The sequence below is a fragment of the Brachybacterium sp. AG952 genome, assembly GCF_004362645.1.
Lineage (GTDB): Bacteria > Actinomycetota > Actinomycetes > Actinomycetales > Dermabacteraceae > Brachybacterium > Brachybacterium conglomeratum.
In genome coordinates, this window is sequence record NZ_SNXV01000001.1 from 683,164 (window position 1) to 1,133,421 (window position 450,258).

Here is a 450,258-nt window from a genome sequence, read left to right on the forward strand (position 1 = left end):
CGTCGAGCTCCAGCTCGCGCAGAGCCTCGCGGCCGTTGGCGGGATCCTGCTGGTAGGTGCGGCGATCGCCCTGCAGGGACGAGTCCACGGCCTCGCGGAACGGGCCGTAGAAGGCGGAGGCGTACTTCGCGGTGTAGGCGAAGAGCGCGGTCTCGAGATGCCCTTCGGCATCGAGCGCATCGCGGATCGCGGCGATCTGGCCGTCCATCATCCCCGACGGCCCCAGCAGGTGCGCGCCGGCCTCGGCCTGCGCGAGGGCCATCTCGCGGTAGCGCACGAGCGTCGCGTCGTTGTCGACACGGCCGTCGGCGTCGAGCACGCCGCAGTGGCCGTGGTCGGTGAACTCGTCCAGGCACAGGTCGGCCATGATCACGGTCCGATCGCCGAGCTCGGCGCGCAGGCGGGCGAGGGCGCGGTTGAGGATCCCGTCCGGGTCGGTGGCGCCGGAGCCGACGGCGTCCTTGTGCTCGGGCACGCCGAAGAGCATCACGCCGCCGACGCCGCGCTCGGCCGCCTCGGTCGCGGCGCGGACCAGGGAGTCCATCGTGTGCTGCTCGACGCCGGGCATCGAGGTCACGGGTCTGTTCTCGCTCGCGCCCTCGCGCACGAACATCGGCAGCACGAGGTCGGCGGGGCGGAGGGCGTGCTCCCGCACCAGGGAGCGCATCGCGGCGCTGCTGCGCAGGCGGCGGGGGCGGTCGATCGGTCCGGGGAGGGTCGGCTGGGTCATCGGGTCTCCTTCGATCGGGGGTGCGTGGGGTGGGCGGCCGACGGGGCGGGGCTCGGAGCGGCGGGGCCTGACGGGGGCGGCTCGTGCGGCGCCGCGTCGAGCGCCTCGAGGACGGCCGCGACGAGCGCCTCGTCGGTCGGGACGGCGGCCTGGTGGAGGGGACCGAGGCCGGCGGCGCGGACGGCCTCGGCGGTCGGGTCGCCGATGGCGATCACCGCGGTGGCGGGGTGCACGCCGAGCTCAGCGGCGCGTCGGGCGATCATCGGGCTGGTCAGCACGATCGCCGCGTACCGCCCGGCGGCCAGGGACTCCGCGACCGCCGGGGGCGGGTCCACGGGCTCGGGACGGTAGGCCTCGACCTCCACCACCTCGTAGCCGGCCGCGCGCAGCCCCTCGGGGACGGTGCGGGAGGCGGCGGCCGAGGCGGGGAACAACACCCGGTCACCCGGGGCGGCGGGCGGCATCGCGGCGACGAGCGCCGTACCGGAGCCGTCGGCCACGGCGGTGGGGGAGAGGCCCGCCGCCCGCAGGGTCTCGGCGGTGCCCCCTCCGACGGCGATGATCGCCGTCTCGAAGGGAGCCTCCGCCCCGGCGAGGCGCTCTGCGGCGGTGCGGGAGGTGACCACGAGATGCGTGAACGCGCCCGCGGCGAGTTGTGCGAGGGCGGCCTCGAGCTCCTCGCCGGTGCTCGGGACGAGGCGGGTGAGCGGGGCGTGCTCGGCCGTGAGCCCCTCCGCCTCGAGCAGGTTCGCGAGATGCTCGCCCCGCCCCGCTGGGCGCGTGACCAGCACGGGCCCGGCGGCGCGGGGCGGGGAGGAGGGCATCTCGGCGGAGGGCATCAGGCGCGGGCCTCCGCGAGGATCTCGCCGGCGCCGCGGGAGAGCAGGTCCGCGGCGAGCTCCTGGCCGAGCTCGACCGGGACCGAGCCCGGCCCGGAGAGCGCATCGGCGGCGAGGTCCAGGTCCACCCGGGCCTCGCCCTCGACGACGTGCGTCCCGTCGGGACGGATGGCGAGGGCGCGCAGGCGCAGGACCTGCGTGGCGGCGGGCGCCGTATCGGGCCCCGGGCCGGGCTCCGCGCCCGACTCCAGCTCCGCGTACGCGGCGACCGGGGCGGAGCAGCCCGCCTCGAGCGCCCGCAGCAGGGACCGCTCCGCGGTGACCGCGGCGCGGGTGGTCGCGTCGTCGACCGCCGCGAGACGCTCGGCGAACCAGGGCGCCTGCGCGAGCGCGGCGGTGGTCGCCTCGACCGCGAGCGCGCCCTGGGCGGGGGCCGGGAGCATGACCTCGACGGGCAGGAGCTCGCTGATCACGGCCTCTCTGCCCACGCGGCGCAGCCCCGAGGCGGCGAGCACCACGGCATGGAGGTCCGCGTCCGTCCCGAGCGCCCGGTTCAGGCGGGTCTCGACGTTGCCGCGGATCCCCACGACCTCGAGATCGGGCCGCGCCCGCAGCAGCTGCGCGCCGCGTCGCGGGGAGCCGGTGCCCACCCGCGCCCCGGCCGGGAGCTGAGCGAGGGTCATCCCGTCACGGGCGCACAGGGCATCGCGCGGGTCCTCCCGCTCCGGCGTGCAGACCAGCGTGATCTCGTCCAGCGGCGCGGTGGGCAGGTCCTTCCAGGAATGGACCACCACATCGACCTCGCCGTCCAGCAGCGCCTGCCGCACGGCGGTGACGAACACGCCGGTGCCGCCGATCTGGGCGAGAGGGCTTGTGCGGTCGCGGTCGCCATGGGTGCTCACGTGCACAAGCTCGACCTCGTGGCCCGTGCCCTCCACGACCGCGGCGCCGACGTGCCCGGACTGCGTGAGCGCGAGCTCGGAGGCGCGGGTGCCGATCCGCAGCGGGGACGCGGTCACGAGAGGGATCCTGTGCCCGCCTGGCCGTCGCCGGCCGCGGCGCGACGCTCGGCCCGGGCCCGCTCGACGTCCGATGCGGAGTCCACCGCGCTGGTGGTGGGACGGCAGATGCGTCCTGCGCAGCAGTTCACCCCGCACACGTCCGGGGTGCCCCCGAAATCCGTGACCACCCGTCGCGGGAAGGACTCGTCCAGCCGCTCCTGGACGAGATCCGCGAGGGCGGCGATGAAGCGGGGATCCTCCCCGGAGGTCGCGACGCGGCGGAAGGCGAGACCCTTCTCCTCGGCGGTCTCCTTCGCCTCCGTGTCCAGGTCCCACACGACCTCCACATGATCGGTGACGAAGCCGATGGGGACGACGACGACCGCATCGGCGGAGTCCTCCTCGGCGAGCCGGGCGATGACGTCGTTCACGTCGGGCTCGAGCCACGGGATGTGCGGCGCCCCGGAGCGGGACTGGTAGACGAGCTGCCAGTCCGGAAGCTCGGGAGCGTCATCGTGCAGCTGGTCCATCACCCATCGGCAGGCGGCGAGATGCTGCTCGACGTACCAGCCGCCGGATCCCTCGACCCGCGTCTCCTCCGGCCCGGAGGCCTCGGCCATCGCCGTGGGCACCGAGTGGGTGGAGAAGAGCACCGCGATGCGCTCGCTGTCGTGGCCCTCGGAGGCGAGGCTCGCCAGGGCGGCCTCGACGCCGTCGACCACCGGCGCGAGGAACCCGGGGTGGTTGAAGTAGACGCGGACCTTGTCGATGGTGACCTCGCCGGCCAGACCGGTCTCCTCGAGCACCATGCCGAAGTCCTCCCGGTACTGCCGGCAGGAGGAGTACGAGGAGTACGCGCTGGTGACGAGTCCGAGTGCGTGGCGGTGGCCGTCGGCGTGCAGAGCGCGGACGGCCTCGGCGTTGTAGGGCGCCCAGTTGCGGTTGCCGAAGTAGATCGGCAGATCCACGTCGCGGCGTGCGAGCTCCTCCTCGAGCGCGGCGATCATCGCCTCGTTCTGCTCGGTGATCGGGCTGCGTCCGCCGAGAGCGCGGTAGTGGCCCGCGACCTCCTCCAGCCGCTCGTCGGGGATCCCGCGACCGCGGGTGACGTTGCGCAGGAAGGGGATGACGTCGTCCTGCCCGTCGGGGCCGCCGAAGGAGGAGAACAGGATCGCGTCGAAGGGACGGGCCTCGCCGCGTCGCGCATGGGTGGGGGAGTCGGGGGCCGCGGTGCGCGGCGCGGGCATATGGGTGGTGGTGTCGGTCATGGTGTGGTCCTCGGTGAAGGTCGTGCGGGCAGGGAGGCGTCCGGGATCAGGCCAGGAGCGCGGCGACGTCCTCGAGGTCCTCGAGGCGGCGGCCGGTGTGGAAGGGGAGCTCGTCGCGCACGTGCAGGCGCGCATCGGAGTAGCGCAGGTGGCGCATCATGTCGACGAGGTCGTGCAGATCGTCGGCCTCGAAGGAGAGCAGCCACTCGTAGTCGCCGAGCGCGAAGGCGGCGACGGTGTTGGCGTTGACCTGCGGGTAGTCGCGGCCCAGCAGGCCGTGCTCGCGCAGCATGCGGTTGCGCTCCTCGTCGGGCAGCAGGTACCACTCGTAGCTGCGCACGAAGGGGTACACGGTGATCCACTGCTTCCGCTCGAAGCCCGGGACCATGAACGAGGGGACGTGGCCCTTGGCGAACTCGGCCATGCGGTGCACGCCCACCGACGCCCACTCGCGGTGCAGCCAGGTGCCGGCCAGGGAGCGCTCGAACTCGCGCAGGCCGCGCTGCAGCGCCTCGGGGTCCTCGGCGGCGAGCCACAGCATCAGGTCGTCCTCGGAGCGGAAGCCGGAGACGTCGTAGAAGCCGAGGATCTCGACTCCTCCATCGCTGGCAGACTCGATCAGCGGGACCGTCTGGGTGAGCGCCTCGGCGACCTGGGCGGTGGTGAGCTCGCCGTCCTCGGTCAGGCCGGAGAGGCGGCGGAACACGGTGTAGCTCGTGTACCGGGTGGTCTGCGCGATCTCCTCGGGGGTCGAGGCGGGGGTGTCGTTCATCGTGGGGTTCCTTCCGTGGGGGCGGTGGGAGAGATCGGGGTGGTCTGCGGGGCCTGCGCGGCGGCGGCGCGGGCGTCGTCGGCGCGGACGATCGCGTCGAGGCCGGTGCCGGCCCGCCAGGAGCCGACGAGCTCGAGGTCGTCCCGCGCCTCGAGCAGCGCCGCGAGCGCGTCGAGGGCGGCGCGGTGGCCGGGCCGGGGCCGGCGCATCGCCCGGTCCCAGTCGATCACGGCCCAGTCCGCGAGCCGGGAGCGGGTGAGCGGGGTGCGGAGGATCGCGGAGGCGTCGGCGAGGGCGAGGTCGACGATCTCCTCCCGCCCCGGCAGCTGTTCGCCGGGACGGCCGTAGGAGAGGCGCACCAGGTGCGGCGAGGCGGCCGACGGGAGGGCCTCGCGCAGCGCGCGCCCGACGTGCTCCCACTTGGCGCTCGCATGGGTGAGGGCCTTCGCGCGGATCCCCGGGGTGCCCGGCGCGACCAGTGCACCGGTCCCCGAGGGATGTGAGTCCAGGGCGGGGGCGTCCAGCACCAGGGCGACCAGCCGCACCGCGGCCGACGGCGTCTCCGGGATCGCCTCGGCGATCTCCGGCGCGGCCCCGGCGAGCAGGGAGCGGGCGGTGTCAGGAGGGCAGGCGAGCACGAGGCGGTCGGCCTCGAGCTGCTCACCGCGGGCGGTGCGGACCCGCCACGGCTCGCCCTCGCGGTCCAGGCCCGTGACCTTCACGCCGGTGCGCACGATCCCGCCCCCGGCGAGCAGCTCCTCGCGCAGCGCCGCGGGAAGGGCCGCCATGGTCGGGGCGAGGGCGTGCACACGGGTCCCGGCGCTCGCACCGGCCGTGCGGCCGGCGTCGCCCCATCGTCCCCCGCCGCGCAGGCGGCGCACGGTCCGCACCAGCGAGCCGTGCTCGGCCAGGCCCGTCGCGAGCTGCGGGGAGGCCGCGGCGAGCTCGAGCTCGGCCGGATCGGCGGAGTGCACCCCGCCGACGATCGGGGCGACGAGCCGCTCGAGCACCCGTCGGCCCATCCGGCGTCCCACCGTCTCGGCGACGGTCGCCCCGGGCCGTGCGCCGATGCGGGCGGGCAGCAGGGGCTCGAGCGCCGCGCGCAGCGCCCCCGGCCAGCCGAGCACCTCGCGCACGTCGGCGGCGAGCGGTCGGCCGGGCACCCCGAGCAGGGCGCCGGCCGGGGCGCGGTGCACCCCGGCGGCGGAGACGATCCGGCTGCCGAGCCCCTCGCGCGGGGAGACGACCCGATCTGCGAGCCCGAGCTGAGCGACCAGCGCGTCGACCGCGCCGGAGGCGGTCGAGTACGCCTCCGCGCCCGCGTTCAGGGCGAGGTCGCCCGCGCCCGGGAGGGCGAGCTCCGCGACCGCGCCGCCGAGGCGGTCCTCGGCCTCGAGCAGCACCACGCGGTGCCCCGCGCGCTGGTGGCGTCGGGCGGCGAGCAGCCCCGCGAGGCCGCCGCCGACGACGAGGATCCGGGCGCTCATGCCTCGGGCGCCTCCGCGGCGCGCGCGACGCGCTGGGAGTGGAGGAAGGCGACCAGGTCGGTGAGCACCTGCGGGTCGGTGTCCGGCGGGACGCCGTGGCCGAGGTTCACCACGTGCCCGGCCGCGGCCGCGCCCGCCTCGAGCACGCCGCGCGCCTCCGCGAAGCGTGCCTCCTCCGAGGTGAACAGGACCGCGGGGTCGATGTTGCCCTGCACCGGGGTGTCGGCGGGGAGGACCTCCAGCGCCCGATCCAGGCGCAGGCGGTGATCCACGCCCATCGCGGTCGCGCCGGCGCCGAGCATCGGCAGCAACAGGTGCGCGGCCCCGACGCCGAAGTGGATCCGCGGCACCGGCAGGTCCGCGACGTGGGCGAGCGCGGCGGCGGAGTGGGCCTGGACGTGCTCGAGATACTGCTCCTGCCCGAGCGCGCCCACCCAGGAGTCGAACAGCTGCACCGCGGAGGCGCCCGCGAGGACCTGGGCCCGCAGGAAGCGGCCCGAGAGCTGCGCGACCCAGGTCGCCAGGCGCTCCCACAGGTCCGGGCGCGAGCGCATCAGCGCCCGGGTGCGCAGGTGGTCACGGCTGGGGCCGCCCTCGACCATGTAGCTCGCGACGGTGAAGGGGGCGCCGGCGAAGCCGATCAGGGGCGTGGTGCCGAGCTCCGCCACGGTCAGGCGCACCGCCTCGCGGATCGGGGCGAGCGCCTCCTCGTAGTCGTCGCCGAGCGGGGGCAGCGCCTCGATGTCGGCCTCGGTGCGCACGGGATGGTCGAAGACCGGGCCGACGCCCGGGCGGATCTCGACGCCGAGGCCGGCGAGGCGGGCGGGGACGACGATGTCCGAGAAGAAGATCCCGGCGTCCACGCCGTGGCGGCGCACGGGCTGAAGCGTGATCTCCGCGGCCATGTCGGGGCGGACGCAGGAGTCGAGCATCGTGGTGCCCTGGCGCAGCGCCCGGTACTCGGGCAGCGAGCGGCCGGCCTGACGCATGAACCACACGCTCGGTGTGTCGCTCCTCACGCCGCGCAGCTCCTGCAGCAGTGAGGCGTCGGCCACGCCGCCGTCGACGGCGGAGCGGCGCGCGGGATGCTCCTCGGGGAGCGATCCGGGGCCCGTGGAGGGGTGCGCGGAAGGGGTCTCGGCAAAGGGTGCGGCAGCGGTGGCGAGCCCGGGGCCTGCGGCGTTCCCGGATGCTGACAGGTGTCGCGATCGATCTGACGCACCGTCGGCAAAAATGGGCTCTGACATGGGGTTCTGGTTCATGACGCCCCCATTGTGCACACGTTCGCGCGCGGCGTCGCCAGACAGGTCCTCCGGGGGCGGAGCGACGGGCGAACATGCCTAGACTGACGATCATGCTCGCTGCTCTCCGTGCCTCCCACGAGCATCTCGACCTCGAGATGCTCGACGCCCTGACCCGGGGTGCGGAGTCCCTGCCCGAGGCGCTCGAGGAGCTGCAGGCCGAGCGCGTCGAGACCGTCGGCGCCCCGCCCGTCGTCTCGGGAGCGGTGGTGCTCAGCACCTGCAACCGCCTCGAGGTCTACCTCGACACCGAGCGCTTCCACGAGGGCGTCGAGCTCGTGATCGACGCGGTCTCCCGCACCAGCGGCCTGGACCGTGAGGTGGTCTCCCTCTGCTTCGACGCCGCGATGGACGTCCCCGTCCCGCAACACCTGTTCGAGGTCACCTCGGGGCTGCGGTCGATCGTGATGGGCGAGGCCGAGATCTCCGGCCAGGTGAAGCAGGCCTACGAGGCCGCGCGCCGCGCCGGTCGCACCACCTCGATGCTCCACGACCTCTTCCAGCACGGCTTCCGCTGCGCCAAGAGCGTCGCCACCCAGGCCCCCGTCGGCGCCGCGGGTCGCTCCGGCGCCTCCGTCGCGCTGGACCGCGCCGGGATGCAGCTCGGCGGCTTCGAGGGCCGCAGCGTGCTGATCGTCGGCACCGGCGCCTACGCCCGGCTGGGGCTGTCGGAGCTGGCGCGACGCGGCGTCTCCCGGATGCAGGTCTTCTCCCCGTCCGGGCGGGCGGCGGGCTTCGCCGAGCGCCACGGCGCGGAGGCCGTCGAGGCCGAGGGGCTCGAGCGGGCCCTGCGCGAGGCCGACCTGGTGCTGGCCGCCTCCGGTCGCGGCACCTCGCTGTTCCCCGAGCTGTTCCTGAACGCGGGCCGCACCGTCGTGCTCGACCTCGCGCTGCACTCCGACCTCCACCCCCTCGTGCGCCACCTCAAGGGCATCACCGTGCTGGGGCTGGAGGACCTGCGCCGGGAGGACCCGGACGGCGAGGACCCGGCGCTGGTGACCGCCCGCGGCATCATCGCCGAGAACGTCGAGGCCTTCCGCCAGCAGCAGGAGGTGCGCCGCATCGACCCGGCGATGGCCGCCCTGCGCCGCGAGGTGTTCGACGCGGCCGACGGGGAGATCGACCGCCTGCGCCGCGACGTCTCCGGGGAGACCGCCGACCAGCTCGAGCGCTCGGTGCGCCGCATCCTCGCCAGGGTCATGCACCAGCCCGCCGAGCGGGCCCGGCACCTGGCCGAGACCGGCTTCGCCGACGAGTACGTCTCCGCCTTCCACACGATCTTCGGGATCGACATCTCCGCCGCGCAGGGCGCCGAGGACTCGCCGGTGCCGGCGGCGCCCGGCGCCGCCGAGCCCGTGCCGGCCGGCTGGATGCGCGTGGACCGCACGGTCCCGCCCGGCCCCGCCGACCTTGCGGGCCTGGCGGGAGCGACCGCCCTCGCCGTCGGCGGCCGGCCCACCGGCGCGGAGCTCGCCCGGCGGACCCTGCGCGGCAGGGGCTGCCCGGCCGGGCACGACGCCGAGGGCTGAGCCTCCCGGGACCGGGACCGGGACCGCGGCCGGAGCCGCGATCCGCCGGTCAGCGTCGGGAGCGCCTCCACCAGCGCCGACGAGGCGCGGGAGCCACGGACGGCTCGGGATCCTCCGACGACTCGGTCTCCTGCGAGTGCTCGAGCTCCTCGGGGTCGATCCGCAGGCCGTCCTCGTCCACCCACACGTCGGTCCAGCCGACGTCGGACTCGTCCCGGGGCACGAAGGGGCGACGGCCCGGCAGGAGCTCCTCGGCCTCGGCCGCCGCCGGCTCCTGCGGGACGCGGACCTCCTCGCCGCGGTGCGGCACCGGGCAGGTCCAGAAGAACGGGCACCCCGGACAGCCGGCGGTCTCCTCGTCGGGAGCCGCCTCGCGCTGCATCGCGACGGTGTCGATCTGCTGCAGCATGCGCAGACGCGAGTCGTAGGGGTTGATCTCCATCTCGCGCCCAGCCTACTGCCGGGGCGAGGGGCCGCCGCACCGGGCGGGGGACCGTAGGATCAGGTGTCGATCACCAGCACGAGGAGACCCGAATGAGCACCCCGGCCGAGCGCGTCCGCGACACCACCCGACGCCTTCTCACGCTGCTCGAGGAGGGCGAGTCCACGACGCCCGAGGCGATCACGCTGCGCGCCGAGCTCGCCGAGGCCACCGCCGAGACGGGCCAGCTCGAGGACGCCTTCTACCAGGCCGACGAGCTGCTCAAGGATGCACGGCGCGAGCACGGCGAGGAGCACGAGGCGACCGTGCGGGCGCGCGCCGCGAAGGACGCGGTCGAGGAGATCGTCCGCCGAGGCTGAGCCGGCGCGGACCTCGGCCCGTCGGCCCCGCGCCTCACCAGCGGAAGCCGCCCTCCCGCAGGCGCGCATCGACCTCCCCCTGCATCGAGATCGCGTAGGTCTCGGTGATGTGGTCGTTGTCGAGCGAGACGCGCACGTTCCCGATCACCGGCGGGCACTCGCCGCCCGGGCAGATCAGGTCGTTGACGTCCAGCGGCACGACGGGGCCCGGCGCCTGCTCGAGCAGCGCCGTGTCCGGGCGCTCCTCGGCCAGCGGCGCGGGCAGGGGAGAGATGCAGGAGGGGTCCTCCGCGCCCTTCTCCTCCGTGCAGGGCACCGGCTCGACCTCCAGCCGCGGCTGGTCCCGCAGCGCCATCACCGTCGAGCCCTGCTCGCCGAGCGAGGCGAGGGTCTGCTCGATCCCGGGGACCAGCGTCTCCTCGTAGTCGGTGGAGAGGAAGGTCGTGTTCAGCACGACGGCCTCCGGCGCGATCTGCTCGATGTACGCCTCGGCGTCGGCGCTGAACCGGTCGCAGACCTCGTTGACATGAGCGTCGGGCGCGTAGGTGCAGCCGCCCTCCCACAGCGTGATCACGGTCCATCCCTCGCGCGCGGCGAGCGGGGCCAGCGCGCCGGTGAACTGCTCGATGCGGGAGTTGCCTGCGCTGACCAGCACCGGGCCGCCCTCCTCGCCGGGGATCTGCGCACAGCGGGTGGAGAGCCGCTCGGCGGCCTCGCCCTGCGGCTCGAGAGCGCCCGTGCACGGCTCGGTCCCGGTGAACCAGTCCTTCCCGAGCGTCGCCGCGGTGGGCAGCGGCTCGGCCGACGGGTCCGCGTCGGGGTGGACGGTGAAATCGGGGTCCAGCACGCGGGCGCCGGGGTTGTCGGCCACGGCGCGGGCCTCCGCCTCGCGCTGCTCGCCCAGCAGGTGCTGCTGCGCGCCGATCATCGGTGCGAGCGCGAGGACGAGACAGGCGAGGACCACGAGGCCGCCGCGCCGCGCCTTCGCTCCCGCCCAGCGCCAGCGCCGGACCGGGGTGTCGACGACCTTCGTGAGCAGCCAGGCGAGCACCAGCGAGAGCAGGATCAGCACCAGCCCGTCGAACAGGCCGGCGCGCTCCTTCCCGGCCCGGGCGAGGTAGAGGGTCAGCAGCGGCCAGTGCACCAGGTACAGGCCGTAGGAGATGTCGCCGAGCACCCGGCCGGGACGGGTCGAGAGCAGACGGTCCACGCCGAGGGGATGCCCGGTGGTGCCGGCGCACAGCACCAGCGCCGCGGCCGCGAGCGGCCAGGCCGCGATCCAGCCCGGGAAGGCGCCCTGCACGTCGACCAGCAGGCCGCAGGAGACGAGCCCGACGATGCCCGCCCAGCCCATCACCACCGGGACCAGGGCGGCGCGGGGACGGGGACGGCGGCGCCGGCCGGTGCGGGCGCGGCGCTCCTCCCAGACCGGGAGCGCCAGGCCCAGCAGGGACCCGGCCGCGAACTCCCACAGCCGGGCGAAGGTGTCGAAGTAGGCGATCTCCTGCTGGACGGCGGTGGAGTGCACCGACCAGGCGAAGGACGCCACCAGCACGAGCGCGAAGACGACGGCGAGCACGCCGCGCACGGACCAGCCGCGCCACCGCGCCAGCAGCACGCCGCCCGCGATCAGCAGCGGCCACGCCAGGAACACCTGCCCCTGGATGGACAGCGACCAGAAGTGCTGGAAGGCCGAGGCGCCGGTCTCCTCCGCCGCGTAGTAGTCCACGCCCCGCTGGACCAGCACCCAGTTCTCCACGTGCAGCACCGAGCCGATCGCATCGGTGAGCGCGGTCATCCAGCGGTCCGCGGGAAGCACGAGGTACACCCCGGCGAGGGTCGCGAGCGCGACCACGGCCGTCGGCGGCAGCAGCCGCTTGAAGGTGCGGGCCCAGTAGGCCGGCGGTCGCATCGCCCGGCCCGCATCGGCCTTGCGCAGGAACGTCCCCACCAGCAGGAACGCGGAGATGAACAGGAACACGTCCACGCCGCCGGAGACCCGGTCGAACCAGACGTGGTAGAGCACGACCAGGCCGATCGCGAGGCCGCGCAGGCCGTGCAGCTCGGGGCGGAAGCGACCGGCGGGCGTGGTCCCGCCCGCGGGAGCGGCGCCGGCTGCGGCGGTCCCGGCGCGGGCGGGGGAGGAGGGCTGCGAAGGCATGGAGGGGGACTCGGAGGATCTCAGGAAGGGACGGGAGAGGGAGGGGGACGCGCGGGGCACCGTCGTGCGGGGCGTCAGCCCCGGAGGAAGGAGGCGCAGGCCTGCTGCAGCAGCAGCGGGTCCGCGGTCGCGCACATCTCGCGGGCGGAGTGCATGGACAGCAGGGTGATGCCCACGTCGATCGTGGTCATGCCCAGACGGGTCGCGGTGATCGGCCCGATCGTGGAGCCGCAGGGCATGGCGTTGTGGGAGACGAAGTGCTGGTGCGGCACCCCGGCCCGCTCGCAGGCGGCGACGAAGGCGGCGATGCCGACGGCGTCGGTCGCATAGCGCTGCTGGGCGTTGATCTTCAGCATCGGACCCTCGCCGAGGCGCGGCCTGGTCACGGGGTCGTGACGCTCGGGGTAGTTCGGGTGCGCGGCGTGGCCGGCGTCCGCGGAGAGGACGAGGGAGGAGGCGAGGACCTGGCGGCGGCTCGCCTCGTCGCCGCCGAGCGCGGCGTGGACGCGCACCAGCACGTCCTCGAGGAAGGGGCCGGCGGCGCCGGAGCGGGTGGCCGAGCCGACCTCCTCGTGGTCGTTGGCGACCAACATCGCGATCGGGGCGGGGCCCTCCGCGGTCCCCGTGCGGGCGGCGCCGGCGACCGTCGCGAGCGCCTCCACCTCGGCGTGCACGGAGGAGAGGTTGTCGAGCCGGCCCGAGGCGAGGAACTCCTCGTCGGCGCCGAAGAGCGCCGGGGCCTGCGCGTCGACGGTGACGACGTCGAGGCCGACGATCTCGGCACGGTCCACCCCGGCGTGATGGGCGAGGATCTCCAGCACGTCCAGACCCGCGAAGCCGAGCACCGGCTGCATGTGCCGCTGCGGGTCCAGGGTCAGGCCGTCCTTGTTCACGGCCCGGTCCAGGTGCACGGCGAGCTGCGGGATGCGCAGCAGGCCCGGGGTGTCCACGAGGACCGTCGACCCGTCGGCCAGGGCGAGCCGGCCCGCGAGTCGCAGCTCCCGGTCCAGCCAGGAGTTCAGCAGCGGTCCGCCGTAGATCTCGACGCCCACCTGGCTGAGCCCCTCGGCCCCGAAGCGGGGATCGGGCTTGACCTTCAGGGCGGGGGAGTCGGTGTGGGAGCCGACGATCCGGAAGGGGGTGGCCGCGTCCGCGCCCTCGGGGGCGGACCAGGCGATGAGCGAGCCGTCGCGCAGCACGTAGCGGTCGCCGGCGACGTCGCCTGCGGTCCAGGGCGCGGTCTCCACCAGCTCGGTGAAGCCCGCCGCGGCCAGGCGCCGGGCCGCCTCGCGGGCGGCGTGGAAGCTCGAGGGGGAGGCGGTGACGAAGGCGCCGAGGTCGAGCGCGGCGGCGCGGGCGCGGGGGGAGGGGGACGCGGCGGAGAAGGGGGTCACCCGTTCATTGAACCATCGGTGCCGCGGCAGGGGAGCATGCGCAGCAGCTTCGCGTCGCCCACCTGCAGCACCACCTCGGCGGCGCCGGACTCGGAGATCTCGTTGAGCCCGGTGTAGGTCGCGGACCGGTCGTGGAGCTCCTTCGGCCCGAAGTCCAGCGCGTAGTCCACGCCGAGGTCCTCCGCCGCATCGCACACCTCGGGGTCTCTCTGCGCATCGTCGAGGTGGCCGTTGAGCAGGTGCACCTCGTCTTCCGCCTGGAAGCTCATGAAGGTGTTGAGCACCTCACGGTCCGAGATCGCGTAGGCCAGCGAGCTGCCGTTCCAGGCGTTGGTCGCGATGACGGCGTCCTCGGGCACCACCTCCGGCAGCATCAGCAGCAGCGCCCGCTCATCGTCGCTGAGCAGGTTGTCGCTGCGCCATTCGCGCTCGAGATACGTCCTGGACACCTCGGTGCTCGGGGAGAAGTGGCCCACGGCGATGATCGCGAGGCAGAGCGTGACGGCGAGGACGGCGCCGGCGGTGCCGCGCAGGACGGGCAACAGCCGCGCGGCCCATCGCAGCAGCACGTCCAGGCCGACGGCGAGCAGCGGGACAGCGGCGGTCGCGAGCATCACCGTGATGCGGTTGTTGTCGCTGTACCAGTTGCCGGTGAGCTCGTAGCGCAGGTCGTCGACGGGCAGCGAGCGGGTCGCGACCGACAGGGCGCCCGCGGCGAGGAAGGCGATCACGAGCCAGCGGGAGCGGGAGCCGATCAGCACCGCGAGCGCGCACAGCGCCACGAGCACGCCGAGCGGCAGCCAGATCGGGGTCGCGTTCGGGGCGAGGGTGAGGGTCTGCCAGATCGCCTCCTCCGTCGTGGCGTTCGGGTCCCACACGGCGGCCGAGGCCTCCACGGGCCGGAACCGGTACCAGATGTCGTGGCCGACGACGATGACGAGGGCGGTCAGCGGCACGAGCACGGCCAGCCGGATCCCGGCGCGCGGGCGGCGGCGCACGAGGTCGGTCGCCGTGGCGAGCACGGCCCACACCATCATCGGCACGCCCATCACGAGCGCGACGAACACCCCCTGGGGATGCGCGAGCGCGACCGCCCCGAAGACGGCGGGCATCAGCACGCCGAGCTGCCCCCCGGTGAGGCGCTGCTCCCCGTCCGGCGCCAGGCGCACCAGGTGCACGATCAGCATCAGCACCAGCGGCATCATCGCCAGGGAGTACAGATAGGGCAGCAGCACCCCCCAGGACATCATCGACAGAGGGAAGGCGGAGGCGACCCCGGCCAGGGCGCCCGCGGCCAGCCAGCCGGCGGGCCCCGCGTTCGTGCCGGTGCGCACCAGTGCCATCAGCGCCAGCGGCCACACCGTCGTGCCCAGCAGCAGCATCACGAGGTTCGAGGCGAGGACGATGTCCTGCCCGGAGAGCTGGACGACCAGGCTCACGGTCTGGTGCCAGAGCGCGGGGTAGAACGTCTCCTCACCGGGCAGGGTGGTCATCCCGCCCACGGTCCAGGCGGAGCCGTCGCCGAGGCGGAGGATGTGCCGCACGGCGTTGAGGTGGAAGACGTTGTCGTAGGACTGGTTGACCCGGAACAGGCCGCCCATCATGTCCAGCGCGCGCAGCAGGATGTACCCGCCGCCGATCGCGAGGCCGAGGAGGATGGTGGCGGCGCGGCCGCGGCGGGTGGCGAGGAGGCGGCCGAGGGCGGTCTCGGGGACGTCCGTGGTCGTCGTGGCTGTGGCAGTGGTCGTCGCCGCGGCGGTCGCCGTGGACGTGGAGGAGGCGGCGCCCTCGGCGTCGTGCGCTGCGTCGACGGTCTGCGCGTCGGGGGTCGCCGCGTCGGCGCCGTCGGCCGCTGCGCCGTCCGCGTCCTCCGCCGCGACGCGGTGCTCCGCCGTGTCCTGCGCGACGGGCTCCGGGGCGGCGGCGCGGTGGGTGTGCCGGGAGCGGCGTCGGCCGATGCCGGCCGACCACAGCAGACCGCCGAGGACCAGGCCGAGCACGAGCGGGGAGAGCACCGTCCACGGGATCGAGAGGAGGTGGCCGAGCTCCGCGGACGCGGCGATCAGCACGGCCGAGACCGGGGTCACCACGGCGAGGGCCGTCAGCGGCCGCAACCGCAGCGCCAGGACCGTCGGCAGTCCGGGCGCGCCGAGCACGAAGAGTGCCGCGACCAGCACGGCGAGCACTCTCAGAACGTCCACGCACGGCCTCCTGCAGTCCATCGGCGGGGCGTGGGCGCCCCGAGGGTCCGGATCATGCTAGTCGTCCGTCGGCCCTGCGACCTGCTCATCCGGCGGCCGCCGCGAGCTCGCGTGTCATCGCCGGGGCGAGGGTCTCCTCGACGAACACGCGGGTCAGGTGGTTGTCGTCCATGTGCACGTAGGTGTCGCCGAGGATCGGGGAGCAGCGTCCCTCGGGGCAGACCTCCGGCGTGAGGTCCAGCATCCTCACGGCGGAGTCCGGTCCGGTGAGCGCCGTGAGTGGGGCCGCGGGGTTCTCCGGCGCGAGCTTCTCGGAGACGTCCGCGCCGCAGGCGGCGTCGGCGTCGACGGGCGTTCCGCCGTCCTCGATCACGGCCTCGGCACAGACGTACTGATCCTGCTCCCAGCGCGGGGTGTCCCTCATCGCGAGCACGTCGATCCCTCGGTCCAGGAGGGTCTGGATCGCGCCCTCGGTCCCCTCGGGCATCGTCTCCGCGGCGGAGTCGGGGACGGTCTCGGTCACCGTGGTCATCACCAGATCGGGCTGGACCGCGTCGAGGTACTCCAGGACCCACTCGTCGTAGCCCGCGCAGTAGGGCCACCGCTCGGTGCCGGCGAGGAAGCCGCAGCCGCTCATGGTGAGGTTCACGATCTGGGCGTCGCGGGCCTCGGCGGTGGGCAGCAGGGCGGGGACGTACTGGCGGGAGTGGGAGCTGCCCACCACCACGATCGTCATGCTGGGCTCGGCATCGCCGGGCAGCCGCTGCTGACAGTCCGTGTTGCGGAAGCTGGTCGCCGGCTTCCAGACCCCGGCGCAGTCCTCGGGAAGGTTCGGCCACTGGCTGCCGAGGTCCCAGCCCTCCGGGCGCAGCTGCGCCGGGGCCTCGGTCGCGACCTCGTCGGTGGGGATCGCGGCCTCGACCGCGACCGGCGGCGGGGAGGACGAGGTGCGCTGCAGCACGCCCCACCAGCCGCCTGCCGCCCCGGCCACGAGGGCGACGCTCGCCGCGACCGCGACGAGGGCCCGCCAGGGACGGGCCTCGAGCCAGCGGGAGCGGCGCACCGGCGCGTCGACGGCGCGGGTGAGCAGCCAGGCCAGCAGCACCGCGGCCGCGAGCACCGCGAACCCGTCCAGCAGGCCCGCGCGCTCCTGCCCGCTGCGGTGCAGCCAGAGCACCAGCAGCGGCCAGTGCACGAGATAGAGGGTGTAGGAGATGTCGCCGATGAACGCGGCCGGACGGGTGGACAGCAGCGCATCCACGCCCCAGCGCCGCCCCGAGTGCCCGGCGACGACCACGGCCGCGGCCGCGGCGAGCGGCCAGATCGCGATCCAGCCCGGGAACATCGAGGAGACGTCCAGCACGATCCCGCAGGCCAGGAGCGCAGCGATGCCGGTCCAGCCGGTCAGGGCGCGCAGGGTGCGCATCCGCGGCGGGACCCCGTCCTCGGGGCGGCGGGCGCCGGTGATGCGGTCCAGCACCGGCAGGGAGAGGGCGAGGAGGGAGCCCGCGGCGAACTCCCACATCCGGGCGGCGGTGTCGAAGTAGGCGATCTGCTGCTGGGACTGGGTGGAGAGGATCGACCAGGTCAGCGAGGCCGCACCGATCACCGCGATGATCGCGATCAGCGGGCGGCGCACCGATTTCCCGGCGCGGGCCCGTCGCACCACCAGCAGGAACAGCAGCGGCCACACGATGAACGCCTGTCCCTGCACCGACAGCGACCAGAAGTGCTGCAACGGGGAGGCTGCCCCGGCGTCCCGGGCGTGGTAGTCGACCTGCATCGCCACCAGCAGCGCGTTCTGCAGGTAGACCGCGGAGGCGACGGCCTGCTGCATGATCGTCGGCCAGATCGAGGGGGGCAGCAGCAGCGCGGTCGCCAGCAGCGTGAGCAGGATCGTCACCGCTGCGGGCGGGAGCAGGCGCTTGAAGGTGTGCAGCCAGTAGCGGGGCACGCCGAGGGGGCGGCCGCTCTCGAGGCGGCGCACGAAGGTGCCGGTGAGGAAGAAGGCGGAGAGGAACAGGAAGACGTCCACGCCGCCGGAGACCCGGCCGAGCCAGATGTGGTAGACGGCGACGAGCCCGAGCGCGACGGCGCGCAGGCCGTGCAGCTCGCGGCGGAATGCGGGCCGCGGCGGCGTAGGGGCGCCGGTCGGTGCGGGGCCGGCGGCGACGCCGACGGACGGGGCGCTCGCCGCGTCACGCGATCGGCTCTCCTCGCCCTCGGGCCGCCAGGTGCCGGAGACGGAGCCGCTGGTGGACCAGGCGTCCTCCGCCTCCCGCTCGGCATGCGCCTCGACGGGGCCCTGCAGCCAGTCGTCCAGCGACGAGGTCGAGGAGGGCAGGGCGTCCGCGGTCCACGCGGCGAGGGAGGAGCGCGGACGGGACGGGGCGGGGGTGGTCGTGGCTGCGGGCTCGGGCGTCGGGCCGAGCGCCGGTGCGTCCTCGGCCTCCTGCGTCCAGTCGGAGAGGTCGTCGGCCAGGCGCGGGGCGTCGCCCTCGGCGTGCTCCCCGTCCTCCTGCGGCCGTGCCTGTCGGCCCCCGCGGCGCGGAGCGGGCGGGTCACTGGGGGAGCTGATCGCGCACCCCTCCCGACGAGGCCCGGCCGACCGCGCGGACCGCGGGGATCGTCGACAGCAGCGACGACGCCAGGGCGTCGGTCGGGGGTGTCGACATGGTCCCTCCTGCGGTGCGGGTCGTGCGGCCTCCGCGATCTTACGGCGCGGTAGGCCGTGGGACCATGGGACGGTGACCACGCCCCCTGCGCCCTCCGCGGCCGATCCGTCGTCCGCCGTCCCGTCCCCCGCCGACGTCGGCTTCGAGATCACCGCCCGTCACGGCGAGAAGGCCCGCGCCGGGGTGATCACCACCCCGCACGGCGACATCGCGACACCGGCCTTCGTGCCGGTGGGCACCAAGGCGACGGTGAAGAGCGTGCTGCCGGAGTCGATGGCGGAGCTCGGCGCTCAGGCGCTGCTGGCGAACGCCTACCACCTCTACCTCCAGCCCGGTCACGACCTCGTGGACGAGGCGGGCGGCCTCGGCGCCTTCATGAACTGGCCCGGCCCCACCTACACCGACTCCGGCGGCTTCCAGGTGATGAGCCTCGGGGCCGGCTTCCAGAAGGTGCTCTCCTCCGAGTTCTCCGGCGGCGAGAAGGCCCGCACCGCCAACGGCGAGGACGACGCCGTCCGCGAGGGCAAGGAGCGTCTCGCCCACGTCGACGACGACGGCGTCACCTTCCGCTCCTTCATCAACGGCGACGAGCACCGCTTCACCCCCGAGATCTCCATGCAGATCCAGCACGGCCTCGGCGCGGACATCATGTTCGCCTTCGACGAGCTGACCACGCTCATGAACTCCCGCGGCTACCAGGAGCAGGCGCTCGAGCGCACGAGGCTGTGGGCGCTGCGCTGCCTGGCGGAGCACGCCCGTCTCACCCACGAGCGCACCCACCGCCCCTACCAGCAGCTGTGGGGCGTCATCCAGGGCGCGCAGTACGAGGACCTGCGGCGACAGGCCGCCCATGACCTCGGCGGCATGGAGGTCGAGGGTTGGTCCTTCGACGGCTTCGGGATCGGCGGGGCGCTGGAGAAGGAGAACCTCGGCACCATCGTCGGCTGGGTGACCGACGAGCTGCCCGAGGACAAGCCCCGCCACCTGCTGGGCATCAGCGAGGTCGACGACCTCTTCGTCGCGATCGCCGCCGGGGCCGACACCTTCGACTGCGTCTCGCCCTCGCGCGTGGCGCGCAACAGCGCGGTCTACACCCGTACCGGCCGCGTGAACCTCACCGGCTCCCGCTACCGCCGACAGTTCGCGCCGATCGACGAGACCTGCGACTGCTACACCTGCACCCACTACACCGCCGCCTACGTGCACCACCTCTTCCGGGCCAAGGAGATGCTCTCCTCGACCCTGTGCACGATCCACAACGAGCGCTTCGTGGTGCGGCTGGTGGACCGGATCCGGGCCTCCCTCCAGGACGGCACCTTCGACGCCCTGCGGGAGGAGACCACCGGCGCCTACTACGGCGAGCCGCGGTGAGCGAGGACCGAGCACCGGCCGGTGAGCACGCGCCGGACGCGGCGACGGCGCTGGGCCTGGCGGTGGTGCTGCTCGCGCTCGCCGGGATCTGCGCCCTGCTCGGCGGCCACTTCCTGCTCGGTGTGCTGCGTCTCGCGGCCGGGGTGCTCGCCGGGGCCGGCCTCGGCGTGCTGCTGATCGCCCTGCTCGGCGGTCGCCTCCGCCGACGGCCGCGGACGCTCCTCGCCGCGGGCCTCGCGCTCGTCGTGGCCCTCGCCCTCACCGTCCCCGCCGTGCTCGCCACCCGCGTCGACTCGCTGGAGAGCGCCGCCGCCGCGGAGATCGCACCGCTCGGCGAGGGGGACACGGTCGCCTCCGCCCCCGGCGGGCAGGGGCCTGTGCTGGTGCGCCGCGCCGACGGCACCGCGCAGCTGCTCGAGCCCGCGACCGGAGCGCGCGAGGTCGAGTCCGCGCCCGACGACGTGCTCGCCCTCTCCGCCGACGGGACCCGGCTCGTCCAGGTGAGCGGGGAGGTCACGCGGGTGCACGAGCTCGGCGGCGGGAGCGATGCCGAGGGGAGCGGCGCCGGCGAGGCCGGGGGCCGCTCCGCACCCGTCGAGGTGGCCGGGACCCCGCTCGCCCTCGACGGCGATCTGCTCGTGGTCCGCGACTGCGAGGAGGACGTCTGCCGGGTGCGGGGCATCGACCTGGCCGCCCCCGACGAGCCGCTGTGGACCGTCATGGACGCCGAGGAGACCCGCGGACCCGACCAGGCGGGCCTTGCGCTCCCCGCCCGGGCCGAGGCCCCGCCCGGCCTGCTCGACGCCGTCGCCGCGACCGGGGTGCTGCCGTCGGTGCCGCTGCGCTTCGACCCCGCCCAGGGCTGGCTGCAGATCGATGCCGCCACCGGGTTCCCCGTCGGCCGGGTCCTCGCCCCCGCCGACGCCGACTGCCGCATCGCGGCGACCCCCGCCCCGCCCGACCCGCAGTCCGTGCAGGAGCAGGGACCGCTCGTGCTCACCGTCTGCGCGGGGGAGGACGGTGCGCTGACCGCGACCGCCTTCCGCGACGGCGCACCGCTGTGGGAGTCCGCGCCCTCCCCGGCCGGGGACTGGACGGTGCTGCTCGAGGCGGGCCGCGTCCTCGCCTCCGGCACCGAGGCCGGGACCACGACCGAGGGCGAGATCCTCGCCTCCGAGCACGGCGCGGACTGGACCGCGCCGGGCGGGGACGGCGTGGCGCAGGCCGAGGCGTTCACCGCCCGCATCGGCATCGACGGGACCCGGATGGTGCTGACCAACGAGGCCGGGCAGCTCCTCGCCTACGACACCGCGACCGGGACGAACAGCTGGACCCTCCCGCTCGACGACCCCGAGGCCGAGGTGCGCGGCGGCCTCGCCTCGGGCACCGCCGTCGTGCTCGACGAGATCGCGCGGGAGGAGCCCCTGGACCCCCGCGGCGCGCAGCGGCTGCGCGTGATCACCGCCGAGGACGGCGAGGTGAGCGAGGAGCTCGTCCTCGACGAGGAGGTCACCGCCTGGCACCCCCTCAGCGGCGGACGCGCCCTGATCAGCACCGACGAGGGGGCCGTGCTGCTCGGGGGCTGATCGGGCCGCCGCTGCGGACGGTGACGGGCCCGGTCCCCGCATGCGGAGACCGGGCCCGTCCCGGAGTGCGGCCGTGCCTCAGGCCGTGGCGGCCTCGTTCTTCCGGCCCCAGGCCATGACCATGTACGAGCCGACCAGCAGCGCTGCGGCGACCACGAGCACGCGCAGGAGCTCGGCGATGCCCGCGACGGTGTAGATCGTGCCCATGTCGTAGGAGTTGCCCGCGATGGCGGCGCCGAGGAACCCGGCGACGAAGCTGACGATCCAGTACAGGACCACCGAGACGATGACGGTCGCCGCCACGATGATCGCGCCCGTGCGGCCACGGCCGCTGAACTGGATCGCCGCGATGATCGAGACGACCAGGAGACCGATCGAGAAGATCAGGTTCGCGATCCATGCCAGGAGCGTGCCGATGCTCCCGAGGCCCATGCCCACGGAGATCTCCTCCATGTCCGCCGGGTTGCCGTTGGCCGCCATCATGAACATGAAGATCGGTGTCGCCAGTCGAGCGATCACGGCGAGCGCCGACAGGACCAGCAGGGCGATTCCGAGCTTCTTGGCCAGCGCGCCCTTCCCGGCGACGGGTGACGTCGACGCGGCCGCGGCCGTGCCGGGGTAGCCGCTGGTGCCCGGGTACCCGCCCGGGGCGGGCGGCGGCGAGGCCTGGCTCCACTGCTGCGGGGCGGGCGAGGCCTGGCCCGCCGACTGCTCACCCCACTGCGGGGCGGCCGGTGCGGGAGAGGGCTGCCCCCACTGCGACTGCGGAGCCGGCTGCTGCCCCTGCGGGGAATTCTGCCCCCACTGTCCCTGATCGCCGTCGGCGCCCCACTGGCCGTTCTGGCCGTACTGCGGCCCGTACCCCTGAGTCATGCTTCTCCCTCATTGCCCCGCATGACGGGGCTATTGCGTTGTGGCGCCACGACGGCGCCCGCTCCAGCGTAGCGGGCCGCACTTCGGCTCAGGCGCCCCGGAGGTGACGAGCGGGTTGCGATCGTCGACCCTCACCCGGAGCAGGTGGTAGGAACCGGTGCCCTGGCAGGACCTGGGGCTGGGGCCGGGACGTGGCTGGGCCGGCGGCCTCCCCGCGGAGGGCGAGGTGGCCGCCGGCCCGAGCGAGGCTCAGCGCCCGGCAGGCGCGAAGCGGATCCGGAAGCTCTTCTCCCGGGCGGTGAGCACGTGCTGGGGCAGCGGCTCCGGGCCGCAGGCCGCCGAGCCCACGCCGTGCAGCGCCGCCGAGAGCGTGACCCAGGTGAGGCCGTCGGGACGCAGCGCCCCGTCGTGGGCGCGGGCGTCGAGCTCCGCGGTGGACCAGGGCCGCACCGCGAGGCCCAGACCCTCCGGCGCGGTGAGCTCGAGGCCGGAGGCCGCCTCGCCGCCGCTCAGCACGGCCCGCACCACACCCGCGCGGTTGCCGTTCTCCTGCGGGAACACGTACGGGACCTGCAGCTCCTCGACGCTCGCGGTGCGGCGCGCGAAGGTGGTGCCGCCGCCGGTGTCCGGATACATCTCGTGCGGGCCGAAACCCTCGTACTCCACCTCGCCGGGCGCCGCCGGCAGCGCGAAGCTCCAGCCGATCCGCGGCAGCGGCAGGTCCTCGGGCCACAGCGCCGACGGGGTCACCGTCACCGCGAGCTCGACCCCGTCCGCGTCGGCGCGCCAGGTCTCGGTGACGTCGGCGTGCAGGGCGTTGCCGTCCAGCCCGATCCGGGAGCGGACCACGAGCTGCTCGCCGCCCGCCTCGATCCCGACCAGACGGCGACGGGCGACGTCCAGCCCGATCCGCTTCCACCGTGCCTCGAGCGGGTAGCGGGTGCGGGCCCGCTCGTTGTCCACCGGGGCGCGGTACAGATCCGCCCCCGCGTGCCCGAGGGCGAGCTCGCCGAGGCCGACGAGCCGGCCCAGGTCGTCCAGGCGCGCGGGCCCCACCTGCCAGGTGCCGTCGGCCGCCTGCTGCGGCGCGACCGCCTCGGCGGGGGCCGGGGTGACCGAGGCGGCCAGACGCTCCGCGTCCACGTGCGAGGCCGCGACGATCTCGTGCCCGGCCGGGACCGGCCCGTCGGCCTCCCGGGTCGTGAGGCGAACCGTCACCGCGGCGTGCTCGCCCTCCGGCAGCGCCAGCTCGGTGCTCTGGCCCGGGGCGAGGGCCGGCAGCTCGATCTCCTGCCAGCTCGCCTGCAGGTCGGTGGAGACCTCGGCGCGCAGGTGGGCGAGGTCCGAGAAGGCGTAGCGGTTCACGATGCTCGCCGTGGCGGCGCCGACCTCGAGGCCGACGGGGGAGTAGTGGTGCTTCGCGTCCAGCAGCGCCGGGGATGGGGTGCGATCGGGCAGCAGCAGCCCGTCGGCGACGAAGTTCCCGTCGTGCAGGCGCTCGCCGAAGTCGCCGCCGTAGCCGTAGATCTCGTTGCCCTCGGCGTCGGTGGTGACGATGCCGTGGTCGATCCATTCCCAGATGAAGCCGCCGTGCAGCGCCGGGTAGCGGTGGACGAGGTCCATGTACTCCTTCAGGGCGCCCGCGCCGTTGCCCATCGCATGCGCGTACTCGATCCACAGGAAGGGCTTCGACAGCGCCGGCATCGGCGACTCGTCGGAGCCGAAGCCCGCCTCGCCCGGGTCCACGCCCAGGTGGTGCAGCATCCCGATGAGCTTCTCGCGGTACTCCTCGGTCAGCGCCCGACGGCCGATCTGCTCGGTCTCGTCATGGGTGGGGTACATCAGCGAGAAGACGTCCACGGTCTCGGCGCGGTAGTCCTGCTCGTAGATGACGGGGCGGGTCGGGTCCGTGGCGCGGACCGTCTCGATCATCGCCTCGGTGACCGGGCCGGTGGAGGCCTCGTTCCCGATCGACCACATGACGATCGAGGCGTGGTTGCGGTCCCGCAGCACGAAGCGCTCGGACCGCTCGCACAGCATCGGGCGGAAGCGGTCGTCCGCCGCCGGGCGCTCGGCCGCGCCGGTGCCGTCCTCGCCCCAGGTGGAGTCGACGTGGAAGCCGTGCGTCTCGAAGTCGCCCTCGCAGATCACGTACAGCCCCGCCTCGTCGCACACCTCGAGGAAGCGCTGGTGGGGCGGGTAGTGGGAGGTGCGCACGGCGTTGAGGTTGTGCTGCTTCATCAGCGCGACGTCCAGGTCCTGGTTCTCCAGGTGCTGGGTGCGGCCGACGACCGGGTCCGCCTCGTGACGGTTCACGCCGCGGAACACGATCCGCTCGCCGTTGACGCGGAAGATCTCCCCGTCCACCTCCACGCGGCGGAAGCCGAGCTTCAGCGTCACCGTCTCGGTGCCGGCGTCCGTGGAGACGCTCGCCTCGTACAGCCGCGGCGACTCCGCGCTCCAGGGGGAGACCTCGCCGGCGGCGATCTCGGCCCCGTCGGCCGCGGCCTCGATCCCGAGCTCCGGGATCCGCACCGTCGCGGGGACGATCTCGCCGCCGGCGCCGTAGGCGGTGGCGGTGAGGGTGCCACGGCCGGTCGCGGGGTCGAAGTCCGCATGGGTCGCGAGGTCGTGGATCCCGCCGGCGGGGCGCAGCAGCAGGTCCACGGAGCGGAAGATGCCCGAGGCCCACCACATGTCCTGGTCCTCGACATAGGTGTTCGCCGACCACTGCACGACCCGCACGTCCAGGCGGTGCTCGCCCGGGGCCGAGAGGGCGTCGGTGACGTCGAACTCCTGGGTCAGGCGCGAGCCGGAGGTCACGCCGATCTCGGTGCCGTCGATCCAGACCTTCGCCGCGGAGTCCACGCCCTGGAAGCGCAGCAGCACCTTCGCGCCGGAGTCGAGGGAGTCGGCCCATTCGGCGGGGACGGTGACGGTGCGGGAGTAGTGGCCGGTCGGGTTCTCGTCCGGGACGTGGGGGACGTCCATCGGGATCGGGTAGACGACGTTGGTGTACTGCGGGGCGCCGTGGCCCTGCAGCTGCCACAGGCCCGGCACGGCGATCTCGCCGGGCTCGCCCAGGTCGGTGCCGTCGGCGCGGGTGCCATAGCGGAACTCCCAGGTCCCGTCGAGGCTCAGCGCGGGGGCGTCGGAGTGCAGGTGCGCGCGGCCGCGCAGGCGGTTGCGGCCGCCGGCGAGGTCCTCCCACCAGCGGTCGGTGCGGTCGGCGGGAGGCAGGGCGGCGTCCTGGGGTGCGGTGTGCCCGGCGCGGGCGTCCGGGGTGGCGGGGGTGCTCATCGGTGAGTCTCTCCTGGGTCGGCGGGGCGGTCACGAGACGGTGTCGTGAACGTTCACGAACGAGTGTAACCACGCCTTCGTCGGCCTGTGTGCGGAGCCTTGGGTCCGCACGACGCCGAGTGGGGTGTTTCGACCGGTATTCGTGCCGGATACCGGTCGAAACACGCCACTCGGCGGTGAGGGCCGATGGCCGGGGGCGGTCCGGGCCGGGCGGGGGACTGGGGCGGGGCAGGCGCGCGGCCCGTCACACGCTCCGAGAGCTGCATCAGGACCGTCACCGAGGCGGCCGGCTTGGTGATGGTCCTGATGCAGCACCGGGCGACGGCGCAGGGGAAGGCCCGGCATCGGCCGGAGTCGAGGCCCTGCATCGAGGCGGGGAGCGGACCGCTAGACTCGCTGACCGTGACCACGACCGAGCCGAACCGGTGGACGGACCGCCGCAGCGACGCCGTGTCCGCGCGCAAGGAGGCCTACGAGCAACTGCGCCGGGCCAGCACCTGGCGCCTGCTCGCCGCGACCAAGGCCCCGGCGGTGCTCGCGATCCTGCAGGCCACCTTCCCCGCCGGCGACCGTCGGCTGCCGCGCAGCGAGCTCATCGCCCGCGTGGGCGCGCACCTCTCGCTGCTGCACGACGACGAGGGCCCAGCCGACGGGACCTCCGCGGCGGACGGGGCCGCCTCGGCCGACGGCGCCGGGGACGAGACGCGCGGCGGTCGCAGCGCCGCCGAGTACGTCGACGGCTGGGTGCGCGAGGGCTACCTGACCCGTCGCGACGACCCCCAGCGCACCGAGACCACCTTCGAGCCGAGCCCCGCCACGATCGACGCGATCCAGTTCATCGCCTCGCTCGAGGAGCACCGGCCGACGACGACCCAGTCGCGCCTGCAGCTGGTCATCCAGCAGTTCGATCGCCTCGCCCAGGAGACGGAGACGGACCGCGACGTGCGGCTCGCCGACCTGCAGCGCCGCCGCGAGCGGATCGAGCAGGAGATCCGCGAGCTCTCCGAGGGCGAGCTGATGCTCCCGAGCGCCGAGGCCTCGGTGGATCGCCTGCGCGACATCCTGCAAATCGCCGCCGAGCTCTCCGGCGACTTCCTCCAGTACCGCGAGGACCTGCGCGCCGTGGACCTGCACCTGCGCGAGCAGATCCTCTCCCCGGAGGGGTCTCGCGGCGAGATCCTCGAGCAGCTGCTGGCCGGGGACGACCTGCTCGGGCAGTCGACCGTCGGCCGCACCTTCACGGCCTTCTTCCGCATGCTCAACGACCCTGCGCAGACCCGTGCCACGCAGGACCTCGTGGACCGTCTGCTCGAGCGGGACTTCTCCCGCTCCCTCTCCCGGGACGAGCGCGAGCGCCTCGCCAACGTGTTCAGCGACCTCTACGAGCCGGCGCAGGAGGTCCTGGACGTCAAGACGGAGCTGTACCGCTCGCTGGCCCGCTTCGTGCGCTCCCAGGACTTCCGCCAGCACCGGGTGCTGCTGGAGGCTCTCCAGGAGGCGCAGGGACTGGCGCTGGCGCAGAAGGACGAGGTGCCCACCCGCACCCCCTTCCCGCTCGAGCTCGACCTCTCGCGGGCCCAGATCTCCTCCGTCTCCCAGCACCGGCTGAAGGACCCCACCGATCCGGGCGCCCCCGCGGAGGCCGAGGTGCACGATGCGACCTCGCTCAGCGTCGAGGTGCTCCAGGACCTGGTGCGCACCAACGACATCGACCTCGTCGGCCTCACCTCCCACGTCAACGACGTGCGCGGCCGCTCCGGTCAGGCCTCGATCGGCGACATCCTGCGGGAGAAGCCGGCCGAGCAGGGGCTGGCGAGCGTGATCGGGCTGATGTTCCTGGCGACCAGCCACGCGCAGGAGCGCGAGGGATCCACCGAGATCGTCACCTGGCGGGAGCTGGACGGCAACGACTACGCCGCCCGCGTCCCCTCGTTCTACTTCCTGGACGACGTCCCGGTGGAGTGAGCCCGGCGGAGCGAAGGGCTCATGCGTCCTCCTCCTCGAGCTCCGCGAGCGCGGGTGCGGCGTCGGCCCGAAGCTGCTCGAGGTCCGCGCCGAAGTCCTTCATCCGGCAGCCGAGCCCGTTCGGCTTCACCACGATCCCCTCCTCCTGCCAGTGGGGAAGGGCACGGGCGAGCAGCGGATGGTCGCCGGAGGCGTTCGTGACGCGCCACCACGGCGTCGACGAGCCCCAGGCGCCCATGATCCGTCCCACCAGACGCGGGCCGACGCCGACGATCGCGCCCACCTCCCCGTAGGCGGCGACGCGTCCCGGCGGGATCGCCTCGACCACGCGCAGCACCCGCTCGACCGTGAGGTCATCCATGCGGGTGCGGGTCGTGCGCTCGGGCATGGCCGACAGTCTGGCACGCGGCTCCGGACAATCCGCGGCACCGGACCGAATGCGGGCCCGAACAGGGAGCGACCCCGGCGCCGAGGGGCGCCGGGGTCGCGTCCGCGGTCAGGAGGGGTCAGCGACGTGCGCCCCCGCCCTCGCCGTCGATGCCGTCCTCAGGGGCACCGAACTCCGGAGCCTTCGGCGGGAGATCGCCGTTCTGGTCCCGCAGCTGCTGCTCCTGGCGGAAGAAGGGATCGTCCTCGACCTCGCCCTGTCGCGACTCCTGGGTCTGGAAGCCGTCCTGGCGACCGTCGCGGCTGTCCAGGGGGCGGAACTCGTCCTGGTGGCGAGCACCGTCCTGCGGAACCGCCGGATCTGCCCCGGCCGGACGGAACTCCGGACCGTCCTGGGGCTGCGAGGCCTGTCGATCGGCGCCGAGCCGGTCCTGATCGACGCTGAGCCGATCCTGCTCCGTGCCGCGCCGGTCCGCGGAGCCGCCGGACCAGTCCTGCGCGACGGGAGGCTCCATGCCCGAGCGGTCCTCGGCGCGCGCCGGCTGATCGCCCACGCGGTCGTCGCGGATGCCGCGCTCGTCGCGCTCCGTCCCGGCCCAGCCGAGGTCGCCGGTCTCGTCCGTGGAGCGGACCGGGTCGTGGCGGTCCGCCTCGGAACGGGCGGCGTCGTCGCGATCGACGTCGTTGCGATCGGCTTCGCCGCGGTCGACGGCGGACCGGTCGACGTCGCTGCGGTCCACCGCCGACTGATCGATGTGCTGCGGGTCGGCCTGCTGCCGACCCGCGGAGTGATCGTTCAGGTCATTCCGGCGGTCCGCATCGTGCCGGGCCACGTCCTGCTGATCGATGTCGTGACGGTCGATCGACTCGTCGCGAGCCGGGCGCTGCTCGGCCCGGTGGGCCTCGCCCTCATAGCCGGCCCCGACAGGATGGTCGGTCGGGCGGGCCTCGCCAGCCCCGATGGGACGGTCGGCCTCACCGACCCCGCCGTCGCGAACGGCACCGTCCCGATCCAGGCCCTCGTGGGCGCGGTCATCGCGGGCCGGGTCGACAGGGGCGCGATCCTCAGGAGTCCGGTCCTCTCGGGCACCTCCCTCGCGGACGTCGCCCTCGGGGTTCCGGTCGTCGCGCGGCTCCTGCTCTGTGCGAGCGGCGCGACGGCCGTGAGGACGCTCGTGCGACGACGCGTCGTCGGCCACTGCGGAGCGATCCGTTGAAGCGCGATCCTCCGGCGAGCCGCCATGCGCGGCGGCCGCCCCGGCGGCGACGCCGGCCGTGCCTGCGACACCGGCCGCGGCTGCGGTCCCGGCCCCGCTGCGGGGCTCGTCCTCGCGCTGCACGGGTCGCTCATCGCCCCGGAAGGTGCGCTGGTCGTCGCGAGCGGAGCGATCGTCGGCGGCGCGGTCATCGACGCGTCGGCCGTCGGCCGCACGGTCGTCGGACATGCGCTCGCCAGCCGTGCGGTCGTGGCCGGCAGCGCCTGCGGCCGGCGCGGTGCGGTCCCCGTCGCGGGGCGTGGGGGAATCGGGGTCCAGGCGGTCCGCCTCGGCGCGCTGCTCCTCGAGGGCGCTGCGCTCCTGGTCGACCTCCTGGCGCTGCGTCTCGGCCTCGCTACGGCGACGCTCGGCGGCGAGCTGCTCCTGCTCGGCCGCGTTCGCCTTCCGCTCGGCCTCGAGACGGGCCTTGTCGGCCTCGATCTCGGACTCGCGGGCCTTCAGATCGCGGTCCTGGACGGCCTGCTCCTTCTGGGCGGCCTGCTCGCGGATCTCCGCGGCGCGGCGTCGATCCTCCTCCTGCTGTCGCTGCTTGCGACGCTTCGAGGCGTTCGCGCCCACGACGATCAGGACGATGACGACGATCAGGACCAGCAGGATGATCCCGACGATCACGGGGGTGGACAGGTCGGTCATGGTCGGCTCCTCACCGCTCGACTGCTCCACCGCCGGGCGGCGGAGCGCGCCCCGGACGGGGGTCCCGGCACAGGGCGATGCCCCGATTCCATCAGACCGAGCAGGATCCGGAGAGGTTTTCGACCAACCGATCAGGGTGCCGTGTCGCGCGCCGGACTGTCGCCGGGCGCGCCGTGAGCCTCCGTCGGGCACGTGGTGGGTGTCGCGGGGAGCGGCCGTCGACCCAAGCCGGAGACCGTGGGCGCGGCTCAGCGCCGGGGCTCGCCCTCCCCGTCCCGGGAGCTCTTCCTACTCTGCGCCGGAGCGAGCTCCTCCTCGGCGGTCCGGGCCGCGGAGCGCTCGCTGAGCAGCGGGCGCGAGGCGCGGCGGCCGTGGCGCTCCCGCCAGGGCCGGGGATCCTCGTCGACGGGGTCCTCGAGGTCGGGGTCCGCGTCGGCGGCTGCTGCGTCCGCCGGCTCCGTGTCGGTCGGCTCGGCGTCGGCCGGTTCCTCGGGGGCGTCGGCCGGCTCCTCCGCCGCAGCGGCCGACGTGCCGCTCGAGCGCTCGGTCGCCGCGCCCTCCTGCACCGCCTCGGTGCCGGCCGGGCCCCCGGCGCCTCGCCGTCCGCGCACCCCGAGGACGACGAGCACGATGAGCACCAGCAGGAGGAGCATCAGGATCGTCAGGACGGCGGGCACGGGCAGATCGGACATGACGGCTCCTCGTGGTCGTCGACGGGCTCCGGACGGCGGCTCTGGTCCGGGCCTGCCCTGATTCCATCAGATGAATGTCCGTTTTGGGTGGATTTTTCAACAGGTGGTCGGGATCGCGTCGTCATGACGGGATCCCCTCCCGCCGGGCGGTGCGCCGGTAGGCTGTCTCGCCGTGACCAGTCCTGCGCACCGCACCGCCCCCAACGACCTCGCGCCGACCGAGGAGGCGAGCCCCTCCGTGCCCGGCGGCGCGCTCGTGGACGAGTCCCGCCGCGTGCTCGTGCACCTGCTCCAGGGCCCCTTCCTCGACGGGCGCCGCGACGGCGGCCGCTACGCGCAGCTGCTGCGGGACCGGGGCGCGATCGAGGCCCGGCTCGCCGACCTCTTCCTCGAGCTGATCGTCGACGACGACGCCCAGGTCGCCTTCGTGCGCCAGAGCGAGGACGACCCCGACGCCCCGAAGCTCCTGCGCCGCCTGACCGGCATGAACCGGCTCGACTCCGTGCTGCTGCTCGTGCTGCGCCAGATGCTGCTGACCCAGTCCTCCCGAGGCCAGCGCACCGTCGTCTCCGAGGCGGAGATCCAGCAGGCGCTGGCCGCCTATCGCCGCACCACCTCCACCGACGAGGCCGGTTTCGCCAAGGAGGTCCGCGCCTCGATCGCGAAGGTCCAGCGCGCCGGACTGCTGGACGAGCAGGGCGACGACTACGAGGTCTCCCCGGTGCTGCGCCTGATGATCGGCCCCGACACCGCCCGCGAGTTCATCTCCCTGTACCGCCAGGCCGGGGTCGACGGGCTCGAGGACCCTCGAGACGCCGAGGGTCCGGAGGGCGTGGACGGCGAGGACGGCGAGGACGAGGCGGCGTCGACCGACTGATCCTCGGCGTGATCTGAGACGCATTCCCGTCGGGGTGCGGGGCTGTGACCGGCACGCTTGTCCTGAGGGTCCGTGTCGGAGGCCGCGACGACCCTCTCGACAATTGAGTGACACGATTGTTGCGTAATAAGGTCAGGCTCACCTCACCCCTGGACCGGGGGTGCCGAGAGAAGGATCGCCCCATGCCGAGCTCGTTCACGCGCCGCTCCGTCGTGCTCACCGCCCTCGCGCTGCCCGCACTCGCCGCCTGCAGCGGCGGCGACGTCGCCGGCACCGACGCCTCCGACGCGGGCGGCAGCTCCGGCGCCGCGGCCGACTCCTTCCCGGTGACCGTCGAGCACCTCTACGGCACCACCGAGATCGCCGCGGAGCCCACTCGCATCGCGACCGTCTCCTGGGTCAACGCCGACACCGCCCTCGCCCTGGACATCGTCCCCGTCGGCCTCCCGCTGGTCGAATGGGGCGGCAACGACAACCAGTCCACCGACTGGATCGATGCCAAGCTCGAGGAGCTCGGCGCCTCCTGGGGCAGCGAGAACGCCCCGACCACCTACTCCGAGGCCGACGGCGTCAACACCGACGAGATCGCCGCGCTGACCCCGGACCTGATCATCGCCGCCTACTCCGGCCTCACCGAGGAGGAGTACGCGACCCTCAGCAAGATCGCGCCGACCATCGGCCCGCTCGCCGCGAACTACACCGCCTCCTGGGAGGAGGTGCTGACCACCGTCGGCACCGCCACCGGCCGCAGCGACGCCGCCGCCGAGCTCGCCGAGCAGCTCACCGCCGACCTCGCCGCCGTCGGCGAGGAGAACCCGGCCGTGGCCGAGTCGACCTTCATCGCCGCGAGCCTGTCCACCACGGACCACACCATCTCGATCTACTCCGGCGACGACACCCGCCCGCGCTTCTTCACCGCGCTCGGCATGACCCAGGCCGAGGTCGTCACCGAGAACACCGCCGACGAGAACACCTTCTACTTCGACTGGTCCGCCGAGCGCGGCGACGAGCTCGTCTCGGACGTCCTGTACACCTGGGCCGCCGCCGGCGACACCGTCGAGACCTTCCAGGACGATCCGCTGTTCGCGCAGATCCCCGCGGTCGCCAGCGGCGCCCTCGTCCTCACCCCCGACGACCACCAGACCCTCTCGATCTCCGCGGCCAGCGTGCTGAGCCTGCCCTGGGCGCTCGAGAACGTGGTCCCCTCCGTGATCGAGGCCGCGCAGACGGCCCAGGCCTGAGCGGTGCCCGCCCGCCCCACCCTGCTCGCGACCGCCGGGGCCCTCGTGGCTCTGGCGGTCGCCTGCGTGCTCTCCCTGCTGGTGGGCGCCCGCACCGTCCCCCTCGACGCGGCCTGGCAGGCCGTGCTCGCCTTCGACCCGGGCAGCGCCGACCACGTGGTCCTCGCCAGCCGCCTGCAGCGCACCCTCGCCGGGCTCGCCGTCGGCGTGGCCCTGGCGCTCGCCGGTGCGGGGCTGCAGGGCATGACCCGCAACCCGCTGGCCGATCCCGGGATCCTCGGACTGAACTCCGGCGCGGCCGCGGCCGTGGCCACCGGCGTCTACCTCTTCTCCTTCTCGAGCGTCACCCAGTTCATGGCGGCGGGCTTCGTGGGCGCGGCCCTCGCCGCCGTGCTCGTCTACGCCCTGGCCGCCGCGAGCCGCACCGGCGCCACCCCGATCACCCTCGCGATCGCCGGCGCCGCCGTCACCGCGGGGCTCGGCTCCCTCGTCCACGCCCTCGTGATCCTCGACCAGGGGGCGCTGGACCGGATGCGGCTGTGGCAGGTGGGCACCCTCGGCGCCCGCGACCTCGGCGACCTCGCGGCCGTCGCGCCCGCCCTGCTGATCGGGGCCGTGATCGTCCTCGGCGCCTCCCGGTCCCTGAACGCCCTCGCCCTCGGCGACGACGCCGCCGCCGGGCTCGGCGTCCACGTGGGCCGCACCCGGGTCGTGCTCGGCGTCGGCATCGTGCTGCTGGTCGGGGCGGCGGTCTCCCTCGCCGGACCGGTCGGCTTCCTCGGCCTGGTGGTCCCGCACGCGGTGCGCCTGCTCGTCGGCTCGGACCACCGCCGCCTGCTGCCGCTCTCGCTGCTGCTCGGCCCCGTGGTGCTGCTGCTGGCCGATGTGGTCGGCCGCGTCATCGCCCCGCCCGCCGAGGTGCAGGTCGGCGTGATGACCGCGCTGCTCGGCGTGCCCGTCTTCCTCGTGCTGATCCGGACCCGGAAGCGGGTGGCCCTGTGACCTCGCGCCGCCTCCTCCTCCCGCTGCTGCTGGTCCTGGCCGTGGCGGGGCTCGTCACCGCCCGGGTGCTGCTGGGCACCCCCTTCGTCTACGCCGACCTCGCCGTGCGGGCCGTGCTCGGCGAGCAGATCCCCGGCGTCTCCTTCATCGTCATGGACGACCGCCTGCCCGCTGCGGTCGTCGGCGCGCTCGCCGGGGCGGCGCTGGGCCTGTCCGGCACCGTCTTCCAGACCCTGCTGCGCAACCCCCTGGCCAGCCCCGACGTGATCGGCGTGACCCTCGGCTCCGCCGCCGCTGCGGTGCTGGCGATGGCCGTGCTGGACGCCCAGGGCATGGCGCTGTTCTGGTGGACGCTGCTGGGCGGCCTCGGCACCGCGCTGCTGGTGCTGTGGGTGGCGCGGGCGCACCGACCCGGCGGTCCGGGGGCCGGCGGCGCCGGGGCCGTCGACGACCGCTTCGTGCTGGTGGGCCTCGGGGTCGCCGCCGGCTTCACGGCGGTGATCCAGTACCTGCTCAGCCGGATGGAGTCCCAGCAGGCGGGGGATGCGATGCACTGGCTGGTCGGCTCCGTCGCCGGCGCCACCTGGCCGCGCGCCGCCGTGCTGGCCGGCTCTCTGGTGGTGCTCGTGCCGCTTCTCGCCGGGCTGGTGGGCCGGCTGCGGATCCTGCAGCTCGGGGACGAGACCGCCACCAGCCTCGGACTGCCCGTGCCCGCCACCCGCATCGCGCTGGTGATCGTGGGGGTGCTGCTGAGCTCCTTCACCGTCGCGGTCGCCGGACCGCTCGCCTTCGTCGCCTTCCTCGCGGGGCCCCTCGCGCGGATGATCGCCGGCCGGCCCAGCTTCCTCCTCGCGGCGCTGCTCGGCGCCGTGCTCGTGCTCGCGGCCGACGTCGCGGGCCAGAACCTCTTCGGCCGGCACGAGATGCCGGCCGGCGTCATCACCGGAGCGCTCGGGGCGCCGTTCCTGCTGTGGATGCTCGTGCGCTCGAAGACCTCCGGAAGTGGAAGGTGATCCCGTGGCCCAGCTGACCGCCCGGAACCTGCAGCTCGCCTACGAGCGACGCGTCGTCGTCGATGACCTCGACCTGACCCTCCCCGAGGGGAAGGTGACGATGATCGTCGGCGCGAACGGCTCGGGGAAGTCGACTCTGCTGCGGGGCCTGTCGCGCCTGCTGCCGCCCCGTCAGGGGTCGGTGCTGCTGGACGGCGCCGACATCCACTCCCTGCGCGGCAAGGAGCTCGCCCGCCGGCTCGGCCTGCTGCCGCAGTCCCCGCTCGCGCCCGACGGGGTGACCGTGCGCGAGCTGGTCACCCGCGGCCGCTACCCGCACCAGGGCCTGTTCCCGCAGTGGAGCGACGAGGACGAGCAGGCGGTCGCCGAGGCGCTGGCCCTCACCCGCACCGACGAGCTCGAGGGCCGTCTGCTCGACGAGCTCTCCGGAGGGCAGCGCCAGCGGGTGTGGATCGCCATGGCGCTCGCACAGCGCACCGAGGTGCTGCTGCTGGACGAGCCGACCACCTATCTCGACGTCACCCACCAGCTCGAGGTGCTCGACGTGGTCAGCGAGCTGAACTGCACCCGCGGCACCACCGTCGCGATCGTGCTGCACGACCTCCAGCTCGCCGCCCGCTACGCCGACCATCTCGTCGCCGTGCACCGCGGCGCCGTCCACTGCCAGGGCGCCCCGGCCGATGTGATCACCTCGGCCATGGTCAAGGAGGTCTTCGCCCTCAACGCCCTGATCGCCCCCGACCCGGTCACCGGCACCCCGATGGTGCTGCCGCTGGGCCGGGAGACCGCCCCCGACGCCGTCGCCTCCCGGGGCGCGGACGGCACCGACCCCGAATCCGCACGCCAGGCCGACGCCGGGACCGCCCCCGGCACGGCCGACGAGTCCGAGGAGGACCCCATGTCCGTCGCCACCGACCAGCACCGCACCGCCGCCCGCGCCTCGGAGGAGCCCGTGCTGGTCCCCGCGCTCGAGGGGAGCCCGCAGCTCGCCTTCACCCTCACGGTCGGCGCCCGCACCATGGTGGGCGAGAACCTCGTGCGCCTGACCCTGACCAGCCCCGAGCTGCGCCATCTCGGCGTGGGCGGGCCGCTGTTGGACCTGCGCATCAAGCTGATCATCCCGGGCCCCGAGGCGAGCGTGGACCATTTCGCCGCGCTGCGCCCCGACGCCGTCTCCGATCCCGACGCCTTCGCGGGCTGGTACCGCGACTGGCTGCAGGTCGACACCGCCGAGCGCGGCTGGATGCGCACCTACTCGATCCGCGAGATGCGCGGCGCGGGCCATCCCGGGAACCTGGGGGAGGACCCCGAGCTGGATATCGACATGGTCCTGCACCTCGAGGAGCCCGTCGTCCCCGGCTCCGGGGTCGCGGCGCGCTGGGCGGCCGCCGCCGAGGTGGGCGACACGATCACGATGCTCGGCCCGAACCGCCGCCTCGTCGGCCCCGACTACGGCGGGATCGAGTTCCGTCCCGGCACCGCCCGGCGCCTGCTGCTGGCCGGGGACGAGACGGCCCTGCCCGCGATCTGCGCGATCCTCGAGACGCTCCCCGCCGGCTTCACCGGCCACGCCTTCATCGAGGTGCCCGACGCCCGGGACGAGCAGCGCGTCCTCTCCCGCTCCGACGTGGAGCTGACCTGGCTCGCCCGCGGCGACGCCCCGCACGGCACGCTCCTGGACCCCGCGGTGCGGCGCCTCCTGGACGAGCGGCCGGAGCTGTGCCAGGACTGCTCCGTCGGCGTGCCCGCCGAGCCGGGCGAGTTCGAGGAGGTCGACATCGACCACACGATCCTGTGGGAGACCACCGAGGGGCACGGCCCCTTCTACGCCTGGCTCGCCGGGGAGGCCGGGGTGATCACCACCCTGCGCCGCCACCTGGTCAAGGAGCTCGGCGTGGACCGCAAGCAGGTGAGCTTCATGGGCTACTGGCGCAAGGGGCGTGCCGAAGGGTGAGCACGAAGGCGACCCACCCGCGGGGCTGACAGACTCCTCCCATGCGTGCCGTCGTCATCGAGCAGTTCGGTCTCCGTCCTGAGGTCCGCGACCTCCCCGCCCCGTCGGCCCCGCCGGGCGGCGTGGTGCTGGACGTGGAGGCGACGGGGCTGTGCCGCTCGGACCATCACGCCTTCGCCGGTCATGACGACTCGGTGACGCTCCCGCGCGTGCCCGGGCACGAGATGGTCGGCCGCGTCGCGGCGCTCGGGGAGGGCGTCCGGGCGGTGCGGGTCGGGGACCGGGTGACCACCCCCTTCGTCGAGGGCTGCGGGCGCTGCCGCTGGTGCCGCCAGGGCGCCGCCCAGATCTGCCCGGACCAGACCCAGCCCGGCTTCACCCACGACGGCTCCTGGGCGGAGCAGGTCGTGATCCGCGCCGCCGACCACAACCTCGTCCCCGTCGGCGAGGAGCTGCCCGCCGAGGCCGTCGTGACCCTCGGCTGCCGCTTCGCGACCGCCTACCGGGCGCTGACCGCCCGCGCCGGGCTCCGCGCCGGGGAGTCCGTCGCCGTGATCGGCTGCGGTGGGGTGGGGCTCTCGGCGATCATGATCGCCGCCTCGCTCGGCGCCCGGCCGATCGCCGTCGACATCGATCCCGGAGCCCTGGCCCTCGCCCGCGAGCACGGCGCGGCGGTGGCCGTGGACTCCCGCGGCCTGGATCCGGCGGCGACGGCGGCGGCGATCGTCGAGGCGGCGGGGGAGCGGCCGACGGCGAGCGTCGAGGCGCTCGGCCGCGAGGCGACGACGGACGCGGCGCTGCTCGCCCTCGCGCCGCTCGGACGTCATGTGCAGATCGGGCTGTACGCGGAGCCGCCGCGACTCGCGATCCCTCGCGTGATCTCCCAGGAGCTCGCCGTGCTGGGCAGCCACGGCATGGCCGCCGCGGACTATCCGGGGCTGCTCGCCCTGGTGCGCGAGGGCTCGCTGCGACCGCAGGACCTCGTCACCCGCACCCTCGACCTCGAGCAGGCCTGCGACGCGCTCGTCGAGCTCGGGGAGCGCACCCCTGCCGGGGTGGGGATCATCCGGCCGTGAGCGGGGCTACCCCGGGCAGCCCCGCACCGCGATCGGACTCGGTACCCTGACGGGGTGCCTACCACGACTGACGCCGCGAACACCCGGGGAGAGGACGTCCTCGACCTCCCCGGCATGGCCGGGCCGGACGCCCCCGCCGAGCCGGCGGTGACCGACCCCGGTCACCCGCACCCGGGGCAGTGGCGGCTCACCCATGTGCAGATCTCCAACTGGGGCACCTTCCACGGCACCCATGACCTGGAGATCTCCTCCAAGGGCTTCTTCCTCACCGGCGGACCCGGCACCGGCAAGTCCACGTTGCTGGACGCGATCAGCGCCCTGCTCACCCCGCCGCGCACGCTCCAGTTCAACGCCGCCGCCTCCGACGCCGGCCCCCAGCGCTCGAAGTACCGCCGCACCGTCGCCAGCTACGTCCGCGGCGCCTGGGCGATGCACTACGACCAGGCCACCGGCGAGTTCAGCCAGGAGGTGCTGCGCGAGAAGACGACCCTGTCGGTGCTCACCCTGCGCTACGGCAACGGCCGCGGCGGCACGGTCCAGCTCTCCCGTCTGCTGCTCCTGCACGCCGGCCACTCCGCGGACTCCGACGTGAAGTCCCTCTACGTCATCGCCCGGAAACCCCTGGACGTCACCGACCTGCGCCAGTTCGTCTCCACCCAGATCGAGGGCAAGGCGCTCGAGGCCGCCCACCCCGGCACCCAGACCTTCCGCCAGTTCCGCGAGTACCGGGCCGCTTTCTGCCAGCTGCTCGGCATCCCCGACGAGAAGGCGCTCGGGCTGCTGCACAAGATCCAGTCCGCCAAGGAGCTCGGCGACGTCAACGCGCTGCTGCGCGACTACATGCTCGACGAGCCGCGCACCTTCGAGCTCGCCGACCAGGCGCTGGCGAACTTCCACAACCTCTCCGAGGTGTACGAGGCCCTGGTGACCGCGCGCGAGCAGCGGGACCTGCTGCGCACCCTGCGCACCACCCACGAGGACTGGTCCGCGATGCGCGAGCGCGGCGGCGAGCTGGTGGACCGCCGCGCCGACATCGACGTCTTCGCCGCCCAGCACCTGGTGCGGCTGCTGGGGGAGGAGACCGGCCGGCTCCAGCTGGAGCGGGACTCCCTCACCGCCCAGCAGCGCCGCCTCACCCAGGACGTGTCCGAGGCCCGCTCCGACCTCGCCCAGCTCAAGGAGCAGCGCCGCCGCGCCGGCGGCGGGGAGATCGACGACTGGAAGCAGCAGATCGCCGGGCTCGAGGTGGAGCGGGAGCGCCGGCGCGAGCGGGCCGCCGAGTTCGCCTCGCAGCTGGCGACCGTGGAGCTGCGCACCCCGGCGGGGGAGGACATGTTCCTCGGCCTGCAGCGCGAGGTCGCGCAGCTGCGCGAGTCCCTCGAGGAGGAGGAGCGGGGCGCCGACGCCGCCCGCTGGGAGGCGGAGGCGACCGTGCGCGAGCTCGGCGCGACACTCCAGCGCACCCGCGAGGAGCTCGCCTCCCTCACCTCCCGCGCCTCGAACCTCCACTCCGAGGACGTGGCCCTGCGCGACCACATCGCCGCCGAGGTGGGCATCGCCCCGACCGAGCTGCCCTTCGCCGCCGAGCTGCTGCAGGTGCGCGACGGCGAGGAGGAATGGACCGCCGCCGCGGAGCAGGCGCTGCGGGGACTGGCCCGCTCGATCCTCGTCCCGGACCGGGCGTACCGCCAGGTCGCGCAGGTCATCGACCGCACGAAGCTGCGCCGTCGGATCTCCTACAACCGCGTGAACACCGATCTGCGCCGCCCCGCGAAGAACATCGACGAGCGCTCGCTCGCGGCGAAGCTCGACGTCAAGGACGGCGAGTTCCACGTCTGGCTCTCCCACGAGATCGCCGCCCGCATGGACTACACCTGCGCCGAGAACCTCGAGGAGTTCACCCGGCTGAACCGGGCCGTGCTCCGCTCCGGCCAGATCAAGCACTCCGCCACCCGGCACGAGAAGAGCGCGGACCGGCAGATCAACGACCGCTCCCAGTGGGTGCTCGGCTTCGACAACCGCGCCAAGCGCGCCGTGTTCGAGCAGGAGCGCACCCGCGCCGAGCAGGCGCTGTTCGAGGCGCAGGCCCGCCGCAAGGACGTCGAGGTCGAGCGGGAGCGGCGCCGTGAGCGGCTCTACGCTCTTCAGGCGATCAGTGCGGTCACCTGGGACGACATCGACGCCGCCTCGGTCGCGCGGCGCGTGGCGAACCTGCGCGACATGGTCCGTGCCGCGGAGGACGGCTCCGCCGCCCTCACCGAGCTCGCCCGACAGATCGACGACGTCGAGGCCTCGATCGCCGCGAGCGACGAGGAGCTGCTCGAGGTGGTGCGCGCGGCCGGGAAGACCTCCGAGCAGGCCGAGCGGGCCGAGGAGCGCCTCGCCCAGGCGAAGGAGCGCATCGCCGAGACGAGCCTGGACCCCGAGGTCGAGGAGGAGCTCGCCGCGCGCTTCGCCGCGATCGCCCCGACGCTCGTGCTGTCCACCATCGACCGCGTCACCAAGGACGCCTCCGCCACCCTGGACGCGGAGCTGATGGACCTCACCAAGCGCACCTCCCGCGCCGAGGAGGACATGCGCACCGCCATGCGCGAGTTCTCCCGCCGCTGGCCCGCGCAGGCCGGGGACACCGCCCCCACCCTCGAGGGGATCGAGGACTATCTCGCGATCCTCCAGCGGATCGAGGAGGAGAAGCTGCCCGAGGTCGAGGACCGCTTCTTCGAGTTCTTCACCGGCAACACCCTCGGGGACGTGCAGGCGCTGGCCACCGCGATCGCGCGCGAGCCCGCCGAGATCCGCAAGCGCCTCCAGCGCATCAACGCGCTGCTGGCCCAGGTCGAGTTCCACTCCGGCCGCTTCCTGCAGCTGTCCATGCGGCCCGTGCACCTCGCAGCCCTGGACGAGTTCAGGAAGGCGCTCGAGGAGGCCGTGGCGGACACGGCGCTGAACGACATCTCCCGCGACCGGGAGCTGGCCGAGGAGCGCTTCCTGTCCCTGCGCCACCTGATGGACCTCATCGGCGCCGCCCGCACCCGCGACGACCAGGTCTCCCGCGTCATCCTCGACGTGCGCCGGCACGTGCACTTCCACGCCGAGGAGGTCGACGCCGAGGGCACCGTGGTCCACGCCCACGAGTCCGGCGGCCCCCTCTCCGGCGGCCAGAACGAGCGCCTGGCCACCTTCTGCCTCGCCGCGGCGCTGCGCTACCAGCTCGCCGGCACCGGGCAGGAGGTGCCCCGATACGCGCCGATCATCATCGACGAGGCGTTCTCCAAGGGCGCGGGCAAGTTCATCACCGCCGCGATGGAGTCCTTCCGCCACTTCGGCTTCCAGGTCATCCTCGCCAACCCCGGCAAGAACCCGCAGGCGCTCGCCCCGTTCATCGGCGGCGTCGGCGTGGTCTCGATCCGACAGGACCGCTACTCCTCGGTCTCCCCGGTCGAGTTCGTGCCGGTCGAGGAGGGCTGAGCCCGGCGCTCGCCGGCCGATGGGGAGTTCTCCCCATCGCAGGGCTCCCCGAGGGGCCGATACCCTGGTCGCCACCCGCGCGGACGGGTGACGGAGCAGGACGTCGCCGCGGGCGGCGCGACGGGAGAGGCGGTCGAGGATGTCAGCGCTCCCCCGAGGGACCGAGGACGAGATCCAGGGCCAGGACGCCACCCATGCGCGGATCCGCTCCCTGCTGGAGGACGTGACCGCCGTGCTCCTCGAGCAGCAGCCCGGGCTGATCGCCTTCCGCGACCACCGCCCCGAGCGCGACCGCTCCTCGGGCGGCTCCTGGCACGGGCTGCAGACGCTCTGCCACGTCAGCGCCCTCCTCGCGGCCGACGGGACGCCCGATCCCGATCAGGCGGCGAGCGCGAGGCTGCTCGAGGCGGTCGAGCGCCGCGCCGCGGCCCACGGCCTCACCCGCCGCTCCGCCGAGGAGGCGAACGGGATCCTCGATGCGACCTGGGGCGGGGCCGACGGCGATCTGCTCGAGGTGATCGTCGGCGTCCGCGTCGCGGTGCGGGCCATCAGCGCCCCGTTCCTGCCGGGCTCCCTCACGCCGATCACCACCACCAGCCCGGTCTCGGCGCTCAGCCCGCCGACCCCGCCCCCGCGCCTCGTGCGCTGATCCGCTCGAGCGCGCCGAGCGGGATCGGCAGCCAGTCGGGGCGCTGACGGGACTCGTACAGCGCCTCGTACACCGCCTTGTCGGCCTCGAAGGCGGCGAGCACCGCGGGTGCGGGCGTCCCGGCCTCCGCCGCCCAGCCCTCGAGGAAGGCGGCGCGGGCGTCGGCCGCCCAGGAGCCCGCGTCGACCCCGTGCTCGAGGGCGACGGCGCCGGCGACGTAGTCGAGGCTGCGCAGCATCCCGGCGACGTCCCGCAGCGGGGAGTCGGGCAGGGCGCGCTCGGCGAGCGGCCGCAGCGGCTCGCCCTCGAAGTCCAGCAGCACCCAGCCGCGCTCGGGCGAGGCGAGGACCTGTCCGAGGTGCAGGTCCCCGTGGATGCGCTGCATCGCGGGCCACGTCTGGCCCGCGGCCGTGTCCAGCAGGGCGGCGAGACGCTCCCGGTGCGCGGCGACCTGCTCCACCTCCGCGGCGACCTGTGCGAGACGCCTGTGCATCTGCGCGAGCACGGCCCGGACCGTGCCCTCGTCGGCCGCGACCGTGCCGAGCGCGGCGGCGAGATCGCGGTGCACCTCGGCGAGGGTCGTGCCGAGCGCCCGGGCGGGGGCGGTGAAGTCCTCGCCGGCGCGCGCGAGCCGCAGCGCGACCCGCCAGGCGTCCTCGACCTGCGGCAGGAACTCCTGGGCGACGAGGGCGTGGGTGCGCATCGCGCCGGTGCGCACGGTCGCGGCGCCGACGACGGCGGGCACGTGGGCGGAGCCCTGCGCGGTGAGCGCGCCCTGCAGCGCCGCATCGGGGTTCTCCCCGTCCTGCAGCACCCGGAACAGCTTCACGATCAGCGGGGAGGTGCCCTCCGTCTCGATGATCAGGGAGGTGTTGGACTGCTCCCCGGCCAGCACTCGGCTGCGCATCGCTCGGCCCAGCGGCAACGGGGAGCCGGGGCGGGTGCGGTGGGAGGCCAGGGACAGCCCGGGGCCGGCGGCGCCGTCGCCGGAGACGAGGGTCGCGACCAGGGCGGCGCGCCCGTCGGCGTCCCGCGTCGCGTCGTCCACCCGCAGCGGACCGCCGGAGACCGCGAGCACCCCGATCTCGGCGCCCTCCTCGGGGGCGGGGGCGCCCTCGGGGCGGCGCAGCACCAGCGGGACCTGATAGAGGGCGTCCGGCTCCCGGGGCCCGGTCGGCCCGGGGTGGGCGCCGGGAGCCGTGCCCGGGGCGACGGGCGCACCGTCGGGCCCGTTGCCCACCGAGCCGTCGGCTGCACCGCCGGCCGCGAGGCGGTCCCCGTCGCCGAGATGCACCGCGGCCACGAGCAGGACCGTCGCATGATCCGGGGCGATCCGAAGGGGTGCCCACCCGGCGACCTCCACCTGCGGTGTGCCGGCGCCCTTGTGCGCGTACCAGCGCTGGTTCGGCATCCAGGCGGCGAGCTGCGCGGCGGCGAGATCGAGCACCTCCCCGAGCGGCGGCAGGAGGGTCATGTCGAGCAGGGCGGTGGAGCGCGCATCGGCCATGGGGTCACTCTACGGTCGAGGGGTCCGGGAGGGAGGGGCAGGGCCGCCTCCCCAGGGCCCGCGCCGCGGCCGTTGCTAGGCTGGGCCGGTGCTCGACCCCCCGCCCCGTCCCCCGCGCGCGCGTGGGCCACGGCCGCTGACCCGCGCGGCGGCGCTCCTGGCCTCCGCCGCGCTCGCGGTCTCGCTCGCGCCCGCCGCGTCGGCGCTCGGGGAGGACGGCCCCTTCGAGTTCCCCGCCCAGACGCAGACCCTCTCGGTGATCCCCGGGCCCGGGACGGTCACGCGGATCCCGCTGCGCGCGCTGGTCACCGACGATGTCGAGGACCAGGTCGACCTGCACTCCGCACGCCTCGCCGTGCCCGAGGATCTCGACGACTCGGTCCGCTCGACGATGGAGCTGGGGGAGGACTCGCTCAGCATCGCGGTCGCCGGGGAGGGGACCTGGACGCTGCTGGGCCAGGAGCTGGTGTTCACCCCGCTGCTCGGGGTGCAGGGTCCCAGCACCCCGATCGCCCTGACCATCGGGAGCCTCCACGACAGCCGTTCCCTGCCCGTGGTGCTGACGCCCGAGCTGCTCGAGCTCGAGCAGCTCGACGCGCACGGCTCCGCAGGGGAGGCCACGACGGTGGGGCTGCCCGGCGACCTGCCCGAGGACGGGGCCGTGCGGCTCGATCTCGCGGACCTCCCGGCCGGCTCGACCGTCGGCCTCGACGGCAGCCGTGCGACCGTCCCCGACCAGGGCACCTGGCAGCTCTCGAGCGATCGTCGCAGCCTCACCCACACCCCCGCGGGCTCCGACCTCGGCCGTCAGCTCAACCCGGTCCTCTACGTGGTCGAGGACGAGGAGGGCGCCGTCGTGCGGGCCGGGAAGGTCACGCTCACCATCCCGATCATCTCCGATCTCGACCGCTCCGCGCCCTTCGGCGAGGACATCGTGTTCGTGGTGGGGGAGGGGCAGCAGAACGTTGACCCGACCACGCTGCGCCTGGAGCCCCTCGGCGACCAGGAGGCTTACGAGGCCTCCGCCGACGGCACCCGCGTGACCGAGCGTGACGTGGGCGTGTGGACGCTGGACCGCGCCACGGCCACGGTCCGCTTCGCCCCGGAGAGCGACGACGTGCGCGTGGTCGCGCCGATGGGCATCACCGGCGGGGACGGCGAGGGCGCGACGGCCGCGACCGCGCTGCTGAGCACCGCCTATCCCGTGCTCTTCTCCCGCCAGCAGGCGGCCCTGCCCGGCACGGAGATCGTCTTCGACCTCAGCACCGGCATCCGCGACGTGCGCTCGGACTCGCTGCGCTTCGACGCCGCCGAGACCCCCGAGGGGGCCGAGGTCTCGGCCGACGGGACGGCGCTGACGGTCCCCGACCAGGGCACCTGGCGGATCGACCTCGAGTCCCGCACCGTCACCCTGACCCCGCAGGAGGGCTTCGAGGGCACGGCCGATCCGGTGGCGATCACCGCCCGTGGCGTCTACGCCGACAACCCCGTGAGCGCCTCGCTCACGGCGATCTACTCGCCGATCGTCGCGACCCTGCGTGACGACGAGGCGCGCACCGCACCGGGAAGCCCGGTCTCCGTGGACGTGCTCGGCAACGACACCGCCGGCAGCGGCTCGCAGCCCCTCGAGCCGGCCACGGTGGAGATCAGCGCCCTGGAGGCGACCAACCTCGCCGACCTCCGCGACGGGCGCGGCAAGCGCCTCGTGATCCCGGGGGAGGGGGAGTTCACCGTCAGCGGCAACGGCGCGGTGACTTTCACCCCGGAGGAGGGCTTCTCGGGGCGCACCTCCACGATCACCTACCACGTGGTCGACAGCACCGGCATCCCGGCGAGGGCGAGCCTCGCGGTCGACGTCGACCCGGGCCTGGCCGACGCCGGCGACTCGGGCCCCGAGGTGTCCGGCATCAACAGCGTGCTGGCCGGGCTGATGCCCTCCTCGCCCAGCACCGCGCTGGTCTTCGGCACGATCGTGATGCTGCTGCTCTTCGGCGGTGCGATCTCGCTGTGGACCGGGACGCGGAGCGAGGTCGATCGTCGGGACTGGGAGGACTGACCCGGGGGTCGCTCGTGGGACGGGCTCAGCAGCCCTCGGGAGCGGCGACGGGCGCCTCCAGCGCATCTGCGGCCGCGGGCGCTGGCGCGAGCACCGTGAAGCCGTCGCCGAGCAGCAGATCCACGGCGGTGCCCTCCTTCGACTTGTCGAGCTTCAGCACGGGCTCGAAGTCGGCCGTGGCGAGCTGTGCGCGCACGGACTGGGCCGCGAGATAGCCGGCCGGCCCGTGGACGATCGTGGCGGGGCCGCTCGCGCTGCGTGTGTTGCCCGGCTCGCCGGTCTCGTAGCCGCGCCCTGCGAGCTCGTGCGCGACCTCGCCGGCGAGTCCGCTGCGGGTGGTCCCGTTCAGCACGGTGACCGTCACCTCCGCGGGCGGCAACGGCACGGCGCCCTCGTCGGGGCACTCCACGGCGACCGGGTCCGGCCCGAACTCCTTCGGTGCGATCATCCCGGGCTCCTCGACCGGTTCGCGCAGCTCGCCCACCGCGTACACGCCCACGGCGATCAGCGCCACGGCGAGCACCGAGAAGAACGCGAGCTGCGTCGCACGGAGCCGGCGCGTGCGACGCAGCCGCGTGTCACGACGGCGCACGTCGTCGGCCGAGCGGCCGTAGGGGTGCGCGTCGCGGTGGGAGGTGGGCATCGCAGGTGTCAGTCGTCGAGCGGGCGGTACCGGATCCCGAAGGCGTCCAGGCGCGGCAGGTGGGCGCGCAGGCGCTCCTGGAACTCGTCCCAGCTCTGCTCGGGTGAGCCCCACGCCCGCTCGGCGAAGGCGCACAGGCGCGGGAAGGCCATGTACTGGACGGCGCCGGCGTCGGGCAGGTACTCGGTCCACAGCTGCGCCTGCAGGCCCATCACCAGACGCTCCTGGTCCGCGCTCGTCTTCTTGGGCAGCAGACGACCGGTGTACACGTCCTCGAGCGTGGTCCTCCCGCCGATGGCGAGCGGCTCGTCGGCCGGGTCCGCCTGGTAGTGGTCGAAGTAGAGCAGGTCGGAGGTCGCCACGATCGTCTGGAAGCCGCGCGAGGTGGCCTCCCCGACGCCCGCGGGCCCGCGCCAGTTCATGATCACGGTGTCGTCGGGCAGATGGGTCTCCAGGACCTCGTCCCAGGCGATCGCGCGCTTGCCCTGCCCGGCGAGCACCTCGGAGGCGAAGGTCGTGAAGCGTCCCTGGATCTCCGAGACACGGGTCAGGCCCCACTCGTTCATGCGGGCACGGGCCTGGGAGGAGCGCTCCCACTCGCCGGTGGGGCACTCGTCGCCGCCGATGTGCACGTAGGGGGCGGGGAAGATGCCGGCGACCTGCGTGAGCACGTCGCGCAGGAAGTCGAACACCTGGTCCGAGACGCCGAGCACGTGGTCGGAGATCCCCCACACCTCGCGCACGCCCACCTGCTGCTCGGGGAAGTTCCCCAGCTCCGGATAGGCGGCGACGGCGGCCTGCATGTGCCCGGGCAGGTCGATCTCGGGGACGATCATGATCCCGCGGCGCCGCGCGTACTCGACGAGGCCCTTGAGCTCCTCCTGGCTGTAGGAGCCGCCGTGGCGCACGCCGTCGAAGGTCCAGGACTCCTCGTCCCCGCTCATGTGGCCGACGAGCGTCTGCTCCCGCCACGCGCCGACCTCGGTCAGGCGCGGGTAGCCCTTGATCTCCACGCGCCATCCCTGGTCGTCGGTGAGATGGAGGTGCAGGACGTTCAGGCGGTGCAGGGCCATCCCGTCCAGGAGGGTCTCGATCTCCTCGACCGGGAGGAAGTGGCGCGAGACGTCCAGGTGCATGCCGCGCCAGGCGTGCTTCGGGCTGTCCGCGATGGTCACGCACGGGATCGACCCGTCGGCCCCGGTGACGATCTGGGCGAAGGTGTTGCGCCCGTCGGCCAGGGCCGCCTCGCTGCCGGCGCTCAGCGCCGCGCCCTGCGGGGAGATGGAGAGAGCGTACTCGATCGCCGGCAGGTCCTCGCTGAGGCCGACGGAGAGACCCTCCCACGGGTCGGTCGTCTCCCACATGCCCTCCGACCACACGACGGATCGGGGCAGCGGGACGAGGGCGATGGGGTCGGGCATCCGGATCTCCTGAGGGACGTGGGAGTTCGTGACCCGACCAGTCTGCCACGTGGATCACATCCCGCGGCGCGAACCGGCCCGGACGCGGAGGAGCCCGGTCGGCGATGCCGACCGGGCTCCTCCACCATGTCGCCCTGCTCCTTCCCGGTGACGCTCTCGCGTCGAGCAGGCCGTCATGGTCGTATGCGCGACCCCTGCCGACTCAGCGGTAGGTGACGAACACGTGCGGGGCGTTCCAGATGGTGCGCTCGACGACCTGCTGGCGCGAGCCGGAGGCGTCGATGATGCCGTTGCCGCCGGTGTAGATCCCCATGTGGCCGTAGTCGTTGCCGGTGAAGGCCACGAGGTCGCCGGGCTTGGCCTGCGACTTGGGGATGATCCGCCCGCCGAAGGTGTAGCCCTTGGCGGTCTTGCGCGGCATGTTCATGCCGGCCTGGTTGTACGCGTGGTACACGAGGCCGGAGCAGTCCAGGCCGGAGGAGGGCGTGGAGCCGCCCCACTTGTAGCGGACCCCGAGCTGGGCGCGGGCCGCGGAGACGATGGCGCTGCCGTTGACCGTGGTGCCCGAGCTCGCGCCGGTGCCGCCCGAGGGGATCGACACGCCGCTGTACAGGGCGTTCCAGGTCTTCGGACCGACCACGCCGTCCACGCCGATGCCGGCGGCGGACTGCAGGGAGCGGACGGCCGATCCGGTGGCGGCGCCGAAGACGCCGTCGACCTTGAGAGTGGCACCGCGGGCGTTGAGCCCGCTCTGCAGGGTCGACACGGCGCTGCCGCGGCTGCCGTGACGCAGCTTCGGCTGCGAGGAGGACGAGCCGGCCGCGGGAGCGGAGGACGAACCGCCGGTCAGGGCGTTCCAGGTCTTCGGACCGACCACGCCGTCCACGCCGATGCCGGCCGCGGACTGACGGTTCTTGACGGCCCGCAGGGTCGCGGAGCCGAACACGCCGTCGACCTTCAGGCTCGCGCCGTGGGCGTTCAGACGCTGCTGGAGGTAGGAGACGGCGCTGCCGCGGGAGCCGAGCCGCAGCTTCACCGAGGTGTACTGCGTGCTGGCGGGCGCGACGGCGGACGCGGCCGCGGGGATCGCGGCAGCGGTCCCGGCGGACGGCGCGGCGGAGGCGGCGGGGGCCGCGGGCGCCTGCGCGGTGGCGGAGGCGCCGCCGGCGAGGGCGGCGGTCGCGGAGACGGCGCCGATCACGGCGGCCCCTCCCACGCCCTTGCCGACCGGGGCGGCGAGCCCTCGGTAGTCGATCACGGCACGGCCGGGAGCCCGGTGCGTGGCGCGTGGAGCGGTGCGGAACATCGGTGGCGATCACTTTCTCCGTCGCCTCGCAGTCGATGCACAGCGGACCCGTGGGGGAGTCCGCGGAGCCTGCGCCCGTCACCCAGGGAAGCGGAGGAAGAAACCGGGCCGGTGACGGGGAGGCGGCGGCCCGGTGGGAGCCGCCTCGGAAAGGCGGCACCGCAGGTCACTGTAGGGGTGAGGGCATGTATGACCACAGGTGCATTTGCTGTCGGGCGTGCACTTCTTTGCGAAGATTTTGCGAATCGCGCCCGAAATGCCGCGTGTTCCACCCGGGAAATGAATTCCACCGTGATAACTACTCCATTGTCATTCACGTCGACAGAATGTCCGGTATACCCGAATAGAGTGATGTCGCAGGTCGACCCGTTGGTCACCGAGAGTTGGGGCGAAATGTCCGAACAGTCCGATATGGGTCGTGAGGGGTCCGGGAGTGTCCTGACGGTCGTCGAAAGAAAGCGCGATCGACCCGACCGGGAATGGTCATTTGGCGATAAAGTAACGCCTCGAGGGTGGTGTGCGGAGCGGGATCATCGTCGTCGTCGATCCCGCGGACGGCCGGCGGGCGGACCGCCGGCCGACGCAGAAGGGGAGTCGTGAGATCGATGGATCTCGCGACTCCCCAGAGGGTCGGGGTGACAGGATTTGAACCTGCGACCTTGCCGTCCCGAACGGCACGCGCTACCAAGCTGCGCCACACCCCGGTGGAACCCGCTCGAGCGGGTCACCGAGGAGAAACTCTAGCAGGCTCCCGGCCGGTCAGCCGACGTCCGAGGGCCTCCGGGCCCGCAACGTGAGCAAGGTCGCCTCCGGCGGGGTCAGCAGACGGTAGTTCGAGTACGGGCTCGCGCCCATCCCCGCGCTCACGTTCATCGGCACGCCCTGCCAGTCGGAGAGGCCGCGGGCCTGCTGCCGGGGCAGGTCGCAGTTCGTGACCAGCGCGCCGATGCCGGGAAGGCGGAGCTGGCCGCCGTGGGTGTGCCCGGCGAGGATCAGCTCCGCGCCGTCGGCGACGAAGGCGTCGAGCACGCGGCGGTAGGGGGCGTGCGCGACGCCCACCTGGAGCACGTTGCCGTGCTCGGGCGTGCGCGGCGCCGGCGAGGGCGGGGCGGGCATCCGGTCGCGCTCGAGATGGGGGTCGTCGACCCCGGCCAGGCGCACCTCCAGGCCGCCGAGCTCGATCGTGGCACGGGTGTTGGTCAGGTCCTTCCAGCCGTGCTCCGAGAGGCGTGCGGCGAGCTCCGCGGTGGGCAGCGTCGGCTCCCGGGGCTCGGTGAGCCCGGCGGGCCGCGGATCCGGCAGCAGGTACCTGGCGGGGTTCTTCGGCATCGGCGCGAACATGTCGTTGGAGCCCATCACGAAGGCGCCGGGCCGGCGCAGCAGGGGCTCGATCGCCTCGGCGAGGGCCGGGACCGCGGCCGCGGAGGCGATGTTGTCGCCCGTGTCGATCACCAGGTGCGGGCGCAGGCTCTCGAGGTGCTCGAGGAAGGCGAGCTTGCGGTGCTGCTCCGGCAGCAGGTGGATGTCGCTGATGTGCAGCACCCGTCGCGTGCGCGCGCCCGGCGGCAGGATCCGCAGCTCGGCCTCGCGCAGCGTGTACCGATGGATCTCGACATGGCGGGCCCAGACGTGGGCGGCCCCGGCGAGCCCGAGCCCGAGCCCGCCGAGCGCACCGGCGGCCGCGAGCGCGGGCCTCACCTCACTCCTCACCGGAGGACTCGCGGATCACGACGGGACGGCCCTCGGGCAGCTCGGTGCCCGCCGGCGGGTCGGTGTCGATCGCATGGCCGGCACCGATCTCGCCGTGCGGCGCCTGCTCGATCCGCACGGAGTAGCCGGCCGCCTCGAGCGCGGCGCGGGCCTGCTCGATCGGCATGCCGCCGACGTCGGGCACCTTCCCCTTCTCGACCGCGTCGCCCGCGGCGCTGTCGGTCGGGGCGGGGGCGGCGGGGAAGGGCTCGCCGGGGAGCCCCTCGTGCACCCGGGTCATGTACTCCTGCCAGGTGGGCAGGGAGACCGTGTTGCCCCAGACGCTGCCGCTGCGGAGCATCTCCCCGTCGACGTCGAAGCCGCCGGGACGGATGTTGGACTGCGGGTGGCCGAACCACACCGCGGTGGACATCTGGCGGGTGAAGCCGACGTACCAGGTGTGGAACTGCGAGCCGGAGGTGCCGGTCTTGCCGCCCGCGGCGTGGCCGGGGATCGTCTTGCCCTTGCCGGTCGCGCGCGGGTCCTCGAGGTCCTGCTGGAGCACCCACGCCATCGTGTCGGCGACCTCCTTCTCGACCGCCTGGTGGCACTGGGCGCCCGAGATCTCCATCGCCTCGCCGTTGCGGTCGACGACCTCGGTGATCGCCTGGGGCGAGCAGAAGGTGCCGCCCGAGGCGTAGGTCGCGTAGGCCGAGGCCATGTCCAGCGCCGAGATCCGCAGCTCGCCGAGGACCACCACGGAGGGTGCCAGCTCGGTGCCGTACAGGTCCTCGATCGGCATGTCCCAGGTGGCGGGGTCGTACGGGTTGTAGGTCGCGGGGACCACGCCGATGTCGCGCGCCGTCTCCGCGATGCCGCACAGGTCGAGCTGGCGGGCCATGTTCGCGTACGAGGTGTTGATCGAGAACTTCGTCGAGTTCAGCACCGTCTCCATCGGCGCGATCGGCACGGAGACCGCGTTGTCCGGGTTGTAGCCCGGGTTCTCGCGCCAGGCGCCGCGCGGCAGGCACTCCGCCGGGAAGCTCGACATCGACTCGCGCGTGGTGCTCACCCGGTCGTCGATGCTCCGCCCGCTCTCGAGCCAGTTCTGCAGCACGAAGGGCTTGAAGGTCGAGCCGACGGGGAAGCCGCTGCCGCCGCCGAGGGCCTGCGGCACGTTGTAGTTGATCGCGGTCTCGCCGGGCTGGGAGTCCTCGTGCGGGTTGAAGGTGCGGTTCTCCGCCATCGTGAGGATCTTGCCGGTGCCCGGCTCGACGGTGACGATCGAGTGGCCGAAGCCGTGCTGGGAGTCGCCGGGGACCTTGCGCTGGAGGATGTCCACCGCTGCGGCCTGCGTGTTCGGGTCCAGCGTGGTCCTGATCGTGAGCCCGCCGCCGTAGAGCAGCTTGCGCCGCTCCTCGTAGGTGGGGGCGAAGTTCGGGTCGTTGAGCAGGGAGCGCGTGACGTAGTCGCAGAAGAACCCGCTCGTGCCGGCGTCGGCGCAGCCGGCCCGCACGTTCTGGATCTGCAGCATCTCCTCGACGGGCTGGGCGGTGTACTGCTCGTACTCCTCCTCGGTCACGAAGCCCTCGCGCTTCATGTCCGCGAGCACCTCGTTGCGGCGCTTCTCGCCCGCCTCGGGATGGGCGACCGGGTCGTACTGGTTCGGGCCGTTGGTGATGCCGGCCAGGAGCGCGGCCTCGCCGGGGTTGAGGTCCTTCGCGCTCTTGGAGAAGTAGTGGCGCGAGCCCGTCTCGACGCCGTACTGGGAGGGGCCGAACTGCGCCACGTTCAGATAGGCGTTGAGGATCTCGTCCTTGCTCCACCGCTTCTCGAGCGAGATCGCGAGCTTCGCCTCGCGCAGCTTGCGGCCGTAGCTCTGTTCGGTCGCTGCGAGCTGGTCCTCCTGGTCGCCGCGCTGCACGGCGTCCATGAGCAGCGCGTTCTTCACGTACTGCTGGGTGAGCGTCGAGCCGCCCTGCGTCGCGCCGCCCGCGGCGTTCGAGGCGAAGGCGCGGACCAGGCCCTTGGGGTCCACGCCGCCGTGCTCGTAGAAGCGGCGGTCCTCGACCGCGATCACCGCGTTCTGCATGTGGGGCGAGATCTCCTCGATCGGCACCATGATGCGGTTCTCGGTGTAGAAGGTCGCCAGCAGCGACCCGTCGGCCGCCTCGATGCGGCTCGCCTCGTTCAGCGGTTCGACCTCGAGCTCGCTGGGGTAGGACTCGAAGAGGTCCACCCCGTCCTCGGCGACGGCCGAGGTCGCCGAGACCGCGGGGAGGAAGAACGCCGCGAGCAGGACGCCGGCGAGGGCCGAGACGGCGAGGAGCCCCAGCAGCAGGTAGACGGTCTGCGCCAGGGCGACGGGCAGGGAGCGTCCCGAGCTGGACGCGGGCGAGGTGCGGGCCATGGAACTACAGTACGGCGACCCTCCCCGGAGCGGCCATCAGGCAGGCCGCGCGCGCGGAATCTTCACGAAGCCGATGCCGCGCCGTGACCTGCCCCGGCGCGACGGGCTCATGTGCGCGTTAGCACGGGCTCCGGCCGCCGTCATGGAGCATCGCGAGTTTTGCCATGTGGCGACCGTCTCCATACAGTGGGGCGAGGAACGGATCAAGGTCGATCCGGAAGACGGAAGGGGATGGAGAATGACCATCGGGGGAAGCGCCTTCACCGGCGACAGCAGCTGGGCCGCCCGCGGCGCCTGCGTGACGATGGATCCCGACGGGTTCTTCGTGCAGGGCGCGGAGCAGCACGCCGTCAAGGCGGCCTGCGGAGCGTGCCCGGTGCGCACCGAGTGCCTGGCCGACGCGCTCGACAACCGCGTCGACTTCGGCGTCTGGGGCGGGATGACCGAGCGGGAGCGGCGACGTCTGCTGCGCCGCCACCCGCACGTCAGCGACTGGTCCGCGCTGCTGCGGCGTGCCGAGCAGCAGGCCGTCGGCGGCTGACCTCCTCGGACCGGGCTCCCCGGGTAGGCTCGTCCCATGAGCACACTCACCCGCTGGGAGTACCTGACCGTCCCGCTGCTGATCCACGCGACCAAGCAGATCCTGGACAACTACGGCGACGAGGGCTGGGAGCTGGTCCAGGTCGTGCCGGGGCCGAACCCGGAGAACCTGGTCGCCTACCTCAAGCGCCCCCGGGGCGAGGGCTGAGCCGATGACCGACCCCGTCCCGGCGCGCAGCCCCCGCACCCGCGCCCGCCTCGCCGAGCTCGGGCACGCCCTGCCCGAGGTCGCGGCCCCGGTGGCCGCGTACGTGCCGGCCGTCCGGACCGGCTCCCACGTCCACACCTCCGGGCAGCTGCCCTTCGTGGACGGGGCGCTGCCGCGCACCGGCAAGGTCGGCGCCGAGGTCACGGCCGAGCAGGCCGCCGAGCTCGCCGCGACCTGCTGCCTGAACGCCCTCGCCGCCGTGGAGGCGCTGGTGGGTGACCTCGACCAGGTGGTCAGGATCGTGAAGGTGACTGGCTTCGTCGCCTCCGACCCCTCGTTCACGGGCCAGCCCGCCGTGATCAACGGCGCGAGCACCCTGCTCGGCGAGGTCTTCGGCGAGGCCGGGAGCCATGCCCGCTCCGCCGTGGGCGTGGCCGTGCTGCCCCTGGACGCCCCGGTCGAGCTCGAGCTCGTCGTCGAGCTCTCCGCGTCTCTCGCCCCCACCGCCTGAGCGGGGCCGCGATGGACGAGCATCTCGGGCAGCGGGCTCCCGATGCCCCGGCGGTCGAGCTGATCGTGGTGCGGGCCGACAACCCCGGCCCCATGACGCTCACCGGCACCAACAGCCACGTGCTGCGCGACGAGGGCCAGGTGTGGGTGGTCGACCCCGGCCCGAAGGACCCCGAGCACCTCGCCGAGCTGCTGCTCACCTGCGGCGACGACGTCCGACCGGAGGGCGTTCTGGTCACCCACCGGCACGCGGACCACGCCGCGGGCGCCGCGACCCTCGCCCGGCAGCTCACCGCCCGCAGCGGCCGGGAGGTGCCGCTGTGGGCGGCCGATCAGTCCGCCGTGCCCGGCTCGCGCCCGCTGCCCGCGACGCTGATCGGTGACAACGGGACCGTCGGCCACGTCATCCACCTGCCGGGGCACACCTCCGACTCCGTCGGCGTGCTCGTGGAGGGCGGGCGGATGCTGACCGGCGACACGCTCCTGGGCGGCTCCTCGACGGTGATCGTGCCCGAGCACGGCGGCTCGCTCACCGAGTACCTGCAGTCCCTCGCGATCCTCCACGCCCTCGCCGAGGACGGCCGGATCAGCGCGTTCTTCCCCGGCCACGGTCCGTCCGTCGACTCCCCGCTGGAGGTGCTCGCCGTCCTGGAGGAGACGATCGCGCACCGCGAGGAGCGGATCGATCAGGTGCGGCGCGCCCGCACCGCCGGGGTGCTCACCCTCGACCGGCTGCTGCGCGTGGTCTACGGCCCGGACCTGCCCGAGCAGCTGCAGGACGCGGCCCGCTGGAACCTCCGCGCCACCCTCGACCACCTCGCCCAGGAGCGCTGACCCCGCGCTGCGTCGCTGCGCCGGGTCGCCCCCGCGGCTGCGGACTCCGGGTGTGGCGCCGTCGTCCCGGGTGCCCCGCGCGCTCGAACGGCCCTCCTCCCCGCGCGGGGAGGAGGGCCGTTCGGACGGGGGCGGGGCGTCGGGCGTCTGCGCGAGATGCCCGGGCCCGTCTCAGCGGGCGCGGCGGCGCAGGCGCTCCACGTCGGCGATGAGGACGGCGCGGGCCTCGAGCCGGATCCAGCCGCGGGAGGCGAAGTCGGCCAGGGCCTTGTTCACCGTCTCGCGGGAGGCGCCGACCAGCTGGGCCAGCTCCTCCTGGGTCAGGCCGTGGGCGACCATCACGCCGTCGTCGGTCTGACGGCCGAAGCGCTGGGCGAGGTCGAGCACGTTCTTCGCCACGCGACCGGGCACATCGGCGAAGACCAGGTCCGCGAGGGACTCGTTGGTCTTGCGCAGACGGCGCGCGAGCGAGGCGAGCAGGTGGCGGCCCACCTCCGGACGCTGCGCGAGGACGCGGTACAGGTCCTGCTGCGAGAGGGAGTACAGGGTCGACTCGGCCACGACCGTGGCCGTCGCGTTGCGCGGCGCGGGATCGAAGAGGGAGAGCTCGCCGAGGGTCTCGCCCGGGCCGAGCACCGCGAGCAGGTTCTCGCGGCCGTCGCCCGAGGCGTGGCCGACCTTCACCTTGCCGGAGCCGATGATGAAGAGCCGGTCGCCCGGATCGCCCTCACGGAAGATGATGGCGCTGCGGTGGTAGTCCTCCTGCTTCATCGACGCCAGGACCGCCTGCTTGCCGTCCTCGTCGAGCGCGGCGAACAGCGGCGACGACCGTACGATGTTCTCGTCCACGGAACCTCCTGGATGTGGGGTCCCGATCTTCCGGGACCGTGCTGTGCAACCTGTGGCGGACGCCACGTTCAGCGGTGGCGGCTGTCACATGATGGTCAAACACTATCGCGCTCGCGGCGTCATGGCCCATCTCCGAGGAAGGGAGACGTCTCCGGCATGTCGAGCAGGTCGTCCCACCGCCCGGCCGCGGCCGCCTCCGGGGCCCCCGCCGACGCGGGTCTCGTCGCGGCCCGGCTCGAGCGCCTCCACGTCGGTGCGCGCACCGAGCTCGACCACCGCGACGCCTTCGAACTGCTGGTCGCGACCGTGCTCTCCGCGCAGACGACCGATGTGCGCGTCAACCAGGTCACCCCCGGACTGTTCTCCCGCTGGCCGGGCCCGGCCGCTCTCGCCGAGGCCGACGAGGACGCGGTCACCGAGCAGGTGCGCCCGCTCGGGATGGGCGCGACCCGGGCGCGTCGGATCATCGGCCTCTCCCGTGCGCTGCTCGTGGACCACGACGGGGAGGTGCCCGACGACCAGGCCGCGCTCGAGCGGCTGCCCGGCGTCGGCCGGAAGACCGCGCACGTGGTCCGCGGGGCCTGGTTCGGCCATTCCCTGCTCGCCGTGGACACGCACGTGGGGCGGCTCTCGCGACGGCTCGGCTGGACGACGGCCACCGACCCGCGAGCGGTCGAGGAGGACGTCGTGGCGCGGGTGGAGGCCGACGGCACGGGCGCCGACGCCGAGGACCTCACGATGCTCGGGCTGCGCCTGATCCTCCACGGCCGCCGCGTCTGCACGGCGCGGGCGCCCCGCTGCGGGGAGTGCGTGCTGGCCGACCTCTGCCCGAGCGCGGGGGAGGCGGCATGAGCGCGGCCGTCCCGTCGGCCGAGGGGCTTCCCGACGGGGCCGGCTTCCTCGCCCCGCTCGCCGAGCGGGCCCGGCGCGGGGACGTGCTCGTGGAGCGTCGGGACGGACGCGGCTCCCCTCCGATGCCGACCGACGGCGGGCGGCGCAGCGCCGTGCTCATCCACGTCGCCGGCACGGATCTGGCCGACGCCCGGCTCGTCCTCGAGGAGCGCGGACACCGCCTGCGCTCCCAGCCCGGCCAGTTCTCCCTGCCCGGAGGGAAGCGCGACCCCGGCGACCGCGACGATGTGCACACCGCGCTGCGGGAGGCGGAGGAGGAGACGGGGCTGGACCCCGCCGACGCGCACGTGCTCGGCGCCTTCGCCCCGATCCCGATGCCCTGGCGGGGTCAGCTCGTGATCCCGGTGCTGAGCTGGTCCGCCGAGGTCCCGCCGCTCGGGGTGCAGGACCCGATCGAGGTCGAGCGCCTGGTGTGGGCGCCGTTGACCGGGAGCGACTCCCTCGACGACGCCGCGCTGCGGCGACGCGGCCGGCTGAACGGGCACGACGTCGGCCCCGTCTTCGAGCTGCCCGAGGACGCCTTCGTCTGGGGCTTCACGGCGATGATCCTCGAGCAGGTCCTCGCCGGGCTCGGCCTCGATCCCGTCCCGGCCGACGCCCCGACCCGCGAGATCCCGCCCGAGCGCCGGCGCTGACCGGGGGCAGTGCCGTCCCGTCGGGCAGGGTGCTGCGCTGCGCCGTCGGCCTGTCGGGCCCTGCCCGCGCCGTCCTGTCGGCCCCTGCGGTGGCCGTCGTCACCTCGCAGGAACCCGCTCGCCGCTGCCGGCCTGCTCGCGATAGCATGGAGTGTTGCCGGACCCGCTCCGGCAGCCTCCCGGGTGGAGGCGGCCGGCACGCCGGTCCGCATGCGCCCGGGATCCGAGAATCGCCCCACGACGACCACCAGATGAGGAATGGGATCCAGGTGCCACGAGGCAAGGTGAAGTTCTACGACGCCGAGAAGGGCTTCGGCTTCATCCTCGACGACGAGGACGGTCAGAGCGTGTACGTGCACGCCACCACCCTGCCCGAGGGGGTCACGACCCTCCGCCCCGGCGCCCGCGTCGAGTTCGACATGGTCGACGGCCGCCGCGGCCCGCAGGTGCTCTCCCTGCAGCTGCTCGAGCCTGCGCCGTCGGTCGCCCGCGCCCGCCGCCAGAAGCCCGAGGACCTCGCCGTCATGGTCGAGGACCTGATCCGGCTCCTCGACGACGCCGGCACCGGGCTGCGCCACGGCCGCTACCCCGATCGCGGCCATTCCCAGAAGATCGCCACCGTGCTGCGAGCCGTCGCCGACAACTTCGAGGCCTGAGATGACGTCCCCGACCACCGCCCCCCGCCGTCCCCGCACCGCACGTCCGAAGCTCGACGCGGTCGCCGCGGCTGCCGTCGAGCTCGCCCGCGAGGCGCTCGAGGACGTCACCGAGCCCGGACAGGTCGGTGAGCACCTCCGCGTCGAGGCGACGGGGGAGCGGCTGGTCACGCACGTCTTCGAGTGCACCATGCCCGGCTACCGCGGCTGGTCCTGGGTGGTCGTGCTGGCCCGCGCCTCCCGTGCGAAGGCCGCGACCGTCGCCGAGACCGCGCTGCTGCCGGGCGAGGACGCGATCCTCGCCCCCGCCTGGGAGCCGTGGTCCGAGCGTCTGAAGCCCGAGGACGTCGGTGCCGACGACCTGCTGCCCTACCGGGAGCAGGACGAGCGGCTCGAGCAGGGCTACGAGGCCACCGGCGACGAGGACGAGGACCGCGTCGCCCTCTGGGAGCTGGGACTCGGCCGCCCCCGCGTGCTCTCGCAGGAGGGCCGCGGCGAGGCCGCCGAGCGCTGGCAGGCCGGCGAGTTCGGCCCCCGCCAGACCTCCTCCCGCGGGCGCAAGGGCACCGTCCCCGCGAGCTGCACCAGCTGCGGATTCCTGATGAAGCTCTCCGGCTCCCTGCGCTCCGAGTTCGGCGTGTGCACCAACGAGTGGTCCCCGGCCGACGGCCGCGTGGTCCACCTCGGCTACGGCTGCGGCGCCCACTCCGAGACCGGGCAGGACGACGGCGAGCCCGAGATCCCCCGCGGCGCGGGCGTGATCGTCGACGAGCTCGACGTCGAGGTCGTCGACGACGAGAAGGCCGCGGCGGACGCGACCGCACCGGCCGACGGTGCCGGGGCCGAGGGGTCCCAGGCCGAGGACGCCGCCCAGGCCGGGGGCTCGCACGCCGACAGCAGCTCCGCCCCAGCGGACGTCGCGCTCGTCGAGCCGGCCGCCGAGCCCGCGCCGGTCCAGAAGCCGGAGCAGGCCTCGCAGGAGCAGACCCCGACGGAGCACCCGGCCCTGTCCTTCGACATCCCCGAGGCGGACTCTCCCGAGGACTGATCCCCGGCCTCGGGCCGGCGGACCGCTCCCCGCAGCTCAGGTGCGCCCCTGTTCCGTCATCGGAACAGGGGCGCACCTGACGTCGCGGCGACCTTCAGGCGAGGGCGCGCGGGGCGGTCCCGACCCGGTGCCCGGCGGGGTCAGCGCTGGGAGACGGCGATCCGGGAGAGCAGCGCCTCGACCGCGAGCAGCGGAGGCACGTTCCCCCCGATCCGTTGACGGGCCTCCTGCACGGCCTCGAGCAGAGCGAGGGTGGAGCGGCCCGTGCCGTGCGCGGCGGCCTGCTCGATCTCGCCCGTCACGTCGACGTTCACCAGCTCCGACCCGGTGGCCAGCTGACGGCTCAGCACGTCGCGCAGCACCGAGTGGACATCCAGCAGGTACCGGTCCAGCACGTCACGGACCAGACGGGTCTGGCGCCGCTTGGCGTCCTCCTCGAGCTGGCGCATCTGGGAGCGGAGCGAGGGCGGCACCTTCCCGTCGTCGATCCCGGCCGAGCGCAGGAAGCGCTCCTTCTCCTCGAGCGCGACCTGGTCCGCGTGCTCCTTGGCCTCGGCGGTCGCCCGCTCGACGAGGGTCTGGGCGGCGAGCACGGCGCCGCCGGCGGTGCGCAGGGCCAGCAGCGTGCGCGCCGACTCCACCCGCGCGCCGAGGGCCCCCTCCTGCGTCGCGTAGCGCAGCGCGAGACCGATGTGGCCCTGGGCGGCGCGCGCCGCACGCAGTGCCAGCTGGTCCTCGATCCCGTCGCGGCGGCGCAGCAGCTCCGCGACCACGTCGGAGTCCGGGACCGTGAGGGTCACCAGGCGGCAGCGGGAGCGGATGGTGGGGGCGAGGTCCTCGGCCGAGGGGGCGCACAGCATCCAGACCGTCGACGGCGGCGGCTCCTCGATCGACTTCAGCAGCACGTTGAAGGTGCCCGCGGTCATGCGGTCCGCGTCCTCGACCACCAGCACCCGGTGCCGGCCCGTGGCGGGGGCGCGCTGCGCGGTCATCACCAGCGAGCGCACCTCCTCCTTCGCGATGGAGAGCTTGTCGGTGGCGACGACGGTGACATCGGGATGCGTCCCCGCGAGGGTGGTGCGGCAGGCCGGGCACTGCCCGCAGCCGGTGCCCTGCTCGCACTGCAGCGTCGCGGCGAAGGCCCGGGCCGCGGTGGAGCGGCCGGAGCCGGGAGGGCCCGTGATCAGCCACGCCTGGGCGAGGGACCCCTCCGGGGAGGCGGCGCGGCGGAACTGCGCGACCGCCGCGTCCTGGCCCACGACGTCGGCCCACACCCCGGGCGCGTGCGGGGCCCCGGCTGCCTGCGCGGCCGCGGTCACTGCTCGTCCCTGTGCCGGGGCGGGGGCACCGGCTCGAAGGTCGGGTCGAACAGGCTCAGCACCTCGGCGACGGAGGCGAGCACCTCCGCGTGGACCTCCTCGCGCGGGCGGGTCCCGTCGACCACGGCGTAGCGCTCGGGATCCGCGCGGGCGAGCTCGAGGAACTCCTCGCGCACCGCCTCGTGGAACTCCAGGCCCGCGCTCTCCAGGCGGTCCTTGCCGGCGGGTCCGCGCCGCTCGTCCAGGGCGCTGGTGGGCACGTCGAGCAGGATCGTGCGATGGGGCAGCAGCCCGTCGACCGCCCACAGCGACAGCCCCGCGATCTCCTCCGGCGAGAGCTCGCGCCCGGCGCCCTGGTAGGCGACGGAGGAGTCGAGATACCGGTCCCCGAGCACGAGCCCGCCGCGGGCCAGGTGGGGGCGGACGACGGTCGCGATGTGGTGGGCGCGATCCGCCGCGTACAGGAGCGCCTCCGCGCGGGGCTCGACGTGCTCCCCGTGCAGCAGCAGCTCGCGGATGCTCTCGCCGAGCGGCGTGCCGCCCGGCTCCCGGGTGGTGAGGATGAGGTCCTCGGCGACGGAGCGCTCGGTGACCAGGTGGTCCCGCAGCATCCTCATCTGGGTGGACTTCCCGGCGCCGTCCCCTCCCTCGAAGGAGATGAACACGCCGCGGCGGGGCGGGTGCGTCGCGGGGATGCGCAGGGAGGTGCTGTGCAGGGCCGGTGCGTGCCGTGCCGCGGCCTGCAGGGCGTCCTCGTGCGGCGCGGGGGCGGACTCGGTGCGGCTCATGCGTCCTCCTCCCCGGGGTAGACGACGCCGAGCGCGGCGCGGACGGCGTCCATCGTCCCCATCACCGACAGGGTGTCCGCCCAGCTCATCAGGGGGGACTCGAGCTCGCCGGCGGTGATCCGTCGGGCGGCCTCCGCGATCTCGTAGGCCATCCCGTCGCCGGGCGTGCCAGGATGCGCGAAGGACGCGGAGCGGCCGTCGAGCAGCTCGATGGTGAGCGTGCCCGGGGCGTAGAACGGACCGGTCAGACGGGCCGTGCCCGCGGTGCCCGCGACGACCGCCTCGGCCGGGGTGCGGGTGCGCAGCGTGGTGCCGAGCCGTGCGAACCCGCCGCGCGCGCCCTGGGCGAGCAGGCCGAGCGTCGCGTCGACGCCGGTGGGGGTCAGCTCCCCCCGCACGACGGGGTTCTCGAGATCGCCGAGCACCATCTGTGCGAAGGAGATCGGGTAGACGCCGAGGTCCAGCAGCGCCCCGCCGCCGAGCTCGGGAGCGTTCATGCGGTGGGAGGGGTCGGTGGGCATGGCCTGGCCGTGATCGGCCGCGACCTCGACGATCTCGCCGAGCAGGCCGGCCTCGAGCACGCCGCGCAGCAGGTCGTACTGCGGCAGGAAGCGCGCCCACATCGCCTCCATCGCGAACACGCCCCGCTCCCGGGCGAGGTCGAGCAGGTCGCGGGCCTGCGCGGTGTTCAGGGTGAACGCCTTCTCCACCAGCACCGGCACGCCTGCCTCGAGCACCGGGCGGGCCAGCTCGTGGTGCTGGGCGTGCGGGGAGGCGATGTACACCGCGTCGATGCCGCCCGCAGCGAGCATGCCCTCGACGCTGTCGAAGGAGCGCTCCGCACCGTGCTCGGCCGCGAAGGCCGCGGCCCGCTCTGCGGAGCGGGAGACGACCGAGACGATGCGCGAGGCCGTCGCCCGATGGGCGGTGTCGGTGAACTGGCCGGCGATGTGGCTGGGGGAGATCACGCCCCAGCGCAGCCCCGGGGCCTCGGCCGGATCGGGGACGGCGGGTTCGGGCAGGACCAGCGCGGGCGGGACGGCGCCGCGGGTCTCGTCGGTCTGGCTCATGGGTCCAATCTATCGAGCGTCCCCGACACCACTGGGGTGCCGGGGACGCTGTGGATGCGGTTGCGCCGATGGCTGAATCGGAGGACCCCCTGCCGGGGCAGGGGTCAGGTCGACGGCTCGGCCCTGCGCTCAGCCCTTCACCGAACCCGCCGTCATACCGCGCACCAGGAAGCGCTGCAGGGAGAAGAACACGAGCATCGGGATCACCATCGACAGGAAGGCGCCCGCGGTCAGCAGCTCCTCGCCCTGTCCCTGGGTTCCCAGCATCTGCTGGAGGTCCACGATGATCGTCTTGTTTCCGCCGCCGCCCAGGAACAGCTTCGCGATGAGCAGGTCGTTCCACACCCACAGGAACTGCAGCGTGGCGAAGGCGGCGAGGGCCGGCATCGACATCGGCGCGGCCAGCTTCCAGAAGGTCTGGAAGTGCGAGGCGCCGTCGATCTTCGCGCTCTCGATCACCGAGTTCGGGAGCGTGGCCATGTAGTTGCGCAGCGTGTACACCGCCAACGGCATCCCGAAGCCGGTGTGCAGCAGCCACACCGCCACGAACTGCCCGTTGATCCCCAGCCCGCGCGGACCGAGCAGATCCAGCATGGGCTGGAACGCCACCTGGATCGGCACCACCATCACCGCGACGATGAGGATGAACAGGAGCTCGCGGCCCGGGAACCGCATGAAGGTGAACGCGTACGCCGCGAAGGCCGCGAACATGATCGGCAGCACCGTCGCCGGCACCGCCACGATCACCGAGTTCAACAGCGAGGACCCGGCCGTGGTGGACTCGAACAGCCGCTCGTAGTTCGCCAGCGTCCAGCCGGTTCCGAAGGGGTTCAGCAGCGCGTCCCACCACCCCGTCGAGGCGACGTCCTCGCGAGTGCGGAACGAGGTGACCAGCAGTCCGATCGTCGGGACGGTCCACAGCAGGGCCAGCACCACCATGGTGACGATCGCGAGCAGGGAGCGGGGACGGCCGTCCTTCATCGTGCCCATCATCGGTTCGCCTCCTGCGCTTTGAAGGATCGCACCTGGTAGACCAGGATCGGGATGATCAGCACCAGCAGCACCACCACGATCGCGGAGGACTCCCCGGCCTGGCGCTCCACGAACAGCTTGCGGAAGTACAGGTTGGCGATGACGTCGGTGTTGTCGCGGCCGTTGGTCATCACGTAGATGATGTCGAAGACCTTCAGCACCAGGATCAGCACCGTGATGAACACGGAGAGCAGGGTAGGGCGGACCTGCGGGAAGATGATCTGCCAGAAGATACGTGCCTCGCCGGCGCCGTCCATCCGGCCCGCCTCGACGGTGTCCTCGGGGACGCCCTTGATCGCGGAGCTGATCAGCACCATCGCGAAACCCGTCTGCAGCCAGACCAGGATCACCATGAGCAGCAGCGAGTTCAGCCGCGCGGTGTCGATCTGGAGCCAGGCCTGGGGCTCGCCGCCGAGGGCCACCACCACCGCGTTGAGCAGGCCGGTCTGCGCGGTGTCCGGCGGGCGGAACGCGTAGATCAGGCCCCAGATGGTGGAGGCGCCGACGAAGCTGATCGACATCGGCAGGAACACCATCGACTTCGAGACCCGCTCGCCGGTGGTCGAGAGCTTGTCCGCCAGCACCGCGACCGCGAGACCGAAGGCGACGGTGATCAGCGGGACGATGAGGATCCACAGGAAGTTGTTCAGCATGGCCTGCCAGAACTCCGCGGAGCCGAAGATCGCCCCGTAGTTCGCCAGGCCCACCCAGTCGGTGGAGTCGGCGTTCGCGAAGGAGTACACGATCGTCTGCACCGTCGGATAGATGAGCATCAGGCCCAGCAGCGTCAGCGCCGGCAGGAGGAAGGCGTAGGGGATCAGGCCCTCGCTGAGCCGGGAGGGGAAGCCCTCGATGATCATGTTCATGAAGCGGAAGAACACGACCGCGCCGCCGATGCCGAACACCAGGCCCAGCGCGCCGATGAGCAGCTTGGAGTGCAGGAACCACTGCGGGTAGTAGGCGAAGGCGAGGAAGGCGTTGCACACCAGCCACACCGTCGCCACCAGGCCGATCGCCCCCAGGATCAGCAGCGCCGGACGGGCGGGGGATCCCGCCCGTCCGCGCGGCGTGATCGCCGAGGAGCCCGAGGAGCGGGTCGCCGCGGCGGTCATTGCGGCCACCCCGCCTCGATCTCGTCGCACACCTGCTGGGCGCTCTTCGATCCGTTCAGCCACTCGACCATGCCGGTCCAGAAGCTGCCGCCGCCGACGGCGTTGGGCATGACGTCGGAGCCGTCGTAGCGGAACACCTCGGCGTTCGAGGCGATCTCTGCGACGCGTCGCGTGGTCTCGTCGGCGTAGTGCGAGGCGTCGAAGGTCTTGTGCGGGCTGAGCCAGCCGCCGGCCTGCGCCCATTCGATGCCGAACTCCGGGGAGGTCAGGAACTTCATCAATGCGACCGAGTCGTCGTTGAGGGTGAACAGTGCGGCGAGGTCGCCGCCGCCCAGGATCGGCTGTCCCTCGAAGCCGCCCTCCCAGGGGGGCATCGCGAACACACCGACCTCCTCGTCCATGTTCGCCAGGATGTCCTCCGGGAGGAAGCCGGTGACGAAGTTGCCCTGCCGCACGTACATCGCCCGGGACGGGTCCTCGAACAGCGGCAGCGGGGCCTCGGAGAAGGGCGTGTTGAGGATGGTGGTGGGTCCGCCCAGCACGTTCCCCTCGGTCTTCAGCAGCTCGCCGAGGATGTCGAAGACCTCGACGACCTCGGGGGAGTTGAAGGGGATGCGGTGGTAGATCCAGTCGTCGTAGAGGTCCGGGCCGTGGACCCGGAGCATGAACTCCTCGAGCCAGTCGGTGCCCACCCAGCCCGTGGCCTGATCGGCGTTCCAGCCGTCGGACCACGGGGTGATGCCCGTGTCCTTGATCTCGTCGGCGATGGAGTAGAGCTCCTGCATGGTGGCGGGCTCGGTGGAGTAGCCGCCCTCCTCGTACGCCTTCTTCGGGTACCAGATGAGGGACTTGCACGCCATCCTCATCGGGGCGCCGTAGACGCGGCCCTGGTAGCGGGCGGAGTCGAGGAAGCCCGGGATCAGGGTCGAGTTCAGCGAGTCGTAGTCGAGGAAGGCGTCGATCGCCGTGATGTGCCCCTGCGCGGCGAGGTCGAAGAGACCACCCGGCTGGGGGAAAAGTGCCACGTCAGGGGCGTCTCCGGAGGCCACCCGCTGCTGGATGGTGGTGGTGAAGTCCTGGTCGGGCGAGTACTGGACGGAGATCCCCGACTCCTCCTCGAAGGCGGCGAGCGAGGCCATGAGGGCCTCCTCCTCCTGACCGCCGAAGGCGCCGAGGACGCTGACGGTCCCGGGACCGGGGGCCTGGCCCTCCACGTACTTCTCCGCACCGCCTCCTCCGCCTCCGCGGGACGGGTCGGGCTGCAGGCATCCGGTCACGCCCAGCGCGGCCGCAGCGGCCGCGCCCCCGGTCATGACCGTGCGCCGACTCGGGCATCGATCCATGAGTTCACTCCTTCGTGAGTCCGCTTCGAGCACGTGAGCTCACTGTAGGCCGAAGATGCCGGGCAGGCGTGGTCTCGGTGCTCCCGACCGCCCGTCGACGCGGCGACGTGACCGCGCAGTGCGCGGTACTGACCGCTTGGACGGCGAGCCCCGGCGCTTCGCGCACCCAGGGTGAGCACATGCGGGGCCGCGCCGTCTCCCGGAGGAGGCGGGCGGGGGCCGTGGGGTGGGCGGCACAGGTGCCGACCGGACCGTGCCGAAGGAGCCGACGGACACGCTGCGCGTCCGTCGGCGCCGGCTCACTTCTTCGTGGTCGTGGACTTCTTCCGCGTGGTGGTGGCGCGCTTCGCGGGGGCCTTCTTCTTCGCCGGTCCCTTCGCGCGCTTCTCCGCGAGCTTTTCGATCGCGACCTGCTCCGTGATCTCCTCGACCTTCTCCGTCGCTCGCAGCGACACGTTGGTGGTGCCGTCGGTGATGTACGGGCCGAAACGTCCGTCCTTGATGACGATCGGCTTCTCCGAGGTCGGGTCGGTGCCGAGCTCCTTCAGCGGGGGCTTCGCCGCGGCGCGGCCGCGGGTCTTGGGCTGGGCGTAGATCTTCTCGGCCTCCTCGAGGGTGATCGAGAAGATCTGATCCTCCGTCTCCAGCGAGCGGGAGTCGGTGCCCTTCTTCAGGTACGGGCCGTAGCGGCCGTTCTGGGCGGTGATCTCGGTGCCGTCCGCGGCGGTGCCGACCACGCGCGGCAGGCTCAGCAGCTTCAGCGCGTCCTCGAGCGTGACGGTCGAGAGGTCCATCGACTTCAGCAGCGAGCCGGTACGGGGCTTCGGCTGCTTCGACTTGGGCACCTTCTTGCCGTCGGCGCTCTCGGGCTCCGGCAGCACCTCGGTGACATAGGGGCCGTAGCGGCCGTCCTTGGCGATGATCTCGTGGCCGGTGTCGGGGTCGGTGCCGAGGACGCGCCCGTCGTCCTTGGCCCGCTCGAGCATCTCCTTCGCCTTCTCGACGGTGAGCTCGTCGGGTGCGACCTCGTCGGAGACGTTCGCGCGGCGCGGGTCCGCGCCCTCGACGACGTTCCCCTCCTCGTCGGTCGGGTACTGCTCGACGTAGGCGCCGTAGCGGCCCACGCGCAGGGTGATCCCCTCGCCGATGTCGATCGAGTTGATGGCGCGGGCGTCGATCTCGCCGAGGTCGTCGACCATGGGCTTCAGCCCGATGGGGGCATCGCCCGTGCCGTCGGAGAGGTAGAAGTCGCGCAGGTAGTCCGCGCGGCCCAGCTCGCCGCGGGCCATGCGGTCCAGCTGCGCCTCCATCTGGGCGGTGAAGTCGTAGTCGATGAACGGCCCGAAGTGCTCCTCCAGCAGGCGCACCACCGCGAAGGCGGTCCAGCTCGGCACCAGCGCGGTGCCGCGGCGCAGCACGTAGCCGCGGTCCTGGATCGTCGCGACGGTGGAGGCGTAGGTCGAGGGGCGGCCGATGCCGCGGTCCTCGAGCGCCCGGACCAGCGAGGCCTCGGTGTACCGCGGGGGCGGGGTGGTGGTGTGCCCGTCGGGGACCAGCTCACGGGTGGGGAGGGTCTGGCCCTCCTCCATCTGCGGCAGGCGCTTGTCGTCGCCCTTGTCGTCGTCGCCGTAGCGGGAGGCGTCGCGCCCCTCCTCGTAGGCGGCGAGGAAGCCGCGGAAGGTGATCACGGTGCCGGCGGCGCGGAAGGTCGCGCTGCGGCCCTCGTTCTCGACCTTCAGCTCGACAGTGGAGGTGGTGCCCTTCGCGTCGGCCATCTGCGAGGCGACGGTGCGCTTCCAGATCAGCTCGTAGAGGCGGAACTCGTCGCCGGAGAGCTGCCCTGCGACATCCGCCGGGGTGCGGAAGTGGTCGCCGGCGGGCCGGATCGCCTCGTGCGCCTCCTGCGCGGACTGCGACTTGTTCGTGTAGACGCGGGGCTTGTCCGGCACGAACTGGGAGCCGTAGAGCTCGGCGGCCTGGGCGCGGGAGGCGCGGATCGCCTCGCCCGAGAGCGTCACCGAGTCGGTGCGCATGTAGGTGATGTAGCCGTTCTCGTACAGCGACTGCGCCACCCGCATGGCCTGGCGCGCGCCGAGGCGCAGCTTGCGGCTGGCCTCCTGCTGCAGCGAGGAGGTGGTGAAGGGGGCGGCGGGCCGGCGCGTGTACGGCTTGGACTCCAGCGAGGTGACGGTCGCCGGGGTGGAGCCGAGCACCTGCACGAGCTCGCGGGCGGAGGCCTCGGTGAGGATCGTCGCGCTCTTCGAGCGGGGCTTGAGGGTGCCGTCGTCGGCGAAGTCGCTGCCGGTGGCGACGCGGGCGCCGTCGACGGTCTGGACCTTCGCGGTGAACTGCTCGGCGTCGGGGCCGAAGGTGCCGGTCACGTCCCAGTAGTCGGAGGCGACGAAGGCCATCCGCTCCCGCTCCCGCTCGACCACGAGGCGGGTCGCGACGGACTGCACGCGCCCGGCCGACAGCGACGGCTTGATCTTGCGCCACAGCACGGGGGAGAGCTCGAAGCCGACCAGGCGGTCCAGGATGCGGCGGGTCTCCTGCGCGTCGACCAGGTGCACGTCGAGGTCGCGGGTGTTCTCCAGCGCGCCCTGGATCGCGTCCTTGGTGATCTCGTGGAACACCATGCGCTTGACGGGAGTGGACTTCTTGGGCTTGAGGGTCTCCAGCAGGTGCCAGGCGATCGCCTCGCCCTCGCGGTCCTCATCGGTGGCGAGGTAGAGGGTGTCGGCGTCCTTGAGGGACTTCTTCAGCTCGGCGACGGTCTTCTTCTTGTCGGGGCTGACGATGTAGAACGGGTCGAAGCCGCCCTCGACGTCGACGCCGAACTTGCCGTACGGCCCCTTCTTCATCTCGGCGGGCAGGTCTCGGGGCACGGGGATGTCGCGGATGTGGCCCACCGACGCCTTGACGTCGTACTCATCGCCCAGATACCGGGCGATGGTCCGTGCCTTCGCCGGGGACTCGACGATCACCAGATGCCGTCCGCCTGTCACGTCGCCTGCGTCCTTCCTCGCCGCGTCGCTCGCGGCCGTACGTCACGCCCCGTCGCGGGGTCGCATCTCCGCCGCGCGCTGACTCGGTGCGCGGCGATTGCTCACGGTACACGCTCCGCCGGAGGTGTCCGCAGGACGCTCGGCGTGCGCAGCACCAGGACCAGCGCCACCCAGGCGGCGGTCGCGCCGGCGATCACGGCGCCGGTGGCGCGGAAGGCCGCGAGCTGCGAGGCCCGGTCGGCGAGGTCCAGCGGGAGGGGGAGGCCGGCGATGCCCGCGGCCCCGGCGACCAGGCCGACGGCGCCGATCGCGCCGAGCACGACGGCGCAGGCCAGCTCGACCCGTGGCAGGCGCGGCACGTCCTGGCGGAGGTCGCGTCCGCGACGGCGCCGCCCCCGGCCGGCGTGCGCGGCCGTGCGGCGCAGCCGCCGCCTCGTGTGCAGCCCGTCCACCCCGAGCACGAGGAAGGTCCAGGCGGCGCTGACCGCGATCGCGCCGATCACGTCGCTGGGCCGGTGCCATCCGGTGACGAGGGTGCCGATGCCGGCGGCGCCGCTCCACAGCAGGCCGAGCGGGGCGACCAGCGGCCGGGCCCGTCCGGCGACCAGCACGAGCGCGATCATCGTCGTCGCCGCGAGGGTGGAGTGGCCGGAGGGGAAGGAGTTCGTGGTCGGCTCGATGCCGGGGCCGAGCACCTCGCGGCTGACCAGCAGGTGCTTGATCACCTGGGTGGTGAGGTTCGCGCCGAGCACGAGCGCCGCCAGCGGCAGCAGCAGCGCGGGACGGTGTCGCAGCAGCGCGATCACGGCCGTGAGCGCGAGCAGGGCGATGATCACCGGCATGCTCACCGTCTCCACCGCGAGCTCCGCGATCCGCGAGAGGAGGCCGTCGTGGTTCCGGGAGCCGGAGAGGGTCAGCTGGTCCAGCCGCTGACCGCTCGCGGTGCCGACCGCGCCGCGGGCCACCAGCACCACCGCCGCGCCGCACACCGCGGCGACCAGCAGCGACAGCAGCGGCCGGGCGAGGCCGACGGGGGAGGGCGGCGCGGGCTCCGCCGCGGGGAGGGCCTCGGGCGCCGTCACAGGGTCACCATCCCCGTCAGCGCGAGCTCGCGCACGGCGGGCAGGACCCGGGCGCGGGTCTCCTCGACGTCCGCGTCGGTGAGGGCGCAGACCGCGGCGATCACCTGGCCGAGGGTGAGCGTCCCGTCGAGCGCGCCGACGGTCGCGGCGAGCGCCTGGTCCGCCGGGACGGTGCGGGCGAGGCCCGCCCCCTGCACCAGCTCGATGAGGAGCGGGTCCCACTGGCCGGGCGTGAGGTGACGGCGCTCCACGACGTCCTCGGCGCGGACGGGGCGGGTCGCGGCGAGCGCCTCGTCGTCCAGCGCGGAGAGGCGGTCGAGCGCGGCGAGGGAGGCGGCCAGGTGCTCCGAGAGGGTGCCGCTGCCGGTGCCGGTCGCGAGCTCGGTGCGCAGCAGGCCCCGTCGGCCGGCGTCGGGACGGCGCAGCAGCAGGTAGCCGAAGCCGATGCCCTCGACCGCGCGGGAGGCGAAGTCCTCGAGCCAGGCGTCGATCAGCGCGTCCCAGCGGTGATCGCGCGGCGTGATCCCGCCGTCGCGGGCCCAGGTCCCCGCGTACTCGGCGGGGTCCTCCCGGTCGCGCTGCAGCACCCAGGCGTCGACACCGTCGGTGAGCGCGGGCTCGAGCCATGCCCGCGGATGCGCGAAGCCGTCCTCCTCGTCGGTGATCTCCCAGTTGCCGAGCATGACGGCGCTCGCGCCCGGGGCGAGGTGCGCGGGGAGCTGTGCGAGCAGCTCGGCGAGCAGGGTGTCGCCGGCGCGGCCGCCGTCGCGGTAGGTCCAGGGGTCGTGCTCGTCGTCGCCCGCGCGGGGCGTGATCACGAAGGGCGGGTTGGAGACGACGAGGTCGAAGACCTCGCCGGCGACGGGCTCGAGGAGGGAGCCGCGGCGCAGGTCGAGCTCGATCCCGTTCAGCGCCGAATTGAAGGCGGCGAAGGCGAGGGCGCGCTCGGAGAGGTCGGTGGCCACGACGTGCTCGGCGTGGCGGGAGGCGTGCATCGCCTGGATCCCGCCGCCGCAGCCGAGGTCGAGCACCCGGCCGACGGGCGTGCGGGGCGTGATCCGGGCCAGGGTGAGGGAGGCGCCGCCCACGCCGAGGACGTGCTCGGGGGAGAGAGGGGCGCCGGTCGCGAGCTCGGAGAGGTCCGAGGCGATCCACCAGTGGAGGGGGCCGGCATCGTCCTCGGCGGCGTAGGGGGCCAGGTCCACGAGGGCGCGGACGGAGGGAGCGTCGGCCGCGGACCCGTCGGCCGTGTGCACGTCGGCCGTGTGCACGTCATGCCCGTCGGCCGTGGGCCGGTCGCCGGCGGGGCAGTCGGCGGGGGCGAGCAGGCCGAGCCGCTGCGCGCCGTCGAGGCCGAGGGTGGGCAGTGCCGCGGCGACCCGGGCCGCGGGCAGCGTCTCGCCGAGCACGAACAGGGACAGGAGCGTCGCGGCCGGATCGGTGCTCGCGGCGAGCCGGCGACGGGCCGGCGCCGGGTCCTCGCGACGCAGCGCGGCGGAGGCGACGGCGCCGAGGATCTCCTCGAGGTGCTCGGTGGCGTAGCGGGATTCGCGCAGGTCCGTGCCGAGGGCCTCGATCTCCGGGGTCAGGACGATCGGGGCGGCGGCCGGTGCGTGCTCCGGGGCGGTGGCGGGCATGGCTACGATTGTGCCCCAGCGCGCCCGGAGGATTCCGGGGAGGACGTGCGGAGAATGCGCAGACCCTGTGGGGACGCGGGAGGACGGTGAGGGATGCGGGCAGGCAGGGCCTCGGAGCTGCTCGCCGACCTCAGCGCCCCGCTGATCCGCCACGGCTGCCTCACCCACGTCGAGCGGCGGCCCGCCCGCGAGGGCCGACGGGGCAGCTTCCCGGAGTGGACCGACCCGCGCCTGGTCCTCCACCTCGCCGAGCGCGGCATCACCGCCCCCTGGATCCACCAGGAGCAGGCGGCGCGCCTGGCGCACGACGGCCAGGACGTGGTGCTCGCCACCGCCACCGCCTCCGGCAAGTCCCTCGCCTACCTGCTGCCGACCCTCACCGCGATCGGGGCGCGGGAGATCGACCCCGGGGCGCCCCGGGCGACGGCGCTCTACCTCTCGCCCACCAAGGCGCTCGCCGCGGACCAGCTCACCAACATCACCGCCCTCGCCGACGGGGCCGGGATCCGCGACGCCCGCATCGCCGTGTACGACGGGGACACCCCGGCCGAGCAGCGCCGCTGGGTGCGCCGCCACGGCACCGTGGTGCTCACCAACCCCGACATGCTCCACTTCGGGATCCTGCCCGGGCACGAGCAGTGGGCCCACTTCTTCCGGGCGCTGCGCTACGTGGTGATCGACGAGTGCCACAGCTACCGGGGGGTGTTCGGCAGCCATGTGTCGATGGTGCTGCGGCGCCTGCGCCGGATCGCCGCGCGGTACGGGGCCGATCCCACGTTCGTGCTCGCCTCCGCCACCACCGCGAACCCGGAGCTGTCCGCCTCACGGCTGATCGGACGGGATGTCGAGGCGGTCACCGAGGACGGCTCGCCCCGGGCCGGGCTCACGATCGGGCTGTGGGAGCCGGGCACGCGCACCCGCGTGGACGGCCGCGGCGACCCGGCGCGGTGGGAGGAGCCGGGCCGCGACGCGAACGACGGCGAGGAGGACGAGGGTCGCGACCAGGACGCGCAGGGGCGTCGCGAGGAGCCGCTGCGCCGCTCGGCCACCAGCGAGGCCGCCGCGCTGCTCGCCGATCTCGTCGAGCGGGACGTGCAGACCCTCGTCTTCGCCCGCTCGCGGCGCGGGGCGGAGCTCGTCTCCACCGGGGCGCGGCGCCTGCTGGGGCAGAAGGCGGAGGAGGGCGCCGATGCGCGCCTGGCCGATGCCGCGCAGCGGATCGCCGCCTATCGCGGCGGCTATCTCGCCCGGGAGCGACGCGGGCTCGAGGACTCCCTGCGCAGCGGTGAGCTGCGGGCCCTGGCCTCCACCAACGCCCTCGAGCTCGGGATCGACATCTCGGGGCTGGACGCCGTGGTCGTCGCCGGCTGGCCCGGCACCCGCGCCTCGCTGTGGCAGCAGTTCGGCCGCGCCGGCCGCAGGCAGGACTCGGGCGGCGGCTCCCTGGCCCTGTTCGTCGCCCGCGAGGATCCGCTGGACACCTACGTGGTCCACCACCCCGAGACGGTGTTCGGCGCCGAGGTCGAGGCGGCCGTGTTCGACCCCGCCAACCCGTACGTGATGACCCCGCATCTGTGCGCCGCCGCCTCCGAGCTCGCGATCCGCGACGGCGAGGAGGAGATCTTCGGGCCGACGGCGCGGGAGCTGCTCACGACCCTCGCCGCCCGCGGCGTGCTCCGCTCCCGCGCCACCGGCTGGTACTGGACGCTGAGCGAGTCCGCGCACGAGCTCACCGACCTGCGCGGCAGCGGCGGGGAGCCGGTGCGGATCGTCGAGGAGGCCGGCGGCGAGCTGCTGGGCACCGTCGATGCCGCGAGCGCCCACACCCAGGTCCACGACGGCGCGGTGTACCTCCACCAGGGCCGCAGCTACGTGGTGAACCGGCTGGACGTGGACCAGGCCGTCGCCTTCGTGCGCCGGGAGGACCCGCTGCACTCCACCCATCCGCAGTCCGCCTCGACGCTCCGGATCCGCCAGGTGGACCGCGAGGTGCCCTGGAAGGACGGGGTGCGGCTGTGCTTCGGCACCGTGGACGTCACCGACCAGGTCACCGGCTACCAGGTGCGGGACGTGTTCACGCAGGCCGTCCTCGCCCAGCACCCGCTGGACCTGCCGCCGCGCACCTTGACCACCAAGGCCGTGTGGTGGGTGGTCCCGCGCGAGCGCACCGACGCCGCTGAGATCCCCGCCGAGGAGCTGCCCGGGGCGCTGCACGCCGCCGAGCACGCCGCGATCTCGATGCTCCCGCTGCTGGCCACCTGCGACCGCTGGGACATCGGCGGGCTCTCCGCCGCCGAGCACGAGGACACCGGGGAGCCGACGATCTTCGTGTACGACGGGGCACCGGGCGGCGCGGGCTTCGCCGAGCGCGGGGCCGACGATGCCGCCGCCTGGGTGCGGGCCACGGCGGACATGATCGCCGAGTGCGGCTGCGAGGCGGGCTGCCCGGCCTGCGTGGTCTCGCCGAAGTGCGGCAACGGCAACGAGCCCCTGTCGAAGGCGCAGGCCGTGCGGCTCCTGGGACTGCTCGAGGAGTGAGGGCGGCGCGCCGACCGACGCACCGCGCTGCCCAGGATGGACGAAATATCCGATTCGGAGCCATACTGGGGCGCGACGCCCGGGACGGGCGGGGCCGTCGGGGCCCGCTCTCGAGCAGCTCCCCGCGGTGCGGGTGGAGCGGCATGGCCGCATCGGGCTGAGGAGCCGCCGATGAACAGCGCAGTGACCGGCAGTGCAGCGACCGACAGTGCGGCGACCGGCAGCGCGGGGACGGATCGGATCCGGGCTGCTCGGTCCGGTGCTCCGGCGCGTCGCGGTCCGCGCGAGAGGCTGGCCGCCCTGGTCTCCCCGCCGCGCGTCAACGCCCTCGACATCGCCCGCGCCCTCGCGATCCTTGGGATGATCGGGGCGCACGTCGGGGACATCCCGCCCTTCGACCCGACCTGGCCGGCCAGCTACCTCTCGATCGTGCACGGCAACTCCTCGATGCTCTTCGCCGTGCTCGCGGGGATCTCGATCGCCCTGGTGACCGGGCGGCGGCGGATCCCGGGGCCGGCCGAGCTGCCGCGGCTGCGCGCCTCCCTGCTGGGCCGGGGCATCGCGATCTTCCTCATCGGCCTGGTGCTCGAGATGGTGGGCACCGGGGTCGCGGTGATCCTCACCTTCTACGGGGTCGTGTACATCGCGGCGCTGCCCGTGATCCGGCTGCGCCCCTCCCGCCTGCTGCTGCTCGCGCTGCCGATCGTGCTGCTCGGGCCGGTGCTGGTCACTCTCTCCGAGATGCTCTCGCTCGGCTCCTACGGGCCTGGCGCCGATCTCGTGCTGACCGGCAGCTACCGCTTCACCTCCTGGGCGCCGCTGATCCTGCTGGGGATGGCGCTGGGCCGGATGCCGCTGGACCGGCCCGGGGTGGCCGCGAGGATCGCCGCGATCGGCGCCGGGGTTGCAGTGCTCGCGACCGCTGCCGGGATGGCGCTCGCCGCGCTGCTCGGCACGCTCGCCCCCAAGGTGTACGGGCCCGAGGCGGAGTCCGCGGCATCGAGCGCGGTCGTCGAGGAGGGCGTCGAGGAGGAGGACGAGCCCGGCCTCGGCTGGGACGGCTACGGGGAGTCCCTCGCGGCGATGGACCCGGCGTGGGAGCTCGGCGAGTCCGTGATCTCGCTGACGCCGCACTCCGGCTCGACGCTGGAGATCTTCCGCTCGGGCGGGATCGCGCTGGCCGTGATCGGAGGGCTGCTGCTGATCGCGCGACCCCTGCGCTGGGCGCTGCTGCCGCTGTCGGCGATGGGATCGATGCCGCTGACCGCCTACTCGGTGCACCTGGTCTCCCTGGTCGTGCTCGCCGGGCCCGGCGGATGGATCGCGGACAACCGCGTCTGGGTCGCCTCCGCCGTGGTGCTGCTCGTGGCCTGCACCGCCTGGTCCGCGATCAAGGGGCGCGGACCGCTGGAGCGGGTCACCGCCTGGGCCGCGCGGCGCGCCGGGCAGGCGGTCCCCGCCGCGGCACCCGGCCCCGCCCCGAGGCCCGCCGTCCGGTAGGTCGCTGGCGGCAGGTCGCTGCGGCGTCGGGGCCTTCGTCTCCTGCGGAGCCCGTCCTCGCTCACGTCTCCGGGACCTCCGACGGCCCGGGGCCCGCCCTCGATTCCGCGACCGCGGAGGGGAGCGCTCCGGCGTCGACCTCGACCCGGACGAGCACGTCCCATTCCCGCGGCTCGCAGCCGGTGAGCGTCGCGCCGTTGCGCTCGGCCGTCTCCGCCGCGACCCGGCAGGGGTGCGGATGGGCGACCGCGAGCGCATCGGCGCCCGCGAGGGAGGCGAGATCCGCGGCGGTGCCCGCCTCGGCCCGGGCGAGCACCCCGCCGCCCAGCAGCGCGAGGGAGGCCACCACCGTGGTCGTCGTCCCTGTCCAGGCCAGCACCGACGCGCCTGACGTGCTCATGGTGTCCCTCCCTCGAGCAGCTGCGGTTCGAGCCGTGCCTCGGCGTCGGCGCTGAGGGACCAGGACGCGCCGGACATCGGCCCCGCGGGGGCGTGCAGCGTGCGCGTCACCTCGACCCGCACCCACTGGCCGGATCCCGAGACGGACACGGCCGTGCCCTCCCCGCCGATCCGCTCCGCGACCTCGACCGCCGCCGCGGTGTCCTCTCCCCGGGCGAGCTCCCGCGCCGCGCCGCGCGCGGCGCTCTCGAGCTTCAGCTGGGAGGCCAGGCCCGCACCGGTCAGCAGCACGACCACCACCATCACCACCACGACGGGCAGCACGATCGCCGTCTCCGCCGTGGCGGACCCCCGGTCGTCCCGCAGGCGGGACGACCGGGCGGACCGCATCATCACGACCCCATCGACAGGGCGGAGGTGATGATCCCCATCAACAGGGTCCGCACCTCCCCGGACGCCAGCAGGGCGACCAGGACGGCGGCGAAGCCGCAGGCCGCGAGCACGGTGATCGCGTACTCGGCGGTGGAGGCGCCGGTCTCGTCCCGCCAGCGGCGGGCGAGGGTGCGGCGCAGTCGGTTCCTCGTGCAGTGCATGGTGCTCCTCCTTCGTTCTGCGGGGCGGCGCTCGCCGTCCCGCGGTGGCGGCTCCCGCCGCCGACGCCGTCCCCGGGCGGGGACGACGGACCGGGACCTTCCCGGTGATCCGTGGCCTCACGCTCCGCCGGAGGTGAGGGAGAGGGTGCCGCCCAGCAGGGAGATCACGGTCGGCACGATGCCGAGGGCGACGAAGGCAGGCAGCAGCGCCGCTCCGGTGGGCAGCACGAGGCGGACGGCGAGCTCGGCGGCGCGCACCTCGGCGTCCCGGGCGCGGCCGCGACGGGCGTCCCGCGCCGCGGAGCGCAGCACCCTCGCGAGATCCGCGCCGGTCTCCTCCGCGAGCACGGCGGAGCGTCCCAGGGCGTCGAGCTCCGCGGGGAGCGCGTCGACCGCGAGCCGTGCAGGGACCCCGGCGGCGAGGGCGGAGGCGACGGCCCGCATCGCCTCGGCGTCCGACCCTCCCGGCAGGGCCGCGGCGACCGCGGCGAGGGCGCGGGACAGCGGCAGCCCCGACTCGAGCGCCCCGGCGATCAGCTCGAGCGCCACCGACGGGTCCACCTCCGTGCGCAGGGGAGGGTCGGCGCTGCGCAGCAGGCGGCGCATCCACCACCAGCCCAGCACCGTCAGGGCGATCCCCGCCCCGCCGAGCAGCCGTCCCGAGGTCGAGGCGACCAGGAGCCGCAGCGGGTCGCCGCCCAGGAGCATGCCGAGGCCCAGTCCGGCCAGCGGCAGCACGAGCAGGATCCGGGCGGTCGAGCGCGGGCCCGCGAAGGCGCTGCGCCGCGCCTGCGCGGCGTCGTGTAGGTCGCGCAGGGCGTCGGCGAGGTGCTGGAGCATCACGGCGGCCGGGGCGCCCGTCCGCTCGCACACCGCGAGCGCGGCGCCGAGCGAGGCGACCGTCGGCGCACCGCGCAGCCGTCCGCCCGCCGCGCGGCGCGGATCCGCTCCGGCGGCGGAAGCGCGGGCCAGATCCCGCAGGTCCCCGTCGGGAAGGGTGCGCGCGAGCGCGCCCCAGCCCTGCCGGATGCTCGCCCCGGAGCTGATCACGCTCGCGAGCTGCTCGACCGTGCGGGCCAGGTCCAGCGGACCCGAGGGGGCGCGGCGGGACCGGGAGGCCCTCACCGGCGCTCCGGCGGGGAGCGCCGGCGGGACGAGCACCCACAGCAGCACGAGCGCGAGGGCGCCGACGGCGAGGACGGGGATCATGCCGCCCTCCGTCCCGCTGCCCGGACGGGCCCCGCGCCCGCCCCGTGATGCAGGCGGGAGGCGAGATGCTCCGCGGCCGGCCCCTCCCGCAGCGTCCCGCCCTGCGAGCGCAGCGCGGTCCGGGCGGTGAGCATCCCGTCCCCTCCGCGCGAGAGCACGGCGATCTCCTCCAGCACGCGCAGCCCGTCGCGTCGGCCCAGGTGCACGACGACCTCGAGGGCGCTCGCCACCTGCGCGGCGAGCGCGCCGCGGTCCAGCCCGCCGAGGGCGCCGAGCGCCTCGAGCCGGGCCGGGACGTCCGCCGCAGTGTTCGCGTGGACCGTGCCGCAGCCGCCGTCGTGCCCCGTGTTCAGCGCCTGCAGGAGCTCACGGATCTCCTCGCCGCGGCACTCCCCGAGCACGATCCGGTCCGGCCGCATGCGCAGGCTCTGCCGCACCAGCGCGGTGAGGTCGACGGCGCCCGCGCCCTCGCTGTTCGCGTGCCGCGACTGCAGGTGCACGACATGGGGGTGGTCCACGGCGAGCTCGAGCACGTCCTCGACCACGACGATGCGCTCCTGCGGCAGAGCCTCGTGGAGCATCGCGGCCAGCAGCGTCGACTTCCCGGTGCCCGTGCCGCCCGTGACCAGGAAGGGCACCCGGGAGCGGACCAGCGCGCGAAGCACCTCCCGCACAGCGGGGGTCAGCGCCCCCAGGCGCTCGAGATCGTCGAGGTCCAGGCGCTCCCGCGAGGGCAGGCGCAGCGAGAGGATCGCCCCGCCCGGGGAGAGCGGCGGGAGCACGGCATGGAAGCGGATCCCGGAGGGGAGGTGCGCATCGGCCCAGGGCACCGCGTCGTCGAGGCGGCGACCGCCGGAGGTCGCCAGGCGCACCGCGAGATCCCTCGCCTCGCCGGCGGTGAGGCGGAGCCCCGCGGGACGGAGCCCGCCCGAGTCGTCCACCCAGACCGTCCCATCGTCGTTGACCAGCAGGTCCGTGACCCCGGGGGCGATGAGCCCCTGCAGGGGGCCGAGGCCGTCGACGTGGTCCCGCACCCGCGCGGTCAGCTCGAGGGTCGCCGCGGCACCAAGCACCCGCCCCTGGGCGCGCAGCACCCTAGCGATCCGCGGCACGTCCACCGCGCCGGGGGAGCGCACCAGGTCCTCCCTCACTCCCGCGAGCAGGGTGTCGAGGGAGCCCTCGTCCGTGCTCCGGCCGCTCATGCCGGCTCCTGCATCATGAGCTCGGCGAGCAGCTCACGGGCGGCGCGATCCGCACCTCGTCGTCGTATGTCCAGCAGCGGGACCGCGCCGCGGGGGCTGTCGCGGAAGGAGACGGCGAGGGGGAGGCCGAGGTCCTCGGCGACGTCGGCGGCGGAGAGTCCGCCGCCGCGGCGCACCACCGCTCTCGTGAGCCCGGCCGGTGGCGACCACTCCCGCAGGCGCCGCGCGGCGGACCGCACCGCATGGTCGCTCGCGGGCAGCACCAGCAGGAGCTCGTCCAGGTGCGGGACCGCGCAGGGGACGAGCGCAGCGGCGAGGTCCACGACGACCGTGCCGTCGAGCGGACAGAGCGCCGCGAGCACGCGCGGCAGGTCCTCCTGGTCGGGCCCGGGCCGATCCCCGGCCACGAGCAGGTGCACCTCGTCGATGCGCGGCAGGCCCGAGCGCAGCGCCTCGCCGTCGTCGACGCCGAGCGAGGCGGTCTGAGACCAGTCCAGGCCCGGGGCGCCGCTCGCCTCGACCAGCAGGTCGAGCCCTCCGCCCAGCGGATCCGCGTCCAGCAGCACGACGGGTCCGTGGCGGCGCGCGGCCCCGGCGAGCCGGGCGGCGAAGCTCGAGGCGCCGGCCCCGCCGCACCCTCCGGTCACGCCGATCAGCCGGGCGCCCGAGCGGGTGCGGGTGAGCTCGGCAAGGCGCGAGAGCAGCTCCTCCGAGGCCGAGGGCAGCGGCAGGACCGCGAGGGCGCCGGCCTCGAGCGCGAGGGGCCACAGCTCGGCGGGCACCTCCTCGGCGGCGAGGACGACGATCAGCGGGGCGCGGCCCAGGGCGGCGCCGGGGGAGCGGGGCACCCCGTCGCGGAGGGTCTCGGCGGGGACGACGGTGCAGCCCGCCGTCTCGTGGGGCTCCTCGAGGAGCCAGGAGCCGGCCGCCGTGGCATGGTCCGCCACGAGCTCCCGCAGGGGACCCTCCGGTCCCACCCATCGGACACCCTGACGGGGCCTGCCGGGGCTCTCGGCGCGGTCCTGCCCGGCGCCCGGGAAGCGGGAGCGGGGCCGTCGCGGCGCGCGGGCCGGGGAGGGGTCGAGGGAGGCGGGAGCTGAGGTCCGCCCGGGCCCTGCAGAGCTCGGCGAGCGGTCGGCGGCGGAGGAGATCGTGCTGGTCATGTCGCCATCGTGGCGAGCACGGTCGGAGGACGACAGGCCGTCGGCGCGGCGGTGGACGGACGGGGTCTGTGGAGGAGAGGTCGCAGGGACGAGGGTCCTTGCGTCCTCTCCTCCGGGCGCGTAGTGTGAGCTGTACCACGACGGATACCGGCATCGGAACCCACGTACGACTGGTCCCCGCAACGGACCGGCTGTGAGACGTCGACAGCGTCACCGCAGCTGCTTCACGTGTACGCCTGATCCCGATGCAGACGGCCCGTCAGGAGCGGCGGTGCGACTCGATCGCACCGCCGCTCCACCATGTCCGGACGCGGTGCGGGAGCAGCCCGGGCCGGAGCGTCCTCAGAGCTCCAGGTCCACCACGACCGGCGCGTGGTCCGAGGCGCCCTTGCCCTTGCGCTCCTCGCGGTCGATGAACGACCCGGTGACCGCGCTCTGCACGGCGGGGGAGCCGAGCACGAAGTCGATGCGCATGCCCTCCTTCTTCGGGAAGCGCAGCGCCTGGTAGTCCCAGTAGGTGTACACACCGGGCCCGGGATGCTCGGGCCGCACCACGTCGGCGAAGCCCTCGTCCACGACCGCGCGGAAGGCCGCCCGCTCCGGTTCGGTGACGTGGGTCCTGCCCTCGAAGAAGTCCATGTCCCACACGTCGTCGTCCTGCGGGGCCACGTTGAAGTCGCCGACGAGCGCGACCTTCGCCGCCGCGTCCGCGGCGAGCTCGCGCGCGCCCTCGGCGCGCAGCGCCTCGAGCCAGCGCAGCTTGTAGGGGTAGTGCGGGTGGTCCAGCTCGCGGCCGTTGGGCACGTACAGCGACCAGATCCGCAGCCCGTCCCCGACGATCCCGCCGAGCGCCCGGGCCTCGACCACCCCGGTCTCGTCCTCGGGCCAGGTGGGAACGGCCGGGAGCTCCGTGCGCACGTCGGACAGGCCCACGCGCGAGATCAGCGCGACCCCGTTCCACTGGTTCAGCCCGTGCGCCGCGACCTCGTAGCCGGCCGCCTCGAGCGCGGTGAGGTCGAGCTGGGCGGGCTTGGCCTTGATCTCCTGCAGGGCGAGGACGTCCACCTCGTGCCGTTCGAGGAAGGCGAGCACGCGGTCCATCCGGGCCCGCAGCGAGTTGATGTTCCAGGTCGCGATGCGCATGCCGCCGATCCTACGGGGCGCGGGCGCGCGTCCGCCTCGAACGGTCCATGGCAGGCTCCGGACCTGCGTAGACTCTGTCCATGGCGCGCGCACTCGTCACGGGATCCACTTCAGGGCTGGGACTCGAGTTCGGCTGGCAGCTGGCCGGCACCGGGCACGACCTGGTCCTCGTCTCTCGTGACGAGGACCGGCTGCGCGCCGTCGCCGAGCAGATCCGGGACGTCCACGACGTCACCGTCGAGGTGATGTCGGTCGACCTCTCCGACCGCCGCGAGCTCGAGCGGGTCGAGGTCCGCCTGACCGATCCCGTCGACCCCGTCGACCTGCTCGTGAACAACGCCGGCTACGGGCTGCGCGGCGGCTTCCTCGAGGTGGGGATCGAGGACCACGAGAAGCAGCTCGACACCCTGATGCGGGCCGTGCTCGTGCTCTCCCACGCCGCGGCCCGGACCATGGTCCAGCGCCGCCGCGGAGCGATCCTCAACGTCAGCTCCCTCGCCGGATACACCACCGCCGGCCCCTACGCGGCCTCCAAGAGCTGGGTCACCGTGTTCACCGAGTCCCTCGCCATGGAGCTCAAGGGCACCGGCGTCACCGCCACCGCCCTGCTGCCCGGCTTCGTCCAGACCGAGTTCCACGAGCGGGCCGCGATGTCGATGGACGGGCTGCCCCGCATCACCTGGCTGAAGGCCCCGTACGTCGTCGAGCAGGCGCTGAAGGACGCGGCCAAGGGCTCGGTCCTGTCGATCCCCTCGGTGAAGTACCGCACCGCGGGGGAGATGTCCCGGATCGCGCCGCGACCGCTCGTGCGCGCCATGACCTCCCCGAACTGGTACCGCCGCCTGCAGACGCGGTCCGTGGAGCGCTCCCGCCGTCGGGCCTCCCGCCGCAACCTCCGCGCCCCCTGGCAGCGCGAGGACGACGCCCTCTGACGGGGTGGGCATCCACTACCCTGGCCGCATGTCCTCCACCAGCACGGATCCCGTCCACCAGCTCCCGATCGACGAGGCCCGCGAGCGTCTGCGCGTCCTCATCCGCGACCTCGCCGTGGTGCGCGGCCGCGTCACCCTCTCCTCGGGAGCGGAGGCGGACCACTACGTGGACCTGCGCCGCATCACCCTGCACCACGAGGCCGCGCCCCTCGTCGGCCGCGTCATGCTCGACCTGCTGCAGCGCGAGGGCCTCGTGCCCGGCGTCGAGGCCGTCGGCGGCCTGACCCTGGGCGCGGACCCCGTGGCGACCTCGATCCTGCACGCCTCCGCCGCCGATCCGGCGCTCGATGCGCTGGACGCCTTCGTGGTCCGCAAGGCGAACAAGGCCCACGGCCTGCAGCGCCGCATCGAGGGCCCGGACGTCACGGGCCGCCGCGTCGTCGCGGTCGAGGACACCTCCACCACCGGCGGCAGCGTGCTCACGGCCTGCGAGGCGCTCGCCGAGGCCGGCGCGGACATCGCCGCGGTCGCCGTGATCGTGCACCGCGCCGACGCCTCCCGCGACGCGGTCGAGCAGGCCGGACACCGCTACCTCTCCGCCTACGACATCTCCGAGCTGGAGATCTGAGGCCGGAGCTCCCGGAGCTCGACCGGACCCGGCCCGCCCGGATCAGACCTGGTCGGCGGCGAAGGTGTCGCAGGAGGCGATCGTGCCCTGCTCGTAGCCGGTGGTGAACCAGGCCCGACGCTGCTCCGAGGAGCCGTGGGTCCAGGTCTCCGGCCGCACCTGTCCGCCGGCGACATCGCCCTGGATGTGGTCGTCGCCCACGGCGCTGGCGGCCGAGAGCGCGGACTCGATGTCCTCCGCGGTCAGCGGCTGCAGCATCGCGTTGCCCTCGTCGTCCACCGAGTTCGCGGCGTGGTGCGCCCACACCCCGGCGTAGCAGTCGGCCTGCAGCTCGAGCCGCACCCCGTCGGACTGCGGACCGGTCTGCGAGCGGTCCGCGGTCTCCATCACCCCGGTGAGGTACTGGATGTGGTGGCCGTACTCGTGGGCGACCACGTACATCTTCGCGAGCTGCCCGCCGTCGGCCCCGTACTGGGTGGCCAGCGCGTCGAAGAAGGACACATCGACGTAGAGGGTCATGTCGGCCGGGCAGTAGAAGGGGCCGACGTCGGCGGTCGCCGCGCCGCAGCCGGTCTGCACCTGGTCCTCGAAGATGAGGCCCTGCGCCTCGACGAAGTCGATGCCCTCGGCGGGGGCGAGCTGCCCCCACGTGGAGTCCGCGGACTCCACGGTCGCCTGGACCAGGCAGTCGTCGCTCTCGTTGGCGTCGGCACCGGTGAGGCAGTGGTCCAGCGAGCCGCCCTCGGCCGCCGGCCCCTGCTGCGTGCTGCTGCCGCCGCCGAGCAGGTCCAGCGGGTTGCCGCCGATCAGCGTGTAGATCAGCACCACCACGAGCAGCAGGCAGCCGGCGCCGCCGCCGAGCTTGAGCCCGCCTCCGCCCCGCCCGCCGCCGCGCGGGGAGAAGCCGCCCCCGCCGCGACCAGCGGCGGAGACGTTGTCGGAGCGGATCTCCGCGTTCGGATTGAAGGTCATGCGCACAGAGTAGACCGGGAGTCCGCTGTGAACAGCCGGAACAGCGTTCGTGGAGGTCCTGGGCAGGGGGCGGGCGGGCCGGGGCGCGCGCCCGGGGCGGGCACCTAGACTCGGGGGCGGGCCGACGAGGTCCGACTCCTCCACCACGACCTCCGGGAGCCATCTGCATGAACATCGTCGACTGGGCCGTCTCGACCATGGACGCCCTCGGGCCGCTCGGCGTGTTCCTGCTGATCTTCCTCGAGAACATCTTCCCGCCGATCCCCTCCGAGGTGATCCTGCCGCTGGCGGGGGTGACCTCCGCCGGGCCGAACCAGTCGTTCTGGCTGATGCTGCTGGCCTCGATCGCGGGATCCGTTGTCGGGGCGTGGCTGCTCTACGGGATCGGGCGCCTGCTGGGCCCCGAGCGGCTGCGGGTCATCTTCATCCGCCTGCCGCTGGTGCACGTGGAGGACTACGACAAGACCGTCGCGTTCATGGACGAGCACGGCTACAAGGCGATCTTCTTCGGTCGCTTCGTGCCCGGCATCCGCTCGCTGATCTCGATCCCGGCCGGCCTCTACGCGATGCCGATCGGGATGTTCACCCTGCTCACCGCGATCGGCAGCGGCATCTGGAACACCCTGTTCATCACCATCGGCTACTTCATGGGCTCGAACTGGACCGTCATCGAGCCCTACACCGACATCTTCTCCAACGTCGCCTACGCGGTGATCCTGCTGGTGGTGCTGTGGTTCGCGGTCAAGCTCGTGCTGCGCGAGAAGAAGCGCCGCGAGCTGGGCCTGCCCGATCCCGACGCGGAGGAGATCACGGAGCTGGACCAGGAGAAGGCCGAGGAGAAGGCCGAGCCGGGCCAGGGGGCCACCGGGTCCGCCGACTCCTCGGAGGAGCGCGCCGAGGAGCGATGAGCGAGGCTCCCCGCGCAGCGGACCCCGGCCGCGAGGTCGGCGTCGGCCCCCATCCCGAGCCCTGGCCCGAGGATCCCCGCCTGGACCCCGAGCTGCTCGCCGGCGGCGACCGTCGCAACGTGGAGGACCGCTTCCGCTACTGGCGGCGAGAGGCGATCATCGCCGAGCTCGACACCCGCCGCCACGACCTCCACGTCGCGATCGAGAACCTCGAGCACGACGCGAACATCGGCTCCGTGGTGCGCACCGCGAACGCCTTCGCCGTCGGCGCCTTCCACATCGTCGGCAGGCGCCGCTGGAACCGGCGGGGCGCCATGGTCACCGACCGCTACCAGCACGAGATCCACCACCCCGACGCCGCTCACCTGATCGCCTGGGCGCGGGAGGAGGGCAGGCCACTGGTCGCGATAGATCTGGTGCCCGGGGCGGTCCCGCTCGAGCGCACCGCCCTGCCCCGGAACGCCGTGCTCGTGGTGGGGCAGGAGGGGCCGGGGGTGAGCCGCGAGCTGCTGGAGGCGGCGGATCTCGTCGTCGGCATCACCCAGTTCGGCTCGACCCGTTCGCTGAACGTCGCCGCGGCCGCCGCGATCGCGATGCACGCCTGGGTCCTCCAGCATGCCGAGATCCCCGAGGGCCCGCTGCGCTGAGCGGAGCGGGCGACGGACGGCGCCGGAGACGGGCACGGCCGGGCCGCGCCGTCCACGCCCTGACCGACGTCCTGCGCCCCGACGTCCACGCGGGACCTCCGGACGGAGCATGCCGGGTGCGCTGTGGAACAATGGGCACGATCGGACGACCCCGCGCGGAGCACCGCCGGTCGTCATCGACCCCACCGACGAAGGAGAGTGCCCCCATGGCAGTCGTTTCCCCGGATCAGTACGCAGAGATGATCGATCGCGCCAAGGCGGGCAAGTTCGCCTACCCGGCCGTGAACGTCTCCAGCTCGCAGACCGCCACCGCCGCCCTCCAGGGCTTCGCCGAGGCGAACTCCGACGGCATCATCCAGGTGTCCTTCGGCGGCGCCGAGTACCTCTCCGGCTCCACCATCAAGGACCGCGTCGCGGGCTCCATCGCGCTGGCCGAGTACGTCCACGCCGTCGCGAAGAACTACCCGATCAACGTCGCGCTGCACACCGACCACTGCGCCAAGGAGGTCCTCCCCACCTGGGTCGAGCCCCTCATCGAGTGGGACCTCGAGAACCGCGTGAGCAAGGGCCTGGACCCGCTGTTCCAGTCGCACATGTGGGACGGCTCCGCCGTGCCGGTCGACGAGAACCTCGAGATCGCCGAGAAGCTGCTCGAGAAGTCCGTCGCCGCCAAGAAGATCCTCGAGATCGAGGTCGGCGTCGTCGGCGGCGAGGAGGACGGTGTGGAGGCGAACGTCTCCAACGACAAGCTCTTCTCCACCCCCGAGGACGGCCTGAAGACCGCCAAGAAGCTCGGCCTGGGCGAGCGCGGCCGCTACCTCACCGCACTGACCTTCGGCAACGTGCACGGCGTGTACAAGCCGGGCAACGTGAAGCTGCGCCCCTCCGTCCTGCTGGACATCCAGAAGGCCGTCGGCGCCGAGTACGGCCAGGACATGCCCTTCGACCTGGTGATGCACGGCGGCTCCGGCTCCACCCTGGAGGAGATCCAGGAGGCCGTCGACAACGGCGTCATCAAGATGAACATCGACACCGACACCCAGTACGCCTTCACCCGCCCCGTCGTCTCGCACATGTTCGAGAACTACTCGGGCGTGCTGAAGGTCGACGGCGAGGTCGGCAACAAGAAGGCCTACGACCCCCGCGCCTGGGGCAAGAAGGCCGAGGCCGGCATGGCCGCCCGCATCGTCGAGGCCTGCGAGAACCTCCGCTCGGCCGGCACCCACCAGGCCTGAGTGACGACCTGATGCGCTGAGCGCCGACCCGGCGCCTGCACGAGAAGGACCCCGGAGCCCCATGGCTCCGGGGTCCTTCCCTGTCCGGGGACGCCCCGGTCGCCTCGGCCCGCCGCGCCGCTCCTGCGCCTCCCGCGCCGCTCCTGCGCCTCCCGCGGCGCTCCTGCCCCGCCCGCGTTGCTCCCGCCCCGCGCGCGGCGGGGCGGCGAGGTCTTGTGAGTCCCAGGACCCATGCGCTGTCACGCATGGGTCCTGGGACTCACAAAAGGTGGCGGCCCGCAGGGCGCCCGACGGGTGCACGAGTGGCGGCCGAGGGACGGCCGTCGAGGCGGCGGTCGGGGCGGCCGGCGGGGTGGCCCCGGGGGGTGGCCGGCGGCCGTCAGCTCACCAGCGGTTGCCCTGGGCGCGGCCCATGACCCGCTTCAGCGCGGGCAGCACGTCGGCCAGGAAGATCCCGGCGATGATCACGCCGGCCAGCATGAACAGCATGTTGCTGCCGCGCCCGATCGGGTACGGCAGGGAGAGGAAGCCCAGCAGCATCGCGACGCCGGTCAGCACGCACCAGAACACCTTCGAGCGCTTGCCCGCGGCCGTGTAGGCGTCGGGGCGGAAGCGCAGCGCGTTGACGAACGCCCAGATCTCGAGGGCGAGCAGGGCCACGGCGAGGATCAGGAAGATCCACATCTGGATGAGGGCGATCATCGCTCCAGGATAGGGGCGCGCCCTGGACGCTCTCCGCAGACGCGCCCCTCGCCCACTGGACCGCGCTGCTCGTGCCCGGGGGCCGCGGCGACCGCGCCCTGGGCCGCGCCGCCCGTTCAGCGGCGGCGGTCGGGGTCCGAGCGGTCCGTGATCAGCAGCTCGAGCGCCTCGGTCGTGGCGGGCGGCTCCACCGCCTTCATCTCCATCGTCATCGGGCGCGGGCCGATCGCGTCGCCGTCGGCGGCGATGACCAGGCTCGGCAGGAACTTCTTCGCCTCTGCGGCGGTGAGCCCCGTGGCCTGCAGCAGGTCGATCGCGAGCGAGCGCAGCTGGATCGTGAGGGTCACGCCCTCGAAGTGGCCGGCTCGCCCCGGCCGCAGCCCCTCGTCGTTGCGCAGCAGCATCTCGGGGGTGAGATAGGAGCCGAACAGCCGCAGCTGGCGACGCGCCGTGGTGAAGTCGACCTCCTCATGGGTGATGGCGACCCGCAGCTCCTGCACGGCGTCGCGGGCGGCGAGCAGCGCGTCGGCGAGGGTCGAATGGGCGTCCCCGCGCACGGCCTCCAGGAACTCCGCCTGGCGGCGCGCGATCACGCGCAGGTTCCGCATCGCCCGGTCGGAGCCGACCAGCAGGTGCTGGATGCGCTCGACCTCCTCGGCATGGCGCAGCCCGGTGGGGGAGAAGGTCGCCATCTCGTTGGCGACGTCATTGGCCAGGCTCCACTCGTCGGTGTACTTCTGGGAGACGTCGCGCAGGTTCCGCAGCGTCGCCCGCGCCACCCCGCGGTCCCCGGTGCGGGCGGAGACGGCAAGGCTGACCAGCGCGTCCTCGAGCTCACGGTAGAAGGAGTCCGCGGCACGGGACTGGAGTCGGCGCGGGTTGCCGGAGAGCAGCAGGTGGATGACGAGCGCCACGCTCACGCCGGTGAGCGCGTCCAGCACCCGCCCTCCCGGGGTCATGGTGGGGGTGGCCGGCATGATCATCACCAGCAGCGACTGGATGGTGACCTGGAAGCCGAAGAGATTGCTGGACTCGAGGAAGCGCGCGAGCATCCCCGCGCCGAACACGACCACCAGGATCTGCCACGCGCCGGAGCCGATCACCTGGCGGGCCAGCTCCCCCAGGAGCACGCCGAGCATCACGCCGCAGCCCAGCTCGACCACTTTGCGCATCTTCTTCTCGATACCGAAGCCGATGATGATGAAGGCGACGATCGAGGAGAAGAACGGGAATTCGTGCCCCCACACGAACTGGCTGATCAGATAGGCGAGCGAGGCGGCGAGCGCCGCGCGGGCGACCGTGAGCGCGTCGGCGCGGCCGCGGGAGACGCCGCCGCGCAGCCGGCCGGACAGGGCGCCGCGGACGCGCTCGATGACGGGCAGCGGCCCGGTGGGCGTGAGCGAGAAGTGCTTCATGCGGGCACCGGATCCTGGCGCCGACGGCGCAGCAGCTCCTCGAGCTCGAAGGTGTCTCCGTCGCGGGCGCCGCGGCCGACGACGAGCGGTGCGGGGGAGGGCTCGGGCGCCTCGCCGCGCAGCCGGGCGAGGAGGCCCCCCTCGACGCGCAGCACGTAGTAGCGACCCTCCGCATCCACCGCGAGGGAGCGGTCGCGCTTGAGGTACCAGCCGCTCAGGCCGGTGCGCACGGTGCCGCTGCCGCGATAGGGCCGAGCCCGCAGCGGCACCGGGGCGATGCCGTCGGCGAGATAGCCGGCCACCGCCTCACGGATCAGCGCGGTGGCCCGTGCGTGCTCGTCCTCACGGGCGGCGCGGAGGGCCTGCTCCTTGGCCTCGACCACCTCGCGTCGGTGCCGGGACCACTCCTGCTGCTCGGCCTGGGGGTTCATGACGCCATTCTTCCAGGCCGCGGCGCCGAGCACAGCGGGGCCGGGCAGGAGGTGCGGTGCAGGGGATGTGCGAAGAGCGTGGAGGTGCGGCTCAGAGCTTCGCGGTCGTGGGACGTTCGCCGTGGTCGCGAGGCACTACGACCGGCTCCTGGGAGGCGTCGATCCAGAGCGCCCCGGTCTCGCCGTCGGCCTCGCCGAGGAGCACCTGCACGGACAGCGCCGCATCCAGCGGCACGGCCCGACGCACGACGGCGAGGGCGATCGGGCCGAGGTCCGCATGGAGGGCGGCTGAGGTGACGGCGCCGACGACCTTCCCGTCGGCCCCGCCCAGACGCACCTCGCCGCCGGGGGCGACGGGGACGTCCTGGGAGCCGTCGAGATGGAGCATCACCAGGCGCCGCGGCGGCTGGCCCAGGTTCAGCACCTTCGCGACGGTCTCCTGGCCGCGATAGCAGCCCTTGGCGGTGTGCACGCTGGTGCGCAGCAGGTCGAGCTCGTGCGGGATGGTGCGATCGTCGACCTCGCGCGCCTGGCGGGCGCGATGGTCCGCGATCCGCACCGCCTCCCAGGAGCTCATCCCGGCCAGCTGTCGCTCCTGCCAGGGCAGCGCCTCGAGCGCCGCGGCGGGGAAGACCGAGAGGACCTGGCCGGCCGGGTCCTCGGGCGCAGGGCCGTAGGCGACGCCGCCGGGGGCGACCTCGGGCCAGGGCTCGGACCACACGGCGACGGGCTCGGGCAGGTCGAGGTCCGCGAGCACCTCGGCCGCCGGGGCGAGAGCGCCCAGGACCCGCAGGTCGTCGCGATCGAGGATCTCGACCCGGGCGGCGAAGCGCATCATCTCCAGGTAGCGGCGCAGTCCCGCGCGCGCCCCGGCGTCGAGGACCAGCAGCAGCGACTCCTCGCCGATCACGACGGCCGCGGCGAGATGCTCGACGCGGCCCTGCGGGGAGAGCACCGCGAGGGAGGACGAGGCGCCGACGGGCGTGCCGGTGAGGACCTGGGTGGAGACCGTGGTCATCCAGCTGCGGGCGTCGGCGCCGCTGACCTCGAGCAGCTCGAGCTGGCCGAGGTCGACGACGGCCTCCCGCTCCAGCAGGCGGCGCTGCTCGCGCAGCGGGGCGCCGTAGTGGGCGGGCACGGACGCGTCCGGGCCCTCGCCGAGGACCGCGCCGCGCAGGGACAGGGGGCGGATCTCGCGCACGGGACCGGACACGGGATCAGACACGATGCAGCTCCAGGGAGAGGTGGGGGAGGAGCGCCGTCTCGCCGGGCGCACCCTCGGGGGCGGGGCCGCGCTGCTCCCAGAGCCACATGAGGCGTCCGGAGATGTAGCCGACCATGCGCGTCGCGGCGACCTCGCCGTCGGCGCCGGGCAGGGCGAGCTGCAGGCGCGGCCCGCGGACCTCGCCGCGCCAGGTCTCCGCGGCCTCGCCGCGGCGCTCGAAGCGCGCTTCCAGATGATGGGAGAGCTGCCCCTCGGGGCTGCCGGGGCGTGCCGCCTCGGCGGCGGCGCGGTCCTGCCCGGGCAGGAGATCGCCGACGGTCCACACGCCGTCCTCGCGGTGCAGCAGGCTCCGCTCGCCGGTCGACGGCGCGGCGGAGGCGTCGTCGTCCCCGTCCTCCGCGCGGGCGAAGGCGCTCGTGGGCGGCAGGGGAGCGGGGGCGTCGACCCGGTGGATCGTCGAGCGCCAGGCGAGGGTGCCGTCCTCCTGGGCGGTGCACACGAGACGCTGCTCGACGCGCACGTCAGGGGTGTCCGGGGACGGGGCGGCGAGGGCACCGCTGCCCTCCCACTCGCCGATCAGCCAGGCGAGCGGGTACAGGGAGCGGGGGAGGGAGGGGTCGAGCGTGATGGGCATCGGTGCCGCGGGGCGCTCAGTGGTTGAACAGGCGGCTGATCACCAGCACGGAGAAGCCGAGGACGAGGATGCCCACCAGGACGACGAGGGCGAGGAAGAACAGCGACAGCGCAGACATGGCGACGAGTCTACCGTCGTCAGCCGAACAGTGTGATCGCGAGATGCGCGAGGACGCCCACGGTCGCGACCGGCACCACCGCCACCGCGAGCGAGGGGACCGGCTCGTGCGCGACGAGCGAGGAGCCCACCAGCAGATGGGCGCTGCTCGCCCCGATCGCCGTCGCCACGCCCAGCATCACCGCGATCGGCAGGGCGAGCGAGGCCAGCGACACCGCGAGCAGGCACGTCAGACCCGCGCCCAGCAGCACCGAGAGCACGAAGCGGGGCAGTGCGGGCAGCGGTGTCGAGTCCAGCAGCAGCGTCGCGGCGAGCCCTGTCGCGACGGCGGTGACCATGGCCGTGCTCCCGGAGGCCTGGGCGTCGACCTGGGCGATCACCCAGGTCGCCGCGAGGCCGGCCAGGAACACCCCGGCGACGGTGCCGGTCAGCGAGGAGGTGAGGTCGCGGCGGTCGCGGCGGAGCATCTGGTGGACGAACGCGGCGAAGATCCCCACCGCGCACAGCATCACGATCGCGGAGACGGGGGTGAGGCGCTCGGGGACGAGGGCCGCGACCAGCGCGCCGCCGATCCCGGTGCCGGCGACGACCACGCGGGTCCCGATCGCGGAGGGCAGCTCGAGCAGCCCGGGCCAGGAGATCCCGATCAGCAGCCCGAGCAGGGCGACGGAGGTCGCCATCAGCACGGGGGAGAGGGGGCCGGTGAGCGAGACGAGCGCCAGGAGCAGCGCGAGGGCGGCGCCGAGGGGTGCGCGCTCGGGAGCGGTCACGGGGCCTCCCTCGCTGTCTCTGCCGGTCGCTCGATGGGGCGCCGACGGCTCGAGGTCCGCGGCGCTACAGTGGCAGTCTACGAGTGCCCGCAGGTGGAGGCATACTCGTGCCGCTCACCACCGTCGTCCGCCGTCCCGGAAGGACCCCATGATCTCCACGGCCGAGCTGTCACAGGAGCACCGTGACCAGATCCTCGATCTGCTCGGCGCGGTGACCGCGCACGACGGCGTCTCCCCGCTCGACGAGGCGGCGAGCCTCGCGCTCGACGGCGACGGCGCCCGGCACCTGCTCCGCCTCGAGGGGGACCGCGCGGTCGCCTACGCCGGCGTGCTCACCGACGGCACCGTCCAGGGGATGGTGCGCCCGGAGGTGCGCCGCCGCGGCCACGGCACCGCCCTGCTCGAGGCCGCGCTCTCCGAACGGCCCGACGCCGGGGTCTGGGCGCACGGCGCGCTCGAGGGCTCCCTCGCCTTCCTCTCCGCGGCCGGGCTCGTCGAGACGCGCCGCCTGCTCACCCTGCACCGCGCGCTCGGGGCCGATGCCGCGCTCGAGCCCGTGCCCGAGTCCTCCCTGTCCGGGCTGACCCTGGGCGTCTTCGATCCGGTGCGCGACGCGGACGCCTGGGTCGGGGTCAACTCCCGCGCCTTCGCCTCCCATCCCGAGCAGGGGGCGCTCACCCGCGCGGACCTGGACCAGCGCCTCGCCCAGCCCTGGTTCGACGCCGAGGACATGGTCGTCGCCCGTCGCGACGGGGAGCTGATCGGATTCGTCTGGGTCAAGCGGGAGCGGCCCGGCGCGACGGGCGCCGACGCCGAGATCTACGTCGTGGCGACCGACCCGGCGGTGCAGGGGCACCGCATCGCGGCGGTGCTGCTGGCGACCGCGCTGCGTCGCCTGGCCGAGGGCGGGGTCCCCGGCGTCGAGCTCTACGTCGAGGCGGACAACACCGCCGCGCTGCGCCTGTACGAGCGCTGGGGCTTCGAGGTCTCGGGCCGCGACGTGCAGATGCGCCGTCCCGCAGCGGCCTCGGCATGAGCGTGAGCGTCGGCCCGGGCAAACCGCCTCCCGTCCTCGCCGCCGGCGCCCTCGCCTGGCGCGAGAAGGGCGGGAAGTTGCAGGTGCTGCTCGTGCACCGGCCCCGCTACGACGACTGGTCGGTCCCCAAGGGCAAGCTCGACAAGGGCGAGACCTTCCCCGCGGCCGCGGTGCGGGAGGTCACCGAGGAGACCGGCTACCGGGTGCGCCTGCACCGGCCGCTGCCCGCCTCCGTGTACCTGCTGCCGGACGGGCGCACCAAGATCGTCCAGTACTGGGTCGGCACGGTCCGGGCGAAGGTCGCGCCCGGTCCGGAGAACGCCGCCGAGATCGACAAGGTCCGCTGGGTCCCGCTGGCGGAGGCCGAGGGGATGGTCGCGCGCCAGGGCGACCAGGTCCTCCTGCAGTCGCTGCGACGCTTCGCGGAGGCGGGGGAGCTGCGCACGGCGCCCGTCGTGATCCAGCGCCACGGCGCGGCGGTCTCCCGGTCGAAGTGGCGCCGCGGGGAGGGGGCCCGCCCCTTGAACTCGAAGGGGAAGAAGCAGGCCAAGGCCCTCCCGCCGCTGCTGGACGCATTCGACCCGGGGAGCGTGGTGAGCAGCCCGTGGGAGCGGTGCCTGAGCACCGTCGAGCCGCTGGCGAAGAACGAGGGCCTCACGGTGCGGACCAAGGGCGAGCTCACCGAGGCCGGCCACGCGGAGCACCCCTCCCGCACCGAGGCGGTCATCGACCGGGTGCTCAGCGAGGCGCGGCCGACGGTCGTGTGCACGCACCGTCCTGTGCTCCCCACGGTCATCGAGGCGGTGCGCCGGGTCTCTCGGCCCGGCGCGGCCCTCGAGCTGCCGCGCGAGGACCCCTATCTCGCCGCCGGCGAGGCCCTGCTGCTGCACGTCACGCCCGAGGGCGTCGTGGTGGCGATCGAACGACACCTGCCGAACATCGGCTGACGACGGACTGGGGAGAGCACGGATGAGCACGCAGTGGGGGCAGGACCCGTACGGGCCCTCGTCGGAGCGGTACGACCCGTACGGGTCCTCGGCGTCGGCGGACCTGTACGGCAGTGCGGAGCAGCACGAGGCGGCGGACCCGTACGGCACGGCAGATCGTCACGGCACGGCGGATCCGTACGGCGCGGCCGATCCGCACGGGGCCCCGCAGCGCGGTGCCGGGGTGCAGGATCCCTACGCCTCTGTCCCCTCGGGGCTGTCCCAGGGCCGCTACGCCGCCCCGGGCTATGCCGTCGCGGTGCAGCCGGCGCCGCCGAGCTCAGGGCTCGGGATCGCCGGCTTCGTGGTCGGCCTGCTCGGGCTCACCCTGTGCGGAACGCTCGTCTCGCCCGTCGGCCTGGTGCTGTCGATCCTGGGCATGCGGGAGACGTCCCCGACCGCGACCCCGCCGAAGGGAGGCCGCGGGCTCACGATCACCGGGCTGATCCTCTCGATCATCGGCACGGTCGCGCTGCTGCTCATCATCGCCTACTTCGTGGTCATGTTCGTGATCGCAGGGGTGGCCGCCAGCTCCGGCTACTGAGGGGTATGCCGAACGTGTCCCAGCCCACTGGAAGTCGGACGAAACGGGAGTGTGATCCGTTCGTAATCCGGCCATGACCTGCGAGTTCATGGGGGCGGGAGGGCTGTTCACCTGGTGTTCACACAACGACGGGCCCCGCGTCATCTCCCCTCCCTAGGTTCGCCGCTGACAGACGTCAGCAGGTGTGAACCCGGGCCGAAGGCCCCGAAAGGACTCGCAGTGAACGTTCGCAAGAACAAGCTCGTCTCGCTCGCAGCGCTCGGACTCGTCGGCGGCCTCGCGCTGTCCGCGTGCGGCGGCGGCTCGGAGAACGGCGGCACGGACGGCGCCTCCGACGGCGGCGGCGCGGCAGGCGGCTACGCGGAGCTTTCCGGCAACCTCGCCGGCTCGGGCGCGTCCTCGATGCAGAACGCCCAGACCGCGTGGACCGAGTCCTTCATGGGCCTCACCCAGGCCGAGGGCGGTGACCTCACGGTCACCTACGACCCCACCGGCTCCGGCACCGGCCGTGAGCAGTTCCTCTCCGGCCAGGTGCAGTTCGCCGGCACCGACGCCGCCCTGGACGAGGAGGAGCTCACCAAGTCCGCCGAGGTGTGCAACGACTCGCAGGCCTTCGACCTGCCGGTCTACATCTCCCCGATCGCCGTGGTCTTCAACCTCGAGGGCGTCGACTCCCTGAACCTGACCCCCGAGGTCATCGCCGGGATCTTCGCGGGTGACATCACCAAGTGGAACGACCCGGCGATCGCCGAGTCGAACCCCGACGCCGAGCTGCCCGACAAGGACATCGTGCCCGTCCACCGCTCCGACGACTCGGGCACCACCGAGAACTTCACCGAGTACCTCTCCGAGAACGCGCCCGACGCCTGGACCCACGGTCCGATCGAGACCTGGCCCATCGACGGCGGCCAGTCCGGCGACGGCACCTCCGGCATGAAGTCCACGGTCGAGGGCGGCGACGGCACCATCGGCTACATCGACGCCTCCCAGGCCTCCGGCCTCGGCACCGCCGCGATCCAGGTCGGCGACGAGTTCGTCGAGTACAGCGCCGACGCCGCCGCCAAGGCCGTCGACGTCTCCCCGCGCGAGGAGGGCCGCGAGGAGAACGACATCGTCGTGGAGCTCGACCGCACCACCGAGGAGGCCGGCGTCTACCCGATCGTGCTCGTCTCCTACCTCGCGCTGTGCGGCTCCTACGCCGACTCCGCGCAGGGCGAGGCCGTCAAGGCCTACGCCTCCTACATGGTCTCCGAGGAGGGCCAGGCCACCGCTGCCGAGGCCGCCGGCTCCGCCCCGATCTCCGAGGAGCTGCGCACCGACGCCCAGGCCGCGATCGACGGCATCACCGTCGGCTGATCCCGCCACCTCACGACAGCGTGTCGCCGGGCCGCACCGGCCCGGCGACATCGCTGTCCCCGCCGTCATCACCCCGGCCAGCGCCCCGCGCGCGAGCCGTGAGCTCGGAGGAAGGTCCCCATGAGCACAGCTGACATCGAACCGGACGCGGCATCGGCCCCGCCCGCCTCCATGAAGTCCGGTGGCCGCCGTTTCGGCGACGCGCTCTTCAACGCCCTGAGCGTCGGCTCCGGGCTCCTCATCTTCGTCACCCTCGCCGCGGTGGCCATCTTCCTCACCCTGGAGTCCCTCCCCGCGATCCTCGCGAGCCAGGAGTTCTCCGGCTCCGCGGACTTCTCGCTGATCGAGTACTCCCTGCCGCTCGTGTTCGGCACCGTGCTCGCCTCCGCGATCGCGCTGGTGATCGCGATCCCGATCTCCCTCGGCATCGCCCTGTTCATCTCGCACTTCGCGCCGCGCCGCCTGGCCTCGGCTCTCGGCTACATGATCGACCTGCTCGCCGCCGTCCCCTCGGTCGTCTACGGCCTGTGGGGAGGCGTGTGGCTCGTCCCCAAGCTCGAGCCGCTCTACGTCTTCCTCAACACCTACTTCGGCTGGATCCCGCTGTTCGCCGGCGAGCCGACGGCGCCGATGCGCAACCTCGCCTCCGCCTCCGTGGTCCTGGCCGTGATGGTCCTGCCGATCATCACCGCCGTCTCCCGCGAGGTCTTCCTCCAGACCCCGCGCCTGCAGGAGGAGGCCGCGCTCGCGCTCGGCGCCACCCGCTGGGAGACCATCCGCACCGTCGTGCTGCCCTTCGGCCGCGGCGGCGTCGTCGCCGCGTCGATGCTGGGCCTCGGCCGTGCGCTCGGCGAGACCATGGCCGTGCTGATGATCCTCGCGCCCGGCGCGACCTTCTCCCTGCACATCCTCGAGGTCGGCCGCCACAACTCGATCGCCGCGAACATCGCCTCGAAGCAGGCGGAGGCCTCCGGCGTCGACATGTCCCTGCTCATCTTCACCGGCCTGGTGCTGTTCGTGCTGACCTTCGTCATCAACGCCATCGCCCGGTGGATCGTCGCCCGCAGCGGCCCCAAGAGCTGAGAGGTCCCCCATGAGCACCCCCACCACCGTGCGGACCGAGCCCCTGGTCCACCGCCCCCGCGACGAGCGCCGCCTGCCCTGGTACCACCTCGTCTTCACCGGCCTCGCCGGCCTCCTGGTCGCCATCGCCGTGCTGGCGATCGTCGGCGCCCTCTCGGTCACCAGCGCCATCCTGCTGGGCTTCGTCCTGCACCTGCTCTTCGGCTGGGGCTACTCGCTCCTGCGCGAGGGCCCCCGCTGGGCGACCGACCGGCTCATGACCCTGCTGGTCATCGGCGCGTTCGCGATCTCGATGTTCCCGCTGGTGTCGCTGCTGTGGTCCGTGATCTCCCGCGGCCTGGTGCGAGTCGTGGCCGCGAAGCCGACCACCTTCGCCTTCTGGACCGAGGACATGTCCGGCATCATCGGCGGCGCGGACGCCGGCGGCGTCTTCCACGCGATCGTCGGCACGCTGCTGATCACGCTGTGGGCCTCGATCATCTCGATCCCCGTCGGCCTGTTCACCGCGATCTTCCTGGTCGAGTACGCGAACGTGGGCTGGAAGCGGACCCTCGGTCGCGGCGTCACCTTCCTCGTCGACGTGATGACCGGCATCCCCTCGATCGTGGCGGGCCTGTTCGGCCTGGCGGTGTTCATCGCCTTCATGCCCGACCAGTCCGTGCGCATGGGCATCATGGGCGCCGTCGCGCTCTCGCTGCTGATGATCCCCACCGTGGTCCGCAACAGCGAGGAGATGCTCCGCCTGGTCCCCATGGACCTGCGCGAGGCCGCCTACGCGCTCGGCGTGCCCAAGTGGCTCACGATCGTCAAGGTGGTGCTGCGCACCGCGATCGCGGGCCTGACCACCGGCATCACCCTCGCCATCGCCCGCGTCATCGGCGAGACCGCGCCGCTGCTGCTCACGGTCGGCATGGTCACCTCGGTGAACTGGAACATGTTCGACGGCCGCATGGCGACCCTGCCCACCTTCATCAACCAGCAGTACCGGAACGGCAGTGCGAACTGCATGTCGGACACGGTCACCAACCCGATCAACCAGGAGGTGTACGCCTGTGCGGTCAGCACCAATATCGACCGCGCCTGGGCGGCCGCCTTCACCCTGATCGTGATCGTGATGGTCCTGAACATCATCGCGCGCATGATCAGCCACTACTTCTCCCCGAAGCTCAGCCGCTGAGCCGGGCCACCCACGCGAAAGGACATCTGATGGCAGCCCCCCAGCCCATCAACGTCGAGGACCTGAACATCTACTACGGCGACTTCCTCGCCGTCGAGGGTGTCGACGTGCAGATCCGGCCCCGTTCGGTCACGGCCCTCATCGGCCCCTCCGGCTGCGGCAAGTCGACGTTCCTGCGCACGCTGAACCGCATGCACGAGGTCATCCCCGGCGCGTACGCGAAGGGCAAGGTCGAGATCAACGGCGAGGACATCTACGACGCCAAGGTCGACCCGGTCAACGTGCGTCGCCGCGTCGGCATGGTGTTCCAGAAGGCCAACCCCTTCCCGACCATGTCGATCCGCGACAACGTGCTCGCGGGCGTGAAGCTCAACAACCGCCGGATCTCGAAGTCCGCGGCCGACGAGCTGGTCGAGCGCGCGCTGAAGGGCGCGAACCTCTGGAACGAGGTCAAGGACCGTCTCGACAAGCCCGGCATGGGCCTGTCCGGCGGTCAGCAGCAGCGTCTGTGCATCGCTCGCACCATCGCGGTCAAGCCCGAGGTCGTCCTCATGGACGAGCCCTGCTCGGCGCTCGACCCGATCTCGACCCTCGCGATCGAGGACCTCATCCACGAGCTGAAGGAGGAGTACACGATCGTCATCGTCACGCACAACATGCAGCAGGCGTCCCGCGTCTCCGACCGCACCGGCTTCTTCAACATCGCCGGCACCGGCAAGCCCGGGCACCTCATCGAGATCGACGACACCGACACGATCTTCACCAACCCCAGCAACAAGCAGACCGAGGACTACATCTCCGGCCGCTTCGGCTGATCGACGTACTGGCGAGGAACGAGCCGGTAGGAGATCAGCCAGGTGGACGGAGTCTGATCGACGTACTGGCGAGGAACGAGCCGGTAGGAGATCAGCCAGGTGGACGGAGTCTGATCGACGTACTGGCGAGGAGCGCCGGGACCCTGGGCCGAGTGCCCGGGTCCCGGCGCTCCGTCGTCCCGGGGCCGACGGTCGCATCCGGGCGTCATCCCACGGTCTGACGCCGCCTGTGCGGAACCGATCCCCGGGTGGACGCGGTGGGAGCGGCCCGCGGCGGATCGTGGAGGACATGAACTTCGCACCCCCTGCCTCCCACCCCTCCGCCGCCCCGTCGGCGCCCGCCCATCCCACGCCGATCCTCTCCGCCCGAGGGCTCGTGCGCACCTACGGCAGCGACCAGACCGCCACCCGCGCCCTGGGCGGCGTGGACCTCGACATCGCCCGCGCCGACTCCCTCGCCGTGATGGGCCCCTCCGGCTGCGGCAAGACCACCCTGCTGCACGTGCTCGCCGGCATCCTCGCCCCGACCTCCGGGACGGTGCGCCTGGACGGCGAGGCCCTCGCCGAGCTCGGGGACCGCCGGCGCACCCTGCTGCGCCGCAGCGAGTTCGGCTTCGTCTTCCAGGACGGCCAGCTGCTGCCCGAGCTGACCGCGGTCGAGAACGTGATCCTCCCGCGCATGCTCGGCGGCACCTCGCGCCGTGCCGCGACCGCCGAGGCCACCGCCTGGCTGGACCGGCTCGGCCTCGCCGGGATGCACCACCGCCGTCCGACCCAGCTCTCCGGTGGTCAGGCCCAGCGCGTCGCGGTCGCCCGCGCGCTCGCGGGGCGTCCGTCGGTCGTCTTCGCCGACGAGCCCACCGGCGCCCTGGACCAGGAGACCGGACAGTCCGTCCTCGCGACGCTCGTCGACGCGTGTGCCGAGACCGGCGCGAGCCTGGTCATGGTCACCCACGACGCCAAGGTCGCCGCGGCCTGCCGGCGCACCGTCGCGATGCGCGACGGCCGGATCGCCCGCGAGTACGTGCGTCCCGAGGGCGCGCAGGGCACGGGGGACGCCCGATGAACGCCCTGCTCGCCTCCGCCCCGCTCCTGCTGCGCCGTCGCGGCGCCCTCGCCGACCTCCTGCCCGTGATCGCCTTCGCCGCGGCGACCGCGATCACCGGGACCGTGCTCGGCGGCGCCGCCGCCTTCGTCGGCCGCCTCCCCTCCGATGGCGAGGTCGCCTTCGAGGGGGAGGCCTCGCTGATCCCCTTCCTGGTCTCCTGCGCGATGGTCGCCTCGGTGCTGCTGATCCCGAGCGCCGTGGGCCTCGGCGGCTCCGCGGCGCGGCTCTCGCTCGCCCGGCGCGAGCAGGACCTCGCCTCGATCCGTCTCGTCGGCGGCACCGCCGGTCAGGTCGGCGCCGTGGCGGTCCTCGACGTCGCCGCGCAGGCGCTCCTCGGCGGGCTGCTCGGCGTGGTGCTGCACCTGGTCGTGACCCCGCCCCTGACCGCGCTCGACTTCGGGATCGCCCCGTTCACCACCGCGGACCTGCTGATGCCGTGGTGGGCGTATCCGCTGCTGGTGATCGGCATGGTCCTGCTCGCCGCGGGCTCCGCCGCCGTCTCCCTCACCGGAGTGGTGCTCAGCCCCCTCGGCGTCGCTCGCGACTCCCGCACCGTGCGGATGTCCGTGGTCCGCCTGGTGATCTGGGCGGTGCTGATCCTCGGCTTCCTCGTGTTCATGCAGGTGGGCGGCGCGATCTTCGGCGGTGTCGCCGACGGGATGCTGTTCCTCGGGATCATGATCGTGTTCATCGGCGCGGTCGTCGCCGGGGTGAACGTGGTCGGCCCGTTCCTCGTCTGGGGAGTCGCGCTGCTCGCGGCGCGCACGGCCCCGACCCCTGCGCTGATGGTCGGCGCGAGGCGCCTCGCCGCGGACCCGAAGTCCGGCTGGAGGGCCGTCTCAGGGATCACCTTCGCCCTGGTCATCGCAGGCTTCCTCACCACGCTCGCCACGATCGTCCCGGCCGACGGGGCCCGTGCGGTCGAAGACCGGATGATGGCCACCGCCATGTCCACCGGCGGTCTGCTCACCCTCGGCATCGCGGCAGTCCTCGCCGCGGTCAGCACCGGCGTCACGCAGACCGCGCGGGTGATCGACCAGGCCCCGGTGCTGCGCGCCCAGCACATCGCCGGCGCCGAGGTGGGTCAGCTGCACCGGGCCCGCATCGCGGAGATCACGCTGCCGGTGCTGCTGAGCTCGGTGCTGGCGACCTTCACCGCCCTGCTCGTCGTGCTGTCGGTGCTGGGGTCCGGCGCCGCCGATCCGAGCGCGGCGGTGCGCTACCTGGTCAGCGTCGCCGGGGCCTACGCCCTGGTGATCCTCGCCGTGCTCGTCGCCTCCCCGCTCGTGCGCCGGTACGCGATGCGCACCGCCTGAGCGGCACCTCCGCGTGCCCCGCCCCGCCTTCCCGCGGGGCGGGGCACGGCCGTTAGGCTGGGGCGATGGACATGCAGACCGTCGCCCCGCAGGACGTGCCCGAGGGTGCGCATCTCATCGACGTGCGCGAGCAGGCCGAATGGGATGCCGGGCACGCCCCCACCGCCCAGCACCTCCCGGCGAGCACGCTCCTGCAGAACCTCGAGCAGCTCCCGGAGACGGACGAGGACCTGTACATCGTCTGCCGCAGCGGCGGACGCTCCTTCCAGGTCGCGCAGTGGCTGAACGCCAACGGGTTCGACGCGATCAACGTCGGCGGCGGCATGGACCAGTGGTCCGAGTCCGGGCTGCCGATCGAGTCCGACGGCGAGGGCGAGGCCTTCATCCTCTGAGGCGCCTCCCTCAGAGCGGCAGCACGTCCTTCAGCAGCGCGTAGCCCACGAACGCGGCCACGTCGAGGAGGGTGTGCGCCACGACCAGCGGCATCGTCCGACGGGTGCGTCGGTACCACTCGCCGAACACCAGCCCCATCACCAGGTTCGCGAGCCCCGGACCCACCCCCTGATAGGTGTGGTACGCGCCGCGCAGCAGGGCCGAGGCGAGCAGGATACGACCCGGCGACCAGCCGAGCCGTTCGAGGCGCTGGTAGAGGTAGCCGACCACGATCACCTCCTCGAGCAGCGCGTTCTTCAGCGCGTGGAGGATCAGCACCGGAGTGGTCCACCAGTGGGTCGCGAGCGCCGCCGGGATCACCTCCACGGTCGCGCCCAGAGCCCGGCCCAGGTAGTAGACGGCCAGCCCCGGCACCCCGATCGCGGCGGTGAGCAGCAGCCCGTGGCCCAAGTCCCGCAGCGGCCTGGCGAGGTCCAGCCCGAGGTCGCCGAGCGCCTGGTGCAGCGAGCCCGCGGTCGCGGCCAGCAGCAGCACCACCAGCACGACCGGCACCAGGGCGAAGGCGATCGAGAGCAGCTGGTACAGCAGGTCCAGCCACGCATCCTCCCGCAGCGAGGAGTTCAGCGAGGTCGACTGGCCGGAGAGGGGGCCGGCGGTGAGGGCCTGGGCCAGCGCGATCAGCGAGTACACGGCGCTGCGCCCCAGCGAGAGCGCCAGCACGATCAGCACCTCGGCGCGCAGCCAGGCCGGGCTCGGTCTCCACGTCTCCACGCGCACATGCTCTCACCCCGGCTCCGTGCCAGACTCGATCCCATGACTGCCTCGCATCCCGCTGCCCGCACCTCCCGTCCCGTCGTCCTGGTCACGGGCGCGAACCGGGGGATCGGCCGCGCCGTCGCGCACGAGCTGGCCGCCGACCACCACCTGCTGCTGGGCGGGCGGGACGAGCAGGCGCTCGCCGCGCTCGCCGCCGAGCTCCCGTCGGCCGAGCCCTTCGTCGCCGAGCTCACCGACCCCGCCGATCTCGACCGGGCGCTGACCGGCCTCGCCCTCGAGGAAGGACTCGCGGGCCTCGTCCACTCCGCCGGGATCCTGGTCAACGGCTCCGTCGAGGAGCTGACGCCCGCGGACTGGGAGCGGAACTTCGCGGTCAACGTCACCGCCGTCTCGGAGCTGACCCGGCGCCTGCTGCCCGCGCTGCGCGCGGCGCGCGGCACCGTCGTCGCCGTGAACTCGGGCTCCGGCTACGCCGCGAAGGGGGACCGCGGCGCCTACTCCGCCTCGAAGTTCGCGCTGCGCGCCTGGGCCGACGCGCTGCGCCAGGAGGAGCTCGCCGCGGGCGTGCGGGTCAGCTCGGTCCACCCCGGCCGGGTCGACACCGACATGCAGCACGAGCTGCGCGCCGCCGAGCAGGGCGCCTACGAGGCCGAGCAGTACCTGCGTCCGGCCACGGTCGCCGCGGCGATCGGCTTCGTGCTGCGCGCCCCGGAGGACGCAGTGGTGACGAGCCTGGACCTGCGCCCCCGCGCGATCGGCTGACCCGGCGCGGCCGACGGGCCGGCCCGACCCGGGCCCCGTCCGCCGGAACCAGGACGACCCCTCCAGCTCGCCCGAGCAGGAGGGGTCGTCGGCCGTGCGGGGCGCGTCAGCCGCGCTGGTCGTCCAGGTGGCCGACGAGCTCGGCGGCGAGGCCCACGTAGGTCTGCGGGGTCAGGGCCAGCAGCCGCTCCTGCTCCGCCTCGGGAAGGCCGAGCGAGGAGATGAACTCGCGCATCCCCTCCCCGTCGACGCGGTGGCCGCGGGTGAGGTCCTTCAGCCGCTCGTAGGGGTTGGCCAGTCCCTCGTGGCCCTGCACGCCCAGGGTGCGCATCACGGACTGCACCGCCTCGCCGAGCACCTCCCAGTTGCCCTCGAGGTCCGCGGCCATCGCGTCGGCGTCGACGTCCAGGCCCGCCAGGCCCTTGCGGATGTTCGCGATCGCGAGCAGCGAGTGGCCCAGCGCCGGGCCGACGTTGCGCTGCGTGGTCGAGTCGGTGAGGTCGCGCTGCAGGCGCGAGGTGACCAGGGTCTGGGAGAGCACGTCCAGCAGCGCGCCGGAGACCTCGAGGTTCGCCTCCGCGTTCTCGAAGCGGATGGGGTTGACCTTGTGGGGCATGGTCGAGGAGCCGGTGCCGCCCTGCGCGGACAGGCGCTGGCGGAAGTAGCCCAGCGAGATGTAGGTCCACACGTCGGTGGCGAGGTTGTGCAGGATCCGGCCGGCGCGGGCGATGTCGGCGTAGATCTCGGCCTGCCAGTCGTGGGACTCGATCTGCGTGGTCAGGGGGTTCCAGGTCAGGCCCAGGTGCTCCACGAAGGTGCGCGCGATGCGCTCCCAGTCCGCGCCCGGCACGGACACGGCGTGCGCGGCGTAGGTGCCGGTCGCGCCGTTGATCTTGCCGAGCATCTGGTTCGCGGGGATGCGGCGGGCCTGGCGGCCCAGGCGGTGCGCGAAGACCGCCATCTCCTTGCCGAGGGTGGTGGGGGTCGCGGCCTGGCCGTGGGTGCGCGAGAGCATCGGCACCTCGGCGGTCTCGCGGGCGAGGCCCTCGAGGTCGCCGATCAGTGCCTCGAAGGCGGGCAGCCACACCTCGTGCACGGCTCCGCGGATCATCAGCGCATAGGCGAGGTTGTTGACGTCCTCGCTGGTGCAGTAGATGTGCACGACCTCGGCGAGCGGCTCGAGGGAGGTGCCGGCCAGGCGGCGCTTGATGTAGTACTCGATCGCCTTGACGTCGTGGACGGTCTCCCGCTCGATCTCGGCGTGCTCGGCGATGCCGTCGGCGCCGAAGTCCTCCGGGATCGCGCGCAGCAGCGCCCGCTCCTCGTCGGTCAGGGTGCGCAGGCCGGGGATCACCTCGCCGTCCAGCAGGTGGATCATCCACTCGGTCTCCACCACCAGGCGGGAGCGGTTCAGCGCCGCCTCGGAGAGGTGGTCGACCAGCGGCGCGACCTGACCGCGGTAGCGGCCGTCGAGCGGGGTGAGGGCGATCGGGGGAGTGATGTCCGCGAAGGAGTGAGCCATGGCGGTCATTCTCCCAGAATCGCGCGCGCCCGCGCCGCCGGGGCCGACGGGCGGGCGCGGCGCCGGGTCGGGCGCGCGGCATCCGGTGCGGGGCCGACGGACGGCGGGCGCACCGGTCGGCCGCCGGCGCGACGGGCGCGAGCCGGGATCAGGCCCGCTCGCGGTCGCCCTCGCCGAGTCCTGTGACGGCCTCGACGATGGCGGAGAGGATGCCGATGATCACGCCGGCCAGCAGCGCCCACCAGAAGGTGTCGAACTCGAGGGTCAGGCCCACCAGTCCCGACACCCAACCGGCCAGCAGCAGCATCAGCGTGTTGATCACCAGCTGGAACAGCCCCAGCGTCAGACAGGTGATGGGGAAGGCCAGGAACGACAGCAGGGGCTTCACGATGGTGTTGATCAGCGCGAGGATCAGCGCGATCGCGCCGATCGTGAGGACCTGGCTGAGCAGGGTCGCCGAGTCGTCGCCCAGATGCATGCCGGGCAGGATCAGGGCCGTGACCCACAGCGCGAGGCCGGTGACGATGAGGTGTCCGAGGAATCGCATGGGGCCATTGTCCCCGCCTCGGCCGGACGGCGCACCGGGGTTACCCCCACTTCCTGCCGCATCGGCCGGCCGTCCGCCGCGCCGGTCCGGCGGCGGGATCGCCGCGACCTAGCCGGAGCTGGTCGCCCGGAAGACCCGCCGCCTGGCCGAGGAATGAGGTGCTCCGGCAGCGTCGTCGTCCGGATCACGCCTCGTCGACGTCGAACCCGACCTCGCCGTCGCAGATGGAGCGGATGGTGATGGTCCAGGCGTCGTAGCGGCTGCTCTCGCCCACCTCGCCGTCGAAGTTCCCGTGAGCTCCCGGTTCTCCGAAGGTCGAGAAGGAGAGTCGTGCACGGGGCCCGTCCTCGGCGGTGTAGCCGAGGGAGACGGCGAGCTGTGTGCCGTCGGGTGAAGGGGCGTCGTCGAGAGTGCGCTCTGCCGAGGAGTCGACCGAGTAGGCGCCCTCGCCGTTGCAGGCCTCTCCGTAGGCTTCGTCGTCCGCGTCCTGTCCTCTGATCCCGGTGGGGGTCGCCGGGAGGGTCGGCCCCTCTGCGGAAGGCTCTGAGGGAGCGCCGGGGTCCAGCGGCCCGCAGCTGGCGAGGAGTCCGAGGGTGAGCAGCAGCAGCGCGCCGCCCCGGGCACGGCCGTTCCTCGGTCCCCGCGCCGATCCTGTTCGGGCCGTCGTGCGCTCAGTCATCATCACCCTCGGGCAGCAGTCGCAGCTCGGCGCCCTTCTCGAGGCTCAAGCGCAGGACCTCGAATCGCCAGGCACGACTGCTGAACCGGTCTCCGACGTACAGGTCCTCGTGCTCGACGGTCGCTGACCCCTCGACTCCTGCAGGACCGGTGTAGATGCGAGCACGGAGTCCGGAACGACCGGGGGCGACATAGCCGAGGGAGATGTCGAGACGCTCGCCGCCTCGCTCCGGGAGCGGGGGGAAGGCACCGGGGATCGAGGGGCGGACGGAATGGATGGTGCCCCTGGGGGAGTCAGTCATGGTGGACCTCCGCGCTCGAGGTGTACTTCTCGTACTGTTCACGGGTCAGCTCGACGGTGGGGGTGTCGGGCCCGTGCGGATTGCGCAGCACGATCACCTCTTCCCCGGAGTCGTTGGTGCTGACTCCGTCGACCCAGTATCCGTGCCCGCCGCGCCAGTCGCCCGGTCCGGTGTCGTTCTCCGCGAGCTTCACCGATGTGCCGACGACCATCGGCTCGCCCCTCCGGGCCGCGTCGAAGGCGGCATCAGCATCGGTCGGCGGGATCGTCTCGACGTCGAGGCCCGTCAGTCTCGGGCCGACCTCCGGGCTGCCGTGGCCTTCGATGCCGGAGTAGTCGCCGCCCATCTGGATCGCGAGCGCCCGCTCCACGTAGCTCGGCCAGGTCGCGGAGGTCGGGTCGTCTGCGAGGGGCCCTCGGCCCGCGCCGACGACTTTCCCGTCCTCGGACGGAAGCTCCTTGGGCATCGTGATCGGCTCCGGGTCGCCGTTCTCGTCGTAGAGCGTGACGGTCACGGTGCCGTTGCCGTTGTCCTGCACATGCTCCGCCGCCCAGCCAGGGTCCTGGTCCATCATCATTGCGAGCGTCGCCATGGAGACGCAGTCCCCGTAGGAGCCCTGGCTCACGTCCCGCCACGAGGCGTCCTCCGGCACCACCTCTCCGGGCGGCGTGACGGTGCCGTCGGGATTCACGTCGTAGGTTCCCTGGGCGGCATCGCCGCCGCCGCGGCCGTCGGGGTGCAGCTCGGGGAAGAGCTCGGAGATCCGCTCGACGTCTGCGGGGTCCGCGTCGCGCAGGAGCTGGTCGAGCAGTGCTCGACGGGACTGGTCCGTGTTGCCGCCCGTCCAGAACAGCCCGTCCCCGTCGGCGGCCATGGCGTCCCTGAGCGCGGCGAGCTCGTCGTCCTCGAGCCCGGCGATCCACTCCGCCCGCTCCTCGGGGGTCAGCTCCGCGAGGCGCTCGGCCAGGGCGTCGAGATCCCGCGAGTTGCCGCGCAGGTCCTCGAGCCCGCCGTCGTGGAGCGCGTCGGCCAGCAGGGAGTCCAGCTCGTCCTGCGTCTCGGGGGTCAGGGCGGCGGCGACAGCGGGGACGCCCTGCCCGTCGTCGCCGTCGGAGGCGTCGTCCTGCTCGTCGGAATGGCCCGTGAGCTCGGCCCCGAGACCGCGCAGCAGATCGGCGGCCGCGAGACCGCGGGCCACCTCTGCGCGTGCGCGCGTCCGGAACGATTCGGCGTCCGCCCCCGTCCATTCCGTCGAAAGAGCCACCTGCTCGATCGTCCCCAGCAGGGTCTCCAGTCGTGCCGCCCCGCCGTGTGTGGCTGTCGCGTGCTTCGACAGCTGTGCGGTGTCCGCACCCCAGAACATCATCCGTCCTCCCCTCGCGACACGGTCCCGTGCCGCTGCCATCCTGCACCGCCCACCGCGCCGGAGGACATGGGGAGGACTCCCCACCTGGACCTCCGCACGGGACGCCGCGCGGCTCCGGACTCCTCCGCCCCGCGGCCGGTAGGCGGCATACCCTGGCGGCATGTCCGACCCCGCCGCCCACCCCGACCAGCCCGCCGAGAGCATCCGTCTGCGCCCCGCGCTCGAGAACCTGCCCGCCTACGTGGCCGGGAAGCCCGCGGCCGACGACGGGATCCATCGCTACAAGGTCTCCTCGAACGAGTCGCACCTGCCGCCGATCCCCTCGGTGCGCGATGCCGCGGTCGCCGCGATGGAGTCCTCGAACCGCTACCCCGACGCCTCCGCGCAGCAGCTGCGCGCCGCGCTCGGGCAGAAGCACGGCGTGGACCCGGCGCAGATCGCCCTGTCCACCGGCGCCGTCGCGGTCTCCGGCGATCTCGTGCGCGCGGTGGTCGGCGAGGGGGACGAGGTCGTCTTCGCCTGGCGCTCCTTCGAGGCGTACCCGATCCTCGTCGGCTCCCACGGCGGCACCCCCGTGCCCGTGCCGCTCACCGCGGCGGGCGAGCACGACCTCGAGGCGATGGCCGCGGCGATCACCGAGCGCACCCGCCTGGTGCTGCTGTGCACCCCGAACAACCCCACCGGCCCGTCCTTGTCCACCGAGCAGGTCGAGGACTTCCTCGCCCGTGTCCCCGAGGACGTCGTCGTCGCGATCGACGAGGCCTACCGCGAGTTCCACGACCCCGCGACCGTGCTCGGCACCGCCGGGATCTTCCGCCGCCACGGCAACGTGGTGCTGCTGCGCACCTTCTCGAAGCTCCAGGGCCTGGCCGGTCTGCGCATCGGCTACGCCGTCGCCCATCCGCGGCTCGCCCTGGCGCTCGGCCAGGTCACCGTGCCCTTCGGCGCCGGGGCCCCCGCCCAGGCCGCGGCGCTCGCCTCGCTCGCCCCCGAGGCGGCCGAGGAGCTGGAGCGCCGCGCTGAGCAGATCCGCTCCGAGCGCTCGCGGGTGATGGCCGGACTGCGCGAGCAGGGCTGGGAGCTGCCCGCAAGCCACGGCAACTTCGTCTACTTGCCGCTCGGGGAGCGCTCGGGGGAGTTCGCCGAGTTCGCCGACGCCCGCGGCCTCGTGCTGCGCGCCTACGGCACCGACGGGGTGCGCGCCACCATCGCGGAGGAGGAGGCGAACGACCGCCTGCTCGCCATCGCGGGGGAGTGGATCGCGGGCTGAGCCTCCACCGGGCGCGCGGGACCGGCCGCACGGCGCCCGGCAGGTCTGCCGGGCGGGCGGAGCCTCAGGCGCCGACGGGCTCCGCGGCCGGGACGACGTGCGTGCCCGCGAGCCGGTCGTGCGGACCCCGCCCGTCCCCGCGCAGCCCGGTCCATGCGAACCAGCCGATCAGCCCGTACACCGCGAGACTGGAGGCGTAGGTGACCGGGTCGCGCTTCTCGAAGCCGCCCCAGGCCGCGCTGATCGTCGCGGTGTGACCGAGCTGCCAGGGCACCAGGATCTTCGCCGCGTTGCGCACCAGCGCCTCGCGCGGCGTCGACGCCCCGCCGTCCCGGCGGACGACCTCGAGCCCCTGGCGGCGCTTGCCCCAGGTCGCCCGCGACGGCCCTGACTCCGCCCGGGCGGCGACCACGGTCGCGATCACGGGCGGGACCACGCTGACGACGTGCCCGAACCACGGCCTGGACGCCAGATCCGTGGTCCTGACGATCACCGCGCCGAGCGGGAACATCGACACGGCGATCCCGAGACAGCCGACGCAGTCGGTGAGATGGGCCAGGCAGCGGCGCCTCGCGAGGGGGTGCATGCTCACGAGCCAAGCACCGCCGCGGCCCGGCGGCAAGGGGACATCCTCGGTGACCAGCGGGTCACCGCACGAAGGCGTCGGCCTCCCCGGTCATCCCGATCTGCTCGGCGACGTAGTCGATGTCCTTGTCGCCGCGCCCGGAGAGGTTCACCAGCAGGTGCGCCTCACGGCCCAACGTCGGCGCGATCCGGATCGCATGGGCGAGGGCATGGGCGGACTCGAGCGCGGGGATGATCCCCTCGGTGCGGCTGAGCAGGCGGAAGGCATCGAGCACCGCCTCGTCTCCCTCGCGCACGTACTCGACCCGGCCCAGCTCCCGCAGATGCACGTGCTGCGGTCCGACGCCGGGGTAGTCCAGGCCCGAGGCGATCGAGTGGACCTCGCCGGGCTCGCCGTCCTCGTCCTGCAGGACGAGGGTCTCCATCCCGTGCAGCATGCCGGGGCGGCCGAAGGTCATCGTCGCGGCGTGGCGGCCCGGCTCGTCGCCCTGCCCGCCGGGCTCGACCCCGATCAGCCGCACCTCCTCGTCCTCGAGATAGGCGGCGAAGGCGCCGATCGCGTTCGAGCCGCCGCCCACGCAGGCGATGACCGCGCCCGGCAGGCGGCCGTGCGCGGCGAGGTGCTGGGCACGGGACTCGCGCCCCACGACGGACTGGAAGTCGCGCACCATGTCCGGGAAGGGCGCCGGGCCCACCACGGACCCGATCGCGAAAAGGTACCGCTCGGGATCCGCGGCGTAGACGTCGAAGGCGGAGTCGACCGCCTCCTTCAGGGTGGCCTGGCCCGTCTCCACCGCGACCACCTTCGCGCCCAGCAGGCGCATGCGCACCACGTTCGGGCGCTGCTTGGCGACGTCGACCGCGCCCATATGGATCTCGCACTCCAGGCCGACGAGCGCCGCGGCGGTCGCGAGCGCGACCCCGTGCTGGCCGGCACCGGTCTCGGCGATCAGGGTGCGCTTGCCCATCCGCTTCGCCAGCAGCGCCTCGCCGATCGTGTGGTTGATCTTGTGGGCGCCGGTGTGGTTGAGGTCCTCGCGCTTGAGCAGGATCCGGGCCCCGCCGAGCTGGTCGGAGAGCCGGTCAGCGCTCGTGATCGGGGAGGGTCGGCCGACGACTTCGCGCAGCAGGCGCGAGTACTCCGCGAAGAACTCCTCGTCGTGCCGGGCCTCCTCGTAGGCGGCGGCGACCTCCGCCATCGGCTCCACGAGCGGCGGCGGCAGGATCGCGCCGCCGTGGTCGCCGAAGCGACCGCCGGTGTTCCCGGCGAAGGCGGGGGAGCGGGTGAGCGCCGCGGCCTCGGCGAGGGTGCGCGAGGCGGGAGCCCCGTCGACGACAGGGGCGGCGGGTGCGGTGGTGCTGGGCATGGGAACCTCCCGTGATCGGGCCCGGACCGGGAGGCTCGCAGAGACGAGAAGCCGCCCGGGTGACGGGCGGCTTCGGTGTCAGCGCATGCGACAGGGGACCGCCCTCAGGCGGCCCACCAGCTGATCGTCGCGGCGCGCATGGCGGCACCATAGCCCAGCCCCGGCCGTGCTGCGCGGCACGTCCGGCCGGCGACCCAGGACCGGCCGACGGACGCCCCCGGTGATGCGGGGGAGGGGTGGACATCACTACCGGCCCCGCGGTCGCCGCCGATAGTCTTGAGAGCGGTCGGGCCCCTGCCGCTGCGGGACGGGCGCCCGAGGCGTCCGGTCCGACTGCACGTCGCCCCGCACCTCCTCGCACGAAGGACCCCATGGCTGCCCCCGCCGCCCCTGTCCCCGCTCCCGCCCTCGGCGGCCCCCGCGCCTACGCGGTCTGGATCGTGGCGGTCACCGCCTATTCGATCGCCGTGCTGCAGCGCACCACGATGGGCGTCGCCGGGCTCGAGGCCGCGGACCGCTTCGGGGCCTCGGCGACCATCGTGTCGACCTTCGTGGTGCTCCAGCTCGGCGTCTACGCTCTCGCCCAGATCCCCGCCGGCGTGCTGCTGGACCGCTACGGCTCCCGCGTCACCCTCACCGCCGGCGCCGTGCTGATGGCGCTCGGCCAGGTGCTCATGTCCCAGACCGAGACCGTGGGCGTGGCGATGATCGCCCGCATCGTGCTCGGCGCGGGCGATGCGCTGACCTTCGCGAGCGCGATCCGGCTGGTCCCGGCCTGGTTCCCGCCCGGGCGCGTGCCGCTGCTGACACAGCTCACCGGCATCCTCGGCCAGGTCGGGCAGATCCTCTCCGCCGTCCCCTTCGTGGCCGTGCTGAGCGTGGCCGGCTGGACGCCTGCCTTCTCCTCCGCCGCGGCGCTCAGCGCGATCGCCGCCGTGCTGGTGCTGCTCGTCGTCCGCGCGACGCCGCCGGGGGTGCCCCGGCCGACGGTGAAGCAGGACCTGCGACGGATCCCCGTGGTGCTGGGGCGGATCGTGCGCCACCCCTCGACGCAGCTGGGCTTCTTCACCCACTTCACGGCCGGGTTCCCCGGCATCGCGTTCTCGATGATGTGGGGCTACCCCTATCTCACCGCGGGGGAGGGGCTCAGCCGCCCCGCCGCCTCCGCGGTGATGACCGTGCTGGTGGTCGTCGCGATCGTCGGCGGTCCGCTGATCGGCGCGCTCACCCAGCGCCACCCGCTGCGCCGCTCCACCCTGGTGCTGCTGATCGTCGCGACGATCGTGGTGCCGCTGCTCGCGCTCGTGCTGTGGCCGGGCAACGCCCCGATGTGGCTGCTGATCGTGCTGGTCTCGGGGTATTCCATCGGCGGACCCGCCAGCTCCGTCGGCTTCGACTTCCCGCGCACGGACCTGGCCAAGCACCGGCTCGGCACCGCGACCGGCGCCGTGATCATGGGCGGGTTCATCGGCGCCCTCATCGCGATCCTCCTGATCGGCGTGGTGCTGGACCTGCTGCGCCCCGACGGGGACTACGACCTGGCCTCCTTCCGCCTCGCCTTCGCCGTGCAGCTCCCGCTGCTCGCGATCGGCGTGGTCGGGATGCTGGTGACCCGTCGGAACCTGCGCCGACGGATGGCCGTGCAGGGCCGCGAGGTCCCGCCGTGGCGCGAGGTGTGGCGCTCGGGACGCTGGCGCCAGCTCTGAGCCCCGGGCCGGGCTTGCCGCCGCCCCCGGCGTGCCGTAGCGTTCCTCCCAGCACTTACTTTCAAGGAGGAAATATGTCGTTCACGCTGGGCATCGTCGGGATCGGCCAGTTCGGGTCCCACTTCGCGGAGCTCTTCGCCGCCCATCCCGACATCGACGCGCTCTACGCCGTCGACTCCGTCCCTGAGCGGATCGACGCCGTCGAGGCGCGCGGGGTCGCCTTCGCCGGCCGGTTCGAGACCCTCGAGGACCTGCTCGCCTCCGACGTCGACGCGGTCGCGATCTTCACCCAGCGCTGGACTCACGGGCAGCATGCCCTGGCCGCCCTGCGCGCCGGCAAGCACGTCTACTCCGCGGTGCCGATGGCCATCGAGGAGGACGAGATCCGCCAGATCACCGAGGAGGTGCAGCGCACGGGACTCGTCTACATGATGGGCGAGACCAGCCAGTACAACGCCGCCGTCGTCCTCGCCCGGCGCATCCACCGCTCCGGCGCCTTCGGCGAGGTGTTCTACGCCGAGGGCGACTACGTCCACGACATGGACCTCGGCTTCTACGACGCCTACAGGTACTCCGGCGGAGAGCAGTGGAAGTCCACCGCCTCCTACCCGCCGCTGCTCTACCCCACCCACTCCATCGGCGGGATCCTCGGCGTGCTGGGGGAGCGGCACGCCGTCTCCGTCTCGGCGCTGGGCCGCCCCGACACCCGCGGCGACGGCGTCTTCGACAAGGACGTCTCGATGTTCGGCAACGACGTCTCCAACGCCTTCGCCCTGTTCGGGATGGACAACGGCGGCGCCTTCCGCACCAACGAGCTGCGCCGCGTGGGCTACCCCTCCCACAGGCGCGAGAGCCGCTTCCGCTTCTTCGGCGAGGACTCCTCCTTCGAGGAGACCATCGACGTCACCTACTGGCACGACAAGAAGGATGTGCTCGAGGTGACGGACCTGATCCGCACCGATCGCACCATGAGCCTGGACGACCCGCGGCTCGCGGACGTCTCGCCCACCCTGCGCGACGCCTTCGTCGCCGGTGCCTCCCGCGCCCATCACCAGGAGCGCCTGCCCGAGGAGTTCCAGGGCATGCCCAACGGGCACGAGGGCGCCCACCACTTCCTCGTCGACGACTTCGCCCGCGCCGTGGTCGGCGGGCACCAGCCCGTGGTCAACGCCTGGCAGGCCGCGCGGTACACGCTCCCCGGCGTCATCGCCCACCAGTCGATGAACCGCGGCGGCGAGCGGCTCGAGATCCACGACCTCGGCGACTGCCCGCTGCCCGTGGTCGACCTCGACGCCGAGCAGGAGCCGCTGGATCCGCAGGCGCTCGCCGCCGCGATCGAGGGGGCCTCCGCCGCCGTCCGCGTCTGACGGCCCGCGCCCGGACGTCAGCGCCGGGCCGCGGGCGTCCGACTGGCCGGTTCCGCCCGGCCGCACCCTGCTCGCCCCAGTCGATCGACGGAACGCTCCAGAGAAATGCTGCGGGACATCGAAGGACTGGGGCGATGTGGCGTGTCCGGAGAGCGCCGCGGTGGTGCGGAGCGGCATGCCGGGCGCGTGATGGTGCGTCTCGCCCGGAGGGTGCTGCATGCCACGAGCGGTGCGACCGAGCCGTCAGGAGCTCGACGCGGAGCCGTGCCGATCTGTGACCTTCCGCGGTGTCCCGCGTCGCCGACGAAGTGGTAACTTCACTCACACATGACCGAGAAGTGAAGTTTTCTCACCGGTGGGTGGGAGCCGACGAAGGAGTCCCTCATGATCGCTCGACGACACGTCCTGGCCGCCGGTGCCGCAGGCTCGGCAGCCCTCGCCCTCGCCGCCTGCGGTGGGGACTCCGGAGGATCCGGCGGAGAGGTCGACGGGGAGGGCAAGACCCTCACCTTCTGGTTGATGGAGGGCACCAACGCCTCCGCCGACGCCTACATCGAGGAGCTCAAGACCGCGTTCACCGAGGCCACGGGCGCCACCCTCGACGTCCAGGTCCAGCCTTGGGACGGCGCGCACGACAAGTTCGTCACCGCCATGGCCGGCGGCACCGGCCCCGACGTCGCCGAGGTCGGCACCACCTGGGTGCCCGAGTTCGCCGACGCGGGCGGCATCGACGACCTGTCCGAGGACATCGAGGCCGCCGGTCTCGCCGACGGCCTCGTCGAGGGGCTCGTCGAGGCGGGCAGCCTCGACGGCGGGACCTACGGCATGCCCTGGTACGCGGGCGTCCGCTCGATCCTCGCCAACCGCGAGATGCTCGAGGCGGCAGGGGTCGCCGAGCAGCCCCAGAGCTGGGACGACCTGCTCACCATGATCACCACGCTCAAGGAGCACGACCCGGACTGGATCCCCTTCCCGGTCGCCGGCGGCAGCATCTTCTCCGCCATGCCCTTCGTCTGGGGCGCCGGCGGCGAGATCGCCACGCAGGAGGGCGAGACCTGGACCGCGGCGATCAACAGCCCCGAGGCCGTCGAGGGCCTGACCTGGTACACCGACCTCGCGCTGAAGCACGACGCCTCGACCTCCGCGGCCACCACCTGGCTGGAGACCGACTCGCTGGCCGCCTTCCTCCAGGAGACGGTGCCGATGTTCATCACCGGCTCATGGGTCCCCGCCACCATCGAGGCCGAGAACCCCGAGCTCGCCGAGAAGCTCGTCGCCTTCACGATCCCGGCGAAGGACTCCGCGGTCGCGCCGTCCTTCCTCGGCGGCTCGCTGATGTGCCGCTTCACCGAGACCGCGGAGCCCGAGCTCGCCTTCGAGCTCATCAAGCTCGTCACCACGGGCGACTTCGCCACCCGCTGGGCCGAGGAGACCAACTACTTCCCCGGCACCACCGCGGCGCTGGACGAGGTGGTCGCCGGCGGCGACGAGATCACCAAGGTCTTCGCCACCCAGATGACCGAGGGCGGCAAGTCCGTGCCCGTCACCCCGGCCTGGGGAAAGATCGAGGGCGCCAAGACGCTCGGCACGATGATCTCCTCCGTCCTGGACGGCACCTCGGCCCAGGACGCGGCCGACGCCGCCGCCGAGGAGATGGACGGCTTCTTCTCCGAATGAGCACCGCCGCACCCGATCTCCGCGACCGGCAGGACGGAGCGGCGCCGCTCGAGCGCCGCGCCGTCCCGCCGGGCCGCCGTCTGCGCCGCGGCCTCGCCCCCTGGCTGCTGCTCGCCCCCGCCCTGATCGTGCTGGGCGTGCTGCTGCTGTGGCCGATGGTGCGCGTGCTGAACCTGTCCCTGCAGGACTACGAGCTGAAGAACCTCCTGCGCGGGGACAGCAACTACGTGGGGCTGGACAACTACGTCCAGGTCCTCACCGACCCGTTCCTGTGGCAGATCGTGCTGCCCAACACGGTCGGGTTCGCGATCGTGTGCGTCGTGCTGACCATGGCCGTCGGCACCGTGGTGGCGCTGTTCCTGAACACGCTGGGCACCGCCTGGCGGTCGATCTGCACCACCGCGATCATGGTCGCCTGGGCGGTGCCGGCGCTGACCGGAACCTACATCTTCGTCTGGCTCTTCGACCCCCAGTCCGGGCTCGTGATCTCGGCCCTCGACGGGCTCGGGCTGATGGAGGCCGGAAGCGTCAACTGGTTCACCAACCGGTGGAGCTTCTACGCGATCGCGACGCTGAACGTCGTCTACCACGGCTTCCCGTTCATCGCCGTGACGATGCTCGCCGGGCTCACCACCGTGCCGGACGAGCTGTACGAGGCGGCGGCGCTGGACGGGGCGAGCGCCTGGACCCGCTTCTGGCAGGTCACCGTGCCCACCCTGCGCCCGATCATCGCGGTGTGCGTGATCCTCTCGACGATCTGGGACTTCAAGGTGTTCGTCCAGATCTTCCTGATGCCCGGCGGCGACGGCTCCACCCGCGAGGTCATGAACCTCGGCGTCTGGTCGTACACCCAGTCCTTCGCCCAGGGCGAGTACGGGATGGGCTCCACCATCGCGGTGCTGCTGACCGTGCTGCTGATGGTGATCTCCGTGGTCTACATCCGCACCCTGATGAAGGAGGAGGAGCTGTGAACCGTCGGACCCCCGCCACCACCGCGGCCCGGGCGATCGGCGTCGTCGTGCTGCTGGCGCTGACCCTCTTCCCCTTCTACTGGATGCTCTCCACCGCCGTGGACACCAGCCCGCTCTCCCGCGGGGCGAGCCTGCTGCCCAGCGGCCTCACCCTCGAGCACTTCGAGCACGTGCTGGTCGACGCCGGGTTCCTGCGCTACGTGCGGGTCTCCCTGGTCGTCGCCCTGGGCACCGTCGTGCTCTCGGGCGCGGTGGCGCTGCTGGCCGCCGTCGCGGTCGCCCGCTTCCGCTTCCGGCTGCGCACCCAGGTGCTGGTGATGGTCCTGATGGTGCAGATGGTGCCGCTCGAGGCTCTCGTGATCCCGCTGTTCCTGCAGGCACGGACCCTCGGCATGCTCAACTCGCTGCTGGGCCTGACCATCGTCTACCTCGGCTTCTCCCTCGCCTTCGCGATCTGGAACCTGCGCGGCTTCGTCGCCGCGGTGCCGCGCGAGCTCGAGGAGGCCGCCTACGTGGACGGGGCGAGCTGGTGGCGGATGTTCCGCTCGATCCTGCTGCCGCTGGTCGCCCCGGGCCTGGTGGCGACCTCGGTGTTCTCCTTCATCACCGCCTGGAACGAGTTCATCTTCGCGCTCACCTTCATGCAGGACGGCTCGAAGTACACCGTGGGCGTGGGGCTGCGGACCTTCTTCACCCAGAACACCGCCGACTGGGGCTCGGTGATGGCCGCCTCGACGATCATCGCCCTGCCGGTGGTGCTCTTCTTCGTGCTCGTCCAGCGGAACCTCGCCAAGGGCATCACCGCCGGCGCTGTGAAGGGCTGAGGCATGACCAGCATCCCCTCCGGGCCGGGCGCCGCAGATCCCCGGCCCCGACACGACGCCGACGTGCTCGGCGTGCTGATGGCCCCCTTCACCGGCACCGAGGTGCCCGCCTGGCTCGACGGGGCGCTCGAGGACGGTCTCGCCTCCGTGATCCTCTTCGGGCACAACACCCCCGATCCCGCGACGGCGCGGGAGCTCTCTCGCGCCGTCCACGCCCGGTCCGAGGACTGCGTCGTCGCGATCGACGAGGAGGGCGGGGACGTCACCCGGCTCCAGGCGCGGACGGGCTCGTCCCTGCCCACGGCCTGGGCGCTCGGCGAGGCCGACGGCCCCGAGCTCACCCGGGACGCCGGGCGCGCCCTCGGCGACCTCCTCGCCGCCTGCGACATCGACCTGGACCTCGCCCCGGTGCTCGACGTCTCCACCGATCCCGCGAACCCCGTGATCGGCACCCGCGCCTACGGCGACGAGCCCGACCGGGTCGCCCTGCACGCCCGCGCCTTCGCGACCGGGCTGATCGACGCCGGGATCGGCACCTGCGCGAAGCACTTCCCCGGCCACGGCGCGACCGCCACCGACTCCCACACCGCTCTGCCGCGGATCGACCTCGGCCCGGCGCAGTTCGAGGCCGAGCACCTCGCGCCCTGGCGGATCGCGCCCTGGCTCGACGCCGTGATGACCGCGCACGTGCTGGTCCCCGCGCTCGGGGAGGGGCCCGCCTCGATCGCCTCCTGGTCGCGGCCGCTCCTGGACCGCGCCGTCGGCGGCACCTTCCACGGCCTGGTCATCACCGACGCGCTCGACATGGCCGCCGTCGCCGAGGACCCCGGGTACGGGGAGGCGGCGGTCCGGGCCCTCGAGGCGGGCGCGGACCTGCTGTGCCTGGGGACCTCGCTGCGCCGGGACGACGAGCAGATGCTTCGGGAGGCCCACGACGCGATCCTCGCCGCGGTCGATTCGGGGCGGATCCCGCGAAGATCGCTGCACGAGCGCGCCGAGCGCACCCGGGAGCGGCTGCGCAGCCTGCGCACCCGTCGCCGCTTCGTCCCGGCCCCCGAGCTCGAGGACGCCCTCGCGCACGGGGAGGCCCTCGGCGCGGAGGCGGCCGCGCGCGCCGTCCGCTCCCGGCACGGCCACGCCCGCCTCGAGGGGCGGCCCGTGGTGGTGCTCGACCTGCGCCATCGGGCCCAGCACGCCTCCGGCGCCCGGACCCAGCAGCTGGTCGCGGCGCTGCGCGAGCGCGGGATCGACGCGTCCGACCCCGCGGAGCAGGGCGGGCCCGAGCAGTACCGGTACCCCGAGCCGCCCTCGCCCCACGGAGGACCGGATCTCCCGTCGCGGTCCTCCCACGGCGACCCGGCCGCGCAGGTGCTCGCGGTGACCCGTCTGCCCCGCAGCGATGCCGAGGAGGGCCGACGCCTCGCCGCGCTCCTCGCGCAGCGCCCCGACACGATCGTGGTGCACACCGGCGTCCCGGCCGCCGCCCCCGACCACCGCCTGCTCGTCCTCGCCCACGGCGGCGGCCGCACGATGATGCGCGCCGTCGTCGACCTGCTCCTGCAGGGAGACGCCGCCGGCGGGGGAGCGCGATGAGGGTGCTCGGGATGATGTCCGGCACCAGCCTGGACGCGATCGACGTGGCGCTGGTGGACTTCACCCGCGATCCGGCCGACCCCTCCGTGCTCGAGGCGAGGCTCGTCCACCTCGGCGAGGAGCCCTGGCCCGAGGGGACGGGGGACGCCCTGCGCGCCGCGCTGTCCCCGGCGCCCGCCGACGTCGCGACCTGGAACCGCCTGCACGCCGCGGTCGGCGAGGCCTTCGCCGCGGCCGCCGCACGGGTCCTCGCCGCCCACGGCGGCGCCGACCTGGTCGCGACCCACGGCCAGACCCTCCACCACGACGTGCGCGCGGACGGCACCGTCGGCGCGACCCTCCAGATCGGCGACGCCTCCCGCCTCGCCGCCGCCACGGGCCTGCCCGTCCTGCACGACCTGCGTGCCGCCGACGTCGCCGCCGGCGGCCAGGGCGCACCGCTCGCCCCGCTGCTGGACCAGCTGCTGCTGGGCCATGAGGAGCCGACGGCGGCGCTGAACATCGGCGGGATCGCGAACCTCACCCTGGTCGGCGGCGAGGAGCTCGTCGCCGGCGACACCGGACCCGGCAACGCGCTGCTCGATGCCGCCGTCCACGCCGCGACCGGTGCCCCCGCCGACCACGACGCCGCCCTCGCCCGCCAGGGCGTGGTCGACCCCGCAGCCCTCGCACGGCTGCTCGACGCCGAGCCCTTTTACTCCCGCCCCCTCCCGCGCTCGACCGGACGGGAGCACTTCGACGCCGGCTACGTGCGACGCGTGCTGGGCGACGAGGCGCTCGCCGCGCTGCCGCTGCCGGACCTGCTGGCGACCCTGGTCGAGCTCACCGCCGTGACGATCGCCCGGGCCGTCGCCCCGCTCGGAGCCCGCCGTGTCGTCGCCTCCGGCGGCGGGATCCGCAATCCGCTGCTGCGCGCACGGCTCGGAGCCCGCCTGGACCCCCTCCCGCTGCTCGACGCCGACCAGCTCGACATTCCCGCCGACGGCAAGGAGGCGCTGCTGATCGCGCTGCTGGGCCATCACGGCGCCCACGGACTGCCCGGCACGCTCGCCCTCCCGGACGGCACCGCGCACACCGGCGCCCGTACCCCCGTCGTGCTCGGCTCCCTCACCCCGCCGCACCGCAGCCCGGCCGCCCACGCCGCGCCCGCCGACGCCCTGCCCGTCCGCCGTCTCCGCCTCGTCCCGGAGGAGGGGCGGTGAGCGCCGCGCTGCTGCAGGACCTCCGCGGCCGGCTCGACGACCTCCGCCCCGTCCAGCGCCGCATCGCGGAGGTGATCCTCGCCGATCCCCTCGCCGCGGGGACGATGACCATCGACCAGCTCGCCGGCGCGGCCGGCTGCGCGCAGTCCTCCGTGGTGAACCTCGCCCGCGAGCTCGGGCTGACCGGCTACCGGGAGCTGCGCGCCGCGCTCGTCGCCGAGACGGCCCGCGCGGTCGGGGACCAGGGCGACCTGGCCTTCCCCCTGGAGATCGACCCGGGCGACCCGCTGTCCGTCTCGGTCGATCGGATCGCCGCGGCGGATGCTCGCGCCGTGCGGGACACCGTGCGCCTGCTCGACCTGGAGCAGCTCGCGAGGATCGCCGCCCGCCTCGCCGCGGCGCGGCGGATCCTGCTGATCGGGGTGGGCGCCTCCGGGCTCGCGGCGCTGGACCTGCAGTACAAGCTCACCCGCCTCGGCCTCTCCGCCCACGCCCTGACCAGCGCGCACGACGCCCTGCCCGCCGTCGTCGGGCTCGGCGAGGAGGACCTGCTGGTGGCGATCTCGGACTCCGGGCGCACCGTCGACGTGCTCGACGCGCTCGAGCTCGCCGCCGCCGCCGGCGCCGTCACCCTCGCCGTCACCGGCGCCCCGGCGAGCCCGCTCGCGCGCGGCGCGGACGAGGTGCTTCTCACGGCCTCGCGCGAGCCGTCCTTCCGCGCCGGCGCGACCTCCTCCCGCATCGCCCAGCTCGCGATCGCGGACTGCCTGCTCATCGCGCTCGCGGCGGCCCTGCCGGACGCGGGGGAGGGGGCGCTGCGCCGCTCCCGCGCCGCCCTCGGCACCCGGCGGCGCTGAGGCGGGGAGGGTCGTCCCCTCCTTGGAACTTACGGCACCGTAGGTTACGCTCGCCCCCGTGAGCGTCTTCCGATCCACGATCCCCGACGTCGCGGCCGAGGAGCCGATGGTCCAGCTCCTGGGGCCCGACGGCACCCGCACCCCGCACGAGCAGCTCGACGCCGTGCTCGAGGAGGCGGGACTCGCCACCCCCGAGCGGCTGCGCGGCTACTACCGCGACATGGTGATGATCCGCGCCGCGGACCTCGAGGCGACGAGCCTGCAGCGCCAGGGCCAGCTCGGCCTGTGGGCGAGCGCGCTCGGCCAGGAGGCCGCGCAGATCGGGGCCGGCCACGCCTCCCGCGAGCAGGACTACCTCGTGCCCACCTATCGCGAGCACGGCGTCGCCTGGGCCCGCGGCATCGAGCCGTGGCGCCTGCTGGAGATGTTCCGCGGCGTCAGCCACGGCGGCTGGGACCCCAACGAGCTGCGCACCCACCCGTACATGATCGTGCTCGGCTCCCAGGCCCCGCACGCGGTCGGCTACGCGATGGGCCTGCAGCGCGACGGCGTCGTCGGCACCGGCGACAGCGCCACCGACACCGCGGTCCTCGCCCTCTTCGGCGACGGCGCCTCGAGCGAGGGGGAGGTCTCGGAGTCCTTCACCTTCGCCGCCTCCTTCCAGGCCCCCGTCGTGTTCTACACGCAGAACAACCAGTGGGCGATCTCCGTGCCCACCTCCGTCCAGACCCGCGTCCCCCTCGCCCAGCGCTCCCGCGGCTGGGGCATCCCCTCGGTGCGCGTGGACGGCAACGACGTCCTGGCCGTGCTCGGCGCCGTGCGCACCGCCCTGGACTCGGCGCGCTCCGGCGGCGGACCTGTCTTCGTCGAGGCCCTCACCTACCGCATGGCCGCCCACACCACCAGCGACGACGCCTCCCGCTACCGGCCCGCCGCGGAGGAGCAGGAGTGGGCGGAGAAGGACCCGATCCTGAGCCTGCGCCGCCACCTCGAGCAGCTCGGCGAGATCGACGAGGCCTTCGTCGCCCGCTGCGACGAGGAGGCGCACGACCTCGCGATGCAGCTCCACCACCACATCCACGGCATGGAGGACCCCGACCCGGTGCGCATGTTCGACCACCCCTACGCCGAGCCCCACCCGATCGTCGACGTCGAGCGCGAGGAGTACCTCGCCTACGTCGCCCAGTTCGAGGACGAGGAGGGGACGAGCGCATGAGCGCCGTGCAGCACCAGGGAGCCGGCTCCACGACCCTCCCGATCGCGAAGGCCATCACCGCGGGGCTCCGCGACGCGATGACCGCCGACGACAAGGTCCTGCTGATGGGCGAGGACATCGGCGTGCTCGGCGGCGTCTTCCGCGTCACCGACGGGCTCCACGCCGAGTTCGGCTCCCAGCGCGTGGTCGACACCCCGCTCGCGGAGGCCGGGATCGTCGGCACCGCCGTGGGCCTGGCCCTGCGCGGCTACCGACCCGTGGTCGAGATCCAGTTCGACGGCTTCGTCTTCCCCGCCTTCAACCAGATCACCACCCAGGTCGCGAAGATGCACAACCGCACCTCGGGCCGGGTGAACATGCCGATGGTGATCCGGATCCCGCACGGCGGCGGCATCGGCGCGGTCGAGCACCACTCCGAGAGCCCTGAGGCGCTCTTCGCCCACACCGCGGGCCTGCGGATCCTCGCCCCCTCCACCGCGCAGGACGCGTACTGGATGACCCGCCAGGCGATCGAGTCCGAGGATCCCGTGATCATGCTCGAGCCCAAGCGGCGCTACTGGGTCAAGGGCGACGTCGACCCCGACCACCGCCCCGAGCTCTCGCCCTGGCAGGCGCAGGTGGTGCGCCCCGGCACCGACGCGACGGTGCTCGCCTGGGGGCCGAGCATGCCCGTCGTCCTCGAGAGCGCCGAGGCCGCCGCTGCCGACGGCCTCGACCTCGAGGTGATCGACGCCCGCTCCCTCGCCCCCGTCGACTACCCCACGATCGCGGACTCGGTGCGGCGCACCGGGCGCCTGCTGATCGTCCACGAGGCCCCCGTGCTCGGCGGGCTCGGCGGTGAGATCGCCGCCCGCATCTCCGAGCAGTGCTTCTACCACCTCGAGGCGCCGGTGCTGCGCGTGGGCGGCTACCACCTGCCCTATCCGCCCTCCCGCATGGAGCACGCCTATCTCCCCGACCTGGACCGGGTGCTGGACGGCGTGGACCGTCTGCTCGAGCACTGACCCGCGCGCCCGCCGCGTGAAAGGATCACGACCATGAACGCCTCCTCGATCGTCACGATCGCCCTCACCGATCCCGGCGAGGGCCTCACCGAGGCCGAGATCCTCGAGATCAAGGTCGCCGTCGGCGACCGCCTGGAGATCAACGACCCCGTCGTCGAGGTCGAGACCGCCAAGAGCGCCGTCGAGCTGCCCAGCCACGTCGCCGGCACCGTCGTCGAGATCCTCGTCGCCGTCGGCGAGGAGGTGCCCGTCGGCGCCCCGCTGATGCGCGTGGACACCACCGGCGGCACCGCCCCGTCCCCGGCACCCGCCGCCCCCTCCGGCGCAGCGGCGGAGGCGGACCCGTCGGCCGCCGAGCTCTCCGCCCAGGCGACGGAGCAGGCCGCCGAGCAGGCCGAGGGGCAGACGGAGCAGCCCGCCGCCGCGGGCGAGGGCGAGGGCGCGCCGGCCGCGCAGGAGCCGAAGAACCTCGTCGGCTACGGGGAGCGGGCCACCGGCACGCGCCGCCGCCGACGCCGGACCCAGCCCGCGCAGCCCGCCGCGGAGCAGCAGGTCCCCATCGACCGGATCCTCGCCAAGCCGCCGGTGCGCAAGCTCGCCCGCGACCTCGGCATCGCGCTGCACGACGTGCTCGCCACCGGCCCCGAGGGCACCGTCACCCGGCAGGACGTGCTCAACGCCCAGCAGCGCTCCTACGGCGCGGAGCCCGCCGCTCACGACGGCGCCGGTGCGTACTTCCCCGAGGAGTCCCCGCAGGCGCCCGAGCACCTCGGCGACGTCATGAAGACCACCCGTGACCAGCCCTTCTCCGGCGTCACGAGCGACGAGCGCACCACGCGCGTCCCGATCCGCTCGGTCCGCAAGCGCACCGCCGAGGCGATGGTGGCCTCCGCCTTCACCGCCCCGCACGTCACGGTGTTCAACGAGATCGACATGACCGGCGTGACGCGGATCGTCTCCCAGCTGCGCGCCTCGCGCGAATGGGCCGACGTGAAGGTCAGCCCCCTGGCCGTGATCGCGAAGGCGCTGCTGGTCGCGATCCGCCGCAATCCCGAGGTCAACGCCTCCTGGGACGAGGACGCCCAGGAGATCGTCTACAAGCACTACGTCAACCTCGGCATCGCCGCGGCGACCCCGCGCGGCCTCATCGTCCCGAACCTGAAGGACGCGCACCTGATGACGCTGCGGGAGCTCGCCGAGGGGATCGGGGAGCTCGCCCGCACCGCGAGGGCCGGGCGCACCTCCCTGCGCGACACCCGCGACGGCACCATCACCATCACCAACTACGGCGTCTTCGACATCGACTCCGGCACCCCGATCCTGAACCCGGGGGAGTCCGCCATCCTCGGCGTCGGCGCGATCAAGGAGAAGCCGTGGGTGGTGGACGGGCGGATCGAGCCGCGCCGGGCCGCGACCCTCTCGCTGAGCTTCGACCACCGCCTGATCGACGGGGCGCTCGGCGCGGAGCTGCTGCGCGACGTCTCCGCCGTGCTCGAGGACCCCTCCCTGGGCCTGGTCTGGGGCTGAGAGGCGAGAGGTCGCTCCTTAGTACCCTTGTGCGGTGACCTCGAGCCCGCCCACTTCCCCGCCGCCGCGGCGCGACGACCCCCGCATGCACACCGTGGAGATGACGGCCCTGCGCGACGTGGACGTCGCCGACTCCGAGACCCTCGTCTCGGGCCCGGTCCGTCCGGCGCCGGCGACCTGGCGGATCGCCCTGCTCGTCGCCGCCGGCGGGGCGCTCGGGGCGATGCTCCGCTTCCTGCTGACCGTGCTCGACCCCGCCGTGACCACCCCCACGCTGGTCGAGGTGCCGTGGGCGACCCTCACCGTGAACGTGCTGGGCTCCCTCGGGCTCGGCGCGCTCAACGGCGTGCTCGAGGTTCGCGAGGGACGGCCGTGGATGCGCCCGCTGCTGGGCACCGGGCTGTGCGGCGGCTTCACGACCATGTCCACCGTGGTGCTCGAGGGCTCGGCGATGATCGGCGCGGACTTCCCGCTGCTGGCCCTGCTGTACGCCGCGCTGACCCTCGCGCTGTGCCTCGGCGCGATCGTCCTCGGCCTGCTGCTGGGCAACCGCCTCGGCGCCCGAGGGCTCGAGGCGACGGACGGAGGGGCGGCATGACGGCGCTGCAGCTCGTCCTCAGCCTCGCCGTGGTCTGCGTGGGCGGCGGCCTCGGGGCGGTCGCCCGCTGGGGGGTGCAGACCGCCGGCACCCGCATGATCGCCACCCGCGGCATCGAGAACGGGGAGCAGCTCGTGCCCTGGCTGACCTTCCTGGTCAACGTCGCTGCCTGCTTCCTGCTCGGCATCGTCGTGGCGCGGCTCGGCTCCGCCACCGGTGCGGGCGGCGTGTTCTACGTGCTGCTCGGCGGCGGCTTCTGCGGCGGGCTCTCCACCCTCTCCACCGCCGCGCACGACATCGTCGTGCTCGTCCGCCGCGGCGCCTACTCGATCGCGCTGGCCTACCTGATGCTCAGCGTCGGCACCGGCATGGGCGTCCTCTGGGTGGGACTGGTGATCGCCTCATGACGCTGCGCCGCACCCTCCTCGCCCTCCTGCCCGCCCTCGCGGTGCTGAGCCTGCTCGCCGTCCTCGCGGCCGAGGCCGCCGGCGGCGACAACCTGGTGCTGCTGGACGCGGGCCCCGTCGCCCGGATCGGCGCCCCGGTCGCCGCGACCCTCGCCGACCTCGCCGCCGCCCTCACCCTCGGCGGCGCCGTGGTCGCCGGCTGGCTCCTGCGCGAGGAGGCCGACCGCGCCCGCGCCCTCGGCATCGTCGCGGGCGCCGCCGCGGCCACCACCCTCGCCCGCGGCGCCTCCCTCACGTTCTCCTACGCGATCGCGACCGGACAGCCTGTCGGCTCGCCGCGCTTCGGCTCCGACCTCGGAGTCTTCCTCGCCACGGAGCTCGGCGTCTGGCTCCTGTGCGGGCTGCTGGCCGCCGCGGCGACCACCACCGTCGCCGTGCTCGGCACCTCGGTCGGCCTTGCCCGCGCCGTCGCGGTCCTCTCCTCCGTCGTCGCCTTCGCCGCCGCGATGACCGGGCACGCCGCAGGCGACGAGACCCACGAGATCGCCACCTCCACGATGCTCGTGCACCTGCTGGCGGTGGGGATCTGGCTGGGCGGCCTCGCCGTGCTGCAGGTCCTCACGGGCCGCAGCCGCGACGACGTGCGCGTGCTGCGAGGCTTCTCCCATCTCGCGCTGATCTGCTGGATCGCCCTGGCGCTGAGCGGGGTGCTCGCGCTCGCGGTGCGCATGAACACCCCCGCGGAGCTCCTCACCAGCGCGTACGTGCAGATCGGGCTCGGCAAGGCCGTGGTGCTGCTGCTCCTGGGCCTGCTCGGCGCGCTCCAGCGGCGCCAGCTCGCCACCGGGCTCGGCACGGACGCCGAGGGGCGCCGGGCGCTGGGGACCTACCGGCGCCTCGCCCTGCTCGAGCTGGCGCTGATGGGTCTCGCCGTCGCGCTCGCCGCGGCGATGAGCTCCTCCCCGCCGCCCGCGGAGGAGAGCACCCCGCCGGCGGGCACCGCCGGCACCCTCACCGGCTACCCCCTGCCGCCCGCCCCGGACCTCGTCACCGTGCTCGTACAGTGGCGCCCGGACCCCTTCGGGGCGGCGCTCGCCTGCGTCCTGCTGCTGCTGTGGTGGCGGCCGAGCGCCCCGCCGCGTCCGCGCGGACGCAGCCTGCAGCTCCTGCTCGGCGCCGCCGCGCTCGTGCTGCTGACCTCGGGACCGCTGAACGTGTACGGCAAGGTGCTCGTCTCCGCCCACGTCCTCCAGCACGTGCTGCTGCTCGTGCCCGCCGGGGTGCTGCTGGGCTGCGCGATGACCGTCCCGCCGCGCCTGCGCACCCTGCTGGAGGGGCGCTGGCCGCTCGCGGCGCTGCTCGCCGCGGCCGGGCCGCTGCTGCTCGCCGCCTGCTACATCAGCCCGCCGCTGCTCCGCGTCGCCCTGGACAGCCACGCCGCCCATCTCGCGCTGCAGCTGCTGGCCCTCGCCGCCGGTGCGCTGATCGCGCTCGCCGTGCGGCTCGCGCCCGCGCCGCGTCGGGCCTGGGTCGCGGCGGTCCCGCTGCTGCTGGGCGCCGCCGGGGGGATCGCGCTGCGCAGCACGGAGCGCCTGCTGGCGGCGAGCTGGTTCGGCGCGACCGGCCGCACCTGGCGGGCCGACGCGCTCGCCGATCAGCAGTCCGCGGGCACGCTCGTGCTCGTCGTCGTGGTGCTCGTCGCGCTCGTGGCCGGCGGGGTGGCGCTGCGGATCCGCGGGCGCCGCGGCTGACCGCACGACGAGGGGCCCGCGCCGTGGCGCGGGCCCCTCGTCGGAGCGTGCGGCGGGGCGTCGGCCCCGGGGTGCTCAGCCGAAGAGGCTGCGCACCGAGCGGAGCCGCGCGAGCTGGGTCTCGCGGTCCACGGCGGGGACCAGGCCCTCCTGGGCGCCGGCGCCTGAGGGGACCTCGCGCGGGGTGACGCGGCGGGTGCCGACGGCGGTCTCGAGCCGGCCGCGCAGACCGCCGGAGGCGGGGGCGGGACGGGCCGGGATCGCGGCCTCGGCGCCGCCGCGCACGCGACGGAACTGCTCGAGCGCGGGGGAGGTGCCGCCGTCACGGGTCGCGGCGAGCATGTAGGCGGCGATGTCGGCCTGCTCGACGAGGAGCGGCAGCACGCCGCCGGAGACCCGCTGCTGGCCCAGGATCACGAGGTCGTCGCGGCCGCGGGCGAAGGCGCCGAGGAAGAGGTCGCTCTCGCCGCTCGCGGTGCGGGGCACGAGGTCCTCGGGGAGGTGGTCGGCCCCGGTCTCGTAGCCGGTGGCCAGCACGATCAGGTCCGCACGGTAGGTGTCGGTGCCGAAGGCGTCGCGGCCGCGGGCGTGCGTGACCACGCCCTCGGCGTCCACGCCCTGGACCTCGCCGGCGGGGGTGATGCGCCCCTCGCGGACCCGCTGCAGCAGGTCGTCGGAGACGATCACGCGGTCCTCGAGCAGGGGCTGCGCCGGGCGGGGCAGACCGGCCTCGACCGGGTCGCCGACGGTGCGTCGCACCACGGTCTCCGCGATCCTCGCGTTCAGCCCGCCGAGCATCGCGGGCTCGCGCGCGGAGGCGACGTCGCCGGGGATCCCGGCGATGCGGCGCGGCACGACCCAGTGGCCGGTGCGCATCGACCAGCGCACCTCGAGCGCGCGACGGGCGGCGTCGACCGCGATGTCCGCGGCGGACTGGCCGGAGCCGACGACCAGCACGCGCCTGCCCTCGAGACCGTCGGCGCCGGTCCACTCCGAGGAGTGCACGACCTGCACGGTGCCCGGGACGTCGGCGGCCCAGTCAGGGCGGTGGGGGCGCTGCGAGATGCCGTGCGCGGAGATCACCGCGCGGTAGATCCCGATCTCGCCGGTGGAGAGCTCCACCTCCCACACGCCCTCCTCGAAGGGGCGTGCGGCGCGCACGGCGGTGCGCGGGCGGAAGTGGTCGGTGATCCCGTGGCGGGAGGCGTAGGCGCGCAGGTACTTCGCCATGTGCGCGGGGGTGAGGAACTCGGGGAAGGAGACCGGCTGCAGGAGGTCCTCGTACTGGGTCTGCTCCCGCGAGGAGATCATCTCCATCGTCGGCCAGATCGGGGAGTCCTCCCGCTCGGGGTCCCAGATGCCGCCGACGTGGTCGGCGCGGTCCACGATGTCGAAGGGCACCTCGAGCGCCTTCAGCGATGCCGCGGCGGCGAGGCCGGCGGGGCCGGCGCCGATGATCAGCACCTTCTCACGGGTGGGGATCTGGTCGTGGAGCTCGGGCATCGAAAGGAGCCTTCTTCCGGGTGGACGGCCTGCTGACGCCCGTCATCCTAGTCTCCGCGCGGGGGCGGTTCAGGCGACCGCGGTGATCACCGCTGAGACGCCGAGCGTGGTGATGGGCGTCGTCATGACACGGGCGAGGGCCACCTGGTGGCGCACCAGGCGACGTGCGCGGGTCATCCGGCGACCCGGTCCGCGAGCTCGCGGGCGAGCAGCAGCGCACCCGGCAGCCCGTCGGGCGCGGGGCTCACGGAGCGGCGACGGTCCTGCAGCGAGGCCGTCACCTCGTCATGGATCGGGCCCGGACCGGTGAGCACCGAGCCGGCGAGCACCACGGGCAGCACCGCCTCCGGATCCAGCGCCTCGACCGTGTCCAGCACGTGCTCGATCACGGCGGCGAGGATGCCGCGGGCGACCGGGTCCTCCCGCACCCGGGCGGGCAGCGGCGCGAAGCGTCCCAGCGCCGCCGGCGCCCCGGCGGGCAGGTGCTCGTCGAGCGCGCGGATCAGGTCCTGGCGCGGGTCGCCGGTGGGGGAGGGCGGGCGGAGCCCCTCGCGCAGGTCCAGGCCCAGCGCGGCGCCGACCTCCTCGGTCAGCAGGGTGCGGGGGCCGCGTGCGTCGAGGTCCGCGGCGACCGCCTCGAGGGTGCGCCGCCCCAGCCACACCGCGGAGCCGACATCGCCCAGCAGCCAGCCCATCCCGTCGCGGCGGGCGATCGCCTCCCGGTCGCGGAAGCGGACCGCGACCGCGCCGGTCCCGGCGAGCACCAGGAGGCCGTCGTCGCCCACCCCACCGGAGAGGAAGGCGGTGTGCAGGTCGTCGGTGACCAGGAGGCGCTCGGCGGGGATCCCGAGCGGGTCGAGGCGCTCGCCGACCGCGGCGCGGACCTCCGCCGCACGCGCCGGCCCCGCCCCGGAGATGCCGAGCGCGACCGCCGCGACCTCGGCGGCGGGGCCGTCGGCGAGCGGGCCGGCGGGCCCGTCGGAGGTGTCGTCGTCGACGTCCGCGTCGGCGGCGCGCAGTGCGAGCCGGGCCTGCTCGAGCACCTCGGCGATCGTGGCCGCGAGCGCGTCGAAGGCCGCCGGACCCGAGGAGCGGAGGTTCGCTCCCGGCCCCTCGACCTGCGCGAGGAGCCCGCCGCCCACCGACGCGGCGACCAGCCGCGAGCGCGTCCCCCCGACATCCCCGGCGAGCACCAGGTGCTGGCGCATAGGGCTCCCTCCTCCAGCGTTCCCCGTCGAGCGTCCCCCACATCGTAGGGGCCGCGCCCGCCTGTCCTACGCTGTCCCGTGCGACGCCCACCGATCATTGGAGACCACGTGAGCAACCCCCGCAGGGACCCGAGCCGCCTCGACGTCGACCTGGTGGGGCTCGCCTCGCCCACCGAGGAGCGCAATCCCGCCAGCGCCGAGCTGGACACCCTCGACGCCCGCGGGATGGTCGACGTGATCCTCGGCGAGGACGCGACCGTCGCCGCGGCGGTCCAGGCGCGCTCCGCCGAGATCGCCGCGCTGGTGGAGACGTGCGTGGCGGCGATCGCGGACGGCGGCACCGTCCACTACCTCGGGGCCGGCACCTCGGGCCGGCTCGCGGTGCTGGACGCGGTCGAGCTCGCCCCGACCTTCGACGCCGACGAGTCGATGGTCACCGCCCATCTCGCGGGCGGGCCCGGCGCCTTCCTCACCGCGGTCGAGGGCGCCGAGGACTCCGCCGCGCAGGGCGCGCAGCTGGTGCGCGAGCAGTGCCGTGAGGGCGATGTCGTGATCGGCCTCGCCGCGAGCGGCCGCACCCCCTTCGTGGCCGGCGCGCTCGAGGCCGCCCGCGCCGCGGGGATGCCCACCGCGCTGATCTCCGCGAACCCCGCCGCTCCGCTCGCCCCGCTCGCGGACCATGCGATCCTCCTCGACGTCGGCCCCGAGGTGGTCACCGGCTCCACCCGCATGAAGGCCGGGACCGCGCAGAAGCTCACCCTCAACGCCCTCTCCACCGCGACGATGGTCCGGCTCGGGACCACCTTCGGGAACCTGATGATCCAGGTGCGGCCCACGAACGAGAAGCTCGTCGCCCGCACCGTGCGGATGCTCGTCCAGGCCAGCGGCGCCGAGCCCGAGGAGGCGGCGCGGGTGCTCGAGGACGCGGGCGGCAGCGTGCGCGTCGCGCTGGTCGCGCTGCTGTCCGGGACGGACGCCCGGGCGTCGGCCGCCGCGCTCGAGGACTTCCCCCGGGACCCCCGCCGGATCGGCGACCCCGCCGGGATCCGCTCCGCGGTCGCGGCGCTGGGCGGATAATTCCCTCGACGGCGCCGGGGCGCGGCCCCTACCGTGGTCGCCATGCGTCTGTGATCAGCCCCGCGCCCGCCGTCCCTCCGCGCCGAGGAGCTGATCCATGCCCTCCCACACCCCGTCCGCCGCCCCCGCGGCCGCCGACCCCTCCCTGCACCTGCGGGCCGACGGGATCTCCTTCACCTTTCCCGGCCTCGCCGCCGACCGCCGCGTCCTGACCGACGTGAGCCTCGTCGTGCCCGCCGGGCGCCCCACCGGGCTGCTCGGCGAGAACGGCAGCGGAAAGTCCACCCTGCTGCGGGTCCTCGCCGAGGACCTCCACCCCGACGCCGGCACCTGCGAGGTGCCCGGCCCCGTCGGGATGCTGCGCCAGGAGCTGCCCTTCGGCCCCCGCACCCCGCTCGCCGGCGTCCTCGCCGACGCGCTCGAGCGCTCCCGGCGCCTCGAGCGGGAGCTGATCACGGCGGGGGAGGAGCTCGCCGGCGGCACCGCCGCGGCCGCCGCCCGCTACGACCACGTCCTCGCCGAGGCCACCCTCGCCGACGTCTGGAACGCGGAGCGCCGCGCCGAGGAGACCCTCGCCGGCCTCGGCCTCGCGGACCTGCCCGGCGACACCCCGCTCGGGGAGATCAGCGGCGGTCAGCGCGAAAGGCTCGCGCTCGCGCAGCTGCTGATCGCCCGCCCCACCAGCTGGCTGCTCGACGAGCCGACGAACCATCTCGACGACGAGGCCGCCGCCTTCGTCGCAGGGGCGATCGCCGCCCATCCCGGCCCCGTCCTCATCGCCAGCCACGACCGCGCCTTCCTCGACGACGCGACCTCCGCCCAGCTCGACCTCGACCCCGCCGAGTCGCCGCTCGGCGAGGAGCCCGGCGGGCTCACCGCCTACACCGGCACCTTCAGCGACTACCTGCTGGCCCGCTACGAGGCCCGCGACCGGTGGGAGCACCGCTATCGCACCGAGCAGGAGGAGCTGACCCGGCTGCGGGAAGTCGCCCGGGACGCCCACACGCTCGGCCGCGAGTCCCGCAGCCGGGCCGAGGTGAAGATCGCACGGAAGTTCTTCGCCGACCGCAACGCCGTGCGCGTCTCCCGACACGTGCGCGACGCCGAGCAGCGCCTCGCCCAGCTCGAGCAGGACCAGGTCAGGAAGCCCCCGGCCGAGCTCGAGCTCACCCACCTGCCCGACGCGCCCCGCGGCGCCGGCCAGGTCCAGCTCGCCCTGGCGGACGTCGCCGTCGAAGGCCGACTCGCACCGGTCTCCCTCGCCCTCTCGGCAGGGGAGCACCTGCTGGTCACCGGCGCGAACGGCAGCGGGAAATCGACCCTGCTCGACGTGGTGGCGGGCCGGCTCGCGCCGACCTCCGGCACCGTGAGCCGGCCCCGCTCGCTGCGGATCGGGCACCTCCGCCAGGACGACGATCCCGTGCCCGGCCGGACCGTCGGCGCCCATCTGCGCCGCGCCGCCGGCCTCGAGGAGGACGAGCAGCCGGAGCTGTTCGGTCTCGTCCACCCCCGCGACCTCGCCCGCCCCCTGGAGACCCTCTCCCGCGGGCAGCTGCGCCGCGTCATGCTCGCCGCGGTGCTGCTGGACCCGCCCGAGCTGCTGATCCTCGACGAGCCCACCAACCACCTGGCCCTGGTCACCGCGACCCGGCTCGAGGCCGCGCTCGCGGACTGGGGCGGGACCGTGCTGATCGCCTCCCACGACCGCTGGTTGCGCCGCCGCTGGGACGGGGAGCTGCTCGAGCTAGGCGACACAGACGTTCACAGTGCTCGCCCTGCCGGCGCGCGGCGGACAGGCTGAGCGCAGCCCCCGACGCCCAGGAGGAGCGCAGCCATGACGCACCAGCCCCAGAAGTTCGAGACCCTCGCCGTCCACGCCGGGCAGACCCCCGACACGGACGCGGGCTCGCGCGCCCTGCCCATCCACCAGACGACCAGCTTCGTCTTCCCCTCGGCGCAGTCCGCCGCGGACCGCTTCGCGCTCGCCGAGGCCGCCCCGATCTACACCCGCATCACCAACCCCACCCAGGCCGCGGTCGAGGACCGCATCGCCGCGCTCGAGGGCGGCGCGGCCGGGCTCCTGCTCGCCTCCGGGCAGAGCGCCATCACGCTGTCGATCCTGAACCTCGCCGGGGCCGGCGACTCGGTCGCCGTCTCCCCGAGCCTGTACGGCGGCTCCTTCAACCTCTTCAAGCACACCCTCACCCGCCTCGGCATCACCCCGCAGTGGGTCGAGGACCCGACCGATCCCGCCTCCTGGCGCGCCGCCGCGGACGGGACCACCCGCGCCTTCTTCGTGGAGTCGATCCCGAACCCGCAGCAGGACATCCCGGACCTGCGCGCCCTCGCCGACGTCGCCCACGAGGTCGGCGTCCCGCTGATCGTCGACAACACCGTCGCGACCCCGTACCTGCTGCGCCCCCTCGAGCACGGCGCGGACGTGGTCGTGCACTCGGCCACCAAGTTCCTCGGCGGGCACGGCACCTCGATCGCGGGCGCGATCGTGGACGGCGGCAGCTTCGACTTCACCGCCCACGCCGAGAAGTACCCCCAGTTCACCGAGCCCGACGAGTCCTACAACGGCCTCGTCTTCGCCGGCGTGCCCGGCCCCTTCGCGACCCGCGCCCGCACCAACCTGCTGCGCGACCTGGGCCCGGCCGTCTCCCCGTTCAACGCCTTCCTCATCGGGCAGGGCCTGGAGACGCTGCCGCTGCGGATGGAGCGCCACCTGGAGAACACCCGCCGCGTCGCCGACTTCCTCGAGGCCGACGAGCGGGTGGGCACGGTCACCTGGGCCTCCCTGCCCTCCTCCCCGCACCACGAGCGGGCCCGGCGCTATCTCCCGAAGGGCTCCGGCAGCGTGCTCGGCTTCGAGCTGCCCGGCGGCCTCGAGGCCGGGCGCCGCTTCGTGGACGCCCTCACCCTCCACTCGCACGTGGCGAACATCGGCGACGTGCGCAGCCTCGTCATCCGCCCCGCCTCGACCACCCACTCGCAGCTGACCGAGGAGGAGCTGCGCGCCGCCGGCGTCGCCCCCGGCTTCGTCCGCCTCTCCGTGGGCATCGAGCACATCGACGACATCCTCGCCGACCTGGAGCAGGGGCTCGCGGCGGTGTCGGCCTGAGCGGCCGCTCCGCGGGCGGGAGCTCGCTGGACGCCGGGGCCGCGGTGATCGTTAGGCTGGGGCCATGACCGATGCGAGCGACCCCGGTGCCCTCCTGGCACCCTCCCCGCTGGAGACGTGGCCGCCCGCGTGGTCCCCGGCCGCCGTGGTGATGGACTGCGACGGACTGCTGGTGGACACCGAGGGGCGCTGGCTCGCGCTGCAGGAGGACTATCTCGCCGACCACGGCGCGTCCCTCGACCCGGAGGCGCGCCGCGCCCTGACCGGCCGGCCGATCGAGGTCGTGGTCACCGCGATCGCCGAGGCCATCGGCAAGGACCCGCACCGCGCCGGGGCGGAGCTCATGGCCGCTCACCAGGAGCGTCTGGAGGAGCCGCTGGTGCCGCTGCCCGGAGCGGTCAGGACCGTCCGGGCGGTCGCCGCGGTGCGCCCCGTCGCCGTCGCCTCGAACTCCCCGCGGGACCTGCTGGAGCGGACCCTCGACGCGCTCGGCCTCGCAGCCGCCTTCGACGCCCGGGTCTCCCTCGACGACGTCGCCGCCGGGAAGCCGGCCCCCGACCTCTACCTCGCCGCCGCCGCGGCGCTCGGCGCGGACCCCGCCGACTGCCTGGCGCTGGAGGACTCGGAGACCGGCGCCCGGGCCGCCCTCGCCGCCGGGATGCAGCTCATCGCGGTGCCGTCGATCCCCGGCCAGGACCCCGTCGCGCCGCGCCGGCTCGACTCCCTCGAGGACCCCGTCCTCGCCGACTGGATCTCGACCTGGGAGGCCCGCCGATGAGCACCGCGCCCGACCGCTTCGCCCGCGCCTTCGGCGACTGGACCCCGCGCGCCGTCGTCTTCGACTGCGACGGCCTGCTGCTGGACACCGAGTCGGTGTGGCAGCGCGCCCAGGACACGGTCGTCGCCGCGCGCGGCGCGGTCCTGGACCCCGAGGACGACGCCGTGCTGCACGGCTCGACGATCGAGGTCGCCGCCGAGCTGATCGCCCGCCGCTCCGGCCACACCGAGGCCGAAGTCCTCGCCGACCTGCACCGCGAGTTCGACCACGAGCTCTCCGGCGGGGTGCGCACCCTGCCCGGCGCGGCCGAGGTGCTGCGGGCGGCGGCGGCCCGGGTGCCGCTGGGCTGCGCCTCGAACTCCTGGCTCGAGGCGCTGGACCACAAGCTCGTCGCCGGCGGCCTGCGGGAGCACTTCACCGTCCTGGAGGCCTCGGACACCGTCGAGAACCCCAAGCCGGCCCCCGACATGTACGCCGCGGCGGCCCGCGCCCTGGGACAGCGGCCCGAGGACTGCCTGGCCCTGGAGGACTCAGGGACCGGAGCCCGCGCCGCCCGCGACGCCGGGCTGCGCCTCATCGCGGTCCCCGCCCCCGGGCACCCCGTCCCGCCCGCGGACCTCGCCCTCACCTCCCTCACCGATCCCGAGCTCGTGGCCTGGATCGCGACCTGGTGACCCGGGAGGGGATCCCGCGCGGATGTCCGCGCATGTCACCCGAGTTGGCCCCCGGGCGCCGATCCGGTGTTCACTGGACCCCATGACCACTTCGTCGGACCCCTCCGCGCCCCTGACCTCCCGCGCCCACGGCTCGCCGCTGCGCGGCCGCGGCTGGCTGAACACCGGCGGCGCCGAGCTGGACCTCGAGACGCTGCGCGGGAAGATCGTGCTGCTGGACTTCTGGACGTTCTGCTGCGTGAACTGCCTGCACGTCCTGGACGAGCTGCGCCCCCTCGAGGAGAAGTGGGCCGATGAGCTCGTCGTCATCGGCGTGCACTCCCCGAAGTTCGAGTTCGAGAAGGACCCCGAGGCGCTGCAGGCCAACATCGAGCGCTACGAGGTCTCCCACCCCGTGATCGACGATCCGGAGCTGGAGACCTGGAGCGCCTACGGCGCCCGCGCCTGGCCCACCCTGATGGTCCTGGACACCCACGGCCGGATCGCCGGCAACCTCTCCGGCGAGGGCCATGCCGCGAACCTCGACCGCCTGGTCGCCGAGCTCGTCGCCGAGGGCGAGGCCGACGGCTCGCTGCGCCGCGGCCCCGCGCCGACCGTCCTCGCCGAGCGGTCCGAGCAGACCCTCCGTTTCCCCTCGAAGCTCGCCGTCCTGCCCGACGGCCGGCTGGTGGTCTCCGACGCGGGCCAGCACCGCCTGGTCGTCTTCCAGGCCGACGGCGCGACGGTCGACGCGATCATCGGCACCGGGGAGCGCGGCCATGCCGACGGCGACGAGGACACCGCCCAGTTCGCCGAGCCCAACGGCGTCCTCGCCCTGCCCGCCGAGGTCGCCCAGGAGGTCGGCTACGACCTCCTGGTCGCCGACACCGCCGGGCACCGCCTGCGCGGCGTGAAGATCGGGCAGGACCGCCTGCTGCGCTCCCGCACCGCGACCGAGGTCACCACCCTCGCCGGCACCGGCGAGCAGTGGATGCAGGGCGAGCCGCTGCCGCGCGGCGAGGGCGATGCCCGCTCCTACAGCCTCTCCACCCCCTGGGACCTCACCTGGAGCCACTCCCTGAACCGCGCCGTGATCGCGATGGCCGGGATCCACCAGCTGTGGACCTACGACCCCGCCACCGGCGCCCTGCTGGTCCTCGCGGGCACCACCCAGGAGGGCCTCGTCGACGGCCCCGCCGTCACCTCCTGGTGGGCACAGCCCTCGGGCCTGGACGAGATGCCCGACGGCCGGATCGTGATCGCGGACTCCGAGTCCTCCGCGGTGCGCCTCCTGGACCCGCAGACCATGCAGGTCAGCACCCTGGTGGGCAAGGGCCTGTTCGACTTCGGCCATGTGGACGGACCGCTCGACCGGGCCCGCCTCCAGCACCCCCTCGGCGTGACCGCCCTGCCCGACGGGCGCATCGCGATCGCCGACACCTACAACGGCGCGATCCGCCTCCTGGACGAGGAGACCGGCGAGGTCGTCACCGTCGCGACCGACCTCAAGGAGCCCTCCGATGCGATCGTCGGCCCGCCCGTGGACGGGATCGGCCAGCTGATCGTCGTCGAGTCCGGCGCGCACCGCATCACCTGGGTGCCGGTCGCGAAGGCCGCCGAGCGCGTGATCGACGAGGGCGCCCAGCGCTCCGAGCGGCCCGCGACCGAGGTGGGTCCCGGCCCGCTCACCGTGCGCGTGCTGTTCACGCCGCCGCCCGGGCACAAGCTCGACGACTCCCTCGGGCCGTCCACGCAGGTCACGATCGCGACCACCCCCACCTCGATGCTGACCGGCGGGGGAGGGGTGGACACCGCGCTCGAGCGCACCGTCACCCTCGACCCCGCGTACGCCGAGGGCGTCCTCCACGTCAGCGCCCGCGCCGCCTCCTGCGACGCGGACCCGGCCGTGGAGTTCCCCGCCTGCCACATGCACCAGCAGGACTGGGGGGTCCCGATCCGAGTCGTCGAGGGCGGCCCGGATCATCTGGACCTCTCCCTGCTCGCCTGACCTCTGACGCCGACGGAAGCTGAAGCCGACCCGTGGATCTGATCACCCAATTCCCCCTCGGCGACGATCTCGCCGTCACCCTGCTCGTCCTCGGCCTGCTGGCCGTGGCCGCGCTCGTCGTCGGGGCGGTCGTGCCCACCCGGCTGCGGCGCGACGAGGACAGCGCCGAGGTGGACCCGACCCTCGGACGACGGCTCGGCGCGCCGCTGCTGTCCTCCGCCTCGATCCTGCTGTGGGTGGGGCTGCCGCTCGCCGTGGTGGTGTACCTGGCCCCCGGCGGGACCGACGACCGCATCCTGCGCTCGGCGATGCTGCTGGTCGGGCTCGCGCTCGGCCCGCTCGCGGCCTGGCGGGGCCTGGCGATCCAGCTCGCCGCGCTCGGCGTCGATCCCGAGCGGCGCGGGGCGATGGTCCCGCGTCTGGGGGCGCTCACGGTCGCCGGCGCGCTCGCGCTCGCCGCGTTGCCCGTGGTGATCGCGGTGTGGTTCCTGCAGACCACGGCCGGGCCGGCGCTCATCGCCCTCGCCGCGGGCGCCGCGATCTCCGCCCTCGTGGTGCGTGCCAGCGCGGCCCCGGTCGAGGCGGGAGCGGCCGCGGCTGCGGTGCTGGTCGGCACCGACGAGCACGAGCTCGACGTCGACGACGAGGAGAACCTCGGCGGCCCCCACCTGCGCAGCGCCCGCATGGTGCGCCGCGGCGGGGCCCTCGGCGCCGACCTCGTCGCCGTCGCGACCGCCGGCGCCGCCCTCGGCGTGCTGCTCGGCGTGCCCGTCCTCGCGGCCGAGGGCTTCGTCGTCACGCTGCTGGCGCTGGGCACCGCGCTGCTCGCCGCGGGCGTCGCCGCCGTCGTCCCCCATGCGGGCCGCGAGGGCCACGAGCGCGGTGCGCTGCAGCTGGGCGGGCTGATCCCCTCCGTGCTCGGCACCGCCGGCGCGGTCGCCGCTGCGGCGCTGTGGATCCCCTCCCAGTACAAGGACCTCCGCTTCGAGGACGTAGGGCTCGAGAACCTCACCGACCCCGCGATCACCGGCGGCACCGACACGCCGCGCGCGCAGCTCGAGCCGCAGATCGAGGAGCTCGGCGGCGACCTGAGCCAGTTCATCTCCCAGACGGACGACTCGCAGTACGCCTCCGCCTTCCTCGACATGCTCGCCCTCTACGGCATCACCCCGAACGTCGTGGTCGCCGCGGCGCTCGGCCTCGGCGCCCTCGCCGCGCTCGCGACGGTGCTGCTGCTGGGCGGCACCGGCCACCGCCTGGGCGGCTCCGTGCTGCGCACCGCCCGCACCTCCCGCACCGGCGGGGCGCTCGGCCTCACCGCCGGCCTGGGCTCCTCGGCGCTGACCGCCGCCGGGGCGCTCGCCCTCGTGGTCCTCATCGCCGCCGTGCTCTCCGTGCTCGCCGCCGGAGTGCCCTCCCTCGCCCTGACCCTCGCGGTCCACGCCGGCCTCGGCGCGCTGATCGTGGTCGCCGGCCATGCGGGGCCGCTGCTCGCCTCCACGCTGCTGGACCGCGCCGGGGCGGAGAGCGGCTCGCGCCGCGCCGCGGGCGGCATCGCGACCGGCCCGCTCGGCGCGCTGCTGCTCGCCGCGGTGCTGATCGGCCTCGGCGCACTCGGCCCCGTCGTCTCCGCGCTGCAGCTCGCCCCGCGCGCCGCGACCGTGTGGGAGGACCGGGCACTGCACCTGGCGACCCCTGCCTCGCTCACCCTGCTCGGCGGCGTCGCCCTCGGCGTGGTGACCGTCCTGCTGATGACCTCCTCGCTCCTGGACGGTGCCCGCCGCCTCGGCGCGAACGCGGTCGTGGAGACCCGCGCGGCGATGCTCGAGGGCCGTGACGGCGCGGAGCTGCCCGAGCTGCCCGAGATGGTGCGACGGGCCGCTCTGACCCCCGTGGTCGTCGCGGTGCTCGCCCCGGTGGTGGCCGGCTTCGGGCTCGGCCCGGCCGCCCTGCCGGGCCTCGTCGTCGGCGTGGTGCTGACCGCGGCGGGCCTGGGGCTGTGGACCCTCGGCTCCGCCTCGACCCTCGCCGGCGCCTCCGCCGTGATCGGCTCCGGCCGCTACGGCGGCCCCGGCTCCTGGGGGCACTCCGGCGCGCTCGGCGGGGCGGTGCTCACCGGCATCCTGCGCTCCGTGATCGGCTCGGTGGCGCTGCCGCTGGTGCTGACCGCCTCGCTGCTCTCCGCGCTCGCGGTGAGCGCCGTGGTGGGGATGAGCACCGACGGCACCAGCTCCTATCTCCGCTGGGGCATCGCCGTGGTCGCGATCATCATCGCGCTGACCTGCTGGGTCATCACCGCCACCGCGCCCGAGGTGGACCTCGAGGACGAGCACGAGGAGCTGTCCCGCCCGCTCTTCTCCCGCATCGCGGAGGAGGCCCCGGAGGACTCCCTGGACGCGATGGACTGGGAGGTCGACGAGGAGGACCGCCACGAGGTCACCGTCACCGCCCGGCCCACCCGCAGGAAGCGCAAGGGCAAGGGCTGAGAGGACCGGGCGCCGAGCACCCGGACCGGACAGAGGGCCCGGCCCGCCTCTCCAGGGAGGCGGGCCGGGCCCTCTGTCACGACTGCGCGCTCACGACTGCGCGCTCACGACGGCGCGGTCACGACAGCGCGCTCATCACCGCGCCGCTCACGACCGCGCTCAGACGGTCGCGCCGAGCCCCTGCAGCACGAAGCGCTCCAGCGCCTCGCGCGGGTAGCGCTTCGCGGAGGAGCCGACGAGCAGGCCGTTGATGATCCGGACGGTGCCGGTCACGTCGAGGTCGGCGGAGAAGTCGCCCGCCGCGATCCCGGCCTCCACGATCGTGCTGAGCACCTCCTCGATCAGCACCACGTGCTCGCGCATCCGCGAGGCCGCGTCGGGGGTGAGGGAGGCCCGACCCGCGGCCTGCGGGACGTGGAAGGAGACGGTGAGCTCCAGCTGGGTGCGCACGTAGGCGATGACCGCCTCGCGCGGGGTCGCCGAGTCGCTGACCCCGGCCCGCAGCTGGGTGATGTAGTCCGTCGTCTCGTGGATCGCGTACTCGATCAGGAGGGTCTCGCGGTCGGGGAAGTGGTTGTACATCGCGGTGCGGCCCACGCCGGCCGCGGCCGCGATGCGGGAGAAGGTGATGGTCTCGAACTCCTGGGTCTCCAGCAGCTCGGCCAGGGCGGCGAAGATCTTCTCCCGCGTGCGTTCGCGGTGCTCCTCGAGCGACCCTCCGATGATCTTGGGCATGCCGCATTCTTACACTCACCGGGACGTTCGACAGAACCCGTGTGCCGCAGACCCCTGCGCGGCGGGGATCGGAACGCGTCACGCCGCGGCGGGGAGCGAGGTGGGAGAAGGGCGCGGGCCCACTCGGACGTGATCCTGGACTTCGACCCCTGACATGACCCCGACATGACGGAGCCGCGACCTCCGGGGACGGAGATCGCGGCTCTGGTCGCGAGAGCGGGTGACGGGAATCGAACCCGCGCTGTCAGCTTGGGAAGCTGAAGTTCTACCATTGAACTACACCCGCGAAACGGTGCCCGGCCGGAGCAGGAGGCCTGCCGTCCGAGCGAACGGGAGACAGCATACCCCCTCTCCGGAGTGGTCCGCGAACCGGGATGATTCGGGACGGGCTCACGCACGGCGCCGGCGGGGGACTAGTCTGGTCGCCGTGCTGCTGAGCGATCGAGACATCCGGGCCGAGATCGAGGCCGGACGGGTGCGGCTGTCCCCCTTCGACGAGGCGATGATCCAGCCCGCCTCCGTGGACGTGCGGATCGACCGCTTCTTCCGCCTCTTCGACAACCACAAGCATGCCCTGATCGATCCCTCGATCGAGCAGGCGGACCTCACGCGCGAGGTCGCCGTCGATCCCGACGAGGCGTACATGCTGCACCCGGGGGAGTTCGTGCTCGCCTCGACCTACGAGCAGATCACCCTGCCAGGCGACGTCGCCGCCCGGCTGGAGGGCAAGAGCTCGCTGGGCCGGCTGGGGCTGCTGACCCATTCGACCGCCGGGTTCATCGACCCCGGCTTCGACGGGCACATCACCCTGGAGCTGTCGAACATGGCGACCCTCCCGGTGGCGCTGTGGCCCGGCATGAAGATCGGCCAGCTGTGCTTCTTCCGCCTCTCCAGCCCGTCGCAGAACCCCTACGGCAGCGCCGGGAACCTCAACCGCTATCTCGGCCAGCGCGGGCCCACGCCCTCCCGCTCGGCGCAGAACTTCCATCGCACCCGGATCCCCCTCCAGGAGGAGCAGCAGTGACCGAGCCGGTCCGCACCAGCCATCGTCTCCAGCTGCCGCGGGACACCGACCCCGCCGAGGTGCTCACGATGATCCTCAACGTCCGCCCCACCGCCCGGGAGGACGAGGACGGGGCGATCGAGATCGGGGACGACGTCCGCCTGGTCCCCGACCGGACGCCGCGCGGCGCGGGACGCTGGACCCTGGAGACCCCACGGGTGCGCGAGGACCCCGTCCCCGAGGGCATGGTCGACTCCCACGGCTACGGCCGCGCCTTCCCCGAGGGGCTGCCCTTCGGCGTGGAGCGGGAGAGCCTCGACCTGGCCTGGGCGCTCGCACGGCGTATGTACGGCGCTGTCGTCACCGACGACCACGTCCGCCTCGAGCCGCATCCGTACCACGTGCGGGACCTGACGGTCACGAGCCCCCACGCCCTCGCGCCGGAGTCCCTCGCCCAGCTTCTCGCGCCGCTCGAGCCGGAGGCGGAGCTGGACCGCGCCCCCGAGGAGATCTCCCGCACCGGCTACGGGCTCACCGCGCCGCTGCCCGGCGGCGACGTGATCGAGGTGCGGGTGGGGCGCAGCGCCCGCCCCGTCGCCCTCAGCGCCCTCGAATGGCTGGGCGATGCCGTGGACTACCAGCTGGTCCACGTCACCGCCGATCCGGAGGAGGACGCGATCGAGACGCCGGACGCCCCGACGGCGGAGCGCTGGCAGGAGGCGTACCGGCGCATCGGGGTGATCGCTGGGCTGATCGCCGAGAGCGTCGGCGGCTACGTCCTGGACCTCGACGGCCTCCTGGTGGACCCCGCCGACCTCGCCTGATCCCCTTCCGCCGCCCGGCCCCTCGCCTCGCGCTGCCGGCCCGCTCGACCTGCCGACGCCGGCCCGCTCGATCTGCCGACGCCGGCCTGTCGCTGTCCGACCCTCCGGCGTCGCCGCGGCGCTGTCCGACGGTCCGGCACCGCCCTGTCGCCACGGGGTCATGTCGGCTCGTGGCGTGTGGCGTTCCTCTGCGCCACATATGGCATAGAGGAACGCCACACGCCACGACCTGACCATCGCCCGCCGCCGCCGCCGCCGCCCGCCGCCGCCGCCCGCCGCCGTCGCCCGCCGCCGTCGCCCGCCGCCGCCGTCGCCCGCCGCCGCTGTCGCCCGCCGCGGTCTCCGGGGTGAGCGGCGCGGGCGACACGCACCGGTCCCCGGGAGGCGTCGGGGCGAGCAGGCGTCGCGGTGGGACAGAGGCCAGGACGCGCGGACGTAGGGAGGTCAGGCGCCGGCGGAGGGGGCCTCGGCGCGTGAGTCGGCGGTCGAGGCGGCGCGTCCCGCGGCCCCCAGCCGGATCGGCAGGAAGGCGACCAGTCCCAGCGCCATCACGATCACGATCCCGAGGATCCCGGTGCGGGTCTCGCCGGAGAGCGCGACCGTCGCGGCGAAGGCCGCGGTGCCGAGGAACCCGAGCGCCCGGCCCGTCGTCGCGTAGAGTCCGAAGTTCTCCGTCTCCCGGCCCGGGAGCGAGAGCCGGGTGAGCAGGTTCCGCGAGGCGGACTGCACGGGGCCGACGAACAGGCAGATCGCCAGGCCCGCGACCCAGAACACGATCGTCGGCTCGAAGGCGAGCACCACCAGGCCCAGCACGATGATGCCGGCGCAGCCGGCGATGATCACGGGGCGGGGGCCGACGCGGTCGTCGACCCTCCCGCCGAGGAACACCCCGACGCCGGCGACGAGGTTCGCGGCGATGCCGAAGACGATGATCTCCACCGCCCCGAAGCCGTAGGCATTCGCGGCGAGGACGCCCGCGATCGAGAACACGGCGCCGAGTCCGTCACGGTAGATCGCGGAGGCGACCAGGTACTGGAGCATCACCGGCTCCTCCTTCACCGCCCGGAGCACGCGGCGGATGATCGAGGCGTAGCCCTGCCAAGGGCTCCAGCGCTCGCCGGGCGCGGTGGCCGGGTGGCGCGGGGCGCGGAGCATCAGCGGGAGCGTCCCGAGGAGGATCCACAGCGCCACGAACAGGGGGATCGCCCGGTAGTTCCAGCCGTCCTCGCCCGTGATCCCCAGCATTCCCGTCCCCGGCATCACGAAGAGCACCAGCACCAGGCCCAGGCACACGATCGAGCCCCAGTAGCCGACCGCCCAGGCGGTCCCCGAGATCCGTCCCCGGTTCTCGGGCGTGGAGATCTCCGGCAGCACCGAGTTCACGAACACGCCGGCGAGCTCGCTGAAGACGACCGCGAGCGCGATCAGCACCGCTCCGAGGGTGAGGTAGTCGGAGTCGAGCCTCACCAGCGGCATCAGCGCGACGGTCGCCACGGTGGCGAGCGTCGTGATCCGCAGCAGGGCGTTGCGGGCGCCGCCGGAGTCGGCGAGGTTGCCCAGCAGCGGGGCGAGCAGCGCGACGGCGACAGCGCCGATCGACTGCCAGGTGGTCAGCACCTGCGAGCCGTGGGCCTGCGCGGCGGTGATCGCCTCCTCGCCGACCGCGCCCTCGGAGGCGACGCCGCTGGCCACGTAGGTGGCGAAGACGAAGGTGAGGATGACGGAGCTGAAGGCGGACATGCCGCCGTCCCACAGTGCGAAGGGGACGACCGGGGGACGGAGCCGTCGGGGCGAGGTCATGGCCATACTCTACGGAGCGACGGGCCCCGTGCCGTGGGCCCCGCCCGCTGTGAGATCAGTGGAGGCCCAGGAACGGAGCCGCCCCCTCCCGTAGGATGGCACCTGGCCCTTTCCCCGCGCCGGACGGAGATTCCGTGTTCACGATGCTGCTCGCCCACATGGTGGCGGCGCTCGTGGCTCCCCTCCTCGTCCGCTGGATCGGGCGCAGCGCCTTCTACCCCCTGGCCGTGGTGCCCGCCGCCTCCGCCGTGTGGCTGGCGACCTTCGATCCGCGCACCCTCGGGGAGGCGCCGGTCGAGGTGTCCGTCCCCTGGATCCCCGCCTTCGGGATCGACCTCGCCTTCCGCCTGGACACCCTCAGCTGGGTGCTCGGCCTGATCGCCACCGGCATCGGGGCGATGGTGCTGCTGTACTGCGCGCGCTACTTCAAGGACTCCGAGCCGGGGCTGGGCCGCTTCGCCGGCGTGCTCACCGCCTTCGCCGGCGCGATGGTGGGTCTGGTCCTGGCCGACGACGTCATGGTGATCTACACCTTCTGGGAGCTCACCACCGTCTTCTCCTATCTGCTGGTGGGCCACTACCAGGACAAGCAGGCCTCTCGCCGTGCGGCGCTGAACGCCCTGATCTCCACCACCGCCGGCGGCCTGGCGATGCTGGTGGGCATGCTGATGGTCGCCGCCGAGGCGGGCACCCTGCGCCTGTCCGAGATCGTCGCGGACCCGATGTGGACCGAGGCAGGCCCCTTCCTGATCACCGCCATGGTGCTCATGCTCGCGGGCGCGACCAGCAAGTCCGCGCTCGTGCCGACCCACTTCTGGCTCCCCGGCGCGATGGCGGCCCCGACCCCGGTCTCCGCCTACCTGCACGCCGCGGCGATGGTGAAGGCGGGCATCTACCTGATCCTCCGCATGGCGCCGGCGCTGACCCACCTCGAGGTGATCACGGTCGTCCTGGCGGTGCTCGGCGCGGCGACGATGCTGCTCGGCGGCTGGCGCGCGCTGCGGCAGACCGACATCAAGCTGCTGCTCGCCTACGGCACCGTCTCCCAGCTCGGATTCCTCGCCGCCGTCACGGGCCTGGCCACTCACGACGCGGTGCTCGCGGGGCTCGCGATGCTGATCGCCCATGCGCTGTTCAAGGCACCGCTGTTCATGGTCGTGGGCATCATCGACAAGCGGTTCGGCACCCGCGACCTGCGCGTCCTCTCCGGCGTGGGCCGGGTAGCGCCCGTCCTCGCCGTGATCGGCACGCTCTCGGCCGCCTCGATGGCCGCGGTCCCGCCGCTGTACGGCTTCGTCGCCAAGGAGTCGATCTACTCGGCGCTCTGGTACGCGGGCGGCTGGCAGCGCCTGCTCCTGATCGCGCTGGTCGCCGGCTCCGTCCTCACCGTCGCCTACTCCTGGCGCTTCGTGCGCGGTGCCTTCGGCCCGGCACCCGGCGCCCCCCGCGTCGCCGCCGTGCGGATCACCCCGCTGTACTGGCTCGCGCCCGCGCTGATCACCGCAGCGTCCCTCGCCCCGATCGTGCTGACCTCGCCGCTGGAGGAGGTGCTGCGCACCTACGCCTCGGTGCTCCCGGAGACGGGGGAGGGGATCCACCTCGTGGTCGTCCCGCACCTGGGAGTGCCGCTGCTCGCCTCGGCGATCACCCTCGGCCTGGGCATCGTCCTGTGCCTGATCCCGCGGCCCGTGGCGCTGCTCCAGAAGGCGGTCTCCCCGTTGACCTGGGCGCCCGAGCGGGCGCTGGACGTGCTCGACGCCGAGCGCGGCTTCCGCCGGATCCTGCGCACGGTCGACAAGCTCTCGATCATCATCACGCCCCTGTTCCAGCGGGGCTCGCTGCCCTACACCCTGGGCACGATGCTCGTGGTGCTGCTGGCGCTGGTGGCCCCGGTCGCGCTGACCCAGTCGCCGCTGCCGGACAACCTGGTGCTCTTCCAGCACCCGGTCGAGCTGATCGTCCTTCCCGTCGCGGCGCTCGCCGCGATCGGCGCCGCGCGCTCCCGGCGCCGTCTGCGGGCGGTCTTCCTGATCACCGTCACCGGCTACAGCGTGGCCGTGCTCTTCCTGGTCGCGGGCGCTCCCGACGTCGCCACCACCCAGGTGCTGGTCGAGACCGCGATGACCGTCGTGCTCGTGCTCGTGCTGCGCCGCCTGCCGCTGCACTTCTCGCGCCGGCCGCTGCGCATCGGCGCCTGGGGCCGATGGGCGATCGCGATCTCGACCGCGCTCGTGCTGTGCGGCGGCACCCTGTATGCGGCCGACGCCCGCTACCGCGAAGCGCTCGGCAAGGGACTGATCGAGCCTGCCTACGAGATCGGCGGCGGCCACAACGTCGTCAACGTGACCCTGGTCGACGCCCGCGTGTGGGACACGATGGGCGAGATCTCCGTGCTGCTCGTGGTCGCCACCGGCGTCGCCTCGCTGATCTTCGTGACCCGGCGCGAGCGGCCCATCGCCCGCGTGCGCGACCTCGACGCCTCGCGCACCTCGATCTGGCGCCGTCGCGCGGACCCGGCCCTGCCGCAGAACGCGCTCGACTTCGATGCGCGCCCCGATGACGTCGCGGGCGGCAACCGCTGGCGCACCTGGCTCTCGGCCGGGCTGACCCTCGCGCCCGAGCGGCGGATGGTGATCCTCGAGGTCATCACCCGCATCGCCTTCCCGATGATGATGATGTTCTCCGTATACCTGCTGATGGCCGGTCACAACCTGCCCGGCGGCGGATTCGCCGGAGGCCTCGTCGCGGGGCTGGCCCTCGCGGTGCGCTATCTCGCCGGGGGCCGCTACGAGCTCACCGAGGCCGCCCCGGTCCAGGCCGGCTTCGTGCTCGGCACCGGCATGGCCCTCGCGGTGATCTCCGGGGTGCTGCCCCTCCTCGTCGGCGGCAACGTCTTCTCCCAGGCGACGCCCGTGGTGCACGTGCCGCTGCTGGGCGAGCTGCACTTCCCGACAGCGCTGCTGTTCGACCTGGGCGTGTACCTCGTGGTGGTCGGCGTGATGCTCGACTTCCTGCGCTCCCTCGGCGCCCAGATCGACCAGCAGCAGGAGGCCGATGTCGATGCCCGTTAGCCTCGCCCTCCTCCTGACCGCCGGGGTGCTCATCGCCTGCGGCATCTATCTCGTGCTCGAGCGCACGCTGACCCGCATCATGCTCGGCTTCGTCCTAGCCGGAAACGGCGTGAACCTGCTGTTCATCGTCGCCGCCGGACCGATCGGGACCCCGCCCTTCGAGGGCAGCGGCGACCCCGAGCAGATGACCGATCCGCTGCCCTTCGCGATGGTGCTCACCGCGATCGTGATCTCGCTGGGCATCACCGCCTTCGGCATGGCGCTCGCGTACCGGGCCTGGCAGCTGTTCGGCCACGACGAGGTCCCCGACGACGTCGAGGACCGGCGCGTGCTGCGCCGTCGTCGGCGTCGCAGCGAGGACGCGGAGCGGCTGCCCTGGTCGCAGGCTCTCAGCGAGGAGGCGCGGCGCGGCGCGCTCGCCCAGTCCCAGGGGCTGGACGACGAGGACGACGACCCGCTGGGCTCGGACCTCACCAGCGCCGAGGACGTCCCCCAGGACGCGACGGAGGCCGACGAGGGCGACGCCGACTCGCTGCGCGAGACCGCGCGCCGCCGCCGCGAGCACCGCCGCGGGGAGGCCGTGGCGCTGCGCCACGAGATCCGCGACCGCACGAGCGACGAGGAGGACATCTGAGCATGGAGCTCCTCCTCGCCCTGCCCGTGATGCTGCCGCTCGTCGGCGCCGCGATCACGCTGCTGCTGCGCCACCACACCCGGCTGCAGCTCGGCCTCGCGGTGGTCACGCTGCTGGCGATCTTCGCGATCGCGCTGGTGCTGGCCTGGCACGTCACCCAGGAGGGCGTGCTGGTCCTGCAGATCGGCAACTGGACCCCGCAGCTGGGGATCGTGCTGGTCGCGGACCGGCTGACGGCGCTGATGCTGACCGTCTCGAGCTTCGTCACCCTCGCGGTGCTCGTCTACTCGAGCGCGCAGAGCGTGAGCGAGAACGTCGAGCGGACGCCGGTGGCGATCTACCACCCCACCTACCTCACCCTCGTCGCGGGCGTGTCCATGGCGTTCCTCGCCGGGGACCTGTTCAACCTCTATGTCGGCTTCGAGGTGCTGCTGGCCTCGAGCTACGTGCTGCTCACCCTCGGCGGCTCCGCGAGCCGCGTCCGCGCGGCGACCACCTACGTGATCGTCTCGGTGCTCAGCTCGGTGATCTTCCTGTCCGCGATCGCGGCGATCTACGCCGCCGCCGGCACCGTGAACATGGCCGAGCTCGCGGTGCGGCTGGACGGGCTCGAGCCCGGCACCCGCATGATCCTGGAGCTGATGCTGCTGGTCGCCTTCGCGATCAAGGCCGCGATCTTCCCGCTGAGCGCCTGGCTGCCCGACTCGTACCCGACCGCGCCGGCGCCGGTGACCGCGGTCTTCGCGGGACTGCTCACGAAGGTCGGCATCTACGCGATCCTGCGTCTGGAGACGCTGCTGTTCCCCTTCTCGCAGATCTCGAACCTGCTGCTGGCCGCGGCCGGGCTGAGCCTGTTCATCGGGATCCTGGGCGCCGTCGCGCAGACCGACCTCAAGCGCGTGCTGTCCTTCACGCTGGTCTCCCACATGGGCTACATGCTGTTCGGCATCGGCATGGTCACCCAGCTCGGCATGGCCGCGACGATCTACTACGTCGCCCACCACATCACCGTGCAGTCCACGCTGTTCCTCGCCGCCGGGCTGATCGAGCACCGCGGCGGGAGCACGAACCTCATCCGTCTCGGCGGGCTCCAGAAGCTCGCCCCGCTCATCGCGGTGCTCTTCTTCATCCCCGCGATGAACCTCGCCGGCATCCCGCCGTTCTCCGGCTTCATCGGCAAGGTCGGGCTGATCGAGGCGGGCATCGCCTATGACAACACCGCCGGGTGGATCCTCATCGCCGTCAGCGTCATCACCAGCCTGCTGACCCTGTACGCGATCGCGAAGATCTGGAACCGCGCCTTCTGGCAGGAGCCGAGCGAGGAGATCATCGCCCGGGACGTGCCGATGCCGAAGGTGATGACCGGCGCGACCACCGCCATGATCGCCTTCTCCCTGGCGCTGACCGTCTTCGCGGGGCCGCTGATGAACTACGCCGACGAGGCCGCGCACTCGGTCCTGCAGCGCACCCCCTACGTCGGCGCGGTGCTCGGCGACGAGGCGGCGGGGGACCTGCGCTACCGGATCGACGACCAGGGCCAACGGATCGAGGACGGCGTGACCGCGGAGGTGGACGGATGATCTCGCGACGGATCCGCGACCTGCGCCGCTCCTGGCTGTGGGTTCTCACGGCAGTGGCCCTGTGGTGCCTGCTGTGGGGCGGGATCGACCTGAAGAACGTGCTCGGCGGCGCCCTGGTGGCCGTGCTCGTCTTCGTGCTCTTCCCGATGCCTCCCACCGGCCACGAGCTGACCCTGCGCCCGGTGCGCTTCACCCTCTTCGTGCTGCGCTTCCTGACCGACTGCGCGATCTCGGCGGTGCAGGTGGGCTGGTTCGCGGTGCGTCCCGGCCCGCAGCCCCCGAGCTCCGTGATCGCGGTGCAGATGGCCTCCCGCTCGGACTTCTTCCTGACCTTCACGGGCGTGCTGTGCACTCTGATTCCGGGCTCGGTCGTGGTCGAGGCGCAGCGTGCCACCGGCACCCTGTTCCTGCACACCTTCAACGCGGGCACCCCGGAGGCCGTGGAGAAGGCCCGCGAGAGCGTGCGGGCGCAGGAGGAGCGTCTGCTGTGGGCCGTCGGCCGCCGCGAGATCCTCGAGGAGGCGGGTCTGCGATGAGCGCCTTCGACGTCGTCCTGGCGGTCTACGCCGTGATCCTCGCCCTCGCCGGCCTCGCGATCGTGTACCGCATGATCGTGGGCCCCACCATCCTGGACCGTGCGATCTCGAGCGATTCCCTGGTCACCCTCGTGGTGATGGGCCTGGCGCTGCACGTGGCGCACTCCGGCGCGGCCTGGGCGGGGCCCGCGATGCTGAGCCTGACCGGGCTCGCCTTCGTCGGCACCGTGACCTTCGCGCGCTTCGTCGCGCGGGAGGACCCGATGCAGGGCCGGCGCCGCCCCCATCCCCAGGAGCCCGATGCGGACACCGGGCCGCACGAGGCGATCCACCTCGAGACCGACTCCGCCTCCGAGGACGGCTTCGCCACCGAGGGCGGCTTCGCCTCCGAGGACGGCTTCGTCGGCGAGGACGGGTTCGGTCAAGAGGCCGGCACCGCCTCCGAGGACGGCGCCCTCGTGCCCGAAGACGAGCACGCCCGCGTGCTCGGGGCGGCGGACCCGGCGGGGGAGGCCGACGACGGCTCCGAGGAGGGCTTCGGCCTCGACGGCACGACGGACGGCTCCGACGCGGGCGACCAGGGCTTCGAGGACGACGACCGGCTCGCGGACGGTCCGACGGGAGGTGCACGATGAGCGCGGTCGAGATCATCGCGTCGGTGCTGATCGGCGCCGGACTCCTGCTGGGCGTCCTCTCCGCGATCGGGCTGAACCGCTTCGACGGGGTGCTGATGCGCATCCACGCCGCCTCCAAGCCGCAGGTGCTCGGCCTGATCCTGGTCTTCGCCGGGGCGGCGCTGGCCGCGAGGTCGTGGAGCGTCGCGGCGTTCCTGCTGGTCGTGCTGCTCGCGCAGATGCTCACCGTCCCCGTCGCGAGCGCGATGGTGGGGCGCGCCGCATTCCGCCGCGGCTTCGTGCGCGGCGGCGACTACGCGATCGACGAGCTCAGCGAGCGGCTCGCCACCCCGTCCGACGACGATGACGACGAGGACGGCTTCGTCGACGAGCCGGACGACGACCACGAGGACCTGCACGGTGGCGGCCATGAGCTGTTCCCCGAGAACGTCGTCACGGACACCGTCGCGCCCCTCACCGGACGGAACTGGGAGGAGCCGGAGGGCGGCGCCGCGGACGTCGAGGACGAGGACGGGCTGGACATCGACCTCGACGACGAGACCGAGCTCGAGGCCGAGGAGGTCGCCGAGCGCGACGAGCGGCGCTGACCGGCGGCACCGCCAGGCGACACCGACCAGCGACACCGACGACGACGCCCGTGCCCGCGATCACCGGGCACGGGCGTCGTCGTGCGGGGGAGCGGGGGTCCGGGACGCTCGGCGCGTCCCGGACCGGCCGGGCTCAGAACAGGCCGATGGACTCCCCGGTCTCGGTCACGCCCATGCGCAGGGCGGCCGGCTCCTTGGGCAGTCCGGGCATCGTCATGATCGCGCCGGTGAGCGCGACGATGAAGCCCGCCCCGATCTTCGGCACCAGATCGCGCACGTGCAGCACGTGCCCGGTCGGGGCGCCGAGCGCGGAGGGATCGTCGGAGAACGAGTACTGCGTCTTCGCCACGCACACCGGCAGGGTGTCCCAGCCGTTGCGCCTCAGCATCCGCAGCTGCGCCGGAGCACGGTCCTCGAAGACCACGTCCTCGGCGCCGTAGACCTCGCGGGCGAGGGTGCGCAGTGACTCCTCGATCCCGTCGGCGGGATCGTAGAGGTGGTGGAAGTCGGGCTCGTCCTGCTCGATCGCGGCGAGGACCTGCTCGGCGACGGCGCGGCCGCCCTCGCCGCCCTTCGCCCACACCTCGGACAGCGCGGCGCGGAAGCCCTGCTCCTTCGCCCAGTCGAGCACCGCCTCGAGCTCGGCCTCGGTATCGGTGGGGAAGCGGTTCAGCGCGATCACCGGCTCGAGGCCGAACTTGCGCAGGTTCTCGACGTGACGGGCGAGGTTCTCGGTGCCGCGCAGCGCGGCCTCGATGTCCTCGGTCGCCAGATCGGTCCTGGCGAGGCCGCCGTGCATCTTCAGCGCGCGCACCGTGCCGACCACGACCGCGGCGTCGGGGGCGAGGTCGCCCACCCGCGACTTGATGTCCAGGAACTTCTCCGCCCCGAGGTCGGAGCCGAAGCCCGCCTCGGTGACGGTGATGTCCGCGAGCGAGAGCGCGAGCCGGGTCGCGGCCAGCGAGTTGCAGCCGTGGGCGATGTTCGCGAAGGGGCCGCCGTGCACGAGCGCGGGGGTGCCGCCGAGGGTCTGGACCAGGTTCGGCAGCAGCGCGTCCTTGAGCAGCATCGTGATCGCGCCGCCCACCTCGAGGTCCTCGACGGTGACGGGCCTGCGGTCGTAGGTGAAGCCCACGACGATCCGGTCGATCCGCTCCTGCAGGTCCTTCAGGTCCGTGGCCAGGCACAGCACGGCCATGATCTCGGAGGCGACGACGATGTCGAAGCCGTCCTCGCGCGGGACGCCCTGGGCGGCGCCGCCCAGGCCGATCACGGTCCTGCGCAGGGCGCGGTCGTTGACGTCGACCACGCGCTTCCACTGGACGCGGCGTGGGTCGATGCCCAGCGCATTGCCCTGGTGGATGTGGTTGTCCACGAGGGCGGCGAGGGTGTTGTTCGCGATCTGGATCGCGTGGAAGTCGCCGGTGAAGTGGAGGTTGATGTCCTCCATCGGCACCACCTGGGCGTGGCCGCCGCCGGTCGCACCGCCCTTGATGCCCATGATCGGGCCGAGCGCGGGCTCGCGCAGCGCGACCATGGTGCGGTGGCCCATCAGCGAGAACGCGTCGGCCAGGCCCACGGTCGTGGTGGACTTGCCCTCGCCGGCCGGGGTCGGGGACATCGCCGAGACCAGCACCAGGCGCCCCTGCTTCCCGCTCGGGGTCATCTGGCGCACGTCCACCTTGGCCTTGTAGGAGCCGTAGGGCACGAGAGCCTCCGTGGGCACGCCCGCGCGCTCGGCGATCTCCGTGATCGGCTCCAGGGTCGCCGCCTGGGCGATGGCGAGATCAGGGTTGTCGGCTGACATCATCGTCCTCCATTTTGTGGTCTCTCACCCGGGCATCGGCGTCCGGGCAGGGTCGTGGCCCACCTTACGGGGCAGATCCTGGGCATATGCCGTCCCCTTGTCGGATGGACGTAGCCCGGTCGTCGCGCTCCCTCGTCGCCGCCGGCTGCGACCTCGCGAAGGACCGCGGGACCGGCGCCGGCCGGCAGGATCGTGGTCGGCCGCCGGCGCCACAGCGACCGCTATGCCCATATAGGCATAGCGGTACGCCATACGCCATCACCTGACCATCGCGCCGTGCCGCTGCCGACATGGGGAGAGCCGGTGCCGGACTCCCGGAGCGCCTCCGGAGGGGTCGGGCGCCCGGACGGGTCAGGCAGAGGTTCCGAGCCGTTCGCGGAGGATGCGCGCACCCTCGCCGTCGAGACCGTCCGCAGCAGAGGACCGACCGGCCATCGCCAGCACGAGGTCGATCGACGCGCCGCGTACGACGGGACCGTCACCCAGGACCACGTCGAGATCCGTCGGGAGGAGTTGCATCCCCTTCACGAGCGTCGCGCTGTTCACCGCGAAGTCCTTGCGGGCGAAGAGCTCCGCGACGATGCGCAGCGCGCCGGGCGAGGGATCGAGGCGCAGGCCGAGCGGGCGAGCGATGTCCTGACCGTGGACCACGACCTCGCCGAGTGCCGCGTCGAGCGCGCCGAACGGGGCGGTCGTCGAGGACATCGTCGCCCGGAACGAGGAGAGGGCGGCCGCAGGTGCGGGCTCGAGATGCCGGCGCATGAGGCGGTCGTTGTGGCGGTCCGTGTCGAATCTCGTCAAGAGCATGTTCAGCATCCACGACGGCGTCGCGGTCGAGGCGGCGGCGGTGAGGTGGGCGACCGTCTCGCGCACGGACCAGGAGTCGCAGAGCGTGCTGTGCTCCCACTGGTCGTCGTCGAGAGAGGCGAGGAGATCGGCGAGACGGGAGCGCTCGGTGCGGAGCAGGCGCGGCAGGTCGGGCATGTCGCGATACTAGGGCCGGGAACGACGAAGCCCCCTGGCGGACCAGAGGGCTTCGTGGTGGTGGCTCCGACCGGCGTCGATCCGGTGACCTTTCGATTTTCAGTCGAACGCTCTACCAACTGAGCTACAGAGCCGTGGTCGCCGTGACGACCGAGGACAAGCGTAACAGCCCCTGCACGGTGGTGCGCACCGGATCCGCCCCGGTGAGAGGCAGACCACGGCGGCGGGCCCGGGCCCGGGCGCTCAGGCCCGCCGCCACCCCGCAGCCGATCCGCCTCCACCCCAGCCCCGTGCCGCAGCCTCGGGATGGGCCGGGAGAGCGAGGTCGGGGCCAACGGGGGGCGGCTCCGCCCGCGGTCCGTCGGTGCGACAGGACGAGCGGGGCATCGCGGATCAGGGGAGCGTGATCAGCGCCTTGCCGAGGTTGTCGCCGCGCAGCATCCCGACGAACGCCTCCGGCGCCTTGTCCAGCCCGACGGTGACGTCCTCGCGATAGCGCACCTCGCCGGCGGTGACCCAGGCGCCCATCTCGCGCTGGAAGTCCTCGAACATCGTCGGCGCGAACTCGCGCTGGATGAAGCCGCGCAGGGTGAGGCTCTTGGCGAGCACGTGACCCATGAGGGCGCCGCTGCGGTCGGGCCCCTCCGGCAGGGAGGTGGCGTTGTAGTTCGCGGCGAGCCCGCACACGGGCACGCGCGCGAACTCGTTCAGCAGCGGCAGCACCGCGTCCCACACCGCGCCGCCCACGTTCTCGAAGTACACGTCGATGCCGTCCGGCGCCGCCGCGGCGAGTCGGCCCGGCAGATCCGGGGCGCGGTGGTCGAGCGCCACGTCGACGCCGAGCTCCTCGAGCAGCGCGACCTTCCGCTCGCCGCCGGCGATCGTGATCGTGCGGGCACCGCGCAGGCGGGCGATCTGCGCGACCGCGGAGCCGACGGGGCCGGCCGCCGCGGCGACGGCGAGGGTCTCCCCGGTCTGCACCTTCCCGATCGCGGTGAGACCCGCATAGGCGGTGAAGCCGGGCATCCCGAGCACGCCGAGGGCGGTGGTGACCGGCGCGGTCGCGGGATCGAGGCGACGCAGCCCCGCGACCTCCTCGACGCTGTACTCCTGCCAGCCGCCGTAGCCGAGGACCACGTCGCCCGGGGCGAGGGAGTCGTCGGCGGACTCGACGACCTCCGAGACGGTGCCACCGACGATCACGTCGCCGACCTCCATCGGAGCGGCGTAGGACTTCGCATCGCTCATCCGGCCGCGCACGTACGGGTCCAGGGAGATGTGCAGGGTGCGCAGCAGCGCCTCGCCCGGACCGGGGGAGGGGACGGGGGCGGTGTCGTGGAGGAAGTCGGAGGGGACCGGCTCGCCGTGCGGGCGGGAGGCGAGGCGGATCCGGCGGTTCTGCAGTTCGGTGCTCATGCCTCGAGCGTACGCAGTTCCGCAGGGGCACGAAGAAGGCCCCGGAGCGATGCTCCGGGGCCTTCTCGAGGGGCGACCCTGACCGGGCTTGAACCGGCGACCTCCGCCGTGACAGGGCGGCACTCTAACCAACTGAGCTACAGGGCCTCTTGTGTCTTCCGGCTTCTCGCCTTCCGACTCGGATAACTCTACCGGAGGTTCTGGGCTCTCACGACCACTTTCGCTGTGAGCCGCCTCGCACCTCGGCGGAGCAGTACCCCCAACGGGATTCGAACCCGTGTCGCCGGCGTGAAAGGCCGGTGTCCTGGGCCTCTAGACGATGGGGGCCCGGGGCGGTCGGAACCGCCCGTGTCAGAGCATACCCGCGGGCCCGGCACCGACGCTCGCGGGTTCGGGCGAGGTGCGTCCTATCCGACACGGATCCGCCCGGCGCGGAGACCGACGGCCCCACGGCGCGGGCGGGCGTGGTTCGATGACCGCATGATCCACATCAGCCGAGCGGAGTTCGAGGAGGCGGTCAACGACGCCCTGGACTCGCTGCCGGACGAGGTCGCCCAGGCGATCGCGGAGGCGAACGTCGCGATCCTCGTCGAGGAGGAGCCGACGCCCGAGCAGTCCCGCGGTGCCGAGCTGCTGGGCCTGTACGAGGGGGTGCCGCTGGATCGGCGCTCCGTCTTCGACGGGTTCCGCCAGCCGGACCGGATCTTCGTCTTCCGCGGCCCGCTGCAGCGCCATGCCCGCTCCCGCGAGCACCTGGTCCGCGAGATCGCGGTGACCGTGCTCCACGAGCTCGGCCACCTCTTCGGCATCAGAGACGAGCGCCTCCACGAGCTGGGCTGGGGCTGATCGACGTACTGGCGAGGGACGAGCCGGTAGGAGATCAGCCGATCGAGCTGGGGGTAGGGCGCGTACCGCCCCGCTTCCTTCAGAGCTGGTCGGCGTCGAGGTCCGTCAGCCCGGCCTCGTGGGCGATGATCGCGATCTGCACCCGGTTGGTGCAGTCGAGCTTCGCGAAGATCTTCGAGACGTGCGCCTTCACCGTCGCCTCGCTCATGAACAGCCGCATCCCGATCTGGGCGTTGGACAGGCCCGCTCCGACCGCGCCGAGCACTTCCGTCTCCCGCTCCGTGAGCTGGTCGAGGCCCGGGTGGCGCTCCTGCCGCGAACCGGGGTTCGCCTCGGAGAAGTGGGAGAGCATCCGACGGGTCACGGTGGGGGAGAGCATCGCCTCGCCGCCGGCGACCACGTGCACGGCCCGGGCGAGGTCCTGCGGCGGGGTGTCCTTGAGCAGGAACCCGCTGGCGCCGGCCTCGAGCGCCTGGAAGACGTACTCGTCCATGTCGAAGGTGGTCAGCATGATGATCTTCGGCGCGCCGGTCTGCGCGGTGACCGCCTTCGTCGCCGCGATCCCGTCGAGGGTGGGCATGCGCACGTCCATCAGCAGCACGTCGGGCCGGTGCTTCTGCACCAGCGGCACCGCCTCGGAGCCGTCGGCCCCCTGACCCACCACCTCGATCCCCGGATCGGCACCGAGGATCATCGCCAGCCCGGCCCGGACCAGGGAGTCGTCGTCGATCAGTCCCACGCGCGTCACGTCGCCGTCGGCCACGGGATCACCGCCCTCACTTCGAATCGTCCGTCGTCGGTCGGGCCCGAGGTGATGGACCCGCCCGCATGGGTCACCCTCGTCTCGATGCCGGACAGGCCCATCCTGGCCCCCGGCAGATCCGTCGTGAACCCCTTGGGGAGCACATTACTGACCTCGATCACGAGGTCGGTGCCGGGCTCGCCGATCAGCGCCACCCGGGCCCGGGTGTGCACGGCGTGCTTGTGGATGTTGGTCAGGCCCTCCTGGACCACGCGGAAGGCGGTGCGCGCCAGGGGATCGGGGACCGGGTCGTCGATGAAGTCGAACAGGTCCACCGACACCCCCGCCTCCTGCGAGGTGGTCACCAGGCGCCGCACGTCCTCCCAGGTGGGCTGCGGGGCCAGCGGCGCCTGCTCCTCGTCCCCGCGCAGCACCCCCAGCACCTCCCGCAGCTCGGACAGCGCCGTGGTCGCGGTGCCGCGGATCAGGGAGGCGGACTGCTGGACCTGCTCGCGGCCCATGTCGGGGTTCACCTCGAGCGCCCCGGCCTGCAGGGCGACCAGCGAGATCTTGTGCGCGACGATGTCGTGCATCTCGCGGGCGATGCGGGTGCGCTCGGCGCGTCGGGCCTGCTCCTCGGCTGCGGCCCGTCCGGACTCGGCCTGCTCGGCCCGCTCCCGCAGCTCCGCCAGCAGCGCGCGCCGCACCGCCGTGTAGAGGCCGATCGAGGTCGACGCCGCCACGACCAGCGTGGTCAGCACGATCGTCATCAGCGCCGCCTCGGGCTGGTCGCCCATCAGCAGCAGCGGGGTGAGCGTGGCGGTGCCCGCTGCGAGCAGCGCGAACAGCAGCGTCAGCACGCGGTTCGGGCAGCGGGTGGAAAAGGTGTACGTGGCGATGATCAGCACGGTGATCGAGCCCGAGAAGGCATTGGCGATCTGCACCAGCGGCAGCAGCCACGGCCAGTGCCGGTGGCGGGCGAGCAGCGCGACGCCCAGCAGCAGCGCGAGGACGCCCTGCCAGCGGCCGATCGCGGAGTCGGCGAGCAGAGTCGTCGCCACCGCCTCCGCGGCGACGGCGACGACGATCAGCCCTTCCTGCCAGCGACGACGGGCGGGCGTTTCCGGGTGGTCCACCCGGTCACTGTAGCGGCGCGCAGGTGCCGCGCCGCCGCACGGGACGGGGTCGGCGACCATCGTCGGACGGGGACCGGCCAGGAGCCGACGTTCGTCGCCCGCGCACGGACCCGTGGTCGCTGTCGCCGCGCCGCGGCGGGGGAGGAGCGTGGAGTCATGACCTCCACCACCGCCACCGCCCCGACCCTCGAGGTGCGTGCGCTGAGCAAGCGCTACGGCGCCCGCGCCGCCGTCGACGCCCTCTCCTTCTCCTGCAGCCCCGGCACGGTCACCGGCTTCCTCGGCCCCAACGGGGCGGGGAAGTCCACCACCCTGCGGATCCTCACCGGTCTCGCCGAGGCGGACGACGGCATGGCCCTGATCGGCGGCCGTCGCTACCGCGCGCTGGAGCATCCCGCCCGCACCGTCGGCGTGATGCTCGATGCGCGCGCCCTCCATGGCGGCCGCACCGGGATCGAGACCCTGCGCCTGACCGCCCGCACCCTCGGGATGCCGCGCGACCGCGCCGAGGAGGTGCTCGAGACCGTCGGCCTCGAGCAGGCCGCGACCAAGCGCGTGGGCGGCTACTCCTACGGCATGCGCCAGCGGCTCGGGATCGGCGTCGCGCTCATGGGCGATCCCTCGGTGCTCGTGCTCGACGAGCCCGCCAACGGGCTGGATCCCGAGGGGATCCGCTGGATGCGCCGCCTGCTGCGCTCCTTCGCCGACGCCGGCGGCACCGTGCTCCTCTCCAGCCACCAGCTGCGCGAGGTCGAGGCGACCGTGGACCGGCTGGTGGTGATCTCCGAGGGGCGCCTGGTGCGCGAGGGTCCGCTCGAGGAGCTCACCGCCGTGACCGGCACCCGCGTCGCCGCGCTGGACCAGGCGGCGCTGCGCCGCGCCCTGGACGCCCACGGCATCGCCTTCGAGCTGCGCGCCGGCGGCGAGCTCGCCGTCAGCCTCGCCCCCGAGGACATGGGCCGCCTCGCCCTGCGCGAGCAGCTCGTGCTCACCTCTCTCGGCGCGGGCGCCGGCACCGGCCTGGAGGAGGTGTTCTTCGCGCTGACCGGGCGCGAGGAGCCCTCCGCCGACGAACCCGCCCCCGCCCTCTGACCTCCGCCCTCCGCCCTCCGCCCTCCGACCGCCAGGAGACCCCCGTGCGACCCGACATCGACCTGCGCGCCTTCCTCGACACCCGAGGCGCGAAGATCCTGCTGACTCTGTCCCTGCTCGCCGTGGCCGGCTTCGCCGCGCTCGGCGGCCTGATCCAGCCCGCGCTCGTCCCCGACCGCACCGCCGATCTCGAGGTGACCTTCTTCGTGATCTCGCTGCCGCTGACCCTGATCATCCCCGCCCTGACCGTGTGGATCACGGCGCGGGAGTGGTCCGACGGCTCGATCCAGATCACCCTCCTGCAGCGCCCGGGGCGCCTCGCTGTCCTGGCCTCCAAGGCGATCGCGGCGCTGGTGGTGTTCGTCGCACTGGCGGCGGTGAGCATCGGCCTGGCCGCCGCGAGCACCTGGATCGGCGGAGAGCTGATCGGCGAGGGGGCGGTGCTCTCGAGCATCGAGGGGGTGCTGACCACGCAGCTCGCGAACCTCGGTGCGACCTTCCTGTTCTCCCTCGCGATGGGCATGCTGCTGCAGTCCACCGTGCTGGGTCTGGTCGCCGCGATCGGCATCCCCTTCGTCATCGGGACCGCCTCGAACCTGGCCATGGCCTTCGGCTCGCAGACCCTGGCCGACGTCATCGCCGCGGTGGACCTCTCTGGCGCGTCGCTCGCCCTGGCGAACGGGGAGGCCGGCGCGTTCGAGCTGCTGCCGCTGGTCCTGCTCGTCCTGCTCCCCGCCGCGCTCGGGACGCAGAGGTGGCGGCACCGGGAGATCGGCTGACGGCGGACGCTCCGCCGAGGCCGGACGCTCCGCGGACGATGGCAGGGCCTGACGTCGGGAGACCGGCGGGGAAGCGTCCTAGGATGGCCGGGCCCCACGCATGCTTCCCCCATGGACAAGGACCCCGCATGACGCCCCTCCCCGGCACTCGACGCCCCCTCGCCCGCCTCGCCGCCGCGGCCGCCGTCGCGACGATGCTCCTGGCGGGGTGCACGGAGGGAGCCGCTCCGGAGGAGGACGCCCCGGCCGGCAGCGAGGCGAGCGACTCCGGCGGCGCGGACGAGGACTCCGCCGACGAGGGCCCGGCCCTCGAGGAGACCGGGACCTCCGCGGCGGTCGACCTGCCGATCGACCCGGCCGAGGACCCCGCCTACGAGGCCTACTACTCGCAGCAGATCGAGTGGGGACCCTGCGAGGACGTGGACGCCGAGGGCGCCGAGTGCGGGACGATCACGGTGCCGCTGGTCTGGAACGATCCCGAGGCCGGGGACATCGAGATCGCCGTCGGCCGCCTCGCCGCCGACGGGGAGTCGAAGGGCTCGCTCGTGACCAACCCGGGCGGACCCGGCGGCTCGGGCGTGAACTTCCTGCCGTCGGCGGAGATCCTGATCTCCCCCGAGGTGCGTGCGAGCTACGACGTCATCGGCTTCGACCCCCGAGGCGTGAACCGCTCGGAGGGGATCGAGTGCCTCGACGACGCGGAGACCGACGAGTACCTCGCCGCGACCGGGGGCCCCGCCGCGGAGGATGCGAGCGCACTCGCCGAGGAGTGGGGTGCGCGAGTGGCCGAGGCCTGCGAGGCGAACTCCGGCGAGGTCCTGCCCTATCTCGACAGCTACTCCGCGGCCCGTGACATGGACGTGCTGCGCGCGGCGCTCGGGAGCGAGGAGCTCGACTACCTCGGCTACTCCTACGGCACCTATCTCGGCGCGAGCTACGCCGAGCTGCACCCCGAGCGGGTGGGTCGCTTCGTCCTGGACGGCGCGATCGACCCCGACATGTCCATGGACGAGTTCTCCGCCGGCCAGGCCGAGGGCTTCGAGCACGCGACCGAGGCCTTCCTGGCCCGCTGCCTCGAGGCCGGCGACGCCTGCCCCTTCCGCGGCGACGAGGCCGAGGCGAAGGAGCAGCTGCTGAGCTTCTTCGAGAGCGTGGACGAGACCCCGCTGGACACCGGGGACCCCGAGCGGCCGCTGACCGGGGCCCTCGCCCGCTCCGCCGTGCTGACGCTGCTGTACGACGACGCGCAGTGGGAGTACGGGCGCGAGGCGCTCGCCGCCGCGATGAACGGCGACGGCTCCCAGCTGCTGTACATCGCGGACCTCTCCTCCGAGCGCCGCTACGACGGGACCTACCGCACCAACGCCGCCTTCGCGATCACGGCCGTGAACTGCCTGGACCACCCCGGGGTCGCCGACGAGCAGTGGGTCGAGCAGGAGGCCGAGCGCCTCGCCGAGGAGTTCCCGACCTTCGGCCCGATGCTCGGCGGGGACGGCTGCGCCCAGTGGCCCGAGGAGCCCGTGCGCGAGCCCGCGCCGATCACCGCCGAGGGCGCCGGCCCGATCCTGGTCGTCGGCACCACCGGCGATCCCGCCACCCCCTACGCATGGTCGGAGGAGCTCGCCTCCCAGCTCGACGACGCGACGCTGCTGACCTACGAGGGGGAGGGCCACACCGCCTACGGCCGCTCGGGCGGGTGCATCGAGGAGCAGGTCGACGCCTATCTCCTCGAGGGCACCGTGCCCGAGGAGGGGCTGCGCTGCTGAGCGGGACGCGGATCCGACGAGCGTGACGCGGATCGCGCCGGGACGCTTTGCGCCTGGCCAGCCAGGTCACGTACAGTGAACCGGTCCGCCGCGCGTGCGCGGCGACGCCGCCTTAGCTCAGTCGGTAGAGCGATTCACTCGTAATGAATAGGTCGCCGGTTCGATTCCGGCAGGCGGCTCCGGATCACGGGCCCGGCCCCCTCGAGGGGGCCGGGCCCGTTCTCGTCGGCGGGGGAGGGGCCGGCGTGGACGGGCCCGCTCGCTTTCTTGAGATTGTCCAGAAAGCGGGCTAGGGTGGGGGGCATGACGACCACCGACCACACCTCCGCCCTGCGGAGCGTCGGCCTGCGCGTGACCGCTCCGCGGCTCGCGACCCTGGCCGCGGTCGAGGCCCACCCGCACTCCGATGCGGAGGCGATCGCCCAGGCCGTGCGCGAGAACCTCGGCACGGTCTCCCGCCAGGCCGTCTACGACGTGCTCAACGCCCTCTCCGACGCCGAGCTGCTGCGACGCGTCTCCGTCGGCGGGCGCTCCATGCGCTACGAGATGCACCGCCACGACAACCACCACCACCTGGTGTGCCGCAGCTGCGGACGTCTCGAGGACGTCCCCTGCGCCGTCGGCGCCGCGCCCTGCCTGATCCCGCACGAGGACCACGGCTTCTCGATCGAGATGGCCGACGTCGTCTACCGCGGGACGTGCAGCGACTGCCGCGAGCGCGAGGCCGCCACCCCCTGAACCCCCTGACCCGGCTCCGGCCGGATCAGGGTCCTTGACCGCCCACGACTGTCAGAACGTTTCGTCACGACCTGTCAGAAAAACCACCCCGAGGAGAACTCCATGACCCACCTGGATCCCACGGCCCATCACGACTCGACGATCCCGTCGACCACCGAGTCCGGCGCCCCCCGCGAGTCCGATGCGCACTCGCTGAGCGTCGGCGCCGACGGCCCGCTGCTGCTCCACGACGTCGCCCTGGTCGAGAAGCTCGCCCGCTTCGATCGCGAGCGCGTCCCGGAGCGCAGCCCCCACGCGAAGGGCTCCGGCGCCTTCGGCGAGCTCGAGGTGACCGAGGACGTCTCGCAGTACACCAAGGCGGACCTGTTCCAGCCGGGTCGGAAGACCCCGCTGCTGCTGCGCTTCTCGACCGTCGCCGGCGAGCTCGGCTCGCCCGACACCTGGCGCGACGTGCGCGGCTTCGCGCTGAAGTTCTACACCCAGCAGGGCAACTACGACCTGGTCGGCAACAACACGCCGATCTTCTTCCTGCGCGACCCGATGAAGTTCCCCGACTTCATCCACTCCCAGAAGCGCACCCCGGACTCCGGCCTGCGCGACAACACCATGCAGTGGGACTTCTGGACCAACTCCCCCGAGAGCGCCCACCAGGTCACCTACCTCATGGGCGAGCGCGGCCTGCCGAAGTCATGGCGGCACATGAACGGCTACGGCTCCCACACCTACATGTGGATCAACGCCTCCGGCGAGAAGTTCTGGGTCAAGTACCACTTCCACACCGATCAGGGCATGGAGTTCCTCTCGAACGAGGAGGCGGACCGTCTCGCGGGCGTGGACGGCGACTACCACCGCCGCGACCTGTTCGAGTCGATCGAGAACGGCGACTTCCCGAGCTGGACCGTCTCCGTCCAGGTGATCCCGTACGAGGACGCGAAGACCTACCGCTTCAACATCTTCGACCTCACCAAGACGGTCTCCCATCAGGACTACCCGCTGATCAAGGTCGGCCGGATCACGCTGAACAAGAACCCCCGGAACCACTTCGCGCAGATCGAGCAGGCCGCCTTCAGCCCCTCGAACACCGTGCCCGGCATCGGGCTGTCCCCGGACAAGATGCTGCTGGGGCGCTCGTTCTCCTACCCGGACGCCCAGCGCCACCGCATCGGGACCAACTTCAACCAGCTGCCGGTCAACCAGCCGGTCGTGCCCACCAACTCCTACGACAAGGAGGGGCACATGGAGTTCCTGCACTCCGGCGATGCGCCGGTCTACGCCCCGAACTCCTACGGTCGCGGCTACCAGGACGCCCAGGGTCCGGTCGAGAACGGCTGGGAGTCCGACGGCGAGATGGTCCGCGCGGCCTACACCCTCCACGCCGAGGACGGCGACTTCGTCCAGCCCGGCATCCTCGTTCGTGAGGTCTTCGACGACGCTCAGCGTGAGGGGCTGGTCGAGACGGTCTCCGGTGCGCTGAGCACCGTCGAGGAGCCGGTGCTGTCCAAGGCCTTCCAGTACTGGAAGAACGTGGACCAGGCGATCGGTGAGCGCATCGTGCAGGCCGTCATGGCCGACCAGGGCGATGACCAGCCGGGCGGCGACCCCAAGGACGCCTGAGGCTCCGGCCTCCAGGGCCGTCCGCGGGGCGACCCCCTGACGCCGACGCGGCCCGTCCCCTGCGGGGGGCGGGCCGCGTCGGCGTGCGGGGGAGGGATCAGACGACGAGCACGTCGCTGGGGGAGGAGAGCAGGAGCTTCTGCACGGTCAGGCCCAGCAGGTGGCGGGCGAGGTCGTTCTGGCGGCGCACGCCGAGCACGAGCAGCTCGGCCCTCTCCTCCTCGACCACCTGCAGCAGGACGTCGGCGATGTCGTCCTCGGTGGTCTCCTGGCGGAAGGCGACGCGCACGGTGGTGCGGCGGAGCTCGTCACGGGCGATCTCGAGCTGCTGCTCGTCGGCGTGGCGGGGGTCCTCCTCGACGCCCGCGCGCAGCACGTTGACCACGACCAGCGGCCCGCCGCGCTGCTCGGCCTCCTCACGCGCCGCGGCCAGCGCCTTGAAGCCCACCTCGGTGGGGATGAATCCGACGACGACGGCCATCTGCTCTCCTGGCTGGGGTGCTCTCGGGCGACGGCCGCGACCTCGGTGTGCGGCCTGGTGCGATCCTACTGGTCCCGGGACCGTGCCGAGGGACCGTCGGCACGGCGCTGACCGGACAGCGCCTGGATCTCATCCATGATCCGGGCGGTCAGGAGGCGTCGGCGCACCCCCTTGGAGGCGGAGGGGTCGATCTCCTCGAGGGTGATCGGGGTGCCCACCCGGATCGTCATCTCGCCGCGGCGGGGGATCAGGGAGGAGAACATGTGCTGGGTGCCCTTGACCCCGACCGGGATCACGGGGCAGCCCGACTCGAGCGCGAGCCAGGCCGCGCCCTGCTTGCCCGGGTGCAGCAGCCCGTCCTTGGAGCGGTGCCCCTCGGGGTAGACGGCGAAGCCCTCCCCGTTGCGCAGCACCTCGAGCCCGGCCTGCAGCGCGCCCTTGCCGGAGGAGAGCGCCTCGCGGTCCACCGGCACCGCGCCGACGGCGTCGAAGAACCAGCGCAGCACCGCGCCGTGCGGGCCCTTCTGCGTCCACAGCGACTCCTTGGCCACGAAGCGGATCGCTCGAGGCAGGACCACCGGGATCATGAAGCTGTCGATGTTGGCGAGGTGGTTCGAGGCGATCACGAAGCCGCCCTCGGGCGGCACGTTCTCCAGCCCGCTGACCCGCGGGTTCCACAGCAGCCTCACGATCGGGCGCACGAATCCCCGCACACCGGTGTAGAAGCGTCCGACCACGGGTCCTCCTCAGGGTTCGATCAGCGCCCCACGATAGCGCCGCGGGCGGGGGCGACGGAGCGGCATCCCTGTGATCGTCGTCCCTGCCCGTGTGGTAGAACAGGCGTGCGATCGTGCCCGGTCCAGGTGCGATGCCGGAGACGGCCCGGCGCCCGTCGTCCCGACGGCGCAGCCGCCCCTCCCTGCCGAGCCCCCGAGGAGCCTGTCGATGCCGAAGATCCTGAACATCGCCGTGGTCGGCGCCGGAACCATGGCGCAGGCCGTGCACCTGCCGGTGCTGCGCCGGCGCTGGGACCGCTTCAGCGTGGCCGCGCTGGTGGACCACTCGCCCCGTCGGCGCCGCGAGGCCTCCGAGGTGTGGGGCATCGAGGAGGAGCGCCGCTACGAGACCGTCGCGGATCTCGTCGCCGCGGTGCGCGCGCGGACCCTCTCCCTGGACGGCGTGCTGCTGTCGACCGACGGGCTCCACGTCGACGACCTGCTCGCGATCGTGCGCCGCGGCATCCCGGTGATGGTCGAGCCGCCGCTGGGCTACTCCGAGGAGGAGATCGCGAAGGTCGCCGAGTTCGAGCGGATCGCGGGACGGCGCCTGGTGATGCTGGCCCATCCCCAGCAGTACGACGACTCCGTGGCCCGGATGTCCGAGCACATCGCGACCAAGGACCTGCGGATGGTGGACCACGAGGTCCTCATGCCCGCGAGCCAGCCCCTGTTCGGCCAGGCCCACGTCACCACCTCCTCCTACGACCTGCCCACGGAGCAGCGCACGGCGCGGCGCAAGGCGCTCCAGGCCGCCGTCGAGGCGGGCACCGGCGACGGCGCCACCCAGCGCGACCGGGACCTGTACGTCAAGGGTCTGCTCACCGGTGTCGCCCATCAGATGGCGGTCACCGAGGCGGCCTACGGCCCGATCGAGAAGCTCGTCGCGGTGCGGCACTGGCCCAAGGGAGTGATCCCCGGATCGATCGAGCTGCTCGGCGAGCTCGGCAGCGGGGCGCAGGTGCGCCTGGTGTGGCACTACCTCCCCTTCGCCCCCGAGTACTCCGAGACGCTCCAGGTGCTCTCCGCCCGTCGCCGCATGCGCCTGGACCTGCCCGCGCCCTCCCACGGCGACGCCCGCTCGACGGTCTCGCTGCGGGAGAAGAAGTCGGGCGTGGTCCAGGAGGTCGCGACCACCGCGCCGAAGGGCTCGGCCGAGCTGATGTGGGAGGCCTTCCACGCCTTCGTCGAGAAGGGCGAGGCGCCGCGTGCCGGCGCCGCCGAGGCGCTGCGCCAGGTGGTGCTGCTGCGCGAAGTGCTCGCCACCATCGTGGAGGCCGACGGCCGCAGCCTCGAGGCGGAGCCGGAGGAGGCTGATGCGGCGACCGATCCGTCGGAGGCGGAGCAGGACGAGGCAGAGCAGGCCGACGCGGTGCCTGCGGCCGCGACCGTCGAGGTCGAGCTGCCAGGGGCGGAGCCCGCGCCCGAGTCCCTCGAGCAGCCCGCGGCGCCGAGCACCGAGGAGGTCGTCGACGCCTGGTCCGGTGGCGCCGAGGGCGCACCGGCCGCGGCCGAGGACCCCGCCGCCCCTCAGGACCCGCGCCGCTGAGCCGCCCCGTCGACGCCGACGGTGCGCAGACCGCCGCCGGGAGCCCCCGTCGTCCCCTTCCGGGGAGGGCGGGGGCTCTCCGCATCGGCTTCCCCGCGTCCGGGCGCCAGGCCGGTGATCCGCGCGCCGGATCCGGCGCCCCGACGGGGGACGGGCGGGGGATGGACGGGGGACGGCGGGGGACACGCCGACGCCACGCCCGCGACACGCCGGGGCGCCCGCGGGACACGCCGGGAGACACCTCACTCGGAGGCCTGTTCCGACCGCTCCGGGAGCGGTGCGGACGGCGCCTGTCCACCGCCGTCGTCGGCCGCCCGGAGCACCGTCCACAGCGGGTTGTGCACGTATCGGCCGTGCTCGCACGGGAGGCCGCCGCTCCGTCCCCAGCGAGCACCCCTCCATCCACATGCTGTCAACAACGCGTTGTGGATGACACTCCTGTAGTTCAGTACATCTTGTGGTCGTCGCGCCGAGCCACCACTAGGTGTAGTGTTGATGTCGTCGCGGCGCACAGGGCTCCTGCGGGAGTCCACAGCCTCGCGACACGGTCCTCCGACCTCCTGAACATCTCCTTCTCGCCCCTGTCCTGCGCCTCGGCGCGACGCTCCTGAAAGGCACTTCCCTTGGACATCACCGTGTACTCGAAGCCCCTCTGCGTGCAGTGCGATGCCACCAAGCGCGCGCTGAACAAGGCGGGCGTCGCCTACGACGTCGTCGACATCACCGAGGACGCCGACGCGCTCGCGAAGGTGAAGTCCCTCGGCTACGTCCAGGCGCCCGTCGTCATCACCGGCGAGGACCACTGGTCGGGCTTCCGTCCCGACAAGATCAAGGCGCTCGCGGGCGTCGGCGCCGAGCAGCGCCGCACCGCCGCGATCTGAGAGGCCGGGGAGGCGTCGGCGTGACCCGTCTCGTCTACTTCTCCTCGGTGTCCGGCAACACCAAGCGCTTCGTCGAGAAGCTCGGCCTGCCGGCCCATCGGATCCCGCTCTATCCCAAGGACGATCCCCTCGTCGTCGACGAGGACTTCGTCCTGCTGGTCCCGACCTACGGCGGGGGCAACGGCCGGGGCGCCGTGCCCAAGCAGGTCATCAAGTTCCTCAACGACGAACGCAACCGACGGCACATCCGCGGTGTGATCAGCGCGGGGAACACCAACTTCGGGGAGGCCTACTGCTTGGCCGGGGACATCATCTCCGCCAAGTGCCAGGTCCCCCACATGTACAAGTTCGAACTGTTCGGCACTCCGCGCGATGTGACGCGGGTCCACGACGGATTGGAAGAGTTTTGGCGACACTGACCGAGATGCCCCCGGTCGAGCACAACAGGCAGCTCGACTACCACGCGCTGAACGCGATGCTGAACCTGTACGGCCCGGACGGCAGCATCCAGTTCGAGAAGGACCGCGAGGCCGCGCGGGAGTACTTCCTGCAGCACGTGAACCCCAACACGGTGTTCTTCCACTCGCTGCGCGAGAAGATGGACTACCTCGTCGAGAACGACTACTACGAGCCGGAGGTGCTCGAGCAGTACGAGTTCTCCTTCATCGAGTCGCTCTCCGAGCAGGCCTTCGCGAAGAAGTTCCGCTTCCCCACCTTCCTCGGCGCGTTCAAGTACTACACCTCGTACACGCTGAAGACCTTCGACGGCAAGCGATACCTCGAGCGCTTCGAGGACCGCGTGGTGATGGTCGCCCTGACCCTCGCCCGCGGCGACGAGCAGCTCGCCCGCAACCTCGTCGACGAGATCCTCGACGGCCGCTTCCAGCCGGCCACCCCCACCTTCCTCAACGCCGGCAAGGCCCAGCGCGGCGAGCTCGTCTCGTGCTTCCTGCTGCGCATCGAGGACAACATGGAGTCCATCGGCCGCTCCATCAACTCCGCGCTGCAGCTGTCCAAGCGCGGCGGCGGTGTCGCGCTGCTGCTGAGCAACCTGCGCGAGTACGGTGCGCCGATCAAGCACATCGAGAACCAGTCCAGCGGCGTCATCCCCGTCATGAAGCTGCTCGAGGACTCCTTCTCCTACGCCAACCAGCTCGGCGCGCGTCAGGGCGCCGGTGCGGTGTACCTCAACGCCCACCACCCCGACATCCTGCGCTTCCTGGACACCAAGCGCGAGAACGCCGACGAGAAGATCCGCATCAAGACCCTCTCCCTCGGCGTCGTGATCCCCGACATCACCTTCGAGCTCGCGAAGAACAACGAGCCGATGTACCTGTTCTCCCCGTACGACGTGGAGCGCGAGTACGGCAAGCCCTTCGCGGACGTGAACGTCTCGGAGGTCTACCACGAGATGGTGGACAACCCCCGCATCTCGAAGAAGAAGATCAAGGCCCGCGACTTCTTCCAGGTCCTCGCCGAGATCCAGTTCGAGTCCGGCTACCCGTACATCATGTTCGAGGACACCGTGAACCGTGCGAACCCCATCGCCGGCAAGGTGACCCACTCGAACCTGTGCTCCGAGATCCTGCAGGTCTCCACGCCCTCCACCATGAACGTCGACCTCACGTACGACGAGATGGGCCGGGACATCTCGTGCAACCTCGGCTCGCTGAACATCGCCAAGGCGATGGACTCCCCGGACTTCGCCCAGACCATCGAGACCGCGATCCGCGGCCTCACCGCGGTCTCGGACACCTCCGACATCGAGTCCGTGCCCACGATCGCCGAGGGCAACCGGAAGTCCCACGCCATCGGCCTCGGCCAGATGAACCTCCACGGCTATCTCGCCCGGGAGCGGGTGTTCTACGGCTCGGAGGAGGGCATCGACTTCACCAACATGTACTTCTACGCGGTCACCTACCACGCGATCCTCGCGTCGATGAAGCTCGCGAAGGAGCGCCAGGAGAGGTTCTACGACTTCGAGAACTCGAAGTACGCCACCGGCGAGTACTTCCAGAAGTACACCGAGCAGGTGTGGGAGCCGGCGACCGACAAGGTCCGCGAGCTGTTCGCGAACTCGAACGTGCACCTGCCCACCCAGGACGACTGGAAGCAGCTGCAGGCCGAGGTCGCCGAGCACGGGATGTACAACGCCTACCTGCAGGCCGTGCCGCCCACCGGCTCGATCTCCTACATCAACCACTCCACCTCCTCGATCCACCCGATCGTCTCCAAGATCGAGATCCGCAAGGAGGGCAAGATCGGCCGGGTGTACTACCCCGCGCCGTACATGACCAACGACAACCTCGAGTACTACGAGGACGCGTACGAGATCGGCTACGAGAAGATCATCGACACCTACGCCGCGGCCACGCAGCACGTGGACCAGGGCCTGTCGCTGACGCTGTTCTTCAAGGACACCGCCACCACGCGCGACGTCAACCGGGCGCAGATCTATGCCTGGCGCAAGGGCATCAAGACCCTGTACTACATCCGCCTGCGCCAGATGGCGATCGAGGGCACCGAGGTCGAGGGCTGCGTCAGCTGCATGCTGTGACGGCCTGACCCGCAGCGAGCGGCCCGCTCCCGGAGAGATCCGGGGGCGGGCCGTTCGTCATGCCCGGCGGGTGCGGCGTCAGTCCAGGAACGTGTCGATCGCGGAGTCGGCAAGGGTCGCCCCGACATAGTTGCCGACCAGGTCTCCGGTGATGCCGCCGACGACGCCGCCGATCCCGATGTTCTCCTTCAGGTTCTGCCAGAACTCCCCGAACGAGACGTCACCCCAGTCGGCGCCCAGGAACGAAGCGGCAGATGACATGCCTGCTTCCATGGGGGCCGGGCCCCCGGTCGGCGCCGCGGGCTCAGAACCACCTTGTGACCCCGCAGGGGCGGAGGCGTCTTCCTGCTCCTCGACGTGGGCGTCGAGATCCCCGCCGCGGGTCCTCAGCGACTCTGCGGCGGTGGTGAGCTGACCGCGGACCGACGAGTCGAAGGCGGTGGCGAAGCCCTCCGCATCAGGTCCGATCCAGTCCGTGCCGACGACTGCGCCGACCTGCGTGGAGAGCGACTCGAGAAGAGTGCTGAGGGATTCTGCGCGGTCGGTGAATCGGCCGGCGAGGTCGGTGACCTCGGCAGTGTTCATCCCCTGGAATACGGTCATGGTTGCTCCACCCGTCTGGCACGAATAGTTCGACTGGTCACGTCGACGGTTTCCGGTGCGGGGCGAGGACGACATGGGGAGAGGTCCCCATGCGGTGCTGGGAGGATGGCGGCATGGATCTCTCGCTCGCCCTGATCGCGCTGGCACTGTTCCTCCTCGGCGGTGCACTCGCAGTCCTCGCGATGCTGTGTCGTGTCGGTCGAGGACGGGTCTTCCGCGCCTGGGTCGACACTCATGGCGTGGGGCCGGGCCGAGGATTCGCCTACGCGGAGACCACGGTGCTCGTGCTGCTGCCGCTGTGCACGCAGACCATCTTCGTGGCCGGCGGGGTGGTGGGGCTTGCCTCCGTCGAATTGCTGCGTGAGACGACGACATCGGTCCTGGTGCCGGCCGCAGTGGTCCTCGAAGTGCTGATCTGGGTCGTGCTGCTCCTCATGATCGGCTACCGCTCCGTGCTTCCGCTGTGGATCTATCCTGCGTGGCTGCGTCCGCAGCGACGCCGTGACCGGGAACTCATCCGCGCACGGTGAGGAGGGGCCGCAGCACCTCACGAGCTGCGTCGGTCGGATCTGCCCCGACGAAGCGCCCACTGCCTTCCTCGGACACGATCAGATAGCGACCGCGCACCTGCAGGAGGAATGCTTGGCGGTCGCCGTCGACCCGGCGGCGGACGAGCTGGACGGCCCGCGGCGGGGCTGCCTCGAGCGCCGGATCCGACACCGGCGGCAGCACGGTCGCCGCCTCCAGTAGATAGCCCCATGCCCTGTTGCGGGAGCTGCTCGAGCTCGCCCTGGTTGAGCTCGAAGACCCCGCCGTCGCCCCGCACATCATGCGCCGCGCCCGGCGCCTCCCACCCGACGCGCTCCCCGTCGGCCTCGACGAGATGGTGCGGCCGTACCTGGACCATGAGCTCGACGAGAGCCGACTGCAGGCGGGGCTTACGCTGGAGCGCTTGGCAGAGGCTTCCGGCGAGGGGTGAGTCGGCCGACGCGGGAATCGGGGGGGAGATCAGGCCGCCGAGTGCTGCATGTGGACCGTCATCGCGCCTCGGTGACGGTTCGGAGGCAGCACTCGGTGGTCTGCGACGGGCTCAGCGCGTCGCCGGCGTCTGGTCGATCTTCCCGTAGGTCATCCGGCGCAGCAGCTTCTCCGCCGGGCCGCGCATCCCGCGCGCGCCCATCCACGCCGCGATCGGCAGGGACACCAGCCACACCGCGAACGCGATCGCGAGCGCCGGGGCGGTCGAGAGCGTGCCGCCGAGACCCAGCCCCCACGAGGCCATCAGCGGCGCGAGCAGCAGCGACTGGAACAGGTAGAAGGTCAGCGAGCGCTGCCCGACCGCGGCGAGGGTCCGCTCGAGGACGCCGAGGTCGCGGCTGCGGTCCGGTGCGCTCTCTTCGCGGAGCACGCCGTAGGCGCGCTCGGCGGGGGAGAGGTCCCGGTCGGCCGACGGGTCCGGGCGCGAGGCGTCGGTGACGGTCCCTCGGCCTTCGAGGCGCAGGGCGAGCAGCCCGAACAGCGCCGCGTAGCCGATCCCGCAGGCGATGCCGGTGAGCGAGGTGAGCCCCGTCAGCATCCACGGCGCCGCGGCGGGCAGGTCGTACACGCCGAGGATCGCGAGCGCCTCGGGCAGCCCGCCGAGCCAGCCGATCGCGATGCCGATCACCGCGGCGCGCCGCAGCAGGCGCACGTGACGCCACGGCTCGTCGAGGATCCGACGCCGTGCCGCGAGCCAGCCCAGCAGGATCGGCAGCGGCGCCCCCATCAGCGCTGCGAAGGGCAGCGCCACCGCCCACAGCCCGAGCCGATACAGCACCGAGACGAGGTAGGGAGTGTCGTAGGCGACGGGGCGGACGAAGCCGGTGCCCATGTCCGTCGCCGCCATCTCGGCAGTCACCTCGGCCGGCACGAAGTACGTCAGCGCCACGCCGCTGAGCATGCTGAACAGCGCGAACAGCGCCATCACCGCCGCGAGCACGATCACCCAGATGCGCAGGGTGCGGGAGCGCCGGCCGAAGAACCACCACACCAGCACCAGCGCGCTGACCGCGTACACCCCGAGGATGTCGCCGTAGAACAGCAGCGCCGCGTGCAGCGCCCCCAGCAGCAGCATCGCCCAGTGGCGACGGCGCATCATCACCCGCACCGCGCCGGGGGCGAGGCCGCGGTCGATCCTCGAGCGGTAGAACTGCACCATCCCGTAGCCGAACAGGAACGCGAACAGCGGCATCGCCCGGTGGTCCACCGCGATCGTCATCACCGCCTGCGCGATCGAGTCCAGCGGTCCGTCGGCCGGGATGTGCGGGGTGCCGCCGACGGTCTCCGAGGAGCGCCACAGGTACCAGGAGACGTTGGCCACCGCGATCAGTGCGAGCATCAGCCCGCGCGCGACATCGGGGGCGAGTGAGCGGGGCGGCGCGACCGCATGGGCCGCTGACGAGGGGTCGGGAGCGTGCGCGGAGACGGGAGCGGAGGTCACGGCAGGGCCTTCCGGAGCGGCGGACGTCGTGCCCGTCACGCTAGTGCGCCGGCGCTCGCACGCCCCACGACGAAAGTCATGGATCGGGCTCTCGATCGGTGGTGGGAAGCACCTCTCCGCGGCGGGCCGGAGGGCCCCGGGCGAGCCTTCGATGCCTAGACTGGAGGGCACACGACGACGACCCTTGAGGAGCAAGTGAGGCTGCGGTGAACGACCACCTGAAGACGACGGTCCAGGCGATCAACTGGAACCGGATCCCGGACCCGAAGGACCAGGAGGTCTGGGACCGCCTGACCGGTAACTTCTGGCTTCCCGAGAAGGTGCCGCTGTCCAACGACGTCCAGTCCTGGAACCGTCTGACCGAGTCCGAGCAGCAGCTGGTGATGCGCGTGTTCACAGGCCTGACCCTGCTGGACACGGTGCAGGGCACCGTGGGCGCGGTCTCCCTGATCCCCGACGCGATCACGCCCCACGAGGAGGCGGTGTACACCAACATCGCGTTCATGGAGTCCGTGCACGCGAAGTCGTACTCCCAGATCTTCTCGACGCTGTCGAACACCAAGCAGATCGACGAGGCCTTCCGCTGGAGCGAGTTCAACGAGCCGCTGCAGAAGAAGGCGAACATCGTCATGGACTACTACCAGGGCGACGACCCGGAGAAGCGCAAGGTCGCCTCGACCCTGCTGGAGTCCTTCCTGTTCTACTCCGGCTTCTACCTGCCGATGCACTACTCCAGCCGCGGCGAGCTGACGAACACGGCGGACATCATCCGCCTGATCATCCGCGACGAGGCCGTGCACGGCTACTACATCGGCTACAAGTTCCAGAAGGCCGTGGAGAAGGCCGACGCCGCCCGCCAGGCGGAGCTGAAGGAGTACACCTTCTCGCTGCTCATGGAGCTGTACGACAACGAGGAGGAGTACACCGAGGACCTCTACGACCCGGTCGGCTGGACCGAGGAGGTCAAGACCTTCCTGCGCTACAACGCGAACAAGGCGCTGATGAACCTCGGCTACGAGGCGCTGTTCCCGCAGGACCAGGTCGAGGTGAACCCCGCGATCCTCGCCTCGCTCTCCCCGAACGCGGACGAGAACCACGACTTCTTCTCCGGCTCCGGCTCGAGCTACGTCATGGGCAAGGCCGTCGAGACCGAGGACGACGACTGGGACTTCTGAGCCCCATTCGCCTCGGAGGCCCGGAGACGCAGCACGCTGCCTCTCCGGGCCTCCTGCTGTCCGCCTACGCTGGGGCCGTGGCCTCCCGTCGGCACCCCACCGAGCTCCAGCAGCGCGAGCACCTCGCGCTGCGCTTCGGGCTCGTGCTGCGCCGCGGCGCGGGGGAGCTCGCCCGGCGGGAGCGGACCGGCCGGGCGATGGCCGCCGCGCTCGCCGTGCCCTACTACGCCCTGCTGCACCACGGGAACGTCGTGCCCCGTCAGGCCCTCGCGCAGCGCGGGCGCCTGGACGGCGTGGTCGCGGTGCGCCTGCCCGGGCCCGGCGCGGACGCGGCCGAGGTGACCGGCTGCGCGGAGCTGATCGCCAGGGTGCTCATGGCCGAGCACGAGGCCCGCGGCGCGGTCTACTCGATCCGCACCGAGCGCTGGGACGCGACGACGGGGGAGGGGCTGCTCAGGATCGACGCGGCGAGCGCCGTCGGAGGGCCGACGGACGTGCCCATCGCGGACGGCGACCTCGACCCGCTGCTGCACGCCCTGTTCCGGACCGTCGATCCGCACGGGCGGGGCCTCGCGATCGTGCGCGACCCGATCGCGGTGCGAGAGTACCCGGCGACGACCTGGCGCTGGCTCGTGCCGCTGCGGGAGCAGTCCTCGCTAGAGGAGTTCGCCGAGCTCCACCGCCGGATGTCCTTCGCGGTGCTGACGGCGCTCGTCGGCGCCCCGCCGCGCGATCTCGCGCCGCTGAAGTCCGTGCCCGACTGGTACGTGGACCTGCCGTGAGCGCCGGTCTCCCCGCCGACCTGCTGCGTCTCCACCCCGTCACGGCCGACGCCGATCGCGCCCTCGCCGCCCACGTCGCCGACGTGGTGGGCGTGCAGGCCGCCGAGATCCGGGTGGGACGGCACTGCCCGGCCTGCGGCGCGGTCTCCCACGGCCGGCCCTGGGCGCGGGTCGTGGGCACGGCCGACGGGGTCGGCGTGAGCCTCTCCCGCTCGGGCCCGCATCTGCTCACCGCCGTGCGCGTCGGCGGCGGGATCGGGGTGGACCTCGAGGAGGCCGCGGCGGTCGACCGCGGCTGGGATCCCTCGCTCGTGCTGCACCCGGCGGAGGCCGGCCAGGACCGCACCGCCGAGGACCGGGCCCGGCTCTGGGCCGGCAAGGAGGCGGTGCTCAAGCTCCTCGGCACCGGGCTGCGCACCCCGATGCCCGAGGTGCGCCTCGCGGAGCATGATCTGCGCGAGGCCGAGGCGCCCGACGGGTTCGTGATCCTGGTGGCGCTGTCGCAGAGCTGACCGCGTCGGAGCCGTCGGCGCGGGCGAGGCCGCGCCGACGCGGCCTCGCCCGCGCGACCGCCGACCTCGCCGTGCCCGTCGGCCGGAGAGCCCGGCCGTCAACCGCGCGAGAACAGGGCCCGCAGCCCCCGATGGGTGGGCTCGCGGAAGACCGGCTGATCGGGCAGGTCCGGCAGCTCCTCGTCGTGGAGCCACGCGGCGAACAGGTCCGTGAGGTCCTCGCCGCTCTCGCGCGCGGCATGCTCCTCGAACATCTCGGTGGTCACCGAGCCGCCGAGGTTCTGCGCCAGCCACGACCGGATCAGCGGGAAGAACGTCTCGTCGCCCACGCGGCGGCGCAGGACGTGCAGGGTCAGGGCGCCGCGCTTGTACAGCCGGTCGTCGAACATCAGCTCGGGGCCGGGATCGGCGACCAGCAGGTCCTCGGGCAGCTCGGCGAGCGCCGCGTGGTGGTGGCGAGCCTCCTCCTCGACGGTGGAGCGGCCGGTCTCCTCCGCCCACAGCCATTCGCTGTAGCAGGCGAATCCCTCGTGCAGCCAGATGTCCTGCCACCGCTCGAGGGTCACGGCGTTGCCGAACCACTGGTGGGACAGCTCATGGGCGATCAGACGCTCCGCCTCCCAGTCCTCGGCCAGGTGGTTGCGGCCGAAGGTGGACAGCGCCTGGGACTCCAGCGGGATCTCCAGCTCGTCCTCGGTGATCACCGCGGTGTAGGAGGGGAAGGGGTAGGGGCCGTACAGGCGCGTGAACAGCTCGAGCATCTCGGGCTGCCGGGCGAAGCCCGGCGCGAGCTCCTTCGCGCCCACCCCGGCGGGCACCAGGGAGCGCACCGGCACCGACGCCCCACGGTGCGGCACCTCGGTGTACCGGCCGATCTGGACCGTGGCGAGATAGGTCGGCATCGGCACGTCCTGGCGGTAGCTCCAGGTGGTGGCGTTGCCCTTGCGGCGCTTGCCCTCCAGCTCGCCGGAGACGGCGACGTGATAGGCGGGGTTCGCGGTCAGGCTGATCTCGTAGACGGCCTTGTCGTCGGGGCGGTCGTTGCAGGGGAACCAGGAGGGGGCGCCGTGAGGCTGGGCGGCGACGATCACCCCGTCCTCCAGCTCCTCCCAGCCGGTCGGCCCGTGCAGGCGCGAGCGGACCGGGCGCGGCTTGCCGCCGTAGCGCACCTCGACAGTGGCCTCCTGCCCCGCGGTGAACGAGGACTTCATGGTGAGGTCGCCGCCGTGGTGGCTGTGCTTGATCGGCTTCCCGTCGAGCTTCACGGAGGAGACCTGGAGGCCGTAGAGGTCCAGGTGCAGCGCGCCGGTGTCCTCGTGCACCTGGCAGCTCAGGGTCGCGGTGCCGTCCAGACGGTTCGTCTCGACCTTGTAGGCGATGTCGAGCGCGTACCGCTGCACGGAGTAGGAGGCGTCGCCGTGCCCCGGGAGATAGGGGTCGCTGCCCGGCCGGGTGGTGCTCATGCGCGCTCCTCCATGTGCTCGCGCTCGCGCGCGTCGTCCTCGTCGTCGTGCTCGTCGGCGGTGCCGTTCAGCGGGGCGTCGTCGTCGGCCCAGGGGCCGATCGGGTTGCCGGTCCAGCGGGTCCCGGTCGGCACGCGCTCGCCGCGCATCACCAGGGACACGGGGCCGATGGTCGCGTGGCGGTCGATCTCCGCGGCGGGCAGGATCACGCTGCCCGGCCCCAGGGTCGCACCCTCGCCGAGGGTCACGGCATCCATGCTCAGCACGCGGTCCTGGAACAGGTGGGTCTGGACCACGCAGCCGCGGTTCACGGTCGCGCCGTCACCGAGGGTGACCAGGTCCGTCTCCGGCAGCCAGTACGAGTCGCACCACACGCCCGCGCCGACCTTCGCGCCCAGCGCCCGCAGCCACAGGTTCAGCGCCACGGTGCCGGCGGTCGAGGTCGCGAACCACGGCGCGGCGAGCACCTCGGTGAAGGTGTCGGCCAGCTCGGAGCGCCACACGTAGGCGGTGAACAGGGCGTGCTCGCCGGGGCGGTGCCGACCGATGATCAGCCACTTCGCGACCACGGTGATCATCGCGGCGACGATGCCGGCCACCAGCAGCACCACCCCGCCGAGCAGGACGGCGAGCAGGATCCCGAGACCGCCGCGCAGCAGCAGCGCGTACACCGCGCCCCACACCGCCACCGGCAGCAGCAGCGCGATCAGCAGCGGCACCAGGCGCGTCGTCTCGACCAGGCCGCGCCGTACCAGCAGGTGCTTCGGCGGGTCGTAGGTGAGGGCTGCGTCGTGCTCCTCCTCGGCGCGGCGCAGCGTCCTCGGCGGGGAGCCGAGATAGGAGGTGCCGGACTTCGCGGACTTGCGGCGCGGGGCGGCGGAGAGCACCGCGACCAGGGACTGCTTGGGCACCTTGCGGCCCGCGGCGAGCATGCCGGAGTTGCCGACGAAGGCGCGCTTGCCGACCTTCACCCGCTCCACGCGGATCCAGCCGCCGCCGAGCTCGTAGGGCCCCACCAGCGTGTCGTCGGCGAGGAAGGAGTGGTCGCCGACGGTGACGAGGCTCGGGATGAGCAGGGCGGTGGAGATCTCCGAGCCGCGGCCGACCTTCGCACCGAGCATCCGCATCCACATCGGGGTGAGCCCGCCTGCGTACAGCGGGAACAGCCAGGTGCGGGCCTCGTCCAGCAGGCGCAGCGTCGCCCAGATCGACACGCCCGCCGCCGAGCGCATCGGATGGTGCCCGGGGGAGATGGCGAGGGCGAGCAGGCGGGTGAGCACCAGCACCGCGAGCGCCACGGCCGCGAAGCCGGCGAGCGCCGCGAGCGGCAGCCACGGCAGGGCCGCGAGCACGGCCTGCCCGAAGCCGTCCGCGCCGCGCAGGGCGGGGAGCAGCACCGCCCCGCCCACCAGCACGCCGAGGCCGGGCAGCGCGGCGATCAGCAGGGACAGCGCCCCGTAGACGATCTCCCACTGCGGCCTGCGCGGCGGCGCCTCGTCGGACCAGGGGCCGCGCGCCGCGCCGCGCGGTGCGGCGGGGGAGCCGGACCAGAACTCGCCGGCCGGCACCTTCCCGAGCACGGCCGAGCCGGGCGCGACCTCGGCGTCCTTCCCGATGCGGGCACCGGGGCCGAGGGTGCTGCGGGCGCCGATGCGGGCCCGCTTGCCGATGCGGACGGGGCCGATGCGCAGCACGTCCCCGTCGATCCAGTAGCCGGCCAGGTCCACCTCGGGCTCGATCGAGGCGCCGTCCCCGATCTCGAGCATCCCGGTGACGGGCGGCAGGGCATGCAGGTCCGCGCCCTTGCCGAGCCTCACGCCGAGCAGCCGCGCGTACCAGGGGAACCACACCGCGCCGGAGAGGGAGGTCGCCCCGAGCTCGTCCTGGACGTGCTCGGCGAACCACAGCGCGAGATGCACCCTCCCGCCGCGGGGATGGGTGCCGGGGGTGACGCCGCGCAGCAGCAGCCGTGCGAGGAGGGCGGCGAGGGCCATCCGCCCCGGGGGCAGGACGAGCGCGATCGTCATCGGGACCACCAGCCACAGCGGGAAGGCGACGATCCACGGCACGTCCGTGACCGCGGCGAGCACGGTGGAGGCGAGCATCAGCCAAGTGATGCCGCGCAGCGCGGCGAGGCCGCGCAGCGGCAGCAGCGCCAGCAGCTGGGCGAGCTGGGTGCGGCGGCGCAGCGGGGCGACGGTGCGGTCGCTGCGCACGGCGGTGGAGCCCATCGCGTCCAGGTGCGCGGCGAGCGCCGCGACGGAGGACTGCTGGTACACGTCGCCGACGGTCAGCTCGGGATGCTGCTCCCGCAGCCGGCTGACCACCTGCGCGGCGGTGAGGGAGCCGCCGCCGAGGTCGAAGAAGTCGTCCTTCACGGACGTGACCTCGGCGCCGAGCACGTCGGCCCAGATCTCCGCGATCCAGGCGGCGGTGCCGGAGAGCTCGGCGCTGCGCTCGGAGGAGCCGGGCAGCGGCCACGGCAGCGCGTCGCGGTCGATCTTGCCGGAGGTGCGGGTGGGGAGGTCCTCGACCACGGCCAGGCGCGGCACGAGCGCGGCGGGCATCCGCCGGCGCAGCAGGCCGCGGGCGATCTCGGCGTCGTAGGAGTCCTCGACGGTCAGGTAGCCGACCAGGAGCTTGTTGCCCGAGCGGCTGGAGCGCACGGCGGTCGCGGCGCCGACCACTCCGGGCAGGCGCAGCAGCTGGTCATCGATCTCGCCGAGCTCGATGCGGCGCCCGCCGAGCTTGATCTGGTCGTCCGCGCGGCCGGCGAAGAGGAGCCCGTCGGGATCGTTGACCACGATGTCGCCGGAGCGATAGGCGCGCTCCCAGCCGAGCGTGGGCATGGGCGCGTACTTCTCGGCGTCCTTGGCGGGGTCGAGATAACGGGCCAGGCCAACGCCGCCGATGATCAGCTCGCCGCTCTCGCCGGGGGCGACGGGGCTCCCCTCGCCGTCCACGACGGCGAGGTCCCAGCCGGCCAGGGGCAGGCCGATCCGCACCGGCGCGGTGCCATTGAGCATCGCGCCGCAGGCGACGACGGTCGCCTCGGTGGGGCCGTAGGTGTTCCACACCTCGCGGCCGGGTGCCTGGAGGCGGGCGGCGAGCTCGGGCGGGCAGGCCTCGCCGCCCATGATCAGCAGCCGCACCTCGCGCAGCGCCGAGTCGGGCCACAGGGAGACGAGGGTGGGGACGGTGGAGACGATCGAGATCCGGTTCGCCTCGAGCCAGGGGCCGACGTCCACGCCGGAGCGCACGAGCGAGCGCGGCGCGGGCACCAGGCAGGCGCCGTACGCCCAGGCCAGCCACATCTCCTCGCAGCTCGCGTCGAAGGCGACGGACAGTCCCGCCATCACCCGGTCGCCCGGCCCGATCGGCGCCTGCTGCAGGAACATCTGCGACTCGGCCTCGACGAAGGCGGCGGCGCTGCGGTGGGAGACGGCGACGCCCTTGGGCCTGCCGGTGGAGCCGGAGGTGAAGATGACCCAGGCGTCGTCGCCGGGGGAGGGGTCCTGCGGCGCGCCGGCCGCCCCGGGCATGCCGGCCGACGTCTCGCTCGCCGCGGCTCCGGGAGCCGACGGTGCTGCGTGCGCCGGCGCGCCGGCGGGGACCTGTGCGGTCCCGGCCCCGGTGGGGGTGATGACGAGGTCGTCGCCGATGACGGCGAGGGCCGCGGACTCCTCGAAGACGACGCGGGCGCGCTCGTCGGGGTCGTCGGCGTCGACCGGGACGTAGGCCGCGCCGGCCAGCAGGATCCCGAGGATCGCGACGTACAGGTCGGTGGTGCCGGAGCTGATCCGCACCCCGATCTTCGTGCCGGGCCCGGTGCCGATCGCGGCGAGACGGCCGGCGACCTCGGAGGCCGCCTCCTCGAGCGCCGTGTAGGAGAGGACCTCGGCGCCCGCGTGGACGGCGGGCGCGTCGCCGTGCGCCTCCACGACGCGGCGGAAGATCTCGACGAGCGTGCTGGGCGCCGGGGCGCGGTCCCCGGCGAGGAGCGAGGGGAGCAGGGCGGGGTGGGAGGCGGTCACGTCCTGATCATCCCCTACCGACCTGTCGGGCAGGAGGAGGCGAGCAGCCGGGCCGCGGAGACGCTCATCCCAATGTGACCTGCCCGAACAGGCCTTCCGGGCGCCGGCGTCCCGCTCTCGACCCCGGGCGTTCCCGTGCTGTTCGGCTGTCGGTCCCGTGCCGTTCCCGCACCGTTCCCGAGCCGGCGGCGGGGCTGCAGGAGGCGGAGGGGTGAGGAGGCGCGACGCGGAGGATCGGCGAGGCTCCGCCCGAGGCGGGGCGGCGACGCGCCGGAGCCTGCGATCGCCGCGCCGACCGACAGGTCGGTCCCGCATCCCTGGACATGAGTGCAGACGGCGTTACATTGTGAGTGCACACCCTTCCCCGATCTCAAGGAGTTTCACCATGGGACTCATCGGTCTGATCATCTCCTGGCTCATCATCGGCGCGATCATCGGGCTCCTCGCCCGCGCCGTCATGCCCGGCAAGCAGGGCATGGGCCTGGGCCTGACCATCGTCCTCGGCGTCATCGGCGCGATCGTCGGCGGTTTCATCGGCAGCCTCTTCGGCGGCGACGGCATCTCGGGAATCATGAACAACCCGTGGAGCATCGGCACGATCCTCCTCGCCGTCATCGGCGCGATCGTCGTCATGGTGATCTACGGACTCGCGACCAAGAACCGCGCCTGACCCCAGAGGGCCGCGGCCTGTCCGCGCCCGACCTCCGCAGCGCCGCCCCGGGTCCCCCGGGGCGGCGCTGCGCCGTTCACGGAGGCGTTCGCAGAGGGTCGTCCTCGGGCGGCGGGCCGAGGAGTTCGGCCTCTGCCTCCGTGTGGGACTCCGCGGAATGCGGGAACGCTGGAATTCCCCGCAGCGATGGGCGAGGCTGGGGTCATGACCTCCACCGACCCGCAGGCCACCGCATCCCCGCTGATCACCGCCGATCTCGCGCGCGCCGGTCGCGCCCTCGCCCAGGTCTCTGTCGCCGTGATCGCGGCGCGCACGGGGCTGGAGGCCGAGGACGTCCGCGCCTTCGAGCGAGGCGTCCAGGATCTCGACGAGGAGCGGAGCCGTGTGCTGCGCACCGGCCTCGAGGAGCTCGGCGTCGAGTTCCTCCCGGCCGACGACGAGGCCGGCGTCGGCCACGGCGTGCGCCAGAAGTTCAACCCCCGCACCGTCAAGCGCATCGAGAACTGGGAGAACGAGGGCGGCCCCGCGCTCGAGGACGACATCTGAGCCGCCTGGCGGGAGGTCGTCACGGTGGCACGTCGGCCGTGCGACGGCCGATGACCTCCACCGTGCGTCGCCCCGCGGACCAGCGGGCCGTGTCCTCGCGCAGGTCCCCGAGGTCCGAGGGATGCACGAGCACGGTGAGCAGCGCGGCGCGCCCCCCGTACTCGGTGGGCTCGACCGCCGCGCCGCGGGCGGCGGCCCAAATGCGCACCGCGTTCTCCGCGATCCCCGCCTCGGCCGGCGGCACCTCGATCCGTGCCTCCAGCAGCTCCGTGCGCCGCAGCAGCGTCGCCGCGGCGACGGCCTGCTCGACACCTGCGGTGTAGGCGCGCACCAGCCCGCCCGCCCCGAGCTTCACCCCACCGAAGTAGCGGATCACGACCGCGAAGACGTCCACCAGGTCCGCGTGCAGCAGCGACTGCAGCATCGGCATGCCCGCAGTGCCGGAGGGCTCCCCGTCGTCATTGCTGCGATGGACCTCGGCCCGCTCGACCGTCTCCTCGAGCACGAGGGCGGTGCAGTGGTGGCGGGCGCCCGGATGCTCGGCGCGGGCGGCGCGCAGCAGGGCGTCGGCCTGCCCGACCTCGCTCACCCGGTGCAGCCGGGTGAGGAAGCGGGACTTCTTCTCCACCAGCTCGGTCTCGACGTCGGCGGCGAGGACGAGGGGAGAGGGCATGCAGGCGAGTCTAGGCGTGCCGGTCACGGCATGTGCCTGCCGGTCGGGGCCTCCGCCGGATAGCCTGTCGGTGTCGTCGGGGGTCGGCATCCGCTCCTCGTGACCGTCCCACTGCGCGATCCCTCCAGGAGCACCCCGTGACTCAGCCGCCCTCATCCTCCGGCCCGCTCGCCCCGCCGCCCAGCGGCGGGTGGAACCACCCCGGCCCGCAGCCCGGGAGCGGATGGGGACAGGCCGGTGCGCAGCCCGGCGGCGGCATGCCCCCGGCCGGCGGCGGCGCGCCCCAGCCCGGCGGCTGGAACCAGCCTGCGGCCGCTCCGGCGAAGAAGCCGTCGAAGGCGCCCAAGGTCCTGATCATCCTCGGTGCCGTGATCATCGGGCTCAGCCTCGTGATCGGGATCGTGACGGCCGTGATCGGGTTCGGCCAGGTCGCCGGCGGCGCCGAGAAGTATCAGATCCTCGAGAGCGGCTCCGGCACCTACACCGCCGAGGCCGACGAGACGGTGCAGCTGTACGCCGAGGAGGGCACGTCCGCCCCGCAGTGCACGATCGACGGCCCCGCCGTCGGCGAGGGCACCATCCAGACCAGCGGCTTCGGCAACGAGGGACGGGAGTGGGATTCCTTCGACTCCTTCACCGCGGAGGAGGCCGGCGACTACACGATCGACTGCGGCGGCACGCCCGTGATGGTCGGCCCGCCCGTCTCGATCGGCGGCATCTTCGCAGGCCTCGGCGGGATCCTCCTGGCCATCGGCGGCGGCGTGCTCGGCTTCCTGCTGCTGATGGTCGGCGTGATCATCCTGCTCGTGCGCCGCGGCCGCGACTGAGCCGGACCGGCGCGCCCGCACAGCACCGACGCGTCCGATGCGGACGCCCGCCCAGCGGCCCACGGTCGCCGAGGCCGCGCCCCGGGGATGCACGACGGGTCCGGCAGGAGCAATTCTCCTGCCGGGCCCGTCGGCCGTTCAGCCCAGGGGCTGCGCGGGCGGGACGCTCAGGCGTCCTCGGTGATCAGCGGGTACACGCCGTTCTCGTCGTGCACCTCGCGCCCGGTCACGGGCGGGTTGAACACGCACACGCACTTGATCTCGGTGCGGGGGCGGACCTTGTGCTTGTCGTGGTCGTTGAGCAGGTACAGCGTGCCGGGGGCCAGCTCGTGGATCTCACCGGTGGCGAGGTCCTCGATGGTTCCCTCGCCCTGCGTGATGAAGACGGCCTCGATGTGGTTGGCGTACCAGAAGAAGCTCTCGGTGCCGGCGTAGAGGGTGGTCTCGTGGACGGAGAAGCCCACGCCCTCCTTGGCCAGGATGATGCGCTTGGAGCGCCAGTTCTCCGACTTCACGTCGGCGTCGGTGTCCTCGATCTCGGCGAGCGAGCGGACGAGCATGGTGGGTGGTCCTTCCGGTGGGGATCGATTGGTCGTGGTCCGCGGGCGCGCTGGGCGACCCGCGGGCGTCGGCCCGACGCGCGAGGCGACGGGCCGACGGGGAGTGGGGCCGAGGCGGCCGGGCGCGGGGCCGTCGGACCCGGGGTCGTCGGGGACTCCGGGCCCTCGGGGCCCGACGCTTCGGGCTCGAGGTGCCTCGGGCGGTGGCGCCTCAGGCGGTGGCGAGGGCCTCGTCGACGGCGGCCTCGATGATGTCCAGGCCCTTCTCGAGCAGCTCCTCGGGGATGGTGAGCGCGGGCAGCAGCTTCACGACCTCGTCGGAGGGGCCGGAGGTCTCCACCAGCAGGCCCTCCTCGAAGGCGCGCGCGGCGATCGCGCCGGCGATCTCGCCGGAGGGCATCTGCAGGCCGCGGGCGAGACCGCGGCCCTTGACCACGAGCTCGTGGTCGGCGTGGCGGGCCGCGATCCGGTTGAAGCGCGATTCGACGTAGGCGCCCTTGGCCTCGGTGGACCGCTGCAGCTCGTCATCGCTCCAGAACAGCTCGATGGCCTTGGTGGCGGTGGCGAAGGCGGGGCCGAAGCCGCGGAAGGTGCCGTTGTGCTCGCCGGGCTCCCAGATGTCCAGCTCGGGCTTGATCAGGGTGAGCGCGAGCGGGTGGCCGTAGCCGCTGATCGACTTCGACAGGGTGACCATGTCGGGCTCGATCCCGGCCTCCTCGAAGCTGAAGAAGCCGCCGGTGCGGCCGCAGCCCATCTGGATGTCGTCGACGATCAGCAGGATCTCGTGCTCCTTGCACAGGTCCGCGAGGCCTCGCAGCCACTCGGCGCGGGCGGCGTTGATGCCGCCCTCGCCCTGCACCGTCTCGACGATCACGGCGGCGGGCTTGTTCAGCCCGGAGCCGCCGTCGGTGAGCAGGCGCTCGAGGTACATGAAGTCGGGGACGACCTGGCCGAAGTAGTCGTCGAAGGGCATCGGGGTCGAGTGCACCAGCGGGATGCCGGCGCCGCCGCGCTTCATCGAGTTGCCGGTGACGGACAGCGCGCCGAGGGTCATGCCGTGGAAGCCGTTGGTGAAGCTCACGACGGACTCGCGCCCGGTGACCTTGCGGGCCAGCTTCAGCGCGGCCTCGACCGCGTTGGTGCCGCCGGGGCCGGGGAAGGCGACCTTGTAGTCCAGGCCGCGGGGCCTGAGGATCTTCTGGTCGAAGGTCTGCAGGAACTCGCGGCGCACGTCGGTGAACATGTCCAGGCCGTGCACCACACGGTCCTCGAGGTAGTGGTCGATGACGACCTTCTTGAGCTCGGGGTGGTTGTGGCCGTAGTTCAGGGTGCCGGCGCCGGCGAAGAAGTCGATGTACTCCGTGCCGTCCTCGGAGGTCAGCACGGAGCCCTTGGCGTGGGTGAACACGGCGGGCCAGCCGCGGGAGTAGGAGCGGACGCCGGACTCGAGCTCGGTCGGGTCGGCGACAGGGGCGCCGGCCTGGTCGGCCGGCTGGGGCTTCGCGGTGGTGTCGGTCGGGGCGGTCGTGGTCATGCCATCTCCTCGGGTGGGGTGGTGCAGTGGTCTGCGGAGGGCAGGAGGGCGCGCGGAGGCGCCCCTGCCCGGTGGTGGGGCACGGGTGGGGAGCTCAGCTCCCGGCGTGCAGGGGGCCGATCGTGTGGAGCAGCTCCGCGCCGTGGCCGGCGTCCGGGAAGTGCTCCTCGGTGATCAGCTCGGTGATCTCCTCGCTCGCGCCGTGACGGCGGGCGAAGGAGGCGAAGAGCCGCTGCGAGGCGGTGTTGTCCTCCGTGATGGTGGTCTCGAGCCGCCTCACCTGCGGGAGGTCCTTGAGCAGGGCGTCGAGCATCCGGCCGGCGACCTGCTTGCCGCGCTGGGAGGCGTCCACCGCGATCTGCCAGACGAAGAGCGTCTCGGGCGCGGCGGGACGGAGGTACCCGAGCACGAAGCCCACGCCCTCCCCGTCCCGCACTGCGAGGCGGGAGGTGGCCGCGAAGTCGCGGGCCAGCAGGAGGTAGGCGTAGGAGGTGTTCAGATCGAGCGTGCCGCTGTCGCGGGCCAGGCGCCACATGGCGGCGCCGTCGGCCAGGGACGGAGGCCGGATCTGAAGGCCGGGGCTGTCTCCCTCGGCCTGATCGGTGGGTGAAGGGTGGTCTGCGCTGTGCGTCGTCAACGGGCCCATATCGCCGTCCACGCTAGCCCGGCGACGCGACGATCGGGACCCCCCCGGTCGGGGCGCGGAGGGGGTCCCTCGGTGTGTCGTGACGCAATCGTGACGATCTGGCGTCCGCTCCACGGATTGTCCGACAACCCCGTTCGATGTGTAGCGACCTGCGGTGTTGTCATGCAGGTCGGCGAGCGGATCCGAGGTGGGCGAGGGTGGAAGTGGTGTGCATCACGTGTCCGTGCTCTGGGACGCAGGGCTCGCGCGCGCGGGGGTATGGAGGACTCCGGCGCCCGGCCCGTCGGGTGGAGAGCCCGGGGAGCGCCTGCCCCTCCCGCTACCGTCGAGCCCATGAACCCCCTCGAATCCCTCAACGAGTTCCTCGGCAATGCCGAGGGCTGGCTGTGGACCTGGGCAGGGATGCCCGTGGTCATCCTCCTCGGCCTCTACTTCACCGTCCGCACCGGCGCGGTCCAGCTGCGGATGATCCCCGCGATGCTCTCCGCGATCGCGCAGAAGCCGGTGCAGGAGGAGGTCGAGGACCCCGCCACCGACGCGAAGCGCTCGAAGTCCCTCAGCGCCTTCCAGGCCTTCTCCGTCTCCGCCGCGGCCCGCGTGGGAACCGGCAACATCTCCGGCGTGGCCGGTGCGATCTTCCTCGGCGGCCCCGGCGCGGTGCTGTGGATGTGGGTGATGTGCGTGCTCACCGGCGCGGCGAGCTTCATCGAGTCGACCCTCGCCCAGCTGTGGAAGACTCGCGCGGATGACACCTACAAGGGCGGCCCCGCCTTCTACATCCACCGCGGCCTCGGCTCGCGCGGCTTCGGCGCCTTCTTCGCGGTGCTGTTCATCTTCTGCTTCGCCTTCGCCTTCACCTCGCTGCAGGCCAACACCATCGTCGACGCCGTCACCGGCGCGGTCTCCCTCTACACCGACCCCGACGGCCTGCCCTGGCTCGCCCCTGTGCTGGGGATCCTGCTCGCGGCGCTGACCGCCGGAATCATCTTCGGCGGCATGCGCCGCGTGGCGACCGTCGCCCAGAACATGGTCCCGATCATGGCGGGTCTCTATCTGCTGATCGGCATCGTCATCGTCGGCCTGCACCTGGGCGAGCTGCCCCGCGTGCTCACGCAGATCGTCACCGAGGCGGTCTCCCCGCAGGCCGCGATCGGCGGCGGGATCGGCGCCGTGATCGTCAACGGCGTCCAGCGCGGCATGCTCTCGAACGAGGCCGGCATGGGCTCGGTCCCGAACGTCGCCGCGACCGCCTCGGTCAGCCACCCGGTCAAGCAGGGTCTCGTCCAGACCCTCGGCGTCTACTTCGACACCCTGCTGATCTGCTCGATCACCGCGTTCATCGTGCTGGTCTCCTTCCCCGACGTCTCCACCGGAGGTGAGGGCCTGATGATGGTTCAGGAGTCGCTCTCGAGCACCCTCGGGCCGTGGGCCGCGATCCTGCTCGCGGCGATCATGTTCCTGCTCGCCTTCACCTCGGTGCTGGGCAACTTCTCCTACGGCGAAGCGAACATGCACTTCCTGACCTCGAAGCGGGGCTGGCACGTGGCCTTCGGCGTCGCCGTCGTGGCGCTCGTGCTGATGGGCTCCGTGATCGCGGTCGACCTCGCCTGGACCATCGCGGGCGTCTCGATGGTGTTCATCGCGCTGATCAACCTCGTGGTGATCGCTCTGCTGGCCCCCACGGCGGTGAAGCTGCTGAAGCACTACAACGCCCAGCGCGCCCAGGGACTGGACCCGATCTTCCTCGCCTCCGACCTGCCCGAGATCAAGAACGTCGAGGTCTGGGTCGACGAGGACGTGTGCGACTACCAGGACGCCCGCGAGGAGGCTGCCGCCCGCTGACGGTCGGGATCGCGGCGGGCCGACGGGCTCGTCGCCCCATGTCCGAAGGGCGTCGACCCTGCCTCGGTGGGCGTCGACCCCGCCTCGGAGGTTCGTCGCGCTCGCCCCGATGGGCACAGAGTCTTCACGCGCCGCGCCGAGGACGTGCACGCTCTCGGCACGGCGCGCTCGTAGCCTCGTCCGCGATGACGAGCAGTACCAGCAGCACCGCGAGCCCTGCGACGGGGAAGAGGGCCCTCTCGAGCCCTGCGACCGCGACGGGCCCTGCGCGCACGACGAGCGCCGCGGCGCCGACAGGCGAGCCGACCCGTCAGCACTGGATGGACCTCCTGCGGGGCACGGCGATCCTGCTGGTGATCGCGCACCACCTGCGCCTGGTCCAGCAGATCTGGGACGGCGGCACGCCCTGGGCGATGGTCGAGCTGTCCGAGGCGCTGGCCCCCTTCCGGATGCCGGCGCTGCTGTTCGCCTCCGGTCTGCTGCTGGCCCGCTCCCTGAGCCGCCCGCCCGGCCGCTTCCTCGCCGGGAAGCTCCGCGGCCTGCTGTGGCCGTGGCTGCTGTGGTCCGCGGTGATGCTGCCGATCCTCGGCTGGGGCCACGCCGACGAGCCGCTGTGGTGGCTGAACGGGATGTACACCTGGTTCCTCGCCGCGCTGTTCTGCTACTACGTGATCGGGCTGGTCACGAGGCGGATCCATCCCGGATGGGTGGCGCTCGCCTCGGTGGTGGCGTGGACGGCGCTGCCGCTGCTGGGGGCGGCGCACGACATGGTCGGGCCGCGCCCGGACAAGTTCGTGTTCTATGCGGTGTTCTTCTTCGCGGGCGCCGCGCTGCGTCCGTTGCTGGCTCGTCAGTCGGTGCCCTGGGCGGTGACGGTCCCCGCGCTCGCCGTCGCAGCGGCTTGGGCGCTGCACGCCGCTCGGATCGACGCGGAGCCGCGGGTGCCCGTGCTCACCCAGGTCGTGGTGCTGCTGGCCGTGGTGGGAGCAGTGGGCGTGCTCCAGCGGCTCCCGCGCCTGCACGCGCTGCGCCCCGTGGAGTGGCTGGGCCGCAACTCGATCGTCCCGTATCTGGTGCACCTGCCGGTGATCGAGCTGCTCGGCCGGCACATCGACCTGCCCGCCGGGCCGGGGACGTTCGCGCTGTACTACGCGGTGACCATCGGCGTCTGCGTGCTCGCGGTGCTGCTGCGGCCAGTCACCGGTTTCCTCTATGCGTTCCCGGCGCGGAAGGCCTCGAAGGCGCCCGCTGCGGCAGCCGGCGAGTCGATCTCGCAGGCCGTCGAGCCCATCGTGGATCGCGCCGTCGACGCGATGCCTGCGGCAGGCGCCGCCCCCGTGGGCGAGGCCGCCCCTGCCTGCACGCGCCGGTAGGATGGGCAGGCCCGCTCGGCGGGCACGGGCCTGTAGCTCAGTTGGCAGAGCATCGGACTTTTAATCCGCGGGTCGAGGGTTCGATCCCCTCCGGGCCCACCGCAGGTCAGACCGGAGAAGTTTCCTCTAGGGTAAGTGCTTCGAGCCGGAGTTGACAGCAGCTTTGACAGCAACGCGGCTGTGCGGGTGCAGCGTGGCAAGTTGTGGATAGGAACGCCGAGTCGGCACCTTTGTGCAGGCCGTGATTCGTCAAATCGCGGACTTCGGGGGCGCGGCCCCCTTTCAGTCAGTCGAGCAGTCGTCGCCCTCATTGCTATCTGGGGGATCGAAAACTGTAGTGAGTTCGTCTCGGATGACGAGCGCGTTTGCGCAGTTCGTCGGGTATCCAGTCAGTAGATCTCTGTCGCCACGGAAAGTGCAGTTCTCCGCTACAAGAGTGATGCTTTCGGCAATCTGGTACATGTAGCCTGACAGTCCGGATGTGTGGAGGCCGTCTTTGCCTTTCGGGTAATTTTCATACTTTGTACGATTGTACTTGACTCCCAGTAGGTCAATGAAGGCCTTCTCGGCATCGGCGATTACCTTCTTTTTCTCAAGAAAGTCGGGCCCGCCGGGGTGCCCAGTCAGGCGGTCCGTCAATGCGAGCGTTCGCACAGATACTGGCTCGATATCGAAGGCGAAGAGGTAGATCTCCTCAGAGATCCGTCCGCCGCCATATATCGCGAACTCGTTATTTAGGATACGCTGGCGAGCTTCGTGTGATCCGCTGAACAAGCGGACGCCAGTGTTGTTTTCATTGGAGATGCCGACGTACAGGAGTTCATAGTTGGTAAATTTTCGTAGATGGTGTAGCCCGGAGATTCCAGGCTTATTCCTCCATCGGTCGAAGAGTAGCTTCTCTGTCGTGAACCAGTCGAGAAGTGGTGCACGATCCGCGTCTACTTCACTTGCGGACCCCTCGTGTATTGAAAAGAACTTGTGGCCCTCGTCAAAGGAAAGGGTAATATCGGCGTGAGGGGACGAGGATGGAAGTTCGTCCAGGTTGATCTCGGCGCAATCCTCAACAGTCTCGCCTGTGTCCAGCGTCATCTTCAGGGGGAGTGTTAGGAGGGTATCATCACTTGAGATCTCCGGATGGCCAAAGAAGATCTGCGGGCGCTTTGCGATCATATAGAAGTTGCTGTCTTCCAGTACAGCTTTCACCTCACTGTCAGATGCTATGTATTCTGCTTCAAAGCTTGAAACGGGCGGGTATACAAGTCGCAGGTAGTTTAAGGCGATACGGGACGAGTCCATACGCTCATTATGCTGCGTGCAGGGGCGATGTGAGGGGTCAAGTCCCTGGGAGTGGTGTAGCGATCCTTCGCTGAAGGGGTTAGGCGGTCAGGGCGGGTAGGGAGCTGGTGGTGACCTCCTCGGTGTTGGTGTCGGGGACGAGGTTGAGGCGGCAGCGGGCGAGGACGTCGAGTCCGAGGTAGCGGCGTCCTTCGGCCCACTCGTCGGTCTGTTCGGCTAGGACTGCGCCGACGAGGCGGACGATCGCCTCGCGGGTGGGGAAGATGCCGACGGAGTCCGTGCGGCGACGGATCTCCTTGTTCAGCCGTTCGGTGGGGTTGTTCGACCAGATCTGGACCCATACGTCCTTGGGGAACGTGGTGAACGCGAGCAGATCTGCTCGAGCGGCGTCGAGGTGTTCGGCCACGCCGGGAGCTTCTCACCGGCGTAGTCCAGCAACCGCTCGAACTGGGCGTTCACGGCGGCGGCGTCGGGCTGGTGATAGACGCTGTGCAGCATCGCTTTCACCGCTGGCCACATGCTCTTGGGCGTCACGGCCATGAGGTTCGCGGCGTAGTGGGTGCGGCACCGCTGCCAGGCCGCCCCGGGCAGGTGCGCAGTGATCGCTTCGACCAGTCCCGCATGCGCATCGGAGGTCACCAGGCGGACCCCGGCGAGGCCGCGGGCGACGAGGTCGGCGAAGAAGCCGTTCCACGCAGCGCCGGTCTCGGAGGTGGCCACCCGCATTCCGAGGACCTCGCGGTGCCCGTCTCCGTTCACGCCGGTGGCGAGCAGGACGACGGCGTTGATCACGCGCCCACCCTCACGGACCTTCATCGTCAGGGCGTCGGCAGAGACGAACGTGAAGGGGCCGGCCTCGTCCAGGGGGCGGTGGCGGAACTGCTCGACGTGCTCGTCTAACGACTCCGCCATCCTGCTGAACTGCGACTTCGAAAGACTGTTGATGCCCAGAGTCTTCACGAGCTTATCCATGCGACGGGTGGAGACACCTGCGAGATAGCAGTCCGCGACGACCGTGATCAGGGCGGACTCGGCGCGCTTGCGCCGCTCGAGCAGCCACTCAGGGAAGTAGGTGCCGGTGCGGAGCTTGGGAGCGGCGACGTCGATCGTGCCGATGCGGGTGTCGAGGTCGCGGTGGCGGTAGCCGTTGCGCTGCGCAGACCGGCTAGCGCTGGGCCGGCCGTACTCCGCGCCGGCAACGGCATCAGCGTCCGCGGAGAGCAGCGTGTTGATCACGTCTTGGAGCAGGCTGCGCATCAGATCCGGGGATGCTTCGGCCAGGGCTTCACCGAGCAGGCCGGAAGGGTCGACAATGTGGGGAGCGGTCATCGTGATGACTCCGTTCGAGAGTGCTGTGGAAGGTTCACTCGAAGGATCACACGGTGGCCGCGTCCCCGTCCGGGACGGTCACGGCAGCCACCGCGCTACACCACTATCGGGGACTCAACTCCAGGTAATTCAAATAGCGATCGGCAATCCTGTCGCAGAGTGCTGACCTGAAGCGACACGGTCTCTACTTAGTCACTTCCCTGACAAGAGTGTAGAATTGCTTAAGCGTACAAACGGCAAAAGGCAACCCGGTGAGTGCCTCAACTTCTGCAGAAAGCACTGGGTGCGCCACGCCGGTCCGAGACCAGTCTTGTTTTTGATCTTCGGTGATCAAAAGAACACCATGCACATCTGTCAGATCGGACGACGCTAACGCATAAAGGAAATCTGCCCAGACAAAAAAGTCACCGTGATTCGAGTCGGGGTCGGCGAAGCCTGGAGGGGTCTTGGTGTCATTCCGAATCTGGGCGAGCCTAGAAAACCGAACTCGCGGAACAGATTTCGAAATAGCCCGGGCGGCGAGGTTCGATAGGGTTCCCACGAACGCCTTCTGGTTATTCTCGTCGATCCAGTCCCCGTGCCATTGGGTAAACGCGTGCGCGGCGGTAATTAGCTCTTCGCTATGCGGCCCGAGGCTTCGATCCAACTTTTCGACTTCACTGGAGAGGTCCTCGATTTCTTTCTTAATTCTCTTTGCGTTCGGCTGCACTGCGGACAGAGCATTGTTCCACACCTCCTGAACAACCTGTCCCGGTATAATTAGTGGGGCATCGTGAACGCTCGCTAAATAATCGACGGCGTCAGCGCCGCTGGCGCCATTCAGTCCTATCCTGAACAGTGCATTTGTGTCCAGCCCGATAGCGATTCGGGATGATAAGCTGAAGTCTGATAAAGCGCCCTGTGGCGTTTCTTGGGTTTTCCTGAGGCTGTCCGCCAAATGCTCAATGACCGAGTATGTAGTGTCACGGTTAAGAACTTCAAATGTGAGGTCTATTTCCGAGGCTGGATTGCCGTCGAGCATATCATGCTCAGTCATACCAAACCTCGGTGGCGCGATCGCTCATCCTGGCTCCGATTTTGTCAATTGCCTCCAGGTCCCATGATGGGTAAGACGTGATGTCTGCAGTCCATTCACTCGGTATTCCTGACGGCGCTAGGGAGTTGATAAAGCCGTCCCAAGAGGAGCTTCCCATGGGCCGCCTTGATTCAGTCGCCAGGAATGAGTTTCCGATTGTCGAGACCCAGTATGCCACGCGATCCTCTTCAACGTGCGACCAGTCAGCATTGCGCGGCTTGATGAAGAATAGGTTTCCATTGCCGGCGGGGGTTATTGTGCTTTCCAGCGCCGATTCGCGTATTACTGCAAGGGTGCTTTTGTTCATTGATCGGTGATGGACGCGCTCGGCAAAGTCGCTCCGGTCCGGACTTAAATCGCCTAGATCCCGAAGGGCTGGCTCCCAGTGGCCTTCTGATTTGATCCGTCGCGCAGTGTGCCCGAAGCGTCTCTCGACATTGCCGGTTCCAAGGCTCCCCACTACGATACGCCGGACCACCAGGCGAAGTAGGTCGAGCGCGCCGGTATCGCTGTTGGGATTTGACGCCATGGCGAGAAGTATTGGTCGGACGGAGACAATACCCAATCTGTTGAGTACGGAAAATACTCCTAGCTGCGTTTCAGAGGCTGGCCCGTCTGCTGTTGGATCCATCATTTGGCGATAAAGAGGCAAAGTCTGGTTGAGGAGATCCATGAGGTCGCTAGGACTGACTGGCGTCTCCGCCGACCCCGCCCGTGCGGTGAGGACATCGTATAAATCTCGAGGCAGCACATGGCCGTGCGTTGTCGAAACCGCGTGTCTAATGAACTGGACGAGTGATGTTTGATTCTCTATGCCAAAAGCTCCGGCAATGGCGCTCCACTGCGCGTAGCGTTCAGTTCGGTAGTTAGCTGGAGTCTGGCTTAGTACGTAGCTCTTCAGGAGGTCAGCGGTCGTTAGCTCTTTCCCGCGGGTGTTGATCACCTCGAAAACCCTGTAAGCGGAACCAGGGTCCGGATGAACAAATCGGGCCAGATACAGGTGATTGGTAATGAAGTCCGCCCAGATCCCAAGGCGCTTGAATGGGTCAGCCCGAAGGTCTTCCTGGAGGCTTCTGCTCAGCGCGTCGTAGGCTGCCGCAAGAAGTGAGCTGGTCGACTCGTCTCCCGCGCTATTTGTGACGTGACCTCCTGCAATTATCTTTTGCAATGCCTCATCATCCGGCTCGCTGGATAATGTAACCCGGGGGTGTTCTTGATCTGTTTGAAAGTCGATGGAGACAAGGAAGTTTGCGCGCAGCCGATCCGCCAATGCTTTTCGGTCATACCTAAGCGCTTCGTGATATAAAATGGACGCCAGGAGCGTGATCGTTAGTATTCGCTGCTGCCCGTCGACAATATCCTTTCGCGCGCCCTCTCCTGTGACGATGATCAATCCTAGGAAATAGGAGTCTTCGTGGATTGATTTCGCCAAATCTCCAAAGAACTCTTCCACCTCATCCTTCTTCCAGGCGTATTCTCGCTGAAATTGAGGGACCCTGAAAGTGCTACCCGAAAACAGTGCTCCGGCAGTCGTCGATGCGGCATCGAGAGGTGTGTCCATACGCTGATGATACCTAGGTCGCGGCGCGCGGACGTAGCGGCCGTCGGGATCTTCTGGTTGGCTGAATCTTCAGTCCGTGGGGTTGTGCGGAGCTTGATCGGGTTCAATCAGGCCGGCGGAGGCAGGGGTTGGCAGGGCCATGAGTGATCTCGCCTGATCGTGTCTGACAGCAACGCTGACAGCAACGTGATGGCGTTGGTCGGTCTCGCTTCAGCAGAGCGAGCGCCCTGATCTGCAGAAACTTGCAGGTTCGCTCGTGTTCGGACGGACTTTTAATCCGCGGGTCGAGGGTTCGATCCCCTCCGGGCCCACCCTGGTCGAAGCCTGTCGTCGGCGACATGGCCGCGTCCTGTGGGGAGTCGACGGGAACTTGGTCGCACACCCGGCCCGTATGGCGGGGAGTGCCTGCCGGCTGCGTCCGCGGGACGAGCAGGGTGTACACGGTGCGAGAACCATGTCGGCGACCCATCGGTGTCGAAGCGCGGTCTCGCCTGCGCGAGTGCCCAGGCGGAGGCGCTGGTAGGCGCCGCTCTGTTGACGGGTCCGGCATCCGGGGCGAGGAGCCGAGAGCCGCGTTCTCAGAGGTGGGCGGCAGCGGCCGGGCCGATGGGACCAGGGTCGATGACGACCAGGGAGGCGAGTTCGATGCGGTGGCGAGGTCGGGCCGTGTCGCTGCGGGCGAGGTCAGTTCGCGGTAGGGGCGAGATCGTTCAGGAGTGCACGGACGCGGGCGTCGATGTCGTCCCGCACCAGGCGCATGCGCTCCATTCCTTCGATGCCCCGCTGGGAGGGCTCATCGGTGTGCCAGGTGGTGACCGGCGCGGTCATTCTCTCGACGGGTTCGATGACGGCTTCGCCGCCGATGACGATCACGTGGTCGACGCTGCGCAGCAGTTCGGAGGTGACCGGCTGTGGGACGGCGGAGGACATGTCCGCGCCGACCTCGGCGATCGCCTCCGCGGACTGGGCATTGATGGCGGTGCCGGGGCGGGTGCCCGCGGAGTGCACCTCGACGGCATCTCCGGCGTGATGGCGCATGAGGGCGGCTGCCATCTGGGACTTGCCGCCGTTCTTCACGCACACGAACAGGACTGCGGGGCGTTTCGCGGTCATGGTGACTCGATCTCTCTGCTGGGTCATCGGGTGGGAACGGTCGCGTCGCCGGGGAAGAGCCGGCGGCCCATCGCGAGAGCGACGTAGACGAGGGCGACGAGGACCGGGACCTCGATCAGGGGGCCGACGACACCGGCGAGGGCCTGGCCGGAGGTGACGCCGAAGGTGCCGATGGCGACGGCGATGGCGAGCTCGAAGTTGTTGCCCGAGGCGGTGAACGCGACGGTCGTGGACTTGGCGTAATTCAGGCCGATCGCCCGTCCGAGCAGGAAGGACCCCAGGAACATGACCACGAAGTAGACCAGCAGCGGCAGAGCGATGCGGGCCACGTCTCCCGGGGCGGAGAGGATCGCGTCGCCTTGGAGAGCGAACAGCAGCACGATGGTGAACAGCAGCCCGTACAGCGCCCACGGGCCGATCTTCGGGAGGAACCGCTCCTCGTACCAGGCCCGACCCTTCGCCTTCTCCCCGAGGACGCGGGTCAGGAACCCGGCGACCAGGGGGATCCCGAGGAAGATCAGCACGCTGAGGACGATCGCGCCGATCGAGAACTCGGCCGACGTGGTCGGCAGCCCCAGCCACGACGGCAGCGCCTGGAGGTAGAACCAGCCCAGGGCACCGAAGGCGATCACCTGGAAGACGGAGTTGATCGCGACCAGTACGGCGGCAGCTTCGCGGTCACCGCAGGCGAGGTCGTTCCAGATGAGCACCATCGCGATGCAGCGCGCGAGGCCCACGATGATCAGGCCGGTCCGGTACTCCGGCAGGTCGGCAAGGAAGATCCACGCGAGGCCGAACATGAGGGCCGGTCCGACGATCCAGTTCAGCACCAGCGAGGTCACCAGCAGGCGTCGGTCCGCGCCGATGCGCCGGGTCTCGTCGTAGCGGACCTTCGCCAGGACCGGGTACATCATCACCAGCAGCCCGATCGCGATGGGCAGGGACACAGACCCGATCTTCACCGCCTCCAGCGCGGTGTTCAGGCCGGGGACGAACCGCCCCAGCAGGAGTCCCACGGCCATGGCGGCCAGGATCCATACCGGGAGCCAGCGATCGAGGAAGGACATCTCCTTCATCACGCGCGGCTGCTCCACATCCTTGGTGGTCGTGCTCATCAGGCCCAGACACCTTCCATCGACGGTTATCGATGAGTACGCTATGTTCCACATCGATGACTGTCAATGTAAGGTGAGGGCATGACCACGAGGACCGACGCCACGGCCACCGGACTCGCGGCGAGGACCGGCTCTGAGGAGTGCTGCACGCTGTCCGCAGGTCCGGTCGACACCGTCGACGCCGAGCGGATCGCCTCCCTGCTGAAGGCGCTGTCCGACCCCACGCGGCTCCGGCTCCTCTCCCACGTCGCCGCCCAGGGCTGTGAGTCGGTCTGCGCGTGCGATCTCACCGAGCCGCTCGGCATCAGTCAGCCCACCGTCAGCCACCACATGAAGAAGCTCGTCGACGCCGGCCTGCTCACGCGCGAGCAGAAGGGCCGCTGGGCCCACTACTCCGTCGTCCCGTCAGCCTTTGCCGAACTCCGCGCGTTCCTCGACATCGCCTGAGCCTCACCCCCGGCCGGGAGGCTCCCATGACCGCTCGCCTCAGCGTCTTGTTCGTCTGTGTCCACAACGCCGGTCGATCCCAGATGGCAGCCGGGTGGCTGAGAGAGCTCGCCGGGGACCGCATCGAGGTCCGCTCCGCCGGGTCTGCGCCCGCCGACTCGATCAACCCCGCAGCGGTGGAGGCCATGGCGGAGGTCGGCATCGAGATCTCCCACCAGAAGCCGAAGATCCTCACCCCCGAATCCGTCCAGGCCTCCGATGTGGTCATCACCATGGGATGCGGCGACGCCTGCCCCTACTACCCCGGCAAGCGGTACGAGGACTGGAAACTCGAGGACCCAGCCGGCAAGGGCGTCGCGGAAGTCCGCGCGGTGCGCGACGAGATCCGTACCCGCATCGAGGAGCTCATCGGCAGCTTGCTGTCCCGCGAGCCACTCGACATTCCAGTCCAAGGTTGAGGGAAGCCGAGCGCACGTGTGACTAGGGCTTCTGGGGACGCCATCCCCAAGGAACGGATGCCGACTCGTCTCGAACACCTCTTGACAGCAACGCTGACAGCGACGCGATGGTGTCCGTCGCGCTTCGGGTAGCAGTACGAGCCCTCTGACCTGCTTGTACACGCTCTGCGGCCGGTGCTCTGGCGGACTTTCAATCCGCTAGCCGTGGGTACGATCCCCACCGGGCCCACCAACGGGGAAACGTGACATCGACGTCGGCCACGAACGCCCTCAGACCCGGTGGAGCCCGTGCTTCGCGCGGTTCTCCCGGCGCTCACGACGCAGCTCCCGCGCCCAGTGCGGGTACATCCCCTCCGGCAGCGGGATTGCCGAGATCTGCGTGATGAGCAGTGCGAGGAACAGCGGGATCGACAGCAGGGCCGCCGGGATCCGGAGGAGACCGTCGGCGACGGGGAGAGCCGCCAGGGCGAAGCACAGGCAGAGGCCCGCGAGGGCGGGCCAGCCCAGCACCGTCATGCGCTCCTGGGACGTGCGAGGGAACATCCCGTCCCCCATCCAGCGTCGCGCTGTCGCGCTGCGGCCGAGCCTCCGCCAGATCACGTACACGACGATCGCCAGCGCGATCATCACGGCAGCGAGAGCGAGCAGCAGGTAGGGGATCACCCCAGCAGTCTGCCAGCCGTCCGGAGAGGGTCCGCAATCGCGGACGCGATGCGGATGGGGAGTCCTCCCCATTGCCGATGTCGGGCACGGGCAGAATGCTGGGGGCGATCACGACGAGATGCGGAGGAACGAGCACGTGGGCTTCTACGGGATGGACACGGCGGAGACCGAGGCCTTCGGCGAGCTGCTGGGCACCGACCGGGAGAGGATCGCGTCACGGATCGACGAGCTCGCCGGGGTCATCGCCGGGCTCGACGGCTTCTGGCGCGGCCCGGATGCCTCGGCCTTCTCCTCCACCTGGGAGTCCCTGCGCGGTGGTGCCATCACCTCGGCGCTCGACCGCCTCGAGACGATGCGCATGGAGCTGCGGGATCACATCGAGGAGCAGGACACGGCCTCCGGAGACAGCGAGTCGGTGCCCGCCGGACGCGGAGCCGGGGGCGAGGCCGCGGGCGATGACTCCGGGGGGCTCCCCTCGTTCCCGGGCGCGTTCCTGCCCAACGATTGGGAGGACGCGCTCGGTCAGGGGATCGGGGCGCTGGGGACCGGGCTCGACGCGCTCGGCGAACGTCTCCCGAGCTATCTGTACGAGACCCGGGCGGCGGACATCTTCGCCCGAGGCGGCGAGGATGCCCTGGTCCCATTCCTCAAGAACGCGGACATGTTCCGCGTCGCCGGCGAGGTCGCGGGCCCTATCGGCGACGTCGTCGGGGGAGTCGCAGCAGGGTGGGATCGTTGGGAGGCCGACGCATCGGATCCGAGCCTCAGCGACGGCGAGCGATGGGGCCGGGCCCTCCTGGACGGCGGTGCCAACATGGGCGGAGCCATGGGTGGAGCTGCCGCGGGGGCGGCGATCGGCAGCGTCGTCCCGGGCGTCGGCACGGTGATCGGAGGCGTGGTCGGCGGTATGATCGGCGGCTGGGCCGGCGGCGGCCTCGCGAACTGGGGCGTCGATGCGCTGCTCGACTGAGCGGAGCGGGACGGTCCGGCGCGGGACGACGGGAGGGTGCATGACGGACTCGGGCACTCGACGTGAGATCGCCTTCGTGGAGGGGATCCCGGAGGTCGCGCTGTCGTTCGAGGTCCCCGGGAGCTGGAGTCCGGAGCCCGGCGGCGGCACGGTCGCCCTGGCCGCCTTGCGTCCGAAAGAGGTCTCCGGCCCTTTCATGGACAACGTGGTCGTGACGATCGAGCGGCTCGACGAGGGCATGCCGACCGCTCTCGAGCTCGTGCACGGCGCGATGCGTCTCTGGATGAACGGCGTCGTGCAGGACCTCCACGTCATCGACGAGCGCCCGCTGCCCTTCGCGGGCCGGGACGGGATGTTCCTGGCGTACCTCCAGACGACCGAGCAGCACGTCTCGGTGATCACCCGTCAGTGCATCACCGTCGTCGCCGATGTCGTCGTCGGGGTCTCGCTCACGTCGTTCCCGTTCCGCGATGCCGAGGCCGAGGAGCTGTTCGAGGATGTCCTGGCGTCCTGCGCGCTGACGACGACGGAGGAGGCAGGGCGATGATCGAGGTCTCCTCGGACGGCACCACGTTCCGCGGCACGGAAGTGGAGATCGAGCAGCTGCATCGTCGACTCGCCGCGGCAGTCGACTCGCCGGCCCCGGCGCAGCTCGTCGGAACCGACGTCGACCATGCGGAGCGGGTCCGGGCCGAGCTCGTGGCCGCGATGGGGGCGGCGATCTCGTCACCCGTCTTCGCGCTCGGCCTGGACGTCTCGGGTCCCGGAGGGCTCCAGACCCACTCGTTCGTCGTCGGGCGGGACGGAATCGTGGTCCGACTCAGCCCTGTGCGCGACGGGGACGTCGAGCTCAGCGCCTTTCCCATGACGCTGCTCCCCGGAGCGATGACCCGAGTGGTCCGCTTCCTCCCCGGCCGCCCGCCGGCACACGACGCGCCCGCCCTGGGGTTCGCGCCCCAGGCCGTCGTGGACCTCACGGATCCGGCGCCTGACGTGCGCAGAGATGCCTGGGACGGCGTGCGACCCGTGCTCGAGGGGGCGGGTTACCCGGGGAGCGAGGACTCGTCCTGGCAGATGGTGCAGTCCCGAGCGACATGGACGCGCACGGATGGTCGGACGGCCGACGAGTTCTCGGTGCATCTGCGCTGGGAATCCCACTATTTCGTCGTGGTCGAGAGTGAGACCCAGGTCGACCTGGTGCCGGTGCCCTCGATCACCGCATGGGAGGCCATGGTGCAGGTGCTCCCCGGCCCTGCGGAGATCGCCCGACCGGCCTGAGGCTCGCGGACGGCGCGTCCCCCTTGCCGGCATGGGGAGGACTCGAACTCCCCGAAGCGTGCTCTCGCCAGGGAGCCGTGGGCGCCATACGATGCTCTCGGGAGAGACATCATCCACAGAGCGTGCTCGTACGGCCGTTCGGGTGACGAATCCACCTCGCGTCGTGGAGCACTCTCCTCCGCGGCGTCTTCGGGAACGCTCGAGAGGCGGCACGATGATGCCGACAGGGCCGACGTGCGATGCAGCGCCGGTGATCGTGTGCCTCCCCGTGACTCCGCTGGCCGTCGCCGTGTCGATCGAGGTCGCGCGGAATCGCTGAGCGGACGGTCCTGCTGTGCCGTGGCGACTGCCGCGGGTCCCGAGCGGCCCCGACGACGTCGTGCGAGTGTCCATACTGGCCCGATGGGCATCCGCCCCTGCACCGCCGCAGATCTGACGGTCCTGACCGAGAAGTGGCCCGTCCCGGGAGGCGTCCACGAAGCGCATGCGTCGAATGCGGCGCACGGCTCCTCGGACTACCTCGTGGCATGGCGCGACGGTGAGCCCCTCGGCTCCGCGGTGATCCGGTGGACCGGATTCGTCGGCGCCGAAGGGCGAGTCGCGCATCTTGACGCCGTGGAGATCTGCCATCTCCAGGTCCGGCCGGAGCATCGGGGGAGAGGCGTGGGGACCGCCCTGATCGCCGAGTCCGAGCGACGTGCCGAGGAACGCGGCCGCCTGCTCCTCGCCGTGAAGGTCGGCGAGGACAATCCTGGCGCACGGAGGCTGTACGAGCGTCTCGGGGACCGGGCCACGGGAACCGTCGATGTCAGCGAGTACGACTGGGTCGACGACGACGGAAGGACACACCACACCATCGAGCGCGATGAGATCCTCCTCCAGGACGTCGCGACGGAGTGAGGCCCGCGCTCGAGGCCGGCTCGTCGCGAGTCGCCCTTCGACGATCACGACGGCGGCCCACAGGGCGAGCGATCGGAGGAGTCGGATACCGTTCGACTCCCGTGGCTCGCAGCCAGTTCGCGCGCAGCGACACCGCGTCGGCCAGCAGCTCCTGAGCCCCACGGCCACCGCGCCACCGACACGAAGAGGACACGTCATGCGATTCGCGCTGCTGGGCACCGGTCGGATCAGCGGATGGTTCGCCAGGACCTGCCACGACTCCGGCATCGCCGAGCCCGCGATCGTGTACTCGCGCTCGCAGGAGCGGGGCGAGGAGTTCGCGCGTTCCCACGACATCGCCGCCTGGAGCGATGACCTCGACGCGATCCTCGCGGATCCGGAGATCGACGCCGTCTACGTCGCGAGCCCCATCCCCGCGCACGCCGCCCAGGTGCGCCAGGCGCTCGCGGCCGGCAAGCACGTGCTGTGCGAGAAGTCGCTCGCGGTTGACCTGGCCGAGGCGGAGGAGCTGGTCGAGGCCGCGAAGAAGGCGGACCGCGTCCTGCTCGAAGCAGTGCGCCACATCCACGACTCGGCGATGGAGACCATCCGTGCTCACCTGCCGGAGCTCGGCCGGATCTGGAGCGCCTCTTTCGAGATGATCCAGTACTCCAGCCGCTACGACGCCTTCCGCTCCGGCACGGTCCTGAACGCCTTCAACCCGGAGCTCGGCATCTCCGCCCTCGCGGACGTGGGCATCTACCCGCTGCACGCGGCCGTTCAGCTGTTCGGCGCCCCCCGCCGCACCGCCGCGATGACGCTCAGCCTTCCCAACGACTTCCAGGCCAGCGCCACTGTGCTGCTGGACTGCACCAGCACCGTCGTGACCTGCCGCTACTCGAAGGTCACGCACGGTGTCACCCCCAGTGTGATCGAGGGCGAGGACGCGACGATGACCATCGACAAGATCGCTGAGCCCTCCGAGATCGGCCTCCACTACCGCGACGGCCGCACCCGCACCCTCATGTCCGTCCCGGCGCGGCGCCCCGGCGACACCATGACCGGCGAGCTGGAGGTCTTCGCACAGCTCGTCGAGGCGCACGACGTCGACCACCGCTTCCACGCGCAGACCCTCGCGGTGCAGGCGATCGTCGACGAGATCACCGCACAGGCCGGAGAGAGCGCCCCGCCCGTGCGCTGACCTGTGCGATCACGGGGTCAGGGCCCGGCCCTCGACGCTCCCCGAGGGCTCCTGCCACGCGGGCGCGCGACCCTATGCCCGTCGGCCTCCGAGGTCGATGGGCACCTCTCCCCATGGGCGAGGGGTTGTGACCCGCGTCGCCTCGTGCCTAGGTTCGAGGGTGCCGACGTGGGGGAACGATCCGGCGACGGCGCCGTCCGACGCACCCGAGATCCTTGAGGGGACGAAGAACGATGACCACCACCAAGATCACGCATCGACTGGCCGGCGGGGCCGCGGCCTCGGCACTCGCCGTCGCGGGCATGGCCGTGCTCGCCCAGCCCGCGCAGGCTGCCGCACCCGGCACCACCACCGACCAGCTCACCATCCGCTCGGGCACCAGCACGGGCTCCGCCGCTCTCGGCACGATCCCCGCCGGCACCACCCTCGACCTCGAGTGCCAGACCGCGGGGGAGGCCGTGCAGGGCACCTACGCCAGCGAGTACTGGGCGAAGGTCAGCTACGACGGCGTGGACGGCTACGTCTCCCGCGCCTACGTGACCGTGCCCGACGCCGCCGGCCTCGGCGAGTGCGGCGGCGAGGACCCCGCTCCCGAGGATCCGGGCCTGTCCGCCGACCGCCAGGAGGTGCTCGACCGCGGCCAGACCTGGGTGGACCGCAACGTGCCCTACTCCATGGAGGCGTACACGAACGGTCCCGACGGCCGTCAGTACCGCACCGACTGCTCCGGCTTCGTCTCGATGGCGTACGGCCTGGACACCAGCTACTCCACGGTGACGCTCACCGAGCACTTCACCGAGATCCCGAAAGACGACCTGCAGCCGGGCGACATCATCGGCAATCTCGGCCCGGGCTCCGGCGGCGCCGCCGGTCATGTCGTCATCTTCACCGGCTGGACCGACGACTCCAAGACCTCCTTCACCGTCATCGAGCAGGCCGGCGGCGTCGGCGGCGTCGCGCGCACCCACACCTGGGGCACCGACTTCTGGAACCAGAACGCCTACCGATACAACGGCTTCTGAGCCCCGCCCCTCCGGCTAGGCTCGCGAGCGGGGGAGTGCAGCAGCACTCGCACGCACCACGCACGTGAGAGGGGCACGCATGTCGCAGCCGAACCAGCCCGACGACGGCCAGGGGAACGGGACCGGCCTTGGACAGGGAGGCACGGGGCAGGACGGGGGAGGGTACGGCTACGGCATGACCACGCCCGGAGCCGCACCGCCGCCCGGTCCTGCCCCGTCACCTGGTCCTGCTCCGTCGGCCGGTCCCTCCCCGTGGGCGGGGCAGGGGCCGACGGCGGGGACGGAGCCCTCGACGGCTCCGCCCTCCTCGCCCGGGCCTCCGCCGTGGAGCGGCTCCGCCCCGTCGGCCGCGCCCGGGCCGTGGGGATCCTCCGCGCCCTCCGCCCCGGGCCCGTCGTCCGGCCCCGGCTCGCCCGCTCCCGGCGCCGTGGCCGTCGCCGGCCAGCAGACCCTGTCGGCCGCGCAGGCGACCGCCACGCTGCGGAAGGTCGGGATCGGCACCCCGGTGCCCACCCTCGTCACCGGTGCGCTCGCCTATCTCGTCGCCCTCCTCGCGGCGCTGGTCGTGATCGTCTCGGCGGTCCTCGCCGTGCTCACCGCCGACACCGGCGCGAGCACGGACCCGACAGGCGGCGCGGCCGCCCCGGCCACCGACGACGCCGGATTCGCGGGGATCATCGGCCTGCTCGGGATCCCGTTCCAGCTGGTCGCCCTCGCGAGCTTCGGCTCCTACGACGCCGAGCTGCAGATGGGCTTCCTGGGGAGCCTCTCCCTGAGCTGGCGCGGCCTGCCGCTGCTGATCACCGCGGCGATGACCGTCTTCGCCTTCCTCGCAGCGCGCACCGCCCAGCGGCGATGGAGCTCCAACGGGCCGCTCGGCGCGCTCCTGTGGTCCGGCCTCTCCGGTCTCGGCGTCGCCCTGGTCGCGCTGCTGGTCACACGCCTGACCGCGTTCTCGATCGAGGACCCCGCGAACGGCCTCTCCCTCTCGATGCACGCCGCCGGGGCCGACATGTTCTTCGGCACCTGGACGCTGATCACGCTGCCGCTCCTGCTCGGCCATCTCGCGGGGATGCGCAAGCCCGACTGGTGGCCGCTGGTCGCCGACCTCGCCGCCGCGCCCCGCCTCGTGCTCGTCCACGCCCTCGCCTTCGCCGTGCCCGTCGGCCTCCTCGCCCTCGCGGCCGGGACGATCGTGCAGATCGTCGACGGGGAGGGGCGCTCCGTGCTCGGCGCACTGCTGGCGCTGCCGCTGTGGGGACCGACCGCTCTCGCGCTCCTGCCGGGCCTCGGGATGCTGGTCGTGCCGGTGCGCGCCTCCGTGCGGGGAGACGTGGGCGACCTCGGGCTGGGGAGCGGCATCACGCCGCAGAGCGGCACGCAGAGCCTGTGGTTCGTCGACCTGCCCTGGTACGTGTGGCTGCCGATGGTGCTGATCGCGCTGCTCGTGCCGCTGCTGATCGCTCTGCTGTGGCACCGGGACCGGGAGATCCCGGCCGGGAACGTGATCGCGCAGGTCACCTCCTGGGCGGCCCTCCCGCTCGCCTACACGTTCTGCTCTCTGGTCCTTCTCGCGCTGGTGCACGTGCGGATGGACGCCGAGATGGGCTTCCTCGGCGCGATGGGCGTCTCGATGTCGCTGGCCGCCTGGATGCCGGTGGTCGCGTTCTTCCTCGGCCTCGCCGTCGAGGTGATCGCGCGCTTCGGCGCTCCCTTCGTGGACCGCTTCGTGCCCGGCCCGCTCGTGAACTGGTTCCGCCGCTCGGCGCGGGCGCGTCGCGCCGAATCGGCCGCCCCGGCCGCGCCCGTCGGGGAAGATGGACGGTCGTGGACGACGTCGAGCGCAGCTCCCCGCACCGGGGACGGGAGGAACCAGGGATGACAGGTCAGGACCAGGGACAGCAGGGCGAGTCGCGCCCGGAGGCGATCGGCGACGACCGCGCCGCCGGCTCCGAGGCGTACTTCGTCCCGGTCGGCCCCGACACCTACCTGCCCAGCGAGCACGCGGGCGGCGCGTGGAGCGACGACGAGCTGCACATCAGCCCCGTCGGCGCCCTGCTGGTGGAGCATCTCGAGCGCTGGCGGGCTCAGCACGCCGACCCCGACAAGGTGCTCGGCCGGATCTCCATCGACATCCTCGGCCAGCTCCGCCGCGGACCGATCGAGCTGTCCACCCGCATGCTCCGCCCCGGCCGCACCATCGAGCTGCTCGAGACCACCGCCGTGATCGCCGGGCGCGAGACGCTCCGCGCCCGCAGCTGGGTGATGTCCGCGCAGGAGACCGCCGAGGTCGCCGGCACCGAGCTGCCGCCGCTGCCCGGACCCGAGGGACTGCCCGAGCGGAGCATGGCGGAGGACTGGACCGGTGGCTTCATCCACAGCATCAGCCTGCGCGACGCCGAGCCGAAGCGGCCCGGACGCGGCCGCAGCTGGCTGCGCGCCGAGCATCCCCTGATCGAGGGCGAGGAGACGGGCGAGCTCGCCACCTTCCTCATCCCCGTCGACGCCTCCAACGGCATCGCGGTGCGCGAGACGCCGCGCGAATGGATGTTCCCGAACCTCGACCTCACCATCCACCTGATGCGCCGGCCGACGGGCCGCTGGCTGGGACTGGACACCACCGTCTCCTTCGGCCCCACCGGACAGGGGCTGACCAGCTCGGTCCTGCACGATCAGGAGGGACCGCTCGGCTCGGTGCAGCAGACGCTCACCGTCCGCCCCATCCCTCGCGAGGCGTGACGAGTCATCTGCCGATGGCAGGTTCTGCGAGATCATCGACGCGTGTCGGCCGCCCCTGCGGCTCGACCGCTCCTCGGGGCTCACGGGCCCGTGGCAGGACGGCCGGCATCCCGCTGCGCTTCGTGGGCGGCGACAAGATCCAGCTCGAGTTCGAGCTGTCCCTGATCGAGCAGGGCTGAGCCGGACACTCGCAGTGCGATGAGCGGGCGACGCCGGGGAACGGCGCCGCCCGCTGACGCATACCCTGACTGCCATGCCGCACCTGCTCTGCCTCGACCTGGGGACCTCCGCTGCGAAGGTCGCGCTCCTGGATCTGGACGGCACCGTCCATCGCCGGGCGGAGGCCCCGTACCCCACCCGCCACGCGGCCGACGGGACCGCGGAGCAGGACCCCCGCGACTGGGAGCGCGCCGCCCGCGCCGTGATCGCCGAGCTGCTCGAGGCGGCGCCCGCCGCGAAGGCGTCGGGTGATGGCGCGGCGCCGGCGCCCGTGCCGGATACGGCGCCCGACGTCGAGGTGGCGGCGCTCGTGCTCACCGGGCAGATGCAGAACCTCGTCCCCGTCCCGCGCTCGGGGGCCGCGAGCATCGCGATCCTCTACTCCGACACCCGCGCGGGCGCCGAGGCGGAGGAGCTGCGCGCCGCGCTCGCCGCGGACGGCGTCTCCTGGGACGCGCTGACCGGCAACCTGCAGGACGCGACCAGCTGCGCCGCGATGCACCTGCGCCTGCTCCGGACGGCCCCGGAACAGCTCGCGGACCTGCAGGGCGTCGTGTTCGGCCCGGCCGGATACCTCGTGGCGCGGATGGGGCTCGGGCTCTGGTGCGATCCGACGACCGCCGCGACGACGGGACTGCTCGAGGCCCGCACCCGCGACTGGTCGCCTGCAGTCGCCCGCGCCGCCGGGCTCGATCCGGCTCTGCTGCCCGCGCTGACCGGTGCGGCAGGTCAGATCGTGGGACACGCCGGCGCGGAGGCGACGGCGCTTCTGGGCGTGCCGGACGGGCTGCCCGTCGTGCTCGCCCCGGGAGATGCGGGCGCCACGACCTGCGGGATCGTCGGCCTCGCGCCGGGCGACGCCTACGTCTACCTCGGCACCAGCGGATGGCTCGCCTCGGTGCTGCCCGGGACCGGGACGTCGCCGACGGGGGCACAGGACGCCGGCGGGGAGCCCGACGGGGACGAGCCCGACGGCGTGGAGTCGGCCGGCGAGGGGTCAGCCGGTGATGAACCCGCCGGCGTCTCGCACCACCTCGCTCTCGGAACGTCGTCGGCGACCGCCGAGCCCCCGATCCTGCGGATCTCCGCGCTGCTCTCCGCCGGCGCCGCCGCGGACTGGGCCCGGCAGGCTGTCCTCGACGGCGCGGACCCGGGCCGGGCCGATCAGTTGCTCGAGGCGCGGGAGCAGGAGCGCGGGCGCGGTCCGAGCGGGCTGCTCGCCCTGCCCTCGATCGTGGGGGAGCGGTTCCCGGTCCGGGACGGGGACCTGCGCGGCGCCGTAGTGGGAATCGACGCGGGGACCCGGGGCATCGATCTGTACGCCGCGATGCTCGAGGGCGTGGCGCACGGACTCGCCCACGGGCTCGAGCACGCAGACGGTACCTCTCCTCGTCCGCTGCCCGTGACCGGGGGCGGCGCCGCCTCCGCGCCCTGGCTGCGGATCCTCGCCGACGTCACCGGCCGCCCCGTGCGCACCGTCGACGGGACCGACGCCGCACTGCTCGGTTGTGCCCTCGTCGCCGCGGAGGCGCTCGGCCTGGACCACGCCCTGGTCCCGTTGGGTGCCCGGCAGGAGGCGGCGACGATCGTCCCTGACCCGTCGGCCGCAGCGCAGCATGCCGCGCTGCGGCCCGCGCACCGCGCCCTGTACGACGCGGCCGCACAGGTGCAGCGACTCCGCTGAGACGAGGCGGGCGAGCGGATCCGGAGGGGGCGCCGGCACGCTGGTGCAATGGCGCCGCAGCCGACGAGGGTCGCGGGAGCGGGGAAGACGGCGTAGGCGCGCAGGAGGAGCGGAGCGGTCAGACACTCGAGCTGCGTCAGTCGAGGCAGAACTCGTTGCCCTCCGGGTCGGTCATCACGATGAAGCCACCGCTCATCGGCGGCTCGGGCTCGTGGCGCCGTACTCGCATCGCGCCGAGCGGGAGGAGCCGCTCGCACTCCGCCTCGAGCGCCGCCATCCTCGCCTCGCCCTCGAGGCCGGGCGCGGCCCGCACATCGAGATGGACGCGGTTCTTGGCGACCTTCTCCTCGGGGACGCGCTGGAAGAAGAGCCGCGGCCCGGCCCCCTCGGGGTCCTCCAGGGCGGAAACGTCGTTCCGCTCGGATGCCGGCACGCCCAACCCGTCCAGGAACTCGTCCCACGCGGCGAGCGCGTCACGGTCCGTCGTCGGGTCGAACCCCGGCGGGCCCGGATGCACGTAGCCGAGCACCTCCTTCCAGAACATCGAGAGGCTGCCCGGGTCGCGGGCGTCGAAGGTGACCTGGAACGTGGCGCTCATGGGGACTCCATCGTCGTCGGGGAGTGCAGGGGGTTCTGACACGGCGATCGTGTCCGGAGACGAGGACGGATCCTGTCCTCGAAGGTGCGCCGGAGCCGGAACGGGGCGAAGACGCAGAGTGCCGGAGGGCCTGACTCGGGGCGTCGACGGGCCGGCAGCGAAGCGGTGTCCGCAGGCCCGTGAGCGGAGGCCCCGGTCCCGCTCGGCCGCCCTGCTCAGCCCGCCTGCGCGGCCTCGTTCGCGCGGGCGAACTCCTCGTCGGTGACCGGTTCGAGCCAGGTGACCGTCTCGCCGTCCTCGTCGGCCTCCTGCGCGGCGATGTGCGCCATCCGCGTCCCGGCCATTGCGCCGTGCCAGTGCTCCTCGAGGGGCGGGATCCAGACGGTGCGACCGGGCTCGAGAGTCTGCACATCCCCCGCCCGCGTCACTACCAGGCCCACGCCTGCGGTGCCGTACAGGGTCTGGCCGCGCGGGTGGGTGTGCCAGTGGGTGCGGGCGCCGGGCGCGAAGTGGACGTGGGCCATCGCGAGGCGGGACCCCTCCATCGGGCCGCGCAGCGCCTCGTGGAGCACGGAGCCGGTGAACGCGTCGGCCGGTGCCTGGGCGGACTGGGGGACGGGGAGCTTCTGCATCGATGCCTCCTCGGCGAGCGGTGGTCCCCATGAGATACCGGACGAGTGCGCAGGGGCAAGGGTGTGGACGGACGGGCCGGTCCGGGAAACGGATCGTTCCTCCACAGGGAATTCTGGAGGGAATTGCTGCTTCGCGGTGATGTGGAGGAACGGTCGGTGCGGGAGGCGGGGTGCCAGTGGATGCGGTGCGCATCCGAGCGTGCAGGTCATAGACGTTCGAGGTGTGTCGGCGTCGACGTGTCGTGGGCTCTTCTCCCGGTGGCGGGAGAATCGTGCTTCGGCGCTGTCCACAATTTTCGTCGGGCCTTTCCTCTGTCAGGGGTGCGCGGGAGGATGGGGCCATGACAGCGACGACGTCCCCGCAGCCCGCCCCGGAGCAGCACGCTCCGGAGCAGGTGCTCGCCGAGCTGCATGCGGGCGGTCCGTCCGCGCTCGCAGAGCTCCTCGGGGACGTCGACCACCTGCTCACCTCCCTTGCGATCGACCCGCAGAAGATGTTCGAGGTCGGCGCTCGGCCGCGGCAGGAGATCAAGAACCTGCTGGACATGATCCACGGCGCGCTCAGCTCCCTCGCGGCGCTCGAGGCCCGCACCCTCGTCGCCTTCGCCGAGGCGCACCTCCGCGACCGGATCGACGCGGCACGGGACGACGTCGCCCACGAGGACGACTTCCTCCCGCCGCTCGAGCAGCTCATCCGCCAGTCCGATCGACGAGCCTCGGCCGACATCACCCTCGCGACCCACCGCTCGCCCGCCACCGCGAGCTCCAGCCTGGCCGCAGCCCGCCGACTCGTCGGCTCCATGCCGCGCATGCTCTCCGCACTCGGCCGCGGCGCGATCACACCTGCCGTCGCGTATGCCGCGGCCACCACCTCCGCCCCGCTGACCGACCAGCAGCGCCGCGACGTGGACCAGGTGCTCCACGAGCGTCTGCCCGAGATGGAGGGTGCCGGCGTCAAGGCCTGGCGAGGAGCGGTCGTGGCCGCCGTCGGCGAGCTCGACCCCGACGGAGCCGCGAGCCGGCACCTGATCGCCCGCCGCTCCCGCCACGTCACCCTCACCCCGGGCGAGCACGGCATGGCGACCCTCAGCGCCCATCTTCCCGCCCTCGACGCGAAGCGGGTCCACAAGCGGCTCTCCCTCGAGGCCGAGCGACGCAGGTCCGAGGGGGACCGGGAAGGCCACGGCGCGATCATGGCCGATGCGCTGGTCGCGACCCTGCTCGGCCGGGACAGCGGGCTCGAGCTCGAGACCCTCGACGTCGGCGTGATCATCACCGACCGGGTTCTGCTCGCTCCCGAGCACGGCGACGCGGCGTACATCGAGGGATACGGCCCGGTGCCCGCCGAAGCCCTGCGCGCCGAGCTGCGCGCAGCCCTCGCCGCACCGGAGGACCCGGCCTGCGACCGCTACGGCCCTGACGGGCCCTCGATCAGAGCAGTGCTGCGGAAGCTGTTCCAGCACCCCGCCCGCGGGGAGATCGTCGCCGTCGAGTCGAGAGCCCGCGAGTTCCCGCGGGCCCTGAAGCGCTTCCTGCACCTGAGAGATGGTCGCTGCCGCGCCCCGTACTGCGACGCGCCAGTGCGCCAGTACGACCACATCGTCCCGCACAGCCGCGGCGGTGCGACCAGCCTCGACAACGGCCAGGGGCTGTGCGGACACGACAACCCCGGCAAGGAGGACGCCTACGCGACCGTCGAGCGCCTCGGAGACCAGGCCGCCGACGGCCACCAGGTGGAATGGACGGGCCACAGCGGGGCGAGCGTCGTCCGACGGGCCCAGCGCCTCGGGCCGACCGCCTTCGTGGTGATGCCCGACGACTCGCAGGCACGGGAAGCGACAGCGGCGGGCAGGCCGGAAGGCGCCGGCGGATCCGACGGGGAGCCGCTCGAGACCAGCGGTCTCGCCGACGGGGAAGAGGGCGGGATCAGCGAGACCACGGACGCGGAGGCCTGCACCATGACCCGTCCGATGAGCGCTCAGGTGCTCACCCGCACGATCCCGACCCGCGCCGTGCGGCCTGCGGGCCCCTCCGGGCATAGGAGCCCGCAGGCGCCCGGGCCCGGCAGGATCCCTCACGACGAGGGGCGATCCGGGAGGTCATCCACGGGATCGCCCCTCGCTCCGAGAGTTCGCCGGGCTCAGCGCGCTGCGCGCCGCAGCCAGGCGGTCGTCGCGCCCGGCAGCAGGATCTCGTCGTCCTCGCCGCCCTCGAGCGGGCTCGAGGCGATCAGCACCTCGCCCTCCGGCAGCGCGACCGGCGCCTCGCCGAAGTTCGTCACCGACAGCCAGCCGCCCGGACGCTCGAAGGCCAGCACCTCCTCGGTCGAGAGAGTCTCGTCCCAGGTCAGCGACTCCTCGGACTGCAGTTCGCGGCGCAGTCGCAGCGCGGCCCGGTACATCTCGAGCGTCGAGCCGCGCACACCGTCCTCGGCCTCCACCGAGAAGTCCGCGAACCATGCCGGCTGGGGGAGGTGCGCACCGCCCGTGCCGAAGCCGAACGACTCACCGGTGCGCGTCCACGGCAGCGGCACCCGGCAGCCGTCACGGCCCAGGCCGTCGAAGCCGCGGTCCTCGGCCGTGGTGCGCCAGAACGCGGGGTCCTGCCGCTGCTCGTCGGGGATCTCGGCGACCTCGTGCAGGCCCAGCTCCTCGCCCTGGTACAGGTACGCGCTGCCCGGCAGCGCGAGCTCGAACAGCGTCGCCGCCCGTGCCCGGCGCAGCCCCAGCGCACGGTCGATGCCGTCCTCGGGACCGCCCGCGAGCACCCACTCCGCGCCCTGCTTCACGTCCCTGCCGGCCCGCGGCGGCAGCCCGTACCGGGTCGCGTGGCGCACCCCGTCATGGTTCGAGAACACCCAGGTGGTGGAGGACCCGGTGACCTCCGACTGCGCGAGGTTGTCGGTGACGATCTCCCGGAAGTGCGCGGCGTCGAAGTCCGCCTCCATCAGGTCGAAGTTGAACGCCTGCCCCAGGCCCTCGGGGCTCGCGTACTTCGCGCGACGCTCCGCCGTCTCCACCCACGCCTCGGCCACCGCGATGCGCGGCGGATCGTAGCGGTCGAACAGCTCGCGCCACTCCGCATAGATCTGGTGCACGTCGTCCCGGTCCCACAGCGGATGCGTGCCGTCCTTCGGCATCTCCTTCAGCTCCGCCTTCGACGGCAGCACCTCCGTCAGATCCTTCGCCAGGCCGTGGGCGACGTCGATCCGGAACCCGTCCACCCCGCGGTCCGACCAGAACGCGAGAGTGCGCAGGAAGTCCTCGTGCACCTCCGGGTGCTTCCAGTTGAAGTCCGGCTGCTCGGTCGCGAAGGAGTGCAGGTACCACTGCCCGTCCGGCACCCGCGTCCACGCCGGGCCCGAGAAGATCGAGGTCCAGTCCGCCGGCGGCTCCTCACCGTCCTCACCCCGCCCGTCGCGGAAGATGTACCGCTCGCGGGCGTTGGAGCCCTTCGGCGAGGCGAGCGCCTCCTGGAACCACTCGTGACGGTCCGAGGAGTGGTTCGGGACCACGTCCACGATCAGGCGGATCCCGACGCCGTGCAGCGCCGCGACCATCTCGTCGAACTCCTCGAGCGTCCCGATCCGCGGATCCACGTCGCGGTAGTCGTCCACGTCGTAGCCGCCGTCGGCCAGGGCCGAGGGGTAGAAGGGGCTCAGCCACACCGCATCCACGCCGAGCTTCTGCAGGTACGGCACGCGGGAGATGATCCCGCGCAGGTCGCCGATCCCGTCGCCGTTGCCGTCCGCGAACGACCGCGGATAGATCTGGTAGACGGAGGCCTGACGCCACCAGTCCGCGTCGGCCTGCAGCGCGGCGGGAAGGTTCTGGGGGACGGTGGTCACGATGGGGGATCCTCCGGTCGAGCGGGTGTGGTGGTGAAGGGGCTGGGTCACTTGATCGCGCCCTGGGTGAGGCCCGACATCACCCAGCGCTGTGCGAACAGGTACACGATGATCGCGGGGGCCATCGCCATCAGGTACGACGCGAAGGCCACGTTGTAGTTGTTGCTGAACTGCGTCTGGAACATGTTCTGCAGCACCGGGACGGTCTGCAGCGCCGGGTCGGAGATGATCAGCGAGGGCATCATGAAGTCGTTCCACGACTGGATGAAGGCGAAGATCCCGACGGTCGCGCACATCGGTCCCAGCAGCGGCAGGATCAGACGCCAGAACACCCGCCAGGTGCCGGCGCCGTCCATCCGCATCGACTCCTCGAGCTCGAGCGGGATGGTGCGCAGGAACGCGGTGAACAGCAGCGTGTTGAACGCCATCGCGAAGGCGACGTGCAGGATCGCCACGCCCAGCGGGTTGTCCAGCCCCAGAATCCCGGTGAGCTGGATCTGCGGCAGCGCCACCACCGGGAACGGGATGAACATCGCCGCCAGCAGGTAGAAGAACGACCAGCGGAACAGCCGACGGTCCCAGTTGCGCACGATCGCGTACGCCGCGAGGGATGAGATCACGATCTCCCCGGCCACCGCGACCACGGTGATGAACAGCGAGATCGCGAAGGCGCGCGGGAAGTTCGTCAGGCTCCACGCCTCCGCGAAGCTCGACAGGGTCAGCGGCGAGGGGAGGCTGAACGCATTGCCGTCGACCGCCTGCTCGGTGGTCTTCAGCGACATGTTCACGGTGACGAAAAGCGGCACCAGCACCGTGAGCGCGCCGAGGATAAGCAGCGCGGTCGTCGTGACGTTCACGCGGTCGCGGCCCACCCGACCGCGTCGGCGGCGGCGCGGAGTCGGGGCGGTGCTCGAGGACGAGCCCGAAGGCGAGCCGGAGGACGAGGCGGGTGCGAGGGGTGCGGCGGTCGACATGCTCAGAGCACCGTCCTTCCACGGGTGAGGCGGAGCTGGAGGCCCGCGAGCGCGATCGAGATCAGGAAGAACACCATGGCGTTGGCCATCTGGTAGGCGTAGTCCCCGCCATCGAAGCCGCGGAAGATCGACATCGCGACCGAGCGGGTGGCCACTCCCGGCCCACCGTCGGTGAGGCCGACGATGATGTCGTAGGCGTTGAGGTAGTTCTTGAAGCCGAGGATCGTGTTGATGACGACGAAGCCGGAGACCAGCGGCAGCGTGATGTGCCACAGGCTCTGCCGTCCCGTCGCGCCGTCGATCGACGCCGCCTCGTACACATCGGCAGGGATCGTGACGAGCCCGGCGATGTAGATCAGCATCGTCGCGGGGATGGACTGCCAGGCCGTCACGATGACGATCGCGACCCATGCCCAGTCTTCGTTCGCCAGGATCGAGACCGACAGCGCCTCGGAGCCGAGCGCCTCGCCGAGCATCGGCACGGTGTTCGCGAACAGGTACTGGAACACGAACGCGATGACGATCCCCGAGATCACCATCGGGATCACGTAGATCGTGCGCAGCGCCGCGGTGAAGCGGATCCGGGAGGTCAGCCCGAGCGCCAGCAGGAACGCCAGCGCGTTCACGAGCACGACGGTGACCAGCGCGAACCCGAGGGTGAACAGGTAGGAGTCCAGGATCCCCTGGTCGCGGAACATCGCGATGTAGTTCCGCAGCCCGATGACGTCCCAGTCCCCGAACCCGATCGAGTTCGTGAAGCTGTAGGCGAAGCCGAGCACGGCCGGGAGCGTCACCGCGAGGGTGAACAGCGCCAGCGCCGGCAGGAGGAACAGGTGGTAGAGAGGGTCGGTGCGGCGCCGTGAGGGGCGCAGGACGGACCCGCGCCCGGTCGCCGGGGCGTCCGAGGCCGCGCCGTCCGCGGTCCCGGGCTCGCGCGTCGGTGTCGTCGTCGACATCGGTGCTCCTTGTCGTGGGGTCGTCATGCGCTCACTCCCGGAAGGCCATGCGGGCCCAGTCGGCGTCCATGCGGGCCAGGACCGGTTCGGGGTCGGCGCCGCCCGCGATCGACTGGATGTAGTTCTCCGCCGGGATCGAGCGGGGGATGAACTGCGAGGCGCCCATGTAGAAGCGGCCCTCGTCGTAGTACCGCTGCATCTCGACGATGCGGTCGTCGGTGACGGGCGGGGCGTCGGTCCTCGTGCCGAAGGCGAGGAACTCCGCGTTGTAGGGGTCCTGCACCTCGGGCCGCATCAGGAACTGCGCGAGCTCGCGCGCACCCTCGGGGCTGCTCGCCGCCTCGGGCACCCACAGCGACAGGTCGATGTTCACGCGCACCTTGAGATCGGCGGGGTCGTCGGTCATCGGCAGCGGGAAGGTGCCCAGCTCGACGTCCGTGCCGGCCTTCGCGATCTCGCCGAGCGCCCAGGGGCCCTGGAAGTACATCGCGCCCTTGCCCTGGGCGACCGCGGTGTTGCCGTCGCCGTAGCCGCGGTTGGGGGCATCGGGGTTCACGAACGCGAGCAGCTCGCCGAGGCGCTGCATCGGCTCGAGCAGGGTGCGCTGGAAGGAGACCTCGGAGTCGGGGCCGACGTCCTCGCCGATCTCGTCCATCCGCCGGTAGAACTCCCGCACGTCCACGAGCCCGCCGACGGTGTAGTCGAACAGCCCCTGCGCCACCGTCCATGCGTCGAGGAAGGTCGCGTAGATCGGGATGACGTCCGCGGCCTGCAGCGTCTCGCACACCGCGAGCAGCTCGTCCCAGGTGGTGGGGACCTCCAGGCCGTGCTCGTCGAAGATCCGCCGGTTGTAGATCACCGAGGCGGCGGTGACGGAGTAGGGGAGCACGCTGGTGCGGCCCTCGTAGGTGGGATACCAGTCGGCGAGCTCGGCGACGTCCTCGCGGATCTGCCCGGCCACGGGGAGGTCGGAGAGGTCCGAGAGCGCCCCGCGCTCCATGAAGCGCCCCATCTCGAGGTTGTAGTTCAGGCAGCCGAGGTCCGGCGGGCTGTTGCGCACGAAGCTCGCCGAAAGGTTCGTCGCGATGTCGTGCTGGACGGTGAAGCGGGCCTGCGCCTGCGAGAACTCCCCGGCGAGCTGCGAGAAGTAGGGGATGGCCTCGGGCTTGGACTGGTAGAGCGTCAGCTGCGAGCTGCCGCCGCCGGTGCCGCAGGCGGAGAGGGCGGAGGTGGCGAGGGCGGCGCCCGCGCCGGCGAGCACGCCGCGTCGCGAGGGCCGCGTCGGCGCGTGCCGCGCGTGCCGGCTGATCGAGGATGACACCATCGTCTCCTTGGAGGGGAGCGGAGTCGCCGCAGTGATGCGACGGTAGTTACGCTAGAGGTTATATTTACGACCTATCGAAAGTATGGAGGGCGTGGTCCGGACATGTCAACACCGCCGCGAACCGGGCAGAACTCCCAGGTCGGAAAGGTGCGGTCCGCCGACCGCGGGGTCAGCTCGCCCCAGCTGATGCGTCGGGCGAACCGTCAGGCGCTGCTCCAGCACGCCCTCGGCGCCGAGGCCTTCACCGCGGCCGACGCGATGGCCGCCACCGGGCTCACCCGCGCCACCGTGCTCGGCGTGTGCGCCGAGCTCGAGCAGGCCGGATGGCTCGAGGAGGCCCCCGCCGAGCGCGACGGCGCCGCCCCGCGAGGCCGCCCCGCCCGCCGCTTCTCCCTGCGCGCGCAGGCCGGGATCCTGCTCGCCGTCGACGCCGGCCAGCACACCCTCGCCGCCCATGCGGCGGACCTGCGCGGCCGCGAGCTGGCCGCCGAGCGCCTCGTGCTCGAGGACGCTCCGCTCGTCGGCGACGACCTCGAGGCCGGCGCCGCCGCGGCGGAACGACGCCTCGAGGCGCTGCGCGCGCTGCTGGACCGGGTGAGCGCGCGGGCCGGCGCGCGAGGTCCTGTCGACGCGGCGCGCGCAGAGGGCTCCCACGACGCGGCCGGCGCGGTCGACGCTCTCACCGCGGCCGGCGCGGCAGACGGCCGAGGCACGGCCGGGGCACCCCGACTGCTCACCGTCGTGGGCGTGCCCGCCCCGGTCGATGCCGAGGGGCGCTCGCCGAGCGGCGACGCCGGCTACTGGCCCGCCATGAATCCCGGCCTCGTGGACGCGCTCGACGGCCCCGTCCTGGTCGAGAACGACGCGAACCTCGCCGCGCTCGCGGAGCGCGCCCACCTGGCCCTCTCCGGCGCCGACGCGGACCACCTCGCCGCCCTGCTCATGGGCGAGCGCTTCGGCGCCGGGCTCGTCGTCGACGGCCGGCTCCTGCGCGGCGCCGACGGCGGCGCGGGCGAGATGCGCTTCCTCGACGCCGTGCTCGGCGACCACCGTGGAGCCGACGGTGTCGCCGCCCTCGCCCGGCGATGGGCGCTCGAAGCGCTCGAGGCGGGGGAGACCTCCGCCGCGCTCTCGGCCCTGCCCCCTGCCGAGCTCGGCGCGAAGGACGTGTTCCTCGCCGCCCGCGACGGCGATGCGCTCGCCCGCGCCGTGCTCGAGCGCATCGGCGACCGCCTCGCCCGCATCGCCATGATCCTCTCGAGCCTGATCGCCGTGGACACCGTCGTCGTCGCCGGCGCGATCGCCGAGGCCATCGACCCCGTCCTCGAGCATGCGCGCGAGGCGCTGCCCCGGATCGGGACGCCGCCCCTCCCGCAGCTGCGGGCCAGCTCCCTCGGCCGCGACGTCGTCGTGCGCGGGGCGCTGGAGCTCGCCCTGACCCGCCTGCGCGAGGACCCGCTGGCCCTCCTGGCCACGGGCCCCGTCCAGGACCCCCATCCACCGACCGAAGGGAACCGCACGTCATGACCGCAGCAGCACCGCAGGCCGCAGCACAGCAGGAGGGCATGCGCCGACTCCGCGCCGGCGTGATCGGCCTGGGCTGGGCCGGCCAGCAGCACCTCGCCGCCTACGCCGCCGACCCCACCGTCGACCTCGTCGCCCTCTCCGCGATGGAGGAGCACCTGCTGGAGAGGTTCGGGGAGGAGCACCAGGTGCCCGGCCGCTACCGGGACTGGCGGCAGATGCTCGCCGAGGCCGAGCTCGACGTCGTCTCGATCGCGACGCCGACCTTCCTCCACGCCGAGATGGCGATCGCCGCGCTCGAGGCGGGCGTGCACGTGCTCACCGAGAAGCCGATGGCCCAGACCGGCGAGGCCGCCGCCTCGATGGTCGAGGCGGCCCGCCGCGCCGGACGCGTGCTCGAGGTGTCCTTCAACCACCGCCGACGCGGCGACGTCACCGCGCTGAAGTCCGTGATCGACTCCGGCGTCCTGGGGGACATCTACTACGCCAAGACCGGCTGGATCCGCCGCCAGGGCATCCCCGGGCTCGGCACCTGGTTCACCAAGGCCGAGAGCGCCGGCGGCGGCGCGATGATGGACATCGGCATCCACATGCTCGACATGACCCTCCACCTCCTCGGCGAGCCGGGCGTCACCGCCGCCTCCGCCATGACGCACGCCGAGTTCGGCCCCCGCGGCCGCGGCGGCTCCGGCTTCGGCGTCTCCCAGCTCGAGGACGGCGCCCCGTTCGAGGTCGAGGACCTCGCCACCGCCTTCCTGCGCCTGGACGGCGGGGCGACGATGCTGCTGGAGTCCAGCTGGGCGCAGTGGATCCCCGAGGACCTCTGCTACGTCACCCTCTACGGCGCCGACGGCGGGGCGACGATCGAATGGGCCGGCGGGCCCGGAAACCACCGCATCACCGTGTGGACCGAGGTCGAGGGCATCCCCGCCGAGCTCAGCCCGCAGGTGGGCGAGGACCGCGGTCACGCGGGCGCCATCGCCGAGTTCCTGCAGGCGGTCCGCTCCGGCGACGTCGCCGCCCACGACGGCTCCCTGGCGCTGCGCCGCGCCCGGGTGATCGACGCCTGCTACGCCTCCGCCGCAGCGGGCGCCGAGGTCGCCGTCGAGGGCTGAGCGCCCCGCGCGCCGAACCCCCTCGGCGACGCCCCATGACGAGAGGCGCCCCCGACACCGCACGGTGTCGGGGGCGCCTCTCGTCGGTGCCGGCACTCAGCAGCGCCGGCAGATCCGGAGCCGCAGGCTCACTCGCCCTCGACGGGCGGGAGCACGTCGGGGTTCTCCTCGAGCCAGGCCTCCACGGCCTCGGCCTCCTTGCCCTCGCCGAACTCGTTGACGACCTTGTCCTCGAGGGAGCCGAACTGCTCGTCGGACAGCTTGGCGCCGGCGATCCACTCGGCGGCGTCAGGGAAGTCCTCCTTGAAGCCGGTGCGGCCCAGGTGGTGCAGCGCCTCCGGCTCGCCGAAGGCACCCTCGGGATCCTCGAGCGCCTTCATGTCGTAGGCCGGCATCGCCCAGAAGGGGGTCCAGAGCGTGACGACGATGTCCTCCTCGGCGTCGATCGCGTTCTCGAGCTCCGTGATCATCGCGGTGGTGGAGGACGTGACGAGCTCGTAGTCGTCGAGGCCGTAGCCCGGGATCACGCTCTCCTGGGTCGCCTTGGTCAGCCCGGCGCCCGGCTCGATGCCGACGATCCGGCCGCCGAAGCGGTCGGCCTGGCCCGCGAGCTCGTCGATCGAGGTGATGTCCACGTACTGCGGCACGGACAGGTTCAGCACCGCGCCCTCGTAGTAGGCGACCAGGTCCTCGATGTCGTCGCCGTACTCCTCCATGTAGGAGGCGTGGGTGACCTCGGGCCAGGCCGAGGGGAACATGTCCACATCGCCCTGGGCGAGGCCCGCGTAGAGCACGCCGGCCTCGGTGATCTGCTCGTGCTCGACCGTGTAGCCCATGGCGGTCAGGCGGTTGTCGAGCAGGTAGGCGAGGGACAGCCCGTCGGTCCACGAGGGGATGTAGCCGAGCGTGATGGTGTCGCCGCCCGAGCCGCCGCCGTCGGAGCCGCCTCCGCTCTCGCCCCCGCCGCCGCAGGCGGCGAGGCCGAGGCCCATCAGGCCGGCGCCGCCGATCAGGGCGGAGCGTCGGGTGAGGGGGCTGGCGGCGGGGCGTCGTGCGCCACGGGGGCTGAGGGGGAGTCGTCGGGTGCTCATGAGGGAGTTCCTTCCGTGGGGTTTCTGATGGATCCGTCGGTCGCCGGTCTCAGGCGGCGGCCGCGTGGTCGGTGCCGCGACGGGACAGGGACTTCCTGATCAGTGCGATCAGGGAGGTCGGGTAGCCGCTGGGGTCTCCGATCGCCGCGGTGAGGCGGTCGAGGTAGACGGCCAGGACCACCACGGCCAGGCCGGCCTCCACGCCGAGGGGCAGGTTCTGGGTGGAGATCGCCTGGACGACCTCCTTGCCCAGGCCGTCCGCGCCGACCATGCCGGCGACCACGGCCATCGACAGGGAGAGCATGATGACCTGGTTGACGCCCGCCATGATGGTCGGGATCGCCAGCGGCAGCTGGATGCCGCGGAGGATCTGGCCGCGGGTCGCGCCGAAGGCCTCGCCGGCCTCGACGGTCTCCCCGTCGACCTGACGGATGCCGAGCTCGGTCATGCGCACGCCGGGCGGCAGCGCGAAGATGATCGTGGAGAAGATGCCCGGGACCACGCCGATCGAGAAGAAGGTGACCGCCGGGATCAGGTAGACGAAGGCAGGCATCGTCTGCATGAAGTCCATGACCGGCTTCACGATCGCGCTGACCGTGCTGGAGACGGCCGCGAGGATGCCCAGCGGCACCGCGATCACGACCGCGAACACGGTCGCCACCAGCACCAGCGCCATGGTCTGCATCATCGTCTCCCACTGCTCCATCGAGATCACGATGGCGAAGCCGATCAGCGTCGCGAGCGAGAGCTTCCAGGACCGGAACACGAAGGCGATCAGCGCGAAGACCACGACCATCACCAGCGCGGGCGCCAGCAGGAGCAGGTCGGTGAGGCCGCCGATCAGGAAGTCCATCACCGTGGAGAAGAGGTCGAACAGCCAGGAGACGTTCTCCTTGAGCCAGTCGATGCAGGCGTCGATCCAGTCGCCGATCGGGAGGCGGGGCATGAGGGCGTCGTCGGGGTTCATCGTGCGTCACCTCCGCGGCGATCGTCGGCGGTCGGGGCGTCCTGCGCGGCGTCTCCCGGGGCGCCGGGGTCCACCGGTCCGGGCGGCGGATCGACGGCGGGGGAGGAGCTCTCTCCCTCGCCGATCACGCCGAGCGCGGTCAGCAGGGTGACCCGGGGGATCACGCCGGCGAACCGGCCCTCGTCGTCGACGACGACGAGCGGCGCGTCGTGCTGCGCGGACTTCCCGAACAGCTCGGCGACAGGCGTGTCGTGGCTGACCACCGCCATGTCGTGCACGTCGGACCAGGGCAGCTCGTCCTGGCCGAGGCGCACCGCCTCGGCGACGTCGTCCTGCCAGATCACGCCGGCGGGGGTGCGGTCGCGCTCGAGCACCACGAGCCAGGAGTTCTGCGTCTCGCGCAGCAGCTTGTGGGCGGTGCGCGGGCCCTGGCCGATGCCGAGGGTCTCGCGCGGCTGCTCCATCACGGCACCGGCCACCAGCACGCGGGTGCGGTCGACGTCCTGGATGAACTTCGCGACGTAGTCGTTGGCGGGCTCGTTGAGGATCTCCTCCGAGGAGCCGATCTGCTCGATCCGGCCGTCGCGCATCATCGCGATCCGGTCGCCGAGGCGCATCGCCTCGTTGAGGTCATGGGTGATGAACAGGATCGTCTTCTCCAGGCGCTGCTGCAGGTCGACGAGCTGGTCCTGCATGTCGCGCCGGATCAGCGGGTCCAGGGCGGAGAAGGCCTCGTCCATCAGCATCACGTCGGTGCCGGAGGCGAGGGCGCGGGCGAGGCCGACGCGCTGCTTCATGCCGCCGGAGAGGGCGGAGGGGCGGTAGCCGTCCCAGCCCTTCAGGCCGACCATCTCCAGCGCCTCCTTCGCCTTCTTCTCGCGGTCGGAGCGGTTCACCCCGCTGATCTCGAGCCCGTAGGCGGCGTTCTCGCCGACGGTGCGGTGGGGGAGCAGCGCGAAGTTCTGGAAGACCATGGAGATGCGGCGACGGCGCACGTCCCGCACCTGCGCGGGGGACATCTTGGAGAGGACCTCCTCGCCGATCCGGATCTCGCCGTCGGTGGCAGGGAGGAGCCCGTTGACCATGCGGATCAGGGTGGACTTCCCGGAGCCGGACAGGCCCATCACCACGAAGATCTCCCCGGGGTCGACGCTGAAGCTCGCATCGATCACGGCGGCGGTCAGGCCCTGCGCGCGCAGGTCCTCACGGGAGCGTCCGCTGCGGAGCTCGCGCACTCCTCGCTCTGGGCGGCGGCCGAAGATCTTGTACAGACCCTCGGCGGAGATCACAGGTGGCACAGGGGCTCCTTCGGTGGCGACATGACGTGCGCGATGCCGAGCGGGGCGTCAGGGACAGAGGGCGCAAAGGGACCCGGGCGGCATCCGGCGATCCCTCACTCTAGGCCTCGCCGGTGGGGAAAACCGCCTCGGAACAGGCGTTTCAGGTCGTGCGAAGGGGGCTGGGAGCGTCTGCGGGAGGGTGGCGGGGAGGGTGGGGGATCGATGAGGAAACGGCCTGGCCTGCAGGGATGCGTCCGCCGGACGGGACGACCGACGGCCGATCCGACTGTCCGACAATCGGGACATAACTATTCGGTCACGCCCTGGCCGGACGGGGGCGCCTGCCCGTCGACGACCTGCGGAAGGGCGGTGACGGCGCGGGGCCGTCAGCTCCGTGGCGGGAGGGCTTCGGCGAGGAAGCCGAGGGTCTGCTGCCAGGCCGCCTCGGCGGCGCCGGCATGGTGCAGACCGGGGTGGGGGTTGTCGAAGGCGTGCCCCGCCCCCTGGTGGAGCACGAAGCGCACCTGCTCGCGGGTGCCGCCGGCGGTGACGGCCCCCCGGATCTGCTCGACCTGCTCGAGCGGGATGAAGGCGTCGGCCGTGCCGAAGTGGTGCAGGCTCGGCACGTCCACAGCTGCGGCGCGGTCCAGCAGCGTCGGCAGCGCGGAGCCGTAGTAGCTGACCAGGGCCGAGACCGGGCGGTCCTCCTCGGCGGCCGATGCGGCGGCGGAGAACGCGAGCCCGCCGCCGTAGCAGAAGCCCACCAGGCCCACCCGTTCGGAGTCGACCGCGCCGTGGGCGCGCAGCGCGCCGATCGCTGCGATGGCATCGGCCTCGGCGCGCTCCCAGGGCACGCGCGAGGTCAGCGCCATGCCCTCCTCGAGCCAGACCTGGAAGTCCTCGCCGTCCTCGATGCCGACGACCGGCGGGTCAAGCCGTGCGAAGAGCTGCGGGGCGAGTACCGCGTAGCCGCGGGCGGCGAGATCCGCGCAGCGCTGCTGCATGTAGGTGGAGAGTCCGAAGATCTCCTGCAGCACCACGAGACCCGGCACGGGCTGATCGAGGTCCTCGGGCAGCCAGAGCAGCCCGGGCAGGTCGTCGGCGTCCGTCGGGATCTGAAGCGTCGTCGCACTCACGCCCCGACCCTACCCCGCGCTCGCCCGGCATGCCCGGGGCCGTCGTGCGGAGGGCGTGCTGCGGGGCCGGCGGACTCAGGAGAACAGGGCGAGGGCGTACACCGCGAAGAGCAGCAGGTGCACGGTGCCGTGCACCGCGGTCACGCGTGGAGCCGCCGCGGAGACGGCCGAGACCGCGAAGGTCACGCCGAGCAGCAGCAGGTTCACGGGCGACTCCGCCAGCACCACGGGGCTGCCGATGGCGAGTCCGATGATCAGCACGGTCGGGATGGTCAGCGCCAGGGTCGAGACGAGCGCGCCGTGGCACAGATTCACCACCCGCTGCATCTCCCCGCCGGCCGCCGCACGGAGCGCGGTGAGCGTCTCGGGGGTGAACACGATCGCGGCGATCAGCACGCCGGACAGGGCGATCGGGGCGCCGAGCCGGTCCAGCCCCTCGTCGAGCAGTCCCGCCATGTCGTGGGAGAGCAGCACGATCGGCAGCACGGTCGCGACGAGCAGGAGCACGCGCAGGCCCAGCTCCGCCCGGTGGCGGGAGAGCGTCGCGCCGATGCCGGGGGAGGAGTCCTCGGTGTCGGAGGCGTCCGCGGCGTCGGCGGGCTCCTCGGCGGACTCGTCGGCCGCGGGGAGCTCCACCTCCTGGAACTCGATCGCCTGCGCGCCGGTCTGGCGCCACAGGAAGACGGCGTACACGGCGACGGTCATCACCGCAATCGCGACGCCCTGGACGGGGGCGTAGGCACCGTCCTCGCCGAGCACCGTCGGGACCGCGAAGGCCATCGCGCCGAGGCCGATCAGCAGCACCAGGTAGACGGAGGTGCCCGTCCGGTTCACGTGCAGCGCCTCGCGGCGGATGCCGCCGACCAGCAGGCACAGGCCGAGGACGAGGTTCATGATGATCATCGAGACCGCCATGACGGAGTCGCGGGCGATGGTCGCGTGATCGCCCGGGCCGAGCATCACCGCGGCGATCAGCACCACCTCGATCACCACGATCGACAGGGTGAGCACCAGGGTGCCGTAGGGGTCGCCGAGACGGCGGGCGAGGGCCTCCGCCTGCGCGACCACGCCGCCGGCGGCGATCACGATCACCGCGACGATCGCGGCGAGCGCGAGCGCGAGCAGCGCCGAGGACAGCGCGCCCGGGGCGGGGGAGAGCAGCATCAGCGCGGCGACGCCCGCCCAGCCGAGCAGCAGGCGCGAGATCGCGCTGCGGTCGAGCACCATGCGGAGGAGGTCCCTCCCGGCGGGGGCGGGGCCCGGGGAGTCGGGGCCGGGGGAGCCGACGGGCTCGGGGGAGCGATCGGGTGCGGCCGACGGGGACGCGGCGCGCGGCCAGCGGGTGCGGGACGAGGGGCTCATCGGATCTCCTGCGAGGCCGTCCTCGTGGTGCGTCCGCGGGCCGGGTCGTCCCGGCCGGGGCGCCGATCTGCCCTCGGCGCCCTCTCACCGTAGCCCGTCGCGCCCGCCCGGGTCAGCTCGTGGTGAGCGGTCCGACCAGGGCGGGCGCGAAGTGGGAGGCGAGGGCGCGAGATGCGCCGGCGTTCAGACGTCCGCCGGGCTGCCGATGCCGACCAGCAGCCCCTGGTCGCCGTCGGCGAAGGCGCCGGGGGCGACGTGCAGCTGCCAGGAGTCGCCCTCGGCGGTGGCGGCCGTGCAGTCCGTCGTCCCGAACTCCTCGAAGTCCAGGCCGTCCTCGCAGATCACCTCGGACCAGTCGGCCATGCCGGCCACCGGCACGTAGGCGTTCTCGGAGGTGAGGGTCTGCAGGGTCGCGTCGGCGACCTCCTCCGCGCCGAGCGGCTCGGCCCCGAACATCGAGCCCTGGCCCAGGCCCGTCAGCATCACGTTCTCCTGGGTCAGCTCGCTCGCCTCCTCGGGGAGCTCGGTGCCGGTGGAGAACAGGACCGCGACCCGATAGCCGCTCTCGAGGCCGTCCTCGTGCGGGACGGCGACCGTGCTCGCGACCCACTCGTGCGTCGGGGCGGTGTCGTCCGGGCTCGTCGGCCCGACGCAGCCGGCGCTCTGCCCCAACTCGACCACCAGCTCGTCGGCGCACTCGGCGGTGCCGCCGAAGGGCTCCGCCAGCAGCGCGGCGAGGTCGTCGTCCGCAAGGGTCGGTGCGCCGTCCCCGGAGGTCTCGTCGATGCCGAGGTCCGTGACCAGGAGGATCCGGGTGCGCTCGCCCGCGGCGCCCGGATCCCCCTCCTCCTGGTCTCCCGCACCCTCGTCGTCCCCTGCCTCGTCGGCGGACTCGTCGCCGGCGTCGGCGCCGGACCCGGCATCGTCCGACGGCTGCTCCTCGCCGGACTGCTCCTCCGTCGCGGTGGCGGGCTCCTGGGCGCCGCCGTCCCCGGTCCCGGCCTCGTCCCCCGCCCCGCAGGCCGTCAGGCCCAGCAGCGCCGTGCAGGCCGCGAGGGCCATGCCGCGGCGCAGACGACGGGTGGTCGTGGTGCGTGCGTCGAGGTGTCCCATCGGGGTCTCCGTCCCGGCCCTCCCCGGTGCGGCGGATGCGCCGTCATGGACCGGGGAGCGGTGGCCCGCATCACACCCTGCCCAATGGTCAAGAGAGGGTCAAGTCCATGCCATGAAAAGCTCGTGCCGACGATGTGGAGATCCTGTGCGGACCAGGAGACGTGCAGTTCAGCGCCTCTCACCGGGACGCGGGTCGCCGTGCAGCCGCCGGTACTCGTCGTCCTCCGCGTCCTCGTCCCGGGTGAGCGCGTCGCCGCCCCCGCGCAGGCCCAGCAGCACCCCCAGCCCGGCTCCGACGAGCACGCCGACGACCGCGCCGATCCACAGGCTGTCGACGACAGCGAGCCCCATCCCGATCCCGACCACGAACCCGAGGATCATCCCGAAGGGCAGCCAGGTGGAGTCGAAGCGGCGGCGAGCAGGCGGGGCCATGGAACCTCTGTCGGGCGGAGCGGGCGGGCGGTCGGTCGGGGCGTGCGGCGCGGTCGCGGTGAGGCGCGACGCACGGCAGGCAGACCGCCAGGGTAGTCCGCCGCGGGCGCGGATAGCATCGGCCCGTGACCACGTCCTCCTCCTCTCCCGCCGTGCTGCAGGCCCTGCGCAGCCCGCGCCGCCTCACCACCGAGGTGCTGGCCGGCGCCGTCACCACCCTCGCCCTGATCCCCGAGGTCATCTCCTTCTCGGTGATCGCGGGAGTGGATCCGAAGGTCAGCCTCATCGCCTCCGTCGTGCTCGCGATCTCGATGACCTTCCTCGGCGGGCGCCCCGCGATGATCACCGCCGCCGCGGGCGCGGTCGCGCTCGTCGTCGCCCCGCTCGTGCACACCCACGGCGTCGAGTACCTGCTGCCGACCGTGATCCTCGCGGGCCTCGTCCAGATCGCGTTCGGCCTCGTCGGGCTCGCGCGGATCATGCGCTTCATCCCCCGCTCGGTGATGATCGGCTTCGTCAACGCGCTGGGCATCCTGATCTTCACCGCACAGCTCCAGCACGTCCTGGACGTGCCCGCCGCGGTCTACCCGCTGTTCGCGCTCACCCTCGTCGTGGTGCTCGCCCTGCCGCGCCTGACGAAGGCCGTGCCCGCGCCGCTGGTCGCGATCGTGCTGGTCACTGCGATCGCGATGATCTTCCACCTCCGCGTCCCGACCGTCGGCGACCAGGGCGAGGTCTCCGGCGGCCTGCCCGGCCTCACCCCGCTCGAGGTGCCGCTGACGCTGGAGACCCTGCAGATCATCGCCCCGACCGCCCTGTCCGTCGCCTTCGTCGGCCTGATGGAGACGCTGCTGACCGCGAAGCTCGTCGACGACATCACCGACACCCGCTCCTCGAAGAGCCGCGAGTCCTGGGCGCTCGGCGTCTCCAACATCCTCGCCGGCTTCTGGGGCGGGATCGCCGGCTGCGCGATGATCGGCCAGACCGTCATGAACGTGAAGCTGGGCCGGGCCCGCACCCGCATCTCCACCCTCGTCGCCGGCGTGCTGCTGCTCATCCTGGTCACCGCGCTGTCGGATCTCATGGAGCAGATCCCCATGTCCGCGCTCGCCGCGGTGATGATGGTCGTCGCGGTCTCGACCGTGGACTTCCACAGCGTGCGCCCCGCGACCCTGCGCCGCATGCCGGTCTCCGAGACGCTCGTCATGGCCACGACCGTGGTGGTCGTGGTGATCACTCACAACCTCGCCCTCGGCGTCGCCGCCGGGGCGCTGCTCGCGGTCGCCCTGTTCGCCCGGCGCGTCGCGCACGTGACCCGCGTGGAGCGCACGACGGTGGCCGACGGGACGCGCTACACCGTGCACGGCCCGCTCTTCTTCGGCTCGAGCAACGACCTGGTCGAGCAGTTCGACTACGCCGCCGACGCCGAGCGCGGCCTCCCGGTCGCCGTCGACTTCACCGCCGCCCAGATCTGGGACGCCTCGACCGTGGCCGTGCTCGACTCGGTCCAGGCCAAGTACGTCGAGCACGGCCTCGAGGTCTCCTTCACCGGGCTCGACGAGCGCTCGACCGTCTTCCACGGGCGCCTGACCGGCACGCTGAACTGACCCGCCGGACCGCCGTGGGCGGGCCGGGTCGCATCGGCGGGGTCGGCCCCCGCCGGCACGCCGCCGCTCACGGCACGATGACGATCTTCCCGCCGAGGTGACCCTGCTCGACCCGGGCGATGGCCTCCGCCGCCCGGGCGAGCGGGTAGGTCTCGAGCACGTGGGGGTCGACGAGTCCCGCCTCGACCACGCCGACGATCTTCTCGAGCACGCCCTCGGAGCGCTCGCGCCCTGCCCCGCCGAGCTCCGTCGCGGTGGCCGCGTCCGCCGCGGAGACGAGGTGCGCAGGATCCTTCACGAGCGGGGCCAGCGCCCGCAGCGGCTCCCCGCCCACCAGGTCCACGAGCAGGTCCGCACCGTCGGGCAGCAGGTCGCGCACCGCCTCGGCGGCGCCGGGGCCGGCGGCGACGAAAGCCGCGCCGGTCTCCTCGATCAGCTCCCGCTTGGCCGCGGAGGCGACGCCCACGGCGGCGAAGCCGTGGACCGCGGCGATCTGCAGCACCATCCGGCCCACCCCGCCGCCGGCGCCGAGCACCAGCAGTGACTGGCCCGCCTCGATCTCGACCTGATGGGTGAGGTCGTAGGCGGTGGTGCCGGCGACGGGCAGGGTCGCGGCGTCGACGAAGGAGATCTCCTGCGGCTTGCGCACGGCCTCCGCGGCTCGCAGCACCGTGTGCGAGGCGAAGGCGCCCTGGCCCCGCGCGGGGGCGCCGAGCACCTCCTCGCCGACGGCGAGAGCAGTGACGCCCTCGCCGAGGGCGACGACGACTCCGGAGGCCTCGAGCCCCATCGGCATCGGCATCGGGGCCGAGTTGCCGAAGGCGCCCTCGCGACGCTTGACGTCGGCGGGGTTCACCCCGGCGGCACGGACCTCGATCAGGACCTCGCCGGGGCGGGGCTCCGGGACCGGGCGCTCGGCCAGCTCCTGGTGCTCGGGGCCGCCGTAGCGGGCGGTGACGAACACGGGCGAGGTGGTGGTGACGGTCATGTCAGGTCTCCTCTTTCTGCGGGCGGTTCCGCGACGGGGTCAGGCTGTCACGCGCGGGCGGGTGCTGCGCTCCTCGGCGATCGGCGGGGCGCTCGCCGAGGTGGGTCGGGACTCGTCCCGGCGGCGAAGCAGTCGCATGGCGTTCAAGATCACGAGTAGCACGGAGGCCTCGTGGACGAGCATGCCGATGGCCATCGTGACCCCGCCGGCGAAGACCCCGGCCAGCAGGGCCGCCACCGTGAGCACCGCGATCGCGATGTTCTGGTGCATCACCCGCACGGTGCGGCGGGCGAGTCCCACGGCCTCCGGGAGCTTCAGCAGGTCGTCCTTCATCAGTGCGATGTCCGCGGTCTCGATCGCGACGCCGGTGCCGGCCGCGCCCATCGCCACGCCGATGTCCGCCGTCGCGAGCGCCGGGGCGTCGTTCACGCCGTCGCCAACCATCGCGACAGTGTGACCCTCGGCCTGCAGCGCGCGGACCGCGTCGAGCTTGTCCTCGGGCAGCAGCTGGGCGCGGACCTCGTCGACGCCGACCTCGGCGGCCACTGCCCGGGCGACGCGCTCGTCGTCGCCGGTGAGCATCACGACCTTCTTCACGCCCCGGGCGTGGAGTCGGGCGATCATCTCCGACGCATCGGCGCGCAGCCGGTCGGCCACGGCGACCACGCCGATCACCTCCCCGTCGAGCGCGATCGCCATCGGGGTGCGGCCCAGGCCCGCGAGCCGGGCGACCTCCTCGGCGGCCCCGCGGTCCTCGGCAATGCCCTCGACTGCCAGCAGCGGCAGGTTGCCCACGGCCACGCGGCGGCCCTCCACGGTGGCGACGACGCCCTTGCCCGGAACCGGTTCGGTGTGCTCGGGCAGGCCCGCGATCGCGAGCCCCTCGGCGTCGGCGGCCTCGATGAGCGGACGAGCCAGCGGGTGCTCGGACCCGGCCTCGGCCCGGGCGGCCCATCCCAGCACCTCGGCGCGGCTGTGGGCGGGGTCCAGGACGCTCACGTCGGTGAGGTGCGGCCTGCCTTCGGTGAGGGTGCCGGTCTTGTCCAGCGCGACGGCGGAGATCCTCGCGCTGGTCTCAAGGAACTCCCCGCCCTTGATGAGGATGCCGTCCTTCGCGCCGCGGCCGATGCCGGCCACGATCGCGACCGGGATCGAGATGACCAGCGCCCCGGGGCAGCCGATCACGAGCAGCGTCAGCGCGAGCACGACGTCGCCGGTCACGAGCCCGGTGACCAGTGCGAGCAGGATGATCGCCGGGGTGTACCAGGTGGAGAAGCGCTCCATGAAGCTCTGGGTGCGGGCCTTCGCATCCTGCGCCTCCTCGACGCGGTGGATGATCCGGGCGAGAGTCGTGTCGGCGCCGATGCCGGTGGCGCGCACCTGCAGGAGCCCGGCGGCGGCGACGGTGCCCGCGAACACCTGGTCGCCCGCGGCCTTCTCCACAGGGAGCGACTCGCCGGTGATCGAGGCCTCGTCCAGTGCGCCGGTCCCGCCGATCACGGTCCCGTCGACGGGGACCTTCGCGCCGTTCTTGACCAGCACGGTCTCCTCGAGCAGCACGTCGGCGGCGGGGATCTCGACTTGGCGACCGTCCCGCATCACGACCGCGACGTCGGGGGCGACCGCGACCAGCTCGGCGAGCGCGGAGCGGGTGCGGTTCATGGTGCCCGCCTCGAGGGCGTGGCCGATCGCGAACAGGAAGGTGACGGCGGCGGCCTCCCAGTACTCGCCGATCACGAGCGCGCCGATCGCGGCGATGGAGACCAGCAGGTCGATCGCGATGGTCCGCGCCCGCAGGGCACGGACGGCCGTGAGCAGGATCGGGGCCCCCGCCACCAGGGCGGCGGCGACCATGGCCAGGTCCGAGGCGATCAGGACGCCCCGGCGGTCCAGGGCGAGGCCGAACTCGTGGTGCCCGGCGCCGAAGGGGTTCACGCCGGCGGAGGCGGAGAGGACGGCGGCGAGGACGATGAGGGCGCCGGCGACGGTCGGCGTGCCCCAGGGGCCGCGCCACCAGCGCAGCAGGGTGGTCATGAGGAGTCCTTTCGAGACAGGCGCCCGCGGCCCCGGGACGGGGGATGCCGTACCGGGTGCCTCGGCGGGCGGGGATCCGCGGGGCGGATCCGGGGAGAGGGTCAGAAGGCGGAGAGCGTGGCCCGGTAGCCGGCCGCGCCGATCGCGGCGATGATCTCGTCGGTGGAGGTCACCGACGGGTCGTGGTCGACCTCGACGCGGGCGGAGGCGAACTTGACGGTGACGTCCCGGACGCCCGGCAGGCGGCCCACGCGCTTCTCGATCTTGGCCACGCAGGAGGGGCAGCTGAAACCTTCGGCGCGGAAGACGGAGCGGGTGGTGGAACCGGCGGTGGCGGTCATGAGCGGGTCCTCTCGGCGAGTGCGGCGAGGGCGTCTCCCTCGCTCGTAACTCGACCCTAGGTGCGTGCGGAGAGGGAGAACATGACGGCGGTCATTCGCCCGCACGGCAATCCTGACCAGGACCGATGGCCCGTTCTAGGGGTCGCACACGGGCTATCCTCACGCCATGACCGCTCCCGAGGGGCGGCGCACCATCCCGCTGGCGGAGGTGACGCTGCCGCACCAGTGCCCCGCGCCCATGCGCCTGGGTGTGCTCTCCCGCTCCGCCTACTTCCACGGTCTGGACGCCGCGGCGCTCGAGGGCATCGACCGACGCATGCGCACCGCCACGATCGCCGCCGACGAGGCGGTGTTCCGGGCGGGGGAGGAGGCGAGGGCCCTGTACGTCGTCGCCGAGGGGCGGGTGCGGATGTCGCAGCCGACGCCGTCGGGCGCGCTCGTGGTCACCGACATCCTCGGGCCGGGGGCGATGTTCGGGGCGATGAGCAGCCTCGGCGAGCCCGTGCACCAGCGCACGGCGACCGCGCTCGTCGGCTCCTGCGTGCTGCAGATCGGGCAGGCCGCCTTCCGAGAGGTGATGGTCGAGCAGCCCGTCGTGGGGCTGCGAGTCGTGGACGACCTCGCCGAGCGGCTCTCCCGCGCTCAGACCGACCTGGGCGGGCAGGGTCCGGACACCGTCGAGCAGCGGGTCGCGCGGGCGCTGCTGCGCCTCGCCGAGACGCTCGGGGAGGACCGCGGCGCGCAGGGTCTGCTGCTCGAGGTGCCGCTGAGCCGGGCGGACCTCGCCGGCCTCGCCCGCTCCACCCCCGAGTCGGTCTCCCGCGTGATGAGTCGGCTGCGGCGCGAGGGGATCATCGACTCCGGCCGGCGCTGGACCTCGATCCTGGACCGCGGCGCGCTCGAGGAGCGCGCCGCGGCGAGCTGATCAGATCGGTCGGCGGCGCACCAGGCGCAGCACGGTGCGCAGGATCATCATCACCAGCAGCAGGATCCCCACGTAGCCGTTGATGACGTAGACGATGTCGACCATCTGCGAGAACGGCAGCACCAGCCCGATCAGGGTGCCGACCGCGGCGAGGACCACGGTGAGGCGCTTGAACCCGGGGGTGCCGTCGGCGAAGAAGCGCTGGGAGACGGTCCAAAGCAGCGGCACGGCCGTGGTGAAGATGCCCGCGAGGATGATCAGCGAGAAGCCCGAGGCGAGGACGGGGCTGATCTCGTTCGCCAGCACCAGCATCGGGATCTCGGTGCCGGCGACGAACTCGATGTTCGCCAGCAATCCGAGCCCGACGATCATGCAGGCCAGCGCGAAGATGCTGCCGCCGAGGATGCCGCCCGAGGCGGCCTCGGGGTTGCTGCGGGTGGTGCGGCCCAGCGCCGTCAGGAACGCCGCGAGCCACAGCATGCAGAAGCCGACGTAGGACAGCCCCGACATGAACCAGTTGTTCGAGGCCTGCACAAGATCGAGCGAGGGGAGCATGGACACGCCCTCGCCGACGCCGTGCGAAGAGCGGACGATGCCCACGATGCCCAGCGCGATCGCGATCACCACGATGACCGGGCCGATCTTGCCGATCACGTCCACCAGGCTCGAGAGCCCGAACCAGGCCGTCAGCCCCACCACGACCGCGAGCGCCACGCCGCCGATGTACTTCGAGAGGCCGTAGTGCTCCTCGAACACAGCGCCCGCGCCCGAGACCATCACGGTGAAGCTCAGGAACACGAACAGGATCGAGAACCAGTCGAAGAAGGTGCCCAGGTACCTGCCGCAGTAGTAGTAGAAGATCCGCGAGGGCTTGTCGAACCCGTGCTTCCGCCCGACGAGGAAGAACTCCACGCACACGTAGGAGATCAGCACCAGCACCAGAAGGCCGGTGCCGAAGAACCCTCGAGAAGCCGTAGGAGGTGAAGTGCTGCAGGATCTCCTGTCCGGGAACCGCCCGGCACGGGCCCGGACCGTCCCTCATCGGACAGCAGGCACCGGCGCGCCGGGAGGGCGCCGGGTCGTCATCGCCCCGGACGCCGCCGGTGGATCAGCTGTGACGCTAAGTCGATATGGCGGGCCTCATACCGTCAAGCGGGTGATCGCACGGCGACCGACGGGCAGATCGGGCGGGGGCGCCTCATCATCAGCACGTCGACCCAGGCCAACAGGTATCTGCGGAGCGTCTTGGGCGAGGCGTCGGCGAATCATGGTCACCTCGTCGTGGTCCATGTCGGCTGCTGCAGATGGTGCCCCCGGCAGGATTCGAACCTGCGACACCCGCTTTAGGAGAGCGGTGCTCTATCCCCTGAGCTACGGAGGCGCTCCGGTCCGGTCGGGGATGAATCCCCATGACCGAAGGCCTGGGTCATCGTAGCCTCCCATGGCAGGATCGCTCCATGTCGACCGCATCGCACGAGACCGCCGCCACCGTCGCCGCCGTGATCCTGGCCGGGGGAGCGGCCTCGCGCCTGGGCGGCACCGACAAGACCCGTCTGCCCATCGCGGGCGCGAGCGTGCTCGAACGCGTGCTGCGCGCCGCCCCCGTCGGCCGCCGCATCGTCGTGGGCCCGAGCGGGGCCGACGGCGGCGACCTCGCCGCCCGCCACGGCGCCCGCTTCGTGCTCGAGGACCCGCCGCGCTCCGGGCCGCTGGCCGCGCTCGCCCGCGGCGTCGCCGAGATCTCCGAGGCGCCCGACGAGGCGACCGTGCTGGTCCTCGGCGGGGACATGCCGCTGCTGCGCCCCGAGACCCTCCGCGCCCTCGCCGCCCGCAGTGCCGAGACCGGCCGCGTCGTCGCCCTCGAGTCGAAGGACGGGCATGTGCAGTTCCTCGGTGCCGCCTGGCCGCTCGGCCGGATCCGCGCCGCGCTCTCCGAGATCGAGCACGACGGCGGCGGCTGGGCGGACCTCAGCCTGCGCCGCCTCTACGGCACCCTCGGCGAGGGCGAGCTCGTGAGCCTGCCCGTCACCGGCTCCGAGGCCGCCGACATCGACACCCCCGATGCCCTGGACCAGGTGCGCCGCGCCGCCGGCCCCCGCATCGCCCTCGCCCAGATCGAGGTGCCCACCGATCATGAGTCGATGGTCGCCGTGGTCCGCGGCGCCGTCGCCGAGGCCGCCCAGGAGGGCGCCCACCTCGTGCTCCTGCCCGAGGCGACCCTCACCCCCTTCGGCACCGACCTGCGCGCCGCCGCCGAGACCCACCACGAGGACTTCGCCCGTCTGCTCCAGGAGCTCGCCGACGAGCACTCCCTGGTCGTGGTCGCCGGCTCCTTCAGCCCCGCGGACGACGGCCGCGTCCACAACACCGTCCTCGTTCGCGGCCCCGGCGGCACCCCCTCGCTCGAGTACCGCAAGATCCACCTCTTCGACGCCTTCGACGCCGACGAGTCCGCCACCGTCGCCCCCGGGCAGGAGCTGGTCACCTTCGACCTCGCCGGCACCCGCTTCGGCCTCGCCACCTGCTACGACATGCGCTTCCCGGAGCAGTTCACGGCGCTCGCCCGCCGCGGCGCGCACGCGATCCTGCTGCCGACGGCCTGGGCCGAGGGCCCCGGCAAGCGCGAGCAGCTCCAGCTGCTGCTGCGCGCGCGGGCGCTGGACTCGACCTCGGTGATCCTCGCCGCCGACCAGTCCCCGCCCGCCGGCTACGCGGGCAGGGCCCCGCGCGGCATCGGCCGCTCCGCCGCCGTCGGCCCGCTGGGCCGGATCCGCCAGGAGCTCGGGCTCGAGCCCGGACTGCTGATGGTCGACCTGGACCTCGCCGAGGTCGAGACGGCGCGCGCGACCCTGCCCGTGCTGCGCCACACGGTGCCGCTGCCCGAGCGCTGAGCCCGCGGCGAGCACGATCTGATCGCGGGGCTGCCGGGAGTGCGGCTCGGCAGGCCCGCCTGTCGGCGTGACCTGGGGAACAGACCCGTCCCGACAGCCTCGCGTACCCTGCCGGGGTGAACACCCTGCTCAGCCGCCATGCCTCCGTTCGCCCCGCCGCCCTCGCAGCGCTCTTCGCCGCCCTGCTCGCCGCGCTCCTCGCGCTCGGCGCGCCCGCGCAGGCCCATGACACGCTGCTCGAGTCGGATCCGGCCGACGGCGCGACGCTGGAGACCTCGCCCGAGGCGATCACCCTCACCTTCTCGGCCGACATCCTCGAGGTGAGCCCGCTGGTGCGGATCACCGACGAGTCCGGCGAGCAGCTGGCCGAGATCACTCCGAGCATCGACGGACCCGTCGCCACCGCGACCCTCGAGGAGCCGCTGCCCGCCGGGACCAGCACCGTCCAGTGGCGCGTCGTCTCCAGTGACGGCCACCCCATCGAGGGCACCTTCGAGGTGACCGTCGAGCAGGACGCCGCCGCGGAGGAGACCACCGAGGCGCCCGCCGAGGAGAGCAGCCCCGCCGAGGAGAGCGCCCCCGCCGAGACCGCCGCCCCCGCCGAGGAGGGTGAGCAGGCCACGGCCGAGGCCGCCGAGGAGGAGAGCGGCTCCTCCATGACCCCGCTGCTCATCGTGCTCGGCGTCGCCGTGGTCGGCGCGGTCGTCGCGGTGCTGCTGATCATGCGCCGCCGCGACTGACGCCCGGCCCGTCGGTCGCTGGGCCGCAACCCCGTCGGCCGCTCGACCCCGCGCCGCCGGCCCACCGGCCCCGCGACCCGGCCCGTCGGCCGTGGACCGGCCCCGGACACGGAAGAACCCCCGAGGCATGCCTCGGGGGTTCTTCGCTGCTCAGGGGGCGGGGACTCAGTTGTCCTTGTTGTCGTCCCCGCCGAGTCCGAGTCGGTCGCGGGCGGCGTCCGCGCCCTTGTCGACGTGACCGTCGACGTTGTCCGGAGCGCGATCCTTGACCTGCTCGGTCGCACCGTCGAGGCCCTGCTCGACCTTGTCCGGGTTGTCGTTGGCGAAGCCCTTGGCCTTGTTCAGCGCGTCATCGAAGCCCATGATCATGTCCTTTCGTTCGCGGAACCACCCCGTGACCGGGGCGACATCGCCAACCTACGACGCCCCGCCGCCGTGACTCAAACGTGACCCGACGATCCGACGGGATCTGGTCGATTCTGCGCGCGACAGGCGCTATCGGGCGCAAAGCGCGCAATACTGTCTGCGTGACCATGCGCGAAACCGGGCCCCGCCCCTCCGCTTCGACCCCCTCGAGCCCGTCCCAGGCGCCGCGTCGCGCCGCGAGGGGACGCAGCGCCCGCTGGGACCACGTGCTCTCGCTGCTGACCACCACCAAGCGCCTCAGCGTCGCCGAGGTCGCCGCCGACCTCGAGGTCAGCGAGTCCACGGTGCGACGCGACTTCATGGAGATGGAGCGGGCCCAGCTCGCCCGGCGCACCCACGGCGGGATCGTCGCGGTCGACGTCGCCTACTCCCTCGCCAGCGTCCCGCGCGCGGCCGACGAGGGCTCCGCCCAGCGCGAGCGGGTCGCGGACCGCGCCGCCTCCCTCGTCGAGCCCGGGCAGATCATCGGCTTCAACGGAGGGCGCACCACCACCTCCGCCGCCCGCCGGGCCGTCTCCCGCTCAGACCTCGACTCCCGCGACGGGACGCCGGGCCTGACCGTGGTCTGCGCGGCGCTGAACATCGCCACCGAGGCCGTGCTGCGCCCCTCCGTGCGCACCGTCGTGCTCGGCGGCGTCGCCGAGCCCTACTCCTTCGAGCTCACCGGCCCCCTCGCCACCGCCACCATGCGCGACCTGTGGCTGGACACGATGTTCGTCGGCACCGTCGGACTCGACCTCGGTGCGGGCCTGACCTGCAACTCCGACGCCGAGGCGGGCGTCACCCGGATCATGATCGGCCACTCCCGCCGCGTCGTCGGCCTCGCCACCGCCGACAAGATCGGCCACCGCGCGCTCGCCGGGATCTGCCCCGTCTCCGTGCTCACCGACCTGATCATCGCCGGCCCCGTCCCCGAGGACCTCCGCGCCCATCTGCAGGAGAGCTCGGTGCGCCTGCACGAGGTGTGAGCAGGTCGGGCGTCCCACGGCGGCACGCCTGCGCGGACGCCCGCCGGGCTCCCGGTAGCGTGGGCTCCCATGTGGAGTTTCCTGCGCGGGAAGAAGCGACCGGAGAGCACGGACCAGGAGGCGCCGTCGCGCGACGACGCCCTGTCGGCCCTCGCCCGGGAGCGTCGCGGCGAGCGGTCCGGGGACCAGCAGGAGGCCCCCGCGAGCCCCGACCCGGCACCTGCCGCCCCGCAGCGCGAGGAGCCCCCGGCCGAGCCTGCGCGGACCGGCGGCTACGAGGTCGTGCTCGACCACCGCTTCGACGAGGTCGGAGCCGGGATCGCGCCCGAGCAGGACGAGGACGGCGTGCCCGTGGTCCGCCGCGAGCACCGACCGCTCAGCCGCGAGGACCGCGTCGCCGACGCCCTGGACCGCTGGGCCCAGCAGATCACCGGCGGCGTCACCGCCCCCTCCTTCCTCACCCAGATCCGTGCCGGCGGCACGGTCCTGGACCTCACCCACTCCCATCCCTCCGGCCTCGCGCAGCTCCTCGCCGGCCGCGGCCCCACGCGCCTGTCCTCCCTGGTCCGCGAGGTCGGGGCGCTCGCCGACGCCCGCGCCCACGCCCGCACCATCCGCGAGGTCGCCGAGCGGCACGCGGAGGAGGTGGGCCTGACCACCTGCCACCTCGGGATCGGCGAGGCGATCTGGTACCCCGAGGACGGCTCCGAGCCGATCCACGCCCCCGTGCTCGTGCGCCCCGTGACCCTGCGCCTGCGCGGCAACGCCCGTGAGGACGTCGACCTCGAGGTCGACGCGACCGCGGACCTCAACCCCGTCCTGCTGCGCGCCCTGCGCGAGGCCGGCGTCGCCGTGGACGCCCGCGCGCTGCTGGCCACGACCGACGGCGCCCACGGCTTCGACCCCAACCCCGTCCTGGACGCCTTCCGCTCCCTCGGCCAGCCGCTGACCGGCTTCCGCGTCCTGCACGCCCTCGTCGTCGGGAACATGATGGACGCCGCCGGCTCCGTCGCCGAGGACCTCGCCGAGGCGCGCGAGGACTGGGCCGCCTCGCCGCTGGTCGCCGCGCTCGCCGGCGACGAGACCGCCCGCACCGAGGTGCAGGACGCGGAGGGGACCGAGCTCCCCTCGGTGCCCGAGGACGAGCTGGTCGCCGCCGTCGACCCCGGCCACCGCGCCGTGCTCGAACGGGTCCTGGCCGGTGGGGACCTCGCCGTGCCCACCCCGCCCGGCACCACCAGCCTCGACCTCGTCGTCGACCTCGCCGAGGAGCTCAACGCCCGGGGCAAGAGCGTCCTGATCGTCTCCCAGCGCCGCCGCAACCTCTCCCAGCTCGTCGAGATCGCCCGCCGCCGCGGCCTCGACGAGCTCGTCTTCGACCTCTCCCCGGACCCGTCCCTGCAGCGCAACGCCTCCGCCTCGCTGCTGCGCAGCCTGCGCCGCGCCGGCTCCCACGGACTCGGTCCGGACGACGCCGCCCCCGAGGAGCTCGGCGCCAGCCGCGACATCCTCGTCGGCCACGTCGAGGCGATGCACCGGATCCAGGAACCGTGGGACGCCTCCGCCCACGACGCGATCTCCGCGCTCGCCGCGCTGACCCGCCTCCACCCCGCCCCCCGCACCTCGGTGCGGCTGCCCGGCTCCGTGGCCGCGCAGATGGTGGGGGAGGACCGCGACCGCTACACCGAAGCGCTGCGCGAGGCCGCCGAGGTGGGCGTGCTCTCCACCGGCCCCGAGCAGACCGCCTGGTACGGCGCGCCGATCAGCTCCGACACCCAGGCATCGCGGGCCGAGGAGCTCGTGGACCAGCTGCGCGGCGAGATCCTGCCGCAGCTGCGCCGCGCCGGCGCCCGCGCCGGCGGGGAGCTGGGACTGCGCGAGCCCGCGACCCTCGACCAGCTCGGCGAGCGCCTCGCCCTGCTGGACCGGGTGCAGGCGCTGCTGGGCACCTTCCAATCCGCCGTGTTCGCCGCCCCGCTGCCCGACCTCGTCGCCGCCACCGCCGACAAGCGCTGGCGCGAGGAGCGCGGCGTGGAGATGGGCTTCGGCGCCCGTCGGCGGCTGAAGAAGGAGGCCGCCGCGCTGCAGCGCCCCGCCGCCCTGTCCCCGGACCTGCACCGCGACCTCGGCGAGGCCCGTGACGTGGTCGAGGAGTGGCGCCGCCACGCCGCCGAGGCGGAGGGGAGCCCCTCGCGACCGTCCCTGCCCGAGGACCTCGAGCAGATCCACCGCATCGCCGCCCGCTCCCAGAAGGTGCTCGACGAGCTGGCCGTGCTGCTGGACGGCACCCCCGCCGGCGCCGACCTCGCCCGCACCGGCCTCGACGAGCTCGAGCGCCGCGTCGAGGCCCTCGCCGCGGACCGCGCCGACCTCGAGACCCTCCCGCGTCGCACCGAGCTGCTGCGCCGACTCGGCTTCGACGGCCTCGGCGAGCTCGTCGAGGACCTCCGCGCCCGCAGAGTGCCGATCGACCAGGTCGGCGCCGAGCTGGAGCTGGCCTGGTGGCGCAGCGTCCTCGAGCTGATCGCCGGCGCCGAGCCGACCATCTCCCAGTACGACGGCACCTCCCTCTCCCAGGTCGCCGAGCGGTTCCGCCGACTGGACGCCGCCTATCTCGCCGACGCCTCCGCCCGCGTGCACGCCGCGGCCGACGAGACGAGGGTGGCGACGATGAAGCTCTACCCGGACACCTCCCGCGCCGCGATCGCCGAGCTCGCCCGCTCCTCGACCGTGTCCATCCGCGACCTCGCCGCGAAGTACGAGGACATCCTCTTCGCGGCCCGCCCCGCCTGGCTCGCCTCCCCGTACCTGGTCCCGCAGGTCATCCCGCGGGGACGCCACTTCGACGTGCTGATCGTCGCCGACGGCGGGCGCCTGCCCACCGCCGCGGCGCTGCCGTCGATCGTCCGGGCGTCGCAGACCGTCGTCGTCGGCGATGTGCTCGAGTACGGCGGGGACTCGGTCCCGAGCCTCCTCGACGACATGCTGCGCATCGCCCCGCACCAGGAGATCCTGCGCGATCCCCATCCCGCGACCGAGGGGCTGCGCGGCTTCGCCCAGCGCCGCGCCCTGGTCGGCGAGGTCGTGGCCGTGCCGAGCCCCGTCGCCCCCGAGCAGGACCGCCTGGTCACCGTCGAGAACGGCCGCGGCCCCGTCACCGAGGGGACGGAGTACGTCGAGTCCACCGAGGCGGAGCTGCGCCGTGTCACCGACCTCGTGATCGAGCACGCTCGCACCCGCCCCGAGCGGTCCCTGGCCGTGCTCACCTTCACCGAGGAGCACGCCCGGCGCCTGATGGAGCGGATCATGAACACCGTCTCCGTCATCCCGGCGCTGCGCGACTACTTCGACCCCGGCGCCCGCGAGGTGTTCACGGTGCTGCCCGCCGCGCAGGCCACCTCCGTGCTGCGCGACGACATCATCGTCTCGATCGGCTTCGGGAAGACCCCGCACGGCCGGCTGCTGCACCGCTTCGGACCGCTGTCCGAGGAGAGCGGCCGCAAGGCCCTCGCCACCGTCATCACCCGCGCCCGCGGCCGCACCACCGTGGTCTCCTCCCTCGCCGTGCAGGACCTCGACCACGCCCGGCTGCGCTCCGACGGCGCCCGCGACCTGCGCGCCCTGCTCTGGGTGCTGCAGGGCGGGCACGACGTCCCCGTCGTCCCCCATGTCGCCGCGCTCACCGGCAGCGACGAGGAGATCGCTCCGCCCGCCCCCGAGCTGCCGCGCGCCGCACCCGCTCCGAACGGGAGCGAGGGCCCCGTGCAGGAGGGCCGCGGCGGCGCCGCACCGGAGCCGGCCGCGTCCGCGGAGCCGGCGCACGCGCAGGAGCTCTCCGACGAGGACCTCGACGCCGCGATCGAGGCGGCGCTGGCCCGCAAGTCCGCCGCCTCCCCGCGGAGCGCGGACCCCGAGACCGACGGCGCCGGGACCGGTCAGGAGACGGAGCAGCCGGCGGCGGAGTCCGACGACGCCGCCCGGGCCGCGGACGGTGGCGCCGCCGGCTCCGGCGCGCCCGCGGGCGCCGAGGCGCCGTCCGACGTCGACGAGCCCGCCGCCGCGCGGCCCGAGCCGGAGGCCGAGCGGGCCCCGCGCGAGCTCGAGACCGACGCCCTCGTCCAGGACCTCGCCGACCGCCTGCGCCGGCTCGGCCTGCTGGTCGAGCGGGACTTCGGCCTCTCCGCGGACCGGATCGAGCTCGCGCTCGGCCATCCGGACATGCCCGGCCGACTGCTGCTGGCCGTGGACACCGACGGCGCCCACTACGTCGACACCCCCAGCCAGCGCGAGCGCGACCGGCTGCGGGCCGAGCGCCTCGAGGCCGCCGGCTGGGCGACCGAGCGCGTGTGGTCCTGGGCCCTGTTCATCGACCCCGACGGGGAGGCCGAGCGGATCCGTCGCGCCCTGGACCGGGCGCTGCGCCTGGTCCAGGCGGAGGAGAGCTCCGACTCGCCCTCCGGCGTCGGCACGATCCGCCATCGTCTGCCCCGCCCGCAGATCCCCGCCGGTCACCCGCTGAGCTTCTACTCCAGCGACGACTTCGACGCGGTGGTGGAGTACATCTGCTCCGACGGCCGCGCCCGGCTCGAGGAGCACCTGGCCACCGAGGTGCGCAGCTTCCTCGGCTTCGAGCAGCGCTCCGTGCTGCTGGACGTCTCCGTCTCCAGCGCGATCCGCCGCTACCAGGAGCGACAGTGAGCACCGGCTCCGCGGCCGACGGGGAAGCGTCGGCCCGCGGGAGAGCGGCGAGGCCCGCCCGCCGGGTCGTCGTCTCCTCCGTGACCGGCAAGCCGATCGACTGGGAGGCACAGGACGCGGCCGCCCCCGCCGCCTCCCGCGGCGAGGAGCCGAAGGTGCTCCCGGACCGCCTCGCCGAGGACGCCCCCGAGCCCGGGGCCGACGAGTCCAACGACGCCCGCCTCAGCGGCGACGTGCCCCCGCACTGGGGCCGCGGCCGCTGATCGGACGGGGAGCGCGCCACGGCTCGCCGCGCCCCGGACCGCCCCGGCGACGGCTTCTCGTGCCCGGGCGCGGGGTCCGTCACTCGCCGCTCCGTCCGGTGCCGGGACCGGGCGCCCGGCTCCGTAGGCTGGCTGCATGACGGACACCGCCCCCGCCGCCGCGCCCGCCGACACCGCCCTCCCGCGCCACCGCAATCCGCTCGGGAACCTCCTGCGCGGCGCGCTGATCGGGGTGGTCGAGACCGTGCCCGGCGTCAGCGGCGGCACCGTCGCGCTGGTCACCGGGATCTACGACGAGCTGATCGAGGCGGGGCACCGGATCACCGCCGCCGCCCGTCGCCTCGTGACCGGGCCGGAGCGCGTCGCCGGAGCGCGTGAGCAGCTGCGCGGCGTGAACTGGCTGCTCGTGCTCCCGCTGCTGGTCGGCATGGCAGCCGCCGTCCTCACCGTCGCCGGGCCCGTCACAGGTCTCGGCGAGGACCACCCCGAGACGATGCGCGCCCTGTTCCTCGGCCTCGTCGCCGGCTCCGTGCTGGTGCCCGTGCGACTCTCCGGCGGGGCGTGGCGCGGGACGGAGCTCGGCCTGTTCGCCCTCGGCGCGGTCGGCGGGCTGCTGCTGACCTCCCTGCCCTCGACCTCCCTCGAGCCGAGCCCGTGGGTGGTGGCGCCCGCCGCCGCGATCGCCGTGTGCGCGCTCGTGCTGCCCGGTGTCTCGGGGTCCTTCCTGCTGCTGAGCGTCGGCCTCTACCAGCCCACCCTGCAGGCCGTGGACCAGCGGGACCTCGGCTACATCGCCTGGTTCGGGCTGTGGGCGCTCGTGGGGCTCGTCGTCATCGTGAAGCTCATGCGGATCCTGCTGACCCGTCACCACCGCGGCACCATGGTGGTGCTCGCCGGTGTGATGATCGGCGCCCTGCGCAGCCTCTGGCCGTGGCAGGACGCCTCGAGCGCCCTGCAGGGCCCGGGCGCGGACTGGCCGCTGATGCTGCTCGTCGCCCTCGTCGGCGTGGTGGCCGTGCAGCTGCTCGTCCTCGTCGAGTCCGGCCTCGCCGCCCGCGCGTCGTAGGCCCGAGGGCGCCCGCCGGGACGGCCCCCGCGGTCCGACGCCTGCGCCGTACCCTGGCGGCATGACTGACACGAGCACCGACAGCCTCGACCTCTCCGCCGTCCGCGTCGCCCTGATCGGGGCCGGGAACATGGGCGGACCCGTCGGCCGCACCATGCTCGACGCCGGGGTGCGTCCCGAGAACCTGCGGATCGCGAACTCGGGCCCGGCCAGCAGCGAGCGCGCCGCGGAGGAGATCGGCGCGACCGCCGCCGCCTCCCGCGCCGAGGCGATCGAGGGCGCCGACGTCGTCGTCCTCGGCGTGAAGCCCTACCAGATCCTCGACCTCGTCGCCGAGCTGCGGGACGACCTCCCCGGCGGCGCCGTGGTGCTCTCCCTCGCCGCCGGCACCACCCTCGCGCAGATCCAGGAGGCGCTCCCGTCGGACGCCGCCGTCGCCCGTGCCATGCCGAACACCCCCATCTCGGTGGGGGAGGGGGCCGTGGGCCTCATGCGCGGCGACGCCGTCTCCGACGAGCAGCATGCGCTGCTGCACGCCCTGTTCTCGAGCGCCGGCGTGGCCGTGGACATCACCGAGGAGCAGGTACACGCCTTCATCGGCACCGCCGGCTCGATGCCCGCCTTCGTCTTCACGATCATCGAGGCGATGACCGACGAGGCAGTGCGGCTCGGGCTGAAGCGCGACCTCGCCGCCTCCCTCGTGCAGCAGACGGTGCGCGGCGCCGCGACCATGCTCACCGAGAGCGGCACCCACCCGGCCGTCGCGAAGAACGCCGTCTCCAGTCCCGGCGGTACCACCGTGCAGGGCCTGGCCGCCCTCGAGCGGGAGGGCGTGCGCGCCGGCGTCGCCGCCGCGATGGCCGCCGCGGCCGACTCCTCCCGCGCGATGAGCAAGGGCTGATCGACGTGCTGCGAGCTTGCGAGCGGTAGGAGATCAGCGGGGAGGGTGCTGGCTGATCGACGTGCTGCGAGCTTGCGAGCGGTAGGAGATCAGCGGGGAGGGCGCTGGCTGATCGACGTGCTGCGAGCTTGCGAGCGGTAGGAGATCAGCGGGGAGGGCGCTGGCTGATCGACGTGCTGCGAGCTTGCGAGCGGCAGGGGATCAGCGGGGAGGGCGCTGGCTGAGCTCCGACCGTCGCGCACGGCCGCCTGAGGGGAGGGGCGGGACCGGGTGCTGTGGGGAGGACTGTGGTGGACAGGCTCCTGGCGGCACGCTGTGGCACATATGCCGCAGCGTGTCACTGACCTCCCGTCGGCACCGGTCACCGTTGCCCCCTCCGGCCGCGACACTGTCAGCTGGTCAGCTGCTGGCGCGTGGCGTACCGCTACGCCGATATAGGCATAGAGGCACGCCACGCGCCGGCACCTGACCACACCCCGCCACGCGCCAGCACCTGACCACACCCCGCCACGCGCCAGCACCTGACCACACCCCGCCACGCCAGGCCCGGAGCGGACCTGCCACGGCCGTTCCGGCCCCGGAAGCACAGGCCCAGGCCCGGGAGAGTCGGTGCTCGCCCCGGCCGGCGCGCATGGTGTCCGCGGCGCTCAGGCGCGCTGGGAGAACTTCTCGATCTGGCCCGTGCGGCCGGAGACGATCAGCAGGTCGTGCGCGGCGACCACCGTCTCCGGCACCGCATAGGTGAAGTCCTTGCCCGGTGACTTCACGCCCACCACGGTCACGCCGAAGCGCTGGCGGATGTCGGAGTCGGCGAGGGTCATGCCCTGCACCTCGCGCGGCGGGCGCATCTTCACGATCGCGAAGTCGTCGTCGAACTCGATGAAGTCCATGAGGCGGCCGTTGACCAGGTGCGCGACCCGCTTGCCGGCATCGGCCTCGGGGTAGACGACGTGGTGGGCGCCGATGCGCTGCAGGATCCGGCCGTGGGCGGGCGAGATCGCCTTCGCCCAGATCACGGGCTTGCCGAGGTCCACGAGGTTCGTCGCGATCAGCACGCTGGACTCGATCGAGGTGCCCACGCCCACCACCGCGATGCGGAAGTCGCCGGCACCGACCTGCTCGAGCACCTCGGGCTGGGTCGCATCGGCCCGCACCACGTGGGTGAGCTGGCCGGAGTACTTCTGGACGAGGTCCGGATCGGTGTCGATCGCGAGCACCTGCGTGCCGAGCTTCTCGAGGGTCAGGGCGATCGCGGCGCCGAAGCGGCCCAGGCCGATCACGAGGACGCCCTCGTCGCGGGCGGTGCGGGGCATGTCGGCTCCTTCGGGTCGGGCGCGGTCGGGGATCGGGTCGGGGCCGGCTCAGTCTAGGCCGGTCCCCGTCGGGGCTCAGCCCACGATCGGCCGCTCCTCGGGGTACTGGATCATCCGCACCCGGGAGCGGACGGCGAGGGCGGCGCCCAGGGTCATCGGTCCGAGTCGTCCCACGTACATGCACAGCGCGAGGACGGCCTTCGCCTCGGTGGGCAGCGACGGGGTGATCCCGGTGGACAGCCCCACGGTGCCGAAGGCGGACAGCGACTCGAAGAGCACCTGGTCCAGCGAGTACGGGGTCATCCGCAGCAGCACGAAGGTCGCCGCGAACACGATCGTGGCGCTCATGACGAGCACGCCGATGGCCTGGCGGATCGTGTCGTGGGGGATGCGCCGGCCGAACACCTCGACGTCGGGGTTGCCGCGGATCTCCGCCCAGATCGACAGCATCAGCAGCGCGAAGGTCGTCACGCGGATGCCGCCCGCGGTGGAGCCGGAGCCGCCGCCGATGAACATCAGCAGGTCCGTCAGCAGGCGCGACTCGGTGGTCAGCTGGCCCACGTCCACCGTCGCGAAGCCGCCCGAACGCGGCATGATCGCGGCGAACCCGGCGGCGAGCACCTTCGTGCCCACGTCCTGGTTGCCCAGGGTGGCGGGGTTGGACCACTCCATCGTGAGATAGCCGCCGAACCCGACCACCAGCAGCAGCGCCGTCGTGGTGAGGGTCAGCTTCGCGTGGACGCTCCACCTCCGCGGGGTGCGCAGCTTCCGCACCACCACCAGGATCACGGGGAAGCCGAGGGAGCCGACCAGCACGGCGAGACCGATCGGGATCGAGAAGAACGGATCGCCGAGGTACTGCGCGGTGCCCGCGGCCTCGGGCACGAAGCCCGCGTTGTTGAAGGCGCTGATCGCATAGAACAGACCCAGGAACAGCGACTCCCCGACCCCGTGCTCGGTGACGAACATGTACGGGGTCAGGGCCACGAAGGTCGCGATCTCGAAGGCGGTGGAGGTGATGAGGATGACCCGCAGCACCCCGCCCACCTCGGCGAGCCGCTCGGCGCGTGTCTCCTGCGCGGTGATCACCCGCTGGGCGAGACCGAGCCGGTGCATCACCGAGATGCTCAGCAGGGAGGCGACGGTCATCAGCCCCAGGCCGCCGAGCTTCACCGCGACCATGATCACGGTCAGCCCGAAGGTCGACCAGTGGGTGCCGGTGTCGACGGTGACGAGCCCGGTCACGCAGATCGCGGACACGGCGGTGAACAGTGCGTCGATGAGGTCGGTGCCCTGACCGTCGCGCGTCGCGATCGGCAGCGAGAGGAGCGCCGTGAACACGCCGATCAGCAGGGTGAACACACCCAGCGCGATCCGGGCCGGGGTCGCCTTGGACAGCGACCTGGCGTGATCGCGCAGGCCCTGCCGGCGGGCGCGCGGGGCAGGGCCGGACAGCCGCCGGCGGGTGGGCCGGGTCCCCCGTTCGGTCATCGCATCCCTCGTGCTCGTGGCGACCGGCGGTCGCGTCCGCGGCAGTCTAGACCCGTCCCGCGCGAACACCCGTCCCTCGCGATCCTCGGTACGCTCACCCCATGCCCGCCGACGTGCCCGCCCCTGCCCAGGTCCCCGCCCCCGACGGCGTCGGGATCGTCTGGGACGACGCGCTGTGCGAGTACGACTTCGGGCCCTACCACCCGATGGCCCCGATCCGCCTCACGCTCACCCGGATCCTCGCGGGCGCGGCCGGGGTGCTGGACCGCGAGTGCGTGCGGACCCTGCCCGCACCCGTCGCGAGCGACGAGGAGCTCCAGGCCGTCCACGACCCCGCGCTGGTCCAGGCGGTCAGGCGGTCCTCGCCCGGCTTCGAGGGGCTGACCGCCGAGGACCTCGACGAGCTGATCTCCTTCGGCATCGGCGGCGACGACGTCCCGCCCTTCCCCGGCATGCACACCGCCTCGGCCCGCATCGCCGGCGGCTCCCTCGCCGCGGTCGACGCGATCCTCTCCGGCCATGTGCGCAGCGCGGTCAACGTCGCCGGCGGCATGCACCACGCCAAGCCCGGCAGCGTCTCCGGCTTCTGCGTCTACAACGACGCCGCCCTCGCGGTGCGCCGGGCACTGGATGCGGGCGAGGAGCGGGTGATGTACGTCGACGTCGACGTCCACCACGGCGACGGCGTCGAGCGCGCCCTGTGGGACGAGCCGCGCGCCGTGACCCTCTCGCTCCACGAGACGGGGGAGAGGCTCTTTCCCGGCACCGGCTTCGTCCAGGACACCGGCGGACCCTCCGCGCAGGGCACCGCGATCAACGTCCCGCTCCCGCCCCGCACCACCGCCGACGGCTGGGTGCGGGCGATCCGTGCGACCGTCCCCGCCCTGGTCCGGGCGGTGAAGCCCACGCTGCTGGTCACCCAGCACGGCGCCGACACCCACCGCAGCGACCCGCTGGCCGACTTCTCCGTCACCCTCGAGGCGCAGCGCGAGGTGATGATGCTGATGAAGGAGCTCGCCGACGAGGTGTGCAGCGGGCGCTGGCTCGCCCTCGGCGGCGGCGGGTACGCGGTGATCGACGTGGTCCCGCGCTCCTGGACCCACCTGCTCGCGGTCGCGACGGGCGAGCCGATCGACCCGGCCGCCCCGCTGCCGCAGGAGTTCCTCGAGGCGGCCGACCGCGCCCGCACCGAGCACGGCCTCTCCCCGGAGCCGTCGGTGCGGCGCTTCGGCGACGACCACCCCCTGGCCGTGCGCGACTGGGAGCACGGCTTCGACCCCGAGGACCCGCTCGACCGGGCGGTCCAGGCCGCCCGCCGCGGCGCCTTCCCCGAGTGGGGACTGGACCCCTTCCTGGACTGAGCGGTCCCGGGACGGGCCGGCCGATCCGTCGGCCCCGCCTCGCCGGTGCGGCCCGCGTTCCAGAGACGACGCTCCCGACGACCTGCCACAATGACGCCCAGGTGCCCCGTGCCCGGGGCCCGCACCCGACCATCCCGGGGGAGCCATGACCGATCGGACCACCCAGGTGCTCGACACCTTCGCGGAGCATCTGCGCACGCTCACGCTGCCGCTGCCCGTCGAGGGCGCCGAGGCCGCCCGCACCGAGGCCCGCGCCGCCCTCTCCCAGCTCGCCGACCACGTCACCCCGCGCCTCGCCTCCCTCGACGCACCGCTGCTGGTCGTGATCGGCGGCTCCACCGGTGCCGGCAAGTCCACGCTGGTCAACGCGCTGGTCGGCGCGCCCGTGAGCCGCTCCGGCGCGATCCGCCCCACCACCCGTCGGCCCGTGCTCCTCCACCACCCGGCCGACGAGCCCTGGTTCACCGGCACCCGCATCCTCCCCGGCCTCGCCCGCGTCCACGGAGGCACGAGCCCCGGAGCGCGCGACGCCGAGGCCCCCGGGGCGCAGGACACCACCGGCGACGTGGACCCCGCGACCTCGCTGGCCCTCCACGCCGAGGAGCGGATCCCGCAGGGCCTCGCGCTGCTGGACGCCCCGGACATCGACTCGGTCGCGAAGGGCAACCGCGAGCTCGCCCGGCAGCTGCTGCGCGCCGCGGACCTGTGGCTCTTCGTCACCACCGCCAACCGCTACGCCGACGCCGTGCCCTGGGAGGTGCTGCGCACCGCCGCCGAGCGCGACGTGACCGTCGACGTGGTCATGAACCGCATCCCGGACCGCGACGGCGTGGCCGAGGAGCTCGCCGCCGACCTCACCTCCATGCTCGAGCGGCAGGGCGTCGAGGTGGACCGCCTCTTCCTGGTCCCCGAGACCACGATCGACGACGACGGCATGCTCCCTCCCGAGGTGATCGCCGAGCTCGCCGCGCACTTCACCGCGCTCGCGGCCGACGGCGAGGGCAGGCGCCGCATCGCCCGGCGCACCCTCGCCGGCGCCGTCGACGGCCTCGCCGCCTCCGCCGGCGACATCGCCGGGCACGCCGCGCTCCAGGACGACGAGCGCCGGCGGCTGCGCGAGGAGGCCGTGGCCGCGTTCTCCGGCTCCCGGGAGCGGATCGACGCCGCCCTCGGCGACGGCTCCCTGCTGCGCGGCGAGGTGCTCGCCCGCTGGCAGGACGTGGTGGGGACCGGGGAGTTCTTCCGCGGCGTGGAGTCCTTCGTGACCCGCGCCCGGGACCGGCTCGGCCAGATGCTCTCGGGCCGCCCCGCCCCCGCGGTCGAGGCCGAGCAGGCGCTCGGCAGCGGACTCGTCCACGTCGTGGTCGACGAGACGGCGCGCGGCGCCGAGCGGGCCGACGCCGCCTGGCGCGCGAGCACCGCCGGGCGCTCCCTCGCCGAGGGCCAGGACCTCACCCGGATCGACGAGGACTATCCCGAGCAGGTCCGCGCCGCGGTGCGCGCCTGGCAGGGCGACGTGCTCGAGCTGGTCCGTGCCGAGGGCGCCGACCGCCGCACGAAGGCGCGGGTGCTCTCCCTCGGCGTGAACGTCGTCGGCGTCGCGCTGATGGTGGTCGTCTTCGCGTCCACCGCCTTCATCCCCACCGGCCTCGAGGTCGGCGCCGGGGCGGCGACCGCCGTCGTCGGCCAGCGGCTGCTCGAGGCGATCTTCGGCGACGAGGCGGTCAGGCGCATGGCGAAGGCCGCCCGGGAGTCCCTCACCGGTCGGCTCGACGCCCTGGTCGCCGAGCGCTCCGCCCCCTTCCTCGACCGGCTCGACGCGCTCGGCGACGACGACGCCGCGGAGGAGCTCGAGGCCGACGCCGAGGCGCTCGCCGCCCTCGCCCGCGACATCCGGGAGGAGACCCGATGAGCCTCCGCCGCCCCCGCACCACCCCGCTGCACGAGCGGCTCGACGCTCTGGACCGGGCGCTCGCCGCGCTCGACGGGATCGCCCCCGGTGAGGCCCTGACCGGGACGACCGAGCTGCTGGAGAGGATCGACCGCCGCCGCGCCCTCTCCGCCGAGCACACCGTGATCGGACTGTTCGGCGCGACCGGCTCCGGGAAGTCCTCCTTGCTCAACGCCTTGATCGGCAAGGACGTGGCCCGCGCGGCGGTGCGCCGCCCCACCACCTCCGCGCCGCTCGCCGCCGTGCTCGGCGACGCGGGCAGCGAGGCGCTGCTGGACTGGCTCGAGGTCGAGGAGCGCCACGCCCTCGACGAGGGCACGGCACTGGCCCGGGCGGCCAGCAAGCCTGCCCGCGGCCGTCGTGCCCGCCGCACCGAGGCCGGGACTCCCGGCGTCGTGCTGCTGGACCTGCCGGACCTCGACTCGGTCGAGTCCGCCCACCGCGACATCGCCGAGCGCATGACCGGGATGGTCGACGTGATCGTGTGGGTCACCGACCCGCAGAAGTACGCCGACGCGCTGCTGCACCACGAGTTCGTGCGCCCCTTCGCCGGCCACGACGCCGTCACCGTGCTGGTCCTGAACCAGGTGGACCGGCTCCGCGAGGCCGAGCGCGAGGGCGTGCTCGCCTCCCTCGCCGCGATCGCCCGCGCCGACGGGCTCGAGAGCGCGCCCGTCCTCGCCGCCTCCGCCGAGACCGGGGAGGGGATCGAGGAGCTGCGCGAGCACCTGCTCGGCATCGCCCGCAGCCGCGAGGCCGTGGTCGAGCGGCACCGGGCCGACGTGCGCGGAGCCGCCGCACGGCTGCGCGAGGCCGCGGATCCCACCGGCATGGCCGAGCGCTCGAGCCCCGCCGCGATCGACACCCTCGTCGAGGACCTCTCCCTCGCCGCCCGGGTCGAGCCCGTCGCCCGCGCCGTCGGCGGCTCCTACCGCCATCGGGCGGCGCGCCGCGTCGGCTGGCCGCCGCTGCGCTGGATCCGCTCGATGCGCGCGGATCCCCTGGCCCGGCTCGGCATCGGCCGAGGTCGCGACGGGGAGGGCCTCGAGCGCACCTCCCTGCCCGCCCCGGACGCCGCGGCCTCCGCGCGCGCCTCCGGGGGCGTGCGCCGATTCGCCGACGACGCCTCGGCCGGGGGCAGCGATCCCTGGCGCGCCGCCGTCCGCGCCGCGGCCCGCTCCGAGGAGGAGGCGCTCCCGGACGCCCTGGACCAGGCGGTCGCGGAGGCGGACCTCCGCGCGGGGGAGACCTCCTGGTGGTGGCGGGTGCTGGACGTGCTGCAGTGGCTCGCGCTGCTGATCGGCGTGGTGGGCCTCGGCTGGCTGGGCCTGAACGCCGCGCTCGCCTTCCTCGGCGTGCCACCGCCGCCGATGCCGATGGTCGAGGAGCTGTGGATCCCGATCCCGCTGCCCACGGTGATGCTGGTCCTCGCGATCGCGGCGGGGATCCTGCTGGGCGTCGCCGGCTCCGCGATCGCCGCGATGAGCGGCGCGTGGCACCGTCGTCGGGCGCGGCGCCTGCTCACCGCCCGGGTGCGGGGGACCGCGCAGGATCTCGTCGTCGAGCCGGTCGACGAGACGCTGCACCAGGCACGGCAGGCTGCGAGCGATCTCGCACTCGCGCACGGCGAGTGAGGCGGTGGGACGGTGTAGAGTGGATCGTCGACCGTGGCGTCGGCCGGGCGTCGGCCCGGGAGACTGCTCAGCCTGCCCCGCACGCTGACCGGCCGCGCATCTGAGATCCGCAGCATCACACCGCAGGCTCGTCCTGCAGAACAGAGGCTACCTATGGGTTCTGTCGTCAAGAAGCGACGCAAGCGCATGTCCAAGAAGAAGCACCGCAAGCTGCTTCGCAAGACCCGTCACCAGCGCCGCAACAAGAAGTGAGCGACGCCTGACATGCGAGAGCCCCCGCCGCATGGCGGGGGCTCTCGCATGTCAGGCGCTGCCGGTCGGGCGGGCATGCGGCCGGTCCGGTGCGCGCCTCGGGAACGGGGCCCGTGGGCCGCGACCGCGCGGGCCGTGGGCCGCGGCCGGCGGGCGCCGGCGCCCTGCCGCGATCCTCAGGCGCGGCCGGCGAGGCGGCGCCACCAGGGGCGACGGCGCAGCGCGGTGCGCAGCTGCTCGGCATCGACCCGGTAGCGGGCGTGGACCTTCCCGTCCACGATGATCACCGGCACGTCGTGGTCCCAGTCCTCGCGCAGGCGCGCGTCGGCGTCGATGTCCCGCACCTCGACGGCGGTGCCGGCGCGATCGGCCTCGGCCCGCACCACCGGCAGCGCGTCGTCGCACAGATGGCAGCCCTCCCGCGTGAGGTAGAGGATGCGGGCGTCGGGATCGCTGGGGGAGGGGACGTGCTGCGAGGTCATGGGCGGCACCATATCGGGCGGAGGAGCGGACGGATGACGGGCCGCCCGCATGCAGCGGACGGCCCGTCGGACCGGGCGGCGCGGGGCGCCGCGGAGCTCAGGAGATCAGGCGGCGGTCGGCGCGGTGAACTCGGCCTCGATGGAGATCTTCACGGAGTCGGCGACCAGCACGCCACCGGCCTCGAGCGCGGCGTTCCAGGTCAGGCCGAACTCCTTGCGGGAGATGGTGGTCTCGCCGGTGAAGCCCGCGCGGTAGACGCCGAAGGGATCGGTCGCGGCGCCCTCGTAGGTGAAGTCGAGCTCGACCGGCTTGGTGATGCCGTTGATGGTCAGCTCGCCGTGGAGGGTGTCGCCCTTGAGCTCGGTGGAGCGGAAGGTGATCGTCGGGTTGTTCTCGACGTCGAAGAAGTCGGCGCTCTTGAGGTGCGCGTCGCGGTCCGGGTTGGAGGTGGAGACCGACTCGGTCTTCAGGGTCGCGGTGAAGGCCAGGTCCTCGCCGCCCTCGGCGACGACGAGCTCGCCCTCGACATCGGTGAACTGGCCGCGGGCCTTCGAGATGCCGGCGTGGCGCACGGTGAACGCCGCGGAGGTGTGGGCGGGGTCGAGGGTCCAGGTGCCGGGGGTGAGGTCGCTCATGAGATGTCTCCTTCTCGTGGTGGTCCGGTGGTGACGGGCGGCGGTCGAGCCGTTCCGCGTCGTCTTGCTTGAAAGCTAAACTAAAATGGGGGATGATGGCAAGAGGAAGAGTCCCTGGAAAGAGGAAACGTGATGCATGACACGACGTCAAGCGAGGAGCAGGCGGTCGCGGCGGCTTCGGTGAGCCCCGCGGTCGATGGTGCGCAGGACGAGGCGGACCGCGCCTCGACGCCCGAGGAGCTGTGGCTGACGGCGAAGGAGCAGGAGGCGTGGCGCACCTTCCTCTACGCCACCACCCTGCTCACCGACCGGTTCGGCGAGGCGCTGCAGTCCGATCCCGAGATCGACCTGGCGCTGGGGGAGTACGAGATCCTGGTGCGCCTGAACGAGGCCGAGGGCGGGTTCCTGCGCATGTCCGAGCTGGCCGACAAGGTCGTCCACTCCCGCTCCCGCCTCACCCACACCATCACCCGCATGGAGAAGCGGGGCCTCGTCGAGCGCGTGCGCTGCTCCTCCGACGGTCGCGGCCGACAGGCCCAGCTGACCGCCGAGGGCCAGGCCCTCCTCGAGCGCGCCGCGCCCACGCACGTGCGCTCCGTCCGCGATCTCCTGCTGGACGTCATCGGCCACGACGACCTGCTCGAGCTCGGCAGGATCCTCGGCCGGACCATCGCGGAGGACGCCCCGATCGCCGTCGGATGTCCGGCACCTCACGAGGACGCCGCGGCTCGGAGCTGATCCGGAGGTGGGGTTGGTACCGTGAGGCGGCTCGCGAGAGCCTGCGACAGCGAGAGGGAGCCCCCAGCGATGACCACCACCACGGTGCACCTCGTCCGCCACGGCGAGGTGCACAACCCGGAGCGCATCCTGTACGGGCGCCTGCCCGGATACCGGCTCAGCGTCCGTGGTGAGCAGATGGCGCAGCGCGTCGGCGAGCACCTCGCCGGGGCCGACGTCGCCCTCGTGCGCTCCTCGCCGCTGCTGCGCGCCCAGCAGACCGCCGTCCCGATCGCCGCCGCGCACGACCTCGAGATCTCCACCGACCAGCGCCTCATCGAATCGGGCAACCGCTTCGAGGGCCAGCGCATGGGCCACGGCGACGCGAAGCTCACCGACCCGCGCAACTGGCGCTGGTTCGTCAACCCCTTCCGCCCCTCCTGGGGCGAGCCCTACCGGGAGCAGGTCGCGCGCGTGGTCTCCGCCGTGCACGAGGCCCGCGCCGAGGCCGAGGGGCGCGAGGCCGTGCTGGTCCTGCACCAGCTGCCGATCTGGGTCACCCGGCGCAGCGCGGAGGGCAAGCCCCTGTTCCACGACCCGCGCCGGCGCGAGTGCGGCCTCTGCTCGGTGACGAGCCTGCACTTCGTCGGCCCGCACCTGTCGGACGTCGGCTATGCCGAGCCCGCCGCCGCCCTCTACGGCGGCGCCGTCGACGCGACCGGAGGGAAGCTCACATGAGGACCCCGCGCCCCGTCCCGAGCCGGCGCGGCCTCCTCCGCGTGGCCGCCGCGGCGCCGCTGGCCGTGCTGCTGGCCGCCTGCGGGACCGACACCTCCGACCGCTACGCCTCCGGGGACTCGGGCTACGTCTCGGGCGACGGCGTCTCCGTCGAGATCCCCGCCGCCGAGCGCGGCGAGGCGATCGCCTTCACCGGCACCACCTTCGACCAGGAGCCGGTCGACCTCGCGGACACCCGCGGCGAGGTGCTCGTGCTGAACGTCTGGTACGCCTCCTGCCCGCCCTGCCGCAAGGAGGCACCGGACCTCCAGGCCATCCACGAGGAGTACGCCGAGAAGGGCGTCTCCTTCCTCGGCATCAACGTGCGCGACGCCGCCGGCCCCGCGCAGGCCTTCGAGGAGAAGTACGGGATCACCTACCCGTCCGTGCCCGACACCGGCGCGGAGATCATGTACGCCCTGCGCGGCCAGGTCGCCCCGAATGCCGTCCCCTCCACGCTCGTGCTCGACCGCGAGGGGCGCGTCGCCGCCCGCATCTCCGGCGCCGCCGACCCCTCCGTGCTCCGCGCGATGATCGACGCGGTGGTCGCCGAATGATGCTCGCCGAGATCGGGGCCGCCTTCCAGGCGACCGCCCTGTCCGGATCGCTGCTGCTCGCGATCGCCGTCGCCGCCGCAGCGGGCCTGGTCGCCTTCCTCTCCCCGTGCGTGCTGCCGGTGGTCCCCGGCTATCTCGGGTACGTCTCGGGCCTCGCCGGCCAGGGCCCCGGCCCCGCCCCCGCCGCGAAGGGCACCGGCCGCCGCGCCGCCCGCCCGCAGCGGCCCGGCACCGGGCGGATGCTCGCCGGCTCCCTGCTGTTCGTGGCCGGGTTCGCGGTGGTGTTCATGGCGCTCGGCGGCTTCGCCGGCGCCGTCGGCTACCTCCTCCAGGAGCACGCCGTGTGGATCAACCGCGTCGCCGGCGCGATCGTGATCCTCATGGGCCTGGTGTTCATGGGCCTGATCCCGGGGCTGTCGGCCACGAAGCCGATCTCCTCGAAGAAGCCCGACGCGGGCCTGCTCGGCGCGCCGCTGATGGGGCTGGTGTTCGGCCTGAGCTGGACCCCCTGCATCGGCCCCACCTACGCCGCCATCGTGGCGCTGTCCCTGGACGGCGGCGGCGACGGCGCGGCCGTGCGCGGCGGTGTCCTGGCGCTGGCCTACTCCCTGGGCCTCGGCATCCCCTTCGTGCTCTTCGCGCTGCTGTTCGAGCGCGCGCTCGGGCTCAGCAGGAAGCTGTCGGCCCACCGCCGCAGCATCGGCCTGCTCTCCGGCGCGCTGCTGATCGCGATCGGCGTGCTCCTGATGACCGGGGTGTGGGCGAGCTGGATGAGCGAGCTGCAGGGCATGATCGCGACCTTCGAACCGGTGGTGTGATGAGCGAGAAGAACCCCCGTCCCGACCGCGGCGTCCGGACCGACGACGCAGAGCGTCCCGGCACGGGCCCCGCCGAGACGAGCGGATCCGGCTCGGGCCCGTCGGAGTCCGGCAGCTGGTCCAGCAAGCCCGAGGTCGACGGGAAGCGCCCCGCCGTGCCCTCGCTGGGACTGCGCGGCACGCTGCTGTTCCTGTGGCGGCAGCTGACCTCCATGCAGACGGCGCTCGTGCTGCTCATGCTGCTGGCCGTCGCCGCCATCCCCGGTTCGCTCTACCCGCAGCGCAGCGTGAACCCGGCCCTGACCGAGCAGTTCCTCGAGGAGAACGGCCGCTGGGGCGAGATCCTGGACGCGCTGGGCTTCTTCGAGGTCTTCTCCTCGCCGTGGTTCTCCGCGATCTACCTGCTGCTGTTCATCTCCCTGATCGGCTGCATCGTCCCGCGCGTCGGCGTGCACCTGAGGCAGCTGCGCGCGAAGCCGCCCCGCACCCCCTCCCGCCTGACCCGCTTCACCGGGTACACCCGCCTCGAGCTGCCCGGCGCGCAGGCCGACTCCCTGATCGAGACGGCCCATCGCAGCCTGCGCCGCTCCCGCTACCGCGCCGAGGTGCGCGAGGAGAGGGCCGGCCGCTCCGTCAGCGCCGAGCGGGGGCTGCTGCGCGAGACCGGCAACCTCCTGTTCCACATCGCGCTGGTCGGCGTGCTGGTGTGCATCGCCGGCGGCACCCTGACCAGCTATCGCGGCCAGGTCACGGTGGTCGAGGGCGGCGGCTTCGCGAACTCCCTGACCCAGTACGACTCCTTCGAGTCCGGGGCCTGGTTCGACGAGAACGACATGCCCGACTTCCGTTTCACCCTCGAGGATTTCCGCGCCACCTACGTCCAGCCCGGCGAGGCGGGGAAGGTCGGCGAGCCGCGCTCCTTCGAGGCCGACGTGCAGGTGACCACCCCCGGTCAGGAGCAGGAGTCCCGCACGGTCCAGGTCAACAAGCCCCTGCACGTCCCGGGTGCGTCGATGTACCTGCTCGGCAACGGCTACGCCCCCGAGATCACGGTCACCGATCCCGAGGGCACCGTCGTCGCCGAGGGGCCGCTGATCACCGTCCCGATGGGGGACACGAACTACACCTCCCAGGTGGTGCTCAAGGCGCCCGACGCCCAGCCCGAGCAGACCGCCGTGGTCGGATTCTTCCTGCCCACCGGCACCATCGACGAGCAGGGACCGCGCTCCCTCTACCCCGACGCGCTGGACCCGCAGCTCGCCCTCACCGTCTACCAGGGCGACCTGGGCCTGGACTCCGGCGTGCCGCAGAACGCGTACGAGGTGGACCTCACCACCCTCACCCAGGTCCCGGGGGAGGACGGCGACCCGGTGCTGATCCGGCTGTACCCCGGCCAGGAGTACAGCCTCGCCGACGGCACCACCGTCAGCTTCGACGGGCTGAAGCGCTACGCCGCCTTCGACATCGCCCACAACCCCTTCGAGCGCTGGATCCTGATCAGCGCGCTGGTCGCCGTCGGCGGCCTGATCCTCTCCCTGTTCGTGCCGCGCCGGCGCCTGTGGGTGCGGGTGAGGGAGCAGGGCGGCACGACCGTGCTCGAGATCGCCGGGCTCGCCCGCAGCGACGATCCCGCGCTCGCGGACGACGTGAAGGCCCTGGCGTCCCGGCTCTCGGAGGCGCACGATGGACAACGGCTCCCGGACGCCGCACCGTCCGGGCACCCCGAGGCGGACGCCTCGGGCGGACCCCGAGAAGGAAGTGCCCAGTGATCAACCAGCAGCTGGCAGAGCTCTCGAACCTCGCCATCGTGGTGACGATCGTGCTCTACGTGCTCGCCCTGATCGGCTTCGGCGCCGATCTGGCCTCGTCCTCCCAGCGCCGCAGCGACGCCCGCCTCGCCGCCCAGGAGCGGAAGGAGGCGCAGGAGAGGGAGATGAGCCCCGCGAGCGTCGGCGCCTCGGGCGTCGAGGCGGAGGGGGCGACCGCCGCTGGTGGCACCGCGATGGCCGCTCGCCCCGGCGCAGCGAGCGCGGGCTCCGCAGGCTCCGGCGCAGGCGGCTCGGATTCCCTCGCCTCGGGCACCGCCGGTACCGGCATCGCGGGGGAGGCTCCCGCCGCGCCCGGCGGCATGTCCGCGCAGCGCTTCGCCTTCCTGCTGGCCTCGGCCGCGACCGTGCTGCACCTGATCGGCGTGATCTCCCGTGCGCTCGCCACCCAGCGCGTCCCGTGGGCGAACATGTACGAGTTCGCGACCACCTCCACCGCGATCGTGATGGTCGCCTTCCTCGCCTTCAGCGTGCGCCGCACGGAGCTGCGGGCGCTGGGCACCTTCGTCGTCGGCCCCGTGCTGCTCGTGCTGCTGCTCGCGCAGACGTTCTGGATCGTGCCCGCCGCCGAGCTCACCCCGAGCCTGCAGAACTCCCACTGGATCTACATCCACATCGGCGTGGCGATCATGGCGACGGCGCTGTCGATCCTCGGCGCCGTCGTCGCCTCGATGCAGCTGCTCCAGGCGAAGCACGAGCGCGTCCTCGCCGAGCGCGCCGCGGCCGAGGAGTTCCCCGAGCACTGGGGCCGCTTCGGGCACGTGCTGGACCGCCTGCCCTCCTCGTCCTCCCTCGAGGCGCTGAGCTTCCGCATCCACTCGGTCGCGTTCGTGTGCTGGACCTTCACCCTGATCTTCGGGGCGATCTGGGCCCGTGAGGCCTGGGGCCGTTTCTGGGGCTGGGACCCCAAGGAGGTGTGGACCTTCATCATCTGGGTGATCTACGCGGCCTACCTCCACGCCCGCGCCACCGGCGGCTTCCGCGGCTCCCGTGCAGCGGGCCTGGCCCTGGCCGGCTTCGTCGCCGTGGTCTTCAACTACACGATCGTGAACACGGTCATCAACGGCCTGCACTCCTACTCCGGCCTCGGCTGAGACTCCGGCCAGGGGAGGCAGTCCGGCCTCGGGTGATTCTCCGGCCTCGGCTGGTGCTCCGGTCCCGGCTCTGCCCGCGCCGAGCAGTTCTTCGACGATCCGTTCCTGGACCTGGAACGGATCGTCGAAGTGTTTCCGGCCGCCGCAGTGCGGACGAGACCAGGGCCGCAGCGCGAAGAGTCGATCGACGTCAGGTACCAGCATTCTGGTACTTGGTGTCGATCAACTCTGTGCAGCGGTGGTGTGGACGGGGTCGGTGCCTGTGCACGTGCAGTTGGTCGACGTGAGGGTCCACTTTCCCGGTACCTGACGTCGATCAAGTCTGTGCAGCGGTGGTGCGGACGGTGTCGGTGCCTGTGCACGTGCAGTTGGTCGACGTGAGGTACCACTTTCCTGGTACCTGACGTCGATCAACTGCGGTGGGAGGGCTCGGCCGAGCTTCGCTGAGTGGGTCTGGCCGACCTCAGGTGACCGGTCCAGCCAGCAGGTGACGGCATGCGGCGCGCCGAAGCGCGGATCGCCGAGGCGGAACCTCCCGGCCCAGCCTGCTCAGGCGCTGCGGCCGGTGTCGGTGCCGCTGTCGCCGGGGCCGTCGTCGAGCTCGCCGGAGTCGTCGGGGCCTTCGCCGCGCTCGCGACGCTCACGACGCTCGCGGCGGATGTCCTCGTCGAGCTTGCGCAGGAACTCGGGATCCTCGTCGGGGGCGAGGGGGCCGTCGCGCCGCGGACCGGGACCGCCGGAGGAGCCTCGGCCCCACGAGCGCTCCTTGCCCACGAACAGCCAGGTGAGCGGTCCCACCCAGGGAATCAGCACGATCAGCACGATCCATGCCCATTTCGGCACGCCTCTGACCTTGTCGTCCTGGGTCTGCACGCAGTCGGCGAGTGCGAAGACGGTCAGGGCGATCGAGAGGACTGCCAGGATGCCGCGGGCCATGGGGACAGTCTAGGCCGCGGACCTGGGACGGGGCCGGGGACTCTGGACCGGATCGGGGACTCGGGACGGGGCAGGGGGGCTCTGGACCAGATCGGGGGCTCTGGACCGGATCGGGGACTCAGGACGGGATCGGGGACCGGGCAGGGACGCGGGACGAGACCGGAGTACGGCAGGGCTGCCCATCGCGTCCGCGGCAGGGCTCGCCGCGCGCGCCGTGATCGCGGCCCGCAGCCCGCGGCGTGATCCTGGCCCCGAGCCGCCTCCGGGGACAGCGGGTTCCCGGACGGGGGATCTAGTCTGGAGCGATGCGACAGTTCCTGCTCTACGCCGTCATCCGCCTGGGCCTGTGGATCGCCCTGTGGTGGGTGCTCACCGTGGTCGGGGTGGGCGTGATGCTCGCCGGCGTGCTCGCGGCGTTGATCGCGATGCTGATCTCGATCCTGTTCCTGGACCGCCTGCGGGACGCCGCGGCGATGCGCTGGAAGGTCGCACACGAGCGCAGGGTCGAGAAGCGCGGCGAGACCGTGGACGAGGACGCCGAGTACGAGGACGGGCTCTTCGCCGACGAGGTCCGGATCGACGGAGAGACGCGGGCGGGGGACTCCGCCGCAGGCCCCGCGGACCTGCCCGACCTCCCCGAGGACGGCACGAGCGACAGGGACACCAGGGCCTGAGTCGCCCCAGGGCGCTCAGCGCGCTGACACGCTGCCCTGAGCCCTGAGCCCTGAGCCCTGAGCCCTGAGCCCTGAGCCCTGAGCCCTGAGCCCGCTGCTCCCCGCATGTTGCGTCCTGCGGACCAGCGGTCCGACGAGGTCAGAGCACGAGGCCGACGAGCAGCAGCAGCGAGAAGACCAGCTCGAGCCGTCCGGTCGCGCCGAGCACGGGGATCAGGTCCCGGCCCATCGCCCCGCCGAGCACCTTCCGCACCGGACCGATGGCGAGCGGCAGGGCGAGCAGCACGAGCGCCGCGGGCCAGTGCGCGATGATCACCGGCACCATGAGCACGAAGGGCGCCAGCAGCGTCGTCGTGTAGAGCAGGCGCGTGCCGCGCTCACCGAGTCGGACCGCGAGGGTCCTCTTGCCGGAGACGGCATCGGTGGGGATGTCGCGCAGGTTGTTGGTGAGCATCAGCGCGACGGCGAGCAGCCCGATCGCGACCGAGGCGAGCAGCGCCGCCCAGGAGGGGCGGCCCGTGATCGCGAGCGCCGTGCCGTTGACGGCGACGAGACCGAAGAACACGAACACGAAGAGCTCGCCGAGGCCCAGGTAGCCGTAGGGCTTCCTGCCGCCGGTGTAGAACCAGGCTGCGGCGATCGCGGCGGCGCCGACGACCAGCGCCCACCACATCTGCGCCACGGCCACCAGCACGACGCCGAACAGGCCGCCGAGGGCGAGGGAGATGATCGCGGCGCGCTTCACGGTCGCGGGGCGGGCGGCGCCGGAGCCGGTGAGGCGGAAGGGGCCGACCCGGTCGTCGTCCGTGCCGCGGATCCCGTCGGAGTAGTCGTTGGCGAAGTTCACGCCGATCTGCAGCGAGAAGGAGACGGCGAGGGCCAGCAGCGCCCGGGGGATCACCAGCGCCCAGTCGACCGATCCGGTGAGCTCGCCGAGCTGCCACACGGCGACGCCGGTTCCGGCGGCGATGGGGGCGAGGGCGGCGGGGAGGGTCTTCGGGCGGGCGCCCTCCACCCACTGCGGCAGGCTGGCCATCGTGCTCCTCACGCGTGCTGGGGCCGGCGGTCGACGGCCCCGACGAGCTTACGCCGCGGCGCGGCGCCGGACCGTCCCGTCGACTGTGAGTCGTGACCCGAGTGACGAGCACCGGGCCACCCGGATGCCGGGCCGCCGCGATGCAGGATCGACCCGATGCCGGGCAGCTCCGATGCCCCGCCGCCGCTCTGCTCGACGTCCGTGGCGTACGGACTCCGCGGCCTCCCCGACGGCGCGGCCGACGGGCAGGGCGGGGCGGCGGACCCTCAGCCGCCGGCGAGGCGGCGGGCGGCGGCGCGGTCCACCTTGCCGATGCCCAGCAGCGGCAGCTCCTCGACGACGTGGACGCGCTTGGGGATCATGTGCGCGGGCACCTCGGTGGTGCGCAGCGCGGAGCGGACGAGCGCCGAGGCCTCCGCGGGGTCCGTGCCCTCCTCGAGGGTGACCAGCGCCTCGACCCGCTGGCCCCATTCCGGATCGGGCACCCCGACCACGACGGCGGCGCGGACCAGGCCGCGCAGCATGAGGGAGCGGTCGATCGCACGCTCGACGTCCTGGGGGAGGACCTTGCGTCCGCCGGTGTTGATCACGTCGTCGGCGCGGCCCAGCACGGTCAGCGCGCCGTCGTCCCCGATCTCGGCGAGGTCGGAGGTGAGGAAGGCGCGGTCCGCGCCGTCGTCGCCGACGGGCGCGCCGCCGGCCGGCGCGTCGGTGTCCGGCTCGGCGGCCGGCGGCGAGGCGGCGGCGAACACTCCGCCGTCGGTGCCGCCGCCCTCGGTGAGATAGCCGAGGGCGAGGGTGGGGGAGGAGATCCGCAGCCGGCCCGCGCCGGACTCGTCGGGGTCGAGCACCGACAGGGATACCCCGGGCAGCGGCCGACGGTCGTAGACGCAGCCGCCCGCGGTCTCGGAGGAGCCGTAGGTGGTGCGCGCCGGGATCCGCTGCCCGCGGGCGCGGGCGAGGACGTCGGTGCTGGTCGCCGCTCCGCCGACGAGCACGGCGGCGAAGCGCTTCAGCAGGCCGCGGGCGCGGGCGTCGTCCCCGGTCGCGCCGGTGACGATGCGGGTGAGCTGGGTGGGGACGAGGGAGGTGATCGCCGGGAGCCCGGCCCGCTCCGCCTGCTCGAGGACGGGTCCGGCGAGCTCCACGAAGGCGGCGGCGTCGAAATGGCCGCGCAGGTCCGGCAGCGGATCCGGAAGGGCGGGCCCCGGAAGGCCCAGCGCCTGGCCGGTGCGGTGGGCGCGGGCGAGGACCTGCACCCCGGCGATGTGCGTGGGCGGCAGCAGCGGCAGCCAGAACCCGTGCCCGTGGGAGTCCGGGGCGGTGCCGTCGGCGGCGAACAGCTGCGCGGTCGCGTCCTGCGAGGCCCTCAGCGCGGCGAGGCTGAGCGCGACGGCCTTCGCGGTGCCGGTCGATCCGGAGGTCGGGACCACCAGCGCCGTGTCCTCGAGCTCGGCGGGCAGCCTGTCCGGGGCCGGGAAGGGCCCGAGCCACAGACGCGCCCGGCCCGCCATCGCCTCGCCGATCGCCTCGGAGTGCGCGGCGAGAGAGGCGGCGGAGGCGTCGTAGGCGGGCGGGACCAGCCAGGGCAGGGATGCGGCGGCGGGGCCGTCGGGCAGGGGCGCGGCCATCTCAGCCCTGCGGGTGGGGGAAGGAGGTCCAGTCGGGGTCGCGCTTCTCGAGGAAGGCGTCGCGGCCCTCGGCGGCCTCGTCGGTCATGTACGCCAGACGCGTCGCCTCCCCGGCGAAGACCTGCTGGCCCATGAGGCCGTCGTCGGCGAGGTTGAAGGCGAACTTCAGCATCCGGATCGCCTGCGGGGACTTCGTCGCGATGGTCGCGGCCATCGCGAGGGCCTCCTCCTCGATCCGTGCGTGGTCGACGACCCGGTTCACGGCCCCCCAGTCGTAGGCGTCCTGGGCGGAGTACTCCTCGGCCAGGAAGAAGATCTCCCGCGCCCGCTTCTGCCCGACCTGCTTGGCGAGATAGGCGGAGCCGTAGCCGCCGTCGAAGGAGCCGACGTTCGCGTCGGTCTGCTTGAAGCGGGCGTGCTCGCGGGAGGCGATCGACATGTCCGCGACCACGTGCAGGGAGTGCCCGCCGCCGGCGGCCCAGCCGTTCACGACCGCGATCACGACCTTGCCCATGGTGCGCATGAGGCGCTGCACCTCGAGGATGTGGAGGCGACCCGCGGAACGGGTGCGCACGGAACCGGTCTCCTCCACAGCCTCCTCTGCGGCGTACTCGTAGCCGGCACGGCCGCGGATCCGCTGGTCGCCGCCGGAGCAGAAGGAGTGCCCGCCGTCCTTGGGGGAGGGGCCGTTGCCGGTCAGCAGGATCACGCCCACCCCGGTGTCGAGCCGGGCATGGTCCAGCGCCCGGTACAGCTCGTCGACCGTGTGGGGGCGGAAGGCGTTGCGCACCTCGGGACGGTCGAAGGCTATCCGCACCGTCGGGAGGTCCCGGGAGGTCAGCTCCCCGTCCGGCGACTCGATCCGCTCCACGGCGCGGTGGTAGGTGATGTCGGTGAGCTCGGGACCGCCGTGCTCGTGCGCCGGCACCTCCCGCCAGCGGCGGGGATCGAAGGTGTCGGAGACCCGACGGGGCAGCGGAGCGGGCGGGGTCGTCATGGCCTCCAGGGTAGTCCGGGCAGAGCGGGCCACGGAGCGCTCCGGGGCCGGCCGCGGGTGCGCATCTCGAGGGCCCCGGTGCGCGGGCCGAGCAGGAGTCGTCATGCGGTGGTCATCTGAGGGTCGCCCGTGCTCCATCGGGCCGCGGCACCCTGGGCGCATGCATCCTCGACCCTCCCGCCGCGCCCTCCTCGCCGCCACGGCGCTCTCCTCCGCGACCGTCCTGCCGGCGCTCCTGACCGACTCCGCGACCGCCGTCCCCGCCTCGGACGGGCCGCGCTTCCGCATCGCGGTCGCGACCAACGAGCCCTGGGGCACCTACCACGTCAGGCCGGTGCTGGACGACATCGCCGCCCGCGGCGGCGAGATCCTCCAGGTCGTCCCCGACCTCGAGGGGATCGGCGCCGAGGAGACGGTCCCGGTCCGCACGCTCGAGCAGATGCGGGCCGAGGACGTCGACCTCCTCGTCGTCAGCGGCGCGACCGACTGGCCCGGACAGGTGGCCGAGGCCCTGCCCGACATCCCGGTGCTCGCCTCGAGCCTGGCCTACATGAACGCGGTCGAAGGGCCGCACGCCGCCGCGCTCCGCCCCCGGCTGCTGCCCGGCACCGCCAGCTCGGACGCCGAGGCCGAGACCTTCGCCGTGCACATGGGCGTGCCCGTCCCCTCGCTGCGCGTGGTCGGGATCCCCGAGCTCGACGACCTGCCCGAGCGCGTCCCGGAGCCCCGCACCGTGCTGGTCGCGACCTCGGTGACGCACGCCGACGAGACCGGCGCAGCCGCGCCGGGCGCCGAGCTGCTGCTCGAGACCGCGCACGCGCTCGCTGACCGGGGACGCAAGATCCTCGTCGGCCTGCACCCGCGCGAGGACCGCTCGCTGTGGAGCGACTTCGAGATCGCCGAGGAGGGCACGCTCGCGGCCTCCGCCCGCGCCGAGGCGGTCGTCGGCATCCCGGGATCCGTGTTCCCGAAGATCGCCGCCGTCGGCACGCCGCTCGTCGGGATCACCGCCGACGGGATCCAGGTGCCCCAGTACATCCTGGACCTCGGCGCCTCCGCCGCGACCCTCGAGGAGGCGCTCGCCGCCGTGGAGAGCGCCGAGCCGGTGGACAAGCGGACGCTGCGCCACGTGGTCGGCCCGCTCGGCCGCGCCGGGACGACCTACGCGCAGGTCCTCTTCGCCGCCTCGCGGCGGGTCGGGCGCGAGCGCTGACCCGTCGCGACGCCGGAGGCGCGACGGAGACGGGCTGACTACCCTGGCCCGATGCACATCCCCACCCCCCTCCGCGAGCGCGGCATCGACCGCGTCCACGCCTGGTCCATCCCGATGACCACCCGTTTCCGCCGGATCACCGAGCGCGACGGCCTGCTGCTGCACGGTCCGGAGGGCTGGGCGGAGTTCTCCCCGTTCTGGGACTACGACGCGGCCGAGTCGACGGCCTGGCTACGCGCCGCACTCGAGGACGCGACGACGCCCCGCCCCGCACCGCGGCGCGAGGAGGTCGAGGTCAACGCCACGATCCCGGTGCTCCCGCCGGTGCTCGCCGCCCGGATCGCGACGGTCGGCGGGGCGCGGACGGCGAAGGTGAAGGTCGCCGACCCCGGCTCCGACCTCGCCTCCGACGCGCAGCGCCTCGAGGCGGTCCGCGACGCGATGGGCCCCGACGCCCGGATCCGCATCGACGCGAACGCCGTCTGGACGTACGAGGAGGCGCTCGAGGCGCTGCCCGTCCTGGACCGGGCCGCGGGCGGGCTCGAGTACGCCGAGCAGCCCTGCGCCTCGCTCGAGGACCTCGCCGCGCTGCGCCGCGCCCTCGACATCCCGATCGCGGCCGACGAGTCCGTGCGCCGGGCGGAGGACCCGCTCCGGGTCGCCCGGGCCGAGGCCGCCGACCTGCTGGTGATGAAGGTCCAGCCGCTCGGCGGCATCACCCGCTGCCTCGAGCTGGCCGAGGAGGCGGGGCTGCCGGTCGTGGTCTCCTCCGCGCTCGAGTCGAGCATCGGCCTCGGCGCGGGGCTCGCCCTCGCCGCGGCGCTGCCGGAGCTGCCGCACGCCTGCGGTCTCGCGACCGCGACCCTGCTCACCGGCGACCTCGCCCCGCAGCCGCTGCACGCGACCGGCGGCACGCTGCCCGTCGGCCGGACGGCGCCGAGCGAGGAGCTGCTCGCCCGCCACGCGGCCGACGACGCCCTCGCCGCGCGCTGGGAGGAGCGGCTCGCGGCCTGCGCGTCCCTGCTCTGACAGCACGTGAGCTCTGACTGCACGTGAGCAGGCCGGGACTACGCTGACGGGGTGCACGAGCCCTCCGCCCCGATCCCCGCTCCGCTGACGATCCCCGCGCCCCGGCCCACCGGCTCCGGCGCGGTGGACCAGGCGGTCGCGGTCTGGTCCGCACTCGCGGAGCTCGGACTGGCCGAGGCGGTGCTCAGCCCCGGCTCCCGCTCAGCGCCGCTGGTCTACGCGCTCGCGGCCGACGAGGTCGCCGGTCGGATCCGTGCCCACGTCCGGATCGACGAGCGTGCCGCCGCCTTCACCGCCCTGGGTCTCGGCCGCCTGGATCCCGCCCGGCCCGCCGCGGTCGTGACCACCTCCGGCACCGCCACCGCGCACCTCCACGCCGCCGTGATGGAGGCCCACCACTCGCGGATCCCGCTGCTCGTGCTCACCGCGGACCGGCCCGCCGAGCTGCGCGAGGTCGGCGCGAACCAGACCACTCGCCAGGCCGGCATGTTCCGCTCCCTGGTGCGCCTGGCCGTGGACCTGCCCGCCCCGACCGCCGAGGCGGCGAGCCCGGTCGAGCTGCGCACCGCCGTCTCCACCGCCGCCCGCGCCCTCGCCGCCGCGACCGGGGAGCACCCCGGTCCCGTGCACCTGAACCTCTCCTTCCGCGACCCGCTCGTGCCCCGCGCAGAGGATTCGGAGCGGCCCGACAGGACCGCGGCGCCCGAGCGGATCGTCGTCACGCGGCGCGTCCCCGCCCCGGCGCCTGCCCCGCAGCCGGTCCCGGTCGACTCCCGCACCGTCGTCGTCGCCGGGGACGGGGCGGGACCGGCCGCCGCCGCGCTCGCCGATGCGCACGGCCTGCCGCTGCTGGCCGAGCCGAGCTCCGGCGCGCTCACGGCGCAGAGCCTCGTCCCCCGCTATACGGCCCTGCTGCGCGAGGTGATGGCCGATCCCGCGCACCCGCTGCGCCCCCGCCGTGCGATCGTGCTCGGTCACCCCACGCTGTCCCGGCCGGTCGTCGGCGCGCTCCTGGGCGCGGCCGACGTCGAGGTGGTCGTCGTGGATCCGCATCCGGACTGGCCCGACGTGGCCCGCCGCGCGAGCCTCGTGGTCCCCGCCGCGATCGGGCAGGAGCTCCCCGGCACGGGACAGGAGGCGACCGGGACCGGGCAGGACGCACTCGGTCCCGGACAGGAAGCGGCCTCACCCGGTGCCGCGCCGGCCGCGCCCGACGCCCCGGAGATCGATCTGGCACAGCGCCGCGCGTGGATCCAGGCGTGGCGCACCGCGGCCGACGCCGCCGCAGCCCGGCTGCCGCAGCCGTGGCAGCAGCGCGCCGCGCTCGCCGTGTGGGAGGCCTCCGGGCCGGGCGACCTGCTCGTGCTCGGCTCCTCGAGTCTCGTGCGCGACCTCGAGCAGCACGCCGGCCCCACCTCTGCGCAGGTGATCGCCAACCGCGGCCTCGCCGGGATCGACGGCACCACCGCCATGGCCGGCGGCCTCGCCCTGGCCCGCGTCGCGCGGGACGAGCCGGGGGAGCGGGGCCGCACCCGGCTCCTCGTCGGCGACCTCACCGCCCTCCACGACGTCACCGGTCTGCTCATCGGCCCGGAGGAGCCGCGCCCCGACCTCGACGTGATCGTCGTCGACGACGGCGGGGGCCGCATCTTCTCCGGCCTCGAGCACGCCGCGGCCCCGCCCGCGCTGCTGCGCCGCTTCTTCACCACCCCGCACGGCGCCGACATCGCCGCGGTCGCCGCGGGACTCGGCGCCGACGCACGGGCTCTCGAGGCCGACGCGCTGCCGGCGGCGCTCGCCGAACCCGCGCAGGGCCTGCGCGTGCTCGTCGTCCAGGAGTCGCTCAGCGAGGTCCCGAGGAACTCTTGAGCGCGAGTGGTGACATGACCCCATGAACGACGAGCACGCCCCGCAGCCGCCCCGCGACCCGAGCGCCGGGACCCCGGATGCCCCGTACGGCACGACCCCGGCCTACGGCAGCCCTGCTCCCGACGACGGGGCGTCCCCCTACGCCGCGTCCTACGGCGCAGGTCCGGCCTACGGCGCAGGTCCGGCCTACGGCGCAGGCCCGGTCTACGGCGCGGCTCCGGTCCAGGGCGCTTCGTCGGCCGAGGCGACCGAGCAGCTCCCGGCCACAGCCTCCCCGTTCGATCACGCCGTCCACGGGGCCGCCGCTGCCGGCTCCGGCGCCCCCGCGCCGGTCGCCGCCGGGGCCGCCGGGACGGCCGCGCCCCGCCGCGGGCCCGGCTGGGGCGGGACCAGCGCCCTCGTGCTCGCCGGGATGCTGCTCTCCAGCGGCCTCACCCTCGGCGGCGTCGTCGCCTACGACCAGCTGCAGGGCGACGAGCCGGTCGCCGCCGCGCAGGGCTCTCAGACCTCCGAGGCGCGACCTGCCGCGACGACCACTGCGGAGGACCCGGACTGGGCCGCGATCTCCGAGCAGGTCTCCCCGAGCGCCGTCTCGATCCTCTCCTCCACCGGCTCCGGCACCAGCCAGGGGACCGGCGTGGTCCTCGACGAGGACGGCACGATCCTCACCAACGACCACGTCGCCGGCGACGCCGAGTCCCTGCAGGTCACCACCAGCGACGGACGCAGCTTCGCCGCGAGCGTCGTGGGCACCGACCCCTCGACCGACCTCGCCGTGATCCGCCTGGAGGACCCGCCCGAGGACCTGCAGCCGGCGACCTTCGCGGACTCCTCCACCGTGGTCGTGGGCCAGCCCGTGATGGCTCTGGGCACCCCGCTCGGCCTCGAGAACACGGTCACCACCGGCATCGTCTCGGCGCTGGACCGGCCGGTCAGCGCCACCGGCGAGGAGACCGACGGCTCCGACACCACGTTCACCTCCGCGATCCAGACCGACGCCGCGATCAACCCCGGCAACTCCGGCGGCCCGCTCGTGGACGCCGCCGGGCAGGTCATCGGCATCAACACCGCGATCGCCTCGATCCCCAACGAGTCCGGGCAGGCCGGCAGCATCGGGCTCGGCTTCGCGATCCCCGCGAACACGGCGATGCTGATCGCCGAGCAGCTCCAGGACGGCGGCACCGTCCAGCACGCCTTCGTCGGCGTGACCACCACCGACGGCACGGCCGACGACGGCAGCGCCGGCTACCGCGGCGCGGAGGTCGTCGCCGTGGAGCCGGGCAGCCCCGCGGCGGAGGCGGGACTGGCCGAGGGGGACCTCATCACCGGGATCGACGACACCCCCGTCGGCGGGGCGGGCGCCCTGACCGGCATCGTGAGCGGCCTCGAGGTCGGCTCCACCCACACGCTCGAGCTGGTGCGCGACGGGAAGGTGCAGACGCTCGAGATCACCCTCGCGGCCCGGGAGGGCTGAGCAGGGGAGACCTCGTGCCCGTCCGGCCGTTGCTCGGGCGGCGACGTGGCGGGCGGCGCAGTACGACGCAGGGCCTCGTCCCGTGCCCTCGGGCGCCGCGCCCCGGACCTCAGGCCTCGGCGTCGCCGCGCAGGGCCCGCAGCATCGGACGGCACTTCGCGAGCGCCTCGGCATGCTCGGAGACCGGGTCGGAGGCCGCGACCAGACCGCCCCCGGCCTGCAGCACCGCAGAGCGCTCACCGGTCAGGTGCGCCATCCGCAGCGCGATCGCCCACTGGCCGTCGCCGCTCGCGTCCATCCAGCCCACCGGGGCCGCGTACCCGCCGCGGTCGCGCGGCTCGAGGCGGGCGATGATCTCGTCGGCCCGCTCCCGCGGGGTGCCGGAGACCGCCGCCGAGGGGTGCAGCCGCGCGGCGACGTCCAGGCTCGTCACCCCCTCGTGCAGGCGGGCCGAGACGTCCGAGGCGAGGTGCTCGAGCCCCGGCAGGCGCAGCACGAACGGCTCCGCGGAGACCTCGATCTCCGCGGCGAGGTCCTCGAGCCGCTCGACCACGGAGTCCACCGCGTAGGCGTGCTCGGAGCGCTCCTTGCGATCGGCGCGGAACGCCCGACGGTCCGCCTCGTCGAGCTCGCCGTCGTCGGCCGCCGGCCGGGACCCTGCCAGCACGCGCGAGAAGACCCGCCCATCCTCGGTCTGGGCGAGCATCTCCGGGCTCGCGCCGATCACGTCCTCGAGGTGGTACACCCAGGTGCTCGGGTAGGCGCGGGCGAGCCGCGTGAGCAGCAGGGCGGGGGAGAGCGGCTCCGGGGTGCGCACCGAGGTGCGCTCGGAGAGCACGACCTTCTCGGCGGCGCCGGAGCGGATCTCGTCCACGGCCTGCTGGACCAGCGCCTGGTACTCGTCGGGCGTGTGGTCCGCCTCGAGCTCGAGCGGCGCGGCCGCGGGCACGTCGACGGGGGAGGAGGGGAACAGGTCGCGCCAGGAGGCCGGCAGCTCCGGCTCCTCGTCGATCCCGACGACCGTGAGGAAGGCCTCCCCGTCGTGGACCCCGAGCAGCGCGCGCGGCACCAGCAGCGTCGAGGGGCGCTCGGAGGCGCCCGCATAGGAGAAGGAGCCCAGCGCGATCAGGCCGCTGGTGCGCACCCGCACCTCGTCGTCGACCCGGGCGCGGGAGGCGAGGTCGCGGAAGGCGGCGCTCGCGGCCGCGAAGCGGTCCGGGCCGGTGGTGCGCACCGACCAGGCCCGGCCCACGGCCACCAGACCCTGGCCGTGCCGCATCCAGGCGCCGGAGACCCCCGCGGGGACATGGCCCAGCAGGTCCACCGGCTCCTCGATCCGCACGGTGCGCACGAGCGGCGTCGCGGAGGCGGGCGCGGAGAGGTCGGGAAGCGTGAGAGGAGCGGACATCCGTGTCATTATGCGACACCCCCGCGCCGCCGCGCCGTGACCCGCGTCCCGTCCCCGGATGCGTCCTGCGGAGGGGGCGAGGTGCGACCATGGTCCGGCGAGAGACCGCGGGCCCGGCACCGACCGGGCGCCTTCCCCCCACCTCCCGAGGAGCATCGCGTGAGCACAGACGGCGACAGCATCACGACGCCCCTGGTGCGCGGGCTCCTCGCGGCGCTGTCCGTGCTCGGGATCTCCCTGGCCGTGGTGGTCGTGCCGGCGCTGGCGGCGCAGGTCGCCGGCACCGCCTCGAGCGCCACCGCGCTGGACGCCGTGCTGATCGCGCTGGACGTCCTGGTGCTCGGGCACGGCGGCGGGGTCGTGCTGAGCACCGGCGTGATCGACGGGGCGGTGACGCTCACCCCCGTCGGCCTGCAGATCCTGCTCGTGCTCCTGGCCGCGCTGTCGCTGCGCCGGGTCGGCCACCGCCTCGAGCTCGTGCGCGGCGACGGCGTGCTGCGCGTCGGGGCGCTGCGGGATGCGGGCGTCTCCCTCGCCGCCTTCGGCGGGACCTACGCGATCGGTCTCGCCGTGCTCGCCGCGATCGGCCGCAGCGCCGATGCCGCGCCGATGGTGACCTCCGCCGTCGTCTCCGGGGCGCTGGTCGCCGTCGGCGGCGGCCTGATCGGCCTGCTGTGGTCGCTGCGGCGCGAGCCCACCACGGCGGTGCCGGGCGTGCGCGTGCTCGAGCTGCTGCCCGCCCCCTACGGCGCGGTCGCCCGCTCCGCGCTGCTGGCGCTGCTGGGCCTGTTCGGCGCTGGGATGCTGCTGGTGCTGGTCCTGATGCTCACGCACGTGCCGGCCCAGTCCGCGCTCTTCGACCAGCTCGACCCCGGGATCGTCGGCGGCCTGGTGCTCACGCTGCTGCAGCTGGCGCTGCTGCCGCTGCTGGCGGTGTGGGCGCTGGTGGTGCTGCTGGGCGGCACGGTCGTGGTGGGCACCTCCACCGGGATCTCCCTCGCCGAGGTCCAGACCGGCGTGCTGCCGGCCCTCCCGATCCTCGGCGCGCTGCCCGAGCCGGGCGACCTGCCGGGAGCGGCCTGGGCGCTGATGCTGGTGCCCGCGCTCGCCGTCGGCCTCGGCGCCGTCTCCCTGGTGCGGGACGTGGCCGAGCTCGAGCGGCGTGAGCAGATCACGGCCTGGATCGCCTACCCGGTCGTGGTGGCCGTCGCGGTGCTGCTGCTCGCCGGGCTCACCACCGGCGGGATCGGCGACGGCCGCCTGGTGCACCTCGGCCCCGCCATGGGCACCCTCGTGCTGCCGCTGCTGGGCGTGGTCGTGCTCGCGACCGGGCTGGTGCTCGCCGTCCTCGCCACGGACCTCGTGCCGTGGACGCGGCGCACCATCGCGTCCCTGCGCGAGCGCGTGGACGCCGCCGAGTCCGCGGAGCGCGGCGAGGACGCCGGCCGGCGGGGGAGCGCCGGCGCGCGGGGGAGCACCGACACGCGGGGGAGCGTCGGCTCGCGCGGGAGGACCGGCGGAGCGGCGGCCGACGGGACGGACGCCGACGGCGCGACGGACGACGATGCGGACACGGCCGACGACGCTCGGGACCAGGACGCCTGGAGCGCGGACGCCGCGGACGATGTCGCTGCCGACCATGCCGACGAGGACCCGACCGAGCCGCCCGCGGACGAGGATCCGCTCAGCCCCCGAGCAGGCCGCTGAGCCAGTCGACCATCGACCCCTGCGCCTCGGAGTCGCAGGCGGTGCGCGACTGCTCCGTGATCGCCGAGGCGCGGCACTCCTCGAGCTCGGCGAGCGGGCCGTAGAACAGGGTGCTCAGCAGCGCCCCGGAGATGATCATCAGCGTCGCCGGGACGCCGAGCAGACCCCCGATCACCACCATCGACCAGCGCCGGTCCTTCACGAACTGCACGATCACCGGCACCAGCAGCACGAGCGCGACCAGCCCGGTCACCCCTGCCAGCAGCGAGAGCGGCAGCGGCAGCATCATCAGCAGCCACGAGGCGAGCAGCGCGATCGCGAGCGCGCCCACCCGGCGGCGGTGGCGCCTCTCCGGGGTGACGTCGGAGCGCGGGGACGAGTCGGGATCGCTGTTCACCCCACCCATTGTGCCGTGCCCGCGGCCGACGTCGTCGACCGTCCGGCGGGACGGCGTCCCGCCCCGCCGCCGCGGCGGGCCCCTGGCCCCACCGCCGCCGCGGGCCCCCACCCCCGGCCCCGCCGCCTCGGCGGGCCCCGGCCGCGCCGCGCACTACCCTGGGACGGTGACCCGCACCCCTGTCGTCGTCCTGATCTCCGGCACCGGCTCGAACCTCGCCGCCCTCCTCTCCGCCGCGGCGGAGGAGCAGTGCCCCTACGAGGTGGTCGCCGTCCTCGCCGACCGGGAGGCCTCCGGCCTCGAGCACGCCCGCGCCGCCGGCATCCCCACCGAGGTGGTGGCCCTGCGCGACCACCCCGACCGCAACGCCTGGGACCGCGCCCTCACCGCCGCCGTCGCCGCCCACGACCCGCAGCTCGTGGTGCTCGCCGGATTCATGAAGCTCGTCGGCCCCCCGCTGCTCGAGGCCTTCGGCGGCCGGATCATCAACACCCACCCCGCACTGCTGCCCGCCTTCCCCGGCGCCCACGGCGTGCGCGACGCCCTCGCCCACGGCGTGAAGGTCACCGGCTGCAGCGTGATCGAGGTCGACGCGGGCGTGGACACCGGGCGGATCCTCGCCCAGCGCGCCGTGGACGTGCTCGAGGAGGACACCGAGGAGGCCCTCCACGAGCGGATCAAGGCCGTCGAGCAGCCGCTGCTGGTCGAGGTCGTGCGACGCCTCGCCGCCGCCCGCTGACGCCTCCGGCCCGCCCCCTCCCGGCGGAAGCACGCGGCACCGTTCCGCTCCCGCCCGCCGGGACCCGCGCCCCCTCTCGTCGATGCCCGCCGGGGTCGGGGACGGGCGCGCGGACCGCTAGGCTGGGCCCCACACGACTGGCGCAGGTGGGGGACCACCGGGGAGTGTTGTGACGTCGGGGGCATCGACCGCCTGGGTGCCCTCCGCAAGCAGATCCGAACAGGAGCACGCCACGTGAGCACCGCAGAACGCCGCCCGATCCGCCGAGCCCTCCTCTCCGTCTTCGACAAGACCGGCATCGTCGACCTCGCCCGCACCCTCGCCGAGCAGGGCGCGGAGATCGTCTCGACCGGCTCCACCGCCTCCACGATCCGCGACGCCGGCATCGCCGTGACCGAGGTGGAGACCGTCACCGGCTTCCCCGAGATGCTCGACGGCCGCGTCAAGACGCTCCACCCGCGCGTGCACGGCGGGATCCTCGCCGATCAGCGCCTGGAGTCCCACCGCGACCAGCTCGCCGAGCACGACATCGCCCCCTTCGACCTCGTGGTCGTGAACCTCTACCCCTTCGCCGAGACCGTCGCCGCCGGCGGCAGCTTCGCGGAGATCATCGAGAAGATCGACGTGGGCGGCCCGACCATGGTGCGCGGCGCCGCGAAGAACTTCGCCTCCGTCGCCGTGGTGGTGGACCCCGAGGGCTACCCGATCGCGGCCGAGGCCGCGGCGGAGGGCGGCTTCACCCTCGCCGAGCGCCAGGAGCTCGCCACCATCGCCTTCACCCGCACCGCCGAGTACGACGAGGCGATCAGCGACTGGATGCTCGGCCAGCTCGCCGAGGACGACGCGGACGCCGAGCCCGAGGTCGAGGCCGACGACGTCGAGATCCCCTCGATCCTCGACCTCTCCGACGCCGACGCGGCCGAGCTCGGCATCACCGCGACCCTCCGCTACGGCGAGAACCCCCACCAGAGGGCCCGGCTCGCCGTCACCGACGAGACCGTCCCGGGCATCGCGGGCGCCGAGCAGCTCGGCGGCAAGGCCATGAGCTACAACAACTACGTCGACGCCGACGCCGCGGTGCGCGCCGCCCACGACCACGCCCGCCCCGCCGTCGCCGTGGTCAAGCACAACAACCCCTGCGGCGTCGCCGTGGTCGACGAGGGCCAGGACATCGCCCTCGCCCACGCTCGCGCCCACGGCACCGACCCCGTCTCCGCGTACGGAGGCGTGATCGCGGCGAACCGCACGGTCACCCTCGCCATGGCCCAGCAGGTCAAGCCGATCTTCACCGAGGTGATCCTCGCACCCGGCTATGAGGACGAGGCCCTCGAGCTGCTGCGCACCAAGAAGAACCTCCGCATCCTGAAGCTCGAGGGGGAGTACTCCCGCGGCGTCGAGATGCGCGAGATCTGGGGCGGCATGCTGATCCAGGACGCGGACCGCATCGACGCAGGCGGCGACGCCCCCGCCGGCTGGACGCTCGCCGCGGGCGAGGCGGCCGACGAGGCGACCCTCGCCGACCTCGAGTTCGCCTGGCGCGCGGTGCGCGCCGTGAAGTCCAACGCGATCCTGCTGGCCGCGGACGGCGCCGCCGTCGGCATCGGGATGGGCCAGGTCAACCGCCTGGACTCCTGCCGCCTGGCCGTCTCCCGCGCCAACACCCTCGGCGAGCACGCCGAGGGAGAGGCCGCGCCGGAGCGGGCCCGCGGCGCGGTCGCCGCGTCGGACGCCTTCTTCCCCTTCGCCGATGGGGTGCAGATCCTGCTGGACGCCGGGGTGCGGGCGATCGTCCAGCCCGGCGGCTCGATCCGCGACGACGAGGTGATCGAGGCGTGCCGTGCCGCGGGCGTCACGCTCTACCTCACCGGCACCCGCCACTTCGCCCACTGACCGCCCGGCACCGCCCGTCCGCGCCGCCCGGCCCGGACGGGCGGCGCCGCCCCGCCCTGCCCGCGTCGGCCTGCGCCGATCCCGGGCAGGGATCCCCGATGGCGGAGGACCTCTGTTCACCTCCGGTCCATCCGTGACCTCTAAGCTTGGGCGCATCCACCAGCGAGCGCCGAAGGAGTGACCGTGAAGATCCCCGACAACCAGAGCCTGCGCGAGTACATCGAGCACCTGCGCGAGGAGGGGTACTCGGTCCAGGACGGCCACACCCCGGACCCGGACCTGATCGACCCTCAGGGGAACCCGGTCTACACCTGGCAGGAGGGGTACCCGTACGAGACCCGGATGGACCGGGAGGAGTACGAGCTGCAGAAGTACCAGCTCCAGGTCGAGCTGCTGAAGTTCCAGTACTGGCTCGAGGACAACGACCAGAAGGCCGTCATCATCTTCGAGGGGCGCGACGCGGCCGGCAAGGGCGGCACGATCAAGCGCTTCACCGAGCACCTCAACCCCCGCACCGCCCGCGTCGTCGCGCTGAACAAGCCCAGCGACCGCGAGCGCGGCCAGTGGTATTTCCAGCGCTACGTCCAGCACCTGCCCACCGAGGGCGAGATGGTGCTCTTCGACCGCTCCTGGTACAACCGCGCCGGCGTCGAGCGGGTGATGGGCTTCGCGACCCCCGAGCAGTACGAGACCTTCATGAACCAGGTCCCCTACTTCGAGCGGATGTTGGTGGACTCCGGCATTCACCTCACCAAGTTCTGGTTCTCCGTCTCGCAGAAGGAGCAGCGCACCCGCTTCGCGATCCGGCAGCTGGACCCGGTGCGGCGCTGGAAGCTCTCCCCGATGGACCTCGAGTCGCTGGACCGCTGGGAGGCGTACACCGAGGCCAAGGAGGAGATGTTCCGCCGCACGGACAAGAAGTACGCGCCGTGGACGATCATCCGCTCCAACGACAAGAAGCGCGCCCGCCTGAACGCGATGCGCTACTTCCTCTCCCAGTTCGAGTACGAGGACAAGGACCACGAGACCGTGGGCAGCCCGGACCCGAAGCTGGTCATGCGCGGCAAGATGGAGGAGGCCGACGAGTGAGCCGCTGACGGCGCCGCTCGCGCGACGGGCCGGTCACCCCTGGGGGTGACCGGCCCGTCGGCTCTCCGGTGCGGCTCAGAAGTCCAGGCGCTCCGTGGGCGGCAGCGCCATCTCGCCCGAGTCGGGCTGCTCCGGCGCGGCGGCCGGCCCCGGCTCCTCGTCGAGCGCCGGGATGGTGCCGGTGGCCGTCGCCCGGTGCGGCGAGGTCATCGAGGCGGGGGAGAGCAGCCCGGCCAGACGTGCCTCGTCCAGCAGGCCGCGCTCGAGCACCAGGTCCCGGACCGGACGGCCCGTCGCCAGCGCCTCCTCCGCGACCTCCGTCGCGGCCGCGTACCCGATCACCGGCACCAGCGCCGTGACCACCCCGATCGAGCGGTGCAGATAGTCCTCCAGCACCTCCTCGTTCAGGGTGATCCCGGCGACGCAGCGGTCGGCGAGGGTGTTCATCGCGCGGGTCATGATCTGCGTGGACTCGAGGATGTTGAAGGCGATCACCGGCTCGAACACGTTCAGCTGCAGCTGACCTCCCTCGGCCGCGAAGGTCACCGAGAGATCGTTGCCGATCACCTCGTAGGCGACCTGGTTGACGACCTCCGGGATCACCGGGTTCACCTTGCCGGGCATGATCGAGCTGCCCGGCTGCACGGCCGGCAGCTTGATCTCGTGCAGGCCGGCGCGCGGCCCGGAGCTCAGCAGGCGCAGGTCGTTGCAGATCTTCGAGATCTTCACCGCGATGCGCTTGAGGATCCCGGAGAAGGTCACGAAGGCGCCGGTGTCGCTGGTGGCCTCGACCAGGTCGGCGGAGACCACGAAGGGCACCCCGGTCAGCTCCGCGAGCTCGGCCGTGGCCATCGCCGCATAGCGCGGATCGGACGTGATGCCGGTGCCTATCGCCGTCGCGCCGAGGTTGATCTCCTGGAACAGCGTCGCAGTGCGGGTGAGGCGCTGGACGTCCTCCTCGATCGTGGTGGCCCAGGCGTGGAACTCCTGGCCCACCGTCATCGGGACCGCGTCCTGCAGCTGGGTGCGCCCCATCTTCAGGACCGAGGAGAACTCCTCGCCCTTGGCGCGCAGGGTGGAGATCAGGTGGTCCATCGCCTCGGCCAGCGCCGGGAAGGACAGCATGATCGTCAGCCGGATCGCCGTGGGGTAGACGTCGTTGGTGGACTGGCCGAGGTTGACGTGGTTGTTGGGGTGCAGCCGGTCGTACTGCCCCTTCTGGTGCCCGAGGATCTCCAGCGCGCGGTTGGCGATCACCTCGTTGGCGTTCATGTTCGTGCTCGTGCCGGCCCCGCCCTGGATCATGTCCACGATGAAGTGCTCGTGGAGGGCGCCGCCGATGATCTCCTCGCAGGCGCGGTCGATCGCGGCGAAGCGTTCGTCGTCGAGCGCCCCCAGGCGATGGTTGGCGCGGGCGGCGGCACGCTTGACCTGGGCGAGGGCCTCGATCATCCGGGGGAAGTGCTGCAGCTGCACCCCCGTGATGTGGAAGTTCTCGTTCGCACGCAGGGTCTGGACGCCGTAGTAGGCATCGGCCGGGACGTCGCGGTCTCCGAGCAGGTCGTGCTCACGGCGGGTGCCGGTCGACGTCGCACCGGGGCTGGTCATCGTGGGATCCTCCAGATGTCGCTGTGGCCGACGGCTCTGCCGGCCCCTGTCAGGGTAACGGGGCGTGGCCCGTACGATGGCCGGGTGCGCGCGCCCCGATCCCCCCACACGCTCCGCGCCGCCTTCCGGCGACAGGCGGTGCTCACCCTCGCCCTGCCCGCGCTCGCGCTGATCGTCCTGATCGGGGCGACGCTGTCGGCGCCGCTGGCCGGCGTCCTCCTGGCGGCACTGCTGCTGGTCCTCGCGCTGATGCGGGCCCTGCTGCCCGTGCGGGCGGTCGGCGCGCTGGCCGTCCGCTCCCGCGGCCTCGACGTCGCGGTGCTGCTCGCCCTCGCGCTCGGCATCGCGGTGCTGAGCACCTCGCCGAACCTCTGAGCCGAGGCGCCTCGGGAGGGCCCGTCGGGGTGTGAGCTTCGTCGGCCCGCCGGCGGGAGCGGGGCCCGCCCGCGGTGTGGGACGATCTGTCCGTGCCCACCGACTCCGCCCGGCTCCATGCCGTGTTCGACCTCGCGATGAGGATCGGGGAGGGCCTGCTCACCAACGGTGCCGCCGCCTCGGAGGTCACCGCCACGGTGCTGCGGGTGACCAGCTCGTCCGGCCTGCGCAACGTCTCCGTGCAGGTCACCTTCAACGAGGTCACGATCTCCTATCTCGCCGACGAGTCCGCGACCCCGTTCACGAGGGTCCGCTCGGCAGGGGAGCGGACCCAGGACTTCGCGCGCCTGGCCGCCTTCGAGGACATCTCCCACCAGTACCTCTCCGGGGAGCTCCCGCTGGACGAGGCCCGGCACCGGGCCGCCGCGATCCCGCAGCGCCAGCCGCTGTACCGGCTCGTGCTCGTGGTCGCGGGCTTCGCGGTGATGGGCGGCGCGGCCGCGCTCAGCTTCGGCGCCGGCAGCCTCGTCGTGGTCGCCGCGACCCTCGCCGCCGGGCTGCTGATCGCGGCGGCGGAGCTGCTGGCCCGGTGGAGCATCCCGCCGTTCTACAGCCAGGCGCTCGGCGGGCTCGTCGCCGTCGCCGCCGCGATCGGGGTCAGCGCGATCGACCCCACCGAGAACTCCTCGATCGTCGTGGTCTCGTGCCTGATCGTGCAGCTCGCGGGGCTCTCCTCGATCAGCGCCGTGCAGGACGCGGTGACGGGCTGGTACATCACCGCCGCGGGACGCATGCTCGAGACGCTCATGCTCACCGTCGGCATCGTGGTGGGCGTGCGCGCCGGGCTGCTCGCGGCCGACGCGATCGGCGCGGACATCTCCGTGACCGCGTCGATGCCGCTGTCGATCACGACGGCGCTGGTGGTGCTGATCTCGGGGCTCGGCATGGGGCTCGGCTACGGCGTCGGCACCCAGACCCCGCCCCGGCTGCTGCTGATGGCCGCGCTGGTCGCCGCCGGCTCGGGCCTCGTCTCGCACCTGATCGCCGGGACACTGCACGACCGCACCGTCGCCGTCGGCGTCGCCGCCTTCCTCACCGGCCTGGTCGCGACCGCGCTCGCCGACCGGGTGCGCGCCCCCTCGCTCGCCTTCGTCATGGCAGGGGTGATCCCGCTGGTGCCCGGCAGCCGGATCTACCGCGGCCTGCTCGGGCTGCAGGACGACCTCTCGGTGGGCATCTCCGAGCTGCTCGAGGCGGCGCAGATCGCGATCGCGATCGCCGCGGGCGTGGTGCTCGGCCAGCTCATCTCCTCGCGGATCATGCCCTACTTCCGCCGCAGCGGCATCGCCTACACCCCGGCGATCTCCTCGCCCTTCACCACCATGCGCCGTCGCCGCCTCTCGCTCGGCACGCGGTCGAGGCGGCGCCGTCGCGGCACTGCGGTGATCGAGCCGTCTACGATGACCGGAGAGATGACGGCGCTGTCACCGGCTCTGTTCGAGGACGCGGACCTGCTCGACGACCTCGAGCCCCCCGCGGACCTCGTGGACCGCGACCGCGGGGAGCGCCGCGACGAGGACGAGGAGGTCCCATGACCGAGAACGCACTGCTGGCCGTCGCCGGCTACTCCACCAGCGGCACCGGCCGCGGCCGCGGCATCGAGCTGCTGGCCCTGCGGTCCGACGGGCAGGACCTCGCCGTCGAGCGTCGTGCCGCCGTCGACCTGCCCGACCCCTCCTTCGTGCTGTGGAGCGAGGACGGCGCCCTGCTGCACGCGGTGCTCGAGACCGAGCCGACGCGGGTGGTCACCCTGCGCGTGGACGAGGACGGGGCGCGGGCGGAGGTCGTCGCGGACCTCGCGCTGGACGGGGCGGGCGGCTGCCACCTCGCCCACGGCAGCGACGGCCGCTCCCTCGTGATCGCCCAGTACGGCTCCGGCTCCGTGGCGACGGTGGGCCTGGACGAGGAGGGCCTGCCCACCGCGCAGATCGACCTCGACGACCACCACGAGCTGATCGACGGCATCGCGGAGACCGCGCCGCACCCGCACCAGGTCGTGGCGCTGCCCGGCACGGAGGCCCTCGCCGTCCCCGACCTCGGCCTGGACCGCGTGATGCTGTACCGCCAGGGCGCCGGCGGCATGATCGACATCGCCGGCGAGATCTCGCTGAGCCGGGGGAACGGGCCGCGCCATCTCGTGGCCGACCACGAGTCCGAGCAGATCCACATCGCCTGCGAGCTCTCCGGCATGGTCGCCACCGCCGTGCGCGCCCACGAGGCCTCGCCCCGCTCCGTCCCCGCCGTCATGCCGCAGGCGCCGCGCCGCTGGGCCGTGCGCTCGATGATGCCGGCCAGCGGCAGTGAGTCCGCCGCCGCGCTCTCTCACATCGAGCTCGTCGCCGACGAGTCCGCGCTGCTGGTCGCCAACCGCGGCCCCGACACCCTCTCCCTGCTCTCCCTCGACGCGATGCGGCCGCAGCGCGTGGCCGAGGTCGAGGTGGGCGCGCACCCGCGTCACTTCACCCAGTGGGGCGACCTGGTGCTGGTCGCCGCGCAGGAGGGCGACCGGATCGACGTGCTGCGCCGTCGCGGCGAGGAGCTCGCGCGGGTCGGGGAGCCGATCCCCGCCCCGTCGGTCGCGTGCCTCGCGGTGCGCCCCGTGGCCTGAGACCGTCCCGGGAGCGGTCTCCCGGGGCTCCAGTGAGCGGCCCCGCACCGGACCTGTTGCCGCCGGTGGCCACGAGACGGATAGACTCACCGGCGCCCAACCGGTCGGCCGGTGGGCTCCGTCGTGCCCTCGCCCCGTCCCGGAAGGACCCTTCCCGATGACCGCTGCCGCTGACTCCCGGACCGCTCCCGCCTCGCAGGGAGCGGTGCTCTCGGCCGCACCGGAGCGCTCCGCGGCCGCCGATCGCGCCGCCGAGAGGTTCGAGCAGTCCTTCGGCTACGCGCCCGACGGGGTCTGGTCCGCGCCGGGCCGCGTCAACATCATCGGCGAGCACGTCGACTACCAGGACGGCCTCTGCCTGCCGATGGCGATCTCGCACCGCTGCTTCGCCGCCGCCGCCCGCACCCCCACCTCGCGGGTGCGCCTGCGCTCCGCCCAGGACGACCTCGAGCTCGACCTCGACGCGGCCGAGCTCGAGCCCGGCGCGGTCGAGGGCTGGCCCGCCTATGTCGCCGGCGTGCTCTGGGCGCTGCGCCCCTTCATCTCCGGCGCCGTCACCCAGGGCATGGACATCCTCATCGACGGGCAGGTCCCGCTCGGGGCGGGCCTGTCCAGCTCGGCCGCGCTCGAGTGCGCCGCCGCCGAGGCGATCGAGGCGCTGCTGACCCTGGGCACCACGCCGCTGGATCGGGTGCGCGCCGCGATCACCGCCGAGACCGACTTCGCCGGCGCCTCCACGGGCGGGCTCGACCAGTCCGCCTCGGTCCTCTCCCGTGAGGGCCACGCCCTGTTCCTGGACTGCCGGGACTTCTCCACCCGCGCGGTGCCGTGGGACCTCGCCTCACAGGGCCTCGCCCTGCTCATCACCGACACCCGCGCCGAGCATTCCCACGTCGACGGGGAGTACACGGCGCGCCGTGCGGACAGCGAGCGCGCCGCGGAGGCGCTCGGCGTGCCGACCCTGCGCGATGCGGATCAGGCCCGGCTCGAGGAGCTCCTGGCGAGCATCGACGACGGGGTCGTGCGCCGCCGCGCCCGCCACGTGATCACAGAGATCCAGCGCGTGCAGGAGTTCGATGCGCTGCTCGCCGAGGGGACGGTGCGCGCGCACGTCGCGGAGCTCGGCGCGCTGCTGAACGCCTCCCACGACTCGCTGCGCGAAGACTATGAGGTCACGGTCCCGCAGCTCGACCTCGCCGTGGACACCGCCCGCACGGCCGGCGCGCACGGTGCCCGCATGACCGGCGGCGGATTCGGCGGCTCGACCATCGCGCTGGTCGAGGCGGAGCAGGCGCAGTCGATCGCCGAGGCGATCGCCGCCGCCTTCGCCGCGGCCGGCTTCACCGCCCCGGAATTCTTCCTGGCCCTGCCCTCGGAGGGCGCCGGCCAGGACCGCTGACCCGCGACGCCGGAAGCACCGCCTGACGACATCCCGCCGTCGTCGGTGCTTCCCCGCCGCCCGTGCGGCACCGTCGTCAGCGCGTCGCGTCCCCGGGCGCGGGCGCCGCGAGCCAGTCCCGCACCCCCGCGAGGAGTCGGGAGCGGACCGGCTCGGGAGCGGCCGAGAGACGGACCGAGGAGGCGGCGAGGTCGGCGAGCTCGGCGTCGTCCAGCCCGATCCGCCGCGCGGTCTCGTACTGGTCCAGCAGCCGGGAGCCGAACAGCAGCGGGTCGTCGGCGCCGAGCGCGATCTGCGCCCCGGCCCCTATCAGCCGGCGCAGCGGCACGTCCTCGGCGTGCTCGAGCACGCCGAGGGAGGCGTTCGAGGCCGGGCAGAGCTCGAACCCGATCCCGGCCCTCACCACCTGCTCCAGCAGATGCGGGTCCTCGGCGGCGCGCACCCCGTGACCCAGACGGTCCGGTCGCAGGTGCTCGACGACCTCCCGCACGTGCGAGGGCCCCAGCAGCTCCCCGCCGTGCGGCACCGACAGCAGCCCGGCCTCTCGCGCGATGCGGAAGGCGGGGGCGAAGTCCTCGGTGTCACCGCGTCGCTCGTCGTTGGAGAGCCCGAAGCCGATCACCCGACCGGCGCTGCGCGCCGCGAGCCGGGCCAGGGCGCGGGCGTCCAGCGGATGCCGGGTGCGGGAGGCGGCCACCACGATCCCGACGCTGACCCCGGTCTCCGCCTCGGAGCGCTCGGCCTGGTCCAGCACGATCTCGACCGCGGGGGTGATCCCGCCGACGAAGGGCGCATAGCTGGTCGGGTCCACCTGCAGCTCGAGCCGGCCCGAGCCCTCGGCGGCGTCGTCCTCCACCGCCTCGTGGAGCAGGCGCCGCATCGCCGACTCCGAGTCGACGACCGCGCGGGCGGTGTCGTACTGGCGCTGGAAGCGGAACCATCCGCGCCGGTCGGGCTCGACCTGAAGCGCCACGTCGTCGGTGAGGGAGCGGGGCAGTCGCATGCCCCGCTCCGCGGCCAGCTCCCACAGCGTCGTCGGACGCATCGAGCCCGTGAAGTGCAGGTGCAGATGCGCCTTGGGCAGGGTCCGCAGGTCGCGGCCCGATCCGGCGGGGGAGGGGCTCATCCCGCCAGGAGCGCGGCCACCCGGTCGATGCCCTCGACGATGTCCTCGTCCCCGAGGGCGTAGGAGAAGCGCAGGTGGCCGGGGGCGCCGAAGGCCTCGCCCGGCACGGCGGCGACCTCCGCCTCCTCGAGGATCACGGTCGCGAGCTCGGTCGAGCTGGTCACCTTCCGGCCGCGGATCTCCCGGCCCAGCAGCTGCGAGACATCGGGGAAGACGTAGAACGCGCCGGTGGGCGTCGGCACGGTGAAGCCGTCGATCGCGGAGAGCTTCTCGACGATCAGCTGCCGACGCCGGTCGAAGGCGAGGCGCATCTCCTCGACGGGCTCCGTCGGCCCCGTCAGCGCCGCGAGCGCCGCCCGCTGGGCGATGTTGTTGACGTGGGAGGTGAGATGGGACTGCAGGTTCGAGGCCGCCTTGATGACGTCGAGGGGCCCCACCATCCAGCCCACCCGCCAGCCGGTCATCGCGAAGGACTTCGCCACGCCGCCGAGCAGGATCGTGGTGTCGGCGAGCTCGGGGACGGCCTTCAGCACCGAGGTGAAGGGCATGTCGCCGTAGGTGAGGGACTGGTAGATCTCGTCGGTGATCACCCACAGCCCGTGCTCGAGCGCCCAGCGGCCGATCTCCTCGACCTGCTCGGGGGAGAGCACCGCGCCGGTCGGGTTCGAGGGGGAGCACAGCACCAGGGCGCGGGTGCGGTCGGTGAGGGCGGCTTCGAGCTGCGCGACGGTGGGGACGTAGCCCTGGTCGGCGCCGGCGAGGACGGGGACCTCGGCCGCGCCCGACTGGCGGATCGCCTCGGGATAGGTGGTCCAGTACGGGGCGGGCAGCAGCACCTCGTCGCCCGGGTCCAGCACGGTCGCGAAGGCCTGGAACACGGCCTGCTTGCCGCCGTTGGTCACCAGCACCTGGGCCGGATCGATCTCGAGCGCAGTCGTCGCCGAGACCGATGCGGCGAGGGCCTCGCGCAGCTCCGGCAGGCCGGCGGTCGCGGAGTAACGGTGGTTGCGCGGATCGCGCGCGGCCTTCACGGCGGCGTCCACGATGTGCGCGGGGGTCGGGAAGTCGGGCTCTCCGGCGCCGAAGCCGATGACGGGCCGACCGGCGGCCTTGAGCGCCTTGGCGGTCGCGTCGACCGCGAGGGTCGCGGAGGGCTCGATCGCGCCGATGCGCTGCGAGATGCGGGAACGGGAGGCGGGAGTGCGTGCGTCGTCGGTGGTCACCCGACTATCGTGGCAGAGCTCGCCCCGCGCCGCCAGGATGGACGTCCCTTGGGAACGGGGGCGCGCCGGGACCCCCGAGGCGCCGGAATGTGACGTGATCCGGGTCGATTCGCACGAGTCCCCATCGGCTTGTATGCTGGACGCTGGTCAGAATCGCTCAGGCTTCTCCGGGCACGTCCCGGGACCGGGCGAGACGACCGCACGGGGCTCGTCCCCGTGAAGGGCAGTGGCGCAATTGGTAGCGCAGCGGTCTCCAAAACCGCAGGTTGCAGGTTCGAGCCCTGTCTGCCCTGCCGGTCCGGCCGGGGTCACCCGGCCGGATGCGGATGACCTCGACGAGATCGGATAGCTCCCTGTGAACTCCAGCCAGAACGCCCCGTCGGCACCGCGCACCGGTGACGTCCAGGGCTCCGGGTCGAAGAACCCGTTCCTGGCCATCGGTCTGTTCATCCGTCAGGTGATCGCCGAGCTGCGCAAGGTGGTCGTCCCCAGCAGGCGCGAGCTGGTCCTGTACTCGATCACGGTGCTGCTGTTCGTCGCCTTCATGATCCTGCTGATCTTCGGGCTCGACGCGGCCTTCAGCTGGATCTCGCGGATCGCCTTCACGGTCCCCGACGTGTGAGCGGGCGCCTGATCCGCACCTCGCACAGCCCTGTGACCGACCAGTCCACCGCAGCCAGGAAGGCAGGTTCCCGCCGATGAGCGAGACGACCTCTACCCCCGACGAGTCCTTCGACGACGTCGACGACACCCTCTCCTTCTCCGCCTCGGCCCCGACCGGCCAGGCCGCGGGCGAGGACGTCGCCGCCGAGGAGGCCGCGGCCGAGGACGCCGAGCTCGACGCGGAGCTCCCCGACGACGACGCGCCGGCCGACGACGAGAGCGCCGAGGCGCCTGTCGACAATGCCGAGGCCGACGAGCCGGCCGACGACGCCGAGGCCGACGACTCCGACGAGCCGGCCGACGCCGACGAGGCCCCGGCCGCCGAGGAGGCCGAGGACGTCCCCGCGGCCGAGGAGCCCGAGGAGGACCCGGTCCAGCAGCTGCGCATGCACCTGCGCTCCGCGCTCGGCGAGTGGTACGTCATCCACTCCTACTCCGGGCACGAGAACCGCGTGAAGACCCAGCTCGCCACGCGCACCGAGACCATGGACATGGAGGAGTTCATCTTCGAGGTCCAGGTCCCGATGGAGGACGCGACCGAGGTCAAGAACGGCCAGAAGAAGATCGTCCGCCGCGTGCGCATCCCCGGCTACGTGCTGGTGCGCATGGACCTGACCACCGAGTCCTGGCGCGTCGTGCGCGACACCCCCGGCGTGACCGGCTTCGTCGGCAACGCGACCGAGCCCACCCCACTCACCTTCGACGAGATCTTCTCGATGCTCGCGCCGTCCGTCGGCCTGCCCGAGAAGAAGCGCTCCTCCGGCTCGTCCGGCTCCTCCTCGAAGCCCGCGGCCGCGCAGAAGGTCCCCGACTTCCAGGTCGGCGAGTCCGTCACCGTCATGGACGGCCCCTTCGAGACCATGCCGGCCACGATCTCCGAGATCCACGCCGAGGCCCAGAAGCTCCAGGTGCTCGTGTCGATCTTCGGCCGCGAGACCCCGGTCGAGCTCGGCTTCGACCAGGTCGCCAAGATCTGAGCAGCCCGGTCCGCCTCGTGCGGACCCTCGGACGCGCGGCCCCTCGCCCGCGTCCGCCCCGAATCCCCGCGGCGCGCCCGGCTCCGGCCGGACGGGCTCCCCGGTGGGGGAGTACGACCGAGATCACGCCTGATCGAGGTCGACGCCGCCGCGACGTGCAGGTAACGTCGCATCCCGGATCCGTGCCCCTCGGGGCGCGGCTCCTGCAGTGGGAGGAGCGCGTGATGAGCTCCGCCCGGACCACACCACAGTAAGGAAGAGCAATGGCTCCCAAGAAGAAGATCGCGAGCATCATCAAGCTCCAGATCCAGGCCGGCCAGGCCACCCCTGCGCCGCCCGTGGGTCCCGCGCTCGGCGCTGCCGGCGTGAACATGATGGAGTTCGTGAAGGCCTACAACGATCGCACCGCCGATCAGCGTGGCAACATCATCCCCGTCGAGATCACGGTCTACGAGGACCGCTCGTTCACCTTCATCACGAAGACCCCGCCGGCGGCGGAGCTCATCAAGAAGGCCGCCGGCCTCCAGAAGGGCTCGGCCGTCCCGCACACCGACAAGGTCGGCAAGATCACCCAGGCTCAGGTCCGCGAGATCGCGGAGACCAAGATGCCTGATCTGAACGCGAACGACATCGAGGCCGCGGCGAAGATCGTCGAGGGCACCGCTCGTTCCATGGGCATCACGGTGGAGGGCTGAGAACGATGGCATTCCGTAGCAAGGCTTACAAGAACGGCGCCGCTCTGATCGAAGAGGGCCGCGCGTACTCCCCGCTGGACGCCCTGCGCCTCGCGCAGAAGTCCAGCCCGGCGAAGTTCGACGCCTCCGTCGAGGTCGCGATGCGTCTCGGCGTCGACCCCCGCAAGGCGGACCAGATGGTGCGCGGCACCGTCAACCTGCCCAACGGCACCGGCAAGACCGCCCGCGTCATCGTCTTCGCGTCCGGCGCGCAGGCCGAGGCCGCTCTCGCGGCGGGCGCCGACGAGGTCGGCGACGACGACCTGATCGAGAAGGTCGCCGGCGGCTGGACCGACTTCGACGCGGCCGTCGCCACCCCGAACCTGATGGGCAAGGTCGGCAAGCTGGGCCGCGTGCTCGGCCCCCGCGGCCTCATGCCGAACCCCAAGACCGGCACCGTGACCATGGACGTCACCAAGGCCGTGAGCGACATCAAGGGCGGCAAGATCGAGTTCCGCACCGACCGTGCGGCGAACCTGCACTACATCGTCGGCAAGGTCTCCTTCACCGACAAGCAGCTCGTCGAGAACTACGTCGCGGCGCTGGACGAGATCCTCCGTCTCAAGCCGTCCGCGTCCAAGGGGCGCTACATCACGAAGATCACCGTGTCCACCACCATGGGCCCCGGCATCCCGGTCGACGTGAACCGCACCCGCAACCTCCTCGAGGACACCGACGAGGCCTGAGCCTCCTCGACTCCTCGCATCTCGGCGCCCCGCCCACCGCTCAGGTGGGCGGGGCGCCGTGCTGTGCGGGGCGCATCGCCACTGGCAGGGAGTTGTTCGACGCCCGGTACCGCTTTGCTGGTACGTCCCGTCGAACAAATGCGCGGGGCCGCCCCGGTTGTCGGGTTGTTCGACGTCCGGTACCGCTTCACTGGTACCTCCCGTCGATCAAGTCAGTCACCGGCCGCGTCGCGGGGCGCTTCGCCGCCGGCAAGGGAGTTGTTCGATGTCCGGTACCGCTCTGCTGGTACTTCCCGTCGAACAGGTGCGCCGAGGGCTGCGCGGTACGGAGATCCGGTGCCGGTGGGGGAGAGGGCGCAGAGGGCTGAGCGCCGGCTGATCGCCGTCCCGCGGTGGACAGGACCCCGGCCTCCCGCCGCCGGGCGCCTCGAGCGGCCCATCTCTCGGCGCCCGCCGCGCACCACCCGGCGCCCGCCGCCCACCACCCGGCGCCCGCCGCCCACCACCCGGCGCCCGCCGCCCACCACCCGGCGCCCGCCGCCCACCACCCGGCGCCCGCCGCCCACCACCCGCCGCTCGTCGCCGGACTGTGACGGAGACCGCCGCCCGCACCGTGGCGCGCGCCCCCGTCCCTGCACTACTCTGGACCTACCGAAGACCGCCGGTCGTCGCCCTCCACCCGGAGAGCGACCGAAGAAGTCCCCACGGGACGGCCTGCGCAGGTGAACGAACGCGACCCGCACGGTCGCGCCCTCCGAGGAGCAGCTGCTCCCGGGGAGCCGGATCGTGCGTGCTGGCCTCGACACCTGCGTGTCGAGGCCTTTTCCTGTTCCAGGGCCCTTCACCCGGTGGCGAGAGACCTCTGGAAGGAGGGCCATGGCGAATCCCGAGAAGGTGGACGCCGTCGCGGAGATCGCGGACATGTTCCGCGAGTCCGACGCCGCCGTCATCACCGAGTATCGCGGGCTCAGCGTGGGGGAGCTCAAGGAGCTCCGTCGTGCGCTGGGTTCCGAGACGACCTACGCCGTGGTGAAGAACACGCTCACGGAGATCGCCGCCCGCGAGGCCGGCATCGACGTGTTCGACGGCACGCTCAGCGGGCCGACCGCGATCGCCTTCATCAAGGGCGAGCCGGTGGAGCCTGCGAAGGCTCTGCGTGACTTCGCCAAGACCCACGACAAGCTCGTGGTCAAGTCCGGCTACTTCGAGGGCAAGCTGCTCTCGCAGGAGGACGTCCAGAAGCTCGCGGACCTCGAGTCCCGCGAGGTCCTGCTGGCCAAGGCCGCCGGCGCCATGAAGGCGTCGATGTCCAAGGCCGCCGCAGTGTTCGCTGCACCGCTGTCCAAGACGGCGCGCACCGTGGACGCGCTGCGGGCCAAGCAGGAAGCCGCCTGAGCCTCCCGGCTCACCGGCTTCCGCACCACAGCCACAGCGCTGTCCCCCGGCTGCCCCGTCGGAGCATCCGGATCGCAAGACCCGGCGCGTGAGCGCCGCTCAACACCGCAGGGACGCAGGTCCCACCTACAGGAAGGAACGCCCTCATGGCGAAGCTCAGCAACGACGAGCTCATCGAAGCTTTCAAGGAGATGTCCCTCATCGAGCTCTCCGAGTTCGTGAAGCAGTTCGAGGACGTCTTCGACGTCACCGCCGCCGCCCCCGTGGCCGTCGCCGGTGCCGCTCCCGCCGCCGGTGGTGGCGAGGCCGCCGCCGAGGAGGAGAAGACCGAGTTCGACGTCATCCTCGAGTCGGCCGGCTCCGCGAAGATCGCCGTCATCAAGGAGGTGCGCGGCCTGACCTCCCTCGGTCTGAAGGAGGCCAAGGCGCTCGTCGACGAGGCCCCCAAGCCCGTCCTCGAGGGTGTCAAGCAGGAGGACGCCGAGGCCGCCAAGGCGAAGCTCGAGGAGGCCGGCGCGACCGTCACCGTCAAGTGATCTCCGGCGCACGCCCCGGCGTGCGCCTCATCTGACGGCAGTCGCACTGCCCCTGGAAGGGCCGTCCCGCATCGCGCGGGGCGGCCCTTCCGCATGTCCGCAGCGGGGGAGCGGCGCGCACGGACACGGTCCCGGCCCGTGCTCGGCCGGCTCCCGGGCCTCCGGCATCTGGGCGCAGCGCCGGCACGATCTCTGCGCGAGGCTCCGAGGAATCGCCTCTGACATGGCCCGACACCCCGTCACAGGCCCCGCCTGCTTGACTGCGGGACGATTTCCGTCCACACTTTTTCCCGTACGGGGCTGATCCTGCCGCATGCGCCCGGTGTGATGACACCGCCGGGCCGGTCGAGACAGACGGGCAGGACGCGCCGACGAGAACCCCGCGCCAGGCATATAGCGGCCGACGCGGATGGAGGAGCCCTTTCGGGGGCCTTGTCTCCATCCGCGATTTTGTGTATGCTCGGTCCTTGCGCTGCGCGTCTCCCGTGGGTTCCGTCGCCTGACCTCGACATCGTCTGCTCCATCGCCCGACGGGTGTTCGCCGCGCCTGGGATTCCGTCATCGGCCTGTGGAAGGACCCCCCTTTGGCTGCCTCGAGCACCGATCGCACCACCGACATCGCACTTCGCACCGCCTCCCCTCGCGTCACCTTCGCGAAGCTCGGCGACCCTCTCGAGGTCCCGGATCTGCTGAGTCTGCAGACCACCTCGTTCGACTGGTTGCTGGGCAACGAGCGCTGGCAGGAGCGTGCGGCCGAGGCCGCCGCTGCCGGCCGTGAGGACGTGCCGCAGACCTCCGGTCTCGCGGACATCCTCGAGGAGATCTCCCCGATCGAGGACTTCGCCGGCAACATGTCGCTGTCGTTCCGCGACCACACCTTCGACGACCCGAAGTACACGGTCGAGGAGTGCAAGGAGAAGGACCTCACCTACGCGGCTCCGCTGTACGTCATCGCGGAGTTCATGAACAACGAGACCGGTGAGATCAAGACCCAGACGGTCTTCATGGGCGAGTTCCCGCTCATGACCGACAAGGGCACCTTCATCATCAACGGCACCGAGCGCGTCGTCGTCTCGCAGCTCGTCCGCTCCCCGGGCGTGTACTTCGAGGAGTCGATCGACAAGACCTCGGACAAGCACATCTTCTCCGCCAAGGTCATCCCCTCGCGCGGTGCCTGGCTCGAGTTCGAGGTCGACAAGCGCGACCAGGTCGGCGTGCGCATCGACCGCAAGCGCAAGCAGTCCGTCACGACCCTGCTGCAGGCCCTCGGCATGTCCCACAGCGACATCCTCGAGGAGTTCGGCGAGTTCGAGTCGATGCGCTCCACCCTCGAGAAGGACCGCATCGCCTCCCAGGACGAGGCCCTCATCGACATCTACCGCAAGCAGCGCCCGGGCGAGCCGCCCACGCGCGATGCGGGCGAGGCGATGCTGAACAACCTCTACTTCAACGCCAAGCGCTACGACCTCGCGAAGGTCGGCCGCTACAAGATCGGCAAGAAGCTCGGCCTCGAGGGCAGCCTCTCCGAGTCGACCCTGCGCCTGCAGGACATCGTCGCGACCATCAAGTACATCGTGGCCCTGCACGACGGCGTCTCCGAGTACACGAGCGTCGACGACCGTCCGGTGCGCGTCGAGACCGACGACATCGACCACTTCGGCAACCGTCGCATCCGCGCCGTCGGCGAGCTGATCCAGAACCAGGTCCGCACGGGCCTGTCCCGCATGGAGCGCGTCGTCCGCGAGCGCATGACCACGCAGGACGTCGAGGCGATCACCCCGCTGACGCTGATCAACATCCGTCCGGTCACCGCGGCGATCAAGGAGTTCTTCGGAACCTCCCAGCTCTCGCAGTTCATGGACCAGAACAACCCGCTCTCGGGCCTGACCCACAAGCGTCGCCTCTCGGCGCTGGGCCCCGGCGGCCTCTCCCGCGACCGCGCGGGCATGGAGGTCCGTGACGTCCACCCGAGCCACTACGGCCGCATGTGCCCGATCGAGACCCCCGAGGGTCCGAACATCGGCCTGATCGGCTCGCTGGCGACCTTCGCCCGCATCAACCCCTTCGGCTTCGTGGAGACCCCGTACCGCAAGGTCGTCGACTCCGTCGTGACCGACGAGATCGTCTACCTCACCGCGGATGACGAGGATCGCCACATCATCGCCCAGGCGAACGCGAAGATCGACGAGGACGGCCACTTCCTCGCCGACGAGGTGCTCGTGCGCCTCCCCGGCGGCGAGCCCGACCTCGTGCCGATCTCGGACGTGGACTACATGGACGTCTCCGCACGTCAGATGGTCTCCGTCGCGACCGCGATGATCCCCTTCCTCGAGCACGACGACGCCAACCGTGCGCTCATGGGCTCGAACATGCAGCGCCAGGCCGTGCCGCTGCTCCGCTCCGAGATGCCGCTGGTCGGCACGGGCATGGAGCGTCGCGCCGCGGTCGACGCGGGTGACGTGGTCGTCGCGCAGAAGGGCGGCGTCATCGAGGAGCTCTCGGCGGACCTCATCATGGTGATGGCCGACGACGGCACCCGTCAGACCTACCCCATCGGGAAGTTCCAGCGCTCCAACGCCGGCAACTCCTACAACCAGCGCGTCCTCTTCGACGAGGGCGACCGCGTCGAGGCCGGCTCCATCCTGGCCGACGGCCCCTCGACCGACCAGGGCGAGCTCGCCATCGGCAAGAACCTGCTGGTCGCCTTCATGTCCTGGGAGGGCCACAACTACGAGGACGGCATCATCCTGTCCTCGCGCATGGTCCAGGACGACGTCCTCACCTCGATCCACATCGAGGAGCACGAGGTCGACGCCCGCGACACCAAGCTCGGCAAGGAGGAGATCACCCGGGACATCCCGAACGTCGGCGACGACGTGCTGGCCGATCTCGACGAGCGCGGCATCATCCGCATCGGCGCCGAGGTCGAGCCGGGCGACATCCTGGTCGGCAAGGTGACCCCGAAGGGCGAGACCGAGCTGACCCCGGAGGAGCGTCTGCTGCGCGCGATCTTCGGCGAGAAGGCCCGCGAGGTGCGCGACACCTCGCTGCGCGTCCCGCACGGCGAGTCCGGCACCGTCATCGGCGTGCGCGTCTTCACCGACGACGAGGACGGGGACATCCTCCCCACCGGCGTCAACGAGATGGTCCGCGTCTACGTGGCCCAGAAGCGCAAGATCACCGACGGCGACAAGCTCGCCGGCCGCCACGGCAACAAGGGCGTCATCGCGAAGATCCTGCCGGTCGAGGATATGCCGTTCCTGGAGGACGGCACCCCGATCGACATCATCCTCAACCCGATGGGCGTGCCCGGCCGAATGAACATCGGCCAGGTCATGGAGACCCACCTCGGCTGGGTCGCGAAGTCCGGCTGGGAGCTCGATCCCGAGGACCCGACCGCCGCGGACCTGCCCGAGGCCGCGCTGCACGGCGAGCCCGGCACCCCGGTCGCGGTCCCGGTCTTCGACGGCCTCACCGCCGACGAGGTCACCGGCCTGATCGCCAACCACCTGCCCAACCGCGACGGCGAGCGGATGGTCAAGGAGAACGGCAAGGCGCGCCTGTTCGACGGCCGCTCCGGCGAGCCGTTCCCGGACCCGATCTCCGTGGGCTACATGTACATGCTGAAGCTCCACCACCTGGTGGACGACAAGCTGCACGCCCGCTCGACCGGTCCGTACTCGATGATCACGCAGCAGCCGCTGGGCGGTAAGGCCCAGTTCGGCGGCCAGCGCTTCGGCGAGATGGAGGTGTGGGCCCTGGAGGCCTACGGCGCCGCCTACGCCCTGCAGGAGCTGCTGACCATCAAGTCCGACGACATCTCGGGCCGCGTGAAGGTGTACGAGGCGATCGTCAAGGGCGAGAACATCCCCGAGCCCGGGATCCCGGAGTCCTTCCGCGTGCTGCTCAAGGAGATGCAGTCGCTGTGCCTGAACGTGGAGGTGCTGTCCAGCGACGGCACCGCCCAGGAGGTCCAGGAGAGCGACGAGGAGGTCTTCCGCGCCGCGGAGGAGCTCGGCATCGACCTGTCCCGCCGACCCCACGAGGGCGTCGGCTCCATCGAAGAGGTCTGACGGACGGGGGACCGGGAGGTCCCGTCGGCCGCCCCGCGCCGCCGACGGGCCTCCCGGCCCCGCCCTCGACCCCCGTTCCCTCAGACACCACGACTTCCGATCGAGAGAAGGACACCTGTGCTCGACGTCAACACCTTCGATGAGCTGCGCATCGGCCTCGCGACCGCCGATGACATCCGCGGCTGGTCCCACGGCGAGGTCAAGAAGCCCGAGACCATCAACTACCGCACCCTGAAGCCCGAGATGGACGGCCTGTTCTGCGAGCGCATCTTCGGTCCCACCCGGGACTGGGAGTGCTACTGCGGCAAGTACAAGCGCGTCCGCTTCAAGGGCATCGTCTGCGAGCGCTGCGGCGTGGAGGTCACCAAGTCCTCCGTGCGCCGTGAGCGCATGGGCCACGTGGAGCTCGCGGCCCCCGTCACCCACATCTGGTACTTCAAGGGCGTGCCGAGCCGTCTCGGCTACCTGCTGGACCTGGCCCCGAAGGATCTCGAGAAGATCATCTACTTCGCGGCGTACATGATCACCGACGTGGACGAGCAGGCCCGCCACGACGACATGCCCGATCTGCAGGCCCGCTTCGACCTCGAGGTCAAGGAGCTCGAGAACGAGCGCGACGCCGCGATCAACCAGCGCGCCGTCACCGCGGAGAAGGACCTCGCCCAGCTCGAGGAGGAGGGTGCCAAGGCCGACGCGAAGCGCAAGGTCCGCGACTCCTCCGAGCGCGAGCAGGCCCAGATCCGCAAGAAGTACGACGCGGAGGTCGACCGCATCTCCCGCGTCTGGGAGCGCTTCAAGACCCTCAAGGTCGCCGACCTCGAGGGCGACGAGCAGCTCTATCGCGCGATGAAGCTGCGCTACGGCACCTACTTCGAGGGCGGCATGGGCGCCGAGGCGATCCAGCGTCGTCTCGCCGACTTCGACCTCGAGGCCGAGGCGGAGACGCTGCGCGAGGTCATCGCCACCGGCAAGGGGCAGAAGAAGGCCCGTGCGCTCAAGCGCCTCAAGGTCGTCTCCGCCTTCCTCACCACCACCAACTCGCCCGTCGGCATGGTGCTGGACGCGGTCCCGGTCATCCCGCCGGACCTGCGCCCGATGGTGCAGCTGGACGGCGGCCGCTTCGCGACCTCCGACCTCAACGACCTGTACCGTCGCGTGATCAACCGCAACAACCGCCTCAAGCGGCTGCTGGATCTCGGCGCCCCCGAGATCATCGTGAACAACGAGAAGCGCATGCTGCAGGAGTCGGTCGACTCGCTGTTCGACAACGGCCGTCGCGGTCGCCCGGTCACGGGCCCCGGCAACCGTCCGCTGAAGTCGCTCTCCGACATGCTCAAGGGCAAGCAGGGCCGCTTCCGTCAGAACCTGCTGGGCAAGCGCGTGGACTACTCCGCTCGCTCCGTGATCGTCAACGGCCCGCAGCTGAAGCTGCACCAGTGCGGTCTGCCCAAGGGCATGGCGCTGGAGCTGTTCAAGCCCTTCGTGATGAAGCGCCTGGTCGAGCTCAGCCACGCCCAGAACGTCAAGGCCGCCAAGCGCATGGTCGAGCGCGCCCGCCCCGAGGTCTGGGACGTGCTCGAGGAGGTCATCACCGAGCACCCGGTGCTGCTCAACCGTGCGCCGACCCTGCACCGCCTGGGCATCCAGGCCTTCGAGCCGCAGCTCGTCGAGGGCAAGGCGATCCACCTGCACCCGCTGGTGTGCGCCGCCTTCAACGCGGACTTCGACGGCGACCAGATGGCCGTGCACCTGCCGCTGTCGGCGGAGGCGCAGGCCGAGGCCCGCATCCTGATGCTGTCCTCGAACAACATCCTCAAGCCGTCCGACGGCCGCCCGGTCACCATGCCCGCGCAGGACATGATCATCGGTCTGTACCACATCACCACCGTGCGCGAGGACGTCGAGGGCGCGGGCCGCTCCTTCTCCTCCGTGGCCGAGGCGATCATGGCCTTCGATCGCGGCGAGCTGCACCTGAACGCGCCCGTCTCCCTCCGCTTCGAGGACACCGTCCCGCCGAGCGACTGGGAGGCCCCCGAGGGCTGGACCGAGGGCGACCCGATCACCCTCACCACCACCCTCGGCGCGGTGTACTTCAACGAGACGCTGCCGGAGGACTTCCCCTTCGTGCAGGGCCAGGTCGGCAAGAAGCGCCTGGGCGGGATCGTCAACGCCCTCGCCGAGCGCTACGACAAGGGCCAGGTCGCCGCGTCCCTCGACGCGCTGAAGGCCTACGGCTTCTCGTGGTCCACCCGCTCGGGCGCGTCCTTCGCGCTGTCCGACGTGGTGACACCGCCCGGCAAGGCGGAGATCATCGCGAAGCACGAGGCGAAGGCCGCCCAGGTCCAGGAGAACCGCGATCTCGGCCTCATCTCCGAGTCCGAGCGCAACGCGGAGCTGATCGACATCTGGACCGAGGCGACCAACGAGGTCGACCAGGCGATGCGGGCGAACTTCGAGTCGACCAACACCATCTACCGCATGGTGGATTCCGGCGCTCGAGGCAACTGGATGCAGATCCGCCAGATCGCCGGCATGCGCGGCCTGGTCACCAACCCGAAGGGCGAGATCATCCCGCGCCCGATCCTCTCCAACTACAAGGAGGGGCTCTCGGTCCTGGAGTACTTCGTCGCCTCGCACGGCTCCCGCAAGGGCCTGGCGGACACGGCGCTGAAGACCGCCCAGTCGGGCTACCTGACCCGTCGTCTGGTCGACGTCTCCCAGGACGTCATCGTCCGCGAGGACGACTGCGGCACCACCAAGGGCCTCGTGCTCCCGATCGCGGTCGAGGAGGGCGGCGTGCTCCGTCCCCACGAGCACGCGGAGTCCACGGTCTACGGCCGTGTCCTCGCCACCGCCGCGATCGGCGCCGACGGCACCGAGGCGGCCCCGGCCGGCGCGGAGCTCGGTGACGTGCTGATCGAGCAGCTCGTCGAGGCCGGCGTGCGCGAGGCGAAGATCCGCTCCGTGCTGACCTGTGACTCGGCGGTGGGCACCTGCGCCCAGTGCTACGGCAAGTCGCTCGCCACCGGCCAGCTGGTCGACATCGGCGAGGCCGTCGGCATCGTCGCGGCCCAGTCCATCGGCGAGCCCGGCACGCAGCTGACCATGCGTACCTTCCACTCCGGTGGTGTGGCCAGCGCCGACGGCGACATCACGCACGGCCTGCCGCGTGTGCAGGAGCTGTTCGAGGCCCGCACCCCGGCCGGCTTCGCGCCGATCTCCGAGTTCTCCGGTCGCGCCGCGATCGAGGAGAACGACAAGCAGCGCCGGATCACGGTCACGCCGGACGACGGCTCGGACGAGGTCACCTACACCGTCTCCAAGCGCGTCACGCTGCTGATCGCCGACGGCGACCACATCGAGGTCGGCCAGCAGCTCACCCAGGGCTCCGTCGATCCCAAGCAGGTGCTGCGCATCCTCGGCCCCCGCAAGGTGCAGCAGCACCTGGTGGACGAGGTCCAGAAGGTGTACATCTCCCAGGGCGTGGACATCCACGCCAAGCACATCGAGGTCATCGTGCGCCAGATGCTCCGTCGCGTGACGGTCATCGAGTCCGGCGACACCGGTCTGCTGCCGGGCGACTTCGCCGAGCGCGTCACCTTCGAGCGGGAGAACCGTCGGGTCCTCTCCGAGGGTGGTCAGCCGGCCTCGGGCCGTCCGGAGCTGATGGGCATCACCAAGGCGTCGCTCGCGACCGAGTCGTGGCTCTCGGCGGCCTCCTTCCAGGAGACCACCCGGGTGCTCACCGAGGCCGCCCTGAACCGCAAGAGCGATCAGCTCATGGGGCTCAAGGAGAACGTCATCATCGGCAAGCTCATCCCGGCGGGCACCGGCCTGTCGCGATTCCGCCGCATCGCGGTCGAGCCCACCGACGAGGCGAAGGCGCAGATGTACCAGGTGCCGGGCTACGACGAGCTGGACTTCTCCGGCTTCGGCCAGACCGGCGCGGTCAACCTCGACGACATCGACTACGCCGATCCCTTCCGCACCGACTTCCGGTGAGCGGAGCAGCGGTGAGCGGGTGCTGAGCGCCCTCTGACCGAGAACGCCCCGGGGCGGTCCCACCACACGGTGGGGCCGCCCCGCGGCGTTCCTGCGTCCTGCAGGCGTCCTGTGGAGGAAACGCCCTCCGAGGGCCCGTCGGGAGGGCGGGGGAGTGGCCTGCGTCGCGCTGAAGACGCCTCTGACCGGGCCCTGCGTGATCTGTCGGACGCGGAGGTTCACGAGAGGGTAAAGGCCTCGTGGGCCCCAGCCCAAAGTCCGGTTTCACCCCTTACGTCAGGTGGAGAAGAACGGAAGAGTGGCACCCGGCAGTTCCCACGCGACCTTTCCTGCAGCACCTCCCCGCGCCCGCGGGGGTGCGCGCGTGCCGGAGCTGCAGATCCCGCCCCGCGGGATCCGACGCTCAGGGAACGACACGTGAAGGCCGCGGACGCGGCAGGGAAAAGGTGGAACAGTGAAGAAGACTCCGTGGATCGTCGGCGCGGCGACCGTGTGCGTGGTGGCCGTCGGCGGCGGCGGCACCGCCTTCGCGATGTCGAACGAGGCCCAGATCACCGCCTACGGCGAGGAGACCGCGGTCCGCATCTTCTCCCAGCCCACCGTCGGCGACCTGCTCGCCGCCCAGGGCATCGAGGTCAAGGACACCGACCTCGTGACCCCGGGCCTCGAGGAGCTCGTCACCGACGGCATGGACATCCAGGTCGTCCAGCGCACCCCCGTCACCGTCTCCATCGACGGCGAGGAGCAGGAGCTGCTGACCACCGGTGACACCGTCGCCGACGCGCTCGCGGAGACCGAGTACAAGGCCGAGGGCGCCGCGATCAGCCCCGCCCCCGAGACCTCCCTCGAGGACGTCGACGGCGAGGTCTCCGTGGTCACCCGCAAGACCGTCACCTTCGTCGGCCAGTACGGCCAGGACACCTTCGAGGTCACCGCCCTCACCGTGGGCGAGGCGATGAAGAAGGTCCTCGGCGACGTCGAGGACACCGACACCTCCGACGTCCCGCTCGACACCGTCCTCGAGGACGGCGCGACCCACGAGATCCACCGCGTCCGCGAGAAGGAGCGCAAGGAGACCGAGGAGATCCCCTTCGAGACGAAGACCGTCGAGGACGACTCCCTCGTCGAGGGCACCACGAAGACCACCACCGAGGGCAAGGCCGGCTCGACCGAGAAGGTCTACACCGACACGGTCGTGGACGGCGAGGTCACCGAGTCCGAGCTCGTCTCGGAGAAGGTCGTCGCCGAGCCCGTCACCGAGGTCGTCGCCAAGGGCACCAAGCCCGCCCCCGAGCCCGAGCCCGAGCCCGAGCCCGAGGCCGAGGTCGAGGAGGAGCAGGCCGCTCCCGCCGCCCAGGAGGCTCCGAAGACCGAGAAGCGCGAGTCCGACACCAAGTCGAACCGCAGCTCCGAGCGCGAGTCCACCGAGTCCACCGAGGAGAAGTCCTCGGAGTCCGGCAACACCGGCGCCTCCGCCCCCGCCGCCGCGTCCGGCGGCGTGTGGGACCGCCTCGCCCAGTGCGAGTCCGGCGGCAACTGGTCGATCAACACCGGCAACGGCTTCTCCGGCGGCCTGCAGTTCACCAAGTCGACCTGGCTCGCCTTCGGCGGCGGCAAGTACGCCCCGGTCGCCCACCAGGCCACCCGCGAGCAGCAGATCGACATCGCGAAGAAGGTCCAGGCCGGCCAGGGCTGGGGCGCCTGGCCCGCATGCACCTCGAAGCTCGGCATCCGCTGATCGACGTACTGCGAGGAACGAGCGGTAGGAGATCAGCGCGAGAGCGCCGCTGATCGACGTACTGCGAGGAACGAGCGGTAGGAGATCAGCGCGAGAGCGCAGCCGATCGATACGCCCCTCTCACGCCACGAGCGCGCCGCATCTGCGGTGCGCTCGTGGCGTTCCGGTCCCGTACCCTGCCGCTTCACCTCGATGCAAGTTCCCGGCCACATGCCGTCATGTGATCTGCGTCGGATGGGACGCGAAGCTTTGACCGCATCGTGCGCGTCTCAGTAGAATCGAGTCCGCGTCCGGAGTGCCCTCTGGTCGTGACCGGGACAGAACCGCCGCTCCTCGGAGCCGGCGGGAGGCGTCCCCCGCGAGGAGCGGATCCTCGCGGCGTGCCCGAAAGCGGGGAGTCGGCCTGGCCCGGCCGCTGCCCGTGGGCACCGATCACGGTCCTCCAGGACGCCCGGCAGGTGCCATCACCTGACGGGCGGGTCGAACCGCCGAGCTCCCGGGCCAAGGGAGCGGCGGATCGGGTCGCCGGCCGTGCGAACGGTCGAAGAAGTCGATCCAGCGGGATGAACAGTCCCGATGGCCGAACAGGAAGAGAAGCTGTGCCCACTATTCAGCAGTTGGTGCGCAAGGGGCGGGACGCCCGGTCGTCCGCTTCGAAGACGCCCGCGCTCAAGGGTTCGCCCCAGCGCCGCGGTGTCTGCACGCGCGTCTACACCCAGACCCCCAAGAAGCCGAACTCTGCGCTGCGCAAGATCGCGCGTGTGAAGCTGTCGACCGGCCTCGAGGTCACCGCCTACATCCCCGGCGAGGGTCACAACCTGCAGGAGCACTCGATCGTGCTCGTCCGCGGCGGCCGTGTGAAGGACCTGCCCGGTGTCCGCTACAAGATCGTGCGAGGCGCCCTGGACACCCAGGCCGTCAAGGGCCGCCAGCAGGCGCGCTCCCGCTACGGCGCGAAGAAGGAGAAGAAGTAATGCCTCGTAAGGGCCCCGCTCCCAAGCGCCAGCTCGTCGTCGACCCGGTCTACGGCTCGCCGATCGTCACCCAGCTCATCAACAAGATCCTCCTGGACGGCAAGAAGACCGTCGCCGAGGGGATCGTCTACGGTGCGCTCGAGGGCGCCCGTGAGAAGAACGGCCAGGATCCGGTCGTGACCCTGAAGAAGGCGCTGGACAACATCCGTCCGTCGCTCGAGGTCCGCTCCCGCCGTGTCGGCGGTGCGACCTACCAGGTCCCGATCGAGGTCAAGCCCGGTCGCTCGACCACGCTGGCGCTGCGCTGGCTGGTCAGCTACTCCCGCGCCCGCCGCGAGAACACCATGACCGAGCGTCTGATGAACGAGATCCTCGACGCCTCCAACGGCCTCGGTGCCGCTGTGAAGCGCCGCGAGGACACTCACAAGATGGCCGAGTCGAACCGCGCCTTCGCTCACTACCGCTGGTGAGAGCACGGTGGGGTCCGCCCTCGCGGGTGGGCCCCACCGATCGCCGTCCGGCGGCTCCTGCAGCACCCGTTCTCCAGAAAGGCACAAGCCCGTGGCACTCGAAGTGCTCAGCGACCTGAACAAGGTCCGCAACATCGGCATCATGGCTCACATCGATGCCGGCAAGACCACCACGACCGAGCGCATCCTCTTCTACACCGGCGTGAACTACAAGATGGGCGAGACCCACGACGGCGCCGGCACGATGGACTGGATGGAGCAGGAGAAGGAGCGCGGCATCACGATCACGTCGGCCGCGACGACCTGCTACTGGCACGACAACCAGATCAACATCATCGACACCCCCGGTCACGTCGACTTCACCGTCGAGGTGGAGCGCTCGCTCCGCGTGCTCGACGGCGCCGTCGCGGTGTTCGACGGCAAGGAGGGCGTGGAGCCCCAGTCGGAGACCGTCTGGCGCCAGGCCGACAAGTACGACGTCCCGCGCATCTGCTTCGTCAACAAGATGGACAAGCTGGGTGCCGACTTCTTCTTCACCGTGAAGACGATCATCGAGCGCCTCGGAGCGAAGCCGCTGGTCATGCAGGTTCCGATCGGTGCGGAGAACGACTTCACCGGTGTGGTGGACCTCGTCGAGATGAAGGCCTACGACTGGCCCGAGACGCTCGAGGAGGACATGGCCGCGATCAACTCGAAGAAGGGTGATCCCTCGCTCGGCCAGTGGCAGCGCGAGATCCCGATCCCGGAGGACCTCCGCGAGACGGTCGAGGAGTACCGCAGCAAGCTCGTCGAGGACGTGGCCGAGAGCTCCGAGGAGCTCATGGACAAGTACCTCGAGGCGGGCGACCTCAGCGTCGACGAGCTCAAGGCCGGCATCCGCCACCTGACCGTCAACTCCGAGGCCTACCCCGTCTTCTGCGGCACCGCCTTCAAGAACAAGGGCGTCCAGCCCATGCTCAACGGTGTCATCGACTACCTGCCCTCGCCGCTCGACGTTCCCGACATGGTCGGCCACAAGCCGGGCGACGAGTCGGTCGAGCTGACCCGCGCCGCGGACTGGGACGCGCCCTTCTCGGCGCTCGCGTTCAAGGTCGCAGCGCACCCGTTCTTCGGATCGCTGACCTACGTCCGCGTCTACTCGGGCCAGGTCAAGCAGGGCGAGCAGATCCTCAATGCCACCACCGGCAAGAAGGAGCGCGTCGGCAAGCTCTTCCAGATGCACTCCAACAAGGAGAATCCCGTGGACGAGGCCTTCGCCGGCCACATCTACGCGTTCATCGGCCTGAAGGACACCACCACCGGTGACACCCTGACCGATTCGGCGAACCCGATCCAGCTGGAGTCCATGAGCTTCCCGGAGCCCGTGATCTCGGTGGCCATCGAGCCGAAGACCAAGAGCGACCAGGAGAAGCTCGGCGTCGCCATCCAGAAGCTCGCCAAGGAGGACCCGACCTTCCAGGTGGAGCTCGACGAGGAGACCGGCCAGACGGTCATCCGCGGCATGGGCGAGCTGCACCTCGACGTCCTCGTGGACCGCATGCGCCGCGAGTTCAACGTCGAGGCGAACATCGGCAAGCCGCAGGTCGCCTACCGCGAGACGATCAAGCGCGTCGTGGAGAAGTACGACTTCACCCACAAGAAGCAGACCGGCGGCTCCGGCCAGTTCGCGAAGGTGCAGATCACCTTCGGTCCGCTGACCGATGCCGAGGACGGCGTGTTCTACGAGTTCGAGAACAAGGTCACCGGCGGCCGCATCCCGCGCGAGTACATCCCGAGCGTGGACGCGGGCATCCAGGACGCCCTGCAGTCGGGCATCCTCGCCGGCTACCCGGTCGTGAACGTGAAGGCCTCCCTGATCGACGGCGCGTACCACGACGTCGACTCCTCGGAGATGGCCTTCAAGATCGCCGGCTCCATGGCCGCCAAGGAGGCCCTGCGCAAGGCGCAGCCGGTCATCCTCGAGCCGCTCATGGACGTCGAGGTCCGTACTCCGGAGGAGTACATGGGAGATGTCATCGGCGACCTGAACTCGCGTCGCGGGCAGGTGCAGTCGATGGAGGACGCGAGCGGGGTCAAGATCGTCCGTGCTCTCGTCCCGCTGTCGGAGATGTTCGGCTACGTCGGCGACCTGCGGTCCAAGACCCAGGGTCGTGCGATGTACACGATGCAGTTCCACAGCTACGCGGAGGTCCCGTCCAGCATCGCGGACGAGATCGTCGCGAAGACCCGGGGCGAGTGAGAGGCCGGGGGAGCAGGTAGGCTCCTTCTCCTGTTCCCCCGCTTCCCTCGGACCCCCTCCTCTCGGGGAGGGGATCCGATCCCGATCCAGAAGTACCACGAGAAAGTCCTAGGAGGACACCACAATGGCCAAGGCCAAGTTCGAGCGGACCAAGCCGCACGTCAACATCGGCACCATCGGTCACGTCGACCACGGCAAGACCACGCTGAGCGCCGCGATCTCGAAGGTCCTGTACGACAAGTTCCCCGAGGTCAACGAGAAGCGTGATTTCGACACGATCGACAACGCGCCCGAGGAGAAGCAGCGCGGCATCACGATCAACGTCTCGCACATCGAGTACGAGACCGACAAGCGCCACTACGCGCACGTCGACGCGCCCGGCCACGCCGACTACGTGAAGAACATGATCACCGGTGCGGCGCAGATGGACGGCGCCATCCTCGTGGTCGCCGCCACCGACGGCCCGATGGCTCAGACCCGTGAGCACGTGCTGCTCGCGAAGCAGGTCGGCGTCCCCTACCTGCTCGCCGCCCTCAACAAGTCCGACATGGTCGAGGACGAGGAGATCCTCGAGCTCGTCGAGATGGAGGTCCGCGAGATGCTGGGCTCCCAGGGCTTCGACGAGGACGCGCCGGTCATCCAGGTCTCCGCGCTGAAGGCGCTCGAGGGCGATCCCAAGTGGGTCAAGTCCGTCGAGGACCTCATGGAGGCCGTGGACGAGAAGATCCCGGACCCGGTCCGTGACCTCGACCAGCCGTTCCTCATGCCGATCGAGGACGTCTTCACGATCCAGGGTCGTGGCACCGTCGTCACCGGCAAGGTCGACCGCGGCAAGCTCGCGATCAACTCCGAGATCGAGATCCTCGGCATCCGTGCGCCCCAGAAGACCACGGTCACCGGCATCGAGATGTTCCACAAGCAGATGGACGAGGCGTGGGCCGGCGAGAACTGCGGCCTGCTGCTCCGCGGCACCAAGCGCGAGGACGTCGAGCGCGGCCAGGTCGTGGCCAAGCCCGGCACCATCACCCCGCACACCGAGTTCGAGGCGCAGGTCTACATCCTGTCCAAGGACGAGGGCGGCCGTCACAACCCGTTCTACTCGAACTACCGTCCGCAGTTCTACTTCCGGACCACCGACGTCACCGGCGTCATCACGCTGCCCGAGGGCACCGAGATGGTCATGCCCGGCGACAACACCGAGATGTCGGTGGAGCTGATCCAGCCCATCGCCATGGAGGAGGGCCTCGGCTTCGCCATCCGTGAGGGTGGCCGCACCGTGGGCTCCGGCCGCGTCACCAAGATCAACAAGTGATCTGAGCGGGGGAGACCCCGCCGACGTGGCTCGCCCCCTCGGGGGCACCGCGCAGAGAAGGCCCCGCACCGGTTCGCCGGTGCGGGGCCTTCTCGCATCTCCGGACGGTATTCGGGGCGGGGACGACCAGGTGGTCGTCCCTCGGCTGGCCGACGGCGCAGCAGTCCCTGGACGATGCTCCGTCGAGGCGGGACGGAGGTCGTCGCGGGCCGAGGTCCGCGCCGGAGCGCGTGGAGCCTCGGGCAGGGCGAGGGCCGGGCTGGACGGCGGCGAGCCGGGGCGACGGTGCGCCTCTCCGGCGTCGCCGGAATGGACATGCAGGATCCCGTGGTCCGGAGACGGAGGCTCGTGGGCCGGAGACAGGGCACAGGAGAGCCCCCGGCCGACGGATCGTCGACCGGGGGCTCTGGAGATGCGGTGCGTCGGGAGGCTCAGCGCTCCGGCGTCGTGCCGTCCTGTGGCGCGGCGCCGTCCTGCGGCGCGGCGCCGTCCTGCTGTGCAGCGCCATCCTGCGGCGCAGTGCCGGGGTTCCGGTGGTCCCCGGTCGCCGTCCCGTCCTGCACGCTGCCCGCCTGGGCGTCCTCGCGCTGCGGGGTGCCGGCCGGCTGCCCGAAGCTCGGGCGGTGCGGGCGCGACGGTGCACCGGCCTGGTCCGTGCTGCTCCCGGGCGCGGGGGCGGCGCCGAACCCCTGCTGCTGTTCCGCGCCGTGCTGCGGGCCGACGCCCTGCTGCCCGGCCTGACCCTGCGCAGGGAACCCGCTCTGCTGCGGGCCGGGTGCGCCGTATCCGGGACCGCCCTGCCCGGCGGGACCGCCGTACTGCCCTCCGCCCTGCGTGGGGGCGGGAGCGCCGTACTGCCCGCCGCCCTGCGTCGGGGCAGAGCTGCCGAAGCGTCCGCTCGCCTGGGGGGAGGTCTGCGGCGCGGCCGCGGGGGAGGGGGCCACGGCCGGCCCGGCACCGGACTCCGCGAGGATGCGCCTCGCCTGGTCCGCGTGCTTGTGCTCGACCAGGAGCTCGTACTGCATGGGGATCGTCGAGGTCATCGAGGTGAAGTCCCGCTTCCCTCCGGTCATCGCATAGCCGATGACGGACCACACGGTGAAGAACACGATGCCCATCAGCACGCTCGACAGGACGATCATCAGATCGCCGGGCGTGATCAGCATGAACAGCAGCCCGAGGAAGAGACCCATCCACAGCCCGGACAGGATGCCCTGCCCGATGACCTTCGGCCAGGTGCGTCGGCCGGTGACCCGCTCCATGAGCTTCAGATCCGTGCCGACGATCAGCGTGGACTGCACAGGGAACTCGTGGTCGGCGAGGGTGTCGACCACCGACTGCACCTCCTGGTAGGTGCTGTACACGCCGAGGGACCGCGGGTACTCGAGGTCGTAGAGGCGCGCGGTCAGCGGGGACGACGCCGAGGGGCTCTGGCGGGCGTAGGGACTCTGACTCATGGGGGTCACGGTAGCCCCCCGGTTCCGGATCCGCCTGAGTGCTCCCGGGGCGATCCCTGAACACGGCGCGGTGCTCGTGGCCGTGTCGGGCGGACGGCGCTCCCCGCCCCCTCGCACCGGACGCCGCCGCGCGCCGACGGGGAGGTTCTGACCGGGTATATGAAAACGTGACGCGCCCGGGACGGATTCGGACGGGTTCTGGACATACTGCGGCGTAGCATGTGGGCCACGACACCCTCGGGTGCGCGCTCGGCATGGCGAACCCGCCCCTTTCAACGACGAAAGAGATCCCATGGACACTCCCAGTGACAGCACGAACCTGCCGCTGACCCCCCTCGACCGTCTCGCGGCATCCCGCCGGCGCTTCCTCGCGCTGGCCGGTGCGGGCGTCGGCGCCGGGGCCCTCGCGGCCTGCGCGACCGGTGGCGGCGGCGGCGACGAGGACGGCGGCTCCGACGGCGGCGGCGTCGCCGAGGGCGGCGGCGAGGTCAGCGACGAGAACCCCTTCGGCGTCGACCCCTCCCAGCCCGTCGAGGTCGTCATCTTCAACGGCGGCTACGGCGACCAGTACGCGATCGACGCGGGCAAGGCGATGTCCGAGCTGCACGACGGCATCGAGGTCAACGTCAGCTCGACCGTCGACATCCAGCCCGAGCTGCAGCCCCGCTTCGTCGCCGGCGAGCCGCCGGACGTCTTCGACAACTCCGGCGCGCAGGCGATGAACTCCGCGGCCCTCATCTCCGAGGGGCAGCTCGCCACGCTCGACGAGCTCATCAAGGCGCCCTCCATCGACGGCGGCACGATCGAGGAGTCTCTCCTGCCCGGCGCTCTCGAGCCCGGCACCTACTCCGGCAAGCTCTACTCCCTGAACTACGTGTACACGGTGTTCGCGCTGTGGTACTCCGCCAAGCAGTTCGAGGAGAAGGGCTGGAGCGCCCCGGTCACCTGGGACGACGTCATGACCATCGGCGAGAATGCCGCGGGGGAGGGGCTCTCGCTCTTCGCCTTCGGCGGTCAGAACGCCGCGGACTACTACCACACCATGGCGATCGCGATGGCGGTGAAGCAGGGCGGCAAGGAGGTCGCCACGGCGCTCGACTCCCTCGATGCGGGAGCCTACGAGCAGGACGCCGTGGTGCAGGCGATCGACGCCATCGGCGAGGCGGTCGCGGCGGACTTCTTCCTGCCCGGCGGCGCCGGCATCAAGCACACCGAGGCCCAGGCGCAGTGGGTCACCGGGAAGGCCGTCATGTACCCCTCCGGCTCGTGGATCGAGAACGAGCAGAAGGGCGTCACCCCCGACGACTTCGCGATGACCGGCTGCCCCGAGCCGCTGCTGAGCACGGACGGCGCGATGCCGGCCGAGGCCATCCACGGCACCGCGGGCGAGCCCTTCCAGGTCCCGGCCCAGGCGAAGAACGGCGCAGGCGGCCTCGAGTTCCTGCGCGTGATGCTCTCCAAGGAGCAGGCGCAGAACTTCGCGAAGGTCACCTCCTCCACCACGATCGTGAAGGACTCCGTGCCCGAGGACGCCTTCGGCTCCACGGCGCTGGCCTCCGCGAACGAGATGATCCAGGCCGCGGGCGAGAACGTCTTCACCTGGAACTTCACGGACTGGTACGGCCTCGGGCCGGACTTCAAGCCGATCTGGAACGAGTTCCTCAGCGGCGGGATCAAGGCCGACGAGGTGCGCGAGCGCTCCCAGGCCGTCCTCGACCGCGTGCGGGAGGACGACAGCATCGAGAAGTTCGACGTCGAGGGATGAGCCTCCCGACCACGACCCTCGCCGGGCCGTCGGGCGCGCCGCACGCACCCCGCGTGCGGCGCGGCCGGCGCCCCGCGCCGTCGCGCCTGCTGTTCTTCGCCGTCTTCCTCGGCCTCCCGCTGCTGGTCTACATCGTCTTCGTCGTCTCGCCCTTCCTGCAGGCGTTCTACTACTCCCTCACCGACTGGAAGGGGGTCAGCGGGAACGCCGACTTCATCGGCCTGGACAACTACGTCCGGATCTTCACCGACCCGGTCTACCTCAAGGCGCTGCGCAACAACCTGCTGCTGATGATCATCCTGCCCACGGTGACCATCACCCTCGCCTTCGTCCTGGCCGTCATGGTCACGATCGGCGGGGACACCAAGGGCGAGATCCACGGCATCCGCGGCTCGAACATCTACCGCGTGGTGAGCTTCTTCCCCTACGTGCTGCCGGCCGTCGTCATCGGCATCCTCTTCGCCTTCATCTACTCCCCCAACGGTGGCCTGCTCAACGGCCTGCTGAACCTCCCGCTGCGGCTGCTGAACGCCCTCGGCGCGGACGTCCGGCTGGTCGGCACCGCCTGGCTCGGCGATCCCCGCTTCGCCCTCGGCGCGATCATCCTGGCCGTGGTGTGGTCGCTCGTCGGCTTCTACATGGTCCTGTTCGTCGCCGCGATCAAGGCGATCCCCTCGGAGATCATCGAGGCCGCCCGGCTCGACGGCTGCGGCCGTGTCAGGCTCGCCGCACAGGTCGTGCTCCCGCAGATCCGGGAGAACGTCTCCACGGCGGTGGTCTACATGGGGATCATGGCGCTGGACATGTTCGTCTACGTCTCGGTGATGACCCCGTCGGGAGGCACCGCTCGCAGCACCGAGGTGGTCTCCCGCTATCTCTACGAGACCGCCTTCGCGCGCTCGCAGTTCGGCCTCGCCTCGGCGATGGGCGTGGTGCTGGCGCTGGTGACGATGCTGATGGCCGTCATCGTGCTGTTCGGCAGCCGGTCGAAGGAGGGCGCATGACCCAGGCCCCGCCTCTCGACGCCGCCGCCTCCGCAGGGGAGGGCAGCACGCGTCGGATCGAGCCTCGTCGGCCCCGCCGCAGCCGCGGCGACCGCGCCTTCGCCGGCGTCGCCCACATCGTCCTGATCCTGTGGACCCTCGCGGTGGTGCTGCCGCTGCTGTGGACCGTCTACAGCTCGTTCAAGACGTCCCGGGAGATCCTCACCTCGCCGTTCTCGATGCCGAGCGAGTGGAACCTCGACAACTTCATCACCGCCTGGACCGAGGCCGGGATCGGCCGCTACTTCGTGAACACGCTCATCGTCGTCGGCGGTGCGCTGTTCCTGGTGATGCTGCTGGGCGCGATGTGCGCGTACGTCCTGGCGCGCTTCGAGTTCCCCGGCCGTCGGATCATCTACTACGGGATGATCGCGGGGCTCACGTTCCCGATCTTCCTCGCCGTCGTCCCGCTGTTCTTCGTGCTGATGAACATGGGCCTGCGCGGCACGTACATCGGGCTGATCCTCGCCTACGTCGGCTTCGCGCTGCCGTTCACGGTGTTCTTCCTCTACGCCTTCTTCCGGCAGCTGCCGGAAGAGATCGCCGAGGCCGCCGCGATCGACGGCGCCGGAGACTTCCGCACCTTCTTCCAGATCATGGTGCCGCTGGCCACACCCGGCCTGATGAGCGTCACGATCTTCAACTTCCTGGGCCTGTGGAACCAGTACCTCCTGCCGGTGGTGCTGAACACCGACGAGGACAAGTACGTCCTCGCCCAGGGCCTGAAGAGCCTCCAGGCGCAGCAGGGCTACGAATCGGACTGGGGCGCGATGTTCGCCTCGGTCACGATCACGATCCTGCCGGTGCTGATCGTCTACGTGATCTTCCAGCGCCAGCTCCAGGGCGGGCTCGGCCCCAGCACGAACAAGTAGCAGCACCCCGCTCGCCCCGGCCCGCAGCGCCGGGGAGCGACGAGGAGCGGAGGGCCGGGACACCGGCGGCGCGGATGCCGTACCGTGGCCCCGGCCCTCCATCGCGCCGGGACCGGCATCGTGGCCGGAGCACGATCCCCGCAGCCGCAGCCGCAGCCGCAGCCGCAGCCGCAGCCGCAGCCGCCGCTGCCGAAGGGCGCGGCCGCCAGCGCCCCCGTTGTGACGGGGTGCACGACACTCTCCCTTGTGGGGTCGTGCGCCCGTCTGGCAGACTGTTCGAGTTGTCTGCGCGGGCCGACATGCCCGGTTCCGTTCTCCGAGGTCCACCTCGGCGAATGATCACCGGATGAGGTCCGTCCCGAGGATGCGAACCGCACCATCGTGCGGAGTGCGCATCAGAGGTAGGGATCCGACGCAGAAGCAGCCGATCCTCGGCGGTCCTGTGCTGGGCTCTTACGCTCCGCACAGGCCGACACGCCCGTCCTCGGGTACCGGGGAGAGGCCGCATCCATGCCAGACGAAGAAGAGAGACAGGACGCCATGGCGGGACAGAAGATCCGCATCCGGCTCAAGTCGTACGACCACGAGGTGATCGACAGCTCGGCGCGCAAGATCGTCGACACGGTGACCTCCGCGGGCGCGACTGTGGTGGGCCCGGTGCCGCTGCCGACCGAGAAGAACGTGTTCGTCGTGATCCGGTCGCCCCACAAGTACAAGGACTCCCGTGAGCACTTCGAGATGCGCACGCACAAGCGACTGATCGACATCGTCGACCCCACGCCCAAGGCCGTGGACTCGCTCATGCGCCTCGACCTGCCGGCGGACGTCAACATCGAGATCAAGCTCTGAGGGTGGTGGAGATGAGCAACGAACTGACCGGCCAGAAGGCCACCCCCGTCGCGGGCGTGCTCGGCACCAAGCTCGGCATGACCCAGGTCTGGGACGAGAACGGCAAGCTCGTGCCCGTGACCGTCGTGCAGACCGGCGCGAACGTCGTTACCCAGGTCCGCTCCGTCGAGACCGACGGCTACGACGCGGTCCAGATCGCCTTCGGGCAGATCGACCCCCGCAAGGTGTCGAAGCCGCTCAAGGGCCACTTCGAGAAGGCCGGCGTGACCCCGCGCCGCCACCTCGTCGAGCTGCGCACCTCCGACGCCGCCGACTACTCCCTCGGCCAGGAGATCGACGCGTCGGTCTTCACCGCGGGCCAAAAGGTCGACGTCGTGGGCACCTCCAAGGGCAAGGGCACCGCGGGTGTCATGAAGCGTCACGGCTTCGCGGGCGTCAGCGCCACGCACGGCCAGCACCGCAACCACCGCAAGCCCGGCTCCATCGGCGGCGCCTCCACCCCCGGTCGCGTGTTCAAGGGCCAGCGCATGGCTGGCCGCATGGGCGGCGACCGCACCAGTGTCCAGAACCTGACCGTTCACGCGGTCGACGTCGAGAAGGGCCTCGTGCTCGTCAAGGGTGCCGTCCCCGGCCCCAAGGGCGGCCTCGTGCTGGTCCGCTCGGCTGTCAAGACTCCCGCGAAGGAGGCCTGAGCCCGATGGCAGCGAATCTGACCGTCGACGTGCTCGACCCGGCCGGCAAGAAGTCCGGCACCGTCGAGCTGCCTGCGTCGATCTTCGACGTCCAGACCAACGTGGCCCTGATCCACCAGGTCGTCGTCGCCCAGCAGGCGGCCGCCCGCCAGGGCACCCACAAGGCCAAGACCCGCGCCGAGGTGCGCGGCGGCGGCAAGAAGCCCTGGAAGCAGAAGGGCACCGGCCGAGCCCGCCAGGGCTCGCTCCGCGCCCCGCAGTTCACCGGCGGCGGCACCGTCCACGGGCCCGTCCCGCGCGACTACAGCCAGCGCACCCCGAAGAAGATGAAGGCCGCCGCCCTGCGCGGTGCCCTCTCGGACCGGGCCCGCAACGGCCGCGTGCACGTCGTCTCCTCGCTTCTCGCGGGCGAGTCCGCCTCCACCAAGGCTGCGAAGGTCACCCTGTCGCACGTCTCCGACCGTCGCCACCTGCTGGTGGTCGTGCGTCGTGACGACGACCTGGGCGCCCTGAGCACCCGCAACCTGCCTGCCGCTCACGTCCTGTACGCGGACCAGGTGAACACCTACGACGTCATGCTGTCCGACGACGTGGTCTTCACCGCCGATGCGCTCGAGGACTTCGTGGCCCAGGCCTCCCTGACCCTGCCCACCTCGATCTTCGCCGCGGCGAAGGCCGGCTCGTCGGCTCCTGCCGCCGCTGCCGCGTCTGTCGTTGCCCAGGACGCCCCGTTCGGCGAGGGCTCCGCGGCCCCGCTGGCCGACGGCTCCGCTCCCGAGGGCTTCGACATCAAGGGCAACCAGGGCTCGATGAAGTTCCACACCCCGGACTCCCCGTGGTACGGCCGCACCAAGGCCGAGGTCTGGTTCGCGAGTCCGGAGGCCGCCAAGGCCGCCGGGTTCGTGAACGCGGTCAAGGAGTCCGCCTCGTCCGATGAGGAGGCCGCCAAGTGAGCGCGCTGAACAAGGATCCCCGCGACGTCGTGCTGTCCCCGGTCGTCTCCGAGAAGAGCTACGGGCTGATGGACGAGGGCAAGTACACCTTCGTCGTGGCCGCCGACGCCAACAAGACCGAGATCAAGATCGCCGTCGAGAAGATCTTCGACGTCAAGGTCTCCTCGGTGAACACGATCAACCGTCAGGGCAAGGCGCGTCGCACGCGCTTCGGGATGGGCAAGCGCAAGGACACCAAGCGCGCCATCGTGACCCTGACCGACGGAGCCATCGACATCTTCGGAGGGTCGGTCGCCTGAGGCGGCCGATCTCCGAGGAGCAGAGAGTCTGAGGGAAACCCACATGGCAATTCGTAAGAGCAAGCCGACCACTCCCGGTCGTCGCGGCTCGAGTGGCGCCGACTTCGTCGAGGTCACCCGGTCCACGCCGGAGAAGTCCCTGGTGCGCCCGCTGTCCAAGTCCGGCGGCCGCAACAGCAACGGTCGTATCACCTCCCGTCACCGGGGCGGCGGCCACAAGCGGGCCTACCGCGTGATCGACTTCCGTCGTCACGACAAGGACGGCGTCAAGGCCAAGGTCGCTCACATCGAGTACGACCCCAACCGCACCGCGCGCATCGCGCTGCTGCACTACCTGGACGGCGAGAAGCGCTACATCCTCGCGCCGGCCAAGCTGCGTCAGGGCGACTGGATCGAGAACGGCGTCGGCGCCGACATCAAGCCCGGCAACAACCTGCCGCTCAAGAACATCCCGCTCGGCACCGTGGTGCACGCGATCGAGCTCCGCCCCGGCGGCGGCGCGAAGATCGCCCGCTCCGCCGGCGCCTCCGTGCAGCTCGTCGCCAAGGAGGGCCCGTACGCCCAGCTGCGTATGCCCTCCGGCGAGATCCGGAACGTCGACGCCCGCTGCCGCGCCACCATCGGCGAGGTCGGCAACGCCGAGCAGTCCAACATCAACTGGGGCAAGGCCGGCCGCATGCGGTGGAAGGGCAAGCGCCCCCACGTCCGCGGCGTGGTCATGAACCCCGTCGATCACCCCCATGGTGGTGGCGAGGGCCGCACCTCGGGTGGTCGTCATCCGGTGTCGCCCTGGGGTCAGCCCGAGGGCCGTACCCGAAAGCCGGGCAAGGAGAGCGACAAGCTCATCGTGCGCCGTCGTCGGACCGGCAAGAAGCGCTGATAGGGAGAACCGCACATGCCTCGCAGTATTTCCAAGGGCCCGTTCGTGGACGACCACCTTCAGAAGAAGGTGGACGCCCAGAACGAGAAGGGCACCAAGAACCTCATCAAGACCTGGTCGCGTCGTTCGGTGATCACCCCGGACTTCCTCGGCCACACCTTCGCAGTGCACGACGGTCGCAAGCACGTCTCGGTGTTCGTCACCGAGTCGATGGTCGGCCACAAGCTCGGCGAGTTCGCCCCCACGCGGACTTTCAAGGGCCACGAGAAGGACGACAAGAAGGGCCGTCGTCGCTGACATGACGTCAGCAGCGACTGCACTTCTCGAACTCGAGAGAAAGCAGGAAGCAATGGAAGCCAAGGCGCAGGTGCGGTACCTCCGCATGTCGCCCATGAAGGCTCGCCGCGTTGTGGACCTGATTCGTGGCAAGAGCACGGCCGAGGCCCTGGACACCCTGCGGTTCGCCCCGCAGGCCGCCAGCGAGCCCGTCCTCAAGCTCGTGGAGTCCGCGATCGCCAACGCGCGGGTGAAGGCAGACCAGGCGGGGGAGCGCTTCGACGAGCGCGAGCTCGTCGTGTCCGCCGCATTCGTCGACGAGGGTCCGACCATGAAGCGGTTCCAGCCGCGTGCTCAGGGTCGTGCCTTCCAGATCAAGAAGCGCACCAGCCACGTCACCGTGGTGGTCGCTCCCGTGAACAAGTAAGGAGTCCCGAATGGGCCAGAAGGTCAATCCGAACGGGTTCCGCCTCGGGATCACCACGGAGCACAGCAGCCGGTGGTTCGCCGACTCCTCGAAGGAGGGGCAGCGGTACCGCGACTACGTGAAGGAAGACGTCGCGATCCGCAAGCTCATGTCCGACGGGCTCGAGCGCGCCGGCATCTCCAAGGTCGAGATCGAGCGCACCCGCGATCGCGTCCGCGTCGATCTCCACACCGCCCGCCCGGGCATCGTCATCGGGCGTCGCGGCGCGGAGGCCGAGCGTCTGCGCGGCGAGCTGGAGAAGCTCACCGGCAAGCAGATCCAGCTGAACATCCTCGAGGTCAAGAACCCCGAGGCCGATGCTCAGCTGGTCGCCCAGGGCATCGCCGAGCAGCTCGCCGCCCGCGTCTCCTTCCGTCGTGCGATGCGCAAGGGCATGCAGTCCGCGCAGCGCGCCGGCGCGAAGGGCATCCGAGTGGCCGTCTCCGGCCGCCTCGGCGGCGCCGAGATGAGCCGCAACGAGTTCTACCGCGAGGGGCGCGTGCCTCTGCACACCCTCCGTGCGAACATCGACTACGGCTTCTACGAGGCCCGCACCGCCTTCGGCCGCATCGGCGTGAAGGTCTGGATCTACAAGGGCGACGTCACCGCCAAGGAGCTCGCGGCCCAGCAGGCCGCCTCGCAGGGTCCCCGCTCCGGCGGACGCGGCCCGCGTGCCGAGCGCCCGCGCGGTCGTCGCAACGAGCGCAACGCCGCTGCCCGTCGTGAGAGCAACGAGTCTGCACCGCAGACCGCTGCTCCCGCCGAGCAGGCCGCGGCTCCCGCGCAGCAGCCCGGAACGGAGGCCTGAGCGACATGCTGATCCCTCGCAGGACCAAGCACCGCAAGCAGCACCACCCGACCCGCAGCGGCATGGCCAAGGGCGGCACCGAGCTGGCGTTCGGTGAGTACGGCATCCAGGCGCTCGCGCCGGCGTACGTCACCAACCGTCAGATCGAGGCGGCTCGTATCGCCATGACCCGCTACATGAAGCGTGGCGGCAAGGTGTTCATCAACATCTACCCCGATCGTCCGCTCACCAAGAAGCCTGCCGAGGTCCGCATGGGCTCCGGCAAGGGTTCGGTCGAGTGGTGGATCGCCAACATCAAGCCGGGACGCGTCATGTTCGAGGTCGCCGGCGTCGAGGAGGAGGTGGCTCGCGAGGCTCTGCGCCTGGCGATGCACAAGCTCCCCATGAAGTGCCGCATCCTGAGCCGAGAGAGTGGTGACATCTGATGGCAGCGACCAAGCTCACCGCCGATGAACTCGACAAGCTGGACGACTCCAAGCTGGCCGAGGAACTGGCGAAGGCGAAGGACGAGCTGTTCAAGCTCCGTTTCCAGAACGCCACCGGTCAGCTCGAGAGCTCCGGCCGTCTGCGGTCCGTCAAGAAGGACATCGCACGGATCTACACGATCCTGCGCGAGCGCGAGCTGGGCATCCGTCAGGCGCCCGGCGCCGCCGAGTGACCCCGGAGCGAGGAACTGAGATGACTGAGAACAACCAGGCCGAGACCCCGGCCGTCGAGGATCTCGCGAAGGAGGGTGCGCAGGCGTCGTCCGCCGAGCGTCCTTACCGCAAGACCCTGCGCGGCTACGTGGTCTCCGACAAGATGGACAAGACGATCGTGATCGAGGTCGAGGAGCGTGTGAAGCACGCCCGCTACGGCAAGGTCACGACCAAGACGAGCAAGTTCAAGGCCCACGACGAGGAGAACACCGCCGGCATCGGCGACCGCGTCCTCGTCATGGAGACCCGTCCGCTCTCCGCGTCCAAGCGGTGGCGGCTGGTCGAGATCCTCGAGCGCGCCAAGTGATCCGCCGGCGGTCCGCGTGACCGTCCGGCAGCACTGAGAAGGGCCGGTCCTCCCCACGGGGAGGGCCGGCCCTTCTGCGCTCCCCGGAGGTCAGCCCGGAGCGCCGACGAGGTGCACCAGCAGCGCGCCGGCGAGAGCGTCCTCGGCCCTCGGTGCGGCGACCTCGCGCAGCTCCCCGTCCCCGTCGCGCAGCTCCACGACGAACCCGCCGTCCTCCCTCCGCCGCAGCGCGGAGAAGGCGGCGCCGAGCGCCTCGCGCAGCTGGTCCTCCCGCGGCAGCCACACCGCCTCGTCCTGCTCCACGGAGTCCAGCGCCCACTCGGTGGTGCCGTTGAAGCGCAGGACGCGGGTGCCGGTGCGCCCTCGGCCCACCTCCACCACCATCGAGGAGAGCATGAACGCCTCCTCGCGCAGCAGCGCGTTGTCGATCGCGAAGAGATCCCCGTCGGCCGGCTCCCAGGGCAGTCCGGCGTCCCGGAGCCGTCTGGCCACATCGATGTCGATCATGGGAAGAAAACTACGCCCCTGCCGGGTGCCGGGGCCATGCTCCACGTCCGGGGACCGGATCGCCGAACGGTGTGAGGACGACCGCGAGGGCGCGGCAGCGACGATGACGGGTGGGACTGCTGAGGACGAGCCGGGTGAAGGTTCGGCGTGGCGCGAGCCGCGCCGCTGCGCGCGCGTGAAAGATCGTCGTGCCCGCGGACGAGGACGGTGCGCTCGTGTCCGACGTCGAGCTGATCCCGTTCGGGCAGCTCCCGCCAGCGGAAGCCCGACGGTTGGAGATCTCCGACCCGGCCATGCTGAGGCAGGAGGACCTCGCCGAGCCGCTCGAGGCCGCGGTGGAGGACGACTCCCCGGACGCAGGAGAGCAAGCACACACGAGGGAGCCCGCCCCGCAGGGGTGACAGTTCCGGGGGCGGGGCGTAGTCTTGAACGGTTGCCGGAGGACTGCGCCCCGCCCCCGTGGTGGTGGTGCCTGATTCCGCGACAGGATCCGGGACACCCGATCCGTCCTCGCCGGAGACCTCGCACGAGAGGCGAACGCCCCGCGTTCACCACGCCAGTGCCTGAGTCCGGCAGAGGGTTTTTTGGTGCCCGGGACCCGTCGGCGGCGACGTCCCGGGCGCTGCGGCGCCCAAGGCGGTGTCGCGCATGGTCCACATTCCGTTCCGCCAGGCTCGGCCGGCCCGCTCCCGCGGGTCGGAAGAGAACCGGTGAGACGATAGGAGAACGAGTGATTCAGCAGGAGTCGCGACTGAAGGTCGCCGACAACACGGGTGCCAAGGAGATTCTCTGCATCCGTGTTCTCGGTGGCTCCGGTCGCCGTTACGCCAGCATCGGCGACACCATCGTGGCGACCGTCAAGGACGCCATCCCCGGTGGCAACGTCAAGAAGGGCGACGTCGTCAAGGCGGTCGTCGTCCGCACGTCCAAGGAGGTCCGTCGTATCGACGGCTCCTACATCCGCTTCGACGAGAACGCGGCGGTCATCCTCAAGACCGACGGCGAGCCGCGCGGTACCCGCATCTTCGGCCCCGTCGGCCGCGAGCTGCGCGACAAGCGCTTCATGAAGATCGTCTCGCTGGCACCGGAGGTGCTGTGACATGGCAAAGATGAAGATCAAGAAGGGCGATCTCGTCCAGGTCATCACGGGCCGCACGAGCGACGCCGACAAGGCCGCCGCGCGTGGCCTCGAGGCCGGCGACAAGGGCAAGCAGGGTCGCGTCCTGCAGGTGTTCCCCGATACCCAGCGCGTGCTGGTCGAGGGCATCAACCGCCGCACCCACCACGTCAAGCCGAACCAGGCCGGCGGCGCGGGCGGCATCGAGCAGCGCGAGGCCCCCATCCACGTCTCCAACGTGGCCCTGGTCGACCCGGAGGACAACAAGCCGACCAAGGTCGGCTACCGCGTCGAGACCGTCGAGCTCGAGAACGGCCGCACCAAGCAGGTGCGCGTCCGCTTCGCCAAGCGCTCCGGGAAGGACATCTGATGAGCGAGACCGCCACCCAGGCGCCCACCCCGCGTCTGAAGACGAAGTACAACGACACCATCAAGGCGCAGCTGACCGAGCAGTTCGGCTACGAGAACGTCATGCTGGTGCCCGGCCTGACCAAGATCGTCGTGAACATGGGCGTCGGCGACGCCGCACGCGACTCGAAGGTCATCGACGGCGCCATCAAGGACCTCGCCGCCATCACCGGCCAGAAGCCCCAGGTCACCAAGGCTCGCAAGTCCATCGCGCAGTTCAAGCTGCGTGAGGGCATGCCGATCGGTGCGCACGTCACGCTGCGCAACGCCCGCATGTGGGAGTTCCTGGACCGTCTGCTCTCGACCGCGCTCCCGCGAATCCGCGACTTCCGCGGCCTCTCGCCGAAGCACTTCGACGGCAACGGCAACTACACCTTCGGTCTCACGGAGCAGGTCATGTTCCACGAGATCGACCAGGACAAGATCGACCGCGTCCGCGGCATGGACATCACGGTCGTCACCACCGCGAAGACCGACGACGAGGGGCGCGCGCTGCTCAAGCTGCTCGGCTTCCCCTTCAAGGAGGAGAACTGATATGGCGAAGACAGCCCTGATCAAGAAGTCGGAGCGCAAGCCGAAGTTCGCGGTGCGCGCCTACACCCGGTGCCAGCGCTGCGGTCGGCCCCACTCGGTCTACCGCAAGTTCGGCCTCTGCCGCGTGTGCCTGCGCGAGATGGCTCACCGCGGCGAGCTCCCCGGCGTCACCAAGAGCAGCTGGTAAGGACTACCGCCACAGGTCCCACGGCCCCGTCACGGGGCGTAGGGGAAACCAGGTGAGGAAGAAGCAACAGACATGACCATGACCGACCCGATCGCGGACATGCTCACGCGGATCAGGAACGCCTCCGGGGCGTACCACGAGACCGCGTCCATGCCGTATTCGAAGCTCAAGGCCCGCATCGCGGACATCCTGAAGGCAGAGGGCTACATCCTCGGCTGGCGTGAGGAGGAGGCCGAGGTGGGCAAGTCGCTCGTCCTCGAGCTCAAGTACTCCGACAGCCGCGAGCGCGCCATCTCCGGGATCCGCCGCATCTCGAAGCCGGGCCTGCGCGTGTACGCGAAGTCCACCAACCTGCCCAAGGTCCTCGGCGGACTGGGCGTGGCGATCCTGTCCACGTCCTCCGGCCTCCTGACCGACAAGCAGGCTGCCAAGAAGGGTGTGGGTGGGGAAGTCCTCGCCTACATCTGGTGAGCGGGAGAGGAGACCACTAGCTATGTCCCGCATCGGACGCCTGCCGGTCGCAGTGCCGGCCTCAGTCCAGAACGTCACCATCGAGGACCGCACCGTCACGGTGACCGGCCCCAAGGGCGAGTTCACCCACGAGGTGCCCGCGCCCCTGACCGTCGCGCGCGACGACGAGGGCAACATCGTCGTCTCGCGTCCCGATGACGAGCAGGAGAACCGTGCGCTGCACGGTCTGACCCGCACGCTCATCAACAACATCGTCCTCGGCGTCACCGAGGGCTTCACGAAGAAGCTGGAGATCGTCGGCACGGGCTACCGCGTCGTCGCGAAGGGCACGGACCTCGAGTTCGCGCTCGGCTTCTCCCACCCCGTCGTGGTGAAGGCGCCCGAGGGCATCACCTTCGCCGTCGAGTCGCCGACCAAGTTCTCGGTCAGCGGCATCTCGAAGCAGCAGGTCGGGCACGTGGCCGCGAAGATCCGCGGGATCCGTCCGCCGGAGCCCTACAAGGGCAAGGGCGTGCGGTACGCCGACGAGGTCGTGCTCCGCAAGGCCGGAAAGGCTGGTAAGTGACCATGGGTTACGCACTCAAGCACACCAAGGGCAACCGCGGCAGCAAGCTGCGCTCGCGCGGTCGTCGCCACCTCCGCGTCCGTCGCCGCGTCATCGGCACCGCCCAGCGTCCGCGCCTGGTGGTCACCCGTTCGTCGCGTCACGTCTTCGTGCAGGTCGTCGACGATTCCCTCGGCAAGACCATCGCGTCGGCCTCCACCATGGAGGCGGACCTCCGCGGCGCCGAGGCGACGAAGTCGGACAAGGCCCGCACCGTCGGCACCCTGGTCGCCGAGCGCGCCAAGGCCGCCGGCATCGACGCGGTCGTCTTCGACCGCGGTGGCAACAAGTACCACGGCCGCGTGGCCGCCGTCGCCGACGGCGCCCGCGAGGCCGGCCTGGCGCTGTGACCGCCGCCCGGACACAGGACGAGAAGAGGATCTGAATATGGCTGCACAGCAGCGTAGCAACGGTCCCGCGGCCTCCGGCCGACGGGACGACAACACCAGCAACAGCAACAACGATCGCGGCGGCCGCCAGGGCGGCGACCGCGGCGGTCGTCAGGGTGGTCGCGGTCGCGGTCAGGACGCCGAGAAGTCGGCGTTCCTCGAGCGCGTCGTGAGCATCAACCGCGTCTCCAAGGTCGTCAAGGGCGGCCGTCGCTTCGCCTTCACCGCCCTCGTGGTGGTCGGTGACGGCGACGGCACCGTCGGCGTCGGCTACGGCAAGGCCAAGGAGGTGCCGGCGGCGATCTCCAAGGGCGTCGAGGAGGCGAAGAAGAACTTCTTCCGCGTCCCGCGCGTCCAGGGCACCGTCGTGCACCCGGTCCAGGGCGAGGATGCGGCGGGCGTCGTCCTGCTGCGCCCGGCCGCCCCCGGCACCGGCGTGATCGCCGGCGGTCCGGTCCGCGCCGTGCTCGAGTGCGCCGGAGTGCACGACGTGCTCTCCAAGTCGCTCGGCTCGACCAATGCGATCAACATCGTGCGGGCCACCGTCGACGCCCTCAAGCAGCTCGAGGAGCCGGAGGCCGTGGCCGCGCGTCGCGGTCTCGCGGTCGAGGACGTCGCCCCGGCGGCGCTCCTGCGGGCCCAGGCCGAGGGCCGCGCCGCGGCCCGTGCCGAGAAGGTGGGTGCGTGATGCAGATCAAGGTCACCCAGACCCGTTCCGAGATCGGCGGCACCCAGAGCCAGCGAGCCACCCTGCGCGGCCTCGGCCTCAAGCGCATCGGTGACACGGTGGTGAAGGAAGACCGCCCCGAGATCCGCGGCATGATCCGCACCGTCACCCACCTGGTGACGTTCGAAGAGGTGGAGTGAATCTCATGAGCATCGAGGACCAGAACGCAGCAACCCCTTTGAAGCTCCACGACCTGCGCCCCGCGCCCGGTTCCAAGACCGCGCGCACCCGCGTCGGCCGTGGTGAGGCTTCGAAGGGCAAGACGGCCGGTCGAGGCACCAAGGGCACCAAGGCCCGCTACCAGGTGCCCGTCGGCTTCGAGGGCGGGCAGATGCCGCTGCACATGCGGCTGCCGAAGCTTCGCGGCTTCACCAACCCCTTCCGCGTCGAGTACCAGGTCGTGAACCTGTCGACCCTGCAGGAGCTGTTCCCCGAGGGCGGCACCGTCACGGTCGAGGACCTCGTCGCCAAGGGCGCTGTCCGCAAGAACCAGCCCGTGAAGGTGCTGGGCCAGGGCGAGGTGAGCGTCAAGCTCGACATCACCGCTCAGAAGTTCTCCGCCTCGGCGGAGCAGAAGATCGCGGCGGCCGGCGGGTCCGTCACCACCGCGTGACATCTTTTTGACGGGCACCGCGGCACAGACTTAGTCTGAGCCGCGGTGCCCTGTCGTCATTCCAGGGCCGGTCCGAACGCCCGCGCCCACCGCGCGCGGCCGCAGGACGGCCGACCACCGCCTCGGCCCCGTCCCAGGACCTCCAGGAGGGAATCAGGTGAACTCGTTCGTGCGCGCGCTGCGCACTCCCGAGCTGAGGGCGAAGATCCTCTTCACGCTCGGTCTGATCGCCGTCTACCGACTCGGCGTCTTCATCCCCACCCCGGGATTCGACGCCACCAACGTCATGATGTGCGCGGACCAGGCCGCCTCGGGTCAGGGCGCCAACGTGCTGGGCATGGTCAACATGTTCTCCGGCGGCGCGCTGCTGCAGCTGTCCATCTTCTCCCTCGGCGTGATGCCGTACATCACCGCCTCGATCATCGTGCAGCTCCTGCGCGTGGTGATCCCGCGGTTCGAGGCCCTCCACAAGGAGGGCGCCTCCGGCACCGCCAAGCTCACCCAGTACACCCGCTATCTCACGATCGGTCTGGGCGTCCTCCAGGCCACCACGATCATCACGCTGGTGCGCTCGGGCAACTTCTTCGTCGGCTGCACCCTCGAGCTCGTGCCCGACCAGTCGATCCCGACCCTGCTGCTCATGGTGATGACCATGACCGTCGGCACGGTCCTGATCATGTTCATGGGCGAGATGATCACCGAGCGCGGCGTCGGCAACGGCATGTCGCTGATGATCTTCTCCTCGATCGCGGCGAGCTTCCCCGCCTCCTTCGGCCAGGTCTGGCAGCTCAAGGGCTGGATCACCTTCTCCCTGGTGATGCTCGTGGGCCTGCTGATCATGGTCGGCATGGTGTTCGTCGAGCAGTCCCAGCGCCGCATCCCCGTGCAGTACGCCAAGCGCATGGTGGGCCGGCGCATGTACGGCGGCACCTCCACCTACATCCCGATCAAGGTCAACCAGGCCGGCGTCATCCCCGTCATCTTCGCCTCCTCGATCCTCGCGCTGCCGCAGATGGCCGCCTCCTTCGGCGACCCGTCGGCCGGATGGGTGCAGTGGATCAACACGCACCTCGTCCTCGGCGCCTCCTTCTCGTGGATCTACGCCGTGGTCTACGTGGCCCTGATCGTCTTCTTCGCGTTCTTCTACGTCTCGATCACCTTCAACGCGGAGGAGATCGCCGACAACATGAAGAAGTACGGCGGCTTCGTCCCCAACGTGCGCGCGGGCAAGCCCACCGAGCGCTACCTGCGCTACGTCATCAACCGCATCCAGAGCGGCGGCGCCGTCTATCTCGCGGTGATCTGCCTGATCCCGCTGGTCGCGCTGTTCTACCTCGGCACCTCGCAGGACTTCCCGCTGGGCGGCGTCTCCCTCCTGATCGTGATCGGCGTGGGACTGGACACCGTCAAGCAGATCGACGCGAAGCTCCAGCAGCACCACTACGAAGGGATTCTCCGGTGACCACCCCCACCGCCTCGAACGGCTCGACCGCCCCCGCCCGCCGCCTGCTGATCGTCGGCCCGCCCGGAGCGGGCAAGGGCACCCAGGCCGTGCGGGTCGCGGAGGAGCTCTCGATCCCCGCGATCTCCACCGGCGACATCTTCCGCGCCAACGTCTCGGGGCAGACCGAGCTCGGCGTCCTCGCGAAGTCCTACATGGACAAGGGCGAGTACGTCCCGGACTCCGTCACCAACGACATGGTCCGCTCGCGCCTGGCCGAGGCCGACGCCCAGGACGGCTTCCTGCTGGACGGCTACCCCCGCACCCTCGACCAGGTCGAGGCGCTCGACGGCATGCTCGCCGAGCTCGGCACCCCGCTGGACCTCGTGCTGCTGCTCGTGGTCGAGCAGGAGGAGGTCGTCCAGCGCCTGGTGGCGCGCGGCGCCGAGCAGGGCCGCAGCGACGACACCGAGGAGACGATCCGTCGCCGCCTCGAGGTCTACGCCGAGCAGACCGCCCCGCTGATCGACGTCTACGAGCAGCGCGGCCTGGTGCGCCGCGTGGACGGCATGGCCCCGATCGACGAGGTCACCGCCGCGCTGCGCGAGGCCCTCGGCGCCCGATGAGCCTCCTGCCCGAGCGGGTGGAGTGGAAGACGCCCGAGCAGATCGCGGTGATGCGGCGCAGCGGCCAGCTGCTGCACCGCGTCCACGACATGCTCGAGTCCGAGATCCGCCCCGGCATCACCACGGACGAGCTCGACTCCCTCGCCCACACGATGATCCGCGACGCGGGGGCGACGCCGAACTTCCTGGGCTACCAGGGCTATCCGGCCACGCTCTGCATCAGCGTCAACGACGTCGTGGTCCACGGCATCCCCGACGCCCGCCCCCTGGAGGAGGGGGACGTCGTCTCCATCGACGGGGGCCTGATCATCGACGGCTGGCACTCGGACGCGGCCCGCACCCACATCGTGGGCCGGCCCCGCTCGGTCGGCGACGAGGACCTTGTGCGGATCACCGAGGAGGCCCTCTGGGCCGGGATCGCGGCGCTCGCCACCGCCGAGCGCGTCGGCGACGTCGGCGCCGCGATCGAGGACTACGTCGAGCAGGCGGCGGGGGAGTCCCTCTCCCACCTCGAGGGCTTCGGCGGCCACGGCATCGGCACCGCGATGCACCAGGCGCCCGACGTCATGAACTACCGGGTCCGCCCGCGCGGGCCGAAGGTGCGCCCGGGCCTGTGCGTCGCGATCGAGCCGATGCTGATCCAGGGCCAGGGGAACTGGGAGCTCGAGGACGACGAGTGGACCGTCCGCGCCACCGGCGGCGGCCGCGCCGCCCATGCCGAGCACTCGGTCGCCGTGACCGAGCAGGGGCTGCTGGTGCTGACCGCCGGCGACGGGGGAGCGGCCGAGCTCGCCCGGCGCGGGGTCGTCGCCGCGCCCGATCCCCTCGCGGCCTGAGCCGGCAGGCTCCGCCCGCCCGGCGCCGGGCCGCCCCGTCGACGGGCGGGGCGGGGAGCGGGGCGGACGTGATGGGCATCATCGCGTCGGCCCTCGCCGAATCCGGACCTCGCGTGTAGGCTGGTCCATCGGGTGTGCTCCGATCGCGCGTGCGAACGTGTGTTCGTGCAGTCCCGTCGTGCCGCCCGTCCGGCAGGTCCTCGAGGCCGCAGGGCGAGGCCGACGCACTGCCTCGGCGCCACCCTCGTCGATCACCGTACCGTCACCCGACGGTCGGTGTGCAGGGCCTGGGAAACCAGGAACCAAGTACGCGGAACTCGGCCCCGGCTTCGCCGGAGGCGGGAGATTGGGGAGGCATGGCGAAGAAGGACGGAGTGATCGAGGTCGAGGGCACGGTCACGGAGGCGCTCGCGAACGCGCGCTTCCGCGTCGAGCTCGACAACGGGCACATGGTGCTCGCGCACATCTCCGGAAAGATGCGCCAGCACTACATCCGCATCCTTCCCGAGGACCGTGTGGTCGTCGAGCTGAGCCCCTATGACCTCGACCGGGGCCGCATCGTCTACCGCTACAAGTGATCGTCCCGGGAGAAGGAAAGCTATGAAGGTCAAGCCGAGCGTCAAGCCGATCTGTGACAACTGCAAGGTGATCCGTCGCCACTCGCGCGTCATGGTCATCTGCTCGAACCCCCGTCACAAGCAGCGCCAGGGCTGAGCGGAGCGATCCGCCCGTCCCGGCCCCTGCCGTGACAGCCGCCGCCAGGCGGCACGCCCCGCAGCGCGGGGCACCCCGCCCGCATCGCGGGCACCACACAAATGAAGAGACGACACCACCGGCATCGGCCGGTCACCCGCAGGACGGAGGCTGCGGCGTCGGGAGACAGTCCCGGCGAGGTGTCGGCTCAGGCCTCCGAGACAGTAGGAGAATCTGCACATGGCACGTCTGGTGGGAGTGGACCTTCCGCGCGAGAAGCGCCTCGAGGTCGCCCTGACGTACATCTTCGGCATGGGACGCACGCGCGCCCAGGAGACCCTCGCCGCGACCGGCGTCTCCGGCGACAAGCGGGTTCGTGAGGTGAGCGACGAGGAGCTCGTCCAGCTCCGCGATCACATCGAGGCGAACTACATGGTCGAGGGCGACCTCCGCCGCGAGGTGGCCGCCGACATCCGTCGCAAGGTCGAGATCGGCAGCTACCAGGGGCTGCGCCACCGCCGCGGCCTGCCCGTCCACGGTCAGCGCACGAAGACCAACGCCCGCACCCGCAAGGGTCCGAAGCGCACGGTCGCCGGCAAGAAGAAGGCTCGCTGATCCGCGGCATCCGCTGATCGGCCGCCCGGCTCCGTCCCCGGAGCCCGCAGTCACTTCGCGCCGCTGAGGGAACCGGCGCACCCCCACACCACCAGAGGAGTTCTGCCGCATGGCAACCAAGACCCGTCAGGCCGCTGCGCGCAAGCCGCGCCGCAAGGACAAGAAGAACATCGTCAACGGCCAGGCCCACATCAAGAGCACGTTCAACAACACCATCGTGTCCATCACGGACCCGACCGGCGCCGTCATCTCCTGGGCCTCCGCCGGCCAGGTGGGCTTCAAGGGCTCGCGCAAGTCGACCCCGTACGCCGCGCAGATGGCCGCCGAGGCCGCCGCGCGCCAGGCGCAGGAGCACGGCCTGAAGAAGGTCGACGTCTTCGTGAAGGGCCCGGGCTCGGGCCGCGAGACCGCGATCCGCTCGCTCACCGCGACCGGCCTCGAGGTGGGCTCGATCCAGGACGTCACCCCGCAGCCGCACAACGGCACCCGTCCGGCCAAGCGCCGCCGCGTCTGATCCCGTCGGCCGTGACGACGGGACGCCCCGCTCGTCACGGTCGACCGTGTCGGGCGGGGTCTCCCGCGCCCGGCGTCCCCGGACCCCTCGCGGGTCACCCCCGTCTTCCAGGCCCACCGCCCCCTTCTGAGCGTCATATGGCGGACGCTCGCCGAAAGGATCCACAGTGCTCATTGCACAGCGCCCCACGCTGACCGAAGAGGTCGTGTCGGACAACCGCTCCCGGTTCGTCATCGAGCCGCTCGAGCCGGGCTTCGGCTACACCCTCGGCAACTCCCTGCGCCGCACCCTGCTGTCCTCCATCCCCGGCGCCGCGGTCACCTCGATCCGCATCGACGGCGTGCTGCACGAGTTCAGCACCGTCCCCGGCGTCAAGGAGGACATCACCGAGGTCATCCTCAACATCAAGAACCTCGTCGTCTCCTCGGAGAACGACGAGCCGGTCGTGATGTACCTGCGCCGCGAGGAGGCCGGCCGCGTCACCGCCGCCGACATCACCCCGCCGGCCGGCGTGGAGATCCACAACCCCGACCTGCACATCGCGACCCTCAACGAGAAGGGCCGCCTGGAGGTCGAGCTGATCGTCGAGCGCGGCCGCGGCTACGTCTCCGCCGCGCAGAACAAGGGCGTCGACGGCGAGATCGGCCGGGTCCCGGTCGACTCGATCTACTCGCCCGTGCTGAAGGTGACCTACAAGGTCGAGGCGACCCGTGTCGAGCAGCGCACCGACTTCGACAAGCTGATCGTCGACGTCGAGACCAAGCCGGCCATCAGCCCCCGCGACGCGGTGGCCTCGGCGGGCAAGACTCTGGTCGAGCTGTTCGGCCTGGCCCACGAGCTGAACCAGGAGGCGGAGGGCATCGAGATCGGCCCCTCGCCCACCGACCAGGCGCTGGCCGCTGATCTGGCCCTGCCGATCAACGACCTGAACCTCACGGTCCGCTCGTACAACTGCCTGATGCGCGAGGGCGTCCACACCGTCGGCGAGCTGACCGCCCGCTCCGAGGCGGACCTGCTCGACATCCGCAACTTCGGACAGAAGTCCATCGACGAGGTCAAGGCGAAGCTCGCCGAGCTCGGGCTGTCGCTGAAGGACTCCCCGGCCGGGTTCGACCCCGCCGCCCTGGACTCCTACTCCGACGACTTCGGCGACCAGTACTGACCTTCACTTCCACCAAGGAGAACGACCATGCCTGCACCCACCAAGGGCGCGCGCCTCGGCGGATCCCCCGCGCACGAGCGGATGATCATCGCGGGCCTCGCCACCGAGCTGTTCCGCCACGGCCGGATCACCACCACCGAGACCAAGGCCAAGCGCCTGCGCCCCCACGCGGAGCGTCTGATCACCCAGGCGAAGAAGGGCGATCTCGCCTCCCGTCGTCGCGTGATGCAGACCGTCCGTGACAAGGGCGTCGTCTACCAGCTCTTCGAGGAGATCGCTCCGACCTTCTCCGAGCGTCCCGGCGGCTACACCCGCATCACCAAGATCGGCCCCCGCAAGGGCGACAACGCCCCGATGGCCGTCATCGAGCTGGTCACGGAGGAGTACTCCGCGAAGCAGTCCGTGGTGAAGGAGGCCGAGGGCGCCGCGAAGAACGCGTCCAAGGCCGAGGAGACCCCGGTCGCCGAGACCGAGGCCCCCGCCGCCGCGGAGCCCACCGAGGAGTCCGAGGAGACCAAGGAGGCCTGATCCGGGCCGCCTGATCCTCGCGGCTCGCAGGGCCGCCGCGCGCCAGCGCGCACACCGCCGAGGGCGGGCCGACGGGAGAGATCCCGACGGCCCGCCCTCGTCGTCCGTCCGGGGCTGGCAGGGTCCCGGATGCTCCGAGCGGGGGCCGTCGGATCCGACTGCCGGCGACCCCTCGCGAGGCCGCCGAGGACGGGACGAGGAACACTCGTTCTTTGTGCGATCGTGACCGGCTCGTCGCGATGCGTTCGTGGCCGTGGACTACGGTGGTCGGTGCCCGGCTGCGCACCCGTCGACCGCTCCACGCCTCGGCGACGCGCCTCGGGATCCCCCCGCCCCCTCTCCTCCGGAGCCTTCGTGATGTCCCACCGGACCCTTCCCCCCGAGTCCGACGCCCGCCCCCTCTCCCTCAGCCGCCGCACGCTGATGGCGGCGACCGCCGCCGCGGTGCCCGCCGGCGCCGTCGCGCTCGGCGCGGCTCCCGCCCTGGCCGACCCGACCGTCACCGACGGCGAGACCCGCGTGGTCGACGTCCCGCTGGCGGACGCCCCGCTGGTCGAGGCCGACGGCGTCCAGGTGCGTGACCTCCCCGAGCAGCCCGGGACCATGGTGGGCGTGACCTGGCCGAGCGAGTCCGATGCGCCCGAGGTGCAGGTCCGCGGCAAGGACCAGGACGGGCAGTGGACCCCCTGGGAGCCGCTCGAGACCGCCGAGGACCCGGAGACGGGCGAGGACGCCCCCGGCACCGAGTGCGCCTGGGTGGGCGTCGTCGGAGCGCTCCAGGTGCGGGCCGAGCTCGACGGGGCCGACGTCACCGAGCAGCTCACCGCCCACGTCATCACCACCTCGCCCACCGCCGAGGACGCGGTCGTCGCCCGGAGGGCGGGCGCCCCGCAGCCGATGTCGACCGCCGCCCAGCAGGACATGGCCACGACCGCCGCCGCGACGACGATGGCGAACCCCGCCACCCCGGTCCTCGGGCCGGGCGCGCCCTCCTACACCTCCCGCGCCGGCTGGGGCGCGAACGAGGGCCTCGTGCGCGGCACGAGCGGCTCCGACCAGCTCAAGGCCGTGGTCATCCACCACACCGCCGGCACCAACAGCTACTCCTCCTCGCAGTCCGCGGAGCTGGTCCGAGGAATCCTGACCTACCACACGCAGACCCTGGGCTGGGCCGACATCGGCTACAACGTGCTGGTGTCCAAGTACGGGCAGATCTTCGAGGGCCGCAGCGGCGGCCTGCACCGCAACATCACCGGCGCCCACGCCTACGGCTTCAACACCGGCTCCTTCGGCATCTCCGTGATGGGCAACTACCAGAGCACCGCCGCGCCGTCCGCCGCCCGCGCGGCCGTCGCACGCCTGGTGGGCTGGAAGCTGCTGAGCACCTTCCAGATCAAGGTCGCCTCCACCTCCTCCTGGACCCCGGGCTCCGGCACCCGCTTCCCCGCGGGGAAGACGATCGCGCTGCCGAAGATGTTCGGCCACCGGGACGTGAACTACACCGACTGCCCCGGCAACGCGCTGTACAACCAGTTCGGGAGCCTGCGCACCGAGGCGCAGCGCGCGATCGACGGCGGCTGGAAGGAGCACCTCTGGGCCTTCCAGGGCGCCGGTGGGTCCTCGAAGCTCGGCTACGTGGTGAAGTCCGCGCACCAGACGGGCAAGTACACCGCGACCGTGCTCACCAAGGGGCTGATCCTGCAGGAGAGCGGCGGCAGCGCCTCCGGCCACGCGACCCCCTTCGCGAAGCAGTGGGCCGCCTCGTGGGGACGCCCGGCGAAGACCGACTCCCAGGACGGCGACCGCCGCATCCAGGCCTTCCAGAACGGCGTGGCCGCGAACGAGGGCGGGAGGGTCCGCTTCGTGACCCCGTACTTCCGCGACGTCTCCCCGTCGCGGGTGTTCTTCCTCGAGATCACCGACCTCGCGGCGCGCGGGATCACCAAGGGTTGGGGAACCCCGCCGAACGCGGAGTTCCGGCCGAACGAGGACAACCTGCGCGATGCGATGATCGCCTTCATCTACCGTGCGAAGGGCAGCCCCGCCTACACCGCGCCGAAGACCTCCCCGTTCACGGACGTGAGCCCCTCCAAGCCCTTCTACAAGGAGATCTGCTGGGCGTACGACGAGGGGATCTCCCGCGGCTGGGGCACCGGGTCGAACCGCACGTTCCGCCCGTACGAGGAGGTCAAGCGCGACGCGGTCGCGGCCTTCCTCTACCGCGCCGCCGGGGTGAACCACACGAGCACCAACAGCGGCTTCTCCGACGTCCCCGCATCGCACGTCTTCGCCAAGGAGATCACCTGGCTGTCCAAGGCGGGCATCGCCCGCGGCTGGGACGACGGCACCTTCCGCCCGAACGCCTTCATCAAGCGCGACCAGATGGCCACGTTCATGATGCGGTGGCTGAAGCACACCGGAAGGGCCTGAGGTGCGGCTCTTCCGTCGACGCTCCTCGGGGTCGTCCTTCTCGCCGGCGGAGTCCGCGACGCTGCGTCCGAGCTTCTCCGGTCCTGTCGAGGCGCCGTTCTACCTCGTCTCGATGGCGGGCTATCCGAACTTCGGCGACGAGCTGATCGCACGGCGCTGGATCGAGCACCTCGCGATCCACCGGCCGGACGAGGAGGTGTGGCTGGACTGCCGCTTCCCCGGCACGGCCAGCGCGCTGTTCGGGGGCCTCCACCCGCGCCTGCGCGTGACCGATGCCGTCTTCCGGGCGGTGGAGGACGCGCTGCGGGGCTCGCGCCGCCCGGTCGAGGACATCGTCGCCCACCTCGGCACTCCGCTCTACGACGCGCCTCTGCTCGCGCTGCGCGAGGCCCGCTCGCTGCACCTGCTCGGCGGCGGCTTCGTCAACGCCGTCTGGCCCGAGAACGCGCATCTGGTGCGGGCGATGCGGGCGGCGGCGGAGATCAGCGGCGCCCCGCTGCTCGCGACCGGTCAGGGGCTCGCCCCCTTCGGCGAGGAGCAGCTGGCGGGCTTCGACCATGTCGGCGTGCGGGACGCCGCCAGCGCCGAGAAGCTCGGCATCTCCAGCGGCGTCGACGACGCGTATCTCGTCGTGCAGGCACCCGAGCGGGTCGACGACCAGGAGCCGGAGCTCGTGCTCTGCGTGCAGTCCGACGCGCTGGACGAGGGCTCCTTCGAGCAGCTCGTCGTCCATGTGCGCGAGACCGTCGCCTCCCTCGGCATCCCGCGCGAGCGCACCCGCTACGTCGAGGCGCTGCCCGGCGGGGACCACGCCGGCTTCGAGCGTCTGAAGGATCTCGTGGCGGAGGACGGCTTCGTCCCCTTCACGAGCTTCTGGCGCGGCGAGCTCGCACCGGCGGCGCACCAGGTCTGGATCACCACCCGCTTCCACCACCACCTCGTGGCCTCGCTGCACGGGGCGCGGGGGATGGCGCTCAGCGCCCGCAGCGGCTACTACGACGTGAAGCACGGCTCCCTCATCGAGCTCGGCAGCGGCTGGCGGGTCTCGGACGGCACGGGAGAGGTCCCGACCCTCGCCGATCTCGAGCGCCCCGGCTCCTTCGAGGACGCGATGACGCGCAAGCGCCGCGAGGCCGAGCTGCTGTACGGAACCGCCTGAGCCGTCGAAGGCGGCGGCATCGCCGATCGCCGGAGCGGACCGGCGAGCACAGGAGCGCCCCGGGACCCGTCGAGGGTCCCGGGGCGCTCCTGTCGTGTCCGGACCTCAGCCGAAGTGGCGCGGCAGCGTGCCCTCGCGCAGCTCCCGCAGCTCGCCGAGCGCGAAGGTGCCCACGCCCTCGATCACGAGGTCGTTGCCGCCGGTCGCGCCGAGCGCGAGCACCGGCACGCCGTGCTCGGCGGCGAGGGCGAGGAAGCGCTCCTCGGCCTCGGCCGGGACCGCGACCAGGGCGCGGGCCTGCGACTCGGAGAACAGGGCGGTGGGGAGGTCCACGCCGTCCCGCTCGAGGAGCCCGGCGAGGTCCACGCGGGCGCCCGTACCGAAGCGGGTCGTCGACTCGACGAGCGCCTGGACGAGCCCGCCCTCGGAGAGGTCGTGCGCGGAGGCGGCGAGCCCCTGCTCGGAGGAGGCGACGAGCACGCGGGCGAGCGCGCGCTCGGCCTCGAGGTCGACCTGCGGGGGCAGGCCGCCGAGGTGCTGGTGGACCACGTCGGACCAGGCCGAGCCCGAGAGCTCCTCGCGGGTCGTGCCCAGCAGCAGCACGCGCTCGCCCTCGCCCTGCCAGCCGGAGGGGACGCGGCGCGCGACGTCCTCGAACACTCCGAGCACGCCGACGACGGGCGTCGGGTGGATCGCGGAGTCGATCAGGCCCGGCTCGCCGGTGGAGTTGTACAGCGAGACGTTGCCGCCGGTGACGGGCACCTCGAGCGCCTCGCACGCCTCGGCGAGCCCGCCGATCGCCTCGACCAGCTGCCACATGGGGCCCGGGTCCTCGGGCGAGCCGAAGTTCAGGCAGTCCGTGATCGCCAGCGGCGTCGCCCCGGCGGTCGCGACGTTGCGGTACGCCTCGGCCAGCGCCAGCTGCGCACCGGTGCGGGGGTCGAGCTTGGTGTAGCGGCCGTTCGCGTCGGTCGCGAGCGCGATGCCGCGCCCGGTCTCTTCGTCGATGCGCAGCACGCCCGCGTCGTCGGGCATGGCCAGCGCCGTGTTCCCGCCGACGTAGCGGTCGTACTGGTCGGTGACCCAGCCTGTGGAGGCGAGGTTCGGGGAGGCGATCAGCGTGCGGATCTGCGCGAGGATCTCCTCCGCGCCCTCGGGGCGGGGGAGGGCCTCGGCGCGGTCGGCCTGGAGGGCGTCCTGCCAGTCGGGGCGGGCGTAGGGCCGGTCGTAGACGGGGGAGTCGATCGCGACGGTCGCCGGGTCCACGTCCACGATCCGCTCGCCGTGGTGGTCGATGGTGAGGCGGCCGTCGCCGGTGACCTCGCCGATCACGGCGGCCTCGACGTCCCACCTCGCGGCGATCGCCTGGAACTCCTCGAGCTTCTCCGGCGGAACCACCGCCATCATGCGCTCCTGCGACTCGCTCATGAGGATCTCCCCGGCGGTGAGCGTCGGGTCGCGCAGCAGCACCTCCTCGAGGTGGATGTGCATGCCGGAGCCGCCGTTGGCGGCGAGCTCGGAGGTCGCGCAGGAGATGCCCGCGGCGCCGAGGTCCTGGATGGCCGCGACGGTGCCGGCCGCGTACAGCTCGAGGCAGCACTCGATGAGGACCTTCTCCATGAAGGGGTCGCCCACCTGGACGCTCGGGCGCTTCAGCGGCCCGTCCTCCTCGAAGGTCTCCGAGGCGAGGATCGAGGCGCCGCCGATGCCGTCCCCGCCGGTGCGGGCGCCGAAGAGGACCACCTTGTTGCCCGCGCCGGTCGCGGCGCCGGAACGGATGTCCTCATGGCGCATCATGCCCACCGCGAGCGCGTTGACCAGCGGGTTGGTCTGGTAGGAGGCGTCGAAGACGGTCTCGCCGCCGATGTTCGGCAGGCCGAGGGAGTTGCCGTAGCCGCCCACGCCGGCGACCACGCCGTGGACCACCCGGGCGGTGTCGGGGTGGTCGATCGCGCCGAAGCGCAGCTGGTCCATGACCGCGACGGGCCGGGCGCCCATCGAGATGATGTCGCGCACGATGCCGCCCACGCCGGTCGCGGCGCCCTGGTACGGCTCGACGTAGGAGGGGTGGTTGTGGGACTCGACCTTGAAGGTCACGGCCCAGCCGTCGCCGATGTCGACGACGCCGGCGTCCTCGCCCATGCCCACCAGCAGCTTCTCGCGCATCGCGTCGGTGGTGTGCTTCCCGAAGGTGCGCAGGTGCTTCTTCGAGGACTTGTAGGAGCAGTGCTCGGACCACATGACCGAGTACATGGCGAGCTCGGCGTTGGTGGGGCGGCGGCCCAGGATCTCGCGGATGCTCGCGTACTCGTCGTCCTTCAGCCCGAGCTCCGCATAGGGCTGCACCTGGTCCGGCGTCGCGGAGGCGTTCTCGACGGTGTCGGACTCCGCGGCGTGGCCGTGGGGGGAGGTGGGAGTGGTCTCAGCGGTCATCGCGGGGTCGGGTCCGTTCGTCACGAGGGCTGGGGGAGCGGTGGGCCTCGCGGCCCGGCGCAGGGTGCCCCCAGTCTACGAGCGACGCGGCCGACGGGGGCGCTCGGGGCGAGCGCTGAGACCGGGAGTGAGACCGGAACGGCATCCGGCGGGGCGGCGCGCACAAGGAGAGCGGCCGACGGGGACCTCGTCCCGTCGGCCGCTCTCCCGGTCCGTGCTGCTCAGGCGCTCGGTGCTCAGACCGTCAGCGCTCTGGCCGTCAGCCCTCGGGGCGTCAGCGCGAGGAGCCCTTCTTCCCCTGCGCGCGGCGCGCCCGCTTCTCCGCATCGCGCAGCGCCTTCTCGCTCACGGGCGCGTCCTGGCTCGCCCGCTGCGCGCGGAAGTACGCGGCGGCCTCGTCCTGGCGCTCCTGCTCCCCGCCGAGCGCGATCGGCGCGCGCACGTGGCCGGGGCGGATGTCGAAGGCCGCGACGAGGTCGAGCACGTGCGGGCGCAGGCGCCACAGCAGCCGGCGCAGGTCCCCCTCGATCTGACGGCCGCGCTGGGTGGAGATCATGCCCGAGAGCAGGAACCAGGCGAGGTCGTCGTTGATCGCGGTGAGGCCGAACAGGTCCCGCACGTCGGTGAGCACGGCGCGGGTGCCCTCATCCTCCATCGCCTCGATCCCGGCGGTGAAGGCGCGCCAGCGCACGAGGTCCGCATGGGCGCGGGCCGCGTCGAGCATCTCGACCTGGTGCTTGTTCACCTCGGCGGCGGCGTCGGCCGGACTCATCCTCGCGGTGCTGCGCAGGGCGAGGGCGACCTCCTCGACCTTGACCCGCGCGCGGTCGGCGAGCATCTCCTCCTGGAACTCGGCGCTGCGCATCGAGTCGAAGGCGCGGCGCGCGTTGCCGCGGTCGCTCACGCTCTGGCCGAGGCGGGCCCAGGGGGTGTGCCGCTTGGCGAGCACCTCGGCGCGCTGGGCGATGAACCGGCCGATGCCGGCGCGGTCCACGTTCTTCAGCTCGGAGGTGTAGTCCGACAGCAGCCGCTTGGCGACCAGCTGCAGCAGGATCGTGTTGTCGCCCTCGAAGGTCGCGTACACGTCGAGGTCCTGGTGGAGCCCGACGAGCTGGTTCTCGGCCATGAAGCCGGAGCCGCCGCAGGCCTCGCGGCACTCCTGGATGGTGTCCAGGGCGAGCCGGGTGGAGGTCGGCTTGAGCGTCGCGGCGAGGGTCTCGAGGTCCTCGCGGCCCTCGGGGGTGTCGCCGCGGCCGGAGAACACGTCGTCGAAGGCGTGGAGCAGCTGCTCGTGCGCGAAGGCGCCCGCGTAGGTCGCGGCGAGCTTCGGCAGCAGGCGGTGCAGATGCGCCTGGTAGTCCATCAGCACGGTCTCGCGCGTCGGGTCGGCGGCGGTGAACTGGCGGCGCTGGGTGGCGTAGGTGATCGCGATGTGCAGCGCGAGCTGCGAGGCGCGGATCGCGGAGCCGTCGAGCGAGACGCGGCCCTGCACGAGCGTGCCGATCATCGTGAAGAAGCGCCGACCGGGGGAGTCGATGGGGGAGGAGTAGGTGCCGTCGGCGGCGACGTCCCCGTAGCGGTTCAGCAGGTTGCGGCGCGGGACGCGCACGTGGTCGAAGGCGAGGCGACCGTTGTCGATGCCGTTCAGGCCGCCCTTCTCGCCGTCGTCCTCGCTCTGCACACCCGGCAGGAGGTTCCCCTCCGCATCGCGCACCGGCACGTAGAAGCAGTGCACGCCGTGGTCGACGCCGTTCGTGATCAGGCGCGCGAAGACCGTGGCGGCCCTCGCGTGGATCGCGGCGTTGCCGAGGAAGTCCTTCCATGCGGCGCGGAACGGGGTGTTGATGACCCACTCCCCGTCCTCGCCGCCCTCGGGATCGAAGGTCGCCGTGGTGGCGAGGGACTGCACGTCGGAGCCGTGCCCGATCTCGGTCATCGCGAAGGCGCCGGGGGTCTCGAGGCTCATCGCGCCCGGCACCCAGGCCTTCTGCTGCTCCTCGTCGCCCAGCTGCACGATCGCGGAGGTGAACAGCCCCCACTGCACGCCGGCCTTGATCTGGAGGGACGGGTCGGCGACGACCAGCTCCTCGAAGGCGGCGACGTTGGCGCCGTTGTCGTTCGGGCCGCCGAGGTGCTCGGGGAGCATCGGCAGGGAGACCTCCTCCTCGGCGAGGATCCGGAGCTGGCCGAAGACCCGCTCCCGGTGCTCGGCGACGCTCGCGTCCATCGGGCGGTGCATCTCGGGGCGGGCCGCCCGCTCGCGGGCGTCGCGCCGTGCGTCGGCCCAGCTGCCCAGCAGCGCCTCGGAGACCATCTCGACGTCGAGGCGGGGGCTGCCGTCGGCAGGGACCGGGATCGGTCCGGTCGGCGTGGGGCTCGCGGCGGCGTCGGTGCCTCTCGCGGCGGTGGGCGCGGGGGCGGATGCGGTGGTGGAGGTATCGGCGGTCATGCGTGCAGTCCCTTCATGAGCCAGGTGACCAGGCGGGTCACGAGCTGATCGGAGGTGAGGGTGGTCGAGGCGCCGTCGGCGGCCTCGAGGTCGTTCATCCAGGTATCCACGGCCCGTTCGACGAAGCCCACCGCGCCGGTCGCCCATATCTGCGGCGAGGGGGTCCCGGCGGGGAGGAAGGTCGTGATGATGCGGGTCACGGAGTCGAGGAAGTGGTTCAGCCCGTCGCTGGGGCGGGTGACGAAGCGGTACACGCCGGGGGAGCGCTGCGCGGTCCCGACGTAGGCGCGGATCATCGCGTGGATGCGCTCCTCGGGCGCGGGCTCGCGGCCCATCCGCTCCTCGAGCACGCGCATCTCCGCGAGCAGCTTGTCGTGCATCGCCTGGAGGATGCTGCGGCCCAGGTCGCGCTGGAGGTGGGACTTGTCCTCGAAGTACCGGTAGACGATGGACTTCGACGTGCCCGAGGCTGCGGCGATGTCCTCCATCGTCACGTCGGGGCCGCGCTCGTGGATCAGGTGTCGGGCCACGTCCAGCAGCTCGGCACGTCGCTGCTCTCGGTGCTGGGCCCAGCGGGCCGAGCGCCCGTCCACCGGGGCTTGCGTCGTCGCATTCACAGAACCTAGGGTATCAAGTACCGACGGTTCTATGTAAAGTCCTTCCCGACGATCCGTCCCCGTGACCACGAAGAGGTGCCCCACCGTGACCCCCACCGACTCCCCGCGCGATGCGCTGATCCTCGGCGGCAACCGGATCCCGTTCGCCCGCTCCGGCGGGCCCTACGCCGGGATCTCCAACCAGGACCTGCTCACCGCCGCGCTCGAGGGCCTCGTCGCCCGCTACTCGCTCCAGGGCGAGAAGCTCGGCGAGGTCGCCGGCGGCGCCGTGCTGAAGCTCGCCGGCGACCTCAACCTCACCCGCGAGAGCGCGCTGGGCACGCCGCTGGACCCCCGCACCCCCGCCGTCGACATGTCCAAGGCCTGCGCGACCAGCCTCGAGACCGTCCTGCACGTCTCCAACCGGATCCGCCTGGGCCAGATCGACTCCGCGATCGCCTGCGGCGTCGACTCCGCCTCCGACTCGCCGATCGAGGTCACCCCGCGCCTGCGCCGCATCCTCCACCGCGCCTTCGCCGCGAAGACCGCGATGCAGCGCGTCAAGGCGCTCTCCGCGATCCGCCCCGCGGACCTCGCCCCGGTCCCGCCCCGCAACGGCGAGCCCCGCACGGGCCTGTCCATGGGCGAGCACCAGGCGCTGACCACCGCGCAGTGGGGCATCACCCGCGAGGCCCAGGACGAGCTCGCGCTCGCCTCCCACAAGAACCTCGCCGCCGCCTACGACGCCGGCTTCCTCGACGACCTCGTCACCGGCTACCGCGGCCTCGCCCGCGACCAGAACCTGCGTGCCGACTCGACCCTGGAGAAGCTCGGCACCCTCAAGCCCGTCTTCGGCGTGAAGTCGCCGCAGGTCGCGGAGCCGACGATGACCGCCGGCAACTCCACCCCGCTCTCCGACGGCGCCTCCTCCGTGCTGCTGGGCAGCGCCGAGTGGGCCGCCGAGCGCGGCCTCACCCCGCTCGCCCGGGTGGTCGACGCGCGCAGCGCCGCCGTCGACTTCGCCCACGGCGACGAGGGCCTGCTCATGGCCCCCGCCTACGCGGTCCCCGAGCTCCTGGACGCGAACGGCCTGGCCCTGCAGGACCTCGACTTCTACGAGATCCACGAGGCCTTCGCCTCCACCGTGCTGACCACGCTCAAGGCCTGGGAGTCCGAGGAGTTCTGCCGCGAACGCCTGGGCCGCTCCGCGCCGCTCGGCGCGATCGACCGCTCGCGGCTGAACATCACCGGCTCCTCCCTCGCCGCCGGGCACCCCTTCGCCGCGACCGGCGGCCGCCTCGTCGCGACGCTCGCCAAGCTCCTGCACGAGCGCGCGAAGGAGACCGGCCGGGTCCAGCGCGGCCTGATCTCGGTCTGCGCCGCCGCCGGCCAGGGCACGGTCATGCTGCTCGAGTCCGTCACCGACTGACACCCCGACCCTTCACGGAGGTCCCCATGGCCGACGCCTACACCCGCTTCATCCGCTCCGCCCCCGGCGGCATGCTCGCCAAGCAGCTGGGCCTGCCCCGCCCCTCCCGGCTCCTGCGCCGGGACGACCGCCCCGAGCCCGTGCTGGGCCCCGTCGTCGTGCTCGGCGCCTCCGCCGGCGCGGACGCGGTCGCCCACCGGCTCCTCGAGGACGGCGCCGACGTGCGCCGCCGTGTCGAGGACCTGCGCTCGATCGGCTCGGTGATCGTCGTGGCCGACGAGCTCTCCGCCCCCGCGGAGCTCGGGCCGCTGCTGCTCCCGCTCGCCGGGGCGATGCGCTCCCTCGCACCGGGCGCGCGCCTGGTGACGATCTCCCGCCCCGCGACGGGCGAGGAGCCCGCGCGCGACGCCGCCCGCGGCGGTGTCGAGGGGTTCCTGCGCTCGGTCGCGCACGAGATGCGCGGCGGTGCGACCGCCAACGGCATCCTGCTCGCCGACGGGGTCGGGGTCGACGCCCCCGGCGCCGTCGGCGCGCTGCGCTTCTTCCTCTCCGCCCGCAGCGCCTTCATCACCGGTCAGCTGCTGACCGTCTCCACCGAGGCGGGCAGCACGACCGAGAACGCCTCGCTCCCGCTCGCCGGGCGCACGGCGCTGGTCACCGGGGCCGCGCGCGGCATCGGCGCGGCGATCGCCCGCACCCTCGCGACCGACGGCGCACGGCTCGTGGTGCTCGACGTCCCCGGCGCGGGCACCGAGCTCGCACGCCTGGCCAACGAGCTGCGCGCGATCCCGCTCCAGCTCGACGTCACCTCCGCCGACGCCGGGCGCCGCGTGGTCGAGTTCCTGCGCGAGAAGGGGCTGACCCTCGACGTGCTGGTGCTCAACGCCGGCATCACCCGGGACAAGCTGTTCGCCAACATGACCCCGGACCGCTGGGACCCGGTGCTCGCCGTGAACATCACCAGCCAGATCGCGCTCACCGAGGCGTTGCTCGAGGCCCAGGGCGAGGGAGGCGGCGTGCTCGGCGCGCAGCCGCGCGTCGTCTCGCTCGCCTCCACCAGCGGCATCGCCGGCAACCGCGGCCAGACCAACTACGCCGCGTCCAAGGCGGGTGTGATGGCCTTCGTCGACGCGCTCTCGGGACGTCTCGCCCCGCTCGGCGGCACCGCGAACGCGGTCGCGCCCGGCTTCATCGAGACCGAGATGACCGCGAAGATCCCGCCGCTGACGCGCGAGGTCGCGCGGCGCGTGAACTCGCTGCAGCAGGGCGGGCTGCCCGTCGACGTGGCCGAGGCGATCGCCTTCCTCGCGAGCGACGAGGCCGGGGGCGTGCAGGGCGAGACCCTGCGGGTGTGCGGCCAGAACATGGTGGGCAAGTGAGGGCGGGGCAGGGCGCCGCGGCGCACGCCGGGGGCGCGCCGGAGCAGGTCAAGGACCTCTCCGACGTCCCCTCGTTCCCCGCGATCTACGCCGCCGCGCTCGACCCCCGCTCCCGCCTCGGCGGGAAGCGCGGGAAGGGTGGAAAGGGCGGCGCGGGCGGCGGCGCGGAGACGCTGCCGAACATCGCCTACCGGGTGAGGAAGGTGCGGATCGACGCCGAGCGCGCCCGCGACTTCGACCACCTGATGCGCGGTCCCGCGACGGACCTGGTCCACCCCGGGGTGCTGCACGTGCTCGCCTTCCCCGTCTCGCTCGCGCTCATGGCCCGGCGCGACTTCCCCTTCCCGCTGCTGGGCCTCGTGCACCTGCGCAACCAGGTGCTCCAGCACCGCCCCGTGAAGGTGGGGGACCTCGTGGACGTCGAGTGCCGGGTGCGGGACCTGCGCCCGCACCGCAAGGGCCGCACCTTCGAGGCGGTCTCGACGATCCTCGGCGAGGACGGCGAGATCATCGCCACCGACGTCTCCACCTATCTCGTCAAGGGCGGGAAGCCGTCCGCGGCGGAGCCCTCGGGCACGGCGCCGTCCAGCGCCGCGTCTGCCGGTGCCGTGCCCTCGAGTGTCGCGTCGTCGGCCGAGAGCGCCGGGGCGACGGGTGCGAACGCCTCGACGTCGGTCGGCGGGCGGTCGCGGCGCGACTTCGAACCGCCGCAGCCGACGGGCCGCTGGGTGCTCGGCGCGGACACCGGACGGCGCTACGGCGCGGTCTCCGGCGACGTGAACCCGATCCACCTCTCGGCCGTCACCGCGAAGGCCTTCGGCTTCCCCTCGGCGATCGCGCACGGGATGTACACCGCTTCGCGCGCCTTCACCGAGGCGAGGGTGGACCTGTCGAAGCCGCTGCGCTGGGACGTCACCTTCGACGCCCCGGTCACGCTGCCCGGCTCCGTGCTCGTAGCCTTCGAGGACGATCCGTCGGTCGGGACCGCACGGTGCGTGGGCTGGAAGCCCGCCCGCGGGGAGAAGGGGCCGCGGCGCTGCTTCGAGGTCGAGGTGACGACGCTCGGGCGGTAGACGGGGCGGGGTCGGGGCGGTCTCGACGGTGTCCTCGCCGCTCATCGCGCGAGCGGTGGGCAGGGCGGGGGTGAGCCCCTGGGGGACCGGTGACCTCGGCCTCGGGGTCTGCAGCGGCGGTGGTCGACGGGATGCTACCGTCGATCACCGCCGCTCGCGCTGTCGGTGTTCCTGCTGATTCTTCGAGCGGGGATCGGTCGAGAGCGCGAACAGGAGTCACGCGACGTTCGAAACGATGTGGGGTCGGCGACGCCCGTTCCCTCCGGCCGATCGCGGCGACCGGACCCATGGCCGTGAGGTGCGTGAGCGTCACGTCTCCTCCACACAGGATGGTTTTCCACAATTCCGGACTACTGATCAGTAGTGATGGCGCAGCTCTTCCGTTCATCGAACAGACCTGCGAAAATACAGGCATGTCATTCGATTCGTGCGGTGGGGCCGTGGAGCCTCCGGAGTCCGACGGGGAGTCCCGTCGGCCCGGTGGCGCGCCGAGCCTCGCCGCGGGGGTCGAGGAGCTCGTCGTCGACGGCATCGACGTCATCCAGGCCAAGGCGGCGCTCGCACGGCTCGGGGAGCGAGGATCGGCCGATCTCGAGGCGCTCGACGCGCAGCGGACGATCGCCCTGCTGACGGAGCTGCGGAAGCTCTCCGGCGCGGTGGCGGCGATCGAGGCGCGTGCCCTCGTCCGTCTCGAGTCGGCGGTCGCGGACGACAGCCTCGAGCGCGGGGAGACGCCCCGGCAGGCGCAGAGGGTCGCGCGTGCGGAGGCTGCAGCCGCGCTGAAGAAGTCCACGTCGGCCGCGGGGCAGAGCATGTCCTCGTGCAGGCGGCTGGTCCGTTCGATGCCGCGCGTGCTCCGGGCTCTCGCCCAGGGGCGGGCGATGCCCGCCGCAGGTCACCAGGTGGGGCGGGCGATGGGGCCGGCGACGCCTGAACAGCGGGAGCAGGTGGACCGGATCCTCGGCGCGCATCTCGCGGATCTCGAGGACTGCGGACCGGGGGAATGGGGCGACGAGGCCGCGCGGATCCTCCACGCGCTGGACCCCGAGGGTGCGGCCGCGCGTCACCGCGTGGCGCGACGGGAGCGCAGCGTCACCGTGCGCCGCGGACGGCACGGCATGGCGACTCTGACCGCGCATCTGCCCGGCCTCGACGCCGCGCGGATCCGCAAGACGCTGTCGGTGGCCGCCGAGCGGTCGCGGGCCGACGGCGACCGGCGCGGTCACCAGCAGATCATGGCCGATCTCCTCGCCGACACCGTCCTCGGCCGCGGCGAGGGAGGCGAGCTCCCTGTGGTCGACATCGGCGTGATCATCACCGACCGCTCCCTGCTCGCGCCCGGCCATGCCGACGCCGCGACCGTGGAAGGACTCGGCGCGGTCCCGTACGAGCACATCCGCGAGGAGATGCTGCGCGCGCTCGAGCACCCGGATCCCGAGGTCGTCCTCGCGCTGCGGAAGCTCCTCCAGGACGCGGAGGACGGGCAGCTCGTCGCAGTGGAGTCCCGATCACGGGCGTTCCCGGCCGGCCTCGGCCGCCTCCTCCGCTACGCGCACCAGACCTGCCGCGCTCCGCACTGCGATGCGAGCATTCGGCAGATCGACCACATCGTCCCCTGGTCGCAGGGCGGGCCGACGAGCCTCGACAACGGCAACGGGCTCTGCGCCGCCGACAACCAGAAGGAGGCGGCGGCCGCGACAGCTCGGGTGATCACCGACGAGGACGGCACACGACGCACGGTCGAATGGACGACCCGCTATGGACAGACCGCCCGACGGCGCGGCGTGAACTTCGACCCCGTCGGCACGGCGCTGCGGAAGGCGGGAAAGGCACCGGCTGTCCCGGACGTCGGCGAGGGAGGCCCCGCGGAGCCCGACCATGACGTGCTCACCCCGGTGCACCGGCTCTTCGCGCTGCCGGAGCTCCGTGCAGTGGAGGAGGACGGCGAGGTGCAGGCTGCCGAGGTGCACCCCGAGGACGCGCGGCCTCTCGGCGAAGGGCCCGCTCCCGACGCAGGGCCCACGACGTCGCGACCACGGGGTACAGAGCGGCCGCATCCTCCCGCAGGAAGAAGAGCGGCCCGGGTGGACTACCTCGTGGTCCTGCCGCCCACTGGCTCACGCGCACGGCCACCGGAGCAGGACGCGGCCTGAGGCCGAGCCGTCGGCACCCTCAGCCCAGACCGGCCTCGAGCGTTCCCAGCAGGTGCTCGACGAACTCGGCGGGCCGGACCTCGTCGAGCAGCTCCACCGTCGGCCCTCGACCCCACCGCCCCAGCTCGTCACCGACGGTCTGGCCACGGGTCAGCGTCCCCGCCAGCTCGACGTCCACGGGGAGCGGCCGGGTGCTCGCGAACTCCCCGGTCAGGGCGTGCGCGGTGACCAGCGGATCGTGTACGTGCGCGGTCCAGCCGAAGCCGTCGGCCTGGTGGAACTCGAAGTAGAAGCGCACCGCTTCGGCGAGGATCCGCGCGACCGGATGCGCTGAGCGCGCGGCGAGGGCCTCGAGCCGCTCGAGCTCCGCACCGGTGAAGACGATCTGCTCGGTCGCCTGCAGCGCGCCCAGCACCGGCAGCTGCGGCGCCGAGGCGAAGGCGGCGAGCACACGCTGCGCCGCCTCCGGGTCCACCGCGATGTTCCACTCGCTGGTCGCACCGGTGTTGCCGCGATGGTTGATCGCACCGCCCATCACGTGCAGCCGGCGCAGCAGCCGCGGCAGCTCCGGCTCGATCTCCAGCGCCAGAGCGAGATTCGTGTGCGGTCCGAGCACCAGGCCGACGAGCTCCCCGGGCCGCTCCCGCGCCAGGTCCACCCACAGCTGCGCCCCCGAGCGGGGATCCTCCGCGCGGGTGGCCTCGGGCAGCACGGCGTGGCCGAGCCCGCCCGCTCCGTGGGTGTCCTCGGCGAACATCGGCGGCTCGACCAGCGGACGGTCCGCGCCGAGGGCGACCGGCGCGTCCACGCCCAGCAGCTCCGAGAGCGCGAGGTTGTTGCGGTGCACGGTCGCGGCCGGGACGTTCCCGCCGGTCGAGACGATCCCGGCGACCTCCGCGTCGTCCCGGCAGGCGAGATAGGTCAGGGCGATCGCGTCGTCGATGCCGGTGTCGCAGTCGACCAGGAGGGGGAGTGCCATGGGGTCAGCCTACGGAGGCGCGGATGCTCGTGGTCCGGCCGCCGACTGTGGCGAGACGGCCGGCGCCTCCCGCCAGCGCGGGCTCGGACCGGTGACGCTCGTATCGTGCGACAAGCGGAGAGCGGCGGGCTCTCGAGGCGCTGGAATACGTCAGCCCATCGGCCCGAACAGGACGAACGCGAGGACGGCGATGAGGAGCGCGCCCGGGATCAGCATGCTCCCCACCAGCAGTCGGGGCCGGCCCTCGGCGGAGTTCGCCCCGGCACGCAGGCCCTGGCCGATGAACCAGGCCGCAAGGACGAGGTCGATCAGCGCCACGAGCAGGAGGACGACGAAGGGGGCGGTGTCCATGCACCCATCCCACCATGCTCCCCGGCGCGGCAGAGACTGCTTCCGGAATCCCTTCCCTCGGGTCGAAGGAGGGCGGAGGATCTCTTCATGGCGCATCCGCAGATGTTCGACGACGACGATCCGTGGCTCGAGCGCGTCCGGGAGATCGCGCTCGCCCTGCCCGGGGCGAAGGAGAAGATCAGCCATGGCCGGCCCGCCTTCCACACCGTGAAGGTGCACTGCTACTACGGCGGATCCCTCAAGGTCGACGGGGAGTGGGTTCCTCATGAGCAGTCCGTGATGCTGCACCTCCCGCCCCGGGAACGGGCCGCGCTCGCCGAGGAGCCCCGCAGCTACGTGCCCGCCTATCTCGGCCCGTCGGGCTGGCTCGGCATCGACCTGGACGAGGCGACCGACCTCGTCGAGCTCGCCGAGCTGATCGAGGAGTCCTACCGCACCGTCGCCCCGGCGCGGCTGATCGCCGAGCTGGAGGCGCGGGAGGGCTGAGCTGGAGGCAGGGCCTGCGGCCGACTCAGCTCGGCGGCGTCGGCAGCTCCTGGAACGCCTCGAGCAGCGGCATGAGGTGCTCGCCGATCTCGACCTGCGCGAGCAGCAGTCCGATCGTCCCGTCGGCGTCGACGAAGAAGTCCGTGCCGTACCCGCCGGACCAGCCCCAGCGGCCGCGATGCTCCCCTCCGGTGACGACGCTGACCCCGAAGCCCCAGCCCGTCCCGTCCCAGAAGCCGGGATAGAACGAGTCGGGCCGCTTGACCTCGGCGGGCACCTGGTCGGTCGTCATCATCGCGAGGTGCTCCGGGGAGAGCAGCTCCCCGTCCCGTAGCGCGCGCAGGAATCGCAGGTAGTCCGCCGCGGTCGAGACGAGCTCGCCGTGGGAGACGTCGAGCGACGGCTCGCCGACCAGCGGCCCGCCCCCGGCCGGCTCCGCCTCCACCAGCTGCCCGTCCTCGACCGAGAAGGCCGGCGGCAGACGGTGCCGCTGCGAGAGGGGCACGAAGGACCCGGTATCGACCATCCCGAGCGGCTCGAACAGGTCCGCGCGCAGATGCTCCTCGAGGGACCTGCCGGTCGCCCGGGAGAGCAGGATCCCCAGCACCGAGAAGGAGTGGTGATAGCGCCACACCCGACCCGGCTCGCCCACCAGCGGCAGCGCACCGAGCGCCGCGAGCCACTCGTCGGCCCCGAGGGACCACGGCGCCGAGCCCGCCTCGAGTCCGGCCTCGACCATCGCTTGCTGCAGCGGACCCTCCGCGGTCGCGATGCCGAGACCGGACGTGCAGGTCAGCAGATGGCGGAGCGTGATCTCGGTGGGGGAGGGGACGGCCCGGTCGATGTCGGCGTCAGGGCGGGGGAGCACGCGCGGAGCGGCGAACTCGGGCAGCCACGGGTCGACGGGCGAATCCAGCGCGAGCACGCCGCGTTCGACGAGGCGCAGCGCCACGACGGCCTGGATCGCCTTGGTCATCGACTGGATGCGCACGATCGCGTCGGCCGGGAACGCCGGCGCGTCGGAGTCGCCCGGTCCGCGCGGGGAGAGCCGCCCGCGGGCGATGGGCTCGGGATCCCGCCCGTGGGAGATGATCCCGCCGGGCACGGTGCCCGCATCGATCGCGGACTCGAGCAGGCGGACGGCGGGCGAGGTCGGCAGAGACATGGACACAGAGTAGGGGTGCGGTCGACGGCGGGGACGGGACCGGCTGCACGGACCGGCCCGCCGCCTAGACTCGGACCATGACCACCTTCGAGGACTTCGTGCTGCTGGCACCGCGTGAGGTCCCGCTCGGCGGACCGCGCGGCATGACCGTGCACCGCACGCTGCCCGCCCGGCGCACCTCCCTCATCGGGGCCTGGTGCTTCGTGGACCACTTCGGTCCCGACGACGTCTCCGCGACCGACGGGATGCGCGTGGCCCGCCACCCGCACACCGGGCTCGCGACCGTGTCCTGGCTGTTCGACGGGGCGATCACGCACCGCGACTCGATCGGCAGCCACGCCCTGGTGCGGCCCGGCGACGTGGACCTCATGGTCGCCGGCTCCGGCATCACCCACTCGGAGTTCTCCGCGAACGACACCACCGTGCTCCACGGCGTCCAGCTCTGGTACGCCCTGCCGGACCGCACCCGCTTCCGCGAGCAGGAGTTCCTCGTCCACACCCCGACGGAGGTCGCGACCGGCACCGCCCGCGCCCGCGTGGGCCTCGGGACGCTGCACGGCGTGGACGGCGACGGGGACCTGCTCGAGGACACGAGCCCCGTCGTCACCGACACCGACCTCGGCATGGCCCAGCTCGAGCTGCGCGCCGGGAGCACGCTGCGGCTCGACCTCGACCCGGGACACGAGCACGGCGTGCTCGTGGACCGCGGCACCGCGCGGCTCACGACGGCCCGCGGGACGGGACCTGCGACGGGCGGGACGGGCGACGAGTCGTCGGCCCGGTCGCTGCGCGCCGATGTCGCGCCGCGCGAGCTGATGGTCCTGCCCGACGGTGTCGACCACCTCGAGATCGTGGTGACCGGCGACGAGGACCTGCGCTTGATACTGCTGTCCGGGGAGCCCCTGGGCGAGGACATCATCATGTGGTGGAACTTCGTGGGCCGCTCCCACGAGGAGATCGAGGCGTTCCGCGCCCGCTACCAGGCCGAGATCGGCGTCGAGCTCGCGCTCGAAGACGCGCCGATCGCGCCGATCGTCCGCGAGCGCGGGGGACTCGCCGAGGACGACGAGCAGTTCGGCCCCTTCGCCCCGCACACCCCCGCCGCGCTGCCCGCCCCGAGGCTGCCGGGCGGGCGCCTGCGCTCGCGGGGACGGCGGGGCATGCCCGCCTGAGACCGACGCGCGGGCCGCGCCCACGCCTCCGAGGAACGCCGCACGGCCCGCCGTGCACCCGACGTCCCTGCCCTCCATCCCACTGCACGAGAGATCTCATGACCAGCACCGCTGCCCAGCCCGAGCCGACCGACGAGCTCCCCGCCCCCGACCAGACCGAGCGGGTGATCCTGCGCGCCGCCCAGGAGCATGGCGAGATCGGCTGCCCCTGCGACATGCTCGTGATCGGGGATACGACCGGTGCGCTGACCGCCGAGACGCTCGAGCTCGTCGCCGACCACCCCGGCGCGCGGGTCCTGTCCTGGACCAGCTCCCGCGCGGAGACGGACGCGCTCGCCGCGCTGCTGCCCGGTCCGCTCGAGGCCGGGCGCCTCGTGCTGCCGACGGGCGCGGAGCCCGCCCCGCTCGAGGAATTCGCGGCCGGGGCCGAGGCGCATCTCGCGCTGGCCCGTCTGCCGAAGTCGCTCGCCGCGCTCGAGGATCTCGCCCGACGCCTCGCGGTCGTCGCGGCACGCAGCGGGCGGGACGACCTCACCCTCGTCGCCGGCGGCCGCGTCAAGCACATGACCCATTCCCAGAACGACACCCTCGCCGCCGTGTTCTCCGAGGTGCGCGGCTCGCGCGGACTGGGCAAGTCCCGCGCCCTCGTCGCCTCCGGGCCGCGCGCCGACGTCGACGCCGCGCAGCCCGCGACCGGTGAGGCGCGCGTCGCGGTGCGCGGGCAGGAGCAGGCGCTCGCGCTGCGCGGCCTCGGCGGCGTGTTCGGCGGGGCCCGGGCCGACGCCGGCTCCCTCCTGCTGCTCGAGGCGCTCGATCGAGCGGTCGTCGCTGGGGAGCTCGGGACGGGAGACGAGCGGTCCGCCGCCGCCGCGGAGGACGGAGCCGGGGAGAACGAGATGGCCCGCGCGGGCGGGGACGCCGGCGCCCTGCCCCTCGCGGTGGACCTCGGCTGCGGCAACGGCCTGCTCACCGCGTATCTCGCCGCCGCGCTGCCGGGGATGCGGGTGCTCGGCAGCGACGACGACGCCGATGCGGTCGCCTCGACCCGCGCGACCCTCGCCGCCTCCGGGCTGGACCGCGAAGGGGTGGAGGTGACCTGGGATGTCTCACTCTCCCGGTGCGAGGAGGCCGGCGCCGACCTGGTGCTGCTGAACCCGCCCTTCCACGACGGCACCGTGGTCGACGCGACGCTCGTCCAGGGCCTCCTCGACGCCGCGGCCCGCGTGCTGCGTCCCGGCGGGCAGCTGTGGTTCGTGCACAACTCCCATCTGCGCTACCGGCCGGAGGTCGAGGCTCGCTTCGGTGCCGTCCGCCAGCGCGCCCGCGACCGCCGCTTCACGGTGCTGAGCGCGGTCAGGGCCTGACGGCGCCGACGGCTCCCCGGGGAGGACGGCCCTCCCCGGGGAGGACGGCCAGGGACGACGAGAAGGGCGGGACCATGAGGTCCCGCCCTTCCGGTGTCGTGCGTCGGCCCGAGGCCGATGCCGTGATGTCGCCGCTCAGGCCACCATGCTGCGCAGCACCGAGCTGAACATGGTCAGTCCGTCGGTGCCGGTGCGGGTGCCCGCGCCGGGCTCGTCGGGCCCGAAGCCGGGCTCGACCGCGTGCTCGGGGTGCGGCATGAGGCCCACGACGTTGCCCGCGGCGTTGGTGACGCCCGCGATGTCGTGGCGGGAGCCGTTGGGGTTCTGCTCGAAGCCGGCCGGGCCGTGGGTGGCGCCGGCGGCGTAGCGGAAGACCACACGGCCCTCGTCCTCGAGCTGGGCCAGGGTGCGCTCGTCGGCCACGTACTGGCCGTCCTGGTTCTTCAGCGGGACCCGGATGACCTGGCCGGCCTCGTAGCCGGAGGTCCAGGCGGTGCGGTTGTTCTCCACGGCCAGCGGCTGGTCGCGGCAGATGAACGCACGGTGCGCGTTCTTGATCATCGCGCCGGGCAGCAGGTGCGTCTCGCAGAGGATCTGGAAGCCGTTGCAGATGCCGAGGACGGGCATGCCGCCGTTCGCGGCGTCGACCACCTTGTCCATCACGGGGGCGAAGCGGCTGATCGCCCCTGCGCGCAGGTAGTCGCCGTAGGAGAAGCCGCCGGGCAGCACGACCGCGTCGACCTCGTGCAGCGAGTCGTCGCCGTGCCACAGCGCGACCGGCTCGGCGCCGCCGAGCCGCACGGCGCGCAGCGCGTCGCGGTCGTCGAGCGTGCCGGGGAAGGTCACCACACCGATGCGCATCAGGCGTCCTCGACCTCGAGGGCGACGACGTCCTCGATCACCGGGTTCGACAGCAGGGTCTCGGCGGCCTCGCGCAGGGAGGCGAGCACCTCGTCGGTGACCTCGCCCTCGACCTCGAGCTCGAACCGCTTGCCCTGGCGCACCGAGGCGATGCCCTCGAAGCCCAGGCGGGGCAGCGCGGCGGCGACCGCCTTGCCCTGCGGGTCGAGGATCTCCGGCTTCGGCATGACGTGGACCACGACACGTGGCATGGGGGCACTCCTGAGGGGACGTGTGGCGCGCGCGGCGGCGTGCCGGGGGCTGGTGCTCGGGCGCGGCCCGAGGGCCCCATCGTACCGAGGAACGCGGCCGTGCCGACGGGGCGCCCACGGCGGTGTCCTCCCGCGCGGACGCCCCCGCCGCCCTGGCACGTCCCGGCCGACGGGGACTAGGTTCGAGGCACGCGACCTCGACCCCCGGGAGGACCCGATGAAGATCCGCCACCTCGTCCATTCCTGCCTGCTCGTGGAGACCGCCGGGCGACGCCTGCTCGTGGATCCGGGCGGCTTCAGCGCCGACGCGGTGCGGGGCCTGGGCGCCGAGGAGCTCGCGAGCCTCGACGCCGTGGTGATCACCCATCAGCACCCCGACCACGTCGACCCCGCGCTGCTGGGCGAGGTGCTCGCCGCCGCGTCCGACGCCGAGGTGATCGCCGAGCCGGAGACCGCCCGGATGCTCACCGCCGCCGATGCCTCCGACGGCGGCGGCGCCGGCGAGGGGAGCGACGGGCCCCTCGTCGCGCAGGAGCGGGTGATCCCGCTCGCGGCCGGGGAGGCGCACCGCTTCGCGCCCGTCGGCGACCACCTGTCCTTGCGGCTCGAGGCCGTCGGCGGACGCCATGCGATCATCCACCCCGACATCCCGCGGATCGGGAACTGCGGGATCGTCCTGTCCGCCGGGGACGGGCCGCGGCTCGGCATCACCGGGGACTCCCTCGAGCCGGTCCCCGAGTTCCACGGCATCGACGTCCTCGCCTTCGCCGTCACGGCGCCCTGGTCGAAGATGTCCGAGACCATCGAGTTCCTCCGCGCCGTCGGCCCGCGCCTCGCCCTGCCCGTCCACGACGCGGTCGCGAGCGACCTCGGACGACCGATCTACCTGCGCCAGGCCACGAACCTCGCCCCCGAGGGCACCGAGGTGCGGGACTGGCCGGAGGACGGCGTCGTCGAGGTCGCCCGGAGCTGACGGCGACATGTCGCACCGGACCGAGGGAGAGCGCCGCATCGACGAGGCGCTCGCGGCGAACGACCGGCGACGGTTCCTCCCCGAGGAGCTGCGGGGGCTCGCCGGCGAGGACCGGCCCCTGCCGATCGGTCACGGCCAGACGAACTCCCAGCCCACGACGGTGCGGAACATGCTCGCCCTGCTCGACGTGCGACCGGGGCAGCGAGTGCTCGACCTCGGCGCGGGATCGGGATGGACGACGGCGCTGCTCGCCCGGCTGTGCGGACCGGAGGGGAGGGTGATCGGCGTCGAGCGGCGCGCCGAGCTGATCAGCCCGGCCCGGGCCGCGCTCGCCGGGACAGCGGACGCGGGGACGGCGAGTGCCGAGATCCGACTCGCGCACCCCGGCGTGCTCGGCGCGCCGGAGGGCGCGCCGTACGACCGGATCCTCGTCTCCGCGCAGGCCGACGCCGTGCCGCGGAGCCTGATCGCGCAGCTCGCGGACGGCGGCGTGATGGTGATCCCCGTGCGCGAGCGGATGCTGCGCCTGGAGCGCCGCGGCGAGGAGGTCGCCGCGAGCGAGCACGGCGCCTACGTCTTCGTCCCCCTCGTCGAGGACCCGCCGACGACCCGCTGAACGCAGCGCCGGACACGAGGAGCGTGCGCCGGACCGGACCGGTAGGGTGCGGGGCGTGCACGGGAGTCCGGTAGGCCGGGCTGAGAGGGAGTACTCGAACTCCGACCGTAGAACCTGATCCGGATCATGCCGGCGCAGGGAGCTCCGCCGAGCGATCGTCGCCGCGCGCCCGTGCCCGTACGAAAGGCATGGACCGTGACCTCATCGCCCACCGCCCCCACCGCGCCCGCCCCCTCCGGCGGCCCGACCGCGACCCCGCTCGGCTTCGGGGTCGGGGCCCGAGTCACCGCCGCTGTGATGAGCGAGGACTACGCCCGGATCCTCACCGATGCGCTCTCCCGGCTGGACCTCACCGGCCTCGTGCACGAGACCGGGGACGTCTCGACCTATCTCGGCGGCCACGAGGCCCACCTCCAGCGCGTCCTGATCGACCTGGCCGAGGCGCTCGCCCGCACCGGCCATCACGCGACGCTCACCGTGCTCCTCTCGCGCGGCTGCCCCGGCGAGGTGGCCTGCGAGCTGCCCGGCGGCGCGGGCCCCCGCGCGACCGAGGTGCCGCAGCCGCGGAGCACCGGACGCTTCGCGAGCGCCGAGTGGGCGCTGTACCCGCTGGCCGACGAGGTCGCCGTCGACGGCACCGCCCCCGACCACATGCGCGACATCCACGCCGCGATCGACCATGCGAAGGACCTCGGCACCTTCCGCGGCTCCGAGCACTTCGTCACCCGGCTCGAGGGCGACGCCGGCGACGTGATCGCGACCGCGCTCGCCGGCTGGCTGCTCGTCGGCCGCGGCGTCCAGCACGTCACCAGCCACCTCACCCTCTCGCTGAACAGCCCCTCGCACGAGGGGCGGGAGCTCGCGGCGAGCGCCGACGCTCCGGGCGCCGGCGACGAGGGCCAGGAGGCCTCGCGATGACCGAGGAGCACGGCACCGCCGCGCCCGCGCACGAGTCCGCCGCTCCCGACGCCGCGCCCGCCGACGCCGGCGCGACCGCCCCTGCCGGCACGTCCCGTCGCCGCACCCCGCTGAGCCTGCGCGAGCTCGTGCTCGTGGTGGTGCTCGGCGTCGTGTTCGGCTTCCTGTACTGGGTGTTCGTGCAAGCCTGGAACGGCCTGGCGATCGCGATGGGCCCGGCCGGGGACCTCGCCCAGCACCTCGTGTTCGGCTCCTGGCTGCTGGTGGCGCCGGTCGCGATCGCGATCCTGCGCCGACCGGGTGTGGGGATCCTCGCCGAGATGCTCGCCGCGGTCATCGAGGTGGTCTTCCTCGGCAGCCCCGTCGGCCCCCTGCTGCTGCTCTCCGCGGCGCTGCAGGGGATCGGCTCCGAGCTGCCCTTCGCCCTGACCCGCTACCGCCGCTTCGGCTGGGGCGTGTTCGCCGCCTCCGGTGCGCTCGGCGCGGGGCTGGTGTTCTTCTGGACCGCGTACCGGATGGGCTGGTACGGCCAGGACCTGCTCGCGCTCCGGCTCGGCGTTCAGGTGCTGTCCGGGATCGTGCTCGGCGGTCTGCTGGCCCGGGTGATCGTCCGCGCGCTCGAGCGCACCGGCGTGCTCGCCGACTTCGCGATCGGTGCCGCGGGCGCGGCACGGATCCCCGAGCGCCGTGTCCGCTGAGGCGCACGCCGCGGGAGCGGCCCCAGGCCGGGTGCAGGGCCCCGAGCATCTGCAGGCCCCGGAGCAGGAGCCGGGCCCTGTGCGGGCACCGGCTCCCTCCGGCGAGCCCCGGGTGCTGGTGGCCGAGGGGCTCGAGGCGGTGCTGCCCTCGGGGGCCGGCGTCGGCCCCTGGAGCGGGGAGATCCGTGCGGGGGAGCAGGTGCTGCTGCTGGGACCGTCCGGCTCGGGCAAGTCGACCCTGCTGCGGGTGCTCGCCGGGGCGATCCCGTCCCATCAGCGCGGTCGGGTCACCGGATCGGTGCGTCTGCTCGACGGCACGGCCAGCGGCGCGGGCGTGATCGACCCGGTGGCGGGCGGGGTCCTCGCGACCGCGCCCGTGCTCGGCCATCTCGGCCAGGACCCGGTCGACGGGGTCTGCCTCCCCCTGATCGCCGACGACGTCGCGCTCCCGCTCGAGAGCGCCTGCACGCCTCCGGAGCGGATCGGGCCGCGCGTCCACGAGGTGCTCAGCGCGATGGGCGTGGGCGAGCTCGCGCACCGCTCCGCCGCGACGCTCTCCGGCGGGCAGCTGCAGCGGGCCTCGCTCGCCGCCGCGATCGCCGCGCGGCCCCGTCTGCTCCTGCTCGACGAGCCCACCGCCATGCTGGACGCCGAGGGCGTGGCCGCGGTGCGGAGCGCCGTCGACGCCGCGACAGATCAGACCGGCTGCGCGCTGCTGCTGGTCGAGCACCGCCTGGACGAATGGGCGGGGGAGCGGGGCCTGGACGGGCTTCCCGCGCGGACCGTGGCGCTGGACCGCTCCGGCCGGGTGCTCGCCGACGGGCCGACGCGGGAGGTGCTCACCGCCCACGGACCCGCCCTGCGGGAGCAGGGATGCTGGCTGCCGCGCGAGATCGAGGAGCGGGTCGGCGGATCATGGCCGGCCGAGCCCGCCGGATCCGCTGAACCGGCTGGATCCGCCGCCCTCGTGCCCCTGACGGCCGCGACACCTCGCTCGGAGGTGCTGCTGCATCTCCGGGACGCGACCCTCGGCCCGCCCGATGGGTCCGGTCGGGGCGAGGACGCCGTGCTCACCGGCGCGGACCTCGAGATCCGCGCCGGGCGTCTGCTCGCGGTCGTCGGCCGCAACGGCGCCGGGAAGTCCACGCTCCTCGGCGCCCTTTCACGGCTGGACCCCCTGCGTGCCGGGACGCTCGAGGGCGCGGCGGCGGGCCTCGTCCTCCAGCGGCCCGAGTCCCAGTTCGTCGCCGACACCGTCGAGGACGAGCTCGCCGCGAGCGACGCCCCGCAGGACGTGCGGCGCGCGATGCTCGAGCGCCTCGACCTCGCCGACCACGCGGCGCAGAGCCCCTACCGCCTCTCCGGCGGGCAGCAGCGCCGCCTCTCCCTCGGCGCGATGCTGCTCGCCGACCGGCCCGTGCTCCTGGCCGACGAGCCCGGCTACGGCCTGGACCGCGCCGCGCACGAGGCCGTCCTCTCCCTCCTGCGGGAGGCGGCCGATGCGGGACGCGGCGTGGTCATGACCACCCACGACCTGCGCAGCCTCGAGGCCGCGGACGAGGTCGTGGTGATCGCCGACGGACGGCTCGTCGGCCCCCTGACCCCGGCCGCGCTGCTGGCGGACGACGCGCTGCTGCGCCGGGCCGGGCTGCGGGTCGCGGACCGGCTGGGCCCGCACCCCCGCGAGGGCACCGAGGCCGAGCGGGCGGGCTCGTCGGCCCCTGTGCGCGCCGACGGCTCGCTCTCGCCGGGGGCGGGATCCCCGCTCTCCGAGCAGCAGAGCTCCGCGCCCGCCGACGACCCGGCGCCGCGGACGGCGCTCGACCCGCTCGCCCGGCCCCGGACGGCGCTCGACCCGCCCGCCCTGCCGCGGGCCCCGCTCGCACGGCGCGATCCGACCGTGCTGCTCGGCCTGCTCACAGCGCTCAGCATCGTCTGCATCACGCTGACCGATCCGGCGCCGCTGCTGGTGCTCTACGCGCTGCTCGCCGCGGGGACGATGCTCGGGCTCCGCCTCGGGCCGCTCGCGCTCGCCCGTGCGCAGGCGCCGTTCGTGCTGTTCGCGGCCGGGGTGCTCATGGTCAACGTGCTCAGTCGACCCGGCCACGAGCCGTGGCCCGACCTGCCCGTGCGCGTGACCAGCGAGGGGATCGTGCTCGGTGCCGCGCTCGCGCTGCGGGCGCTGGTGATCGGGCTCGGCGCGGTCGCCGTCGTGCGCGCGAGCGATCCCGGCCGCACCATGACCAGCCTGCGCACCCATGCCCGCCTGCCGGCCCGCATCGCGCTCGCGCTCCTGGCCGGCCAGCGTCTCCTCGAGGACCTGCCGCGGCGCTGGGCGACGATCACCCGCGCCCACCGGCTGCGCCGGCCCCCGTCGGCCGACGGGACCCCCGGCCGGCTCGGGCCGCGGGCGATGGCGCGATGCGCCTTCGCGCTGCTGGTCGACGCGATCCGCTCCTCGACGAGGATCGCCTTCGCGCTCGAGAGCCGGGGACTGGGCACGGGGGAGCGCACGCAGTGGCGCACCGCCGCGCTCACCCGGGCCGACGGCGCGCTCGTGGTCGGGGTCGTGCTCGCGGTCGCCGCGGTGCTTGCCCTCGCCCGCTGAGCGAGGAGCCGGGTGGACGCCCCTGACAGTCTCGTCGAGGCCCGCGCCTCAGCGGCGCAGCGCGGCGGGGCCCCGCGCAGCAGCGTCCACGTGGAGGCGACGCCCGCCCCGCCGGTCGCCGGGCGCCTCAGAAGCTCGTGCCGGTCAGGCGCTCGTAGGCCTCGACGTAGCGGGCACGGGTCTGGGCGACCACCTCGGCGGGCAGCTCGGGCGGCGGTGTGTTCGAGCCCTTCGACCAGCCGGAGGCGGGGGAGGTGAGCCAGTCGCGCACGAACTGCTTGTCCAGGCTCGGCTGGACGCGGCCCTCCTGGTAGGTGTCCGCGGACCAGAAGCGGGAGGAGTCCGGAGTGAGCACCTCGTCGCCGAGCACCAGCGTGCCGTCGATGCGGGAGCGGCCGAACTCGAGCTTCGTGTCCGCGAGCACGATCCCGCGCTCCCCGGCGAGGGTGCGCGCCCGCTCGTAGACCGCGAGGGTCATCGACTCGAGCTGCTCGGTCAGCTCCGCCCCGAGCAGGTCCCGGGCCTGGGCGACGGTGATGTTCTCGTCGTGCGCGCCGGCCTCCGCCTTCGTCGACGGGGTGAACAGCGCCGGGTCCAGGCGCGAGGCCTCCACCAGCCCGGACGGCAGCACGTGCCCGCCCACCGAGCCGCCGGCCCGGTAGTCGGCCAGGCCCGAGCCCGTCAGGTAGCCGCGGGCGATGCACTCCAGCGGCACCATGTCCAGGCCGCGGCAGCGCAGCGCCCGCCCGGCCACCTGCTCCGGCACGTCGGAGGCGGAGAGCACGTGGTGGGGGACGAGGTCCGCGAGCTGCTCGAACCAGAACAGGCTGATCCCAGTGAGCAGGCGGCCCTTGTCCGGGATCCCCGGCTGGAGGGAGTGGTCGTAGGCGCTGATGCGGTCGGTCGCCAGCACCAGCACCTCCTCGGCGGTCGCGGGATCCGCGCCGGCGGGGACGTACAGCTCGCGCACCTTGCCGGAGACGACGTGGTCCCAGCCCGGCAGGTCCGGGGCGTCGATCAGCGGCGCGTCGGAGGAGGAGACGGCGCTCATGCGCTCACGCTCCCCTCGGCGGCGGCGAGGGCGATGTCGCCGCGGTGGTGGGAGCCCTCGAGCTCGATCGCGCGAGCGCCGGCGAGGGCGAGCTCACGGGCGGCCGTGAGGTCCGCGCCGGCGCCGACCACCGTCAGGACCCGACCGCCGGCGCTGACCAGCACCCCGTCGGCGTCCCGGGCGGTGCCCGCATGGATCACGTGCGCGCCGAGGCGCTCGGCCTCCTCGATCCCGGTGATCGGATCGCCGATCTGCGCGGAGACGGGATAGCCGGCCGAGGCCACCACCACCGTCACCGCGGCGCCCTCGACCCACTCGGGGGCGTCGACTGCGGAGAGGTCGCCCTGCGCGGCGGCCAGCAGCAGCGGCGCGAAGGGGGAGGCGAGGCGCTCGAGGACCACCTGGGTCTCGGGATCGCCGAAGCGGGCGTTGAACTCCACCACGCGCAGGCCGCGGGAGGTGAGGGCGAGGCCGCAATACAGGATCCCGGAGAAGGGGATGCCGCGGGCGGCGAGCTCGTCGATCGTGGGCTGGGCGACGGCGGTCACGACCTCCCGGACCAGGCCCTCGGGGGCCCAGGGAAGCGGCGAGTAAGCACCCATGCCGCCGGTGTTGGGGCCCTCATCGCCGTCGAGCGCGCGCTTGAAGTCCTGCGCGGGGGCCAGCGGCATGACCCGCGTGCCGTCGCTCACGCAGAACAGCGACACCTCGGGGCCGTCGAGGTACTCCTCGAGCACGACCTGGCCGCCCGAGGCGAGCACGGCCTCGGCATGTGCCACGGCGACGTCCCGGGCGGGGGTGACCACGACGCCCTTGCCGGCGGCGAGACCGTCGGCCTTGACCACGAAGGGCACGTCGCCCAGCGGGTTCACGCGATCCAGGCCCGCACCGAGCTGCTCGGGCGCGGTGACCGTGACGGAGGCGGCGGTCGGCACGCCCGCCGCGGCCATGATCTCCTTCGCCCAGGACTTGGAGCCCTCGAGGTTCGCGGCCTCGGCGGAGGGGCCGAACACGGTGTGCCCGGCCTCGCGCAGACGGTCCGCGGCGCCCGCGACGAGCGGTGCCTCCGGGCCGATCACCACCAGGTCGGGCCGCAGCTCGTCGGCCAGGAGCACCTGGCCGGCGAGGTCCGCGACGGCGACGTCGTGGCAGGTCGCGAGCTGCGCGATCCCGGGATTGCCGGGGGCGGCGTGCAGCTCGGGGGCGGGGCGGTCGGCGGCGAGGCGACGGATGATCGCATGCTCGCGGCCTCCGGAGCCGATGACGAGGATCTTCACGCGGGCCAGCGTAACCAGCACCGTGCCGATCCCGATGAGGTGCCCGCACTGCGGAGGATCGGGGCCGCCGTTACGATCGAGCGCATGCCCGCAGAGATCCCGGATCCCGCCCCCGCCACCGCACGGCTGCGCCTGGACCTCTCCTACGACGGCACCGACTTCCACGGCTGGGCCGCCCAGCCCGGGCAGCGCACCGTCCAGGGCGAGCTCGAGGCCGCCCTCTCCCGCATCGCGCGCGTGCCCGCGAGGGTCACCGTCGCCGGCCGCACCGACGCCGGCGTCCACGCCCGCGGCCAGGTCTGCCATCTCGACCTGCCCCGCGACGTGCTCGCCACGATCCCCGGCCGCTCCGACCGCAGCCCCGCCGAGGCGCTCGTCACACGCCTGGCCGGGGTGCTGCCGGACGACGTCGTCGTCCACGTCGCCCGCGAGGTCACCTCCGAGTTCGACGCCCGCTTCGGGGCGCTGTGGCGCCGCTACCGCTACCGGATCTCCGACGGCCCCGCCGCCCACGACCCGCTGCGACGGGACGTGCTGCGCCACCGTCGGCCGCTGGACGTGCAGGCGATGGCGCGGGCGAGCGAGCCGCTGCTGGGCGAGCACGACTTCCTCTCCTACTGCCGCCCGCGCGAGGGCGCGACCACGGTGCGCGAGCTGCGGGAGCTGCGCTGGGAGCGGCCCGGAGAGGGGCGGGCCGACGAGGGCCTGATCGTCGCGACCGTCGTCGCCGACGCCTTCTGCCACCACATGGTCCGCTCCCTCGTCGGCGCGCTGCTCGGGGTGGGGGAAGGGCGGCGCCCCGAGAGCTGGCCCGCCGAGGTCCTCGCCGCCCGCACCCGCGAGTCCTCGACCCGGGACGGGGCCGGCGCCGCCCCGCTCTGCCCGCCGCAGGGCCTGACCCTCGACCACGTCGCCTATCCGCCCGACGAGGAGCTCGCCGCCTGGGCCGCCCGCACGCGCACCCTCCGCGCGCCGCTGCCGGTCGAGGACGTCGCCGTCGCGGAGTGAGCGCTCGGGCGTGAGCGGCCGCGAGCGAGCACCCTCCGGCGGGCGCGAGCGGGCCGCCGCGAGACCGGTCGGAGATCACACTCCCCGGCCCCGTCCTGCGTTGACGCTCCCTCCGCGCGGCCCGTAGGATGAGCGGTCGTTGTGCCTCGATGTGTGCCCGACTCCGCTGCCGTTCTCTCACGGTGCGGCGCGATCGGGATCTCACCCACATCCAGGACCGCCGTCGCGTCGTCAGCGGAGCGGGCCGGGCGCAGCCACAGGGGCCATGCTTTTACCCGAAGGAAGCGTGCCCACGGTCCATTCGAACCGTGCCCGGACGGCGTCCTGCCGACCTGGCACCACCACGAGAGAAGAAGGCACGAGTGCGTACGTTCACCCCGAAGCCCGGCGACGTCGAGCGTTCCTGGTACGTCATCGACGCAACGGATGTCGTCCTCGGCCGGCTCGCTTCCCAGGCTGCCCAGCTCCTGCGGGGGAAGCACAAGCCGGTCTTCGCACCCCATGTGGATGCGGGCGACTTCGTCATCATCATCAACGCCGACAAGGTCGCGCTGACCGGCAACAAGCGTGAGGCGAAGCTCGCCTACCGCCATTCCGGCTACCCGGGCGGCCTCCGCGGCGTCCCCTACTCCGAGCTCCTCGAGAAGAACCCCGAGAAGGCAGTGGAGAAGGCCATCCGCGGCATGCTCCCCAAGAACAAGCTCGCTGATCAGCAGATCAAGAAGCTCAAGATCTACTCGGGTTCCGAGCACCCCCACAGCGCTCAGCAGCCCGTCCCCTTCACCATCGACCAGGTGGCGCAGTAAGCGGGGGCTCCCGCCACTCCGCCCTGCCGCACGGAAGAACCAAGGAGAACCGTGACTGAGACCACCCCCGAGTCCCTCGAGGCCGTGACCGACGAGTCGGCCCCCTCGAGCTTCACCACCGAGTCGACCGGCGAGGCCGCCGTCGGCACCGGCCAGTCGGCCACCGCGCCCGGCTACGGCACCGGCCGTCGCAAGCGTGCGATCGCCCGTGTCCGCCTGGTCCCCGGCTCCGGCCAGTGGACCATCAACGGCCGCTCGCTCGAGAACTACTTCCCGAACAAGCTGCACCAGCAGGAGGTCAACGACCCGTTCACGGTCCTCGAGCTCCAGGGCCGCTTCGACGTGATCGTGCGCCTCAACGGCGGCGGCCCGTCCGGCCAGGCCGGGGCCGTGCGCCTCGGCGTCGCCCGCGCGCTGAACCAGATCGACGAGGAGCACAACCGCCCGACCCTCAAGAAGGCCGGCTTCCTCCGTCGCGACGCGCGCATCATCGAGCGCAAGAAGGCAGGCCTCAAGAAGGCCCGCAAGGCGCCGCAGTACTCCAAGCGCTGATCCTGCACCGATCCCCGGCGGGCAGCGTCCCGCCGTGATCGCGCACAGCGCACACGATGCCCTCGACCTCCGGGTCGGGGGCATCGTCGCTGTCCGGGGACGGCCTGCGGCGCCTGCGCTCGGGCTGGGGCGATGGTCAGGTGCTGGCGTGTGGCGTTCCGCTGCGGATATATAGCCGCAGCGGAACGCCACAAGCCAGTGGTCGACCATCCGCTCCCGGATCCCGGCGCGAGAACCCAGGCACCGGCTGCCGGGCCGGGCTCCGGCTCCCCCGTCCCGGTTCGCGGTGCCGTGCACCCGTGTCCCGTGATCGGCCCGTGACGGTCCACCTCGAGCGACGGACCGATATGGACCCGGGCCGCGGGGCTCGAGCAGTCTCGTCCCACCACGACGAGAGGACGGGACATGGACCTGATCGGGAAGCGCGACGCCGGGGAGCTCATCGACGCCAGGCGCCGCGCAAAGGGAATGAGCTGGACGGAGCTCGCCGAAGCCGCAGGTCTGCCGGTGGTCTGGCTGACCTCGGCGGTGCTCGGGGCGCATCCGGCACCCGCGGCGGTCGCCGCGACGCTGCGCGAGCTGCTGGACCTCGACGAGCCCCTGGTCGAGGCGCTCATCCGGCAGCCCTATCGCACGATCGACCCGGAGCTGCTCACCGATCCCACCATCTACCGCTTCCAGGAGCTGATCCAGGTCTACGGGCCCGCCCTCAAGGCGCTGATCCACGAGGAGTTCGGCGACGGCATCATGAGCGCGATCAACTGCTCGATCGATCTGCGCCGCGGTGCCCATCCCGGCGGGGATCGGGTGGTGCTGACCATCGACGGGAAGTTCCTGCCCTACGACTGGGCGGCCAGCGAGGGCGAGGGCTGACGGGGCGGCGGGCGGAGGGTAGCCTCCCGGGCGTGGACACCTCCTCCGCCCGCTGGTGGGCCTGTCCCCTCGACGTCGGGACGCTGGCGGCCGACGTCGTGGAGCGGGTCCGTGCCGCCGCCGCTGCTCTCTCGCGCGCCCGCAACCTCGACCTCCGCCCTGCGACGAGCCCCGCGCTCGTCGTCGCCTCCTTCGCGGCACTCGAGCACCTGCGCGTCGACGGGGACGCCGTGGAGAGCTGGGCGGAGCTCTCCGGCTTCGCCCGCACCGCCGACGGATGGGTGCGCCTGCACGGTAACCATCCCCATCACGCCGCTGCGTTGCAGAAGCTCTATGGGATCAGGGACCGGGCCGGGCTCGAGCGTGCTCTCGCCGCACGGACTGGCTCGCAGGTCGAGCAGGAGGTCACCGCCGCCGGTGGGATCGCCGTGCGTGTGCTCGACCGTGCGCAGTGGCAGGAGCACCCCCAGGCGCGCGACCGCGCCAGGCACGGCTGGGTCGAGGTCGAGGATCGCGGCGCCCGGGAGCCGCCGACGCCTATCCGCCCCCGGCCCGAGCTCCTCGCGGGGGTGCGGGTGCTGGATCTGACCAGGGTGATCGCCGGCCCCACCTGCTCGCAGCTCCTCAGCTGCCTCGGCGCCGACGTGCTCCGCGTCGATCCGCCCCATCGACCGGAGATCCGCGAGCAGCATCTCTCGACGGGCATGGGCAAGCGGTCGACGCTCCTCGATCTGCGTGACGCGGTGCAGCGGGAGCGGGCGCTCTCCCTCGCCGCCGGGGCCGACGTGATCCTCACCGGGTACCGGCCCGGCGCGCTCGACCGGCACGGGTTCGGCACCGAGGACCTCGCCGCCCTCGCGCCCCAGGCCGTGATCGGTGCGCTCTCGGCCTGGGGCGAGGCCGGTCCCTGGGGCAGGCGGGCGGGCTTCGACTCCATCGTGCAGGCCGCGACGGGCATCGCCGTCGCCTGCGGGACCTCCGAACGGCCCGGTGCGCTGCCCGTCCAGGCCCTCGACCATGCCACCGGGCACCTGCTCGCGGCCGCCGTGCTCGAGGCCCTCGCCGAAGGACGTGCCCGCACGATCCGGGTGAGCCTGCTCGGCGCCGCGGAGGCGCTGCACTCACTGCCCCGGCCCCTCGGCGGCGACGTCGCAGAGCACCCGGTGCCGACCGTCCGCGTGCGCTCGGGCGCACGGGAGCTGATCGCCGTGCCGCCGCCGCTGCTGATCGACGGGCGCACGATCGAGCGAGACGTGCCCGAATACGCGGCGGCGGCCCCCGTCTGGCGGGACTGACCGGACCGCGAGACCCGCCCGGGCTCGGCGGGGCGCTCAGCGCCGGCCCGTCAGCTCAGCAGCTCGCGCAGGTCCTCGGCGGTGACGGCGGAGCGGAAGGCCTCCCCGCCGTCGGTGAGGGAGTCGAACAGCTCCGCCTTGCGGCGCTGCAGGGCGAGGACCTTCTCCTCGATCGTGTCCTCCGCGATCATGCGGTACACCATCACCTGGCGGTCCTGCCCGATCCGGTGAGCGCGGTCCACGGCCTGGTTCTCCGCCGCCGGGTTCCACCACGGGTCCAGCAGGAAGACGTAGTCCGCCTCGGTGAGGGTCAGGCCGAAGCCCCCCGCCTTCAACGAGATCAGGAACACCGGCGCGTCCCCGTCGCGGAAGCCGCTGACGGCCGCATCGCGGTCCCGGGTCGAGCCGTCCAGGTGCGCGAAGTCGATCCCGCGCGCCGAGAGCTCCCCGGCGACCCGGTCCAGGTAGGTCGCGAACTGGCTGAACAGCAGCACCCGGTGCCCGTCGCCGATGACCTCCTCGAGCCGGTCGAAGAGCGCCTCGAGCTTGGAGCTCGGCACGTCCGCGTACTCCTCCGCATCCACCAGCGAGGGGTCCAGCGCCAGCATCCGCAGCAGGGTCAGGGAGCGGAAGACGATGAAGCGGGAGCGGTCCAGGTCCGTGTCGATCAGGCCCAGCACCTTCTTCCGCTCGCGCTGCAGCACCGAGTCGTAGACCGCGCGGTGCTCCGGCGACAGCGTCACCGTGAGCACCTCCTCGTGCTTCTCCGGCAGCTCCTTCGCGACGAGCTCCTTGGTGCGGCGCAGCAGGAAGGGGCGGATCCGACGGCGCAGCTGCTCCATCCGCTGTGGCGCCTCGCCGGTCGCGATCGGGAGCGTGAAGCGCTTGCGGAACCCGATCGCGGTGCCGAGCAGGCCCGGCGCGACCAGGTCGAGGATCGCCCACAGGTCGTCCAGGGAGTTCTCCATCGGGGTGCCCGTGATCGCCAGGCGCATGCCGGCGCGCACCCGCTTCGCGGCCAGGTGGGTGCGGGAGCGGCGGTTCTTCACGAACTGCGCCTCGTCCAGCACGAAGCCCTGGAAGCGGCGCGAGGCGAAGAGCTCCTCGTCCAGGCGCAGGACCGCATAGCTGGTCACCACCAGGTCCACGCCCTCGAAATCCTCCTCGGCGGCGCCGCCGCGGGAGGCGGAGGTGCCCTCGAGCACCCGCACGTGCAGCCCCGGCGCGAAGCGCTCGGCCTCCCGACGCCACACCGGCAACACCGAGGCGGGGGCGACGACGAGGAAGGGCGGGGCCGACGGGGACTGCTCGCGGGCATGGGCGATCAGGGCGAGGGTCTGCACCGTCTTGCCCAGACCCATGTCGTCTGCGAGCACCCCGCCGAGGCCCTGGTCGAAGAGCATGGCCAGCCACGCGAAGCCCTCGCGCTGGTAGGGCCGCAGCTCCGCCTGCAGGCCGCGGGGCAGCGGCGGCGCGGGGCGGTGCTCGAGGGCGCGCAGCGGGTCGACGACCGCGGTCCACTCCGCGCTCGCCTCGGTCTGGTCGGCGATCTCGGTGAGCTCGTCCCACATGTCGACCTGGTACTTCGAGATCCGCTGGACCTCGGGCTCCCACTCGGCCAGGGCCTCGCCCTCGCGGATCAGCTCGCGCAGCGCGTCGAAGGCGGGGTGGTCCAGGGAGAAGTAGGTCCTGTCCGGCATCAGCAGCTTGTCCCGTCCGCGGGCGAGCGCCACGAACAGGCTCGGGAAGGGGATCTGCCGGTCCTCGACGGTGATGTCGAAGCCGAGGTCGAACCAGTCGTTCTTGCCGGGGGAGGCGTGCTGGGTGATCCGCACCTGCGGGGCTCCGTCGAGCTCGCGGTAGGCGTGGCGGGTGCCGGTGACCTCGACCTCCACGTGGTCCAGGGCGTCCAGCGCATCGAGCACGTGGGCGGTGAACTCGGCGGTGTCCACGCCGGAGAGGAGCTGGGCGGCGTCGCTGGGCTGATGGGGCCACAGGGTCATGGCCTCGGCGATCACCGCGTCCTCGTGGGCGGTGTCACGGTGCGCGCCCTGGCGCTGGTCGATCGGCAGGCGCCGGTCCGGGTCGTGGTAGCGCCAGGACCAGCGCAGGGCGAGCCGGTCCCCGTCGGCGTAGGCGGCCTCGAGGTGGAGGGCGGGCCGACGGGCCGCCGGCAGGGCGACGCTGCCGTCGAGGCTGGTCATGGGGCTCAGCGCGCGCAGCTTCGGGTAGGCGACGTCGAGGAACGCCTCGCGGTCCGCGGCGGGGACGCGCAGCGGCTCCCGACGGTGCAGGAGGGTGCGCAGGTCGCGCGGCACCGCGGCGGGCAGCGGGGCGATGCGGGCGGTGAGCAGCTGCTCGTCCGCGGGGAGCGCCTCGAGCACCCCGGCGCCGCCGAGCAGCCGGCCGTGCTCCGTCTCGAGGCCGTCGATCGCGAAGCGCGGGGCGACCTCGAGGGCGCCGGAGTCCTGCTCGGAGCGCAGGTCCAGGCCCGCCTCCCCGTCGCGCGCGAGGGAGATCGCGGCCAGGCCGCTGCCGGGCAGCAGTTCGACCCCCGCGTCCAGCGCATGGGCGAGCGCCTGCCACAGCAGGGGCGAGGTGATGGTGTTCAGCCACAGGTGGTCGACCGCGCCGGAGGTGTAGGAGCGCTCCACCGAGGCGGCCGCGAAGATCCTGGTCAGCGCCTCGCCCTGGGCGGGGTCGTACTCGCGGCCCGCGAGGCGGAACTCGAAGCTGCGCCAGGAGAGGTCGCCCTTGATCCACAGGCCCTTGCGCCCGCGGGTCACGGGTCGCAGGCCCAGCCACAGCTCGGCGCCGGCGGCGAGATGCGCGGGCGTGGCGACCTCGCGGTGGTGGCGGGAGGTGCCGGTGCCCGAGGTGGCCGCCTCGAGATCCACCCGCAGCGCGAGCGGCTTCGCGACGGTCCCGGACCGCGCGGAGGAGGCGCGGGAGCTCAGCAGGGGACGCAGCACGGTGCGCCACTCCGCGGGAGGCTCCTCCCGCGCGGCGCGGACCGCGAGGTCGTTGGTCCGGTACAGCAGCGCGCCGACGTGCAGGCACGCCTCGCCCACCGGGCAGTCGCAGCGCGAGGAGAGAGGTCGCCACAGCCCGCCCGGCCCCGGGGTCTGGAAGCGGCGGGAGACGGCGTCCTGCTCGTACTCGGTCAGGACCGCCTCGGCGTGGTGCCGGGCGCCGTCGGCGTCCACGACCGGGGCGGACAGGGTCGAGCTCGCCTCGTCCCAGTCCACCGAGCCCACGCTCCCGCCGCGCGCGGCGGCGAGGCTCCTGCCCGCCGTGCGATCGCCCACGTGGTGGCTGATCGCGGAGGGCAGCAGTCGAGGGAGCAAGACCGTTGGGGACATCCCGCCAACGTAACCCGCGCCGCACCCCGCGCACGAGGGATCTCACCGGAATCACGACCCTCAGCGGGTAGTCTCACAGCGTCCTCCCGGCCCGTGCGGGCCCGTCGGCTCCGTCGACCCCGCGCCGGGAGCAGCACCACCCCCGATACTTCCTAGGAGAACCCCGTGGCACGACTCTTCGGCACCGACGGAGTGCGCGGACGCGCCAACGACGACATCACCGCGGAGCTCGCGGTGGAGCTGTCCGTGGGCGCGGCGCACGTGCTCGGCACCCTCGGCGCCTTCGGCGGCACCCGTCCCCGCGCGATCGTCGCCCGCGACACGCGTCCCTCGGGGCACTTCCTCGCCGCCGCGGTCAGCGCCGGCCTCGCCTCCGCGGGCGTGGACGTGCTCGACGCCGAGGTGCTGCCCACGCCTGGCCTCGCCTATCTCGTGCAGTCCACGGGCGCGGACCTCGGCGTGATGATCTCCGCCTCCCACAACCCCGCCCCCGACAACGGGATCAAGTTCTTCGCCCGCGGCGGCACGAAGCTGCCCGACGAGGTCGAGGACGCGATCGAGGCCCGCCTCGGGGAGCAGTGGGAGCGCCCGCAGGGCACCGACGTCGGCACCATCACCCGCTACGAGGGCGCGATCGAGGAGTACGTGACCCACCTCGCCTCGACCCTGGACCGCTCCCTCGAGGGCCTCACCGTCGTCGCCGACTGCGCCAACGGCGCCGCCGCGATCTCCGGGCCCGAGGCGCTGCGCCGCGCCGGCGCGACCGTGCACGTGATCGGCGACTGCTCCGACGGCGGGCTGATCAACGACGGCGTCGGCTCCACCCACCTCGAGCCGCTGCAGGCAGCGGTGCGCGAGCACGGCGCCGACATCGGCGTGGCCTTCGACGGCGACGCCGACCGCTGCCTCGCCGTCGACGCGGCGGGGGAGATCATCGACGGCGACCAGATCATGGCGATCCTGGCCCTTGACCTCAAGGAGCGCGGCAAGCTCCACGAGGACACCCTGGTCGTCACGGTGATGAGCAACCTCGGCCTCAAGCTCGCCATGAAGGAGCACGGGATCGTGCTGGGGCAGACCGCCGTCGGCGACCGCTACGTGCTCGAGGAGATGAACCTCGGCGGCTTCTCCATCGGCGGCGAGCAGTCCGGCCACGTGATCATCGCCGAGCACGCCACCACCGGCGACGGCGAGCTCACCGCCCTCCACCTGCTGCAGCGCATCGCCGAGACCGGTCGCACCGCCGCCGAGCTCAAGGCCGTGATGACCCGCATGCCGCAGGCGCTGATCAACGTCAAGGACGTCGACAAGGCCAAGGCCACCATCGACCGCGGCGTCGGCGACGCGATCGCGGCGGCGGAGAGGGAGCTCGGGGAGACCGGCCGGGTGCTGCTGCGCCCCTCCGGCACCGAGCCCGTCGTGCGCGTGATGGTCGAGGCCCCCACCGACGAGCAGGCCACCGCCGTGGCCGAGCGCCTCGCCGTCGTGGTCCGCGAGCGCGTCGGCCTCTGAGCCGGGCCCGGTCTCCCGCGGCACGCCCATCGAGATCACCGTTCTCCGGCCCCGGTGCCGGGTTTCGGTGTTCTCGGTGGGCGTGTCCGTGCCCGAGGGCCGGGAGCGCGCATGGGGAGGGGGAGCCCGGGGCTCAGACCTTCCGCAGGAGCACCGAGTGGACCCGGTGCTGGCCGTCCTTGCGCAGCACGAGGTCGGCGCGGCCGCGGGTGGGGATCACGTTCTCGGCGAGGTTCGGGCCGTTGATCGAGCCCCAGATCCGCTGCGCGGTCGCCGCGGCCTCCTCGTCGGTGAGGTCGGCGTAGCGGCGGAAGTAGGAGCGCGGGTCGGAGAACGCGGTGCGGCGCAGCGCGAGGAAGCGATCCACGTACCAGCGCTGGACGTCCTCGGCCCGCGCGTCGACGTAGACGGAGAAGTCGAAGAAGTCCGAGACGGCCATGCCGAGCCGTCCGTCGCGGCGGGGCCGGGCCGGCTGGAGCACGTTGAGGCCCTCGACGATGAGCACGTCCGGCTGCTCCACCACGACCTTCTCGTCCTCGAGGATGTCGTAGGTCAGGTGGGAGTACACCGGCGCCTCGACCCGCTCCTGCCCGGCCTTCACGTCCGCCACGAAGCGCAGCAGGCGGCGCCGGTCGTAGCTCTCCGGGAAGCCCTTGCGCTGCATGATCCCGCGCGACTCGAGCACGCGGTTGGGGTACAGGAAGCCGTCGGTGGTCACGAGCTGCACGCGCGGGGTCTCGGGCCAGCGGGCCAGGAGCTCGCGCAGCAGTCGCGCGGTGGTCGACTTGCCCACGGCCACCGAGCCGGCCACGCCGATGATGTACGGGGTGCGCTGCTGGCGCTGGTCCAGGAACTCCTCCCGCGCGCGTCGCAGCGACTGCGCGGCGGCGACCTGGATGTTCAGCAGGCGCGAGATGGGGCGGTAGACGGCGTCGACCTCGGAGAGGTCCACCCGGTCGCCGAGGCCCCGCAGGCGGTCCACGTCCTCCTCGTTCAGCGGCAGCGGGGTCTGCCGGGAGAGCCGGGCCCAGTCCTCTCGGAGGATCTCCTCGAACGGGGTGACCGTGGCGTGCGCCGATGCTGCCTTCATGCGGGAGATTCTTCCAGCATTCCGGCGCCGCGCCGTGCAGCGGTGCGTCGACCCACCGGGCGGAGCCGCTCCTGGCTCCCGCCACGGCACGGCCCGGCGCTCTGCCCGGGCGGGGCCGACGGCACGACCGCAAGCGGGGGACGCGGCGGGGCGACCAGCTCGCCCGTGCCCGTCTGCGCATTTCTGATCGGTCCCGTGCACGCTCGGCCACGCCTGCGCGGCGAGTGGCCGCGAGGTGAGGAACGACTCGCTCGGATCCGGCGTGCGCGGCGTCGTGCGGGACGCGGAAAGCTACGGTGAGCGGCATGTGTGGAATCGTCGGATACGCAGGCCCCCGGGCCGCAGCACCCTCCTCCCGTCCCGTGGACGTGGCCCTCCAGGGCCTCGCCCGCCTCGAGTACCGCGGCTACGACTCCGCGGGCGTCGCCGTCCTGGACGACGGCGCCGTGCGCGTGACCAAGCGCGCCGGCAAGCTCGCGAACCTCCGCGAGGCGCTCGAGGGCTCCTCGGAGTCCAGCGGGCACGTCGCCATCGCGCACACTCGCTGGGCCACCCACGGCGGCCCCACGGACGGCAACGCCCACCCCCACCTCGGCGGCCGCGAGGGCGAGCTCGCCCTGGTCCACAACGGCATCATCGAGAACTTCGCCGCGCTGCGCGCCGAGCTCGAGGCCGACGGCTTCACCTTCTCCTCCGAGACCGACTCCGAGGCCGCCGCGCACCTGGTCGCCCGCGAGATGGAGGCCGCCGGAGACCTCACCGAGGCGATGCGCCGCACCGCCGCGAACCTCGAGGGCGCCTTCACGCTCCTGGCCGTCCACCGCGACGCGCCGGACGTCGTCGTCGCCGCCCGCCGCAACTCCCCGCTGGTCGTCGGCCTCGGCGAGGGCGAGAACTTCCTCGGCTCCGACGTCGCCGCCTTCGTCGACTCCACCAAGGAGGCGCTCGAGATCGGCCAGGACCAGGTCGTCACCGTCTCCGCCGACTCGGTCGCGATCGTCGACTTCGACGGCAACGAGGTCACCGATGCCAAGCGCTACACCATCGAGTGGGACGCCGCGGCCGCGCAGAAGGGCGGCTACGACTCCTTCATGGCCAAGGAGATCCACGAGCAGGCCGATGCCGTCGCCGACACCCTCCGCGGCCGCCTCGAGAACGGCACCCTCCAGCTCGACGACATGGAGATCGACCCCTCGGTGCTGCGCAGCATCGACAAGATCGTCGTGATCGCCTGCGGCACCGCCGCGAACGCCGGCGCCGTCGCGAAGTACGCGATCGAGCACTGGTGCCGCATCCCCACCGAGGTCGAGCTCGCCCACGAGTTCCGCTACCGCGACCCGGTCGTCACCGAGAAGACCCTGGTCGTCGCGATCTCCCAGTCCGGCGAGACGATGGACACCCTGATGGCGGTGCGCCACGCCCGCGAGCAGGGCGCGAAGGTGATCGCGCTGTGCAACACCCGCGGCTCCACCATCCCGCGCGAGTCCGATGCGGCGCTGTACCTGCACGTCGGCCCCGAGATCGCGGTCGCCTCCACCAAGGCGTACCTCGGCCAGATCGTCGCCAGCTACCTGCTGGGCCTGTTCCTCGCCCAGGTGCGCGGCAACCTCTTCCCCGACGAGATCGCGGCGCTGATGGAGGACCTCGAGCAGATCCCCGCCCAGATCCAGCAGGTCCTGGACAGCTCCGCGCAGGTCGAGCAGCTCGCGAAGGACATGAAGGACGTCACCAGCGTGCTGTTCCTGGGCCGTCACGTCGGCTACCCGACGGCGATGGAGGGCGCGCTCAAGCTCAAGGAGATCGCCTACATCCACGCCGAGGGCTTCGCCGCCGGCGAGCTCAAGCACGGCCCGATCGCCCTGGTCGAGGAGGGGCAGCCGGTGTTCGTCATCGTGCCCTCCCCGCGCGGCCGCCACTCCCTGCACTCCAAGGTGGTCTCGAACATCCAGGAGGTGCGCGCCCGCGGCGCCCGCACCCTGGTGATCGCCGAGGAGGGCGACGACGCGGTGCTGCCCTACGCCGACGAGGTGATCCGCGTGCCCGCCACCCGCACCCTCTTCGCGGCGCTGCTGACCGTGATCCCGCTGCAGATCTTCTCCTGCGAGCTCGCGACGGCGAAGGGCCTGGACGTGGACCAGCCCCGCAACCTCGCGAAGTCCGTCACCGTCGAGTGACCCGCCACGTGGGATGAGCTGCCCCGTCGGGTGAGCGCGCCCGACGGACTTCCTCGCCCCGCAGGAGCACCTCGCCCGACGGAATCTCGCGCCGTCGACCACCGGCCGCCTCGCCCCGCGAGGCGGCCGGTGGTGTGATACTGCCCCTGTGAGCACCTTTCCCACCGCGACCCCGACGCCCGGCCCCGACGAGACCTTCGGTGGCCGGGCGTTCGCGCCGCGGGAGGACGGGACGATCGTCGGCGTCGGCGTGGACGTCGTGGACATCCCGCGCCTGGACGCGATGATCTCCCGCACCCCCGCCCTGCTGGACCGCCTCCTGACCCCGGGGGAGCGGGAGCTCTCGCCGGCCTCGCGCGCAGCCCGGGTCGCCGCGAAGGAAGCGGTGGGCAAGGCCCTCGGCGCGCCCGGCGACTTCTCCTGGCAGGACGTGACCGTCGAGCGCGCCGCCGGCCGACGCCCGCACCTGCGTCTGCGGGGCGCGACCCTCGCCGCCGCCGAGCGACAGGACGTCGAGCACCTGCATCTCTCCCTCTCGCACGACGGCGCGATCGCGACCGCGATCGTCGTCGCCGAGCGCGCCTCCGCCCCGAGGAGCCTGTGATGCTGCGGGCCCACGGCGCCGAGGCGGTCCGCGAGGCCGAGCGACCCCTGCTCGAGGCGGGGGAGCCGCTCATGCTCCGCGCCGCCACGACGCTGGCCGAGCGCGCCGTGCACCACCTGCGCTCGGCGCCCTTCGCCCCGCAGGTGCTGGTCCTGGCCGGGGCGGGCTCCAACGGCGGCGACGGCCTGCACGCCGCCGCGATCCTGCGTCGCGAGCACTCCCTGGACGCCGATGCGATCACCACCGCCCCGCGCCGCCACGAGGAGGGGGCCGCCGCGCTGGAGGCGGCGGGCGGGACCCTCCACCCCCTCGCGAGCCTCGACGAAGAGCGCCTCGCTTACCTCCTCAGCGGCGCCGACCTGGTGATCGACGCGATCCTCGGCATCGGCGGCCGCCCCGAGGTCCCCGCCGCGCTCGTGCCCCTGCTCACGGCGGTGCGGGACAGCGGCGTGCCGGTCCTCGCCGCCGACCTTCCCAGCTTCGTGGACGCCACCACCGGCCAGGCGGCGCCCGAGGCGCTCCCGGCGCGGGAGACCGTCACCTTCGGCGCGGTGAAGGCGGGGCTGCTGCTGCCGGGCGGGGCCGAGCTCGCCGGGACCGTGCACCTGGTGGACCTCGGCCTCGAGGAGCACCTCCCGGCCCGGGCAGCCGTCGAACGGCTCGAGGACGCCGACGTGCGCGCCCTGCTCCCGCGCCCGGGCCGCGACTCCACCAAGTACAGCCGTGGCGTGGTCGCGCTCGCCGTCGGCAGCGAGCAGTACCCGGGCGCGGCCGTCCTCGCCGTCTCCGGCGCCGCCCGGACCGGCGCGGGGATGGTCCGCTGCCTCGCCCCGCAGGCCGTGCTCGACCTGGTGCTGCGGGCCCGGCCCGAGACCGTCGGCCATCCCGTCGGCCCCGGTCGCGCCGGCGGCCGGGTGCTGGACGACGAGACCCTCGCCCGCACCCATGCCGTCGTGATCGGCCCCGGCCTGCCGGGCGACGACCCCCGCGTGCGCAGGGGCGTCGCGCTGCTGGCCGGGCAGATGGACGTCCCGGCGGAGGCGCCGCGCCGCGGCGTCCTCGACGCGGGCGCGCTCGGGGCGATCGACCCCGGCACCCGTCTCTGCCCCGACGTGGTGCTCACCCCGCACCGCGGCGAGGCCGAGCGCCTCGCCCGCCGCCTCGACATCGACCCCGACCTGCCCGCGCCCGAGCTCGCCCGGGCGCTCGCCGCGGCGACCGGCGCGACCGTGCTTCTCAAGGGCGCGATCACTCTTGTCGCCCCCGGCGACGGCGGGCCGCTGCGCTCCCAGGACGACGCCACGCCCCAGCTCGCGACCGCCGGCACCGGGGACGTCCTCGCCGGGGTGCTCGGGGCCCTCCTCGCCGCGGGCCTGCCCGGCCCCGACGCCGCCGCGCTCGCGGCGCTGCTCCACGGCCGCGCCGGGCGCCTCGCCTCGCGTGACGGACTGCACCCCCTGGTCGCCCTCGACGTCGCGGACTCTCTGCCGGAGGCCATCGGGACTATCCTGGCGGACGCCCAGGACCTGAACCGAGGAGCCCGATGACCATCCCGATCCCTGCCGAGGACCCACGGCACGTGCCCAACCGGGCGGTGATCGACCCCTCCGCGATCACGCAGAACACGCGGGCGCTGGGGACCCTCCTCGAGGAGCAGACGGCGCTGATGGCGGTCGTGAAGGCCGACGGCTACGGGCACGGGATGCTCACCGCCGCCCGTGCCGCGATCGAGGGCGGTGCGACCTGGCTCGGCGTCGCCCACCCCGCGAGCGCCCTGGCGCTGTCCCGCGCGGACCTCGACGCCCAGATCCTCACCTGGCTGTACGAGCCGCACACCGCGCGGATCGTGCTGCCCGAGGTGCTGCGCTCCGGCGTCGACGTGGCCGTCGGCTCCCCGGAGATGCTCCAGCTCGTCACCGAGGCCGCCCGCGAGGCCGACCGCCGCGCCCGCGTCCACCTCAAGATCGACACCGGCATGGGCCGGAACGGCGTCCTGCCCTGGCAGGTCCGGGAGATGGGCGCCGCGATCCGCGACGACGACTTCCTCCAGCTCACAGCCGCCTGGACCCACCTGACCAGCGCGGAGGATCCCGAGGGCCCCGCCACCGACCAGCAGGCGGAGCTGTTCGACTCGGCCTGCGAGGCGCTCGAGGACGAGGTCGGACCGATCCCGCTGCAGCACATCGCAAACTCCGCCGCGACCCTCACCCGCCCCGACCTGCACCGCGACATCGTGCGTCCCGGCATCGCGCTGTACGGCTATCCGCCGGTCCCGGCCGACGTCCCGCTGCGCCCCGCGATGACCCTCTCCAGCCGGCTCGCGCTGGTCAAGGAGGTGTCCGAGGGGCACAGCGTCGGCTACGGCCGGATCCACCGCACCAGCCGCGCCACGACCCTGGGCCTGGTGCCGATCGGCTACGCAGATGGCCTCCACCGCACCGCCTCGGACAGCATCGACGTGCTCGTGCGCACCCAGAGCGGGGACCGCCGCGTCCCCCAGGTGGGCCGGATCAGCATGGACCAGATCGTCGTGGACCTCGGCCCCGAGACCGCCGCTCGCGCCGGCGACGAGGTGGTCCTGTTCGGCGACGCGGGCGGAGAGCCCGACGCCCCCTCCGCCCCGACCGCGGACCACTGGGCCCGCGCCGCGGAGACCATCCCCTACGAGGTGCTGACCTCCGTCTCCGGACGCGTCACCCGGGAGGTGCGCGCATGAGCGAGGCCCAGGGGAGCGGCGCGGCCGGGAGCGCGGACGGTGCGGCGGGGGAGTCCGACGGCGCCGTCGTGCTGCGCACCCGCGACGCGGACGGCACCCGCGCCCTCGCCCAGGCGCTCTCCGGGGCGCTGCGTCCCGGCGACCTGCTGATCCTGGACGGACCGCTCGGCGCCGGCAAGACCACCTTCACCCAGGGACTCGGCGCCGGCCTCGGCGTGCGCGGCCCCGTCGCCTCGCCCACCTTCGTGATCGAGCGGGTCCACCCGAGCCTCACGGGCGGCCCCGACCTCGTGCACGTGGACGCCTACCGCCTCGGCGGCGAGGGCGAGATCGACGATCTCGACCTCGAGGCCGACCTCGACCGCGCCGTGACCGTCGTGGAATGGGGCAGGGACCGGGTCGAGCATCTCGCGGACTCCGTGCTGCTGGTCGAGCTCGAGCGGCCCGACCGGGTCGACGACCCGCTGGACCCGGACGAGCCCCGCACGCTGCGGCTCACCCCGCGCGGGCCCCGCTGGGACGGCGCCGCGATCGCCGCGCTCGAGGCGGCGCTCGCCGAGGTGGCAGGGCCTGACGGCACCGCGGAGTCCGCCGATGCCGATCCAACCTCCGACACCACCGAGGGAGAGCGCTGATGCTGCTGGGAATCGACACCTCGGGCGCGGTGAGCGTCGCCGTCGCCCGCGGAGAGCTGGCCGCAGGCCCCGCCTCGTCCGCGGGGGCCGCTCCCGCGCAGAGCGATGCCGCGTCCGCGCACACCGGCCTCGATATCCTCGCCGTCCGCTCCGACACGCGCTCCCGCCACCACGACGAGGTGCTGCTCGCCCTGGTGGAGGAGACCCTGCAGGCCGCAGGCGTCACCCGCGGCGAGCTGACCGGCGTGGTCGTCGGCCGCGGCCCGGGCCCCTTCACCGGCCTGCGCGTGGGGCTCGTCTCCGCCCGCTCGATCGCCTCCGTGCTCGGCGTGCCCCTGCACGGGCTGAGCTCCCTCGACGCCCTCGCCCACAAGGCCCTCGCCGCCGTGCCCGCCGAGCGCGGCCCCGTCACCGTCGGCGTGGCGCTCGATGCGCGCCGGCGCGAGGTCTACCACGCCCGCTACCGCCGCGAGGCGGACGGCGAGATCCTCCGCATCGCGGAGCCGGCCGTGGACGCCCCCGCCGAGGTCGCCACCGCGCTGACCGCCTGCGACCTGCTCGTCGGCTCCGGCACCGCGCTCTACCCCGAGCTGCTGCCCGCGACCGTCGAGCTCGAGCACGTCGACGCCGGGCACCTGCTGCTGGCCGCCTCCGCCCTCGCCGCCCGCGGCGAGGACCTCACCAGCACCGAGCCGATGTACCTGCGCGAGCCCGACGCCGCGAAGCCCACCGCGCGCAAGAGCGCGCTCGGCCGCTGAGGTGGCGGCCGCCGACGGGGTCTGGACCCTGCGCCCGGCGACCCTCGAGGACGTCGAGGAGATCGCCTTCGCCGAGCTCGAGCTGTTCCCCGACGAGGCCTGGACCGTCTTCCAGCTCGCCGAGGAGGTCGAGCACCCCGACCGCCGTTATGTCGTCGCGGTCGAGGGCGACGCCGAACCGGTCTGCAGCCCCGACGGCCGGACGCTCCCCTCGCGCGGCGGCGCGCTGCTCGGCTATGCCGGGATCATGCTCGCCGGAGACCTCGCCGACCTCCACACCATCGGTACCCGTCGCGAGGGGGAGGGCATCGGCCGCGCCCTGCTCGCCTGGTGCGAGGAGCAGGCCCGGCGCGGCGGCGCCGAGCGGATGCTGCTCGAGGTGCGCGAGGACAACGACCGCGCCCGCGCCGTCTATGCCGCCGCCGGCTACCGGGAGATCGGCCGACGACGCGGCTACTACCGGATCCGCGGCCGGCGCATCGATGCCCTCGTCATGGAGCGCACGCTCGGCGCGCCCGGCGGCCCGTCGGCCTGACGCGCTCGGCACACCGACCCGCACCGCAGGCCCGGCTCAGACGTGGTCGCGGACCTTCTGGAAGATGTCCGGGTAGCGGGCGTCCAGGCGGACCGTCGCGATGCGCAGACCGATCAGCAGCACGGCCACGCCGATCACGATCGCCAGCACGCCGGCCCCGGTGATCAGCGCCAGGTTCCCCGCGATCGTGCCCCAGATGCCGAGACCCAGCGGCGGCAGCATCGGCACGAACACCGTCACCATCGAGATCGCCATCGAGAGCATGGCGTTGGAGCTCGAGGCGGACTTGTCCTTCATCGGGTTGGTGCCCGGGGCAGAGCTCGGGTAGGGCAGCAGCACGCCCACCACCATCGAGGTGCCCCAGCCGGAGATCATCGCGCCGAGCGAACCGAGCACGGTCATGGGGATCAGCTCCGGCAGTCCGTACAGCAGCGGCAGCGCGACGGTGATCACCACGACCGCGGGCACCATCAGCACCGCCATCGCCGCGATGCGGCCCAACAGGTTCGCGCGGGTAGGGGCGCCGGCGACGATGTTGACCCAGCCGGACGGTCCGTCGAAGCCGATCTCGTTGGAGATGCTCAGCCCCGTCATCGCGCACATGAACACGGCCATGCCCAGCATCATCGTCCGGGCCTCGGGGACCATGAACCCCATCGCCACGAAGAAAACGATCACCACGGGGTAGATGCCGAGGGCGGCGAGATAGCGGGTGTCCCGTCGCCAGTAGCGCAGGGACTTGCCCATCACGGCGCCGAAGGGACCGGCGGGCACGAGGCGCGGCACGAGCGGGGAGACCTTCGCCTGGCCCGAGGAGGCGTCCCCGGTCAGCGCCGAGGTCATCGACAGATCGATCGAGCGCCTCCACCACAGCCAGACCAGCACGATCGTCGCCGCACCGATCAGGGCGCGCAGCAGCGCCGTGAGCACCCGGCCCTCGGCGAGATCCATCGGCACGGAGAACAGCGCACCGAGCGGCGTCCAGGCGAGCACCTCGGTCGCCAGCGGCAGCTGCTCGCGCACCCAGAGCATGTCGAGGTCCTCGATGCGCTGGGCGGAGAGTGAGAAGGCGTAGATCGCCACGAACATCGCCAGGAAGCCGAAGATCCCGCCGAGCTCGCGGCCCTTGCGGCTCGAGGCCCGCGCGGCGGAGTGCGCGAACCAGGCCCGCGGCAGCAGCAGGCACAGCGCGAGGCCGGCGAGGTTCGCGGGGATCAGCGCGAGGGCGCCGAGCGCGACCCACCCGGCGCCCTGGCCGAACAGCACCAGCCACAGCAGCTCGAAGGCGGTGGCGATCGCGATCGCGAGCAGGGTGAAGAGGCTCGGCAGGCTCAGCGCGGCCGCCGCGAACATCCCCGGCTGCAGCTCCCTCGCGCTGCGGGGGAAGAGGGCGAACGAACGCGGGTCCAGGGTGTCGTCGATCCCGAAGGCGAGGACGGGGATCAGGAACCACAGCAGCACGGTGACGGCGCCGAGGCCGCGCACGATCTGCGGGAACAGCTCTCCCTCCCCGGCCCACAGCGTGGTGCCGAGGAACAGGAAGACCAGCATGGCCAGGCCGCCCAGGCCGTAGAGCGCCCCGATCGAGGTGCCGATGATCTTGCCGACGTTCTTGCGGTAGGACCGCTTCCACAGCGTCCACTTGAGCTTCAGCTGCAGGCGCACCAGGTCGCGTCCGCGGATCTCGCCGTGGCGCACGTCCTGCGCGGCCGCGGTCCGTGCGTGCTCGGTGCTCAGGACTCCAGCCACGACAGGCTCCCCTCCGCGACGTCCCCGCCGCCGACGAGGTCGATGAAGGTCTGCACGAGGCTGCCGCCCTGGCGCACCTGGTCGAGGGTGCCGTCGGCCATCAGCCGCCCGTCGGCGATGATCGCGACGTGGCTGCACAGCCCCTCGACCAGCTCCATGACGTGGCTGGAGAGCACGACCGTGCCGCCGCCCTCCACATAGGCGGTGAGGATCGTGCGGATCACCTGCGCGGAGACCGGGTCGACGGCCTCGAGCGGCTCGTCGAGCACCAGCAGGCGCGGCGCGTGCAGCAGGGCGCTCGCCAGGAGGATCTTCTTGGTCATGCCGGCGGAGTAGTCCACGACCAGCTTCCCGTCCTCGCCCGCGAGGTCGAGCGCGGTCAGCAGCGACTCCATCCGCTCCTCGACCACGGCCGGCTCCATCCCCCGGAGCAGGCCGACGTAGGTCAGCAGCTCCCGTCCGGTGAGCCGGTCGAAGGTGCGCAGCCCGTCGGCGAGGACGCCGAGGCGCGCCTTGGCCGCCTGCGGCTCGGCCCACATGTCGTGGCCGAGCACGTGCGCGGTGCCGTCGTCGGGCCGCAGCAGGCCCGTCGCCATCGACAGGGTGGTGGTCTTGCCCGCGCCGTTGGGGCCGACGATCCCGTAGAACGAGCCCTGCGGCACGTCCAGGGACAGTCCATGGACCACTTCGGTGCCGGAGAAGGACTTGCGCAGCCCGCGGATCGACAGTGCGGTCGAGCTCGGGACCGAGGCCTCGGCGGAGACCGGTGCGGCGGCACCGGCGAGGGGGCCGGGCGCCTCGACGGTCCCGGAGGGGTGGGCCGGGGGCGTCGTCGATGTCCCTCCCGCCTCCGGGGCGGTCCCCGGGACGGGAGGAGAGGAGGGGAGGGAGGGGTTGCTGTGCATGGGGTCACGCTATCGGCCGGTCCGTCCGCGACGATCCCTTCCCACGGCGGGCGGGACCACGACCTTCGTCGGTGCTCGACCGCGGCAGAGCATCGGTCGAACCGGGATCGAGCCGCCGTCGAAGGCGCTGGCAGTGCCGGAGGAGAGGGAGGCGGTGACTAGGATGCCGATGAGCCACCGTGGCTCGAACGGAAGGAGCCCCATGTCGAATCTGCGCCCCGCCCCCGGGGACCCGGGTCTCGCCCCCGAGGTCCAGGAGATCCCGATCGGTGTGCGCCGGGCCGCGTCATGGTCGTGGCGACTGCTCGTGATCGTCGCCGCCGGCGCGCTGCTGCTGTGGGGGCTCACCCGGGTCACGACCATCGTGATCCCCGTGCTCATCGCGATCCTGCTCGCCGCGCTGCTCCAGCCCGTGGTCAAGATCCTCACCCGCTACACCTTCCTGGGCCGTGCCGCGGCCAGCGGGATCGCTCTGCTGGGCCTGCTGCTCGTGATCGCGGGGATGTTCACCCTCGCCGGGCGGCAGCTGATCGCCCAGTGGGACGACATCCAGAGCCGCGCAGTGCAGGGCTTCCAGGCGCTGCTGGAGTGGGTGCAGAGCACCTTCCAGATCGACACCCCGATGATCAACTCGGCGCTCGACGAGGGCCTCGAGCAGCTCCAGCAGTACTCGGGCCAGCTGGTCAGCGGCGCGGTCACCACCGCCACGGCGCTCGGCAACATCGGCACCGGGCTCGTCGTCGCCCTGTTCACGCTGTTCTTCGTGCTCCACGGCGGGGGCGGGATCTGGCGCTGGTCCGTCGGCCTGCTGCCGCCCGCCGCCCGCGTGCCCACCCACGAGGCGTTCCGTCGCGGATGGAAGGCGCTGTCGGCCTACGTGCGCACGCAGGTGCTGGTGGCCGCGGTCGACGCGACCGGCATCGCGATCGGCATGGTCGCGCTGAGCCTGGGCTCCTACGCGGTGCCGATCTGGCTGCTGGTGTTCCTGTTCAGCTTCATCCCGCTGGTCGGTGCGATCGCCTCCGGCGCGATCGCCGTGCTGCTGGTGCTGGTGCTGAACGGCTGGGTCGGCGCGCTGATCATGCTCGCGGTCGTGCTCGCCGTGCAGCAGCTCGAGGGCAACGTGCTCCAGCCCTTCCTGATGGGCAAGGCCGTGGAGATCCACCCGCTCGGCGTGTTCCTCGGCGTGGCCCTCGGCGCGATGATCGCCGGGATCCCGGGCGCGCTGTTCGCGATCCCGCTGATCGCCTTCGTCAACGCGACGCTGCTGTACGTGGTGGGCCGCGACCCGAGCCCCGAGCTCGGTCACGACAAGGCCGGCGCCGAGCACTTCGCCGCGCTCGGCGCCGGCGTGCCCGCGCACCAGCTGGCCGAGGTCGGCGCGGACTCCGAGGCGCAGCGGACGTCGGCCGACGAGGGCTCCTCGGCGGACCTGGCGATGCTCGGCACCGTCCCCGCCGCCGAGCGCCGGACCGCGACGGAGGACGGCGCGTCGCCGACGGGGACCGGCGGGCACGCCGCCGACGCGGATGCTGCGCACGCCACCGACTCGAGCGACGCCGACGCGACGTACACCTATGGCGCCGAGGCGACCCAGGCGAGGTCCGCCCGGGAGCCGTCGACCGACCAGGTGGACGGGACGTCGGCCGAGCAGCCCGCTCCACGCCACCGCGCGGAGGACGAGCGGGACTGACCGCGCTCGCAGTGCGAGAGAGCCCCTTCCGGCAGCTGCCGGAAGGGGCACTCTCGTCAGTCCGGGCAGTGCCCGGTCGCCCCGTGGGGCGCGCGGCTCAGGCCGAGTACGGCTTGGCGCGGAGGATCTCGATCGGGAAGGACTTCCCGGTCGGCGCGGTGTAGTCGACGGTGTCGCCGACCTTCGAGCCGTGGATCGCGCTGCCCAGCGGCGACTCGATGGAGTAGACCTCCAGGTCGTCGTCGCCGTCGGCGATCTCGCGGTTGCCCAGCAGGAAGGTGCGCTCCTTGCCGGCCATCGAGATGGCCACGACCATGCCAGGCTCGACGACGCCGTCGTCCTTCGGGGACTCCCCGACCACGGCGTTCTTCAGCAGTCGCTGGAGGTCCGCGATGCGCGCCTCCATCTTGCCCTGCTCCTCGCGGGCGGCGTGATAGCCGCCGTTCTCCTTGAGGTCGCCCTCGTCGCGAGCCGCGGCGATGCGCTCGGCGATCTCGGTGCGGCCCGGGCCCTCGAGCTCGGCGAGCTCCTTGGCCAGGCGGTCGTACGCGTCCTGGGTGAGCCAGGCGCCATTCGGCTGGCTGCTCATGGGTTCACTCCTGTCGTCCTCGGTGAAGCGCACGGGGACGAAGACCCCCAATACGCGAATCACGGGGCACATGTCCTCATGCGCCCCGTGTGCGGGTGATGATGACCGGTGGTTCGCCGGTTCCGGGCAACATTACACGGCGCCCTGAGCATTTCCCGGGACCGGTGGACGTTTTACGCGCACCGTGAAATCCGCGGGAATGGTCCTCCGGTCGGCAGCGGGGTCAGCCGACGGTGCAGCCGACGACCTCGGCGGAGACCGCCTCGCCCTGGGTGGAGATCTCGACGTGGTGCGCGGTGCGGCGCTCGGTCTGCGCCGGGATCGTGGTCTCGACGAAGCCGACCTGTGCGCGCCCCTCGTTCATCGCCTGGATCCTGCAGGTCGCCTCGGTGCCGGGCGCCATCGTCACCACGAAGTCCACGCCGATGCGGTCCGCGGCGAGATGGTCATAGGCCAGGACGTCGTAGCGGACCTCCTCGCGCGCGACGAAGAGCCCCACCACGATCACGATCGCGACGAACACCGCGCCGGCGACGGCGACCAGGATCTTCGCGGTGCGGGGGGAGACGAGCGGTCCGCCGTAGCGCTGGCGGTGGAGGTCCTCGGCATCGTCCATGCGCCCAGTCTCCCAGACCCTCCCCGGGAGCGGCCCGGAAGGCCGGGTGGAGGGAGCGAGGGACCGGTCACGTCCGAGGCGAGGAGGCGGCCCGCGCCCTGCTCGCTCCCGGAGGGGTGGCGTACGATCGGGCGCTGGTGCAGGTGTCGCGGACCGTGTCGGTCGCGCGCGTGAACCGCACCGGGGCAGTGCCCCGCCCGTCGTCTCCGAGGAGTCCCGTGACCGTCCAGCTGCCCGCCCCCGATGAGCCCCTGCGGATGGTGGCCGTCCATGCGCACCCCGACGACGAGTCGTCCAAGGGTGCCGGGTCGACCGCACGCTACGCACGCGAGGGAGTGCAGGTCACGGTGCTCACCGCGACCGGCGGAGAGCGCGGCGACGTGCTGAACCCCCGCCTCCGCGACGATCCGGGGATCACCCCCGAGAGCCTGCCCGGGATCCGCCGCCGTGAGATGGAGCGGGCGAAGGAGATCCTGGGCGTGGACCACGAGTGGCTCGGCTTCGTCGACTCGGGACTGCCTGAGGGGGACCCGCTGCCGCCGCTGCCGGCCGGGAGCTTCGCGACCCTCCCCGTCGAGGAGGCGGTCCGTCCGCTGGTCGAGGCGGTGCGCCGACTGCGCCCGCACGTGATGACCACCTATGACGAGAACGGCGGCTACCCGCACCCCGACCACATCCAGGTCAACCGCATCTCCGTGGCGGCCTTCGACCTCGCCGCGGACCCGGACTTCGCGCCCGAGCTCGGCGAGCCCTGGGAGATCGCGAAGCTGTACTACATCAACGGCTTCCACCGTCAGCGCTTCGCCGCCGTGAGCCGTCACCTGCGCGCGGAGGGCACCCCCAACGAGGAGCTCGACCAGATGCTCCAGCACTACGACGAGAGCCACGACCGGCTGCTCACCACGCGCATCGACGTGCGCGACTATCTCGGGATCCGCGATGACGCGCTGCGCGCCCACGCCACCCAGGTCGACCCCGAGGGGCCCTTCTTCCGCATCGCGCACGACGCGGAGATCGCGGCCTGGGGCACCGAGGACTACGAGCTGCACATCTCCCGGATCGGCGTGAAGCTGCCTGAGCGGGACCTGTTCGCCGGGCTCCGCCACGAGACCGTGGAGGCCCGCCCGTGATCGGGGCAGGTCTCGGTGGGGCGGGCGTGCTCCCGGCCCTCGGCGCCGTGCTCCAGGCCGCGCCGAGCCCGTCGGACGGCGAGGAGTTCAACTCCGTCACCGTCTCCCCGGGTCTGCCCGGCTTCCTCGCGACCTTCGTGCTCGCGGTGGTCGTCGTGCTGCTCCTGATCGACATGACGCGGCGCGTCCGACGGGTGCAGGCCAGGGCTCGGGTCGAGGAGCGCCAGGCGCAGCTCGAGCGCGAGGAGGCCGAGGCCGAGGCGGTCGATGCCGAGGCGGCCGGGCGCGAGAAGGCCGCGGGTGACGCCGCCTACCGAGGGACCGCCGACGGCGAGGGTGCAGAGGAGGCGCAGGCCGACGGCGCGGACGCCGCGCCGGACGGGGAGCCCGCGGGCTCCGCGGAGCCGACGGATCCTGCGGGACCGACGGAAGTCTCGGACCCCTCGGAGGATGCGCAGGAGGGCGACGAGCGCCGCTGAGCGCACGCCGCCCGGGGAGCGGCTCTCCTCAGAGCACCGCCGCGGCGACGGCGGCGAAGTGGCAGCCGAAGCCGATCAGGGTGCCCGCGTGGAAGATCTCGTGGAAGCCGAACCAGGCGGGGGAGGGGTTCGGCCGCTTCAGCGCGTACATCACCGCGCCCGCCGTGTAGGCGAGTCCGCCCAGGAGCAGCAGGATCACCACCGGCCAGCCGCCGCCCGCGTGCAGCTGCGGCATGTAGAACACGGCCACCCAGCCGAGGGCGACATAGGCGGGGACGTACAGCCAGCGCGGCGCACCGGTCCAGAAGATCCGGAAGCACACCCCGACCAGCGCGCCGCCCCAGGCGATCGCGAGCAGCGTGAGCGCCTGGCGCGGGGCCAGCAGCGCCGCGGCGATCGGGGTGTAGGTGCCTGCGATGATCAGGAAGATGTTCGCGTGGTCGAAGCGGCGCAGGATGATCGCGCGCTGCGGGGACCAGGTGCCGCGGTGGTAGACCGCGCTGATCCCGAACAGCATCCCGGCCGTCAGCACGAAGACCGCGCAGGCCAGGCGGATCGTGAGGGTCTGGCCGACGGCGACCAGCAGCAGCCCGAGCACGAGCGTGGTCGGGAAGGCGATCAGGTGCAGCATCCCGCGCAGACGCGGCTTGGGCAGCTGGAGGCCGAGCTGGGTGGCGCGGCGTGCCATCGCCCGGGTCAGGGTGCGGGGCGCGAAGGGGAAGTTCTCCGCTGTGGGCAGGTCCTCGTCGCGCAGCTCGGTGGTGCCGCCGCTGCCGGCCACGGCCTCGGCGATCTCGCGCGGCGCGGGGTCCTGGAGCGTCGGGGCGCCGCCGGGGGTGGCGGGGGACTCGTCGGCGGCGCGCGGTGTGGGGCCGGAGGCTCTCGCGGCGGCCTCGTCATGGGGTCCGGGGGTCATGGGCACACCGTAACCTACGCAACCGTAGGTTCGATATGGGGGTGCTGTGACCGTCTCGTGCGGATTCCCACCGATCGTCGGGCGGCGCTCCCGCGGTCGTCGATAATGGACGGAGCGCGCCGCACCCGGCGCGCACCCGGGGCGGAGGTGCCGGGCGGGCACGACGAGGGGACGGAGGCGCGCATGGCCGGCGACGGGCTGCTGTACCGCGTGTACGAGCGCAGGCTGTCCAAGGAGCTCGAGTCCTTCGACCTCCCGCAGCACCTCGGCGTGATCGTCGACGGGAACCGCCGCTGGGCGAAGGCCGCGGGGGAGTCCACCGCCCAGGGTCATCGCGCCGGCGCCGCGAAGATCGTCGAGTTCCTCTCCTGGTGCGAGGACCTCGGCATCCCGCTGGTCACCGTGTGGATGCTCTCCACCGACAACCTCCGGCGCCCGCCGGAGGAGCTCGTGGCCCTGTACGAGATCATCACCTCCACCATCGAGCAGATCACCGACGCCGGCTACTGCGTGCGCCTGACCGGCAGCGCCGACTCCCTCCCCGAGGAGATGCGGGAGGGGATCGCCCGCCTGCAGCAGGAGACCTCGCCCGAGGCCCGCCTGACCGTCAACGTCGCGATCGGCTACGGCGGCCGCGAGGAGATCGTCCACGCGGTGCGTGAGCTGGTGCGGGACCTCGGCGCGCAGGGGAAGGGCATCGAGGAGATCGCCGAGGGGATCAGCGTCGGCGCGATCGCCGAGCACCTCTACACGCGCGGTCAGCCCGACCCCGACCTCATCATCCGCACCTCCGGCGAGCAGCGCCTCTCCGGCTTCCTGCTCTGGCAGTCGGTGCATTCCGAGTACTGGTTCTGCGAGACCTACTGGCCCGGGTTCCGCCGTATCGACCTGCTGCGCGCCCTGCGCGACTTCTGCCGACGCGAGCGCCGGTACGGCGCCTGAGGCCGTCGGCCCTGGCGCCTCGTCGGCCCGTCCGCGCGTCGGCCCGTCGGCGGTGTCGGCCGAGGGCGTCGACCCGGCTAGGTGGTCCTCGTCGGCCGCCTTGAGCGCGACGCACCCGCCCGCGCCCTCCCCGCATCGCGCTGTGAGCGGTGGCACACTGGCCCTCATCGGGAGCCCGCAGAACTCCCGATGACGATCGGGTGAACGTCGTGTCCGCCGCCCGCGGGACTCGCCCGGCGGCGGGTGCACCGAGGGCTAAGGTCCAGGCATCCGCGAGATTCCGGGAGGCTCCCATGGACGAGACGACCACTGCCCGCGAGACGACGACCGCCTTCGGCGGCAGCTTCTCGCCCGGACCGGACGGCGGGACGGCGGTGATCGGCGCCGCGAACCCCGACGGCGCCCCCGTGGTCCCCTCGCTCCGGCCCGGCGCCGCCCAGCAGATGCTCGCCGAGATCGAGACGGGCGTGATCACCTACGTGCTGGACACCTCGGTGCTGCTCTCGGACCCGCTCTCGCTGCACCGCTTCGCCGAGCACGACATCGTGCTGCCGATCGTCGTGGTCACCGAGCTCGAGGCCAAGCGCCACCACCCCGACCTCGGCTACTTCGCGAGGCAGGCGCTGCGCATCCTCGACGACCTGCGCGAGCTTCACGGGAACCTCTCCGTGCCGCTCCCGATCGGCAAGGACGGCGGCCACGTGCACGTCGAGCTGAACCACATGAGCACCGCCTCGCTGCCCGACGGCTTCCGCCTCGGCGACAACGACACCCGCATCCTCGCCGTCGCGAAGAACCTCCAGCTCGAGGGCAAGAACGTCGTGCTGGTGTCGAAGGACCTGCCGATGCGGATCAAGGCCAGCGCCTCCGGCATCCACGCCGAGGAGTACCGGGCCGAGCTCGCCCGCGACCGCGGCTACACCGGTATGGTCACCACCTCCGTGGACGAGCAGACCATGACCGACCTCTACGACGGCCAGGTCGTCGAGGTGCCCGAGATCGCCCACCACCCGGTGCACACGGGCCTGACGCTCACGAGCCCGCGCGGCTCGGCGCTGGGCCGCGTCACCCGCGACAAGCAGGTGCGGCTCGTGCAAGGGGACCAGACCGTGTTCGGGGTCGCCGGCCGCTCCGCGGAGCAGCGCGTCGCGATCGACCTGCTCCAGGACGAGTCCATCGGCATCGTCTCCCTCGGCGGCCGCGCCGGCACCGGCAAGAGCGCCCTCGCCCTCTGCGCGGGTCTCGAGGCCGTGCTCGAGCGCCGCACCCAGCGGAAGATCATGGTGTTCCGTCCCCTGTTCGCGGTCGGCGGGCAGGAGCTCGGCTATCTCCCCGGCGACCAGAGCGAGAAGATGGGCCCCTGGGGGCAGGCCGTGTTCGACACCCTCGGCTCGATGGTGTCCCAGAACGTCATCGACGAGGTGCTCTCCCGCGGCATGCTCGAGGTGCTCCCGCTGACCCACATCCGCGGTCGCTCCCTCCACGACGCCTTCGTGATCGTCGACGAGGCCCAGTCCCTCGAGCGCAACGTGCTGCTGACCATGCTCTCCCGCATCGGCCAGAACTCCCGCGTGGTGCTCACCCACGACATCGCCCAGCGCGACAACCTCCGCATCGGCCGCTACGACGGGATCGCCTCCGTGGTGGAGGCGCTCAAGGAGAAGGAGCTCTTCGCGCACATCACCCTGCAGCGCTCCGAGCGGTCGAAGGTCGCGGAGCTGGTCACCCACGTGCTGGACGAGCCGATCCCCTGAGGGGCGGGGCACGGGACGAAGAAGCGCTGCCCGGACGGCCGGGTGGGGTCGGCACTGCACCGGACGGGACGGTGGTGACACGCTCTGGCCATATGGCCACGTCGTGTCACCACCGTCCCGTCCGAGCTCAGGGGCGATGACGACGTCTCCTCCCCAGCGGTGACTTCTCCACAGAGCCGGCGACTCCAACGGACCGTTCCGCAGACATGCTGGGATCTCCGCATGGGGGTTCGAGGAGTCGTGCACAGGAAGGGGCTGGCGGAGGTCGAGCCCGATCCCGATCGGCGCCGTGCTCTCCTGCGCAGCGGGAAGATCCGCTCCGTGGACCAGTGGTACGTGACGGAGGAAGCACCGGAGGACCTTCTCGCCCTGCTGGAGCTCGGGGTCCGACCGACCTGTCTCGACGCAGCCGCGCTGCATGGTCTGTGGATCCCGATGGCAGTGGGTGTTCACGCTTACCGGCCACGGAGGGTCGAAGCTCCACCTGATGCTCCTCGCCTGGCGCAGATCAGGCGCCGGCGTGACGCGGGGTCGGGCGAGCTTGTGCCGATCCCCGACTTAGGAGCAGGGCATCCGGCCCCTGCGACGCATCCTCTGATCCTGTACGCGCCGAGCCTCCGTCGCTGGGGCAGTCAAGACCCTGTCCCCGACATCGTCCGCACCCTCGATCACGCGGTGCGCTGTCAGTCCACGGTGAACGCGGCGATCCTCATCGAGTCCGCGCTGAACAAGCGATGCCTCAGCATGAAAGACCTGGACCGCCTTCTCGCAGGACTGCCTCAGCGGAAGCGACAACCTCTGGCACGCGTACGTGCCGACGCGCAGCCCGGGACCGAGACCGCTGTTCGATGGTGGCTCGAGGAGCGCCGGGTGCGGGTGCGCAGCCAGGCGCAGCTGCTCCCAGACGTCAGGGTGGATCTGCTTATCGGCACGAACTGGGTGATCGAATGCGACAGCCGGCGATTCCACGACGACCCCACGCAGTACCGGGAGGACCGGCGGCGCGGCCTGACGCTCTCCTCGCGCGGCTATCGGGTCACCCGTCTGACCTGGGAACAGGTCTTCCTGGATTGGTCGAGGACGTCCGCGATGCTGTTGGAGATGCTCCGTCGGCGTGATCATCGCCGTCTGCTCCCGGTGCGGGCAGCGGGGTGAGTGCGCCAGTGACATGGCTCTGTCGGGATGACGGGACGGGACGAATACGACGCATCGTGGCGATATAGCCACGACGCGTCACCACAGTCCCGTCACCGGCGGCTGTCCTGGGCCTACGGTGGCGGCCCGTGCCGAGGCGCGGAACCCGGCCCCGCCGGAGAGGCGGGACCGGGTTCCGGTGTCGAACGGGGCGTCAGCCGGTGGGCCGACCCGGCGGCCGATCAGGCCTTCGGCGCGGTCATCGAGAGGACGTCCAGTGCGCTGTCGAGCTGCTCCTCGGTGAGCTCGCCGCGCTCGACGAAGCCCAGCGCGATCACGGCCTCGCGCACGGAGATGCGCTCGGCGACGGCGTGCTTGGCGATCTTCGCGGCGGACTCGTAGCCGATCAGCTTGTTCAGCGGGGTGACGATCGAGGGGGAGGCCTCGGCGTAGAAGCGGGCCTTCTCCTCGTTCGCGGTGAGCCCGTCGACGGTCTTGTCGGCCAGCACCGTGGAGGCGTTGGCGAGCAGGCGGATCGACTCCAGCAGGCTCGTGCCCATCAGCGGGATCTGCACGTTCAGCTCGAAGGCGCCCTGCGAACCGCCCCAGGCGATGGCCGCGTCGTTGCCGACGATCTTCGCGCACACCATCAGCACCGCCTCGGGGATGACGGGGTTGACCTTGCCGGGCATGATCGAGGAGCCGGGCTGCAGGTCGGGGATCGCGATCTCGCCCAGGCCGGTGTTGGGGCCGGAGCCCATCCAGCGCAGGTCGTTGCAGATCTTCGTGAGGGAGACGGCGATGGTGCGCAGCGCGCCCGACATCTCCACGAGGCCGTCGCGGTTCGACTGCGCCTCGAAGTGGTTGCGCGCCTCGGTCAGGGGCAGGCCGGTCTGGTCGACGAGGTTCGCGATGACCTTCTGCGGGAAGCCGATCGGGGTGTTGATACCGGTGCCGACGGCGGTGCCGCCCTGGGGGACCTCCGCGGTGCGGGGCAGCGCCGCCTCGACGCGCTCGATGCCGTAGCGGATCGAGGCCGCGTAGCCGCCGAACTCCTGGCCGAGGGTGACGGGGGTGGCGTCCATCAGATGGGTGCGGCCGGACTTGACGACGTCCTTCCACGCCTCGGCCTTCTTCTCGAGCGCCTCGGCGAGGTGGGCGAGGGAGGGCAGCAGGTGCTCGACGACGCCCGCGGTCACCGCGACGTGCACGGAGGTGGGGAACACATCGTTGCTGGACTGGGAGCAGTTGACGTGGTCGTTGGGGTGGGTCTCGGTGCCCGCGCTGGTGGCGAGGGTCGCCAGGACCTCGTTCATGTTCATGTTCGAGCTGGTACCCGAGCCGGTCTGGTAGGTGTCCACCGGGAACTGGTCGTCGTGCTCGCCGGCGATGACCGCGTCGGCCGCGGCGACGATCGCGTCGGCGATGGTGCCGTCCAGCACCCCGAGCTCCTTGTTCGCACGGGCGGCGGCCTTCTTGACCTGGGCGAGAGCGTGGATGTGCGCGGGCTCGAGGCCCTGCCCGGAGATCGGGAAGTTCTCGACCGCACGCTGGGTCTGGGCGCGGTACAGCGCCGAGACGGGCACGCGCACCTCTCCCATGGTGTCGTGCTCGATGCGGTAGTCGCTCTGCTGCGCTGCGGGGGTGGACTGGTTCATCGACGGGCCTTCCTGTTCGTCTTCTCTGTCGGGTGGTCGGCTCCGGTCCTCGGGTGGTCCCGGGCCGGTGGAGGGGGAGGCGGGCTGGTTCGGCGTGCCCGCGCAGCGGTGCCCCGGGCGGGCGGGTCAGGTGAGCTCGTGGCTCCAGGGCGGGTTCGCGCCGGCGCGCGAGACGGTGATCGCCGAGAGCGCGGCGGCACGTCGGAGCACGGTCGCGAGATCGTCCGACGGGATCGCGGCGAGCATCTCGCGGCGATCGGCGCCGAGCAGGCCCTTGGCGGCCAGCGCGTCGAGGATCCCGGCGGAGAAGGTGTCGCCGGCGCCGACGGTGTCGACCACCTCGACCTGCACCGGCGCGACCTGCACGCGCCCGCTGGCGGAGAACGCGACCGCGCCGTCGCCGCCGCGGGTCAGCACGGTCAGGGAGGGGCCGAGATCGCGCCACGAGGCGGCGACGTCCTCAACGTCCTCGGTGCCGTACAGCCAGGCCACGTCCTCGTCGGACGCCTTGACCACGTCGGACAGCGCGATGTTCTCCTCGATCCTGGCGCGGACGTCCTCCGGCGCGCCCATCAGGGTGGGGCGCGCATTGGGGTCGTAGCTGATCGTCGAGGACCCGCGGGCGCTGCGCAGCAGGGCGGAGAGCGTCGTGGCCCCCGGTTCGAGCACGGCGGCGATGGAGGAGGTGTGCACGGCGTCCGGCGTCTCGGGCAGCTCGGCGGTGTCCGGGTCCCAGGTGAGGTCGAAGGTGTAGGTCGCGGCGCCGTGCGCATCCAGCACGGCCTCGGCGGTCGAGGTGCGGCCGGGTCGGACCGAGGCGGGCGTCAGCTGCACGCCGGACTCGTCGAGGTGGGCGCGGATCGCGTCGCCTCGAGCGTCGTCGCCGATCGCGGTGAGCAGATGGGCATCGTGGCCGAGTCGCGACAGGGCGACGGCCACGTTCAGGGGGGAGCCGCCGGGGTGCTCGCGACGAGCGCCATCGGCGTCGACGACGATATCGGTGAGGGCTTCTCCGGCGATCAGGATTCTCGCGGTCACGCTTCGATCATCGCAGGTTTCCAGGGCGCGGGCGACATGAGCGGGGGAGGGGCGCCGTGGCCCGGATCACCCCGGGAGGCGGAGGGCGGCGCGGGCGGGGACAATGGCCCGCATGCACGATGCCCAGCCCGAGAGCCCCCACCGCACCGCGAGCCCCGCCGGCGGTGAGGGCGGCCCTGTCCGCACGGGGGCCGACAGCGAGGGCGCGGGTCGCACGGGGGCCGGCGGCGCAGCGGCAGCGAGCGCTGGGTCCGACGGCGCGGGGGCCGGGGCCGTCGGCACGCAGGCCGAGGTGACCGGCGCTGACGAGCTGCCCGTCGAGCGGCCGAGGTCCGCGTACCAGCTGCCGACCAAGCAGAACACGGTGCTGCGCAACATCGTCTGGGCAATCGTGCTGACCATGCTCGTGGTGATCGTGCTGGCGGTGGGCTTCTTCGGGGTGGGCAGCGACCTCGAGCGCGAGCCGCTGGAGAACTCCGAGGTGGACATCGCCGCGACCGCGGAGCGCGCCCAGGACGTGGCCGACTTCCCCGTCGCCGTGCCCGCGACCGGCGAGGACTGGCAGGTGCGCTCGGCGCGCTTCACCGACGGGCAGAGCCCGCGCTGGACCGTGCAGTACACGGCGCCCGGCGGGGATCTCGTGACCCTGGCCGAGGACGCCGAGGTCAGCGCGTCGCTGCTGTCGGCCGAGATGCCCGGCGCGGCCGTCACCGAGGAGACCAGCCTTCGGGGCGCCGAGTGCCAGGTGCTCGGCGGCGGGGACGACGCGGAGCAGACCGGCATCGCCTGCCAGGGCGAGGGCTTCGGGATCCTCGTCCACGGCGCGGCCGATCAGGCCGAGCTCGAGCAGCTCATGGACGAGGCGCTCGCCGCGATCGGCTGACGGCCGCTCAGCGCTCGGCGCCGTCCTCCTCGCGCCGCGCGGCCACGGCGTCCTCGAGCCGCTCGCGGGCCCCGTCCAGCCACTGCTGGCAGCGACGCGCGAGCATCTCGCCGCGCTCCCACAGCGCGATCGAGTCCTCGAGCCCGCCCTGCCCGGACTCGAGGCGGCGCACCACCTCGACGAGCTGGTCACGGGCCGCCTCGTAGGACAGCTCGGCGATATCGGCGGGAAGGGCCTTCTCGTCCCCGGCAGGGGTGACGGGCGCGGTGCCCGGGGTGCCGGGAGCGCCTTCGTCGGCAGTCAGTTCGTTCTCCGGGGCATCGGGCGTGCTCATGCGGTCTCCTCGTCGTTCTCGGTCCGGCCCTGCTCGGGGCGGGCCCGGTCGTCGGTCGGTGCCTGCGGGGCAGGCGGGCTGTAGGGGTCGGTGTCCACGTGCAGGGCGCCGAAGCGGCCGCCGGCGACCCGCACCGACAGCGCCTCGCCGACCTCGCTCTGCTCGGGGGCGCGGATGATCGTGCCGTCGGCCGTCTGCACCACGGCGTAGCCGCGCTCGAGGGTAGCCAGCGGGCTCAGGGCCCGCACCTGCCTGCCGAGGTGGGAGACCTCGTCGGCCGCCCGGTCCAGGCGCGAGCCGATCAGGGTGCGGGCCAGCGAGATGCGGGAGCGGATCTCGTCGGCGCGGCCGGCGAGGATGCTCGAGGGGTTCTCGAGCACGGGCCGCGAGCGCATGGCGTCCAGCCCCGACTGCTCCCGCTCGATGCGGGCGCGGATCGCGGCGCGCAGACGCGTGCGGCCCAGGTCCAGCTGCTCGAGCTCGGCCTGGATGTCGGGCACGACGCGCTTGGCGGCATCGGTGGGGGTGGAGGCGCGGACGTCGGCGGCGAGGTCGATCAGCGGGGTGTCCACCTCGTGTCCGATCGCGGAGACGATCGGGGTGTCGGCCCCCGCGACCAGGCGGGTGAGCTGCTCGTCGGAGAAGGGGAGCAGGTCCTCGAGGGAGCCTCCGCCGCGCGAGATGATGATGACGTCCACGTCCTCGCGGGCATCGAGCTCCTTCAGCGCGGCGGAGACCTCCCGCACCGCCTTCGTCCCCTGCACCGCGACCTCCCGGATCTCGAACTGCACGGCGGGCCAGCGCCGACGGGCGTTGACGACCACGTCGCGCTCCGCCGCGGACTCCCGCCCGCAGATCAGCCCCACCACGCGCGGCAGGAAGGGAAGCGGCTTCTTCCGCGCGGCGGCGAACAGACCCTCCGCGGCGAGGACGCGCTTGAGCTGCTCGAGCCGGGCCAGCAGCTCGCCGAGCCCGACGGGGCGGATGTCGTCGGCCTCGAGCTGGAGGCTGCCGCGCTTGGTCCAGAAGGTGGGCCTGGCGTGCACGACCACGCGCGCGCCGGGCACCGGCTCGACCGGCAGGGCGCGCAGAACGTGCTCGCGCACCGGCACCGAGAAGGACATGTCCACGTCGATGTCGCGCAGGGTCATGAAGCTCAGCCCCGCGCCCGGCCGACGGTTCAGCTGCACGATCTCGCCCTCGACCCACAGGGGGGACATGCGCGCCACGTACTCGCCGACCTTCACGGACAGCTGCCGCAGCGGCCACGGGTTCTCCGCCGTGGTCTGCGCGGCGGTCGCGGCGAGCGGCGGGCGGGCCCCGGCGGCCGGGGCGCCGGTCACCTCGGCGCCCTCGCCCGCCCCGCCCGGATCGGGGGTCGTCTGCGTCATGGGGTCCACTCTTCCACGACTGGCCGACATCGCGCGGACCGGGCGGCGCCCGCTGTGGATGTCCCCGTCCTGTGGAGGGTTGGTGACTCTTGCCCCACGACCTGCCACTTCAGGCGCGGGCCTCCTACGATGGGAGGCGTGAGCACCGGAACCGTCCTCCTTGCCGAGCCCCGCGGGTACTGCGCGGGCGTCGATCGTGCCGTCGTCGCCGTCGAGCGCGCCCTCGAGCACTATGACGAGACCGTCTACGTCCGTCACGAGATCGTGCACAACAAGTTCGTCGTGGACCGCCTGAAGGAGAAGGGCGCCGTCTTCGTCGAGGAGGTCGACGAGGTGCCCGAGGGCGCGCTCGTGATCTTCTCCGCCCACGGCATCTCCCCGAAGGTCCGCGAGATGGCGGAGGAGCGCAATCTCCGCACCATCGACGCGACCTGCCCCCTGGTCACCAAGGTCCACAAGGAGGCGGTGCGCTTCGCCCGCCAGGACTACGACATCCTGCTGGTGGGCCACGTGGGCCACGAGGAGGTCGAGGGCACCGCCGGCGAGGCGCCGGAGCACGTGCAGATCGTCAACGGCCCCGAGGACGTCGACAAGGTCACCGTGCGCGACCCCGAGAAGGTCGTGTGGCTCTCGCAGACCACCCTCAGCGTCGACGAGACGATGGAGACCGTGGACCGCCTCAAGGAGCGTTTTCCCACCCTGCAGGCGCCGCCCAGCGACGACATCTGCTACGCGACCCAGAACCGCCAGGTCGCGATCAAGAAGATCGCCCCCGACGCGGACCTCGTCCTCGTCGTCGGCTCCCCGAACTCCTCGAACTCCGTGCGCCTGATGGAGGTCGCGCTCGAGGCCGGGGCGAAGGCCTCCCACCGCATCGACAGCGTCTCCGAGCTGCGCGAGGAGTGGTTCGAGGATGTGGAGAGCGTGGGCGTGACCTCCGGCGCCTCCGTGCCGGACGTGCTGGTCCAGGAGCTGCTCGCCGAGCTCTCCGAACGCGGCTTCGGCGATGTGAAGCCCGTGCGCACCGCCACCGAGGACCTCATGTTCTCCCTGCCGCGCGAGCTGCGCCAGGAGATGAAGAGCCGCGGCGAGTCCGACCGCCGCACCAAGCCCACCGGGGACCGCGCCACCGCCGAGTCCTGACCCGACGGTCACCTCGCTGCGGAGACGACCGGCGGGAGCCGCCGGGATTCGGCATGATGGTCCGGTGATCCCACGCACGGCCGCCCGCCCGCTGTCCCTCGCGCTCCTGGCGACCCTGCTCGCCTCCCTCGCCGTGCTGGCCCCGGCCGGTTTGCCGCAGGCCCGCGCCGAGGGCTACAACACCGGCCGCACCGCCCCGTCGATGCTGGTGGTGGACGGCTCGGGCTCGATGCGGGCCGACGACGTCGGCGGACGCAGCCGCATGGACGTGGCCAAGGAGGCGCTGAGCACCCTCGTACCGATGCTGCCCGAGGACGCGAGCGTGGGCCTGATGACCTACGGCAACTCCGATCCTGCGACCGCGGCGAGCCAGGAGGCCGGCTGCCAGGACGTGAAGACCCTGGTGAAGCCAGAGGGTCTGGACCGCCAGGCGCTGCTCGGCGCGATCGAGGGCGTGCAGCCCTCCGGGTACACCCCGATCGGCCTGTCCCTGACGAAGGCCGCGGCCGAGCTGCCGGAGGCGGAGATGCGCTCGATCGTGCTGGTCTCCGACGGGATCGACGAGTGCGGCGGCCCGCCGCCCTGCGAGGTCGCCGCCGATCTCGCGCAGAAGCACCCCGAGATGCGCATCCACACGATCGGCTTCAAGGCCGAGCAGGCCGCCCGCGACGAGCTGGCCTGCATCGCCGAGGCGACCGGCGGCACCTTCGCCGACGCCACCGACGCCGAGACGCTGCGCGATGAGCTGCTGGTGAAGATGACCCGCGCGATCCAGGGCTACGCCACCCAGGGACAGCCGATCACCGGAGGGACCAGCCCCGAGACCGCCGTGGACCTCGCACCTGGCTCCTTCCTCGACGTGCTCGAGCACGGCAGCGCCGCGATCGACGACGGCGAGGGCTTCTCCCGCTTCTACCGCCTGCAGCTCGCCGAGGGCGAGATCGCGCATCTCACCGCGACGATGGTGCTGCCCGGCGGGGGCGGGGACGCCAGCAGCCTCGCGCAGCTGCGCCTGGCCACCAGCTCGGCCGACGGGGTCGACTGCCGCATCGGCGAGGTCCAGGCCCGCGCGGAGGCCGACCTGGGCCAGGGGCCGATCACCGCGGCCGTCGCGACCCCGCGCCTGGGGGAGACCGCGAACCTCACCTGCTTCGGGCAGGACGCCGACGGCACGGTGATCCTCGAGGTCGAGCGCACCGGAGACCCGGCGCTCGAGGAGGCGGTGCCGGTCGAGCTGCAGTTCTTCGCGGAGGAGAAGGTGGCGCTGGACGGCCTGCCTCCCGCCGCGAAGTACGTGCGCCCGCAGGAGCCGCTCGCCGTTCCTACCGACGGTGAGCAGATCCAGCCCGCGTTCTCCTTCGCCTCCGCCGTGGAGGACCTCGACGGGCCGATGCGCGGCACGATCATCCCCGGCGAGGTGCAGTTCTTCCGCATCCCGGCTCAGTACGGCCAGCAGGTCCGCGCGGCGATCGCGCTCGGCGAGTTCGAGGTGCCGGGCGGGATGGGGCTGACGCTGCAGGCCCGGCTGTACTCGCCGCTGAGGGACGACGTGTACCTCGTGGTGCCGCCGTCGGCCTCGGGCGAGGCGACCGGGGTCTCGACGAAGGCCGCGCCGAAGACCACTCTGCAGGTGAACCAGGGCTCCCCGATCCAGTTCCGCAACCGCGAGGACGGCGGCACCGAGGCCCGCACCTCCTTCCTCGCCGGGGACTACTACCTGCAGCTCGCCGTGGTCCCCTCCGACTACTCGGCGCAGCGTCTGTTCGAGGTGCCCTACATGCTCGATCTCGATGCGGTGGGCGAGCCTGCCGAGGGGCCGGAGCTGAGCGGGCAGGGCGCGGTCGAGGACCGCTTCGCCGCGGACCCCGGCTCGGCTCCCCGGGCCTCGGACGGCGGGGGAGCCGCCGACAGCGGGGGAGCCTCGGATGCGGGCGGTGCGCCGGAGCTCGAGGACCCGCCGACCGAGGACGAGCGCAGCGGTTTCGCCGTGCCGCCGGTGGTGTGGGCCGTGCTCGGAGGTCTCGGCGGCGGGGTGCTGCTGGCCGCGGTCGTGATCGGCGCGGTCGTGCTGGTGCGCCGGGGCCGCTGAGCGGCCGACGGGGAGGGACGCGCGGTCGCGGCGGCAGGGAGCGGCCTGCGCGGCTGCGCCGGCGGCGCGTCATCCGGGTGGGGTCGACGGCGAGGCGCCTCCGTCCCGGATCAGCCGGCGGCGCGGCCCCCGCGGTCGTCGGCCGGGCGCTCCGGGCTCGCGAGCTGCGCGATCTCGTCCTCCTCGAGGGTGCGGGCACGGCGCGTGAGCTGCTCGACATCCTCGACCGCGGTGCCGGCGAGGCCCAGGTCCTCGAACTTCCGCGCGGTCACCATCACCCTCGACTGCAGCGAGCCGACGGCCTCGTTGAAGGCGGCGACGGAGGAGTCCAGCGACCGCCCCACCTTGCCCAGATGGGAGGTGAACGTCCCGAGCCGGTGGTGGAGCTCGCGGCCCGCCTCGAGCACCTCGCGGGCGTCGCGGTTCAGCGAGTCGGTGCGCCAGGTGTGCGCGACCGTGCGCAGCAGCGCCATGAGCGTGGCGGGGGAGGCGATCACGACATCCTTGGCGAAACCGTGCTCGAGCAGATCCGGCGCGGACTCGAGCGCGGCGGCGAGCACCCCGTCGCTCGGCACGAACAGCACCGTGAACTCCGGGGTGTCCCCGAGCGCCTTCCAGTAGGCCTTGCCGGCGATCTGGTCCACGTGATGGCGCAGCGCCCGGGCATGCGCGGTGCGCCGGGCGCGGGCGCGCTTCGGGTCCTGCTCCTCGACCGCGTCGAGATAGGCGTCCATCGGCGCCTTCGCGTCCACGACCAGGGTGCGCTCGCCGGAGAGGTGGACGACGAGGTCGGGGCGCTGGCCTTTCTCCCCGTCGGCCCGGGTGCCTCCGAGCTGCTCGGAGAAGTCCACGTGCTCGAGCATCCCCGCGGCCTCGACGATCCGGCGCAGCTGCACCTCGCCCCAGCGGCCGCGCGAGGTCGGGGCGCGCAGCGCGGCGGTGAGTGCGGTGGTGCCCTGTTCGAGGGACTGGGCCCGCCGCCCCAGCTCGCCGAGGTGATTGCGCAGCGCGCCCTCGGCCTCGGCGCGCGCCGCCTCGGAGCGGGCCAGGTTCCGCTCGAGCTGGGCGAGGGTCGCGGTCAGCGGGGCGAGCGTGCGCTGCAGCTCGGCCTCGCGCTCCTCCTCGGCGGCGTCGCGCCGGGCGACGTCCCGCTCGTGGCGCTCGTCGGCCAGGCGCAGCAGGCGATCGGCCGAGTCCTCGCCCGCGCGGTTCTGCGTGAGCGCGGAGCGCATGCGCTCGCGCAGCACGAGGAACGTCACGGCCGCGCCGAGCAGCGCGCCGAGGACGAGACCCAGCAGGAGCATCGTGGTTCCGCTCATGGGATCAGGACATCACGGAGGTGGGACAGCTGAGCGGACCCGCGCGCCCGGCGCGCGGTCAGGCGGTTGCGGAAACGGCATCCCGGGAGGTCTGCACCTCGCCCATGTGGTCGGTCGCCCAGCTGATCAGTGCCCCGAGCGGCTCGAGCAGCGAGCGCCCCAGCTCTGTCAGCTCGTACTCGACGCGCGGCGGGATCTCTGGGTGGACGGTGCGCAGCACGAGCCCGTCGGCCTCGAGGGAGCGCAGGGTCTGGGTGAGCATCTTCTGGGAGATGCCGTCGACCGTGCGCAGCAGTTCGGAGAAGCGGCGTGGACCGTCCTCGAGCGTGGTGATCAGCAGCACCGTCCAGCGGTCGCCGATCCGGTCCAGCAGGCGGCGCGAGGGGCAGTCGCGGGCGAAGGGGTCGTACGGGCGCAGGGCGGACATCTGGCGGTCTCCTCGAGTACAAGAACGGCGGCGGACGGGCTGTGGGTGAAAGGCCGACGGCCCGGCGGGCCGGGACTCCTCACGGGAGAGGGCCGACGGCGGCGAGGGGTTACCGCGAAGTGCCTACTTCCCCGCAGAGAGAAGGTTACCTACAGTGAGCATGCAGGTCCACGCTTCACAGTGGATCCCTCATCGAGACGGCACCCTCGACGGTGCCTCGCAGCAGCGCTCCGCAGCGGGCGCGGAAGGAGAGCACATGGCTCGCATCGTCATCCTCGGCGGCACCGGCTACGCAGGAGGCCACCTCGCGCAGGAGGCCGCAGACCGCGGCCACGACGTCCTCGCGCTCAGCCGCACCGCCCCTGAGCAGGTCCCCGCCGGGGTCACCCATCGCGCCGGCGACGTGCGCGAGGAGTCCTTCCTCGCCGAGGCGCTCGACGGCGCCGACGTCGTCGTCTCCGCCCTCTCGCCCCGCGGCGACATGGCCGACCTCGAGGCCTTCCGCGCCCTGATCGCGTCCGTCGCCCGTCTCGCCCGCGAGAACGGCGTGCGGCTCGGCGTGATCGGCGGTGCCGGCTCCCTGCTGGTCGCCGAGGGCGGCCCGAAGCTCGTGGACACCCCCGATTTTCCCAAGGAGTTCGCCGAGGAACCGCGCGTGCTCGACGCCGTCCTGCAGGACCTGCGCGGCGCCGAGGAGGGGCTGGACTGGTTCTTCGTCAGCCCCGCCGGCGGCTTCGGCTCCTTCGCCCCGGGGGAGCGCACCGGCGCCTATCGCGTCGGCGGCGACGTGCTGCTGACCGACGAGAACGGCGACTCGAATCTCTCCGGCCAGGACCTCGCCGTCGCACTGGTCGACGAGATCGAGACCCCGGCCCACCGCCGCACCCGCTTCACCGTCGCGTACTGAGCGTGTCCTCCCTCGGGTCCCGTCGGCCGCGGGTCGACGGGGCTCAGGCGGGCAGCGATCCCGTGCGGATCAGGTGGTCGAACTCGCGGGCGAAGCGCTCGGCGTCCGCCCTGCGGTTCGGCACCATCGCGATGTCGCGGCCCGCGGCGTGCGACACGCGCACCCGGGTCAGGAGTCCCGGGCGGTACTCGACCCCGGAGACCTGCGACGCGGGGATCTCGCGCTTGATCTTCGACCTCTTCAGCGCACCTGCCACCGAGGCGAGGAGGAACCGGCTCGCGCTCGCGATCATCACGTCGGGGAAGTCCCCGGCGACACCGGGCAGCACGAGCAGCACGTCCTCCTCCGGATCGAGTAGCGAGGGGATGTCGCGGCGCAGGCCCGGGCTCTCGAACAGCTCGTTGCGGTTCAGGGCGGTCGCGTAGGTCATCTCGGCGCGGCTCGTGGTCACGGTGTGAGTCTAGGGACCGTGCCGCGGCCTCGGCCCGGGCGGGGGCGGGGTGCGCCGGGAGGCGAAGGTCCGCGATCTCACGGTCCGCGGGCGTTGCCGGAGCGTCCGTGCCTCGTAGACTCATCTCCCGTGGCTCTTACTATCGGAATCGTCGGGCTGCCCAATGTCGGCAAGTCCACCCTGTTCAACGCTCTGACCCGCGCGGAGGTCCTCGCGGCGAACTATCCGTTCGCGACGATCGACCCCAACGTCGGCGTGGTCCCGCTGCCCGATCCGCGACTGGCGCAGCTCGCCGAGATCTTCGGCAGCCAGAAGCTGCTGCCGGCGACGGTGTCCTTCGTGGACATCGCCGGGATCGTCAAGGGCGCGAGCGAGGGCGAGGGCCTGGGCAACAAGTTCCTCGCCAACATCCGCGAGGCCGAGGCGATCTGCCAGGTCACCCGTGCGTTCTCCGACCCCGACGTGACCCGCGTGGACGGCTCCGTCGACGCCGCCGGCGACATGGAGACCATCACCACCGAGCTGATCCTCGCCGACCTCCAGACCATCGAGAACTCGATGCAGCGCCTGGAGAAGGACACCAAGCGCGGCCTCATCGACGCCGCCGTGCTCGAGAACGTCACCAAGGCCAAAGCGCTGCTGGAGACCGGCAGGACCCTCTACCAGGGTGCGAAGGACGCCGGCATCGACGTCGCCCAGCTGCGCGAGCTGCAGCTGATGACCGCCAAGCCCTTCATCTACGTCTTCAACACCGACGAGGACGGCCTCGCCGACACCGCCATGCAGCAGCAGCTGCGCGATCTCGTGGCGCCGGCCGAGGCGATCTTCCTGGACGCCAAATTCGAGTCGGAGCTCATCGAGCTCGACGCCGACGAGGCCGCCGAGATGCTCGAGAGCACCGGCCAGGAGGAGTCCGGCCTGGACCAGCTCGCGCGCGTCGGCTTCGACACGCTCGGTCTGCAGACCTACCTCACCGCCGGTCCCAAGGAGTCCCGCGCCTGGACCATCCCCAAGGGCGCGACCGCCCCGCAGGCCGCCGGCGTCATCCACACCGACTTCGAGCGCGGCTTCATCAAGGCCGAGATCGTCTCCTTCGACCAGCTGATGGAGGCCGGGTCCGTGGCCGAGGCCAAGGCCAAGGGCTGGGTGCGCATGGAGGGCAAGGAGTACGTCATGCGCGACGGCGACGTGGTGGAGTTCCGGTTTAACGTCTAGCGTTATTGACGCCGGTCGTTATATCCTGGTCTCGTGATCAGATCGTTCGGGAGCAAGGACACCGAACGATTGTGGCGTCGTGAGCGAGTGCGCTCGATCGATCATCGGATCTATCGGGTCGCACTGCGCAAGCTTCGTCAGGTGGGATCGGCGGAGGTGCTCGACGACCTCCGTGTCCCGCCGGGCAACCGGCTCGAAGCACTGAAAGGCGACCGTGCCGGTCAGCACAGCATCAGGATCAACGACCAGTGGCGGATCTGCTTCATATGGACGGACGCCGGACCGGAGGAGGTGGAGATCGTTGACTATCACTGACAAGATCGCCCCGATCCACCCGGGTGAGGTCCTCATGGAGGACTTCATCGAGGGATTCGGGATCACGCAGAACAAGCTCGCCGTGTCGATCGGGGTGCCGCCGCGGCGGATCAATGAAATCGTCCACGGCAAGCGAGGGATCACCGCAGACACCGCGCTTCGGCTGGCGAAGTACTTCGGTACGTCGGCGGAGTTCTGGATCAACCTGCAGAGCCACTACGAGCTGGACCGCGCGGAGGACGTCGCGGGCGAGCAGATCGCGGCGATCGCGCCGTTGCAGAGCGCATGAGCGCGCCTGTGCAGCGTCGGTTCTCTGATATCTCGCACCTGAGGCAGGTCATCGACGCACGGCGGCTGGAACGGGGTCGGCCGATCGTGGTGGGCGTGTCCGGCTATGGAGGTTCAGGAAAGAGCACGTTGGCGCGGGACGTCGTCGAGGGTCGCTCGGCAATGATTCGGATGCGAGGTGATGACTTCTTGGACCCATCACGATCGCATCGTCGATCAAGTGATTGGGATGGCGTCGATCGCTGTCGACTCGTCAGCGAGGTCCTTGCTCCCTTCCGTGAGGAGCGTGAGAGCACTTTTCATCGGTACGACTGGTCGCGACGCGAGCTAGGCGAGCCGGAGTCTGTGCCTGCGGGGGAGGTGCTCGTCGTTGATCTCATCGGGCTCTTCCATCCCGAGTCACTCCCTGCTCTTGACCTGACGATCTGGATGGATGTCCCACTCGAGGCGGCTCGCGAGCGTGGGATGCGGCGGGATGAGGAACTGGGCCGTGACCATTCGCGACTGTGGGAGGAGGTGTGGGTTCCGAACGAGGTCGATTTCGATCGGAACCACGCACCTCGCGATAGTGCCGAGATCCTGTACTCGGCGTGATGGTCTACCGTGGCGGAACTCGGTGGAGTTCCGGTTTAACGTCTAGGCAGGCACCTTCGCGCGTGTGCCGCAGTCAGAGCCGAGTGGCCCTCGACGCAAGTGTGATATCACGATATCGTTCTGGGGGAGGTGGTCGTGATGACGAACGTGCTGATCCGTGGTCTGAGTGAGTCTGCCGTCGAGCGCATCGATGCTGAGGCGGCGGCCCTGGGGCTCTCGCGCAACGAGTACCTGCGTCGGCGCTTGGAGCAAGATGCCCCGCCTCCAGCAGCGGCCACGGTCGATGCTGATGACTGGAGGCGTTCAGCGGAGGCTTTCAGGGATCTTGCTGACCCTGACGTGATGGATGCCGCGTGGCGGTGACGAACTGGCTGGTCGACAAATCGGCATACGTGCGGATGCAGGCCGGGCAGGCGGCGAGCCTCTCCGAGTGGAACTCGCGCATTGAGCGCAGGCTGATGCGTCTTTCGACGGTGACGCGGCTCGAACTCGGCTTCTCCGTCCGCTCGGGTGAAGTGGGGCGCGAGGCGTTCGGGCTGCCTCCGCTGTCGCTCATGCCGATCGAGCACCTCACGCCCGCGATGGAGGACCGCGCCTTCGAGGTGCAGATGCTCCTCGCTGATCATGGCCGGCACCGCGCTCCGTCCATCCCGGATCTGCTCATCGCCGCGACGGCGGAGAAAGCGGGGTTGACAGTCCTGGCCGTCGACAAGGACTTCGATCTCATCGCGGAGGTCACCGGTCAGCCTGTGGAGACGCTCGTACTGAACTGACCCATTGCGGTCGCGTCACCGGCCCATGAATCGGCTGGCGGTGCAGGACCTCAGTGGGCTTCGAGACGATGTCCCGGCACTGGTGCCGCCAGTGCCTGTGCTGACGCCAGATCCTGCGCAGCTCTGTCGCATCGGCGGCGTTCCACGCCGCCAGCAGCTGCAGTCCCTCCGCCGTCGGGGCGGTGGGCTCTGCGATGTAGGCGGACAGGGCGATCGACGGCTCGGAGTCCAGTGCGAGCTCCTCGAAGTCGAGGGTGGGCTCCCCGACCTCGTGGTGGTGGAGGATCTTCGTCCCGGCGCGGTGGACGCCGACGTCGTGAGCGGCCCAGCGGGCGCTGAAGTCCTCGCTGCGGGTGGTCAGCTCGCCGACGAGCTGACTGAGCTGCGTGTCGTGCGGCGTCGCTCCGGCCTGGGCGCGCAGGATCTTCACGCAGGTGGCGGCGGCTCCGTCGAGGTCGTCGTAGAACCTGGCGGCGGCGGGGTCGAGGAAGACGAAGGATGCCAGGTTCGGCGCGGAGGCGTCGGAGACCCCGGTCAGGTCGCCCTTCTCGATCCGGGTGTAGTAGTCCACCGAGGCAGATCTCCCGGTTCCACCGTGCGCTCGCCTGGTCGTGCTCTCCGGTCTCCCGGGAGTCGGGAAGACGAGCATCGCCGAGATCGTCGCTGCGCGCACAGGGTCGGTCCACCTGTCCGTCGATCCGGTCGAGGACTCGATGCTCGCCTGCGGTCTGCCGCGAGGCTGGGTGGTCGGGGTCGCTGCCTACGAGGCGACGCGTGCGATGGCCGAGCTGAACCTTGGGCTCGGCCACGATGTCGTCGTCGACGCGGTGGACGACAGCGACGAGGCCCGGCAGACCTGGCGTGCTGCCGCGGCACGAACAGGTGCAGACATCGAGTACGTGCACCTCCTGATCTCGGATGCGCAGGAGCATCGACGGAGGCTCCATGGCAGGGATCGAGGGCTCGCGCATGTCGGCGAACCGACCTGGGCGGACGTGCAGCGCAGGCGTCCCGACTGTGCGGCGTGGTCCGATGCCGTGGCGGAGATCGACACAGGCGAACGGGCTGCCGACGAGGTTGCGGATCTTCTCGTCACCAGGCTCGGCGTGCGGTGACGGCCTCGATGCTAGAGTTATCTTGGCGTCAAGATAAAAAGGAGGCGGCGATGAGGCTCCACCACGCTCAGATCTCCATCGCGCGCGACGGGGAGGATGACGCTCGCCGCTTCTACGGTGAGGCGCTCGGGCTGCAGGAGGTGTCGAAGCCGCCGTCGCTCACAGGCCGGGGCGGATGCTGGTTCCGTGCCTTCGACGGTGACGTGATCACCGCCGAGCTCCATCTCGGCGTGGAGGAGCCGTTCCGTCCGGCCGAGAAGGCCCATCCGGGTCTCGTCCTCGACACGCTCGACGAGCTCGAGGCGACGGCTGCACGCATCGAACACGCCGGCTATGAGCTTTCCTGGGCGGAGCGCGACACCTTCGAGGGGTACGTCCGCTTCCATACGCGCGACGGCTTCGGCAACCGTGTCGAGGTGATGACGCCGGCTGCGTGACATGCGGTCGGTGCAGTCGCCCGCCGCCAGGGGGTGTCGTCGGAGAGTGTGGCCGCGCTCAGAACAGCGGCCACGGCACCGCCGGCATCTCGCCGCCCGGGGCCGGGAAGAGCCCGTCCTCCTGCAGCCGGGCGCATCGCGCTGCGAGGGCTGCGAGCTCGTCGGCGCTGAGCAGCTCCGCAAGACGCTCGCCGAGCTCGCTGTCCAGCTCGTCGGCGACGCGGCCGACGCCTCCCAGCTCCTCGGCGGTCAAGGGCTCGCCCAGCCAGCCCCACAGGACGGTGCGCAGCTTGTCGTCGTGGTGGAAGGTGAGGCCGTGGTCGACGCCGTAGCGGTGCCCGCCCTCCATGGCCAGGACGTGGTCGCCCTTGCGGTCGGCGTTGTTGACGATCACGTCGAACACCGCCATGCGCCGCAGCGCGGGCGTGTCCTCATGGACCAGGACGATCTGCTGACCATCCTGGTCCTCGCCCTCGAGGACGGCCCGCCAGCCCGTGTCGGGCACCTCGTCCGCCGCGACGAGGTCCACGGGGCTCTGATCGAGGTCCCGCTCCTGCCAGAGCTGCACCATCCCCTCGCCGAACGGGCCGTCGCGCAGCCAGGTGCGCGGCACGACGTCCCAGCCGAGGGCCTCGGAGACCAGGAAGGAGGCCACTTCCCGACGGGCCAGAGTCCGGCCGGGGAAGTCCCAGAGCGGGGCCTCGCCCGCCACGGGCTTGTACACGACCGCATCGTCGCCGATCCTGCCCAGGAACGTCGCGTTCGACGCCGTCGCGAGGCGACCGGTGAGCGTCAGCTCGGCGGTCACCAGGTCAGCCTGGGACATCAGGACTCGGGGATGATGCAGGTGTGGCCATCGGGGTCGATGGGGTAGCCGCAGAGAGTGCACAGGGGACGCCCGGCGTCCACGACCTCGCGGGTGCGCTGGGTGAACGCCCGGGCGGTGCCGACGGGCATCTTCACCCTCAGCATCTCGGAGTCCTCGGCGAAGGAGTCCTCCGCGGACGAGTCCTCCGCGGACGAGTCCTCCGCGAACCCCTCGTCGAGCTCGTCGTCGGCGGGGAGAGGATGCGCCTCGATGATCACCTGCGCCGTGGTGGGGTCCCAGCCGATGCCGATGGTGCCGGCGCGGAACTGCTCCTGGACGGTCTCGAGCGGAGCATTGTCGACCAGCTCGACGGGAGTGCTGGTGGGCACGCTCCAGCGGTTGCCCTCGACCTCGCGGAGCCGGTCGAGGATCTCGTCGATCTTCTGCGCGAGCAGGGCCGACTGCTCCTTCTCGAGGGCGATGCTCACGATCTGCGCCCCTGTGCGCGCCTGCAGGTAGAACGTCCGGGCCCCGGGACGCCCGACCGTCCCGATGACGACCCGGTCCGGCCAGTCGAACTCATGAACATGGGCGGGCACGTCGGTCATGTGACGATCCTAGGCGCCGCGGCCTCGGCAGCGGGAGCGCCCGCGCCGCCGCCCACCGCGGCATCACCGGCGTGCACGCCTTTCGCGAGCCAGGACAGATCGCCGGAGTCGGTGTTGATCGCCGGGACCCGCGGCCTGCTCGCGCCGTAGCTCACGATCGACACCGAGGCGGGGCCCGCCTCCAGCCTCTGGAACATGTCCAGGTGCATGCCGAGCGCATCGGCCAGGACCGACTTGATGATGTCGCCGTGGCTCACCGCCACCCACACCGCTCCCGGACCGTGCTCGGCCTCGATCTCCGCATCATGGCGTCGGATCGCCGCCACCACCCTGGCCTGCATCCCCGTCATGGACTCGCCGCCGGGGAAGACGACCGCGGAGGGATGCGACTGCACGGTCCGCCACAGATCCTCCTTCGCGAGATCGTCGAGCCGTCGGCCCTGCCACCGGCCGTAGTCGCACTCCGTGATCTCGTCCTCGATCGACCAGGGCGGCGCGACCGCCTGTCGCTCGACGATGGCCCGGGCGGTCTCCCGGCAGCGGTCCAGCGGACTCGAGACCACCGCGGCGACGGGCACCGCCGCGATCCTGTCGCCGGTCCGCGCGGCCTGCTCGCGTCCCACATCGTCCAGGCTCACGCCAGGAGTTCGGCCCGCCAGGAAGCCCGTCGCATTGGCCGTGGTGCGACCGTGCCGCACGAGGAGAACTGTCGCCATTCCTCCAGCGTAGCGAGGCTGGGGAGACCTGCTCCACCACCTGCCCGTCAGCGCCCGCGATCCACGGCATCGTGCTGAGCCCCGGGCGAGTAGGGTCTCGACGACTGGGCGCGGAGCGCGCCGGGGAGGGGCAACCGATGGATGACAGGCCGACGGACGGTACGAGGGACCAGAACAGCGCGGACGTCGTCGAGCTCACCGGGCGGCTCCTCTGCGCTGACCTCACCGAGGCCTCCACGGTCCGGCAGCACCTGCCCGAGCACATCGCCCTCACCCGCGCCGAGCCCGGATGCTTCCGCTTCGAGGTCGAGCCGACCGAGGACCCGCTGGTCTGGACCGTCGTCGAGCAGTTCGTGGACCGTGCGGCTTTCGATGCGCACCAGGCGAGGGTTCGCACGAGCCGCTGGCTCGAGGCCACCGCAGGGATCGCACGGGACTACGTCATCTCGACCCGGGATTCGCTCGACGAGGTGAGCGCCGTTACCCCCTCGCCAATGCTGCGCCGGCTTCGCGCCTCCGACGCCCCAGCGGTGCATGCCGCGTTCGGATCGGCCGACGACATGGCTCGTCAGGGCGACGTGACCACGCTGGCGGAGGCCGAGCGGTATGTCGCGCGCCTGCTCGCGGAGGACTCACCGCACGAGCCCTGGGCGATCGCCGAGGGCGAGGAGCTGATCGGGCTCATCGCCGTCACCGTCGACGAGGAGAACCTCAGCGGCTGGTTCTGGTACTGGGTGACGCACCGTGCCCGCGGACGCGGCCTCACCGCCCGCGCCGCCGCGACTGTCGCGCAGTGGGCGCTCACCGAGCGCGGCCTCGAGCGACTCGAGCTCGGGCACCGCGTGAACAACCCGGCCTCAGGCGCCGTCGCGCGAGCGGTGGGCTTCGTCAAGGAAGGCACCGAGCGCGGCAAGTTCCTCATCGACGGCCAGCGTTTCGATGTCGACACCTACGGCCGGCTGCGCACGGACCCGGCCCCGGCCTTCGACTCCCTGCCCCTGCGCGCCGGCGAATGACCGCGCGAGCCGCTATGCCACCGCCGCGTCACGCAGCTGCAATCGGCGCACCCCGGGACGTATCCTGGCTCACACGGCATTGGAGGGATCGTGATGAGCGCGTCGCAGCACAAGCCCGTTCATGACCACGCGCCGGGACCGGGGGAGGAGACCCCGCTCCCGGAGCTCGAGGCGGATGAGACCGTCGCGCCGCGCCCCGAGGAGGAGATCGCGGATCTGCTGCGCGCCGATCCCGCCACGGAGGTGCCGGAGCCTGCGGCCGACTGACCCGTCGGCCCTGGAGCGGCCCGCGCCCGGGCTCAGAAGACGATGAGGCAGCCGAGCCCGAACAGGATGAGGAACGCGAACAGCGCGATGCTCACGAAGTTGTTCTCGGCGGAGCTCGGCTCCCGATCCTCCGGCGTCCAGCCCTCGATCGTCGGCGGCGTCGTCGTGATCTCGTTCTCGACGGGGTGATGTGTCGTGTTCATAGTGCTGCCACCAATCTGCTCGCTTCGGTCCAGGTCGAGATTGTCAGGATGACGAAGACGACCACGATGAACGCCGTGTACGTCCATCGCTGGGCGTGATCAGCCCGCCAGAACCGCCGCACGCTGACCACGCCGTTGACGGCGGCGAGCGCGCAGAGCGCCAGGCCCACGGGCCCGGCGATCCACCCAGCGAGGCTCAGGAGCGGGATGAGGACGGGTATCGCCACATAGGTGATCGTGCACCGCAGCGCGGAGATCACGACGGCGACGCGGAAGGCCCGGTGCGCCCCGGCGCCTGAACTCGGCGCGGGCTCGCGGATCCCCAGCAGCCAGCGCATCGCCCTGTCGGCGGCCCGGTCGGAGCGGAACGCGGTGCGCCCGCTCGCTGCGCCGGGGCCGACGGGGCACGCGGCACGGGACCCCGCTGGGACGGGGGTCTCAGCGGCGACGTCCTCGGGAGCGACGTCCTCGGGAGCGACGTTCTCGGGCGCGAGGGAGGAGTGCATCACTCCTCCTGCCCCTGCTGCTCCCGCGGATCCTGCTGGGTCCGCGTGCGGTTGCTCCGCCAGAGTGCCCGCACGCCCGAGGCCGCGACCAGCAGGGCCGCTGCACCGATGAGACCACCGGTGAAGAAGCCCCAGTACATGGGCTGGACGCTGGTAAAGCCGTCGCCCTCGCCGATGCCGCTGCCGATCAGGATGCCGAAGAACGGCGCGAGCAGGGCGACCACGAGCCCGACCATGATCCGTCGGAAGCCCGGCGGGGTGGGGGCGAGGACTACCCGGCGGCCCGGCGTGGGGATGCTCTGCGGGGAGGGGGCTCGCTCACTCATGATCATCGTCCTCCTGAGGGGTCGCCGCCGTCTGCGGCGGGCGGGGGTGGGCGGTGCTCGACGGGGTGGTGCTCGGGCTCGGGACACTGATGGGGGCGACCGCCTCGTCCTCGGGGGCGAAGTTCTTCAGCGCCCCCATCACCGGGCCGATGATGTCCATCGGCAGCGGGAACACGACGGTCGAGTTCTGGTCCGCGCCCAGCTCCAGCAGGGTCTGGAGATAGCGCAGCTGGAGCGAACCGGGGGCCTCGCTCAGCACGAGCGCCGCATCGCGCAGCTCGGTGGAGGCCTCGAGCTCACCGTGCGCGCTGATCACCTTCGCGCGCCGTTCGCGCTCGGCCTCGGCCTGACGGGCCATTGCCCGCTGCATCAGCTCGGGGATCTCCACGTCCTTGATCTCGACGACGGACACCTCCACACCCCACGGCACCGCCTGCTGGGCGATCGAGCGGTAGAGGTCCTCGTTGAGGTCCGCGCGGTGGGCCAGGAGCGTGTCGAGGTCCGCGCGGCCCACCACGGAGCGCAGCGTGGTCTGGGCGTACTGGGAGGTGGCGACCGCGTGGTTCTCCACCTCCATGACGGAGCGCACGGGGTCTGCGACCTTGAACATCACCACGGCGTTGACGCGGGCGGTGACGTTGTCACGGGTGATGACCTCCTGGGGCGGGATCGTCAGGGTGACCACGCGCATGTCGACCCGCACGGAGCGGTCCAGATACGGCAGCAGGAGCACCAGCCCGGGGCCGATCGCGCCGCGCAGCCGGCCCAGCCGGAAGATGACCAGGCGCTCGTACTCGCGCACCACGCGCAGCGAGGCGATGAGCACGATGAGCACGAGGGCGGCCACGATGATGCCGAGGAGCATGCTGCTAGGCATGGGTGTCGGAGTCCCTTCCGTCGGAGGCGTAGCGGGTCCGGCCGAGGACCAGCGGGGTGATGCCGTCCGTCGGCGCCCGACGGTCGGAGGAGTAGGAGGTGCGGCGGCGCTGGAGCGCCTCCAGCGCTTCGGCCCGATCCTCGAGGTTCTCGTCCAGCGAGCGGAACAGCACGCCCTCGGGATCCACGGGGGAGCGCCGTAGGTGGGACCACAGCGGCAGGGACAGGAGGGCAACGGGAGCGGCGGTGACGAGCAGCAGCAGCTGGCTCAGCCCGCTCTCGACGGTGAACGCCGCACCGAGCGGCCAGAGGATGGCCAGGACGCTCACCGCGCAGGCGATGCCGCGGTGGAACCGTGCGGATTCCGAGGACGGCCACGGGTCGACCTCGTGGCGCATCTCCCGGCCGTCGTCCGAGGTGGTGCAGGTGTCCTTGATGGGGCACGCATTGCACACCGAAGGCTTGCCCCGGTAGCGCATGACGCGGTTTTCCGGGTCGAAGGACTGCGGCCACAGCCACTGGTCCTCCGGGCACAGCCACGCGTCGTGGTCCTCGTGGTAGACGAAGCCGGTGGTCTGGTTCGCGTCGTGCAGGGTGTGCACCCGCTTCGCGAGCCGGTCGATGCCGTGGGCGGCGAGGACCAGCGCGATGCCGTAGGCGGCGGAGAGCCACGCGGCGATCTCGATGCTCTGGAGCCAGCCCGTCATGGCAGCGGGTCCTCACCGGCCGCCTCGTCACGCCGACGATCGGAGGCGTAGCGGGTAGAGGGCGCGTTCTCGGAGCGTCCCGCAGCGGTGCTCCCGCTGACGGGCGTCCGCAGGCCGGTGCGGTCCTCGCGCGCCTCGGGGGTCTCGTACACGAAGAGGGTCTCCGGCTCCATCTGGGTGACGGTCGCGCGGATCGCGTGCCGCACACCGAGCCACGTGATGTACACGAAGGGCAGGATCCCGCCGACGATGAACAGGACGTCACCGGGCAGGCGCATCCACTCCAGGACCAGGTTCTCCGTCTGGGTCAGGTAGGCCAGCGACCGTGCCTCGACATAGCCCTCGCTGACCGACGCCCACAGCTGGAGCACGCCGAGCGGCAGCAGCGTCGCGAAGACCATCCAGGCCAGGCCGATGTTCAGCGACCAGAAGGACAGCTTGGCCAGGCGATCTGGCCACTTCTCGGGCGTGATGATGTAGCGCAGCGCGAACAGGGCCAGGCCCACGGCGAGCATGCCGTACACGCCCATCATCGAGCCGTGCGCATGGTTCGCGGTCAGCGCTGTGCCGATCTGGTAGTAGGACACGATCGGCAGGTTCACCAGGAATCCGAACACGCCGGCGCCCAGGAAGTTCCAGAAGCCCACGGCCACGAGGAACATGACCGCCCAGCGGTGGGGGAAGGGTGCGGTGGTGCGCGATTCCTGTCGTGCGCCGAGCTGCAGGAAGGTCCATGCCTCGACGGTGAGGAAGGTCAGCGGGATGACCTCCAGCGCCGAGAACACGGCGCCCAGCGCCATGTGCTCGACGGGCGTGCCGGAGAAGTACAGGTGGTGCATCGTGCCGATGACGCCGCCGGCGGAGTAGAGGATGACGTCCAGCAGGATGATCTGGATGGCGATGCGCCTGCGCACCACGCCGAGCATCACGAAGATGTACGCGACCATCACGGTGGTGAACAGCTCGAGGAAGTCCTCGACCCACAGGTGGACCACCCAGAACCGCCAGAACTCGGCGACGGTCAGGTGCGACTCGTTGGTCGCCAGCAGGCCCACGGCGTAGAACGCGGGGATCGCGAGCGCCGCGTACATGAACAGCCACGGCATGTTGAACTTCGACTCGGTGCGCAGGCGCGAGCGGATCGCGCGCACGATGATCAGGAACCACAGCGCGAGCCCGATGGTCAGCAGGATCTGGAACATGCGGGGCAGGTCCAGGTACTCCCACTGCTGGGTGAAGAAGAGCGAGCCCTCCGCCCACTGGGGTCCGTAGATGCTGATGGCGGTGCCGCCGAACATGCCGACCACCACGAGCGCGAGCGCGCCGAGCAGGCCGTAGGAGAGGTAGTGCTGCCCCTTCGGCTCCCGGCCCGAGATGATCGGGGCGAGGAAGATCGCGGCCGCCAGGAACGAGGCCGCGGTCCACAGCAGGGACAGCTGCACATGCCAGGTGCGGGCGAGGTTGAAGGGGAAGATCTGGGCAAGGTCGACGCCGAAGAAGCCCTGGATCTCGACCCGGTAGTGCTCGACGGACGCGCCGACCACGGACTGGATGAGGAACAGCAGCGCGACGACGAGGAAGAACCAGGCGGTGGACTTCTGCGCCTTCGTGATCCCGACCGTGCCGGGCTGCAGGAAGCGCAGCGACGTGGTGTCGTTGCCCTTCCAGCCGAGCTTGCTGCTCCAGCGCCCGTAGACCGCGAACAGCAGGCCGAGGCCCACCAGCAGGGCGACCAGGGAGATCGCGGACCACACCAGGATGTCGGCCGTCGGATGGTTGTCGACCCGCGGCTCGGCCGGCCAGTTGTTCGTGTAGGAGTAGCCGAGGCCCGGGCGCTCGGCAGCGCTCGCCCACGCGGTCCAGGCGTAGAAGGCGGTGAGATCGTGGATGTCCTCGGGGGCGGTGATCGCCTCGGGGATGAGCCCGTTCGCGGTGGTCGGATCGCCGAAGAACTCCGCGTAGTGCTCCTGGATCGCCTCGAAGGCGCTGATCTGCTCGTCGGTGAACACGAGCGTGCCGGTCGCCTCGTCGTACCGGTTGGTGCGCTGCATCTGCGAGGTCGCGACCGAAGGCTCCTGGACGCCCTGGCTGGTGAGCTGCTCGGCGATGTGCTCGCTGCTCAGACGGAGGTACTCCGCGGTGTAGTCCGGGCCCAGGTAGGCGCCGTGGCCCATCACCGAGCCGTACTGCTGCAGGCCCCGCGCGAGGAAGATGTTCTGGCCGCGGGTGATGTCCTCCTGCGTGAAGATCTCCTCGCCGCTCTCGCTGACCACCTGCTCCGGCAGGGGCATCGAGTCGGTGTAGGTCCGGTAGGCGAGCACCCCCATCACCATGAAGCCGAAGATCAGGACGAGGGCGACGCCCTGGACCCATCCCTTCGAAAGGGAGATCTCGGATCTCGACCGGGCGGGGGAGTCCTTGTCGGTGACACTCACGAGGCTGAATCCATCCTGTGCGGAGGCGTCGCGACACGGGGCCGCTCCACCTGGGCGACGGGAGGCACGGCACCCTCGCGGCACGGCCTGGTCGTGCGGCGGGGGAAGGGTGCCGTGACCTCCCTCGAAGCTGGGCACAGCATCACCTGGGAGTCCCGGATCGAGAATGACGTGCGTCAATCGAGTCCATTTCGGGGCGCTGAGCCTGATCTGCGTCAGTCAAGTGCACGGCGACAGAGGCGTCCTCTGCGGTGGACGGGGCCGGTGGGTCGATGGGGCCGACGGGGCGCAGCGTCCACAGGCACAGGGCCGACGGGGCCTGGCGGCCGGGCCCTAAGGCCCGTCCCGGGGCGGTGCGCGGCGGCTATGGTGGTAGCGCGGCTGAGAGCTGTGGCGATGGAGCGCTGCAGCACTCGTGCTCGCAGGTCGTGGCACCCGCTACGACCTCCCGCGGCCCGCGCTCGCCGAGGAGGACTGACGGTGGCCCTGCAGGTCTCTCCCCATATGCCGGTGCGCAGCCCCGGCCGGCGCCGCACCATCCCTCTGCGCGTCCTGCCCATCCCGCACGAGTGCCCGCTGCCTGTGCGTCTGCAGGCACTGAGCCGGTCCCGCTGGTTCCACTCACTCGACGAGCGGCAGCTCCGGGCGCTCGATGCGCGCATGACGCGCTGCAGCTGGGGAGCCGGGGAGACTCTCTTCCGCGCCGGCGAGGGCGCCGATGCCCTGCACATCATCGCCGAGGGACGGGTCCGGCTCTCCCAGCGGGCCGCGGACGGCACCGAACGGGCCACCGACATCCTGGGGCCGAGCATGCCGCTCGGCGCTGTCGGGGTCGGCCGGCGCACCGTGCAGCGCGAGACCGCCGAGGCGCTGGTGGACACGTGCGCGCTGCGCATCGAGCAGGCGGTCTTCCATCAGATCCTGCTCGAGCACCCCACGGTCGCCGTGCGGGTGGTCGAGGCCGTCACGGACCGTCTCTCCCAGCTGCAGAACGAGACCGGCGGGTGGATGACCTGGCCCGTCGCCGCGCGGCTCGCCGCTGTGCTGCTACGACTGTCCGTGAGGCTCGGCCGTGATCGCGGACATCGCGGGATCCTGCTGGACGTCCCCTTGTGCCGCGCCGATCTCGCCGGTCTCACCGGCTCGACGCCCGAGTCCGTCTCCCGGGTGCTCAGCCGGTGGAAGGAGGAGGCGATCATCGACTCCGGCCGGCGCTGGGTCGCGCTGCTGGACGTCGAGCACCTGCGTCGGACCGCAGCCGGGGGGTGGGACGGGGCCGTCGCCGTGGGCGACGAGCCTCGACTGCGCTCGAGCTGACAGGACTGGGCGAGCCCGCCCCTCACCCCTCCTGCGGCGTCAGCGTGCGCGCGTACTGCACCTCGCCGGTCGCATCGATCAGCTCCACGGTGAACTCCTCGCCGTCGGGCGCGATCTCCACCCGGCCGAAGAACTGGCCCTTCCCGTCGCGCGGGGAGCCCATCGCGGGGCCGGCCTTCTGGAAGTCGACCTCGGGGCCGAAGGTGCCGTCCATCTCGTTGGGGCCGAAGGAGCCGGCGTTGATCGGTCCGGCCACGAACTCCCAGAACGGGTCGAAGTCGGTGAACGCGGCCCGCTCGGGGGAGTAGTGGTGCGCGGCGCAGTAGTGGACGTCGCCGGTGAGGAAGACGACGTTGCGGGTGCGCTGGGACTTGATCCCCGACAGCAGGCGCGCGAGCTCCAGCTCACGGCCCAGGGGTGCGCCGTCCTCGGCGTTGGCGATCGACTCCTGGCCCTCGCCGTCGGGCACCACGATCCCCAGCGGCAGGTCCGCGAGGATCACCTTCCAGGTCGCCTGCGACCTGCGCAGACCCTTCAGCAGCCACTGCAGCTGCTCCTCGCCGAGCATCGACGTGGCGCGCTGCTCCCGCCCGTCGGTGTTCTCGCCCTTGTGCGTGCGCATGTCGAGCACGAACACGTCCAGCGCCGGCCCGCGGGAGATCTTCCGGTAGATCCGCTCCGGCTCGAAGCCGGTGCCGGGCTTCAGCGAGCGGACGTCGGCGATCGGCTGGTACTCCTGCCAGGCGCGTCGGCCGCGCGCGGCGAGGGTGTCCACGTCGACGACGGAGTAGCGGTCGTCCTCCAGCACCTCACCGGGCCACCAGTTGTTGGTGGTCTCGTGGTCGTCCCAGGTGGCGATGACCGGGACCTCGGCGTACAGCGCGCGGATGTTCTCGTCCCTCAGGTTGTAGCTGTGGCGGCCGCGGAACTCCCGCAGCGTCTCGGCCACCTTCGCGACCTCGTCGGTGACCAGGTTGCGCCAGATCGTGCCGTCGGGCTCCTCGATGCTCTCCTCGATCGGGCCGTCGGCGTAGATCGTGTCCCCGGCGTGGAGGAAGAAGTCGGGCTCCACGGCGCGCATCGCCTCGTAGCCGAACATGCCGCCGACGTCGGGGTTGATGCCGTACCCCTGGCCGGCGGTGTCGGCCGTCCAGACGAAGGACTGCGCCCCGTCGGAGCGGTGCCCGGGCGCGGTCCCGAAGCGGCCGGTGCCGACCTCGCCCCGCTTCCCGTTCTCGTCCTCGAAGAACAGCTCGACCTCGTACTGCGTGTCGGAGGGGAGGTCCGTCGCGCTGATCCGGGCGGTGAAGTCGGTCCGCTCGGTGGCCCAGGGGCCGCGCAGCACGATCGGCTCGCTGTCCTGGCCGCGGCCCTTCCCCCGGCCCCTCGAGGAGGAGGTGAGGCGACGGCCCTCATGGTCCAGGGCGTGCAGGACGGCGTGGAGCCGGCCCTCGCCCGAGGCGCGGGACCAGAGCACGGCGGAGTCCATGGTGACGTCCCCGGTCTGCAGGCCGGAGGGCAGGGTCAGGCGAGCGGCGCCGGGGCGGGAAGGAGCGGGACGAGCGGGCGCGGCGGAGGCGGCGGGCGGGGTGATGGCGGGGACCGCGGCGGCGAGGGAGGCCGCGGCGGCGCCCTTGAGGAGGGTGCGACGGGCAGGGGAGCGGAAGGTGTCCATGTCGGGAGTGAACTCCTCCGGGGTGACGAGGGCGTGGCCCGACGATGAACTCCGGGCGAGCCCGGCGGTCACCGCCCGGCCCTGGCGTCGTCCCCGCAGCCCGTGACTACCGTGGGGCCATGAGCAGAGCGAGGCCGCAGCGACCCGACCACATCGCAGTGCGCGGAGCGCGCGTGCACAACCTCCGCGGCCTCGACGTCGACATCCCGCTGGACCGCCTGGTCGCGATCGCCGGCGTCTCCGGCTCCGGCAAGTCCTCCCTCGCCATGGGCGTGGTCTACGCCGAGGGCTCCCGCCGCTACGTCGAGGCGCTGTCGACCTACACCCGCCGACGCATGGCGCAGGCCCCGCGCGCGGACGTCGACGAGGTCGTGCACGTCCCCGCCGCGCTCGCGCTGCGCCAGCGGCCCGGGGTGCCGAGCGTCCGCTCCACCTTCGGCACCTCCACCGAGCTGCTGAACGTGCTGCGCCTGATGTACTCGCGCCTTGCCTTCCACCTCTGCCCGAACGGGCACCGCGTCCCGCCCTCGCTGCTCGTCGCCGCCGAGGAGCCCTATCCCTGTCCGGAGTGCGGAGCGGACGTGGACCCGCCCGGCGCCGAGGCGCTCGCCTTCAACTCCGAGGGCGCCTGTCCCGCCTGCGAGGGCACCGGGATCGTGCGCGAGGTCGACGACGACGCCCTGGTCCCGGATCCGTCGAAGACCCTCGACGAGGGCGCCGTGAAGCCCTGGAACATGTTCGGCTGGAAGGTGCAGCCGGACATCGCCCGCGAGTTCGGGGTGCGCACCGACGTGCCCTGGTGGGACCTCGAGGACTGGGAGAAGGGCATCGTCCTGGACGGTCCCGAGGAGAAGAAGGCGATCACGGTCCGCTCGAAGAAGGGTGCCCACGACCTCGACTTCACCTTCCGCAACGCCCGCCTCACGGTCACCGAGGAGCTGCGCCGCGCCCACGACGAGAGGCGGCTCGCCCGCGTCTCCCGCTTCCTGGTCGAGCGCACCTGCCCCGCCTGCGAGGGCACGCGGCTCTCGCCCGCGGCGCGGGAGCCCGAGATCGACGGGAAGGACCTCGCCGTCGCCTCCGCGATGACGCTCGACGAGCTCCTGGACTGGGCGCCGAGGATCATCGAGCCCCTACCGTCAGAGATGCATCCGATGGCGCGCGGGCTCGTGGACCAGTTCCTGCAGATGGCGGAGCGTCTCGTCCACCTCGGCCTCGGCTATCTCTCCCTGGACCGGGCCGGCTCCACCCTCTCGACAGGGGAGCGCCAGCGCGCCCAGCTCGCCCGCGCCGTCCGCAACCGCACCACCGGCGTGCTCTACGTGCTCGACGAGCCCAGCATCGGCATGCACCCCTCGAACATCGACGGACTCGTCGAGCTGATCGGCGACCTGCTCGCTGACGGGAACTCCGTGCTCGTCGTGGACCACGACGTGCAGCTGCTGCGCGAGGCCGAGGAGATCCTCGAGATCGGCCCCGGCGCGGGCGGCGACGGCGGCACCGTCATCGCCCAGGGGAGCGTCGAGGAGATCATCGCCGATGCCGCCTCCCGGCTCGGCCCGTTCCTCGACGGCCGCGAGGAGATCGTCGTCCGCGAGCGCGCCGCCGAGCAGGACGTCTTCGCGCACGGCGCGATCCGCCTGGAGAGCGCGCCGCTGCACACCGTCCGGGAGCTCGACGTCTCCGTGCCGCGCGGCCGCCTCACCGCGGTCACCGGCGTCTCCGGCTCGGGCAAGACCACCCTGGTGCTCGAGACGCTCGTGCCCGCGCTGCGCGCGAGCAGCGAGGGCCGCGAACTGCCCGGCCACGTGCACTCGCTCGAGGCCGACGGGGTCGAGCACGTCCACCGCATCGACGCGACCCCGATCGGCGTGAACGTCCGCTCGACCGTCGCCACCTACTCGGGCGTGCTGGACCCCCTGCGGCGCGAGTTCGCCCGCACCCCGGCCGCGCAGGAGCGCGGACTGACCATGGGCGACTTCTCCTACAACACCGGCTCCCTGCGCTGTCCGCGCTGCGAGGGCACGGGCCGCGTCGAGCTCGACGTGCAGTTCCTGCCCGACGTCGACATCGACTGCCCCGACTGCGAGGGGAGCCGCTACGCCCCTGAGGCCTCGGAGATCCGGCGAGGGGACGTGCCCCTGCCCGGCCTGCTCTCCGTCACCGTCGCCGAGGCGATCGAGCTCGTCGGCGACGTCCGCGCCGTCCGCCGCACCCTCGAGACCCTGGTCGACCTCGGGATCGGCTATCTCACCCTGGGCGAGGACACCCCGGCCCTCTCGGGCGGCGAGGCGCAGCGCCTCAAGCTCGCCGGGCAGATGGGCCGCACCCAGCGCGACGCCGTGTTCGTCTTCGACGAGCCGAGCGTCGGCCTGCACCCGCTGGACGTGCGCACCCTCGTGCACGTCCTGGACCGGCTCGTCGACAACGGCGCGACCGTCCTGGTCATCGAGCACGACCTCGACCTGATCGCCAACGCCGACTGGGTGATCGACATGGGACCGGGCGGAGGCGCCGCGGGCGGCCGCCTCGTCGCCCGCGGCACCCCCGAGCAGATCGCCGCCGACCACGACAGCCTCACGGGCGGCCACCTGCGCCGCCACCTGGGCGGATGACGGCGACGGGCACTCCGCCTGTGGAGAGCGAAGACGAGCCCCAGCACCCCCGGTACTTCCACGGCACGCGAGCGGCGCTGCGGCCGGGGGACCTGATCACCGCAGGCCACCGCTTGCGCTGCCGGGACGACGTGGTCATGAACCACGCCTGCTTCACCGCTCGCCGCGACGGCGGGGACCGGCCGCCGAGATCATCAACTGACGAGGACGCCGACACCCCGCACGGCTAGGCTGGCTACGGCCGTGCGCAGAGGCGCGGCACCCCCACACGAGGAGACCCCATGGCCCTGCACGAGATCACCCTCCCCTCCGCGAACGGTCGCGATGAGATCCAGGCGTGGCTGCACGTGCCCGCCGTCGCACCGCGCGGGATCGTGCAGATCGTCCACGGGCTCGGCGAGCACTCCCGCCGCTACCTGCACGTGATCAGCGCTCTCGTCGACGACGGCTTCGCCGTCCTCGCGGGCGACCACGCCGGCCACGGCGCGACCGCGATGCGCTCGGGAATCTGGGCGGACGCCGGGGACGAGGCGGCGCGCGTCGTCGTCGAGGACGAGCTCGCGCTCCAGGCTCGTGCCCGTGAGATCCTGCCCGGCCTGCCGCACGTCCTCTACGGCCACAGCTGGGGCTCGATGATCGCGCGCGTCGTCGCGACCGCACCGCAGGCGCAGCTCGCCGGTCTGGTGCTCGGCGGGATCGCGGCGCAGATGCGAGGGATCGAGGCGAGCATCGACCGCGAGGCGCTCGCCGCCCTCGCCACCGGCGCGCAGAGGGCCGACCCCGCCCCCGAGGAACTCGTCGGCCAGCTCTTCGACGGGTTCCTCGACCGCTTCGGGGAGGACGCCGGGCCCACCGCCTGGGTCGCGTTCGACGAGGACGTCGTCACCGACCACGGCCGCGACCCCCTGAACAACTTCGGTGCCCCCATGAGCGCCCGCTTCCTCCAGGGCTTCGTGGACGTCTACGACCGGGCGAACTCCGAGGCGTTCTACTCCGACCTGCCCGCCGGGCTGCCCGTGCTGATCCTCGCCGGCGACCAGGACCCGGTGGCGAACTACGGCGAGGGCGCGCTCCACGTCGCGAACCGTCTGCACGAGGCCGGCCGCACCGACGTGCGCACGCGCATCTACCCGGGCGTGCGCCACGAGGTCCACAACGAGCCCACCACCCGCGAGGACGTGGTGCAGGAGATCCTCGCATTCGCCGATCGCGCGACGGAGGGCTGAGGGGCTGGGCCGACCGGTGGCGAGTGCGCCGAGCTATCGCTGTGCCGCAAGGTAGGCCCGGATCGCCTCCAGCAGCTCGGCGAGATCCCGCTTCGACATCGCGAAGCCGTCGGTCCTGCAGCGGTGCGCCGCCCCTGCGTGCCGCCGGTGCGCGCCGACGCCCGGGGGCAATGGCACGATGAGCGTATGGAACCCGACGACGTGCAGTTCTTCCTCGCCCTCGAGGAGCAGGTGTGGCAGGCGCAGGTCACGGGGGACGTCGCGGCCGAGCGGGAGCTGCTGCCTCCGGACTTCCTCGGCGTGGACACCGATGGGGTCAACGACCTGGAGCGCCATCTCGCCCAGCTGGCCGACGGGCCGATCACCGCGGACTTCGCGCTGTCCGAGGCGCGGCTGCTGCGGGTGGGGCAGGACGCTGTGCTGCTGAGCTACCGGGCCGACGCCCGCGCCCCGCGCGAGCAGGCCGCGGAGACCTTCTTCATCACCTCGCTCTGGCAGCGGCGCGGGGATCGGTGGTGGAACACCTTCAGCCAGGACACCCCCGCCGCCCGCTGAGCTCGTTCAGCCCGTCGGCCCTCCTCCTCACGCACGTCCGTGCCGTGCTCTGCGAAGTGCCGGACGTCCTCCGCGTGGGCCAGGGGCTGCTTCTCGGCCTGACCGATGTCATGACTGGCCCCTCCTCGTGCCGTTGCCGCCGTCGCCGGCGGTGGTGTCGTCGGAGTCGGTGCGGGCGGCGTCCGCGCCGCCGGTGCCGTCGTCCGCCATCTCCGGCTCCCAGCCGTCGGCCCAGGTGTCGGTCTCGAAGTCGTAGCCCACGGGCTCGCCGTCCTCGTCGGTGCGCTGGTACCAGTCGGTGTAGTCGGAATGCGTGGACTCGACGCCCGCTCCGGCACCGGTCCCGGGCTCGGAGGGGACCACGTGGAGCTCGAAGTCGTCGTCGTACTTGTCCACGCCCGTCACGATGGCGTTGCGCAGGGCGGTGTCCGCGTACTTTTCGCGCAGCGTGCGGGGATCGGTGTTCAGCTCCCGGAACCAGGCGATGATCAGCAGCAGCACGATGATCGCGAAGGGCACCGCGGTGATGATCACCAGCGACTGCAGGCCCTCCAGCGCGGTCTCGTCGCCCAGCAGCAGCATCACCAGGGCGATGCCGCCCATCACCATGCCCCAGAACACCACCACCAGCTTGGGCGGGTTCTGGCTGCCGCGCGTGGTGAGGATCCCCATCACCACCGAGGCGGAGTCCGCGGCGGTGATGAAGAAGATCGCCAGGATCGCCATGATCAGCACCGGCATGAACTGCGAGAACGGCAGGTTCTCCACCATGTCGAACAGCACCTGGGCCGGGTTCACGGTCTCGATCTCCCCGAGCTTCCCATCGCGGTACATGGAGATGGCGGTGCCGCCCATCACGCCGTAGGCCACGAACAGCAGGGCGGAGGGGATGAAGATGACGCCCAGGATGAACTGGCGGATCGTGCGCCCGCGGGAGATGCGGGCGATGAAGATGCCGACGAAGGGCGACCAGGAGATCCACCAGGCCCAGTAGTAGACGGTCCAGGCGGACTGGAAGTCGAGCGTGTCCTGGCCCCAGGAGGCCGAGCGGCCCATCATCTCCAGCATCGAGTTGAAGTACTCCATGACCCCGGAGGGCACCAGGTTCAGCAGCAGCAGCGTGGGGCCGAGCAGGAAGATCAGCCCGGCGAAGCCGATGGTGAGCACGATGTTGATGTTGGAGAGGTAGCGGATGCCGCGGGAGACCCCCGAGACCGCCGAGACCACGAAGCCGATCGAGAGCACGGCGATGATCAGCACCAGCACCGTGTTGGTCAGCTCGGAGACGCCCGAGACGACGACGACGCCCTCGCCGATCTGCAGGGCGGCGATGCCCAGGGCCGCGGCGGTGCCGAACAGGGTGGCGATGATCGCGAAGATGTCCACCAGCTGACCGGCCCAGCCCTCGGAGCGGCTCTTGCCGAAGAGGCGCTCGAACACGGAGGACATCAGCAGGGTGCGGCCGCGTCGGTACGCGGAATAGGCGACCGCGCCGCCCACCAGCGCGTAGATCGCCCAGGCGTGGAAGCCCCAGTGGAAGTAGGTCTGCGCCAGGGCCCGGTGCATGGCCTCGGTGGACTCCGGCTCATTCGTCAGCGGCGGCGGGGACAGGAAGTACGTCAGCGGCTCCGAGGGGCCCCAGAACATCACGCCGATGCCGAGCCCGGCGGCGAACAGCATTGCCACCCAGCTGAAGGTCGAGAACTCGGGACGCTCCTCGTCCTTGCCCAGCGGGATCCTGCCGTAGCGGGTGAATGCCAGGACGAGCATGGTCACCAGCACGATGGTGGCGACGGCGTTGAACAGCCACCCCAGGTGCTCCATCACCCAGCCGTAGACCGCGTTCGCGACCACGCTGACGCTGTCGGTGGCGACGATGCCCCAGATCACGAATGCGACGGCGAGGACTCCGGCCACGGCGAGGACGAACCTGTCGATGCTGTAGCGGCGGCGCTGCTCGTCGACGGCGATGCCGGGCACCAGGGCCGGGTGGATGTTGTGGGGGTACTTGGGGCGTGCGTAGTCGAAGGTCGCCAGCTTGTCCGAGCGGCGGCCGGCTCGTCGTCGCGGCACGGGGCGGTCAGGGCGCTCCGTGCTCTGGCGGGGGTCGTCCTCGGTGTTCACATAGGCTCCGTTCTCGAGGGGAGGCGAATCGGGCTGCGGATGCCGCGAAGCCGGGCAGTGCCGATGGACGGCCCTGCCCGGCTCTGTCGCGGGCCACGGTCTCGGGGTGCGCGGATCAGGCCCCGCGGGGGCGGGTCAGCCCTGCGCACCCCGGATGAGATCGGAGGCGCGCTCGCCGATCAGCATCGTGGTGATGTTGGGGTTCACCGCGACCAGCTGCGGCATGACCGAGCCGTCCACGACCCGCAGGCCCTTGACGCCCTTGACCCGCAGCTGCGGGTCCAGCGGCGACATCTCGTCGTCGGCGGCGCCCATCCGCACCGTCCCGGCCGGGTGGTAGACGGTGTTGTGGGTCTTCGAGACGTAGTCGGCGATCTCCTCGTCGCTCTGCACGTCCTCGCCCGGGAACAGCTCCCGGCCGCGGTAGGCGTCCATCCCGGACTGGGCGACGATCTCGCGGGCTTTGCGGATGCCCGCGACGGCCACACGCATGTCGTGGCCGTCCTCGTCGGTGAAGTAGCGCGGATCGACCTTCGGCTTGTCGCGGTAGTCGATCGTGCGCAGGCGCACCGTGCCGCGGGAGCGCGCGTGGGTGACGTTCGGGGTCAGGGCGAAGGATTCCGGGGAGGTGGGATAGCCCTGGCGGCGGGTGTGCATGTCGAAGGGCACCGAGCCGTAGTGCATCATCAGGTCCGGCAGGTCCAGGCCCTCCTCGGTGGGGGTGAAGATCCCGATCTCCCACCACTGGGTGGACTCGCGCGTCATCTTCTGCGTCGACTCCCAGGAGATGACCGCCTCGGGGTGGTCCTGCAGGTTCGAGCCGACGCCGGGGGAGTCCACGCGCACCTCGATGCCCACCTCGCGCAGGTGATCGGCGGGGCCGATCCCGGAGAGCATCAGCAGCTTCGGCGAGTCGATCGCGCCGGCGGAGAGGATGACCTCCCTGCGGGCGTTCATGATCGAGGAGCGGTCGAAGGAGTTGTCGATGTACTCCACGCCCGTGGCCCGCTGGTCCTCGTCGAAGAGGACCTGCATGACCTGGTGCCCGGTGAGGACGTGCAGGTTCTCCCGGTCCCGGATCGGGTGGAGGTAGGAGACGGAGGAGGAGGCGCGGGTGCCGTCGGCCTGGCGGTTGACCTGGAACCAGTTCGCGCCGTTGACGACTGTGGAGAAGTCGTTGAAGCGGGCGCGGGGGATCCCGGCCTGCTCGCACGCGTCGAGCAGGGCGATGCCGAGCTTGTCGTCGGCCGGGGCGTCCATCAGCTCGACGGGGCCCTCGCTGCCGTGGCCGGCGCCCTCGCGGTCGCGGTTGTTCTCCAGCCGCTCGATGAGGGGGATCACGTCCTTCGAGCCCCAGCCCTCGGCACCGAGGCGCTCCCACAGGTCCATGTCCTCCGCCGGGGGGTGGAAGGCGATGCAGGAGTTGTGGGAGGAGCAGCCGCCCAGCACCTTCGCTCGGGCGTGGCGCATGAAGGAGTTGCCGTTCTCCTGCGGCTCGATCGGGTAGTCCCAGTCCAGCCCTGACTCCAGCAGCTCGGGCCAGCGCTTCAGCTGCAGCACCTCCTCGTGGTCGAGGTCGTGCGGGCCGGCCTCGAGCAGCGCCACCTCGAGGCTCGGGTCCTCGCTCAGGCGGGCGGCGACGACGGCTCCGGCGGAGCCGCCGCCGACCACGATGTAGTCGTACTCGGCGATGGGGTTCTCGGACGTGAGGTCCTTGCGGGTCATCTCTCCTGCTTCCTGATGAAGGGGACGGTGGGGACGGGCGAGGGGGCGCATGCTCCCGCGCACCGGACCGGGGCGCGCGGGAGCGAGCGCGGTGGCGGTCAGCCCTTGCGGGGGAACCAGCCGGAGGCGGCCGGCTCGGTGTTCTGGTAGATGTGCTTGGCCTCGGTGTACTCCTCGAGGCCGGAGGGGCCGAGCTCGCGCCCGAACCCGGACATCTTGAAGCCGCCCCACTCCGCCTGCGGCAGGTAGGGGTGGTAGTCGTTGATCCAGATCGTGCCGTGGCGCAGCGCGCGCGAGACCCGGTTCGCGGTGCCCGCGTCGGAGGTCCACACCGCGCCGGCCAGGCCGTACTCGGTGTGGTTGGCGATCTCGATCGCCTCCTGCTCGGTGGAGAAGGTCTCCACCGTGATCACCGGGCCGAAGCCCTCCTCGATCACGGCAGGGTTGTCCCGGGTGCAGCGGTCCAGCACCGTCGGGGCGTAGAAGAAGCCCTTCTCGTGCTCGGGGCCGCCCCAGTGGCCGCCGGTGCGCAGCCGCGCCCCGGCCTCGACGCCGCGCTTCACGTAGTCGGTGACCTTCTCGCGGTGGGCCTTCGAGATCAGCGGACCGGTCTCCGCGCTCTCGTCGAACGGGCCGCCCATGACGATGCCCTCGGCGCGGGCGACGAGGTCGTCGACGAACCGCTCGGCGATGGATTCGTGGATGATCAGACGCGTGCCCGCCGAGCACACCAGGCCCGAGTCGAGGAAGCCGGCGTTCAGCGCGTTGTCGAGCGCCGCCTCGTAGTCCGCGTCGGCGAAGACGACGTTGGGGTTCTTCCCGCCGAGCTCGAGGGCGACCTTCTTGATGCCCTTCGCGGCGGACTCGGCGATCTTCCGGCCGGTGACCAGGCCGCCCGTGAAGGAGACCAGGTCGATCTCCGGGTGGGAGGACAGCGGGGCGCCGACGGTGCCGCCGTCGCCGAGCACCAGGTTCGCCACGCCCTGGGGGAGCCCGAGCTCGTCGAGCACCTCCATCATCAGCATCGTGGTGTGCGGGGTGAGCTCGGCGGGCTTGATCACGAAGGCGTTGCCGGCCGCGAGGGCGGGCGCGATCTTCCACGCGCCCTGCAGCAGCGGGAAGTTCCACGGCGTGATCATGCCGCACACGCCGACGGGCTCGCGGACCACGCGGGAGATCACCGCGGCATCGCCCGCGTCGACCAGACGGCCCGGGTCCTGGTCGGCGATCTTCCCGAAGTAGCGGAAGCAGGAGGCGATGTCGTCCATGTCGCCCTCGGCCTCGACCAGGCGCTTGCCGGTGTCCTGCGCCTCGGCGCGGGCGAACTCGTCCTTCCGCTCGGCCAGGCGGTCCGCGACGCGCAGCAGGAAGTCGCCGCGCTGGGCGGCCGGGGTGCCGGACCACTCGCCGCGCTCGAAGGCGGCGCGGGCGGCGAGGATCGCGCGCTCGACGTCCTCGGCGCCGGCCTCGGAGACCACGCCCACCTCGGTGCCGTCGGCCGGACAGGTGATCGTGCGGGTCTCACCGGTGGAGGACGGCACCCAGGCGCCGTCGATGAACAGGGTCGCGGGGCTCTCAGTCATGGTTCTCCTTCGTCGTCCGCGCGGTGGCGGGGTCGGTGGGCTGGTCGGGCTGGGTCGCATCGGACCGGTGGTCCTCGCCCTGGGCGCCTTCGGGCTCGGCGTCGACGTGGTCGGCGTCGTCCCAGGTGTCCGGGGCGGTGACAGGGATCGTGCCGGTGGCGGTGCCGATCTCGTCGCTCATCGTCAGGTACATGATGTGAGCGTCGTAGGCGTCCAGGACGTCGCTGATGACCTGCTCCTTCGTGTACCCCATGATGTCGCGTCCGCGGGAGCCGGTGCGCGAGAAGATCTCGATGCGGTAGTAGACGTCCCGCACGGTGGAGAGGTTCGCGGCGAAGCTCGGCACCGAGTACGCGACCGGGTAGGCCTGGTACTTGAAGTCCTCGGCATGCGGGAACGAGACGACCAGGTCGATGTACGGCACGCCGTGGTCGGGATGCTCGCCGCGATGGCAGGAGACGTCCGCGCCGAGGGCGCGCAGCTCCGAGGCGACCTCCTCGACGGCGGGGGTCGCGACCTCCGCCACGAAGGCGCGGGCCCTGCCCTCGTCGGCGTAGGACATGCGGCCCCGCAGGCGCTGCTGCCACGGGACGCGGTCGTGGGACTCGCCGCCGCGCACCCGGGAGGTGAGCACGCCGGGCAGGGCCGCGGTGCGGGCGTCGAGGTCCATCTGCTCGGTGCGCAGCACCTTCCACAGGCTGAACATCACCAGGTACACCAGGATCGACAGCGGCAGGCCCACCACCACGGTCGCGGCCTGGAGGGTGTACACCCCGTCGATGAAGAGCATCACGAGGGTGAGCGCGCCGGTGATCACGGCCCATACGATCCGCAGCCAGGGCGGGCCGTCGGCGTCCGTGGTGGAGGCCTTCGAGGTCATGTTCGCCATCACCAGCGAGCCGGAGTCCGCGGAGGTGACGTAGAAGAACAATCCCGTCACCACGGCGAGCGAGACGGTGAAGAGCGCGCCCGGGTACTGCTCGAGCAGGTTGAAGAAGCCGGACTCGGGCTGGTTCACGGCGAGGTCGAGGAAGTCTCCGTCGCCTGCGAAGCTCAGCGCGGCGTTCCCGAAGATGGACACCCACAGCAGGATGAACGAGAAGGGGATCAGCAGCACGCCGACGACGAACTCGCGAAGGGTGCGGCCACGGGAGATGCGCGCCAGGAACAGGCTCACGAAGGGCGCCCAGGCGATCCACCACGCCCAGAAGAACAGGGTCCAGTCCGCCATCCACTGGTCGGAGGGGTAGTCGGCGGCGCCGTCGGTGTAGGCGAAGGTGTTCATCATCATCCCGGGGAAGCGGGAGAAGAAGTCGCCGATGTTCTGGACGAGGGCGTTGAGCAGCTGGTGGGTCTGCCCGGAGAAGAGCACCCACAGCATCAGTGCGATCGCCAGCAGCACGTTGAGCTCGGAGAGGCGACGGATGCCCTTGTCGACGCCGGAGACGGTGGAGACGATCGTGATGCCGACCGCGAGCGCCATCAGAGCGATCTGCACCGCGATCGAGTTCGGGATCCCGAACAGGGCGGAGAGCCCGTAGTTCAGGAACACCACGCCGATGCCGAGGGAGACGGAGATCCCGAAGATCGTGCCGATCGTCGAGCCGATCTCGGCGACATGGCCGACGGCGCCGTGGATGCGCCGGCCGAAGATCGGTGCGAGCGCCGAGCGGATCGACAGCGGCAGGTGGTAGCGATAGGCGAACAGGCCGAAGGCCATGCCCATCAGCGCGTACATCGCCCACCCGGGGATGCCGTAGTGGAAGATCGTCCAGATCGTCGCCATCCGGGCGGCCTCGTCGGAGCCGGGCGGCGCATCGGGTGGGGTGAGGATGTTCGTGGCCGGGCCCGAGATGCCGAAGAACATCAGGTCCACGCCGATGCCGGCCGCGAACAGCATCGCCGCCCAGGTGAAGAGGTTGTACTTCGGCACGGAATGATCCGGGCCCATCCGGGTGCGGCCCACGCGGGAGAGCGCCACGAGCAGCACGAAGACGACCACGATCGCGGCGGTCAGGACGTAGTACCAGCCGAAGTTCGTCGCGATCCAGGCCATCGAGCCGAAGATCGCGGTCTCGGCGGCTCCGGGCCAGATCGCGGCGAACAGCACGAACGCCACGATGATCACGGAGGTGCCGACGAAGACCGGCAGGTTCACGCGGGAGTGCGCGGGCCGAGCACCTCCCTCCTTCTGTGCGTTGGGGGCGGGCGGGGCCTCGGCCATCACGATCCTCTCGGTCGACGCTCGGGACAGGACCGCTCGCGGCACGAGCGATCGGGCGGGGAGATCCGGCTCGGCGAGCGAGGACCGCTGCTCCTGCGCGGACGCTGTCCCTGGCCGCCGACCGAGCACGACTCTAGGAACGGATTGTCGGATGCTCCAGTTCTATGGATGATTCGTGAGGAACCAGTCAGGCGGCTGCGCGGGATTGCCGGGATCGTCCCGGGATCGCCCTGACCTGCGCAGTGAGGCGGCAAGTGGACTCCCTCGTCCTGCGATGTCCGTGCGCTCCCCGGCCCGAGCGCGCCGTCGGGCCGGTGAGGAGGGTGGCCGCGCTCACGTCCGGGGGCGCAGGGAGGCGAGCATCGCGGGCAGGATCGCGACCGCGGCGCCGGCCAGGCACAGCACGCCGCCGAGCGCGGCGAGCGGCGGCGGCACCTCTCCGAGGATCGTCCAGGCGAGCACCACCGTGATCGCGGGGACGATCAGGGAGGAGGAGGTGAGCACCCCGGCCGGCGTGTGGGTGAGGGCGTAGCCCCACAGCAGGAAGGCGGCCGCGGTGGGCAGCACGCCCATGTACACGACCGCCGCGACCGCCGAGGCCGGGGCGCGGCCCAGCTCCGCGACGAGCTGCGGGGCGAAGGGCAGGCAGGCCAGCATCCCCGCCGTCATCCCGACGACGGTCATCGAGGTCGAGTCGATGCGGGCCAGCAGCGGCTTCTGCCCCAGCACGCTGCCGGCGTAGAGCACGGCCGCGAGCAGCCCGAGCACGAGCCCCGGTCCCTCCACGTGCCCTGTCGAGGTGGCCAGGGTGATCAGCCCGATCCCGCACAGCGCGATCACGACGCCGACGAGCAGCCGCAGGGACAGCCCCTCGCCGAGCAGCACGCCGGAGGCGACGGCCACGATCAGCGGCGCGAGGTTCACGAGCATCGCGGCGGTCGCGGGATCCAGGAACAGCTCCGAGGCGTTGAGCACCACCGAGTACACGCAGAACCAGGTCACGCCCCAGGCGAGCACGCCGGCCCATATCCTGCCGCTCCGCGGCGTCCGCACCTGCCCGGTCAGCACGAGCGGGAGCATCACCGCCGCCGCGGTCACCATCCGCAGCAGCGTCATCGCCCCGGGGGAGAGGTGCGCACCGGAGAAGCGGATGACGATGAAGGAGGACGCCCACAGCAGCATCACCGCGGCGGCGGCGAGCCAGGGCAGCGCCGGGCGGGACGGTGCGGTGGGGGCGACGGGGGAGGGCATGCCTCCATCGTGCTCCTCCGTCGGGCGCGAGGGCGAAACGCCGGCGCGGGTCTCACGGCTCGGTCGGCCCGCCCACAGGTCGGAACGCCCCGTCGGCGGGCGGCGCGGGCGTCCCGCCTGCTGTCGGGCGGTGCGGTCCGCTCAGCCGGCGGCGGCCTCGAGCCGGGCGACGTCGAGCTTCGTCTGCGTCATCATCTCGCGCGTCACCGCCTCGGCGTGCGGGCCCTGCAGCAGCTCGTTCAGCCGCTGCGGGATCACCTGCCAGGACAGGCCGAAGCGGTCCCGGCACCAGCCGCACTGCGACTCCGCGCCGCCGTCGGCGATCAGCGCCTCCCACAGCCGGTTGACCTCCTCCTGCGACTCGACGGTGAGCGTGATCGAGACCGCCTCCGACAGCGGGAAGGCGGGCCCGCCGTTCAGCAGCGTGTACGGCACGCCGCCGAGCACCAGGTCGACGGTGAGCGCCTGACCGGTCATATCGGGACCGTCCGGCGGGCCGCCGCCGGCCTCGTACTCGGTGCGCTGGAGGATCCGGGAGTCCTCGACGAGGGAGACGTAGAACTCGGCGGCCTCGTCGATGCGGCCGTCGAACCAGAGACAGGTGCCGATGGTGGTCATGGGGCTGCCCTCCTGCAGTGTCGGTGCTGCGGGTCGGTGCGGGCCGGCGGCCCGTCGTGCGCTCACAGTAGGCCCGCGCCGCCGCCGCAGGTAGGTCCGATCCTGCGCACTGCGGGGTCTGTCCTCCGCGGCGGGGCGGGTCTACTGTCCACGGCATGAGCATCCACATGGAGAACGTCGGAATCGCGGTGCGTGATCTCGAGGAGGCGATCGCCTTCTTCACAGACCTGGGCCTGACCGTGCTCGGGACCGACACCGTCCGCGGCGAGTGGGCATCGACCGCCGTGGGGCTGGACGGCAACCATGTGCGGATCGCGCTGCTCGGAGTGCCCGACGGGAGCGGGCAGCTGGAGCTGTTCGAGTACCTCCACCCCGAGGCGATCGAGACCGCCCCGACGCAGCCGCACGAGATCGGCATGCACCGCGTCGCCTTCCGGGTCGAGGACCTCGACGCGGCGCTCGAGATCGCGGCGCGTCACGGCTGCCATCCCCTGCGGGGCGTGGCGACCTACGAGGACGTCTACCGCCTGACCTATCTGCGCGGCCCGAGCGGGATCCTGGTCATGCTCGCCGAGCAGCTCGGCGGGACGGGGGACTGAGCCGGAGGGTCGGCGCCGGGCCGACGCGATCGGTGGAGCGGCCGACGGGACGCGGCACGGCGTGCCGTCGGGCTCGTCGCCCCTCAGGCGCTCGCCGGGGTCCAGCCGAGCGCCGGTCCGAGCCGAGTGGCGATGTCGGTGAGGATCTGCACGTAGTCCTCGTGGGTGAAGCTGAAGGGGAGCGCGAAGGCGACTTCGTCGACCTCGCGGAAGCCCTCGTGCGCCCACAGCTGCTCGGCGATCTCCTCGCTCGTGCCCACCAGGTCCGAGGCGAACATCATCCGGCGCGGACCCTGCGGGGTGCGGGTGCGCGGAAGGCGTTCGGCGGCATAGGCGCGGTAGCGCTCCGCCTGGTCGGTCGACGCCGAGTCGGTGGGGATCACGACCAGGCCCTGCGAGGCGCGGGTGCCGCCCGCGGCGCGGAAGGCGCGGATCTGTGCGGCCTGGACCGCGGCGAAGTCCGGCTCCTCGTCGGGGCCGGGGAAGAGGACGCTGGAGGAGAGCAGGTGCAGGCCGTGCTCCCCGGCCCAGACGGCGGAGTCGAGGGACCCGGCGCCGTACCAGAGCCGCTCTCGCAGACCGGGGGAGTGGGGCTCGACGCGGGAGGAGTACTCCTCGACCACGCCCTGCTTCCCCTCCAGCTCCCGCACCCGCTCGCCGGCGAGCAGGCCCGCGAGACGCTCCACCCTGGTCTTGGAGAAGTCCTCGACCTCGGCGGTGTCCGGGTAGAGGGCGTCCTTGACGGTGTCGTACTGCATCGGGGTGCCGACGCTGACGCCGGGATTGATCCGGCCGCCGGAGAGTACGTCGACGGTCGCGAGGTCCTCCGCGAGGCGCAGCGGGTTCTCCCAGCCCAGCGGCGTCACCGCGGTGCCCAGCTCGATCCGGGAGGTGCGCTGGCTCGCCGCGGCCATCACCGCGATCGGGGAGGAGATCCCGAACTGCAGGTGTCGGTGGCGCAGCCAGGCACTGTCGAGGCCGAGCTCCTCGCCGAGCTCGATGAGCGACAGGGTCGACTCGTGCCCGACCGCGGGATCGGCCGGATCGAACAGGCCGATGGTGAGGAAGCCGAGGCGGCGCAGGGGACGGGAGCGATCGGGCATCGAGGACCTTCCGGAGCAGGGCGCCCTGGGGCGCGGTGCGCTCATCGTAGCCAGCGACGCTCCCCGGTGATCAGCCGCGGTCGAGCAGACGCTCGAGCGGGATCGTGCCGTCCTGCCAGGGGGTCAGCAGCCACACCGCGAGATACGCGCCGACGCCGAGCACGGGCAGCAGGAAGGAGGCGAGCACGAGCAGGCGCATGAGCCACACGTTCAGACCGGTGAGCTCGGCGAGGCCGCCGGCGATGCCGCCGAGGATGCGCTGGGGGCCGCGGCGGAAGCGGAAGCCGCGGAGGGTGGCGAAGAAGGAGTTCATGCCCATGAGGCTAGGCCCGGCGGCGGCCCCTCGGCACTGGGGCTGGCCCCCGTCCTCGGCGCGGGATTCCCGCTCGTGTGCCGGGCGGCGGGGACGGGTCCGCAGCTCCCGGGTCCTCAGACGCGCGGAGCACGGCCGACCGGCTGCGTCGGCTCCGGCAGCAGCGGTGCGGCCTCCCGCAGCGGTGCTGTCACCGGGCGGCCCGGGCGCACGGTCCGCGGTGCGCCGTCGACGAGGACGTCCACGGGCTCCGTGCCCCGCAGCAGCGTCAGCGTCGTGCCGTCGCGCGTGGTCTCCACCTGCAGGAGCCGGCCGCGCCAGGTCAGGCGGTAGCGGAGGCGGCTCAGGGCCCGGGGCAGCAGCGGCGCGACCTCGAGCACCTCGTGATCCTCTCGCAGCCCGCCGAGCCCCGTGACCAGCGCCAGCCAGGACCCGCCGATGGAGGCCACGTGCAGGCCGTTCCGTGCATCGCCGTGCAGGTCCCGCAGGTCGGTCAGGGCGCTCTCGCGCAGGTAGCGGTGGGCGAGGTCCGGGTGCTGCGCGCGGGCGCAGACCACCGCCTGGGCGCTCGCCGACAGCGAGGAGTCCCGGACGGTGCGGGCCTCGTAGTAGGCCAGGTCGCGGGCGAGCTCCTCCTCGGTGAAGTCGTCCCGGCACCACCACAGGGCCTGGACCAGATCGGCCTGCTTGATCACCTGGCGGCGATAGATCGTCGAGTAGTGGTGATGCGCCTGGACGGGGTACGAGTCCTGCCGCTCGGCGAAGGGCCATTCCTGATAGGTGGTGAAGCCGGTGTTCGCCGGGTGCACCTGCTGGTGCGCGTCCCACGGGACGTGCGTGTGCTCGGCCGCCTCGCGCCATCGCGCCGTCTCCTCGTCCGTCACGCCGAGCTCCGCGGCGCGCAGGGGCAGCAGGGCGCAGGCGTCGGCGGCGCGCAGCAGGTTGCGGCGGGCCATGAGGTTGGTGAAGACGTTGTCGTCGACCACCCCGGTGTACTCGTCCGGGCCGGTCATCCCGAACAGGTGCCATCCGCCCTCGGCATCGACGTGCCCCGCCGAGAGCCACAGCCGCGCCGTCTCCACCAGCACCTCGAGACCTCCCGCCGCGTCCGGTCCCTCACCGGTCACGTTGCCGTGGAGCCAGAAGGCTCGGGAGACCGAGGCGTTGACGTGCATCGCCGCGGTGCTGGCCGGCCAGTACGCGGAGGTCTCGTGCCCGTCGATGGTGCGCCACGCGAAGCTCGCCCCGCGCAGGTTCAGCACCTCGGCCCGTTCCTTCGCGGCCTCCAGGGTCGATCGGCGCCACCGCAGCAGCCGCTCCGCGGAGTCCGGCACGAGCAGCGACAGGGCGGGCACGACGAACCCCTCGATGTCCCAGAAGGTGTGGCCGCTGTACCCCAGACCCGTCAGGCCCTTCCCGCCCAGCGGCGCCCCCTCGAGACAGGCGGTGGAGGTGAACAGGGTGAAGAGGGCGAAGCGCAGGGCCTGCTGGAGCTCGTCGTCCCCCTCGACCTCGACGTCGACGGTCTCCCACAGCTCGTCCAGCACCTCGCGCTGCGCATCGGCCAGCGCATCCCATCCCCGGTCGAGGCCTGAATCGACGACCGCCCGGGCCTCCTCGCGCAGTGAACCCGGCGAGCCGTCCTGCGCCCACGCGTAGCCCGAGTGCTTCTCGATCTCCAGCGTCCCTCCGACGTCGAGCGCGGCGGTGATCGTGGTGACGACGTGGTCGTCGGTGACGGCCTCGGAGGAGACCGTGCGGGCGCCGCGGACCCGGTGCTGGGTCGCGGTCGCCACCTCGATGCCCGAGCGATGGGTGCGGGCGGTCAGCACGCCGCCGGTCTCGTCGCAGTCCCGCGCGAGGATGTCGAAGGGGTCGTCGAGCGCTTCACCGACCCGGGGGTCGTCGTTCTGCACCGCCGGCGGTCGCTCCCCGAGCGCCAGCTCCGAGCGCACCACGACGTGGGCGGCGCCGTCCAGGGCACGCAGCCGGTAGCGCACCGTGCACAGCGAGCGCTCCCGCAGGGACACCAGGCGCTGCGTGCGCAGCTCCAGGCGCGCCCCGGCAGGCGTGCGCCAGACCAGGCGCCGCTCGAGGACCCCGGTGCGCAGCGACAGGACGCGCTCGTGGACCTCCGGGTCGAGGGCGCGCACGTCCAGCGGCACGCCGTCGACCGTCAGCCGCAGCGCGCTCGCATCGGAGACCGCCACCATCGCCTGGCCGTGCTCGGGATGGCCGTACCCGCCCTCCGGATAGGACAGGGGGTGGAGCTCGTGCACCCCCGCGAGGAAGGTGCCGCGCACGGCATGGGGCTCGACCTCGTCGAGCGTGCCGCGGATCCCGAGGTGGCCGTTGGAGAGGCTGAAGACCGTCTCGCTGACGCCGAGACCGTCCACGTCGACGGCCGCTTCGCGGATCTGCCAGGGGTCGATCTCGAACGTCGGGGTCGTCGCGGGCATCGGTCCCTCCTCCTGGTCCGGGGTGCTCCTCATGCGCTGCGCAGCCGGGGCAGCACGCTCTCCCCGAAGGCCTCCAGGAAGGGTCTCTGCTCCTGGCCGACATGGTGCAGGTACAGCTCGTCGAAGCCGAGGTCGGCGAGCTCGTGGAGCCGTTCGGTGAGCTCGCCGAGGTCGGCGGAGACCAGGACGGCCTCGCGCAGCTGCTCGTCGCCGACGCCGCGCTCGGTCACCGCGTCGTAGGTCGCGACCCGCAGGTCGGTGGAGGCGGGGGAGGGGAGCACGTTGGAGCGCCACTGGTCGTGCGCCAGGGCGAGTGCCTCCGCCTGGGTCGGAGCCCAGGAGAGATGGACCTGGAGGATCCGACGCGGGGCACCGCCGGCATCCGCCCAGCGCGTGAGCATCTCCCTCAGATGGGCGGGGTCCTGGTTGATGGTCGCGAGCCCGTCGGCCCAGCGCGCTCCGCGCACCGCCGTCTCCACGCAGATCGCGGGCGCGATCAGCGCGGGGCGCGGCGAGGGGGCCTCCCAGATGGTGGCCTCCTCGACGGTGACCAGGCCGTCGTGCGAGACCGTCTCCCCGTCGAGCAGGCGCGCGATGATCCCGACGCACTCCTCGAGCCGCTGCTGCCGGACCTCCTTGCGCGGCCAGCCCTGCCCGGTGACGTGCTCGTTGGCGAACTGCCCGGTGCCCAGCGCGGTCCAGAACCGGCCCGGGAACATCTGCCCCAGGGTGGCGATCGCCTGGGCCACGATCGCGGGATGGTAGCGCTGTCCGGGTGCGGTGACCGTGCCGAAGCTCAGCGAGGTGGTGGCCAGCGCCGCGCCGAGCCAGGGCCAGGCCATCCCGGCGTGTCCCTGGCGCCGCGACCACGGCTCGAGATGGTCCGAGCACATGACCGCCTCGAAGCCGGCCTGCTCGGCCAGCTGGACGTCCGCCAGCAGCTGCCGCGGCGAGATCTGCTCGTGGGAGGCGTGGAAGCCGTACACCGTCATGTGGTCGTTCCTAGCAGAGCGCGGCATGGCCGGGGTAGTTCCTCGACCGCTGGGTCCGCCGTGGAGGAGGCCCGGTGGACGAAGGGACGGCGCGCGGAGCGTGTCCGCCCGCGGCGCCGCCGGGGCCCGTTCAGGGATGGACCGCGTGCTCGCCGCTGTCCCGCCCGGCACGCAGATGCTCGACGGAGGACAGCCGCAGCGGGTCGAGCTCCCCTTCCCATTGCGCCGAGAGGACCCGCGCGGTGGCGCAGACGTGGTCACCGCCGTCGTCGAGCATCGTGATCCGCTCGAGGAGCAGGCGCTGCGGGCACGCCCCGAGCAGGGGGACCCCGCCCTCGCCGCGGCTCAGGTCGAGCCCCGCGAACTTGTCCGTCTCCTCGCCGGTGAGCGTGCCGAACCGCTCGGCCAGGGCGTGATCCGCGGAGGAGAGGACGTGGACGGCGAAGTGCGTGGAACGCAGGGCGACGCGGTAGGTGTGGTTGGCCTTGGACAGCCAGAGGCAGTAGCGCTCGGGGGAGATGCTCGACTGGGCGTGGAAGCCCACCAGGCATCCGGCGCGCTCGCCCCCGGCGGCGGTCGTGACCACGACCATCGCGGGATCGGTCGCGGCCATCAGACCGGCGAAGGCGTGCTCACTCATCGTTCCCGTCCTCTGCGATGGTGCGCTCCGCGGCGCCGTCCTCCGGCGGGAGCGCTTCGTAGCGGAGGAAGAGGGTGTCGTCCTCGACCATGGAGCTGCGCAGCGCGAAACGGCGCAGCGGCGTGCCCGCAGGGGTCACGCTGACCGGCAGCGGGTCGCCTCCCATGAGCGGCGAGACGGAGAGGCACAGCTCGTCCAGACGGTCGGCCGCGACCAGCTCGCCGAGCCATCGGGGACCGCCCTCGCACAGCACCACCGCACAGCCGCGCTCGGCCAGGGCCCGCAGGGCGCGCGCCGGGTCGACCCGGTCCTCGCCGGCGATGAGCACCGTCGCCACCTCGCGAGCGGCGGCGAGGCGCTGGGGGTCCGCGGCGGAGCAGGTGATGAGCAGCGTGCGCGCCTCCTCCGACGCACCGGCGAAGACGTGCGAGGTGAGGTCGAGGTCGAGACTGCGACTGACCACCGCGACCGGCGGCAGCGAGGCCTGCCCGCGGAGCCTGCGCTGCTGCTGCGCCTCCTGAGACAGCCTCACCGGCGCATAGCCCTCGCGGCGTACGGTCTCGGCGCCGATCAGCACGACGTCGGCGATCTGGCGCATGCGGCGGAACAGCGACTGGTCCGGGGCGGTGGACAGCGCACCGACCCGGCCCGCGATTGCGGCGGTGCCGTCCAGGCCCGCCACCATGTGCCCGGTCACCCAGCATTCGTGGCGCGGCCGGGACCGATCGACGTCGAGATAGGGCCGGAGCGGGTCCGGGACCGGTGCACCGTGCTCGAGGAGCTCCATCCCGGCACCCTACGCGGTACCCTCCTCGCGCAGCCTCGGCTCCACGCGCTGCGCGGGGTGGTAGCCGGACTTGTCCTGGTAGAACGCGCGGATCCGGTCCATGTCGGCGCGCACGTCATCGGTGACGGAAACGGTCGAGCCCAGCCCAGTGGTCATCGTGGTGCGGTCCACGAACCCGAGGGTGAGCGGCAGGCCCGTCGCCCGGGCGATCCGGTGGAAGCCCGACTTCCAGTGCGTGTGCGGACCGCGTGTGCCGTCCGGGGTGATGACCAGGCCGAACACGGTCCCGGTGCGGACCAGGGCGATGACCTCCTCGACCACACGTGCCGGGTCGCGACGGTCCACGGGGATCCCGCCGAGTGCGCGCATCACGGGCCCCTTCCAGCCGGTGAACAGGTCGTGCTTGCCCAGCCAGCGCAGCTTCAGGCGCAGCCGCCAGGCGATCGCCAGCATGAACACGAAGTCCCAGTTGGAGGTGTGCGGTGCCCCGACGAAGATCGTGGGCCGGTCCGGGACGCGCTCGACGACGAGCCTCCAGGGGGAGAGGGCCCAGAAGGCGCGTGCGAGGAGCTGACGGATCATGTCCAGAGAGTAGGCGCTGAGGGTGCAGGGTCACTGCAGGAGGACCCTCTCCGGGACGGACGCACTGCTCGTGCACGGCCTGCCGGGCGGTAGAGGTGCGGTCGACGGGCGAGGCCCTGCGCTCACTCGCCGCGGGGCGGCCTGCGGGTCTGCTTGAGATCCGCGCGGCGTCGCTTGGCCGCGAGACGCCGGCGGCGGGAGCCGGCCGTCGGCCTCGTCGCCCGGCGCGGCACCTCGGGGGCGACGGCCTCGCGCAGCAGGGCGGCGAGCCGCTCCCGCGCGGCTCGGCGGTTCCTGAGCTGGGAGCGCTGCTCGGAGGCGGTGACGGTGAGCACCGTGCCCGCCGTGCGCAGGGCGAGATGCTCGAGGACGCGGGCGCGCTGGACCTCGTCCAGCGCCGAGGTGGTGGCCAGGTCCAGGCTCAGCTGGACGCGGGAGTCCGACGTGTTCACCCCTTGACCGCCCGGCCCGGAGGCGTGGGAGAACTGCTCGACCAGCTCCGCGGCGGGAACGCGCAGGCCGCGGGGCGCCCCCGGGCCGGGATCTACTCGCAGGTCGTCCATGTCCCCAGTGTGCCCCGCCGAGGGTCTGGCCGTCCGGCCGCGGACGGGGCACGATGGCGGCATGGCTGATCCGAAGCAGACCCTGACCCCTGAGCAGATCGCCGACGCCGGGCTCACCGGCTGGCATCAGGAGGGCGAGGCCCTCATCGCACGCTTCGACACCGGCGACTTCGCGACCGGGCTCGCGTTCGTCAACCGCGTCGGAGTCTCCGCCGAGGCGGCGAACCACCATCCCGAAATCCTTCTCACCTATCCCGAGGTCTCGGTGACCCTCTCGAGCCACGACGTCGGATCAGTGACCTCGCGCGACATCGACCTCGCGCGCACGGTCAGCGCCCATGCCGAGGAGCTCGGGATCCGCCCCGCGGAGGGCTGAGATCCGTATACGCGCGCAGGAGGGCCATCGGGGCGCGCCCGAACTCCCGGCCGCCGCGTCAAGGCGTCCATGAGATCCGGCGAGACAGGACTTCGGGCCCTGGAGCGCTCGGGGCGCCGGAACTAAGGTCGACGCATGATCGAGAATTCGAAGCTCACCGTCATCGGGGCCGGCGCCGTCGGCTCCAGCGTCGCCTACGCCTCGCTCATCCGCGGCTCCGCCCGCCACGTCGCCCTGTACGACATCGACGCCGCGAAGACCGAGGCCGAGGTGCTCGACCTCGCCCACGGCACCCTGTTCACCCGTGCCAGCGACATCATCGGTGGCTCCGACATCGGCGTGGTCGAGGGGTCGCACGTCGTGGTGATCACCGCCGGCGCCAAGCAGAAGCCCGGACAGACCCGCATCGAGCTCGCCGCGACCAACGCGAAGATCGTCGGGGACATCATGCGCCGCACCCTCGAGGTCGCACCGAACGCGGTCTTCGTGATCGTCACGAACCCCTGCGACGTCCTCACCATGCTCGCCCACGAAGCCTCCGGACTGCCGGCCGAAAGGGTGTTCGCCTCCGGCACCGTGCTGGACACCTCGCGCCTGCGCTGGGAGATCGCGCGACGCACCGGGGTGGCGCCCACCTCCGTCCACGCCCAGATCGTCGGCGAGCACGGCGACACCGAGTTCCCGTTGTGGTCCGCCGCCCGCATCCACTCCGTGCCGATCCTCGAGTGGCGGGCGGAGGACGGCGCACAGCGGTTCACGCTCGAGGAGCTCGACCGGATCGCCGTGGACGTGCGGGACGCCGCCTACAAGGTGATCCAGGGCAAGGGGGCGACGAACTACGCGATCGGCCTGTCCAGCGCGCGCATCGTCGAGGCGATCCTCAAGGACGAGAACGCGGTGCTGAACGTCTCCACCGTGCTCGAAGACTTCCACGGCATCGATGGGGTGGCCCTGTCCGTGCCGAGCATCGTCGGCTCGTTCGGCGCCCGACCGATCCGCGAGACGCCGTTCGACGCGCCGGAGCTCGAGAAGCTGCGCTCCAGCGCCGATGCGCTCGAAGCCGTCGCCGCCAGCCTGCGCGGCTGACGCACCAGGCTCGGGAGGTCGCGCGGGCCCCCCGGGAGCCTCAGAGTCGAGGCCCCCGACATCCCCGGGATGTCGGGGGCCTCGTCCCTGACCGCGTCACCGCCGGAGCGCCCGCTCCGGCACGACCTCGGAGACCTCTCATGTGGACCCAGACCCTCGACCCGCTCGACAACCTCCTCCTCTCGGCCCTCGCGGCCGCCCTCCCCATCTTCGTCTTCCTCCTGCTGATGGTGGTGCTGAAGCTCTCCGGGGTGCTCTCGGGCCTGATCGCCCTGGCCGTCGAGGTGCTCGTCGCGCTGATCGCCTACGGCATGCCCGCCACCGCAGTCGCCGGCGCCGGGCTCTCGGGGCTGCTCACGGCACTCTGGCCGATCGCGTACATCATCGTGATGGCTGTGTGGCTGTACCGCCTGGCGGTGCTCTCGGGCCGTTTCGACATCATCCGCGACTCGATCGGCGCGGTCTCCGCCGACCAGCGCATCCAGGTGCTGCTGATCAGCTTCGCCTTCGGGGCCTTCCTCGAGGGCGTCGCAGGGTTCGGGGTGCCGATCGCGATCTGCGCGGCGCTGCTGGTGCAGCTCGGCTTCGCCCCGATGCGCGCGGCGGTGCTCTCCCTGATCGCGAACGTCGGAGCGGGCGCCTACGGCGCGATCGGCATCCCCGTGCTGGTGGGCGCTCAGGTGACCGGGATGGAGGTGATGGACCTCTCCCGCATGATGGTGGTGATCCTGCAGCCGCTGACCCTGGTGGTGCCCTTCCTGCTGGTCATGGTCATGGACGGGGTGCGTGGACTGCGGGAGACCTTCCCGATGACCCTGGTGGTCTCGCTCGCGTTCAGCGGCGTGCAGGCCGGGGTGCTGTGGTTCATCGGCCCGGAGCTCGCCGACATCGGTGCGGGCCTGGCGGGGATGGTCGCCGTGTTCGCCGTCGCCCGAGCCTGGGCCCCGGAGCGGATCCACCGCGAGGACGACGCACCGGTGCCCGTGCTGCGCGCCCACAGCTTCAACGAGGTGGTCGTGGCATGGAGCCCCTTCTACATCCTCTCGGCGTTCATCCTGCTGTGGTCCCTGCCCCCGGTGGAGGAGCTGTTCACCACCGGCGCGCTCGGCGGAACCACCATTGCGGTCCCGCTGCCAGGGCTGACCGGTCACATCGCCACGGCCGACGGGACGGTGGTCGAGACGACCTGGACCCTCTCGCTGCTCGGTGCCACCGGCACCGCGATCCTGCTGGCCGTGATCGTCTCCTTCCTCACCACCCCGCAGGTGACCCTGCGGGACGTGCTCGGCGAGCTGGTGGGGACGGTGCGGAGCCTGGGCATGGCGATCGTGCTGATCGCGGTGATCCTGATGCTCGCGAACATCGCCAACCACTCCGGTGGCTCCTCCACGATGGGCTACGCCCTGGCGGCCGTCGGCCCGGTGTTCCCGCTGCTCGCCCCGGTGATCGGATGGATCGGCGTGTTCCTCACCGGCTCGGTGGTCAACAACAACACCCTGTTCGGACCGCTGCAGACCGCGACCGCGGGCAACATCGGGGTGGACCCGGCGCTGCTCGTGGCCGCCAACACCGCCGGCGGCACCACCGCCAAGGTGATCTCGCCGCAGTCGATCGCGATCGCGGCCGGCGCGGTGGGACTGTCAGGGCGCGAGGGCGAGATCACCCGCAAGGCGATCGCCCCCAGCCTCGGCATGCTCGTGGTGATCTGCGTCTGGAGCCTGCTGCTGTCGGTCCTCCTCTGACACCGGGAAGCGCCTGCGCCGGGTACGGGAGCGCCCGACGGGGACCGAGCCCCGTGGAACGGACCACGACATCGCCCTCCGGGCCGAGGATGCGCAGCATCGGCCGTTGCGGGTCGAGCACAGTCCCGGAGGCGATGTCGGGCCGTGCCTCGATGAGAGCGCGTCGGCTGCTGTCGCATTCGAGCCACTCGCCGCAGGCGTAGGTCATGTCCTGGGTGGAGCGCATGGGTGGTCCGTCCGAGGGGATGCGGCCCGGAACTCGGGGCGGGCAGGTGCGGCGAGGGCAAGGGCGCGCAGCGCGGTCAGCGCTCGAGACCGAGGACGACCTCGAGGCCGTCGACGCGCAGGGCAGCTGATTCAGACGGGGACGGGCGCCGAGGCGTCCTCCCGCGACTCCACGGTGCCGATGGACCACTGGTATCCCGGCTCGGTGCCGTTGACCTCGAAGGCGCCGATCTCGCGGGCCTTGTACACCCAGGGGTTGTGGGAGGCGACCGTGCGGGCGTTGCGCCAATGGCGATCCAGCGCCGAGGTCTCGCGCACGGCCGAGGCCCCGAGCGCGTCGAACAGCCGCGTCGCCGCCCCCGGCACCAAGCGGGAGGTGACCACCTGGGCCCGGGCAGAGGCGAGCTCCGCCGCCACCAGGGCGGAGCGCTCCTCCTCGCCGCCGGCACCCGCCGCGCGGGCGGCCTCCTCGATCGCCTCCGCCACCTGGCCCGCCAGCGCCTCCGCGGTCGCGGCGACCGCGGAGATCTCGCCGAGCACCTGCAGGATCTGCGGATCCTCCCGCACCCGGTCGGCGTTGCCATGGCTGTAGGTGCGGGTGCGGGCCGCGACCGCCGCCGCGGCGTCCTTGCGCACTGCCGCGGCGATCCCGGCGTGCACGGCGATCAGCACCAGCTGGTACACGGCGGTCTGGTAGCCGAACCGGTCCTCGAAGGGGATGACGTCCTGGGCGTCGAGCTGTGCGCGGTCGTAGACGATCGTGCCGGTCCCGGTGAGCTTCTGCCCGAACCCGTCCCAGTCGTCGCTGCGCGTGACCGCGGCCTGGACCAACGGCACCACGGCGATGTGCTGGGACCCGTCGGCCGCCTCGACCAGGGTGTCCGAGTAGTCGGCGAAGTAGGAGCCGGTGGTGTAGAACTTCCGGCCCGTCACCTCGGCGTGCTCGCCCTCGACCGCGACCTTCGTGCCCTGGGAGCCTCGCTCCACGGAGCCGATCTCCGACCAGGCGTTCCCGATCACCGCCCCGTCGGCGATCCGTCGCAGCCATCGCTGCCGGAACTCGGCGTGCGGTGTGATCAGGAGGTCCTCGACGAAGGCGATGTGCCCGCGCCAGATCTGGGGGAGGTTCGCATCGGCGGCGGCCAGGTCCACCAGCAGCGAGGTCAGCTGCCCGAAGGTGGCACCCAAGCCACCCGCCTCGACGGGCAGGCGCACGGTCCCGAAGCCGGCCTCGGCCAGGGCGCGCACGGCGCCGTGGGGCAGGGTGCGCTCGCGCTCCCGGTCCAGGGTCCCCTGGGCGATGGTCTCGATGACGGGGGCGAAGCGGGCGCGGAGCTCGGCGAGCGTGGTCATAGGTGTCCTTTCCTCGGTACTCACGGGTGGTGATGGTTGACCCTAGGGTCCCGTGCACCGCCGGGGCCAGGGTGCTGACCCATGCCGTCACACGGCGTTGCGGAGCAGCCGCTCGGGCAGGTGCGAGAATGCCGGGATGACCGCCACCCTCGTCGCCCATGACCTCGCCGGAGGGTACGGCCACCGCATCCTCTTCGACGGCCTCGACCTCACCGTCGCCCCCGGGGACGTGATCGGCGTGGTCGGTGCGAACGGCGCCGGGAAGTCGACGCTGCTGCGCCTCCTCGCAGGAGCCGCCGCCCCTCAGCAGGGCGGCCTGACGCTCTCCCCGTCGGACGCCTTCGTGGGCTGGCTCCCGCAGGAACACGAGCGGACCCCCGGGGAGAGCGTCGCCGGGTACGTCGCCCGACGCACCGGCTGCGCTCGGGCCACCGCCGACCTGGATGCCGCCGCCACCGCCCTCGAGCACGACGCCCCGCCCGGCGGCCCCGAGCCGGCCGACGTCTACGCCGCGGCGCTGGAGCGGTGGCTCGCCAGCGGCGCGGCCGACCTCGAGGAGCGCCTGCCCGTCGTGCTAGCCGATCTCGGCCTGCCGATCGGCCCGGGGGAGGCGGAGCAGGTGGCGATGACCTCCCTCTCCGGCGGCCAGGCCGCCCGGGTGGGGCTCGCCGCGCTGCTGCTCTCCCGCTTCGACCTGGTGCTGCTGGACGAGCCCACCAACGACCTCGACCTCGACGGCCTCGCCCGGCTCGAGGCCTTCGTCCAAGGCCTCCGCGGAGGGGTGGTGCTGGTCAGCCATGACCGCGAGTTCCTCGCCCGCTGCGTCACCGAGGTGCTCGAGCTCGACCTCGCCCAGCACTCCCACCGTCTCTTCGGCGGCGGCTACGAGGCCTATCTCGAGGAGCGCTCCACGGTGCGACGCCATGCCCGCGAGCGCTACGAGGAGTTTGCGCAGAAGAAGGCCGACCTCGTCGACCGCGCCCGCACTCAGCGCGAATGGTCCAGCCAGGGCGTCCGCAACGCGATGCGCAAGGCGCCGGACAACGACCGGATCCGCCGCCGTGCCCAGACCGAGTCCAGCGAGAAGCAGGCGCGGAAGGTGCGGCAGATGGAGAGCCGGATCGCGCGGCTCGAGGAGGTGGAGGAGCCGCGCAAGGAGTGGCAGCTCCAGTTCACGATCGGGGCCGCGCCTCGCTCCGGCAGCGTCGTCGCCACCCTCGCGGGCGCCGCGGTGCACCGGGGCGCCTTCACGCTGGGGCCGCTCTCCCTCCAGGTCGACGCCGGTGACCGCATCGGCATCACCGGCCCCAACGGCGCCGGGAAGTCGACCCTGCTGCAGCTGCTGCTGGGCAGGATCGAGCCCGACGAGGGCTCGGCCTCGCTCGGCGCGAACGTGCGGATCGGCGAGATCGACCAGGCACGCTCCCTGCTGGCCGGCGAGGCGCCGCTGGCCGACGCGGCCGGGGCGCTGCTGCCGGAGATGACCCCGGCGGACGTGCGCACCCTGCTGGCGAAGTTCGGCCTGCGCGCGGACCACGTGGGTCGGCCCTGCGCCGAGCTGTCCCCGGGCGAGCGGACCCGTGCGGCGCTCGCCCTGCTCCAGGCCCGCGGCGTGAACCTGCTGGTGCTCGACGAGCCGACCAACCATCTGGACCTGCCCGCCATCGAACAGCTCGAGCAGGCGCTCGAGAGCTACACGGGCACGCTGCTGCTGGTCACGCACGACCGGCGCATGCTCGAGACCGTGCGCATCGACCGGCGGTGGCAGGTGGAGGACGGCGAGGTCACCGAGCTCTGAGTCCCCGGCGTCCCCGTCAGCCCGCGAGCGGGCAGGGCTCGAGCACGTCGAGCGCGATCCGCGCAGCCTCCTCGGGGGAGGAGGCCTCGTGCAGCACCGGATCGGCGGCGCCCGCGACACCCACCAGCCAGGTCGCCCCGTTCTCCTCGTCGAGTCGGGCCACGATCACCGCACCGCGCTCCACGCGCGGGATCCGCAGCAGCGGACGCTCCGGGTCCAGATGCAGGACGCCGTCGAGCTCGGGACGCTCCGCGAGGAGGGCGCGGCGGATCTGCTCGCGCTCGAGCCAGTCGCCGAAGGCGACCGCGAGGGCACGGGTGAACTGCATGGAGGGTCCTTCCTCGGAAGCCAGGATCCGCTCGGGCGCTCAGGGCCCGACGGGGAACAGCTCGACCGCCCGGAATGCGGTCTCACGGCAATTGTTGGACAGCGGTCCGACAAATGGGAGTGACCGAGGCGTACTCCTCACAGGAATCCGGCGCTCTGAGACGCGTCTCACGCGCCCCGGGGTCAGCCTCGGGGCTCAGCAGGCGATGTCGCCCTCGACGAGCCCCTTGAAGCGGCTGCGATGGAACACCATCGCCTCGGCGGTCGGGGAGCTGTCGATCGCGAGGACCTCGAGCAGCGCGAGGTCATGATCACCCGCGCGCACCTCGTCGTGGACCCGCACTGTCATCCAGGCGGGGGCGCCCTGCAGCACCAGCGCGCCGTGCTCGTCGGCCTCCACGTCCAGGCCCTCGAAGCGGCGCTCCCGGTCGGGGCCCGCGAGCTGGCGGGTGACGCCGCGCTGGCGATCGCCGAGCACCGTGACCCCGAGATGTCCGTGCTCGCGCAGCAGCGGCCAGGTGCGCGAGCTGTGCTGCACCGCGACGGAGACCAGGGGCGGCTCGAGGGAGACCCCGACCGTGAAGGTCGAGGCGACGAGTCCGTGGCGCACGCCGTCGATCTCGGCGGCGACCAGCACCACTCCCTGCGGGAAGTGGGAGAAGGCCTCACGGAGCGCGGAATCGGTCAGCATGCTCCTGACTCTAGGACGCGTGCCGCGCCCGCGCACGGCCGGGCCCACGTCCTGGGACCCGACCGTCATGCGGCGTCATAGTGGCAGGTCAGCGAGGTGGGTCAGCCCTCCGTCGTCGCCTCGCCCATCGCGCTGATCTGGAAGCTCGCCCCCTCGGGATCCGCGATCGTCGTGATCCGTCCGAAGGGCGAGTCGAACGGGCCGTCGAGCACGCTCCCGCCGAGCTCCCGCACGCTCGCGAGCGCCTGCTCGGTGCTCTCGACGCCGAAGTAGACGCGCCATCCCATGGCATCCTCGGGCATCATCCCCGCCGCATCGCAGAGGCCCCAGCTCGCGCTCTCGCCGGAGCCGTTGGTCGCGTAGCGGAAGTCGTCCCCGCCCTCGTCCATCCCCTCGCCCACCGGCACCAGCTCGGCGTCGAACACAGCGGTGTAGAAGGCGGCGGCGTCGTCGTAGCGGTGGGTCATCAGCTCGAACCAGACGGGGGAGCCGGGCCGCCCGGTGAACTCGTAGCCCTCGAGCTGCTTCGGCTGCCACATCCCGATGGGGGCGCCGACGGAGTCGAGGACCACGGCCATGCGGCCGGAGTCGCCGATGTCATCGGCGGGGACGACGACGCCGCCGCCCGCCTCGCGGGCCCTGGCGACGCGGGCGTCGACGTCGTCGACGGTGAGGTAGACGCCCCACTCGGACGGCAGGGGGCTGCCCTCGGGGCAGGTCATCCCCGCCACGGACATCGCGCCGCCGACGAGCTTCCCGTCGTTGCGGAGGATCCGATAGCCGCCGAACTCCTCGCCGAGGCCCTCGACCTCCCAGCCGAACAGACCGGCGTAGAAGGGCATCACGGCGGAGACGTCCTGCGCGGAGAGATCGAGCCAGGTGGTGGTGCCGGTGCTGCGGGTCATGGTTCCTCCTGTGTTCGTGGTCCTTGCGGCGGCCGCGGCCGGTCCGGCCGGGGCTCCCACGCTAGGGCGGGGGCGGGGCGGAGGTGCGTCCGATCATGCGCAGTCCGCCGGCACCGTGCCGCGCGGGTCAGGCGGGGCGCAGCGCCGGCAGGGCCGACAGCATCGGCACGCTCCCGCCCGCCGCGGAGGTCCCGAAGCGGAGCGTCACCTCCCCGGGGCCGGTCAGCGGCGCAGGGTGCGCTGCGACCATCGGCGCCCGCGGTGCGAGCAGGTCCAGCGGATCGGCGTGCGGAAGCACCGCGAAGGCGAGCAGGAAGGGGGCGCCCGCGCACAGGGGGAGGTCGACGTGGTCGACGCCCGTGACGAGCACGCCCGAGGCCGGCAGGCCGATCGGCGCAGGCTGCGGGTACCAGCCCACCCAGATCGAGGGATCGCCGCGCCGGTCCGCGCCCTCGGGGAGCTCCAGCACCGCCCGCACGGCCCGGGCGCCCAGCGGGTGCGGGCGCAGCATCGTGAAGGGGCGCGGGGGAGCATCGGCGACCGTCTGCGCGAGGCGGCGCAGCTGCCCCGGGGTGACGCCGACGGTGCTGCGGAAGCGGCGGCCGAAGCTCGAGAGGGAGTCGAAGCCCACCTCGCAGGCCACGTCGATGACCGCGGCGTCGTCCGCCAGCAGTAGCTCCTTCGCCCGTCCGACGCGCAGGGCGATCAGGTACTGGCCGGGGCCGATCCCGAGCTGCGCGCTGAACAGGCGCGAGAAGTGGAAGGGGCTGTAGCCGGCCGCATCGGCGAGATCGGCGACCTGCAGCGAGGGCGCGCGGTCCCGGGCGAGGTCCACCACGGAGGCCAGCGCGGCCTCAGGCAGGGGCGTCGTGAGCGGCGTCACACGCGACAGTCTAGGGCGGCGGCCCGTCGGACGGCCTGGCCGACGGGAGCTCGTCCATCGGGCCTGCCGCGACGCGGCGGGTCGGGGAAGCGGCGACCTCGGCGGCCGGGCATGCGGCGACCCCGCCGACCGGGACGGGTCGACGGGGTCGCAGGGAGGGGGCTCGCCGAGCGGCGGACCGGAGGTGCCGGGATCAGCTCTCGGGGTCGGCGACCTCGGCCGGCTTCGAGTTGCGCAGGAAGAACGCCCCGACGAGGCCCAGCGCGGCGATCCCTGCGGAGACGTCGAACGCGACGTTGACGCCGTGGATCTGGCCCTCGACCCCGTGCTCGGCCGGGTCCAGCGCGGCGACCGTCATCACGGTGACCAGCACGGCAGTGCCGACCGAGGCGGCGATCTGGCGCAGGGTGTTGTTCACAGCGGCGCCGTGCGGGATGAGGGGCTGTGGCAGCTGGTTCAGCGCCGCCGTGGTGACCGGCATGATCACCATCGCGGTGCCCAGCATCCGCACCGCGTTGACGATCGCGATGTAGGCGAAGGAGGTCTCCGGGGTGAGCCGCGCCAGCAGCAGGCTCATCGACGCCAGCAGCGCGAAGCCGACGATCGCGAGCACCCGGGCGCCGAAGCGGTCGAAGATCCGGCCCGTCACCGGGGACATGACGCCCATGATGACCGCGCCCGGCAGCAGCACCATCCCCGACTCCATCGCGGAGAAGTCGCTCATGTTCTGCATGAACAGCGGGATCATCAGCATGCCGCCGATCATCGCCATGAACACCAGCATGCCCAGCACGGTGCCGAGGGTGAACATCGGGTTGCGCAGGATCCGCAGCTGCAGCAGCGGCTCCTCGATCCGCAGCTGGCGCCGCACGAACCACACCAGCGCGACCACGCCGACGGCCAGCGGCGCGATCACCTGCGCGCTCGCCCAGCCGGAGGTGCCCGCCGTGGAGAAGCCGAACAGCAGGCCGCCGAAGCCGAAGGTCGACAGGATCAGGGAGGGCACGTCGAGACGGGGATCCGTCTGCTCGGTGACGTTGCGCAGCGTGAGATGGGCGAAGATCAGCGCGCCGAGCGTGATCGGCAGCATCATCACGAACAGCACCCGCCAGGACCAGTGGTCCACGATGAAGCCCGACAGGGTCGGGCCGATCGCCGGGGCGAAGGAGATCACGAGGCCGAAGGTGCCCATCGCCGTGCCGCGACGGTGGATCGGGAAGATCGCGAAGAGGATCGTCTGCATCAGCGGCATGATCATGCCGCCGCTGGCGGCCTGCACCACGC

The 450,258-nt window shown here is 72.5% G+C and carries 409 protein-coding genes, 9 tRNA genes, 1 pseudogene and 2 riboswitches (2 of these 421 cut by a window edge); of the genes and pseudogenes, 242 read left to right on the top strand and 177 right to left on the bottom strand.

From position 1 onward, the window contains the following. The 7 genes in view from hemB to hemE are tightly spaced (at most 46 nt apart) and all read right to left on the bottom strand, a layout consistent with a single transcriptional unit that may run on beyond the window. Nucleotides 1-730: the 5' portion of a porphobilinogen synthase gene (gene hemB / locus DEU31_RS02975; RefSeq protein WP_133675679.1), read on the bottom strand. The gene continues 293 nt to the left of window position 1, outside the view; only the first 730 of its 1,023 coding nucleotides appear in the window; the start codon lies at nucleotides 728-730; the stop codon falls past the left edge of the window. Beyond that, nucleotides 727-1,569 carry a uroporphyrinogen-III synthase gene (locus tag DEU31_RS02980; protein ID WP_133675680.1) on the bottom strand — a complete coding sequence of 281 codons (843 nt, stop codon included), beginning with the start codon at nucleotides 1,567-1,569 and terminating at the stop codon, nucleotides 727-729. The genes hemB and DEU31_RS02980 overlap by 4 nt, the downstream gene beginning before the upstream one ends. Then, nucleotides 1,569-2,588, bottom strand: a complete 1,020-nt coding sequence (gene hemC, locus DEU31_RS02985) for a hydroxymethylbilane synthase (protein WP_133675682.1) — start codon at nucleotides 2,586-2,588, stop codon at nucleotides 1,569-1,571. Before hemC ends, DEU31_RS02980 begins: the two co-directional genes overlap by 1 nt. After that, nucleotides 2,585-3,838 (bottom strand): ferrochelatase, encoded by a 1,254-nt coding sequence (locus tag DEU31_RS02990; protein ID WP_166649361.1) that lies wholly within the window; start codon nucleotides 3,836-3,838, stop codon nucleotides 2,585-2,587. The genes hemC and DEU31_RS02990 overlap by 4 nt, the downstream gene beginning before the upstream one ends. A gap of 46 nt (nucleotides 3,839-3,884) precedes the next feature. Next, nucleotides 3,885-4,610: a hydrogen peroxide-dependent heme synthase gene (gene hemQ, locus DEU31_RS02995; RefSeq protein ID WP_133675684.1), complete on the bottom strand. Its 726-nt coding sequence runs from the start codon at nucleotides 4,608-4,610 to the stop codon at nucleotides 3,885-3,887. Next, the gene (gene hemG / locus DEU31_RS03000; RefSeq protein ID WP_133675686.1) at nucleotides 4,607-6,097 is read right to left on the bottom strand and encodes a protoporphyrinogen oxidase; all 1,491 of its coding nucleotides are present in this window, start codon (nucleotides 6,095-6,097) and stop codon (nucleotides 4,607-4,609) included. Before hemG ends, hemQ begins: the two co-directional genes overlap by 4 nt. Next, nucleotides 6,094-7,152: a uroporphyrinogen decarboxylase gene (gene hemE / locus DEU31_RS03005; protein WP_133675688.1), complete on the bottom strand. Its 1,059-nt coding sequence runs from the start codon at nucleotides 7,150-7,152 to the stop codon at nucleotides 6,094-6,096. The genes hemG and hemE overlap by 4 nt, the downstream gene beginning before the upstream one ends. Nucleotides 7,153-7,451: 299 nt before the next feature. On the opposite strand from hemE, the gene DEU31_RS03010 reads away from it, so the two are divergent. Further along, nucleotides 7,452-8,927 carry a glutamyl-tRNA reductase gene (locus DEU31_RS03010; RefSeq protein WP_133675690.1) on the top strand — a complete coding sequence of 492 codons (1,476 nt, stop codon included), beginning with the start codon at nucleotides 7,452-7,454 and terminating at the stop codon, nucleotides 8,925-8,927. A 49-nt stretch (nucleotides 8,928-8,976) separates the two neighbouring features. Here the strand turns inward: DEU31_RS03010 and DEU31_RS03015 are convergent, their stop codons facing one another. Beyond that, nucleotides 8,977-9,369 (bottom strand): hypothetical protein, encoded by a 393-nt coding sequence (locus tag DEU31_RS03015; RefSeq protein WP_133675692.1) that lies wholly within the window; start codon nucleotides 9,367-9,369, stop codon nucleotides 8,977-8,979. 92 nt (nucleotides 9,370-9,461) lie between these two features. On the opposite strand from DEU31_RS03015, the gene DEU31_RS03020 reads away from it, so the two are divergent. Continuing rightward, nucleotides 9,462-9,728 carry a hypothetical protein gene (locus tag DEU31_RS03020; RefSeq protein ID WP_133675694.1) on the top strand — a complete coding sequence of 89 codons (267 nt, stop codon included), beginning with the start codon at nucleotides 9,462-9,464 and terminating at the stop codon, nucleotides 9,726-9,728. A 34-nt stretch (nucleotides 9,729-9,762) separates the two neighbouring features. Here DEU31_RS03020 and DEU31_RS03025 read toward each other — a convergent pair whose 3' ends face one another. The 4 genes from DEU31_RS03025 to DEU31_RS03040 all read right to left on the bottom strand — a co-directional run bounded on the left by DEU31_RS03025 (nucleotide 9,763) and on the right by DEU31_RS03040 (nucleotide 18,239). Continuing rightward, the gene (locus DEU31_RS03025) at nucleotides 9,763-11,889 is read right to left on the bottom strand and encodes an acyltransferase family protein (RefSeq protein ID WP_133675696.1); all 2,127 of its coding nucleotides are present in this window, start codon (nucleotides 11,887-11,889) and stop codon (nucleotides 9,763-9,765) included. 74 nt (nucleotides 11,890-11,963) lie between these two features. Beyond that, nucleotides 11,964-13,283, bottom strand: a complete 1,320-nt coding sequence (locus DEU31_RS03030) for a M18 family aminopeptidase (protein ID WP_133675698.1) — start codon at nucleotides 13,281-13,283, stop codon at nucleotides 11,964-11,966. Next, nucleotides 13,280-15,484, bottom strand: a complete 2,205-nt coding sequence (locus DEU31_RS03035; RefSeq protein WP_133675700.1) for a DUF6541 family protein — start codon at nucleotides 15,482-15,484, stop codon at nucleotides 13,280-13,282. Before DEU31_RS03035 ends, DEU31_RS03030 begins: the two co-directional genes overlap by 4 nt. A gap of 85 nt (nucleotides 15,485-15,569) precedes the next feature. Next, on the bottom strand, nucleotides 15,570-18,239 hold the full coding sequence (locus DEU31_RS03040) for an acyltransferase family protein (RefSeq protein WP_166649362.1): 2,670 nt from the start codon (nucleotides 18,237-18,239) through the stop codon (nucleotides 15,570-15,572). Here DEU31_RS03040 and tgt point away from each other — a divergent pair. Together tgt and DEU31_RS03050 are read left to right on the top strand one after the other, a co-directional pair. After that, nucleotides 18,232-19,530 (top strand): tRNA guanosine(34) transglycosylase Tgt, encoded by a 1,299-nt coding sequence (gene tgt / locus DEU31_RS03045; RefSeq protein ID WP_133675702.1) that lies wholly within the window; start codon nucleotides 18,232-18,234, stop codon nucleotides 19,528-19,530. The genes DEU31_RS03040 and tgt overlap by 8 nt on opposite strands. Next, nucleotides 19,527-21,116, top strand: a complete 1,590-nt coding sequence (locus DEU31_RS03050) for a hypothetical protein (protein ID WP_133675704.1) — start codon at nucleotides 19,527-19,529, stop codon at nucleotides 21,114-21,116. The genes tgt and DEU31_RS03050 overlap by 4 nt, the downstream gene beginning before the upstream one ends. A 78-nt stretch (nucleotides 21,117-21,194) precedes the next feature. On the opposite strand, the gene DEU31_RS03055 is transcribed toward DEU31_RS03050, so the two are convergent. Together DEU31_RS03055 and DEU31_RS03060 are read right to left on the bottom strand one after the other, a co-directional pair. Beyond that, nucleotides 21,195-21,989 (bottom strand): hypothetical protein, encoded by a 795-nt coding sequence (locus DEU31_RS03055; protein WP_133675706.1) that lies wholly within the window; start codon nucleotides 21,987-21,989, stop codon nucleotides 21,195-21,197. A 249-nt stretch (nucleotides 21,990-22,238) separates the two neighbouring features. After that, entirely contained in the window at nucleotides 22,239-25,289 is a 3,051-nt protein-coding gene (locus DEU31_RS03060) for a glycoside hydrolase family 2 TIM barrel-domain containing protein (RefSeq protein WP_133675707.1), read from the bottom strand. 402 nt (nucleotides 25,290-25,691) lie between these two features. Between DEU31_RS03060 and DEU31_RS03065 the strand changes: the two genes are divergently transcribed. Then, complete coding sequence (locus DEU31_RS03065; RefSeq protein WP_133675709.1) at nucleotides 25,692-27,254, top strand: DUF3375 domain-containing protein; 1,563 nt, start codon at nucleotides 25,692-25,694, stop codon at nucleotides 27,252-27,254. Nucleotides 27,255-27,273: 19 nt separating this feature from the next. Here the strand turns inward: DEU31_RS03065 and DEU31_RS03070 are convergent, their stop codons facing one another. The 3 genes from DEU31_RS03070 to DEU31_RS03080 all read right to left on the bottom strand — a co-directional run bounded on the left by DEU31_RS03070 (nucleotide 27,274) and on the right by DEU31_RS03080 (nucleotide 30,243). After that, on the bottom strand, nucleotides 27,274-27,642 hold the full coding sequence (locus DEU31_RS03070) for an MGMT family protein (RefSeq protein ID WP_133675711.1): 369 nt from the start codon (nucleotides 27,640-27,642) through the stop codon (nucleotides 27,274-27,276). A gap of 118 nt (nucleotides 27,643-27,760) precedes the next feature. Continuing rightward, complete coding sequence (locus DEU31_RS16695; protein ID WP_166649363.1) at nucleotides 27,761-29,551, bottom strand: hypothetical protein; 1,791 nt, start codon at nucleotides 29,549-29,551, stop codon at nucleotides 27,761-27,763. A 248-nt stretch (nucleotides 29,552-29,799) separates the two neighbouring features. Beyond that, entirely contained in the window at nucleotides 29,800-30,243 is a 444-nt protein-coding gene (locus DEU31_RS03080; RefSeq protein WP_133675713.1) for a hypothetical protein, read from the bottom strand. A 172-nt stretch (nucleotides 30,244-30,415) separates the two neighbouring features. Here DEU31_RS03080 and DEU31_RS03085 point away from each other — a divergent pair, with 172 nt between their 5' ends. The 8 genes from DEU31_RS03085 (at nucleotide 30,416) to DEU31_RS03120 (ending at nucleotide 41,523) form a co-directional block, all read left to right on the top strand. Next, a complete protein-coding gene (locus tag DEU31_RS03085; protein ID WP_133675715.1) occupies nucleotides 30,416-31,120 on the top strand; it encodes a DUF4194 domain-containing protein in 705 nt (234 codons plus the stop codon). Between the two features lie 182 nt (nucleotides 31,121-31,302). Then, nucleotides 31,303-32,361: an ABC transporter substrate-binding protein gene (locus tag DEU31_RS03090; RefSeq protein WP_133675717.1), complete on the top strand. Its 1,059-nt coding sequence runs from the start codon at nucleotides 31,303-31,305 to the stop codon at nucleotides 32,359-32,361. A 3-nt stretch (nucleotides 32,362-32,364) separates the two neighbouring features. Beyond that, on the top strand, nucleotides 32,365-33,363 hold the full coding sequence (locus DEU31_RS03095; RefSeq protein WP_010549505.1) for an iron ABC transporter permease: 999 nt from the start codon (nucleotides 32,365-32,367) through the stop codon (nucleotides 33,361-33,363). Next, a complete protein-coding gene (locus tag DEU31_RS03100) occupies nucleotides 33,360-34,376 on the top strand; it encodes an iron ABC transporter permease (RefSeq protein ID WP_010549506.1) in 1,017 nt (338 codons plus the stop codon). The genes DEU31_RS03095 and DEU31_RS03100 overlap by 4 nt, the downstream gene beginning before the upstream one ends. 4 nt (nucleotides 34,377-34,380) lie before the next feature. Beyond that, entirely contained in the window at nucleotides 34,381-36,330 is a 1,950-nt protein-coding gene (locus tag DEU31_RS03105; protein WP_133675719.1) for an SIP domain-containing protein, read from the top strand. A gap of 41 nt (nucleotides 36,331-36,371) precedes the next feature. Next, nucleotides 36,372-37,406: an alcohol dehydrogenase catalytic domain-containing protein gene (locus DEU31_RS03110; protein WP_010549508.1), complete on the top strand. Its 1,035-nt coding sequence runs from the start codon at nucleotides 36,372-36,374 to the stop codon at nucleotides 37,404-37,406. Between the two features lie 54 nt (nucleotides 37,407-37,460). After that, the gene (locus tag DEU31_RS03115) at nucleotides 37,461-40,874 is read left to right on the top strand and encodes an ATP-binding protein (protein WP_029360158.1); all 3,414 of its coding nucleotides are present in this window, start codon (nucleotides 37,461-37,463) and stop codon (nucleotides 40,872-40,874) included. 139 nt (nucleotides 40,875-41,013) lie between these two features. After that, nucleotides 41,014-41,523 carry a hypothetical protein gene (locus DEU31_RS03120; protein WP_010549510.1) on the top strand — a complete coding sequence of 170 codons (510 nt, stop codon included), beginning with the start codon at nucleotides 41,014-41,016 and terminating at the stop codon, nucleotides 41,521-41,523. Here DEU31_RS03120 and DEU31_RS03125 read toward each other — a convergent pair. After that, nucleotides 41,486-43,030, bottom strand: a complete 1,545-nt coding sequence (locus tag DEU31_RS03125; protein WP_010549511.1) for a phosphotransferase — start codon at nucleotides 43,028-43,030, stop codon at nucleotides 41,486-41,488. The genes DEU31_RS03120 and DEU31_RS03125 overlap by 38 nt on opposite strands. An 88-nt stretch (nucleotides 43,031-43,118) precedes the next feature. On the opposite strand from DEU31_RS03125, the gene DEU31_RS03130 reads away from it, so the two are divergent. Then, complete coding sequence (locus DEU31_RS03130; protein ID WP_010549512.1) at nucleotides 43,119-45,086, top strand: Ig-like domain-containing protein; 1,968 nt, start codon at nucleotides 43,119-43,121, stop codon at nucleotides 45,084-45,086. A 25-nt stretch (nucleotides 45,087-45,111) separates the two neighbouring features. Here DEU31_RS03130 and DEU31_RS03135 read toward each other — a convergent pair whose 3' ends face one another. The 6 genes from DEU31_RS03135 to DEU31_RS03160 form a co-directional block, all read right to left on the bottom strand. Beyond that, entirely contained in the window at nucleotides 45,112-45,729 is a 618-nt protein-coding gene (locus DEU31_RS03135) for a LytR C-terminal domain-containing protein (protein ID WP_010549513.1), read from the bottom strand. 8 nt (nucleotides 45,730-45,737) lie between these two features. After that, on the bottom strand, nucleotides 45,738-47,150 hold the full coding sequence (locus tag DEU31_RS03140; protein WP_133675721.1) for a beta-N-acetylhexosaminidase: 1,413 nt from the start codon (nucleotides 47,148-47,150) through the stop codon (nucleotides 45,738-45,740). Nucleotides 47,151-47,352: 202 nt separating this feature from the next. Then, nucleotides 47,353-48,408, bottom strand: coding sequence for a peptidoglycan-binding protein (locus tag DEU31_RS03145; protein ID WP_239639321.1), 1,056 nt, complete (start codon nucleotides 48,406-48,408; stop codon nucleotides 47,353-47,355). 678 nt (nucleotides 48,409-49,086) lie between these two features. Then, nucleotides 49,087-49,160: transfer RNA gene (locus DEU31_RS03150), tRNA-Pro, on the bottom strand. A 55-nt stretch (nucleotides 49,161-49,215) separates the two neighbouring features. Continuing rightward, a complete protein-coding gene (locus tag DEU31_RS03155) occupies nucleotides 49,216-50,154 on the bottom strand; it encodes a metallophosphoesterase (RefSeq protein ID WP_010549516.1) in 939 nt (312 codons plus the stop codon). A gap of 1 nt (nucleotide 50,155) precedes the next feature. Further along, nucleotides 50,156-52,555: a penicillin-binding protein gene (locus tag DEU31_RS03160; protein ID WP_010549517.1), complete on the bottom strand. Its 2,400-nt coding sequence runs from the start codon at nucleotides 52,553-52,555 to the stop codon at nucleotides 50,156-50,158. A gap of 238 nt (nucleotides 52,556-52,793) precedes the next feature. Here DEU31_RS03160 and DEU31_RS03165 point away from each other — a divergent pair, with 238 nt between their 5' ends. Genes DEU31_RS03165 through DEU31_RS03180 form a run of 4 tightly spaced genes read left to right on the top strand, consistent with a single transcriptional unit; the run spans nucleotide 52,794 to nucleotide 54,647 of the window. Beyond that, nucleotides 52,794-53,096, top strand: a complete 303-nt coding sequence (locus tag DEU31_RS03165; protein ID WP_010549518.1) for a WhiB family transcriptional regulator — start codon at nucleotides 52,794-52,796, stop codon at nucleotides 53,094-53,096. 36 nt (nucleotides 53,097-53,132) lie between these two features. Next, complete coding sequence (locus tag DEU31_RS03170; RefSeq protein ID WP_010549519.1) at nucleotides 53,133-53,303, top strand: DUF4177 domain-containing protein; 171 nt, start codon at nucleotides 53,133-53,135, stop codon at nucleotides 53,301-53,303. 4 nt (nucleotides 53,304-53,307) lie between these two features. Beyond that, a complete protein-coding gene (locus DEU31_RS03175) occupies nucleotides 53,308-53,814 on the top strand; it encodes a RidA family protein (protein ID WP_010549520.1) in 507 nt (168 codons plus the stop codon). An 11-nt stretch (nucleotides 53,815-53,825) separates the two neighbouring features. Continuing rightward, nucleotides 53,826-54,647, top strand: a complete 822-nt coding sequence (locus DEU31_RS03180) for an MBL fold metallo-hydrolase (RefSeq protein ID WP_010549521.1) — start codon at nucleotides 53,826-53,828, stop codon at nucleotides 54,645-54,647. 171 nt (nucleotides 54,648-54,818) lie between these two features. On the opposite strand, the gene DEU31_RS03185 is transcribed toward DEU31_RS03180, so the two are convergent. After that, the gene (locus DEU31_RS03185) at nucleotides 54,819-55,496 is read right to left on the bottom strand and encodes a cyclic nucleotide-binding domain-containing protein (protein WP_010549522.1); all 678 of its coding nucleotides are present in this window, start codon (nucleotides 55,494-55,496) and stop codon (nucleotides 54,819-54,821) included. Nucleotides 55,497-55,652: 156 nt separating this feature from the next. Here DEU31_RS03185 and nth point away from each other — a divergent pair, with 156 nt between their 5' ends. From nth to DEU31_RS03205, 4 genes are all read left to right on the top strand, one after another. Beyond that, nucleotides 55,653-56,348 carry an endonuclease III gene (gene nth / locus DEU31_RS03190; RefSeq protein WP_010549523.1) on the top strand — a complete coding sequence of 232 codons (696 nt, stop codon included), beginning with the start codon at nucleotides 55,653-55,655 and terminating at the stop codon, nucleotides 56,346-56,348. After that, nucleotides 56,345-57,043 carry a CoA pyrophosphatase gene (locus DEU31_RS03195; protein ID WP_010549524.1) on the top strand — a complete coding sequence of 233 codons (699 nt, stop codon included), beginning with the start codon at nucleotides 56,345-56,347 and terminating at the stop codon, nucleotides 57,041-57,043. Before nth ends, DEU31_RS03195 begins: the two co-directional genes overlap by 4 nt. 269 nt (nucleotides 57,044-57,312) lie before the next feature. Then, the gene (locus DEU31_RS03200) at nucleotides 57,313-57,699 is read left to right on the top strand and encodes a cold-shock protein (RefSeq protein WP_053916106.1); all 387 of its coding nucleotides are present in this window, start codon (nucleotides 57,313-57,315) and stop codon (nucleotides 57,697-57,699) included. Nucleotide 57,700: 1 nt separating this feature from the next. Continuing rightward, the gene (locus tag DEU31_RS03205; RefSeq protein WP_133675723.1) at nucleotides 57,701-58,747 is read left to right on the top strand and encodes a DUF3027 domain-containing protein; all 1,047 of its coding nucleotides are present in this window, start codon (nucleotides 57,701-57,703) and stop codon (nucleotides 58,745-58,747) included. Between the two features lie 140 nt (nucleotides 58,748-58,887). Here DEU31_RS03205 and DEU31_RS03210 read toward each other — a convergent pair whose 3' ends face one another. The 9 genes from DEU31_RS03210 to DEU31_RS03250 all read right to left on the bottom strand — a co-directional run bounded on the left by DEU31_RS03210 (nucleotide 58,888) and on the right by DEU31_RS03250 (nucleotide 71,135). Continuing rightward, nucleotides 58,888-60,066, bottom strand: coding sequence for a DNA polymerase III subunit delta' (locus tag DEU31_RS03210; protein WP_133675725.1), 1,179 nt, complete (start codon nucleotides 60,064-60,066; stop codon nucleotides 58,888-58,890). Next, the gene (gene tmk, locus DEU31_RS03215) at nucleotides 60,063-60,854 is read right to left on the bottom strand and encodes a dTMP kinase (protein WP_166649364.1); all 792 of its coding nucleotides are present in this window, start codon (nucleotides 60,852-60,854) and stop codon (nucleotides 60,063-60,065) included. Before tmk ends, DEU31_RS03210 begins: the two co-directional genes overlap by 4 nt. Further along, on the bottom strand, nucleotides 60,851-61,924 hold the full coding sequence (locus tag DEU31_RS03220; RefSeq protein WP_133675727.1) for a Gfo/Idh/MocA family oxidoreductase: 1,074 nt from the start codon (nucleotides 61,922-61,924) through the stop codon (nucleotides 60,851-60,853). The genes tmk and DEU31_RS03220 overlap by 4 nt, the downstream gene beginning before the upstream one ends. 129 nt (nucleotides 61,925-62,053) lie before the next feature. After that, nucleotides 62,054-62,917 carry a carbohydrate ABC transporter permease gene (locus DEU31_RS03225; protein WP_133675729.1) on the bottom strand — a complete coding sequence of 288 codons (864 nt, stop codon included), beginning with the start codon at nucleotides 62,915-62,917 and terminating at the stop codon, nucleotides 62,054-62,056. After that, a complete protein-coding gene (locus DEU31_RS03230) occupies nucleotides 62,914-64,068 on the bottom strand; it encodes a sugar ABC transporter permease (protein ID WP_133676318.1) in 1,155 nt (384 codons plus the stop codon). The genes DEU31_RS03225 and DEU31_RS03230 overlap by 4 nt, the downstream gene beginning before the upstream one ends. Continuing rightward, nucleotides 64,065-65,411 carry an ABC transporter substrate-binding protein gene (locus DEU31_RS03235; RefSeq protein ID WP_133675731.1) on the bottom strand — a complete coding sequence of 449 codons (1,347 nt, stop codon included), beginning with the start codon at nucleotides 65,409-65,411 and terminating at the stop codon, nucleotides 64,065-64,067. The genes DEU31_RS03230 and DEU31_RS03235 overlap by 4 nt, the downstream gene beginning before the upstream one ends. Nucleotides 65,412-65,710: 299 nt before the next feature. Continuing rightward, nucleotides 65,711-68,416: a type I DNA topoisomerase gene (gene topA, locus DEU31_RS03240; RefSeq protein WP_133675733.1), complete on the bottom strand. Its 2,706-nt coding sequence runs from the start codon at nucleotides 68,414-68,416 to the stop codon at nucleotides 65,711-65,713. A 101-nt stretch (nucleotides 68,417-68,517) separates the two neighbouring features. After that, entirely contained in the window at nucleotides 68,518-69,498 is a 981-nt protein-coding gene (locus tag DEU31_RS03245) for a phosphatase PAP2 family protein (protein WP_010549534.1), read from the bottom strand. Beyond that, on the bottom strand, nucleotides 69,495-71,135 hold the full coding sequence (locus DEU31_RS03250) for a methyltransferase (protein ID WP_133675735.1): 1,641 nt from the start codon (nucleotides 71,133-71,135) through the stop codon (nucleotides 69,495-69,497). The genes DEU31_RS03245 and DEU31_RS03250 overlap by 4 nt, the downstream gene beginning before the upstream one ends. A 93-nt stretch (nucleotides 71,136-71,228) precedes the next feature. Here DEU31_RS03250 and DEU31_RS03255 point away from each other — a divergent pair, with 93 nt between their 5' ends. Further along, entirely contained in the window at nucleotides 71,229-73,673 is a 2,445-nt protein-coding gene (locus tag DEU31_RS03255) for a DEAD/DEAH box helicase (protein WP_133675737.1), read from the top strand. Between the two features lie 171 nt (nucleotides 73,674-73,844). Further along, entirely contained in the window at nucleotides 73,845-75,173 is a 1,329-nt protein-coding gene (locus DEU31_RS03260) for a heparan-alpha-glucosaminide N-acetyltransferase domain-containing protein (protein ID WP_166649365.1), read from the top strand. A 61-nt stretch (nucleotides 75,174-75,234) separates the two neighbouring features. Here the strand turns inward: DEU31_RS03260 and DEU31_RS03265 are convergent, their stop codons facing one another. The 7 genes from DEU31_RS03265 to DEU31_RS03295 all read right to left on the bottom strand — a co-directional run bounded on the left by DEU31_RS03265 (nucleotide 75,235) and on the right by DEU31_RS03295 (nucleotide 80,882). Then, nucleotides 75,235-75,573: an Rv3654c family TadE-like protein gene (locus DEU31_RS03265; protein ID WP_010549538.1), complete on the bottom strand. Its 339-nt coding sequence runs from the start codon at nucleotides 75,571-75,573 to the stop codon at nucleotides 75,235-75,237. Then, nucleotides 75,570-75,965 (bottom strand): TadE family type IV pilus minor pilin, encoded by a 396-nt coding sequence (locus DEU31_RS03270; RefSeq protein WP_133675741.1) that lies wholly within the window; start codon nucleotides 75,963-75,965, stop codon nucleotides 75,570-75,572. The genes DEU31_RS03265 and DEU31_RS03270 overlap by 4 nt, the downstream gene beginning before the upstream one ends. Continuing rightward, nucleotides 75,965-76,165 (bottom strand): DUF4244 domain-containing protein, encoded by a 201-nt coding sequence (locus DEU31_RS03275; protein ID WP_010549540.1) that lies wholly within the window; start codon nucleotides 76,163-76,165, stop codon nucleotides 75,965-75,967. Before DEU31_RS03275 ends, DEU31_RS03270 begins: the two co-directional genes overlap by 1 nt. Before the next feature lie 117 nt (nucleotides 76,166-76,282). Next, nucleotides 76,283-77,374 (bottom strand): type II secretion system F family protein, encoded by a 1,092-nt coding sequence (locus DEU31_RS03280; protein WP_133675743.1) that lies wholly within the window; start codon nucleotides 77,372-77,374, stop codon nucleotides 76,283-76,285. Continuing rightward, on the bottom strand, nucleotides 77,371-78,576 hold the full coding sequence (locus DEU31_RS03285; RefSeq protein WP_133675745.1) for a TadA family conjugal transfer-associated ATPase: 1,206 nt from the start codon (nucleotides 78,574-78,576) through the stop codon (nucleotides 77,371-77,373). The genes DEU31_RS03280 and DEU31_RS03285 overlap by 4 nt, the downstream gene beginning before the upstream one ends. Next, a complete protein-coding gene (locus DEU31_RS03290; protein WP_133675747.1) occupies nucleotides 78,573-79,739 on the bottom strand; it encodes a hypothetical protein in 1,167 nt (388 codons plus the stop codon). Before DEU31_RS03290 ends, DEU31_RS03285 begins: the two co-directional genes overlap by 4 nt. Nucleotides 79,740-80,081: 342 nt before the next feature. Continuing rightward, nucleotides 80,082-80,882 carry an exodeoxyribonuclease III gene (locus DEU31_RS03295; protein WP_010549544.1) on the bottom strand — a complete coding sequence of 267 codons (801 nt, stop codon included), beginning with the start codon at nucleotides 80,880-80,882 and terminating at the stop codon, nucleotides 80,082-80,084. Between the two features lie 80 nt (nucleotides 80,883-80,962). On the opposite strand from DEU31_RS03295, the gene DEU31_RS03300 reads away from it, so the two are divergent. Both DEU31_RS03300 and DEU31_RS03305 read left to right on the top strand, forming a co-directional pair. Continuing rightward, nucleotides 80,963-81,814 (top strand): SDR family oxidoreductase, encoded by an 852-nt coding sequence (locus tag DEU31_RS03300; RefSeq protein ID WP_010549545.1) that lies wholly within the window; start codon nucleotides 80,963-80,965, stop codon nucleotides 81,812-81,814. A 28-nt stretch (nucleotides 81,815-81,842) separates the two neighbouring features. After that, the gene (locus DEU31_RS03305; RefSeq protein ID WP_133675749.1) at nucleotides 81,843-82,442 is read left to right on the top strand and encodes an orotate phosphoribosyltransferase; all 600 of its coding nucleotides are present in this window, start codon (nucleotides 81,843-81,845) and stop codon (nucleotides 82,440-82,442) included. A gap of 42 nt (nucleotides 82,443-82,484) precedes the next feature. Here the strand turns inward: DEU31_RS03305 and DEU31_RS03310 are convergent, their stop codons facing one another. Next, entirely contained in the window at nucleotides 82,485-83,414 is a 930-nt protein-coding gene (locus DEU31_RS03310; RefSeq protein ID WP_010549547.1) for a neutral zinc metallopeptidase, read from the bottom strand. A gap of 167 nt (nucleotides 83,415-83,581) precedes the next feature. On the opposite strand from DEU31_RS03310, the gene DEU31_RS03315 reads away from it, so the two are divergent. The 3 genes from DEU31_RS03315 (at nucleotide 83,582) to fbaA (ending at nucleotide 86,204) form a co-directional block, all read left to right on the top strand. Next, nucleotides 83,582-84,322, top strand: a complete 741-nt coding sequence (locus tag DEU31_RS03315; RefSeq protein ID WP_133675751.1) for a DedA family protein — start codon at nucleotides 83,582-83,584, stop codon at nucleotides 84,320-84,322. Further along, nucleotides 84,319-84,969: a TrmH family RNA methyltransferase gene (locus tag DEU31_RS03320; RefSeq protein ID WP_010549549.1), complete on the top strand. Its 651-nt coding sequence runs from the start codon at nucleotides 84,319-84,321 to the stop codon at nucleotides 84,967-84,969. Before DEU31_RS03315 ends, DEU31_RS03320 begins: the two co-directional genes overlap by 4 nt. A 206-nt stretch (nucleotides 84,970-85,175) precedes the next feature. After that, complete coding sequence (fbaA, locus tag DEU31_RS03325; protein WP_010549550.1) at nucleotides 85,176-86,204, top strand: class II fructose-bisphosphate aldolase; 1,029 nt, start codon at nucleotides 85,176-85,178, stop codon at nucleotides 86,202-86,204. 384 nt (nucleotides 86,205-86,588) lie between these two features. On the opposite strand, the gene DEU31_RS03330 is transcribed toward fbaA, so the two are convergent. The 6 genes from DEU31_RS03330 to DEU31_RS03355 form a co-directional block, all read right to left on the bottom strand. Continuing rightward, nucleotides 86,589-86,906, bottom strand: a complete 318-nt coding sequence (locus DEU31_RS03330; RefSeq protein ID WP_053916127.1) for a DUF2516 family protein — start codon at nucleotides 86,904-86,906, stop codon at nucleotides 86,589-86,591. A gap of 116 nt (nucleotides 86,907-87,022) precedes the next feature. Beyond that, the gene (locus tag DEU31_RS03335) at nucleotides 87,023-88,321 is read right to left on the bottom strand and encodes an FUSC family protein (protein ID WP_133675753.1); all 1,299 of its coding nucleotides are present in this window, start codon (nucleotides 88,319-88,321) and stop codon (nucleotides 87,023-87,025) included. Beyond that, nucleotides 88,318-88,752, bottom strand: coding sequence for a hypothetical protein (locus tag DEU31_RS03340; RefSeq protein ID WP_126987365.1), 435 nt, complete (start codon nucleotides 88,750-88,752; stop codon nucleotides 88,318-88,320). The genes DEU31_RS03335 and DEU31_RS03340 overlap by 4 nt, the downstream gene beginning before the upstream one ends. A gap of 91 nt (nucleotides 88,753-88,843) precedes the next feature. Then, on the bottom strand, nucleotides 88,844-89,977 hold the full coding sequence (locus DEU31_RS03345) for a folate-binding protein YgfZ (protein WP_166649366.1): 1,134 nt from the start codon (nucleotides 89,975-89,977) through the stop codon (nucleotides 88,844-88,846). Continuing rightward, a complete protein-coding gene (locus tag DEU31_RS03350) occupies nucleotides 89,970-90,611 on the bottom strand; it encodes a heme-binding beta-barrel domain-containing protein (RefSeq protein ID WP_010549555.1) in 642 nt (213 codons plus the stop codon). Before DEU31_RS03350 ends, DEU31_RS03345 begins: the two co-directional genes overlap by 8 nt. 137 nt (nucleotides 90,612-90,748) lie before the next feature. Continuing rightward, nucleotides 90,749-91,498, bottom strand: coding sequence for a hypothetical protein (locus DEU31_RS03355; RefSeq protein ID WP_133675755.1), 750 nt, complete (start codon nucleotides 91,496-91,498; stop codon nucleotides 90,749-90,751). Nucleotides 91,499-91,646: 148 nt separating this feature from the next. Here DEU31_RS03355 and mshD point away from each other — a divergent pair, with 148 nt between their 5' ends. The 10 genes from mshD to DEU31_RS03405 all read left to right on the top strand — a co-directional run bounded on the left by mshD (nucleotide 91,647) and on the right by DEU31_RS03405 (nucleotide 101,311). Next, complete coding sequence (gene mshD, locus DEU31_RS03360; protein ID WP_133675757.1) at nucleotides 91,647-92,534, top strand: mycothiol synthase; 888 nt, start codon at nucleotides 91,647-91,649, stop codon at nucleotides 92,532-92,534. Beyond that, complete coding sequence (locus tag DEU31_RS03365) at nucleotides 92,531-93,481, top strand: NUDIX hydrolase (protein WP_166649367.1); 951 nt, start codon at nucleotides 92,531-92,533, stop codon at nucleotides 93,479-93,481. The genes mshD and DEU31_RS03365 overlap by 4 nt, the downstream gene beginning before the upstream one ends. A 22-nt stretch (nucleotides 93,482-93,503) precedes the next feature. Next, nucleotides 93,504-94,064 (top strand): DUF4190 domain-containing protein, encoded by a 561-nt coding sequence (locus tag DEU31_RS03370; protein ID WP_133675759.1) that lies wholly within the window; start codon nucleotides 93,504-93,506, stop codon nucleotides 94,062-94,064. Nucleotides 94,065-94,283: 219 nt separating this feature from the next. Beyond that, complete coding sequence (pstS, locus tag DEU31_RS03375) at nucleotides 94,284-95,420, top strand: phosphate ABC transporter substrate-binding protein PstS (protein WP_010549560.1); 1,137 nt, start codon at nucleotides 94,284-94,286, stop codon at nucleotides 95,418-95,420. 120 nt (nucleotides 95,421-95,540) lie between these two features. Further along, nucleotides 95,541-96,503 (top strand): phosphate ABC transporter permease subunit PstC, encoded by a 963-nt coding sequence (gene pstC / locus DEU31_RS03380; protein ID WP_010549561.1) that lies wholly within the window; start codon nucleotides 95,541-95,543, stop codon nucleotides 96,501-96,503. Nucleotides 96,504-96,513: 10 nt separating this feature from the next. Continuing rightward, nucleotides 96,514-97,680, top strand: a complete 1,167-nt coding sequence (pstA, locus tag DEU31_RS03385) for a phosphate ABC transporter permease PstA (protein ID WP_010549562.1) — start codon at nucleotides 96,514-96,516, stop codon at nucleotides 97,678-97,680. A 29-nt stretch (nucleotides 97,681-97,709) separates the two neighbouring features. Further along, entirely contained in the window at nucleotides 97,710-98,495 is a 786-nt protein-coding gene (gene pstB / locus DEU31_RS03390) for a phosphate ABC transporter ATP-binding protein PstB (protein ID WP_010549563.1), read from the top strand. A 289-nt stretch (nucleotides 98,496-98,784) separates the two neighbouring features. Next, complete coding sequence (locus DEU31_RS03395; protein ID WP_133675761.1) at nucleotides 98,785-99,561, top strand: ABC transporter ATP-binding protein; 777 nt, start codon at nucleotides 98,785-98,787, stop codon at nucleotides 99,559-99,561. Next, nucleotides 99,558-100,919 carry an FtsX-like permease family protein gene (locus DEU31_RS03400; RefSeq protein ID WP_133675763.1) on the top strand — a complete coding sequence of 454 codons (1,362 nt, stop codon included), beginning with the start codon at nucleotides 99,558-99,560 and terminating at the stop codon, nucleotides 100,917-100,919. The genes DEU31_RS03395 and DEU31_RS03400 overlap by 4 nt, the downstream gene beginning before the upstream one ends. A gap of 65 nt (nucleotides 100,920-100,984) precedes the next feature. After that, on the top strand, nucleotides 100,985-101,311 hold the full coding sequence (locus tag DEU31_RS03405) for a rhodanese-like domain-containing protein (protein WP_133675765.1): 327 nt from the start codon (nucleotides 100,985-100,987) through the stop codon (nucleotides 101,309-101,311). Nucleotides 101,312-101,321: 10 nt separating this feature from the next. Here DEU31_RS03405 and DEU31_RS03410 read toward each other — a convergent pair whose 3' ends face one another. Further along, a complete protein-coding gene (locus DEU31_RS03410; protein WP_166649368.1) occupies nucleotides 101,322-102,089 on the bottom strand; it encodes a CPBP family intramembrane glutamic endopeptidase in 768 nt (255 codons plus the stop codon). Nucleotides 102,090-102,125: 36 nt separating this feature from the next. On the opposite strand from DEU31_RS03410, the gene DEU31_RS03415 reads away from it, so the two are divergent. Beyond that, complete coding sequence (locus tag DEU31_RS03415; RefSeq protein WP_010549568.1) at nucleotides 102,126-102,851, top strand: SDR family oxidoreductase; 726 nt, start codon at nucleotides 102,126-102,128, stop codon at nucleotides 102,849-102,851. Between the two features lie 106 nt (nucleotides 102,852-102,957). Here DEU31_RS03415 and purB read toward each other — a convergent pair whose 3' ends face one another. From purB to DEU31_RS03440, 5 genes are all read right to left on the bottom strand, one after another. Continuing rightward, on the bottom strand, nucleotides 102,958-104,373 hold the full coding sequence (gene purB / locus DEU31_RS03420; protein WP_133675769.1) for an adenylosuccinate lyase: 1,416 nt from the start codon (nucleotides 104,371-104,373) through the stop codon (nucleotides 102,958-102,960). Nucleotides 104,374-104,521: 148 nt separating this feature from the next. Beyond that, a complete protein-coding gene (locus tag DEU31_RS03425) occupies nucleotides 104,522-104,920 on the bottom strand; it encodes a phage holin family protein (protein WP_010550580.1) in 399 nt (132 codons plus the stop codon). Nucleotides 104,921-105,104: 184 nt separating this feature from the next. Then, nucleotides 105,105-105,599: a hypothetical protein gene (locus DEU31_RS03430; RefSeq protein ID WP_133675771.1), complete on the bottom strand. Its 495-nt coding sequence runs from the start codon at nucleotides 105,597-105,599 to the stop codon at nucleotides 105,105-105,107. Continuing rightward, a complete protein-coding gene (locus DEU31_RS03435) occupies nucleotides 105,592-105,900 on the bottom strand; it encodes a hypothetical protein (protein WP_010550578.1) in 309 nt (102 codons plus the stop codon). Before DEU31_RS03435 ends, DEU31_RS03430 begins: the two co-directional genes overlap by 8 nt. Further along, complete coding sequence (locus DEU31_RS03440) at nucleotides 105,893-107,266, bottom strand: C2 family cysteine protease (protein WP_010550577.1); 1,374 nt, start codon at nucleotides 107,264-107,266, stop codon at nucleotides 105,893-105,895. Before DEU31_RS03440 ends, DEU31_RS03435 begins: the two co-directional genes overlap by 8 nt. A gap of 160 nt (nucleotides 107,267-107,426) precedes the next feature. Here DEU31_RS03440 and DEU31_RS03445 point away from each other — a divergent pair, with 160 nt between their 5' ends. Then, nucleotides 107,427-108,536, top strand: a complete 1,110-nt coding sequence (locus tag DEU31_RS03445) for a histidinol-phosphate transaminase (RefSeq protein ID WP_133675773.1) — start codon at nucleotides 107,427-107,429, stop codon at nucleotides 108,534-108,536. Nucleotides 108,537-108,600: 64 nt separating this feature from the next. Here the strand turns inward: DEU31_RS03445 and DEU31_RS03450 are convergent, their stop codons facing one another. Continuing rightward, the gene (locus DEU31_RS03450; RefSeq protein WP_133676324.1) at nucleotides 108,601-109,122 is read right to left on the bottom strand and encodes an RDD family protein; all 522 of its coding nucleotides are present in this window, start codon (nucleotides 109,120-109,122) and stop codon (nucleotides 108,601-108,603) included. A gap of 61 nt (nucleotides 109,123-109,183) precedes the next feature. Next, entirely contained in the window at nucleotides 109,184-110,488 is a 1,305-nt protein-coding gene (gene trpB / locus DEU31_RS03455; protein WP_133675775.1) for a tryptophan synthase subunit beta, read from the bottom strand. Between the two features lie 371 nt (nucleotides 110,489-110,859). Here trpB and DEU31_RS03460 point away from each other — a divergent pair, with 371 nt between their 5' ends. From DEU31_RS03460 to DEU31_RS03525, 14 genes are all read left to right on the top strand, one after another. Next, complete coding sequence (locus DEU31_RS03460; protein ID WP_133675777.1) at nucleotides 110,860-112,194, top strand: MFS transporter; 1,335 nt, start codon at nucleotides 110,860-110,862, stop codon at nucleotides 112,192-112,194. 74 nt (nucleotides 112,195-112,268) lie between these two features. Beyond that, on the top strand, nucleotides 112,269-113,561 hold the full coding sequence (locus DEU31_RS03465) for a Gfo/Idh/MocA family oxidoreductase (protein ID WP_010550572.1): 1,293 nt from the start codon (nucleotides 112,269-112,271) through the stop codon (nucleotides 113,559-113,561). 384 nt (nucleotides 113,562-113,945) lie between these two features. After that, nucleotides 113,946-115,238: a sugar ABC transporter substrate-binding protein gene (locus DEU31_RS03470; RefSeq protein ID WP_133675779.1), complete on the top strand. Its 1,293-nt coding sequence runs from the start codon at nucleotides 113,946-113,948 to the stop codon at nucleotides 115,236-115,238. Then, nucleotides 115,235-116,209: a sugar ABC transporter permease gene (locus DEU31_RS03475; RefSeq protein WP_133675781.1), complete on the top strand. Its 975-nt coding sequence runs from the start codon at nucleotides 115,235-115,237 to the stop codon at nucleotides 116,207-116,209. The genes DEU31_RS03470 and DEU31_RS03475 overlap by 4 nt, the downstream gene beginning before the upstream one ends. Continuing rightward, entirely contained in the window at nucleotides 116,206-117,033 is an 828-nt protein-coding gene (locus tag DEU31_RS03480) for a carbohydrate ABC transporter permease (RefSeq protein ID WP_126987416.1), read from the top strand. Before DEU31_RS03475 ends, DEU31_RS03480 begins: the two co-directional genes overlap by 4 nt. Before the next feature lie 3 nt (nucleotides 117,034-117,036). Beyond that, entirely contained in the window at nucleotides 117,037-118,626 is a 1,590-nt protein-coding gene (locus tag DEU31_RS03485; RefSeq protein WP_133675783.1) for a glycoside hydrolase family 3 N-terminal domain-containing protein, read from the top strand. Nucleotides 118,627-118,637: 11 nt separating this feature from the next. Continuing rightward, on the top strand, nucleotides 118,638-119,828 hold the full coding sequence (locus DEU31_RS03490) for an anhydro-N-acetylmuramic acid kinase (RefSeq protein ID WP_243733698.1): 1,191 nt from the start codon (nucleotides 118,638-118,640) through the stop codon (nucleotides 119,826-119,828). Further along, nucleotides 119,825-120,685, top strand: coding sequence for a MurR/RpiR family transcriptional regulator (locus tag DEU31_RS03495; protein ID WP_133675787.1), 861 nt, complete (start codon nucleotides 119,825-119,827; stop codon nucleotides 120,683-120,685). The genes DEU31_RS03490 and DEU31_RS03495 overlap by 4 nt, the downstream gene beginning before the upstream one ends. Before the next feature lie 106 nt (nucleotides 120,686-120,791). After that, nucleotides 120,792-121,901: a thiamine pyrophosphate-dependent dehydrogenase E1 component subunit alpha gene (locus DEU31_RS03500; protein WP_133676326.1), complete on the top strand. Its 1,110-nt coding sequence runs from the start codon at nucleotides 120,792-120,794 to the stop codon at nucleotides 121,899-121,901. Further along, nucleotides 121,898-122,905 (top strand): alpha-ketoacid dehydrogenase subunit beta, encoded by a 1,008-nt coding sequence (locus DEU31_RS03505; RefSeq protein WP_133675789.1) that lies wholly within the window; start codon nucleotides 121,898-121,900, stop codon nucleotides 122,903-122,905. The genes DEU31_RS03500 and DEU31_RS03505 overlap by 4 nt, the downstream gene beginning before the upstream one ends. 33 nt (nucleotides 122,906-122,938) lie before the next feature. Continuing rightward, nucleotides 122,939-124,432 (top strand): dihydrolipoamide acetyltransferase family protein, encoded by a 1,494-nt coding sequence (locus DEU31_RS03510; RefSeq protein ID WP_133675791.1) that lies wholly within the window; start codon nucleotides 122,939-122,941, stop codon nucleotides 124,430-124,432. A gap of 34 nt (nucleotides 124,433-124,466) precedes the next feature. Beyond that, on the top strand, nucleotides 124,467-125,030 hold the full coding sequence (locus DEU31_RS03515; protein ID WP_241237626.1) for a CrcB family protein: 564 nt from the start codon (nucleotides 124,467-124,469) through the stop codon (nucleotides 125,028-125,030). Further along, a complete protein-coding gene (locus DEU31_RS03520; protein WP_133675793.1) occupies nucleotides 125,027-125,437 on the top strand; it encodes a CrcB family protein in 411 nt (136 codons plus the stop codon). Before DEU31_RS03515 ends, DEU31_RS03520 begins: the two co-directional genes overlap by 4 nt. Beyond that, nucleotides 125,434-127,188 (top strand): cytochrome c oxidase assembly protein, encoded by a 1,755-nt coding sequence (locus tag DEU31_RS03525; RefSeq protein ID WP_133675795.1) that lies wholly within the window; start codon nucleotides 125,434-125,436, stop codon nucleotides 127,186-127,188. The genes DEU31_RS03520 and DEU31_RS03525 overlap by 4 nt, the downstream gene beginning before the upstream one ends. Before the next feature lie 75 nt (nucleotides 127,189-127,263). On the opposite strand, the gene DEU31_RS03530 is transcribed toward DEU31_RS03525, so the two are convergent. Both DEU31_RS03530 and DEU31_RS03535 read right to left on the bottom strand, forming a co-directional pair. Then, the gene (locus DEU31_RS03530; RefSeq protein ID WP_133675797.1) at nucleotides 127,264-128,691 is read right to left on the bottom strand and encodes an NAD(P)/FAD-dependent oxidoreductase; all 1,428 of its coding nucleotides are present in this window, start codon (nucleotides 128,689-128,691) and stop codon (nucleotides 127,264-127,266) included. A 173-nt stretch (nucleotides 128,692-128,864) separates the two neighbouring features. After that, nucleotides 128,865-129,899 carry a BadF/BadG/BcrA/BcrD ATPase family protein gene (locus DEU31_RS03535; protein ID WP_133675799.1) on the bottom strand — a complete coding sequence of 345 codons (1,035 nt, stop codon included), beginning with the start codon at nucleotides 129,897-129,899 and terminating at the stop codon, nucleotides 128,865-128,867. Nucleotides 129,900-130,007: 108 nt separating this feature from the next. Between DEU31_RS03535 and DEU31_RS03540 the strand changes: the two genes are divergently transcribed. The 7 genes from DEU31_RS03540 to DEU31_RS03570 all read left to right on the top strand — a co-directional run bounded on the left by DEU31_RS03540 (nucleotide 130,008) and on the right by DEU31_RS03570 (nucleotide 140,025). Then, the gene (locus DEU31_RS03540) at nucleotides 130,008-130,976 is read left to right on the top strand and encodes an N-acetylmuramic acid 6-phosphate etherase (RefSeq protein WP_133675801.1); all 969 of its coding nucleotides are present in this window, start codon (nucleotides 130,008-130,010) and stop codon (nucleotides 130,974-130,976) included. A 97-nt stretch (nucleotides 130,977-131,073) separates the two neighbouring features. After that, nucleotides 131,074-132,777, top strand: a complete 1,704-nt coding sequence (locus tag DEU31_RS03545; RefSeq protein ID WP_133675803.1) for an ABC-F family ATP-binding cassette domain-containing protein — start codon at nucleotides 131,074-131,076, stop codon at nucleotides 132,775-132,777. Nucleotides 132,778-132,810: 33 nt separating this feature from the next. Then, nucleotides 132,811-134,100 carry a PLP-dependent transferase gene (locus DEU31_RS03550; protein ID WP_133675805.1) on the top strand — a complete coding sequence of 430 codons (1,290 nt, stop codon included), beginning with the start codon at nucleotides 132,811-132,813 and terminating at the stop codon, nucleotides 134,098-134,100. 64 nt (nucleotides 134,101-134,164) lie between these two features. Continuing rightward, nucleotides 134,165-134,878, top strand: a complete 714-nt coding sequence (locus tag DEU31_RS03555; protein ID WP_133675807.1) for an HAD family phosphatase — start codon at nucleotides 134,165-134,167, stop codon at nucleotides 134,876-134,878. After that, nucleotides 134,875-135,552: an HAD family phosphatase gene (locus DEU31_RS03560; protein WP_133675809.1), complete on the top strand. Its 678-nt coding sequence runs from the start codon at nucleotides 134,875-134,877 to the stop codon at nucleotides 135,550-135,552. The genes DEU31_RS03555 and DEU31_RS03560 overlap by 4 nt, the downstream gene beginning before the upstream one ends. Before the next feature lie 82 nt (nucleotides 135,553-135,634). Then, complete coding sequence (locus DEU31_RS03565; protein ID WP_133675811.1) at nucleotides 135,635-137,539, top strand: NHL domain-containing thioredoxin family protein; 1,905 nt, start codon at nucleotides 135,635-135,637, stop codon at nucleotides 137,537-137,539. Between the two features lie 32 nt (nucleotides 137,540-137,571). Beyond that, nucleotides 137,572-140,025, top strand: coding sequence for a pyrophosphatase (locus tag DEU31_RS03570; RefSeq protein WP_133675813.1), 2,454 nt, complete (start codon nucleotides 137,572-137,574; stop codon nucleotides 140,023-140,025). Nucleotides 140,026-140,184: 159 nt separating this feature from the next. Here the strand turns inward: DEU31_RS03570 and DEU31_RS03575 are convergent, their stop codons facing one another. Beyond that, complete coding sequence (locus DEU31_RS03575; RefSeq protein ID WP_053918353.1) at nucleotides 140,185-140,760, bottom strand: TetR/AcrR family transcriptional regulator; 576 nt, start codon at nucleotides 140,758-140,760, stop codon at nucleotides 140,185-140,187. 215 nt (nucleotides 140,761-140,975) lie between these two features. Continuing rightward, nucleotides 140,976-141,046: transfer RNA gene (locus DEU31_RS03580), tRNA-Gly, on the bottom strand. A 141-nt stretch (nucleotides 141,047-141,187) separates the two neighbouring features. Here DEU31_RS03580 and dcd point away from each other — a divergent pair. Together dcd and DEU31_RS03590 are read left to right on the top strand one after the other, a co-directional pair. Beyond that, nucleotides 141,188-141,784 (top strand): dCTP deaminase, encoded by a 597-nt coding sequence (dcd, locus tag DEU31_RS03585; protein WP_010550549.1) that lies wholly within the window; start codon nucleotides 141,188-141,190, stop codon nucleotides 141,782-141,784. Continuing rightward, entirely contained in the window at nucleotides 141,781-142,587 is an 807-nt protein-coding gene (locus tag DEU31_RS03590) for a hypothetical protein (RefSeq protein ID WP_133675815.1), read from the top strand. The genes dcd and DEU31_RS03590 overlap by 4 nt, the downstream gene beginning before the upstream one ends. A 444-nt stretch (nucleotides 142,588-143,031) precedes the next feature. Here DEU31_RS03590 and DEU31_RS03595 read toward each other — a convergent pair whose 3' ends face one another. Next, entirely contained in the window at nucleotides 143,032-144,387 is a 1,356-nt protein-coding gene (locus DEU31_RS03595; RefSeq protein ID WP_166649370.1) for an MFS transporter, read from the bottom strand. A gap of 143 nt (nucleotides 144,388-144,530) precedes the next feature. Here DEU31_RS03595 and DEU31_RS03600 point away from each other — a divergent pair, with 143 nt between their 5' ends. Genes DEU31_RS03600 through DEU31_RS03625 form a run of 6 tightly spaced genes read left to right on the top strand, consistent with a single transcriptional unit; the run spans nucleotide 144,531 to nucleotide 151,430 of the window. After that, on the top strand, nucleotides 144,531-147,458 hold the full coding sequence (locus tag DEU31_RS03600; RefSeq protein WP_166649409.1) for a Na+/H+ antiporter subunit A: 2,928 nt from the start codon (nucleotides 144,531-144,533) through the stop codon (nucleotides 147,456-147,458). Then, nucleotides 147,442-148,092, top strand: a complete 651-nt coding sequence (locus tag DEU31_RS03605) for a Na(+)/H(+) antiporter subunit C (protein WP_133675821.1) — start codon at nucleotides 147,442-147,444, stop codon at nucleotides 148,090-148,092. Before DEU31_RS03600 ends, DEU31_RS03605 begins: the two co-directional genes overlap by 17 nt. Nucleotides 148,093-148,094: 2 nt before the next feature. Beyond that, nucleotides 148,095-149,672: a Na+/H+ antiporter subunit D gene (locus tag DEU31_RS03610; protein WP_166649371.1), complete on the top strand. Its 1,578-nt coding sequence runs from the start codon at nucleotides 148,095-148,097 to the stop codon at nucleotides 149,670-149,672. Then, nucleotides 149,669-150,208 carry a Na+/H+ antiporter subunit E gene (locus DEU31_RS03615; protein WP_133675825.1) on the top strand — a complete coding sequence of 180 codons (540 nt, stop codon included), beginning with the start codon at nucleotides 149,669-149,671 and terminating at the stop codon, nucleotides 150,206-150,208. The genes DEU31_RS03610 and DEU31_RS03615 overlap by 4 nt, the downstream gene beginning before the upstream one ends. Beyond that, nucleotides 150,205-150,843: a monovalent cation/H+ antiporter complex subunit F gene (locus DEU31_RS16700; RefSeq protein ID WP_166649372.1), complete on the top strand. Its 639-nt coding sequence runs from the start codon at nucleotides 150,205-150,207 to the stop codon at nucleotides 150,841-150,843. Before DEU31_RS03615 ends, DEU31_RS16700 begins: the two co-directional genes overlap by 4 nt. Beyond that, on the top strand, nucleotides 150,840-151,430 hold the full coding sequence (locus tag DEU31_RS03625; RefSeq protein ID WP_053916976.1) for a monovalent cation/H(+) antiporter subunit G: 591 nt from the start codon (nucleotides 150,840-150,842) through the stop codon (nucleotides 151,428-151,430). Before DEU31_RS16700 ends, DEU31_RS03625 begins: the two co-directional genes overlap by 4 nt. A gap of 133 nt (nucleotides 151,431-151,563) precedes the next feature. Here the strand turns inward: DEU31_RS03625 and DEU31_RS03630 are convergent, their stop codons facing one another. The 6 genes from DEU31_RS03630 to DEU31_RS03655 all read right to left on the bottom strand — a co-directional run bounded on the left by DEU31_RS03630 (nucleotide 151,564) and on the right by DEU31_RS03655 (nucleotide 155,964). Then, on the bottom strand, nucleotides 151,564-153,237 hold the full coding sequence (locus DEU31_RS03630; RefSeq protein ID WP_133676330.1) for a formate--tetrahydrofolate ligase: 1,674 nt from the start codon (nucleotides 153,235-153,237) through the stop codon (nucleotides 151,564-151,566). Between the two features lie 351 nt (nucleotides 153,238-153,588). Continuing rightward, complete coding sequence (locus DEU31_RS03635) at nucleotides 153,589-154,221, bottom strand: maleylpyruvate isomerase family mycothiol-dependent enzyme (RefSeq protein WP_133675827.1); 633 nt, start codon at nucleotides 154,219-154,221, stop codon at nucleotides 153,589-153,591. Nucleotides 154,222-154,279: 58 nt separating this feature from the next. Further along, nucleotides 154,280-154,355 (bottom strand) — tRNA-Phe (locus DEU31_RS03640). 259 nt (nucleotides 154,356-154,614) lie between these two features. Beyond that, nucleotides 154,615-155,637 carry an NADP-dependent oxidoreductase gene (locus DEU31_RS03645; RefSeq protein ID WP_133675829.1) on the bottom strand — a complete coding sequence of 341 codons (1,023 nt, stop codon included), beginning with the start codon at nucleotides 155,635-155,637 and terminating at the stop codon, nucleotides 154,615-154,617. A 73-nt stretch (nucleotides 155,638-155,710) separates the two neighbouring features. Beyond that, nucleotides 155,711-155,784: transfer RNA gene (locus DEU31_RS03650), tRNA-Asp, on the bottom strand. Between the two features lie 107 nt (nucleotides 155,785-155,891). After that, a tRNA-Glu gene (locus tag DEU31_RS03655) sits at nucleotides 155,892-155,964 on the bottom strand. A 153-nt stretch (nucleotides 155,965-156,117) separates the two neighbouring features. Between DEU31_RS03655 and DEU31_RS03660 the strand changes: the two genes are divergently transcribed. Continuing rightward, nucleotides 156,118-156,483, top strand: coding sequence for a metallopeptidase family protein (locus DEU31_RS03660; RefSeq protein ID WP_133675831.1), 366 nt, complete (start codon nucleotides 156,118-156,120; stop codon nucleotides 156,481-156,483). Nucleotides 156,484-156,562: 79 nt separating this feature from the next. Here DEU31_RS03660 and DEU31_RS03665 read toward each other — a convergent pair whose 3' ends face one another. Further along, entirely contained in the window at nucleotides 156,563-157,246 is a 684-nt protein-coding gene (locus tag DEU31_RS03665; protein WP_208109953.1) for a response regulator transcription factor, read from the bottom strand. Beyond that, a complete protein-coding gene (locus DEU31_RS03670) occupies nucleotides 157,228-158,361 on the bottom strand; it encodes a histidine kinase (protein ID WP_243733699.1) in 1,134 nt (377 codons plus the stop codon). The genes DEU31_RS03665 and DEU31_RS03670 overlap by 19 nt, the downstream gene beginning before the upstream one ends. A gap of 156 nt (nucleotides 158,362-158,517) precedes the next feature. Between DEU31_RS03670 and DEU31_RS03675 the strand changes: the two genes are divergently transcribed. The 6 genes from DEU31_RS03675 to DEU31_RS03700 all read left to right on the top strand — a co-directional run bounded on the left by DEU31_RS03675 (nucleotide 158,518) and on the right by DEU31_RS03700 (nucleotide 164,350). Next, nucleotides 158,518-159,453 (top strand): ATP-binding cassette domain-containing protein, encoded by a 936-nt coding sequence (locus DEU31_RS03675; RefSeq protein ID WP_133675835.1) that lies wholly within the window; start codon nucleotides 158,518-158,520, stop codon nucleotides 159,451-159,453. 44 nt (nucleotides 159,454-159,497) lie between these two features. Continuing rightward, complete coding sequence (locus tag DEU31_RS03680; protein ID WP_133675837.1) at nucleotides 159,498-160,232, top strand: ABC transporter permease; 735 nt, start codon at nucleotides 159,498-159,500, stop codon at nucleotides 160,230-160,232. 128 nt (nucleotides 160,233-160,360) lie between these two features. Then, entirely contained in the window at nucleotides 160,361-161,998 is a 1,638-nt protein-coding gene (locus DEU31_RS03685; protein WP_133675839.1) for an alpha/beta hydrolase, read from the top strand. A 106-nt stretch (nucleotides 161,999-162,104) separates the two neighbouring features. Then, a tRNA-Thr gene (locus DEU31_RS03690) sits at nucleotides 162,105-162,177 on the top strand. 124 nt (nucleotides 162,178-162,301) lie between these two features. Next, a complete protein-coding gene (locus DEU31_RS03695) occupies nucleotides 162,302-162,736 on the top strand; it encodes a Fur family transcriptional regulator (RefSeq protein ID WP_053917054.1) in 435 nt (144 codons plus the stop codon). 102 nt (nucleotides 162,737-162,838) lie between these two features. Beyond that, the gene (locus DEU31_RS03700; RefSeq protein ID WP_133675841.1) at nucleotides 162,839-164,350 is read left to right on the top strand and encodes a catalase; all 1,512 of its coding nucleotides are present in this window, start codon (nucleotides 162,839-162,841) and stop codon (nucleotides 164,348-164,350) included. A gap of 97 nt (nucleotides 164,351-164,447) precedes the next feature. Here DEU31_RS03700 and DEU31_RS03705 read toward each other — a convergent pair whose 3' ends face one another. Continuing rightward, nucleotides 164,448-164,831 (bottom strand): universal stress protein, encoded by a 384-nt coding sequence (locus tag DEU31_RS03705; RefSeq protein WP_010550469.1) that lies wholly within the window; start codon nucleotides 164,829-164,831, stop codon nucleotides 164,448-164,450. 65 nt (nucleotides 164,832-164,896) lie between these two features. Further along, entirely contained in the window at nucleotides 164,897-165,568 is a 672-nt protein-coding gene (locus DEU31_RS03710) for a lysophospholipid acyltransferase family protein (RefSeq protein ID WP_133675843.1), read from the bottom strand. Between the two features lie 208 nt (nucleotides 165,569-165,776). Here DEU31_RS03710 and DEU31_RS03715 point away from each other — a divergent pair, with 208 nt between their 5' ends. From DEU31_RS03715 to nrdE, 4 genes are all read left to right on the top strand, one after another. Further along, a complete protein-coding gene (locus tag DEU31_RS03715; RefSeq protein WP_133675845.1) occupies nucleotides 165,777-167,156 on the top strand; it encodes a Gfo/Idh/MocA family oxidoreductase in 1,380 nt (459 codons plus the stop codon). Nucleotides 167,157-167,779: 623 nt separating this feature from the next. Continuing rightward, nucleotides 167,780-168,037, top strand: coding sequence for a glutaredoxin-like protein NrdH (nrdH, locus tag DEU31_RS03720; RefSeq protein ID WP_010550466.1), 258 nt, complete (start codon nucleotides 167,780-167,782; stop codon nucleotides 168,035-168,037). 20 nt (nucleotides 168,038-168,057) lie between these two features. Beyond that, nucleotides 168,058-168,456 (top strand): class Ib ribonucleoside-diphosphate reductase assembly flavoprotein NrdI, encoded by a 399-nt coding sequence (gene nrdI / locus DEU31_RS03725; protein ID WP_010550465.1) that lies wholly within the window; start codon nucleotides 168,058-168,060, stop codon nucleotides 168,454-168,456. Nucleotides 168,457-168,461: 5 nt separating this feature from the next. Then, a complete protein-coding gene (gene nrdE / locus DEU31_RS03730; protein ID WP_133675847.1) occupies nucleotides 168,462-170,594 on the top strand; it encodes a class 1b ribonucleoside-diphosphate reductase subunit alpha in 2,133 nt (710 codons plus the stop codon). Between the two features lie 78 nt (nucleotides 170,595-170,672). On the opposite strand, the gene DEU31_RS03735 is transcribed toward nrdE, so the two are convergent. Next, nucleotides 170,673-171,197, bottom strand: a complete 525-nt coding sequence (locus tag DEU31_RS03735) for a hypothetical protein (RefSeq protein WP_133675849.1) — start codon at nucleotides 171,195-171,197, stop codon at nucleotides 170,673-170,675. A gap of 113 nt (nucleotides 171,198-171,310) precedes the next feature. Here DEU31_RS03735 and DEU31_RS03740 point away from each other — a divergent pair, with 113 nt between their 5' ends. Continuing rightward, nucleotides 171,311-171,727 carry a hypothetical protein gene (locus DEU31_RS03740; RefSeq protein WP_133675851.1) on the top strand — a complete coding sequence of 139 codons (417 nt, stop codon included), beginning with the start codon at nucleotides 171,311-171,313 and terminating at the stop codon, nucleotides 171,725-171,727. On the opposite strand, the gene DEU31_RS03745 is transcribed toward DEU31_RS03740, so the two are convergent. Continuing rightward, nucleotides 171,711-171,929, bottom strand: a complete 219-nt coding sequence (locus tag DEU31_RS03745) for a hypothetical protein (protein WP_133675853.1) — start codon at nucleotides 171,927-171,929, stop codon at nucleotides 171,711-171,713. The genes DEU31_RS03740 and DEU31_RS03745 overlap by 17 nt on opposite strands. Nucleotides 171,930-171,963: 34 nt before the next feature. On the opposite strand from DEU31_RS03745, the gene DEU31_RS03750 reads away from it, so the two are divergent. Continuing rightward, a complete protein-coding gene (locus DEU31_RS03750; protein WP_133675855.1) occupies nucleotides 171,964-172,176 on the top strand; it encodes a hypothetical protein in 213 nt (70 codons plus the stop codon). Between the two features lie 111 nt (nucleotides 172,177-172,287). Here the strand turns inward: DEU31_RS03750 and DEU31_RS03755 are convergent, their stop codons facing one another. Continuing rightward, nucleotides 172,288-173,676, bottom strand: a complete 1,389-nt coding sequence (locus tag DEU31_RS03755) for a DUF418 domain-containing protein (protein ID WP_133675857.1) — start codon at nucleotides 173,674-173,676, stop codon at nucleotides 172,288-172,290. Nucleotides 173,677-173,882: 206 nt separating this feature from the next. On the opposite strand from DEU31_RS03755, the gene nrdF reads away from it, so the two are divergent. From nrdF to DEU31_RS16710, 3 genes are all read left to right on the top strand, one after another. Further along, on the top strand, nucleotides 173,883-174,851 hold the full coding sequence (gene nrdF / locus DEU31_RS03760) for a class 1b ribonucleoside-diphosphate reductase subunit beta (RefSeq protein ID WP_010550459.1): 969 nt from the start codon (nucleotides 173,883-173,885) through the stop codon (nucleotides 174,849-174,851). Between the two features lie 77 nt (nucleotides 174,852-174,928). Then, nucleotides 174,929-175,633, top strand: a complete 705-nt coding sequence (locus DEU31_RS16705) for a hypothetical protein (RefSeq protein WP_166649374.1) — start codon at nucleotides 174,929-174,931, stop codon at nucleotides 175,631-175,633. Then, on the top strand, nucleotides 175,630-176,145 hold the full coding sequence (locus tag DEU31_RS16710) for a 4'-phosphopantetheinyl transferase superfamily protein (protein ID WP_166649375.1): 516 nt from the start codon (nucleotides 175,630-175,632) through the stop codon (nucleotides 176,143-176,145). The genes DEU31_RS16705 and DEU31_RS16710 overlap by 4 nt, the downstream gene beginning before the upstream one ends. 98 nt (nucleotides 176,146-176,243) lie before the next feature. On the opposite strand, the gene DEU31_RS03770 is transcribed toward DEU31_RS16710, so the two are convergent. Then, on the bottom strand, nucleotides 176,244-177,608 hold the full coding sequence (locus tag DEU31_RS03770) for a M1 family metallopeptidase (protein ID WP_133675861.1): 1,365 nt from the start codon (nucleotides 177,606-177,608) through the stop codon (nucleotides 176,244-176,246). Next, nucleotides 177,605-181,642: a Pls/PosA family non-ribosomal peptide synthetase gene (locus DEU31_RS03775; RefSeq protein WP_133675863.1), complete on the bottom strand. Its 4,038-nt coding sequence runs from the start codon at nucleotides 181,640-181,642 to the stop codon at nucleotides 177,605-177,607. Before DEU31_RS03775 ends, DEU31_RS03770 begins: the two co-directional genes overlap by 4 nt. 385 nt (nucleotides 181,643-182,027) lie before the next feature. On the opposite strand from DEU31_RS03775, the gene DEU31_RS03780 reads away from it, so the two are divergent. Together DEU31_RS03780 and DEU31_RS03785 are read left to right on the top strand one after the other, a co-directional pair. Beyond that, on the top strand, nucleotides 182,028-182,312 hold the full coding sequence (locus DEU31_RS03780; protein WP_010550454.1) for a GlsB/YeaQ/YmgE family stress response membrane protein: 285 nt from the start codon (nucleotides 182,028-182,030) through the stop codon (nucleotides 182,310-182,312). Nucleotides 182,313-182,516: 204 nt separating this feature from the next. Then, nucleotides 182,517-182,858, top strand: a complete 342-nt coding sequence (locus DEU31_RS03785; RefSeq protein ID WP_133675865.1) for a hypothetical protein — start codon at nucleotides 182,517-182,519, stop codon at nucleotides 182,856-182,858. Nucleotides 182,859-182,877: 19 nt separating this feature from the next. Here the strand turns inward: DEU31_RS03785 and DEU31_RS03790 are convergent, their stop codons facing one another. Beyond that, nucleotides 182,878-183,531 (bottom strand): YigZ family protein, encoded by a 654-nt coding sequence (locus DEU31_RS03790; protein WP_133675867.1) that lies wholly within the window; start codon nucleotides 183,529-183,531, stop codon nucleotides 182,878-182,880. Between the two features lie 137 nt (nucleotides 183,532-183,668). On the opposite strand from DEU31_RS03790, the gene DEU31_RS03795 reads away from it, so the two are divergent. Further along, nucleotides 183,669-184,358, top strand: coding sequence for a hypothetical protein (locus DEU31_RS03795; RefSeq protein ID WP_243733700.1), 690 nt, complete (start codon nucleotides 183,669-183,671; stop codon nucleotides 184,356-184,358). Between the two features lie 167 nt (nucleotides 184,359-184,525). Here the strand turns inward: DEU31_RS03795 and DEU31_RS03800 are convergent, their stop codons facing one another. The 3 genes from DEU31_RS03800 to ectA form a co-directional block, all read right to left on the bottom strand. Continuing rightward, nucleotides 184,526-184,918: an ectoine synthase gene (locus DEU31_RS03800; RefSeq protein ID WP_010550450.1), complete on the bottom strand. Its 393-nt coding sequence runs from the start codon at nucleotides 184,916-184,918 to the stop codon at nucleotides 184,526-184,528. A 211-nt stretch (nucleotides 184,919-185,129) separates the two neighbouring features. Further along, nucleotides 185,130-186,452, bottom strand: a complete 1,323-nt coding sequence (gene ectB / locus DEU31_RS03805) for a diaminobutyrate--2-oxoglutarate transaminase (protein ID WP_133675869.1) — start codon at nucleotides 186,450-186,452, stop codon at nucleotides 185,130-185,132. A gap of 94 nt (nucleotides 186,453-186,546) precedes the next feature. Beyond that, entirely contained in the window at nucleotides 186,547-187,098 is a 552-nt protein-coding gene (gene ectA, locus DEU31_RS03810) for a diaminobutyrate acetyltransferase (RefSeq protein ID WP_133675871.1), read from the bottom strand. A 333-nt stretch (nucleotides 187,099-187,431) separates the two neighbouring features. Between ectA and DEU31_RS03815 the strand changes: the two genes are divergently transcribed. From DEU31_RS03815 to DEU31_RS03825, 3 genes are all read left to right on the top strand, one after another. Continuing rightward, nucleotides 187,432-188,940 (top strand): alanine/glycine:cation symporter family protein, encoded by a 1,509-nt coding sequence (locus DEU31_RS03815; protein WP_133675873.1) that lies wholly within the window; start codon nucleotides 187,432-187,434, stop codon nucleotides 188,938-188,940. A gap of 185 nt (nucleotides 188,941-189,125) precedes the next feature. After that, on the top strand, nucleotides 189,126-190,313 hold the full coding sequence (locus DEU31_RS03820) for an acyltransferase (protein WP_166649376.1): 1,188 nt from the start codon (nucleotides 189,126-189,128) through the stop codon (nucleotides 190,311-190,313). A gap of 26 nt (nucleotides 190,314-190,339) precedes the next feature. Then, nucleotides 190,340-190,412 (top strand) — tRNA-Lys (locus DEU31_RS03825). Nucleotides 190,413-190,595: 183 nt separating this feature from the next. Here the strand turns inward: DEU31_RS03825 and DEU31_RS03830 are convergent. The 6 genes and pseudogenes from DEU31_RS03830 to arsB all read right to left on the bottom strand — a co-directional run bounded on the left by DEU31_RS03830 (nucleotide 190,596) and on the right by arsB (nucleotide 197,802). After that, entirely contained in the window at nucleotides 190,596-191,609 is a 1,014-nt protein-coding gene (locus DEU31_RS03830) for a hypothetical protein (RefSeq protein WP_133675876.1), read from the bottom strand. A 79-nt stretch (nucleotides 191,610-191,688) separates the two neighbouring features. Further along, nucleotides 191,689-192,938 (bottom strand): annotated as a pseudogene (locus tag DEU31_RS03835) (IS256 family transposase). 184 nt (nucleotides 192,939-193,122) lie between these two features. Further along, entirely contained in the window at nucleotides 193,123-193,974 is an 852-nt protein-coding gene (locus DEU31_RS03840) for a PIN-like domain-containing protein (protein WP_133675878.1), read from the bottom strand. Continuing rightward, the gene (locus tag DEU31_RS03845) at nucleotides 193,967-195,574 is read right to left on the bottom strand and encodes a DUF262 domain-containing protein (protein ID WP_133675880.1); all 1,608 of its coding nucleotides are present in this window, start codon (nucleotides 195,572-195,574) and stop codon (nucleotides 193,967-193,969) included. The genes DEU31_RS03840 and DEU31_RS03845 overlap by 8 nt, the downstream gene beginning before the upstream one ends. Before the next feature lie 684 nt (nucleotides 195,575-196,258). Beyond that, a complete protein-coding gene (locus DEU31_RS03850; RefSeq protein WP_133675882.1) occupies nucleotides 196,259-196,687 on the bottom strand; it encodes a low molecular weight phosphatase family protein in 429 nt (142 codons plus the stop codon). Between the two features lie 23 nt (nucleotides 196,688-196,710). Beyond that, a complete protein-coding gene (gene arsB, locus DEU31_RS03855; protein ID WP_126988880.1) occupies nucleotides 196,711-197,802 on the bottom strand; it encodes an ACR3 family arsenite efflux transporter in 1,092 nt (363 codons plus the stop codon). An 81-nt stretch (nucleotides 197,803-197,883) separates the two neighbouring features. Here arsB and DEU31_RS03860 point away from each other — a divergent pair, with 81 nt between their 5' ends. Both DEU31_RS03860 and DEU31_RS03865 read left to right on the top strand, forming a co-directional pair. Continuing rightward, nucleotides 197,884-198,249, top strand: coding sequence for a metalloregulator ArsR/SmtB family transcription factor (locus DEU31_RS03860; RefSeq protein WP_010550430.1), 366 nt, complete (start codon nucleotides 197,884-197,886; stop codon nucleotides 198,247-198,249). A 26-nt stretch (nucleotides 198,250-198,275) separates the two neighbouring features. Next, nucleotides 198,276-198,707 (top strand): arsenate reductase ArsC, encoded by a 432-nt coding sequence (locus tag DEU31_RS03865; protein WP_010550429.1) that lies wholly within the window; start codon nucleotides 198,276-198,278, stop codon nucleotides 198,705-198,707. Nucleotides 198,708-198,977: 270 nt separating this feature from the next. On the opposite strand, the gene DEU31_RS03870 is transcribed toward DEU31_RS03865, so the two are convergent. After that, nucleotides 198,978-199,370 (bottom strand): hypothetical protein, encoded by a 393-nt coding sequence (locus DEU31_RS03870; RefSeq protein WP_133675884.1) that lies wholly within the window; start codon nucleotides 199,368-199,370, stop codon nucleotides 198,978-198,980. 118 nt (nucleotides 199,371-199,488) lie between these two features. Here DEU31_RS03870 and DEU31_RS03875 point away from each other — a divergent pair, with 118 nt between their 5' ends. From DEU31_RS03875 to DEU31_RS03915, 9 genes are all read left to right on the top strand, one after another. Next, nucleotides 199,489-200,340, top strand: coding sequence for a WXG100 family type VII secretion target (locus tag DEU31_RS03875; RefSeq protein ID WP_133675886.1), 852 nt, complete (start codon nucleotides 199,489-199,491; stop codon nucleotides 200,338-200,340). A 40-nt stretch (nucleotides 200,341-200,380) separates the two neighbouring features. Next, on the top strand, nucleotides 200,381-200,887 hold the full coding sequence (locus DEU31_RS03880; RefSeq protein WP_133675888.1) for a hypothetical protein: 507 nt from the start codon (nucleotides 200,381-200,383) through the stop codon (nucleotides 200,885-200,887). Further along, on the top strand, nucleotides 200,884-201,618 hold the full coding sequence (locus DEU31_RS03885) for a hypothetical protein (RefSeq protein WP_133675890.1): 735 nt from the start codon (nucleotides 200,884-200,886) through the stop codon (nucleotides 201,616-201,618). Before DEU31_RS03880 ends, DEU31_RS03885 begins: the two co-directional genes overlap by 4 nt. A 402-nt stretch (nucleotides 201,619-202,020) precedes the next feature. Beyond that, the gene (locus DEU31_RS03890) at nucleotides 202,021-202,518 is read left to right on the top strand and encodes a GNAT family N-acetyltransferase (RefSeq protein WP_133675892.1); all 498 of its coding nucleotides are present in this window, start codon (nucleotides 202,021-202,023) and stop codon (nucleotides 202,516-202,518) included. A gap of 196 nt (nucleotides 202,519-202,714) precedes the next feature. Continuing rightward, complete coding sequence (locus DEU31_RS03895) at nucleotides 202,715-203,698, top strand: Gfo/Idh/MocA family oxidoreductase (RefSeq protein ID WP_166649377.1); 984 nt, start codon at nucleotides 202,715-202,717, stop codon at nucleotides 203,696-203,698. A 233-nt stretch (nucleotides 203,699-203,931) separates the two neighbouring features. Then, on the top strand, nucleotides 203,932-204,720 hold the full coding sequence (locus tag DEU31_RS03900; protein WP_133675895.1) for an SH3 domain-containing protein: 789 nt from the start codon (nucleotides 203,932-203,934) through the stop codon (nucleotides 204,718-204,720). A gap of 427 nt (nucleotides 204,721-205,147) precedes the next feature. Next, the gene (locus DEU31_RS03905; RefSeq protein ID WP_133675897.1) at nucleotides 205,148-206,602 is read left to right on the top strand and encodes a hypothetical protein; all 1,455 of its coding nucleotides are present in this window, start codon (nucleotides 205,148-205,150) and stop codon (nucleotides 206,600-206,602) included. Next, nucleotides 206,599-207,459 (top strand): thioesterase family protein, encoded by an 861-nt coding sequence (locus DEU31_RS03910; protein WP_010550420.1) that lies wholly within the window; start codon nucleotides 206,599-206,601, stop codon nucleotides 207,457-207,459. Before DEU31_RS03905 ends, DEU31_RS03910 begins: the two co-directional genes overlap by 4 nt. 253 nt (nucleotides 207,460-207,712) lie before the next feature. Then, a complete protein-coding gene (locus DEU31_RS03915) occupies nucleotides 207,713-209,362 on the top strand; it encodes an FGGY family carbohydrate kinase (RefSeq protein WP_133675899.1) in 1,650 nt (549 codons plus the stop codon). Between the two features lie 136 nt (nucleotides 209,363-209,498). On the opposite strand, the gene DEU31_RS03920 is transcribed toward DEU31_RS03915, so the two are convergent. The 7 genes from DEU31_RS03920 to DEU31_RS03950 all read right to left on the bottom strand — a co-directional run bounded on the left by DEU31_RS03920 (nucleotide 209,499) and on the right by DEU31_RS03950 (nucleotide 217,693). Then, complete coding sequence (locus DEU31_RS03920; protein WP_133675901.1) at nucleotides 209,499-209,960, bottom strand: VOC family protein; 462 nt, start codon at nucleotides 209,958-209,960, stop codon at nucleotides 209,499-209,501. Between the two features lie 215 nt (nucleotides 209,961-210,175). Then, entirely contained in the window at nucleotides 210,176-210,592 is a 417-nt protein-coding gene (locus tag DEU31_RS03925) for a cupin domain-containing protein (RefSeq protein ID WP_133675903.1), read from the bottom strand. A 206-nt stretch (nucleotides 210,593-210,798) separates the two neighbouring features. Further along, on the bottom strand, nucleotides 210,799-212,322 hold the full coding sequence (locus DEU31_RS17065; RefSeq protein WP_243733701.1) for a hypothetical protein: 1,524 nt from the start codon (nucleotides 212,320-212,322) through the stop codon (nucleotides 210,799-210,801). Between the two features lie 410 nt (nucleotides 212,323-212,732). Then, nucleotides 212,733-214,439, bottom strand: a complete 1,707-nt coding sequence (locus tag DEU31_RS03935; RefSeq protein WP_133675905.1) for an alpha-amylase family glycosyl hydrolase — start codon at nucleotides 214,437-214,439, stop codon at nucleotides 212,733-212,735. 47 nt (nucleotides 214,440-214,486) lie between these two features. Continuing rightward, complete coding sequence (locus tag DEU31_RS03940) at nucleotides 214,487-215,413, bottom strand: carbohydrate ABC transporter permease (protein ID WP_133675907.1); 927 nt, start codon at nucleotides 215,411-215,413, stop codon at nucleotides 214,487-214,489. Nucleotides 215,414-215,415: 2 nt separating this feature from the next. After that, nucleotides 215,416-216,369, bottom strand: a complete 954-nt coding sequence (locus tag DEU31_RS03945) for a sugar ABC transporter permease (protein WP_010550412.1) — start codon at nucleotides 216,367-216,369, stop codon at nucleotides 215,416-215,418. Between the two features lie 31 nt (nucleotides 216,370-216,400). Further along, nucleotides 216,401-217,693, bottom strand: coding sequence for an extracellular solute-binding protein (locus tag DEU31_RS03950; protein WP_133675909.1), 1,293 nt, complete (start codon nucleotides 217,691-217,693; stop codon nucleotides 216,401-216,403). A gap of 102 nt (nucleotides 217,694-217,795) precedes the next feature. On the opposite strand from DEU31_RS03950, the gene DEU31_RS03955 reads away from it, so the two are divergent. Then, nucleotides 217,796-219,220 carry an ROK family protein gene (locus DEU31_RS03955; protein ID WP_243733703.1) on the top strand — a complete coding sequence of 475 codons (1,425 nt, stop codon included), beginning with the start codon at nucleotides 217,796-217,798 and terminating at the stop codon, nucleotides 219,218-219,220. Further along, nucleotides 219,217-220,332 (top strand): Gfo/Idh/MocA family oxidoreductase, encoded by a 1,116-nt coding sequence (locus DEU31_RS03960; RefSeq protein ID WP_243733705.1) that lies wholly within the window; start codon nucleotides 219,217-219,219, stop codon nucleotides 220,330-220,332. Before DEU31_RS03955 ends, DEU31_RS03960 begins: the two co-directional genes overlap by 4 nt. Before the next feature lie 128 nt (nucleotides 220,333-220,460). On the opposite strand, the gene DEU31_RS03965 is transcribed toward DEU31_RS03960, so the two are convergent. From DEU31_RS03965 to DEU31_RS03995, 7 genes are all read right to left on the bottom strand, one after another. Continuing rightward, nucleotides 220,461-221,423, bottom strand: a complete 963-nt coding sequence (locus tag DEU31_RS03965) for a glycine betaine ABC transporter substrate-binding protein (RefSeq protein WP_010550408.1) — start codon at nucleotides 221,421-221,423, stop codon at nucleotides 220,461-220,463. A gap of 49 nt (nucleotides 221,424-221,472) precedes the next feature. Continuing rightward, nucleotides 221,473-222,390, bottom strand: a complete 918-nt coding sequence (locus DEU31_RS03970) for a proline/glycine betaine ABC transporter permease (protein ID WP_053918171.1) — start codon at nucleotides 222,388-222,390, stop codon at nucleotides 221,473-221,475. After that, nucleotides 222,387-223,688: a glycine betaine/L-proline ABC transporter ATP-binding protein gene (locus tag DEU31_RS03975; protein WP_100199667.1), complete on the bottom strand. Its 1,302-nt coding sequence runs from the start codon at nucleotides 223,686-223,688 to the stop codon at nucleotides 222,387-222,389. Before DEU31_RS03975 ends, DEU31_RS03970 begins: the two co-directional genes overlap by 4 nt. A gap of 368 nt (nucleotides 223,689-224,056) precedes the next feature. After that, the gene (locus DEU31_RS03980; RefSeq protein WP_010550405.1) at nucleotides 224,057-224,806 is read right to left on the bottom strand and encodes a dienelactone hydrolase family protein; all 750 of its coding nucleotides are present in this window, start codon (nucleotides 224,804-224,806) and stop codon (nucleotides 224,057-224,059) included. A 75-nt stretch (nucleotides 224,807-224,881) separates the two neighbouring features. Further along, on the bottom strand, nucleotides 224,882-226,168 hold the full coding sequence (locus DEU31_RS03985; protein ID WP_133675911.1) for a calcium:proton antiporter: 1,287 nt from the start codon (nucleotides 226,166-226,168) through the stop codon (nucleotides 224,882-224,884). Between the two features lie 183 nt (nucleotides 226,169-226,351). Beyond that, complete coding sequence (locus DEU31_RS03990) at nucleotides 226,352-227,281, bottom strand: hypothetical protein (protein WP_133675913.1); 930 nt, start codon at nucleotides 227,279-227,281, stop codon at nucleotides 226,352-226,354. 168 nt (nucleotides 227,282-227,449) lie between these two features. Further along, nucleotides 227,450-227,713, bottom strand: a complete 264-nt coding sequence (locus tag DEU31_RS03995; RefSeq protein ID WP_010550402.1) for a hypothetical protein — start codon at nucleotides 227,711-227,713, stop codon at nucleotides 227,450-227,452. 125 nt (nucleotides 227,714-227,838) lie between these two features. On the opposite strand from DEU31_RS03995, the gene DEU31_RS04000 reads away from it, so the two are divergent. Then, nucleotides 227,839-229,320: a SulP family inorganic anion transporter gene (locus DEU31_RS04000; RefSeq protein ID WP_133675915.1), complete on the top strand. Its 1,482-nt coding sequence runs from the start codon at nucleotides 227,839-227,841 to the stop codon at nucleotides 229,318-229,320. 67 nt (nucleotides 229,321-229,387) lie between these two features. Here the strand turns inward: DEU31_RS04000 and DEU31_RS04005 are convergent, their stop codons facing one another. The 3 genes from DEU31_RS04005 to DEU31_RS04015 all read right to left on the bottom strand — a co-directional run bounded on the left by DEU31_RS04005 (nucleotide 229,388) and on the right by DEU31_RS04015 (nucleotide 232,683). Further along, the gene (locus tag DEU31_RS04005) at nucleotides 229,388-230,308 is read right to left on the bottom strand and encodes an NADP-dependent oxidoreductase (protein WP_133675917.1); all 921 of its coding nucleotides are present in this window, start codon (nucleotides 230,306-230,308) and stop codon (nucleotides 229,388-229,390) included. A 39-nt stretch (nucleotides 230,309-230,347) separates the two neighbouring features. Next, nucleotides 230,348-232,342, bottom strand: coding sequence for a cation-translocating P-type ATPase (locus DEU31_RS04010; RefSeq protein ID WP_133675919.1), 1,995 nt, complete (start codon nucleotides 232,340-232,342; stop codon nucleotides 230,348-230,350). 101 nt (nucleotides 232,343-232,443) lie between these two features. Further along, nucleotides 232,444-232,683, bottom strand: coding sequence for a heavy metal-associated domain-containing protein (locus DEU31_RS04015; protein ID WP_010550398.1), 240 nt, complete (start codon nucleotides 232,681-232,683; stop codon nucleotides 232,444-232,446). Between the two features lie 166 nt (nucleotides 232,684-232,849). On the opposite strand from DEU31_RS04015, the gene DEU31_RS04020 reads away from it, so the two are divergent. Beyond that, nucleotides 232,850-233,608: a Crp/Fnr family transcriptional regulator gene (locus DEU31_RS04020; protein ID WP_133675921.1), complete on the top strand. Its 759-nt coding sequence runs from the start codon at nucleotides 232,850-232,852 to the stop codon at nucleotides 233,606-233,608. Here the strand turns inward: DEU31_RS04020 and DEU31_RS04025 are convergent, their stop codons facing one another. Both DEU31_RS04025 and DEU31_RS04030 read right to left on the bottom strand, forming a co-directional pair. Further along, a complete protein-coding gene (locus DEU31_RS04025; RefSeq protein ID WP_243733707.1) occupies nucleotides 233,609-234,541 on the bottom strand; it encodes a hypothetical protein in 933 nt (310 codons plus the stop codon). 372 nt (nucleotides 234,542-234,913) lie between these two features. Beyond that, nucleotides 234,914-234,989 (bottom strand) — tRNA-Arg (locus DEU31_RS04030). Nucleotides 234,990-235,065: 76 nt separating this feature from the next. On the opposite strand from DEU31_RS04030, the gene DEU31_RS04035 reads away from it, so the two are divergent. After that, the gene (locus DEU31_RS04035; protein ID WP_133675923.1) at nucleotides 235,066-236,499 is read left to right on the top strand and encodes a nitrilase-related carbon-nitrogen hydrolase; all 1,434 of its coding nucleotides are present in this window, start codon (nucleotides 235,066-235,068) and stop codon (nucleotides 236,497-236,499) included. Between the two features lie 116 nt (nucleotides 236,500-236,615). Next, nucleotides 236,616-237,239, top strand: a complete 624-nt coding sequence (locus DEU31_RS17260) for a copper resistance CopC family protein (protein ID WP_133675925.1) — start codon at nucleotides 236,616-236,618, stop codon at nucleotides 237,237-237,239. 165 nt (nucleotides 237,240-237,404) lie between these two features. Here the strand turns inward: DEU31_RS17260 and DEU31_RS04045 are convergent, their stop codons facing one another. After that, the gene (locus DEU31_RS04045; protein ID WP_010550392.1) at nucleotides 237,405-237,602 is read right to left on the bottom strand and encodes an antitoxin; all 198 of its coding nucleotides are present in this window, start codon (nucleotides 237,600-237,602) and stop codon (nucleotides 237,405-237,407) included. A 170-nt stretch (nucleotides 237,603-237,772) separates the two neighbouring features. On the opposite strand from DEU31_RS04045, the gene DEU31_RS04050 reads away from it, so the two are divergent. The 5 genes from DEU31_RS04050 (at nucleotide 237,773) to proC (ending at nucleotide 245,561) form a co-directional block, all read left to right on the top strand. Next, a complete protein-coding gene (locus tag DEU31_RS04050; protein ID WP_083840009.1) occupies nucleotides 237,773-238,633 on the top strand; it encodes a DeoR/GlpR family DNA-binding transcription regulator in 861 nt (286 codons plus the stop codon). Between the two features lie 69 nt (nucleotides 238,634-238,702). Then, the gene (locus tag DEU31_RS04055) at nucleotides 238,703-243,331 is read left to right on the top strand and encodes a DUF4011 domain-containing protein (protein ID WP_133675927.1); all 4,629 of its coding nucleotides are present in this window, start codon (nucleotides 238,703-238,705) and stop codon (nucleotides 243,329-243,331) included. Beyond that, entirely contained in the window at nucleotides 243,328-243,594 is a 267-nt protein-coding gene (locus DEU31_RS04060; RefSeq protein WP_133675929.1) for a hypothetical protein, read from the top strand. Before DEU31_RS04055 ends, DEU31_RS04060 begins: the two co-directional genes overlap by 4 nt. 136 nt (nucleotides 243,595-243,730) lie before the next feature. Next, the gene (locus DEU31_RS04065; RefSeq protein ID WP_133675931.1) at nucleotides 243,731-244,660 is read left to right on the top strand and encodes a DUF368 domain-containing protein; all 930 of its coding nucleotides are present in this window, start codon (nucleotides 243,731-243,733) and stop codon (nucleotides 244,658-244,660) included. A gap of 61 nt (nucleotides 244,661-244,721) precedes the next feature. Next, entirely contained in the window at nucleotides 244,722-245,561 is an 840-nt protein-coding gene (proC, locus tag DEU31_RS04070; protein WP_133675933.1) for a pyrroline-5-carboxylate reductase, read from the top strand. Between the two features lie 647 nt (nucleotides 245,562-246,208). Here proC and DEU31_RS04075 read toward each other — a convergent pair. Continuing rightward, on the bottom strand, nucleotides 246,209-246,874 hold the full coding sequence (locus tag DEU31_RS04075) for a TrkA family potassium uptake protein (protein ID WP_010550386.1): 666 nt from the start codon (nucleotides 246,872-246,874) through the stop codon (nucleotides 246,209-246,211). A gap of 75 nt (nucleotides 246,875-246,949) precedes the next feature. After that, nucleotides 246,950-248,365 carry a potassium transporter TrkG gene (locus DEU31_RS04080; RefSeq protein WP_133675935.1) on the bottom strand — a complete coding sequence of 472 codons (1,416 nt, stop codon included), beginning with the start codon at nucleotides 248,363-248,365 and terminating at the stop codon, nucleotides 246,950-246,952. A gap of 101 nt (nucleotides 248,366-248,466) precedes the next feature. Here DEU31_RS04080 and DEU31_RS04085 point away from each other — a divergent pair, with 101 nt between their 5' ends. The 4 genes from DEU31_RS04085 to DEU31_RS04100 all read left to right on the top strand — a co-directional run bounded on the left by DEU31_RS04085 (nucleotide 248,467) and on the right by DEU31_RS04100 (nucleotide 253,563). Continuing rightward, nucleotides 248,467-249,726, top strand: coding sequence for an acetoin utilization protein AcuC (locus tag DEU31_RS04085; RefSeq protein WP_133675937.1), 1,260 nt, complete (start codon nucleotides 248,467-248,469; stop codon nucleotides 249,724-249,726). Nucleotides 249,727-249,871: 145 nt separating this feature from the next. Beyond that, nucleotides 249,872-251,638 (top strand): dynamin family protein, encoded by a 1,767-nt coding sequence (locus DEU31_RS04090; RefSeq protein WP_133675939.1) that lies wholly within the window; start codon nucleotides 249,872-249,874, stop codon nucleotides 251,636-251,638. Further along, on the top strand, nucleotides 251,635-253,311 hold the full coding sequence (locus tag DEU31_RS04095; protein ID WP_133675942.1) for a dynamin family protein: 1,677 nt from the start codon (nucleotides 251,635-251,637) through the stop codon (nucleotides 253,309-253,311). The genes DEU31_RS04090 and DEU31_RS04095 overlap by 4 nt, the downstream gene beginning before the upstream one ends. Before the next feature lie 153 nt (nucleotides 253,312-253,464). Next, on the top strand, nucleotides 253,465-253,563 hold the full coding sequence (locus DEU31_RS04100) for an AURKAIP1/COX24 domain-containing protein (protein WP_019174583.1): 99 nt from the start codon (nucleotides 253,465-253,467) through the stop codon (nucleotides 253,561-253,563). Nucleotides 253,564-253,739: 176 nt separating this feature from the next. Here DEU31_RS04100 and DEU31_RS04105 read toward each other — a convergent pair whose 3' ends face one another. Together DEU31_RS04105 and DEU31_RS04110 are read right to left on the bottom strand one after the other, a co-directional pair. After that, the gene (locus DEU31_RS04105; protein WP_133675944.1) at nucleotides 253,740-254,045 is read right to left on the bottom strand and encodes a glutaredoxin family protein; all 306 of its coding nucleotides are present in this window, start codon (nucleotides 254,043-254,045) and stop codon (nucleotides 253,740-253,742) included. 105 nt (nucleotides 254,046-254,150) lie between these two features. Next, nucleotides 254,151-254,681: a YceI family protein gene (locus DEU31_RS04110; protein WP_133675946.1), complete on the bottom strand. Its 531-nt coding sequence runs from the start codon at nucleotides 254,679-254,681 to the stop codon at nucleotides 254,151-254,153. A gap of 132 nt (nucleotides 254,682-254,813) precedes the next feature. Between DEU31_RS04110 and DEU31_RS04115 the strand changes: the two genes are divergently transcribed. The 6 genes from DEU31_RS04115 to ccsB all read left to right on the top strand — a co-directional run bounded on the left by DEU31_RS04115 (nucleotide 254,814) and on the right by ccsB (nucleotide 260,470). Further along, on the top strand, nucleotides 254,814-255,419 hold the full coding sequence (locus tag DEU31_RS04115) for a MarR family transcriptional regulator (RefSeq protein WP_083840008.1): 606 nt from the start codon (nucleotides 254,814-254,816) through the stop codon (nucleotides 255,417-255,419). A 69-nt stretch (nucleotides 255,420-255,488) separates the two neighbouring features. Next, the gene (locus tag DEU31_RS04120) at nucleotides 255,489-256,136 is read left to right on the top strand and encodes a histidine phosphatase family protein (protein ID WP_133675948.1); all 648 of its coding nucleotides are present in this window, start codon (nucleotides 255,489-255,491) and stop codon (nucleotides 256,134-256,136) included. Beyond that, nucleotides 256,133-256,732 (top strand): TlpA disulfide reductase family protein, encoded by a 600-nt coding sequence (locus DEU31_RS04125; protein ID WP_010550377.1) that lies wholly within the window; start codon nucleotides 256,133-256,135, stop codon nucleotides 256,730-256,732. The genes DEU31_RS04120 and DEU31_RS04125 overlap by 4 nt, the downstream gene beginning before the upstream one ends. Then, the gene (locus DEU31_RS04130) at nucleotides 256,729-257,550 is read left to right on the top strand and encodes a cytochrome c biogenesis protein CcdA (RefSeq protein ID WP_083305749.1); all 822 of its coding nucleotides are present in this window, start codon (nucleotides 256,729-256,731) and stop codon (nucleotides 257,548-257,550) included. Before DEU31_RS04125 ends, DEU31_RS04130 begins: the two co-directional genes overlap by 4 nt. After that, nucleotides 257,550-259,319: a cytochrome c biogenesis protein ResB gene (locus DEU31_RS04135; RefSeq protein ID WP_133675950.1), complete on the top strand. Its 1,770-nt coding sequence runs from the start codon at nucleotides 257,550-257,552 to the stop codon at nucleotides 259,317-259,319. The genes DEU31_RS04130 and DEU31_RS04135 overlap by 1 nt, the downstream gene beginning before the upstream one ends. After that, the gene (gene ccsB / locus DEU31_RS04140) at nucleotides 259,316-260,470 is read left to right on the top strand and encodes a c-type cytochrome biogenesis protein CcsB (RefSeq protein ID WP_133675952.1); all 1,155 of its coding nucleotides are present in this window, start codon (nucleotides 259,316-259,318) and stop codon (nucleotides 260,468-260,470) included. Before DEU31_RS04135 ends, ccsB begins: the two co-directional genes overlap by 4 nt. Before the next feature lie 549 nt (nucleotides 260,471-261,019). On the opposite strand, the gene DEU31_RS04145 is transcribed toward ccsB, so the two are convergent. Next, a complete protein-coding gene (locus tag DEU31_RS04145) occupies nucleotides 261,020-261,406 on the bottom strand; it encodes a PLD nuclease N-terminal domain-containing protein (protein ID WP_133675954.1) in 387 nt (128 codons plus the stop codon). A 305-nt stretch (nucleotides 261,407-261,711) separates the two neighbouring features. Between DEU31_RS04145 and DEU31_RS04150 the strand changes: the two genes are divergently transcribed. Then, nucleotides 261,712-262,080, top strand: coding sequence for a DUF4229 domain-containing protein (locus tag DEU31_RS04150; protein WP_010550372.1), 369 nt, complete (start codon nucleotides 261,712-261,714; stop codon nucleotides 262,078-262,080). A 139-nt stretch (nucleotides 262,081-262,219) separates the two neighbouring features. On the opposite strand, the gene DEU31_RS04155 is transcribed toward DEU31_RS04150, so the two are convergent. The 3 genes from DEU31_RS04155 to DEU31_RS04165 form a co-directional block, all read right to left on the bottom strand. Next, on the bottom strand, nucleotides 262,220-263,116 hold the full coding sequence (locus DEU31_RS04155) for a 1,4-dihydroxy-2-naphthoate polyprenyltransferase (RefSeq protein WP_133675956.1): 897 nt from the start codon (nucleotides 263,114-263,116) through the stop codon (nucleotides 262,220-262,222). A 266-nt stretch (nucleotides 263,117-263,382) separates the two neighbouring features. Beyond that, the gene (locus tag DEU31_RS04160; protein ID WP_133675958.1) at nucleotides 263,383-264,747 is read right to left on the bottom strand and encodes an AMP-binding protein; all 1,365 of its coding nucleotides are present in this window, start codon (nucleotides 264,745-264,747) and stop codon (nucleotides 263,383-263,385) included. A gap of 1 nt (nucleotide 264,748) precedes the next feature. Beyond that, nucleotides 264,749-265,744 (bottom strand): 1,4-dihydroxy-2-naphthoyl-CoA synthase, encoded by a 996-nt coding sequence (locus tag DEU31_RS04165; RefSeq protein WP_010550369.1) that lies wholly within the window; start codon nucleotides 265,742-265,744, stop codon nucleotides 264,749-264,751. 160 nt (nucleotides 265,745-265,904) lie between these two features. Here DEU31_RS04165 and DEU31_RS04170 point away from each other — a divergent pair, with 160 nt between their 5' ends. From DEU31_RS04170 to DEU31_RS04185, 4 genes are read left to right on the top strand one after another with little or no spacing between them, the layout of a single operon-like run. Further along, on the top strand, nucleotides 265,905-266,957 hold the full coding sequence (locus tag DEU31_RS04170) for a hypothetical protein (protein WP_010550368.1): 1,053 nt from the start codon (nucleotides 265,905-265,907) through the stop codon (nucleotides 266,955-266,957). Nucleotides 266,958-267,008: 51 nt separating this feature from the next. After that, the gene (locus tag DEU31_RS04175) at nucleotides 267,009-267,986 is read left to right on the top strand and encodes an o-succinylbenzoate synthase (RefSeq protein WP_010550367.1); all 978 of its coding nucleotides are present in this window, start codon (nucleotides 267,009-267,011) and stop codon (nucleotides 267,984-267,986) included. A 51-nt stretch (nucleotides 267,987-268,037) separates the two neighbouring features. Further along, a complete protein-coding gene (menD, locus tag DEU31_RS04180) occupies nucleotides 268,038-269,855 on the top strand; it encodes a 2-succinyl-5-enolpyruvyl-6-hydroxy-3-cyclohexene-1-carboxylic-acid synthase (protein ID WP_133675960.1) in 1,818 nt (605 codons plus the stop codon). Between the two features lie 22 nt (nucleotides 269,856-269,877). Beyond that, on the top strand, nucleotides 269,878-271,329 hold the full coding sequence (locus DEU31_RS04185) for a trypsin-like peptidase domain-containing protein (protein ID WP_133675962.1): 1,452 nt from the start codon (nucleotides 269,878-269,880) through the stop codon (nucleotides 271,327-271,329). A gap of 109 nt (nucleotides 271,330-271,438) precedes the next feature. Here DEU31_RS04185 and DEU31_RS04190 read toward each other — a convergent pair whose 3' ends face one another. Beyond that, a complete protein-coding gene (locus DEU31_RS04190; protein WP_166649378.1) occupies nucleotides 271,439-272,737 on the bottom strand; it encodes a chorismate-binding protein in 1,299 nt (432 codons plus the stop codon). A gap of 159 nt (nucleotides 272,738-272,896) precedes the next feature. On the opposite strand from DEU31_RS04190, the gene DEU31_RS04195 reads away from it, so the two are divergent. Continuing rightward, nucleotides 272,897-274,444, top strand: a complete 1,548-nt coding sequence (locus tag DEU31_RS04195) for a DUF6350 family protein (protein WP_133675966.1) — start codon at nucleotides 272,897-272,899, stop codon at nucleotides 274,442-274,444. Here DEU31_RS04195 and DEU31_RS04200 read toward each other — a convergent pair. After that, the gene (locus DEU31_RS04200) at nucleotides 274,422-274,850 is read right to left on the bottom strand and encodes a hypothetical protein (RefSeq protein WP_133675968.1); all 429 of its coding nucleotides are present in this window, start codon (nucleotides 274,848-274,850) and stop codon (nucleotides 274,422-274,424) included. The two genes, DEU31_RS04195 and DEU31_RS04200, sit on opposite strands and share 23 nt — an antisense overlap. 157 nt (nucleotides 274,851-275,007) lie before the next feature. On the opposite strand from DEU31_RS04200, the gene purN reads away from it, so the two are divergent. The 3 genes from purN (at nucleotide 275,008) to ppk2 (ending at nucleotide 278,559) form a co-directional block, all read left to right on the top strand. Next, nucleotides 275,008-275,580, top strand: a complete 573-nt coding sequence (purN, locus tag DEU31_RS04205; protein WP_166649379.1) for a phosphoribosylglycinamide formyltransferase — start codon at nucleotides 275,008-275,010, stop codon at nucleotides 275,578-275,580. 123 nt (nucleotides 275,581-275,703) lie between these two features. Next, a riboswitch (ZMP/ZTP riboswitch) is annotated at nucleotides 275,704-275,785 on the top strand. 29 nt (nucleotides 275,786-275,814) lie between these two features. Continuing rightward, the gene (gene purH / locus DEU31_RS04210) at nucleotides 275,815-277,470 is read left to right on the top strand and encodes a bifunctional phosphoribosylaminoimidazolecarboxamide formyltransferase/IMP cyclohydrolase (RefSeq protein WP_133675970.1); all 1,656 of its coding nucleotides are present in this window, start codon (nucleotides 275,815-275,817) and stop codon (nucleotides 277,468-277,470) included. 183 nt (nucleotides 277,471-277,653) lie between these two features. Continuing rightward, nucleotides 277,654-278,559, top strand: coding sequence for a polyphosphate kinase 2 (gene ppk2 / locus DEU31_RS04215; protein WP_010550359.1), 906 nt, complete (start codon nucleotides 277,654-277,656; stop codon nucleotides 278,557-278,559). Between the two features lie 75 nt (nucleotides 278,560-278,634). Here ppk2 and aspA read toward each other — a convergent pair whose 3' ends face one another. After that, nucleotides 278,635-280,167 (bottom strand): aspartate ammonia-lyase, encoded by a 1,533-nt coding sequence (aspA, locus tag DEU31_RS04220; RefSeq protein WP_133675972.1) that lies wholly within the window; start codon nucleotides 280,165-280,167, stop codon nucleotides 278,635-278,637. Nucleotides 280,168-280,251: 84 nt separating this feature from the next. Between aspA and DEU31_RS04225 the strand changes: the two genes are divergently transcribed. The 4 genes from DEU31_RS04225 to galK all read left to right on the top strand — a co-directional run bounded on the left by DEU31_RS04225 (nucleotide 280,252) and on the right by galK (nucleotide 284,609). Then, the gene (locus DEU31_RS04225) at nucleotides 280,252-280,542 is read left to right on the top strand and encodes a DUF3017 domain-containing protein (protein WP_010550357.1); all 291 of its coding nucleotides are present in this window, start codon (nucleotides 280,252-280,254) and stop codon (nucleotides 280,540-280,542) included. Between the two features lie 92 nt (nucleotides 280,543-280,634). After that, complete coding sequence (locus DEU31_RS04230; RefSeq protein ID WP_126986340.1) at nucleotides 280,635-282,137, top strand: threonine/serine exporter family protein; 1,503 nt, start codon at nucleotides 280,635-280,637, stop codon at nucleotides 282,135-282,137. After that, the gene (locus tag DEU31_RS04235; RefSeq protein WP_133675976.1) at nucleotides 282,134-283,210 is read left to right on the top strand and encodes a beta-propeller fold lactonase family protein; all 1,077 of its coding nucleotides are present in this window, start codon (nucleotides 282,134-282,136) and stop codon (nucleotides 283,208-283,210) included. The genes DEU31_RS04230 and DEU31_RS04235 overlap by 4 nt, the downstream gene beginning before the upstream one ends. A 157-nt stretch (nucleotides 283,211-283,367) precedes the next feature. Then, on the top strand, nucleotides 283,368-284,609 hold the full coding sequence (galK, locus tag DEU31_RS04240) for a galactokinase (protein ID WP_133675978.1): 1,242 nt from the start codon (nucleotides 283,368-283,370) through the stop codon (nucleotides 284,607-284,609). 76 nt (nucleotides 284,610-284,685) lie between these two features. Here the strand turns inward: galK and DEU31_RS04245 are convergent, their stop codons facing one another. Beyond that, the gene (locus tag DEU31_RS04245) at nucleotides 284,686-285,735 is read right to left on the bottom strand and encodes an adenosine deaminase (protein ID WP_133675980.1); all 1,050 of its coding nucleotides are present in this window, start codon (nucleotides 285,733-285,735) and stop codon (nucleotides 284,686-284,688) included. Further along, entirely contained in the window at nucleotides 285,732-286,958 is a 1,227-nt protein-coding gene (locus tag DEU31_RS04250; RefSeq protein ID WP_133675982.1) for a pyridoxal phosphate-dependent aminotransferase, read from the bottom strand. The genes DEU31_RS04245 and DEU31_RS04250 overlap by 4 nt, the downstream gene beginning before the upstream one ends. A 220-nt stretch (nucleotides 286,959-287,178) precedes the next feature. On the opposite strand from DEU31_RS04250, the gene DEU31_RS04255 reads away from it, so the two are divergent. The 15 genes from DEU31_RS04255 to tuf all read left to right on the top strand — a co-directional run bounded on the left by DEU31_RS04255 (nucleotide 287,179) and on the right by tuf (nucleotide 306,757). Then, a tRNA-Trp gene (locus DEU31_RS04255) sits at nucleotides 287,179-287,251 on the top strand. Between the two features lie 62 nt (nucleotides 287,252-287,313). Further along, entirely contained in the window at nucleotides 287,314-287,580 is a 267-nt protein-coding gene (gene secE / locus DEU31_RS04260; RefSeq protein WP_070502139.1) for a preprotein translocase subunit SecE, read from the top strand. A gap of 76 nt (nucleotides 287,581-287,656) precedes the next feature. Then, nucleotides 287,657-288,598, top strand: a complete 942-nt coding sequence (gene nusG, locus DEU31_RS04265; RefSeq protein WP_133675984.1) for a transcription termination/antitermination protein NusG — start codon at nucleotides 287,657-287,659, stop codon at nucleotides 288,596-288,598. 263 nt (nucleotides 288,599-288,861) lie between these two features. After that, nucleotides 288,862-289,293 carry a 50S ribosomal protein L11 gene (rplK, locus tag DEU31_RS04270; protein ID WP_010550349.1) on the top strand — a complete coding sequence of 144 codons (432 nt, stop codon included), beginning with the start codon at nucleotides 288,862-288,864 and terminating at the stop codon, nucleotides 289,291-289,293. Between the two features lie 5 nt (nucleotides 289,294-289,298). Next, nucleotides 289,299-290,018 (top strand): 50S ribosomal protein L1, encoded by a 720-nt coding sequence (gene rplA, locus DEU31_RS04275; protein ID WP_133675986.1) that lies wholly within the window; start codon nucleotides 289,299-289,301, stop codon nucleotides 290,016-290,018. A 392-nt stretch (nucleotides 290,019-290,410) separates the two neighbouring features. Further along, nucleotides 290,411-290,611: a hypothetical protein gene (locus DEU31_RS16715; protein WP_166649380.1), complete on the top strand. Its 201-nt coding sequence runs from the start codon at nucleotides 290,411-290,413 to the stop codon at nucleotides 290,609-290,611. A 283-nt stretch (nucleotides 290,612-290,894) separates the two neighbouring features. Further along, nucleotides 290,895-291,413 carry a 50S ribosomal protein L10 gene (gene rplJ, locus DEU31_RS04285; protein WP_010550347.1) on the top strand — a complete coding sequence of 173 codons (519 nt, stop codon included), beginning with the start codon at nucleotides 290,895-290,897 and terminating at the stop codon, nucleotides 291,411-291,413. 146 nt (nucleotides 291,414-291,559) lie between these two features. Beyond that, entirely contained in the window at nucleotides 291,560-291,949 is a 390-nt protein-coding gene (rplL, locus tag DEU31_RS04290; protein ID WP_010550346.1) for a 50S ribosomal protein L7/L12, read from the top strand. 584 nt (nucleotides 291,950-292,533) lie between these two features. After that, nucleotides 292,534-296,022 carry a DNA-directed RNA polymerase subunit beta gene (gene rpoB / locus DEU31_RS04295; RefSeq protein WP_133675990.1) on the top strand — a complete coding sequence of 1,163 codons (3,489 nt, stop codon included), beginning with the start codon at nucleotides 292,534-292,536 and terminating at the stop codon, nucleotides 296,020-296,022. A gap of 117 nt (nucleotides 296,023-296,139) precedes the next feature. Then, nucleotides 296,140-300,024 (top strand): DNA-directed RNA polymerase subunit beta', encoded by a 3,885-nt coding sequence (locus tag DEU31_RS04300; RefSeq protein WP_010550344.1) that lies wholly within the window; start codon nucleotides 296,140-296,142, stop codon nucleotides 300,022-300,024. Nucleotides 300,025-300,478: 454 nt separating this feature from the next. Next, complete coding sequence (locus tag DEU31_RS17265) at nucleotides 300,479-301,762, top strand: resuscitation-promoting factor (protein ID WP_133675992.1); 1,284 nt, start codon at nucleotides 300,479-300,481, stop codon at nucleotides 301,760-301,762. Nucleotides 301,763-302,361: 599 nt separating this feature from the next. Further along, entirely contained in the window at nucleotides 302,362-302,736 is a 375-nt protein-coding gene (rpsL, locus tag DEU31_RS04310; protein ID WP_010550342.1) for a 30S ribosomal protein S12, read from the top strand. Further along, on the top strand, nucleotides 302,736-303,206 hold the full coding sequence (gene rpsG / locus DEU31_RS04315) for a 30S ribosomal protein S7 (protein ID WP_010550341.1): 471 nt from the start codon (nucleotides 302,736-302,738) through the stop codon (nucleotides 303,204-303,206). The genes rpsL and rpsG overlap by 1 nt, the downstream gene beginning before the upstream one ends. Before the next feature lie 91 nt (nucleotides 303,207-303,297). Next, nucleotides 303,298-305,445, top strand: a complete 2,148-nt coding sequence (gene fusA, locus DEU31_RS04320; protein WP_133675994.1) for an elongation factor G — start codon at nucleotides 303,298-303,300, stop codon at nucleotides 305,443-305,445. Between the two features lie 124 nt (nucleotides 305,446-305,569). Then, complete coding sequence (tuf, locus tag DEU31_RS04325) at nucleotides 305,570-306,757, top strand: elongation factor Tu (protein ID WP_010550339.1); 1,188 nt, start codon at nucleotides 305,570-305,572, stop codon at nucleotides 306,755-306,757. A gap of 431 nt (nucleotides 306,758-307,188) precedes the next feature. Here the strand turns inward: tuf and DEU31_RS04330 are convergent, their stop codons facing one another. Then, nucleotides 307,189-308,214, bottom strand: coding sequence for a general stress protein (locus DEU31_RS04330; protein WP_133675996.1), 1,026 nt, complete (start codon nucleotides 308,212-308,214; stop codon nucleotides 307,189-307,191). A 292-nt stretch (nucleotides 308,215-308,506) separates the two neighbouring features. Here DEU31_RS04330 and ngcE point away from each other — a divergent pair, with 292 nt between their 5' ends. The 14 genes from ngcE to rpsQ all read left to right on the top strand — a co-directional run bounded on the left by ngcE (nucleotide 308,507) and on the right by rpsQ (nucleotide 318,122). After that, entirely contained in the window at nucleotides 308,507-309,979 is a 1,473-nt protein-coding gene (gene ngcE / locus DEU31_RS04335; protein WP_010550337.1) for an N-acetylglucosamine/diacetylchitobiose ABC transporter substrate-binding protein, read from the top strand. Further along, the gene (locus DEU31_RS04340; protein ID WP_133675998.1) at nucleotides 309,976-310,983 is read left to right on the top strand and encodes a sugar ABC transporter permease; all 1,008 of its coding nucleotides are present in this window, start codon (nucleotides 309,976-309,978) and stop codon (nucleotides 310,981-310,983) included. Before ngcE ends, DEU31_RS04340 begins: the two co-directional genes overlap by 4 nt. After that, a complete protein-coding gene (locus DEU31_RS04345; protein WP_133676000.1) occupies nucleotides 310,980-311,894 on the top strand; it encodes a carbohydrate ABC transporter permease in 915 nt (304 codons plus the stop codon). Before DEU31_RS04340 ends, DEU31_RS04345 begins: the two co-directional genes overlap by 4 nt. Before the next feature lie 540 nt (nucleotides 311,895-312,434). Further along, the gene (gene rpsJ, locus DEU31_RS04355) at nucleotides 312,435-312,743 is read left to right on the top strand and encodes a 30S ribosomal protein S10 (RefSeq protein WP_010550334.1); all 309 of its coding nucleotides are present in this window, start codon (nucleotides 312,435-312,437) and stop codon (nucleotides 312,741-312,743) included. 11 nt (nucleotides 312,744-312,754) lie between these two features. Then, nucleotides 312,755-313,435, top strand: a complete 681-nt coding sequence (rplC, locus tag DEU31_RS04360; protein WP_010550333.1) for a 50S ribosomal protein L3 — start codon at nucleotides 312,755-312,757, stop codon at nucleotides 313,433-313,435. A gap of 5 nt (nucleotides 313,436-313,440) precedes the next feature. Beyond that, nucleotides 313,441-314,388 (top strand): 50S ribosomal protein L4, encoded by a 948-nt coding sequence (rplD, locus tag DEU31_RS04365; RefSeq protein ID WP_010550332.1) that lies wholly within the window; start codon nucleotides 313,441-313,443, stop codon nucleotides 314,386-314,388. Continuing rightward, on the top strand, nucleotides 314,385-314,687 hold the full coding sequence (gene rplW, locus DEU31_RS04370; protein ID WP_010550331.1) for a 50S ribosomal protein L23: 303 nt from the start codon (nucleotides 314,385-314,387) through the stop codon (nucleotides 314,685-314,687). The genes rplD and rplW overlap by 4 nt, the downstream gene beginning before the upstream one ends. A gap of 43 nt (nucleotides 314,688-314,730) precedes the next feature. Then, nucleotides 314,731-315,567: a 50S ribosomal protein L2 gene (rplB, locus tag DEU31_RS04375; RefSeq protein WP_010550330.1), complete on the top strand. Its 837-nt coding sequence runs from the start codon at nucleotides 314,731-314,733 to the stop codon at nucleotides 315,565-315,567. A 15-nt stretch (nucleotides 315,568-315,582) separates the two neighbouring features. Beyond that, nucleotides 315,583-315,864: a 30S ribosomal protein S19 gene (rpsS, locus tag DEU31_RS04380; RefSeq protein ID WP_010550329.1), complete on the top strand. Its 282-nt coding sequence runs from the start codon at nucleotides 315,583-315,585 to the stop codon at nucleotides 315,862-315,864. A 52-nt stretch (nucleotides 315,865-315,916) separates the two neighbouring features. Then, nucleotides 315,917-316,270: a 50S ribosomal protein L22 gene (gene rplV, locus DEU31_RS04385; protein WP_010550328.1), complete on the top strand. Its 354-nt coding sequence runs from the start codon at nucleotides 315,917-315,919 to the stop codon at nucleotides 316,268-316,270. 10 nt (nucleotides 316,271-316,280) lie between these two features. Beyond that, nucleotides 316,281-317,117, top strand: coding sequence for a 30S ribosomal protein S3 (gene rpsC, locus DEU31_RS04390; protein ID WP_010550327.1), 837 nt, complete (start codon nucleotides 316,281-316,283; stop codon nucleotides 317,115-317,117). A 5-nt stretch (nucleotides 317,118-317,122) separates the two neighbouring features. Next, on the top strand, nucleotides 317,123-317,542 hold the full coding sequence (gene rplP / locus DEU31_RS04395) for a 50S ribosomal protein L16 (RefSeq protein ID WP_010550326.1): 420 nt from the start codon (nucleotides 317,123-317,125) through the stop codon (nucleotides 317,540-317,542). Continuing rightward, nucleotides 317,542-317,775 (top strand): 50S ribosomal protein L29, encoded by a 234-nt coding sequence (gene rpmC, locus DEU31_RS04400; protein ID WP_010550325.1) that lies wholly within the window; start codon nucleotides 317,542-317,544, stop codon nucleotides 317,773-317,775. The genes rplP and rpmC overlap by 1 nt, the downstream gene beginning before the upstream one ends. 20 nt (nucleotides 317,776-317,795) lie before the next feature. Continuing rightward, on the top strand, nucleotides 317,796-318,122 hold the full coding sequence (rpsQ, locus tag DEU31_RS04405; protein WP_010550324.1) for a 30S ribosomal protein S17: 327 nt from the start codon (nucleotides 317,796-317,798) through the stop codon (nucleotides 318,120-318,122). Nucleotides 318,123-318,212: 90 nt separating this feature from the next. On the opposite strand, the gene DEU31_RS04410 is transcribed toward rpsQ, so the two are convergent. Beyond that, nucleotides 318,213-318,629: a hypothetical protein gene (locus DEU31_RS04410; RefSeq protein WP_133676004.1), complete on the bottom strand. Its 417-nt coding sequence runs from the start codon at nucleotides 318,627-318,629 to the stop codon at nucleotides 318,213-318,215. A gap of 730 nt (nucleotides 318,630-319,359) precedes the next feature. Here DEU31_RS04410 and rplN point away from each other — a divergent pair. The 21 genes from rplN to DEU31_RS04515 all read left to right on the top strand — a co-directional run bounded on the left by rplN (nucleotide 319,360) and on the right by DEU31_RS04515 (nucleotide 333,683). Continuing rightward, on the top strand, nucleotides 319,360-319,728 hold the full coding sequence (gene rplN, locus DEU31_RS04415; protein ID WP_010550321.1) for a 50S ribosomal protein L14: 369 nt from the start codon (nucleotides 319,360-319,362) through the stop codon (nucleotides 319,726-319,728). Nucleotide 319,729: 1 nt separating this feature from the next. Beyond that, nucleotides 319,730-320,116, top strand: a complete 387-nt coding sequence (rplX, locus tag DEU31_RS04420) for a 50S ribosomal protein L24 (protein ID WP_010550320.1) — start codon at nucleotides 319,730-319,732, stop codon at nucleotides 320,114-320,116. Next, nucleotides 320,116-320,688: a 50S ribosomal protein L5 gene (rplE, locus tag DEU31_RS04425; RefSeq protein ID WP_010550319.1), complete on the top strand. Its 573-nt coding sequence runs from the start codon at nucleotides 320,116-320,118 to the stop codon at nucleotides 320,686-320,688. The genes rplX and rplE overlap by 1 nt, the downstream gene beginning before the upstream one ends. 1 nt (nucleotide 320,689) lies before the next feature. Beyond that, nucleotides 320,690-320,875, top strand: coding sequence for a type Z 30S ribosomal protein S14 (locus DEU31_RS04430; RefSeq protein ID WP_010550318.1), 186 nt, complete (start codon nucleotides 320,690-320,692; stop codon nucleotides 320,873-320,875). 72 nt (nucleotides 320,876-320,947) lie between these two features. Continuing rightward, nucleotides 320,948-321,346, top strand: a complete 399-nt coding sequence (rpsH, locus tag DEU31_RS04435) for a 30S ribosomal protein S8 (protein ID WP_010550317.1) — start codon at nucleotides 320,948-320,950, stop codon at nucleotides 321,344-321,346. Between the two features lie 22 nt (nucleotides 321,347-321,368). Next, nucleotides 321,369-321,911: a 50S ribosomal protein L6 gene (gene rplF, locus DEU31_RS04440; protein ID WP_010550316.1), complete on the top strand. Its 543-nt coding sequence runs from the start codon at nucleotides 321,369-321,371 to the stop codon at nucleotides 321,909-321,911. Between the two features lie 2 nt (nucleotides 321,912-321,913). Continuing rightward, a complete protein-coding gene (rplR, locus tag DEU31_RS04445; protein ID WP_062947605.1) occupies nucleotides 321,914-322,300 on the top strand; it encodes a 50S ribosomal protein L18 in 387 nt (128 codons plus the stop codon). A gap of 37 nt (nucleotides 322,301-322,337) precedes the next feature. Then, a complete protein-coding gene (gene rpsE, locus DEU31_RS04450; protein ID WP_010550314.1) occupies nucleotides 322,338-323,027 on the top strand; it encodes a 30S ribosomal protein S5 in 690 nt (229 codons plus the stop codon). Continuing rightward, nucleotides 323,024-323,206, top strand: coding sequence for a 50S ribosomal protein L30 (gene rpmD, locus DEU31_RS04455; RefSeq protein WP_053917125.1), 183 nt, complete (start codon nucleotides 323,024-323,026; stop codon nucleotides 323,204-323,206). Before rpsE ends, rpmD begins: the two co-directional genes overlap by 4 nt. Nucleotides 323,207-323,211: 5 nt before the next feature. Beyond that, on the top strand, nucleotides 323,212-323,679 hold the full coding sequence (gene rplO, locus DEU31_RS04460) for a 50S ribosomal protein L15 (RefSeq protein ID WP_010550312.1): 468 nt from the start codon (nucleotides 323,212-323,214) through the stop codon (nucleotides 323,677-323,679). Between the two features lie 157 nt (nucleotides 323,680-323,836). After that, a complete protein-coding gene (secY, locus tag DEU31_RS04465; protein WP_010550311.1) occupies nucleotides 323,837-325,141 on the top strand; it encodes a preprotein translocase subunit SecY in 1,305 nt (434 codons plus the stop codon). Then, entirely contained in the window at nucleotides 325,138-325,746 is a 609-nt protein-coding gene (locus DEU31_RS04470; RefSeq protein WP_082835218.1) for an adenylate kinase, read from the top strand. Before secY ends, DEU31_RS04470 begins: the two co-directional genes overlap by 4 nt. Continuing rightward, a complete protein-coding gene (gene map / locus DEU31_RS04475; RefSeq protein WP_133676006.1) occupies nucleotides 325,743-326,582 on the top strand; it encodes a type I methionyl aminopeptidase in 840 nt (279 codons plus the stop codon). The genes DEU31_RS04470 and map overlap by 4 nt, the downstream gene beginning before the upstream one ends. 356 nt (nucleotides 326,583-326,938) lie before the next feature. Beyond that, entirely contained in the window at nucleotides 326,939-327,160 is a 222-nt protein-coding gene (infA, locus tag DEU31_RS04480; protein WP_010550308.1) for a translation initiation factor IF-1, read from the top strand. 22 nt (nucleotides 327,161-327,182) lie between these two features. Continuing rightward, nucleotides 327,183-327,296, top strand: a complete 114-nt coding sequence (rpmJ, locus tag DEU31_RS04485; RefSeq protein WP_010532506.1) for a 50S ribosomal protein L36 — start codon at nucleotides 327,183-327,185, stop codon at nucleotides 327,294-327,296. A 219-nt stretch (nucleotides 327,297-327,515) separates the two neighbouring features. Beyond that, nucleotides 327,516-327,890: a 30S ribosomal protein S13 gene (gene rpsM / locus DEU31_RS04490; RefSeq protein ID WP_010550307.1), complete on the top strand. Its 375-nt coding sequence runs from the start codon at nucleotides 327,516-327,518 to the stop codon at nucleotides 327,888-327,890. A gap of 109 nt (nucleotides 327,891-327,999) precedes the next feature. After that, nucleotides 328,000-328,404, top strand: a complete 405-nt coding sequence (gene rpsK / locus DEU31_RS04495; RefSeq protein ID WP_010550306.1) for a 30S ribosomal protein S11 — start codon at nucleotides 328,000-328,002, stop codon at nucleotides 328,402-328,404. A gap of 166 nt (nucleotides 328,405-328,570) precedes the next feature. Further along, nucleotides 328,571-329,566 carry a DNA-directed RNA polymerase subunit alpha gene (locus tag DEU31_RS04500; RefSeq protein WP_010550305.1) on the top strand — a complete coding sequence of 332 codons (996 nt, stop codon included), beginning with the start codon at nucleotides 328,571-328,573 and terminating at the stop codon, nucleotides 329,564-329,566. Between the two features lie 27 nt (nucleotides 329,567-329,593). Next, the gene (gene rplQ, locus DEU31_RS04505) at nucleotides 329,594-330,094 is read left to right on the top strand and encodes a 50S ribosomal protein L17 (RefSeq protein WP_133676008.1); all 501 of its coding nucleotides are present in this window, start codon (nucleotides 329,594-329,596) and stop codon (nucleotides 330,092-330,094) included. A 357-nt stretch (nucleotides 330,095-330,451) separates the two neighbouring features. Next, entirely contained in the window at nucleotides 330,452-332,524 is a 2,073-nt protein-coding gene (locus DEU31_RS04510) for an S-layer homology domain-containing protein (protein WP_133676010.1), read from the top strand. Nucleotide 332,525: 1 nt separating this feature from the next. Next, on the top strand, nucleotides 332,526-333,683 hold the full coding sequence (locus DEU31_RS04515; protein ID WP_133676012.1) for a polysaccharide pyruvyl transferase family protein: 1,158 nt from the start codon (nucleotides 332,526-332,528) through the stop codon (nucleotides 333,681-333,683). Nucleotides 333,684-333,788: 105 nt separating this feature from the next. On the opposite strand, the gene purL is transcribed toward DEU31_RS04515, so the two are convergent. The 3 genes from purL to DEU31_RS04530 all read right to left on the bottom strand — a co-directional run bounded on the left by purL (nucleotide 333,789) and on the right by DEU31_RS04530 (nucleotide 339,182). Beyond that, entirely contained in the window at nucleotides 333,789-336,116 is a 2,328-nt protein-coding gene (purL, locus tag DEU31_RS04520) for a phosphoribosylformylglycinamidine synthase subunit PurL (RefSeq protein ID WP_133676014.1), read from the bottom strand. A 274-nt stretch (nucleotides 336,117-336,390) separates the two neighbouring features. Then, the gene (locus DEU31_RS04525) at nucleotides 336,391-338,565 is read right to left on the bottom strand and encodes an acyl-CoA dehydrogenase (protein ID WP_133676017.1); all 2,175 of its coding nucleotides are present in this window, start codon (nucleotides 338,563-338,565) and stop codon (nucleotides 336,391-336,393) included. Continuing rightward, nucleotides 338,562-339,182 carry a TetR/AcrR family transcriptional regulator gene (locus DEU31_RS04530; RefSeq protein WP_029360380.1) on the bottom strand — a complete coding sequence of 207 codons (621 nt, stop codon included), beginning with the start codon at nucleotides 339,180-339,182 and terminating at the stop codon, nucleotides 338,562-338,564. Before DEU31_RS04530 ends, DEU31_RS04525 begins: the two co-directional genes overlap by 4 nt. 85 nt (nucleotides 339,183-339,267) lie before the next feature. On the opposite strand from DEU31_RS04530, the gene DEU31_RS04535 reads away from it, so the two are divergent. From DEU31_RS04535 to DEU31_RS04550, 4 genes are all read left to right on the top strand, one after another. Beyond that, nucleotides 339,268-340,590 carry an acetyl-CoA C-acetyltransferase gene (locus DEU31_RS04535; protein ID WP_133676019.1) on the top strand — a complete coding sequence of 441 codons (1,323 nt, stop codon included), beginning with the start codon at nucleotides 339,268-339,270 and terminating at the stop codon, nucleotides 340,588-340,590. 26 nt (nucleotides 340,591-340,616) lie between these two features. Continuing rightward, complete coding sequence (locus tag DEU31_RS04540; RefSeq protein ID WP_133676021.1) at nucleotides 340,617-341,969, top strand: 3-oxoacyl-ACP reductase; 1,353 nt, start codon at nucleotides 340,617-340,619, stop codon at nucleotides 341,967-341,969. Further along, entirely contained in the window at nucleotides 341,966-343,042 is a 1,077-nt protein-coding gene (locus DEU31_RS04545; protein ID WP_133676023.1) for a MaoC/PaaZ C-terminal domain-containing protein, read from the top strand. The genes DEU31_RS04540 and DEU31_RS04545 overlap by 4 nt, the downstream gene beginning before the upstream one ends. Before the next feature lie 413 nt (nucleotides 343,043-343,455). Further along, complete coding sequence (locus DEU31_RS04550; protein WP_243733710.1) at nucleotides 343,456-345,195, top strand: HNH endonuclease signature motif containing protein; 1,740 nt, start codon at nucleotides 343,456-343,458, stop codon at nucleotides 345,193-345,195. Between the two features lie 19 nt (nucleotides 345,196-345,214). Here DEU31_RS04550 and DEU31_RS04555 read toward each other — a convergent pair whose 3' ends face one another. Both DEU31_RS04555 and DEU31_RS04560 read right to left on the bottom strand, forming a co-directional pair. Further along, nucleotides 345,215-346,174, bottom strand: a complete 960-nt coding sequence (locus tag DEU31_RS04555) for a nucleoside hydrolase (RefSeq protein ID WP_133676025.1) — start codon at nucleotides 346,172-346,174, stop codon at nucleotides 345,215-345,217. Between the two features lie 150 nt (nucleotides 346,175-346,324). Beyond that, nucleotides 346,325-346,525: a hypothetical protein gene (locus DEU31_RS04560; RefSeq protein WP_126986398.1), complete on the bottom strand. Its 201-nt coding sequence runs from the start codon at nucleotides 346,523-346,525 to the stop codon at nucleotides 346,325-346,327. Nucleotides 346,526-346,612: 87 nt separating this feature from the next. Between DEU31_RS04560 and DEU31_RS04565 the strand changes: the two genes are divergently transcribed. After that, nucleotides 346,613-347,011, top strand: coding sequence for an MmcQ/YjbR family DNA-binding protein (locus DEU31_RS04565; RefSeq protein WP_010550292.1), 399 nt, complete (start codon nucleotides 346,613-346,615; stop codon nucleotides 347,009-347,011). A 25-nt stretch (nucleotides 347,012-347,036) separates the two neighbouring features. On the opposite strand, the gene DEU31_RS04570 is transcribed toward DEU31_RS04565, so the two are convergent. Continuing rightward, on the bottom strand, nucleotides 347,037-348,176 hold the full coding sequence (locus DEU31_RS04570; protein WP_133676027.1) for a serine hydrolase domain-containing protein: 1,140 nt from the start codon (nucleotides 348,174-348,176) through the stop codon (nucleotides 347,037-347,039). Between the two features lie 77 nt (nucleotides 348,177-348,253). On the opposite strand from DEU31_RS04570, the gene DEU31_RS04575 reads away from it, so the two are divergent. Further along, on the top strand, nucleotides 348,254-349,348 hold the full coding sequence (locus DEU31_RS04575; RefSeq protein WP_133676029.1) for a pirin family protein: 1,095 nt from the start codon (nucleotides 348,254-348,256) through the stop codon (nucleotides 349,346-349,348). Nucleotides 349,349-349,446: 98 nt separating this feature from the next. Continuing rightward, nucleotides 349,447-350,712, top strand: coding sequence for a methyltransferase (locus tag DEU31_RS04580; RefSeq protein WP_133676031.1), 1,266 nt, complete (start codon nucleotides 349,447-349,449; stop codon nucleotides 350,710-350,712). A gap of 135 nt (nucleotides 350,713-350,847) precedes the next feature. Here DEU31_RS04580 and purQ read toward each other — a convergent pair whose 3' ends face one another. Together purQ and purS are read right to left on the bottom strand one after the other, a co-directional pair. Continuing rightward, nucleotides 350,848-351,573: a phosphoribosylformylglycinamidine synthase subunit PurQ gene (gene purQ, locus DEU31_RS04585; protein WP_010550288.1), complete on the bottom strand. Its 726-nt coding sequence runs from the start codon at nucleotides 351,571-351,573 to the stop codon at nucleotides 350,848-350,850. Further along, nucleotides 351,573-351,824 carry a phosphoribosylformylglycinamidine synthase subunit PurS gene (purS, locus tag DEU31_RS04590; RefSeq protein ID WP_010550287.1) on the bottom strand — a complete coding sequence of 84 codons (252 nt, stop codon included), beginning with the start codon at nucleotides 351,822-351,824 and terminating at the stop codon, nucleotides 351,573-351,575. Before purS ends, purQ begins: the two co-directional genes overlap by 1 nt. Before the next feature lie 217 nt (nucleotides 351,825-352,041). Here purS and DEU31_RS04595 point away from each other — a divergent pair, with 217 nt between their 5' ends. The 5 genes from DEU31_RS04595 to DEU31_RS04615 all read left to right on the top strand — a co-directional run bounded on the left by DEU31_RS04595 (nucleotide 352,042) and on the right by DEU31_RS04615 (nucleotide 357,637). Continuing rightward, on the top strand, nucleotides 352,042-352,797 hold the full coding sequence (locus tag DEU31_RS04595; protein ID WP_133676033.1) for an MBL fold metallo-hydrolase: 756 nt from the start codon (nucleotides 352,042-352,044) through the stop codon (nucleotides 352,795-352,797). Nucleotides 352,798-352,804: 7 nt separating this feature from the next. Further along, the gene (locus DEU31_RS04600) at nucleotides 352,805-353,413 is read left to right on the top strand and encodes a methyltransferase domain-containing protein (protein ID WP_133676035.1); all 609 of its coding nucleotides are present in this window, start codon (nucleotides 352,805-352,807) and stop codon (nucleotides 353,411-353,413) included. A 49-nt stretch (nucleotides 353,414-353,462) separates the two neighbouring features. Then, nucleotides 353,463-353,571: riboswitch (TPP riboswitch) on the top strand. Nucleotides 353,572-353,608: 37 nt separating this feature from the next. Beyond that, nucleotides 353,609-354,331: a YkoF family thiamine/hydroxymethylpyrimidine-binding protein gene (locus tag DEU31_RS04605; protein WP_133676037.1), complete on the top strand. Its 723-nt coding sequence runs from the start codon at nucleotides 353,609-353,611 to the stop codon at nucleotides 354,329-354,331. Beyond that, nucleotides 354,328-355,029 carry an ECF transporter S component gene (locus DEU31_RS04610; RefSeq protein ID WP_166649381.1) on the top strand — a complete coding sequence of 234 codons (702 nt, stop codon included), beginning with the start codon at nucleotides 354,328-354,330 and terminating at the stop codon, nucleotides 355,027-355,029. Before DEU31_RS04605 ends, DEU31_RS04610 begins: the two co-directional genes overlap by 4 nt. Further along, nucleotides 355,019-357,637 (top strand): ATP-binding cassette domain-containing protein, encoded by a 2,619-nt coding sequence (locus DEU31_RS04615; protein ID WP_243733712.1) that lies wholly within the window; start codon nucleotides 355,019-355,021, stop codon nucleotides 357,635-357,637. The genes DEU31_RS04610 and DEU31_RS04615 overlap by 11 nt, the downstream gene beginning before the upstream one ends. 127 nt (nucleotides 357,638-357,764) lie before the next feature. On the opposite strand, the gene DEU31_RS04620 is transcribed toward DEU31_RS04615, so the two are convergent. Together DEU31_RS04620 and purD are read right to left on the bottom strand one after the other, a co-directional pair. Continuing rightward, a complete protein-coding gene (locus DEU31_RS04620; protein ID WP_133676039.1) occupies nucleotides 357,765-358,688 on the bottom strand; it encodes a phosphoribosylaminoimidazolesuccinocarboxamide synthase in 924 nt (307 codons plus the stop codon). Next, nucleotides 358,685-359,965, bottom strand: coding sequence for a phosphoribosylamine--glycine ligase (gene purD, locus DEU31_RS04625; protein WP_133676040.1), 1,281 nt, complete (start codon nucleotides 359,963-359,965; stop codon nucleotides 358,685-358,687). The genes DEU31_RS04620 and purD overlap by 4 nt, the downstream gene beginning before the upstream one ends. An 84-nt stretch (nucleotides 359,966-360,049) precedes the next feature. Between purD and truA the strand changes: the two genes are divergently transcribed. From truA to DEU31_RS04650, 5 genes are all read left to right on the top strand, one after another. Further along, a complete protein-coding gene (gene truA, locus DEU31_RS04630) occupies nucleotides 360,050-360,973 on the top strand; it encodes a tRNA pseudouridine(38-40) synthase TruA (protein ID WP_010550279.1) in 924 nt (307 codons plus the stop codon). Nucleotides 360,974-361,335: 362 nt separating this feature from the next. Further along, complete coding sequence (gene rplM, locus DEU31_RS04635; protein ID WP_010550278.1) at nucleotides 361,336-361,779, top strand: 50S ribosomal protein L13; 444 nt, start codon at nucleotides 361,336-361,338, stop codon at nucleotides 361,777-361,779. A 51-nt stretch (nucleotides 361,780-361,830) separates the two neighbouring features. Beyond that, the gene (gene rpsI, locus DEU31_RS04640) at nucleotides 361,831-362,331 is read left to right on the top strand and encodes a 30S ribosomal protein S9 (protein WP_010550277.1); all 501 of its coding nucleotides are present in this window, start codon (nucleotides 361,831-361,833) and stop codon (nucleotides 362,329-362,331) included. Between the two features lie 405 nt (nucleotides 362,332-362,736). Further along, on the top strand, nucleotides 362,737-363,204 hold the full coding sequence (cynS, locus tag DEU31_RS04645) for a cyanase (protein WP_010550276.1): 468 nt from the start codon (nucleotides 362,737-362,739) through the stop codon (nucleotides 363,202-363,204). 32 nt (nucleotides 363,205-363,236) lie between these two features. Next, a complete protein-coding gene (locus tag DEU31_RS04650; RefSeq protein WP_010550275.1) occupies nucleotides 363,237-364,499 on the top strand; it encodes a CoA transferase in 1,263 nt (420 codons plus the stop codon). 50 nt (nucleotides 364,500-364,549) lie between these two features. Here DEU31_RS04650 and DEU31_RS04655 read toward each other — a convergent pair whose 3' ends face one another. Continuing rightward, complete coding sequence (locus DEU31_RS04655; protein WP_133676042.1) at nucleotides 364,550-367,861, bottom strand: DEAD/DEAH box helicase; 3,312 nt, start codon at nucleotides 367,859-367,861, stop codon at nucleotides 364,550-364,552. A gap of 165 nt (nucleotides 367,862-368,026) precedes the next feature. Between DEU31_RS04655 and glmM the strand changes: the two genes are divergently transcribed. Continuing rightward, nucleotides 368,027-369,373 carry a phosphoglucosamine mutase gene (gene glmM, locus DEU31_RS04660; protein ID WP_133676044.1) on the top strand — a complete coding sequence of 449 codons (1,347 nt, stop codon included), beginning with the start codon at nucleotides 368,027-368,029 and terminating at the stop codon, nucleotides 369,371-369,373. 133 nt (nucleotides 369,374-369,506) lie between these two features. On the opposite strand, the gene coaA is transcribed toward glmM, so the two are convergent. After that, entirely contained in the window at nucleotides 369,507-370,463 is a 957-nt protein-coding gene (gene coaA / locus DEU31_RS04665) for a type I pantothenate kinase (protein WP_133676046.1), read from the bottom strand. A 305-nt stretch (nucleotides 370,464-370,768) separates the two neighbouring features. Between coaA and glmS the strand changes: the two genes are divergently transcribed. The 7 genes from glmS to DEU31_RS04700 all read left to right on the top strand — a co-directional run bounded on the left by glmS (nucleotide 370,769) and on the right by DEU31_RS04700 (nucleotide 377,885). Continuing rightward, a complete protein-coding gene (gene glmS / locus DEU31_RS04670; RefSeq protein ID WP_029360368.1) occupies nucleotides 370,769-372,637 on the top strand; it encodes a glutamine--fructose-6-phosphate transaminase (isomerizing) in 1,869 nt (622 codons plus the stop codon). A gap of 148 nt (nucleotides 372,638-372,785) precedes the next feature. Next, nucleotides 372,786-373,241: a holo-ACP synthase gene (locus tag DEU31_RS04675; RefSeq protein WP_010550270.1), complete on the top strand. Its 456-nt coding sequence runs from the start codon at nucleotides 372,786-372,788 to the stop codon at nucleotides 373,239-373,241. Further along, nucleotides 373,241-374,788 carry an NAD(P)H-hydrate dehydratase gene (locus DEU31_RS04680; protein WP_133676048.1) on the top strand — a complete coding sequence of 516 codons (1,548 nt, stop codon included), beginning with the start codon at nucleotides 373,241-373,243 and terminating at the stop codon, nucleotides 374,786-374,788. Before DEU31_RS04675 ends, DEU31_RS04680 begins: the two co-directional genes overlap by 1 nt. Continuing rightward, entirely contained in the window at nucleotides 374,785-375,957 is a 1,173-nt protein-coding gene (gene alr, locus DEU31_RS04685; RefSeq protein WP_133676050.1) for an alanine racemase, read from the top strand. The genes DEU31_RS04680 and alr overlap by 4 nt, the downstream gene beginning before the upstream one ends. After that, the gene (tsaE, locus tag DEU31_RS04690; RefSeq protein WP_243733714.1) at nucleotides 375,954-376,592 is read left to right on the top strand and encodes a tRNA (adenosine(37)-N6)-threonylcarbamoyltransferase complex ATPase subunit type 1 TsaE; all 639 of its coding nucleotides are present in this window, start codon (nucleotides 375,954-375,956) and stop codon (nucleotides 376,590-376,592) included. The genes alr and tsaE overlap by 4 nt, the downstream gene beginning before the upstream one ends. Next, on the top strand, nucleotides 376,592-377,350 hold the full coding sequence (gene tsaB, locus DEU31_RS04695; protein ID WP_133676052.1) for a tRNA (adenosine(37)-N6)-threonylcarbamoyltransferase complex dimerization subunit type 1 TsaB: 759 nt from the start codon (nucleotides 376,592-376,594) through the stop codon (nucleotides 377,348-377,350). Before tsaE ends, tsaB begins: the two co-directional genes overlap by 1 nt. A gap of 1 nt (nucleotide 377,351) precedes the next feature. Continuing rightward, the gene (locus tag DEU31_RS04700; protein ID WP_133676054.1) at nucleotides 377,352-377,885 is read left to right on the top strand and encodes a GNAT family N-acetyltransferase; all 534 of its coding nucleotides are present in this window, start codon (nucleotides 377,352-377,354) and stop codon (nucleotides 377,883-377,885) included. Nucleotides 377,886-377,921: 36 nt separating this feature from the next. On the opposite strand, the gene DEU31_RS04705 is transcribed toward DEU31_RS04700, so the two are convergent. Then, nucleotides 377,922-379,634 (bottom strand): hypothetical protein, encoded by a 1,713-nt coding sequence (locus tag DEU31_RS04705; protein WP_133676056.1) that lies wholly within the window; start codon nucleotides 379,632-379,634, stop codon nucleotides 377,922-377,924. Next, nucleotides 379,619-380,539 (bottom strand): ABC transporter ATP-binding protein, encoded by a 921-nt coding sequence (locus tag DEU31_RS04710; RefSeq protein WP_133676058.1) that lies wholly within the window; start codon nucleotides 380,537-380,539, stop codon nucleotides 379,619-379,621. Before DEU31_RS04710 ends, DEU31_RS04705 begins: the two co-directional genes overlap by 16 nt. 202 nt (nucleotides 380,540-380,741) lie before the next feature. Between DEU31_RS04710 and DEU31_RS04715 the strand changes: the two genes are divergently transcribed. Next, nucleotides 380,742-382,232 (top strand): AI-2E family transporter, encoded by a 1,491-nt coding sequence (locus tag DEU31_RS04715; protein ID WP_133676060.1) that lies wholly within the window; start codon nucleotides 380,742-380,744, stop codon nucleotides 382,230-382,232. 97 nt (nucleotides 382,233-382,329) lie between these two features. Here DEU31_RS04715 and greA read toward each other — a convergent pair whose 3' ends face one another. Together greA and DEU31_RS04725 are read right to left on the bottom strand one after the other, a co-directional pair. Continuing rightward, nucleotides 382,330-382,821 carry a transcription elongation factor GreA gene (gene greA, locus DEU31_RS04720; protein WP_010550261.1) on the bottom strand — a complete coding sequence of 164 codons (492 nt, stop codon included), beginning with the start codon at nucleotides 382,819-382,821 and terminating at the stop codon, nucleotides 382,330-382,332. Between the two features lie 223 nt (nucleotides 382,822-383,044). Continuing rightward, the gene (locus DEU31_RS04725; RefSeq protein WP_133676062.1) at nucleotides 383,045-383,437 is read right to left on the bottom strand and encodes a DUF4307 domain-containing protein; all 393 of its coding nucleotides are present in this window, start codon (nucleotides 383,435-383,437) and stop codon (nucleotides 383,045-383,047) included. A gap of 218 nt (nucleotides 383,438-383,655) precedes the next feature. Between DEU31_RS04725 and mca the strand changes: the two genes are divergently transcribed. Continuing rightward, nucleotides 383,656-384,567, top strand: coding sequence for a mycothiol conjugate amidase Mca (mca, locus tag DEU31_RS04730; RefSeq protein WP_053917933.1), 912 nt, complete (start codon nucleotides 383,656-383,658; stop codon nucleotides 384,565-384,567). After that, nucleotides 384,564-385,046: a hypothetical protein gene (locus DEU31_RS04735; protein WP_243733716.1), complete on the top strand. Its 483-nt coding sequence runs from the start codon at nucleotides 384,564-384,566 to the stop codon at nucleotides 385,044-385,046. Before mca ends, DEU31_RS04735 begins: the two co-directional genes overlap by 4 nt. Nucleotides 385,047-385,074: 28 nt before the next feature. Here the strand turns inward: DEU31_RS04735 and DEU31_RS04740 are convergent, their stop codons facing one another. Continuing rightward, on the bottom strand, nucleotides 385,075-385,962 hold the full coding sequence (locus DEU31_RS04740; protein ID WP_133676064.1) for a hemolysin III family protein: 888 nt from the start codon (nucleotides 385,960-385,962) through the stop codon (nucleotides 385,075-385,077). A gap of 183 nt (nucleotides 385,963-386,145) precedes the next feature. On the opposite strand from DEU31_RS04740, the gene DEU31_RS04745 reads away from it, so the two are divergent. From DEU31_RS04745 to DEU31_RS04755, 3 genes are all read left to right on the top strand, one after another. Further along, a complete protein-coding gene (locus tag DEU31_RS04745) occupies nucleotides 386,146-386,904 on the top strand; it encodes an isoprenyl transferase (RefSeq protein ID WP_126986454.1) in 759 nt (252 codons plus the stop codon). A 443-nt stretch (nucleotides 386,905-387,347) separates the two neighbouring features. Next, nucleotides 387,348-388,658, top strand: a complete 1,311-nt coding sequence (locus DEU31_RS04750; RefSeq protein ID WP_133676352.1) for a PhoH family protein — start codon at nucleotides 387,348-387,350, stop codon at nucleotides 388,656-388,658. Between the two features lie 321 nt (nucleotides 388,659-388,979). Beyond that, complete coding sequence (locus tag DEU31_RS04755) at nucleotides 388,980-389,813, top strand: hypothetical protein (RefSeq protein WP_133676066.1); 834 nt, start codon at nucleotides 388,980-388,982, stop codon at nucleotides 389,811-389,813. Nucleotides 389,814-390,034: 221 nt separating this feature from the next. Here the strand turns inward: DEU31_RS04755 and DEU31_RS04760 are convergent, their stop codons facing one another. After that, nucleotides 390,035-391,450, bottom strand: coding sequence for a class II fumarate hydratase (locus DEU31_RS04760; protein ID WP_010550253.1), 1,416 nt, complete (start codon nucleotides 391,448-391,450; stop codon nucleotides 390,035-390,037). 126 nt (nucleotides 391,451-391,576) lie between these two features. After that, on the bottom strand, nucleotides 391,577-392,488 hold the full coding sequence (locus tag DEU31_RS04765; RefSeq protein ID WP_133676068.1) for a carbohydrate kinase: 912 nt from the start codon (nucleotides 392,486-392,488) through the stop codon (nucleotides 391,577-391,579). A 112-nt stretch (nucleotides 392,489-392,600) separates the two neighbouring features. Here DEU31_RS04765 and DEU31_RS04770 point away from each other — a divergent pair, with 112 nt between their 5' ends. Continuing rightward, on the top strand, nucleotides 392,601-393,371 hold the full coding sequence (locus DEU31_RS04770) for a DUF4245 family protein (RefSeq protein ID WP_243733717.1): 771 nt from the start codon (nucleotides 392,601-392,603) through the stop codon (nucleotides 393,369-393,371). 7 nt (nucleotides 393,372-393,378) lie between these two features. On the opposite strand, the gene DEU31_RS04775 is transcribed toward DEU31_RS04770, so the two are convergent. Then, nucleotides 393,379-393,705, bottom strand: coding sequence for an exodeoxyribonuclease VII small subunit (locus tag DEU31_RS04775; protein ID WP_133676072.1), 327 nt, complete (start codon nucleotides 393,703-393,705; stop codon nucleotides 393,379-393,381). Continuing rightward, entirely contained in the window at nucleotides 393,702-395,096 is a 1,395-nt protein-coding gene (gene xseA / locus DEU31_RS04780) for an exodeoxyribonuclease VII large subunit (protein ID WP_133676074.1), read from the bottom strand. Before xseA ends, DEU31_RS04775 begins: the two co-directional genes overlap by 4 nt. A 129-nt stretch (nucleotides 395,097-395,225) precedes the next feature. On the opposite strand from xseA, the gene DEU31_RS04785 reads away from it, so the two are divergent. After that, on the top strand, nucleotides 395,226-396,239 hold the full coding sequence (locus DEU31_RS04785; RefSeq protein ID WP_133676076.1) for a 4-hydroxy-3-methylbut-2-enyl diphosphate reductase: 1,014 nt from the start codon (nucleotides 395,226-395,228) through the stop codon (nucleotides 396,237-396,239). A gap of 64 nt (nucleotides 396,240-396,303) precedes the next feature. Next, nucleotides 396,304-398,328: a VWA domain-containing protein gene (locus DEU31_RS04790; RefSeq protein WP_133676078.1), complete on the top strand. Its 2,025-nt coding sequence runs from the start codon at nucleotides 396,304-396,306 to the stop codon at nucleotides 398,326-398,328. Between the two features lie 110 nt (nucleotides 398,329-398,438). On the opposite strand, the gene DEU31_RS04795 is transcribed toward DEU31_RS04790, so the two are convergent. Both DEU31_RS04795 and DEU31_RS04800 read right to left on the bottom strand, forming a co-directional pair. Then, on the bottom strand, nucleotides 398,439-399,647 hold the full coding sequence (locus DEU31_RS04795) for a DNA recombination protein RmuC (protein WP_243733718.1): 1,209 nt from the start codon (nucleotides 399,645-399,647) through the stop codon (nucleotides 398,439-398,441). Between the two features lie 58 nt (nucleotides 399,648-399,705). Continuing rightward, nucleotides 399,706-400,074, bottom strand: a complete 369-nt coding sequence (locus tag DEU31_RS04800; RefSeq protein WP_208109954.1) for a helix-turn-helix domain-containing protein — start codon at nucleotides 400,072-400,074, stop codon at nucleotides 399,706-399,708. A 256-nt stretch (nucleotides 400,075-400,330) separates the two neighbouring features. Here DEU31_RS04800 and DEU31_RS04805 point away from each other — a divergent pair, with 256 nt between their 5' ends. Further along, a complete protein-coding gene (locus DEU31_RS04805) occupies nucleotides 400,331-400,981 on the top strand; it encodes an NAD(P)H-binding protein (RefSeq protein ID WP_133676080.1) in 651 nt (216 codons plus the stop codon). A 43-nt stretch (nucleotides 400,982-401,024) separates the two neighbouring features. On the opposite strand, the gene DEU31_RS04810 is transcribed toward DEU31_RS04805, so the two are convergent. After that, on the bottom strand, nucleotides 401,025-401,432 hold the full coding sequence (locus DEU31_RS04810) for a hypothetical protein (protein WP_133676082.1): 408 nt from the start codon (nucleotides 401,430-401,432) through the stop codon (nucleotides 401,025-401,027). A 129-nt stretch (nucleotides 401,433-401,561) separates the two neighbouring features. Here DEU31_RS04810 and ychF point away from each other — a divergent pair, with 129 nt between their 5' ends. The 6 genes from ychF to DEU31_RS04840 all read left to right on the top strand — a co-directional run bounded on the left by ychF (nucleotide 401,562) and on the right by DEU31_RS04840 (nucleotide 404,617). Continuing rightward, nucleotides 401,562-402,647, top strand: a complete 1,086-nt coding sequence (gene ychF, locus DEU31_RS04815) for a redox-regulated ATPase YchF (RefSeq protein ID WP_133676083.1) — start codon at nucleotides 401,562-401,564, stop codon at nucleotides 402,645-402,647. A 33-nt stretch (nucleotides 402,648-402,680) separates the two neighbouring features. After that, complete coding sequence (locus tag DEU31_RS04820) at nucleotides 402,681-402,962, top strand: type II toxin-antitoxin system RelE/ParE family toxin (protein WP_133676085.1); 282 nt, start codon at nucleotides 402,681-402,683, stop codon at nucleotides 402,960-402,962. Then, nucleotides 402,949-403,251: a HigA family addiction module antitoxin gene (locus DEU31_RS04825; RefSeq protein ID WP_133676087.1), complete on the top strand. Its 303-nt coding sequence runs from the start codon at nucleotides 402,949-402,951 to the stop codon at nucleotides 403,249-403,251. Before DEU31_RS04820 ends, DEU31_RS04825 begins: the two co-directional genes overlap by 14 nt. Continuing rightward, nucleotides 403,248-403,844, top strand: a complete 597-nt coding sequence (locus tag DEU31_RS04830; protein ID WP_243733719.1) for a phosphoglycerate transporter — start codon at nucleotides 403,248-403,250, stop codon at nucleotides 403,842-403,844. Before DEU31_RS04825 ends, DEU31_RS04830 begins: the two co-directional genes overlap by 4 nt. A gap of 138 nt (nucleotides 403,845-403,982) precedes the next feature. Then, complete coding sequence (locus DEU31_RS04835; protein ID WP_053918634.1) at nucleotides 403,983-404,207, top strand: hypothetical protein; 225 nt, start codon at nucleotides 403,983-403,985, stop codon at nucleotides 404,205-404,207. Further along, entirely contained in the window at nucleotides 404,198-404,617 is a 420-nt protein-coding gene (locus DEU31_RS04840) for a PIN domain nuclease (protein WP_133676089.1), read from the top strand. The genes DEU31_RS04835 and DEU31_RS04840 overlap by 10 nt, the downstream gene beginning before the upstream one ends. Here the strand turns inward: DEU31_RS04840 and DEU31_RS16720 are convergent. Continuing rightward, nucleotides 404,580-405,188: a hypothetical protein gene (locus DEU31_RS16720; protein WP_208109955.1), complete on the bottom strand. Its 609-nt coding sequence runs from the start codon at nucleotides 405,186-405,188 to the stop codon at nucleotides 404,580-404,582. The two genes, DEU31_RS04840 and DEU31_RS16720, sit on opposite strands and share 38 nt — an antisense overlap. A gap of 40 nt (nucleotides 405,189-405,228) precedes the next feature. On the opposite strand from DEU31_RS16720, the gene DEU31_RS04850 reads away from it, so the two are divergent. Together DEU31_RS04850 and DEU31_RS04855 are read left to right on the top strand one after the other, a co-directional pair. After that, complete coding sequence (locus DEU31_RS04850; protein WP_166649384.1) at nucleotides 405,229-405,732, top strand: AAA family ATPase; 504 nt, start codon at nucleotides 405,229-405,231, stop codon at nucleotides 405,730-405,732. 50 nt (nucleotides 405,733-405,782) lie between these two features. Further along, a complete protein-coding gene (locus DEU31_RS04855) occupies nucleotides 405,783-406,169 on the top strand; it encodes a VOC family protein (protein WP_133676092.1) in 387 nt (128 codons plus the stop codon). Nucleotides 406,170-406,227: 58 nt separating this feature from the next. On the opposite strand, the gene DEU31_RS04860 is transcribed toward DEU31_RS04855, so the two are convergent. Genes DEU31_RS04860 through DEU31_RS04870 form a run of 3 tightly spaced genes read right to left on the bottom strand, consistent with a single transcriptional unit; the run spans nucleotide 406,228 to nucleotide 408,301 of the window. Next, complete coding sequence (locus DEU31_RS04860; RefSeq protein ID WP_133676094.1) at nucleotides 406,228-406,995, bottom strand: SCO1664 family protein; 768 nt, start codon at nucleotides 406,993-406,995, stop codon at nucleotides 406,228-406,230. Further along, nucleotides 406,995-407,585 (bottom strand): DUF3090 domain-containing protein, encoded by a 591-nt coding sequence (locus DEU31_RS04865; RefSeq protein WP_133676096.1) that lies wholly within the window; start codon nucleotides 407,583-407,585, stop codon nucleotides 406,995-406,997. Before DEU31_RS04865 ends, DEU31_RS04860 begins: the two co-directional genes overlap by 1 nt. Further along, nucleotides 407,582-408,301: an MSMEG_4193 family putative phosphomutase gene (locus tag DEU31_RS04870; protein WP_208109956.1), complete on the bottom strand. Its 720-nt coding sequence runs from the start codon at nucleotides 408,299-408,301 to the stop codon at nucleotides 407,582-407,584. Before DEU31_RS04870 ends, DEU31_RS04865 begins: the two co-directional genes overlap by 4 nt. A gap of 137 nt (nucleotides 408,302-408,438) precedes the next feature. Between DEU31_RS04870 and DEU31_RS16905 the strand changes: the two genes are divergently transcribed. Further along, nucleotides 408,439-409,317, top strand: coding sequence for a GNAT family N-acetyltransferase (locus DEU31_RS16905; protein WP_208109957.1), 879 nt, complete (start codon nucleotides 408,439-408,441; stop codon nucleotides 409,315-409,317). Between the two features lie 93 nt (nucleotides 409,318-409,410). Further along, nucleotides 409,411-409,584 (top strand): hypothetical protein, encoded by a 174-nt coding sequence (locus DEU31_RS16725; RefSeq protein WP_164736160.1) that lies wholly within the window; start codon nucleotides 409,411-409,413, stop codon nucleotides 409,582-409,584. Nucleotides 409,585-409,616: 32 nt separating this feature from the next. On the opposite strand, the gene DEU31_RS16730 is transcribed toward DEU31_RS16725, so the two are convergent. From DEU31_RS16730 to DEU31_RS04905, 6 genes are read right to left on the bottom strand one after another with little or no spacing between them, the layout of a single operon-like run. Continuing rightward, on the bottom strand, nucleotides 409,617-409,787 hold the full coding sequence (locus tag DEU31_RS16730) for a hypothetical protein (RefSeq protein ID WP_159419669.1): 171 nt from the start codon (nucleotides 409,785-409,787) through the stop codon (nucleotides 409,617-409,619). Beyond that, nucleotides 409,784-410,293: a hypothetical protein gene (locus DEU31_RS04885; protein WP_241237596.1), complete on the bottom strand. Its 510-nt coding sequence runs from the start codon at nucleotides 410,291-410,293 to the stop codon at nucleotides 409,784-409,786. The genes DEU31_RS16730 and DEU31_RS04885 overlap by 4 nt, the downstream gene beginning before the upstream one ends. Further along, nucleotides 410,293-410,619: a hypothetical protein gene (locus tag DEU31_RS04890; protein WP_126986508.1), complete on the bottom strand. Its 327-nt coding sequence runs from the start codon at nucleotides 410,617-410,619 to the stop codon at nucleotides 410,293-410,295. The genes DEU31_RS04885 and DEU31_RS04890 overlap by 1 nt, the downstream gene beginning before the upstream one ends. Then, nucleotides 410,612-411,496 (bottom strand): slipin family protein, encoded by an 885-nt coding sequence (locus DEU31_RS04895; protein ID WP_082358889.1) that lies wholly within the window; start codon nucleotides 411,494-411,496, stop codon nucleotides 410,612-410,614. Before DEU31_RS04895 ends, DEU31_RS04890 begins: the two co-directional genes overlap by 8 nt. Next, nucleotides 411,489-412,202, bottom strand: coding sequence for a hypothetical protein (locus tag DEU31_RS04900; RefSeq protein ID WP_133676098.1), 714 nt, complete (start codon nucleotides 412,200-412,202; stop codon nucleotides 411,489-411,491). Before DEU31_RS04900 ends, DEU31_RS04895 begins: the two co-directional genes overlap by 8 nt. Next, nucleotides 412,199-414,637, bottom strand: coding sequence for a cbb3-type cytochrome c oxidase subunit I (locus DEU31_RS04905; RefSeq protein ID WP_133676100.1), 2,439 nt, complete (start codon nucleotides 414,635-414,637; stop codon nucleotides 412,199-412,201). Before DEU31_RS04905 ends, DEU31_RS04900 begins: the two co-directional genes overlap by 4 nt. A 480-nt stretch (nucleotides 414,638-415,117) precedes the next feature. On the opposite strand from DEU31_RS04905, the gene DEU31_RS04910 reads away from it, so the two are divergent. Beyond that, nucleotides 415,118-415,954, top strand: coding sequence for a Crp/Fnr family transcriptional regulator (locus DEU31_RS04910; protein WP_243733721.1), 837 nt, complete (start codon nucleotides 415,118-415,120; stop codon nucleotides 415,952-415,954). A 22-nt stretch (nucleotides 415,955-415,976) separates the two neighbouring features. Here the strand turns inward: DEU31_RS04910 and DEU31_RS04915 are convergent, their stop codons facing one another. Continuing rightward, complete coding sequence (locus tag DEU31_RS04915) at nucleotides 415,977-417,629, bottom strand: alkaline phosphatase D family protein (protein ID WP_133676102.1); 1,653 nt, start codon at nucleotides 417,627-417,629, stop codon at nucleotides 415,977-415,979. A gap of 119 nt (nucleotides 417,630-417,748) precedes the next feature. On the opposite strand from DEU31_RS04915, the gene DEU31_RS04920 reads away from it, so the two are divergent. From DEU31_RS04920 to DEU31_RS04935, 4 genes are all read left to right on the top strand, one after another. After that, a complete protein-coding gene (locus DEU31_RS04920) occupies nucleotides 417,749-420,244 on the top strand; it encodes an excinuclease ABC subunit UvrA (RefSeq protein ID WP_133676104.1) in 2,496 nt (831 codons plus the stop codon). A 20-nt stretch (nucleotides 420,245-420,264) separates the two neighbouring features. Further along, nucleotides 420,265-420,474 carry an NAD(+)--rifampin ADP-ribosyltransferase gene (locus DEU31_RS04925; protein WP_087104412.1) on the top strand — a complete coding sequence of 70 codons (210 nt, stop codon included), beginning with the start codon at nucleotides 420,265-420,267 and terminating at the stop codon, nucleotides 420,472-420,474. A 51-nt stretch (nucleotides 420,475-420,525) separates the two neighbouring features. Continuing rightward, complete coding sequence (locus DEU31_RS04930; RefSeq protein ID WP_133676106.1) at nucleotides 420,526-421,470, top strand: alpha/beta fold hydrolase; 945 nt, start codon at nucleotides 420,526-420,528, stop codon at nucleotides 421,468-421,470. Between the two features lie 186 nt (nucleotides 421,471-421,656). Continuing rightward, entirely contained in the window at nucleotides 421,657-422,025 is a 369-nt protein-coding gene (locus DEU31_RS04935; protein WP_126986522.1) for a nuclear transport factor 2 family protein, read from the top strand. A 108-nt stretch (nucleotides 422,026-422,133) separates the two neighbouring features. On the opposite strand, the gene DEU31_RS04940 is transcribed toward DEU31_RS04935, so the two are convergent. The 6 genes from DEU31_RS04940 to DEU31_RS04965 all read right to left on the bottom strand — a co-directional run bounded on the left by DEU31_RS04940 (nucleotide 422,134) and on the right by DEU31_RS04965 (nucleotide 431,550). Further along, nucleotides 422,134-424,149, bottom strand: coding sequence for a BCCT family transporter (locus DEU31_RS04940; RefSeq protein WP_133676108.1), 2,016 nt, complete (start codon nucleotides 424,147-424,149; stop codon nucleotides 422,134-422,136). Nucleotides 424,150-424,284: 135 nt separating this feature from the next. Further along, nucleotides 424,285-425,874: a GMC family oxidoreductase N-terminal domain-containing protein gene (locus tag DEU31_RS04945; protein WP_133676111.1), complete on the bottom strand. Its 1,590-nt coding sequence runs from the start codon at nucleotides 425,872-425,874 to the stop codon at nucleotides 424,285-424,287. A 98-nt stretch (nucleotides 425,875-425,972) separates the two neighbouring features. After that, nucleotides 425,973-427,457 carry an aldehyde dehydrogenase family protein gene (locus tag DEU31_RS04950; protein ID WP_133676113.1) on the bottom strand — a complete coding sequence of 495 codons (1,485 nt, stop codon included), beginning with the start codon at nucleotides 427,455-427,457 and terminating at the stop codon, nucleotides 425,973-425,975. Further along, on the bottom strand, nucleotides 427,450-429,681 hold the full coding sequence (gene betT / locus DEU31_RS04955; RefSeq protein ID WP_133676115.1) for a choline BCCT transporter BetT: 2,232 nt from the start codon (nucleotides 429,679-429,681) through the stop codon (nucleotides 427,450-427,452). Before betT ends, DEU31_RS04950 begins: the two co-directional genes overlap by 8 nt. 333 nt (nucleotides 429,682-430,014) lie before the next feature. Beyond that, entirely contained in the window at nucleotides 430,015-430,932 is a 918-nt protein-coding gene (locus DEU31_RS04960) for a DMT family transporter (RefSeq protein ID WP_133676116.1), read from the bottom strand. A gap of 141 nt (nucleotides 430,933-431,073) precedes the next feature. Beyond that, entirely contained in the window at nucleotides 431,074-431,550 is a 477-nt protein-coding gene (locus DEU31_RS04965; protein ID WP_133676118.1) for a VOC family protein, read from the bottom strand. Nucleotides 431,551-431,705: 155 nt separating this feature from the next. On the opposite strand from DEU31_RS04965, the gene DEU31_RS04970 reads away from it, so the two are divergent. Further along, entirely contained in the window at nucleotides 431,706-432,149 is a 444-nt protein-coding gene (locus DEU31_RS04970; RefSeq protein ID WP_133676120.1) for a VOC family protein, read from the top strand. An 83-nt stretch (nucleotides 432,150-432,232) separates the two neighbouring features. On the opposite strand, the gene DEU31_RS04975 is transcribed toward DEU31_RS04970, so the two are convergent. From DEU31_RS04975 to arfB, 8 genes are all read right to left on the bottom strand, one after another. Further along, on the bottom strand, nucleotides 432,233-433,252 hold the full coding sequence (locus DEU31_RS04975; protein WP_133676122.1) for an LLM class flavin-dependent oxidoreductase: 1,020 nt from the start codon (nucleotides 433,250-433,252) through the stop codon (nucleotides 432,233-432,235). Nucleotides 433,253-433,322: 70 nt separating this feature from the next. Next, entirely contained in the window at nucleotides 433,323-433,565 is a 243-nt protein-coding gene (locus tag DEU31_RS04980; protein WP_029360345.1) for a PspC domain-containing protein, read from the bottom strand. A gap of 116 nt (nucleotides 433,566-433,681) precedes the next feature. Beyond that, complete coding sequence (locus DEU31_RS04985; protein WP_133676124.1) at nucleotides 433,682-436,024, bottom strand: glycosyl hydrolase family 65 protein; 2,343 nt, start codon at nucleotides 436,022-436,024, stop codon at nucleotides 433,682-433,684. A gap of 29 nt (nucleotides 436,025-436,053) precedes the next feature. Continuing rightward, nucleotides 436,054-437,016, bottom strand: coding sequence for a TIGR03885 family FMN-dependent LLM class oxidoreductase (locus DEU31_RS04990; RefSeq protein WP_010550217.1), 963 nt, complete (start codon nucleotides 437,014-437,016; stop codon nucleotides 436,054-436,056). Nucleotides 437,017-437,146: 130 nt separating this feature from the next. Then, nucleotides 437,147-437,656, bottom strand: coding sequence for a flavin reductase family protein (locus DEU31_RS04995; RefSeq protein WP_010550216.1), 510 nt, complete (start codon nucleotides 437,654-437,656; stop codon nucleotides 437,147-437,149). Next, nucleotides 437,649-438,443: a pyrimidine reductase family protein gene (locus tag DEU31_RS05000; RefSeq protein WP_010550215.1), complete on the bottom strand. Its 795-nt coding sequence runs from the start codon at nucleotides 438,441-438,443 to the stop codon at nucleotides 437,649-437,651. Before DEU31_RS05000 ends, DEU31_RS04995 begins: the two co-directional genes overlap by 8 nt. A gap of 9 nt (nucleotides 438,444-438,452) precedes the next feature. Next, nucleotides 438,453-439,025: a 1-acyl-sn-glycerol-3-phosphate acyltransferase gene (locus tag DEU31_RS05005; protein ID WP_010550214.1), complete on the bottom strand. Its 573-nt coding sequence runs from the start codon at nucleotides 439,023-439,025 to the stop codon at nucleotides 438,453-438,455. Nucleotides 439,026-439,147: 122 nt separating this feature from the next. After that, entirely contained in the window at nucleotides 439,148-439,588 is a 441-nt protein-coding gene (gene arfB / locus DEU31_RS05010) for an alternative ribosome rescue aminoacyl-tRNA hydrolase ArfB (RefSeq protein ID WP_133676126.1), read from the bottom strand. Between the two features lie 61 nt (nucleotides 439,589-439,649). On the opposite strand from arfB, the gene DEU31_RS05015 reads away from it, so the two are divergent. From DEU31_RS05015 to DEU31_RS05025, 3 genes are all read left to right on the top strand, one after another. Further along, nucleotides 439,650-439,964 (top strand): 4a-hydroxytetrahydrobiopterin dehydratase, encoded by a 315-nt coding sequence (locus DEU31_RS05015; RefSeq protein WP_133676128.1) that lies wholly within the window; start codon nucleotides 439,650-439,652, stop codon nucleotides 439,962-439,964. 135 nt (nucleotides 439,965-440,099) lie between these two features. Further along, nucleotides 440,100-441,050, top strand: coding sequence for an L-lactate dehydrogenase (locus DEU31_RS05020; protein ID WP_010550211.1), 951 nt, complete (start codon nucleotides 440,100-440,102; stop codon nucleotides 441,048-441,050). A gap of 140 nt (nucleotides 441,051-441,190) precedes the next feature. After that, nucleotides 441,191-442,792 (top strand): lactate permease LctP family transporter, encoded by a 1,602-nt coding sequence (locus tag DEU31_RS05025; protein ID WP_010550210.1) that lies wholly within the window; start codon nucleotides 441,191-441,193, stop codon nucleotides 442,790-442,792. A 357-nt stretch (nucleotides 442,793-443,149) separates the two neighbouring features. Here the strand turns inward: DEU31_RS05025 and DEU31_RS05030 are convergent, their stop codons facing one another. Continuing rightward, nucleotides 443,150-444,370, bottom strand: a complete 1,221-nt coding sequence (locus DEU31_RS05030) for an acyl-CoA dehydrogenase family protein (RefSeq protein WP_133676130.1) — start codon at nucleotides 444,368-444,370, stop codon at nucleotides 443,150-443,152. A 136-nt stretch (nucleotides 444,371-444,506) separates the two neighbouring features. Between DEU31_RS05030 and DEU31_RS05035 the strand changes: the two genes are divergently transcribed. Then, the gene (locus DEU31_RS05035) at nucleotides 444,507-446,168 is read left to right on the top strand and encodes an ABC-F family ATP-binding cassette domain-containing protein (RefSeq protein ID WP_133676132.1); all 1,662 of its coding nucleotides are present in this window, start codon (nucleotides 444,507-444,509) and stop codon (nucleotides 446,166-446,168) included. A 16-nt stretch (nucleotides 446,169-446,184) separates the two neighbouring features. Here DEU31_RS05035 and DEU31_RS05040 read toward each other — a convergent pair whose 3' ends face one another. The 5 genes from DEU31_RS05040 to DEU31_RS05060 form a co-directional block, all read right to left on the bottom strand. Then, nucleotides 446,185-446,496, bottom strand: coding sequence for a hypothetical protein (locus tag DEU31_RS05040; RefSeq protein WP_133676134.1), 312 nt, complete (start codon nucleotides 446,494-446,496; stop codon nucleotides 446,185-446,187). Between the two features lie 195 nt (nucleotides 446,497-446,691). After that, complete coding sequence (locus DEU31_RS05045) at nucleotides 446,692-447,186, bottom strand: flavin reductase family protein (RefSeq protein ID WP_010550206.1); 495 nt, start codon at nucleotides 447,184-447,186, stop codon at nucleotides 446,692-446,694. Nucleotides 447,187-447,287: 101 nt separating this feature from the next. Continuing rightward, nucleotides 447,288-448,091, bottom strand: a complete 804-nt coding sequence (locus DEU31_RS05050) for a VOC family protein (RefSeq protein WP_133676136.1) — start codon at nucleotides 448,089-448,091, stop codon at nucleotides 447,288-447,290. Nucleotides 448,092-448,218: 127 nt separating this feature from the next. Further along, nucleotides 448,219-448,974: a helix-turn-helix transcriptional regulator gene (locus DEU31_RS05055; RefSeq protein WP_133676138.1), complete on the bottom strand. Its 756-nt coding sequence runs from the start codon at nucleotides 448,972-448,974 to the stop codon at nucleotides 448,219-448,221. Between the two features lie 193 nt (nucleotides 448,975-449,167). Further along, a protein-coding gene (locus DEU31_RS05060; protein WP_243733723.1) for an MDR family MFS transporter crosses the window boundary here: on the bottom strand, nucleotides 449,168-450,258 show its 3' portion. The gene runs 355 nt beyond the window's last position; only the last 1,091 of its 1,446 coding nucleotides appear in the window; its start codon lies off the right edge, out of view; its stop codon occupies nucleotides 449,168-449,170.

Excerpts from the sequence above, each read along its gene's own strand:
- DEU31_RS04715 (WP_133676060.1), top strand. The coding sequence starts at position 380,742 with ATGTCGAATCTGCGCCCCGCCCCCGGGGACCCGGGTCTCGCCCCCGAG.
- DEU31_RS04015 (WP_010550398.1), bottom strand. The coding sequence starts at position 232,683 with ATGACCGCCACCGCCGGTTCCACCACCCGCTCCGTCTTCCGCGCCGAA.
- DEU31_RS16700 (WP_166649372.1), top strand. The coding sequence starts at position 150,205 with ATGAGCGCCTTCGACGTCGTCCTGGCGGTCTACGCCGTGATCCTCGCC.
- DEU31_RS04345 (WP_133676000.1), top strand. The coding sequence starts at position 310,980 with ATGACCCAGGCCCCGCCTCTCGACGCCGCCGCCTCCGCAGGGGAGGGC.
- DEU31_RS04580 (WP_133676031.1), top strand. The coding sequence starts at position 349,447 with ATGACCAGCACCGCTGCCCAGCCCGAGCCGACCGACGAGCTCCCCGCC.
- DEU31_RS04160 (WP_133675958.1), bottom strand. The coding sequence starts at position 264,747 with ATGGCCGCGCCCCTGCCCGACGGCCCCGCCGCCGCATCCCTGCCCTGG.
- DEU31_RS03675 (WP_133675835.1), top strand. The coding sequence starts at position 158,518 with ATGACCTCCACCACCGCCACCGCCCCGACCCTCGAGGTGCGTGCGCTG.
- DEU31_RS03545 (WP_133675803.1), top strand. The coding sequence starts at position 131,074 with ATGCCCTCCCACACCCCGTCCGCCGCCCCCGCGGCCGCCGACCCCTCC.
- DEU31_RS04120 (WP_133675948.1), top strand. The coding sequence starts at position 255,489 with ATGACCACCACCACGGTGCACCTCGTCCGCCACGGCGAGGTGCACAAC.
- DEU31_RS03520 (WP_133675793.1), top strand. The coding sequence starts at position 125,027 with ATGACGGCGCTGCAGCTCGTCCTCAGCCTCGCCGTGGTCTGCGTGGGC.
- trpB (WP_133675775.1), bottom strand. The coding sequence starts at position 110,488 with ATGCCCAGCACCACCGCACCCGCCGCCCCTGTCGTCGACGGGGCTCCC.
- DEU31_RS04785 (WP_133676076.1), top strand. The coding sequence starts at position 395,226 with ATGGGAGGCGTGAGCACCGGAACCGTCCTCCTTGCCGAGCCCCGCGGG.
- DEU31_RS03830 (WP_133675876.1), bottom strand. The coding sequence starts at position 191,609 with ATGGACTCGTCCCGTATCGCCTTAAACTACCTGCGACTTGTATACCCG.
- DEU31_RS03405 (WP_133675765.1), top strand. The coding sequence starts at position 100,985 with ATGGACATGCAGACCGTCGCCCCGCAGGACGTGCCCGAGGGTGCGCAT.
- DEU31_RS03500 (WP_133676326.1), top strand. The coding sequence starts at position 120,792 with ATGGTCCAGCTCCTGGGGCCCGACGGCACCCGCACCCCGCACGAGCAG.
- DEU31_RS04725 (WP_133676062.1), bottom strand. The coding sequence starts at position 383,437 with ATGGACGATGCCGAGGACCTCCACCGCCAGCGCTACGGCGGACCGCTC.
- DEU31_RS03270 (WP_133675741.1), bottom strand. The coding sequence starts at position 75,965 with ATGATGCGGTCCGCCCGGTCGTCCCGCCTGCGGGACGACCGGGGGTCC.
- DEU31_RS03365 (WP_166649367.1), top strand. The coding sequence starts at position 92,531 with ATGAGCGTGAGCGTCGGCCCGGGCAAACCGCCTCCCGTCCTCGCCGCC.
- DEU31_RS03255 (WP_133675737.1), top strand. The coding sequence starts at position 71,229 with ATGCGGGCAGGCAGGGCCTCGGAGCTGCTCGCCGACCTCAGCGCCCCG.
- betT (WP_133676115.1), bottom strand. The coding sequence starts at position 429,681 with ATGGCCGAGGCCCCGCCCGCCCCCAACGCACAGAAGGAGGGAGGTGCT.
- DEU31_RS03705 (WP_010550469.1), bottom strand. The coding sequence starts at position 164,831 with ATGGCCGTCGTCGTCGGATTCATCCCCACCGAGGTGGGCTTCAAGGCG.
- DEU31_RS03880 (WP_133675888.1), top strand. The coding sequence starts at position 200,381 with ATGACGGACTCGGGCACTCGACGTGAGATCGCCTTCGTGGAGGGGATC.
- DEU31_RS04620 (WP_133676039.1), bottom strand. The coding sequence starts at position 358,688 with ATGAGCGCCGTCTCCTCCTCCGACGCGCCGCTGATCGACGCCCCGGAC.
- DEU31_RS04800 (WP_208109954.1), bottom strand. The coding sequence starts at position 400,074 with ATGTCCGCCCTGCGCCCGTACGACCCCTTCGCCCGCGACTGCCCCTCG.
- DEU31_RS04750 (WP_133676352.1), top strand. The coding sequence starts at position 387,348 with ATGCTCGCCGAGATCGAGACGGGCGTGATCACCTACGTGCTGGACACC.
- DEU31_RS04680 (WP_133676048.1), top strand. The coding sequence starts at position 373,241 with ATGCTGCGGGCCCACGGCGCCGAGGCGGTCCGCGAGGCCGAGCGACCC.
- DEU31_RS04525 (WP_133676017.1), bottom strand. The coding sequence starts at position 338,565 with ATGACCGCCGATACCTCCACCACCGCATCCGCCCCCGCGCCCACCGCC.
- DEU31_RS03415 (WP_010549568.1), top strand. The coding sequence starts at position 102,126 with ATGACTGCCTCGCATCCCGCTGCCCGCACCTCCCGTCCCGTCGTCCTG.
- rpmC (WP_010550325.1), top strand. The coding sequence starts at position 317,542 with ATGGCAGCGACCAAGCTCACCGCCGATGAACTCGACAAGCTGGACGAC.
- DEU31_RS03080 (WP_133675713.1), bottom strand. The coding sequence starts at position 30,243 with ATGTCCGATCTGCCCGTGCCCGCCGTCCTGACGATCCTGATGCTCCTC.
- DEU31_RS03695 (WP_053917054.1), top strand. The coding sequence starts at position 162,302 with ATGACGACCACCGACCACACCTCCGCCCTGCGGAGCGTCGGCCTGCGC.
- DEU31_RS03440 (WP_010550577.1), bottom strand. The coding sequence starts at position 107,266 with ATGATGTTCTGGGGTGCGGACACCGCACAGCTGTCGAAGCACGCGACA.
- DEU31_RS03925 (WP_133675903.1), bottom strand. The coding sequence starts at position 210,592 with ATGCAGAAGCTCCCCGTCCCCCAGTCCGCCCAGGCACCGGCCGACGCG.
- purB (WP_133675769.1), bottom strand. The coding sequence starts at position 104,373 with ATGGCTCACTCCTTCGCGGACATCACTCCCCCGATCGCCCTCACCCCG.
- DEU31_RS04865 (WP_133676096.1), bottom strand. The coding sequence starts at position 407,585 with ATGACCGACGTGCCCGCCCATGTTCATGAGTTCGACTGGCCGGACCGG.
- DEU31_RS04655 (WP_133676042.1), bottom strand. The coding sequence starts at position 367,861 with ATGTCCCCAACGGTCTTGCTCCCTCGACTGCTGCCCTCCGCGATCAGC.
- rplL (WP_010550346.1), top strand. The coding sequence starts at position 291,560 with ATGGCGAAGCTCAGCAACGACGAGCTCATCGAAGCTTTCAAGGAGATG.
- DEU31_RS04245 (WP_133675980.1), bottom strand. The coding sequence starts at position 285,735 with ATGAGCCCCTCCCCCGCCGGATCGGGCCGCGACCTGCGGACCCTGCCC.
- rpmJ (WP_010532506.1), top strand. The coding sequence starts at position 327,183 with ATGAAGGTCAAGCCGAGCGTCAAGCCGATCTGTGACAACTGCAAGGTG.
- rplE (WP_010550319.1), top strand. The coding sequence starts at position 320,116 with ATGAGCGAGACCGCCACCCAGGCGCCCACCCCGCGTCTGAAGACGAAG.
- DEU31_RS03165 (WP_010549518.1), top strand. The coding sequence starts at position 52,794 with ATGACCATCGGGGGAAGCGCCTTCACCGGCGACAGCAGCTGGGCCGCC.
- DEU31_RS03605 (WP_133675821.1), top strand. The coding sequence starts at position 147,442 with ATGTCGATGCCCGTTAGCCTCGCCCTCCTCCTGACCGCCGGGGTGCTC.
- DEU31_RS03525 (WP_133675795.1), top strand. The coding sequence starts at position 125,434 with ATGACGCTGCGCCGCACCCTCCTCGCCCTCCTGCCCGCCCTCGCGGTG.
- DEU31_RS04795 (WP_243733718.1), bottom strand. The coding sequence starts at position 399,647 with ATGAGCGGAACCACGATGCTCCTGCTGGGTCTCGTCCTCGGCGCGCTG.
- DEU31_RS05020 (WP_010550211.1), top strand. The coding sequence starts at position 440,100 with ATGATCGAGAATTCGAAGCTCACCGTCATCGGGGCCGGCGCCGTCGGC.
- DEU31_RS04145 (WP_133675954.1), bottom strand. The coding sequence starts at position 261,406 with ATGGCCCGCGGCATCCTGGCAGTCCTCTCGATCGCCCTGACCGTCTTC.
- DEU31_RS03125 (WP_010549511.1), bottom strand. The coding sequence starts at position 43,030 with ATGGCCGATGCGCGCTCCACCGCCCTGCTCGACATGACCCTCCTGCCG.
- DEU31_RS03685 (WP_133675839.1), top strand. The coding sequence starts at position 160,361 with ATGACGCCCCTCCCCGGCACTCGACGCCCCCTCGCCCGCCTCGCCGCC.
- DEU31_RS04760 (WP_010550253.1), bottom strand. The coding sequence starts at position 391,450 with ATGAACCAGTCCACCCCCGCAGCGCAGCAGAGCGACTACCGCATCGAG.
- DEU31_RS04855 (WP_133676092.1), top strand. The coding sequence starts at position 405,783 with ATGAGGCTCCACCACGCTCAGATCTCCATCGCGCGCGACGGGGAGGAT.
- ectB (WP_133675869.1), bottom strand. The coding sequence starts at position 186,452 with ATGACCACGACCGCCCCGACCGACACCACCGCGAAGCCCCAGCCGGCC.
- rpsH (WP_010550317.1), top strand. The coding sequence starts at position 320,948 with ATGACCATGACCGACCCGATCGCGGACATGCTCACGCGGATCAGGAAC.
- DEU31_RS03535 (WP_133675799.1), bottom strand. The coding sequence starts at position 129,899 with ATGCGCCAGCACCTGGTGCTCGCCGGGGATGTCGGGGGGACGCGCTCG.
- xseA (WP_133676074.1), bottom strand. The coding sequence starts at position 395,096 with ATGACGCAGACGACCCCCGATCCGGGCGGGGCGGGCGAGGGCGCCGAG.
- DEU31_RS03310 (WP_010549547.1), bottom strand. The coding sequence starts at position 83,414 with ATGACCTTCAATCCGAACGCGGAGATCCGCTCCGACAACGTCTCCGCC.
- DEU31_RS04770 (WP_243733717.1), top strand. The coding sequence starts at position 392,601 with ATGCACGATGCCCAGCCCGAGAGCCCCCACCGCACCGCGAGCCCCGCC.
- DEU31_RS03845 (WP_133675880.1), bottom strand. The coding sequence starts at position 195,574 with ATGGACACACCTCTCGATGCCGCATCGACGACTGCCGGAGCACTGTTT.
- DEU31_RS03890 (WP_133675892.1), top strand. The coding sequence starts at position 202,021 with ATGGGCATCCGCCCCTGCACCGCCGCAGATCTGACGGTCCTGACCGAG.
- DEU31_RS04200 (WP_133675968.1), bottom strand. The coding sequence starts at position 274,850 with ATGGGTGGGGTGAACAGCGATCCCGACTCGTCCCCGCGCTCCGACGTC.
- DEU31_RS03820 (WP_166649376.1), top strand. The coding sequence starts at position 189,126 with ATGACGAGCAGTACCAGCAGCACCGCGAGCCCTGCGACGGGGAAGAGG.
- DEU31_RS03900 (WP_133675895.1), top strand. The coding sequence starts at position 203,932 with ATGACCACCACCAAGATCACGCATCGACTGGCCGGCGGGGCCGCGGCC.
- DEU31_RS05015 (WP_133676128.1), top strand. The coding sequence starts at position 439,650 with ATGGCTGATCCGAAGCAGACCCTGACCCCTGAGCAGATCGCCGACGCC.
- DEU31_RS03320 (WP_010549549.1), top strand. The coding sequence starts at position 84,319 with ATGAGCGAGGCTCCCCGCGCAGCGGACCCCGGCCGCGAGGTCGGCGTC.
- DEU31_RS04550 (WP_243733710.1), top strand. The coding sequence starts at position 343,456 with ATGTCATTCGATTCGTGCGGTGGGGCCGTGGAGCCTCCGGAGTCCGAC.
- rplJ (WP_010550347.1), top strand. The coding sequence starts at position 290,895 with ATGGCGAATCCCGAGAAGGTGGACGCCGTCGCGGAGATCGCGGACATG.
- DEU31_RS03815 (WP_133675873.1), top strand. The coding sequence starts at position 187,432 with ATGAACCCCCTCGAATCCCTCAACGAGTTCCTCGGCAATGCCGAGGGC.
- DEU31_RS04045 (WP_010550392.1), bottom strand. The coding sequence starts at position 237,602 with ATGGGCTTCGATGACGCGCTGAACAAGGCCAAGGGCTTCGCCAACGAC.
- DEU31_RS03950 (WP_133675909.1), bottom strand. The coding sequence starts at position 217,693 with ATGGTGTCATCCTCGATCAGCCGGCACGCGCGGCACGCGCCGACGCGG.
- rpsG (WP_010550341.1), top strand. The coding sequence starts at position 302,736 with ATGCCTCGTAAGGGCCCCGCTCCCAAGCGCCAGCTCGTCGTCGACCCG.
- mshD (WP_133675757.1), top strand. The coding sequence starts at position 91,647 with ATGATCTCCACGGCCGAGCTGTCACAGGAGCACCGTGACCAGATCCTC.
- DEU31_RS04175 (WP_010550367.1), top strand. The coding sequence starts at position 267,009 with ATGCACATCCCCACCCCCCTCCGCGAGCGCGGCATCGACCGCGTCCAC.
- DEU31_RS05035 (WP_133676132.1), top strand. The coding sequence starts at position 444,507 with ATGACCGCCACCCTCGTCGCCCATGACCTCGCCGGAGGGTACGGCCAC.
- DEU31_RS04610 (WP_166649381.1), top strand. The coding sequence starts at position 354,328 with ATGACCGAGGAGCACGGCACCGCCGCGCCCGCGCACGAGTCCGCCGCT.
- purQ (WP_010550288.1), bottom strand. The coding sequence starts at position 351,573 with ATGCGCATCGGTGTGGTGACCTTCCCCGGCACGCTCGACGACCGCGAC.
- rplP (WP_010550326.1), top strand. The coding sequence starts at position 317,123 with ATGCTGATCCCTCGCAGGACCAAGCACCGCAAGCAGCACCACCCGACC.
- DEU31_RS04410 (WP_133676004.1), bottom strand. The coding sequence starts at position 318,629 with ATGATCGACATCGATGTGGCCAGACGGCTCCGGGACGCCGGACTGCCC.
- DEU31_RS04870 (WP_208109956.1), bottom strand. The coding sequence starts at position 408,301 with ATGGCGACAGTTCTCCTCGTGCGGCACGGTCGCACCACGGCCAATGCG.
- DEU31_RS03285 (WP_133675745.1), bottom strand. The coding sequence starts at position 78,576 with ATGAGCGGCCGGAGCACGGACGAGGGCTCCCTCGACACCCTGCTCGCG.
- DEU31_RS04510 (WP_133676010.1), top strand. The coding sequence starts at position 330,452 with ATGTCCCACCGGACCCTTCCCCCCGAGTCCGACGCCCGCCCCCTCTCC.
- DEU31_RS16730 (WP_159419669.1), bottom strand. The coding sequence starts at position 409,787 with ATGAACACGACACATCACCCCGTCGAGAACGAGATCACGACGACGCCG.
- DEU31_RS04920 (WP_133676104.1), top strand. The coding sequence starts at position 417,749 with ATGAGCAGAGCGAGGCCGCAGCGACCCGACCACATCGCAGTGCGCGGA.
- infA (WP_010550308.1), top strand. The coding sequence starts at position 326,939 with ATGGCGAAGAAGGACGGAGTGATCGAGGTCGAGGGCACGGTCACGGAG.
- DEU31_RS04100 (WP_019174583.1), top strand. The coding sequence starts at position 253,465 with ATGGGTTCTGTCGTCAAGAAGCGACGCAAGCGCATGTCCAAGAAGAAG.
- DEU31_RS03860 (WP_010550430.1), top strand. The coding sequence starts at position 197,884 with ATGACCACGAGGACCGACGCCACGGCCACCGGACTCGCGGCGAGGACC.
- DEU31_RS03430 (WP_133675771.1), bottom strand. The coding sequence starts at position 105,599 with ATGACTGAGCGCACGACGGCCCGAACAGGATCGGCGCGGGGACCGAGG.
- DEU31_RS03470 (WP_133675779.1), top strand. The coding sequence starts at position 113,946 with ATGATCGCTCGACGACACGTCCTGGCCGCCGGTGCCGCAGGCTCGGCA.
- truA (WP_010550279.1), top strand. The coding sequence starts at position 360,050 with ATGCCCGCAGAGATCCCGGATCCCGCCCCCGCCACCGCACGGCTGCGC.
- rplF (WP_010550316.1), top strand. The coding sequence starts at position 321,369 with ATGTCCCGCATCGGACGCCTGCCGGTCGCAGTGCCGGCCTCAGTCCAG.
- DEU31_RS05025 (WP_010550210.1), top strand. The coding sequence starts at position 441,191 with ATGTGGACCCAGACCCTCGACCCGCTCGACAACCTCCTCCTCTCGGCC.
- DEU31_RS02980 (WP_133675680.1), bottom strand. The coding sequence starts at position 1,569 with ATGCCCTCCGCCGAGATGCCCTCCTCCCCGCCCCGCGCCGCCGGGCCC.
- DEU31_RS03840 (WP_133675878.1), bottom strand. The coding sequence starts at position 193,974 with ATGACTGAGCATGATATGCTCGACGGCAATCCAGCCTCGGAAATAGAC.
- DEU31_RS04980 (WP_029360345.1), bottom strand. The coding sequence starts at position 433,565 with ATGAACTCCTTCTTCGCCACCCTCCGCGGCTTCCGCTTCCGCCGCGGC.
- DEU31_RS03275 (WP_010549540.1), bottom strand. The coding sequence starts at position 76,165 with ATGCACTGCACGAGGAACCGACTGCGCCGCACCCTCGCCCGCCGCTGG.
- DEU31_RS04950 (WP_133676113.1), bottom strand. The coding sequence starts at position 427,457 with ATGACTGAGAGCCCCGCGACCCTGTTCATCGACGGCGCCTGGGTGCCG.
- DEU31_RS04155 (WP_133675956.1), bottom strand. The coding sequence starts at position 263,116 with ATGGCCAGCCTGCCGCAGTGGGTGGAGGGCGCCCGCCCGAAGACCCTC.
- DEU31_RS03550 (WP_133675805.1), top strand. The coding sequence starts at position 132,811 with ATGACGCACCAGCCCCAGAAGTTCGAGACCCTCGCCGTCCACGCCGGG.
- DEU31_RS04110 (WP_133675946.1), bottom strand. The coding sequence starts at position 254,681 with ATGAGCGACCTCACCCCCGGCACCTGGACCCTCGACCCCGCCCACACC.
- rplR (WP_062947605.1), top strand. The coding sequence starts at position 321,914 with ATGGGTTACGCACTCAAGCACACCAAGGGCAACCGCGGCAGCAAGCTG.
- DEU31_RS03395 (WP_133675761.1), top strand. The coding sequence starts at position 98,785 with ATGAACTTCGCACCCCCTGCCTCCCACCCCTCCGCCGCCCCGTCGGCG.
- DEU31_RS03300 (WP_010549545.1), top strand. The coding sequence starts at position 80,963 with ATGGCGCGCGCACTCGTCACGGGATCCACTTCAGGGCTGGGACTCGAG.
- cynS (WP_010550276.1), top strand. The coding sequence starts at position 362,737 with ATGGACCTGATCGGGAAGCGCGACGCCGGGGAGCTCATCGACGCCAGG.
- DEU31_RS03575 (WP_053918353.1), bottom strand. The coding sequence starts at position 140,760 with ATGCCCAAGATCATCGGAGGGTCGCTCGAGGAGCACCGCGAACGCACG.
- DEU31_RS03265 (WP_010549538.1), bottom strand. The coding sequence starts at position 75,573 with ATGAGCACGTCAGGCGCGTCGGTGCTGGCCTGGACAGGGACGACGACC.
- DEU31_RS03070 (WP_133675711.1), bottom strand. The coding sequence starts at position 27,642 with ATGCCCGAGCGCACGACCCGCACCCGCATGGATGACCTCACGGTCGAG.
- DEU31_RS04080 (WP_133675935.1), bottom strand. The coding sequence starts at position 248,365 with ATGACCGAACGGGGGACCCGGCCCACCCGCCGGCGGCTGTCCGGCCCT.
- tsaE (WP_243733714.1), top strand. The coding sequence starts at position 375,954 with ATGAGCGAGGCCCAGGGGAGCGGCGCGGCCGGGAGCGCGGACGGTGCG.
- DEU31_RS03715 (WP_133675845.1), top strand. The coding sequence starts at position 165,777 with ATGCCGAAGATCCTGAACATCGCCGTGGTCGGCGCCGGAACCATGGCG.
- DEU31_RS03060 (WP_133675707.1), bottom strand. The coding sequence starts at position 25,289 with ATGAGCACCCCCGCCACCCCGGACGCCCGCGCCGGGCACACCGCACCC.
- glmS (WP_029360368.1), top strand. The coding sequence starts at position 370,769 with ATGTGTGGAATCGTCGGATACGCAGGCCCCCGGGCCGCAGCACCCTCC.
- rplC (WP_010550333.1), top strand. The coding sequence starts at position 312,755 with ATGAGCAACGAACTGACCGGCCAGAAGGCCACCCCCGTCGCGGGCGTG.
- DEU31_RS04085 (WP_133675937.1), top strand. The coding sequence starts at position 248,467 with ATGCCCGCCGACGTGCCCGCCCCTGCCCAGGTCCCCGCCCCCGACGGC.
- rplO (WP_010550312.1), top strand. The coding sequence starts at position 323,212 with ATGAGCATCGAGGACCAGAACGCAGCAACCCCTTTGAAGCTCCACGAC.
- rplX (WP_010550320.1), top strand. The coding sequence starts at position 319,730 with ATGGCAAAGATGAAGATCAAGAAGGGCGATCTCGTCCAGGTCATCACG.
- DEU31_RS04915 (WP_133676102.1), bottom strand. The coding sequence starts at position 417,629 with ATGGACACCTTCCGCTCCCCTGCCCGTCGCACCCTCCTCAAGGGCGCC.
- DEU31_RS03350 (WP_010549555.1), bottom strand. The coding sequence starts at position 90,611 with ATGCCCATCACGCTCGACCCCTCCCTCCCCCGCTCCCTGTACCCGCTC.
- DEU31_RS03340 (WP_126987365.1), bottom strand. The coding sequence starts at position 88,752 with ATGAACCCCCAGGCCGAGCAGCAGGAGTGGTCCCGGCACCGACGCGAG.
- DEU31_RS03450 (WP_133676324.1), bottom strand. The coding sequence starts at position 109,122 with ATGCACCCCCTCGCGAGGCGCCGCTGCCTGGCCCATCTCACCGACTGC.
- tsaB (WP_133676052.1), top strand. The coding sequence starts at position 376,592 with ATGCTGCTGGGAATCGACACCTCGGGCGCGGTGAGCGTCGCCGTCGCC.
- DEU31_RS04985 (WP_133676124.1), bottom strand. The coding sequence starts at position 436,024 with ATGCCCGCGACGACCCCGACGTTCGAGATCGACCCCTGGCAGATCCGC.
- DEU31_RS03990 (WP_133675913.1), bottom strand. The coding sequence starts at position 227,281 with ATGGGACACCTCGACGCACGCACCACGACCACCCGTCGTCTGCGCCGC.
- DEU31_RS03250 (WP_133675735.1), bottom strand. The coding sequence starts at position 71,135 with ATGCCCGCCACCGCCCCGGAGCACGCACCGGCCGCCGCCCCGATCGTC.
- DEU31_RS05050 (WP_133676136.1), bottom strand. The coding sequence starts at position 448,091 with ATGACCCGCAGCACCGGCACCACCACCTGGCTCGATCTCTCCGCGCAG.
- ectA (WP_133675871.1), bottom strand. The coding sequence starts at position 187,098 with ATGGGCCCGTTGACGACGCACAGCGCAGACCACCCTTCACCCACCGAT.
- DEU31_RS03015 (WP_133675692.1), bottom strand. The coding sequence starts at position 9,369 with ATGGAGATCAACCCCTACGACTCGCGTCTGCGCATGCTGCAGCAGATC.
- DEU31_RS04745 (WP_126986454.1), top strand. The coding sequence starts at position 386,146 with ATGGCCGGCGACGGGCTGCTGTACCGCGTGTACGAGCGCAGGCTGTCC.
- DEU31_RS03595 (WP_166649370.1), bottom strand. The coding sequence starts at position 144,387 with ATGACCTCGCCCCGACGGCTCCGTCCCCCGGTCGTCCCCTTCGCACTG.
- DEU31_RS04170 (WP_010550368.1), top strand. The coding sequence starts at position 265,905 with ATGCATCCTCGACCCTCCCGCCGCGCCCTCCTCGCCGCCACGGCGCTC.
- DEU31_RS03315 (WP_133675751.1), top strand. The coding sequence starts at position 83,582 with ATGAACATCGTCGACTGGGCCGTCTCGACCATGGACGCCCTCGGGCCG.
- DEU31_RS04105 (WP_133675944.1), bottom strand. The coding sequence starts at position 254,045 with ATGACCTCGCAGCACGTCCCCTCCCCCAGCGATCCCGACGCCCGCATC.
- DEU31_RS03920 (WP_133675901.1), bottom strand. The coding sequence starts at position 209,960 with ATGAGCGCCACGTTCCAGGTCACCTTCGACGCCCGCGACCCGGGCAGC.
- DEU31_RS04835 (WP_053918634.1), top strand. The coding sequence starts at position 403,983 with ATGACGAACGTGCTGATCCGTGGTCTGAGTGAGTCTGCCGTCGAGCGC.
- DEU31_RS04945 (WP_133676111.1), bottom strand. The coding sequence starts at position 425,874 with ATGACCCGCAAGGACCTCACGTCCGAGAACCCCATCGCCGAGTACGAC.
- coaA (WP_133676046.1), bottom strand. The coding sequence starts at position 370,463 with ATGAAGGCAGCATCGGCGCACGCCACGGTCACCCCGTTCGAGGAGATC.
- rplA (WP_133675986.1), top strand. The coding sequence starts at position 289,299 with ATGGCATTCCGTAGCAAGGCTTACAAGAACGGCGCCGCTCTGATCGAA.
- DEU31_RS04575 (WP_133676029.1), top strand. The coding sequence starts at position 348,254 with ATGACCACCTTCGAGGACTTCGTGCTGCTGGCACCGCGTGAGGTCCCG.
- DEU31_RS03940 (WP_133675907.1), bottom strand. The coding sequence starts at position 215,413 with ATGTCGACCGCCGCACCCCTCGCACCCGCCTCGTCCTCCGGCTCGCCT.
- DEU31_RS04885 (WP_241237596.1), bottom strand. The coding sequence starts at position 410,293 with ATGCACTCCTCCCTCGCGCCCGAGAACGTCGCTCCCGAGGACGTCGCT.
- rpsK (WP_010550306.1), top strand. The coding sequence starts at position 328,000 with ATGGCAACCAAGACCCGTCAGGCCGCTGCGCGCAAGCCGCGCCGCAAG.
- galK (WP_133675978.1), top strand. The coding sequence starts at position 283,368 with ATGACCGCTGCCGCTGACTCCCGGACCGCTCCCGCCTCGCAGGGAGCG.
- rpsS (WP_010550329.1), top strand. The coding sequence starts at position 315,583 with ATGCCTCGCAGTATTTCCAAGGGCCCGTTCGTGGACGACCACCTTCAG.
- fbaA (WP_010549550.1), top strand. The coding sequence starts at position 85,176 with ATGGCAGTCGTTTCCCCGGATCAGTACGCAGAGATGATCGATCGCGCC.
- DEU31_RS03090 (WP_133675717.1), top strand. The coding sequence starts at position 31,303 with ATGCCGAGCTCGTTCACGCGCCGCTCCGTCGTGCTCACCGCCCTCGCG.
- DEU31_RS03120 (WP_010549510.1), top strand. The coding sequence starts at position 41,014 with ATGTCAGCGCTCCCCCGAGGGACCGAGGACGAGATCCAGGGCCAGGAC.
- DEU31_RS04995 (WP_010550216.1), bottom strand. The coding sequence starts at position 437,656 with ATGAGTGAGCACGCCTTCGCCGGTCTGATGGCCGCGACCGATCCCGCG.
- DEU31_RS04340 (WP_133675998.1), top strand. The coding sequence starts at position 309,976 with ATGAGCCTCCCGACCACGACCCTCGCCGGGCCGTCGGGCGCGCCGCAC.
- DEU31_RS03955 (WP_243733703.1), top strand. The coding sequence starts at position 217,796 with ATGTCAACACCGCCGCGAACCGGGCAGAACTCCCAGGTCGGAAAGGTG.
- DEU31_RS04895 (WP_082358889.1), bottom strand. The coding sequence starts at position 411,496 with ATGCCTAGCAGCATGCTCCTCGGCATCATCGTGGCCGCCCTCGTGCTC.
- DEU31_RS03010 (WP_133675690.1), top strand. The coding sequence starts at position 7,452 with ATGCTCGCTGCTCTCCGTGCCTCCCACGAGCATCTCGACCTCGAGATG.
- DEU31_RS03985 (WP_133675911.1), bottom strand. The coding sequence starts at position 226,168 with ATGAGCCCCTCGTCCCGCACCCGCTGGCCGCGCGCCGCGTCCCCGTCG.
- DEU31_RS04125 (WP_010550377.1), top strand. The coding sequence starts at position 256,133 with ATGAGGACCCCGCGCCCCGTCCCGAGCCGGCGCGGCCTCCTCCGCGTG.
- DEU31_RS03565 (WP_133675811.1), top strand. The coding sequence starts at position 135,635 with ATGACCACTTCGTCGGACCCCTCCGCGCCCCTGACCTCCCGCGCCCAC.
- DEU31_RS04010 (WP_133675919.1), bottom strand. The coding sequence starts at position 232,342 with ATGACCACCCTGCTGCGCTGGTGGCGCGGCCCCTGGGGCACGCCGACC.
- DEU31_RS03335 (WP_133675753.1), bottom strand. The coding sequence starts at position 88,321 with ATGAAGCACTTCTCGCTCACGCCCACCGGGCCGCTGCCCGTCATCGAG.
- DEU31_RS03560 (WP_133675809.1), top strand. The coding sequence starts at position 134,875 with ATGAGCACCGCGCCCGACCGCTTCGCCCGCGCCTTCGGCGACTGGACC.
- DEU31_RS03800 (WP_010550450.1), bottom strand. The coding sequence starts at position 184,918 with ATGCTCGTCCGCTCGCTCGCCGAGATCGAGGACACCGACGCCGACGTG.
- DEU31_RS04330 (WP_133675996.1), bottom strand. The coding sequence starts at position 308,214 with ATGAGTCAGAGTCCCTACGCCCGCCAGAGCCCCTCGGCGTCGTCCCCG.
- DEU31_RS04860 (WP_133676094.1), bottom strand. The coding sequence starts at position 406,995 with ATGTCCCAGGCTGACCTGGTGACCGCCGAGCTGACGCTCACCGGTCGC.
- rplD (WP_010550332.1), top strand. The coding sequence starts at position 313,441 with ATGGCAGCGAATCTGACCGTCGACGTGCTCGACCCGGCCGGCAAGAAG.
- alr (WP_133676050.1), top strand. The coding sequence starts at position 374,785 with ATGACCATCCCGATCCCTGCCGAGGACCCACGGCACGTGCCCAACCGG.
- DEU31_RS03555 (WP_133675807.1), top strand. The coding sequence starts at position 134,165 with ATGACCGATGCGAGCGACCCCGGTGCCCTCCTGGCACCCTCCCCGCTG.
- DEU31_RS04115 (WP_083840008.1), top strand. The coding sequence starts at position 254,814 with ATGCATGACACGACGTCAAGCGAGGAGCAGGCGGTCGCGGCGGCTTCG.
- DEU31_RS03435 (WP_010550578.1), bottom strand. The coding sequence starts at position 105,900 with ATGACTGACTCCCCCAGGGGCACCATCCATTCCGTCCGCCCCTCGATC.
- DEU31_RS03945 (WP_010550412.1), bottom strand. The coding sequence starts at position 216,369 with ATGTCGACGACGACACCGACGCGCGAGCCCGGGACCGCGGACGGCGCG.
- DEU31_RS04570 (WP_133676027.1), bottom strand. The coding sequence starts at position 348,176 with ATGTCTCTGCCGACCTCGCCCGCCGTCCGCCTGCTCGAGTCCGCGATC.
- DEU31_RS03740 (WP_133675851.1), top strand. The coding sequence starts at position 171,311 with ATGGATCTCTCGCTCGCCCTGATCGCGCTGGCACTGTTCCTCCTCGGC.
- proC (WP_133675933.1), top strand. The coding sequence starts at position 244,722 with ATGACTGACACGAGCACCGACAGCCTCGACCTCTCCGCCGTCCGCGTC.
- hemG (WP_133675686.1), bottom strand. The coding sequence starts at position 6,097 with ATGAGCGCCCGGATCCTCGTCGTCGGCGGCGGCCTCGCGGGGCTGCTC.
- DEU31_RS03625 (WP_053916976.1), top strand. The coding sequence starts at position 150,840 with ATGAGCGCGGTCGAGATCATCGCGTCGGTGCTGATCGGCGCCGGACTC.
- DEU31_RS03230 (WP_133676318.1), bottom strand. The coding sequence starts at position 64,068 with ATGACCGCCGCGGCGACCCGCTCCTCGGGCTCCTCGGCGATCACGCCG.
- DEU31_RS04600 (WP_133676035.1), top strand. The coding sequence starts at position 352,805 with ATGTCGCACCGGACCGAGGGAGAGCGCCGCATCGACGAGGCGCTCGCG.
- DEU31_RS02990 (WP_166649361.1), bottom strand. The coding sequence starts at position 3,838 with ATGACCGACACCACCACCCATATGCCCGCGCCGCGCACCGCGGCCCCC.
- DEU31_RS03490 (WP_243733698.1), top strand. The coding sequence starts at position 118,638 with ATGATGTCCGGCACCAGCCTGGACGCGATCGACGTGGCGCTGGTGGAC.
- DEU31_RS03330 (WP_053916127.1), bottom strand. The coding sequence starts at position 86,906 with ATGATCGCCCTCATCCAGATGTGGATCTTCCTGATCCTCGCCGTGGCC.
- purL (WP_133676014.1), bottom strand. The coding sequence starts at position 336,116 with ATGACCGCTGAGACCACTCCCACCTCCCCCCACGGCCACGCCGCGGAG.
- DEU31_RS04005 (WP_133675917.1), bottom strand. The coding sequence starts at position 230,308 with ATGACCGTCACCACCACCTCGCCCGTGTTCGTCACCGCCCGCTACGGC.
- rplK (WP_010550349.1), top strand. The coding sequence starts at position 288,862 with ATGGCTCCCAAGAAGAAGATCGCGAGCATCATCAAGCTCCAGATCCAG.
- DEU31_RS03175 (WP_010549520.1), top strand. The coding sequence starts at position 53,308 with ATGACCGACCCCGTCCCGGCGCGCAGCCCCCGCACCCGCGCCCGCCTC.
- rpsQ (WP_010550324.1), top strand. The coding sequence starts at position 317,796 with ATGACTGAGAACAACCAGGCCGAGACCCCGGCCGTCGAGGATCTCGCG.
- DEU31_RS03915 (WP_133675899.1), top strand. The coding sequence starts at position 207,713 with ATGCCGCACCTGCTCTGCCTCGACCTGGGGACCTCCGCTGCGAAGGTC.
- DEU31_RS04930 (WP_133676106.1), top strand. The coding sequence starts at position 420,526 with ATGGCCCTGCACGAGATCACCCTCCCCTCCGCGAACGGTCGCGATGAG.
- pstA (WP_010549562.1), top strand. The coding sequence starts at position 96,514 with ATGAGCACCCCCACCACCGTGCGGACCGAGCCCCTGGTCCACCGCCCC.
- DEU31_RS04560 (WP_126986398.1), bottom strand. The coding sequence starts at position 346,525 with ATGGACACCGCCCCCTTCGTCGTCCTCCTGCTCGTGGCGCTGATCGAC.
- nusG (WP_133675984.1), top strand. The coding sequence starts at position 287,657 with ATGAGCGAGACGACCTCTACCCCCGACGAGTCCTTCGACGACGTCGAC.
- DEU31_RS03460 (WP_133675777.1), top strand. The coding sequence starts at position 110,860 with ATGGCTGCCCCCGCCGCCCCTGTCCCCGCTCCCGCCCTCGGCGGCCCC.
- DEU31_RS03485 (WP_133675783.1), top strand. The coding sequence starts at position 117,037 with ATGACCAGCATCCCCTCCGGGCCGGGCGCCGCAGATCCCCGGCCCCGA.
- DEU31_RS04975 (WP_133676122.1), bottom strand. The coding sequence starts at position 433,252 with ATGCCCGATCGCTCCCGTCCCCTGCGCCGCCTCGGCTTCCTCACCATC.
- DEU31_RS03660 (WP_133675831.1), top strand. The coding sequence starts at position 156,118 with ATGATCCACATCAGCCGAGCGGAGTTCGAGGAGGCGGTCAACGACGCC.
- DEU31_RS04890 (WP_126986508.1), bottom strand. The coding sequence starts at position 410,619 with ATGAGTGAGCGAGCCCCCTCCCCGCAGAGCATCCCCACGCCGGGCCGC.
- DEU31_RS04035 (WP_133675923.1), top strand. The coding sequence starts at position 235,066 with ATGTCGACCGCATCGCACGAGACCGCCGCCACCGTCGCCGCCGTGATC.
- DEU31_RS16695 (WP_166649363.1), bottom strand. The coding sequence starts at position 29,551 with ATGACCGACCTGTCCACCCCCGTGATCGTCGGGATCATCCTGCTGGTC.
- DEU31_RS03160 (WP_010549517.1), bottom strand. The coding sequence starts at position 52,555 with ATGGCCCGCACCTCGCCCGCGTCCAGCTCGGGACGCTCCCTGCCCGTC.
- DEU31_RS03875 (WP_133675886.1), top strand. The coding sequence starts at position 199,489 with ATGCGGAGGAACGAGCACGTGGGCTTCTACGGGATGGACACGGCGGAG.
- DEU31_RS03600 (WP_166649409.1), top strand. The coding sequence starts at position 144,531 with ATGCTGCTCGCCCACATGGTGGCGGCGCTCGTGGCTCCCCTCCTCGTC.
- DEU31_RS03135 (WP_010549513.1), bottom strand. The coding sequence starts at position 45,729 with ATGCCCACCTCCCACCGCGACGCGCACCCCTACGGCCGCTCGGCCGAC.
- DEU31_RS04020 (WP_133675921.1), top strand. The coding sequence starts at position 232,850 with ATGACCGCTCCCGAGGGGCGGCGCACCATCCCGCTGGCGGAGGTGACG.
- rpsJ (WP_010550334.1), top strand. The coding sequence starts at position 312,435 with ATGGCGGGACAGAAGATCCGCATCCGGCTCAAGTCGTACGACCACGAG.
- DEU31_RS03635 (WP_133675827.1), bottom strand. The coding sequence starts at position 154,221 with ATGCCCGACCTGCCGCGCCTGCTCCGCACCGAGCGCTCCCGTCTCGCC.
- DEU31_RS03475 (WP_133675781.1), top strand. The coding sequence starts at position 115,235 with ATGAGCACCGCCGCACCCGATCTCCGCGACCGGCAGGACGGAGCGGCG.
- DEU31_RS04430 (WP_010550318.1), top strand. The coding sequence starts at position 320,690 with ATGGCGAAGACAGCCCTGATCAAGAAGTCGGAGCGCAAGCCGAAGTTC.
- DEU31_RS03960 (WP_243733705.1), top strand. The coding sequence starts at position 219,217 with ATGACCGCAGCAGCACCGCAGGCCGCAGCACAGCAGGAGGGCATGCGC.
- DEU31_RS03400 (WP_133675763.1), top strand. The coding sequence starts at position 99,558 with ATGAACGCCCTGCTCGCCTCCGCCCCGCTCCTGCTGCGCCGTCGCGGC.
- map (WP_133676006.1), top strand. The coding sequence starts at position 325,743 with ATGAGCCTCCTGCCCGAGCGGGTGGAGTGGAAGACGCCCGAGCAGATC.
- DEU31_RS03220 (WP_133675727.1), bottom strand. The coding sequence starts at position 61,924 with ATGAGCCAGACCGACGAGACCCGCGGCGCCGTCCCGCCCGCGCTGGTC.
- DEU31_RS04965 (WP_133676118.1), bottom strand. The coding sequence starts at position 431,550 with ATGACCACCATCGGCACCTGTCTCTGGTTCGACGGCCGCATCGACGAG.
- DEU31_RS04150 (WP_010550372.1), top strand. The coding sequence starts at position 261,712 with ATGCGACAGTTCCTGCTCTACGCCGTCATCCGCCTGGGCCTGTGGATC.
- DEU31_RS04235 (WP_133675976.1), top strand. The coding sequence starts at position 282,134 with ATGACCGAGAACGCACTGCTGGCCGTCGCCGGCTACTCCACCAGCGGC.
- DEU31_RS03615 (WP_133675825.1), top strand. The coding sequence starts at position 149,669 with ATGATCTCGCGACGGATCCGCGACCTGCGCCGCTCCTGGCTGTGGGTT.
- DEU31_RS03610 (WP_166649371.1), top strand. The coding sequence starts at position 148,095 with ATGGAGCTCCTCCTCGCCCTGCCCGTGATGCTGCCGCTCGTCGGCGCC.
- DEU31_RS03055 (WP_133675706.1), bottom strand. The coding sequence starts at position 21,989 with ATGACTCAGGGGTACGGGCCGCAGTACGGCCAGAACGGCCAGTGGGGC.
- DEU31_RS04740 (WP_133676064.1), bottom strand. The coding sequence starts at position 385,962 with ATGACCCCCGGACCCCATGACGAGGCCGCCGCGAGAGCCTCCGGCCCC.
- DEU31_RS04050 (WP_083840009.1), top strand. The coding sequence starts at position 237,773 with ATGCGCGAAACCGGGCCCCGCCCCTCCGCTTCGACCCCCTCGAGCCCG.
- DEU31_RS03910 (WP_010550420.1), top strand. The coding sequence starts at position 206,599 with ATGACAGGTCAGGACCAGGGACAGCAGGGCGAGTCGCGCCCGGAGGCG.
- DEU31_RS03770 (WP_133675861.1), bottom strand. The coding sequence starts at position 177,608 with ATGAGCACCACCCGGCCGGGCAGCGACCCCTATCTCCCGGGGCACGGC.
- DEU31_RS03180 (WP_010549521.1), top strand. The coding sequence starts at position 53,826 with ATGGACGAGCATCTCGGGCAGCGGGCTCCCGATGCCCCGGCGGTCGAG.
- rpsM (WP_010550307.1), top strand. The coding sequence starts at position 327,516 with ATGGCACGTCTGGTGGGAGTGGACCTTCCGCGCGAGAAGCGCCTCGAG.
- DEU31_RS03700 (WP_133675841.1), top strand. The coding sequence starts at position 162,839 with ATGACCCACCTGGATCCCACGGCCCATCACGACTCGACGATCCCGTCG.
- nrdE (WP_133675847.1), top strand. The coding sequence starts at position 168,462 with ATGCCCCCGGTCGAGCACAACAGGCAGCTCGACTACCACGCGCTGAAC.
- aspA (WP_133675972.1), bottom strand. The coding sequence starts at position 280,167 with ATGACCAGCCCCGGTGCGACGTCGACCGGCACCCGCCGTGAGCACGAC.
- DEU31_RS04970 (WP_133676120.1), top strand. The coding sequence starts at position 431,706 with ATGAGCATCCACATGGAGAACGTCGGAATCGCGGTGCGTGATCTCGAG.
- DEU31_RS03170 (WP_010549519.1), top strand. The coding sequence starts at position 53,133 with ATGAGCACACTCACCCGCTGGGAGTACCTGACCGTCCCGCTGCTGATC.
- DEU31_RS03225 (WP_133675729.1), bottom strand. The coding sequence starts at position 62,917 with ATGATGGGCACGATGAAGGACGGCCGTCCCCGCTCCCTGCTCGCGATC.
- DEU31_RS03505 (WP_133675789.1), top strand. The coding sequence starts at position 121,898 with ATGAGCGCCGTGCAGCACCAGGGAGCCGGCTCCACGACCCTCCCGATC.
- DEU31_RS03735 (WP_133675849.1), bottom strand. The coding sequence starts at position 171,197 with ATGACCGTATTCCAGGGGATGAACACTGCCGAGGTCACCGACCTCGCC.
- pstC (WP_010549561.1), top strand. The coding sequence starts at position 95,541 with ATGAGCACAGCTGACATCGAACCGGACGCGGCATCGGCCCCGCCCGCC.
- DEU31_RS16905 (WP_208109957.1), top strand. The coding sequence starts at position 408,439 with ATGGATGACAGGCCGACGGACGGTACGAGGGACCAGAACAGCGCGGAC.
- DEU31_RS03260 (WP_166649365.1), top strand. The coding sequence starts at position 73,845 with ATGAACAGCGCAGTGACCGGCAGTGCAGCGACCGACAGTGCGGCGACC.
- DEU31_RS04185 (WP_133675962.1), top strand. The coding sequence starts at position 269,878 with ATGAACGACGAGCACGCCCCGCAGCCGCCCCGCGACCCGAGCGCCGGG.
- DEU31_RS04830 (WP_243733719.1), top strand. The coding sequence starts at position 403,248 with ATGAGCGCGCCTGTGCAGCGTCGGTTCTCTGATATCTCGCACCTGAGG.
- DEU31_RS03280 (WP_133675743.1), bottom strand. The coding sequence starts at position 77,374 with ATGATCCCCGTCCTCGCCGTCGGCGCCCTCGCGCTCGTGCTGCTGTGG.
- DEU31_RS03965 (WP_010550408.1), bottom strand. The coding sequence starts at position 221,423 with ATGAGCACCCGACGACTCCCCCTCAGCCCCCGTGGCGCACGACGCCCC.
- DEU31_RS04065 (WP_133675931.1), top strand. The coding sequence starts at position 243,731 with ATGACGGACACCGCCCCCGCCGCCGCGCCCGCCGACACCGCCCTCCCG.
- rpsC (WP_010550327.1), top strand. The coding sequence starts at position 316,281 with ATGGGCCAGAAGGTCAATCCGAACGGGTTCCGCCTCGGGATCACCACG.
- DEU31_RS05005 (WP_010550214.1), bottom strand. The coding sequence starts at position 439,025 with ATGATCCGTCAGCTCCTCGCACGCGCCTTCTGGGCCCTCTCCCCCTGG.
- DEU31_RS05030 (WP_133676130.1), bottom strand. The coding sequence starts at position 444,370 with ATGACCACGCTCGCCGAGCTCCGCGCCCGCTTCGCCCCCGTCATCGAG.
- arsB (WP_126988880.1), bottom strand. The coding sequence starts at position 197,802 with ATGAGCACGACCACCAAGGATGTGGAGCAGCCGCGCGTGATGAAGGAG.
- ngcE (WP_010550337.1), top strand. The coding sequence starts at position 308,507 with ATGGACACTCCCAGTGACAGCACGAACCTGCCGCTGACCCCCCTCGAC.
- DEU31_RS04960 (WP_133676116.1), bottom strand. The coding sequence starts at position 430,932 with ATGCCCTCCCCCGTCGCCCCCACCGCACCGTCCCGCCCGGCGCTGCCC.
- DEU31_RS03970 (WP_053918171.1), bottom strand. The coding sequence starts at position 222,390 with ATGAACCCCGACGACGCCCTCATGCCCCGCCTCCCGATCGGCGACTGG.
- rplB (WP_010550330.1), top strand. The coding sequence starts at position 314,731 with ATGGCAATTCGTAAGAGCAAGCCGACCACTCCCGGTCGTCGCGGCTCG.
- DEU31_RS16725 (WP_164736160.1), top strand. The coding sequence starts at position 409,411 with ATGAGCGCGTCGCAGCACAAGCCCGTTCATGACCACGCGCCGGGACCG.
- DEU31_RS04805 (WP_133676080.1), top strand. The coding sequence starts at position 400,331 with ATGGCTCGCATCGTCATCCTCGGCGGCACCGGCTACGCAGGAGGCCAC.
- DEU31_RS03630 (WP_133676330.1), bottom strand. The coding sequence starts at position 153,237 with ATGTCAGCCGACAACCCTGATCTCGCCATCGCCCAGGCGGCGACCCTG.
- DEU31_RS03780 (WP_010550454.1), top strand. The coding sequence starts at position 182,028 with ATGGGACTCATCGGTCTGATCATCTCCTGGCTCATCATCGGCGCGATC.
- DEU31_RS04595 (WP_133676033.1), top strand. The coding sequence starts at position 352,042 with ATGAAGATCCGCCACCTCGTCCATTCCTGCCTGCTCGTGGAGACCGCC.
- DEU31_RS03445 (WP_133675773.1), top strand. The coding sequence starts at position 107,427 with ATGTCCGACCCCGCCGCCCACCCCGACCAGCCCGCCGAGAGCATCCGT.
- nth (WP_010549523.1), top strand. The coding sequence starts at position 55,653 with ATGTCGAGCAGGTCGTCCCACCGCCCGGCCGCGGCCGCCTCCGGGGCC.
- DEU31_RS04710 (WP_133676058.1), bottom strand. The coding sequence starts at position 380,539 with ATGCACAGCAACCCCTCCCTCCCCTCCTCTCCTCCCGTCCCGGGGACC.
- DEU31_RS04540 (WP_133676021.1), top strand. The coding sequence starts at position 340,617 with ATGGCCGACGCCTACACCCGCTTCATCCGCTCCGCCCCCGGCGGCATG.
- DEU31_RS03645 (WP_133675829.1), bottom strand. The coding sequence starts at position 155,637 with ATGAGCACCGAACTGCAGAACCGCCGGATCCGCCTCGCCTCCCGCCCG.
- DEU31_RS03885 (WP_133675890.1), top strand. The coding sequence starts at position 200,884 with ATGATCGAGGTCTCCTCGGACGGCACCACGTTCCGCGGCACGGAAGTG.
- DEU31_RS03995 (WP_010550402.1), bottom strand. The coding sequence starts at position 227,713 with ATGGCCCCGCCTGCTCGCCGCCGCTTCGACTCCACCTGGCTGCCCTTC.
- DEU31_RS04075 (WP_010550386.1), bottom strand. The coding sequence starts at position 246,874 with ATGCCCCGCACCGCCCGCGACGAGGGCGTCCTCGTGATCGGCCTGGGC.
- DEU31_RS03425 (WP_010550580.1), bottom strand. The coding sequence starts at position 104,920 with ATGCGATTCCTCGGACACCTCATCGTCACCGGCCTCGCGCTGTGGGTC.
- DEU31_RS04900 (WP_133676098.1), bottom strand. The coding sequence starts at position 412,202 with ATGACGGGCTGGCTCCAGAGCATCGAGATCGCCGCGTGGCTCTCCGCC.
- DEU31_RS03025 (WP_133675696.1), bottom strand. The coding sequence starts at position 11,889 with ATGCCTTCGCAGCCCTCCTCCCCCGCCCGCGCCGGGACCGCCGCAGCC.
- rplQ (WP_133676008.1), top strand. The coding sequence starts at position 329,594 with ATGCCTGCACCCACCAAGGGCGCGCGCCTCGGCGGATCCCCCGCGCAC.
- DEU31_RS05045 (WP_010550206.1), bottom strand. The coding sequence starts at position 447,186 with ATGCTGACCGATTCCGCGCTCCGTGAGGCCTTCTCCCACTTCCCGCAG.
- DEU31_RS03290 (WP_133675747.1), bottom strand. The coding sequence starts at position 79,739 with ATGACCAGCACGATCTCCTCCGCCGCCGACCGCTCGCCGAGCTCTGCA.
- hemQ (WP_133675684.1), bottom strand. The coding sequence starts at position 4,610 with ATGAACGACACCCCCGCCTCGACCCCCGAGGAGATCGCGCAGACCACC.
- DEU31_RS04565 (WP_010550292.1), top strand. The coding sequence starts at position 346,613 with ATGGCGCATCCGCAGATGTTCGACGACGACGATCCGTGGCTCGAGCGC.
- DEU31_RS04190 (WP_166649378.1), bottom strand. The coding sequence starts at position 272,737 with ATGTCCGCTCCTCTCACGCTTCCCGACCTCTCCGCGCCCGCCTCCGCG.
- tuf (WP_010550339.1), top strand. The coding sequence starts at position 305,570 with ATGGCCAAGGCCAAGTTCGAGCGGACCAAGCCGCACGTCAACATCGGC.
- DEU31_RS03205 (WP_133675723.1), top strand. The coding sequence starts at position 57,701 with ATGACGTCCCCGACCACCGCCCCCCGCCGTCCCCGCACCGCACGTCCG.
- DEU31_RS03465 (WP_010550572.1), top strand. The coding sequence starts at position 112,269 with ATGTCGTTCACGCTGGGCATCGTCGGGATCGGCCAGTTCGGGTCCCAC.
- DEU31_RS03305 (WP_133675749.1), top strand. The coding sequence starts at position 81,843 with ATGTCCTCCACCAGCACGGATCCCGTCCACCAGCTCCCGATCGACGAG.
- DEU31_RS03295 (WP_010549544.1), bottom strand. The coding sequence starts at position 80,882 with ATGCGCATCGCGACCTGGAACATCAACTCGCTGCGGGCCCGGATGGAC.
- DEU31_RS03850 (WP_133675882.1), bottom strand. The coding sequence starts at position 196,687 with ATGACCGCGAAACGCCCCGCAGTCCTGTTCGTGTGCGTGAAGAACGGC.
- DEU31_RS04090 (WP_133675939.1), top strand. The coding sequence starts at position 249,872 with ATGACCGATCGGACCACCCAGGTGCTCGACACCTTCGCGGAGCATCTG.
- DEU31_RS03370 (WP_133675759.1), top strand. The coding sequence starts at position 93,504 with ATGAGCACGCAGTGGGGGCAGGACCCGTACGGGCCCTCGTCGGAGCGG.
- DEU31_RS03865 (WP_010550429.1), top strand. The coding sequence starts at position 198,276 with ATGACCGCTCGCCTCAGCGTCTTGTTCGTCTGTGTCCACAACGCCGGT.
- greA (WP_010550261.1), bottom strand. The coding sequence starts at position 382,821 with ATGAGCAGCCAGCCGAATGGCGCCTGGCTCACCCAGGACGCGTACGAC.
- rpsE (WP_010550314.1), top strand. The coding sequence starts at position 322,338 with ATGGCTGCACAGCAGCGTAGCAACGGTCCCGCGGCCTCCGGCCGACGG.
- DEU31_RS04095 (WP_133675942.1), top strand. The coding sequence starts at position 251,635 with ATGAGCCTCCGCCGCCCCCGCACCACCCCGCTGCACGAGCGGCTCGAC.
- DEU31_RS03140 (WP_133675721.1), bottom strand. The coding sequence starts at position 47,150 with ATGCCCGACCCCATCGCCCTCGTCCCGCTGCCCCGATCCGTCGTGTGG.
- DEU31_RS04055 (WP_133675927.1), top strand. The coding sequence starts at position 238,703 with ATGTGGAGTTTCCTGCGCGGGAAGAAGCGACCGGAGAGCACGGACCAG.
- rplV (WP_010550328.1), top strand. The coding sequence starts at position 315,917 with ATGGAAGCCAAGGCGCAGGTGCGGTACCTCCGCATGTCGCCCATGAAG.
- arfB (WP_133676126.1), bottom strand. The coding sequence starts at position 439,588 with ATGGACGACCTGCGAGTAGATCCCGGCCCGGGGGCGCCCCGCGGCCTG.
- DEU31_RS03790 (WP_133675867.1), bottom strand. The coding sequence starts at position 183,531 with ATGCCCTCTCCCCTCGTCCTCGCCGCCGACGTCGAGACCGAGCTGGTG.
- pstB (WP_010549563.1), top strand. The coding sequence starts at position 97,710 with ATGGCAGCCCCCCAGCCCATCAACGTCGAGGACCTGAACATCTACTAC.
- DEU31_RS03530 (WP_133675797.1), bottom strand. The coding sequence starts at position 128,691 with ATGCCCGAGCTCCACGACCAGATCCCCACCCGTGAGAAGGTGCTGATC.
- DEU31_RS03110 (WP_010549508.1), top strand. The coding sequence starts at position 36,372 with ATGCGTGCCGTCGTCATCGAGCAGTTCGGTCTCCGTCCTGAGGTCCGC.
- DEU31_RS03020 (WP_133675694.1), top strand. The coding sequence starts at position 9,462 with ATGAGCACCCCGGCCGAGCGCGTCCGCGACACCACCCGACGCCTTCTC.
- DEU31_RS04935 (WP_126986522.1), top strand. The coding sequence starts at position 421,657 with ATGGAACCCGACGACGTGCAGTTCTTCCTCGCCCTCGAGGAGCAGGTG.
- DEU31_RS03785 (WP_133675865.1), top strand. The coding sequence starts at position 182,517 with ATGACCTCCACCGACCCGCAGGCCACCGCATCCCCGCTGATCACCGCC.
- tmk (WP_166649364.1), bottom strand. The coding sequence starts at position 60,854 with ATGAGCCGCACCGAGTCCGCCCCCGCGCCGCACGAGGACGCCCTGCAG.
- DEU31_RS04165 (WP_010550369.1), bottom strand. The coding sequence starts at position 265,744 with ATGACGACCCCGCCCGCTCCGCTGCCCCGTCGGGTCTCCGACACCTTC.
- DEU31_RS04130 (WP_083305749.1), top strand. The coding sequence starts at position 256,729 with ATGATGCTCGCCGAGATCGGGGCCGCCTTCCAGGCGACCGCCCTGTCC.
- DEU31_RS05000 (WP_010550215.1), bottom strand. The coding sequence starts at position 438,443 with ATGGAGCTCCTCGAGCACGGTGCACCGGTCCCGGACCCGCTCCGGCCC.
- DEU31_RS03235 (WP_133675731.1), bottom strand. The coding sequence starts at position 65,411 with ATGGATCGATGCCCGAGTCGGCGCACGGTCATGACCGGGGGCGCGGCC.
- DEU31_RS04775 (WP_133676072.1), bottom strand. The coding sequence starts at position 393,705 with ATGAGCACGCCCGATGCCCCGGAGAACGAACTGACTGCCGACGAAGGC.
- DEU31_RS03510 (WP_133675791.1), top strand. The coding sequence starts at position 122,939 with ATGAACGCCTCCTCGATCGTCACGATCGCCCTCACCGATCCCGGCGAG.
- purS (WP_010550287.1), bottom strand. The coding sequence starts at position 351,824 with ATGCCACGTGTCGTGGTCCACGTCATGCCGAAGCCGGAGATCCTCGAC.
- DEU31_RS03195 (WP_010549524.1), top strand. The coding sequence starts at position 56,345 with ATGAGCGCGGCCGTCCCGTCGGCCGAGGGGCTTCCCGACGGGGCCGGC.
- DEU31_RS05040 (WP_133676134.1), bottom strand. The coding sequence starts at position 446,496 with ATGCAGTTCACCCGTGCCCTCGCGGTCGCCTTCGGCGACTGGCTCGAG.
- DEU31_RS04135 (WP_133675950.1), top strand. The coding sequence starts at position 257,550 with ATGAGCGAGAAGAACCCCCGTCCCGACCGCGGCGTCCGGACCGACGAC.
- DEU31_RS03895 (WP_166649377.1), top strand. The coding sequence starts at position 202,715 with ATGCGATTCGCGCTGCTGGGCACCGGTCGGATCAGCGGATGGTTCGCC.
- DEU31_RS04555 (WP_133676025.1), bottom strand. The coding sequence starts at position 346,174 with ATGGCACTCCCCCTCCTGGTCGACTGCGACACCGGCATCGACGACGCG.
- DEU31_RS04990 (WP_010550217.1), bottom strand. The coding sequence starts at position 437,016 with ATGACGGTGTACGGCTTCCACGCCTCCCACGAGCAGATCTCGCCGCGG.